The organism is Pedobacter sp. CFBP9032 (assembly GCF_034045265.1).
Taxonomy (GTDB): Bacteria; Bacteroidota; Bacteroidia; order Sphingobacteriales; family Sphingobacteriaceae; genus Pedobacter.
In genome coordinates, this window is sequence record NZ_JAXCWE010000002.1 from 1 (window position 1) to 461,373 (window position 461,373).

389 protein-coding genes, 2 tRNA genes, 1 other RNA gene and 1 pseudogene (1 of these 393 only partly in view) are annotated in these 461,373 nt (G+C 37.5%); 196 read left to right on the plus strand and 197 right to left on the minus strand.

Going from position 1 to position 461,373, the window contains the following annotated elements; all coding sequences use genetic code 11:
• From SOM16_RS03820 to SOM16_RS03845, 6 genes and pseudogenes are all read right to left on the minus strand, one after another.
• A pseudogene (locus tag SOM16_RS03820) lies at positions 1 to 224 on the minus strand (hypothetical protein); the annotation flags it as partial.
• Between the two features lie 98 nt (positions 225 to 322).
• Positions 323 to 544, minus strand: a complete 222-nt coding sequence (locus SOM16_RS03825) for a DUF2795 domain-containing protein (protein ID WP_010603503.1) — start codon at positions 542 to 544, stop codon at positions 323 to 325.
• Between the two features lie 85 nt (positions 545 to 629).
• Positions 630 to 1,178: a cob(I)yrinic acid a,c-diamide adenosyltransferase gene (locus SOM16_RS03830; RefSeq protein WP_320462673.1), complete on the minus strand. Its 549-nt coding sequence runs from the start codon at positions 1,176 to 1,178 to the stop codon at positions 630 to 632.
• A 76-nt stretch (positions 1,179 to 1,254) separates the two neighbouring features.
• Positions 1,255 to 2,013 (minus strand): ABC transporter ATP-binding protein, encoded by a 759-nt coding sequence (locus SOM16_RS03835; RefSeq protein WP_320462674.1) that lies wholly within the window; start codon positions 2,011 to 2,013, stop codon positions 1,255 to 1,257.
• A gap of 113 nt (positions 2,014 to 2,126) precedes the next feature.
• Positions 2,127 to 2,417 (minus strand): Asp-tRNA(Asn)/Glu-tRNA(Gln) amidotransferase subunit GatC, encoded by a 291-nt coding sequence (gene gatC / locus SOM16_RS03840; RefSeq protein ID WP_320462675.1) that lies wholly within the window; start codon positions 2,415 to 2,417, stop codon positions 2,127 to 2,129.
• A complete protein-coding gene (locus SOM16_RS03845) occupies positions 2,414 to 3,142 on the minus strand; it encodes a lysophospholipid acyltransferase family protein (RefSeq protein WP_320462676.1) in 729 nt (242 codons plus the stop codon). Before SOM16_RS03845 ends, gatC begins: the two co-directional genes overlap by 4 nt.
• Before the next feature lie 316 nt (positions 3,143 to 3,458).
• Between SOM16_RS03845 and trpS the strand changes: the two genes are divergently transcribed.
• The 11 genes from trpS to SOM16_RS03900 all read left to right on the plus strand — a co-directional run bounded on the left by trpS (position 3,459) and on the right by SOM16_RS03900 (position 16,035).
• On the plus strand, positions 3,459 to 4,457 hold the full coding sequence (trpS, locus tag SOM16_RS03850) for a tryptophan--tRNA ligase (protein WP_320462677.1): 999 nt from the start codon (positions 3,459 to 3,461) through the stop codon (positions 4,455 to 4,457).
• 74 nt (positions 4,458 to 4,531) lie between these two features.
• Positions 4,532 to 5,146, plus strand: a complete 615-nt coding sequence (locus tag SOM16_RS03855; protein ID WP_320462678.1) for a deoxynucleoside kinase — start codon at positions 4,532 to 4,534, stop codon at positions 5,144 to 5,146.
• A 42-nt stretch (positions 5,147 to 5,188) separates the two neighbouring features.
• The gene (locus tag SOM16_RS03860) at positions 5,189 to 5,386 is read left to right on the plus strand and encodes a DUF5808 domain-containing protein (RefSeq protein ID WP_320462679.1); all 198 of its coding nucleotides are present in this window, start codon (positions 5,189 to 5,191) and stop codon (positions 5,384 to 5,386) included.
• A gap of 3 nt (positions 5,387 to 5,389) precedes the next feature.
• Positions 5,390 to 6,178, plus strand: a complete 789-nt coding sequence (kdsB, locus tag SOM16_RS03865) for a 3-deoxy-manno-octulosonate cytidylyltransferase (protein ID WP_320462680.1) — start codon at positions 5,390 to 5,392, stop codon at positions 6,176 to 6,178.
• 67 nt (positions 6,179 to 6,245) lie between these two features.
• A complete protein-coding gene (locus SOM16_RS03870) occupies positions 6,246 to 6,788 on the plus strand; it encodes a hypothetical protein (protein WP_320462681.1) in 543 nt (180 codons plus the stop codon).
• Positions 6,789 to 6,925: 137 nt separating this feature from the next.
• Positions 6,926 to 7,309 (plus strand): hypothetical protein, encoded by a 384-nt coding sequence (locus tag SOM16_RS03875; RefSeq protein WP_320462682.1) that lies wholly within the window; start codon positions 6,926 to 6,928, stop codon positions 7,307 to 7,309.
• Between the two features lie 16 nt (positions 7,310 to 7,325).
• Complete coding sequence (locus SOM16_RS03880; RefSeq protein ID WP_320462683.1) at positions 7,326 to 7,799, plus strand: HAD domain-containing protein; 474 nt, start codon at positions 7,326 to 7,328, stop codon at positions 7,797 to 7,799.
• 243 nt (positions 7,800 to 8,042) lie between these two features.
• Complete coding sequence (locus SOM16_RS03885) at positions 8,043 to 9,659, plus strand: CTP synthase (protein ID WP_320462684.1); 1,617 nt, start codon at positions 8,043 to 8,045, stop codon at positions 9,657 to 9,659.
• A 19-nt stretch (positions 9,660 to 9,678) separates the two neighbouring features.
• Positions 9,679 to 11,475 carry a membrane protein insertase YidC gene (gene yidC, locus SOM16_RS03890; protein ID WP_320462685.1) on the plus strand — a complete coding sequence of 599 codons (1,797 nt, stop codon included), beginning with the start codon at positions 9,679 to 9,681 and terminating at the stop codon, positions 11,473 to 11,475.
• A 193-nt stretch (positions 11,476 to 11,668) separates the two neighbouring features.
• On the plus strand, positions 11,669 to 14,530 hold the full coding sequence (locus SOM16_RS03895) for a S9 family peptidase (protein WP_320462686.1): 2,862 nt from the start codon (positions 11,669 to 11,671) through the stop codon (positions 14,528 to 14,530).
• Positions 14,531 to 14,763: 233 nt separating this feature from the next.
• On the plus strand, positions 14,764 to 16,035 hold the full coding sequence (locus SOM16_RS03900) for a nucleoside recognition domain-containing protein (RefSeq protein ID WP_320462687.1): 1,272 nt from the start codon (positions 14,764 to 14,766) through the stop codon (positions 16,033 to 16,035).
• A 75-nt stretch (positions 16,036 to 16,110) separates the two neighbouring features.
• Here the strand turns inward: SOM16_RS03900 and SOM16_RS03905 are convergent, their stop codons facing one another.
• From SOM16_RS03905 to SOM16_RS03920, 4 genes are all read right to left on the minus strand, one after another.
• Positions 16,111 to 16,290 (minus strand): hypothetical protein, encoded by a 180-nt coding sequence (locus SOM16_RS03905; protein WP_320462688.1) that lies wholly within the window; start codon positions 16,288 to 16,290, stop codon positions 16,111 to 16,113.
• Positions 16,291 to 16,452: 162 nt separating this feature from the next.
• Positions 16,453 to 16,893: a PaaI family thioesterase gene (locus tag SOM16_RS03910; RefSeq protein WP_320462689.1), complete on the minus strand. Its 441-nt coding sequence runs from the start codon at positions 16,891 to 16,893 to the stop codon at positions 16,453 to 16,455.
• Positions 16,894 to 16,958: 65 nt separating this feature from the next.
• The gene (locus tag SOM16_RS03915) at positions 16,959 to 19,412 is read right to left on the minus strand and encodes a TonB-dependent receptor (RefSeq protein ID WP_320462690.1); all 2,454 of its coding nucleotides are present in this window, start codon (positions 19,410 to 19,412) and stop codon (positions 16,959 to 16,961) included.
• Positions 19,413 to 19,499: 87 nt separating this feature from the next.
• Positions 19,500 to 20,702 (minus strand): GTP-binding protein, encoded by a 1,203-nt coding sequence (locus tag SOM16_RS03920; protein WP_320462691.1) that lies wholly within the window; start codon positions 20,700 to 20,702, stop codon positions 19,500 to 19,502.
• 85 nt (positions 20,703 to 20,787) lie between these two features.
• Here SOM16_RS03920 and SOM16_RS03925 point away from each other — a divergent pair, with 85 nt between their 5' ends.
• The 7 genes from SOM16_RS03925 (at position 20,788) to SOM16_RS03955 (ending at position 24,745) form a co-directional block, all read left to right on the plus strand.
• Positions 20,788 to 21,168, plus strand: a complete 381-nt coding sequence (locus tag SOM16_RS03925; RefSeq protein WP_320462692.1) for a MerC domain-containing protein — start codon at positions 20,788 to 20,790, stop codon at positions 21,166 to 21,168.
• Positions 21,169 to 21,394: 226 nt separating this feature from the next.
• Entirely contained in the window at positions 21,395 to 22,021 is a 627-nt protein-coding gene (locus SOM16_RS03930) for an ABC transporter ATP-binding protein (protein ID WP_320462693.1), read from the plus strand.
• Entirely contained in the window at positions 22,021 to 23,232 is a 1,212-nt protein-coding gene (locus tag SOM16_RS03935; protein ID WP_320462694.1) for an ABC transporter permease, read from the plus strand. Before SOM16_RS03930 ends, SOM16_RS03935 begins: the two co-directional genes overlap by 1 nt.
• Positions 23,232 to 23,669, plus strand: a complete 438-nt coding sequence (locus tag SOM16_RS03940; protein WP_320462695.1) for a hypothetical protein — start codon at positions 23,232 to 23,234, stop codon at positions 23,667 to 23,669. The genes SOM16_RS03935 and SOM16_RS03940 overlap by 1 nt, the downstream gene beginning before the upstream one ends.
• The gene (locus tag SOM16_RS03945) at positions 23,666 to 24,115 is read left to right on the plus strand and encodes a hypothetical protein (protein ID WP_320462696.1); all 450 of its coding nucleotides are present in this window, start codon (positions 23,666 to 23,668) and stop codon (positions 24,113 to 24,115) included. The genes SOM16_RS03940 and SOM16_RS03945 overlap by 4 nt, the downstream gene beginning before the upstream one ends.
• A gap of 9 nt (positions 24,116 to 24,124) precedes the next feature.
• On the plus strand, positions 24,125 to 24,562 hold the full coding sequence (locus tag SOM16_RS03950) for a Fur family transcriptional regulator (protein ID WP_320462697.1): 438 nt from the start codon (positions 24,125 to 24,127) through the stop codon (positions 24,560 to 24,562).
• A 109-nt stretch (positions 24,563 to 24,671) separates the two neighbouring features.
• Positions 24,672 to 24,745 (plus strand) — tRNA-Arg (locus SOM16_RS03955).
• 135 nt (positions 24,746 to 24,880) lie between these two features.
• On the opposite strand, the gene SOM16_RS03960 is transcribed toward SOM16_RS03955, so the two are convergent.
• From SOM16_RS03960 to SOM16_RS04025, 14 genes are all read right to left on the minus strand, one after another.
• The gene (locus tag SOM16_RS03960) at positions 24,881 to 25,342 is read right to left on the minus strand and encodes a JAB domain-containing protein (RefSeq protein WP_320462698.1); all 462 of its coding nucleotides are present in this window, start codon (positions 25,340 to 25,342) and stop codon (positions 24,881 to 24,883) included.
• 177 nt (positions 25,343 to 25,519) lie between these two features.
• Positions 25,520 to 26,131 carry an AbiV family abortive infection protein gene (locus SOM16_RS03965; RefSeq protein WP_320463214.1) on the minus strand — a complete coding sequence of 204 codons (612 nt, stop codon included), beginning with the start codon at positions 26,129 to 26,131 and terminating at the stop codon, positions 25,520 to 25,522.
• A gap of 180 nt (positions 26,132 to 26,311) precedes the next feature.
• Positions 26,312 to 26,770 (minus strand): hypothetical protein, encoded by a 459-nt coding sequence (locus tag SOM16_RS03970; protein ID WP_320462699.1) that lies wholly within the window; start codon positions 26,768 to 26,770, stop codon positions 26,312 to 26,314.
• A gap of 36 nt (positions 26,771 to 26,806) precedes the next feature.
• Positions 26,807 to 27,082 (minus strand): hypothetical protein, encoded by a 276-nt coding sequence (locus tag SOM16_RS03975; protein ID WP_320462700.1) that lies wholly within the window; start codon positions 27,080 to 27,082, stop codon positions 26,807 to 26,809.
• Positions 27,083 to 27,101: 19 nt separating this feature from the next.
• Positions 27,102 to 27,836 (minus strand): abortive infection system antitoxin AbiGi family protein, encoded by a 735-nt coding sequence (locus tag SOM16_RS03980; protein WP_320462701.1) that lies wholly within the window; start codon positions 27,834 to 27,836, stop codon positions 27,102 to 27,104.
• A gap of 1 nt (position 27,837) precedes the next feature.
• The gene (locus tag SOM16_RS03985; RefSeq protein WP_320462702.1) at positions 27,838 to 28,689 is read right to left on the minus strand and encodes a nucleotide-binding protein; all 852 of its coding nucleotides are present in this window, start codon (positions 28,687 to 28,689) and stop codon (positions 27,838 to 27,840) included.
• Between the two features lie 596 nt (positions 28,690 to 29,285).
• Complete coding sequence (locus tag SOM16_RS03990; RefSeq protein WP_320462703.1) at positions 29,286 to 29,654, minus strand: ribonuclease E inhibitor RraB; 369 nt, start codon at positions 29,652 to 29,654, stop codon at positions 29,286 to 29,288.
• A gap of 351 nt (positions 29,655 to 30,005) precedes the next feature.
• Positions 30,006 to 30,188: a hypothetical protein gene (locus SOM16_RS03995; RefSeq protein ID WP_320462704.1), complete on the minus strand. Its 183-nt coding sequence runs from the start codon at positions 30,186 to 30,188 to the stop codon at positions 30,006 to 30,008.
• 180 nt (positions 30,189 to 30,368) lie between these two features.
• Entirely contained in the window at positions 30,369 to 30,824 is a 456-nt protein-coding gene (locus tag SOM16_RS04000; protein WP_320462705.1) for a hypothetical protein, read from the minus strand.
• Positions 30,825 to 31,008: 184 nt separating this feature from the next.
• Positions 31,009 to 31,242, minus strand: coding sequence for a hypothetical protein (locus SOM16_RS04005; RefSeq protein ID WP_320462706.1), 234 nt, complete (start codon positions 31,240 to 31,242; stop codon positions 31,009 to 31,011).
• A 181-nt stretch (positions 31,243 to 31,423) separates the two neighbouring features.
• Positions 31,424 to 32,593: a mannonate dehydratase gene (gene uxuA / locus SOM16_RS04010; RefSeq protein WP_320462707.1), complete on the minus strand. Its 1,170-nt coding sequence runs from the start codon at positions 32,591 to 32,593 to the stop codon at positions 31,424 to 31,426.
• 73 nt (positions 32,594 to 32,666) lie between these two features.
• Positions 32,667 to 33,491 carry an SDR family oxidoreductase gene (locus SOM16_RS04015; protein WP_320462708.1) on the minus strand — a complete coding sequence of 275 codons (825 nt, stop codon included), beginning with the start codon at positions 33,489 to 33,491 and terminating at the stop codon, positions 32,667 to 32,669.
• Positions 33,492 to 33,510: 19 nt separating this feature from the next.
• Positions 33,511 to 34,980, minus strand: a complete 1,470-nt coding sequence (locus SOM16_RS04020; RefSeq protein ID WP_320462709.1) for a glycoside hydrolase family 30 protein — start codon at positions 34,978 to 34,980, stop codon at positions 33,511 to 33,513.
• Between the two features lie 206 nt (positions 34,981 to 35,186).
• Positions 35,187 to 37,016 (minus strand): glycoside hydrolase family 2 protein, encoded by a 1,830-nt coding sequence (locus tag SOM16_RS04025; protein ID WP_320462710.1) that lies wholly within the window; start codon positions 37,014 to 37,016, stop codon positions 35,187 to 35,189.
• A 281-nt stretch (positions 37,017 to 37,297) separates the two neighbouring features.
• Between SOM16_RS04025 and SOM16_RS04030 the strand changes: the two genes are divergently transcribed.
• A complete protein-coding gene (locus SOM16_RS04030; RefSeq protein ID WP_320462711.1) occupies positions 37,298 to 38,314 on the plus strand; it encodes a LacI family DNA-binding transcriptional regulator in 1,017 nt (338 codons plus the stop codon).
• A gap of 718 nt (positions 38,315 to 39,032) precedes the next feature.
• Here SOM16_RS04030 and SOM16_RS04035 read toward each other — a convergent pair.
• Complete coding sequence (locus SOM16_RS04035; protein WP_320462712.1) at positions 39,033 to 40,262, minus strand: MFS transporter; 1,230 nt, start codon at positions 40,260 to 40,262, stop codon at positions 39,033 to 39,035.
• Between the two features lie 169 nt (positions 40,263 to 40,431).
• Here SOM16_RS04035 and SOM16_RS04040 point away from each other — a divergent pair, with 169 nt between their 5' ends.
• The 12 genes from SOM16_RS04040 to aqpZ all read left to right on the plus strand — a co-directional run bounded on the left by SOM16_RS04040 (position 40,432) and on the right by aqpZ (position 61,390).
• Positions 40,432 to 40,875, plus strand: a complete 444-nt coding sequence (locus SOM16_RS04040) for a MarR family winged helix-turn-helix transcriptional regulator (RefSeq protein ID WP_320462713.1) — start codon at positions 40,432 to 40,434, stop codon at positions 40,873 to 40,875.
• 45 nt (positions 40,876 to 40,920) lie between these two features.
• A complete protein-coding gene (locus SOM16_RS04045; RefSeq protein WP_320462714.1) occupies positions 40,921 to 41,757 on the plus strand; it encodes an MBL fold metallo-hydrolase in 837 nt (278 codons plus the stop codon).
• An 863-nt stretch (positions 41,758 to 42,620) separates the two neighbouring features.
• Positions 42,621 to 49,655 carry an SDR family NAD(P)-dependent oxidoreductase gene (locus tag SOM16_RS04050; protein ID WP_320462715.1) on the plus strand — a complete coding sequence of 2,345 codons (7,035 nt, stop codon included), beginning with the start codon at positions 42,621 to 42,623 and terminating at the stop codon, positions 49,653 to 49,655.
• Between the two features lie 16 nt (positions 49,656 to 49,671).
• Positions 49,672 to 53,907 carry a beta-ketoacyl synthase N-terminal-like domain-containing protein gene (locus tag SOM16_RS04055; protein WP_320462716.1) on the plus strand — a complete coding sequence of 1,412 codons (4,236 nt, stop codon included), beginning with the start codon at positions 49,672 to 49,674 and terminating at the stop codon, positions 53,905 to 53,907.
• On the plus strand, positions 53,895 to 54,194 hold the full coding sequence (locus SOM16_RS04060) for a phosphopantetheine-binding protein (RefSeq protein WP_320462717.1): 300 nt from the start codon (positions 53,895 to 53,897) through the stop codon (positions 54,192 to 54,194). The genes SOM16_RS04055 and SOM16_RS04060 overlap by 13 nt, the downstream gene beginning before the upstream one ends.
• Positions 54,182 to 54,946, plus strand: a complete 765-nt coding sequence (locus SOM16_RS04065; RefSeq protein WP_320462718.1) for an alpha/beta hydrolase — start codon at positions 54,182 to 54,184, stop codon at positions 54,944 to 54,946. The genes SOM16_RS04060 and SOM16_RS04065 overlap by 13 nt, the downstream gene beginning before the upstream one ends.
• Positions 54,947 to 54,962: 16 nt before the next feature.
• Positions 54,963 to 56,165: a glycosyltransferase gene (locus SOM16_RS04070; protein ID WP_320462719.1), complete on the plus strand. Its 1,203-nt coding sequence runs from the start codon at positions 54,963 to 54,965 to the stop codon at positions 56,163 to 56,165.
• 10 nt (positions 56,166 to 56,175) lie between these two features.
• Positions 56,176 to 57,378, plus strand: a complete 1,203-nt coding sequence (locus tag SOM16_RS04075; protein WP_320462720.1) for a glycosyltransferase — start codon at positions 56,176 to 56,178, stop codon at positions 57,376 to 57,378.
• A gap of 7 nt (positions 57,379 to 57,385) precedes the next feature.
• Entirely contained in the window at positions 57,386 to 58,648 is a 1,263-nt protein-coding gene (locus tag SOM16_RS04080; RefSeq protein ID WP_320462721.1) for a condensation domain-containing protein, read from the plus strand.
• A 14-nt stretch (positions 58,649 to 58,662) separates the two neighbouring features.
• Complete coding sequence (locus SOM16_RS04085; protein ID WP_320462722.1) at positions 58,663 to 59,925, plus strand: condensation domain-containing protein; 1,263 nt, start codon at positions 58,663 to 58,665, stop codon at positions 59,923 to 59,925.
• Complete coding sequence (locus SOM16_RS04090; RefSeq protein WP_320462723.1) at positions 59,918 to 60,424, plus strand: hypothetical protein; 507 nt, start codon at positions 59,918 to 59,920, stop codon at positions 60,422 to 60,424. The genes SOM16_RS04085 and SOM16_RS04090 overlap by 8 nt, the downstream gene beginning before the upstream one ends.
• A gap of 258 nt (positions 60,425 to 60,682) precedes the next feature.
• Positions 60,683 to 61,390: an aquaporin Z gene (gene aqpZ, locus SOM16_RS04095; RefSeq protein WP_320462724.1), complete on the plus strand. Its 708-nt coding sequence runs from the start codon at positions 60,683 to 60,685 to the stop codon at positions 61,388 to 61,390.
• Positions 61,391 to 61,565: 175 nt separating this feature from the next.
• On the opposite strand, the gene SOM16_RS04100 is transcribed toward aqpZ, so the two are convergent.
• Positions 61,566 to 62,081, minus strand: a complete 516-nt coding sequence (locus tag SOM16_RS04100; RefSeq protein WP_320462725.1) for a glutathione peroxidase — start codon at positions 62,079 to 62,081, stop codon at positions 61,566 to 61,568.
• A 455-nt stretch (positions 62,082 to 62,536) separates the two neighbouring features.
• Here SOM16_RS04100 and topA point away from each other — a divergent pair, with 455 nt between their 5' ends.
• Together topA and SOM16_RS04110 are read left to right on the plus strand one after the other, a co-directional pair.
• On the plus strand, positions 62,537 to 65,101 hold the full coding sequence (gene topA, locus SOM16_RS04105) for a type I DNA topoisomerase (RefSeq protein WP_320462726.1): 2,565 nt from the start codon (positions 62,537 to 62,539) through the stop codon (positions 65,099 to 65,101).
• Between the two features lie 137 nt (positions 65,102 to 65,238).
• Positions 65,239 to 65,643, plus strand: coding sequence for a hypothetical protein (locus SOM16_RS04110; RefSeq protein ID WP_320462727.1), 405 nt, complete (start codon positions 65,239 to 65,241; stop codon positions 65,641 to 65,643).
• Positions 65,644 to 66,101: 458 nt separating this feature from the next.
• Here the strand turns inward: SOM16_RS04110 and SOM16_RS04115 are convergent, their stop codons facing one another.
• Positions 66,102 to 66,530: a nuclear transport factor 2 family protein gene (locus SOM16_RS04115; protein WP_320462728.1), complete on the minus strand. Its 429-nt coding sequence runs from the start codon at positions 66,528 to 66,530 to the stop codon at positions 66,102 to 66,104.
• Positions 66,531 to 66,825: 295 nt separating this feature from the next.
• Between SOM16_RS04115 and SOM16_RS04120 the strand changes: the two genes are divergently transcribed.
• Both SOM16_RS04120 and pbpC read left to right on the plus strand, forming a co-directional pair.
• Positions 66,826 to 72,414 carry an alpha-2-macroglobulin family protein gene (locus SOM16_RS04120; protein WP_320462729.1) on the plus strand — a complete coding sequence of 1,863 codons (5,589 nt, stop codon included), beginning with the start codon at positions 66,826 to 66,828 and terminating at the stop codon, positions 72,412 to 72,414.
• A gap of 77 nt (positions 72,415 to 72,491) precedes the next feature.
• Complete coding sequence (gene pbpC / locus SOM16_RS04125; protein ID WP_320462730.1) at positions 72,492 to 74,873, plus strand: penicillin-binding protein 1C; 2,382 nt, start codon at positions 72,492 to 72,494, stop codon at positions 74,871 to 74,873.
• Positions 74,874 to 75,204: 331 nt separating this feature from the next.
• Here pbpC and SOM16_RS04130 read toward each other — a convergent pair whose 3' ends face one another.
• The 6 genes from SOM16_RS04130 to SOM16_RS04155 form a co-directional block, all read right to left on the minus strand.
• On the minus strand, positions 75,205 to 75,897 hold the full coding sequence (locus SOM16_RS04130) for a lysoplasmalogenase (protein ID WP_320462731.1): 693 nt from the start codon (positions 75,895 to 75,897) through the stop codon (positions 75,205 to 75,207).
• 65 nt (positions 75,898 to 75,962) lie between these two features.
• Entirely contained in the window at positions 75,963 to 76,160 is a 198-nt protein-coding gene (locus SOM16_RS04135) for a hypothetical protein (protein WP_320462732.1), read from the minus strand.
• Positions 76,144 to 77,340 (minus strand): GAF domain-containing sensor histidine kinase, encoded by a 1,197-nt coding sequence (locus SOM16_RS04140; protein WP_320462733.1) that lies wholly within the window; start codon positions 77,338 to 77,340, stop codon positions 76,144 to 76,146. Before SOM16_RS04140 ends, SOM16_RS04135 begins: the two co-directional genes overlap by 17 nt.
• 392 nt (positions 77,341 to 77,732) lie before the next feature.
• Entirely contained in the window at positions 77,733 to 79,157 is a 1,425-nt protein-coding gene (locus SOM16_RS04145; RefSeq protein ID WP_320462734.1) for a glycoside hydrolase family 125 protein, read from the minus strand.
• A 13-nt stretch (positions 79,158 to 79,170) separates the two neighbouring features.
• Complete coding sequence (locus SOM16_RS04150) at positions 79,171 to 80,247, minus strand: glycoside hydrolase family 76 protein (RefSeq protein WP_320462735.1); 1,077 nt, start codon at positions 80,245 to 80,247, stop codon at positions 79,171 to 79,173.
• A 526-nt stretch (positions 80,248 to 80,773) separates the two neighbouring features.
• Positions 80,774 to 83,059 (minus strand): GH92 family glycosyl hydrolase, encoded by a 2,286-nt coding sequence (locus SOM16_RS04155; protein WP_320462736.1) that lies wholly within the window; start codon positions 83,057 to 83,059, stop codon positions 80,774 to 80,776.
• Positions 83,060 to 83,298: 239 nt separating this feature from the next.
• Between SOM16_RS04155 and mnmA the strand changes: the two genes are divergently transcribed.
• Both mnmA and SOM16_RS04165 read left to right on the plus strand, forming a co-directional pair.
• Positions 83,299 to 84,390, plus strand: a complete 1,092-nt coding sequence (gene mnmA / locus SOM16_RS04160) for a tRNA 2-thiouridine(34) synthase MnmA (RefSeq protein ID WP_320462737.1) — start codon at positions 83,299 to 83,301, stop codon at positions 84,388 to 84,390.
• A gap of 141 nt (positions 84,391 to 84,531) precedes the next feature.
• Positions 84,532 to 86,349, plus strand: coding sequence for a glycoside hydrolase family 15 protein (locus tag SOM16_RS04165; RefSeq protein WP_320462738.1), 1,818 nt, complete (start codon positions 84,532 to 84,534; stop codon positions 86,347 to 86,349).
• An 11-nt stretch (positions 86,350 to 86,360) separates the two neighbouring features.
• Here SOM16_RS04165 and SOM16_RS04170 read toward each other — a convergent pair whose 3' ends face one another.
• The 7 genes from SOM16_RS04170 to SOM16_RS04200 all read right to left on the minus strand — a co-directional run bounded on the left by SOM16_RS04170 (position 86,361) and on the right by SOM16_RS04200 (position 91,468).
• Positions 86,361 to 87,131 carry a glucose 1-dehydrogenase gene (locus tag SOM16_RS04170; protein ID WP_320462739.1) on the minus strand — a complete coding sequence of 257 codons (771 nt, stop codon included), beginning with the start codon at positions 87,129 to 87,131 and terminating at the stop codon, positions 86,361 to 86,363.
• Positions 87,132 to 87,158: 27 nt separating this feature from the next.
• Positions 87,159 to 88,244, minus strand: coding sequence for an AI-2E family transporter (locus tag SOM16_RS04175; protein ID WP_320462740.1), 1,086 nt, complete (start codon positions 88,242 to 88,244; stop codon positions 87,159 to 87,161).
• 67 nt (positions 88,245 to 88,311) lie between these two features.
• Positions 88,312 to 88,527: a hypothetical protein gene (locus SOM16_RS04180; protein WP_320462741.1), complete on the minus strand. Its 216-nt coding sequence runs from the start codon at positions 88,525 to 88,527 to the stop codon at positions 88,312 to 88,314.
• 100 nt (positions 88,528 to 88,627) lie between these two features.
• Positions 88,628 to 89,137: a sigma-70 family RNA polymerase sigma factor gene (locus tag SOM16_RS04185; RefSeq protein ID WP_320462742.1), complete on the minus strand. Its 510-nt coding sequence runs from the start codon at positions 89,135 to 89,137 to the stop codon at positions 88,628 to 88,630.
• An 83-nt stretch (positions 89,138 to 89,220) separates the two neighbouring features.
• Positions 89,221 to 89,871, minus strand: coding sequence for a response regulator transcription factor (locus SOM16_RS04190; protein ID WP_320462743.1), 651 nt, complete (start codon positions 89,869 to 89,871; stop codon positions 89,221 to 89,223).
• A gap of 56 nt (positions 89,872 to 89,927) precedes the next feature.
• Entirely contained in the window at positions 89,928 to 90,998 is a 1,071-nt protein-coding gene (locus SOM16_RS04195) for a PAS domain-containing sensor histidine kinase (protein ID WP_320462744.1), read from the minus strand.
• A gap of 83 nt (positions 90,999 to 91,081) precedes the next feature.
• On the minus strand, positions 91,082 to 91,468 hold the full coding sequence (locus SOM16_RS04200) for a response regulator transcription factor (protein ID WP_320462745.1): 387 nt from the start codon (positions 91,466 to 91,468) through the stop codon (positions 91,082 to 91,084).
• 523 nt (positions 91,469 to 91,991) lie between these two features.
• Between SOM16_RS04200 and SOM16_RS04205 the strand changes: the two genes are divergently transcribed.
• The gene (locus SOM16_RS04205; protein WP_320462746.1) at positions 91,992 to 92,342 is read left to right on the plus strand and encodes a hypothetical protein; all 351 of its coding nucleotides are present in this window, start codon (positions 91,992 to 91,994) and stop codon (positions 92,340 to 92,342) included.
• Positions 92,343 to 93,078: 736 nt separating this feature from the next.
• Positions 93,079 to 93,249 (plus strand): hypothetical protein, encoded by a 171-nt coding sequence (locus SOM16_RS04210; protein ID WP_320462747.1) that lies wholly within the window; start codon positions 93,079 to 93,081, stop codon positions 93,247 to 93,249.
• A gap of 39 nt (positions 93,250 to 93,288) precedes the next feature.
• Here SOM16_RS04210 and SOM16_RS04215 read toward each other — a convergent pair whose 3' ends face one another.
• Complete coding sequence (locus tag SOM16_RS04215) at positions 93,289 to 93,804, minus strand: DinB family protein (protein ID WP_320462748.1); 516 nt, start codon at positions 93,802 to 93,804, stop codon at positions 93,289 to 93,291.
• A gap of 219 nt (positions 93,805 to 94,023) precedes the next feature.
• Between SOM16_RS04215 and SOM16_RS04220 the strand changes: the two genes are divergently transcribed.
• Positions 94,024 to 94,842, plus strand: a complete 819-nt coding sequence (locus SOM16_RS04220; RefSeq protein WP_320462749.1) for a hypothetical protein — start codon at positions 94,024 to 94,026, stop codon at positions 94,840 to 94,842.
• Between the two features lie 116 nt (positions 94,843 to 94,958).
• Here SOM16_RS04220 and SOM16_RS04225 read toward each other — a convergent pair whose 3' ends face one another.
• Positions 94,959 to 96,035: an ionic transporter y4hA gene (locus SOM16_RS04225; protein WP_320462750.1), complete on the minus strand. Its 1,077-nt coding sequence runs from the start codon at positions 96,033 to 96,035 to the stop codon at positions 94,959 to 94,961.
• Positions 96,036 to 96,407: 372 nt separating this feature from the next.
• A complete protein-coding gene (locus tag SOM16_RS04230; protein WP_320462751.1) occupies positions 96,408 to 96,881 on the minus strand; it encodes a hypothetical protein in 474 nt (157 codons plus the stop codon).
• Positions 96,882 to 97,228: 347 nt separating this feature from the next.
• On the opposite strand from SOM16_RS04230, the gene SOM16_RS04235 reads away from it, so the two are divergent.
• Positions 97,229 to 97,732 (plus strand): hypothetical protein, encoded by a 504-nt coding sequence (locus SOM16_RS04235; protein ID WP_320462752.1) that lies wholly within the window; start codon positions 97,229 to 97,231, stop codon positions 97,730 to 97,732.
• Between the two features lie 184 nt (positions 97,733 to 97,916).
• Here the strand turns inward: SOM16_RS04235 and SOM16_RS04240 are convergent, their stop codons facing one another.
• Together SOM16_RS04240 and SOM16_RS04245 are read right to left on the minus strand one after the other, a co-directional pair.
• Positions 97,917 to 98,309, minus strand: a complete 393-nt coding sequence (locus tag SOM16_RS04240) for a response regulator transcription factor (RefSeq protein ID WP_320462753.1) — start codon at positions 98,307 to 98,309, stop codon at positions 97,917 to 97,919.
• A 42-nt stretch (positions 98,310 to 98,351) separates the two neighbouring features.
• Positions 98,352 to 99,116, minus strand: coding sequence for a DeoR/GlpR family DNA-binding transcription regulator (locus SOM16_RS04245; protein ID WP_320462754.1), 765 nt, complete (start codon positions 99,114 to 99,116; stop codon positions 98,352 to 98,354).
• A gap of 159 nt (positions 99,117 to 99,275) precedes the next feature.
• Here SOM16_RS04245 and SOM16_RS04250 point away from each other — a divergent pair, with 159 nt between their 5' ends.
• The 5 genes from SOM16_RS04250 to SOM16_RS04270 all read left to right on the plus strand — a co-directional run bounded on the left by SOM16_RS04250 (position 99,276) and on the right by SOM16_RS04270 (position 105,400).
• On the plus strand, positions 99,276 to 100,856 hold the full coding sequence (locus SOM16_RS04250; protein ID WP_320462755.1) for a glycerol-3-phosphate dehydrogenase/oxidase: 1,581 nt from the start codon (positions 99,276 to 99,278) through the stop codon (positions 100,854 to 100,856).
• Positions 100,857 to 100,886: 30 nt separating this feature from the next.
• The gene (gene glpK / locus SOM16_RS04255; protein ID WP_320462756.1) at positions 100,887 to 102,377 is read left to right on the plus strand and encodes a glycerol kinase GlpK; all 1,491 of its coding nucleotides are present in this window, start codon (positions 100,887 to 100,889) and stop codon (positions 102,375 to 102,377) included.
• 47 nt (positions 102,378 to 102,424) lie between these two features.
• Positions 102,425 to 103,156: an MIP/aquaporin family protein gene (locus SOM16_RS04260; protein ID WP_320462757.1), complete on the plus strand. Its 732-nt coding sequence runs from the start codon at positions 102,425 to 102,427 to the stop codon at positions 103,154 to 103,156.
• Positions 103,157 to 103,280: 124 nt separating this feature from the next.
• The gene (locus tag SOM16_RS04265) at positions 103,281 to 103,964 is read left to right on the plus strand and encodes a 3'-5' exonuclease (protein WP_320462758.1); all 684 of its coding nucleotides are present in this window, start codon (positions 103,281 to 103,283) and stop codon (positions 103,962 to 103,964) included.
• Positions 103,949 to 105,400, plus strand: a complete 1,452-nt coding sequence (locus tag SOM16_RS04270) for a DUF294 nucleotidyltransferase-like domain-containing protein (protein WP_320462759.1) — start codon at positions 103,949 to 103,951, stop codon at positions 105,398 to 105,400. The genes SOM16_RS04265 and SOM16_RS04270 overlap by 16 nt, the downstream gene beginning before the upstream one ends.
• Before the next feature lie 993 nt (positions 105,401 to 106,393).
• Here the strand turns inward: SOM16_RS04270 and rplT are convergent.
• The 8 genes from rplT to SOM16_RS04310 form a co-directional block, all read right to left on the minus strand.
• The gene (gene rplT, locus SOM16_RS04275) at positions 106,394 to 106,738 is read right to left on the minus strand and encodes a 50S ribosomal protein L20 (RefSeq protein ID WP_029285460.1); all 345 of its coding nucleotides are present in this window, start codon (positions 106,736 to 106,738) and stop codon (positions 106,394 to 106,396) included.
• A 75-nt stretch (positions 106,739 to 106,813) separates the two neighbouring features.
• Positions 106,814 to 107,014 carry a 50S ribosomal protein L35 gene (rpmI, locus tag SOM16_RS04280; RefSeq protein ID WP_010600880.1) on the minus strand — a complete coding sequence of 67 codons (201 nt, stop codon included), beginning with the start codon at positions 107,012 to 107,014 and terminating at the stop codon, positions 106,814 to 106,816.
• 29 nt (positions 107,015 to 107,043) lie between these two features.
• On the minus strand, positions 107,044 to 107,613 hold the full coding sequence (gene infC / locus SOM16_RS04285; RefSeq protein WP_051666461.1) for a translation initiation factor IF-3: 570 nt from the start codon (positions 107,611 to 107,613) through the stop codon (positions 107,044 to 107,046).
• An 18-nt stretch (positions 107,614 to 107,631) separates the two neighbouring features.
• Positions 107,632 to 109,557 (minus strand): threonine--tRNA ligase, encoded by a 1,926-nt coding sequence (gene thrS, locus SOM16_RS04290; protein WP_320462760.1) that lies wholly within the window; start codon positions 109,555 to 109,557, stop codon positions 107,632 to 107,634.
• 316 nt (positions 109,558 to 109,873) lie between these two features.
• Positions 109,874 to 110,770, minus strand: a complete 897-nt coding sequence (locus SOM16_RS04295) for a hypothetical protein (RefSeq protein ID WP_320462761.1) — start codon at positions 110,768 to 110,770, stop codon at positions 109,874 to 109,876.
• Between the two features lie 100 nt (positions 110,771 to 110,870).
• On the minus strand, positions 110,871 to 111,608 hold the full coding sequence (locus SOM16_RS04300; RefSeq protein ID WP_320462762.1) for a (Fe-S)-binding protein: 738 nt from the start codon (positions 111,606 to 111,608) through the stop codon (positions 110,871 to 110,873).
• Between the two features lie 20 nt (positions 111,609 to 111,628).
• Positions 111,629 to 112,936 (minus strand): MFS transporter, encoded by a 1,308-nt coding sequence (locus SOM16_RS04305; RefSeq protein WP_320462763.1) that lies wholly within the window; start codon positions 112,934 to 112,936, stop codon positions 111,629 to 111,631.
• Between the two features lie 185 nt (positions 112,937 to 113,121).
• Complete coding sequence (locus SOM16_RS04310; RefSeq protein WP_320462764.1) at positions 113,122 to 115,014, minus strand: ATP-dependent DNA helicase RecQ; 1,893 nt, start codon at positions 115,012 to 115,014, stop codon at positions 113,122 to 113,124.
• A gap of 72 nt (positions 115,015 to 115,086) precedes the next feature.
• Here SOM16_RS04310 and SOM16_RS04315 point away from each other — a divergent pair, with 72 nt between their 5' ends.
• Positions 115,087 to 115,359, plus strand: a complete 273-nt coding sequence (locus SOM16_RS04315; RefSeq protein ID WP_320462765.1) for a DUF1016 N-terminal domain-containing protein — start codon at positions 115,087 to 115,089, stop codon at positions 115,357 to 115,359.
• Between the two features lie 116 nt (positions 115,360 to 115,475).
• Entirely contained in the window at positions 115,476 to 118,703 is a 3,228-nt protein-coding gene (locus SOM16_RS04320; RefSeq protein WP_320462766.1) for an amidohydrolase family protein, read from the plus strand.
• A 457-nt stretch (positions 118,704 to 119,160) separates the two neighbouring features.
• Here the strand turns inward: SOM16_RS04320 and SOM16_RS04325 are convergent, their stop codons facing one another.
• A complete protein-coding gene (locus tag SOM16_RS04325) occupies positions 119,161 to 121,356 on the minus strand; it encodes a B12-binding domain-containing radical SAM protein (RefSeq protein ID WP_320462767.1) in 2,196 nt (731 codons plus the stop codon).
• A gap of 1,020 nt (positions 121,357 to 122,376) precedes the next feature.
• Between SOM16_RS04325 and SOM16_RS04330 the strand changes: the two genes are divergently transcribed.
• Positions 122,377 to 123,093 carry a hypothetical protein gene (locus SOM16_RS04330; RefSeq protein WP_320462768.1) on the plus strand — a complete coding sequence of 239 codons (717 nt, stop codon included), beginning with the start codon at positions 122,377 to 122,379 and terminating at the stop codon, positions 123,091 to 123,093.
• Between the two features lie 38 nt (positions 123,094 to 123,131).
• On the opposite strand, the gene SOM16_RS04335 is transcribed toward SOM16_RS04330, so the two are convergent.
• Positions 123,132 to 124,322, minus strand: coding sequence for an NAD(P)/FAD-dependent oxidoreductase (locus SOM16_RS04335; RefSeq protein WP_320463215.1), 1,191 nt, complete (start codon positions 124,320 to 124,322; stop codon positions 123,132 to 123,134).
• A gap of 55 nt (positions 124,323 to 124,377) precedes the next feature.
• On the opposite strand from SOM16_RS04335, the gene SOM16_RS04340 reads away from it, so the two are divergent.
• Positions 124,378 to 125,517 carry a 5-(carboxyamino)imidazole ribonucleotide synthase gene (locus SOM16_RS04340; protein WP_320462769.1) on the plus strand — a complete coding sequence of 380 codons (1,140 nt, stop codon included), beginning with the start codon at positions 124,378 to 124,380 and terminating at the stop codon, positions 125,515 to 125,517.
• 156 nt (positions 125,518 to 125,673) lie between these two features.
• Entirely contained in the window at positions 125,674 to 126,156 is a 483-nt protein-coding gene (gene purE / locus SOM16_RS04345) for a 5-(carboxyamino)imidazole ribonucleotide mutase (protein WP_320462770.1), read from the plus strand.
• A 101-nt stretch (positions 126,157 to 126,257) separates the two neighbouring features.
• Here the strand turns inward: purE and SOM16_RS04350 are convergent, their stop codons facing one another.
• Positions 126,258 to 126,821: a YqgE/AlgH family protein gene (locus SOM16_RS04350; protein ID WP_320462771.1), complete on the minus strand. Its 564-nt coding sequence runs from the start codon at positions 126,819 to 126,821 to the stop codon at positions 126,258 to 126,260.
• Positions 126,822 to 126,867: 46 nt separating this feature from the next.
• Here SOM16_RS04350 and pdxH point away from each other — a divergent pair, with 46 nt between their 5' ends.
• From pdxH to SOM16_RS04370, 4 genes are all read left to right on the plus strand, one after another.
• Entirely contained in the window at positions 126,868 to 127,518 is a 651-nt protein-coding gene (gene pdxH, locus SOM16_RS04355; RefSeq protein ID WP_320462772.1) for a pyridoxamine 5'-phosphate oxidase, read from the plus strand.
• 337 nt (positions 127,519 to 127,855) lie between these two features.
• Positions 127,856 to 128,755 carry a 3-hydroxybutyryl-CoA dehydrogenase gene (locus tag SOM16_RS04360; RefSeq protein WP_349254631.1) on the plus strand — a complete coding sequence of 300 codons (900 nt, stop codon included), beginning with the start codon at positions 127,856 to 127,858 and terminating at the stop codon, positions 128,753 to 128,755.
• 31 nt (positions 128,756 to 128,786) lie between these two features.
• Positions 128,787 to 129,809 (plus strand): Holliday junction branch migration DNA helicase RuvB, encoded by a 1,023-nt coding sequence (gene ruvB, locus SOM16_RS04365; protein WP_320462774.1) that lies wholly within the window; start codon positions 128,787 to 128,789, stop codon positions 129,807 to 129,809.
• Positions 129,810 to 130,395: 586 nt separating this feature from the next.
• Positions 130,396 to 131,904: a bifunctional GNAT family N-acetyltransferase/carbon-nitrogen hydrolase family protein gene (locus SOM16_RS04370; protein ID WP_320462775.1), complete on the plus strand. Its 1,509-nt coding sequence runs from the start codon at positions 130,396 to 130,398 to the stop codon at positions 131,902 to 131,904.
• Between the two features lie 88 nt (positions 131,905 to 131,992).
• Here SOM16_RS04370 and SOM16_RS04375 read toward each other — a convergent pair whose 3' ends face one another.
• Positions 131,993 to 132,199: a hypothetical protein gene (locus SOM16_RS04375; RefSeq protein ID WP_320462776.1), complete on the minus strand. Its 207-nt coding sequence runs from the start codon at positions 132,197 to 132,199 to the stop codon at positions 131,993 to 131,995.
• Positions 132,200 to 132,337: 138 nt separating this feature from the next.
• Between SOM16_RS04375 and queG the strand changes: the two genes are divergently transcribed.
• Positions 132,338 to 133,273 carry a tRNA epoxyqueuosine(34) reductase QueG gene (queG, locus tag SOM16_RS04380; RefSeq protein ID WP_320462777.1) on the plus strand — a complete coding sequence of 312 codons (936 nt, stop codon included), beginning with the start codon at positions 132,338 to 132,340 and terminating at the stop codon, positions 133,271 to 133,273.
• A 154-nt stretch (positions 133,274 to 133,427) separates the two neighbouring features.
• Here the strand turns inward: queG and SOM16_RS04385 are convergent, their stop codons facing one another.
• Positions 133,428 to 135,287 (minus strand): M1 family metallopeptidase, encoded by a 1,860-nt coding sequence (locus SOM16_RS04385; RefSeq protein ID WP_320462778.1) that lies wholly within the window; start codon positions 135,285 to 135,287, stop codon positions 133,428 to 133,430.
• Between the two features lie 68 nt (positions 135,288 to 135,355).
• Positions 135,356 to 136,312 (minus strand): 3'-5' exonuclease, encoded by a 957-nt coding sequence (locus SOM16_RS04390; RefSeq protein WP_320462779.1) that lies wholly within the window; start codon positions 136,310 to 136,312, stop codon positions 135,356 to 135,358.
• A gap of 168 nt (positions 136,313 to 136,480) precedes the next feature.
• Between SOM16_RS04390 and SOM16_RS04395 the strand changes: the two genes are divergently transcribed.
• Both SOM16_RS04395 and SOM16_RS04400 read left to right on the plus strand, forming a co-directional pair.
• Positions 136,481 to 138,454: a DUF3857 domain-containing protein gene (locus SOM16_RS04395; protein WP_320462780.1), complete on the plus strand. Its 1,974-nt coding sequence runs from the start codon at positions 136,481 to 136,483 to the stop codon at positions 138,452 to 138,454.
• A complete protein-coding gene (locus SOM16_RS04400) occupies positions 138,455 to 140,356 on the plus strand; it encodes a DUF3857 domain-containing transglutaminase family protein (protein WP_320462781.1) in 1,902 nt (633 codons plus the stop codon). It abuts the gene before it with no gap.
• Here the strand turns inward: SOM16_RS04400 and SOM16_RS04405 are convergent.
• Together SOM16_RS04405 and SOM16_RS04410 are read right to left on the minus strand one after the other, a co-directional pair.
• Positions 140,343 to 140,465 carry a hypothetical protein gene (locus SOM16_RS04405; protein ID WP_280790409.1) on the minus strand — a complete coding sequence of 41 codons (123 nt, stop codon included), beginning with the start codon at positions 140,463 to 140,465 and terminating at the stop codon, positions 140,343 to 140,345. The genes SOM16_RS04400 and SOM16_RS04405 overlap by 14 nt on opposite strands.
• Positions 140,466 to 140,503: 38 nt before the next feature.
• A complete protein-coding gene (locus tag SOM16_RS04410) occupies positions 140,504 to 141,952 on the minus strand; it encodes an SDR family oxidoreductase (protein ID WP_320462782.1) in 1,449 nt (482 codons plus the stop codon).
• A 203-nt stretch (positions 141,953 to 142,155) separates the two neighbouring features.
• Between SOM16_RS04410 and SOM16_RS04415 the strand changes: the two genes are divergently transcribed.
• The 7 genes from SOM16_RS04415 to SOM16_RS04445 all read left to right on the plus strand — a co-directional run bounded on the left by SOM16_RS04415 (position 142,156) and on the right by SOM16_RS04445 (position 151,803).
• Entirely contained in the window at positions 142,156 to 142,941 is a 786-nt protein-coding gene (locus tag SOM16_RS04415; protein ID WP_320462783.1) for a murein L,D-transpeptidase catalytic domain family protein, read from the plus strand.
• Positions 142,942 to 143,053: 112 nt separating this feature from the next.
• The gene (locus SOM16_RS04420; protein WP_320462784.1) at positions 143,054 to 143,854 is read left to right on the plus strand and encodes a hypothetical protein; all 801 of its coding nucleotides are present in this window, start codon (positions 143,054 to 143,056) and stop codon (positions 143,852 to 143,854) included.
• Positions 143,844 to 145,874 carry a helix-hairpin-helix domain-containing protein gene (locus SOM16_RS04425; RefSeq protein ID WP_320462785.1) on the plus strand — a complete coding sequence of 677 codons (2,031 nt, stop codon included), beginning with the start codon at positions 143,844 to 143,846 and terminating at the stop codon, positions 145,872 to 145,874. Before SOM16_RS04420 ends, SOM16_RS04425 begins: the two co-directional genes overlap by 11 nt.
• Positions 145,875 to 147,968 (plus strand): ComEC/Rec2 family competence protein, encoded by a 2,094-nt coding sequence (locus SOM16_RS04430; protein WP_320462786.1) that lies wholly within the window; start codon positions 145,875 to 145,877, stop codon positions 147,966 to 147,968.
• A gap of 88 nt (positions 147,969 to 148,056) precedes the next feature.
• Positions 148,057 to 148,833 carry an enoyl-CoA hydratase/isomerase family protein gene (locus tag SOM16_RS04435; RefSeq protein ID WP_320462787.1) on the plus strand — a complete coding sequence of 259 codons (777 nt, stop codon included), beginning with the start codon at positions 148,057 to 148,059 and terminating at the stop codon, positions 148,831 to 148,833.
• A 22-nt stretch (positions 148,834 to 148,855) separates the two neighbouring features.
• The gene (locus tag SOM16_RS04440; protein ID WP_320462788.1) at positions 148,856 to 149,539 is read left to right on the plus strand and encodes a hypothetical protein; all 684 of its coding nucleotides are present in this window, start codon (positions 148,856 to 148,858) and stop codon (positions 149,537 to 149,539) included.
• A gap of 95 nt (positions 149,540 to 149,634) precedes the next feature.
• The gene (locus SOM16_RS04445) at positions 149,635 to 151,803 is read left to right on the plus strand and encodes a S9 family peptidase (RefSeq protein ID WP_320462789.1); all 2,169 of its coding nucleotides are present in this window, start codon (positions 149,635 to 149,637) and stop codon (positions 151,801 to 151,803) included.
• 188 nt (positions 151,804 to 151,991) lie between these two features.
• On the opposite strand, the gene SOM16_RS04450 is transcribed toward SOM16_RS04445, so the two are convergent.
• Together SOM16_RS04450 and SOM16_RS04455 are read right to left on the minus strand one after the other, a co-directional pair.
• The gene (locus SOM16_RS04450) at positions 151,992 to 152,702 is read right to left on the minus strand and encodes a DUF3307 domain-containing protein (protein WP_320462790.1); all 711 of its coding nucleotides are present in this window, start codon (positions 152,700 to 152,702) and stop codon (positions 151,992 to 151,994) included.
• Positions 152,702 to 153,313 (minus strand): SatD family protein, encoded by a 612-nt coding sequence (locus SOM16_RS04455; protein WP_320462791.1) that lies wholly within the window; start codon positions 153,311 to 153,313, stop codon positions 152,702 to 152,704. The genes SOM16_RS04450 and SOM16_RS04455 overlap by 1 nt, the downstream gene beginning before the upstream one ends.
• Positions 153,314 to 153,467: 154 nt before the next feature.
• Between SOM16_RS04455 and SOM16_RS04460 the strand changes: the two genes are divergently transcribed.
• The 4 genes from SOM16_RS04460 (at position 153,468) to pdeM (ending at position 159,522) form a co-directional block, all read left to right on the plus strand.
• Positions 153,468 to 154,496: a ligase-associated DNA damage response exonuclease gene (locus SOM16_RS04460; protein WP_320462792.1), complete on the plus strand. Its 1,029-nt coding sequence runs from the start codon at positions 153,468 to 153,470 to the stop codon at positions 154,494 to 154,496.
• 3 nt (positions 154,497 to 154,499) lie between these two features.
• Positions 154,500 to 156,089: an ATP-dependent DNA ligase gene (locus tag SOM16_RS04465; protein ID WP_320462793.1), complete on the plus strand. Its 1,590-nt coding sequence runs from the start codon at positions 154,500 to 154,502 to the stop codon at positions 156,087 to 156,089.
• A 111-nt stretch (positions 156,090 to 156,200) separates the two neighbouring features.
• Positions 156,201 to 158,675: a ligase-associated DNA damage response DEXH box helicase gene (locus SOM16_RS04470; protein ID WP_320462794.1), complete on the plus strand. Its 2,475-nt coding sequence runs from the start codon at positions 156,201 to 156,203 to the stop codon at positions 158,673 to 158,675.
• Between the two features lie 208 nt (positions 158,676 to 158,883).
• Entirely contained in the window at positions 158,884 to 159,522 is a 639-nt protein-coding gene (pdeM, locus tag SOM16_RS04475; RefSeq protein ID WP_320462795.1) for a ligase-associated DNA damage response endonuclease PdeM, read from the plus strand.
• Here pdeM and trxA read toward each other — a convergent pair.
• From trxA to SOM16_RS04495, 4 genes are all read right to left on the minus strand, one after another.
• Positions 159,519 to 159,815, minus strand: a complete 297-nt coding sequence (trxA, locus tag SOM16_RS04480) for a thioredoxin (protein ID WP_320462796.1) — start codon at positions 159,813 to 159,815, stop codon at positions 159,519 to 159,521. The genes pdeM and trxA overlap by 4 nt on opposite strands.
• A gap of 137 nt (positions 159,816 to 159,952) precedes the next feature.
• Positions 159,953 to 161,293, minus strand: coding sequence for a dihydrolipoamide acetyltransferase family protein (locus SOM16_RS04485; RefSeq protein ID WP_320462797.1), 1,341 nt, complete (start codon positions 161,291 to 161,293; stop codon positions 159,953 to 159,955).
• 47 nt (positions 161,294 to 161,340) lie between these two features.
• Positions 161,341 to 162,594: a competence/damage-inducible protein A gene (locus SOM16_RS04490; protein WP_320462798.1), complete on the minus strand. Its 1,254-nt coding sequence runs from the start codon at positions 162,592 to 162,594 to the stop codon at positions 161,341 to 161,343.
• 4 nt (positions 162,595 to 162,598) lie between these two features.
• Complete coding sequence (locus SOM16_RS04495) at positions 162,599 to 165,187, minus strand: putative LPS assembly protein LptD (RefSeq protein ID WP_320462799.1); 2,589 nt, start codon at positions 165,185 to 165,187, stop codon at positions 162,599 to 162,601.
• Positions 165,188 to 165,351: 164 nt separating this feature from the next.
• On the opposite strand from SOM16_RS04495, the gene SOM16_RS04500 reads away from it, so the two are divergent.
• From SOM16_RS04500 to SOM16_RS04510, 3 genes are all read left to right on the plus strand, one after another.
• Positions 165,352 to 166,215 (plus strand): N-acetylmuramoyl-L-alanine amidase, encoded by an 864-nt coding sequence (locus SOM16_RS04500; RefSeq protein ID WP_320463216.1) that lies wholly within the window; start codon positions 165,352 to 165,354, stop codon positions 166,213 to 166,215.
• 40 nt (positions 166,216 to 166,255) lie between these two features.
• A complete protein-coding gene (locus tag SOM16_RS04505; protein WP_320462800.1) occupies positions 166,256 to 167,035 on the plus strand; it encodes an N-acetylmuramoyl-L-alanine amidase in 780 nt (259 codons plus the stop codon).
• Between the two features lie 166 nt (positions 167,036 to 167,201).
• On the plus strand, positions 167,202 to 168,155 hold the full coding sequence (locus SOM16_RS04510; protein ID WP_320462801.1) for an MlaD family protein: 954 nt from the start codon (positions 167,202 to 167,204) through the stop codon (positions 168,153 to 168,155).
• A 101-nt stretch (positions 168,156 to 168,256) separates the two neighbouring features.
• On the opposite strand, the gene SOM16_RS04515 is transcribed toward SOM16_RS04510, so the two are convergent.
• The 4 genes from SOM16_RS04515 to SOM16_RS04530 form a co-directional block, all read right to left on the minus strand.
• A complete protein-coding gene (locus tag SOM16_RS04515) occupies positions 168,257 to 169,162 on the minus strand; it encodes a ribonuclease Z (protein ID WP_320462802.1) in 906 nt (301 codons plus the stop codon).
• Positions 169,163 to 169,229: 67 nt separating this feature from the next.
• Positions 169,230 to 169,607: an STAS domain-containing protein gene (locus SOM16_RS04520; protein WP_320462803.1), complete on the minus strand. Its 378-nt coding sequence runs from the start codon at positions 169,605 to 169,607 to the stop codon at positions 169,230 to 169,232.
• Between the two features lie 44 nt (positions 169,608 to 169,651).
• Positions 169,652 to 170,596 (minus strand): phosphoribosylaminoimidazolesuccinocarboxamide synthase, encoded by a 945-nt coding sequence (locus SOM16_RS04525; RefSeq protein WP_320462804.1) that lies wholly within the window; start codon positions 170,594 to 170,596, stop codon positions 169,652 to 169,654.
• Positions 170,597 to 170,686: 90 nt separating this feature from the next.
• Complete coding sequence (locus tag SOM16_RS04530) at positions 170,687 to 171,646, minus strand: PhoH family protein (protein ID WP_320462805.1); 960 nt, start codon at positions 171,644 to 171,646, stop codon at positions 170,687 to 170,689.
• Positions 171,647 to 171,749: 103 nt separating this feature from the next.
• Here SOM16_RS04530 and SOM16_RS04535 point away from each other — a divergent pair, with 103 nt between their 5' ends.
• Positions 171,750 to 172,529, plus strand: coding sequence for an SAM-dependent chlorinase/fluorinase (locus tag SOM16_RS04535; RefSeq protein ID WP_320462806.1), 780 nt, complete (start codon positions 171,750 to 171,752; stop codon positions 172,527 to 172,529).
• Between the two features lie 208 nt (positions 172,530 to 172,737).
• Entirely contained in the window at positions 172,738 to 173,253 is a 516-nt protein-coding gene (locus SOM16_RS04540; protein ID WP_320462807.1) for a hypothetical protein, read from the plus strand.
• 179 nt (positions 173,254 to 173,432) lie between these two features.
• Here SOM16_RS04540 and SOM16_RS04545 read toward each other — a convergent pair whose 3' ends face one another.
• The 8 genes from SOM16_RS04545 to SOM16_RS04580 all read right to left on the minus strand — a co-directional run bounded on the left by SOM16_RS04545 (position 173,433) and on the right by SOM16_RS04580 (position 182,805).
• Entirely contained in the window at positions 173,433 to 174,383 is a 951-nt protein-coding gene (locus tag SOM16_RS04545) for a D-2-hydroxyacid dehydrogenase (protein ID WP_320462808.1), read from the minus strand.
• Positions 174,384 to 174,454: 71 nt separating this feature from the next.
• Positions 174,455 to 175,528, minus strand: coding sequence for a 3-phosphoserine/phosphohydroxythreonine transaminase (gene serC / locus SOM16_RS04550; protein WP_320462809.1), 1,074 nt, complete (start codon positions 175,526 to 175,528; stop codon positions 174,455 to 174,457).
• 256 nt (positions 175,529 to 175,784) lie between these two features.
• Positions 175,785 to 178,211 carry a TonB-dependent receptor gene (locus SOM16_RS04555; RefSeq protein ID WP_320462810.1) on the minus strand — a complete coding sequence of 809 codons (2,427 nt, stop codon included), beginning with the start codon at positions 178,209 to 178,211 and terminating at the stop codon, positions 175,785 to 175,787.
• 163 nt (positions 178,212 to 178,374) lie between these two features.
• A complete protein-coding gene (gene rpe, locus SOM16_RS04560) occupies positions 178,375 to 179,046 on the minus strand; it encodes a ribulose-phosphate 3-epimerase (protein WP_320462811.1) in 672 nt (223 codons plus the stop codon).
• Between the two features lie 204 nt (positions 179,047 to 179,250).
• The gene (gene pnp / locus SOM16_RS04565) at positions 179,251 to 181,386 is read right to left on the minus strand and encodes a polyribonucleotide nucleotidyltransferase (protein ID WP_320462812.1); all 2,136 of its coding nucleotides are present in this window, start codon (positions 181,384 to 181,386) and stop codon (positions 179,251 to 179,253) included.
• 175 nt (positions 181,387 to 181,561) lie between these two features.
• Positions 181,562 to 181,846 carry a 30S ribosomal protein S15 gene (gene rpsO / locus SOM16_RS04570; RefSeq protein ID WP_131537188.1) on the minus strand — a complete coding sequence of 95 codons (285 nt, stop codon included), beginning with the start codon at positions 181,844 to 181,846 and terminating at the stop codon, positions 181,562 to 181,564.
• 269 nt (positions 181,847 to 182,115) lie between these two features.
• Entirely contained in the window at positions 182,116 to 182,592 is a 477-nt protein-coding gene (locus SOM16_RS04575; RefSeq protein ID WP_320462813.1) for a hypothetical protein, read from the minus strand.
• A gap of 9 nt (positions 182,593 to 182,601) precedes the next feature.
• A complete protein-coding gene (locus SOM16_RS04580) occupies positions 182,602 to 182,805 on the minus strand; it encodes a hypothetical protein (protein ID WP_320462814.1) in 204 nt (67 codons plus the stop codon).
• An 83-nt stretch (positions 182,806 to 182,888) separates the two neighbouring features.
• Between SOM16_RS04580 and SOM16_RS04585 the strand changes: the two genes are divergently transcribed.
• The 8 genes from SOM16_RS04585 (at position 182,889) to SOM16_RS04620 (ending at position 191,717) form a co-directional block, all read left to right on the plus strand.
• Positions 182,889 to 183,308, plus strand: coding sequence for an acyl-CoA thioesterase (locus tag SOM16_RS04585; RefSeq protein ID WP_320462815.1), 420 nt, complete (start codon positions 182,889 to 182,891; stop codon positions 183,306 to 183,308).
• Between the two features lie 360 nt (positions 183,309 to 183,668).
• Entirely contained in the window at positions 183,669 to 185,093 is a 1,425-nt protein-coding gene (locus SOM16_RS04590; RefSeq protein ID WP_320462816.1) for an MATE family efflux transporter, read from the plus strand.
• Between the two features lie 275 nt (positions 185,094 to 185,368).
• Positions 185,369 to 187,156, plus strand: coding sequence for a translation elongation factor 4 (gene lepA / locus SOM16_RS04595; protein ID WP_320462817.1), 1,788 nt, complete (start codon positions 185,369 to 185,371; stop codon positions 187,154 to 187,156).
• 74 nt (positions 187,157 to 187,230) lie between these two features.
• The gene (locus SOM16_RS04600; protein ID WP_320462818.1) at positions 187,231 to 188,112 is read left to right on the plus strand and encodes a bifunctional 5,10-methylenetetrahydrofolate dehydrogenase/5,10-methenyltetrahydrofolate cyclohydrolase; all 882 of its coding nucleotides are present in this window, start codon (positions 187,231 to 187,233) and stop codon (positions 188,110 to 188,112) included.
• Positions 188,113 to 188,241: 129 nt separating this feature from the next.
• Complete coding sequence (locus tag SOM16_RS04605) at positions 188,242 to 188,502, plus strand: DUF6364 family protein (RefSeq protein WP_320462819.1); 261 nt, start codon at positions 188,242 to 188,244, stop codon at positions 188,500 to 188,502.
• Positions 188,503 to 188,505: 3 nt separating this feature from the next.
• A complete protein-coding gene (locus SOM16_RS04610; RefSeq protein WP_320462820.1) occupies positions 188,506 to 188,928 on the plus strand; it encodes a PIN domain-containing protein in 423 nt (140 codons plus the stop codon).
• Positions 188,929 to 189,169: 241 nt separating this feature from the next.
• Positions 189,170 to 189,793 (plus strand): 7-carboxy-7-deazaguanine synthase QueE, encoded by a 624-nt coding sequence (locus tag SOM16_RS04615; RefSeq protein WP_320462821.1) that lies wholly within the window; start codon positions 189,170 to 189,172, stop codon positions 189,791 to 189,793.
• Positions 189,794 to 189,830: 37 nt separating this feature from the next.
• On the plus strand, positions 189,831 to 191,717 hold the full coding sequence (locus SOM16_RS04620) for an OmpA family protein (protein WP_320462822.1): 1,887 nt from the start codon (positions 189,831 to 189,833) through the stop codon (positions 191,715 to 191,717).
• Between the two features lie 81 nt (positions 191,718 to 191,798).
• On the opposite strand, the gene SOM16_RS04625 is transcribed toward SOM16_RS04620, so the two are convergent.
• From SOM16_RS04625 to recQ, 3 genes are all read right to left on the minus strand, one after another.
• Positions 191,799 to 192,515 carry a DUF2071 domain-containing protein gene (locus SOM16_RS04625; RefSeq protein ID WP_320462823.1) on the minus strand — a complete coding sequence of 239 codons (717 nt, stop codon included), beginning with the start codon at positions 192,513 to 192,515 and terminating at the stop codon, positions 191,799 to 191,801.
• 2 nt (positions 192,516 to 192,517) lie between these two features.
• A complete protein-coding gene (kdsA, locus tag SOM16_RS04630; protein WP_320462824.1) occupies positions 192,518 to 193,330 on the minus strand; it encodes a 3-deoxy-8-phosphooctulonate synthase in 813 nt (270 codons plus the stop codon).
• A gap of 70 nt (positions 193,331 to 193,400) precedes the next feature.
• Positions 193,401 to 195,593 (minus strand): DNA helicase RecQ, encoded by a 2,193-nt coding sequence (gene recQ, locus SOM16_RS04635; RefSeq protein WP_320463217.1) that lies wholly within the window; start codon positions 195,591 to 195,593, stop codon positions 193,401 to 193,403.
• 91 nt (positions 195,594 to 195,684) lie between these two features.
• Between recQ and SOM16_RS04640 the strand changes: the two genes are divergently transcribed.
• Complete coding sequence (locus tag SOM16_RS04640) at positions 195,685 to 196,653, plus strand: KpsF/GutQ family sugar-phosphate isomerase (RefSeq protein WP_320462825.1); 969 nt, start codon at positions 195,685 to 195,687, stop codon at positions 196,651 to 196,653.
• Positions 196,654 to 196,667: 14 nt separating this feature from the next.
• Positions 196,668 to 197,759, plus strand: coding sequence for a mannose-1-phosphate guanylyltransferase (locus tag SOM16_RS04645; protein WP_320462826.1), 1,092 nt, complete (start codon positions 196,668 to 196,670; stop codon positions 197,757 to 197,759).
• 65 nt (positions 197,760 to 197,824) lie between these two features.
• Here SOM16_RS04645 and rlmB read toward each other — a convergent pair whose 3' ends face one another.
• A complete protein-coding gene (rlmB, locus tag SOM16_RS04650) occupies positions 197,825 to 198,592 on the minus strand; it encodes a 23S rRNA (guanosine(2251)-2'-O)-methyltransferase RlmB (protein ID WP_320462827.1) in 768 nt (255 codons plus the stop codon).
• A gap of 296 nt (positions 198,593 to 198,888) precedes the next feature.
• Here rlmB and dnaB point away from each other — a divergent pair, with 296 nt between their 5' ends.
• A complete protein-coding gene (gene dnaB, locus SOM16_RS04655; protein WP_320462828.1) occupies positions 198,889 to 200,469 on the plus strand; it encodes a replicative DNA helicase in 1,581 nt (526 codons plus the stop codon).
• 321 nt (positions 200,470 to 200,790) lie between these two features.
• Here the strand turns inward: dnaB and chrA are convergent, their stop codons facing one another.
• Positions 200,791 to 202,008, minus strand: coding sequence for a chromate efflux transporter (chrA, locus tag SOM16_RS04660; protein ID WP_320462829.1), 1,218 nt, complete (start codon positions 202,006 to 202,008; stop codon positions 200,791 to 200,793).
• 139 nt (positions 202,009 to 202,147) lie between these two features.
• Positions 202,148 to 202,483 (minus strand): tetratricopeptide repeat protein, encoded by a 336-nt coding sequence (locus SOM16_RS04665; RefSeq protein ID WP_320462830.1) that lies wholly within the window; start codon positions 202,481 to 202,483, stop codon positions 202,148 to 202,150.
• Positions 202,484 to 202,545: 62 nt separating this feature from the next.
• On the opposite strand from SOM16_RS04665, the gene SOM16_RS04670 reads away from it, so the two are divergent.
• The 5 genes from SOM16_RS04670 to SOM16_RS04690 all read left to right on the plus strand — a co-directional run bounded on the left by SOM16_RS04670 (position 202,546) and on the right by SOM16_RS04690 (position 207,690).
• Complete coding sequence (locus SOM16_RS04670) at positions 202,546 to 203,283, plus strand: electron transfer flavoprotein subunit beta/FixA family protein (protein ID WP_320462831.1); 738 nt, start codon at positions 202,546 to 202,548, stop codon at positions 203,281 to 203,283.
• A 66-nt stretch (positions 203,284 to 203,349) separates the two neighbouring features.
• The gene (locus tag SOM16_RS04675) at positions 203,350 to 204,318 is read left to right on the plus strand and encodes an electron transfer flavoprotein subunit alpha/FixB family protein (protein WP_320462832.1); all 969 of its coding nucleotides are present in this window, start codon (positions 203,350 to 203,352) and stop codon (positions 204,316 to 204,318) included.
• A 51-nt stretch (positions 204,319 to 204,369) separates the two neighbouring features.
• A complete protein-coding gene (locus SOM16_RS04680) occupies positions 204,370 to 204,984 on the plus strand; it encodes a bifunctional nuclease family protein (RefSeq protein ID WP_320462833.1) in 615 nt (204 codons plus the stop codon).
• A gap of 172 nt (positions 204,985 to 205,156) precedes the next feature.
• Positions 205,157 to 206,542: a nucleoside permease gene (locus tag SOM16_RS04685; RefSeq protein WP_320463218.1), complete on the plus strand. Its 1,386-nt coding sequence runs from the start codon at positions 205,157 to 205,159 to the stop codon at positions 206,540 to 206,542.
• A 20-nt stretch (positions 206,543 to 206,562) separates the two neighbouring features.
• Positions 206,563 to 207,690: a DUF3667 domain-containing protein gene (locus SOM16_RS04690; RefSeq protein WP_320462834.1), complete on the plus strand. Its 1,128-nt coding sequence runs from the start codon at positions 206,563 to 206,565 to the stop codon at positions 207,688 to 207,690.
• Between the two features lie 72 nt (positions 207,691 to 207,762).
• On the opposite strand, the gene SOM16_RS04695 is transcribed toward SOM16_RS04690, so the two are convergent.
• The 10 genes from SOM16_RS04695 to SOM16_RS04740 form a co-directional block, all read right to left on the minus strand.
• Positions 207,763 to 209,052, minus strand: coding sequence for a citrate synthase (locus SOM16_RS04695; RefSeq protein ID WP_320462835.1), 1,290 nt, complete (start codon positions 209,050 to 209,052; stop codon positions 207,763 to 207,765).
• Positions 209,053 to 209,185: 133 nt separating this feature from the next.
• On the minus strand, positions 209,186 to 209,716 hold the full coding sequence (locus tag SOM16_RS04700; protein WP_320462836.1) for a DUF3347 domain-containing protein: 531 nt from the start codon (positions 209,714 to 209,716) through the stop codon (positions 209,186 to 209,188).
• A gap of 96 nt (positions 209,717 to 209,812) precedes the next feature.
• Positions 209,813 to 210,361, minus strand: a complete 549-nt coding sequence (locus SOM16_RS04705; RefSeq protein ID WP_320462837.1) for a hypothetical protein — start codon at positions 210,359 to 210,361, stop codon at positions 209,813 to 209,815.
• A 156-nt stretch (positions 210,362 to 210,517) separates the two neighbouring features.
• Complete coding sequence (locus tag SOM16_RS04710; protein ID WP_320462838.1) at positions 210,518 to 212,110, minus strand: hypothetical protein; 1,593 nt, start codon at positions 212,108 to 212,110, stop codon at positions 210,518 to 210,520.
• A 178-nt stretch (positions 212,111 to 212,288) separates the two neighbouring features.
• Positions 212,289 to 212,792: a hypothetical protein gene (locus SOM16_RS04715; protein WP_320462839.1), complete on the minus strand. Its 504-nt coding sequence runs from the start codon at positions 212,790 to 212,792 to the stop codon at positions 212,289 to 212,291.
• 125 nt (positions 212,793 to 212,917) lie between these two features.
• Entirely contained in the window at positions 212,918 to 213,835 is a 918-nt protein-coding gene (gene miaA, locus SOM16_RS04720; protein ID WP_320462840.1) for a tRNA (adenosine(37)-N6)-dimethylallyltransferase MiaA, read from the minus strand.
• Positions 213,836 to 214,630, minus strand: coding sequence for a hypothetical protein (locus SOM16_RS04725; RefSeq protein ID WP_320462841.1), 795 nt, complete (start codon positions 214,628 to 214,630; stop codon positions 213,836 to 213,838).
• A 51-nt stretch (positions 214,631 to 214,681) separates the two neighbouring features.
• Positions 214,682 to 215,044, minus strand: a complete 363-nt coding sequence (locus SOM16_RS04730) for a hypothetical protein (RefSeq protein ID WP_320462842.1) — start codon at positions 215,042 to 215,044, stop codon at positions 214,682 to 214,684.
• Between the two features lie 51 nt (positions 215,045 to 215,095).
• Complete coding sequence (locus tag SOM16_RS04735) at positions 215,096 to 216,190, minus strand: MBL fold metallo-hydrolase (RefSeq protein WP_320462843.1); 1,095 nt, start codon at positions 216,188 to 216,190, stop codon at positions 215,096 to 215,098.
• A 125-nt stretch (positions 216,191 to 216,315) separates the two neighbouring features.
• Positions 216,316 to 217,245, minus strand: a complete 930-nt coding sequence (locus SOM16_RS04740; protein ID WP_320462844.1) for an AraC family transcriptional regulator — start codon at positions 217,243 to 217,245, stop codon at positions 216,316 to 216,318.
• A gap of 177 nt (positions 217,246 to 217,422) precedes the next feature.
• Here SOM16_RS04740 and SOM16_RS04745 point away from each other — a divergent pair, with 177 nt between their 5' ends.
• The 3 genes from SOM16_RS04745 to SOM16_RS04755 are packed head-to-tail and all read left to right on the plus strand — an operon-like array spanning position 217,423 to position 222,180.
• Positions 217,423 to 219,492, plus strand: coding sequence for a TonB-dependent receptor (locus SOM16_RS04745; RefSeq protein WP_320462845.1), 2,070 nt, complete (start codon positions 217,423 to 217,425; stop codon positions 219,490 to 219,492).
• Positions 219,493 to 219,516: 24 nt separating this feature from the next.
• The gene (locus tag SOM16_RS04750) at positions 219,517 to 220,581 is read left to right on the plus strand and encodes an HmuY family protein (protein WP_320462846.1); all 1,065 of its coding nucleotides are present in this window, start codon (positions 219,517 to 219,519) and stop codon (positions 220,579 to 220,581) included.
• Between the two features lie 21 nt (positions 220,582 to 220,602).
• Positions 220,603 to 222,180 carry a hypothetical protein gene (locus SOM16_RS04755; protein WP_320462847.1) on the plus strand — a complete coding sequence of 526 codons (1,578 nt, stop codon included), beginning with the start codon at positions 220,603 to 220,605 and terminating at the stop codon, positions 222,178 to 222,180.
• Positions 222,181 to 222,523: 343 nt separating this feature from the next.
• Here SOM16_RS04755 and SOM16_RS04760 read toward each other — a convergent pair whose 3' ends face one another.
• From SOM16_RS04760 to SOM16_RS04775, 4 genes are all read right to left on the minus strand, one after another.
• The gene (locus tag SOM16_RS04760; RefSeq protein WP_154280022.1) at positions 222,524 to 222,703 is read right to left on the minus strand and encodes a histone H1; all 180 of its coding nucleotides are present in this window, start codon (positions 222,701 to 222,703) and stop codon (positions 222,524 to 222,526) included.
• A gap of 181 nt (positions 222,704 to 222,884) precedes the next feature.
• Positions 222,885 to 223,469 carry a biliverdin-producing heme oxygenase gene (locus SOM16_RS04765; RefSeq protein ID WP_320462848.1) on the minus strand — a complete coding sequence of 195 codons (585 nt, stop codon included), beginning with the start codon at positions 223,467 to 223,469 and terminating at the stop codon, positions 222,885 to 222,887.
• A 94-nt stretch (positions 223,470 to 223,563) separates the two neighbouring features.
• Positions 223,564 to 223,983 carry a response regulator gene (locus SOM16_RS04770; RefSeq protein WP_320462849.1) on the minus strand — a complete coding sequence of 140 codons (420 nt, stop codon included), beginning with the start codon at positions 223,981 to 223,983 and terminating at the stop codon, positions 223,564 to 223,566.
• A gap of 2 nt (positions 223,984 to 223,985) precedes the next feature.
• Positions 223,986 to 226,199 carry an ATP-binding protein gene (locus SOM16_RS04775; RefSeq protein ID WP_320462850.1) on the minus strand — a complete coding sequence of 738 codons (2,214 nt, stop codon included), beginning with the start codon at positions 226,197 to 226,199 and terminating at the stop codon, positions 223,986 to 223,988.
• A 147-nt stretch (positions 226,200 to 226,346) separates the two neighbouring features.
• Between SOM16_RS04775 and SOM16_RS04780 the strand changes: the two genes are divergently transcribed.
• Positions 226,347 to 226,715 (plus strand): response regulator transcription factor, encoded by a 369-nt coding sequence (locus SOM16_RS04780; RefSeq protein ID WP_320462851.1) that lies wholly within the window; start codon positions 226,347 to 226,349, stop codon positions 226,713 to 226,715.
• 262 nt (positions 226,716 to 226,977) lie between these two features.
• Here SOM16_RS04780 and SOM16_RS04785 read toward each other — a convergent pair whose 3' ends face one another.
• Together SOM16_RS04785 and SOM16_RS04790 are read right to left on the minus strand one after the other, a co-directional pair.
• On the minus strand, positions 226,978 to 227,127 hold the full coding sequence (locus tag SOM16_RS04785) for a hypothetical protein (RefSeq protein WP_320462852.1): 150 nt from the start codon (positions 227,125 to 227,127) through the stop codon (positions 226,978 to 226,980).
• A gap of 18 nt (positions 227,128 to 227,145) precedes the next feature.
• Positions 227,146 to 227,514 (minus strand): STAS/SEC14 domain-containing protein, encoded by a 369-nt coding sequence (locus SOM16_RS04790; RefSeq protein ID WP_320462853.1) that lies wholly within the window; start codon positions 227,512 to 227,514, stop codon positions 227,146 to 227,148.
• 143 nt (positions 227,515 to 227,657) lie between these two features.
• Here SOM16_RS04790 and SOM16_RS04795 point away from each other — a divergent pair, with 143 nt between their 5' ends.
• Positions 227,658 to 228,776 carry an alpha/beta hydrolase gene (locus SOM16_RS04795; RefSeq protein ID WP_320462854.1) on the plus strand — a complete coding sequence of 373 codons (1,119 nt, stop codon included), beginning with the start codon at positions 227,658 to 227,660 and terminating at the stop codon, positions 228,774 to 228,776.
• A 146-nt stretch (positions 228,777 to 228,922) separates the two neighbouring features.
• Here the strand turns inward: SOM16_RS04795 and SOM16_RS04800 are convergent, their stop codons facing one another.
• Entirely contained in the window at positions 228,923 to 229,693 is a 771-nt protein-coding gene (locus tag SOM16_RS04800) for a Ku protein (protein WP_320462855.1), read from the minus strand.
• Between the two features lie 139 nt (positions 229,694 to 229,832).
• Between SOM16_RS04800 and SOM16_RS04805 the strand changes: the two genes are divergently transcribed.
• Positions 229,833 to 232,103: a glycosyltransferase family 4 protein gene (locus SOM16_RS04805; protein WP_320462856.1), complete on the plus strand. Its 2,271-nt coding sequence runs from the start codon at positions 229,833 to 229,835 to the stop codon at positions 232,101 to 232,103.
• A gap of 74 nt (positions 232,104 to 232,177) precedes the next feature.
• Here the strand turns inward: SOM16_RS04805 and SOM16_RS04810 are convergent, their stop codons facing one another.
• Positions 232,178 to 233,653 carry a glycoside hydrolase family 130 protein gene (locus SOM16_RS04810; protein WP_320462857.1) on the minus strand — a complete coding sequence of 492 codons (1,476 nt, stop codon included), beginning with the start codon at positions 233,651 to 233,653 and terminating at the stop codon, positions 232,178 to 232,180.
• Between the two features lie 155 nt (positions 233,654 to 233,808).
• Here SOM16_RS04810 and SOM16_RS04815 point away from each other — a divergent pair, with 155 nt between their 5' ends.
• Positions 233,809 to 234,963, plus strand: coding sequence for a HAMP domain-containing sensor histidine kinase (locus SOM16_RS04815; RefSeq protein WP_320462858.1), 1,155 nt, complete (start codon positions 233,809 to 233,811; stop codon positions 234,961 to 234,963).
• Here the strand turns inward: SOM16_RS04815 and SOM16_RS04820 are convergent.
• Positions 234,956 to 236,047, minus strand: coding sequence for a metallophosphoesterase (locus SOM16_RS04820; protein WP_320462859.1), 1,092 nt, complete (start codon positions 236,045 to 236,047; stop codon positions 234,956 to 234,958). The genes SOM16_RS04815 and SOM16_RS04820 overlap by 8 nt on opposite strands.
• Before the next feature lie 88 nt (positions 236,048 to 236,135).
• On the opposite strand from SOM16_RS04820, the gene SOM16_RS04825 reads away from it, so the two are divergent.
• Both SOM16_RS04825 and SOM16_RS04830 read left to right on the plus strand, forming a co-directional pair.
• On the plus strand, positions 236,136 to 237,092 hold the full coding sequence (locus tag SOM16_RS04825; RefSeq protein ID WP_320462860.1) for an alpha/beta hydrolase: 957 nt from the start codon (positions 236,136 to 236,138) through the stop codon (positions 237,090 to 237,092).
• Between the two features lie 59 nt (positions 237,093 to 237,151).
• Positions 237,152 to 238,351 (plus strand): DUF763 domain-containing protein, encoded by a 1,200-nt coding sequence (locus tag SOM16_RS04830; protein ID WP_320462861.1) that lies wholly within the window; start codon positions 237,152 to 237,154, stop codon positions 238,349 to 238,351.
• Positions 238,352 to 242,532: 4,181 nt separating this feature from the next.
• On the opposite strand, the gene SOM16_RS04835 is transcribed toward SOM16_RS04830, so the two are convergent.
• Both SOM16_RS04835 and gltB read right to left on the minus strand, forming a co-directional pair.
• A complete protein-coding gene (locus SOM16_RS04835; protein WP_320462862.1) occupies positions 242,533 to 243,999 on the minus strand; it encodes a glutamate synthase subunit beta in 1,467 nt (488 codons plus the stop codon).
• Positions 244,000 to 244,002: 3 nt separating this feature from the next.
• A complete protein-coding gene (gltB, locus tag SOM16_RS04840; protein ID WP_320462863.1) occupies positions 244,003 to 248,502 on the minus strand; it encodes a glutamate synthase large subunit in 4,500 nt (1,499 codons plus the stop codon).
• 411 nt (positions 248,503 to 248,913) lie between these two features.
• Here gltB and ffs point away from each other — a divergent pair.
• Positions 248,914 to 249,013, plus strand: an RNA gene (gene ffs, locus SOM16_RS04845) — signal recognition particle sRNA small type.
• A 113-nt stretch (positions 249,014 to 249,126) separates the two neighbouring features.
• Positions 249,127 to 249,786 carry a fructose-6-phosphate aldolase gene (gene fsa / locus SOM16_RS04850; protein ID WP_320462864.1) on the plus strand — a complete coding sequence of 220 codons (660 nt, stop codon included), beginning with the start codon at positions 249,127 to 249,129 and terminating at the stop codon, positions 249,784 to 249,786.
• 454 nt (positions 249,787 to 250,240) lie between these two features.
• Here fsa and SOM16_RS04855 read toward each other — a convergent pair whose 3' ends face one another.
• The 3 genes from SOM16_RS04855 to SOM16_RS04865 form a co-directional block, all read right to left on the minus strand.
• Positions 250,241 to 250,747 (minus strand): HAD family hydrolase, encoded by a 507-nt coding sequence (locus SOM16_RS04855; RefSeq protein WP_320462865.1) that lies wholly within the window; start codon positions 250,745 to 250,747, stop codon positions 250,241 to 250,243.
• A 166-nt stretch (positions 250,748 to 250,913) separates the two neighbouring features.
• Positions 250,914 to 252,251 carry a sugar MFS transporter gene (locus SOM16_RS04860; RefSeq protein WP_320462866.1) on the minus strand — a complete coding sequence of 446 codons (1,338 nt, stop codon included), beginning with the start codon at positions 252,249 to 252,251 and terminating at the stop codon, positions 250,914 to 250,916.
• A gap of 133 nt (positions 252,252 to 252,384) precedes the next feature.
• Positions 252,385 to 253,497, minus strand: coding sequence for a formylglycine-generating enzyme family protein (locus tag SOM16_RS04865; protein ID WP_320462867.1), 1,113 nt, complete (start codon positions 253,495 to 253,497; stop codon positions 252,385 to 252,387).
• A gap of 176 nt (positions 253,498 to 253,673) precedes the next feature.
• Between SOM16_RS04865 and SOM16_RS04870 the strand changes: the two genes are divergently transcribed.
• The 3 genes from SOM16_RS04870 to SOM16_RS04880 all read left to right on the plus strand — a co-directional run bounded on the left by SOM16_RS04870 (position 253,674) and on the right by SOM16_RS04880 (position 258,227).
• Positions 253,674 to 253,746, plus strand: a tRNA-Lys gene (locus tag SOM16_RS04870).
• A 1,002-nt stretch (positions 253,747 to 254,748) separates the two neighbouring features.
• Positions 254,749 to 255,699 (plus strand): DUF1837 domain-containing protein, encoded by a 951-nt coding sequence (locus SOM16_RS04875; RefSeq protein WP_320462868.1) that lies wholly within the window; start codon positions 254,749 to 254,751, stop codon positions 255,697 to 255,699.
• Positions 255,699 to 258,227 (plus strand): DEAD/DEAH box helicase, encoded by a 2,529-nt coding sequence (locus SOM16_RS04880; protein ID WP_320462869.1) that lies wholly within the window; start codon positions 255,699 to 255,701, stop codon positions 258,225 to 258,227. Before SOM16_RS04875 ends, SOM16_RS04880 begins: the two co-directional genes overlap by 1 nt.
• 284 nt (positions 258,228 to 258,511) lie before the next feature.
• On the opposite strand, the gene SOM16_RS04885 is transcribed toward SOM16_RS04880, so the two are convergent.
• The 3 genes from SOM16_RS04885 to SOM16_RS04895 all read right to left on the minus strand — a co-directional run bounded on the left by SOM16_RS04885 (position 258,512) and on the right by SOM16_RS04895 (position 263,802).
• A complete protein-coding gene (locus SOM16_RS04885; RefSeq protein ID WP_320462870.1) occupies positions 258,512 to 261,394 on the minus strand; it encodes an NACHT domain-containing protein in 2,883 nt (960 codons plus the stop codon).
• Positions 261,395 to 261,415: 21 nt separating this feature from the next.
• Positions 261,416 to 261,817: a hypothetical protein gene (locus tag SOM16_RS04890; RefSeq protein ID WP_320462871.1), complete on the minus strand. Its 402-nt coding sequence runs from the start codon at positions 261,815 to 261,817 to the stop codon at positions 261,416 to 261,418.
• Between the two features lie 374 nt (positions 261,818 to 262,191).
• Positions 262,192 to 263,802 carry a reverse transcriptase domain-containing protein gene (locus SOM16_RS04895; RefSeq protein WP_320462872.1) on the minus strand — a complete coding sequence of 537 codons (1,611 nt, stop codon included), beginning with the start codon at positions 263,800 to 263,802 and terminating at the stop codon, positions 262,192 to 262,194.
• Between the two features lie 457 nt (positions 263,803 to 264,259).
• Between SOM16_RS04895 and SOM16_RS04900 the strand changes: the two genes are divergently transcribed.
• The gene (locus tag SOM16_RS04900) at positions 264,260 to 265,405 is read left to right on the plus strand and encodes a WYL domain-containing protein (RefSeq protein ID WP_320462873.1); all 1,146 of its coding nucleotides are present in this window, start codon (positions 264,260 to 264,262) and stop codon (positions 265,403 to 265,405) included.
• A gap of 953 nt (positions 265,406 to 266,358) precedes the next feature.
• Here SOM16_RS04900 and SOM16_RS04905 read toward each other — a convergent pair.
• Positions 266,359 to 267,033, minus strand: coding sequence for an alpha/beta hydrolase (locus SOM16_RS04905; protein ID WP_320462874.1), 675 nt, complete (start codon positions 267,031 to 267,033; stop codon positions 266,359 to 266,361).
• Between the two features lie 251 nt (positions 267,034 to 267,284).
• A complete protein-coding gene (locus SOM16_RS04910; RefSeq protein ID WP_320462875.1) occupies positions 267,285 to 268,343 on the minus strand; it encodes a DUF4932 domain-containing protein in 1,059 nt (352 codons plus the stop codon).
• 410 nt (positions 268,344 to 268,753) lie between these two features.
• On the opposite strand from SOM16_RS04910, the gene SOM16_RS04915 reads away from it, so the two are divergent.
• From SOM16_RS04915 to SOM16_RS04925, 3 genes are all read left to right on the plus strand, one after another.
• The gene (locus tag SOM16_RS04915) at positions 268,754 to 269,482 is read left to right on the plus strand and encodes a DUF429 domain-containing protein (protein WP_320462876.1); all 729 of its coding nucleotides are present in this window, start codon (positions 268,754 to 268,756) and stop codon (positions 269,480 to 269,482) included.
• 128 nt (positions 269,483 to 269,610) lie between these two features.
• Positions 269,611 to 270,615: an aldo/keto reductase gene (locus tag SOM16_RS04920; protein ID WP_320462877.1), complete on the plus strand. Its 1,005-nt coding sequence runs from the start codon at positions 269,611 to 269,613 to the stop codon at positions 270,613 to 270,615.
• A gap of 73 nt (positions 270,616 to 270,688) precedes the next feature.
• Positions 270,689 to 271,585: a helix-turn-helix transcriptional regulator gene (locus SOM16_RS04925; protein ID WP_320462878.1), complete on the plus strand. Its 897-nt coding sequence runs from the start codon at positions 270,689 to 270,691 to the stop codon at positions 271,583 to 271,585.
• Positions 271,586 to 271,634: 49 nt separating this feature from the next.
• Here the strand turns inward: SOM16_RS04925 and SOM16_RS04930 are convergent, their stop codons facing one another.
• Positions 271,635 to 271,880, minus strand: a complete 246-nt coding sequence (locus SOM16_RS04930; protein ID WP_320462879.1) for a hypothetical protein — start codon at positions 271,878 to 271,880, stop codon at positions 271,635 to 271,637.
• Positions 271,881 to 272,062: 182 nt separating this feature from the next.
• Between SOM16_RS04930 and SOM16_RS04935 the strand changes: the two genes are divergently transcribed.
• The 6 genes from SOM16_RS04935 (at position 272,063) to SOM16_RS04960 (ending at position 277,374) form a co-directional block, all read left to right on the plus strand.
• Complete coding sequence (locus SOM16_RS04935; RefSeq protein WP_320462880.1) at positions 272,063 to 272,242, plus strand: hypothetical protein; 180 nt, start codon at positions 272,063 to 272,065, stop codon at positions 272,240 to 272,242.
• 47 nt (positions 272,243 to 272,289) lie between these two features.
• Positions 272,290 to 272,973, plus strand: a complete 684-nt coding sequence (locus SOM16_RS04940) for a hypothetical protein (protein WP_320462881.1) — start codon at positions 272,290 to 272,292, stop codon at positions 272,971 to 272,973.
• A 101-nt stretch (positions 272,974 to 273,074) separates the two neighbouring features.
• On the plus strand, positions 273,075 to 273,776 hold the full coding sequence (locus SOM16_RS04945; protein ID WP_320462882.1) for a hypothetical protein: 702 nt from the start codon (positions 273,075 to 273,077) through the stop codon (positions 273,774 to 273,776).
• Between the two features lie 153 nt (positions 273,777 to 273,929).
• Positions 273,930 to 274,601 (plus strand): hypothetical protein, encoded by a 672-nt coding sequence (locus SOM16_RS04950; protein ID WP_320462883.1) that lies wholly within the window; start codon positions 273,930 to 273,932, stop codon positions 274,599 to 274,601.
• A 406-nt stretch (positions 274,602 to 275,007) separates the two neighbouring features.
• The gene (locus SOM16_RS04955; protein WP_320462884.1) at positions 275,008 to 275,979 is read left to right on the plus strand and encodes a Gfo/Idh/MocA family oxidoreductase; all 972 of its coding nucleotides are present in this window, start codon (positions 275,008 to 275,010) and stop codon (positions 275,977 to 275,979) included.
• A 309-nt stretch (positions 275,980 to 276,288) separates the two neighbouring features.
• Positions 276,289 to 277,374 carry an acyl-CoA desaturase gene (locus tag SOM16_RS04960; RefSeq protein WP_320462885.1) on the plus strand — a complete coding sequence of 362 codons (1,086 nt, stop codon included), beginning with the start codon at positions 276,289 to 276,291 and terminating at the stop codon, positions 277,372 to 277,374.
• A gap of 193 nt (positions 277,375 to 277,567) precedes the next feature.
• On the opposite strand, the gene hxlA is transcribed toward SOM16_RS04960, so the two are convergent.
• Positions 277,568 to 278,203 (minus strand): 3-hexulose-6-phosphate synthase, encoded by a 636-nt coding sequence (gene hxlA, locus SOM16_RS04965; RefSeq protein WP_320462886.1) that lies wholly within the window; start codon positions 278,201 to 278,203, stop codon positions 277,568 to 277,570.
• Positions 278,204 to 278,244: 41 nt separating this feature from the next.
• Complete coding sequence (gene hxlB, locus SOM16_RS04970; RefSeq protein ID WP_320462887.1) at positions 278,245 to 278,844, minus strand: 6-phospho-3-hexuloisomerase; 600 nt, start codon at positions 278,842 to 278,844, stop codon at positions 278,245 to 278,247.
• Between the two features lie 208 nt (positions 278,845 to 279,052).
• On the opposite strand from hxlB, the gene SOM16_RS04975 reads away from it, so the two are divergent.
• Complete coding sequence (locus SOM16_RS04975) at positions 279,053 to 279,913, plus strand: helix-turn-helix domain-containing protein (protein ID WP_320462888.1); 861 nt, start codon at positions 279,053 to 279,055, stop codon at positions 279,911 to 279,913.
• 688 nt (positions 279,914 to 280,601) lie between these two features.
• Here the strand turns inward: SOM16_RS04975 and SOM16_RS04980 are convergent.
• Positions 280,602 to 281,339 (minus strand): dienelactone hydrolase family protein, encoded by a 738-nt coding sequence (locus SOM16_RS04980; RefSeq protein WP_320462889.1) that lies wholly within the window; start codon positions 281,337 to 281,339, stop codon positions 280,602 to 280,604.
• A gap of 217 nt (positions 281,340 to 281,556) precedes the next feature.
• On the opposite strand from SOM16_RS04980, the gene SOM16_RS04985 reads away from it, so the two are divergent.
• The 6 genes from SOM16_RS04985 (at position 281,557) to SOM16_RS05010 (ending at position 286,731) form a co-directional block, all read left to right on the plus strand.
• Positions 281,557 to 281,907, plus strand: coding sequence for a hypothetical protein (locus tag SOM16_RS04985; protein WP_320462890.1), 351 nt, complete (start codon positions 281,557 to 281,559; stop codon positions 281,905 to 281,907).
• Between the two features lie 511 nt (positions 281,908 to 282,418).
• Positions 282,419 to 283,060: a phosphatase PAP2 family protein gene (locus tag SOM16_RS04990; RefSeq protein ID WP_320462891.1), complete on the plus strand. Its 642-nt coding sequence runs from the start codon at positions 282,419 to 282,421 to the stop codon at positions 283,058 to 283,060.
• Between the two features lie 101 nt (positions 283,061 to 283,161).
• Positions 283,162 to 283,824 carry an HAD family phosphatase gene (locus SOM16_RS04995; RefSeq protein WP_320463219.1) on the plus strand — a complete coding sequence of 221 codons (663 nt, stop codon included), beginning with the start codon at positions 283,162 to 283,164 and terminating at the stop codon, positions 283,822 to 283,824.
• Between the two features lie 101 nt (positions 283,825 to 283,925).
• On the plus strand, positions 283,926 to 284,915 hold the full coding sequence (mgrA, locus tag SOM16_RS05000) for an L-glyceraldehyde 3-phosphate reductase (protein WP_320462892.1): 990 nt from the start codon (positions 283,926 to 283,928) through the stop codon (positions 284,913 to 284,915).
• 443 nt (positions 284,916 to 285,358) lie between these two features.
• Positions 285,359 to 286,282 (plus strand): cation diffusion facilitator family transporter, encoded by a 924-nt coding sequence (locus SOM16_RS05005; RefSeq protein ID WP_320462893.1) that lies wholly within the window; start codon positions 285,359 to 285,361, stop codon positions 286,280 to 286,282.
• Positions 286,283 to 286,308: 26 nt separating this feature from the next.
• Positions 286,309 to 286,731, plus strand: a complete 423-nt coding sequence (locus SOM16_RS05010; RefSeq protein WP_320462894.1) for a hypothetical protein — start codon at positions 286,309 to 286,311, stop codon at positions 286,729 to 286,731.
• A gap of 399 nt (positions 286,732 to 287,130) precedes the next feature.
• Here SOM16_RS05010 and SOM16_RS05015 read toward each other — a convergent pair whose 3' ends face one another.
• The 7 genes from SOM16_RS05015 to ligD form a co-directional block, all read right to left on the minus strand.
• A complete protein-coding gene (locus tag SOM16_RS05015) occupies positions 287,131 to 288,060 on the minus strand; it encodes an NADP-dependent oxidoreductase (protein WP_320462895.1) in 930 nt (309 codons plus the stop codon).
• Positions 288,061 to 288,068: 8 nt separating this feature from the next.
• The gene (locus tag SOM16_RS05020) at positions 288,069 to 289,442 is read right to left on the minus strand and encodes an NAD-dependent succinate-semialdehyde dehydrogenase (protein ID WP_320462896.1); all 1,374 of its coding nucleotides are present in this window, start codon (positions 289,440 to 289,442) and stop codon (positions 288,069 to 288,071) included.
• A 79-nt stretch (positions 289,443 to 289,521) separates the two neighbouring features.
• Positions 289,522 to 290,682 carry a DUF3095 domain-containing protein gene (locus SOM16_RS05025; RefSeq protein ID WP_320462897.1) on the minus strand — a complete coding sequence of 387 codons (1,161 nt, stop codon included), beginning with the start codon at positions 290,680 to 290,682 and terminating at the stop codon, positions 289,522 to 289,524.
• Between the two features lie 115 nt (positions 290,683 to 290,797).
• Positions 290,798 to 290,995, minus strand: a complete 198-nt coding sequence (locus SOM16_RS05030) for a hypothetical protein (protein ID WP_320462898.1) — start codon at positions 290,993 to 290,995, stop codon at positions 290,798 to 290,800.
• A gap of 95 nt (positions 290,996 to 291,090) precedes the next feature.
• Positions 291,091 to 291,411: a hypothetical protein gene (locus tag SOM16_RS05035; RefSeq protein WP_320462899.1), complete on the minus strand. Its 321-nt coding sequence runs from the start codon at positions 291,409 to 291,411 to the stop codon at positions 291,091 to 291,093.
• A 167-nt stretch (positions 291,412 to 291,578) separates the two neighbouring features.
• Complete coding sequence (locus SOM16_RS05040) at positions 291,579 to 291,875, minus strand: Dabb family protein (protein ID WP_320462900.1); 297 nt, start codon at positions 291,873 to 291,875, stop codon at positions 291,579 to 291,581.
• A gap of 47 nt (positions 291,876 to 291,922) precedes the next feature.
• Complete coding sequence (gene ligD / locus SOM16_RS05045; RefSeq protein WP_320462901.1) at positions 291,923 to 294,622, minus strand: DNA ligase D; 2,700 nt, start codon at positions 294,620 to 294,622, stop codon at positions 291,923 to 291,925.
• A 422-nt stretch (positions 294,623 to 295,044) separates the two neighbouring features.
• Between ligD and SOM16_RS05050 the strand changes: the two genes are divergently transcribed.
• Positions 295,045 to 295,266 carry a DUF3606 domain-containing protein gene (locus SOM16_RS05050; RefSeq protein ID WP_320462902.1) on the plus strand — a complete coding sequence of 74 codons (222 nt, stop codon included), beginning with the start codon at positions 295,045 to 295,047 and terminating at the stop codon, positions 295,264 to 295,266.
• 18 nt (positions 295,267 to 295,284) lie between these two features.
• The gene (locus SOM16_RS05055) at positions 295,285 to 295,476 is read left to right on the plus strand and encodes a hypothetical protein (RefSeq protein ID WP_320462903.1); all 192 of its coding nucleotides are present in this window, start codon (positions 295,285 to 295,287) and stop codon (positions 295,474 to 295,476) included.
• Between the two features lie 50 nt (positions 295,477 to 295,526).
• On the opposite strand, the gene glgX is transcribed toward SOM16_RS05055, so the two are convergent.
• The 6 genes from glgX to SOM16_RS05085 all read right to left on the minus strand — a co-directional run bounded on the left by glgX (position 295,527) and on the right by SOM16_RS05085 (position 301,715).
• Positions 295,527 to 297,656 carry a glycogen debranching protein GlgX gene (gene glgX, locus SOM16_RS05060; RefSeq protein WP_320462904.1) on the minus strand — a complete coding sequence of 710 codons (2,130 nt, stop codon included), beginning with the start codon at positions 297,654 to 297,656 and terminating at the stop codon, positions 295,527 to 295,529.
• Between the two features lie 204 nt (positions 297,657 to 297,860).
• Entirely contained in the window at positions 297,861 to 299,009 is a 1,149-nt protein-coding gene (locus SOM16_RS05065) for a serine hydrolase domain-containing protein (RefSeq protein ID WP_320462905.1), read from the minus strand.
• Positions 299,010 to 299,065: 56 nt separating this feature from the next.
• Positions 299,066 to 299,518 (minus strand): VOC family protein, encoded by a 453-nt coding sequence (locus SOM16_RS05070; protein WP_320462906.1) that lies wholly within the window; start codon positions 299,516 to 299,518, stop codon positions 299,066 to 299,068.
• Positions 299,519 to 299,692: 174 nt separating this feature from the next.
• Positions 299,693 to 300,532 (minus strand): aldo/keto reductase, encoded by an 840-nt coding sequence (locus SOM16_RS05075; RefSeq protein WP_320462907.1) that lies wholly within the window; start codon positions 300,530 to 300,532, stop codon positions 299,693 to 299,695.
• A 113-nt stretch (positions 300,533 to 300,645) separates the two neighbouring features.
• Positions 300,646 to 301,389: a competence protein CoiA gene (locus tag SOM16_RS05080; RefSeq protein ID WP_320462908.1), complete on the minus strand. Its 744-nt coding sequence runs from the start codon at positions 301,387 to 301,389 to the stop codon at positions 300,646 to 300,648.
• An 11-nt stretch (positions 301,390 to 301,400) separates the two neighbouring features.
• On the minus strand, positions 301,401 to 301,715 hold the full coding sequence (locus tag SOM16_RS05085) for a hypothetical protein (protein ID WP_320462909.1): 315 nt from the start codon (positions 301,713 to 301,715) through the stop codon (positions 301,401 to 301,403).
• Positions 301,716 to 302,002: 287 nt separating this feature from the next.
• Here SOM16_RS05085 and SOM16_RS05090 point away from each other — a divergent pair, with 287 nt between their 5' ends.
• Together SOM16_RS05090 and SOM16_RS05095 are read left to right on the plus strand one after the other, a co-directional pair.
• The gene (locus tag SOM16_RS05090) at positions 302,003 to 302,398 is read left to right on the plus strand and encodes a helix-turn-helix transcriptional regulator (RefSeq protein WP_320462910.1); all 396 of its coding nucleotides are present in this window, start codon (positions 302,003 to 302,005) and stop codon (positions 302,396 to 302,398) included.
• A gap of 135 nt (positions 302,399 to 302,533) precedes the next feature.
• Positions 302,534 to 304,657 carry an HRDC domain-containing protein gene (locus tag SOM16_RS05095; protein ID WP_320462911.1) on the plus strand — a complete coding sequence of 708 codons (2,124 nt, stop codon included), beginning with the start codon at positions 302,534 to 302,536 and terminating at the stop codon, positions 304,655 to 304,657.
• Here SOM16_RS05095 and SOM16_RS05100 read toward each other — a convergent pair.
• On the minus strand, positions 304,654 to 305,160 hold the full coding sequence (locus SOM16_RS05100) for a hypothetical protein (protein ID WP_320462912.1): 507 nt from the start codon (positions 305,158 to 305,160) through the stop codon (positions 304,654 to 304,656). The two genes, SOM16_RS05095 and SOM16_RS05100, sit on opposite strands and share 4 nt — an antisense overlap.
• A gap of 192 nt (positions 305,161 to 305,352) precedes the next feature.
• On the opposite strand from SOM16_RS05100, the gene SOM16_RS05105 reads away from it, so the two are divergent.
• Positions 305,353 to 305,568: a hypothetical protein gene (locus SOM16_RS05105; protein WP_320462913.1), complete on the plus strand. Its 216-nt coding sequence runs from the start codon at positions 305,353 to 305,355 to the stop codon at positions 305,566 to 305,568.
• A 484-nt stretch (positions 305,569 to 306,052) separates the two neighbouring features.
• On the opposite strand, the gene SOM16_RS05110 is transcribed toward SOM16_RS05105, so the two are convergent.
• From SOM16_RS05110 to SOM16_RS05130, 5 genes are all read right to left on the minus strand, one after another.
• Positions 306,053 to 306,514, minus strand: a complete 462-nt coding sequence (locus SOM16_RS05110; protein WP_320462914.1) for a helix-turn-helix transcriptional regulator — start codon at positions 306,512 to 306,514, stop codon at positions 306,053 to 306,055.
• Between the two features lie 289 nt (positions 306,515 to 306,803).
• Complete coding sequence (locus SOM16_RS05115; RefSeq protein WP_320462915.1) at positions 306,804 to 307,346, minus strand: STM3941 family protein; 543 nt, start codon at positions 307,344 to 307,346, stop codon at positions 306,804 to 306,806.
• A 648-nt stretch (positions 307,347 to 307,994) separates the two neighbouring features.
• Complete coding sequence (locus SOM16_RS05120) at positions 307,995 to 309,548, minus strand: Fic family protein (RefSeq protein ID WP_320462916.1); 1,554 nt, start codon at positions 309,546 to 309,548, stop codon at positions 307,995 to 307,997.
• Positions 309,549 to 309,921: 373 nt separating this feature from the next.
• Complete coding sequence (locus SOM16_RS05125; protein WP_320462917.1) at positions 309,922 to 310,767, minus strand: helix-hairpin-helix domain-containing protein; 846 nt, start codon at positions 310,765 to 310,767, stop codon at positions 309,922 to 309,924.
• Positions 310,760 to 311,137: a VOC family protein gene (locus SOM16_RS05130; RefSeq protein WP_320462918.1), complete on the minus strand. Its 378-nt coding sequence runs from the start codon at positions 311,135 to 311,137 to the stop codon at positions 310,760 to 310,762. The genes SOM16_RS05125 and SOM16_RS05130 overlap by 8 nt, the downstream gene beginning before the upstream one ends.
• A 181-nt stretch (positions 311,138 to 311,318) precedes the next feature.
• Between SOM16_RS05130 and SOM16_RS05135 the strand changes: the two genes are divergently transcribed.
• From SOM16_RS05135 to SOM16_RS05160, 6 genes are all read left to right on the plus strand, one after another.
• Entirely contained in the window at positions 311,319 to 311,612 is a 294-nt protein-coding gene (locus SOM16_RS05135) for a DUF3861 domain-containing protein (RefSeq protein WP_320462919.1), read from the plus strand.
• Between the two features lie 340 nt (positions 311,613 to 311,952).
• On the plus strand, positions 311,953 to 312,708 hold the full coding sequence (locus SOM16_RS05140; RefSeq protein ID WP_320462920.1) for an Error-prone repair protein ImuA: 756 nt from the start codon (positions 311,953 to 311,955) through the stop codon (positions 312,706 to 312,708).
• Positions 312,705 to 314,201, plus strand: coding sequence for a DNA polymerase Y family protein (locus SOM16_RS05145; RefSeq protein ID WP_320462921.1), 1,497 nt, complete (start codon positions 312,705 to 312,707; stop codon positions 314,199 to 314,201). Before SOM16_RS05140 ends, SOM16_RS05145 begins: the two co-directional genes overlap by 4 nt.
• A 25-nt stretch (positions 314,202 to 314,226) precedes the next feature.
• On the plus strand, positions 314,227 to 317,460 hold the full coding sequence (locus tag SOM16_RS05150) for an error-prone DNA polymerase (protein WP_320462922.1): 3,234 nt from the start codon (positions 314,227 to 314,229) through the stop codon (positions 317,458 to 317,460).
• A gap of 1,732 nt (positions 317,461 to 319,192) precedes the next feature.
• Complete coding sequence (locus SOM16_RS05155) at positions 319,193 to 320,263, plus strand: ComEC/Rec2 family competence protein (RefSeq protein ID WP_320462923.1); 1,071 nt, start codon at positions 319,193 to 319,195, stop codon at positions 320,261 to 320,263.
• An 11-nt stretch (positions 320,264 to 320,274) separates the two neighbouring features.
• Positions 320,275 to 320,961 carry a hypothetical protein gene (locus SOM16_RS05160; RefSeq protein WP_320462924.1) on the plus strand — a complete coding sequence of 229 codons (687 nt, stop codon included), beginning with the start codon at positions 320,275 to 320,277 and terminating at the stop codon, positions 320,959 to 320,961.
• Between the two features lie 606 nt (positions 320,962 to 321,567).
• Here SOM16_RS05160 and mnmE read toward each other — a convergent pair.
• On the minus strand, positions 321,568 to 322,926 hold the full coding sequence (gene mnmE, locus SOM16_RS05165) for a tRNA uridine-5-carboxymethylaminomethyl(34) synthesis GTPase MnmE (RefSeq protein WP_320462925.1): 1,359 nt from the start codon (positions 322,924 to 322,926) through the stop codon (positions 321,568 to 321,570).
• A gap of 201 nt (positions 322,927 to 323,127) precedes the next feature.
• On the opposite strand from mnmE, the gene SOM16_RS05170 reads away from it, so the two are divergent.
• The gene (locus SOM16_RS05170) at positions 323,128 to 324,252 is read left to right on the plus strand and encodes an AI-2E family transporter (RefSeq protein ID WP_320462926.1); all 1,125 of its coding nucleotides are present in this window, start codon (positions 323,128 to 323,130) and stop codon (positions 324,250 to 324,252) included.
• A 7-nt stretch (positions 324,253 to 324,259) separates the two neighbouring features.
• A complete protein-coding gene (locus SOM16_RS05175) occupies positions 324,260 to 324,784 on the plus strand; it encodes a protease (protein WP_320462927.1) in 525 nt (174 codons plus the stop codon).
• Between the two features lie 78 nt (positions 324,785 to 324,862).
• On the opposite strand, the gene SOM16_RS05180 is transcribed toward SOM16_RS05175, so the two are convergent.
• The 3 genes from SOM16_RS05180 to argS form a co-directional block, all read right to left on the minus strand.
• Positions 324,863 to 325,492, minus strand: a complete 630-nt coding sequence (locus tag SOM16_RS05180) for a DNA-3-methyladenine glycosylase 2 family protein (RefSeq protein ID WP_320462928.1) — start codon at positions 325,490 to 325,492, stop codon at positions 324,863 to 324,865.
• A 6-nt stretch (positions 325,493 to 325,498) separates the two neighbouring features.
• A complete protein-coding gene (locus SOM16_RS05185) occupies positions 325,499 to 326,260 on the minus strand; it encodes a sulfite exporter TauE/SafE family protein (protein ID WP_320462929.1) in 762 nt (253 codons plus the stop codon).
• A 119-nt stretch (positions 326,261 to 326,379) separates the two neighbouring features.
• The gene (gene argS, locus SOM16_RS05190; RefSeq protein WP_320462930.1) at positions 326,380 to 328,152 is read right to left on the minus strand and encodes an arginine--tRNA ligase; all 1,773 of its coding nucleotides are present in this window, start codon (positions 328,150 to 328,152) and stop codon (positions 326,380 to 326,382) included.
• A 327-nt stretch (positions 328,153 to 328,479) separates the two neighbouring features.
• Between argS and SOM16_RS05195 the strand changes: the two genes are divergently transcribed.
• From SOM16_RS05195 to SOM16_RS05205, 3 genes are all read left to right on the plus strand, one after another.
• Positions 328,480 to 329,925: an arginine deiminase family protein gene (locus SOM16_RS05195; RefSeq protein ID WP_320462931.1), complete on the plus strand. Its 1,446-nt coding sequence runs from the start codon at positions 328,480 to 328,482 to the stop codon at positions 329,923 to 329,925.
• A 229-nt stretch (positions 329,926 to 330,154) separates the two neighbouring features.
• Positions 330,155 to 331,066 (plus strand): citrulline utilization hydrolase CtlX, encoded by a 912-nt coding sequence (gene ctlX, locus SOM16_RS05200; RefSeq protein ID WP_320462932.1) that lies wholly within the window; start codon positions 330,155 to 330,157, stop codon positions 331,064 to 331,066.
• A 208-nt stretch (positions 331,067 to 331,274) separates the two neighbouring features.
• Positions 331,275 to 331,853: a PhnA domain-containing protein gene (locus SOM16_RS05205; RefSeq protein ID WP_320462933.1), complete on the plus strand. Its 579-nt coding sequence runs from the start codon at positions 331,275 to 331,277 to the stop codon at positions 331,851 to 331,853.
• A gap of 82 nt (positions 331,854 to 331,935) precedes the next feature.
• Here the strand turns inward: SOM16_RS05205 and SOM16_RS05210 are convergent, their stop codons facing one another.
• Positions 331,936 to 332,169 (minus strand): hypothetical protein, encoded by a 234-nt coding sequence (locus SOM16_RS05210; protein WP_320462934.1) that lies wholly within the window; start codon positions 332,167 to 332,169, stop codon positions 331,936 to 331,938.
• 976 nt (positions 332,170 to 333,145) lie between these two features.
• On the opposite strand from SOM16_RS05210, the gene SOM16_RS05215 reads away from it, so the two are divergent.
• From SOM16_RS05215 to SOM16_RS05230, 4 genes are all read left to right on the plus strand, one after another.
• Entirely contained in the window at positions 333,146 to 334,534 is a 1,389-nt protein-coding gene (locus SOM16_RS05215) for an arginine decarboxylase (protein WP_154280499.1), read from the plus strand.
• 153 nt (positions 334,535 to 334,687) lie between these two features.
• Complete coding sequence (locus SOM16_RS05220) at positions 334,688 to 334,954, plus strand: type II toxin-antitoxin system prevent-host-death family antitoxin (protein WP_320462935.1); 267 nt, start codon at positions 334,688 to 334,690, stop codon at positions 334,952 to 334,954.
• A complete protein-coding gene (locus SOM16_RS05225; RefSeq protein WP_320462936.1) occupies positions 334,944 to 335,201 on the plus strand; it encodes a Txe/YoeB family addiction module toxin in 258 nt (85 codons plus the stop codon). The genes SOM16_RS05220 and SOM16_RS05225 overlap by 11 nt, the downstream gene beginning before the upstream one ends.
• 21 nt (positions 335,202 to 335,222) lie before the next feature.
• Positions 335,223 to 336,119, plus strand: coding sequence for a DUF72 domain-containing protein (locus tag SOM16_RS05230; protein WP_320462937.1), 897 nt, complete (start codon positions 335,223 to 335,225; stop codon positions 336,117 to 336,119).
• A gap of 37 nt (positions 336,120 to 336,156) precedes the next feature.
• On the opposite strand, the gene SOM16_RS05235 is transcribed toward SOM16_RS05230, so the two are convergent.
• Positions 336,157 to 336,654, minus strand: a complete 498-nt coding sequence (locus SOM16_RS05235; protein WP_320462938.1) for a DUF1579 domain-containing protein — start codon at positions 336,652 to 336,654, stop codon at positions 336,157 to 336,159.
• Between the two features lie 106 nt (positions 336,655 to 336,760).
• Between SOM16_RS05235 and SOM16_RS05240 the strand changes: the two genes are divergently transcribed.
• From SOM16_RS05240 to SOM16_RS05265, 6 genes are all read left to right on the plus strand, one after another.
• Positions 336,761 to 337,474, plus strand: a complete 714-nt coding sequence (locus tag SOM16_RS05240) for a 3'-5' exonuclease (protein WP_320462939.1) — start codon at positions 336,761 to 336,763, stop codon at positions 337,472 to 337,474.
• Complete coding sequence (locus tag SOM16_RS05245; RefSeq protein WP_320462940.1) at positions 337,474 to 339,177, plus strand: ABC transporter ATP-binding protein; 1,704 nt, start codon at positions 337,474 to 337,476, stop codon at positions 339,175 to 339,177. The genes SOM16_RS05240 and SOM16_RS05245 overlap by 1 nt, the downstream gene beginning before the upstream one ends.
• Before the next feature lie 9 nt (positions 339,178 to 339,186).
• Complete coding sequence (locus tag SOM16_RS05250; RefSeq protein ID WP_320462941.1) at positions 339,187 to 340,215, plus strand: sialidase family protein; 1,029 nt, start codon at positions 339,187 to 339,189, stop codon at positions 340,213 to 340,215.
• A 144-nt stretch (positions 340,216 to 340,359) separates the two neighbouring features.
• Positions 340,360 to 342,492, plus strand: coding sequence for a ribonuclease R (gene rnr / locus SOM16_RS05255; protein WP_320462942.1), 2,133 nt, complete (start codon positions 340,360 to 340,362; stop codon positions 342,490 to 342,492).
• 5 nt (positions 342,493 to 342,497) lie between these two features.
• Positions 342,498 to 343,643, plus strand: coding sequence for a carboxypeptidase-like regulatory domain-containing protein (locus tag SOM16_RS05260; RefSeq protein WP_320462943.1), 1,146 nt, complete (start codon positions 342,498 to 342,500; stop codon positions 343,641 to 343,643).
• A gap of 12 nt (positions 343,644 to 343,655) precedes the next feature.
• Positions 343,656 to 344,630 carry a polyprenyl synthetase family protein gene (locus tag SOM16_RS05265; protein WP_320462944.1) on the plus strand — a complete coding sequence of 325 codons (975 nt, stop codon included), beginning with the start codon at positions 343,656 to 343,658 and terminating at the stop codon, positions 344,628 to 344,630.
• A gap of 128 nt (positions 344,631 to 344,758) precedes the next feature.
• Here the strand turns inward: SOM16_RS05265 and rpmA are convergent, their stop codons facing one another.
• Positions 344,759 to 345,169 (minus strand): 50S ribosomal protein L27, encoded by a 411-nt coding sequence (gene rpmA / locus SOM16_RS05270; RefSeq protein WP_320462945.1) that lies wholly within the window; start codon positions 345,167 to 345,169, stop codon positions 344,759 to 344,761.
• Between the two features lie 51 nt (positions 345,170 to 345,220).
• Positions 345,221 to 345,532, minus strand: coding sequence for a 50S ribosomal protein L21 (rplU, locus tag SOM16_RS05275; RefSeq protein WP_025146774.1), 312 nt, complete (start codon positions 345,530 to 345,532; stop codon positions 345,221 to 345,223).
• A gap of 343 nt (positions 345,533 to 345,875) precedes the next feature.
• On the opposite strand from rplU, the gene SOM16_RS05280 reads away from it, so the two are divergent.
• A complete protein-coding gene (locus tag SOM16_RS05280) occupies positions 345,876 to 346,028 on the plus strand; it encodes a hypothetical protein (protein WP_320462946.1) in 153 nt (50 codons plus the stop codon).
• Positions 346,029 to 346,073: 45 nt separating this feature from the next.
• Here SOM16_RS05280 and SOM16_RS05285 read toward each other — a convergent pair whose 3' ends face one another.
• Together SOM16_RS05285 and SOM16_RS05290 are read right to left on the minus strand one after the other, a co-directional pair.
• Positions 346,074 to 346,574 (minus strand): hypothetical protein, encoded by a 501-nt coding sequence (locus SOM16_RS05285; protein ID WP_320462947.1) that lies wholly within the window; start codon positions 346,572 to 346,574, stop codon positions 346,074 to 346,076.
• Between the two features lie 177 nt (positions 346,575 to 346,751).
• Positions 346,752 to 348,128, minus strand: a complete 1,377-nt coding sequence (locus tag SOM16_RS05290; protein WP_320462948.1) for a dicarboxylate/amino acid:cation symporter — start codon at positions 348,126 to 348,128, stop codon at positions 346,752 to 346,754.
• 160 nt (positions 348,129 to 348,288) lie between these two features.
• On the opposite strand from SOM16_RS05290, the gene SOM16_RS05295 reads away from it, so the two are divergent.
• Genes SOM16_RS05295 through SOM16_RS05305 form a run of 3 tightly spaced genes read left to right on the plus strand, consistent with a single transcriptional unit; the run spans position 348,289 to position 349,975 of the window.
• The gene (locus SOM16_RS05295; protein WP_154280486.1) at positions 348,289 to 348,786 is read left to right on the plus strand and encodes an RNA polymerase sigma factor; all 498 of its coding nucleotides are present in this window, start codon (positions 348,289 to 348,291) and stop codon (positions 348,784 to 348,786) included.
• Entirely contained in the window at positions 348,773 to 349,378 is a 606-nt protein-coding gene (locus SOM16_RS05300; RefSeq protein WP_320462949.1) for a hypothetical protein, read from the plus strand. The genes SOM16_RS05295 and SOM16_RS05300 overlap by 14 nt, the downstream gene beginning before the upstream one ends.
• 27 nt (positions 349,379 to 349,405) lie before the next feature.
• Positions 349,406 to 349,975 (plus strand): DUF922 domain-containing protein, encoded by a 570-nt coding sequence (locus SOM16_RS05305; protein WP_320462950.1) that lies wholly within the window; start codon positions 349,406 to 349,408, stop codon positions 349,973 to 349,975.
• Here the strand turns inward: SOM16_RS05305 and SOM16_RS05310 are convergent.
• The 5 genes from SOM16_RS05310 to SOM16_RS05330 all read right to left on the minus strand — a co-directional run bounded on the left by SOM16_RS05310 (position 349,955) and on the right by SOM16_RS05330 (position 357,025).
• Positions 349,955 to 350,338 carry a diacylglycerol kinase family protein gene (locus SOM16_RS05310; RefSeq protein ID WP_320462951.1) on the minus strand — a complete coding sequence of 128 codons (384 nt, stop codon included), beginning with the start codon at positions 350,336 to 350,338 and terminating at the stop codon, positions 349,955 to 349,957. The genes SOM16_RS05305 and SOM16_RS05310 overlap by 21 nt on opposite strands.
• A 1,136-nt stretch (positions 350,339 to 351,474) precedes the next feature.
• A complete protein-coding gene (locus tag SOM16_RS05315) occupies positions 351,475 to 353,385 on the minus strand; it encodes a family 20 glycosylhydrolase (RefSeq protein ID WP_320462952.1) in 1,911 nt (636 codons plus the stop codon).
• Positions 353,386 to 353,525: 140 nt separating this feature from the next.
• Positions 353,526 to 354,482 (minus strand): thioredoxin-disulfide reductase, encoded by a 957-nt coding sequence (gene trxB, locus SOM16_RS05320; RefSeq protein WP_320462953.1) that lies wholly within the window; start codon positions 354,480 to 354,482, stop codon positions 353,526 to 353,528.
• 165 nt (positions 354,483 to 354,647) lie between these two features.
• Positions 354,648 to 355,283: a hypothetical protein gene (locus SOM16_RS05325; RefSeq protein ID WP_320462954.1), complete on the minus strand. Its 636-nt coding sequence runs from the start codon at positions 355,281 to 355,283 to the stop codon at positions 354,648 to 354,650.
• Positions 355,284 to 355,396: 113 nt separating this feature from the next.
• The gene (locus tag SOM16_RS05330) at positions 355,397 to 357,025 is read right to left on the minus strand and encodes an acyl-CoA carboxylase subunit beta (protein ID WP_320462955.1); all 1,629 of its coding nucleotides are present in this window, start codon (positions 357,023 to 357,025) and stop codon (positions 355,397 to 355,399) included.
• A 395-nt stretch (positions 357,026 to 357,420) separates the two neighbouring features.
• Between SOM16_RS05330 and SOM16_RS05335 the strand changes: the two genes are divergently transcribed.
• Positions 357,421 to 357,861, plus strand: coding sequence for a DUF2721 domain-containing protein (locus SOM16_RS05335; RefSeq protein ID WP_320462956.1), 441 nt, complete (start codon positions 357,421 to 357,423; stop codon positions 357,859 to 357,861).
• 64 nt (positions 357,862 to 357,925) lie between these two features.
• On the opposite strand, the gene SOM16_RS05340 is transcribed toward SOM16_RS05335, so the two are convergent.
• From SOM16_RS05340 to guaB, 4 genes are all read right to left on the minus strand, one after another.
• Positions 357,926 to 358,387 carry a MaoC family dehydratase gene (locus SOM16_RS05340; RefSeq protein WP_320462957.1) on the minus strand — a complete coding sequence of 154 codons (462 nt, stop codon included), beginning with the start codon at positions 358,385 to 358,387 and terminating at the stop codon, positions 357,926 to 357,928.
• A gap of 57 nt (positions 358,388 to 358,444) precedes the next feature.
• Positions 358,445 to 359,038, minus strand: a complete 594-nt coding sequence (locus tag SOM16_RS05345; protein WP_320462958.1) for a TIGR00730 family Rossman fold protein — start codon at positions 359,036 to 359,038, stop codon at positions 358,445 to 358,447.
• A gap of 297 nt (positions 359,039 to 359,335) precedes the next feature.
• Entirely contained in the window at positions 359,336 to 361,915 is a 2,580-nt protein-coding gene (locus tag SOM16_RS05350; RefSeq protein ID WP_320462959.1) for a TonB-dependent receptor, read from the minus strand.
• 1,008 nt (positions 361,916 to 362,923) lie between these two features.
• Complete coding sequence (gene guaB / locus SOM16_RS05355) at positions 362,924 to 364,393, minus strand: IMP dehydrogenase (RefSeq protein WP_132534638.1); 1,470 nt, start codon at positions 364,391 to 364,393, stop codon at positions 362,924 to 362,926.
• A gap of 836 nt (positions 364,394 to 365,229) precedes the next feature.
• Here guaB and SOM16_RS05360 point away from each other — a divergent pair.
• Genes SOM16_RS05360 through SOM16_RS05370 form a run of 3 tightly spaced genes read left to right on the plus strand, consistent with a single transcriptional unit; the run spans position 365,230 to position 369,432 of the window.
• Positions 365,230 to 367,236 (plus strand): DUF3858 domain-containing protein, encoded by a 2,007-nt coding sequence (locus SOM16_RS05360; protein WP_320462960.1) that lies wholly within the window; start codon positions 365,230 to 365,232, stop codon positions 367,234 to 367,236.
• A complete protein-coding gene (locus SOM16_RS05365) occupies positions 367,236 to 369,131 on the plus strand; it encodes a DUF3857 domain-containing protein (protein ID WP_320462961.1) in 1,896 nt (631 codons plus the stop codon). The genes SOM16_RS05360 and SOM16_RS05365 overlap by 1 nt, the downstream gene beginning before the upstream one ends.
• A 19-nt stretch (positions 369,132 to 369,150) precedes the next feature.
• Complete coding sequence (locus SOM16_RS05370; RefSeq protein WP_320462962.1) at positions 369,151 to 369,432, plus strand: pyrimidine/purine nucleoside phosphorylase; 282 nt, start codon at positions 369,151 to 369,153, stop codon at positions 369,430 to 369,432.
• A 54-nt stretch (positions 369,433 to 369,486) separates the two neighbouring features.
• Here SOM16_RS05370 and SOM16_RS05375 read toward each other — a convergent pair whose 3' ends face one another.
• Both SOM16_RS05375 and SOM16_RS05380 read right to left on the minus strand, forming a co-directional pair.
• Positions 369,487 to 370,758 (minus strand): pitrilysin family protein, encoded by a 1,272-nt coding sequence (locus SOM16_RS05375; RefSeq protein ID WP_320462963.1) that lies wholly within the window; start codon positions 370,756 to 370,758, stop codon positions 369,487 to 369,489.
• Positions 370,751 to 371,995, minus strand: coding sequence for a pitrilysin family protein (locus SOM16_RS05380; protein WP_320462964.1), 1,245 nt, complete (start codon positions 371,993 to 371,995; stop codon positions 370,751 to 370,753). Before SOM16_RS05380 ends, SOM16_RS05375 begins: the two co-directional genes overlap by 8 nt.
• 168 nt (positions 371,996 to 372,163) lie before the next feature.
• Here SOM16_RS05380 and SOM16_RS05385 point away from each other — a divergent pair, with 168 nt between their 5' ends.
• The 4 genes from SOM16_RS05385 to SOM16_RS05400 all read left to right on the plus strand — a co-directional run bounded on the left by SOM16_RS05385 (position 372,164) and on the right by SOM16_RS05400 (position 375,907).
• A complete protein-coding gene (locus SOM16_RS05385; protein ID WP_320462965.1) occupies positions 372,164 to 372,793 on the plus strand; it encodes a hypothetical protein in 630 nt (209 codons plus the stop codon).
• A 1-nt stretch (position 372,794) separates the two neighbouring features.
• A complete protein-coding gene (locus SOM16_RS05390; RefSeq protein ID WP_320462966.1) occupies positions 372,795 to 373,433 on the plus strand; it encodes a hypothetical protein in 639 nt (212 codons plus the stop codon).
• A gap of 73 nt (positions 373,434 to 373,506) precedes the next feature.
• On the plus strand, positions 373,507 to 374,631 hold the full coding sequence (locus SOM16_RS05395) for a CofH family radical SAM protein (RefSeq protein ID WP_320462967.1): 1,125 nt from the start codon (positions 373,507 to 373,509) through the stop codon (positions 374,629 to 374,631).
• 1,009 nt (positions 374,632 to 375,640) lie between these two features.
• The gene (locus tag SOM16_RS05400) at positions 375,641 to 375,907 is read left to right on the plus strand and encodes a hypothetical protein (RefSeq protein WP_320462968.1); all 267 of its coding nucleotides are present in this window, start codon (positions 375,641 to 375,643) and stop codon (positions 375,905 to 375,907) included.
• 580 nt (positions 375,908 to 376,487) lie between these two features.
• On the opposite strand, the gene SOM16_RS05405 is transcribed toward SOM16_RS05400, so the two are convergent.
• The gene (locus SOM16_RS05405; RefSeq protein WP_320462969.1) at positions 376,488 to 377,321 is read right to left on the minus strand and encodes a hypothetical protein; all 834 of its coding nucleotides are present in this window, start codon (positions 377,319 to 377,321) and stop codon (positions 376,488 to 376,490) included.
• Positions 377,322 to 377,641: 320 nt separating this feature from the next.
• Here SOM16_RS05405 and SOM16_RS05410 point away from each other — a divergent pair, with 320 nt between their 5' ends.
• Positions 377,642 to 377,893 carry a helix-turn-helix transcriptional regulator gene (locus SOM16_RS05410; RefSeq protein WP_320462970.1) on the plus strand — a complete coding sequence of 84 codons (252 nt, stop codon included), beginning with the start codon at positions 377,642 to 377,644 and terminating at the stop codon, positions 377,891 to 377,893.
• 493 nt (positions 377,894 to 378,386) lie between these two features.
• On the opposite strand, the gene SOM16_RS05415 is transcribed toward SOM16_RS05410, so the two are convergent.
• Complete coding sequence (locus tag SOM16_RS05415) at positions 378,387 to 379,247, minus strand: ferritin-like domain-containing protein (protein ID WP_320462971.1); 861 nt, start codon at positions 379,245 to 379,247, stop codon at positions 378,387 to 378,389.
• Positions 379,248 to 379,266: 19 nt separating this feature from the next.
• Positions 379,267 to 379,995, minus strand: a complete 729-nt coding sequence (locus SOM16_RS05420) for a ferritin-like domain-containing protein (RefSeq protein WP_320462972.1) — start codon at positions 379,993 to 379,995, stop codon at positions 379,267 to 379,269.
• Between the two features lie 124 nt (positions 379,996 to 380,119).
• Between SOM16_RS05420 and SOM16_RS05425 the strand changes: the two genes are divergently transcribed.
• The 5 genes from SOM16_RS05425 to SOM16_RS05445 all read left to right on the plus strand — a co-directional run bounded on the left by SOM16_RS05425 (position 380,120) and on the right by SOM16_RS05445 (position 386,187).
• Positions 380,120 to 380,905, plus strand: coding sequence for a LytTR family DNA-binding domain-containing protein (locus tag SOM16_RS05425; protein ID WP_320462973.1), 786 nt, complete (start codon positions 380,120 to 380,122; stop codon positions 380,903 to 380,905).
• Positions 380,817 to 383,900 carry a ligand-binding sensor domain-containing protein gene (locus SOM16_RS05430; RefSeq protein WP_320462974.1) on the plus strand — a complete coding sequence of 1,028 codons (3,084 nt, stop codon included), beginning with the start codon at positions 380,817 to 380,819 and terminating at the stop codon, positions 383,898 to 383,900. The genes SOM16_RS05425 and SOM16_RS05430 overlap by 89 nt, the downstream gene beginning before the upstream one ends.
• Before the next feature lie 252 nt (positions 383,901 to 384,152).
• On the plus strand, positions 384,153 to 384,719 hold the full coding sequence (gene scpB / locus SOM16_RS05435; protein ID WP_320462975.1) for an SMC-Scp complex subunit ScpB: 567 nt from the start codon (positions 384,153 to 384,155) through the stop codon (positions 384,717 to 384,719).
• Between the two features lie 88 nt (positions 384,720 to 384,807).
• Positions 384,808 to 384,996, plus strand: coding sequence for a hypothetical protein (locus SOM16_RS05440; protein WP_320462976.1), 189 nt, complete (start codon positions 384,808 to 384,810; stop codon positions 384,994 to 384,996).
• Positions 384,997 to 385,068: 72 nt separating this feature from the next.
• Positions 385,069 to 386,187 (plus strand): GNAT family N-acetyltransferase, encoded by a 1,119-nt coding sequence (locus SOM16_RS05445; protein WP_320462977.1) that lies wholly within the window; start codon positions 385,069 to 385,071, stop codon positions 386,185 to 386,187.
• Positions 386,188 to 386,593: 406 nt separating this feature from the next.
• Here the strand turns inward: SOM16_RS05445 and SOM16_RS05450 are convergent, their stop codons facing one another.
• The 6 genes from SOM16_RS05450 to SOM16_RS05475 form a co-directional block, all read right to left on the minus strand.
• Entirely contained in the window at positions 386,594 to 386,914 is a 321-nt protein-coding gene (locus SOM16_RS05450; protein ID WP_320462978.1) for a helix-turn-helix transcriptional regulator, read from the minus strand.
• A gap of 68 nt (positions 386,915 to 386,982) precedes the next feature.
• Entirely contained in the window at positions 386,983 to 388,335 is a 1,353-nt protein-coding gene (locus SOM16_RS05455; protein WP_320462979.1) for a UDP-N-acetylmuramate--L-alanine ligase, read from the minus strand.
• A gap of 257 nt (positions 388,336 to 388,592) precedes the next feature.
• Positions 388,593 to 389,432, minus strand: coding sequence for a 50S ribosomal protein L11 methyltransferase (gene prmA / locus SOM16_RS05460; RefSeq protein ID WP_320462980.1), 840 nt, complete (start codon positions 389,430 to 389,432; stop codon positions 388,593 to 388,595).
• Positions 389,433 to 390,194 (minus strand): triose-phosphate isomerase, encoded by a 762-nt coding sequence (gene tpiA, locus SOM16_RS05465; protein ID WP_320462981.1) that lies wholly within the window; start codon positions 390,192 to 390,194, stop codon positions 389,433 to 389,435.
• Between the two features lie 50 nt (positions 390,195 to 390,244).
• A complete protein-coding gene (locus tag SOM16_RS05470; protein ID WP_320462982.1) occupies positions 390,245 to 391,411 on the minus strand; it encodes a GlmU family protein in 1,167 nt (388 codons plus the stop codon).
• Positions 391,412 to 391,483: 72 nt separating this feature from the next.
• The gene (locus tag SOM16_RS05475) at positions 391,484 to 391,732 is read right to left on the minus strand and encodes a type B 50S ribosomal protein L31 (RefSeq protein WP_025142617.1); all 249 of its coding nucleotides are present in this window, start codon (positions 391,730 to 391,732) and stop codon (positions 391,484 to 391,486) included.
• A 318-nt stretch (positions 391,733 to 392,050) separates the two neighbouring features.
• Between SOM16_RS05475 and SOM16_RS05480 the strand changes: the two genes are divergently transcribed.
• Both SOM16_RS05480 and SOM16_RS05485 read left to right on the plus strand, forming a co-directional pair.
• Positions 392,051 to 392,218, plus strand: coding sequence for a hypothetical protein (locus SOM16_RS05480; RefSeq protein ID WP_154281684.1), 168 nt, complete (start codon positions 392,051 to 392,053; stop codon positions 392,216 to 392,218).
• A 7-nt stretch (positions 392,219 to 392,225) separates the two neighbouring features.
• A complete protein-coding gene (locus SOM16_RS05485; RefSeq protein ID WP_320462983.1) occupies positions 392,226 to 392,912 on the plus strand; it encodes a hypothetical protein in 687 nt (228 codons plus the stop codon).
• Positions 392,913 to 392,915: 3 nt separating this feature from the next.
• Here the strand turns inward: SOM16_RS05485 and SOM16_RS05490 are convergent, their stop codons facing one another.
• The gene (locus tag SOM16_RS05490) at positions 392,916 to 393,200 is read right to left on the minus strand and encodes a hypothetical protein (RefSeq protein WP_320462984.1); all 285 of its coding nucleotides are present in this window, start codon (positions 393,198 to 393,200) and stop codon (positions 392,916 to 392,918) included.
• A 147-nt stretch (positions 393,201 to 393,347) separates the two neighbouring features.
• Complete coding sequence (gene mce / locus SOM16_RS05495) at positions 393,348 to 393,755, minus strand: methylmalonyl-CoA epimerase (protein ID WP_320462985.1); 408 nt, start codon at positions 393,753 to 393,755, stop codon at positions 393,348 to 393,350.
• A 118-nt stretch (positions 393,756 to 393,873) separates the two neighbouring features.
• Between mce and SOM16_RS05500 the strand changes: the two genes are divergently transcribed.
• The 4 genes from SOM16_RS05500 (at position 393,874) to SOM16_RS05515 (ending at position 398,246) form a co-directional block, all read left to right on the plus strand.
• Positions 393,874 to 395,085, plus strand: a complete 1,212-nt coding sequence (locus SOM16_RS05500) for an IscS subfamily cysteine desulfurase (RefSeq protein WP_320462986.1) — start codon at positions 393,874 to 393,876, stop codon at positions 395,083 to 395,085.
• Between the two features lie 235 nt (positions 395,086 to 395,320).
• Positions 395,321 to 395,734, plus strand: a complete 414-nt coding sequence (gene iscU, locus SOM16_RS05505) for a Fe-S cluster assembly scaffold IscU (RefSeq protein ID WP_010602054.1) — start codon at positions 395,321 to 395,323, stop codon at positions 395,732 to 395,734.
• 85 nt (positions 395,735 to 395,819) lie between these two features.
• Complete coding sequence (locus SOM16_RS05510) at positions 395,820 to 396,146, plus strand: iron-sulfur cluster assembly accessory protein (RefSeq protein ID WP_320462987.1); 327 nt, start codon at positions 395,820 to 395,822, stop codon at positions 396,144 to 396,146.
• 183 nt (positions 396,147 to 396,329) lie between these two features.
• Positions 396,330 to 398,246 carry a long-chain fatty acid--CoA ligase gene (locus SOM16_RS05515; protein ID WP_320462988.1) on the plus strand — a complete coding sequence of 639 codons (1,917 nt, stop codon included), beginning with the start codon at positions 396,330 to 396,332 and terminating at the stop codon, positions 398,244 to 398,246.
• Between the two features lie 81 nt (positions 398,247 to 398,327).
• Here SOM16_RS05515 and SOM16_RS05520 read toward each other — a convergent pair whose 3' ends face one another.
• The 3 genes from SOM16_RS05520 to SOM16_RS05530 all read right to left on the minus strand — a co-directional run bounded on the left by SOM16_RS05520 (position 398,328) and on the right by SOM16_RS05530 (position 402,541).
• Positions 398,328 to 399,731: a glycoside hydrolase family 28 protein gene (locus SOM16_RS05520; RefSeq protein WP_320462989.1), complete on the minus strand. Its 1,404-nt coding sequence runs from the start codon at positions 399,729 to 399,731 to the stop codon at positions 398,328 to 398,330.
• Positions 399,732 to 399,778: 47 nt separating this feature from the next.
• A complete protein-coding gene (locus tag SOM16_RS05525) occupies positions 399,779 to 401,407 on the minus strand; it encodes a sodium/sugar symporter (protein WP_320462990.1) in 1,629 nt (542 codons plus the stop codon).
• A 126-nt stretch (positions 401,408 to 401,533) separates the two neighbouring features.
• Entirely contained in the window at positions 401,534 to 402,541 is a 1,008-nt protein-coding gene (locus SOM16_RS05530) for a LacI family DNA-binding transcriptional regulator (RefSeq protein ID WP_320462991.1), read from the minus strand.
• A 358-nt stretch (positions 402,542 to 402,899) separates the two neighbouring features.
• Between SOM16_RS05530 and SOM16_RS05535 the strand changes: the two genes are divergently transcribed.
• From SOM16_RS05535 to SOM16_RS05575, 9 genes are all read left to right on the plus strand, one after another.
• A complete protein-coding gene (locus tag SOM16_RS05535) occupies positions 402,900 to 403,787 on the plus strand; it encodes an inositol oxygenase family protein (protein WP_320462992.1) in 888 nt (295 codons plus the stop codon).
• Between the two features lie 53 nt (positions 403,788 to 403,840).
• Positions 403,841 to 406,882, plus strand: coding sequence for a TonB-dependent receptor (locus tag SOM16_RS05540; RefSeq protein ID WP_320462993.1), 3,042 nt, complete (start codon positions 403,841 to 403,843; stop codon positions 406,880 to 406,882).
• An 11-nt stretch (positions 406,883 to 406,893) separates the two neighbouring features.
• The gene (locus tag SOM16_RS05545) at positions 406,894 to 408,492 is read left to right on the plus strand and encodes a RagB/SusD family nutrient uptake outer membrane protein (protein WP_320462994.1); all 1,599 of its coding nucleotides are present in this window, start codon (positions 406,894 to 406,896) and stop codon (positions 408,490 to 408,492) included.
• Between the two features lie 99 nt (positions 408,493 to 408,591).
• On the plus strand, positions 408,592 to 409,572 hold the full coding sequence (locus SOM16_RS05550) for a tartrate-resistant acid phosphatase type 5 family protein (RefSeq protein ID WP_320462995.1): 981 nt from the start codon (positions 408,592 to 408,594) through the stop codon (positions 409,570 to 409,572).
• Positions 409,573 to 409,617: 45 nt separating this feature from the next.
• A complete protein-coding gene (locus SOM16_RS05555; RefSeq protein WP_320462996.1) occupies positions 409,618 to 410,844 on the plus strand; it encodes a DUF5009 domain-containing protein in 1,227 nt (408 codons plus the stop codon).
• A 1-nt stretch (position 410,845) separates the two neighbouring features.
• The gene (locus tag SOM16_RS05560) at positions 410,846 to 413,053 is read left to right on the plus strand and encodes an alpha-N-acetylglucosaminidase (RefSeq protein ID WP_320462997.1); all 2,208 of its coding nucleotides are present in this window, start codon (positions 410,846 to 410,848) and stop codon (positions 413,051 to 413,053) included.
• A gap of 184 nt (positions 413,054 to 413,237) precedes the next feature.
• Positions 413,238 to 415,481 (plus strand): GH92 family glycosyl hydrolase, encoded by a 2,244-nt coding sequence (locus tag SOM16_RS05565; protein WP_320462998.1) that lies wholly within the window; start codon positions 413,238 to 413,240, stop codon positions 415,479 to 415,481.
• 115 nt (positions 415,482 to 415,596) lie between these two features.
• On the plus strand, positions 415,597 to 417,306 hold the full coding sequence (lysS, locus tag SOM16_RS05570) for a lysine--tRNA ligase (protein ID WP_320462999.1): 1,710 nt from the start codon (positions 415,597 to 415,599) through the stop codon (positions 417,304 to 417,306).
• Positions 417,307 to 417,441: 135 nt separating this feature from the next.
• The gene (locus tag SOM16_RS05575; protein WP_320463000.1) at positions 417,442 to 417,654 is read left to right on the plus strand and encodes a hypothetical protein; all 213 of its coding nucleotides are present in this window, start codon (positions 417,442 to 417,444) and stop codon (positions 417,652 to 417,654) included.
• A 93-nt stretch (positions 417,655 to 417,747) separates the two neighbouring features.
• Here SOM16_RS05575 and SOM16_RS05580 read toward each other — a convergent pair whose 3' ends face one another.
• From SOM16_RS05580 to SOM16_RS05590, 3 genes are all read right to left on the minus strand, one after another.
• Positions 417,748 to 418,302, minus strand: coding sequence for a pyridoxamine 5'-phosphate oxidase family protein (locus tag SOM16_RS05580; RefSeq protein WP_320463001.1), 555 nt, complete (start codon positions 418,300 to 418,302; stop codon positions 417,748 to 417,750).
• Positions 418,303 to 418,483: 181 nt separating this feature from the next.
• Positions 418,484 to 419,731 (minus strand): sodium:proton antiporter, encoded by a 1,248-nt coding sequence (locus tag SOM16_RS05585; protein WP_320463002.1) that lies wholly within the window; start codon positions 419,729 to 419,731, stop codon positions 418,484 to 418,486.
• A 148-nt stretch (positions 419,732 to 419,879) separates the two neighbouring features.
• Entirely contained in the window at positions 419,880 to 420,419 is a 540-nt protein-coding gene (locus SOM16_RS05590) for a DUF2892 domain-containing protein (RefSeq protein WP_320463003.1), read from the minus strand.
• Positions 420,420 to 420,534: 115 nt separating this feature from the next.
• Here SOM16_RS05590 and SOM16_RS05595 point away from each other — a divergent pair, with 115 nt between their 5' ends.
• The 4 genes from SOM16_RS05595 (at position 420,535) to SOM16_RS05610 (ending at position 422,944) form a co-directional block, all read left to right on the plus strand.
• A complete protein-coding gene (locus SOM16_RS05595) occupies positions 420,535 to 421,053 on the plus strand; it encodes a thioredoxin family protein (RefSeq protein WP_320463004.1) in 519 nt (172 codons plus the stop codon).
• A 68-nt stretch (positions 421,054 to 421,121) separates the two neighbouring features.
• On the plus strand, positions 421,122 to 421,802 hold the full coding sequence (gene ung / locus SOM16_RS05600) for a uracil-DNA glycosylase (RefSeq protein ID WP_320463005.1): 681 nt from the start codon (positions 421,122 to 421,124) through the stop codon (positions 421,800 to 421,802).
• Positions 421,802 to 422,467, plus strand: coding sequence for an alpha/beta hydrolase (locus SOM16_RS05605; RefSeq protein WP_320463006.1), 666 nt, complete (start codon positions 421,802 to 421,804; stop codon positions 422,465 to 422,467). The genes ung and SOM16_RS05605 overlap by 1 nt, the downstream gene beginning before the upstream one ends.
• A gap of 63 nt (positions 422,468 to 422,530) precedes the next feature.
• Complete coding sequence (locus SOM16_RS05610; protein ID WP_320463007.1) at positions 422,531 to 422,944, plus strand: GxxExxY protein; 414 nt, start codon at positions 422,531 to 422,533, stop codon at positions 422,942 to 422,944.
• A gap of 291 nt (positions 422,945 to 423,235) precedes the next feature.
• On the opposite strand, the gene SOM16_RS05615 is transcribed toward SOM16_RS05610, so the two are convergent.
• Entirely contained in the window at positions 423,236 to 423,706 is a 471-nt protein-coding gene (locus SOM16_RS05615) for an Lrp/AsnC family transcriptional regulator (protein WP_056850310.1), read from the minus strand.
• A 126-nt stretch (positions 423,707 to 423,832) separates the two neighbouring features.
• On the opposite strand from SOM16_RS05615, the gene SOM16_RS05620 reads away from it, so the two are divergent.
• Together SOM16_RS05620 and SOM16_RS05625 are read left to right on the plus strand one after the other, a co-directional pair.
• The gene (locus SOM16_RS05620; protein ID WP_320463008.1) at positions 423,833 to 424,495 is read left to right on the plus strand and encodes a metal-dependent transcriptional regulator; all 663 of its coding nucleotides are present in this window, start codon (positions 423,833 to 423,835) and stop codon (positions 424,493 to 424,495) included.
• Complete coding sequence (locus tag SOM16_RS05625) at positions 424,482 to 426,344, plus strand: Nramp family divalent metal transporter (RefSeq protein ID WP_320463009.1); 1,863 nt, start codon at positions 424,482 to 424,484, stop codon at positions 426,342 to 426,344. Before SOM16_RS05620 ends, SOM16_RS05625 begins: the two co-directional genes overlap by 14 nt.
• A gap of 3 nt (positions 426,345 to 426,347) precedes the next feature.
• Here SOM16_RS05625 and SOM16_RS05630 read toward each other — a convergent pair whose 3' ends face one another.
• A complete protein-coding gene (locus SOM16_RS05630; RefSeq protein WP_320463010.1) occupies positions 426,348 to 426,827 on the minus strand; it encodes a TlpA family protein disulfide reductase in 480 nt (159 codons plus the stop codon).
• A 220-nt stretch (positions 426,828 to 427,047) separates the two neighbouring features.
• On the opposite strand from SOM16_RS05630, the gene smpB reads away from it, so the two are divergent.
• Positions 427,048 to 427,497 carry an SsrA-binding protein gene (gene smpB, locus SOM16_RS05635; RefSeq protein ID WP_029284382.1) on the plus strand — a complete coding sequence of 150 codons (450 nt, stop codon included), beginning with the start codon at positions 427,048 to 427,050 and terminating at the stop codon, positions 427,495 to 427,497.
• Positions 427,498 to 427,705: 208 nt separating this feature from the next.
• Here the strand turns inward: smpB and SOM16_RS05640 are convergent, their stop codons facing one another.
• Positions 427,706 to 428,362 (minus strand): protein-L-isoaspartate(D-aspartate) O-methyltransferase, encoded by a 657-nt coding sequence (locus tag SOM16_RS05640; protein ID WP_320463011.1) that lies wholly within the window; start codon positions 428,360 to 428,362, stop codon positions 427,706 to 427,708.
• Between the two features lie 185 nt (positions 428,363 to 428,547).
• On the opposite strand from SOM16_RS05640, the gene SOM16_RS05645 reads away from it, so the two are divergent.
• Complete coding sequence (locus SOM16_RS05645; RefSeq protein ID WP_320463012.1) at positions 428,548 to 429,225, plus strand: hypothetical protein; 678 nt, start codon at positions 428,548 to 428,550, stop codon at positions 429,223 to 429,225.
• Here the strand turns inward: SOM16_RS05645 and priA are convergent.
• Both priA and SOM16_RS05655 read right to left on the minus strand, forming a co-directional pair.
• The gene (priA, locus tag SOM16_RS05650) at positions 429,222 to 431,702 is read right to left on the minus strand and encodes a replication restart helicase PriA (protein ID WP_320463013.1); all 2,481 of its coding nucleotides are present in this window, start codon (positions 431,700 to 431,702) and stop codon (positions 429,222 to 429,224) included. The two genes, SOM16_RS05645 and priA, sit on opposite strands and share 4 nt — an antisense overlap.
• Complete coding sequence (locus SOM16_RS05655; RefSeq protein WP_320463014.1) at positions 431,702 to 432,088, minus strand: DUF423 domain-containing protein; 387 nt, start codon at positions 432,086 to 432,088, stop codon at positions 431,702 to 431,704. Before SOM16_RS05655 ends, priA begins: the two co-directional genes overlap by 1 nt.
• Before the next feature lie 93 nt (positions 432,089 to 432,181).
• On the opposite strand from SOM16_RS05655, the gene SOM16_RS05660 reads away from it, so the two are divergent.
• Positions 432,182 to 433,750 (plus strand): hypothetical protein, encoded by a 1,569-nt coding sequence (locus SOM16_RS05660; RefSeq protein ID WP_320463015.1) that lies wholly within the window; start codon positions 432,182 to 432,184, stop codon positions 433,748 to 433,750.
• 28 nt (positions 433,751 to 433,778) lie between these two features.
• The gene (locus tag SOM16_RS05665) at positions 433,779 to 435,185 is read left to right on the plus strand and encodes a DUF5723 family protein (protein WP_320463016.1); all 1,407 of its coding nucleotides are present in this window, start codon (positions 433,779 to 433,781) and stop codon (positions 435,183 to 435,185) included.
• Here SOM16_RS05665 and tsaB read toward each other — a convergent pair whose 3' ends face one another.
• From tsaB to SOM16_RS05705, 8 genes are all read right to left on the minus strand, one after another.
• Entirely contained in the window at positions 435,186 to 435,872 is a 687-nt protein-coding gene (gene tsaB / locus SOM16_RS05670; protein WP_320463017.1) for a tRNA (adenosine(37)-N6)-threonylcarbamoyltransferase complex dimerization subunit type 1 TsaB, read from the minus strand.
• 128 nt (positions 435,873 to 436,000) lie between these two features.
• Complete coding sequence (gene yidD, locus SOM16_RS05675; RefSeq protein ID WP_320463018.1) at positions 436,001 to 436,231, minus strand: membrane protein insertion efficiency factor YidD; 231 nt, start codon at positions 436,229 to 436,231, stop codon at positions 436,001 to 436,003.
• Complete coding sequence (locus tag SOM16_RS05680; protein ID WP_320463019.1) at positions 436,215 to 436,613, minus strand: ribonuclease P protein component; 399 nt, start codon at positions 436,611 to 436,613, stop codon at positions 436,215 to 436,217. Before SOM16_RS05680 ends, yidD begins: the two co-directional genes overlap by 17 nt.
• A gap of 64 nt (positions 436,614 to 436,677) precedes the next feature.
• Positions 436,678 to 436,836 carry a 50S ribosomal protein L34 gene (rpmH, locus tag SOM16_RS05685; protein WP_010601723.1) on the minus strand — a complete coding sequence of 53 codons (159 nt, stop codon included), beginning with the start codon at positions 436,834 to 436,836 and terminating at the stop codon, positions 436,678 to 436,680.
• A 323-nt stretch (positions 436,837 to 437,159) separates the two neighbouring features.
• Positions 437,160 to 437,681 (minus strand): hypothetical protein, encoded by a 522-nt coding sequence (locus SOM16_RS05690; protein WP_320463020.1) that lies wholly within the window; start codon positions 437,679 to 437,681, stop codon positions 437,160 to 437,162.
• 20 nt (positions 437,682 to 437,701) lie between these two features.
• Positions 437,702 to 438,436 (minus strand): LytR/AlgR family response regulator transcription factor, encoded by a 735-nt coding sequence (locus SOM16_RS05695; RefSeq protein WP_320463021.1) that lies wholly within the window; start codon positions 438,434 to 438,436, stop codon positions 437,702 to 437,704.
• Positions 438,414 to 439,475 carry a sensor histidine kinase gene (locus SOM16_RS05700; RefSeq protein ID WP_320463022.1) on the minus strand — a complete coding sequence of 354 codons (1,062 nt, stop codon included), beginning with the start codon at positions 439,473 to 439,475 and terminating at the stop codon, positions 438,414 to 438,416. Before SOM16_RS05700 ends, SOM16_RS05695 begins: the two co-directional genes overlap by 23 nt.
• 137 nt (positions 439,476 to 439,612) lie before the next feature.
• A complete protein-coding gene (locus SOM16_RS05705; protein WP_320463023.1) occupies positions 439,613 to 440,392 on the minus strand; it encodes a LiaF transmembrane domain-containing protein in 780 nt (259 codons plus the stop codon).
• A 132-nt stretch (positions 440,393 to 440,524) separates the two neighbouring features.
• On the opposite strand from SOM16_RS05705, the gene SOM16_RS05710 reads away from it, so the two are divergent.
• A complete protein-coding gene (locus tag SOM16_RS05710; RefSeq protein WP_320463024.1) occupies positions 440,525 to 441,397 on the plus strand; it encodes a ChaN family lipoprotein in 873 nt (290 codons plus the stop codon).
• A 437-nt stretch (positions 441,398 to 441,834) separates the two neighbouring features.
• Here the strand turns inward: SOM16_RS05710 and mscL are convergent, their stop codons facing one another.
• Positions 441,835 to 442,224, minus strand: a complete 390-nt coding sequence (gene mscL, locus SOM16_RS05715; protein ID WP_320463025.1) for a large-conductance mechanosensitive channel protein MscL — start codon at positions 442,222 to 442,224, stop codon at positions 441,835 to 441,837.
• Between the two features lie 158 nt (positions 442,225 to 442,382).
• Here mscL and rpoN point away from each other — a divergent pair, with 158 nt between their 5' ends.
• Positions 442,383 to 443,855, plus strand: a complete 1,473-nt coding sequence (gene rpoN / locus SOM16_RS05720) for an RNA polymerase factor sigma-54 (RefSeq protein ID WP_320463026.1) — start codon at positions 442,383 to 442,385, stop codon at positions 443,853 to 443,855.
• Positions 443,856 to 443,989: 134 nt separating this feature from the next.
• Here the strand turns inward: rpoN and SOM16_RS05725 are convergent, their stop codons facing one another.
• The 5 genes from SOM16_RS05725 to SOM16_RS05745 all read right to left on the minus strand — a co-directional run bounded on the left by SOM16_RS05725 (position 443,990) and on the right by SOM16_RS05745 (position 450,226).
• A complete protein-coding gene (locus SOM16_RS05725; RefSeq protein ID WP_320463027.1) occupies positions 443,990 to 445,000 on the minus strand; it encodes a type IX secretion system membrane protein PorP/SprF in 1,011 nt (336 codons plus the stop codon).
• Positions 445,001 to 445,005: 5 nt separating this feature from the next.
• On the minus strand, positions 445,006 to 448,533 hold the full coding sequence (locus SOM16_RS05730) for a PKD domain-containing protein (protein ID WP_320463028.1): 3,528 nt from the start codon (positions 448,531 to 448,533) through the stop codon (positions 445,006 to 445,008).
• 361 nt (positions 448,534 to 448,894) lie between these two features.
• Complete coding sequence (locus tag SOM16_RS05735) at positions 448,895 to 449,107, minus strand: hypothetical protein (RefSeq protein ID WP_320463029.1); 213 nt, start codon at positions 449,105 to 449,107, stop codon at positions 448,895 to 448,897.
• 57 nt (positions 449,108 to 449,164) lie between these two features.
• Positions 449,165 to 449,305 carry a twin-arginine translocase TatA/TatE family subunit gene (gene tatA / locus SOM16_RS05740; protein WP_320463030.1) on the minus strand — a complete coding sequence of 47 codons (141 nt, stop codon included), beginning with the start codon at positions 449,303 to 449,305 and terminating at the stop codon, positions 449,165 to 449,167.
• Positions 449,306 to 449,371: 66 nt separating this feature from the next.
• A complete protein-coding gene (locus tag SOM16_RS05745; RefSeq protein WP_320463031.1) occupies positions 449,372 to 450,226 on the minus strand; it encodes an HD domain-containing protein in 855 nt (284 codons plus the stop codon).
• Positions 450,227 to 450,443: 217 nt separating this feature from the next.
• On the opposite strand from SOM16_RS05745, the gene SOM16_RS05750 reads away from it, so the two are divergent.
• Both SOM16_RS05750 and SOM16_RS05755 read left to right on the plus strand, forming a co-directional pair.
• Positions 450,444 to 451,097, plus strand: a complete 654-nt coding sequence (locus SOM16_RS05750; protein WP_320463032.1) for a TetR family transcriptional regulator C-terminal domain-containing protein — start codon at positions 450,444 to 450,446, stop codon at positions 451,095 to 451,097.
• Between the two features lie 6 nt (positions 451,098 to 451,103).
• Positions 451,104 to 452,408, plus strand: a complete 1,305-nt coding sequence (locus tag SOM16_RS05755; protein ID WP_320463033.1) for an AarF/ABC1/UbiB kinase family protein — start codon at positions 451,104 to 451,106, stop codon at positions 452,406 to 452,408.
• Here SOM16_RS05755 and SOM16_RS05760 read toward each other — a convergent pair whose 3' ends face one another.
• On the minus strand, positions 452,409 to 452,765 hold the full coding sequence (locus SOM16_RS05760) for a response regulator (protein ID WP_320463034.1): 357 nt from the start codon (positions 452,763 to 452,765) through the stop codon (positions 452,409 to 452,411).
• Positions 452,766 to 453,036: 271 nt separating this feature from the next.
• On the opposite strand from SOM16_RS05760, the gene SOM16_RS05765 reads away from it, so the two are divergent.
• The gene (locus tag SOM16_RS05765) at positions 453,037 to 453,639 is read left to right on the plus strand and encodes a GIN domain-containing protein (protein ID WP_320463035.1); all 603 of its coding nucleotides are present in this window, start codon (positions 453,037 to 453,039) and stop codon (positions 453,637 to 453,639) included.
• A 120-nt stretch (positions 453,640 to 453,759) separates the two neighbouring features.
• Positions 453,760 to 455,703, plus strand: coding sequence for an LTA synthase family protein (locus SOM16_RS05770; RefSeq protein ID WP_320463036.1), 1,944 nt, complete (start codon positions 453,760 to 453,762; stop codon positions 455,701 to 455,703).
• A gap of 510 nt (positions 455,704 to 456,213) precedes the next feature.
• Here SOM16_RS05770 and SOM16_RS05775 read toward each other — a convergent pair.
• Both SOM16_RS05775 and SOM16_RS05780 read right to left on the minus strand, forming a co-directional pair.
• Positions 456,214 to 458,628 (minus strand): GAF domain-containing protein, encoded by a 2,415-nt coding sequence (locus SOM16_RS05775; protein WP_320463037.1) that lies wholly within the window; start codon positions 458,626 to 458,628, stop codon positions 456,214 to 456,216.
• 130 nt (positions 458,629 to 458,758) lie between these two features.
• Positions 458,759 to 461,373 carry the 3' portion of a metallophosphoesterase gene (locus SOM16_RS05780; protein WP_320463038.1) on the minus strand. The gene runs 994 nt beyond the window's last position, so the window shows 2,615 of its 3,609 coding nt (coding positions 995–3,609); its start codon lies off the right edge, out of view — the gene reads right to left on this strand; the stop codon is at positions 458,759 to 458,761.

Here is a 461,373-nt window from a genome sequence, read left to right on the forward strand (position 1 = left end):
GGTGTCTTAGGCATATGAGATGGGGTTTGATTCTCCCAATCAAATTTACCATATTTTCTCAACCAGCCCACTATGGTGGAACGAGACTGGATGCCATATTTCTTTAAAGCACCTGTTGTGGAGAGTTCACCCTGTTCAATCTCGAAAACAATCTGATGTTTAAGGGATAAGGAATAGTCCTTTTGGGTACGCTTTTGGTAACCAGAATTTATAATAATTGTCATAACGATTTATTTTTGTATCGCTATTTCAGGACTAGACATTTTTAGATATAAAAAAACCGCTCAGCTTTTAGGCTGGGCGGTTTATATCTTTTAACCCTTTAGTATTCATCCTCATTAAAGAAGAAATCTTCTTTAGTTGGATAATCAGGCCAGATTTCTTCAATGGTTTCATAAGGCTCGCCATCATCTTCTAATGCCTGTAAATTTTCGATAACCTCAACAGGAGCACCAGAGCGGATACCGTAATCAATTAATTCATCTTTAGTTGCAGGCCAAGGTGCGTCTTCCAAGTGCGATGCTAATTCTAATGTCCAATACATATCTTCAATTCAATTAAATGCTTGTTCTTAATAATGCGCAAAGTATATTAAAATTTTTGAGCAAAACAAACTTATTTTTCAACTTTTAAACACGGGGAATCCAAATGTTTTCTTCCGCCGCAAAATCCATGTTCAGTTTTCGTGCCAAAACGAAAAGATAGTCGCTTAAACGATTTAAGTATATGGTTACCCGCTCATCTACAAAGCTATTTTCTGCAAGCTCAACTATTAAACGCTCTGCTCTCCTGCAAACACATCTGGCAATATGACAGTAAGAAACGACAGTATTTCCTCCCGGAAGAATAAAATGCTTTAAAGCAGGAAGCAATTCATTCATGGCATCCATCTCATTTTCTAATAAGGCAATATCTGAATCATGCAAATCAGGAATTTTCATTGTTGATTTTTCCGGATCAGCGGCCAATGATGCACCAATGGTAAATAATCGGTCCTGGATTTCCTTTAACAACTGTTTATATTGTTCATCTATATCCTGACACATGATTAAACCAATGTACGAATTCAATTCATCTACTGTGCCATAGGTTTCAATTCGTAAATGGAATTTTGGCACACGGGTTCCACCAATTAATGATGTTTGGCCCTTATCGCCAGTTTTAGTGTAGATTTTCATTTTAAAGAAGTGATATGTTTTTAAGTTTTAAGTTCTAAGTTTGAACGTAAAACTTATAACTCACCACTTAAAACCTTTAATTAATCTTTTCCCAGTCGCTGCCACTATCTTTAAGCGCCTGCAAACGTGGTGAAACATTTTTAATTTCCGTATTTATATAATCGTTTTCAATCAATCCGTCGCGCATTCTTACAATTCTGTGCGCATGCTGTGCAATATCTTCTTCGTGCGTAACCAGGATAATAGTATTTCCTTTACTATGAATTTCTTCCAGTAAACCCATAATTTCAATGGATGTTTTGGTATCAAGGTTACCGGTTGGTTCATCAGCAAGAATAATTGATGGATTATTAATTAATGCTCTTGCCACCGCTACACGTTGGCGCTGACCACCTGATAATTCATTTGGTTTATGATCCATACGATTACCCAGATTAACATTTTCCAATGCTTTAGCGGCTCTCGCTTGTCGGTCTTTCTTACTACTACCGGCATAAATTAAGGGTAGCGCCACATTATCTAATGCAGTAGACCTTGGAAGTAAATTAAAAGTCTGAAAAACGAAACCGATTTCCTGGTTACGAACCTCGGCCAATGCATCATCAGTCATGTGACTTACATTCGTTCCATTTAAAATGTAGGTTCCACTGGAGGGAGTATCCAAACAGCCCAGAATATTCATTAATGTTGATTTTCCAGAGCCTGAAGGCCCCATTAATGCAACGAATTCTCCCTTGTTTATATCTAAAGAAACCGATTTCAGGGCATGAATAACTTCGGATCCAATGACATATTTACGCCCGATTTCTTTTATATTGATGAGTGGTTTCTCCATGATTTTTCTTTTTTAGACAAGCTTGGCAGGTAAGATGTTACACCTATTAGAAAAAAGATGCCTTTCCAAAAGTGATCAATCTACATGCAACGTATTCTCTAATCCTTTTGAGATTATTTTTCAATGATTTTAGGCACCATAAAAAATTGATCATTATGTTTCGCGGAATTTTTTAAGCCTTCCTTTGTAGAAATCTCTTGTTTTACAACATCTTCACGCCAGATATTAGTGGCTTCATTCATATAAACCAATGGTTTTACATTAGATGTATCCAACTCGTTTAACTTTTCCATGAAGGATAAAATTTTATTCATTTCCGGAATCAAGGTATCAACCTCTTTTTCATCTATATGAATTCTAGCTAAGTCTGCTATTTTATATATCGTTTTCGCGTCTAAATTCATTTTACTAACTTACTATCTATTAATTTAAAAACCTGCTCTTTTAAAGAGTCAGCATCATCAGCAATCAAATCTATTGTTTTAATAGGCTTGTGGACGTAAATATCGCAAATTCCCGGCTTACTTCCATATTGAGTTCCATCATCCCAGTTAATTTTCCAAATATTGGTAATACTCACCGGAACCAGCGGAATGTTTTTATCAATGGCTAACCGGAAAGGACCATTCTTGAATTCTCCTAATTTTGGTGGATAATGAACATCTATTTTCCCCTCCGGAAAGATAATGAGACTCATCCCCTTCTCTAAATTTTCACCAGCTTTCTTAAATGCCCTGAATGCAGATATCTTGCTGTCTCGATTCACAGAAATATCAATTGTTTTGAAAAATATACCCAGAACCGGATTATTTAATAATTCATCTTTTCCCATGAAATGATACTTTCCATGCCCCATAATGCAGAAAATCATGATATCAAGGTTAGAACTATGGTTGGCACAATAGATATAGGTTTGATGGTGATCCAGCTGTTCTTCATATTTGAACGAAAAAAATACACCTGAAAAACAACTGCATAAAAAACTGTTTAACTTTCTGCAGACATTTAATATACCGTAATATTTTTCATTCCGGGAAGTAATATAATAAAGCGGATAAAATAAGGCAAAAAAGAAAACGATCCAGAAAAGATACCATAACCGGTGAAACTGCCTTAAGAGTTTAATCATATTAGCTCAAAAATATAAAATAGCACGACAAATTCAATTTTGATGTCGATTATTTCTATCGTTATTGGGATTTAATAACTTCATTTTGTTTAGCCAATAAACCAGGTGCATACATTGTTGGATCAATTCTCTATACCAGACTGCTGAATTATTTGATTTCATAACCATTCATTTTTTGATTTACTGTATCTAATCTTCTACGGATTTAAAAGATTTTGCAGATTTATCCGGGGTTTAAAACAAAGTGAACACTATTGATATAAAATTAACACGATGTTATACATTGCTTGTTTTTTATTTTTAATTTCGTGCCATTATGAAAGAAACAGTGGTGAGTGGCATTCGGCCAACAGGAAAGCTACATTTAGGGAATTATTTTGGTGCAGTAACCAACTTTGTAAAGATGCAGTATGATTATAACTGCTATTTTTTTATCGCAGACCTTCATTCGTTAACCACACATCCAACACCTGGCGATTTACATGGCTACGTTCGCCATGTTCTGGTAGAGTACTTAGCTTGCGGTATTAATCCTGAAGAAACAACCATTTACGTACAAAGCGATGTACCTGAAGTTTCTGAACTCTACCTATACCTGAATATGAATGCTTATCTAGGTGAACTCGAACGCAGTGCTTCTTTCAAAGAAAAAATAAGATCTAATCCGGATAATGTAAACGCAGGTTTATTAACCTACCCTACTTTAATGGCTGCTGATATTCTTATTCACCGGGCCACCAAAGTTCCGGTTGGAAAAGATCAGGAGCAACACCTGGAAATGACACGTAATTTCGGGAACCGTTTTAATAGAATGTATAATGCTGATTTCTTTCCAGAATCTTTTGCTTTTAATTATTCCGAAAATCTGGTAAAAGTTCCAGGTTTAGAAGGAAAAGGCAAAATGAGCAAATCAGATGGAGATGGAAACTGCATTTATTTATCCGATAGTCCCGAAATCATCCGTAAAAAAGTTTCCAGAGCAGTTAGCGATAGTGGCCCGACGGAAGAAAATCAGGAAAAACCGGAAGCTATTCAAAATCTCTTTGATTTAATGAAAATTGTATCTAGTGTAGATACGGTTGCTCATTTCGACGGCTTGTATAATAAAATGCAAATCCGTTACGGAGACATGAAAAAACAGCTTGCAGAAGACATGATTGTTTTTAATTCACCGATTAGAGAACGCATCGAAGAACTTTCGAAGGATGATCTTTACTTAAGGCAAGTAGCAAAACACGGGGCATTAAAGGCACGCGAAAGCGCACAGCAAACCATTAGAGAGGTTCGCAAATTAATTGGGTTTAAAAGTTTTTAATTGATATCGATGGGCAGCAGGCGGTTAGCGGAGTAACGCTTATCGCAATACGCTCACCGCAAACATAATAAAAGATGCACATAGCAATTGTAGGAAATATAGGCGCAGGCAAGACAACTTTAACAGGTTTACTGGCAAAAAATTACGGGTGGGAAGCTTTGTATGAAACTGTGGATAACAACCCTTATCTGGAAGATTTTTATGGCGATATGAAACGCTGGAGTTTTAATCTTCAAATTTATTTCTTAAACAGTCGCTTTCAGCAGATTACTGATATTGAAGTAAATAAACGCAATGTTATTCAAGATAGAACCATTTATGAGGATGCGCATATTTTTGCTGAAAATCTACATGATATGGCGCTGATGACTACGCGTGACCATGATAATTATCGTGCAATTTTCGATAATATCACATCATTCATTAAGCCCCCTGATTTATTGGTTTACTTGCGTGCTTCTGTACCTACATTGGTTAATAATATCCAACGTCGTGGTCGCGAGTACGAAGCTGGCATCCGAATCGATTATTTATCCAAGCTAAATGAAAAATATGAAGCGTGGATTAAAGATTATGATTTGGGAAAATTGCTTATTTTAGATAAGGATAAACTAGATTTCACCAACAATCCTGAAGACCTGGGTGCAGTGATTCAATCTATCGAAGCCGAAATTAACGGGTTGTTTTAATATAAGTGTTGGGAATGTTGAAGTGTGCCAATTAAAATCTTTATGCAAACAAAAGTTGACGATCGTGATCCGCTACACTGGAAGCTAGGTTTATTTTATTTCAACGTTAAAGATAAACGAGTCTTCGTACCCAAAAGGGTAAGGTTTCTGGGCTGGACCTTAAATTTTGCACATACGGCTTCCTATTTCATTATAGCAATAATATTTGCTTTCATTTTTTATAAAGTCTACCAGGCCTAACACATGAAGGATGTTAATTTAGTATCTCCAACAATAGATTTAAAAATCATAGGAATTATTCCGGCGAGATACGCTTCTACCCGTTTTCCGGGTAAACCGCTGGTTGATATTGCCGGAAAAAGTATGATCCAGCGGGTTTACGAGCAGGCTTTAAAAGCAGAAAGTTTAGCTAAAGTTGTAATTGCTACTGATGATCAGCGAATTGCTGACGAGGTTATAAAATTTGGAGGTGAGTTTGTGTTTACTGCAGCACATCACCAGAGTGGTACAGATAGATGTGCAGAGGTGATAGAGCAATTGCCGGAATTTGATATCGTAGTGAATATTCAGGGCGACGAACCCTTCATCGAACCTGCACAAATAGACTTACTAACAAGTTGTTTTACTGAGGAGAAGGTGGAATTGGCTACCCTGATTAAACCTATCCAAAGTCAAGAAAGTATTTATAACCCCAATAGCCCGAAAGTGGTGATTGATCTCAATGGAAGGGCGATGTATTTTAGCCGCAGTCCAATCCCATTTATTAGAGGAGGTGAGCCAGGTGTATGGGCAGAAAAACATCAGTTTTATAAGCACATTGGGATCTATGGCTATCGCAAAGAATCGTTAAAGGCCATTACAAAATTACCACAATCCTCATTAGAAATTGCAGAGAGCCTGGAGCAACTACGCTGGATTGAAAATGGTTTTTATATTCAGACAAAAGTAACTGATTTAGAAACGGTTGCCATTGATACCCCGGAGGATTTATTAAAGTTAAATAAGCTTCTGGAGGCTTTAAAACTGGATTAAACTGATAACGTTCAACTGCGGAAAAGTAAGAACTTAAAGCTATTAAAAAAAATTCGTAAATTCAGGCATGAAAAAATTTTCGCTTTTTGCCGCCACATGTCTCGTTATATTTATTGGTTGTCGATCAAATGACAAGGAAAACAAAGCACTGGCAGAATTTAAAAACGTTAATCAATCAGTAGTCAGGTCATTTTCCGATTTAAACGCTCAGGACACCTTCAAGATTGAATTAACGGGTAGAAAGCCCGAAGACATCATGCTTATCTTTAACATCAAAAAAGCTGATGGTAAGGAAATTTATAAGATTAAACTCAAGGGTACTGATTTATTAAGGAGCACAGATCCAAATGTAGATTTATCAAAAGAAAAAGATCAAATTGCATTTCTTAAAACCATTGCCAACAATTTCTTTTTAGAAGATAATTTCCTGGAGCCAGCAGTAATACCTTCTGATAAGCCAGATAGCTATGTGCCGGATAAGGCATTTTACGAGGAACTTAAAAAATCAGGCCTGAATGGCTTTAAATATCGCTTAGGTAAAGAAAATAACCTATACATTGCCTGGAGTGATAAAGCGCAAAAAGTTAAGATCTATTATAATTGTTGTTAATGAAATACTGTTGATAGCGTAATCGATATCTGCTGATCAATTATCTTTTGATTTAGGCCAATATTTTATATCTTGGTCTACTATTCTTCCCTCCTATTGATCACATTCCACTGTAATTGTTATTCAAATTCATTACTATGGAGCAGATTACTCATGAAATTATTGTAAATATTATAAAGGATGGAAGCGCGAGCTTACTTTCATCTCATGCGAAACTGTCAATACCGATCATTAATAGGATTTATAAAAAAATGGTCAATGATATTAAATTCGATGACATTAAAATATGTGAATGTTTAATTATTGATGGCCACCATCGCTACATCAGTTCACTTTTAGCAGGTGTTAAGCTTGGTAGCGTACCATCTTATCGAACGTTGGCTACATTAGAATACGAATGGACCAGAGTGGAATTTGTTGAGGAAGAATGGGATACAAAAAGTAGAATCAAAGTACTTAATAGACTTGATGCGGATTTTAATAATATACCTATTAATAAAATTATTGAAATCACGAAATAAATTTATAAATTTGTTTATGCTTTTATTGTTATTAGATATAGACGGAGTAATGATTGCTGCTAATTCCTGGAGAAGGCCAGAGATTTTAGCGGATGGGTTTACCGAGTTCAATACTAACGCCGTAATGGCTTTAAATAAGGTGCTCACCAATATGGAAGTAGAGGTTGTGCTTACCACATCGCATAAGTTTAAATTTACGTTAAATGAGTGGCTCGATATTTTTAAAGCAAGAAATATCCATCTCACAAAAATCAGTCGCCTTCCTGATAACGTGAACCATTCGGATCGTAAGACAGAAATTTTAAACTGGTTTAAACAGCATACATCTGTAAATAATCTTATTATTTTAGATGATGATAAATCACTTAACTCGCTCCCTGAATTTTTAAAATCGAGGTTAATTCAAACAAGTGCTTCGGTTGGGTTTACTAACTATTTGGCGGATGAAATGCTGGCCTTAATCGAAGAAAAACAATACGAATACGCCTAGCGACTTTACACAATATTTATTATGATAAAGCTTAAACATATGCCTATGTTTAAGCTTTATACTTTTTGAAATGGCATAATTTTTTAAAGTTAAATCAAAATACCGCTTAATTTTCTGAATCACATTGCTTTATCATATTTAATTTATCTTCATTTTTAAATCTTTGAAACAAGTAATTTTCGTACCTTTGTATCCCGTACAAAAAGCAGCAATTTTTTATATCTGCTGTAAAAAATCACAAACATGACTAAGTATATTTTTGTTACGGGCGGTGTTACTTCATCCTTGGGTAAGGGCATCATTTCCGCATCTCTAGCTAAACTTTTACAGGCACGTGGCTACCGTGTAACCATTCAAAAATTCGATCCGTACATTAATATTGATCCCGGAACTTTAAATCCATACGAACATGGCGAATGCTTTGTAACAGAAGATGGTGCAGAAACCGATTTGGATCTTGGTCATTACGAACGCTTTTTAAACGTTCCTACTTCTCAGGCAAATAACATTACCACAGGTCGTATTTATCAAAATGTAATCAGTAAAGAACGTAAAGGCGAATACTTAGGCAAAACTGTACAGGTAGTGCCCCATATCACTGATGAAATTAAGCGTAACATGCGCATTTTAGGTGATAGCGGAGAATACGATATCGTGATTACTGAACTTGGTGGCACTGTTGGAGATATCGAATCGCTTCCCTTTATTGAGGCTGTTCGTCAGTTCAAGTGGGAAGAAGGAAGTACCAATGCCATCGTAATTCATTTAACCTTGGTGCCTTATTTGGCAGCTGCTGGTGAATTAAAAACCAAACCTACGCAGCACTCGGTTAAGGCGCTATTAGAATACGGAATACAACCAGATATATTGGTTTGCCGTACCGAGCACCACATTAGCCCTGAAATTAGAAAAAAAATAGCTTTATTTTGTAACGTTAATATCAATGCGGTAGTCGAATCGATGGATGCATCTACTATTTATGATGTGCCCTTGTTGATGTTAAAAGAACAATTGGATAAAACAGTTTTAGCTAAATTAAAATTACCAACCAAAAACGATCCGGATATGGAAAGCTGGAAGGATTTCCTTGGTCGTTTAAAAAATCCAACAGCTGAAGTGAAAATTGGTTTAGTTGGTAAATACGTAGAGTTACCTGATGCATACAAATCAATTATTGAATCTTTCGTCCACGCTGGTTCGAAAAATGAATGTAAAGTTCGGGTAGAATATATTCCTTCTGAAAGTATTTTTCCTGATAATGTGCAAGAAAAACTGGGTCACCTGCAAGGTGTACTTGTGGCACCGGGCTTTGGAAGTCGCGGCATTGAAGGTAAAATAGATACCATTAAATATGTTCGCGAAAATAATGTTCCCTTTTTTGGCATCTGCCTGGGTATGCAATGTGCTGTAATTGAGTATGGTCGCAATGTTCTTGGTCTGAAAAATGCGCATACTACCGAAATTGATACTGAAACTGCACATCCGGTAATTAATATGATGGAAGAGCAAAAAAGCATTGTAAACATGGGTGGTACCATGCGTTTGGGCTCGTATCCTTGCGACATTAAAAAAGGTTCCAAAGCCTTCGGTATCTATGGAAAAACACACATTAATGAACGCCACCGTCACCGTTATGAGTTTAACAACGAATATTTAAAGCAATACGAAGAGGCAGGTATGATTGCATCAGGAATTAATCCACAAACAAATTTAGTTGAAATTGTAGAGTTAAAAAGCCATCCTTTTTTCATTGGTGGACAATTTCACCCTGAATTAAAATCAACAGTTGCTAATCCTCACCCACTTTTTGTTAAATTTGTCGCCGCTGCGATGGAGTTTGCGAAAAAGAAAACCAATTAAAAGAAGTACTAATAGAATAATGGATAGAAATACCTTCACAGGATTATTCCTGATTATGATCATTTTGGCAGGATCATTCTACTTTTTACGGCCAACTGAGGCTGAAATAAAAAAAACCAAAGAAATTGAACGCTTAGATTCTTTGAAAAAAGCCGGTGTTGTGCCTGCTGTAAAAGACACGGCTACAAAGTCTGCAGCTATCGTTAACCCAGTGGTAGATTCTCTTGCGTTAAAAGGCCCGTTCGGTACTGCTTTAGCCGGAACAGAATCAAATACGGTTTTAGAAAATGAAAATCTGTTAATCACTTTAAGTAATAAAGGTGGCAGAATTTCATCAGTTCAGATCAAAGGTCAAAAAACTTATGCTGGAAAACCGCTTATTTTATTTGCTGGCAATCAGAATAAATTTGGTTTAAACCTGAATGCTGCCGGAAAAACAATAAATACTAATGATTTATTCTTTACTTCAACTAAAACAGCAAATACCGTTAGCATGCGTGCAAATTATGGCTCAAATGCTTATGTTGAGTATATTTATAATTTAAAAGGATTAAGCAATAAGGTAGATTTCAAAATTAACCTGATTGGCTTGCAGCAGGTAATTGCTGGTAATACGATTGGCTTGAACTGGCAAACGACTTTACTGCAACAAGAAAAATCGATTGAAAGTGAACACCGCTATTCTGCACCTTATTATAAGTATGTAGATGGTGATGTGGATCATTTAAGCGTATCGAAAGATGAGAAAGAGGAATTAGCTAAAGGTAAAATTCAATGGTTTTCTTTTAAACAACACTTTTTCTCTGCTTCATTAATTGCTAAACAACCTTTCGAAAAAGGAAGTTTAGAAGTAAAAATTCCAACGGAACCAGGTCTTGTTAAGTTCTACGATGCAAATATGCAATTACCATATGCACATACTGCAAACCAGGCTTACGAAATGGAGTTTTATTTTGGAACGAATAAATTCTCTGCTTTAAAAGCACAAGGTTATGATTTAGAAAAGCAAGTAGATTTGGGTTACTGGCCTTTAAAATACATCAACCGTTTTATTGTATTGCCTGTATTTAACTTCCTTAATAACTTCGGCTGGAACTTCGGTTTAATCATCCTGGTACTAACCATTTTATTAAAAGTTGCTTTATCACCACTTACTTACAAGTCATACTTATCGATGGCGAAAATGCGGGTTTTAAAGCCTGAGATGGATGAGATTAAAGCTAAAGTTGGTGAAGAGAATGCTACACTTGTTCAACAGGAATACCTGAAGCTCTATAAAAAAGCTGGCGTTAATCCACTTGGTGGGTGTTTGCCAATGGTTTTACAATTACCGTTGGTAATGGCGTTCTTCTTCTTTTTCCCTAATTTATTCGAATTGCGTGGCGAAAGTTTCCTTTGGATGAAAGATTTATCAACTTATGATGAATTTATCAAATTTAGTTTTAAAGTTCCCTTTATTGGTGATCACTTAAGTTTAATGTGTGTATTGATGACGATCTCTACTTTAATCATGACTTATTTTAATAACCAGACTTCAGGTGCTACCGGGCAAATGAAATATATCGGTTATGTAATGCCGGTCATCTTTCTAGGTGTTTTAAATAGCTATCCGGCAGGTTTGAATTACTACTATTTCTTAGCCAACTTAATGACTTTCGGTCAGCAGATCTTAATTCGTAAAATGGTTGATGATGATAAGATTCATGCGCTGATTCAACAAAATAAAGCGAGACCTGCAGATGAGAAAAAGAAAAAGTCTAAATTTCAACAACGTTTAGACGATTATATGCGTCAGCAACAACAAGCTAAAAAGTAATTTTAGCCAGATAATATTTTCATTGAAAGCCTTGATTGTAAAAACAATCAGGGCTTTCTTTTTGTATCTTACTCCTATTTGGCATTTCTTAACCGATTAATTGTAATATTTGGCATACATGTTTCCTAATCAGCTAAAAATTTCCAATTTTAGAATCTTAAATCACAAACAACTAATTAATTTATTTCAAGAAATGCAAAAAAGACTAACAATTATTCTGTTTTTCGTTGTCAGCTTTGCTTATGCGCAAAAGAAACCCTTAGATCATACTGTTTATGATACCTGGGAATCTGTTGGAGCAAAGCAATTATCAAATAATGGGAATTGGGCAATGTATGGTGTTCTTCAGCAGGAAGGCGATGCACAGCTCTACATCAGCAACCTGAAAACCAATTCCAAAAAAAATATTCCGAGAGGAATGAATGCACAGTTTAGCAACGATTCTAAGTTTGCGGCTTTTAGCATCCGTCCTTTTAATAAGGATCTTCGCCAGGCTAAAATAAAAAAGAAAAAGCCTGAGGAAATGCCTAAAGATTCGTTAGGTATTATGAACTTAACCACTAATACCGTAACCAGGATCGCCAGGGTAAAATCTTTTAAATTCCCTGAAGAAGGTGCTGGCGTAATGGCTTATCTTTCGGATAAACCGGATACAGCAAAAAAAGTAATCACTCCGGCAGAAAAAAAAGATACCGACGCCGCTTTTTTAGCAGACGAACCAGCAGGCAAAAGCAAAATTGAAGAAGGAACTGACTTGGTGGTTAAAAACCTGCTCACCGGAACTGATCGAACCTTTAAATTTGTAACAGACTACGCCTTTAGTAAAGATGGCAAGCAGCTGGCATTTAGCTGTAGCGGCTCGAAAAAAGATAAGATGGCTCCTCAAGGTGTATTTCTATTGAATACCGAAAAGGGTACCTTAAAGACCTTAATTAAAGGTAAGGGAAGTTTTAAAAATTTTACCTTCGATGAGGAAAGTGAACACCTCGCTTTCGTTGGTGAGCAAAGTCCGGAGAAACAGGAGATAAAAAATTACAACGTTTATTATAACTCACTCTCTTTGGATACGGCACAAATCATTGTAGATTTTGATATGCCTGGATTACCAGCAAAATGGTCAGTTAATGGCGATGGAAAGGTAACGTTTAGTAAAGATGGCAAGAAATTGTTTTTCGGCATCTCTCCTGTTAAAGCACCAAAAGATACAACCATTGTAGATTTTGAGGTTGCTAAAGTTGATGTCTGGAATTATAAAGACGATTACCTTCAACCTATGCAACTTAAAAATGCAGACCGCGATAGTAAAAAAAGCTACTTATCTGTGATTGATGTATACAGCAGTGATCCTAAAGTAATTCCTTTAACCGATTTAACTTTACCAGATGCGAATCTAATTGCAGAAGGAAATGCCAATACAGTGTTAGCAACAACTGATTATGGACATAGAATCGAATCACAGTGGAGCGGCTCTACTTCCAAAGACTATTACCTTGTTGATACTAAAACGGGGCAGCGTAAAAAGATTATTTCTGAATTGAATGGTTATGCTATGGCTTCGCCTGGTGGAAATTATATCTTGTATTTCGACCGTAAAAGCGGTAACTGGTATACTTACAATGTAGCTACTTCAAAAGCTACTGCACTTACCGAGCGTTTAAATGTGAAATTCGTGGAAGAAGATAACGATGTTCCGGATTTGCCTTCAGCTTATGGAATTGCAACCTGGACCGCAGATGATAAAGCTGTGATCTTAAACGATAGATACGACTTGTGGTCATTCTCACCAGATGGAAAATCTGAGCCAAAAAACATTACTGCTGGTTTTGGAAGAGCAAATAAAATTACTTTCCGTTACGAAAGAGTTGAGCAGGATAATAATAGCTCTAATAGATTTGTTGATAACAAATTTGTTAAATCAAATGAACTGGTTTGGTTAAATGGCTTTAATAACATCACTAAAGAAAATGGTTTTTACCGCACCAATATTGGAGCAGTTAAAGCACCTGAATTGGTGATAATGTCTAAAAACAAATATTCTAATCTGGCTAAAGCTAAAGATGCTGATGTTTATATTTACGACAAAGCAAGTTACGTTGAATCGCCAAACGTATATGTTACTACAGATTTTAAAACTGAAACCAAATTAACCAATACTAATCCTCAACAACAGAATTATAACTGGGGAACGGCTGAATTGGTGAAGTGGACTACACCAAAAGGTTATCAGGCAGAGGGTATTTTATATAAACCAGAAAATTTTGATCCGAATAAGAAATATCCAATGATTGCTTATTTTTATGAAAAATTATCAGACGGATTATACAATTACCAGGCACCAGCTCCTACCCCTTCACGTTTAAATATTTCCTTTTTTGTAAGCAATGGCTACCTTGTTTTTGCACCAGATATCAGTTACGAGAACGGACATCCAGGCCAGTCAGCAGTTGAATACATCAATTCTGGCGTTGAAAATTTGAAGAAAAACAGTTGGGTTGATGCGAAGAAAATCGGTATTCAAGGGCAAAGTTGGGGAGGTTATCAGGTTGCTTATCTAATTACTCAAAACGATATGTATGCAGCAGCCTGGGCTGGAGCACCTGTGGTTAACATGACTTCAGCTTACGGTGGTATCCGTTGGGAAAGCGGAATGAACCGCCAGTTTCAGTACGAAAAAACACAAAGTAGAATTGGTGCAACCCTTTGGGAGAAACCAGAGTTATACGTAGAAAATTCACCATTATTTATGTTTCCAAAGGTGAATACACCTGTTGTAGTAATGGCAAATGATGCTGACGGTGCCGTGCCTTGGTACCAGGGTATAGAGATGTTTACAGGCTTACGTCGTTTAGGTAAACCTGTTTGGATGTTAAATTACAATGGCGAAGCACATAACCTGGTTCAACGTCAAAACAGAAAGGATATTCAAATCCGCGAGCAACAGTTTTTCGACTACTACCTCAAAGGAGCAAAAGCACCTGCATGGATGACGAGCGGAATCCCTGCTACTGAAAAAGGTAAAACCTGGGGCTTTGAATTGACAGACGATAAACCTTAGGTAGTCTGAAGTTTAGAGTCTAAAGTCTGAAGTCCAAAGTCCATGGTGAATAGTAGGTAAACTAGCAGCCATGGACTTTTTATTTTTGATTGATGATTCATGTTAAATCATTCTTAGACATATATATGGGTAACCATTTTTTTAACCATTAGGCTACTCACCCAGACTAAAAACTATGATCTTTCGCTTAAAAAAGGTATTTTCATCCTTTAAAATAAAACTGAACGAACCTAATGGCATTAAGTAGAATCTGGTCTGCATTTATCATCGTTGCCATTGTAGTGGCTAGTATAAAATGTTTCTTCTTCGGACAAACTGATATCTTCAATTGGATGGTTATTGGTAAGGCTGATGATGCTGCTAATCCATTAAAATTAGATGGAATTATTCAAACCTGCTGGGTTTCTGTTGAACTTTGCCTTAAGCTAATTGGAATTTTAGCGCTCTTTATGGGTTTAATGAGCATTGCTGAGAAAGCCGGGGGAATCAGGTTATTATCCAGAATCGTGGGGCCATTCTTTTCAAAATTATTTCCGGATATTCCAAAAGGCCATCCTTCTATGGGCCATATGATTATGAATTTTTCGGCCAATTTACTGGGGCTTGATAATGCCGCAACACCTTTCGGCCTAAAAGCGATGGAGAGTCTGCAAGAACTTAATCCTCAAAAGGATACTGCCTCCAATGCCCAAATCATGTTTTTATGCTTGCATGCTGCTGGTCTAAGTTTAATTCCGGTAAGTGTAATTGCAATCAGGGCTTCGCAAAATGCTTCTAACCCTACTGATGTTTTTATTCCCTGTCTAATAGTTACGTTTGTCGGAACGATGGCCGCGATGCTGATCGTTTCCTTTAAACAGAAAATCAATCTTTTTCAACCTGTGGTTATCGGCTGGATCCTTGGTCTTTCTGCCATCATCGCCAGCCTGGTGCTTTATATCAGGTCTTTAGATGCCATTGGGATTCAATCCTTTTCGGGGCTGTTAAGTAATGGTTTGATTTTATTTATCTTTTTAATTATCATATTGGGCGCCTTGTATAAAAAAATAGATGTGTTTGATGCCTTTATTGATGGTGCAAAAGACGGATTTAAAACCGCAATAAATATCATTCCTTATCTGGTGGGCATGTTGGTTGCCATCAGCTTATTGCGCACGAGCGGAACTTTTGATGTGGTGATTAATGGAATCAAAAGCATATTTGTTTATTTAGGAACAGATACCAGATTCGTGGAAGGTTTGCCTACTGCATTGATCAGGCCTTTAAGTGGCGGCGCTGCCCGTGGAATGATGGTAAGTACCATGGAAACTTATGGTGCAGATTCTTTTCCAAGCAGACTATCTGGTATTTTTCAAGGTGCTTCAGATACCACTTTCTATGTAGTTGCTGTTTACTTTGGATCAGTTCAGATTAAAAACACCAGATATGCCATCGGTTCTATGCTTTTGGCAGATTTAGTAGGCGTATGTACAGCGATAGGAATTTGCTACTTATTCTTTGGATAAAACGCTTTAAACTAAAAAATCCCTGATCGGATGGAGCAAGGATTTCTTCTTAATGAGCATTACTTTGGATGGTTTCTACGAAACCTGTGGAGGCACAGAAATTCTATGAATAATTTCGTCAATAGCATCAGGATCAATAGCTGCATTTTTGGATGCACACCATTTTTCATTCTTATTGTCTAACCAGACACAAAATGAGTGGTAACCATCTAAAACTACCGCATAAGTTTCATGAAAATCGTCTTGAATGCGCATGCAAAATCCTTTAAAAATCTTGCCTCTCACAATAAATTGCAGGGATGAATAATTTTCTAACATGGCTCATATATTTTTGGTAAATATAGAACATGAAATAATACAGAATGTTTCGTCAGTTTTAAGGAATTAATAACTTATCGAAAAGCATTCGGGAATAACTTAACCTATCTTTAACATATTCGAATAACCTCGTGCAATTAAACGTCCTTTTGCTGGCAGCGTTATTTCACATTGCAGGTTTAAAATAGTTCTCCCTTTTTTAATGATTGATGTCTCAGCAATAATTTCATCGCCTTCGGCAGCCGGGGCAAAATAATCGATGTAATTATTTACAGTGGTAAACTGATTATTCAAACCCAGCAGGTATACCGTGGCACCAATTAAATCATCTATAATTCCTGCAGTTACCCCACCGTGTAACATTTTATAGGGATTAGTCATTTCTTTACGAACGGTATATTTACATACCAGCACACCGCTATCTACGCTGATAATAACCGGCGCCAACCAATTCATAAAACCTGAAGGCGATTCAATAACATCTTTGCCAATTTGTGCCTTAAAAAAATTCATCCTTTGTTCACTGAGCGATTCTTCCATTAAATAAAGATATAAAAAATGATCAATTTGAATTTATCTTGCGCTAAAATGCTTGTTTGTTTACCTTAAAACGGTATGATCATTTTAAAACTCATATTCCTTCCCATATTATAAATTCCTGATCTTCCGTTAGGAGATGCTTCATAATATTCAAAATACTTAAGTCGGTTGAGGTGCGATTGATACGCTATATTAAAAATATTATCAACCTGGATAAACAGATCCATGAATACCTGGCCTTTTTTAGATTTAATAGATGAGCCTAATCCAACATTAATTAAGGTATAACCTTTAGTAAAAGTCTCTGTATCATCTAATGCATAAAACTTATTTTGATTGGCGAAAATGGCTGCGTCTAATTTTATGTAAGGCTTATCTAGAAATCCAACAGCTTTTTGTGCTGTTGCTTTTAATTCAGAGCGAATTTGCAATGGCGGAATAAAAGGTAAATATTTGGCTGCTTTACCGTGGAGATCAATAAGTGCTTCGTTTCTATTTAAGCCCACTACATAAGCCAGACTATTATTAAAACTTAGCCATTTCATTTGAGATGGGTGCAAATTCACACTCAATTCTGCACCATAAAGCCTCGCTTTAGCTTGTTGGTATTGGTAAGTCAGGTTGCCAGGAACAATTACCACCGGATTACCACTTTCATCAGTTAAGCGCGACTGATAAATGTAGTTTTGAATATCATTATTAAACACTTCAAAACTTAGATCTGCATCTCTTAAATAGGCAATGATACCGAGATCCTGCTGAAGATTAAATTCTGGATTGAAAGTTCTGTTACCCAGGTAAACGATATGGGCACCCGGGTCTAGGCCGTTCGACCCTATTTCTGTGATATTTGGAGCACGGTAGCCTCTTGCAATATTGGCTTTAATTAATAGTTTCTCTGATAGATTATAGGTTAACCCTAAACTTCCGGATAAGCCATAATAATTTTTATTGAATGATGGGAACTGCAAATCTCCGCCAGGATCATTTGCCATAGCTTTTTTACCGAAACCGGTTTGTGCATCAGTACTTACATAGAAATTATTCCAGGCCATGTTCCTTCTATCCATACGCACACCACCAGAAATATCAATTTTACCGAATGATTTACGAGCGAAGTAAAACGCACCAATATCAAATAAATCATAATCCGGGATTGGAAAATCGGTAGCGTCCTTGCTCCTGTTTCCCTGCAACATCCCATTGATACCCAAAGTACTTTCGATTCCTCCAAAATCCGGCAGGTTGTATTTTACATCATAATTTAAGGTATTCAGCACTACATACAAGCCAGCCTGATCTGGAGCAGTAGGATGATTATATTCCCGCCTAATACTTTGCTGGCCACCAATTAATACATTTAAATCACTGTTACCAAACTTAAACTGACTCGTATTATAAAACCGGAAATGCTGAATGTGCTGATGTAAAGGATTAATTGAATACGTATTTAATTCTCCGGCAGGAACAACAGGTCGATTCCTGATGTCGTCGCCATCATCCAGAATTTGCCTGGTGAACTTTCTGCTGAGCGAATCTCTGCTCCCATCAGGAATCTCCATGAGGTTATCATAATAAGTAATGGCTGTTTTAGAGAAACCCCAATTTTTATCTACACGGGCACTTGCTGATAAATTATATTCGCGAAAAGCCGTGCCATATACCAAACCATCCACTTTGTTTTCATAATTATGAGCGGCTTTCCCAGTTGCCCTGAGGGTATATTTCCAATCATTTTTACCATAAGCTAAACCTAAAGAGGTAGCAATTAGTCCATTATTGGTTTGATAATTGGTTGTGAAATCTCCCTTTAGCTTTCCATTCTGAATTATCGGATTGAGCGGAATCATATTGATCACCCCAGCTAAAGCATCAGATCCGTAAGTTAAGCTCGCGGGTCCTTTCACTACTTCTGCTCTTGAAATTCCATATTCGTCTACCTCAATACCATGTTCGTCTCCCCACTGCTGCCCCTCCTGCCTTAAACCATCGTATAAGGTGAGCACCCGGTTATAGCCTAAGCCCCGGATAAACGGCTTGGAAACATTTGGCCCGGTAGTTACCGCAGTTACCCCGGGAATTCCTTTTACAATGGCATCAATTAAGTTGGTGCTCACATTCTGATCCATTGTTTTTTTAGAGAGTACCGCAATCGGCACCGGACTTTTTCTTAACGCTGTTGCCCGGTTTACACCAGTAATGACTACATCATTTAAGTCTGAAGCCTGTGACTTTAAATCAATATCGTATGTGGTGCTGTCTCCCGTAGTTGATACTTTAATTTTTTCTGTCTGGTAACCAATTCCAGAAAATTGAATTACCAAATTTTCTGTTCCTCCTACATTAAGCTTGTAATCTCCGGAGCGATTAGATATGGTAGATTGGTTATCCCCTATAATTTTTATGGTTACATTATCTACCGGTTTATGGTCGCTTGTAATTCTCCCACTAATGGTTTTGCGCTGCGCAAAAATGGTGAGGGAAAGGATAGAAAAGAAAATAGTCAGGATTAATTTCATAAATTAAGTATAGCTTAAAATTAAATTTAGACAAATCTAAATTTAATTTTAAGCTATACAAATTTTATTTTTAGAAAAGGTTTAATATTAATGCAATACGTGCTCAAATGGATTGGCAAACAGCATGTTATTTTTGTAAGCCATTATTTCATTATCAGTTAACAGGCATTTTTCAAGATCAGCCTTTAAGGTTTTTACGTCCATTTCTTGTCCGATAAAAACCAACTCATTTAAACGGTCACCGAAAGTTTCGTCCCAATCACTTAAGATGAGTGCCTTATTTTCTACAAATTCGGTCTGACTTAATCTTTCCATTTCACTCATACCTGCCCACCATGCACCAGCGTATTCTATTCTCAGTGATCCACCAGCCTGGGAGAAATTAATGACCACATTTCTCATGGCAGCAATCCAGAATATGCCCTTAGTTCTGATCACGTTAGTAGGAAACTCATGGTTTAAGTAAGTCCAAAACCGCTCTGGATGGAAGGGTTTTTTAGCCGTAAATACTGTAGAACTGATGCCATACTCTTCCGTTTCAGGAACATGAACTTCATCTAATTCTTTTTTCCAGGCCTCACCGGAAGAAGCTTTTTCAAAGTCAAATAGCCTCGTATTTAAAATAAATGCTGGATTAAGCTCACTGAAGACTGTTTTATGCAGTTTAGCTGTTGGATTCAGTTTTTTAATTAAAGCTTCGATGAGATGCGCATCATGAGGCGTTACCAGATCCAGTTTGTTTATAACAATTACATCAGCAAATTCGATCTGATCAGTTAGCAAGTTTACGATTGTTCGCTTATCAGCATCGTCATCTGCCCAACTCCTGTCTTGTAGTATGTCTGCGGTTCCAAAATCTTTATAAAAATTAAATGCATCTACAACAGTTACCATCGTATCCAGATAGCTGAAACGGCTTAAATCAATATTTGCAGCTTCATCTACAAAAGAGAAGGTTTGCGCTACAGGGATGGGTTCGGAAATACCACTACTTTCAATTAACAGGTAATCAAATCTATTTTCTTTGGCAAGTTTCTCTACTTCCACCATTAAATCTTCCCTTAGTGTACAACAAATACAACCATTACTCATCTCCACTAACTTCTCTTCAGTTTTAGATAAGCTTCCAGCATGATCAACCAGTTGTGCATCTACGTTGATTTCGCTCATGTCATTTACAATCACAGCAACTCTTAAGCCTTGCTTGTTTTTTAAAATGGAATTAAGTAAGGTGGTTTTACCACTTCCCAGAAAGCCACTTAATACGGTAACAGGTAATCTCTTTATCATAACAATGCAATTAAGTTGCAAATATATCGAAAGACCTTTCAAATGCAACACAATTGCGTTTATATTTGTGACAGTAAATTTTATAATGAAAATGATTAAAGCTTTAAATCTTGACAAAATTGGAATGACCGCATCTACCGCATGTGCCATCCATTGTGCCCTCCTTCCATTTGTACTAACCCTGCTGCCATTGTGGGGATTAGATTTTCTGGCAGACCCGGCTACAGAAATCTCGATGATCTTATTGTCGCTGATTTTAGGCGCCTGGTCTTTAGGGAAATCTTATAGGAAAGTTCATCACCGCGTCTTTCCGATCATTATTTTAGTACTTGGTTTTGCGTGTATAGTGATTGGACATTTTTCAGGGATAAGCATTTTAGAGCCTGTTTTAATTCCGGCGGGCGGCTTCGCCATCGCTTTTGCCCATTTCTTAAATTTGAAACTTGCCAGGAGTTGTACTCATTAATAAAACTTATAGAAGTAGATCAATATTATCATGTTAATGCATCATTATTGCATCAATAAAAGAATATATTTGTAACCATGAATAGAAAGATAAAAGTGTTATTTATCTCTGCCTTAGGCGCGATATGTATGTTAAATCCTGCCTGTAAACACGGCACGAATGATGGGAAGGAAATTTATCGCCGTTACGCCATCAAAAATATTAGCCTGATATCATCCCATAAGTTATGATCAAAATTCAATCTTTAGTTCACCAATACCACAACGTACCTGCGCTACAGTTTCCTGATTGGGAAATTAAAGACCGGGAACAATGGCTTTTGCTCGGATCATCTGGAAGTGGAAAAAGCACTTTGCTTAATATTATCGCAGGTTTACTTAAGCCGAAAAGTGGAAATGTCATGCTGGATGGCACCAGCCTGTATGGTCTTTCCACCAGGAAAATGGATCAGTTCAGGGGGCAAAAGATTGGAATTATCTTCCAGCGGCCACACTTTATTAAAAGCTTAAATATGTACGACAACATTGCTATAGCTTCTTCGTTTGCTGGCTTACCAGTTGATGGAAAACGAATTTTAATGCTTTTGGAAGATTTAGGGCTGGCTAACAAATCGAAAAGTTATGCTGATGAATTAAGTCAGGGGCAATTGCAACGGGCTTCCATCGCACGGGCACTGGTTAATCATCCATCGGTACTCATTGCTGATGAACCGACATCCAGTCTGGATGATGAGAATGCAGAGAAAGTAATTTCTTTATTAACTACTCAGGCAGCATCCAGTGGTGCATCTCTAATTGTGGCCACGCATGATAATCGGGTAAGAAACAGACTAAGCAAAGAATATTTACTGTAATGAATATATTAAAATTAAGTGCCAAAAATTTATCCAGAAATAAACTCACAACCTTTTTAAATATTATCCTGGTTGCGTTTGGTGTAGGTATTTTGTCTATCCTTTTCCTGGCTTCCACACAAATTGGCAATAAATTAGAAAGCAACTCAAAAGATATTGATCTTGTGGTTGGCGCTAAAGGGAGTCCACTGCAACTTATTTTGAGCAGTATTTATCATATCGATTTTCCAACCGGGAACATTCCTGCTAAAGATGCAGAGGAGCTGATGCAAAATCCGATGGTTAAAAGAGCCGTTCCTTTGGCACTGGGTGATAACTATCAAGGCTACAGGATTGTAGGAACCGATTCTTCATTTACCGGTTTATATGGATTGAAGCTGGCGCAGGGAAAATTCTGGAACAAAGATCTGGAGGCTACCATTGGAAGCGCCGTTGCGCAGGAATCAAAATTAAAAGTTGGTGATAAATTTTTCGGCGCGCATGGATTAAGTGATGCCAGTGATGAACATAAACAACATGCCTATTTGGTTACAGGAATTCTGGCCGCTCAGGGCAACGTAACGGATAACCTGATTTTAACGAACATCGGGAGTGTTTACAAAATGCATGAGCCCAATCATGAGGAGCGTAAAACGCATCATGCGGAAGAAGAAAAGGAAATTAATAATCGGGAAATTACGTCGTTGCTGATCCAATATCGATCGCCAATGTCTGTAGTGATATTTCCAAGAATGGTGAATCAAAGTACCAATATGCAGGCTGCATCTCCGGCAATGGAAAGCGCAAGGTTGTTTTCATTAATTGGTGTAGGTATTGAGACGTTAAAATGGTTCGCTATTTTAATTATGGCAATATCTGCTTTGAGTGTTTTTATTAGTTTATTTAATTCGATGAAAGAGAAAAAATATGATTTAGCAATTATGCGCTGTTTAGGTGCTTCAAAAGCTAAAATATTTTTACTGGTGATGTTAGAAGGTCTCCTGATTACCGTAACAGGTGCTATTATTGGTTTAGTAATTGGCCATGTAGCACTGAGCCTGATCGGATATTTTCAGGAATCATCACAAGCCAGACTTACCGGCGCTTATTTTGTGATGGATGAACTGTATTTAATTGGAGCAGGACTGGCGATTGGCGTTATCGCTGCGATTATTCCTGCAATTCAAACTTATCGGGTTGATATTGCCAATACACTTTCAAAAGATAAATAATGAAATACATATTATTGATAGCGCTATTTTTCAGCTTTTCGAACTTACGAGCCCAGGTAAAAGTTCATAAAGATATGCGTACTCCTACCTGGAACTTAGTTGGTCTGCGTTACGATAAACAGGTTAAGCCATTAAAGTGGGTCAGCATTTTTCCACCTGAACTTATGGCTTTAAATAATAAGGTGATTGAACTGCCCGGCTACATCTACCCTACTAAAGTTGGGGCGAAATTTTCAGAATTTTTATTGTCGATTGTGCCAATAGAATCTTGTCCGTTTTGTGGCACCGGAGATATCCCTTCAATGATTGAAGTGAAAATGGTATCTGCCATTCCATTTACCGATAAGCCTATCAAAATTAAAGGCAAATTTGTTATTAATGACTCTGGAGATGATCGTTCTGAATTCTTTTTATTAGGTGCAAAACAAGTCCCATGAAAAAGTTAACCGCAATCTTATTGTTTTTATTGACGAACATTGGCTTCGCACAGCAAAAGCCACATCGACCAGGCGATGAATTGAAGTCGTTAAACTGGGATGTGATCGGAACTGTTAAATTTGAGCTCACGGAGAAAAACGAGCTTTTACCAATTTACAGTTCAACAATTAATCGGTTTAAAGATGCCGAATTTGATTTAACCGGCTACCTGATCCCTATAAAAAGTGCAAAGAAACAGCAGAAATTTTTATTAGCAACTTTACCGATCAATCAATGTTACTTTTGCGGACAGAATGGTGTTCCAATAATGATCATGGTTGAACTAAATAGTCCCGTTGATTTTACAGACAAACCGATCCGTGTGAAAGGCATTTTAAAACTGGCGAATACAAACGCCAGCTATCAACCACCGGTTTCGATTACGAATGCCAAAGTAATTAGTTAATTTTACGTTATGGAGCATAATAAAACACAGCAATACGAAGATCTTTTGGTTAAAAATGGCCTGAAAAGAACCGGCGCTCGTCTACAGGTTTTAGATATATTATCACATCGGGATTCTGCCACCTCACAGCCCTACCTGGAAAATGTGGTGGGTAAGGAAATCGACAGGGTAACACTTTACCGGATTTTAAAAACTTTTGAAGAGAAAGGTATCATTCACCGCGTTTTAGATAACCACGGCACGGCTAATTATGCCATTTGCTCTAATTCCTGTACAGAACACAACCATCATGATGAACATGTACACTTTAATTGTAATAACTGTTTACGCGTTTATTGCCTTGATGAGGTGAAGATTCCGGCATTGAAAATTGAAAAAGGATTCAAAATTGATGATATGAACCTCGTTGTTTCGGGAATTTGCAAGGAATGTAACAATGCTAATTAATTAGTGCTTAAATGGTTATTCAACCATTTAAAAAATGATTGAAAATTCTTTAAAATATATTTTTGCTTTATGGATAGAACTTCTATATTTGCAACTCGTTAAAAAATGAGCCTCGGTAGCTCAGCTGGATAGAGCGTCGGTTTTCTAAACCGAGGGTCAGGGGTTCGAGTCCCTTCCGGGGTACAAAAAACCCTCTTTAATTAAGTTTAAAGAGGGTTTTTTATTTCAGTCTGACTTGTTCTATAGTGAATTTGAGTATTATCTAGCAGGATTGGCGCAGTTGCATAATCTTATTAATTGTCTAAATGTAGTTATTGTTTAAATCATTACCTCATCAGCCATACTAAAATAACCATTCTCATGTATAATCAAATGATCACAGACTTCAATATCCAATAACTTACCACCATCGATTAGCTTCTTTGTTAACCTTTTATCAGCATCACTAGGATTTAAATTACCACTCGGATGATTATGCACCAATATTAATTTACTGCTGTTTGTCTTTAAAGCAACCGAAAATATGATCTTCGGATCTGCTAACGTTCCCTGCACTCCACCAACTGAGATATCAACAATTCCTAACAATCGATTACTGGTATTGAGTAGAATTACTTTGAATTCTTCTAACAACTCAATTCTCCCTAACTGCCAATGTAGTATTAGGATTCTATAAGCATCCTGAGAACTGTTAATTTTTGGTCGTTCAGTGATGTTGTAATTTGATTTGTAGCTTACTTCTACTTCAGCTAGTTTAAATGGGGTTTGTTCTTGTACCATAATGATTTTATTTAATTATGATACTGAGCAAGATTTCAAACCAATTAAGTAAAGTAGGAACGGAATAAATGGACCGTGCGAATGCCACATGAGCGTTTATGCCGTAGTTCCTTAATCCGTATTGGGTGGACAAGCTTAAATTTGTGTGTTATTGTATAGATACTTTCTTATTCGTATTTATTCCTTCATATTACTGTAGTTCAACTTAATCTTTGCCAACCTATCTCGTGTGATGTAGTCGGAACTACACAACTCTTCATAGAAACTGATGATATCATTATACTTGATTTCCCCATCTTCATAGCAAGCGTACCTCTTAAAAACTTCTAGTGAGCCTGTATTCCATATGATTCTATCGTCCAAAACAACTTCGCGCGCAGTGCTAAGATACACTTCTGCTAGCTCCTTATTTGTTATTGCAGATGGCAACCACCATTGGCACTTTTTAACTTCACTTACCGCCTCTACGTAGAAGCAAATTTGTTTTAATTGATCTAGGAAGATAACGCTATCGCTACTACTTGCAGTAAAACCCTTCAGTATCTCCTTGTCATTTACTCCAAGCTTTTTAAGCATTGGAAATACCCAATGAAAGTTCTTTGATTTGTGACTTCTTAACTCTTTCCATAGAGATTGAACTTTCTGCGCAGACAGTAATAGGTTCTTAATCTTTCCTACTTCTTCAATGGCTAAAATAGCTAGAGCAATGGCCCTAGGATATCGTTCATTATCAAACAACAACTTAGCATCATCTAGAAGTTCTTTGGCATTAATGGTAGTAAGTCGAATTCCATCAGCAGCCTACTGAGTCGTTGGAATGCTATTGCATTAATCTTTCAGCAGTAAGGGTGTATCAAATATCATGACTTAGTTCTTCAAATTAGATCCACCACATGATGGACAAATTAAAGTATTTGATATAGAACCGAATCTAGTTGAGCAACAGTTATAGGAATATAGATTCTTGTATTAAGATAGTGCCCTGAGATATAGACCTTTTGATTGTTTAACTGGAGGAGTTAGCATGATTTCATCATCAGTATATTTAATCTCTAAAGGTGTGTTTTCTGCGCTCAAAATGAAATAACCACCAGCGTAATTAATGAACTCTTTAGAATCGACAAGTGAGTTGTTGATATCATGCCTGATAGAGTAGGTAGGAAAAATCGGCAACTCAAGCTCAATCCTTACTCCTCTCATCAACGGAGTATACATATTCCATAGGGCTAAGTCTTCTATCTCATTTGAGGACCAGCTAGAAAGAAAAAAATACTGCGCCATTGAATAGGAGTCACTTGCTGTGCCCTCTGTCGGATCATTTACTTTATCAAGTCGTCCAAATCTAATTGACATCGATTTTAAGATTAAGGCCAGATTATTAATACTGGTGTAATGATAAAGCTTTTGGCCGCTATCTGTCGTGTTCATTGCATTAATGAGATGATAATGAATTTCCAAAGTTTACTAATCCATGGTTCTCATGGCGCTATCGATTGCTTCTACGATATAAGGGATAGCATTTTTTAAGTTTTCTGGAAACCCAGTCCAATCATAATCTATTTCATTAGAGCCTGAGTTACTAATCTGAGTAAATTGTACTCTGATAGCTCCTACCAATCCCTCCCAATGTATTGGAGGCGCCCAAGTAAAGGGATTAAATGACTTATCTGCATCTAAATAGAATAAACTTCTGTTATTATGTTTTGTGTAATCTGGATATTCACCTGTAACTTGATGCATATTAGGGCTAATTAATTATTTAAAAATCTGTTATTATTTGTTCCGTTGTTGTAATTCTCGAGAAGAGCCGTTCTATATCCATTAAGGAACTGTTAGAGAAAGCGCTTCTTAAACAATCAATGATTTCGCCAATCTCACTATCATCATTGATTATAATATACTTGATATCTTTTGGTTCAAATGGCAATCTTAAACCACTTATATTATTATTAAGTTTCAGCTTTCTTTCAGGTGTAAGAACAGTTCCTCTGATAAGTATTTGTGGTGCTAATTTACGACCTGGAACATAACGCCACTCTTTTTCATCAGCAAATCTATAAGCTAAATTTTCAACACTTCCTCTTATCAATTTTCCCTCATAATTCTTCATATATCGAATCACATCAACGAAGTTATCATCTATCTCAGTTAACTCTGAAATCTTCTTATCTTTGAACATTGAGTAAAATGATGTATGAAATCCAGCACCCAATGTGGATTTACTATCGATATATAAAACAGGATTTAGCCCATTTAACTGCGCCCATTCTCGTTTCAAACCAATACCATATCCTCCGTATTTTAAGATATGAGCTTTCATCTCTGAAAGTGGTATGTCACAAAAGCTAACCATCGGAATTGAATAGTGAAGAGCTCCGTTAGGAGTTTCAACATTCTCCAAACAGTACTTAACTCGGAAACCCTCTTTTAGTATTCCTTTTAAACTATCTGCACTATTGGTAAAGTGCATTATTGAATTTGAACTTAATCCCATATTAAAGTTTATTCATATCAACCTTATAGCCTGAGTTGCGAAGCTCTTTCGCAATATTAAATTGCCAATCTGAATTATCCATATTAATATAAACAACGCCAGATATATCATTTGGGGTTTCAATATCTCCTTTTACAAGAGCGCAAACATTATCCCTCCCAATCTTACCAATTAAATATCCATGTTCAAATACTACGTTTTGACGAGCCCTTGATTTAAGGGAATCAATTTTTTTGCCACCTAAATCGCAAGGTGTGTAGAGTACGATGCCAAATCCGACATTTGAATAGTGCTCTATCTTTTCAATAATAGTCTTACCCGAGCTTGCTTGCTCATGCAATATGATTGGTTTAAATCCTAGTCGTTCGATAAAACGAGCTGTCTCTAACTTAGCTAAATCATCATGACCATGAACTATAAATACTTCAGAAGCATTTACTTTTATATCAGCCACATTTGTGACTTGAGGTGTTTGATATTGTGACTTAAGCAAATCTACTTTTGCAACTAACTTTCTTAAGTTGTCTATTTTATATTCAATGGTATCACGTTGTTCTGTTATTGCATCTTGGCCATTGCTTAATGAACCAAATGGGCCAAATCCAGCATAATCATAAGCCTTTCTATATTCGTTAGATGAATTATTAAATGCGTGTTTTAAAAACTCATTATTGTAATCAGTCCAACTAGAATACTCATTCTTCATTTTCTTGAAGTCATCACTATTATTTACTACCATGTTAAGAATTTCTTCTCCCTTAGTAATTCTCTCTTGTATTTCTTTCTTAAATACTGCTTTGTCTTTAAGAAGTTCTGTTGGAACTTGCTCGGATTGTGTAGATCTTTTCGCCATTTATTGAGTGTTTGCGTTAATTCCAAAAATATGATTAGCTTCTTACATTAACAAGTCTTATGTATGAAATGGTTTGCGAACCGACATGCGAATGTTTCGACGGTCGTTACAAAGAAGTTCGCAGAACGATGTAACGATATGTTTTATGTAATAAAACACGAGGCTTGGCGGTATTGTTGCTTACTTTGGCCTGAGCGAAGATTCGCAACAATGGTGACAAGCTTATGCCAAAGAAACCACTCAGGTTCGCCTAAGAGTGGAGCCTGACTAGATTTATCCAGGATAAAGCGAAGCAAATCCTAGATAAAGATAGAGAGAAGGCTCACGAAGCCATCCACTTTGCCAAACCTAAAACCATAACAGAACGCATGTGATGGCGTGTGTTTTGAGCGGCATTAGACATGGCGAAAGTACCTATCTTTCTACCTTAACCCACTATCTTTTGCTAAGAACTACTAAGAGAAAAGTAAAGCACTGCTCTTAATAAAATACAGTACAGAAACCATAGCACATAATGAATTACTAGACAGAACCTTTCCACTTATTAAGCAGCAAGAGAGTGAAAGGCTTAGTGTAGAAATGTGATTCCATATTTGTTAATTTCCAACTTGCCACCCATCTAGTTGACAATCATTTTGATAGCCGAAATCCCACATGATTTGATTCCAATTATTGATTTCATTCAATGACATTTCCAAGTTATCTGTAATGCCATGGATATCCCACAAATCATCAGCTTTTTCTACGGAAATTTTACTATAGGTAGGAAATTGTATCAAGAGATTGTTTTTGAATTGAATCGCTTTATCCTCATTGCCTGTGACGAACACAAATTCTATCGGTAATTTATCATAAGTTTTTACCCCATTAGCATATATGCTATCCAATATATCTTCATTTATTTCCAAATGAATTTCGGAATTATATATATCTGTTGTAAAGAAAGTATTTGAATTATTAGCCATCTTACGAAAGTAATAAAAACTATCAAATCTATTTGATCTCAACCTCGTATCTACAACATTCCATAAAAATTAAACCCTCCCTTTCCCGCTATAAACCATTAAATGAGAGAGAGGGAATTCAAATGCTATGACTTAAACCGATTAAATAAATAACAAGTCTCGCCACAAGCACTGATGATTTCTTGGGTATATTTACTGGTATTACGCTACTGGTTGGTGTTCTCACCAACCACTTTTTAAATATTCCCCTTCAAAGTACGCCTGGCTAAAACCTGAACTTTACCAAAACAAAAAACCGCATGGAATAATTTCCTTGCGGTTCTTCACTACTTAATTCATTTGTGTTTGAAATTACATTTTTGCTGCAGCAGCTTTTTTAGCTTTGTGGTGATGTTTTTTAGGTGCTTTTTTTACTGTTGCTTTTTCAGCTGTTTTTTCTGTTTTTGCTTTAACAGGTTCTTTAGTTTGTGCACTTACTGCGTTTACTGCAAAAGTTGCTACCAGGGCGATCATTAATACTTTAATTGCTTTCATGTTAATATTTATTTAATGGTTAATAAACCTTGTGATTTGTTTAATAAATCTCGAAATATCAAATGAAGAATTAATGAAGTTATTAATGTGATTTTAAAAAATATAATGGCATACTTTTAACGTTAATAAATAACGGATACTAAGGAGTTGTACGCGATATAAAACGAATCAACTAACGTGTTAATCTATAGGTATTAATTGATTAAACTTTGCTACGGTTGGTACCGGAGCGTCTGCAGGATAAGTCGTGTAATTTACAGTCAACACACGATTATCAATATTAAACTTTGCGTTTTCAAATAAAACATAATTTGTTGGCGTATTTCTAATGATTTTCCCGGTAGATGATTTCTCGAGACTACTGCTGATATTAACCATTAACTGATCTCCTGATATGGAATATTTCCCTATAACTTCACTAATCCAGTATTGATTACTTTGATCCCTCATTTGCATGGAGAACTTGCCCCCTAAACTGAATGATAATCTTCTACTGTATGCGCTTTGAGGAACTTCTTCCCATCCACCAGTTAGCACATCAGGTGATCCTAATGGTGTTTTTTCTTTTTTACAAGAAATTAAAACGATGGAAAGTAACATAAATAACCCGCTGATTAAAAGTATTTTATTTTTCATATCTATTGTAATTTAAATGAATAAACGAATCTGCTAATTGATACGCTACACAAGACAATAAACAATTCAAAATAAATTTAATACTGGCAAACTTGATGTATAACTGTGTTTTAGGTTTTAAATACTTGTATCAGGAAATAATCAGGGGGTATACATTTTAAAGCGCGATAAACTTATAAACTCATTAAGCATCCTCACCATTCCAAACGTCATCATCTGCATGTTTAATCTCATCATGACTTGAAACGGGAGATTTGAATTCCTCATGGTGATAATTGCGTTCGGGATTTTCGGGTAACAGGTCATCATGATTTGGGGCAGCTTTCCTTAAATGTTCCGGTTTTTTCACCTCAGGCAAATCATCATGGATTACTGAGGGAGTTAAAATCTTTTTTTCGGGATGTAGGTTCTTTTCCATAATGATTTCAAAAGTGGCAAATTTCAAGCCACAAGCAAAGATGAGTTTAATATCTTGTTAAATGCGTATAAACCACAATAATGTTATTGATCATTTTAGAAGGTTAGAAAACAAAAAAAAAAGCCTGTCGGATGGCTATTAACATATTGCTTCCAACAGGCCCGACTTAATACAAGAAATTTTAATAATTACCGGTTACCCCTACCTCGAGTCCCCTCAATTCTGCTAAGCCCCTTAATCTGCCGATAGCTGAGTAGCCCGGATTGCTTTGTTTGGCCAAATCATCCAACATCTGGTGCCCATGATCCGGGCGGAATGGAATTGGCTTATAACGCAAGGCATTTTCTGCTGAAATGGCTTTCATAATTTCATACATGTTTACATCGCCTCCCAGGTGATCGGCTTCATAAAAGCTTCCATCTTCATCTTTAGTTACGTTCCGTAAATGCGCGAAATAAACGCGTTCTTTTACAGCATCGAAAATCTCCAGTGCATCATTTTTCATTCCTGCACCTAATGATCCGGTACAGAAACAAACGCCATTAAAGGCTAGATCCACTTCTTTGATAATGTATTTGAAATCTTCCAGCGTGCTGGCAATTCTGGGTAAACCCAAAATCGGATAGGGTGGATCATCGGGATGGATGGTCATTTTGATTCCTTCTTCGGTACAAACATCCGCTATGGAATTAAGAAAGTGTTTCAGGTTTTCTTTCAAACCCAGTGTTCCAATTGCTGCATATTCGTTAATGCTTGTCCGCAAGGTTTCCAGTTCAATTTCCTTTTCATTCGGAATCCCCATTAAAACATTTATCCGAAGATCAGTCAACTCCTGCTCACTCAGATTTGCATGTTTTTCCTCAGCACGTTTTAAAATAGATGCTGAATAATCCTGATCGGCATCTACCCGCTTCAAAATGTAAAGATCAAATATGGCCAGATCAATCCAGTTGAAATACAGTGCTTTCGAACCATCTGTCATTTCGAGATCAAGCTGCGTACGCGTCCAATCTAAAACCGGCATAAAATTGTAACAGACAGTTTTGATGCCGCATTGTGATAGGTTGCGAAGTGATTGATTGTAATTTTCCAGGTATTGACCTGCATCTGCCCTACGGGTTTTAATCGCCTCATGAACAGGAACGCTTTCTACTACAGACCAGGTTAAACCTGCGGCTTCGATAATCGCTTTTCTTTCCTGAATGTCTTCCAGCGGCCAGATTTCTCCATGTGGAATGTGATGCAATGCGGTTACAATTCCGGTTGCACCGGCCTGTTTCACATCCTGCAAACTTACCGGATCATTCGGTCCATACCAGCGCCAGGTTTGTTCTAATTTTTTATATTTCATATTCTATTTGGTTCATCCTTTTGGCAGAAGCCAGCTCAGGTTTTTTAAATTTAATGGCGAATAGAAAACTTCACTAAACGCCCGAGAAGGCACAAAACCCACCATCAACCGTAATGTTTTCACCGTTTACAAACTTTGATGCATCGCTTAATAAATAAACCAATGCGCCGATTAGCTCTTCCGGCGCGCCGAAACGTTTGAAAGGTGTTTTCACGATAATAGCCTCACCCCTTGCCGTTAATGATCCATCGGGATTCGTTAATAAAGCCCTGTTCTGATTGGTAATAAAGAATCCCGGAACAATGCCGTTGATTCTTAATTTATCCTGATAACGATTGGCTAATTCAACAGACATCCATTTCGTATAACTATCTACTGCTGATTTTGCCATTGAGTAACCCAACACCCGGGTAATGGCTTGTGTGGCAGAAACCGATGAGATATTTACAATACTGCCGCCATTTTTAGCGATTTCTTTTCCGAAAATCTGAGTCGGGATGATTGTTCCAAATAAATTTAAATCGAAAACCTGTTTCAATGCCGAAACATTCAGGTCAAAAATATCGCTTCCAGGTTGGATCACTGCTTCTGCAACATTACCGCCCGCTGCGTTAACCAATGCATCTACCCGACCAAAAGTTTCCAGGGTTTTTCGTTTTGCTGTTTCCAGTGCTGCTTCATCCAATACATCAGCAATGATATAAATGGCTTTGCCACCTGCATCATTAACTTCCTGTGTACGGAGTTTCGCTACCGCTTCATTTCTGCCAATCACCACAATGGTTGCTTCCGCAGCAGTAAGCCCTTGAAGAAATGCTTCGCCTAATACGCCTGTAGCACCAGTAACTACGACAACTTTATCCTTTAAAGTAAACAGATTTTCGATTTTTTTTATCATTATTTAGATTTTTATTTGGTTATTCCACCACTAATGTGGTGATCGAATGTGGCAAACTGGTAGTGGTTGCAGCATGTTGTTTAATCCACAAACTATATTTTAATTTCTCGTCAGATTGATTCATTACAACCACCACTAATTTTCCATCGGTATTTAAAAAAGCAGTACTTTGCAGTTTATCTCTGCTTGATGCTGCGCCAATCCTTTTAGCACCCGGGCGAATAAATTTTGAGAAATGGCCCATGTAATAGTAAGCATTGGTGTAAATCAATTTATCTTTTTTGATATCTGCATGTACCGGTGCGAAACAGAAATTCCCAACATGGTTTGGTCCACCTTTTTCGTCTAGGAGAATATTCCAATCTGTCCAGGCGGCTGTTCCGGCATTAAAATCATTGATCATAGAATAACCATAACGTTCACCTAGAGTCCAGTCGTCTAATTTATTTACATTGTATTTTTCCTGACAACCTTCTGTAAAAATCAGTGCTTTATCAGGATAAGCCTCATGGGTTTGACGGAGATTTCCGAATTGCATGCCGCTGCCTGTCCAGGTTTCATACCAGTGAAAACCAATTCCCCACACGTATTTAGCAGCATCTTTATCATTTAGAATGGTGCTTGCCCTTTGAAAAATCTGATCGCGGTTATGATCCCAGGCGATTAACTTTTTAGATGCTAAGCCAGATTTTTGTAAAGTTGGACCTAAGAAATTTTTGATAAAATCGCGCTCTTCTTCTGCGGTGTAAATACAAGATTCCCAGATTTGTTTTGCCATTGGCTCATTCTGAACGGATAAACCCCAGATCGGAATACCCATTTGCTGGTATGTTTTAATGAACTTAACATAATGATTGGCCCAACTTTGGCGATATTCAGGTAATAAATGACCTCCCATGATTAAGCTATTGTTATCTTTCATCCATGCCGGTGGCGACCACGGACTCACAAATAAAGTCAATTTGCCACCTGCTGCTGCGGTTGCCTGCTTAATTAAAGGAATTTTAAACTGCTCATCATGTGCTACGCTAAAGGTTTTTAAATCTTTATCATTATCCTTTACGTAGCTATAACTACCACTCGAAAAATCACAACTGGCAATATTGGTGCGGGCTAAAGAGTAGCCAATTCCCTTGTCTTTGCTATAATAAGCTTCCAGCAATTCCTGCTGATTTTTTTTTGAAAGTTTAGCAAAAGTCTCTGCAGAGGCATCTGTTAAGGCGCCTCCAATACCTACCATCGTTTGATATTTAATGGTGGGGTCTACAAAAATACATGGCTCTGTTTCAAAGGGCTGCCTGTTCTCTACGAAATTTAAAGTTTCCGTTTTACTTATCCTTAAATCAGACTTTTCTGCAGTAGTATACACGGTAACTTTTTTAGTTTCTACCTGGTAGTTTTGGACTGCTGCTTTAGCTTGTTTCTTTTTTTGAGCCGATGCACTAAAAGCCGTTGCCAAAATCAATAAGATGCTCAAATTTTGTTTCATTGTTATTCTCATTTACGTTTAAACGCCATCATCTGGCGATTTCATTTTTATCAGGTGGCCAATTTCCGAATTAATCCAAGCATTCGCCCCATAATAAAATCATTCTTACGTATCTTTTTTATTGCCCTCAACGTGCATAAAGGCTAACTTTTTACTGCTCAACGAGATAAATCTTTGCGTAATTAAGTGTTGTTAGCCGGTCAGCACTACTTATATTTTGTTTGCATCTGATCATAAAAATCCTTCACTACAAAAAAGGCTTTCTTTTTCTTTCCTGTTTCACTGATCAATCCTTTGCGGTTCCAGAAATTCTGGTAAACCGGGTGCTGTCTTCTTGGTGACCTGAAATCCGCTAAAATCCATGGCGTAACTCCTCTTAAGGCGTTAATTTTACTTAACATGGTAAACTGATTTTTATATAACGCCTCCTGGTATTCTTCACTCCACCGGGTATTTTCATCGCCGTGGAAACCACCCAAGGCATCGCCTCCAAATTCGCTGATTACTACCGGTTTATTGTATTTAATATCAAAGGTGTATTTAGCAAGCTCTGCCGGAGTGCCACCCCAATACCAACCTGCATACTCATTAAAGCTTACCAAATCGATCACTTCGCCCAATGGGTCATTTAAAATCATGGTATTGCCTTCGCGGTGTACTTCCAGTGCCGCAGCTATTAGGCGGGAATCATCCAGCGTACGGGCAGTTTCAGCCAGATTTTTCATAAAACTTAAACGGGCATCGCTTAATGGCGTTTCGTTTCCGATCGACCAGATCACCACGCTTGCCCTGTTTTTGTCGCGTACAATTAAATCGGTTAACTGTTGTTTTGCATTGGCGTAAGTAGATGGATTGGTCCAGCTGATGGTCCAGTAAACCGGTACCTCTGCCCAAACCATAAGTCCCATTTCGTCGGCTAAACGAATCATCTCTTCATTGTGTGGGTAATGCGCAAGGCGAACATAGTTGCAATTCATATCTTTAGCCCACTGCAACATCATGCGCATATCGCCTTCCGAACGTAAACGGCCAGCCAAAAGAGGATTCTCATCATGAATAGAAACACCACGTAAAAAGGTATTCTTCCCGTTCAACAAGATGCTATCACCTTTTACCTGAATGGTTCTGAAACCAATTTTATCGTTAATATCTTCCTTATCACTTTTAATGTTTACACCATATAGTTTCGGGCTTTCCGGCGACCATAAGGACAAATTATTCCAGGTAAATTCATCGTTAATTTTCCCTTCTGCATCTGTCTTATATTTTTTTTCCAACTTAAGTTCAGGAATCGATAAGGTAATGTCTTGTCCGGCAGTTGCGTCGGCCAGTTTCATTGAAAAACTCAGTAAATTATTGTTTCCCTTTACTAACTGAAGTTTGTAGTCACTGATGAAATGATCTGGAAATTCAGCCAGGTAAACATCGCGGGTGATACCACCATAGTTCCACCAATCGGTATTTACGGTAGGAATTTCGTCTGGTTTCCGGGTATTGTCTACTTTTAAGATTAAAGTGTTCTCCCCCATTTTAAGTCTGCTGGTTACCTCGAATTGAAAAGGCGTAAATCCACCTTTATGAGTGCCTAATTTTTTACCGTTCAAATAAACATTGGCTTCATAATTAACGGCAGCAAAGTACACATAATACTTTTTGCCCTTTTCGGGTTTAGCATCAAACTTCCGGCGCAGCCATACATTTCCCTCATAAAGCGAAAGCTGTTCTGATTGCGAATTCCAATCTCCAGGAACATTCATTTGTGGTGAAAGATCAAAATTATATTCAATCAGTTCTGTTTTATCTTTTTGCACCCGATCATCAAAATATCCGCCAGTGCCGCTTTTAGATTGATCGAAAGGTTCATGGCGATAATCATAATAACCGTTTTCATAAGGGTCGACGATGTAATTCCACTTACCGTTTAAGCTTTGAATTTTTCTGCCCTGAATATTCTGGATAGCGTTAACCTGAGCATTTACAATGGAAGTGAAGAGTGAAAAGCAGATAAATAGTACGATGTAACTGGATCTAAGCATAACTGGTATTTTGATATGTTAATAATTGACTGTTTCAAAACTAACAATTAATTAACGGTCGGTGTTTCTGAAAGCCATCTAAATAAATATTTTTATCCCAGGCGTATCTAAATGCATGTTTTAGGCCGATTTGGTTAGCATATCGTGTCACGAATTTATAAAAGCGTTTCTCAAAAACTTCAATTAACAGTCAGGAAAAGCTATAAATGGAATGAGGGCGGCATTTCAAACGTTTGAAATAATTGTGAAATTTGCTTAACTATGCGTAGAGATTGAAAAAGATGATTCGCAACACCCCGGTAACGCTTAAATTCCTGGCTGAAAAATTAAAAATGTCGGTATCTACGGTGTCTAAAGCACTGAATGATTATCCTACCATCAATGAATACACCAAGAAACGTGTTCAGGAAATGGCGAAGGATTTACATTTTACCCCGAACAAATCGGCCATTAATTTAAAGGAAAGGAAATCTCGGATTATTGGAATCATTCTTCCAAACTTGCTGGATCACTTTTTTACCCGCAGTATTTACGGGGTAGAACAATTTGCTACTGCGAATGGCTATAATGTAATCATCAGGCAAACTCATGATGAATTAGAGAAAGAAATCCAGGCCGCGAATATGCTCTTGAAAAGTCGCGTTGACGGACTGATTATTGCAATTTCTAAAAACACACAGAATTTTGCTCACCTCGAGCAGTTCGAAAACATGGGCACTCCTGTAGTTTATTATGCCAGAAACCCAAGTTTTAACTTAAATTGTCATAAGGTTTTGGGCAATACCTTTCAGGGAAGTTATGAAGCCACGAAGTTTTTAATTGAAAGAAAACATCAAAAAATAGCCTATCTCGGCGGACCTAAGATGATTAACTTTACCCATGAGCGTTTCAATGGATATATCAATGCCCTGAAAGATTTCCAGTTGCCATTTGCCGCAGGTTTAGTGGCCTACACTGATTTCGATAAGGAAAGTACGATTACAGCTATCAAAAATCTATTTTCTGATCCTGGAAATATGCCAACAGCCCTGGTGGCTTTTAAAGAGCCAATTTTGTTTGATGCGATGAAATACCTGAGGTCTGTCAACCATCCGAATTTCAATAAGGTGGAATGTATAGGCTTTGGCAATAATGCTTTTATCACTTATCTTGATACTCCACCTATTGCCTCCATCGAGGAAAATCCAGAAGCCGTGGGCGAAAATGCAATTAAATTATTATTGCAGTTGATTGATGAGGAGGTTGAACTTTTGAACTATCAGAAAATAATGGTTGATTGTAAACTTGTTATTCATTAGGTTTTCATCACCTGATTTCGATAATTACTTAAGGTTTTTTAAACCCAATTCTGCGATCAGTTCGATGAAAGCTAGGGTATTGACACCATTACAATTATAAAGATCTTTTACCCGCTCTTTGCCGCGGGGGCATGGTAATTAGAACGCGCCAATTACCCAAAGCGCTATGTCAATCCAACTATGGGCCTTTTACACCACCGCACGCACATCAAAAAAACAACGGCACTCCGTTTTGTGTTCAATTCTTTTTAAGCTTCGAATCTGCATTTGTGAACACAAAACCACTGCGTTTAATGTTTGTTAGCGCTATTTATGCTATTGTGCAACTGTTTTTTTGATTTCCCTGGCCCTTGGGATTGACGGCGCTCTTCGGTAAGACCCATGCTTTATTAAAGTTGGTTAGCATGATGCATAAAATCCATGCCCAGAAGAACTATACAAACGGTAGATCATAGGAGTGTAACTGCGATCAATATAACTACTTAGAAAGGCCAAACAACTGTTTCTTCGTTCTGCTCTTAGAATGGCATGGTAAATTTTTCGGGATTTCACTTACCGAGCCTGCCTACTGACATTAATAAAAAAACGGTGTGTTAAAAGAAAAAAGTATGTCCGGCTAGGATGAGTTGAATGTTTTCGAATAAAAATAATGCAAACAAGGCTGCCTGGTAACTAAGCCGTTTTGCAGGCATTCCTTAAATGGATGAATAAACGCACCTTATCCCATAAACAATAATTTATCTTTCGCATGATTGCGGTTTTTTTCATGGTAAATAAATGCGCCTATAATAAGTAAACCTGCAACACCTTCAAACGCGACAACGATCTGTGTACCAAATTGATGTGCAAGATAACCCATTAATAAACTTCCCACTGGTAAAACACCTTGGTAAGCCATAATGTAATAACTCAGCGTTCTGCCTCGCATTAAATCATCGGCATGGGTTTGTAAATAGGTATTGATAGATGAAGTTTGTGCCATTAAACCTAATGCTGCTAAACCTGTACAAATCAATGCTGTGATCAAGGTTGGTGAAATCGCCAGCGCCATTACAGCAACTGCTAATAATGATCCGGAAACAATTACAATCTTTTGCATGCTCTGTCCTGCTTTTCTGCTGGCCATATAAATGGCGCCAAAGAAGGCACCGAAACCTGCAGCACTTTCAAACCAGCTAAAAGTTGTAGCGTCGCCATTAAAAATATCCTTAGCAAATACCGGAAGCAGCGTGGTAAATGGAATAACCAATAAGCTGGATGCAGCCATCATTATAATCATAGAAGATAAATCGGGCGAGGCCATCAGGTAATTGTAACCCTTTTTTAAATCAATCCAGATATTCTCTTTCGGTTTCTCCTGCACGGTAAACTTCAATTTCATCATCATCATGCAAACCAACACGCCAATGAAACTGATAAAGTTGATCAAAAAACAAATATCTTCACCCAATGTACTTAAAATTATACCCGCTAAAGCAGGTCCAATTAGCCTGGTGACATTAAACATAGATGAATTTAAGGCGATCGCATTTGGAAGATCTTCCTTATCGTCAATTAGGTTTACCATTAAAGATTGACGGGCAGTTACATCAAAGGCGTTAACTAATCCCTGCACCAGAGATAGTGCTGCAATCCAGAACATATCATAAACTTTAAACCAAATCATCGCCGCCAATGCACCAGCCTGCAGCATCAATAAAATTTGCGTAATCACCAGCACCTTGTATTTATTGTGCCTGTCTACATAGCTACCAGCAAAGGGTGCCAGGATTAAAGATGGAATTAAACTTAGAAAAGTCATCAATCCAAGTAAAAATGCTGATTCTGTTAACCGGTAAACTAACCAGCTTACCGCTACGCGTTGCATCCAGGTTCCAATCAGCGAAATTGCCTGCCCGGTAAAAAATAATCTATAATTGTAATGTTTTAATGAACGGAAAATACTCATATTTAAATTAGTAAAGTAACTTTACAAAAATAGAAAAACTACACGATAAACAGAAGTTGTTATCACTTATTTTTATCATCCCACAATCATAATACGGAACCTAAACCTTATTTGAATATTCATCCTTTTAAATAATTACCTTTATATTTGTAAAGTTCATTTACCAGTTATGGCAAAACAAACACAGGATATTGCAGCGAAACTAAGAAGCACCGTAACCCGCCTCACGAGACAGTTGCGCAAACAAAATGTGAGTTCAGAATTTAGCAATGCGGAATTATTAACAATGTCGCTATTAGAACAGCATGGAAAGCTACTGTCTACCGAGTTGGCTGAGATGGAAAGAGTTTCTAAACAAGCAATATCTCAGATCATTAATCGCCTGTTTGAAGCCAATTGCGTAGAAAGATTCCCTGACGAAGCCGACAAGCGTAAAACGTACATCAGCTTGACTAAGCTTGGCGAAAAACACATCATTGCAAGCCGGAAAATAAAAGAAGAGTGGCTGGTACAAACCATGGAGAAAATTTTTTCACAAGAAGAAATTAATTTGATTCAAGCATTTCTTCCCCTACTCACCAGACTGGTAGAATATAATGGAACAAGGGTATAGTTTTACTTTCTCATTATTTAAATAAGCCGTAACTTGCGGTTTCAAATGGCATTACACTTTACCTCTATCAATTCTGGCAGCAATGGAAATTGCTATTACATAGGCAACGAAACCGAGGCTGTGTTGGTTGATGTGGGCCTGACCTGCAAGGAAGTTGAAAAGCGGATGTCGAGATTGGGACTTTCAATTGAAAAAATAAAGGCCATCTTCATTTCACATGAGCATAGCGACCATATTAAAGGTCTTGCTGTATTTGCAAAAAAATACAAATTGCCGGTCTATATTAGTGTGGCCACACTTAAAAGCAGTAAGCTTTCGCTTGATGAACAAAATACTTTTGGATTAAGCCATACACAGAACATCAAAATCGGTAAACTTAACATTACCGCCTTTTCGAAATTTCATGATGCAGCCGATCCATATTCTTTCACGGTAGAATGCAATGACGTGCGCGTGGGCGTATTTACCGATATTGGCTCCGTGTGCGATCGACTTGTTACGCAATTTAAACGTTGCCACGCTGCATTCCTGGAAGCCAACTACTGCGCAAATATGCTGGCAAATGGCCGATATCCTTATTTCTTAAAACAACGAATCACCAGTGGACGTGGTCACTTAAGCAATGCACAAGCGCTGGACTTATTTTTGAATCACCGACCGGATTATATGACACATCTATTGTTAAGTCATTTATCAAAGGACAATAATGATCCATTACTCGTAGCGGAAATGTTCAGTAACGTTTCTGGAAATACTTTAATAAAAATTGCCTCCAGAGATCAGGAAAGTGAAGTATATTTCGTTTCCAATCCATCTAAACCAAAAAACACCTACCATTTTGACCCAAGTCTGCACCAACCTGAACAATTAAACCTTTTTTAAGCATTATCTCTTTTCGATTCTTAGCAGCGATGCAATTAATGTTTTTATCTCAAGGTATTTAATAAAAAAAAGCATTCATTCTGAAAGAAGCTTCTCGTTAAGCAACCATTTCCCTCAAAATAATCACTTATTTCATCAGCAATTCATTTTGTTCACGCCGAAATTCGGAAATATCACTGCATTTTCCCTATTCAATTCGTCCAAAATTTAATTATTGTATCTCTTCTTAAAATTTCGATTGTCTGGCACTTATGAAGTGAATCGAAAACAAAAAGAAACCAACAGTAAGCCTACCCTTTAAATACTACGGATAAACATACGTATTAATAATACAAAATATTATATTAAATAATACAATCGAAACCAAACGTTAAACTTTTTAAAAATGCTATATATGAGTATTAGTATCACTACAAATACTAAATAAACAACTTCTTTAAAATCCGATAAAACGATCATAAATATTTATAAATCCTTTTGTTCCATTTAACAAAAACCTTATTTAAGCGTATTTAATTAACTTTATGGTAATAAAAAGATAACGATAGGCTACAATAGTTTATAAATTTTTAAAATTATGTTTGTATTATAATTTAGCGATACAAGTAATTAATAATTTGTTATAAAAAAATTTATCAATAATTTAGGTCTTAATATTTTACAGTATTCATTTTATCCATTGCAGTAGTAAATGTATTTTTTACTGATTCTGATTTATATATTTGACTTATTAGTAATACACGTAAAACAGACAGCATAACTCCTGTCTGTAACCTTGCAATAAACTAGCAATTACCATTTAAAATCTTTCGATATGGAGCATATCCAATTTGACTGATGACCAGACTAAACATCTTCCCACCATGAACAAACACCTACTAATTGGGATCACACCCTTCGAAATTCCGGATGCAAGACTAGTTTTTAGTTTAGCTAAGGCCGCTTGCTTCCCCGTGCTTAGCCTGGGTCACGACCGCAAAAAAGCTGAACAGGCATTGAAAAGTTTGAGCGAACAATCAGCTAAAGATTATGGCGTTTGCTTTAACACAGCGGATTGGCAGGACATTACTCTGCCTGCAGAAGTCAGTTTAATTATCGCCCCTTTTGGTTTTCAGTTTAAGCATGAGCCTTCAGTAAAAGTAATTTATCAGGTTTTAGATCTGGAGTCTGCAAAAGCAGCCAGCGCAGCAGGTGCTGCCGGTATCATAGTTAAAGGAAATGAAGGTGCCGGAAAAGTGGCATATGAATCATCATTTGTGCTGTTTCAGCGCGTGATTAAAGAAGTTTCAGATCTTCCCATCTGGGTTCAGGGCGGTGTTGGTCTTCATACTGCCGCATCAATAATTGCTCAGGGTGCCGCAGGTGTGATTCTAGATAGCCAGTTTGCACTTTTTGCAGATTGCTCCGCTCCTGCCGAACTGAAATCAGTTTGCGAAAAGTTAAGCGGAACTGAAACTAAATTGATTGATCATCACCGGGTACTGGTTCGTCCGAATTCCCCAAAATTGGCGGAAGATGAGCAGACCTACCAAAATCTAAAAACCTATTTCGGTGGTTATGATTTAAATATAAATTACCTGCCAATGGGTCAGGATGTGAGTTTATCCATTGATTTATATGAAAAATATAAAAAGCTGGATAAACTGATTTTTGGTTTCAAAGCCGCTATCTATGGGCATTTAAAACAAGCAAAATCATTAAATGCCATCAGGGCAAATAATGCCCTTGCAACAGATCTGAATATAAAATATCCAATCGCTCAAGGTCCGATGACACGCGTAAGCGACGTAGCCCTTTTTGCCGATGCCGTTTCTGAAGCTGGAGCCTTATCTTTTGTAGCGCTTTCCCTTCTTAAAGGAAACCCAGCTAAAAACCTAATCGATCAAACCAAAGCACTAGCGGGAAACAAAACCTGGGGTGTCGGAATTCTGGGCTTTGCGCCGCAGGAACTTCGTGATGAACAACAAGAATATATTTTAGCTGCAAAGCCATCTGTTTTGTTAATTGCCGGTGGAAGACCTTCGCAGGCCAAACCTTTTGAAAAGGCTGGAATTAAAACATTCTTGCATGTACCATCGGCAGCCTTATTGGATATGTTTTTGAAAGAAGGTGCGAAACGATTTGTATTCGAAGGCCGGGAATGTGGCGGTCACGTTGGGCCACTATCCAGCATGGTACTTTGGGAAAAACAAATTGAACGTTTGCTAAAAGAAGACAAACCAGAAGAAATCAGTGTTTTCTTTGCTGGCGGCATTCATGATGCTTTTTCAACTGCATTTATTTCGATTATGACAGCTCCGCTGGCCGCAAAAGGAATGAAGATTGGGGTACTTATGGGCACCGCCTACTTATATACCCAAGAAGCCGTGAGTACAGGTGCAATACTGAATAAGTTTCAACAGGAAGCCATGCAGGCACAGGAGACCATCTTGCTCGAAACTGCCCCGGGACATGAAACCAGGTGCTTAAATTCTGCTTTTGCTAACTATTTTAATGAGGAGAAAGTTAAATTACAAGCGCAGGGAATTGATAAAAAAGTGATCTGGGAAAAACTGGAAAGCCTCAATGTTGGCCGGCTGCGAATTGCTGCCAAAGGCATTGAAAGGCAAGGCGATCAACTTATTGAAATAGATGAAACCGGGCAAACTGAACTCGGCATGTATATGATTGGCCAGATTGCACCAATGCATAAGGAGGTAATTTCTTTGCTTGATTTACATGAAGATGTGGCGACTAAAAACTTTGATTATATTGATCAGGCTGTTTTATCAGATCCGCCAAAAAGCGAAGCTAAATCTCTCGATGTTGCTATTGTTGGGATGGCCTGCATTTTCCCGGGTGCGAAAAACCTGGATGAGTACTGGAGAAATATTATTCTTGGAAAAGATTCAGTGACTGAAGTACCTGATGAAAGGTGGAATAAGGAACTTTATTATAATCCAGCGTCTACAGCCGGAGAAATGTCGCACTCGAAATGGGGTGGTTTCATTCCCCGAATAGATTTTGATCCACTGGAATTTGGGATTCCCCCACAATCGCTCGCCGCAATTGAACCTACTCAACTACTCACCCTTTTGGTTGCAAAGCAAGCCATGCAACATGCCGGGTATGCCGATCAGGGTGTAGATAAAGAAAATGTATCGGTAATTATTGGTGCCGAAGGTGGAAATGACCTGGCCAATAGTTATAGTTTCAGGTGTTTCTACAAACAAGTATTTGGAGAAATGCCGCCTGAAGTGGATGCTGCACTTCCTAAAATGACAGAGGATTCTTTCCCCGGGATTTTAGCGAATGTAATTTCGGGCCGCGTAACAAACAGGTTAAATTTAGGTGGACGAAACTTTACAGTAGATGCTGCCTGCGCCTCCTCTCTCGCTGCAATAGACCTTGCCTGCCAGGAGCTTTTCCTCGAAAAATCAGACATGGTATTGGCTGGCGGTTCTGATCTCCACAATGGGATAAATGATTATTTAATGTTCTCGAGTACGCATGCCCTATCGAAAAAAGGAAGATGTGCCACTTTTGATGCAGAAGCTGATGGAATTGCCCTTGGTGAAGGAATTGCAATGGTGGTTCTAAAAAGAAATGAAGATGCGCTGAGAGATGGAGATACCATTTACGCAGTGATCAAAGGTGTTGGTGGTTCGAGTGATGGCAAAAGCCTTGGCTTAACTGCGCCGCGCAAAAATGGCCAGATCAATGCTTTGGAACGGGCTTACAGTCAGGCGGGAATTATGCCTTCAGGCGTGGGTTTGATTGAGGCGCATGGAACAGGAACGGTTGTGGGCGATAAAACCGAAGTTAGCGCCTTAACCGATATGTTAAATGAAACCGGCGCAATAGCCGGGCAAACGCACTTAGGCTCCGTTAAAACTCAAATCGGACATACGAAATGTGCTGCTGGAATTGCGGGTTTAATTAAAACAGCACTGGCAGTATACCATGGCATTAAGCCGCCAACAATTAATTTAAAAACACCGAACAGTTTTTATAACGCTAAAACCAGTCCATTTGCCTTTCATACTGAAGCAGGTTTATGGCTGGAAGACAAACGTTATGCGGGCGTAAGCGCTTTTGGTTTCGGCGGAACAAACTTCCATGCCGTACTGGAAAGTGGGAAAAATATTGAAAACCAATACCCGATTCTAAAATCATGGCCTTCAGAGTTGTTTGTTTTTAGAGGAGATACATATGAGGAAGCAAAAACATTGCTTACTGACCTCAAAACCTTACTGGAAATAAATGATCAGCTTGCGCTTAGGGACATTGCTTTCAGTTTGGCAACGGCCTCTCATAAGGAGATCCAATTAAGTATTGTAGCCAATAATGCAGAAGACCTGATGATGAAAATTGATTTGGTTTTATCTGGCATTGATAGTAAAGACACTTATAAGACTAACATAAAAGCAGGTAAGGTTGCTTTTATGTTCCCAGGTCAGGGCAGTCAGCGGATTAATATGGCGAGAGATCTGTTCGTGGTTTTCCCGGAGATGAGAAAATTACTGAAGGACTATCCTGCTTATGAAAAAATCCTTTTCCCAAATACCGTATTTGATGCTGAATCAGCTAAAATTCAAAAGGAAAACATCAAGGATACGCGAATGGCGCAGCCACTACTGGGTATTGTAGATCTGGCGATTGCAAAACTGCTCCAGTCTTTAGGTATTCAACCCGATATGGTTGCAGGCCATAGCTACGGCGAATTACCTGCACTTTGTTTTGCTGGTGCTTTCGAAGATGAACAACTGGTTGAGTTAAGTGCGGAGAGAGCAAAATCGATCTTAAATGCCGTAACCGATGGTGATCCGGGAAGTATGCTAGCTGTAAGCGCCAAACGCGAAGACTTAAACAACTTGTTATCTGGAATAGACGATGTTTATCCCGTAAACTTCAATGCTCCAACCCAATGTGTAATTGCAGGTTCAACTTTAGGCATCAAAAATCTGTCGGCCAAACTTAAAGAAGCAAAGGTATCTTTCCGCCAGCTGGAAGTGGCATGTGCATTCCATAGCCCGGTGGTGGCGAAATCGAAAGAACTTTATCAGGAAGTTTTAGCTCAGGTTGCCTTCCACAATATCGAGTTGCCGGTTTGGTCGAATACCACAGCAAAAGAATACCCAAAAAATGCTGACGCCATAAAAGAGCGGTTAACCGAGCATTTGGTTCAGCCGGTTCTATTTGTAGATCAGCTCACCAATATGTACAATGCTGGTGCAAGGATCTTTATCGAAGTTGGGCCAGGCAAAGTACTAAGCGGACTTACAAAAGCTTGTATTGGCAAAGATGAAACCATCTTTCACACGGAAGATCAGGGGCAAAATAAATTAAGTAATCTGCTCGGAACGCTTGCCAATTATATTTCAACGGGAAGATCAATCAATCTTGAAAAATTATTTGAAGGAAGATCTACACAATTTATCCAGATCAACAACCCTACGCTTTACAAAAAAAGTCCGGCCATCTGGTATGTAAATGGCCAGCATGCCATACCATCAACTGGAAAACTTCCCGAAAACGGAGCCGCTCCAATCACCAAACCGATTATCCTTATGAAAGAAACGCAAAGCCAGCACCTTAACCAACAGGTTCCATCATCAGCAAAAGACATGATGATGCAAGAATACCTGCACAGCATGAAAGCTCTAATTCAGGCACAACGTGATGTGATGCTTTCCTTTTTCGGTCAAAATCCATCAGTACAAATGTCAGCTTATCCACAGCAGCCTCTGGCAAGTTTGCAACCACAACAGCCTGTTAAAATTGATAACCAACTGAACGGACAAATAGAAATTTCTCCGGTAATGGAGGTGAAATCTGCCGTGTTGGTACAAAAAGATACCAAACAAGTTTTATTGCAGATTGTGAGTGATAAAACAGGGTATCCGCAGGAAATGCTCGGCATGGAAATGGATTTAGAAGCCGATCTTAGCATCGATTCTATTAAGCGGGTGGAAATTATCGGCGCATTGCGTACTGAACTGGGTGGTTTTTCTGAGCTGGATCTTCCAGAGGATAAGATAATGGAACAATTGGCTGGCTTAAAAACCCTTAGTAGCTTAGTAAACTGGCTTACAGACCATACCCAACAGCAGGCACCGGAAATTCAGGTGGTGATTTCTACTAAAATTGTGGAACCTCAAAAGTTATCTGTAGACCAGTTAACGGTTGCTATTCTTGATATTGTAAGCGAAAAAACTGGCTATCCAAAAGATATGCTGGGTATGGACCTCGATCTGGAAGCTGATTTAAGTATCGATTCCATTAAGCGCATGGAGATTATTGCCTCACTCAAAGAAAAGGTAGGGTTTGGAACGCAGGGAGATCAAACCGATGATTTAATGGAAAAACTAGCCGCAATTAAAACACTCAAAAGCCTGGTGAACTGGATTGCTGATGTAGAAATTGAAAGCACTGAAATATTAATAGAAGCGAAAAAAATAATAGAAGAAAGCATTGATGATCAAACCGTTAAAGAGAAACTATCCCGCTTACGTTTCGAGCTCACTCCTGCCGCACTTACCATAACTGAAGCCGCAATTTTAAAAGGGCAGCGATTTGCACTCACCAATGATGGCGGCGGACAAGCGTTAAAAATTAAAGCCATGCTCGAAAAACATGGTGCCTTAGCGGATATTGTAAATTTTGATGATCCATTAGATAACTATCAGGGATTGATCATCCTGAATATGTTTGAAGCGCAGAAAAAGGTAGGTATTTTAGATCATTTCTCTACTATTAAGAAGCTGAACTTCGAGCAGGTTAAGTGGGTATACCTAATCGCAGATACCAAGAGGTATTTTAATGCAGAATCAGACATTTCCTTCCTTAGACATTACCAGGGTTACTCAGGTTTCTTCAAAAGCCTGGATAGAGAATACGAGCATACAAAATGTCGCTTTATCAGCTTAGAAACCAAGATGTCTGCGGATGAAATTGCCAACGTTACCCTGAACGAAATCCTTAATCCGGATAAGCCTTCTGAAATTATCTACAACGACCACAAACGACACATTATGGAACTGGTGCCGACACAGCTCAGTACAGATACCGGGGAAGATCATATTACATTAGATAAAGAGGCAGTTGTGATGGTTTTGGGTGGTGCTCAGGGAATTACAGCAGAACTGATGATTCACTTTGCAAAGGATTATCCTTGTAAATATATTCTGGTTGGGCGTTCTCCAAACCCACAGTTAACCGCGCACGAGGAAATTACGAAGATGGAAACTAAAGATGAAATCAGGCAGTATGTCATCAAGCAGGGGCAATTTAATAAGCCGGCCGAAATTGAACAGGAAACCAACCGCATCTATAAGAATAATCAGATCCTCCGCTGCATTTCCATGCTCGAAGATGGCGGTTCTACTGTGATTTACGAATCACTGGATTTGAGAGATGAAGGCGGCCTGACCAGATTAATCAATCAGGTTTACCAGGAATATGGACGAATAGATGGTGTAGTGCATGGCGCTGGCTTATTAGAAGATAAATTATTCAGCAGCAAAACTTCAGAATCTTTCGAAAGGGTTTTTGATACCAAAGTTACGCCATTGCGGGTACTTGCCGAGCAGCTCAGACCGGAAACACAGTTTGTAATTCTTTTCTCCAGTATCGCCTCCGTTTATGGGAATCGCGGACAAACGGATTACGCAGCGGCTAATAGTGTAATGGACAAATACGCATGGGCGTTGAAACAGAAAATTAAAGGGAAAGTGATGGCCATTAACTGGGGGCCATGGAAAGGTGCCGGAATGGTTTCGCCAACGCTTGAGAAAGAATATCAGCGTCGTGGAATTGCCCTTATTCCGCTGCAAGATGGAATGGAAACCTTTCTCAATGAACTAAAATATGGTAAAGAAAGTCAGGTGTTAATAATGGCTGGCAATACCTGGACCTAACAGAAACTCACTTAGCATGATGAAGAAAAGCGATGTTGCGATTATTGGAATGTCTTGTATATTTCCAGGGGCGAAAAATGTGCAAACATTTTGGGAAAATATTCTTAATGGCGTAGATTCTACCCAAAGTGTTCCTGCTGACCGGATAGATCCGGTGCATTTTGATCAATCTGTTACTGGCGTAGATCGTTTTTATTGTAACAGAGGAGGTTTTATTCCAGCATATAGCTTCGATCCGCAACGGTTTGGAATTTTGCCCCTGGCTGTGGAAGGTACTGAACCCGATCATTTAATTACGCTTGATTTGGTGCATAGTGCCCTGGAAGATGCCGGCGTTTTCGAAAGAAATTATAACCTCGATAAAACAGGAATCATCATTGGTAAAGGAAACTATACAGGTCCGGGCGCTACCAGAGCGATCGAAATTGTAAGAACCGGAGAACAGATTTCTAGTGTATTAAAAGACCTTCTACCCCAGTTATCTGATGAAGATATAGCTCAGGTAAAACACGAATTTCAGCAGCGGAAAGGTCGTTTTAGCGCCGATACAGCAATGGGACTAATTCCCAATCTAGTGGCTTCGCTGGTGGCTAACCGATTTAATTTGGGTGGTTTAGCCTTCACACTGGATGCCGCTTGTGCCAGCTCGCTCCTCGCAATTGATCATGCCGTACAAGAGCTGAATAGTGGCCGTTGCAATATGGTAATTGCCGGAGGCGTACACTTAGGGCAAAATGCAGCATTCTGGAGTATATTTTCTCAATTGGGTGCACTTTCGAAGCAGGAAAAGATTAAACCTTTCGACCAACATGCCGACGGCTTAATTATTGGCGAAGGTTGCGGATTTGTGGTATTAAAAAGATTAGAAGATGCCATTCTGGATAAAGATAAAATCTATGCCGTAGTTAAAGGAATTGGCATAAGCAGTGATGGAAGTGGCACCAGTGTGATGAGCCCATCGGTGAAAGGACAGCTAAAAGCTGTTGCCCAAGCCTGGGAAAACGCTACATTGGCCCCTCAAAATATTGGCTACCTGGAAGCGCACGGAACCGGAACGCCACTTGGAGATAAAACCGAGATTGAAACCTTAAAACAATTTTTTGGTCAAAATGAAAGTTTGCCAAAAGCAGGAATTGGCTCTGTAAAATCAAACATCGGACACGCGATGCCTGCTGCAGGAATTGCCGGATTAATCAAAACCACTTTGGCCTTATATCATGGCATAATCCCTCCTACCTTACACTGCGATGAACCATTGGCGCAGCTTAAGGAAACCCGGTTTTCTGCCGTTCAAAAGACAACGAATTGGGAACAGTCTGGCCTGCCAAAACTGGCTGCGGTAAATGCGTTTGGCTTTGGTGGTATTAATGCGCATGTGGTTCTCGAAGCCTTTAATCAATCCAAAAAAGATGAAGTTGTTGTACTTGCCCGCCATACGCATCAGGAATTAATTCTAGCGCTCGAAAATGAGGATTTTAGTGCTGGAGCAGGAAACTTTCGGATTGCGATATTTAATCCTACAACCGACAGAATTAAAAAAGCGGTGAAAATTGTCGCTAAGAATATTCCCTGGAAAAACAAACAAGACATTTGGTACAGCAATAATCCATTGCTTTTAGGAACTGGAAAAATAGCATTTGTTTTTCCTGGTTTAGATGGTTTATCTGGCGGAGAAATAAATAGTGTAGCTGATTATTTCAATATTAAGATCGATCAGCAGGAAACTAAAGATGGCTTGCTGAGTGACGCACTTCAAACATTAAATAAAAGCAGCGTTTTAGATCAGGCATTGAAAACCCTGGGGATTAAATCAGATATGAATGCTGGCCATAGTTTAGGTGAATGGCTTGCGGCAAGATCTTCTGAACTTGCCGAAGAAAGTTCTGTGATGAATTTATTGAAAATATTAACTCCAGAAACTTTTGAACTCAAAGATTCTCGTTTCATTGCCATTGGCTGTGGTTTAGAAGTACTTGATACCATTTTAGACAGTATTCCCGAATTATACCTTTCAAATGATAACTGCCCACAACAGGTCATTCTTTGTGGCAGCAAAAATGCATTGGAAAAACTGGTTCCGGTTTTAAAAGAAAAGCAGATCTTTCATCAAATTTTACCTTTTCAATCCGGATTCCATTCTCCTTTTGTAGCAGATAAATTAGAGTTGATTTTATCTGGCATGCAGGATATGCAATTCAGAAAAACAAGCACGCCACTTTGGTCGGCCACTACATTAAATACCTATCCGGAAGGTTTTGAAGCCATCCGCCGGTTAAGTGCGGAACATCTGATTAAACCGGTTCGCTTCCGCGAGCTGACTGAAAAACTGTATCAGGAAGGTGCCAGGGTATTTATTCAGGTAGGCTCTGGCGGTTTAACAGGCTTTATAGATGATACCCTGAAGGGTAAAGAAATCAGCACAATTAGTGCCAATGTTCCCATCCGCTCCGGTATCACCCAATTGCAAAGGGTGATTGCAGCTTTGTTTGTAGAAGGAAAGGAAGTTGGACTGGATTTTCTAAGCCAGGTAAAACCCAGTTCCGTAAAAGCAAATAAAGGAATTAAACTCGCGCTTGGTTCTCCGATTATCCACAATCTTCAAACACTGAAAGGCTTAAGCTTTAAGAATCAACCGAAAACAAAACCCGTGTTCGCAGATGTCCATCATCCTGTTTTAAATGCATTTAATGAAAATGTGCTGGAGATGATCAACATGCAGGAGGAAATGCTGGAACATTTCGGAAAGATCAATTTCGATCCGCAACATAATACGAATTTCCTACCACAGCAAGACTTAAGACCAGTACGGAAGCCCTTCACTGAAACACTTGACGTGAGTTTAGAAAATTGCCCTTATCTGATTGATCATTCGCTGCTGCGGCAGCCAAAAGGCTGGCCAACCGTAGAAGATATGGATCCTGTTATCCCAATGACCATGATCTTTGAAGTTTTTGCTGAAATTGCCAATGCGCAATCCCCTTTAGAGCGGGTTCAAAAAATCATGAATATGCGTGTTTTCCAGTGGATGAACGTAGTAAAACCGTTTCAGGAAACCGTTATCGGAGAATGGAAAGACGAGCAAACAGTTTATCTCAACCTGGATCGCTTTGCAAATGCCGAAGTAAAGCTAAGTCAAAATCTTAATGAGGCACCCAACCGTGATTTCCATATTGGCGAAAAGTTAAATATTGACCGGACAAGGGAAGAAATTTACGATGCACACATGTTTCATGGTCCGGGCTACCAAGGGATCAAAAAACTGGTGGCAGTAGGTAAAAAGGGGATCACCGGATTAATTGAATCTGCTGGAGGCAAAGGTTCTTTATTGGATAACGCCGGCCAATTATTTGGTTTATGGCTACAGCTTACACTCGAAAAAGACCGGATTGCTTTTCCTGTAAAAATTCAGGAAATCGAATTTTTCGGAGACATGGCTAATCAGCATGGAACCTTCGAATGTACCTGCGTACTAACAGATATAAATGATGAATTCGCTACCGCTGATATCGTCATGAAAAGGGATGGTAAAACCTGGTTAATCATTACTGGCTGGCAAAACCGACGTTTGGAGATCGATGAACCACTTTGGAATGTTTCCATGTCGCCATTGCATAACCGTTTATCCGCGGAGATTGCACCAGGTGTTTTCCTTTTTGGCAATGCATACGCTCGGGTGGTTTCGTGGGATTTTATTCTGAAAAGATATTTCAACCAGACCGAAAAGAAATACCATAACGAACTGCTTCCCAACAAGAGGAAAACCTGGATGATTAGCCGGGTAGCTGCAAAAGATGCAGTTAGAAACCTACTAAATATCCAAAAACAGGAAGCCTGCTATCCTATTACTTTCGAGATTTATTCAGATGAACTTCGCAAACCGTTTGTAAAGGGCGGTTTAACAGAAGGAATCCACATCTCGATTGCTCATAAAGGAACCGATGCAGTTGGGATTGCCAGATTCGACAGACCAGTGGGAATAGACATAGAAACCATAGAAGAAAGAAGTCCTGCGTTTTTTGACCTGGTTTTTAACGACCATGAACTTAAACTGCTGGCAGCACAAGATAAAATTGAATGGGCAACCCGTTTTTGGGTTGCCAAAGAGGCTTACGGCAAGTTTTTAGGCAAGGGTTTACAGGGAAACCCGAAGGCTTATACTATTGAAGGCATAAATGGTGAAGAATTGACCATTAACAACATTACAATCAAAACAATTAAACATAAAAACTATATCATCGGATGGACACTTTAACGACTACAAAATTAAGCAGCGAAGAGATTTTTGATCTCATGAAGAAATTTATTACGGAGGTAATTGGTGAAGAGTTTGTGGAGGAAATGGACATTACACCAGAAAGTTCGTTTACCAAAGATCTGGAAATGGATAGTATCGAAATCGTCTCCTTTTCAGAAAAGATTAAAGCCCATTTCGGTGATCAGATTGATTTTACCGGCTGGTTATCTTCAATGGATCTGGATCAACTGATTAATCTAAACCTGGGAATGATCATTTCTTACATCGAAGAATGCCAATCTTAGATATAAATAACAAATCGGTACATGTTCAGGAGCTGAATGAAACAGCTTCAGAAACAGTGGTGTTGGTACATGGCATGTTCAGCAATTTATCCGTGTATTATTTCAACATCGCTCCTATTTTGGCTACCCGTTTTCATGTGGTGTTGTATGATCTGAAAAGTCATGGCATGAGCGAAAAAACATTGACTGGCTATGATCTGGACAGCATGACTGATGATTTGTTTGCTTTGATAAATGCTTTGAAATTAACTCAAGTTTATCTCGGTGGATACAGCTTTGGGGGATTAATCGCGTTGAAAATGGCCATTCGTTTCCCAAGTTTAATCAAAAAACTAGCCATCATTGAAGCTCCTGATCCTAGTGATGAAAAAGCAAGAGGTATTATTGATGAATATAGCCGGGAGTTTCTGGAAAATTATGTCGAGAACTTTACGGATACCACCAAGGTTAAAATGGGCAAGCGACAAATGGAAAAGAACCACCGGATGTATGAATATCTTTTCCATCAAACCTCTATTAAAGATGATATGGTTTTGGAGAAAGATTTTTTTGAGGATGGTGCTATTAATCAACTTGATCAGGATGTACTGTTGCTTTACGGTTTGACATCCAATTGCCTTGATGCCGGGAAAAATTTAAATCAAAAAATTAAAAATTCATCAATGCAAATTATTGATGGCGACCATAATATTCCAATACAGGAACCACAAATTATTGGAGAAGCGCTATTGGATTTCCTTGAACGAAAATAAAAAAACATTAAGGCGTATGGCAAAATTTGTATTCATTGTACCTCCATTAACGGGCCACATTAACCCCACACTAAGTTTGGGTACTGTTTTATTGGAACGCGGTCATCGCGTCGGCTGGATAACCTTAGATAAATCACTGGCCGATAAATTACCGCTTGGTGGCGAACTTTTATTAATTGCTTACGATGAAAATGATCAGCAAAAAAAAGAGGCAGAAAAGTACCTGGACATCATCACCAAAAAAATAGTTTATGGAATTGATAGTGTTAAATTTTTGTACGAAGAAGTTTTAATTCCGCTTAACCGACACAGTTACGAAGGAATTGCTACGCTTTTGGATCAGTTTAGACCAGATTTGGTTATTACCGACCATCAAATGTTTGCTGGTGCAATGGCTGCATTTAATAAAAATTTACCCTACGCTACCTCCGTTACCGCTCCGGCAGCAATAAAAGTAATGGATGAATTGCCTAAAGTTCATGAGTGGGAAGTGCTCCAAATCACTACTTTGCAACAGGAATTTGGCATCCATGAATCAAATAACCTCGCCACTTCAGAACTGCTGACCCTCATTTTTACATCCAGAGAATTTTTTGGAGAAATGGAATTACCAGAACACTTTAAATTCGTTGGTCCTGTATTTAACCGCCGGAAAGTTGAAATCCCTTTTAACTGGGAAGCATTCCTGTCGATCAGGCAGCCAAAGATTCTGGTTAGCATCGGCACTACTTTCGATCATGAGCATAAGAAAAGTTTTTTTAGTAAAGTAATTGAAGCTTTTGCGCTAGAAGACATCCATGTTGTTGTAGTTTCCGATCCAGAGCTATTTGAAGAGTGGCCAGCTAACTTCACCGTTCAAAAGCAAATTCCTCAGGTAGAATTGTTACCTTATTTAGATGCTGTGGTATGCCATGCCGGCCACAATACGGTTTGCGAAAGTTTAATGAACGGCCTTCCGCTCGTTGTAATTCCAATTGCTTACGATCAAAGTCATGTAGCAGGCCGGGTATTTAGAGTAGGTGCCGGAGAACGCTTAAACTTCAATCGTTTTAAAGCTAAACACTTGCTGGAAGCGACAAATACCATTCTTAAAAACCCATCCTACCAGGAAGCAGCCACGAAAATTAAACAATCTTTTATTGATGCTGGTGGCAATGAAACTGCTGCCGATTTACTGGAAAACGCCAGTCGCGAAATTATTAAAACATTCATCAGTTAAACCAATCTATATGTCGAAATTTCTATTCGTTGTTCCTCCTTTTTTTGGTCACATTAGCCCTACGTTAAGCATTGGCGCAAGTTTACTTGCCCGCGGGCATGAGGTAAAATGGTTTGGAATCACTTCTTTGGCTCAGGTTCATCTTCCTGACGGAGGGGAATTTATCTACCCTAAAAATGATTTAACGCCTTATGCTGAAGAAATTGACCGGATATTAAAACGTCAGGATGACGGGCCAGCTTGTTCCGGACCTGAAGTAATGAAACTCGCGCTCGAAGAAACCTATGTTCCTTTCGCCAGGATGATGATGCCAGGACTGAATAAATATGTTGACCAATGGAAGCCAGATGTGATCATAAATGACTGCATAACCTTCGCGGGTGCACTCTGTGCGCATTTAAAAGGGATTCCTTCCGTTACCACCACACCTGTACCACCAGATGTAATGGGAGATACTGCGACGAGTGCGCCGAAAATTTTTGAATGGCAACAAAATCTCATTTTGGGTTTGCAAAAAGAAGTTGGTATTTACAGCGAAGAAATCCATATCCATTCCCATCAGTTGAATATGGTTTTCACCTCTCAAACTTTTGCCGGCTTTGATGAAAAGCCACCGCATATGCAATTTGTAGGCCCGGTTAAAGGCAGGCCAAACCTCGCGCCTTTTGACTGGGAAAAATTATCAAAAGCCACTACACCAAAGGTTTTCGTCTCTTTAGGTACTTTATTAGTTGATATCCGTGCGGCATTTTTTCAAAAATTAATCGATGCCTTTGCCAATGAACCAGTTACCATTATTGCTGCAACAAACCCGGATATCTTCGAAAAGTGGCCAGATAATTTCATTGTAAATGGTTTCGTTCCACAATCTGAGTTAATGCCCCATATGGATGCCGTAATTTGTCATGGCGGCTTTAACACCGTAAATGACACTTTTACAAATGGCCTGCCGATGTTGATTACACCAATTGCTTACGATCATTTTCATACTGCAAAATTGATTGAACAAGCAGGATGTGGAATCAGTATCAGATATAAAAGACTTCGGATTTCGGATTTAAGGAATACGGTTTTTGAATTGCTGGAAAATCCAAAATATCGACTGGCTGCACAAAAAATCAGGGAAACTTTCATTGCGGCCGGAGGAAATGACAAAGCCGTTGAGTTATTGGAAGACTTCGCCAAGAATAATAGTGTTTTAGAACCAGCCTGATCAACAGATGAAAAGAAAATTACTCTTTGGCGAAAGGATGCTCTATGGTGATGGAAAAAGTCCGTTTAATATGGTGATTCCATTCAAAATAAAAGGTCAAATTGCTGAAGACAGACTCAACCTGGCACTCTTAAACATTCAAAAGAAACATGCGTGGCTAACTGCATCTATAGAATTTAATGAAATTAAAAAACCTTGGTTTATAACCAATTCACCCGAATCATTTAAAGTTTCTGTTCGTATTATTGATCGTGTAAATGAAGCGGATTGGAGGCGGGAATCAGAACGGGAATGGAATATCCCCTTTGATGCTTCCAAGGCTCCGCTTTTTAGAGTTGCCTGGATTAAGGGCAAAGAATTTTCAGAGTTTTTACTGGTTTTTCACCATTGCCTTTGTGATGGCACAGCAGGCCTTTCTATCTTAAGAGAACTTCTTTCATTACTCGACAACCCTGAAGCTGAAATCGGCAAGGAAATCGCCATTCAAAGCATTAAAGATATTGTTCCTGAGCAGGTATTAAATAGTTATCGTAAACGAACGAAAAATAGCTTGATTGGCAAAATCGCCACATTAGCCTTATGGATTATTCCGATTAAAAAAATAGCCATAGATAGAAAACGTGACTTTTTAATTCATTGGAAACTGGATGAGCAGCTAACCCGTAACATTTTGTTTTTTTGCAAATCGCAGGGATTTACGGTGAATACCTTTGTAAGTGCGATTGTATTGAAGGCATTTAAAGAGGTGCTGGCAGATCAATCGTTTAATAAAATATCTCTTCCCGTTGATATCAGAAACCTGAATCCATTAATAAAAAAAGATCATGTTTTTGCTTTTGGGTTGATGATTGTGCTCTCTGCCGGAAAGCACCATGATTTTATTGAAGGAGTTAAAGATCTTCAGAAAGATGTTGATCGTAAACTGGCGAAACTTGATCCCTATGCTTTAATGATGATGATGGAAGCCTGCCACCCTTCCTTAAATAATTTTAGTAACCTTTTGAAATATGGCAAAACCAGTAACGACTGCATGTTTTCAAATTTAGGAAAGTTAGATTTTCCGGATAATTATAAAAACTTCGAACTGGAGACCATTTATAGTCCCTCGGTAATTGGCCCACTAGGAAATACCACTACCATCCTGACCTCTACGTTTAAAAATCAGATGGATTTTTCTTTTGTGGCCAGCGAAGGTTATGTTGCTTTTAATGATGCGCTGTTAATTAAAGAAAAAGTGATTTCGCTTCTTAAAAAGCATATTGAAATATAAAATAGCGATAGAATATGAAGAGAAAATTGATTTTAGGGGAAAGAATTATGTACGTTGACCCCGCAACTCCGCTAAACTGTGTTTTCACTGCAAAAATACTTGGTGAGTTTGAGGCTCAAGACTTAAGGCTTGCACTTGATCAGATTCAAAAGAAACATCCATTGTTGAGGATGAATATTGAAATGATTAATAAGACACCATATTTCGTACTCAATGAGGCTATTGATCAAATTCCAATACGGGAAGTTGATTTCCAGTCTGATCAGGATTGGTTAAGGGAATCGAAAACAGAATGGTATAAACTATTTAATCAAAGCAATAAACCCCTCGCGCGATTGGTATGGATAAAAGGCCATTTGGAATCTAATTTAATGTTGGTTTTACCCCACTGCATCTGCGATGGTACCTCAATAGTAAACCTCATGCAAGAAATGTTAACATTGATTGATAATCCAAACCACGAACTCTCTCCATATCGTTCATTTTCTTTGGTTAGCGAATTATTACCAGATAACTATTTACCCAGCCATTATATAAAACGTAAAACCTTTGCCGCTTTAGGTAGATTATTTTTTCTTTTTAAACCAACATCTGGAAAAAGATGGAGCCAAAGTAATTATGCCATTAACTGGAAATTAAGCAAAACCGAAACACATTCCTTTCTTACTAAATGCAAGGCTGAAAAAACAAGTGTTCATGCTGCTATTTGCGCCATCTTCATTGCTGTATTTAAAGTATTAAAAAATGATCAGGCCCATGGAAAAGTGATTTGCCCGGTAGACATCAGGCGATTTATCCCTGGCATTAAAGCAGATACTATGTTTGCCTTCGCGCCAATTGCCGAACTTAAAGTTTCAGAAAAAGAAGTTAATATCTGGCAAAATGCAAGAGCGATAAAAACTGATCTTGATCGAAAGATTAGTGAAATGAACGTACCACGGCTTTTACAAATGAGTGAAACGTTCCACCCACTGGCAGACAAAATGATCGGCTTTCTCAGATCTACAAATGGTTCTCACGACATTACTTTAAGCAATATGGGTTTGCTGAATGTTAAACAGCATTACAAAACCTTTAGTGTAGAAACCATTTACAGTCCTACAGTTGCCTTCCCCTGGAAAAATGCAAATACACTGGTTGTAAGTACATTTAATAATCAGTTAGATTTTTCCTTAATGTCTGATGAAAGTTTTTTACGGGAATTTGATGCCATGTTAATTAAAGCTAAGGTTATGGATTTGATGACTGCACACATAAACGCGCTTGCCAGTGCCTGATATTACTGAAAATAATAGAAACAAATGGCGGAAGTTTGTTAGAAGAAACCTGCTGTTATACTTAATTCCGAATGTAACGCTGAATACATTGATTCCTTATTTTGCACTTCAAACACAAACATCTGTGCATCTATTTACAGGGGATCAAAATTTAGCGCGATTTTTATTACCCATGTCCTTGCTTCTTCCCTTTTTGATCACAATTGATGTTTGTAAGAAAATTAAAGCACTGCAGAATAATGAAAATTTGCATTTTGAATGTAGTGATATAATAGAAGGAAAAGCAAAGATGTTTAGATTGGCTGGGCTACATAGCCTATATACTGTTGCTGTAATGGTGTTAGTGTTAGTGCTCCTTTACGTGAGCTTCCCTGTCAATTTTAATTTCGGAATCATTTTTTCGGCAGCGTTGGCTGGTAGCCTGGCGGGATTTTACTCTATTGCTTTTTTCTTTTTGTCGCTTAAAAAAATCCGTGAAATACCCGTGAAGGCAGATTGAGTAAGATTTTTTAAAAAAAATAAATTAAACTTTAAAAAAATTAAACCTTTATTAACGCTTAAGGTTCTACTTATACTTCATAAATAGTTTGTTTGGTTTATATGGGGCTCAAGGATTTGAGCCCCTTCCTTTTTTATTAACCCAGGCTTTTATTCTTATCTCAAATTATGAGTTCTGAACATTTAAAATCATAAAATTTAAACTACATTTGGTTTGAATCTCCCCCTATTCGTTTTTTCAACTTCTAATTTAAATTATATGGAAACGAGTAAATTCTCAAAATTTAGTGCTGAATTTTTAGGCACTATGGTATTGGTGTTAATGGGTTGCGGTAGCGCTGTAATTGCGGGGGCAGATGGCACAACAGGTGTAGGTTTATTGGGTATCTCTTTTGCTTTCGGCCTCTCGGTGGTTGCAATGGCTTATGCAATTGGCCACATATCGGGTTGTCACATTAATCCGGCCATTTCTATAGGGATGGTGGTTGCCGGACGAATGAAAGCAGGCGAAGCAGCATATTATATTGCGGCGCAGATTCTTGGAGGCATAGCCGGAGCAGCACTCCTTTATCTTATTGTAAGTAATCAGGCCAGCTTCGAAATGAAAGAATGGGCATTAGGCGCTAATGGATGGGGCAAAGGCTATCTGGCAGAATACAATATTATCGCAGCTTTTGTAGCAGAAGCTGTTTTTACCTTTATCTTCCTTCTGGTTATTTTTGGCGCAACCTCTACAAAAAATATTAATGGTGGTTTCGCAGGCTTGGCAATCGGCCTTTCGCTGGTATTGATTCACATCGTTGGCATCAAAATCACGGGTGTTTCCGTAAATCCTGCACGCAGTATTGGGCCTGCAATATTAGCAGGTGGCCAGGCCCTGAACCAAATTTGGTTATTTATTGCAGCTCCCATTGTAGGTGCAGTTTTAAGTGCAGCCGTTTGGAAAACTGTTTTAGAAAAAAGTTAAAATTGAAAATAGATCATCGCGTTTAGAAATCGTAAAAGAGGAAGTTCTATTGTCGATTTCTTAAACTCAAAAAGGGTAAAATGGAAACATGGATGAGTACCATTTGCCATTTTACCCTTTTTAAAATTTATTGAATGCAAGATAAAAATCATTCCATCCTGCATTTTTACAGTATCTATAGGTTTTTTACTATTGCCTCATCCGTTGGCTTTGTTTTGGAACGGAAACGATGTACCAATTCTCCCTTTTCATTAACCAGGAATTTTTCGAAATTCCATTTAATATCTCCTTGTTCTTCTGTATTGGTTTGTGAGGTTAAGTATTTAAATAAAGGACTGATATCATCACCTTTTACGCTGGTTTTTTCAGCCATCAGGAAGGATACATTATATTTTCCTGTACAAAATTCTTTAATTTCTGCATTGGTAGAAAATTCCTGTCCACCGAAATTACCCGCAGGGAAACCAATAAGTACTATTTTTTTGCCATATTGTTTCTGAAGTTTTTCCAAATCTTCATACTGTGGCGTAAAACCACATTTTGAAGCAGTGTTAACTATCATAATTTTCTTGCCTTTAAATTTTGATAGTTTTACTACTTTACCATCAATGGTTTTAAAGCTGAAATCGTAAACAGTTTTTGGTGGATTAGGCACCAAAAAGTTTAATAGGATTAAGATTGTGCTGATCATCGTTTTATTTTGTTTTATATACGAATATAGGCACAAAAAGTTTTCACAACCGCAATGTTGTTGTAAATAATGCAAAAAACATCTATCTACCTAACGTTACCTTTCATCGGTAAAGGATAGGATTAAAAAAAGCACTCTTCGCACCTAGCGATGAACGACCTGCCAACGGCCCAAAAGATGATGGAAAGAAATGTCGCGTAAAATTTAACCCCTCCCATTCAATTGCCTTTAGGCCAATAGCAGTAAAATAGTCGCTAAGCCGCCATAGTTTGAAATGGTTAATATTAGTTAGGTTGTTCGGTGAGTCACAACCAAAGGCTTGGTGTAATTCACCTGCTTATTCATACCTAATATGACCAACATTATTCTTTCCACTTCAAAAAAATCATATTAAATACCACACATGTTTTGATTTATGCTTTAATTATAGCTTTATTTGCACAAAATCGTATTTCATGGCCAAAAACTTACTCATCGTCGAATCACCCGCAAAAGCTAAAACTATAGAAGGTTACCTAGGCAAAGATTTTCTTGTAAAATCAAGCTATGGTCACATTCGGGATTTGGTGAAGGGCGATATGGCTATTGATATTAAAAATAATTTTGCCCAGACTTACGAGGTACCTGCAGATAAGAAAAGCATGGTAGCCGAACTTAAAAAACTTGCAAAGGAAGCCGAAATGGTATGGCTAGCATCCGATGAGGACCGGGAGGGAGAAGCCATTTCCTGGCACTTATTTGAAACTTTAGGCCTCAAAGCAGAGAAAACCAAAAGAATCGTATTCCACGAAATTACCAAACCTGCTATTTTAAAAGCCATAGATAGCCCCAGAAGTATTGATTATAATTTAGTGAATGCGCAACAGGCCCGCCGTGTTTTAGACAGATTGGTGGGTTTCGAACTTTCACCTGTTTTATGGAAAAAAGTTAAACCATCGTTATCTGCTGGTCGGGTGCAATCTGTTGCAGTGCGCTTAATTGTTGACAGAGAAAGAGAAGTATTAAACTTCAATGCTTCAGCTGCTTTCAAAATCACTGCTCAATTTGCAACAGGAAAAGGACGCGAAGTTGTTAAAGCAGAACTCCCACAACGCTTTGAAAGTGACTCTGATGCAGAAAAGTTTCTTCAGGATTGTGCAACAGCTAAATTTGACATCACCAGTTTAGAGACGAGACCAGCAAAGCGAAATCCTGCCGCCCCTTTTACCACTTCAACATTACAACAGGAAGCATCACGAAAATTAGGTTTTTCTGTTGCCAGAACCATGCAGGTGGCGCAACGATTGTATGAAGCTGGAAAGATTACCTACATGAGAACGGATTCGGTAAACTTATCGGATACGGCTTTAGAAGCTGCTGAAAAAGAAATTAAATCTGCCTACGGCAACCAATACCACCAGCCTAGAAAATATAAAACGAAATCTGCAGGTGCGCAAGAGGCTCACGAGGCCATTCGTCCAACTTATTTCGACAGACATACTGTTGATGGCGATATTTCCGAGAAGCGTTTATACGACCTGATCTGGAAGCGTTCCATTGCATCGCAAATGAGTGAAGCATTATTTGAAAAAACAACAGCACAGATTACCGCATCTACCAGAAAGGAACATTTAGTTGCCGAAGGTGAAGTATTAAAATTCGATGGTTTCCTAAAAGTTTATTTAGAATCTACTGACGAGGAAGAAGGCGAAGAAAAAGAAGGTGGCGCTATCCTGCCTCCTTTAGCTAAAGGACAAGAATTATTTTTGAATGAAATGCAGGCAACGGAACGTTATTCTCGTCCGCCAGCAAGATATACTGAAGCAAGTTTAGTAAAGAAATTAGAAGAATTGGGCATTGGCCGTCCGTCTACTTATGCACCAACCATTTCAACGGTTCAAAACCGTGGATACGTAGTAAAAGAAGACAGGGATGGCAAGCCGCGTAAATTCACAGCAATCGTTTTAAATAACGGAGCGGTGAAAAAAGAAATTAAATCTGAAATTACTGGTGCAGAAAAATCAAAGCTCTTCCCTACTGACATTGGCGAAGTGGTAAATGATTTTTTAGTGGAGCACTTCAAAGGCATCGTGGATTTTAACTTCACTGCCAATGTAGAAAAAGAATTCGACGAGATTGCGCAGGGTTTACAGGAGTGGACAAAAATGCTGCATTCTTTTTATAACCCTTTCCACCAAGAAGTAGAAATCACTTTAGAAACTGCAGAACGTGCAACTGGTGAGCGTTTACTTGGTTTGGATCCGGCTACCGGCAAAAACGTATATACGAAAGTTGGTAAATTTGGTCCTCTGGTTCAAATCGGGGAACAGGACGACGAAGAAAAACCTCGTTATGCCAGCTTAATGAGAACACAGTCTGTTGCCACTATTCAGCTGGAAGATGCATTGGAATTATTTAAGCTGCCTTTCTCTTTACCTGATTTTGAAGGTAAAGAAGTGATGATCGGTGTTGGCCGTTTCGGACCTTATGTAAAATGGGGAGAAAGTTTTATTTCACTGCCTAAAAACGAGGAGCCTTTATCGGTTACTTACGACCGTGCAGTAGAGATTATCCGCGAAAAGATGGATGCTGATGCACCAATTGCTCATTATCAGGGTCTTGGCGTTACAAAAGGTAAGGGTCGTTTTGGTCCGTTTATTAAATGGAATGATTTGTTTATCAATATCCCTGCAAAAGGCTACGATTTTGATAATTTATCTCAGGAAGATATTGAAACGCTAATTGGTAAAAAGGTTGAAAAGGAGGCTAATCGTTTCATCAAAACCTGGGAAGCGGAGAAGATATCCATCGAAAATGGCCGCTGGGGACCGTTCATCCGTTTCGGTAAATTGATGCTTAAATTGAGAAATAACGAGGCGACCAAACAAAAATATACACCAGAAGAATTGGTCGATATTGATTTGGAAGTGGTGAAAAAGATGATTGTGGAGCAAGTGCCAAACGCTTTCGAAACGAAGAAAAAAGCACCAGCCAAAAAGAAAGCTCCGGCTACTAAAAAGGCAGTAGCAAAGAAAAAGTAAGATCGGAACGAAGAGTAAGGAACAGAGAACAAGGAACAAAGAGCAAAGAGTAAGGAACAAAGAACAAGGAGCAAGGAATAAGGATAAAAGATAGTTTTCAATGTTTACATCCTTATCCTTTTATCTTTAATATAAAAATGAAATCAGATTTACCAGAAAATACAGTTGAAGATATCGCTATGGCCGTTGTGCTGATGGGTGAAACACCAGAGGTAAAAAACTGGACTGTTTATCTTGTTAACCTAAAAGATGAGCCAATTACGAATGTCTTGATTAGTTCAAAAGGTTATGGCATAAAAGACGGTAAGCAGGTTAAAACATCTGTGTTGAGACATTTCATCGGTGATATGAACGCGCAGGATTTTAAAGGCGTTGAGGCGATTGATCCTGAAGTCTTTGGTCTGACTAATGAGTATTGGCTGAGTTATTATATCGGCGCTACCATTTATGATAAAAAATTCATTTTCCTTCCAGAAAGTATCGTTGATGCGAATTTCATTAAAATTCCATTGGTAAACAGGCCGGGTGTGATGATTAGATAAGTACTAAGTTTTAAGTGATAAGTATTAAGTCTGGAGTCATTAATAGTTGGCGTACCTTTTATGGTTTAAGAGGTTAGAAGTTTAGTGGTTTAGAGGGTTAGTAGGTTAGGAAGAAACAATAATCATGATTTTAAACGTAGAACATCTATGCTTCCAAGACTTTGGACCACTGACTAAGACTCCAAACTAAAAACTCACCACTCCAAACTCCCCTTGCGCCCAAGACTTTGAACTACTGACTCCAGATCAGTGTTTAAAAGGTTAGAGGGGTTAGTAGGTTAGTAAGAAACAGCACTCCAGATTTTAAACGTAGAACATCTAAGCGCCCGAGACTTTGGAATAACTTTAGACTATTGACTAAAGACTTTGAACTACAGGCTACAGACTCCAAACTAAAAACTCACCACTCCAAACTCTCTTGCGCCCAAGACTATTGACTAAAGACTTTGGACTAAAGACTATTTTTCCGGTACTTTAACCGCCTGTCTGCCAAGTAATTTCCAGCCAGCTTTTTCCTTACTCCAAATGAGTAGAATAAATAATTTCACATTTCCCGGAACATTCTTATCATTTGTTTTAGCACTTAATGTATGCCTAACCAAAGCGGTTTTATTTTGAATGGTTACGGTTTGATCTGTTAAGTTGATCTCTACAAAATCAGATTCTGCAGAAAGTAAAGAATGCATAAATTCCTGTTTGGTTTGAACCTTACCACTCGAATGACCGTAGCTTAAATTATTCAGAATCAACTTATCCAGTGCAATACTATCAGGGTTAACCATTAGTTTCGATAGTCGGGTTACCGCCTCCTCTACTGTAGCTTTTTGCGCAAAAGCCAAATTTACACTTAAAATCAGGGCTGCAACAGCTAATAATTTCTTAATCATATCTGGTAGAGTTAGGTTGATGCGGTAAACTTATCTAAATCAATTTAAAGGAACAAATCGAAATGCCTAAAAGATCAATTTCTCTATACTTATAGCTTAGGAAACATAAATAAATATCCTGCTCAAAAAAAATAACTCCCAAATTATAATGTTATCATACAGAAATATAGTACAACATACCCAAACAAGATGACTGTTTAATATTACGGTTTAATTCTAAAAGTATCTTAATTTTCCACATCTTTCAATTAATTGAAAATTTTAGTCTATTTTCATTCGCATCTAATAAAATAAAATGGAACAACCATCTACTTACCAGTCCTCATCCAAAAAGAAATTCATTTTTATAGGCATATTAGCCGTTTCTATTGCGGCAATACTTTTCATTTATTTCCGGCACAAGAAGAAATCAAATGAAGATAACCAGGCTTATGCGAAATATATTGAAGCTTATACATCGGGTACCATTTCTAAAAAAAGTTTTATTCGGGTGCATTTGGCCAACGCTGCCACAGGAATGCAAGATTTAGGAAAAGCTGATTCCCGGGATTTATTTGATTTTTCACCATCGATTTCAGGAAAAACCTATTGGATCGACCCGCAAACAGTAGAATTCAGACCAGATGAAAATCTGAAACCCGGTAAAGAATACGAAGCAAGTTTCAAATTATCAGAAGTTTCTGCTACAGAAAAAGGTCTCGAAGATTTCGACTTTGAATTCAAGGTAATCACCCCGGGCATTATGCTAGCTCAAAATGGCCTGGTATCGCAAAATAACACTTCTTTAGATTACATGAAATTAACCGGTGAAGTGGCAACCGCCGATGTGGAGGAAAGTTCGAAAATTGAGAAAATAATTGAACTTGATTTCGATCAGAAGCTCAAAATAAAATGGCAGCACGACCTGGCGAAAAACATTTCAAAATTTACTATTGATAGCATTAAGAAAAAAGCAACAGATCAGATCTTGAAATTGGACTGGGATGGTGATGCAATTGATGCTAACGAAAAAGGTAAAGAAGAAATTCGTATTCCAGCGTTAAATAAATTTGAAGTTCTCGATATCAAAGCCGTTCAGGGTGAAGAAGATTATGCATTGGTTCAATTCTCAGAACCCATCGGTGTGGGCCAGGATTTAACAGGAATGATTTCCCTCGGGAATCTAAGTGATTTAAGATATACCATTGATGCCAGTCAGGTAAAGGTTTACGCTGCTGAAGAGCTTAAAGGGAATTTTGCCTTAAACGTAAACAATGGCATTGAAAACATTAATGGCAAAACACTCGCCGGGGGGAAAACTGCTAATTTGGTTTTTGAAGATAAATTACCGGCCGTTACCATTTCTGGTGCCGGAACGATCCTGCCCAATTCAGATAAACTTGTATTGCCATTTGAGGCAATTAACCTGAAAGCCGTTGATGTTACGGTTATTAAAATTTATGAAAATAATATCCCTCAATTTTTCCAGTCTAATAGCTACCGTGATGGTAATGAACTCCGACGTGTAGCGAAGCCAATTCTTCAAAAAACTGTTCGTTTAGATGAGGATAAAGCTTTGAATCTTCATAAAAAGAACCGTTTTACATTGGATCTGGATAAGATGATCCGTACGGAACCTGGCGCAATGTACAGGGTAACTATAGCTTTCAGAAGAGAATACAATGCTTACAACTGTAAGGCCAATGATGAAAAGGCTGAAGACGGTGATGATAGTTATTATGGTGAGAATGAGGGCTACGGAGAGAAAATAGATGAAGACGATGATTTCTGGCAACGGTATAATAATTACTATCCTACCAATTACCGTTGGAATGATCGCGATAATCCTTGTACGCCTTCTTTTTATTCTAACCAGCGCTGGGTTAGCCGTAACCTACTCGCTTCGAATATTGGCCTGGTTGCCAAACGCGGCAATGATAATAGTATGCTCATTGTAGCCACAGATTTGTTAACCGCAAAACCATTAAGCGGTATTGAACTGGAATTAATGGATTATCAAAAACAAATTATCTTCACTACCAAAACCGATGGAGATGGCTTTGCCAGATTTGATTTGAAACGCCAACCCTTCCTGTTAATAGCTAAAAAAGGATCCGAACGTGGATACTTGAAACTAGATGATGGCAGTTCGCTCCCATTAAGTAGATTTGATGTTGGTGGTGATGTTGTCCAAAGTGGAATAAAGGGCTTTATTTATGGCGAACGCGGGGTTTGGCGACCGGGTGATAGTCTATTCGTTTCTTTCGTGCTGGAAGATAAATTAAAGAAATTGCCAGCCAACTATCCGGTTACAATGGAATTGTCTAATCCAAAAGGGCAATTATATAAACGTTTAATTAATGGCAAGCCTGTAAATGGTTTTTACACTTTTAAAACGGTAACTGAAAATACTTCCCCTACAGGCAACTGGACAGCAAAGGTTAAGGCTGGTGGTGCAACATTCACCAAAACGTTGAAAATTGAAACGGTGATGCCAAATCGGTTAAAGATTGATTTTAATGTCGGCAACAGGTCGTACTTAAAGGCTGGAACATCTGCTGCTACCCTATCTGCCAAGTGGCTGTTTGGAGCCGCTGCTCAAAACCTGAAAGCGAAGGTTGACGTAAATTTAAATACTACAGAAACTAAATTTAAAGGTTTCGAAGGCTACAGTTTTGACAATCCAACGGTGAACTTTCAATCTCAGGTTAAAACCATTTTCGAAGGATCGTTAAATGCTGCTGGAACCGCTCAGATCAACACCAATTTAAATGAGAATAACACAGCACCAGGTATTTTGAGAGCGAATTTTACCACTAAAGTTTTTGAACCAGGTGGTAACTTCAGTATCGACAATTTCAGTATTCCTTACCATGTTTACAGTAGCTATTTAGGTATCCGGCCAGAAAAAGGCGATAAGCTAAGTGGCATGCTGGTAACAGGTAAAGACCATAAGATTGAGATTGTAAATGTAAATACAGATGGGAAATTACTGGCGGGAAGCAAAACCGTTCAGGTAGAATTATACAAAACACAATGGCGCTGGTGGTGGGAACAGGATGATCAATACACCTTTGCAAACTTTACTCAAAACGAATATAATAAACTGGTAGAAACCAAACAGGTAACTTTATCAAATGGTAAAGGAAGTTGGAATCTAAGGGTTGATGAACCAGAATGGGGTCGTTATTTAATTTTAATCCGTGATTTAAATGGTGGTCACGTTACAGGGAAATCCGTCTATGTAGATTGGCCAGGTTGGGCGCAGCGCGAACAGGGATCGAATCCAACTGAAGCATCTATGTTGTCTTTCACGGCCAATAAAGAAAAATTTACCGTTGGTGAAGATATTACTTTAACCATTCCAACTGCAGAAAACGGACGGGCACTGGTATCCATTGAAAATGGAAGTCGGGTTTTAAAAACCTTCTGGATTGATACAAAGGCTGGTCAAACACAATATAAATTTAAGGCAGAGAAGGAAATGGCTCCAAATGTTTTTGCAAATATTACGCTGTTGCAACCACATGCGCAAACGGTGAACGATTTGCCGATCAGAATGTATGGCGCCATTCCGATTTTGGTAGAAGACCCACAAACAATATTGAAGCCAACCATCAAAATGTTGGATAAAATCAAGCCAGAAACAGATAATACCATTACAGTTGGAGAGCAAAATGGCAAGGCAATGACTTATACCATTGCCCTGGTTGATGAAGGTCTGCTTGATTTAACGCGATTTAAAACACCGGATCCACATGGTGCATTCTATGCACGCGAAGGATTAGGCGTTAAAACATGGGATTTATTTGATTACGTTTTAGGTGCATGGGGCGGGAATCTGGAAAGAATCCTCAGTATTGGTGGTGATGGAAGCATCAATAAAAATTTAAATCCTGCAAAGGCAAATCGCTTTAAAGCAGTGGTGAAATTTATGGGACCGTTTACCATTGGCAAAGGAGAAAGCAAAACCCATAAATTTAAATTGCCTCAATATATAGGTGCAGTTCGGGCAATGGTTGTTGCTGGCCAAGATGCAGCATATGGTTTTGCTGAAAAATCTGTTCAGGTGAAAAAGCCATTAATGGTTCTGGCAACGTTACCTCGGGTAATCGGTCCGGGTGAAACGTTTACCCTACCCGTTACCGTTTTTGCCACAGAAAAAAATCTTAAAAATGTTTCTGTTCAGCTTCAAGCCAGTAACCTGATTGTTCAGGGATCAAACAAACAGCAACTTTACTATAAGCAAACTGGTGAGCAAATGGCTTATTTTGAGGTAAAGGCACCCAATACCGTGGGTATTGCTAAAGTTAAAGTGGTGGCTCAAAGTGGCGGTGAAAGAACAGATTACGATGTCGAGATGGATATTCGTAATCCTAATCCTTACATCACCAATGTCGTTTCTGCAACGTTGCAGCCTGGCCAAAAATGGGCCTTAAATTACTCGCCCATTGGGATGACAGGTACGAATTCAGGATCATTAGAAGTATCTTCAATTCCTGCAATAAATCTAAAACAGCGGTTAAATTATTTAATTCAGTATCCACACGGATGTATTGAACAAACCACTTCAAGCGTTTTCCCCCAATTGTATTTGGATAGATTAAGCCCTTTAAGTGAGCAGCAAAAAGCCATGACAGAGAAAAACATCAAGGCTGGAATTATCAAAATCAAAGGTTTTCAGACTACTGATGGCGGATTATCTTACTGGCCTGGAGATAGTAATGCCGATGAATGGGGAAGTAACTATGGCGGACACTTTTTAGTAGAAGCACAAAATGCAGGTTATACGCTACCTGTTGGCTTACTTGATGAACTCTTGCGTTACCAAAAAACAAAAGCAGCCAACTGGGCGCCTAATAGCAATAATTTCTACGGTGGTGATTTGGCTCAGGCTTATCGTTTATATATGCTTGCTTTAGCTAAAAAACCAGAAATGGCAGCGATGAACAGATTGAAGGCTTTCGAATATCTATCGGTTTCTGCGAAGTGGCGCTTGGCAGCAGCTTATAAACTTGCCGGTCAGAACGATGTTGCCCAAAATATGATTCGTGGTTTAGATACTTCTATCCAGCCATACAAACAATTGGGTGGAACTTATGGTTCTGATGTTCGTGACCAGGCGATGATTTTAGAGACATTAACTTTATTAGGGCAAAAAGCTAAAGCTGCCAGTCTCTTGCAACCCTTAGCTGCAAAACTGGGTGAAAATACCTGGTACAGTACGCAAACTACCGCATATAGTTTACTGGCAATTGCCAAATTCTGTGGCACGAATCAATCTTCGAATAAATTGCAATATCAATATGTTTTAGATGGGAAGTCAGTGCCGGTTAACTCAGGCCAGTACCTGAATAGTACTGCTATAAATTTCAAAGGAAATACAGCTTCTGTAACCAATAAGGGCAACAATGTGTTATTCGTTCGTTTGGTTTTGGAGGGACAACCTGTTGCCGGACAGAATAATTTCTTACCAAACCGTCCGGAGGTATTGGATATGAATGTGGTTTACAAACGTTTAAATGGAACAACTTTAGATCCAACAACTTTAAAACAGGGAATGGATTTTTATGCGGAGGTAACCGTAAAGAATCCTGGAAGAATGGGCTATTACGAGCAAATGGCACTGACCCAGATCTTCCCTTCTGGATGGGAAATCATCAATACCAGGGTGAATGACAATCAAAGTATTCTGGCTTCTTCTCCTTTCACCTACCAGGATATTCGCGACGACCGTGTATTTACTTATTTCAATATCCGGGAAAATGAAAGTTTAGTTTATAAGGTATTGCTGAATGCTTCGTATCTAGGAAAATACTATTTATCAGCTGTGCAGTGTGAGGCGATGTATAACAATGATATTTCGGCAACACAAGATGGTAAATGGGTGCAAGTAGTGAAATAGCCACTATTTAATTTATTCATATCTCCAAACCTCACATGTTTTAAAAACATGTGAGGTTTCTAATTTTCTAAAATTAAATGAACAAAACCCCTAAAGCATTTTTAATTTCTGATATCATTTGCCTTGCTTTACTGTTGGTTTTCTTCTTTTTATTACCAGCCAAACTCTTCAAATCTCCAACCTCATTTGTAATTGAGGCCAGTAATGGCAACTTATTGAGTGCTGCAATAGCCTCCGACGGACAGTGGCGTTTTCCAGTGGCGGATTCTGTGCCCGTGAAATTTAAGGATTGTATCATTGCTTTTGAAGACAAGCGATTCTACCAACATTTCGGTGTAGATATTTTAGCCATGAGCCGGGCAATGCGACAAAACCTGAAAGCCAAAAGTGTCGTGAGTGGTGGAAGTACCTTAACCATGCAGGTAATTCGTTTATCGAGAAAACAGGATCGAACAATCTGGCAAAAATTATACGAGATCATACTCGCCTTCCGTTTAGAATTCAGGTACTCCAAAGAAGAAATTATTGGTCTTTACGCAGCAAACGCGCCCTTCGGAAGTAATGTCGTCGGCCTGGAAGCAGCAAGTTGGAGATACTATGGTCGGAATGCAAAAATGCTTTCATGGGGAGAAATGGCAACTTTAGCTGTTTTACCCAACAGTCCTTCACTTGTTCATCCGGGGAAAAATTCTAACAGACTAATTAAAAAGCGGAACGATTTGCTGGATAAATTAGCTACCTTGAAATATATAGATCAAAGTACTGCCAACCTGGCCAAACTCGAACCCATTCCAGGGAAGCCACTTCCCTTACCACAAAATGCACCTCATCTTTTAAACCGTTTCAAAGCTGAAAGGGTGCTGCTGGAAATCAATTCAACCAGGATTACCTCGACTATAAATGAAGACGTTCAGTTAAAAGTGAACTCCATATTAAAACGTTACAATAACCGATATCGGGCCAATGATATTAATAACATATCAGCACTGATTCTAGATGCTAAAACAGGACATGTGGTAAGCTATGTCGGGAATATTTATCAGCCTGAAAATATTGAATTACTGAGTCACGTAGACATGATTAAGGCACCCCGGAGTCCGGGAAGTACGCTGAAGCCGCTGCTGTATGCCAGTATGCTCAATGATGGATTCATTCTCCCTCATACCTTAATTCCAGATGTACCAACACAAATAGCTGGCTATTCTCCACAGAATTACGATCTGGGTTACGATGGCGCTATTTCTGCCGATAAAGCATTAAGTCGCTCGCTGAATATTCCTGCGGTAAAAATGCTGCAGCAATATAAATATGAGCGGTTTTACGATAAACTTAAAAAATTAGGTATCGGAACATTGAATCAACCTGCTGATCATTATGGTTTATCGCTGATTCTGGGTGGCAGCGAGGTAACTATGTGGGATTTGGCCAACACTTACATGGGCATGGTGAGAACGTTAAATCATTTTAATGCTCACAAAGGCTTGTATAACCCAAATGATTATAAACAAGCCACTTATTATCAAACGGAAGAAAAAAATGACCAAGATTACCAAAGAAATTCTTTTCTAGACCATGGCGCAATCTGGTCAACTTTTAATGCAATGGAAGAAGTTATGCGACCTGGTGATGAAGGCTTATGGGAGCAGTTTTCCTCCTCACAAAGGGTAGCCTGGAAAACAGGAACAAGTTTTGGCTTCCGCGATGCTTGGGCTATTGGTTTAACACCAAATTATGTGGTTTGTGTTTGGGTAGGTAATGCAGACGGCGAAGGCAGACCTGGTTTAGTAGGAATAGAAGCGGCTGCCCCTGTGCTATTTGATCTTTTTAGACTACTCCCTAACGGAAAATGGTTTGAAACGCCAAAAACAAAATTAAAAAAGCTAAAAGTCTGTAAACAGAGTGGTTATAAGGCTGGAGAAAACTGTCCTGATTTAGTAGATGAATGGGTACCTACCGCTGGCGAAAAAACCGTTATCTGTCCGTTTCATAAACTTATCCATTTAGATAGAACTGCTACGTACCGGGTAACCGACCAGTGCGAAACCATTACCAATATGCAGCATAAAAGCTGGTTTGTTTTACCACCAGCAATGGAATATTACTACAAAATCAAGAATAGCGATTATAAGGCATTGCCCCCGTTTATGAGTGGCTGCGAAAATGGCGGCGGCAACAATGTGATGGAATTGATCTATCCTAAAAACAATGCAATCGTATATATTCCGCTGGAACTGGATGGAACAAGGGGGAAAATAATCTTGAATGCAGCACATCGAAATCAAAGTTCAAAAATTTACTGGCACCTTGATAATGAATATTTTGCGACTACAACAAACTATCACCAGATGGCAATTAGCCCGCCACCGGGCAAACACACGCTTACGCTTGTAGATGAAAATGGTGAAAGATTGGTGCAGGTATTTACGATATTAGATAAGGAAAATAAGCGTAGAAATTAAGGTATGGTGATTTAACCGCTAAGAATTTGAAGATCTGCCCAAAGAACGCTAATCTTTCTTAACCAAACAGAATACTTTGCATACTTTGCGCTTTCACTCCGCGCCCTTTGCGGTTAAATTCTCCCCCAATAATAATGCATCTTTTCTTAACCAAACATAATACCCTACATACTTTGCGCCCTTACTCCGCGCCCTTTGCGGTTAAATTCACCCAGATAATAATGCATCTTTCCTTAACCAAACAGAATCCTCTGCATACTTTGCGCCTTCACTCCGCGCCCTTTGCGGTTAAATATATCCCTCAAGAATTAAATTCAAACCTCCCTACAGCTTATATCTCCGTTTGCTTCACCACTAATTCCCGTACCACTGTTCCGTAAACGATGAAGTATTGGGCGATCATATAGGTCGCCATGATCAGTACACCAGCCTGAGGAATGGGTATGCTAAATTTATTGACAGCCAGAATACTGTCTGATAAGAGAAAAAACAAAGCACCAAACAAGATCAGTTGAAAACTAGATAAGTTAACTTTCCCATATCGGTTCAACGCCATAATGGCCATAAAAGTAATCACAATAGCATAGATCAAAATAGCAAACTGCATCGCGCCCAAAAAAGGTTGTAAATAGAAAAACAAGCCGATGCAAAAAATAATTAAGGCACCCGTTCCCCACAAAAAGAATGGGTTTCTTACATCGGGATTAGACTTATGATCCAGGGTAAATGCCCTGATATAAAAAATATGGCAAAGCAAAAATGCAATCAGGCTGTAGTTAAAAAAGCTAGTGTTGTTAGCTTGCAACATCAGGAAAACATCACCAATTAAACTAAAAATTAAGCCTGTGAATATCTGCTTATGAAAGCGCCCGCGCAGATCTGTTGCACGATAAAGCCAAACCAGTAATATGATGACAACAATTGGTTTTGAAAAATTACGAAGTGGAATATGACCAACTGCTTCTGCATATAACTGAATAATTCCAACCAATCCAAAAACGAGGGCAAAAAGTTTAGTTTTCATTGAAATTTGCTTTTTACTGATTTACCAGCAAAACTACAAATATTAACAGATACGCCGTACCTGGTCTAACAAACCTGACGCAGTTTTTTCGTGGTGATTTGACCACCTTCCTGCAGACCGAAAATTAACATCAAAAAATCATCGGTTTCTTGAATAGCGATATTAACCACAACTCCAGATAAGCCTTTATCATTTAAAATGGTATCGCCGACTTTAATATCTAAAAGCATTGACGTTGGTAGATTATCATTTACAAGGATCATTTGTTGGTATATTTAGCGTAAAACAAGTTTTATCGGTAGTAGAACTTACAGAAAGTTCTCCACCGTGTGCATGAGCAATTTCTGAGGCAATGTATAAGCCTAAACCTAATCCCTTTTGATTTGGTTCTACTTCTCCCCTGGAAAATGGTTGAAATAAACGTTCCATTGCTGCATCCGGAATTTTCTTTCCTTCATTTGCTACACAAAGATTAAATTCTTTCGCATTGCTCGATGCTGTAATTTCAATAGTAGAATCTGGCGTGCTGTAGTTCAATGCATTTCCCAGGAGATTCGAAAACAGTTGCGCTACCCGTTTACCATCGGCAGTTACTGGTGATTTAAAATCGAAGTTTAATTTGATCTTACGATCAGGCCAAACGGCCTGTATCTCATCAACCACCTGGAGGAGACTTTTTTCCAGATCTTCATCAGGATTTAAGGAAATGGATATTCCACCGCCCAATCGGCCACTGGCAAAATCGAGCATATTTTCAATCAGTCCATTCATGCGATAGGAAGAATCTCTGATGATATTTACCAGACGATGCGTTCGTTCTTCATGGTTTAAACGATCTAAGAGCTGTGCGCTACTGGAAATTGCATTTAATGGATTACGCAAATCGTGCCCAAGTATGGCAATAAACTGTTCCCGCAATTCAGCAGTTTTCAATTCCTGCTGAAGTTTTTCTTCAGATGCCGCTAACTGTTCTACAGCATCCAAATGGAACGCGATTAAATCCGCAAACATTCTGAAAGTACTGATAATTGATGGTGTATTTACTTTCGCCGGCGACGGATCAATCGCACACAGCGTACCAAAGAAATCACCACTTTTCAAAATAATAGGCATTGAAATATAGCTCTTAAAGCCATATATCTCTGGTGTTTGGTGATGCGAAAAAATCTCATCTGTATCTACGTTGTCAATCACTACCGGACTTTGATGCTGCCTGATTTCGTTACAGATAGTCGTTTCTAGTTTTAATTCACCTCCCTTTATTAATCCAAAATTAATGTTGTCTTTAACCGCACAAGCAATCCACTTATCACTTGTAACCCTGGCTATGGCCGAAAAACCCATGCCCGTAATATGACAAACAATTTCAAGAATGTGGGAAACAGTGGGGATTTTTCCGATCGCCTCAATGTCATTCAGGATGTTATTCTGAGCGTTTTGCAAATCTTAATCTTATTTTTAGCAAAGTACAAAATTTAAAACATTCAAAAAAACCAAACACAGGTTGTGTCATATGTTTTACATAAGTAGGTATGATATCCGCTGATTTAGCAAATTTGAAAGATAAGACTGAGCCTTTATTATTACCGTCGGTAGAACACACAACAGGTAACTTATTTATACGTGTTGATAAATCCACCCTTCATTATAGAAGATTCTATATTTCACAATGATATAAATGACTTTGATTTATTCTTTGAAATACAGATGGCTACCAACATTTGTAAATGGTAGCATGTCGAAAGACGTTTAAAAATATTTTTAACGGTGTTTCGACAAGCTTAGCATGACATATCTAAATGATTAATATTTCGATACTGCCTCCATATAAATTATTAAACTTTTAACAATGCTGGTTTCTCATGGTAAGTTTTCCATAATAATTCGCCAAATAAGGTATTAGACCATGCAAACCAGGCTCTCGAAAAGTTTGCCGGATCATCTTTATGAAATGATTCGTGCATAAAACCTTTGCCTGCATGCGTTTTTTGCAAGGTACTGATGCAATATTTGATTTCTGCATCATCTTTAGAAGTCAATGCGCGCATTGTTAAACTCATCGGCCAGATCATATCCTGTCCAACGTGAGGTCCGCCAATTCCTTCAGCAGCTGTACCTTTAAAAAAGTAAGGGTTATCAGTAGAAAGCACAAATTTACGCGTGTTCTGATAGATCGGATCTTCACTATCCATTGCCCCTAAATAAGGTAAACTTAACAAACTTGGTACGTTCGCATCATCCATCAGGTAATTGCTTCCAAAGCCATCCGTTTCGAAAGCATAAATTTTACCATATTTTGGATGGTTAACAATAGCATGTTTCTGTAGCGCAGCATTTACTTCTTCTGCCAGATTAAGTAAATTACTTTCTAAAGTTTGATCAGGCTGCAGGGCTTTAATCATTTCAGCAGCATGTTTTAAACTGGATACTGCAAAAAAGTTAGAAGGAATTAAAAAAGGAAAAATTGTTGCGTCATCACTTGGACGGAATGCTGAACAAATTAGTCCGACAGGATTTACCGGAAAACCATATCCTGCCATTGGCAAAGAATCTGTAGGTTTATTAGTTTGGCGTTGAAAATGATATGGACCATGACCAGTTTTACGCTGTTGCTCTTTAAAGGTTTTAAGGATGGCTTCAATTCCCTTCTTCCAATCGGCATCAAATGGTGCTTTATCACCAGTTTTTTTCCAATAATGGTAAGCTAAACGAATGGGGTAACACAGTGAATCGATTTCCCATTTACGCTCATGCACACCTGGCTGCATCGCGGTATCGTCGGTTTTCCATTCACCTACTTTATTGGCATCGCCATAAAAAGCATTGGCATATGGATCTTTCAACACACATTTTGTTTGATGATTGATTACTCCTGCAATTAATTTCTTTAATGGCTCATCCTCGTTTATAAATTGAAGATAAGGCCATACTTGCGCAGAGCTGTCCCGAAGCCACATTGCGTCGATATCTCCCGTAATAACATAGGTATCTGGTTTTCCGTTTTTCTCCGAATAATATACTGTTGTATCTAAAGTATTTGGAAAGCAATTTTCAAAAAGCCAGGTTAACTCGGGGTTTTTAACCTTCGACTGGAAAGTTTTAATCGCAGCATTTACTGCTTTACTCTGAAAATGTCTTTTCCCAGCTGCAACACGTACTACCGGAAATTCGGGTACTAAGCTGGCTGCAAATGAAAACTTTGATGCCACTACACCAGCACCAAGCAATCCGGTATTTTGAAGGAATGTTCTTCTTCTCATTTAAATATATATATTATGATTTGGTTAAATTTAAAGCCGCTAGCCTTGCATAAATTTCTAAAATTCCGGCTTGCGACAGCAACGTTTTATTTGATTCCCTGCCCAAAAGATTTCGATGATCACGCTCATTATTCCACACACGATTTGCGTCATCAATAAAAAACTTTAAACGCGAAGCATCTTTCTCTACCGCATATAAAGCTAAATAGCCACGCAATAATACAGCATTAAACCAATAGTGACCTGGTAATTTTCCATTTTTGTAAAATCTTTTCTCCGCCGCGGTAGCTATTAATTTAGCTTCATTAAGGTATTTAGTATCATTCGTGATTTGATAGAGAATAACATTTGATTCCAGCATCGTGCCTGTATTATAAGTGTAAACAGCCGAATCTATTTTTAAGGATGAAACATTAATGGCGTCGTAAAAAATTCCATCATTGCCCCTCAGGTTTTTATTTGTCCAGTTATAAACCAGTAAAGCAGTATCCAGGTACTTCTTTTCTTTTGTTGCACGATATAATTCTAAGGAGACTAAGATATTTGGTCCGTTAGAACAGGTATTTTTAGAGGTTTTTTCATCTTCTTTCCAATATAAACCACCACCTGTTTTCTCATCATAACCGGTTAACAGCCAAGAGTAAATTTCTTTGGCTTTGTTAAAATAAAATTTATCTTTTGTACGCTCGTAAGCATTTAGGTAAGCAATTGCAATCCATTGGTTATCATCATAAAATCGAGAACTTTTTTCTACATAAGATTGATAAGAAGGTGCTGGTGATGCTTTGGTATAATACTGATTGATAGCCTTAATTACAGGTTGCATACCTTTATTTTTCTTCAAGACTTCTGTCTCATTTTTAGCCTGAATCAGTGCACAAAGCGGCCATAAATAAGAATATGGTTTTTCATGTTTCCCGATATTTTCAAGGTATAATCTGTGATCTCCGGCTACAAAATACTTTTGTATATTTTGCTCAATAACCTCAATTCTCTTTAAATATTCCTGCTTAGTAGTTTGGGCGAAACAACTACCCAAAGGCGAAATAAAAATTAAGCTGAGCATTACGCTGGCTATGTGATACCGCATTGACATGATTAAATTTCTGATCTGATTGTATTTACTAAATAATGTTGTTCGATAAAATGATAGCAGCAATTCGTTTTTGATAGAAAAGACTTATTGATCATCATTTGGTTAGAACGTAAACAAATATTATCAAAATTTACTTAATATCAAAATTGGAAAGTGCAATTGTGGCATTCCTAAATCGATTTTCCTATTCCTATTCAATTTATTACAAAGGGCATTAAGGTTGAGGAAAAATTGAGTTGAAATTTTACTATTTAAGCATGAAGAAGCAGTGCAAAAATACATTTCTTTTATAGTGATACGAAGAACCCAGCAGGCTAACCCACGGCTTTCGCCTAATGCAGTAACATTTTAAAGCGTTAGCTGAGAATCGTGATTTTTTTAAATGCGCCTTTTCCATCCCGATAAATGGTGCCGGCAGGTGCAAAGGAACTCTTTTTAAAAACAAAAAAAACGCCCGATCAAAAATCGGGCGAATATGCGCTACCATAGGTCATGGCTGCAAAATCAGTAGTCCAGGCTATTATTTTTTTGGTTTGGCACTCATGTAAAAAGTAAGTTTACCACCCTTTGTAATGTCCTCATGTTTAATGTTGTGGTTAGAGATTTCCTTTCCATTCAGCATTACTTTTTGCACATAAACGTTTTTAGCACTTTGGTTTAGGGCCTCCACTGTAAATATTTTGCTATTCTCGAGATGAATAACCGCTTTGTTAACCAATGGGCTTCCTAAAGAATACACATCTGCACCTGGTGCTACCGGATAGAAGCCCATTGCGGAAAACATATACCATGCACTCATCTGACCACAATCATCGTTTCCACCCAGACCATCAGCCGTCGGCTTATATTGCATATTTAAAATATGGCGGATCTGTGCCTGACCTTTATAAACTTCATCGGTCCAGTTGTAGAGATAAGCAACATGATGGGCAGGTTCATTACCGTGAACATAACCACCAATAATGCCCTCGCGGGTGATGTCTTCCGTGTGCGCGAAAAACTCATCTGGCAAATGCATGCTAAACAAAGAATCTAAACGAGCAGCGAATTTCTTTTTACCCCCCATCACTTCAATTAAAGATGTTGGATCATGAGGAACGAAGAAACTATAATTCCAACTGTTTCCTTCTATAAAGCCCTGCCCTTCGGTATCTTTAGCATCGAATGCTTTTTTAAAAGTTCCATCGGCCAGTTTCGGGCGCATAAATCCAGAAGCAGGGTCATAATTGTTTCTCCAGTTTTGCGAACGCTTGATAAACTCCTCATATACATCTGTACGGTTCAATTTTTTCGCCAATTGGGCAATTGCCCAATCATCATAAGCATATTCCAGCGTATTGGAAACAGAGACACCACTCTTTTCTGCCGGAATATAACCCTTATCCATGTAATAGCCAATCCCTTCATAATCCCTATGTTTTGCCGTAACTACACAAGCGTCCAATGCTTTATTGGCATCTCCATTATAAGTACCTTTAATAATGGCATCTGCAATAACCGAAACGCTATGATAGCCACTCATACACCAGTTATCATTGGCATAATGCGACCAGATTGGCAACATATGCAAACTGCTTTGATCGTAATGGGCAAGCATAGATTTAACCATATCATTACTCCGAGCGGGCTGCGTAATATTAAAAAATGGATGCAGCGCCCGGTAAGTGTCCCATAAAGAAAAAGTAGTATAGTTAGTAAAGCCATCTGCTTTATGTACATTCTGATCTAAACCTTTATACTCGCCATTTACATCTGTGTAAGTTGTTGGATTGATGAATGCGTGATATAATGCCGTGTAGAAGTTTATTTTATTATTGTTTGATGTGGTTACCTGAATTTTATTTAATTCCTTATTCCAGGTAGACTGAGCTTGTGCCTTTACCTGATTAAAATCCCAACCAGAAATTTCAGTACGCATATTTTGTAGTGCATTTTCCTGACTAACCGGCGATAATGCAAACTTGATTTTTATCTTTTCTCCTTCATTGGTATCGAAATCAAAGAACATTTTAATCTTCTTTCCGGCAATTTCAGGGAAATTCTGATCCTGATTAAACTTTCCCCAGAAGCCTCGGTAAGCTTGCTTCGCATCATAGCTTTTTCTACCATAGCTTTTAAATGGCTTAGAAAAACTCATAGCAAAATAAACGGTTCTGGTTCGGGCCCAGCCATTGGTTTGGCGATATCCGGTAATCAAAGTATCATTCACCACACGAACATAAGTCCATACGGTTTTATCTTCATAATTATAGATTCCAGCCATCAGATCTAAAATAATATGCGATTGATCTGACTTTGGAAAAGTGTATTGATGCATCCCTACCCTGTTCGTTGATGTAAGTTCCGCAGTAATGTTATCATCGTCTAATTTTACCTTATAGTAACCGGCTTCTGCAGTTTCATTAGCATGATTGTAGGCCGAGCGGTATCCGCTTTTAGGCTGGTCAGCCGTGCCAGGATTTAGCTGCAGCTTGCCTTGTGTAGGCATAATTAAAAAATCGCCCAGATCTGAATGCCCGGTGCCGCTAAAATGCGTATGGCTAAAGCCAACAATTGTTTTATCTTCATATTTATAGCCGGCACAATACTTATAAACATCACCATTGTACTTCCCATTTACCTCGTAAGATAAGGTATCAGTTTCAGGACTTAACTGTACTGCCCCGAAAGGAACAGTTGCACCCGGATAGGTATGCCCCATTTTTGAAGTACCAATAATAGGTTTAACATATTGCACTAAATTCTCTTGCGCAGCAGCAAAAAATGCCGAAAACAAAAAACAAGGCAGGATAAGTTTTTTAATCATAGTTTGTTTGAAAATGTAAGGTTGTCAACAAAAATTCTAAGGTAGAAATTAATTTGTAAATCTGCATAAAATATAAACTAAAACGTTTAATCAAACTTAAAAATGGGTCATATATACATGATGAAAGATGAGGCACCTTCTTTGGATTGGAGTTTATCCGTTCGCTTTTGACAACGAACTGACTTGCTTCAAATAATTTCAAATAAATAAACCTTATTTTTGCAACCTATATTTTAAAAATGAGTAAACACGGTAGAATTCTGGTGGCCATGAGTGGCGGGGTTGATAGTTCGGTAGCGGCTGTTATGTTACATGAGCAGGGTTATGAAGTGATTGGTTTAACCATGAAGACCTGGGATTATGCAACTTCTGGTGGCAGCAGTAAGGAAACAGGTTGTTGCTCATTAGATAGTATTAATGATGCACGTACTCTTGCCGTAAATTACGGTTTCCCACACTATATATTGGATATTCGCGATGAATTTGGAGATTATGTGATCGATAATTTTGTTGATGAATACCTGGCGGGAAGAACGCCAAACCCTTGTGTACTTTGCAATACCCACATTAAATGGGAAGCTTTATTAAAGCGTGCCAATAAACTGGATTGTGAATTTATTGCAACCGGCCATTATGCGAATATTCGTCAGCAAGACAGCGGAAGGTATGTGATTTCTAAGGGTAAAGACGAAAATAAGGATCAATCTTACGTACTTTGGGGGGTTTCACAAGAGAATCTTTCCCGTACAAAGTTTCCGCTTGGAAGTTTTGCAAAATCAGATATCAGGCAAATGGCTTTAGATATGGGCCAGGAAGAACTGGCTAAAAAATCGGAGAGTTACGAAATTTGTTTTGTCCCTGATAATGACTATCGTGCTTTCTTAAAACACAAAGTTGAAGATTTAGAAGATCGTGTAGCGGGTGGAAATTTTATCCTGAGCAACGGAATGATTGTTGGCCAGCATAAAGGTTATCCATTCTACACCATTGGTCAGCGCAAGGGTTTAGGTATAGCTTTTGGCGAGCCAATGTTTGTTACCCAAATCTTACCCGAAAGTAATACGGTGGTTTTAGGTAAAGCAGATGAATTGGAGCGCAAAGAGGCAATGGTTCGTAACATCAACCTGATTAAATATGCCAGCATTGAAGAACCAATGAATGATGTAATTACCAAAATCCGTTATAAAGATGCAGGCATGTTAAGTACGATTGTGCAAGAGAAAGACAGGATGCGCGTAGTTTTTGATCATAATGTTTCTGCTATTGCGCCCGGGCAATCAGCTGTATTTTATGAAGGAAATGATTTATTAGGGGGTGGTTTTTTAGTTTAAATACCCCTTTCGGAAATACAAATCCTGGCTAGCGATGGCCGGGATTTTTTTGTTTACTCCTATTCACACTAACACCAAACAAAAAACCAAAAAGTTACTTTATTAACTATAACTTATTTAATATTTAATTTTTTGCGCAGTATGAATCATACCAAAAGACCATTTCAACCAATAGAAAACTATGGCATTATCGGAAACCTCAAAACCGTAGCATTGGTTTCATTAAATGGTTCAATCGATTTTATGTGTGCACCAAAATTCGATTCACCTTCCGTATTTGCCACGATGTTAGATTCGCAAAGAGGTGGGTTTTGTGCCATAGAACCAGATTTGGAGAATCTGACAACCAAACAACTCTATTTTCCGGGAACAGCTATTTTACTTACCAGATTTTTTTCGGATGATGGAATTGCAGAATTAACAGACTTTATGCCTGTTGCAACAGGAAATAAATCTTCTACGAGTGCCATCGTTAGGCACATTAAAACAGTAAGGGGAAGCATAAAATTTAAATTTAGTTGCATACCCCGGTTTGGTTATTCTGAAAGCGATTATGAAGTGATTAAAGATAATGATCAACTTATTTTTAGCTGTGAAAAAGAAAAACTGAACATTAAAATCGCTGCAAATGTACCTTTAGTAGTAAGAAAAAAGAATGGATATGCAGAATTTATACTCGAGGAGGCAGAAACCGCTACCATTGTGCTTGAATTTCTAAAACCGGAAGAGCAAGGTGAAGAACTTTCTTTTTATGAGAATGATGCCTACCATGAAACAAAAGAATTCTGGGTAAAATGGATCAACAAAACCAGCTATAATGGCAGGTATAGTGAATTAATCAGGCGTTCGGTCATCACGCTGAAATTACTCACCTCTGCAGAATTTGGTTCTGTAGTGGCGGCTCCAACCTTTGGTTTGCCTGAAGCTTTGGGCGGAGATAGAAACTGGGATTATCGCTTTACCTGGATCAGGGATGCTGCCTTCACCATGTATGCTTTCTTATCTCTCGGCTTCTATGATGAAGCAACAGCCTTTATCGACTGGATTTTTGGCCTTTGCCAAAAAATAGATCTTCAGCTTATCTACCAGATAGACGGTAACCCGGATATAGATGAGAAAGAACTGAAACATTTTGAAGGTTATCAGCAATCGAAACCCGTAAGGATTGGAAATGCTGCAGCAAACCAGGTTCAGATTGATATTTATGGCGAATTAATTGATACCATTTATATCTACAACAAATCTTATAAACCCATCACCTATCAATTCTGGACATTAATTGAAAAACAGATTGGTCAGGTGATCAAAAACTGGAAAAAGCCCGATCACGGAATCTGGGAAATTAGAAGTGAAGAGAAAGAATTTTTACATACCCGGCTGATGTGCTGGGTGGCTATGGATAGGGCCATCAAAATTGCAGAACATCGCTCCTTCCCTTATCCAGAAAAGGAGTGGCATGAAATAAGAAGCGAGATTTACAACGATATTTACAATAACTTCTGGAATGAAAAATTAAATGCATGGGTACAATACAAAGGCGCCAAACATGTTGATGCAAGTGTGATGCTTATGCCATTAACACATTTCATTTCGCCTATGGAACCACGCTGGTTATCAACCATGAAAGTGATAGAAAAAGAATTGTTATTGGATGTATTGGTTTACAGATATAGAAATGGCTTTAAGAAAATTGATGGTTTAGAAGGTGAGGAAGGAACCTTTAACATGTGTTCTTTCTGGTATATCGAATCGCTGGCGAAGAGCGGAGAATTAGACAAAGCGGTAGAATATTTCGAGAAGATGATTAGCTATTCTAATCATCTTCTGCTATTCAGTGAGGAACTAGGGAAGAAAGGTGAGCACTTAGGTAATTTCCCCCAGGCCTTTACGCATTTAGCATTAATCAGTGCTGCGGTAGAATTGAATAAACAAATCAGCAGACAAACCGGAAAAGGTTAATTACGAGGTAACTATTGTTCCTCGTAATGGTAAGTTAACCCGCCGTCTACGTAATAGGTTGATCCGGTAACGTAGGCGGCATCATCAGATGCAAGGAAAGCAACCACACCGGCTACATCTTCCACCGTCCCCATTCTCCTTAATGGGATATTACCGATTACCTTTTCTAACTGCTCCTTATTATCTAAAAGATCTTGATTAATTGGCGTGCTGATTGCACCCGGCGCCACATTATTCACCCTGATACCTAGTGGAGCAAGTTCAGAAGCCAGGTTACGCGTGAGCATTTTTAAACCACCTTTACTTGCACAATACGCAGCAAAATGCGGGAATACAATTTCTTCGTGAACCGAACTCATATTAATAATCGTTCCCGGTCGCTTTTCATTTCTACAGTAATTAACGAAGGTTTTCATCCCAAAGAACACGCCCTTTAAATTCGTATCCATTACCAGATCGTAATCTTCTTCGGTAACATCCCAAAAATCTGCTTTGGTTTCCAAACCGGCATTGTTTACCAGGATATCTAAAGATCCAAAAACCTTTATGGCATCATCAACCAATTTAATTACCTCTTTCGTTTTACTTACATCGGCCGCTAAAAACTCAGCCCTGCGCCCCATCGCTTTAATCTCATTGATAAGCTCTTCTCCCCGTTCATCAAATTTTCTTCCGTTCAGAATAATATCTGCACCTTCCTTAGCCAGGCGCAAGGCGCAAGCCTCACCAATACCCTGACTGCTTCCTGTAACTAATGCTATTTTATTTTTAAAACGTTCCATCTTATACTATTTATTAATTTATTTAAGCTATTTATTATAGATAATTTCTTCTATTCTATGGTCCATTTCCGGATCTTCAGGTAATCTTTTCAGGTAAAATTCTTCGTAATAGGCTTTAATAATTGCTGCCATTGGCGTAGCCAAAAGTGCGCCCGTTAACCCGAATGCCGCACCCATTGCCAAAAGCATTACCAGTGACGAAACCGGATGAATATTCATTGTTGATGAACGAAGTTTAGGCATTAAAAAGTCTGACACGAGTTCATTCAATAATAAAAAGAATAATATACACCATAAAGCTGTTAGCGGACTAATAGAAAGTGCCACAAGTGTTGGCGGAATGGCCATGATATAAAAACCTAACTTTGGAATTAACTCCGAAAAAAAAGCAAGTGCCGCCCAAACCAAAGCGCCAGGAACATTAACGATGCTTAAAAATGCATAGACAAGTACAGCCTGGATGGCTCCTCCAATAAGGTTAGATTTCATCCATCCCACTAACATAATTGTAGTATGCTGCATGGCATTTTTTGCACTTTCACGTTTTCTGGGCTGAAAGAGAGAAAGATATAATTCTACTATTGGTTGAGGATGACTTACATAAAACACAACAAGACAGAGGAATACAATAAATAAAAATATTCCACCAATTAAACCAAATGAAAAACTTCCTAAACCAATAATGGTCTTGCCTACAGATGGCATTGCAGATCCTATTGACACGCCACTATCCTGAATCTCCCGGTTAAACTCTGGATAATTTTTCAGAACAGAAGCTATATGGCTAGATGCCGAAGTATAGTAACCCGGCAAATTACTGATTAAAACATCCAGCTGATTGGTAATATGAGGCACAATTAACCAACCCAAACCTATACTCACTCCAAAAATAACCACAAATATGATTAAGCTTGCCAGCCAGCGCTTCATTCCTTTTTTTTCAAATTTACTTACTGGCGCGCTAATGATAATTCCTAATACCAGTGCAAAAATTACCAGTAGAACAATCGAAATAATTTTAAAAGTAAAAAATAGCAGTAAGGTTAATCCAGTAATGTATAGAATAGTAGATTTAATTGTTTCAAAGAGGCTGTTATGTTTTGGTAAGCTCATTTGGCTGTAGGATTTATAGATTTTACGGTCAAATTTTTTATATGAGTCGGAAGTTAGGATGCATTATTTAAACGAGAACTATCTTCTCAACGGCATCAGCATCCTCACAACGGATGAAGAGTACTTTTGGGCGGCTTAAATTTTTAAAGCGGGATTTTAGTTTGGCAATAAAGCTTTTTGAATTGGTTTCCTTTACCAAGGTAATGGCCAGCGCATCAGCATTACCCCTTACTTCGATAATTTCAGTTGGATAAACTTCTCTTAGCTCACGTGTAAATTCCATATTCAAGAAACCAACGGAACACCTTAAAGTTTGATTTCGATGATTAAATATGCGAAGAAGCAAAAAAAAATCCTAAAAGATTTTAGGATTTTTTCTGTAATTAAGACCGGTGCATGTGCAACATTTTCTTTAGCATTTCCCTGGCAACGAAGATCCTCGTTTTAACCGTACCAATTGGGATCTCAAGTTCTTGCGCTATTTCTTCATATTTATAGCCTTCGAAATGCTTTTTAAAGCAATAAGCAGATTGTTCAGGGATTAAGCTTAGCGCCTTATTAATGTCATCTAACAAGAATTTTGCTCTTCCTGTATTTTCAGCTCCATTCGGGGCTTCAGCATTAATAGCATCGAGATTATCCTCCAGTGAAATAGCACCTTTATTTTTTTCTCTATGGTAGTGATTAAGAAAGGTGTTTTTAAGGATGGTAAATAACCATCCACGCAAGTTACTTTCTGCTTTTAGCCGTCCCGCAAAACGAAAAGCTTTAATGAAAGTTTCCTGAACTAAATCATTTGCAACATCATCATCATGCGTATAGGCAAAGGCCCTCTCGGTGAGTACCTTTCTAAAGCAATAAATTTCGTCTTTAAAATCAACTTGTTTTTCCATGTGTAGATAGGTATGATACTATCAATAAACATTGGAGCTATTGAGTTGTTGATGCTAAAATTACGTGGATTTTTACTGAATCATTAACTAACATAACCATTAAGTACTGCATAGCGAATTAATGCAGCAGAATTTTTGGCACCGGTTCTATCAATTAAAGCCTGGCGAATGCCTTCAACCGTTCTTCTACTCAGAAAAACTTGTTCTGCAATCTCCTGATTTGTCATTCCATTTGCAATAAGTCCTAAAACCAGTTGTTCCCGTTCAGAAAGTGCCAGTCGCTTTGCACCCTTTTCTGGCATATTAGTAAGCTGGTGATTGAAACGCTCTAACACCCCGATACTTATTTCAGACGATAAATAACGCTTGCCATTCACTACATGCCGCAATGCAAAAAGAAGTTCTACTTCATCAACATCTTTAGATAAATAGGCTCTTGCACCTGATACAAAAGACTTTGCGGCATATTTCTCATCTTCTAAGATAGAGAGCATTACAACATTAATTTCTGGGTTAATTAACCGAATCTCTGAGATCATTTGAATCCCATCCATTTCAGGCATATTAACATCTGTAAGCACAATGTCTGCCTTCGTTCCACTTTTTAATAGTTCTAAAAGCTTATGTGCGCCATCTACCGCTGCCACAACTTCCAAATCAGCATGTTGCTTTAACAACACCTGTAAAGATCTCCGTACAATTTGATGGTCTTCTACTAGTATAATTTTGATCATATTTTTTTATTAAAACGGATTGGAAAATTTTAAAACCATTAAAATTTACCCATAGTTTATTTGGGCAGTGTAATGTAAAACACTGTTCCTTTATTTAATTCGGTTTCAAACCAAATATCGCCACCATGTAAATCAACAATTGCCTTAATAATCCCCATTCCAAGTCCATGAGATTCCTCTCCAATTAATCCCCGTTTCATTCCTTGTTCTGCCCTGTCGAAAAGTGAAGACCTCAATTCGACAGGAATCCCACTACCGTTATCGCTCACAGTAATAAGCACGGTTTCTTCCTGATCTGCTGCAGTAAGGGTTATTTCACCCTGTTCTTTCGTAAACTTAATGGCATTAGAAATTAAGTTGTTCAATACCTGCAGAAACTTCATACTATCCAGATTGATATAAATCCGTTCTGATTCGCATTTAAAAGAGAAATGTTTTACTTCCTTTAAACGGGATCTTCTGTAAAAACGAATCAGGTCACGAAATTCCCAAACCAGATCAACACGTTCCTTTTTTATCTCAACCTCCGAAGATTTCAAAAATTCCTTATTAATTAAACTCCTCACCATCTTCATGTTACGCTCGCACATTTCAATAATAAAGGCCAGTCCCTCCGAAAGGTATTCTTCACTTTTCCGTTGGATGCCATTCGCCATTGAAGATGCGGCAAGTTTCATCATCCCGAAAGGCTCCTTCAAATCATGAGAAAGTACCTCAAGTGCAATATTTTTTCTATTATTAATCTGTTCAATGTGAATCTTATTATGCCTTTCTATCGTAATGTCTTCTACTATCCCACACAGCGCATCATTCCCCAAACCTTCAACCGGACCAATACTCACCTTCAGATATCTTTCATCTTTGCCATTCAACAGCAATCTGAACTCATATTTTTTAAAAACTTTATCTGATGAGATTTCCTGGAAACAATAACCAACCAAAAGCTGATCATCCGGGTGCACCAAGTCAAATAAAATGGTAGCCGATTGCAAAATTTCATCAGGTGTTAAGCCCCAGATTTTAGCTAACGGATTATTCAAGTATAGAAACTTGCAATCAATTACGTCATATACAAAGTATCCATCAGTTGATTGTTCGCCTAGTTGATAAAAAATATCTTGTTGCATTACAGTATTATTTTGGTTTAAATAAGCCTAACTTTTCCTAAAAGTTGACTGATATAGACCAAACAAACGGTTTTAAAAAATGTTTAACTTGACGATTTTGGCAGGCCTATTTCACGCCCTACGATCAATTTATCTACCATGCTTTCAAGATAAGTAATATCAAAAGGCTTGGTGATCAACAAATCATGACCGCAATTAAGGTCATCTTCATTAATGGTAGCCGCAGACAATAAAATGATAGGCACCTGGTTAAGCACTGGTAAGACCTTAAGATTCCTACAGATTTCACGGCCATCTACTACTCCGAGCATAATATCAAGCATAATCAAATCAGGCTTAAATTCACTTATCAGGGTTTCGATAGCGCTGATATCTGCAGTAGTTTTGATGAGATAGTTTGACTTATCGAAAATAAACGGAATCATCTCACGGATGCTTTCATCATCATCAATAAGTAATAGATGTTTCAATAGACGCATAATTTAATTGCCCAAATCTATAGATAATTCACTATCAGCTTATGAGTATATCTACGCGTATTTCTCGCAACAAGTGTAAAAAATTGACTACAAGGCACTTTTTATTCTGCATAATCCAGCAATGCAAATATGCATTCAAGTTATTTTATTGATAATTACAGAACCAAAACTATCCTTACAAAGCCTTAATCCTAATACATCATCCTTGAAATGAACTAATTAAAACAGGCTATATTTTGTTATAGAGATTTTGGTCAGCGCTTTTTGTAAACGATGAGTATGAAATTAATGAGAATGTAAAAGGATAAATCTTAAATCAAGTGTAGAGAAACGGGAAAATTGAAGCTTATACTACAATTTTTCAATATCAAAAATTTAAAATGATTCCTAATAACAAAACAATTAAGTCTAATCTATTGATTGTCAAACAGTAGCTGAAATATACTTACACTTTATTAAAAATGTTAGAAAATAAAGTCTGATTATTTAAAATCAGGAAACTACTTTTGCCATAATGTTATCCCAATACCAAATTTTATTTTATTTTGAAGGCGAAGGATTAGTGATCGTGGAGCTCAAGCGAAATGACATGCCTGAAGGTGCAGACTTATCTGAAATCTTCCATTGGCTTTATCTGGAAAAACAATCCCAATCGCTAATTAAACTTTGGTTTCGATCGCTGGATTCATCCGCTGATATTGAAGAACGCTTTTTTGAACAAGGCTACCTGAAATTTAATATGAGAGAAGCTACTTTTATCGAAAAGTACAATTCTGCTCAACACAAACTCATTAAATATGAAGTGAATGCGGTAAGTGAAGAAATTCATGATATGATCAAAAATTACCTCAAACAACCTAAATAACTGCTTCTTCCATATTCGTCCCCTCGTTTTATTACATTGTATTATTTAATTAATGATGCTGCTAAACATAGAGGAGAAAGCGTAATTAAGCCTACTATTGGATTATCTTTATTTCTGTAGCGGATTTGTGGGATAAATTAAGCTGCTATTTCTACAAGAATACTCGTGATAAAGTAATAAATGAACGGCTTTTCAATCTTCAATCTGACAAATATTCTTTAGACTATCGTTCACTGTCTTTTTGATAGATTTTTCCTCAGCAAACACATCTCAATTACACTTATCAGGCTGTTTTCAGTTATTAGATTTTAAAATTTTCTAACCTGGTAAAAACATTTTTTTAATAGTATTGTTAGCTTGGCAAAACAAACATCAATGAACCAGGGTAGAAACACTAAAAGAGTTGATGATTCCAACAGATTGGTTGCATTTACCATCTTGTCAGGGATCCTCATGTTACTATTCATGGCGACGATGAGATAAATATATGATCTGAAGTACCATCCTAAAACTTTATTGATTTACATCCCATGATTACGAGCAAGAAGCTCCGCAAATTGCGGAGCTTCTTTTTTGTATTCCAATGGATTATGTATAAAGAATTCAAGAAAAACAGGATCTGATCAGATTATCTCAAATAATTCTTGAATAAGAATTGTTTTTTTTTAATGCAACTTGATATTTAGTTTTTTTTTTGCTATATTCACGATATTAATCACCAATTAATCAGAATGTTATGAAAAATATCTCCATTTTCGTTGTAGCCTGTCTGATTTCAACAGCATCTGCTTTTTTCTCTAAAACAATTGCATCACCAGAATTAGGAATCTCTACCGTTCTCTTTATATGGGGAATGGCAACCTGGTACTTCATCGATCGCCATAATCGCACCATTCAGGATAAATAAATACGGGCATTTTTTTTTTATAAATAGTCTATTAATATTTTAAACTCCGTTATTCTTTACCACTGCTATAGTAACCAGGAGCTGGCCAAGATGTCTCATTGTATGCTCTGCTGCATGAAAAAGTAAGCCGATAACTGTTGATGGTAAACCTGCCCTGCCAATGCCACGATATGAAGTTAAGGTAGATTCTTCGGTTGTTTTAAGCTGTGCCATTGCCAGATCTACCTGCGAGTTAAATCGCCTGACCAAATCATCAACAGAAAGTTTTTCAAAAGTATCTTTCCCCTCCTGCGCAAGCTGATCAAATTGAAGTTCAGAAAGCCCTTCAGCCCGTGCGTAAGTAAATACCCGATCAAGTACACCACTCAAATGCTGAAGATGAAAACCTGCCGAGGCCAGTCCAGCAGGACGAATCCAAAGTAATTCATCAGGAAATCCATGAAGATATTCATGAAGCTCTTCCCTCGCTTGTAGCAATGCGTGGGCTACAGGCTGAAGTAAAGGTGGGATTTCTAGTAAAGGTCCTCTTTGCCAGACTTCTGTTTTTTGTGTCATATTTTAGGGTTATAGATCAAAAATAAACTAAAATATGTTAATACCTAAACCTCATCATCTCAATTTTTAGGCATTTCCTAAATCAGTTGCTTGATCGTTCAAGCTTGATTAATATACTGATATAAAGATTAAATAGCATAATATGTTAAATTGCCATAAAGAATTAATGATGTCTTGATATAATTTTTTTAATTTTAAAGCCTAATACTATATTCCAGCATGTCTGTCAGTTCACTTTCGTCACAAGATTTTTCAAAGTACCAAGAAGCGATTTCAACATCAACCAATGCTAAAAAAAGCTTTTCATCTATCACTGAACTATATACACGTTTAGCCATTAATGAAGAAGAGCTGGAAGCGTTACAATTTGCAGCTGCGCTATCTAACATTCAAACACAACACGATTTAGAAAAAGACGGGTTTAGAAACGAGCACGCCAATTTAAAAAGTATTCGTAAGGCTATTGATGATAGAATTCTGACAGTCGAGCAAAAACTATACCTGGGTCTTCCAGATGATCTTGCTGAAATGGACCGTTTGATTGCGGAACAGGAAGCTATTGTTGCCGACCAGGAAGAACTAAATGAAAATGAACTGGCTCTTATGGAAAAAATGAGCCAGAGCGATATTAGTTATGGCAAAAAATTAGCTGCGTTAGATCAGTCAAAATCGAATCGGGACCTTCCACTGAAAGCAAAACTGGAAAGACAACTTTTGCAAGTGGCAGCCGCAGAAAAACAAAATGCATCAAGAACAGAGATGTTTTCCATTGTGGTAATGCTTGTTTTGCCAATCGTATTGGATTATATCGCATTCTTAATAGGTCTAAATGGAAAAGGCGACACCCGCCTGATTTTTTCTCATTACGTATTCCTGATTTCCCTAATTGTTATCCAAATCTTCTTTGCAGATCAGATCAAACAACAAATCTCTAACTTCTTGGCTAAGAAACAAGGCGAAGTCTTTATAAAAGAAATTTCTGAATCGCTAGAAGATATTGAAAAGAGTAAGCGAAAACTAAATAATGAACGTAGGTAAGAAATTATCTTTATTCATTGTGTTACGAAACTAAAATTCAGGAACCTTCTCTTGAAATTCCTGAATTGATATTTCACTAGTTGTTATTCCTCGTTCTCACTTATCTATTCTCGTTCCTAAGGTACCACCGTATAAAATAAATAGGAAGCAAAGATCACTAATAATACCACCCCCTGCTGAACGTTCGTTTTTCCGGTCGCCAAAGAAAACATAATAGTGATCATGGATAAGAGCAGTAAAACAGTCGAGCTCATATCAATTCCCAGTGTTATAGGCATTCCGAAGGCAATAGATACCGCTGCAACCGCCGGAATAGTTAATCCGATACTGGCTAATGCAGAACCTAAGGCCAAGTTAAGACTGGTTTGCAATCTGTCAGCTTTTACCGCATTATAAGCAGCCAAACCTTCTGGCAATAATACAATTGCGGCTATAATAACACCAACAACAGACTGAGGGGCGCCCATTGCAAGCACCATTACTTCAATATCATTGGAAAGATATTTCGCTAGTAGTACCACTGTAACCAGGCTGACAATCAATAGCGATAAGCTGCTTGAAGTAGTCGCCATATTAGGCGCTTCTACATGATCTTCTTCCGAATGGGAATCTTTTGGCAAGAAATAATCACGGTGTCTAACGGTTTGCATGAAAATAAACCCACCATATAAAACCAATGATACAATGGATACGAACACTAACTGGCTCACCGTGTATTCACCAATGGCACCGCTAATGGTATAATTAGGCAAAATCAAGGTAAGCACTAAGATTGCTGCTAATGTAATCAGGGCTGCATTTACCCCTTGGAGCTTGTAGAGTTGTTCCTTAAATTTAATTCCACCGCGTAAGAGGCATATACCAACTATAGCCGTTAAAATGATCATTACCGCTGCAAAAACAGTATCTCTCGCCAATGCCTTCGTAGCTTCGCCACCCGCGAGCATTAGCGAAACAATAAGACCAACTTCTATAGTAGTGATGGCTAAAGCAAGAATAATAGTTCCGAACGGTTCTCCCACCCGGTGAGCGATCACCTCTGCGTGATGTACTGAGGCGAGGATACTACCAATTAACAAACCAGCTAATAATATTCTAAACCATGCGCTTGCTTCTACCGAGTTTAAAAAGTAGGCCACAATTCCCAATATCGGGATTAGAATTGTCCATTTAGGTAGATCTATTTTCTTCATAATTATCATTCAGTCGTTTTACTAACAAAAAACTGTATGGAGGGTTTTAATAAATCTGAAAGGGTAAAAAAGCCTCCATGATAAAATGGATTTGCTGTTTAAAGAAAACTCCTTATATTTATAACCGAGAGTTGTAGTTTATTAAATTTTAAACAAAAACAAATTTACAAAGTATGCTGTTCTACGCCGTTCCATTGTACCTGATCCTATTTTTTGGCTGGTTGATTTATACTGGCTTGATTAAAAAAAATCTAAAGCAAAATTTACCAATGGTTTATTTCGGTGGCGTTTTTACCGTAATTTGGGTGGTGATATTTTTGGTTTCTATATAAAATCAAAAATATCGAAAAGAGTTTAGTATTATTTTCTCCATTAATCCCACCCAACTATATTCTTTTCTAACACTAATGGTTTCGCCAACAGGGTAAAATCTTGTGAAAAATCGTGATTAAAAACCCGAAAGCTAACTAGCCATTCATCTTTTAATAGTCCGGATACAAACCTGGAGAATATTCCTTCAAAACTATTGAATCCAATTCCTGCTTTACAGACTATTAAATATTCCTGATCCGATCTGGACACCACTTCCTGAATCTGCTTATTCCACCTCGCCATTAAAGCCGCAGGTAAATCGTTAAAATTCTGCGTATCCACAAAGTTTACAATTCCTAAGAAAAGCTGATTAGAAAAATCCTCCCCACTTAGCTGCCTCCATTGTCCTTCAAACTTATCAAAGCTACCCAATAGCTCGCCGTCAAGTACTACGCGCCAGGGATCAGCTGGAGAAAACTGAATCACCTGATAAACCACAACCTTATCATTTTCGTCCGGTAAAAAATACGCCAATTCAATCATATAATATAAAAATCTCTCTTCATGTAATCATCAAATATAAGGCATAATACTAATTTTAATAGCATAAATTGATAATTAGAATCCCATAAAACACCTATATCGCTATATATTAATAAATTAAACAATCTAATTTTAAAAAAAAATAAAACTAACTTTATTAGCTTAAATATAAAATAGTTAGTTAACAATGCTGATCACCATTTCATATACTAATTCTAAGAAAAATGGAATGTTTATATCTGCCCGGTAAGGCTTCAAATCCTACATCTTTGTTACAAACTAAATCTTGGCACAGCATTTGAATTTCAGTTGTTACACACAAATTAAACCTGATTATTATGAAAAAGTTATTAATCATCTCGGCGATCGTAGGTATCGTATCCTTAACCTCAAATCAATCTAAAGCTCAGGTTAGCCTAAATGTAAATATTGGTAGTCAGCCTGCCTGGGTTCCTGCAGGTTATCAAAATGTAAATTATTATTATTTACCAGAAGTTAACTCCTACTATTATGTTCCACAAAGGCAATTTGTTTATCTCAATGGTAACCGATGGACCAGATCAAGAAACTTACCCAACCGATACAGAAGTTACGATTTGACCAGAGGAAGAAAAGTGGTAGTTTATGGGAACAATCCATATCGCAGCTATAATACTCATCGGGTAAAATATGCCAACCATTCCAGAGTTTACCGATCATCTTACGGTGGTGGAAGCCGCATAAAATACAATGCACCTGGAAGAAATTATTACAAGGGATCTAAAGGAAATAACAAACACCACGACCGTAACTTTAACCACTCTCACGGAAGAGGCAACAGAGGTGGACACGGGAGACACTAGAAACCGTATACATTTAAATACTTAAAGTCGCTAGCATCATCTGGCGACTTTTTTTATTTACTATTGTTTTCAATTATGGGGTATGAAACAAAGAACGAAAACCTTAAAAACAACAAAAGCCGGAATCTCTTCCGACTTTCAATTATATTATACTCGCTTATTATAATTAACCTACTAAGTTAAATTAAGCTTTTGCAGGCGCTTTTTCTTTGCTAATTTTCAATTGAGCATTAATGCGATCCAGCACGTCATTGATATCAAAAGGTTTGCTGATGTAATCATTAGCAAAAGCAGCGATAGCTTTCTGTTCGCTGTTATTTTGTGCAGACATTACAATAATAGGAATGTGTTTAGTAAACATATCCGTTTTTAAGTCTTCACAAATCTCAGCACCATTACCGTCAGGCAGCATTACATCTAATAAAAATAAATCTGGCATTGCATCCTGGATATTTTTTTTCAACTCAGCGAAAGACGATGATAATTGCAATTCAAATCCCTCCTCTTTAAGAAGAATTTCAATTACATTTCTGATTTCCTGATCGTCCTCTAAAATGTGTATTCGTTTAGTTTCCATGTTCAAATTAATCGTTTTGGTTTCAAGTATAAAAAATAAATTCTATACGATAGTTACAGTAACACCTAAACCCTCCAAATGTTTTACAATTTGTTCAGAAATTCCTTTATCTGTGATAATGTGGTCGATTTCCTCTAATCCGCAGATTTTTCCAAAGCCTCTCTTGCCAAATTTAGTAGAATCTGCCAGTACAATAGTTTTTTGAGAAGCATTAATCATCTTCCTGTTTAAATGCGCTTCCATTGCGTTCGTAGTCGTTAAACCAAAGTCTAAATCAATCCCATCAACACCTAGAAAAAGTTTATTAAAATAAAAATCCTGCAGCACTTGTTCCGCATATGCGCCCATTACGGAAGACGAACTTTTTCTTAAAATTCCACCGAGTTGAATAACATCTATATTTGGTTCGCGCATCAATTCCAATGCAACATTCAGCGCGGAAGTAACAACCGTTAGATGTGTAGAAGGCGTAATATTCTTCGCGAAATAGTAAACAGTTGTTCCCGATGCAATCACAATAGAGTCGTTTTCATTTAATAAGGCAGCAGCAGCAATACCGATTTTATTCTTCTCTGTTGATTGAATTTTTTCTTTTTCATTTACAGGCCGATCTACAGTATAAGGATTATTTACAGTGGCGCCACCATGAGTTCTAAAAAGCAAGCTCTTATCTTCCAGGAGTTTTAAGTCCTTTCTTATCGTTACAGAAGACACTTTCAACTCCTTACATAAGTCAACAACGTTGATGTATTGATCTTTTTGTAAGCGACTCAAAATAAACTGGTGCCTCTCAGCCAAATTCATCATAAACTTTATTAGTTAAGTATTTTGCAAAATAGCAAATTAAAATCTCTATAGAATTGATTTTTGTAAATATTTAATGTTTTTTTAATACAGAGATTATATGATTTCGAATTCGATTACTTATACTTGCGTATTGTTTCGTTTTATTATTATTCATACAAATTGAAAGAAAATACTGATAACACCTTACCGATTAACTCTGAATGGGACATCATCATTATTGGAGGCGGTGCCACCGGCCTGGGCACGGCACTTGATGCAGTAACCCGCGGATTAAAAACCCTTTTGGTAGAACAATCAGATTTCGCAAAAGGAACATCAAGCCGAAGCACTAAACTTGTACATGGTGGTGTTAGATATTTAGCACAGGGTGATATCGGCCTGGTTAAACGTGCATTAAAGGAACGTGGATTATTACAGCTAAATGCCAACCATCTTGTTAATAAAGAATCGTTCATCATTCCATGCTATAACTGGTTTTCAGTTGCGAAATACCTTACCGGATTAACACTCTACGATTGGCTTGCAGGTAAATTCACTTTTGGCAAATCGAAGTTTTTCTCTAAAAAAGAAACTTTGAAATTGATGCCGGGAATAAAATCTAAAGGACTTAAAGGAAGTGTGAGATACTACGATGGGAAATTTGATGATGCTCGCTTAGCCATTAATATTGCGCAAACGGCTATAGAACAAGGTGCAAAACTCTGTAATTATACTAAAGTTACCAGTCTGATTAAAAATGATAAGGGAGATATTATCGGTATCGAAGTTATAGATACACTTTCGGGGAAACAAGCAAAAGCTAAAGCAAAGGTAGTAATTAACGCAACCGGTGTTTTTGTAGATGATATTTTGCAAATGAACAATCCTCAGTCTAAAAAACTGGTGAGGCCAAGTCAAGGTGTACATATTGTACTCGATAAAGCATTTCTGAAAACCGACTCAGCTTTAATGATTCCTAAAACGTCAGACGGAAGGGTATTATTTGCTGTTCCCTGGCATGAACATTTATTAGTTGGCACAACTGATACTCCTTTGGATGAACACGATTTGGAGCCCAGAGCCCTGAAAGAAGAAGTTGAATTTATCTTGAATACTGCAGGCGCATATTTTGAAAGGGCACCACTCGAAACAGACATCTTAAGCGTATTCTCCGGCTTGCGTCCGCTTGCTGCCCCTACAAATGGAGATAAAAACAGCACTAAAGAAATCAGCCGTGATCATAAACTTATCGTTTCTGCAAAGGGATTGATAACCATTACCGGCGGTAAATGGACCACCTATAGAAATATGGCTGAAGAAACAATTGATTTAGCCATCACTCATGCCCATTTAAAAGCAACAGCCTGCAAAACCCACCAATTAAAAATACATGGCTGCAGTAACTTTAAAGAAAATAACCATTTGGACATCTACGGGTCAGACCGTGAAGCGATTGAAAAGCTTGCCACTGAACTTCCGCAATTCAATCAAAAACTCCATCCAGACTTCCCTGATTTAGAAATCCAGGTACTTTGGGCGGCAAGGTACGAAATGGCCAAAACTGTAGAAGACGTACTGAGCAGAAGATTACGGATTTTATTTATTGATGCATTGGTGGCAAAGGAAATGGCTCCAAAAGTTGCCGCGATTCTTGCAGATGAACTGCAACAGGATCAAGATTGGGCGCACGAACAAGTTAGTGCCTTCAATAAGTTGGCTGATGGCTACCTTTACTTACCTCATATACCGAACAAAAAATAAAACTGACCGAATAACCAAAAACCGAAAATTATGAGCAAATACATTCTGTCGTTAGATCAGGGCACCACAAGTTCGAGGGCAATCGTTTTTAACCACAACGGCGAAATCGTAGCCATTGCGCAAAAAGAATTCACCCAAATATATCCTAAGGCAGGTTGGGTTGAACACAATCCACTAGAAATTTGGTCAACACAATTAACAGTAGCTACAGAAGCCATTATTAAAGCAGGCTTATCTGTTTCAGATATCGATTCTATCGGAATTACCAATCAAAGAGAAACAACCGTAGTTTGGGATAAGGAAACGGGCCAACCAGTTTACAATGCTATTGTTTGGCAAGACAGGCGTACATCTAATTACTGCGATGAAATTAAGGCCCAGGGTTTATCTGATAAGATTCAACAAAAAACGGGTCTAATTATAGATTCATATTTCTCAGCCACAAAAGCAAAATGGATTTTGGATAATGTAGCCGGAGCCAGGGAGAAAGCCAACGAAGGGAAACTTGCTTTTGGAACGATAGATACCTGGTTGATCTGGAAATTAACCGCCGGAAAAACCTTCGTTACCGATGTTACCAATGCCTCCAGAACCATGCTTTACAATATTCATACACTGGCTTGGGATGATGAACTCACAGACCTTTTTGGTATTCCTAAGAGTATGTTGCCTGCAGTAAAATCTTCAAGTGAGGTTTATGGCGAAACAGCCGGTAAAATTCTGGCCGCTAAAATTCCTATTGCAGGAATTGCGGGCGACCAGCAGTCTGCCCTTTTCGGACAAATGTGCACCGAAATTGGAATGGTTAAAAATACCTATGGAACGGGCTGCTTTATGCTAATGAACATTGGTGAAACACCAAAACTATCCTCCAATAATTTATTAACCACCATCGCCTGGCAAATAAACGGACAGGTAAATTATGCTTTGGAAGGCAGTATCTTCATTGGCGGTGCAGTTGTGCAATGGCTAAGAGATGAAATGGGATTGATTTCAAAGTCTGCTGATGTAGAAACATTGGCACAACGCGAGAAAGATACAAATGGAGTTTACATAGTGCCAGCATTTGCCGGTTTAGGTGCTCCGCATTGGGATCAACATGCACGTGGAACCATAACCGGCTTAACACGTGGAACAAACAAATCGCATATTGCCCGGGCTGCATTAGAAAGTATCGCTTATCAAACCATGGATGTGTTAAAAGCCATGGAGGCTGATGCAGGCGTGGAGATTACTGAATTACGTGTAGATGGTGGGGCAACTGCTAATAACCTGCTGATGCAATTTCAGGCAGATTTATTGAAGAGTAGTGTAGTTAGACCTGAAGTAACTGAAGTGACCGCGTTGGGTGCTGCTTATCTGGCTGGTCTCGCCACAGGTTATTGGGGAAGTATTGATCAGATCAGATCTCAGTGGAAAATAGATAAAACATTTAAGGCTGAAGAAGGGGTAGACAATACAGAAAGAATTAAAGGCTGGAACCGGGCAATCAAAGCTGCCAGGATCAGTGCCGCCGATTAAATTAACATTAACGATAGCTAATTCACCACACTAACCAAATACCAATCATGACAGAATTTGTTGCAGAATTAATTGGCACTGCCCTCCTTATCTTATTAGGAAATGGTGTGGTAGCAAACGTGGTACTTAAAGGTACGAAGGGCAATAATAGTGGCTGGATGGTGATTACAACTGCCTGGGGACTTGCCGTTTTTGTTGGTGTGGTAATTTCTGCACCATACAGTGGCGCGCATTTAAATCCTGCGGTGACTATTGCTTTGGCCATTGCTCAAAAATTCGACTGGATTAAAGTGCCTTATTATATCCTGGCTCAGCTATGCGGCGCAATGATTGGATCATTTCTGGTATGGGTGATCTACAAAGATCATTTTGATGCGACGGAAGACAAGAATCTAAAAGCTGCTCCGTTTGCTACTTCACCTGCTATCCGAAACCTCAAATCAAATCTCTTCTCCGAAATTATTGGAACTTTCGTACTAATTTTCGTCATATTTTATTTCACAAATGCAGAAATGGGAAGTGATAAAACACCTATTGGCCTGGGTTCGTTAGGCGCATTGCCCGTAGCTTTCCTGGTTTGGGTAATTGGCTTAGGTTTAGGCGGAACTACCGGTTATGCCATTAATCCTGTAAGGGACTTGGGGCCTAGAATTATTCATTCCATCATTCCGATGAAAGAAAAAGGAAGCAGTGATTGGTCATATGCCTGGGTGCCAATTGTTGGTCCGGCAATAGGTGCAGCGCTTGCCGCTTTACTTTATATGGCTTTACTGAAGTAAATGATCAGCCTAATTCAATAATATATGTTATTAATTATCAGATCAGCACAGTCATATTTTATTATCTTTGGGATCAGATGGCAATTTCTATTTAATTGCATCGACTAACCTAAATATCACACCCTTGCACGATTATTTTCTTTTTATAGATACCGAAACCTCCGGCTTGCCGAAAAACTGGCGTGCCCCCTATTCTAAAGAAAATAACTGGCCGCATATTTTACAAATTGCCTGGATTATTTTCGACAGGAACTATGTGGAAGTGAAAAGAGAAAACCACTATATCGAAAATAATGGTTTCACCATTGATAAAGCTGCACAGAAAATCCATCATATAACCGACGATTTTTTAAGGGTCCATGGTGAACCAATTGAGCCGATTATGCATTCATTTTGTAAAGATATGGATCAATTTAAGCCCCTTGTGATTGGTCACTTTATTGAATTGGATTTTCATATGGTAAATGTAGAGCTTAACCGATTAGGACTAGATAGCATTTTTGGATCTTCTACCTTTTATTGTACAATGAAAACCAGTGCAGATTATGTTACCAACTCCATCATCAGTCATTTAAAGCTTGATAAATTCTACACTATTCTATTTAACGAAGAGCCAGCAGAAAATCACAACGCATTAACTGATGCCTTGAATACTTCAAAAATTTTCTTTCATCTTTTAAAGGATAAAAAAATAAGTTTAACTTCCATTTATAATCAACAACATACTTTCATCAAAGTAGCAGATGGATTAGAGATTTCACCATTTAAACGTATCTTGCAGCGACTATTCCCATGGACAATAAGCTAGCAGATAAAATTTACACCTCCAGAATCGGCGACATTACGTTCAAAAAAATTGTGCGCTGTTCTATAGAAGCTCCTGTTTTTGAGGCCGCTGCAAAGATGGCTGAAAATAAAACCAGTTGTTTATTTATTGAGGATCACTTGGGTAATTTCGTTGGCTTTGTAACCGATATTATTCTTCGGGATGAAGTAATTGCAAAACGTCTTGATCCACAGATTGCAATTAGTGAGGTAATGGATCCTAATATTGTGACCATCACACCTGAAGCATTTGTTTACGAAGCGATACTGATGATGTTCAGTAAGAAATCGAGATACTTACTCGTAAATGACCATGGAAATTTTGTTGGTTTCTTGAGCCGCAACAGGCTTTTAAGTGAACAGGCTGAATCGCCACTGGTATTTATTCAGTCGGTTAAATCAGCTGTAAATACTTCTGATTTAAAATCTAAATGGCAAAAGGTGCCACACATTGTAGCGCAGCTTTTAGATAGAGGCGTACATGCGAAAATCGTTAACGAAGTGGTTACCACGATTGCAGATACGATCTCCCTCAAAATTATAGAAGAAGTAATAGATAAGTTGGGTCAACCGCCGGCGAAGTTTGTATTTATGGTACTGGGGAGTGAAGGAAGAAAAGAACTCAGTTTAAAAACTGATCAGGACAATGCTATTTTGTATGAAGATACCGATGAGGATCGCCGTCCTGCAGTTCGCTCCTACTTTCTGGATTTTGCCACACAAGTTTCAAATAAGTTAAATTACGTTGGTTTCGTGTATTGCGATGGCGATTACATGGCAACTAATCCAAATTGGACCCACTCATTAGAACATTGGAAATACAACTATAAAAACTGGATTGAAGAGGCATTGCCAGAAACGGCTGTAAAATTTGCTGCTTTCTTTGATTGCAGAGCCATTTACGGCGATTTATCTTTAATGACTGGCTTACGGACATTTGTAGATGAAGAACTTCAGAAACCGAGTGAAAAGTTCTATGTTTACCTTGCGAAAAACGCCTTGCTTTATGAACCGCCACTCACCTATTTCAGGAACATCCGCACGCAGAAAATCGCTAAGCGGGAGGTATTCGATATTAAAACAGCCATGACACCGATTGTAGATCTGGCCAGGGTTTACGCTTTGCAGAATCGAATTTTTCAGAAAGAAAATACCGGCGAACGAATGAAGGCGCTGAAAGAATTAGGGATTTTTACCGAGAAACAATACAATGAACTTTCTCATTCTTATTATTACCTAATGGGTTTAAGGCTGAAGCATCAAGCTAATCTAATCATAAATGATCAGGCAATTCCTAATAATTTTATCGACATCGATTCCCTCACTAAAATTGAAAAAGTAACTTTAATCGAGATTTTCAAAATTATCCAGGATTTCCAAAGCGGAATCAGAATGAAGTTTACGAATAGTCTGAACTAGGATTTCAATCAAAGGGATTTAGATCAGTTGCAAGCCTTTCCTGGGAAAACATTGGCGTATTTATAAATGAGTTTGGGAAACAATACCTATATTTTGGGCCTTAATGACTACTACTCAACCTGGCGCTAACAGTTGTCCCGCAGATCAAAATAATTGCGCAAATTTCTACTGCCAGATTCTGCGAAAATCTCCCAAATCTGCGGGAAAATATTTAAGCAACATCCATGATCCTAATTTATTCCAGGCTGTTATTCAATCTTGAATGTCAATGACTCAACATGACGCAAAATTTCGCCCCGCGGATCAAAATGAGTTACGCAGACTTTAGTTCCAGATTCTGCGAAAATCTCCCAAATCTGCGGGAAAATATTTAAGCAATATCAACATCTATGATCCTAATTTATTCCAGGCTGTTATACAATCTTAAATACCTATTAATCAACATGATGCAAATTTTTGCCCTCAGATCAAAATGAGTTACGCAGATATTAGTTCCCGGTTCTGCGAAAATCTCCGAAATCAGCGGGACAAATAATTTCATTAATAATTCAAGTTTATTTCGAGCATTATCCGACGGCTTAAGGCGATGCAAAGTTTTGCCCGCGTATCAAAATGAGTTACGCAGACTTTAGTTCCCGGTTCTGCGAAAATCTCCGAAATCAGCGGGACAAATAATTTCATTCATAATTCAAGTTTATTTCGAGCATTATCCGACGGCTTAAAGCGATGCAAAGTTTCGCCCGCAGATCAAAATGAGTTACGCAGATTTTAGTTTCCGGTTCTGAACAAATCCATTAGTAATTCTTTAACCGAAGTAATTAGTTATGATTTAGTGTATAAATCAGTAGAATTTTCGTGAGCCACCAAAGACCAATCCGCTCGAATTATGTAACTCTTTGATTTAGCGCATTAAGAAGATTTAATTAAAACAAAAAAAGTCCCGATTTACATCGGAACTTTTTTAAAATATGATTGTCGCTTAAGCGATAATTTCTATTTTACTGCATCAATTACAGCTTTGAAAGCTTCTGGGTGATTCATTGCTAAATCAGCCAATACTTTACGGTTTAAACCGATTTCTTTTGAAGCAAGTTTACCAATTAATTGAGAGTAAGAAATACCGTGCTGACGAGCACCTGCATTAATACGTTGGATCCATAATCCGCGGAATTCTCTTTTCTTAACTTTACGGTCACGGTATGCATATTGCAAACCTTTTTCTACTGTATTTTTAGCAACCGTAAAAACTTTACTTCTTGCGCCCCAATAGCCTTTGGCCATATTAAGGACTTTTTTCCGTCTTCTTCTCGAAGCTACTGCGTTTACCGAACGTGGCATGTTGTTGTTGTTTTTTGGTAAGCGGCGTTCCTTTTTCTCGGAAACTTAAGGCCTGATACCTGGTGAATTAATAAATTACTTTCCGATGCAAAGCATGCGTTTAACGTTACCTGAATCTGCATCTGTTACAATTCCTGCATTTCCAAGAGCACGTTTACGTTTAGTACTCATCTTTGTTAAGATGTGACTTTTGTATGCTTTGTTTCTTTTGATTTTACCTGTTCCAGTAAGCGAAAAACGCTTTTTAGCACTGGAATTGGTTTTCATTTTTGGCATAACCTGTTTTTTAATTTATAAACCTATTTTTATTTTTTTGCTACTTTAGGCGCAACTGTTAAGAACATCCGTTTACCTTCCAACTTAGGTAATAATTCTACTTTACCTACATCTTCCAAAGCCTGGGCAAATTTCAATAGTAAAATTTCTCCCTGTTCCTTGTAAACAATTGCTCTACCTTTAAAATGCACATAAGCACGAACCTTTTCACCGTTCTCTAAAAAGCTTACCGCATGTTTCAATTTAAACTGGAAATCGTGATCGTTCGTATTCGGACCGAAACGAATCTCCTTAATTACAGTTTGTTTAGCATTAGATTTAATTTCCTTTTGCTTTTTCTTTTGTTCGTAAACAAACTTGCTGTAATCGATAATTCTACAAACAGGTGGTACGGCATTTGGCGAAATTTCAACCAAATCCAATTCCAAATCATCAGCAAGTGCCAAAGCTTTTGCCAAAGGATAAATCCCCGGTTCAACATTATCGCCAGCCAAACGCACTTCAGGCGATTTAATGTACTGATTAATGTTATGCTCTGCTTCTTTTTTCTTAAAAGGTGGACGTGGTCCCCTGTTAAATCCTGGTCTTCCTAATGCCAAATGTGTAACTATTTTAATTTAAACTGTTATTTCTTTTTTTAATAAATCGTTGAACTCCTCCAACGTCATTTCACCTAAATCTCCTTCACCATGCTTACGCACTGAAACTTTCCCTTCCGCCATCTCTTTATCGCCAATAATCAGCATATAAGGGATCTTTTTAACTTCGGCATCACGGATTTTACGCCCGATTTTCTCGTCTCTAAAGTCAATCAGCCCGCGAATATCGGAATTATTTAGTTCATCTAAAACTTTTTTTGCATATTCTTCATATTTTTCTGAAATCGGAAGAATAGTAAATTGCTCCGGACTTAACCATAAAGGAAAATTCCCAGCACAATGCTCTATCAAAACAGCAATAAATCTTTCCAGTGAACCAAATGGTGCACGGTGAATCATTACTGGTCTGTGTTTCTGATTATCGCTCCCTGTATATTCCAGTTCGAAACGCTCAGGCAAATTATAATCCACCTGAATAGTTCCTAATTGCCATTTTCTTCCTAAAGCATCTTTCACCATAAAATCTAGCTTAGGACCATAAAAAGCCGCTTCGCCATATTCTACAACCGTATTTAAACCTTTTTCTGCAGCTGCCTCAATAATTGCATTTTCAGATAGCCTCCAATTTTCATCAGAACCAATGTATTTCGATTTATTTTCGGGGTCTCTTAAAGAAACCTGTGCAGTGTAATTATCAAATCCTAACGACTTAAATACATAAAGTACTAAATCAATTACTTTTTTAAATTCCTCTTTAACTTGCTCTGGCATGCAAAATAAGTGGGCATCATCTTGTGTAAAGCCACGAACACGGGTTAAACCATGCAATTCTCCACTTTGTTCGTACCGGTATACAGTACCAAATTCTGCAAAACGAACCGGAAGATCTTTATAAGAGCGTGGTTTTGTTTTGTAAATTTCACAGTGATGCGGACAGTTCATCGGTTTTAAGAAGAACTCCTCTCCTTCTTGAGGCGTTTTAATTGGCTGGAACGAATCCTTACCATATTTCTCCCAGTGACCAGAAGTTACATATAAATTCTTATGTCCGATATGAGGCGTAATCACTTGTTCGTAACCTGCTTTTGCTTGTGCTTTTGTTAAGAAATTCACCAAACGCTCACGTAAAGCCGCTCCCTTAGGTAACCATAGCGGTAAACCCATTCCTACTTTTTCAGAGAAAGCGAACAACTCCAGTTCTTTACCCAATTTACGGTGATCACGCTTTTTAGCTTCCTCAATCATCGCAAGATATTCGGTAAGCTCGCTTGCCTTGGGAAAAGTTACACCATAAATACGGGTTAATTGTTTTTTGGTTTCATCTCCTCGCCAATAAGCACCGGCAACATTCATCAGTTTTACTGCTTTAACAAAACCAGTATTTGGAATGTGCGGCCCGCGACATAAGTCGGTAAACTGACCTTGAGAATAGAACGTGATTTTTCCATCTTCTAAACCATCAATCAGATCTAATTTATATTCGTCGCCTTTTTCAGTAAAATATTTGATCGCATCAGCTTTGCTTACACTTTCACGGGTGAAAGTTTCCTTTTGCTTAGCCAGTTCAATCATTTTGGTTTCAATAGCCTTAAAGTCATCCGAAGAAAATTCTTTATCGCCAAAATCTACGTCATAATAAAAACCAGTTTCAATCGCCGGACCAATACCGAATTTAGTTCCCGGATATAATGCTTCCAAAGCTTCGGCCATTAAGTGGGCTGATGAATGCCAGAAAGTTGATTTACCAGAAGCATCATTCCAGGTGAGCAATTTTACAGTAGAGTCTGCTTCGATTGGACGTGTTGAATCCCAAACTTCGCCGTTTACTTCTGCGGCTAATACGTTACGGGCTAAACCCTCAGAAATTGATAATGCAATTTGATGGGCAGATGTGCCCTGTTCGTACTGACGAACGGAGCCGTCAGGTAAAGTAATGTTAATCATCTACAACTATGATTTGTTCCTGATGCTTTAATTAGCGTATGGGAACGGTTTAAAAAAAAATATGAATTTAAATCACATACAAAGTGATTTTTATTGTTGCGAAGATAAGAAAAATTATTTCAAGGTTATTTTCCAGCAGTAAATATTTTTAAGGTGTTTTGAATGGGTAATTACAGTGAACCAGATCCTGAATCGAGTTCAGGATGATGCTTGAGGGAGAATGTATTGAAGACAATCAAGAAAACTACCTCTTAAAGTCCTTAATAAAAAAAGCCCTTCGAGTAACTCGAAAGGCTATAAAATTATGTTGTCAAAATTAATTCCCAGGAACACCGATTCGCTGAACACCACCACCCGGTCTGTTTTGTCTGAATCGTTTCATCATGTTCTCCATTTTAATTTTGTATTCCTCATCTGTAATTAATCTGGCTTTTTTAGGCGGCGTTACGTCCTTACCGCTCACGCCTCTGTATTCAATGCTTTTAGCAATGGTTGAATTGCCTTTGCCTTCAATTGCCAATACTGTACCTTCGGTCCACATTTTGGGGTTTGGAGAAAAATTGAAACCTAAATCATTGGTATACCAAATATGGGTTTCTTCAGTTACCTCTTTATCCATATCTAAAATCTTAACAGACCTGGTAGATTTCACAATTACTTCCTTGCAATCAAAGCCGATAATTTTCTTTGTAGCGTCTGTTTTTACTACTTCAATTTTAGGAGCTGCAACAGGTTTCGCTTTCGTGGTATCACCAGCATTTCCACCGCCCATTCTAAATGATCCAACAGGACCAGAAGTAGATAAAGTTAACTTAGCAGGCATATAATAAGTGGTATCGTTTAAGTCGAAAACCTCTGTAAGTTTTTGATCAGCGAAGCTGTAATAATATTCGCGGTTACCACCGCCTCCACCAAAACGCATCATCATTCTCCCCATTCCGCCGCCACCGCCGCCTGCACCATTGCTATCTTCCATATCTTCAACGGGCATATAACTTGCATTTGTAGCCGTAAATAGTAGCTCGAAATTGCTTTTAGCTGCTGATGGCATTCTTGCCTTCATTTGATCTGGGATTTGAAAACCACTGGCAGCAGCCATTGCAGCTGGATCAACTGTAGTTTCAAACTGAATGGCACCCGATGTTTTCTTTTGCGCATCTGCAGCAGATACCACAGAAAAAATGCTCAAAAGGGCGAAAATTATTTTTTTCATGTTTAGTTCTTTTTAATTTTTAGAGGCAATTGTACTCAAAAGGTTTAATCAGAAAGAAGAGATTTACCAAAATTTAAAGACCTTAAAATCAGTAACTTGATTAATATTCTGTACTTTCCAGCCAACCATTACATAAAACATCTGCAATATGCATTGTTTTGATGGGTAGATTGTTTTTTTCAATATAGCCTTGCAGATGTAATAGACAGGATAGATCGGTTGAAATGATATAATCAGCATTCTGAGCCATGGCATGATTTACTTTTTGTTCAGCCATTGCTGAAGAAATCGCATCAAATTTTACGGCAAAAGTTCCGCCGAAGCCACAACACATATCAGTATCCTGCATTTCAAGCATTTCCAGTCCATGAACTTTTGAAAGTAACTGACGGGGTTCATCTTTAATTTTACATTCCCGAAGCGCGCTACAAGAATCGTGATAAACAGCTTTTCCTTCTAACTCCGCTCCAAAGTAATCCTTCTTGGCTACGTTGATTAAAAAGTCTGATAGTTCCCAGATATTTGATTGTAAGTTTCTACACTTATTGTGCACGATGGTGTTGGTAAACAAATCATTATAACCACCTTTAACCATGCCTACGCAAGAAGCTGAAGGCGCAACAACGTAAGTATTTTCTGAAAAATCGTTTAAGAATTTAGTCCCCACTTCTTTGGCTTCATCCCAATAACCAGCGTTATATGCTGGCTGACCGCAACAGGTTTGCTTGGAATTGTATTCTACCTTACAGCCAGATTTTTCTAATAACCGCATTGTGTTAAAAGCGGTTTCCGGGTATAACTGATCAACAAAACAAGGGATAAATAATTCTACTTTCATAATACGCTAAGGGCACAAACTTACAACTTTACTACCTCTTTGCTTTCGTTTTTCCTCAAGATTAGCAAAAAGATTAAGCCAACTATAAAAAATGATGCTAAAGCAATGATGGAATAACGGATGTTTCCTGTTAAATCTTCGATGTAAGCAAAACTAAATAGACCAATTACAATGGCCAGTTTTTCAGTAACATCATAAAAGCTAAAGAATGAGGTACTATCTGGTGTATTTACGGGTAAATATTTAGAATAGGTAGAACGCGAGAGCGATTGGATTCCACCCATAATTAAACCCACAATAGCGGCTAATGAATAGAATTGAATTTCATTAGTGATGTAATAACCATAAACACAGCAACCGATCCATACCAGCACCACCATGATTAAAATATTTACATTGCCTAATTTTTTAGCGAGATATGACATCAGTAAGGCACCTGGAATGGCAACCAATTGGATGATCAGAATTACAGCAATCAATTTTGCCGTTCCAAGTTTTAGCGTTTTCTCTGCAAAACCAGCCGCGGCCAGCATAATGGTTTGCACCCCCATGGAGTAGAAAAAGAAGGAAAGTAAAAATCCCTTCAGGCGCTTAATCTGTTTAAGTTGTTGCCAAACTTTTGATAACTCACTAAAGCCGTCTTTGATGATGTTAGTTTTCACCTTATCAACTTGTGGAGTTCCGTTAGGAAGAACGGAGAAAGGAATCTGGGAGAAGGCAATCCACCATACACCTACTAATAAAAATGATAATCTGGGTGGAAATGAAGCATCTGTAATACCAAACCATTCTGGCTTTAATACAAACAAAAAGCAAACAAGTTGCAGCAGAACAGAACCGATATAGCCATAGGAGAAACCTTGGGCACTTACTCTATCCTGATGTTCTTCTGTTGCGATTTCTGGAAGATAAGAGTTGCTGAATAATACACCACCTATATAGCCCATTGCAGCTATAGCGAAGAAGATAACACTTAGTTCAAGTGTATCGAGCTTGAAGAAGTAAAGCGCCATACAAGCTAAGCCGCCCATGTAGGTGAAAAATTTCATGAACGATTTTTTATTCCCTCTCCTATCTGCAATGCAGGAAAGTATTGGCAGGGCCAACGCCATAATTAAATAGGCAAAAGACAGTGCATAGTTGGAGAGTGAAGTATTAACGAAGGTTCTGCCAAAGAAAGTAACCTGATCACCATGTTCTTTTGTAGTGGTAATAATCGTATAGTATGCAGGAAAAATCGTTGAAGTAATTACCAGATTATAAGCTGAATTTGCCCAATCAAAGAAAGCCCAGGAACGAATGGTTTTCTTGTTATTTTTTTCTATCATTTGTATTTTTGCTTCGCGGAGGTTAAAAAGATTGTTGAGTTAAACAGATTGATATAGACAATACAAAACTAATATTTTATTAAACATTCCCTACTTCCTAACGCTATTTACAATTTACATTTTCTATTCACCGTATCCTAATACCCGTTTTCTATTTCCTACCTATCCATCCTATCTTCCTCAATTTAAAGATAATATTTCTTCCCATCTGTTTTGATCTTACCTGCATCTAATAACTCGCGAATGGCGTTGATACGCTCATTTTCAGTCCCCATTTTGATTCTGCCTACCAAATCATCAAGATTTAAGTGTTGCTGTTGAAGTAAGGCTCTGATCTCAAAGTCGATCCTGTCATCAATTTGTTGCTCATTTTCAAATTTCTTTTCAGCTAGACAAACATCGCAAACACCGCATTTTGAAGCATTGTGCTCATCAAAATAAGACAATAGCTGAATGCTGCGACAAATATTAGTAGATGCATATTTAATTACGGCGTTTACTTGTTTAAGCAGGATCTCTTTGCGTTGTTCCATATATTTCACGTCCAAATCGAAATGATCCATATCTATGCGAGGCCTGATATATTGCAGTTGCGGCTGGTCGGTTTGCTGAATATAAGTAAGCAATTCTATGGACTGCAATTTGTTCAGCAGTGCCACGATCTCTTTATAAGAAAGGCCGGTTCTTTTTGCTAGATCTGCTTCCTTGATATTTATAAAGCCATCAAAAGCACCCCCATGAGATCGCAATATGGTTTTGATGATGCTATCATAAGCTTTGTTTTCGATCTGAAAGCGATAAATATCTTCATGACTGGCAATAAACATCATTCTCGAAGGAAGAAAAATACTCTCTGACAACGTTAAATAACCATCATGTTCCAGAAACTTAAGGGCAGACAGTGATTTTAAAACACTAATATTAAACCGTTTACAAAAGTCGGCAATATCAAAGGTAAAAGTTAAACCTTCGCCTGCGCCAAAGGCGAGTTGAAAGTAGTTTCCAAGGTAATGGTATATTTTTCGAATTTCATCAGGCGATGGAAAGCTATCAATGTAACGAGACTCCAGGTTCATCATGTCAGATTGATTCGCCAGCAAAACAGCATAACTTCTTTTTTCATCTCTGCCTGCTCTTCCGGCTTCCTGATAATACGCTTCTAAACTTTCCGGTAAATCTAAATGTACAACTGTTCGAACATCGGCTTTATCAATGCCCATTCCGAAAGCATTTGTGGCGACCATGATTCGAATTTTATTCAGCTTCCAATCTTCCTGTTTTTGAAAGCGGACATCGCGTTCCAGACCAGCATGGTAAAAATCTGCTTTGATTTGATTTCGGTTTAAGAAATTTGAAACCTCTGCGGTCTCTCTTCGATTGCGTACATAAACCAATCCGGTACCGTTTACATTTCTACAAATTTCAATCAGTTTTTTATATTTATCTTCCTTATTAAAAACAACATAGCTTAGGTTATCTCTTGCGAAACTCTTAACAAAAACTTGTGGATCAGTCATCTCCAGCTTCTCTACAATATCCTTTCTTACAAAAGCAGTTGCGGTTGCCGTTAATGCCAATACAGGAACCTTGGGATGAATTTCCCTTAATTTAGCAATTTGCTGATAAGGCGGGCGAAAATCATATCCCCACTGGGAGATGCAATGCGCTTCATCTACAGCAATCAGGTTTACATTCATGTAAGAAATACGAACCCGAACCAATTCAGATAATAATCTTTCAGGAGATAGGTACAAAAATTTAATCTTCCCATAGATGCAGTTATCCAGCAGAATGTCGATTTCTCTTTTCCCCATTCCAGCATAAATGGCAATAGCTTCAATCCCCCTTGCTTTGAGATTTTCCACCTGATCTTTCATCAACGCAATAAGCGGAGAAACCACAATGCAAATTCCCTCTTTTACCAATGCAGGAACTTGAAAACAAACAGACTTTCCTCCGCCAGTAGGTAGAAGTGCTAAACTGTCTTTTCCTTCCAAAACGGAATTAATAATATCTTGCTGTAGCGGTCGGAAAGCAGCGTAACCCCAGTACCTTTGTAAAATCTCTATGGCTGTCATAAATCGGCGATACCAAAACTATAAAATTTATACGTAAAGCAATAGTATATTTACAATTGGCGCAAAACCATTTTGCAAAAGATTATTAACTTTGATGCTTACAAACCTTACATGTTAGAAACCCAATTTACAGAAATAGTAAGCTCGATTAAAAAATCAAGAACACATGCTATTAAAGCTGTAAATAAGGAGTTTATTGATTTATATTGGAGTATTGGTGAGTATATCGACAAACGCATTAGCAACTCCGATTGGGGCCAGTCTGTTGTTAAGCAATTGGCCGAATACCTTCAACTTAACGAGCCTCGAGATGTAAGACTTTGGCTGAAAAGAATTTTACCTTAGACTTTGCAAAAAAGAACGTCAGTTTATCACCTACTATGGTTTCAGAATATTAAATTCAACTTCCTGACAAAAAACTTCTTCAACGAAAAATACACGAACTATTCCGATAATATAAAATGAAAAAAATCTACTTTCTTTCTGCGCTCTCACTCCTATTTTTCTATTCAACTGCCCAGGAAAAAAAATGGGATGTAGAAAAATATCAGGGTACCACCAAAAATTTCACGCTGAATACAGATGAAGGCACCTGGATGAACCTCGATGTGAGTCCGGATGGACAGGAAATTGTTTTTGATCTACTGGGCGATATTTACGTCATGCCAATGAGTGGAGGCCAGGCAAAATTGATTAGTGGAGGTATTGCCTATGATGTTCAGCCAAGATTTAGTCCTAATGGAAAATATATTTCTTACACCAGTGATAAAAGTGGCGGTGATAATATCTGGATAATGAGCCGTGATGGTTCGAACAAAAAACAGGTGACTAAAGAAACATTCAGGCTATTGAATAATGCCACCTGGATGCCAAACAGCGAGTACCTTGTGGCACGTAAACACTTTACCGCAGGCCGCTCTTTGGGTGCAGGTGAAATGTGGATGTACAATATCAATGGTGGAGAAGGTGTTCAGCTTACCAAACGTAAAAATGATCAGCAAGATGCGGGCGAGCCTAATGTTTCGCCTGATGGAAGATATGTATATTTTAGTGAAGACGTAACGCCGGGCCCGAATTTCGAATACAGTAAAGATCCTAATGGAACTATTTATGCAATTCGTCAACTGGATTTAACCACAGGTAAATTAACTACTTTCATTAATGAACAAGGTGGTGCTTGCCGCCCGCAGGTTTCGCCTGATGGAAACTTAATTGCCTTTGTAAAAAGGGTGCGTTTGAAATCTACCCTATTTGTGCAGAATATCAAAACCGGCGAAGAGTGGCCGATAAATGAAGATTTATCTCACGATCAACAAGAGACCTGGGCTATTTTTGGCGTTTACCCAAACTTCGCCTGGACACCGGACAGCAAAAGTCTTGTATTTTATGCTAAAGGAAAAATCAGAAAAACAGAGATCGGAACATTAATCAATTCCACTATTCCATTTCAAGCGAACACTGTTCAAACGGTACAGCAGGCGTTACATTTCGAGCAGCAAGTGTTTGAAAATGAGTTTTCCTCAAAAATGCTGAGACAATTAACGACCTCGCCTGATGGCAAAACAATTGTTTTTAATGCTGCCGGATTTCTTTATAAGCAAGAATTACCTAGCGGAACACCTGAACGTCTAACCAATGGGCAGGATTTTGAATTCGAACCAGCGTTTAGTCCGGACGGAAAATTTGTGGTTTACACCACCTGGAGTGATGAGCTTCGCGGAGCCATAAAAAGAACTGATTTAAAATCTGGAAAAACAATCACTTTGAGTGATGAAAAAGGATTTTATTATTCGCCTCAATATTCTACAAAGGGAGATAAAATTGTTTTTAGAAAAGGAAGCGGCAATGATGTTTTAGGTTATAACTATGGCCGTGGGACAGGAATTTTTACCATGGGTGCAAATGGCGGAACTAAAACATTGGTTTCCGACAATGGCATCCGTCCTCAATTTAACAATACAGATACCCGCATTTACTTCCAAAGTTATGCAGATGGCAAAAAAGCGCTAAAAAGCATTGATTTAAACGGTGGAAATGAAAGAACGCACTTCACTTCGCAATACGCCAATCAGTTTGTGATTAGTCCTGATAATAAATGGGTCGCTTTTAATGAGCTATTCAACGTTTACATTACCCCTATGATTAACGTTGGCGCTGCTCAGGATGCATCTGCAGGAAACAAATCTATTCCTGTCGCGAAGGTGACTACAGATGGCGGAACATACATGCAATGGAGCGCCGATAGCAAAAATTTACACTGGACATTGGGTCCGAAATATTTCACGATTGATGTAAACAGCGCTTTCAATTTCGATGCTAGCATGCATAAGGCCGAGGCTACTTCAGTAGATATTAATTTAGTTTTGAAATCAGATAAGCCAAGTGGAATTGTGGCATTAAAAGGTGCAAGAATTATTTCGATGAAAGGTGACGAAGTAATTGAAAATGGGGTCATTTTAACCGATGGAAATAAAATCTCCGCGATTGGGAAAGCTGATGCTGTTACAATTCCTGCTAATGCAAAAGTGATTGATGTGAATGGGAAGACCATTATGCCCGGCATTATAGATGTTCATGCGCACTTACGCACCAGCCCGGACGGGATCTCGCCTCAAAGCGATTGGAGTTATCTGGCCAATCTCGCTTTTGGAGTTACCACATCACATGATCCATCTAGCAATACTGAAATGGTTTTTAGCCAAAGCGAAATGCTTAAAGCCGGCAGAATGATTGGTCCGAGGGTTTACTCTACAGGCTCCATTTTATACGGTGCTGATGGCGACTTTAAAGTAGTAATTAATAGTTTAGAGGATGCCTTGGCTAATTTAAAACGATTGAAAGCTGTAGGTGCATTTTCAGTAAAATCCTATAACCAGCCCCGGAGAGAACAGCGTCAGCAAATTTTGGAAGCTGCACGCCAGTTAAAGATGGAAGTGGTACCTGAAGGCGGTTCTACCTTTTTTCATAACATGAATATGATTGCAGACGGACATACCGGAATTGAGCACAGCATCCCTGTTTTGCCAGTTTATAAAGATGTAACTACATTCTGGAATAACACAGAAGTGGGTTATACTCCTACGCTGATTGTTGCTTATGGCGGCCAGTGGGGAGAAAACTATTGGTACGATAGAACCAACGTTTGGGAGAATGAAAAATTAATGGCCTACACGCCTCGCGCCATTATTGATGCCAGAGCAAGGCGAAGAACAACCTCCGAATATAGCGATTACAACCATATAGATATCGCTAAAGCGGCCAGGCAAATTGCAGATGGTGGCACAAAGGTTAACCTGGGTGCACATGGGCAAATTCAAGGTTTGGGCGCTCATTGGGAATTATGGATGTTTGTTCAAGGCGGATTTACGCCTCTGCAAGCCATTAGAAATGCCACGTTAAACGGTGCCGGTTATCTGGGTATGAGTAAAGAACTGGGTTCACTTGAAGTGGGTAAACTTGCAGATTTGGTGATTATGGATGCTAATCCTTTGGATGATATCCGCAATTCTGAAAAAATTAAATACGTAATGATAAACGGTCGTTTATACGACAGTGTAACGATGAACGAGGTGGGAACAAGAGAAAAACTTCGCGGAAAATTGTGGTTCGAAAATGCAAGAGGAAATGGTTATATTGTTCCAAATGGCGAATCGGAAACCTGGACTTTTACGGTTCCAAACTGTGATTAATCCACTATTTATTTAACAATATAATCTGATCTTCGGAAGTGCACTGATATTATCTTCCGAAGATCTAATTTTTATTCATGAAGAAAACCAACTTATACAACATAGCGCCAGTCGTTTTCCTCCTGCTGAGTTGCGCCGTCTTTTCCTATAGAGACTATTATTTACTCGGAATTCCTACGGTGAATTTATTCATGGTCTTGATTGTTATAACCGCTATCACGGCTTTTATCTCGTTGCGCAAAAATAACAAATCAGTCGTTGCCTGGATTGTGGCGATTTTAACATCAGTGATCATCATTTGCATGATCCTTTTCATCTCACTTTTTAAAATGAAGATGTAAATTACTCATTCTATAACGTTGATTTTGAAGTGTTAAATTGAAATTTTAGTCTTAAAACAACAATTTAAAATCGAACCATTATATAAGCATGACTTTAGATCATCAAATCTCTAGAGTTACAACACCAACAGACCGAAATCTCTTAAAGTATTGATGGGTTTTGAATACCAGAACAACTCGAAATTTTCCATTTCACTTTCAAAATCGGTCTTTACTTCCTGGAAAGAATAAATCTTCTCAGCAGAAACTTTAACCTTTTCTAAAATAGAAACCAGCCATTCGCCCTCGTTTTTATTGGTTTGGATGGTAAAACTTTCCTTTTTATCATGGAAGGTTATTGAAGCCATTTCCCAGGAATTACCTTTTTTAGTTTTGGTAAAAAATTCAGCATCAGCCTTGCTTCCTAACCACACCACTTTAGCAGTAGGTTTGGTATTAAAGTGATTGTCTTCATTTAAAGCCTTTTCAATAAAATCTTTAGGAATTTTAGTTCTTGGAATTTTAAAGTCGAACCAATCCTGCAATTCGTAATCAAAACAGATTCCGTGCATGAAATTGAAAAGTGATTTCTTTAAACCAAAGCTGAATTTGTTATGGTCAATACCGGTTTTATCAGTGTAATTAATGTCATTATTCGCAAATGTACCGATCGCTTCAGTTTCCTTAACCACACCAAACCGCTCTGGATATAATCCTACAGGACTATGCGCGGTCATGGCGAACTGGTGCCAAAAACCTGACTGTAAAATTCCGGCTTCGAATAATTGCCGAACCATTTCCAAACTATCAACCGTTTCCTGAATGGTTTGTGTAGGATAGCCGTACATCAAATAAGCATGAACCATGATGCCTGCTTCGGTGAAATTTCGGGTTACCCGGGCAACTTGTTCAACGGTTACGCCTTTTTCAATCAGTTTCAATAAACGATCTGATGCCACTTCTAACCCACCAGAAACCGCAATGCAACCAGATGCTTTTAGTAGTAAGCATAAATCAGCCGTAAAACTTTTCTCAAACCGAATATTTGTCCACCAAGTCACCGCTAATTTCCTTCGAAGGATTTCTAAAGCTACCTCCCGCATTAAAGCCGGAGGTGCGGCCTCATCTACAAAGTGAAATCCGTTTTGTCCGGTTTTCATTGATAATTCTTCAATACGGTCTACAATTTGTTTCGCTTGAACGGGCTCGTAAACTTTTATATAGTCTAACGAAATATCACAAAAAGTACATTTGCCCCAATAACAGCCATGTGCCATCGTTAATTTATTCCAGCGGCCATCGCTCCACATCCGGTGCATGGGATTAACAATCTCTATTACAGAAATATATTGATCTAAAAGTAAACCAGCGTAATCCGGAGTACCAACATCAGCCTGTTTATAATCTTTTCTGAACGAATCGTTTCGATACACCACCTCGCCATTCTGCAGCATAAACGTACGTTTGTACATCTGCATCTCTGCAGGAACCGCTCCCCTGATGTTTTGAATGAGCAGTTCTATTGGAAGTTCCCCGTCATCCAGAGTGATAAAATCGAAAAACTCGAAAACCCTTGGATCAGAAAGTGAACGCAGTTCTGTATTTGGAAATCCACCACCCATAGAAATCTTTATTTCAGGATGATGCTTTTTTACCCATTGGGCAGATCGGAAAGCACTATATAAATTACCAGGAAATGGAACAGAAATTAAAAATAACTTAGGTTGAACCGTTTCAATATATGGCTGTAAAACGGAGATCAGAATTTTATCAATATAACTTGGCTCCTGACCTAAGGCATGGTGCAGTTCATCAAAAGAGTTTGCACTTCTTCCTAAACGCTCTGCGTAGCGACTAAATCCAAAATTTTCATCTACGCATTCTACGATAAAGTCTGAGATATCTTCGAGATATAATGTAGCTAGATGTTTGGCTTTATCTTGCGTGCCCATCGCCCCAAAGGCCCAATCCAATTCCTCCAGTTGTGTAAATCGTGATGCTTGGGGTAGGAAATCATCTGAGCAAATCTGTAAGGCAAGTGTTGGATTTTTACCTTGAAGGAAATCAATTACAGAATCTATAGTTTTTAAATATTCATCCTTCAAAGCCAGAATCCGTTTTGAATTAGCACTTAATGGCTTATCACTCTTTGTGGCAAAAAGAGCTGTTAAACCTTGTCTCGAAAATATTTTCAGGATTACTTCAATGCCTAAATCAGCTTGAGTAGAAGTAATATCTTTAGTGTTTAAAAAGCCTTTTATATACGCTGATGCTGGATAAGGAGTATTCAGTTGGGTGAAAGGCGGCGTAACAATAAAAAGTTCTGTCTTCAAAAGAAATATTTAAAATGCAAAAGTAAGTGATTTTGGAGATTTTAAACCATTAGATGTATTTTCTTACATTTTTTCTATGGTTTAACAGGAGCGCATTATCTTTTCATCATTTAAGCCCATTAAAAATAAAGTGTTGTAAAACTTAAATTGACAAGCCTTTTAAGATAGCGCGTCACAGCTTATATTTTCTAAGATGTCTCAGGTGGTTATTTTTTTACCACCTAAGACATATAAGATCATTAAAGACCAAATGACCGAAATTTTACAAGCACTTTAAGAAAGCGTGTCACAGCTTATATTTTCTAAAATTTTTCAGGTGGTTTATATTTTAACCACCTAAGACACCTAAGTTCATTAAAGACCAAATGCAAGAAATATTACAAGTCTTTTAAGATAGCGCGTCACGGCCTATATTTCCTAAGATGTCTCAGGTGGTTTATTTTTTTACCACCTAAGACATATAAGATCATGAAAGACCATATGCACGAAATTTTACAAGCCCTTGAAGATAGCGCGTCACGACCTATATTTTCTAAGATGTCTCAGGTGGTTTAGTTTTTTACCACCTAAGACATATAAGTTCATTAAAGACCAAATGACCGAATTTTACATGCACTTTAAGATAGCGCCTCACGGCTTATATTTTCTAAGATGTCTCAGGTGGTTTGTTTTTTTTACCACCTAAGACATATAAGATCATTAAAGACCAAATGCCCGAAATATTACGAGCCTGTTAAGATAACGCGACACGGCTTATATTTTCTAAGATGCCTCAGGTGGTATATATTTTCACCACCTAAGACACCTAAGTTCATTAAAGACCAAATGAACGAAATTCCAAGTTACTTGCCGTTTAGGATAGCGCCGCACAGCTTATAGTTTCTAAAATTTTTCAGGTGGTTTATCTTTTCACCATCTAAGAATTCATCTTAATAGTACCAAATCAGATTTATTATGGTTTAGAATGCAATTAAACAACCCAATTATCGTTTTTATTTCTACATCCACTCCTATTACCGAATGAAATTTTTGCCTTTTATTATTGCAATTTTATCCCTTCACATCGCTTCAGCTCAGAAATCATTTGTTTTTCCAAAAGTAAAACAACAAGGATCAAGTATTTCACAACTTACTCCAGCTAACTGGACTGTTATTGAGACTTCACAAGGCGATTTAAATAATGATCAAATTGAAGATATCGCACTCATCTTTGAATCTAATAAAACCGTTGATGAAACTAGAACATACGGCGACAATAATTCGGAAATCATCAAAGAAACGCAGAAGCCGCGGATTTTAGCGATCTATTTCAGAGATAAATCAACTGGAAACTATCAATTGTCTGCACAGAATAACGATTTTATTTTACGTTCTGAAGAAGGTGGAAAACTTGGCGATCCTTTACAACAGATTGAGATAAAAGAACAGCAACTTTTTTTAAGATTTCGAGGGGGTAGCGAATGGCGATGGGAATTAGGATATACTTTTAAATTCCAGAATAAAGACTGGTTCCTTACTAACGCAATTAATCTTTATTTTAACCAGAATACTGGTGATTTGACGGAAAGAATCTATGATTTTAATACCCGTGAGCTATTTACCACGGTTGGGAATTTGCATAGACGGGATATTGCCAATCGTAGAACGAGCGAAGTCCTTTACTTTTCTCAATTAAGAACTTTTAAAACCTTTAAAAAACCATGGGCATGGGAAATTATGCCAAACGTTTATTTGTGATATCGCATTTACTTGCGTGAAACCTATCCTGGTTAAGCTTATAGTTGTTGTGCAATAACAAACCCACTCGCCCAGGCCCACTGGAAATTATATCCGCCCAACCACCCGGTAACGTCTAAACACTCGCCACCGAAGAAGAGGTTAGGTATTTTTTTACATTCGAGCGTTTTCGAAGATATTTCATTTGTATCTATTCCACCGCGCATTACTTCGGCCTTATCATAACCTTTATCGCCGGCAGGCTTAACTTTAAACTGATGAATGGTTTGATCCACCAATTGGATTTCAGCACTTGTTAATGAAGCAACTGGTTTATTTAATGGTAGAAATTTGCCTAAGGCATCCGTTAATTTTTTGGTATAAAAACGGTTTAATAAAGTAGAGACCAAAGTTTTTCCATTTGACCGTCGCTCTTCATCTATTAACAACACGATATTTTCAGTTGGAAGTAAATTTAAGTTAACCACCTCACCCCTCCTCCAATATGAAGAAATCTGTAAAATACCCGGACCACTCAAACCCCAATGTGTAAACAGAATATTTTCTTCAAAAGATATTTTATCATTACTTACTTCGCAAAAAACAGAGTTGCCAGAAAGTTGGGCAAACCATTCTTCATCCTTACCCGTAATGGTTAAAGGAACCAGTGCAGGAGCAGTTTCCACCATATTCAATTGATGTTTCCTGGCAAAACGCAAAGCAAAATCGGTAGCGCCCATTTTTGGAATGGGTAAGCCTCCGGTTGCAATCACTAATTTTTCAGCCGTTAACGAAATTACTTTCCCATTCTTCTCATAAGTAACTTGAAATCCATCTGCTAAGATATCAATGTCCTTTACGTCAGCTTTGGTTCTAATTTCCTGTCCAAAATCTGCGCATGCAGCAGTAAACATTTCCACTACATCTTTTGCATTCTTATCATCTGGAAATAATTGGCCTAACGTCTTTTCTTTCCCCAAAATGCCATACGTTTCAAAAAAACTGATGGTATCTTCAACCGTCCACTGGTTAAAAGCTGATTTTACAAAATGAGGATTAGCCGAAATAAATTGTTCAGCTGTAGCAAATTGATTAGTATAATTACAGCGTCCGCCACCTGAAATTAAAATCTTGGCTCCAGGTTTTTCGTTCTTTTCCAGCACGATAACCTTTTTACCGAGATAACCAGCCTGTACTGCACACATTAACCCACAAGCACCTGCACCAATAATAATCGCATCTGCATCCATCATTAAACCTAAATTTGTTACTTTTGTACAAAATTAGCATAATTTTCAACCCCTCATGGCAAAACAGATAAGCGAATTAAAATTAGGTATTTTAGGTGGTGGACAGCTGGGTAGAATGCTTATTCAGCAGGCAATCAACTACAACGTAACGTCTTTAGTTTTAGATCCTGACCCGGACGCCCCTTGCAAAAACATAGCAAACTATTTTGAAAATGGTTCTATCACCGATTTCGACACCGTTTATAATTTCGGAAAGAAAGCGGATGTAATTACAATTGAGATAGAAAAGGTAAATATCGAAGCATTAGAGCAATTGGAGAAAGAAGGAAAAAAAGTGTTTCCACAGTCGAGAGTTATTCGATTAATCCAAGATAAAGGAATTCAAAAACAGTTTTTTAAAGAGAATGATATTCCAACTTCCCCCTTTCAAATTGTAAATACCAGAGAAGATATCGAAAATAGCCTGATTCCTTTTCCCTATATTTTAAAATTGCGTAAAGATGGTTACGACGGCAAAGGCGTAATGAGAATAAACAGTGCCGAAGATTTAAAAGATGCTTTTGATGCGCCTTGCATTATCGAAAAGTTAGTTGATTTTGAAAAGGAAGTCGCAGTAATAGTTGCCAGAAATTCCAATGGTGACATGAAAACCTTTCCAATGGTAGAAATGGAGTTTAACGCAGAAGCAAATTTAGTAGAGTTTCTGATTTCTCCTTCTACTTACGCAGAAAACTTGCAACAAAAGGCTGAAAATATAGCCAAAAACATCGCATCGGCAATGAATATCACTGGTATTTTAGCCGTGGAAATGTTTGTTGACGGAGATGGTGAAATACTGGTAAACGAAGTTGCACCACGTCCGCACAATAGTGGTCATCAAACGATTGAAGGAAATTATGTTTCGCAATTTGAACAGCACTTAAGGTCTATTTACAATCTGCCATTAGGCGATACAACCAGTATCACCAACGCTATTATGATTAATCTATTAGGCGAAAAAGGTTCAGAAGGGGTAGCTAAATATGAAAACCTGGAGAAAATTTTAGCTATTGATGGTGTGTTTGTTCACCTTTATGGAAAAAAATACACTAAGCCATTCCGCAAAATGGGTCATGTAACGATCGTAGATATTGATAGGGAGAAAGCGATTGAGAAAGCAAGGTACGTTCAAAAAACGTTGAAGGTCATAGCATAAGCGGATTGAAGAGTAAAGAGCAAGGAACAAAGAGTAAAGATAAAAAGAGTAAAGAGCAAGGAACAAGGAGCAAGGAACAAAGAGTAAAGATAAAAAGAGTAACGAGCCAGGAACAAAGGGTATAGAACAAAGATAATAAGCAATAAAATAAATATAATGAGTGCGAAAGTTGGAATAATTATGGGCAGCAAATCTGATTTGCCTGTTATGCAAGATGCTGCTGATATTTTAAAAGAATTTGGAATTGAATATGAACTCACAGTTGTCTCTGCACACCGTACGCCAGAGCGTATGTTCACTTATGCCAAAGAAGCACATGAAAAAGGTTTAAAAGTAATTATTGCTGGTGCAGGCGGCGCAGCACATTTGCCAGGAATGGTGGCATCTATTACCACATTGCCTGTGATTGGAGTTCCTGTAAAATCCTCAAATTCAATAGATGGCTGGGACAGTATCTTATCCATTTTGCAAATGCCAAATGGCATCCCTGTAGCTACAGTGGCTTTAAATGCGGCAAAAAATGCAGGCTTGCTGGCTGCTCAGATCTTAGCAACCGCCGACGCCTCATTAACCGTAAAAATGCAGGATTATAAAGATGACCTGAGAAGAAAGGTTGAAGAGAGCGCTGATAGTCTTTAGATTCAAGTCAGAGGTCAGAAGTTTTTTGTTTTTATAGTTTAAAATTTAGCTTAAATAAACCTCCTAATCATCAGACTTCAGACCTTTGACTAATATCTAATTTAATTCAAACTCGGATCAATCGGGAAATTGCTTACATGCGCGTACTTTGGGCCTAAATTTACAATCACATCACGCCACAGTTTTTCATCATCATTACCAAAAATAAGATCAAGATCAGATACATCACTTACCATCCAGGCATTTTGCGCTAGCTCCTGGTCGAGTTGACCATTTTCCCAGCCAGAATAACCCATAAAAAATTTAACCTCACTTTCTTCCAGCGCATTCGTATTGATCAAAATTTTGAGCGTTTCAAAGTTTCCTCCCCAGTAAAGCCCATTTCCTATGTGTTCTCCGCTTTGCAATTTATCGTAAGCACGATGAATGAAATGGAGCGTATTAGCTGCTACAGGGCCACCGAAATAGATGTGGTTATCTGCTTCCCATAAATCCTGCATTACATCCTTTAAAATTACATTTGCCACTTGATTCAGGATATAACCTACAGATCCATCTTCGCTATGTTCTGATAGCAAAACAACAGATCGCTTAAAATTCGGATCAGACATAAAGGGTTCAGAGATCAATAAACGGCCAGTTTTCGGTTTAATATTATTTAGCATGACGATTATCATTTGTTGCACCGTAAAAGATGCCTATTTTTGTTAAATGCAAGTTACTAATGAATTTCTACAAAACCTGCGCCAAGATTATAAAAGCGCCACGTTAGATGAGTCTGACGTAGATAACAATCCAATTAATCAATTTAAAAAATGGTTTGAACACGCTGTGGAGGCACAAATTCACGAACCAAACGTGATGACGTTGGCAACTGCCGATAAATCTGGTCGTCCGGATGCGCGGATCGTCTTATTAAAAGGGGTTGATGATAAAGGGTTTAGGTTTTTTACCAATTATCTGAGTGCTAAAGGAAAAGAATTAAAAAGAAATCCTTACGCTGCTTTGGTTTTTTTCTGGCCGGAATTAGAACGGCAAGTGAGAATTGAAGGAACGGTAGAAAAACTCGATAAGGAAACTTCTGAGGAGTATTTCAATACCCGCCCTATCGCCAGTAAGATCGGTGCAATTGCCTCACCACAAAGTCAGGTGATTCCAAACAGATCTTTCCTAGAAGAAAAATTTGAGGATCTAAAAGCTAAAAGCGAGGACAAAGCTATTGTAAAACCAGCGCATTGGGGTGGTTATGTGGTTAAACCAACACGTATTGAGTTTTGGCAAGGCAGAAGAAGCAGATTGCACGATCGGGTAAATTTTGAATGGATCAAAAATGAATGGGTTAAATCCAGATTAGCACCTTAGTGATTATAAAAATGAAATAGAGGTCTGCTATCCAGCCGGACCTCTATTTCTAACTAATCATTAACTAACCTAAACTTTTATAGGAAGTATTGTATATAAACGTCGTATTTTAAAAAATATGACGGGGGAATTTAATTTTAGTAGCAATTGAAATTTAATTTTGTTTGCTTGATCTAGCAAAATTATTTAAAAAGCAGTAGTAAAATGCCAGCTATTGATAAAATCAGCACTTGAAACCCATTAAAGATTAATTTAGCTACAACCTAGTTTCTGTTAATAGATCTTGAGATGATCGGGATCGGCAGGATTATAAATTGTTACGCTAACCAAAAATAACATTATGATTAAAAACGTCGCAGTTATCGGTTCAGGAACCATGGGGAATGGCATTGCACATCTATTTGCACAGTTCAATTATAAAGTAAACCTGATCGACATCAATCAAACCGCTCTAGATCTGGCCTTAAAAACAATAGCGAAAAATCTGGATAGACAGGTATTAAAGGGTACACTTAATGAAGAACAAAAAAACGCCACACTCCAAAATATTACCTCCTATACATTACTAAGTGAAGGCGTAGCAACCGCCGATTTAATTGTAGAAGCAGCGACTGAAAATCTTGATTTAAAATTAAAAATCTTTAAGGATTTAGATGTTCATGCACCTGCGGGTGCTATCCTCGCATCAAATACTTCATCGATATCAATTACACAAATTGCATCGGTCACTTCACGTGGTAACCAGGTAATTGGTATGCATTTTATGAATCCGGTTCCCGTAATGAAATTGGTTGAGGTGATTCGCGGATATCAAACCAGCGATGAAACGACCCATACTATTATGGAACTTTCAAAAAAACTGGAAAAAACACCTGTTGAGGTGAATGATTATCCGGGTTTTGTCGCCAATCGAATCCTGATGCCAATGATTAATGAAGCTATTTACACTTTATATGAAGGCGTTGCTGGTGTCTATGAAATTGATACGGTAATGAAACTTGGAATGGCACATCCAATGGGGCCACTGCAATTGGCTGATTTTATTGGCCTGGACGTATGCATGGCAATTTTAAAAGTATTGCACGATGGATTTGGAAATCCAAAATATGCGCCTTGTCCATTATTAGTCAATATGGTTGCCGCGGGCAAAAAAGGCATAAAATCAGGCGAAGGTTTTTATCAGTATACTCCAGGATCTAAAGATTTGATTGTTTCTGATAAATTCAAAAAATCCTAATTTTTTTAGCATTTTATTTTATATTTGCGTTATGAACGAAAATCTTGATCCGGATGCAAACAACCTCACGCCTACCGATCGCGATATTGAAAGGGTATTAAGGCCACAAGCCTTTGAAGATTTCACAGGTCAGGAGAAAGTGATGGAGAACCTGAAGATTTTTGTTCAGGCTGCAAAACTTCGTGGCGAGGCTTTAGACCATGTACTTTTACACGGCCCTCCAGGTTTAGGTAAAACAACACTTTCTTACATTATTGCCAATGAAATGGGCGCCGGCATCAAGGTAACCTCTGGTCCTGTTCTAGATAAACCTGGCGATTTAGCCGGACTTTTAACTGGCCTGGATGAAGGTGATATTCTTTTTATTGATGAAATTCACCGCTTGTCGCCTTTGGTGGAAGAATATCTCTATTCTGCAATGGAAGATTTCAAAATTGATATCATGCTTGAAACCGGTCCTAATGCACGTTCAGTTCAGATCTCATTAAACCCTTTTACTTTGGTTGGTGCTACCACCCGCTCAGGCTTACTTACTGCACCATTAAGGGCAAGATTTGGAATAAATTGCCGCTTAGCCTATTATGACGCTAAATTATTAACTACTATCGTTCTAAGATCATCAGACATCTTAAAGACACCAATTAGTGATGAAGGCGCATTTGAAATCGCACGCCGGAGTCGGGGCACGCCCCGTATAGCGAACGCACTGCTGCGCCGAACCAGGGATTTCGCACAAATAAAAGGAACCGGAAGCATTGATCCGGACATTGCAAACTATGCCTTAAATGCACTTAATGTAGATGAGCATGGCTTAGATGAAATGGATAACAAAATCCTGACTACCATCATCGATAAATTCAAAGGCGGACCCGTAGGTTTAAAAACCATCGCTACAGCTGTTGGAGAAGATGAAGGAACTATTGAAGAGGTTTATGAACCGTTTTTAATTCAGGAAGGCTTCATAATGCGTACTTCCCGTGGCCGTGAAGTTACAGAAGCTGCGTACAAACATTTAAAGAAAAATTATCCAGCTCAAACTGGAAAATTGTTTTAACACTGCGCCAGCCTGGTAAATCGAAAAATTAATTCTTTTCAATCCACATTCCTTATCCATGAAAATGCGCGGGGAAACTTGCATAATAGATCCTGAATCAAGTTCAGGACGATCGCTTTAATATACTGATCATAAAAAGGCGAAAAATTTAGGCGTTTATATAAAGGCTATAGGCAAATCTGGTGAGCTGTCGCTGCGCTAGCAAGTGCATTAAATAGGTTATCTATCGGTCGTGAGTTTCACTGACCAAAATGACAATCAGACGTTTCGGTTGGTGAAGACACCAAACCGATAGCATTATTTCTTAAGATTGTCATGTTGGACTTGTCGAAACCCATTCAAAACATTTTTCAAAAGCCCTTCGACTGGCAAGCATTAATTTATAAATATCCGTTTATATCTCAATAATATAAATCAGTAGCATTAAAATTAAACACAAAGATTCTGAATCAAGTTCAGGACAATCGCTTTAAGACACAGATCATAAAAAGGCCAAAAAAAAATAAATAGTGATCAAAGATTCTCTAATTTCATCAAACATTTAACAACCAAAACCGTTGAGTAAGTGTAAAACCAACAAATTATTATGAATATCGAATTACGTAAGCTAACGCTCGAAGATTATGCCGATTTAAAAGAATCTATGCTTCAAGCCTATGATAGCATGGGTGGGTCAATCTGGCCAAAATCCAGCATTGCAAAACTTTTAAATCTTTTCCCGGAAGGTCAGGTTTGTATTGCTGTAGATGATAAAGTAGTGGCTTGCTCACTTTCTATAATTGTTGAATATGATGAGTATGGTGATAGACATACCTATAAATTAATCACAGGTGATTATTCTTTCTCTACTCATGATCCTAATGGCGATACTTTATATGGTATCGAAATTTTTGTACATCCTGATTTTCGCGGATTAAGATTAGGGAGAAGACTTTACGAAGCCAGGAAAGAACTTTGTGAAAGTCTAAATTTAAAAAGCATTATCGCTGGAGGCAGAATCCCAGGTTACCATACCTATTCGGAAACTTTAACACCGAGACAGTATATTGATAAAGTTAAAGCAAAAGAAATTTACGATCCGACGTTAACTTTTCAAATTTCGAATGACTTCCACGTTCGTAAAGTTTTGAAAAATTATTTGCCGGGTGATAAAGAATCGAAAGAGTTCGCCACATTAATTGAATGGAATAACATTTATTACCAAGGTGTAGATGCTTCTGCACGTTCGGCAATGACTATTAGACTGGGATTAGTTCAATGGGAAATGCGTTTATTTCCAGACATGGATGTTTTCTATGAACAAGTAGAGTTCTTTGTAGATGCATTGAGTGGTTACAAGTCAGATTTCATTATGTTTCCAGAGTTGTTTAATACGCCATTATTACAACCTTACAATCACCTTCCTGAAATTGAAGCGATGCGTAAACTCGCCGAAAAAACAAAGGAAATTGTAGATAGAATGCATGAGTATGCTTTGAGCTACAATGTAAATATCATTACTGGAAGTATGCCATTGTTAGAAAATGGAAAATTATATAACGCCACCTATTTGTGCCATAGAACAGGTAAGATAGATGAATATAGAAAAATCCATATCACTCCAAATGAGCAAAAATATTATGGAATGATCGGTGGGGATAAAGTTCAGGTTTTTGATACCGACTGTGGAAAAATTGGAATTTTAATCTGCTACGATGTTGAGTTCCCAGAACTAAGTAGAATTTATGCTGATCAGGGCATGCAAATTTTATTTGTTCCGTTTTTAACAGATACCCAGAATGGTTATACCAGGGTTAGACATTGTGCACAAGCCAGGGCAATTGAAAATGAATGTTATGTAGCTATTGCAGGTTGTGTGGGAAATTTACCAAAAGTGAATAATATGGATATTCAGTTTGCTCAGTCTGCAGTTTTTACCCCTTCAGATTTTGCTTTCCCAACCAATGCTGTTAAAGCAGAAGCTACGCCGAATACAGAAATGGTATTAGTAGTTGATGTTGATCTTCACCTTCTGGATGAATTACACCATTATGGAACGGTTAAAGTATTGAAAGATCGCCGTACGGATTTATATCAAACGAAATTGTTAAAATAAATTAGTTTTCTTTTTGAAAAACTTAAAAAGGAAACAAAAAAATGCCGGTTGCATCAACAGCCGGCATTTCAATCTAATCTAAAGCTACTTATTTTCTTAATGCAAACCACACGATTAACCCGATAATCACTGCAACTGGCAAAATCCATTTTAAAATTGATCCTGCCCCGTTTTCATCTTTTTCAGTTACAGCTGGCTTTGCTGGTCCTGGGTCTTCTTTGTGATTTTCGTAATCTTGTTCAATTGGTTTAGGAGCTTCTCCTGATTCCGTATGTTTTGGATCTATATTTTCCATATGTTATTAGTTGAGTGAAGTACTCACATTATCAATTTCTGATTCGGTAAGCTACACAGTTAATTAATTTAGTTTCTGTAAGGAGAACACGTTATTAATCAAAATGTTTTAAATCCTAAGCCTTATCTTTGCCTATCTGTGTACAATAATGCTGCAAAATATAGTCAATTAATAAAGGATGAGGCAAAACGCCTTGGCTTTCTGGACGTTGGTATTTCTAAAGCTGAATTTTTGGAAAATGAAGCACCAAGACTAGAAAAATGGTTGCATCAAAATCATCATGGTGAAATGAAGTATATGGAGAATTACTTCGATAAACGCCTTGATCCGAGACTGCTTGTTGATGGTGCTAAATCTGTTATCTCCTTATCTTTAAATTATTATACGGAGGAAAAGCAATTAGATCCTGATGCACCAAAGATATCAAAGTATGCTTATGGCCAGGATTATCACACAGTAATAAAAGATAAACTTAAAGCACTAACCTATTTTATTGAAGAAAATATTGGTGATGTTTCTGGTAGAGCATTTGTAGACTCTGCTCCTGTTTTAGATCGGGCATGGGCAAAAAAATCAGGTATTGGTTGGATTGGAAAAAATTCGAATCTCATCACCAAAACGGAAGGTTCTTTTTTCTTTCTTGCAGAATTAATTATCGATCTGGAATTAGATTATGATCATCCATTTCAAACCGATCATTGTGGTACCTGTACGCGATGTTTAGATGCCTGCCCGACTGATGCAATCATCGCCCCGCAGGTTGTAGATGGAACCAAATGTATTTCCTATTTAACCATCGAATTAAAGAATGAAATCCCTACTGAATTTAAGGATAAAATGAACAACTGGATGTTTGGTTGTGATATTTGTCAGGATGTTTGCCCTTGGAACAGGTTTTCTAAAGCTCACAGTGAGGAAGCGTTTAAGCCTGAGAATGGTTTACTGGATTTAACCGCGAAAGAACTTACTGAAATTACCGACGAGGTTTTCAAGAAGGTATTTAAAGGATCAGCGGTAAAGCGGACAAAGTATAACGGGCTGAAACGGAACATAGATTTTCTGAAGCCAGAATAAGTTAAATAAAAAGGCCTCTCCGTTATAGAAAGGCCTAAAAATTATCATTGATCAACTTACCCTTAAATTTTCGAGTTATTTTCTTGATGAAGCACCACCAAACTTGCACGTGGTGCTTTGTTAAGAAAATTAAACAGTTTCTAAAGATTCACAGCTAGTTAACTGTGAATGTATTGTCTCCCTTGGATTTATCCGGAACATGGCTACTTCCCATCACTACTTTTTTAAGCTTTTTAGTGGTCTTAATTTTGATCACAACCATCTTACTCCCTTTCTCCCAAATGCCAATGGTATTGTGATTTTTCTCTACAGAACCATCATCGTAGGTTAATGTTAAATCAATTGGAAGAGGTTTTATCCCTTTATTTTCTACAACAATAGTATATCCACCATTTGTTCTATCTACGGCTTTAATACCCAAATCCAGGATGCCACCCTCAAAAAACCAAGCTTTCCAAAACCAATTCAGGTTTTTACCGCTTCCCTCGTTCATGCTGTTAAAAAAATCATATGGCATTGGGTGTTTACCATTCCAGTTTTTAATGTAAGTGTGAAGGGCCTTCGTAAATAACTCCTCGCCTAAATAATCCTTAATAAATAAATAAGCTAAACCAGGTTTTGGGTAAGAGTTTGTAAATGATCCAGAACCTTTTAAATCAGGTGTTAAGGTCATTATTGGCGAATCGTCTTTGCTTCCTGATGATGAAGCCGTTGGTTGGATTCCATATTCGTCAACCATGTTCGAATCAATCATTGGTGAAATAAGCCACTCGCCTATTGTTGCCCAACCTTCATCCATCCAACCATATTTGGTTTCATTAATGCCCATATAAAATGGAAACATGGTGTGGAAAATTTCATGATCAGTTAAAGTAATTGCATCTTCACGATTACCTACCGGGTTATCATTCACCATCATTGGGTATTCCATTTGATCCAATCCATCGAAAATGGTTTCATGATTGTATGGAAAAGGCCATTTCGGAAAAACAAAACTCATTGATGACACCGTTTTGCGCGCAAAATCAATCACCTCATAATAATCCTTATGTTTGGGATTAAATACGGCATCCACCCTGGTTCTTCTTTTGGTCTTCAGATCAACGACTAAACTCGTCGACTTCCATAAATAATGATCACTTAAAGCAAAAACAAAATCTGTAACATTAAGGGCCTCAAATTTAAAAGTATTGAAAGCGTTGTTTCTGGTCACCTTTTTATCAGCCAGGTCCTGATCAGTAATCACATCAATTATCGCATCTTTTTTTTCAGCAGATTCAATTCTGGCTACGATCTGATCCTGAAAAACCTCGTTTGCGTTTTTTAGATCTCCGGTTGCCCAAACGCCATAACCACCAGGCACAGTTACTTCAGCATTGAACTGATCAAAATCATTATAAAATTCTTCTGCCCCGGTATAAGGATATTTATTCCAGCCATCTACGTCATCATAAACAGCAATTCTTGGAAAGAAATAGGCGATGAAATAAGCGCCATCATCCACCTGACCGGTACGCATATGTGATCCCTTATTTAGGGTGTAATGGTAATCTATATCGAATTTTATGGTATGACCTGGTAAAACTGGCGGAACCTTAACGGTCATGTTTGTTCCATCAATATGATAATCACTGATGGTATTTCCAGACACATTTAATTTTTCAATCGCTACGCCATCACCTAAATCAGACTCCGCAATCTTTGATTTTCTTGGTGTACCTTTTTTATAAAGATTCGGATATAACTTAAACCAAATTTCATTCAAAGTATCAGGACTGTTATTGGTATAAACTACTGCAACTTTACCTTTTAACAGTCTACTTGCTGGATTAAAATCAACCTTTAAATCATATTTAGATTTGTTTTGCCAATAATCTTTACCCGGTTTACCATTCACACTTCTAGTTGCTTTCTGGTAAGTATTCTGGAAAACGGGTTCTACAGGCAGTTGTGTTTGTGCCTGAATCGAACTTCCAATCAGGATAAACCATGCGATAAGTTTTATAATTTTCATGTTGTTATTAAACTAAAAAAGCACAAGGAATAATGATATTGCCTTGTGCTTTTTTAAATTGATTTTAATTATTTACCAAATTTCATTTTTAACTGTTCAAGCATATCGGTATTAATCGGCTGCGCAGGTTTATCAGATTGTGGCTTTGGTTGTGGTTTCTTATACTGAGGACGATCCTGCGGCGTATTGTTTTGCGGTTTCGGTGCCCGGTTTTCGTTTTTCTTAGCATTAAATTTTGCCCATTCTTCATCAAGCTTTTTCTTGGTATAAAGTGGAAAATCACCGTTTTTCATCCAGGCATAATAACTTGGCTCTGCTGCAAAAACCTGTTGAGCTGTTTTGCCCTTATGCTTTCCAAAATTAAAACATACTTCATCCTGATCATTATAAACCATACGGCCTGCAAAGTCGACTGGTTTATTAATGTTTGTAAATACATGTAGTGCATCTACATCATTAACAACAGGAACACTTTTTACGCCTTGCTTGCTTTCAAACTCAGTTTCCTTATACATGTCTAACTGACCTAACAGGACTTTATATGTCGCAATTACATCAGCTTCGGCAGCATGGGCGTTTACTAAGTCTTCCTGACAGTAAAATTTATAAGCCGCTTTTAAAGTGCGTTGTTCCATCTGGTGAAAGATATTTTGAACATCGACAAATTTTCTCTGGCTCATATCAAAGTCGATATTTGCTCTTAAAAACTCTTCCAATAGCATTGGAATATCAAACTTATTAGAGTTGTAACCGGCTAAATCACTATCACCGATAAACTCGGCAATCTCATTTGCTAAAACTTTAAATGTTGGCTCATTGGCAATATCTTCATCATAAATACCATGAATTAAAGAGGTCTGCAATGGAATAGGCATTTCAGGATTTACACGCCACGTTTTAACAATTTCGGTTCCATCGGGCATGGCTTTAAGAACAGCAATTTCTACTATTCTGTCTGCACCCACGTTTATACCAGTTGCCTCAAGATCGAAAAATGCTAAAGGGCGTTTTAAATTTAATTTCATCGGTTTTTAATATCAGATTTAGATGAAGTTGTCTATGCTACACCCATTAATATATATTTATTCAAAAGTGCTAAAAAGGATTGATTTGTTTGTACATCGTATTTATTTAATTCAAAATATTTCATACTTATGATTGCGAGCATTAAATTGCGGAAAATTACGCCTTCAATGAAAATAATACTATTACCGCTTGTTCTTTGCTTTCTGGCAGTGTCTTCCTTCGCTCAAAATTTTACTTATGGACAGCCACTTTATGATGATCTTGAATTTGATAGAAATAAAATAGATAGTAATGCCAATGCTGTTGTACTTAAAGAGTTTGGAACAACTTCTATTCAAATCGATGATATAACCGGCCACCTGGAGCTTATTTTTGAATACCATACCAAAATTAAAATCTACAATAAAAATGGTTTCGATGCTGCTAATATTGTTATACCAACTTACAAAGATGATGCCCGCGAAGAGACGATAAGGGATTTGAAAGCTTCTACATTTAACTACGTTAACGGAAATTTTGTAGAAACTGTTATGGATAATAAGGCTGTTTTTGTGGAGAATAAATCAAAATATACAAAGCTAACTAAGTTCACCCTTCCAAATTTAAAGGAAGGCTCCATCATCGAATATACCTACAAGTTAAAATCTCCAAGACTGTTCAACTTTAAAACGTGGGAGTTTCAATCCAATCTCCCTAAAGTATCGAGCGAATACTTGGTGTACATTCCCGGAATCTACAATTATAATGTATCATTAAGAGGTTATTTAAAACTTACCGATCAGAAATCTGAAATCTCAAAAGAGTGTTTACGGATTAATGGAGCAAATATAGATTGCTCCAAAATCAGTTATCTGATAAAAAATGTGCCTGCATTTGTAGAAGAAGATAACATGACAGCGCCAAGCAACTTCAAATCAGCTATTTACTTTGAATTATCAGACTTTACGAATCCCAACGGAGGGAAAACCTCTTATACCAAAAGTTGGAAAGACGTAGATTATGAACTGACCTCTGATAAATCTTTCGGTGCGCAAATGAAACGAAAGGATCTTTACAAAGACCTTATTGCAGGTATTATTAAGGATGCACCTGATGATTTGCAAAAAGCAAAATCAATCTTTGCTTACATTAAAAAGAAAATTAAATGGAATAACTATTACGGTATTTTCGCTGAAGAAAGTATAAAAAAATCGCTTGAGACCAGGTCTGGTAATATCGCAGATATTAATTTCAATCTTATTGCGGCGCTATCGGCAGCTAACCTGGATGTTGAAGCCGTAATCTTATCAACGAGAGAAAATGGAACTATTAATAAATTATATCCTATTATTTCTGATTTTAATTACGTGGTAGCAAAGGTAAATATTGGAGATAAAAGTTATCTCCTGGATGCTTCGGAGCCACTTCTTCCCTTCGGTTTGTTGCCTCTGAGGTGTATAAATGACCAGGGAAGAGTAATTAACTTAAAAAAGGCATCATACTGGATAGATTTGAAAGCGAGCCAAAAAGCGGTTACGAGCTACGTCTTATTTGGGAAGTTAAACCGTGATGGCAAGTTAACAGGAACACTTACCACCCATAGCCAGGGCTATTCTGCCTTTAACAGGCGAAGAGAGATTAAAAAATATGGATCGGCAGAAGAATACGTCGAAAAAATAGATGAACGCCTGCCGAGGATCAAAATTCTGCACCAGACAATCAGTAATATCGACAGTATCGAAAATGCCCTCACAGAAGTGTTTGAAGTTGAATTTACGGTAAATGACGGGTCCAATAATAATCAATTTTACATGAGTCCGTTTTTTATTAATGCCATAACCAAAAATCCATTCAACTTAAATGAAAGAACCTATCCTGTTGACCTTGGTTCAGCAACTGATGAGCGAATTTCTATAAACATCACTTTACCCGAGAAATATGAGTTATTGGAGAAACCTAAAAACTTAGCAATAGGCTTACCAAATTCGGGCGGGAAATACCTGCTTAATACAACCTTAGAGGATAATATATTATCATTTAACCAGGTTCTACAATTTAACAATGCCATTTATGAGCCTGAATTGTATCTGTATCTGAAAGAGTTTTACAGCAAAATTATTCAAAATCAGAAAAGTGAATATTTACTCAAAAAGGTAAACTAAATGAAAGTCATTGTTACAATTATCTCCATTTTATGGGCAACTTTTGCATTCGCACAGGTAAATTACGATACTGACTTGATCTCACCTCAGCTTCGAAGCAGGGCAAATTCCTGTATTAGAAACGAAGAAATTATAGTAGATATGAGGGCGCCAGATAATGTGATCCGTTTGCAAAAAAAAGTGATTACCATTTTTAACGAGAATGGAGATGATGATGCCCGAATGGTTATTGCTTATGATAAAAATACCACTATAAAAGCTATTAAAGGCGAAATTTACAATGCAGCTGGTATACTAACCAGTAAGTTTAACCAGAATAATTTTTCTGATGTAAGTGCTGCCGATGGATTTTCTTTATTTATAGATAGCAGGTTAAAACTTTTCAGTCCATCGGTGAACCAATATCCGTACACTGTTGCTTATGAGATCGAAACCAGAAACAAACAAAATTTAATTATCAGAGACTGGATACCCGCTATGGAAAATAACATTTCTGTAGAAAAAAGTACTTATACGTTCATTAGTAAGCCCACTGATGAAGTTCGGATTAAAACGCAGCATTATAATGGCGAACCAATTGAAACCATTGATAAAAAACAGAAAAAGCAGGTATGGTCAATCACTAATCTTGCCGCAACCAGGGCAGAACCTTACAGCCCTGATCCGGAACTTTACGTCACCAAAGTACAAATTGCACCTCAACAGTTCTATTACTACGGCCATAAGGGAACTTATAATAATTGGCAGGATTTAGGAAAGTGGGTTTATGATGATTTACTAAAGGAGCGCATGGCGTTACCACCAGCTACTATCCAAACTATTAAAGATTTGGTTAAAGATGATATTAATGAGAAAGATAAAGCGCGAAAAATTTACAAATATTTACAGGAAAAAACGAGATATATCAGTGTACAGATTGGCATTGGCGGTTTCCAACCTGTTGCCGCGAGTGAGGTAGACCGTTTAGGTTATGGTGATTGCAAAGCATTGGTAAACTACATGCATAGCCTGCTGAAAGCGGCAGATATAGAGTCATACTACTGCGTTGTGGAAGCTGGTTCACTTAAAAGAAATGTTGATCCGGCTTTTGCCAGCATGGCGCAAGGCAACCATATCATTCTGTGCATGCCGCTTAAAGGCGATACCACCTGGCTGGAATGTACCAATCAAAAAATCCCTTTTGGTTTTCTAAGTGATTTTACTGATGACAGAACAGTGTTTGCCTGTACGGCAGCTGGTGGAAGACTAATAAGAACACCGAAACTTGGTACTCAAAATAATCTTCAGATTCGTAAAGCAGCATTAAGTATTAATAAGGATGGTAACGTAACAGGAAAAATTAATACGCTGTTTTCTGGTGCGCAATATGACAATCGTGAACCATTAATTGACCAATCACTGGCTGAACAACACAAACTGCTTAAAAAAGCTTATAACATTGATAATATTGATTTCACAACTGTAGGTTTTTCTCAAAAGAAAGAAATCAATCCACAACTTACCGAAGACCTTAGACTAAGCATTAGAAATTATGCGCCGATAAACGGTGATAAACTGTATTTACAATTGAATGCCTTCAACATTCAGCCTACTATACTGGAATTAAATAACCGGGTTTTACCTGTATACATTAATCGCGGATTCATTGATGAAGACACAATTGAATTTGATTTACCGGAAAATATTAAAACGGAGTTGGTTATGATAGAAGATAAAAACTTCAGTAATACATTTGGGAAATATACAAGAAGGGTAAGCAAGGAAGGCACAAAGCTAACCTACTACAGGAAAATGATATTGAATGATGGTACATTCGCACCAGAAAAATATGCTGAATTTTCTAAATTTATCAACGACGTTAGCATGGCTGATCATTTAAAGTTAATCTTTAACTTAAAATAATAATCCCGATGCCAATTCCGATAATCATTATTAAATACATTAAAATTTCAGTTGATGCAAAGCGTTTATATTTTGTCCAGAAAGAATAATCGTGTTCTTGATTTGGCATACTACAAGTTTTAGAAAACCAAAAATAGCTAAATTTGACTAATTATCAGGTCGATATTTTGTAATCTGTTTTGCCATTCCCTTAAAGAGCACCAAATGGAATGGCCACATGGTATACCAATATATCCTACCCCATAAACCCCGAGGTCTAAATGTTGCAATCTGGGATAAATAAGCCTTTCCATGGAAATCAAATAATTTCAATTCCAGCCAGGCCTCTCCCGGCACTTTCATTTCAGCGTAAAGTAACAACCGCTTATTTTTTTTATCAGCCAGTAAAACGCGCCAGAAATCTAAAACATCTCCAGCCTGCAGGTCTGTGTTGCTGGTTCTTCCACGTCTTGTACCTACACCTCCGAACATTTTATCTAAAAAACCTCTTAATTGCCAAAGCCAGTCTAGATAGTACCACCCTCTGTTTCCACCAATACTCCAAATGTTTTCAAAAACTTCTTCCGCCTTGCGGTCAAATTGCATCTTTACCTTATATTCTAAGGTGCCGTTCTGCGGAACTTTAATCTGATCCATAAAATCCGTTTGCAGGTATCCCCTGTTCAGCGCATCCTTCCAACTGGAAACAATAGAATTCTGATCAATTTTCTCGAACGCCAGGTGTAAAGATTCGGCATAGGTTAAACACTTCCTGGGTACAACTTCCTGGATACGGTTATCTTTGCAAACCACTTCGTTTTTCATACTATCTACCAGGCTCCTCGCTAGAGAATAAGGAACCGGAGTAATCATATTGAGCCAGAGCGATGATAACCTGGGCGTTAATACCGGAACCGTAATAATCCATCGTTTGAGTTCCCTTTCTTTAGCGTAACCCAATAGCATGTTTCGGTAAGACAAAACATCAGGCCCACCAATATCAAAAGTTTCATTATAGGCTTTATCGTTATTTAATACGCCAATTAAATAGGCCAGAACATCTCTTATTCCAATAGGTTGACAAAGCGTTTTCACCCATTTTGGGGCCACCATTACAGGTATTTTCTCGGTAAGGTCTCGTATAATTTCAAATGAGGCGCTTCCAGAACCTATAATGATTGCAGCTCTCAAAATGGTACAGGAAATGTTCGAAGATTTTAATTCGTCTTCTACCGCTAACCTGGAGCCCAAATGTTTAGATAAATGCTCATCATTTGCAATTCCGGTTAGATAAATAATTTGTTTGCAATGTGTATTCCGGATTACAGCAGAAAAATTCTCAGAAGATTTTCGTTCCAAATCCGAAAATCCCTCGTCGCTGGATGACATGGAATGCACCAGATAGTAGGCTGCTTCTATATCCTCAGGAATCTCTGACAATGAATCCGGGTTTAATAAATCTCCAGAAATTATAGTAACTCTGGACGCAGAGTCTGCACTTGAGATAAATCTTCTTTTATCTCGCACCATACAAACCACCTCATGATTTTCTTCTAAAAGTAAGGGTAGTAATCTTGTACCGATGTATCCATTGGCTCCTGTTAATAAAATTTTCATTAGGAAGTTATTTAATGATCAACAGTTATTGGGCTGCTTTGTTACAAATTCTCCAATACATTTTTTTTGAACTATTATTTGTATTCGATAGGCTTAAGTCACGGAAAAGTAAAACACTTTGTAATTATACATATACAAATTGTGGTCACACAACAATTCTCTTTATCTTTCGTATTAGTTTTAAAATCACCAAATATTCCTTAATGAGAAGAAGAACCTTAGGCATTGCTACGATTTTTTTGATGGGTATGAGCATTGTCGGTACAAGTTGGAAAGCCGTGGAGCAACCAACATTCAAACAAGAAACAACTATTCAATCTACTAAAGACAGTACTTACAGTCGATACGTATCTGAAATTTATTGTGCCGCTAAACTGGATTCTGCTGGATTAAGTGAGACCGTTTTTGAAAAAGCGTTAACAGGTTTTTATAATTTGAGGTATTCAGGATTATCGCAGTCAAAATCTATCCTTACCGTCGCAGATTTTGATCAGGAGAGTTGTAAAAAACGCCTTTATATTATTGATTTGGAGAATAATAAGTTGTTGCTGAATACCTGGGTGGCTCACGGACACAACAGTGGTGGAGATAAACCTTCTTTTTTTTCTAATCAACCGAATTCAAATCAAAGCAGCCTGGGCTTCTATGTTACAGGTGAGATTTACTATGGCAAACATGGCAGATCATTAAAGTTAGATGGTATGGATTTAGGCTTTAATGATAAAGCAAGAGAACGGGCAATTGTGCTGCATGGTGCCAACTATGTTAGCCAGGTAACAATTAACCAATTAGGCAGGCTAGGCAGAAGTCAAGGTTGCCCTGCGGTTTCATCTAAACTTTCAGACGAGATTATCAAAACAATAGCTGGCGGTACCGTTTTATTCATCAACGGCTCCGACCAAAATTATAATTCACAATTTCTAAATGAAACGCTGGCTGCAAGTATGGTTTCTAACCAACAGCAAGTCTTTGCAAGCAAGACTAATTAACTTATATTAACTACAACGAAATAAATATTTAAACACATATGTTGTAAATAATTTACTACTTTAGTGATCAGCAAATCACTCTATTTTTATACATCCCGGTCTATACCTGATTATGAAAATATTGTATTATTTGCTGATATTCCTATCAGTTTCCCACGTTTATGCACAGAATAACCTTGGCCCAAGACTCTCGTCCATGGCTGACAATGGTGCAGCAGTTGTTGATTTATGGTCGTTGCAAGCAAATCCTGCAGGAATTGCTTTTCTTGATCACTCGGCAATCTCCTTAAATTATATCAGGCATCTGTTAAGTACCGAAATCAGTACCCAGGGTGTAGTTGGTGTGCTTGCTTTTGGTAGAGATTATCTCGGTGCAAGTTTTCAGCGTTATGGCTTCTCTGCCTATAATGAAAGTAAAGTTGCTTTTACTTATTCCAAAAGATTTGGAGAGGACTTTTCATTGGCGCTAAATGCCAACTATCACCAGTTACGAATTACCAGCTATGGTTCGGCGAAGGGTTTTTCAATCGATGTCGGCATTTTCTATCGTTTAAATAAAAGTTTCAGCATCGGTGCATTCACAAACAATCCATCCCGGCAGAAATTCAATACCGATTTTGTGGCGGCAAAAATTCCTACATCATTTAATATTGGTGGCAGCTATCATCCTACGGATAAAGTGTTGATAGCCACAACGGTTTCGAAGTTTCTGGATCAATCAATAGATTTTAAACTTGGCCTGGAATACAATGTTTTTGATTTGTTAAGTATCAGGGGTGGTTTAAGCGCAAAACCATTCAAACAGCATTTTGGCTTCGGACTGAATTATAAAAACTTCGTGATGGATATGGCAACAACTTACGATGTTAATCTAGGGTATGCACCTCAAGTTGCAATTGGATATGCGTTTTAAATTCCTCTCTGTATTTTTTGTGGTGATTGGATTCATTGCAAATGCGCAAACCCCGGAGCAAAAACTTGAACTTAAAGATATTTTGGAAAGTGTGGCTGAAAATTTACCTGACGACTATGATATTACGGAGTTGATTGACATCTTGAACCGATATAAAAAACATCCTATCAATCTCAATAAAACAATACCGGAAGAATTAAAAACCCTAATATTCCTCTCTCCCCTACAGATAAGTAATTTTTTCATCCGAATTAAAGAAAGTGGAAACCTCGCCGACGTTTTAGAACTGCAAACAATTGATGGGTTTGATACAAAAACCGTTCAAAGCCTTTTGCCATTTGTAACGCTTAATGGAAATACGGAATATGAAAAATTAACCTGGGGAAATCTGCTTAATCAAGGGGAAAATGACCTAATGATCCGTGTTGCTCGAATACTAGAAAAGCAAAAAGGCTTTCGGGATCTGCCTGGAAACCGCTATATGGGTTCACAGGAGCGTTTTCAAACCCGATATCGCTATAATTATGGCACCATAGTTTCGGCCGCAATTACATTGGATAAGGATGCCGGAGAGAAATTTATCGGTAAACCATTCGATTTTTATTCTGGAAATATCACATTTGCTAAGTTAGGCAAAATCAAAAAGTTGGTAGTGGGAGACTTCACCATGCAATTTGGTCAGGGTTTAACATTATGGTCTGGATTTTCTTTTGGTAAAGGTCCCGATGTAACTAGCGTAGCAAAGAAAGATTTGGGCCTGCGTCCTTATAATTCGACTAACGAATACTCCTTCTTCAGAGGTATATCTTCAACAATCAATTTATATAAAAATCTCGATTTCACTCCATTTGTATCATTTCGAAAATTAGATGCAAGCCAGGATTTAGATGTTAATGGAAATTTAGTTCAATCGACGATAAATCAAACGGGGTTACACAGAACCCCAGCTGAAATTAGTAATGACAGTAGCTTAAGTCAGCAGGTTTACGGAGGCGTTTTACAATATTCAAAAGATGAGTTTGTAGTTGGAGGAATTGCTTATCAGAACAGATACAAAAGTAGCTTTATCACACAAACTGCGCTATATGATCAGTTTAGCTTCACAGGTAAGTCGTTAACTAATTTCGGTCTCTATTATAATTATACTTATAAAAATATTTATTTCTACGGTGAGGGCAGCAAAAGCATGCCTGGTGGCTCTGCCTATCTTAATGGATTGTTAATCAGCTTATCCCCTACAGTTTCTGCAGCTATTACCTATAGAAATTATGCCAAAAACTACCATAATTTTTTCAATCAGGCCGTTTCTGAATCAAGTGAACCTGTTAACGAAAAAGCATGGTATGCCGGACTAAACATTAATCCAAATAAGCGGTGGGCATTTTCTTTTTATGGCGATTATTTCCAGTTCCCGTGGCTTAAATTTAGAGTTGATGCACCCTCAGCGGGTTATGAAATTTTAAGTCAGGTAGTTTATACACCTAATAAAATTTTCAAAATGCTAGTTCGCTTCAAAACAGAGAATAAGCAACAAAATACAGATTTAGACCATCCAATCAAATTTATAGATGATGTAAAAAAAGAGGGTTACAGAATTGAATCCAATTGGCATGCCAATCAAAAGTGGCAGTTTCAGCATCGGATAGAAATATCTCAATACCAAAAAGGCGAAGCAAAGGCGGAATTTGGTTATTTAATTTATCAGGATATAGACTATTCACCCTTATTCTCAAAAATTACTGGTAACCTACGGATTGCCTATTTTAACACCCCCAGTTATAACAGCCGGATATACGCTTATGAAGATGACGTATTATATAGTTTTGCCTTTGGAATGTATAGTGGCAAAGGATTTAGAACCTATCTAAATCTTAAATACAATCTTGCTAAAAAATTAAATATCTGGACCAGGTACGCTGTCTTTTATTATAAGGATGTAAAGACTGTTGGCACCTATCTGGATGAGATTGAAGGGAATAAAAAATCAGAGATAAAAATTCAATTACGGTATCAGTTTTAAATGATGTTCAAAGAAGAATATGTTTTCGTTAGGATTTTGATACCTTTCGCTGCCGGAATTGCAATTTTTTATTTCTTACCTGAAGATAATATCATATCCGTTATCAGTTCAATTGTTATTTTTTTATTTCTGGTAATCTTAACTGTTAATTTTTATTATAAAAAATTGAATGCTTATAGATTTAAAGGCCTTATTGGTATTTTAATCTATTTGCTATGTTTCTTTTTAGGCGGCATGGTCTGCCTTACAAACAATGAAAAGTTTAGCACCTATTATTTCACAAAAAATAAAGTTGAATACATAAAAATTTGGGTGAATGATGATCCGATAAAAACCAATGGTATCTTAAGATTTAAAGCTAAAGTTGTTGCTGGTTATAAGCGAGCCAAAAAAATAAAATTAAGTGGACAAATACTTATTGCCGCAAAAATAGATAGCATTAATCCTTTAAAACTGGAGTATGGAGATGAATTAGTTATTGTAGCTAAACATTTAGCCATAGAACCTCCTTATAATCCTGCAGAATTTAACTTTAAACATTGGTTAGCACTACAAAACATTTACGAACAGGCATTTATTGCTCAAAACCAGTTGTTTAAAACAAATCGAAATCTTGGAAATCCGCTTTTAAAATATGCACTAGAATTAAGAGCGAAACAAGTAACTCAATATCGGAAACTCATTCAGAATGACGAGGCTTTCGCTGTGGCTTCCACACTTATATTAGGCTACCGGGCTGATCTTTCGAAAGAAACTTTGGCTTCATATTCTAAAACAGGAACTATTCATGCCCTTTCTGTATCCGGAAGCCATGTAGCGATTATCTTTTTTATTCTCGATTTTCTATTAATGTCTTTAGATAGAAAAAGGTCATTTAAGGTACTGAAGTTTATCCTTATCTGCCTTTTAATCTGGTTTTACGCCTTAATTACCGGTTTATCACCCTCGGTAGTTCGCTCAGCTATCATGATTACCATTTTTATCACGGCTAAAACATTTGCTAAAAATAAAAATGGCTACAATACCCTGGCGTGTGCAGCTTTTTGTCAATTGGTTTATAATCCTTATTTGATCTGGGATGTTGGATTTCAACTTTCTTATCTTTCGGTTTTAGGACTTATTTTTCTTCAACCAAAAATCTATAAATGGCTGTATATTGAAAACAAATGGATAAATAAGGTATGGGAACTGATCGCACTTTCCATCGCAGCACAAATTGCTACCTTTCCACTCTGTATTTATTATTTTCATCAATTTCCTGTTTATTTTCTTTTAGGGAATTTATTTATTTCCCTCCCGTTAATCCTCATTCTCATTTTAGGGATCGGCGTTCTCATTCCACCTATAAATCAACTTTCACCAGTATTAGAGTGGATAATTGTTTTCACAAACCAAGTTTTGAAATGGATTGGTGATTTGCCTTATGCTACCTTTTCGTCCATCTGGATCAACCTACCAGAATTAATTCTACTGAGCATTTCTTTGGTATCTTTTGTATTTGCCATGACTAAATACAGTAAACGGTTGCTATTTCTATCGCTTTCCTGCTTTATTATCTATCAATTAATGATCGTCTACTATAGTTGGGAATTTGCCAATCAAAAGAAAATCATCTTTTTTACCCTTCGAAAAAACTATGCCGTGGCTTTTATTCAAGGTAACCAAACGATATTATTAACAGACCTAAATACGAGAGATCAAACCTTTCAATTTTTCATTAAACCGGCATTGGATCAGGCACAAGTGGATATCATTAAAATGATTAATCTTCAAAAAAACATGCTGGAAATGCCAAATTTCATTTTTAAAGAAAAGCAGATCATATTCGATCAATACAAAATCCTGATTATTGATGGTTCATATAATAATAAAAGATTGGCCGCCAAAGGAAAGTTTAATGCAATTTGGTTTACTGACAATACAAAATTTAAAATAGAAAAACTTCCGAAGGAGATTGAATATCAAAACATCATCATCGATGCCACAAATAAAGATTACAAGATTGACTGGTTTAAAAAATTCGCTCGAAATAATAAGGTTCCTGTTCAAATTTTAAAGAAAAATCCTGCATATTTGATTCGATTAACCGAATAATATGAAATCATCATAGGCAAACCGCTCAAAACGGCGATAAATATGCTGATGATAACGTCATTACTTTTTAAAAGAACAACTATAACCAATGGAAAACCTGGTTTTATACAGCGTGAAGGAAAGAATCGCTACGATAACCATAAACCGGCCCGAAAAGCGTAATGCATTAAATCCAGCATTGATTGAGGCACTTATAGAAGCTTTTTTTCAAGCTGAAGAGGATGAGCTAGTTAAGGTTATTGTACTAAATTCTAATGGAGGTACGTTTAGTGCAGGCGCAGATTTAGAATATTTACAGCAGCTTCAAAATAACAACTTTGAAGAGAACGTAGCAGATTCAAATCGCTTAAAAAAGCTTTTCACTACAATTTATTACTTGCCTAAAATTGTAATTGCCCAGGTAGAGGGACATGCCATTGCTGGTGGCTGTGGTCTGGCAACAATTTGCGACATCATTTTTGCAACGCCAGAGAGTAGCTTTGGTTATACAGAAGTTAAAATCGGATTTGTACCGGCGATTGTTTCCTGTTTTTTAATGCAAAAGGTTAACGAAACCATAGCCAGAGAAATTTTGTTAACAGGAAAAACTTTCCCGGCAGAACAGGCATTGAAATATAACCTGATAAATTTTGTAACAAAATCATCAGAAATAAATCAAAAGGTTGAAGAATTTGCTTTAAGTTTGTGTAAAGAGACTTCGGGGAACTCGTTAATGATTACAAAACAACTTATTAGTCAAACCACGAAGCCACTTTTAGAAAAAACTTTGGAAACTGCTGTTCAAATTAATGCACGCGTTCGCGAAAGCGACGACTTTAAAAAAGGCATTGCAGCATTTCTAAAAAAAGAAAAAATTAACTGGTAAATAACTAAACTGAAATAAAAACATGTTCAAATCAATTAAAACAAGTGTTGTAGCCTTTATATTAGTAGGTACAGCGGTAATTGCACACGCTCAAAAGAAAATAACGGAGGGTACCCTTACTTACGGACTGGAATATAAATTAACAGATGAGCAAAAATCTGCACTGGGCGGTCAGGAACCACCTGCAGAGTTAAAGGTTAAATTTAACAATGGCCTTACTAAAATTGAAATGGAACAAGGACCAGCAATGATTGGAATCGTTTCTGATAACAATGATAAAACGGGTTTACTTTTAATCGATGTGCCAATTGCACAAAAACAATTTGCTGTTAAACAATCTAAAGAAGACGTGGCAAAAGTAATGGGTGATTTACCTAAATACTCTGATTTCAAAGCTACTGGCGAGAAACAAACTGTTGGTGGTTTTGGTGCAGAAAAATATACTTTTAAAGATGATAAAGGTGGTGCTCATGAGCTTTGGGCAACTAAAGAAGTAGATTTACCAAATGTTGGTTCACAAAATTACTTTCCAGGTTTAGCTGCTTTCCCTGTAAAATATACTTTAGTGCAGAGAGGTATCGAAACCACTACTACACTTAAATCTATTGCAGAAGGTAAAGTTGGTGCAATTTCTAAAGATGTTCCAGCTGGTTACGAAGTAGTTACCATGGAAGATATTGCTAAAATGCAAGGTGGTGGTGAATAATTAACCACATTCTATTAATATAAGGCTTTTTAACAGCCGGCTTTTTATTTAAATTAGCCGAAAAGTTAAAAAGCTTTTTTTATGACCAAAATTTTATGATTAAAAACTTACTATTCAAATTATCTCTTCTTTCCATCATTGTTTTTAATGCATTTGCTTTAAAAGCACAAGGCATAAACTGGGCAAAAGATGGAAACTCTTATTATCAAATCTCTAATGGAGAAATTATTTCGGTTGCGCTTCCGAAAAATGATAAGAAAACAATAATTACAAGAGCCTTATTAACACCAGCAGGAAAAAGTAATGCAATTGCGGTACGCAGTTTTCAATTTTCTGCCGATGGTACTAAAGCTTTAATTTATACCAACAGTAAAAAAGTTTGGCGTTACGATACCCGTGGCGATTACTGGTTAGCAGATTTAACCAGCAATAAAATTATTCAAATCGGAAAAGACAAACCTGCTTCCTCTTTAATGTTTGCCAAAATTTCACCCGATGGAACAAAAGTAGCTTATGTAAGTAAACATAATTTATACTTCGAAAATGTTGATGGAACAGGTACCAAAGCATTAACAACAGATGGGACTGATCGAATGATTAATGGAACTTTTGACTGGGTTTACGAAGAAGAGTTTGATTGTCGTGATGGTTTTAGATGGAGCCCGGATAGCAAGACAATCGCTTACTGGCAAATAGATGCTACAAAAATTAAGAACTTCTTAATGATCAACAATACTGATTCTATCTATCCTTACACAATCCCTGTAGAATACCCTAAAGTTGGAGAAAATCCATCTGCCTGCAAAGTAGGCGTGGTAGATATTGCATCAGCTAAAACAAACTGGCTAAATGTTCCCGGCGATAATATTCAGCATTATATTCCCAGAATGCAATGGGTGCCGAACAGCAATGAAATTATTTTACAGCAGTTAAATCGTGAGCAGAATGAAAGTAAGGTCTTTATTTGCGACGCGAATTCTGGTGCGGCAAAAGCAGTTTATTCTGAAACGGCCAAAGCCTGGATTGATGCACAGCATGAATGGAAATGGTTAACAGATAATAAAGAGTTTACGCTTCTATCTGATAAAGATGGTTGGAACCACTTATATAGAATGAGTCGCGATGGTAAAAAACAAACCTTGATTACCAAAGGGAATTATGATGTGATTGATGTAAAATTAATAGATGAAAAAAATAATTATGTTTATTTTATCGCTTCGCCAACCAATGCAACACAAAAGTATCTATTCAAAACAAAATTGGATGGCAAAGGTAAATTGGAGCAGGTAACACCTTCAATTCTTCCGGGAACACATAATTATGATATCTCTCCCAATGCAGCATTTGCGCGTCATACTTATAATAGTTCAATAATAAAACCTATTTCAGAGTGGATGAATTTTACAACTGGCAATCCGTTTACAATGGATGGCAGCATTACCACACAGTTGTCTAAACAAGAAACGGTAAAAAATAAGGTAGAGTTTTTCAAAGTAACTACAGAAGATGGTGTGGAGTTAGATGGCTGGATGAAGAAACCTGATAACTTCAATCCTGATAAGAAATATCCGGTTGTATTTTATGTTTATGGAGAGCCAGGTTCACAAACCGCTGCTGATACTTACGGTGCAGGTAGCAATAGTTTATATGCCGGAGATATGGCCAAAGATGGTTACATCTATATTTCAATGGATAACCGTGGTACACCTGTTCCGAAAGGTGCAGTGTGGCGTAAAAGCATTTATAAAAATATTGGTGTGCTAAATGTTCGAGATCAGGCAATGGCAGCGAAAAAGCTATTGGCAACTAATGCTTTTATGGATAAAGACCGTGTTGCAGTTTGGGGCTGGAGCGGTGGCGGTTCATCGACCTTAAACCTGATGTTCCAATACCCTGAAATTTACAAAACCGGAATTGCTATCGCTGCAGTAGGGAACCAGTTAACTTATGATAACATTTATCAAGAACGTTATATGGGTACACCGTTTCCAAGTAAAGAGGCCTATATTAAAGGCTCCCCTATTACTTACGCCAAGAACTTAAAAGGAAACTTATTATACATTCACGGTACAGGTGATGATAATGTGCATTACCAGAATGCAGAAATGTTAATTAATGAATTAATTAAAAACAAAAAAGTTTTTCAATTGATGAGTTATCCAAATCGTACCCATAGCATCTCTGAAGGCGAAGGTACCAGCGAGCATTTATCACTTACCTACACCAAGTTTTTAAGGGAAAATTGTGCTCCTGGAGCAAGATAGGATACTTTAAATTTGTAAAGCACTTTTAGCGGGGAATCGGTTTCGATAGCCCCGCTTTTCATTTCAATCTTTTTCAACCTTGCAGGTTACTGAAAAAGTATTTCCATTTCAATCAGGTTTAAGAAGCAAAATTATTACGTCTATTTGAGTGTGTATAGCGAAATGCTTAGGTTAAATTCTATAGCTAATTATTTAATAATGCCTGCTATGAGTAATGAAACAACTATTGCAATCCCAAAACTAAGTAAGGTTCCTATAAGTACATATTCCGTTAATTTTAAGTCGTGTGCTTCTTTTAAATCTCCAAACCTAAAAATAGATTTCGCACCTAACAGAAAGCCTACAGCTTCAAAATGATTAGTTAAAATAAAGACAAAGATTAATGACCGCTCTAAAATTCCAATATATTTTCCGGCATTCTGCAATGATTTAGGGCTTTCATCATCACTTTCCGGTAACCACTTCGCAATAATAACCTTCATAATGATAGATGTAGGCATCGTCAGAAACAAAACTCCTGAAATTAAAATCCAGGTTTTAATTTCGCTTAAATAACTGCTATCTAAATATCCATCATAAAAGATATGCCAGATCAGTACAATAGAACAGAAGTGTAAAACCTGATCAGCAAAAAATAAAATCCTGGCATTCTTTTTAGTCTGAAATATAGATTTTAAGGCATCAATTACCAAATGAATTATACCAATACCTAATGCTACTTTCCACACACTAAAACTTAGAAAAACCAAAAATATTAACGCTACATGAACGAGCACATGTAAATAAAGTTTACCTGACTTAAGTTTCTTATTTTCTTTGTCTTTTACCCAGGAACCAGGCTGAAGAAAAAAATCTCCTATTAAATGAGCCAGTATAAGTTTGATTAAAATGATATCCATTATTTAGGGAATATTTGGTTCAATTTTTTACGAAATAATTTATCCATATCCATTAGTTCAGAATAATGAGCCCGCTTTAGTGCCTCACTTACAGAGGATTGAGTTCTTCCAGAAATAGCAGCTAGTTCACTCTGCAATAAATTTTCATGCTCCAAAGCAAGCTTAACCATTTCTGCCGCTACAATTCCCCAGCTATCCATCGTAATTAATGCAAGTCTGATCATTACATTAATCTCTTCATCAAATTCCGGAAAATCAGTTTTGATAGCCAAATTAACTTTCGCTTGTTTTAAACTATCAAAGGCCCCCCCAGAGTGTACAAAAGCATCTCCATCAGATTCAGAAAGCTTTTTCCGTTTGCTTTTAACTGCTCCAATACCTATTCCCATTCTCACATCAGCTGGTTTATTAACCCTGATACATGCCTTTAAATAAGCAGCAGTTTTAACGGCACTTTCTGGTTCAACCTCTACCTGAAAACTATCACCCCTATAAATCTCCCACTTACTATTCTGTGTTGAAACTACTTTTAACGCAGTTTTTAAATCAGCTAACCAACTATCTTTTACCTTTCTCGAGCCTACAATATCGCCTGTTATAATGCAAATCATATCACTAATATATTCTTAAATATTTGATTATACAAAATTATCGGGTAATTACCCGATAATCTTATATATCGGGTAATTACCCGATATATAAGATTATCGGCTAATTACCCGATATTAAGACAAAACTTAAAGCCTGATTTGTTGTTTAGTATTCATGGCATTAATCGAATTTACCAAAAGAGGCATTTATTGTAAACAAGGTGACTTTTATGTAGACCCTTGGTGGCCGGTAGATTATGCCGTAACTACACATGGCCATAGCGATCATGTTCGATTCGGCAATAAGTACTATTTATGCCATACACTCACCAAACCCATAATTAAGCGCCGCATAAGTGAAGATCTAAATGTAGAAACATTAAACTATGGCGAAAGTATTGTTCGAAATGGGGTAAATATCTCGTTTTATCCCGCTGGTCACATCATTGGTTCTGCACAGGTTCGTTTAGAATACCAAGGTGAAATATGTGTTATATCTGGTGATTATAAGATAGAAGATGATGGCATTAGCGATGTATTTGAACCCGTTAAATGTCACTCTTTTGTATCTGAAAGTACTTTTGGTTTACCTGTTTATAAATGGCAGAAACAAGATATTGTTTTTAACGGGATTAAAAATTGGATTAGTGATAATATCGAAGCACAAAAAACAAGTATATTAATTGCTTATAGCCTGGGGAAAGCGCAACGATTAATTAAGAACCTCGCTGGTGATGTCCCTATTTACGTTCACAATAGCATTGCAAACTTAAATGAAGTAATTATTGATGCAGGCGTTAATTTGCCGGAAACCATCCGCATTACACCAGAAACAACAAAAGACGAATTACAGAAAGGGATTGTAATTGTTCCTCCAGCCATGAGAGACAGCCGTTGGATTAAAAACTTATCACACCCGGTAACCGGAATTTGCTCAGGTTGGATGCAGGTTCGTGCACACCGCCGATGGCAAAGTGCGGATGCTGGTTTTGCCTTAAGCGATCATGCAGACTGGCCTGGATTAATGGATGCTATTACAGCAACGGGTGCAGAAAAGGTTTATGTAACACACGGTTTCACGGCCGCATTTAGTCGGTTTTTAAATGATAGTGGTATTGAATCAGAAGAAGTAATGACCAAATTTGGCCAGGAAGATGACGAAGAAAATAAAGTGGATTTAGCTGAGCAAAACGATAACAAATAAAGTATGAAACGTTTCGCTAGATTAATTCAAAAACTCGAACAGAGCAATAAAACCAACGACAAAATCGCTGCGTTAGTAGATTATTTTAACTATGCAGATGATAAAGATAAAATTTGGGTGATTGCACTTTTTACAGGTAAAAAGCCAAAACGCCCCATCAAATCTACCCTGTTAAAATACTGGGCAATTGATATTACGCAGACACCCGAATGGTTATTTTCTGAAAGCTACTCCAACGTAGGCGATTTAAGTGAAACTATTGCCTTGCTCCTGCCACCTGCCGAAAACACTTCAGATTTACAATTACATAAATGGATTGAAGAGTTACACGATTTGGAGGGAAAAGATGATGAAACAAAAAAAGAATTTATTTTAAATGCCTGGAATCAACTGGAAACACAGGAACGCTTCATCTTCAACAAACTCATTTCAGGGAATTTCAGAATCGGCGTTTCTAATAAAATGCTTGTTAATGCTTTGGCTAAGCAAAGTAGTTTAGAGAGTGCTCAAATCATGCATAGCATTATGGGTAAGTGGAATCCCTACGAAATTACTTTTCATGAGCTCATTAACGGTGTTCACGTTAATACAGATAATTCCTGGCCTTACCCCTTTTGCCTAGCCTATGCGTTGGAACAAGAACCAGAAAAGTTAGGCGATATTTCTGAATGGCAGGCCGAATGGAAATGGGACGGTATCCGTGGGCAGATTGTTAAAAGAAATGGTGAGCTTTTTATCTGGAGCCGTGGAGAAGAGCTGGTAACTGAACAATTCCCTGAGCTACATTTCTTAATTGATGTTTTACCTGATGGTGTTGTAATCGACGGAGAAATCCTGGCGGTACAAGATAAACAGGTACTATCTTTCAGTACGCTACAACAACGTTTAAACCGCAAAACAATCAATAAAAAACAATTAGAAGATGCACCAATTGGCTTCTTTGTTTATGACATTCTGGAGTTTGAAACCCAAGATTTCCGTGAACACCCTTTAAATGAAAGAAGAGCAATCTTAGATCAGCTGATAGGGGATTTAGAAGAAAGTGCTGTTATTCTTTCTCCTGTAATTAAGTGCAAGACCTGGGAAGAATTGGCCGAATTAAGAAAAACCTCCCGCTCAATTAACAGCGAGGGGATTATGCTTAAAAAATTAAGTTCTCATTATCACAGCGGCAGAAAACGAGGTGATTGGTGGAAATGGAAAATCAATCCTTATACCGTAGATGCAGTAATGATTTATGCACAGAAAGGTAGCGGCAGAAGGGCAAACTTCTTTACAGATTATACTTTTGCTGTTCGTGATGGAGAAAATTTAGTCACCATTGCAAAGGCCTATTCCGGATTAACAGATAAAGAAATTAAAGAAGTAAACTCATTTGTAACTAAAAATGCCATCGAAAAGTTTGGGCCGGTACGTACCGTAAAACCAGAATTGGTTTTCGAAATTGCATTTGAAGGAATTGCAGAAAGTAAAAGACACAAAGCCGGACTTGCCCTTCGGTTTCCACGTATTTTACGTTGGCGGAAAGATAAAAAGGCAGAAGAGATTAATACATTGGAAGATTTAAGGCAGCTGTTGGAATCTACGTTCTAGAGTTCATTCTAAACAAGCGTATAATATTAGTCATTTAGCGATCGCAACAAGATTACTTCCAGCTTAACGATAAATAATATTAAAATAACTAATCACTTCCCCATCTTAAACATGGATCAAACCAAAACCAAAGGATATAAAAAGATAAAAACCTGGCTAAAATCGAATAAGCGTAAGCCCTTTCAGTTTCAGGAGGATGCCTGGCAGTACTATCTGAATGGTTACAGTGGCTTGGTAAATGCGCCAACTGGATTTGGCAAAACGTTTTCTTTGTTTTTGGCAGTGGTTATTGAGGCATTAAATGCATCTGAAATAAATAGCAAAAAAGCAAAAGATCGCTTACAACTCATTTGGATTACACCGCTTCGATCATTAGCTAAAGATGTAGCCAGAGCCATGAGAGAAACTTTACTCGAACTGGATTTAGACTGGCATGTAGGGGTAAGAAATGGCGACACCTCTCAAGCGGAAAAAGTTCAGCAGAAAAAATCAATGCCTGAGATTCTGCTGATTACACCCGAAAGCTTGCATTTACTTTTAGCACAAAAAGGCGCTTCAATATTATTCAAAAACTTAAAATGTATTGTTGCAGATGAATGGCATGAGCTTTTAGGGAGTAAACGTGGGGTATTGGTTGAGCTTGCCATATCCCGAATTAAAGGCTTACAAAAACTAGAGAAAAACCAATTTTTAAGAGTTTGGGGAATCTCTGCAACTATTGGAAATATTGAAGAAGCACTAGATGTTTTAGAACCTAACCTGGAAGCAAAACGTATAATCGTTAAAGCAGATTTAGAAAAGAAAATCATTATCAAATCTATAATACCTGATGACATTGAAACCCTGCCTTGGGCTGGGCACCTGGGGTTGAAGCTGGCCTACAAATTACTACCCATTATTGAGAAAAGTAAAACAACCTTAATTTTCATAAATACCCGGGGTCAGTCTGAGATGTGGTATCAACACCTTCTAAACCTGGAACCAAAACTCGCAGGTAGAATTGCCATACACCATGGCTCTATTGATTTCGAACTCCGGAACTGGATTGAAGATGCATTGCATACGGGGCAACTAAAAGCGGTAATAGCCACTTCTTCCTTAGATTTAGGCGTAGATTTTAAACCTGTAGATACAGTGGTGCAGGTAGGATCTCCAAAAGGGGTTGCCCGATTCTTGCAACGTGCGGGTCGATCGGGTCACTCACCACATGAGGTATCCAAAATCTATTTTCTACCTACACATGCGCTAGAATTAGTGGAAGCAGCCGCAATTAAGGAAGCAGCTAAAAACAATAATATAGAAAGTCGCGAACCCTTTATCATGGTATTCGATACCTTGGTTCAATACCTGGTTACGTTGGCCATCGGAGATGGTTTTGATGATAAAATCATATATGAAGAAATCAAGAATACCCATGCCTTTAAACTAATTTTACCAGAAGAATGGTCATGGGTAATGCAGTTTATTACTTCAGGTGGTGACAGCTTAGGTGCTTATAATGAGTTTAAAAAAGTTACAAAAGATGAAGACGGGCTTTGGAAAGTTAAAAGCCGGCAGTTGGCCATGCGTCATCGCTTACACATCGGTACCATTGTAAGCGATGCCATGTTAAAAGTCAAATTTCTATCGGGCGGTTACATTGGAATGGTTGAAGAATACTTCGTAACCCGCTTAAAAGCTGGTGATAATTTTCGCCTGGCCGGACGAGTGTTGGAATTTGTACATGTAAAAGACATGACTGTTATCGTGAGAAATAGTAAGCAGAAAAATGCAATCTCCCCCAGTTGGAATGGAGGTAGACTACCGCTATCATCCAATCTCGGGTCTGTTTTACGAAAGAAATATAATGAAGCGTTAGATAAAACCCATCAGGATGAAGAATTAGATTCGGTTTATCCACTATTCTTATTACAGGAAAAGCGTTCGCATGTGCCACGAAACGATGAATTATTGATTGAATTAATTAATAACAAAGAAGGTTTTCATCTTTTCGCCTACCCTTTTGAGGGAAGATTGGTTCACGAAGTGTTAGCTGCATTGGTCGCTTACCGCTTAAGTAAATTATTACCCATTAGTTTTTCTATTGCCATGAACGATTACGGCTTTGAACTACTAAGCGAAACTGAAATCCCAATGGATGAATCTATTGCGTACGATGTTTTTTCGCCTAAAAATTTAACTGAAGATATTACTTTAAGTATCAATTCAACAGAGATGGCTCGAAGGAAGTTTCGTGATATTGCCTGTATCTCAGGTTTGGTTTTTCAGGGTTATCCGGGTAAATACGTAGCTAATAAACACCTCCAGTCATCTGCAGGTTTATTTTTTAATGTTTTTAGTGATTACGATAAACATAATTTACTTTTGCGCCAGGCCTACGATGAGGTGTTTTACCAGCAGCTGGAAGAACCAAGATTAGCAGCTGCTTTGGATCGAATCCAGAATGGAGCAATTATAATTACTAATCCGGAGCGCTTTACCCCACTATCTTTTCCAATTAAAGTAGATAGTTTAAGGGAGAACATGAGTTCGGAAGAATTGGAACAAAGAATTGCCAGAATGAAAGCGGAATCGGAGAAAATATAATAAGTATTTTGTCCTGGGCCAGACAGGCTTTTTTCTTTCCATAACAAAAGAAACAAAATTGCCAGCTGAAAAATTCTTGCATTAAAGTAAGTGAGTAAGCGTTGCATCTGCTCTCTCAAACATTTGTTAGGCCGGTTTAAAGTAGAACGAAGATTTTCTACTCAGGCTTAGCTGGGTGGAATGCAACACTAAAAAAACAAATAAATTAATGACCATAACAAGCCACGGGGAAGAACTGATTTTAGACAAAGAGAGGGCTTTATACTTACCGAAACATCAACTTTTAGCCATCAGCGATTTGCATTTAGGTAAATCTGCTCACTTTAGGCAAGCAGGTGTTCAGGTGCCATCCACCATTGCACAAAGTGATTTACATCGTTTGGGTTTACTCATTGAAAAATATAAACCAGAAACCTTATTGATCAATGGCGATATGTTTCATCATGGTTTAAATACCGATATTGATGATTTTTCCATATGGCAAAAACAATATCAAAGTCTGAATTTCCTGTTGGTTAAAGGAAATCATGATCGGCTGGCCTCTGCAGACTATGCGGCAATGCACATTGAAATCCATGAACCAAGCTTTTGTTTAGGTCCATTTTGTTTTATTCATGATGCGCCTCAAAATACCAAAGAAGAACTCTATCCCATTAGCGGCCATATCCATCCTGGGGTTACCATTGTTGGAAAAGCCAAGCAACGCCTAAAATTTCCTTGTTTCTATTTCGGTAATGAATATGCGGTTTTGCCCGCATTTAGCCTTTTTACAGGATTGTATAACATCTACCCAAAAACAAAAGAAAGAATTTTTGCAGTAACGCCCGGGAATGTTTTGGAAGTTTAGCGATTTGAATCTATAACCTGTTTTAGTTGCGATGCCTGCACCACGCCACTTTGTCTCCATAATTGTCTGCCGCTCTTAAATAGCATGAGTGTTGGCACACTTTGTACATGATAGGCTGATGCTGCAGCTGGATTTTTATCAATATCTACTTTTATAATCGCTACTCCATCGCCAACCTGACTTTTCAACTGCTCTAAAATCGGCTTCATCATTTTGCACGGGCCACACCACTCGGCAAAGAAATCAATTAGTACAGGTTTTTCACCGTTTATTAGTTCTGAAAACTTAGACATACATTTTATATTTATGATAGAACAATCAGTCTTCGCGATGGTTTGAAGTACCTGAGGCTAAATAAAAAATACGCCCATCCAAAATAAATGAATCAGCGCATAGATAACGAATTTATGAGCCTCAGCCCGTTTTTCTCCTAAATTTCTCGGTTATAATCCCAGGTCTCCAGATAATCAGCAACCCTACGAACAAACATGCCGCCTAAAGAACCATCTACAACTCTATGATCGTAAGACAGTGAAAGAAACATCATGTGGCGAATGGCAATCACGTCGCCATGTTCTGTTTCTAAAACAGCAGGCTTCTTTTTAATAGCACCCACAGCTAAAATAGCCACTTGGGGTTGGTTAATAATTGGCGTACCCATTACATTTCCAAAAGAACCTACATTTGTTAATGTAAAAGTTCCACCTTGTGTTTCATCTGGTTTTAATTTTGAGTTTCTGGCTCTTAAAGCCAAGTCATTTACGGCTTTGGTTAAACCAACCAGGTTTAGCTGATCTGCATTTCTAATTACCGGTACAATAAGATTACCGCTTGGTAGTGCAGCAGCCATTCCTATATTGATATCTCTTTTCTTAATGATTTGTGTTCCATTAACAGAAATATTAATCATTGGGAAATCCTTAATTGCTTTTGCTACAGCCTCTATAAAAATAGGTGTAAAAGTAATTTTTTCATTTTCACGCTTTTCGAAAGAATTCTTTACCTTATTACGCCAAAGTACCATATTGGTCACATCGGCCTCAACAAACGAGGTCACATGAGGAGAAGTCGTCTTACTCATCACCATGTGATCTGCAATGAGTTTTCGCATCCTATCCATTTCAATAATCTCATCACCCCCTGAAACTGAAGTCGTAGATGGTTTACTTGCACGAGGAGCATCCATTATAGGTGGCATGGGTTTCTCCGCTACCGGAGCAGAAACTGAAGCTGCTACAACTGATGGCGGGGCTTGAGTACCACCGCTTCTATTTGCAATATAATTTAATAAATCATCTTTATTTAAACGGCCATCAGCCCCTGATCCCTTAATGGCATCTAATTCTGAAATGGAGATATTTTCCTGGGAAGCAATACTCTTAACCAATGGAGAATAAAATCGCTCTGAAGTTGAAAAATCAGTAGGCGCAGCCACATTTTCTACAGGAAGCTGTGCAATACCTGGAATAGGTTCAGGCTTTTCTTCAGAAACAACAGGAGCAGTTTCTTCAACATTAGCATCTATTGATCCCTCAGTCTCTATAATGGCAATAATATCACCAACCTGTGCGACATCATTTTCTTGAAATAGTTGTTTAACCAATTTACCAGCAACAGGCGATGGCACTTCAGAGTCAACTTTATCAGTTGCAATCTCCAGAATAGTATCGTCTAAATCGATCGCATCACCAGGCTGTTTTACCCATTTAATTACCGTTGCTTCGGCAACGCTCTCACCCATTTTTGGTAATAATAATTCGTATTGAGCCATATTAAACTAAAGTATATTATATTGGTATTGTGACAAAAATACAGATTTTATTCTTTCAACTCGTCTTCTTTAAGTAGATTTAAAAGCATCGTTAAGGCTGATGCAGCAGAACGCTCAATATTTTGAATACGTTTGTTACTGAATGTAAACACTTTAGCTACCGTTTTATTTTTATTTGAAATGGCAATCCAAACAGTGCCCACTGGCTTATCATCTGTTCCACCATCTGGCCCAGCAATACCACTCACTGCAATCGCATAATCTGTTTTAAAATGTTTGATGGCACCTTCTGCCATTTCTTTTACCGTTTCCTCACTTACCGCGCCATATTGCGTAAGCGTATTTTCTTTAACACCTAAAATAGATTCTTTTAATGAGTAAGCATAAGCTACTGCACCGCCCCAAAAAACTGAAGAACAGCCTGGGTGCTGTGTAATTAAATGGGCAATATAGCCGCCAGTACAACTCTCTGCTGTAGATAGTGTTAATCCACGATCTTTCATCAGGTTCAAAATCGCTTTCTCAAACGGAATGTCTTCATCAACAACAACAAATTTTTCAATTTTTGATATGATTTGTTTTGCATAAACTTCAATCTCCTGGTTCAAAATTGCCTCATTATTCCCTTTAGCAGATAAGCGCAAACGCACCTGCCCTAATTTAGGTAAGTAAGCCAGTTTAATATGCTCCGGAAGGGTATCTTCAATTTCTTCAATCTCTTTGGCTAAAAAAGATTCTCCAATATTTGCAGTCAGAATGGTTTTATGAACGATTGAAGGTAAGGTAAACCTCGATTTAATTCTGGGCAAAATCTCGTCATCCATTAAATACATCATCTCAAATGGAACACCAGGCATAGAGACAAAAATTTTATTATTTTGCTCGAACCACATACATGGTGCTGTCCCGTTCTTGTTCACAATGACCTCGCAACCGTCAGGAACATCAGCCTGTTGAATATTAATGTCTATTAAAGGTCTGTTGTATTTTTTAAAGATGGAGGTGACCATTTCCAGCGCCCCTGCATCTCTGCGAAAACCCATATTAAAATACTTGGCCAGGGTCTTCTTCGTAATATCATCTTTTGTTGGGCCTAAACCTCCGGTAATCAGAATTAGATCGGCCCTTTCCTCTGCCTGCGCAAGTGAAGCCAGTATATGAGCTTCATCATCTGAAACCGATGTAATCTGCTTGACAGAAACACCGATTAGATTTAGCTGTTTAGCCATCCAGGCAGAATTGGTATCAACGATTTGGCCTATGAGTATTTCATCGCCAATAGTTATTATTTCAGCTAACATAAATTTATTGGTATGTATTGTAGAAACCTTGTCTTTTGCTCAATTTTAAATCCTGCAAAATTGATGCTTTTACCTTTAGCGTTAGTGAGTAACTTTTATAAGCGCCATATGGTACCCAGTTTACACTCATATCCCAGCAATGCAAGTCACGGTAAATTCCGATGTTCATTGGCGTTAAACCATTATTTTGAAAATCATATCCCGAATTAAAAGTCACTTTCCATTTGGTTGTCAGGTTTAGATCACCATTAAAGTTCAGTGTATTACTGGTTCTGCTTACACCTAAATCGTTACTATACTGGAAACTGTAGGAGAATGAGAAATTCCATGGAATATTAAAATCTACAAAGGCATTTGGATCCCGGGATATTGCGGCCAACTGTTCAGATTGTAAAGGAGAAAGTCCCTTTTGTTTGGCTGTTTCACCAAGCTTATCATTAGCCTCATTCTTTTTCTTTAAAGCCTCAGGGTTTAAACTATAATCAAAAGAGAATCCAATTGAGGTTAATCTGGCTAGCCTGCCTCTCTTTAATAAATAATTGTTACTTCTAATTAGCACCGGACTACCATCACTATTTACTACTGGTCTTCCCGATGCATCTATAGATTGTTCTAAATCATATGGATCAAATGTTCCGTTATAGTTGATGCCCAACTTATCTGTAAATTGTGAACGACCGCTAAAATTGAGTAATGAAAGTTTATTCCGTTCTGCTAAAAAGTTATAACTTCCATTAATACTCAAACCCTGGATTATAGGTATCTTTCGTTCACCTGTACCTGTGGTATCTTTGCTAGATTTCACTTTTAACTCAACCGTGTTATCTACACCAAATCCAATGGACGCAGACTTGCCTGAGAATGAGCCTTGATAAGCCATCCCCTGAAAAGTGGAATAAGTAAGGGGGATACCAGTACTAGCATCAATGATCGGACGTCCGTTTTGATCAATTACTGCTTCGAACGGTCCCTTTCCAGCTCTGGTGAAATCTGGAGAATAATTAAACGAGACATTCGGTGTCATTACATGTCTTAATGCCTTAATATTCCCTAGATTTTTAAAAACCTTCAGACCATAAATTTTTGTCGACATACTGGTAGATAAATTATAACTACCCGCTCTTTTGAACCCACTAATAGTATCTGTTCTTGCCGTGAAAGTATTATCGTCAAACCTGGTATAGCGATTGCGAATCGACTGGAAATTCCATACCTCATTATAAGTACCACCAAGTGAAAAGTTTAGATACTTCAACGCCGTAAATGACATATTTATAGGAATGTTATGGGAAAAACCAGAACGTAATCGCTTTAAACCATCATTTTGAAATAATAAGCTGTCTTTGGTATCAATTGCATTTGTTCCTAACAAGGCATATCCGACAGTAATTTTTTGATACCATTTCTGTTCCCCTACTCTTGTTTTTGAATCAAAAGGACTAAAAGTAGGCACGTTGAATGTCGCTTCGGGTAATCTGATGGAAACATCCCGGGTACTCAATGTTTGGTTACTCGTCATGGATAACGAGTAATTCATATTGTTGGAGAATGTTCTGGCATAACTGATACTACTATTTGTAGTATTATTTGCGATAGCCCTGATATCATAAGTTTGGTTGGCGGCAGTATTTGTGTAGTAGCTACTCGATGTAATGTTCACGCTGGCACTAAAAGTAGTTCCTGGATTTGCATTTGCATTTTGAGAATGCGACCATCTGATACTAAAATCTTTATTGGGATTCTCAAAGGCTTCCGTTCCTTCCAGACCATTTTTAACACTGGCATAATTTATTCCGATATTACCGGTATACTTATATCGCTTAATATATTGAGAATTAACACTGGTTTCGTAAGATCCATTGGTATAAATACTTCCCAGAAGCTTAGCATCCCAGTAATCATTCAATCCGAGATAATAACCACCATTTTGAAGGAAAAAGCCCCTTGTAGCATCTTCACCCGGCGAGGGCAAAATGATTCCTGAAGTTCGCTTATTGGGTTTGGGGAAGAATGCAAACGGCAAACCCAGTGGAGTAGGAATGTCTTCAATAATCATGTAGACTGGTCCGGTAATGATCTGTTTTTCTGTTACCACACCTTTAGATATCATTAAACCAAAGTGCGGGTGCGGCAAATTACACGTGCTATACATTACATTTTTGATGTGCAATTCATCATCAATCTGCTTTTTACTCTGTCCCCCAGAAAAGAATCCTCCTTCTTGTTCTGAGAAAACGCCAAAAACTTTTGCACGGGTAGTTTCAGAATTATAATAAATTGAATCGGCTATTGCAGATCCTTCAGCGCCAGACTTAAAAATTGGCTTACCAACATATTTATTCGTTTTAGGATCTGTTCTACCACTGGCAAAAATCACTTTTTTTTCAGAATCATATCTGATATAATCAGCATCTAATTCGAAATCACCATAAAGTACCCTGGCATTACCATATAAATAGATGATACTCTTGTTCTTACTGTATTTAACGGAATCGGCCTTGTACTCTACCTTTTGATCCAAACCACTGTTATTTTTGGATTCTTTTTTAGAAGTATCCCTTTTGGAAGTATCTTGCTGGATGATTTGCTGCAATGAAAAACGGGAAAACGCGTTAGCTTTACTAACACCATGTGTTAATAAAATGACAGAAATTAGTAAAATAGAGCTCTTAAGAAGTTTCAAATTCGTATTTGAATGTTATTTTTGCACAGATGTTTAATCAAAAACGTTCAAAATTAGTGAAAAATATACCATTGATGTATCTTAAAACCATTTTAACCTTTATTATTTGCTTTGCACTTAGCAATACAATTGATAATCAAGCGATTGCACAAGAATATAAAATTAAAACAATTGTTATAGATGCTGGGCACGGCGGAAAAGACGGCGCCACTCATGGCGTATATTCAAAAGAGAAAGACGTTGCTTTAAAAACAGCATTAAATCTAGGAAGAGCACTGCAAGACAGTATCAAAGATATTAAAGTTGTTTACACGAGAGAAACTGACATTTTTATTCCTTTATATGAAAGGATTAATATTGCCAACAATGCAAAGGCTGATCTTTTTATCTCTATTCACTTAAACGATATGCCGGTTCGGGTATCTAGAGTGGTAGATTATTATAAAAAAGTAAAAGGGAGAAGTATACCTGTTTACAGAACGATTGCGGCCAAAAGCACATCAACTAAAGGCACTGAAACTTTTGTATCCGGTACAGGCAGGCTTGGAGAACAAGATGAGGTAATTAAACGTGAAAATGCAGCGATGTTTTTAGAGGATAACTACCAGAAAAACTATGAAGGGTTTATTGCTAATACACCAGAAAATGATATTATGTTATCATTGATGAAACAAACCAACCGGGATAGAAGCCTAAAGTTTGCATCATTACTTCAGCAGGAGTATGTATCCGCCGGGAGGATTAACCGTGGCGTACAAGAGAAAAGCCTGGCCGTATTGGCAAGAGCTGCAATGCCAGCTGTTTTAACTGAAATCGGTTTTGTGAGTAATCCAGATGAAGAAGATTATATGAATTCACCCGAAGGCCAGAAAGAAATTGTTGATGGTATTATCAAAGCAATAAAAAATTATAAACGAATAGCAGAAACATCCTTTTAACTGCACATAATCGCAGCCACATCCCTCTAACATCCCATAAATGAAGATCAAACTTCTAATTAAATCAGTTCTTATTTTAACACTCTTTTCAAGTCAGGTTTTATTTGCTCAAGGTTACCTGGTTAAAACCATCGTAATAGATCCGGGCCATGGAGGTAGGAAACCTGGTGCTTCCGGAAGTTTTTCTAAGGAGAAAGACGTTGCACTCAAGGTTGCCTTAAAATTAGGTGCTCAAATTCAGGCGGAAATACCTGGCACGAAAGTAATTTACACCAGAACCAAAGATGTTGATGTAGATCTCTATCGCCGGGCAGAAATTGCAAATAATGCCAATGCAGATTTATTTATTTCCATCCATTGTAATTCTATGCCTCCGGGGAACAAGCACATTAAAGGTGCCGAAACATTGGTTGCGGGTTCTCACCGATTAAAAGAGCAGGATGCTGCCATCAGGGAGAATGCTGATATCAAACTGGAAAAAAACTATAAAAGTAAATACGACGGCTATGACCCAAACAAACCCGGCACGTTTATTTTAATGTCGTTGCTTAAAAACACCTTTCGTGATAAAAGTATTAAATTTGCTAAGCTTGTTCAAAACAGCTATATCAGCAGAGATAAAAGAGCAAGCAGAGGCGTTAAAGAACAGGGTGTTTTGGTATTACAACGTTGTGGCATGCCAGCCATTTTAACAGAGGTTGGGTTTATATCTAATCAGCAGGAAGAAAAATACATTAATTCAAGTAGTGGGCAAGGCGAAATTGCGGAGTCTATACTTGCAGCAATAAAAAAATACAAGAAAGACGTAGAAGTTAATTAATTTGGCATTATAAATGTTGTTTGGTTAACAACTGAAAATTATAACAAATACCAAACAAAATCGTTGGTGCAAACATTATGTATTTATAATACCTTTGCACTGAAGAAAAAGCGCTCTGGCAAATCTTGAATTACAAACAAAATTTGCGGCCAATAAATAAAAACACATGAAAATTAAGAACGAAACCAAAGTAGGTATACTAGCTGCATTTGCCATTGCTTTATTAATTATTGGATATAATTTTTTAAAAGGAAATTCCATTTTCTCTAGTGAAACTACACTCTTTGCAAGATACACTCGTGTTGACGGTTTAACCGTTTCTAAACCTGTTTTGATTAATGGTTATCAGATTGGTCGTGTGGCGAAGCTACAATTGGAACCTAGCGGTACCATTTTAGCCACGTTGAGCATCAACAGTAAATATGATATTCCAGAAAATAGTATTGCCAGATTAGAAGGTACAGACCTTTTAGGAAGTAAAGCGATTGTAATGTCGTTAGGTAACTCAAAGAAAATTGCAGAAGATGGTTATACCTTAAACGCAAATGTTGAAAAAGGTTTAATGGAGCAGGTTCAGCCAGTACAAAAGAAAGCTGAACTTATCATTGGTAAAATGGATTCTATTTTAAGCAGCGTTAATTCCATTTTGAATCCGAACTTCCAGAAAAATGTAGATAAAAGTTTTAACAGCATTGCTGGTACACTCGCCTCTTTAGAAACAACATCGAAAAAAGTTGATGGATTGGTAGGTTCTGAAAGTGCTCGTATTGAAGCTATTTTTAAAAATGTGGAAGGTATTACCGCTAACCTGAATAACAACAATAAAAAAATCAGCGATATCTTAACGAACATCAATACGGTAACAGACAAATTTGCAGCCGCAAATTTTAAAGAAACCTTAGATAAAGCAAATAGCGCCATTGGCGATTTACAAACTGTTATCTCCGGAATCAAAGAAGGTAAAGGGAGTTTAGGTCTTCTATTGAACGATGACAAGATGTACAATAACTTAAATAGTGCTTCTAAAAATCTTGATGAATTGATGATTGATTTGAAGGCAAATCCTAAACGCTACGTACATTTTTCCGTATTCGGTGGCGGAAACAAAAAAGATAAATAACAAACCTGTTATAAAAAAAATCCTTGAATTAATTCAAGGATTTTTTTTTGATCTATACATTCGGTTTAAGCAAATCCAGATGTTAAACTATTCGTTTTAAATTAAAGCTGGAAAGTCCTGCCTTCAACTGCCAAATCAGTATTTGAGAATATACTTTGTGCTTCTTCAAGAAGCAGTTGCAGCGTTTTATAACGCGAAGAAAAATGCCCGATCAATAACTTATTAATTCCATTGTCTCTGGCAATCTCACCCGCCTGTCTTGCAGTGGTATGATGTGTTTCATTTGCACGATCTAAGAGTTCATGCATAAACGTCGCTTCATGATATAAGGTATCACACCCTTTAATCGTTTGGAAATAACGCTCATCGTACATCGTGTCAGAGCAATAGGCATATGTTCTTGGTGCATCAGCAGACGTAGTGTAATCAACACTTTTCAAAATTGTTCCATCAGGCTGTTCTACATCTATTCCTTTTTTCAACGCAGCATAGTAAGCTATCGAAATTTCATCTGTTTTCTCCTTGATTAATTTGCGCTGTCTTGGTTTTTGCTCAAAAATAAATCCGGTAGTCGGAATTCGATGATTCAATATGATTGTTTTAACAACCAGATCCTGGTTTTCAAAAATCTGTCGTGGTTCGTCGGCTTCAATTGGCGTAAATTCAATTGGATACCTTAAATGCGTATCCGAATATTTAAACTGAATCTCCAGAATTTCCAGAAGTGGTGTCGGACCAAAAATTTGCATTGGTTTCACACGTCCGTTTAAGTGCAGGCTGGATAGCAAGCCAATTAAACCAAAATAATGGTCTCCATGTAAATGACTGATGAAAATATGATCTATGCGGGTAGCCTTGAGATTATATTTGGTAAGCTGTTGCTGCGTTCCTTCCCCACAATCGATGAGATAATACTTTTCGTTACAATTCAAAAGCTGAGCAGATGGATTCCTGTTATAAACAGGTGTTGCTGAACTACTTCCAAGAATCGTAACTTCAAATTTCATAATGGTATGATATAAAAAACCTCGTAGATTTCAGAAACTACGAGGCTAAGTGCTATTAAAATATTGATTATTTATCGCCTCTGAATTCCTTTTCCAACTCATCCATAAAGATGAAATCGGTAGCTTCTTCTAATGTATTAACAAACATTACAGATTGAAATATGTTTGATAATTCTATAATAGGTGCAATTTCATCATTAATCCCGGTTACGATGAACAAGCCCCCAGCAGATTTACAAAGTCTATCGCCAACCAACAGGCAACTTAAGTCCTGCGCATCATTACATTCTTTAATTTGGCTTAGATCTACAATGATATTTTTAAATCCTTCTGCATTAAGTAAATACAATTCGGATTTTACCCCGGGTGCAATTTCATTAGTAAACCTTGGTTCTTCTAATGTCAAGGTTACGTATTTATCGTGTTTATCTACTGAAAATTTCATTTTTTCCAATCTTTAGTTAATAAAGTATAAATTTCTTTCAAATGCTAAAGCCTTTCTAAGGCTTTTAAAACATTTGTTTCAATGCGATTTGATATTGAGTCTGCATCTGCTTTTATAAAAGACTCTCCTACAATTTGCTCATAAAGCTCAATGTAGCGTTCTGAAATTGAATTTACAATATCAGGTGTCATTTCAGGAGTTTCTTGCCCGTCTTTTCCCTGAAAACCATTTTCGATTAACCACTTTCTTACAAATTCTTTTGAGAGTTGTTTTTGAGGTTCATCGGCGTTCTGACGTTCCTGATAAGCTTCGGCATAAAAATATCGTGATGAATCTGGTGTATGAATTTCATCAATCAAATAAATAACCCCATCAGCTTTACCAAACTCGTATTTGGTATCGACCAAAATTAAACCGCTTTTTGCTGCGATTTCAGTTCCTCTCTCATATAAATCAAAGGTATATTGTTCTAATTTCTCATAGTCGGTTAGGGACACTATTCCTTTTGATAAGATATCTTCTCTAGAAATATCTTCATCATGCCCTACTGATGCTTTAGTAGTTGGCGTGATAATAGGCTGTGGTAATTTATCATTCTCTTTTAAACCATCGGGTAGCGAAACGCCACATACCGTGCGTTTGCCTGCGCTATATTCACGCCATGCATGACCGGCAAGGTAACCTCTAATCACCATTTCAACTTTAAATGGCTCACAGATGCGTCCGATAGTAACCATTGGATCTGGAATATCTAAAACCCAGTTTGGAACAATATCCTGTGTAGCTGATAAAAATTTTGCAGCAATCTGGTTTAAAACCTGACCTTTAAAAGGAATAGCTTCAGGCAGTACAACATCAAATGCAGAAATACGATCTGATACGACCATTACCATAAATTGATCGGCTATAGTATAAACATCGCGAACTTTACCCTTGTAAAAATTACTTTGATTTGGGAAATTGAAATGGGTTTCTTTTAGTGCTTTCATGAGGGGGGTAAAAATAGGGAAAAAGTCCGAAAGTCCGAAGTCTTCAGTCTTTAGTCTAAGTCGACTTAGGACTAAAGACTCGGAACTCCACTACTGAATATCTCCGTAAGCTTTCAAGATATCTTTCACCAATTTATGTCTCACCACATCCTCACCGCTTAAGTAGATAATATCGATTCCTTTAATATCTTCTAAAATCCTTAAGCCGTTAAATAAACCCGACATTTGTTTTTTAGGTAAATCGATCTGTGTAACATCACCTGTAACAATAAATTTTGCCGTTGGACCCATACGGGTTAAAAACATTTTTAATTGCATATCCGTGGCATTTTGGGCCTCATCTAAAATCACAAAGCAATTATCTAAAGTACGACCACGCATAAAAGCCAACGGTGCAATTTCGATGGTTCTGTTTTCGATATAGAATTTCAGCTTCTCTGCCGGAATCATATCATCCAGAGCATCATAAAGCGGACGCAAATAAGGATCAATTTTCTCTTTTAAGTCTCCTGGCAAAAAACCAAGGTTCTCCCCTGCCTCTACGGCCGGACGAGTTAAAATAATCCTTTTAATTTCCTTGTTTTTTAATGCACGAACTGCCAAAGCAACAGCAGTATAAGTTTTACCCGTTCCGGCAGGGCCGATAGCAAAAAGAATATCATTTTTAGCAATACTGCTTACCATTCTGCGCTGATTTGCTGTTCTGGCTTTAACTAAAAGACCATTTGTTCCGAAAACGATCACTTCTCCGCCTCCACCCGTAGGCTGCTCAACATCTTTTTTTGCTACACCATTTGCTTTCGCACCAAGTATAGATTCTACATCATTATTGGTAAGTGAACTGTATTTTTCCAGGTGCGCAACCAGCTGACTGAATTTATCTTCGAAGGCCTTAAGTTCCTGTTCATCACCGAGAACCTTAATCTCACTTCCCCTTGCAACCAGTTTCAACTTCGCAAAAGCACCTTTAATCATTTCGTAATTCTCATTATTTGCTCCCCAGAAGTGAGCAGGATTTACGGTATCCAGAGTTAATTTTAATTCGTTCAAACTGTAGTATTTTAAAAAGTTATCGGGGTATATTAATTAAAATTTGAATATTTGCAGACGCTTAGGCCTCTACACAAGATTAAGCAATAATATTGAATTTTTAATGGGTATAATTACTTTAACAACAGATTTAGGTTCGAAAGATTTTTACCAGAGCGCTCTTAAAGGTAGCCTGTTTAGTCTTATGCCTAATGTTAATTTAGTTGATATTACTCATGAAGTTCCATCATTCAATATCTCCTATGCGGCTTTCGTTTTAAAAAATGCTTATCCTTATTTCCCAAAAAACACTGTACACTTAATTGGGATTGATTCTGTATACAGCGAAAACACTAAATACATTGCGATTAAACACCGTGATCATTATTTTGTTGGCGCCGATAACGGCATCTTTTCCCTACTTTTTGATGATGTTCCAGAGGATGTAGTAGAATTGAACATCATGCAAGACCTGAAATATCTTCATTTTCCCTTAGTTGATATTTTTGTTAAAGCCGCTACCCATCTTGCGAAAGGTGGCCGGTTAAAAGACATCGGTTTACCTGTAGCTGAAATTGAGCAGAAGATGCTTTTGCACCCTGTTATCGAGCGAGATATCATCCGCGGAAGCGTAGTGTACATTGATACTTTCTGTAATGTAATTACCAATATTACTAAAGATCTTTTTACCAAAATACAGAAAAACAGAGATTTCACTTTATACTTTAGAAAAAGCGAAACCATTACACAATTAAGCTGGCATTACAACGAAGTTCAGGAAGGTGAGAAACTTTGTTTATTCGGAATTAGTAATCATCTGGAAATTGCTATTAATAAAGGCAAAGCCAGTGGTTTACTTGGCTTGCACCTCGGCGATATTGTTCGGGTTGAGTTTCATTCTTAGGGGAGCAAAAAGCAGAAAGAACTAAGCTGAAAGACTAAATTTTAAAGAGTGCCGAGTGGAGAGATAAAGGCCCAAAACGTCAAGCGAAAAACGCATAACATTCCCTTTAACTGCGAAAAGCTAATCTCTTTGCTAACCAATGAACTAATGGCAAATTAACCAATGAACCTCCTCTCAAACAACTCTACTCTTTTCACGTTTATTATACATGAAAAAATTCATCTATCTCCTCTTATTATTATTTCTTCAAATTCAAGCCAAAGCGCAGCAAGATACCTCAACTTATGCCGCTCAACGTGTAAAGGTGAATGCTTTGCTGGCAGCGCGAAGTGAAAAATTTGGCCAGTATGATGAAAGTCTGAATCAACGAACCGGAATATTTGGTTGGCAAACCAAAAAAGATATCAAGAATTCTAATGAAATTCTGCGTGAGGTGGTGTTAACAGATAACAACATCTTTAAAGAATTGAAAATATTAATGGAATATAAAGACCTGCAGAATCAACAGAAAGTTGCTGTTGCTGATCATTCTCAAGAACGGATTGAAGGCTATATGCAAACCATTAAGAAGCTACAAGATCAAAACGAAACACTTCAAAAAGAGGCTAAGCCTGACAGTTACGGTGTTTCAATGTATATCATCATCATTTTAATTGTGGTGATAATAGGCATGGTCTTTTTCTTTAACAAAAAACTTAAGCGTTATGAAAAAACAAGTGTTTAAATTTCTCGCTAAACTTAACAAAGTAATATTACCAAGTTTATATAAGAAAGATCCTAATAAGCTAACTACTTTCCAGAAAGCGATATTAGGTTATCGGTATTGGGTATTAACGAAAGCTTTGGATTGATGAAATAAAAGGGTTACTAACTCTTAAAAATTTAGTAACCCTAGAATATAATTTATTTCTTGAAATGCTCAATAATTAACGTGGCCAATTCCGTACCAATACGTTCTTGCGCTTCATTAGTTGATGCACCAATATGCGGAGTTAATGAAATTTTAGGATGTGTTAAAATTTCGGCTAGTGGGGTAGGTTCATTATCGAAAACATCCAAACCAGCAAAAGCAACCTTACCAGAATTTAAGGCTTCAATTAAAGCTGGCTCATCAATTGTTCCACCACGTGAACAATTTACAATACCAACATTATTTTTCATTTTCGCAAATTCTTCAGCACCTAAAATTGGCTTATCGGCGAATGGTGTGTGCAAGCTAAAGAAATCACTTCCAGCAATTACTTCATCTAAAGAAACGGTCTTAATTGGAATACTTACTGATTTCCCTCCTTGAAACTCTAATGTAATTTCAGATTCTGATGGATATAAATCATAAGCCAGAACGTTCATTCCTAAACCTAAAGCAACTTTAGCCGTTGCTCTGCCAATGCGTCCAAAACCTATAATACCAATCGTTTTACCACTTAATTCAGTTCCTTTTGCATACGCTTTCTTAAGATTATTGAATTGAGTTGAACCTTCAACCGGCATTTTACGGTTAGCATCTTGTAAAAATCTAATTCCCGTAAATAAATGAGAGAAAACTAATTCAGCTACTGATAAAGAAGATGCAGCAGGTGTATTTACAACAGCAACACCTTGACTGCGAGCATATTCAACATCGATATTATCCATACCTACTCCACCTCTACCAATCAATTTGATATTAGGAACGGCGTCAATTAATTCTTTTCTAACTTTTGTTGCACTTCGAACGGTTATGGCATCATAATTTTTTAAAGCCTCAGCCAATTGGTCCTGAGGAATGGTTTCTGTATCAACCTGAAAACCTGCTTTTTCTAATAATTCTTTTCCGATAGGGTCTATTCCATCGTTTGCTAATATCTTAATCATAAATATGATTTCAGTGATTAAATTGATTACACAAACGTATAGGTGTAATCAATGATCTGTTAAAATTTTAATTAGTTTGCTTTCGCTTGTTTCTCTTCAAAAGTCTGCATGGCATCAATTAAAGCATGAACACTTGTAATTGGCAAAGCATTATACATAGAAGCACGGAAACCGCCAACACTTCTGTGTCCTTTAATACCAATTATACCTTGTTCTTCGGCAAATTTCAGAAATGGCTTCTCTAATTCTGCATTTTCCATTACAAAACAGATATTCATTTTTGAACGGTCTTCTATTGCACAGGTGCCTTTAAATAAAGGGTTACGATCGATCTCTCTATAAAGTGCTTCAGCTTTTTGCTTATTTTCTTTTTCAATATCTGCAACACCACCTTTTGATTTTAACCAACGAAGGTTTAATAACGCAACATAAACTGAGAATACCGGAGGTGTATTGTACATCGATCCATTATCAATATGAGATTGATAATTTAACATTGACGGAATTTTACGGTCAATTTTACCTAAAATTTCATCTTTAATAATAACGATTGTTAAGCCTGCAGGTCCAACATTTTTCTGTGCACCAGCATAAATTAAATCGAATTTTGAAACGTCAATTACACGGCTCATGATATCAGATGACATATCGCAAACGATAGGAACACTTGTTTCAGGAACGTTGAAAAGTTCTGTTCCATAAATGGTATTGTTAGATGTATAGTGGAAATAAGCACTATCAGCAGGGATTTCAAAATCCTTTGGAATGAAGGTATAGTTAGCATCCTTCGAAGACGCCACCACATTCACATTACCTACAAACTTAGCTTCTTTTAAAGCTTTGGTTGCCCAAACTCCAGAATCTAAATAACTTGCAGTTTGCCCATCTCCCAGTAAATTCATTGGAACCATTGCAAATTGTAAACTTGCACCGCCTTGTAAAAATAAAACGGAATAACCCGATGGCACATTTAGTAACTCCTTTACCAATTTATCTGCTTCAGCAACAACTGCCTCAAACTCGGTTGTTCTGTGCGAAATTTCTAAAATTGATAATCCATCGTTAAAATCTAAAACTGCCTGTGCAGCTTGTTTAAACACTTCTTGAGGTAAAATACAAGGGCCTGCGCCAAAATTATGCTTCATCTTATTATATAATGTTTTATGGCAGTAAATGTAAAATTTTTAAAGCAGTTATGCCTATAAAATCGTATCATAAAAATTAAATTTTGTTAATAATTAGCAGGAAATTGATGGTTTTATTGCAGTTTTTGTAATTAAAACGATTAACGGAAAATGTTGAATTTCTTTAATTTTCGAACAAAGTGTAAACAGTATTCTGATCAATATAATAAAATCTGTAAGATTTGAAAATGAGTTTTAAAATCTTAATTTAATGAAATCAGGGCTTATTTTTCAACTTCACAATTAACTTCAGATTAAACTGTCTGCCGGTTAAATAATTAGGAATTGCATACTGTACGTTATCTACATCTTTTAACCAAAGATAAGAAACTGTATTATTAATGTTAAGCAAGTTAAAAACCTCAAAAAACAATATCACAGCGCTGAAGTTTTTATCTAAAAATTTAGGCCTGTGTAAAGCAACATCATCTAAAAAATCTTTAGAAAACCCAATATCCACCCGTTTATACGACGGTATAAAAAATTTATCTAAATATTTTGGGCCCTGTGGAGGTCCGATTGGTAAACGCGAGCCATAAAGTGCGTTTAAATGCACTTTATAGGTTGGATTGTTCAGTAACCTGTCTTGAAAGAAAACTGAGAAATTAACCCGTTGGTCAGTTGGACGCTTTAAATAACCAGGATAGATGGTTTTACCATTTTGGACGTAGCTATCACCAATAATATCTTCGTTTGCATTCATCACAGACATACGAAAATACGATACTAAATCTTTAACAAACTCTCCTCCTATACTAAAATCAGCACCGATTGCATAACCTTTAGACACTTCTTCAGCCAGGTACCTAATTCTTAAATTATCAATTTTATAAGGCACCAGCCTATCTGAATATTTAAAATAGGCTTCTGAAGTAAACTTTAACCGTGTACCAAAGGCATCAAAGGCATAATCATAACCAATAGAGGTATTATAAGAACTTTGGGCTTTTTGATTGATGTTTAAGTTTCCAGAAAAATTCCGAATGGTTCGGTATGATGGCGGTTGCTTATAAACACCAGCCGTAAAACGCAGAATTTTATTGTTTGAGTGAGGCCTGTAAGCAATCAGCATCCGCGGACTAATCATCAATTGTTCACTTAAAGAATTATAGGTTGCCCTTGCTCCTAACTGAAGCTCTGCATGATCTGAAAGCGAATAGCTATCCTGAATGTAAGCACTATAATAATCTATCATAATATGATTCTTCACATCAACTACATTTTGAAGCACAATATCTTTATCAGAAGTGGGTAGAATAAATCCGGCAGAATCGATATAATTATATTCATTTAACTGATCGGAATAACCAGACCGATCATATTTTAACCCCCAGGAAAACACATGATTATTAAAATTTTGGTCCACCTTAATTTCAGAAGAAAAAATCTGCGTATTCAGGCTATTTCGACCATAGTTATAATAGCTTCCTATTCCTCTGTTTTTACTAATTGTACCAAAGTCTTCTAAAGGCAGGCTTTTATCCTCCTCAGCAAAAATATAACTACCATTAATATCAAACCGCTCTCTTTCAATAGTATTGAAGTAGCTATTAATAAATTTTATGACGAGATTAGGTTTTGGTGACCAGGTTGTTGTAATTCCTGTTCCTATCGTTTGGTAGTCATCTATTTCCTGCCCGGTATAATCTACATCCAGGCGAAGTGTTGAACTTATTGTTCCGAATTGTGTTTCCCGGTTTGTTGGCATTAATTTAAATTGGCCTAGATTTATATTTCCTAAAAAGCTAATATTTAATTTAGGGGAAAAATTATATTGATAAACGATTTGTGCATCGCCGAAATTGGGATTATAATTCCCTTGCTCGTCTTGCTTAATCAACACACTCGTATTGTTTTTATAACGTAAACTAGCCAATAGAAAACCACTATTTAATACCTGCTTTGTTGTAAGTGATGTATTTAAAAGGCTGGTACTGAATATAGTTTGATTACTATCCGGTCTATCATATCTGATATCTAAAACGGATGACAATTTATCGCCATATTTCGCTTCAAATCCACCAGCTGAAAATTTTGCTTTACTTACTAGTTCTGAGTTAATAAAACTTAATCCTTCTTGTTGTCCATTTCGAATCAAGACAGGCCTATTAATTTCTATGTCATTAATATAAATCAGGTTTTCATCAAAGTTACCACCGCGAACACTATACTGTGCACTTAGTTCATTATTAGTTGAAACGCCTGGTAAGGTTTTGAGCATGGTTTCGAAATTGCCCGACACGAGCGGCATTGACGCAATATTTGAAATATTGATGGTGGTGGTATTGCTAAGCTGATTTTGTTTATTGGTGATATTGACTTGTTCAAGTTCATTGGTATTGGCTACCAGATTTACATGGTGCACTAATCTTGCCCCAGACTGTTCGTTAAACTTAATGCTTTGAGGTTGATAACCAAGTAAAGTGTATTTGATAGTGAAATTTTTAGAGGTCGAGTAAATGGTGTAAACTCCAAATTCATCCGTAACCGTACTTTTTGCCTGACCCAATACGATAACGGTAACCTGAGAAAGTGGTAGTTTCTCCTCATTATAAACTATTCCTGAAACCCTCACTAGTGGCTGAGCTACAGCTAAACTGCAACCAGCAATTAATAGAAAAAGGATTAACCGAAATTTGAGCATTGGTTAGCTTAGAGATTTATATTTTTTTTTACAGATGCATGTAATTTTTTTTACGAAATATAGCGTGATATAATTTTAAGCTTCCGTGTTTTCTGTGTTTCCGTGGCTAATAACTTGTTGCTAATATTTCATTTTGTTTATTTATCTCCCATAAGAGTCGAGATTAAATGCTAATACTGTTGGTTACTAAGTTTTTCATCTTCGCAATCGTTTCAGTTGGGTTATCTGTTGCAAAAATTGCATTTCCTGCAACGAAAGCAGTGGCACCCGCAGATATTAATTTAGCTATATTCTGCAACCCTACCCCTCCATCAACTTCAATAACCAGCTCTTCATTTTTCCCTTCGATCAGGCGTTTCAAATCCACAATTTTCTTATAGGTATTGTGGATAAAAGCTTGCCCACCAAATCCAGGATTAACTGACATAATTAAAACCAAATCCAAATCTTCAATTACATCTTGCAACAATGTAACTGGCGTATGCGGATTTAAAGCTACACCAACCTTGCACCCTGATAATTTGATTAGCTGAATGGTTCGGTGTAAATGTGTACAGGCTTCGTAATGTACTGTTATTCGATCTGCACCTGCATCTGCAAACTCCTGTACATATTTATCAGGTTCAACAATCATCAAATGAACATCGAGCGGTTTAGTTGCATGCTTTTTTACAGCAGCCATCACAGGGAACCCAAATGAAATATTTGGAACAAAAACCCCGTCCATCACATCAACATGAAACCAATCGGCCTCACTCTGATTAATCATTTCGATATCGCGCTGTAAATTTCCAAAATCGGCAGAAAGTATAGATGGGGCAATAATGTATTTCATTTTTTTATTGTTTTTCGCAATGATGATATTGTGATATAATTTTACGACCACGGCAAGTTACAAAACAGGACTGAAAGTTTTTAATCTGAAACACTGAAGTTCGTTTTATACCAAACGAAAAACCCTTCCAATAAAACTGAAAGGGTTGGTTTCGGTTGGTGGAAACACCAACCGATAGCACTTTATTAAGTCCCTTTGAAGGGGTTATGCCTGTGGAGCAGCTGGTTTTTCCGGTCTTGGTAGTAAAACTTTACGGGAAAGTTTCATTTTACCTTGTTTATCGATATCTAATAATTTAACCTCGATTTTATCACCTTCTTTCAATACACCATCCATGGTTTCTAAGCGCTCCCATGAAATTTCAGAGATGTGTAGCAAACCGTCTTTACCTGGCATTACTTCAACAAAAGCACCAAATGGCATAATAGATTTCACTTTACCCTGGTAAACTTCACCAATCTCTGGTTTAGCAATAATGTTACGTATACGCGTTACTGCTGAATCAATAGCCGCTTTATTATCTGCAAAGATTTCTACGATACCTTTACCATCAACTTCTTCGATAGAGATTGAAGCACCGGTTTCACGTTGCATTTCCTGAATAATTTTACCTCCAGGGCCGATAATTGCACCGATAAATTCTTTCTCAATAGTTAAAGATACAATACGTGGAGCATGTGGTTTGTAATCTTCGTTCGGCTGACCGATCGTTTTCTTCATCTCGTTTAAAATGTGTAAACGACCTTCCTTAGCCTGTAATAAAGCTTTGGTTAATACTTCATACGACAAACCGTTGATTTTTAAATCCATCTGGCAAGCAACAATACCATTTTCAGTACCAGTTACTTTAAAGTCCATATCTCCTAAATGATCTTCATCACCTAAAATATCAGAAAGAATTGCATATTTACCAGTTTTCTCATCAGAGATTAAACCCATTGCAATACCCGAAACCGGAGATTTGATTTTAATACCCGCATCCATCAATGCCAATGTACCAGCACAAACTGTTGCCATTGAAGAAGAACCGTTTGATTCTAAAATATCAGAAACGATACGGATAGTATATGGATTAGCATCACCTTGTGGCAATACCTTTTTTAATGAACGTTGCGCTAAAGCACCGTGACCAATTTCGCGGCGACCTGCACCTCTGTTTGGTCTAACCTCACCAGTAGAAAAACCAGGGAAATTATAGTGTAATAAGAATTTGTTATATCCATTTACGAAAGCACCGTCAATCATTTGCTCATCATCTTTACTACCTAAAGTAACTGATGTTAAAGATTGGGTTTCGCCACGTGTAAATACAGCCGAACCGTGAGCCGCTGGTAAATAACCTACTTCACTCCAAATAGGACGAATTTCGGTAGTCTTACGGCCATCTAAACGAATGCCTTCATCTAATAATAAATTTCTAATGGCATCGTACTGAACATCATGGTAATAATGTTTAGCCATTGCCTTAGTGAGATCTGCAGTATCTTCAGGCATTGCTGCAAAGAAATCATTAATGATTGCAGTAAATCCTACTTTACGCTCGTCTTTATTTGAACCTGATTTTGCTATTGCATAAACCTTATCATACGTATCTGCAAAAACTTTAGCTCTTAAATCAGCATCATGATCTTCGTGGTTATATTCGCGTTTTACAGTTTTGCCGGTAGCCTCTGTTAATTCAACCTGGATAGCGCATTGAACTTTAATTGCAGCATGTGCAAATTTCAAAGCTTCAACCATTTCGTCTTCCTGAATTTCATCGCACTCACCTTCAACCATGCCGATGTCATTTGCAGAACCTGCAACCATAAATTCTAAAGTTGCACGCTCTAAATCACTAGCCTTTGGATTGATAATTAATTTACCATCAATTTTAGCTACACGAACTTCAGAAATAGGACCATTGAAAGGAATATCAGACACTGATAATGCAGCAGATGCCGCTAAACCTGCCAAACAATCTGGCATAATATCTTTATCAGCAGAAATTAGTGAAATCATCACCTGGGTATCAGAGTGATAATCACTTGGGAACATTGGACGTAAAGCCCTATCAACTAAACGAGAGATTAAAACCTCGTAATCAGATAATCTTGCTTCGCGACGTAAAAATCCGCCTGGAATGCGACCAGTAGCCGCGTATTTTTCTTGATAATCAACCGATAATGGTAAGAAGTCAGTTCCTGGTTTAGCACCAACAGTAGATACAACAGTTGCTAACAACATGGTATCGCCCATTTTAACTACCACCGAACCATCAGCTTGTTTAGCCAATTTACCAGTTTCAATTTCAATTGTTCTGCCATCGCCCAAATCGAACGATTTTTTTATTACATTCATTTAATTAGAATTGTGGTGTGTTTTCCTCTTTGCCCACACCTTGTTTATATATGTTTTTGTTTTTGCAAACGAAGATAAGATTTAAAACCCTATCTGTAATAATTCCCTAAAAAAATTTAAAGGGAAAAGTAAAAAGCCATTCTCTAAAGAATGGCTTTTGTTGATAACATTACGCTTATTTTTGTTTAATGATATCACGAAGCGATAAAGCTTTGATGATAGCACGATAGCGCTCAATATCTTTTTTGTATAAGTAAGCCAAAATACCGCGGCGTTTACCTACCAATTTTTGAAGTGACAACTGAGTAGAGAAATCTTTACGATTTTTCTTTAAGTGTTCTGTTAAGTGCGCAATACGGTATGTAAACAACGCTACCTGACCTTCAGCAGAACCTGTGTTAGTTTCTACTTCGCCGTGTGTTTTAAAAATTTCGGCTTTCTTTTCTGTACTTAAATACATTCTTGAATAATATTAAAGTGTATAAATTAATTAATAATGCGGCAAAGATAAAGTTTTTTTAACGTATTAACAAAGTATGATTAATTGTTTAAGCACTTAATTTTTAAATTGACTCCAGATATTGTTTGAATAATAAAGTTTTGTTTTGCAGGCTTCTTTATCTCCCGTTCCCTACAATCTTTTAGGTAAGTTTACTAAGCAAAGCGCGTGTTATCATCAGTAAACTAAATAGTACACCACTAAGTTAAGTGAATATGCTATATACCAACTTAGTTTCTTTTATTAATTCGTTCTAACTCCAAAACATCTAATTGATCCTTAGGTCTATTGGTTGCTCTTTTGTTATCCAGAAGATGGCTATAGTGAAGAAACCTTGCTTTAATACCATTTATTTCATCAACAGTGGCCATTTCAAAATACTCATCAAATTTTTGTTTGTCTAACCCAGGAATATCAGTCATTAAATCTGCGTACATCCCATCGTCCATCATCACTTCGCAATACCCTGCAATAATCGGAACATCTAATAACATGTCGTATTTTCCATACCCCATTTTATCCAGCGAATAAATTAAATTTTGCCTGTTTTCCTTTGTATCTTTCAGATAAATATCCAGGTCTCCTGTGGTACGGTTATAACCATAACGGTTAACGGCAAATCCACCTACAATCAGATAACGTAGATCGAACTGTTGAAACGTTTCTAATAGCAAAAGCATTTCTGGATTTTCTTTATCAAAAGACATATTAAGAAACTATATAATTAGCTTACGAATTACAAGGCCTTTACCTTGAGGAGATTTTAAGGGCTTCCCGCCGTTCATAGCCATTGAAATATGATTTAAACGTAACACGCTAAAAAAACGTTGCTCCGGAGTACGGCTCAAATAGACACTTTCACGCTCTTGAGCGATTAATTCACGTGGAATTGAAGTATCATATAATTTAAGCTTTCCCATTTCATATCAAAAATACGAAATTTGTGACGTAAAGATGTAATGACGTAAATATATCTTATACTTTTGCACAAAACATTTACCCTTTGGAAAAGAATCAATTCAGCATTTTCGAAAGCGAACTCCGTGTACGCCCTGATGATATAGACATGTTTAACCATGTTCATAACAGCAAATATTTGGACTATGTATTGGCTGCACGCTATGAGCAAATGGAAAAATTCTATGGAATGCCATGGGAACATTTTACCAAACTAGGTTTAGGCTGGGTAGTAAGCCGCGTTGATATCAAGTTTAAACGTCCGCTTCTGATGAATGATTTAATGTTGATTAGAACTGGAATTTTAACAATGAACGAAAAGGGCTGTGCCGTTCAGTTTGAAATTATTAACAAAAAAACGGGTAAGGTTGCCTCCGATGGCATATTTGATTATGTGTTAATTGATTTAAATACCAGTAGGGGAACAAAGGTTACTGAAGAAATGATTAAGGCGTATAGTATTTAGTAAGCAAGTTTAAACCTTTTTTTAACCTAAATGGCGAAATCTCTGAAACCTGCACCTTTTTGTTTATCCCCCACCAACCGAACTTATCACGATAAAATAATAGCAATCGCAATAAAGTCTTAATTCCGTGATTTCGTGTTTCCGTGGCAAATAAATTAATCAACCCCTTGAAATCAGTTATCAAAACTTGACAATTCAAAATTTTAGCTATCTTTGCGCTATCAAAAAAACCATTGTCATGATAGTATCTGCAATCCATTTCAGGTTCTAACCAACCTAGGATTTCCTTCCCTCTTTTATTTATACGGATACGCTCGAACGTATCTTTTTAGTCTATTCATTTCTTTTATTTTTTACGATATGTCAGAGTCAACAAAGACACGAGGCAAACTATCATCATTTTTTGATCTTTTAGTACAATCGCTAAAGGGCAACGAAGTAGATTTGACCTCCATAACAATTAAACGGGCAATTATTCTCTTAGCTATTCCAATGATGCTGGAAATGGCCATGGAGTCTGTATTTGCATTGGTTGACTTATATTTTGTAGGTCACCTCGAAAACAGTAGCCATGCGATCCAGACTGTTGGATTAACTGAATCTGTTCTAACTATTATTTATTCGCTTGCTATCGGCTTAAGTATGGCGGCAACGGCAGTTGTGGCAAGAAGAATCGGTGAGAAAAATCCTGAAGCAGCCTCGAGGGCAGGTATGCAAACCATTATTATAGCAGTAGTGATTAATCTTTTGATCACTACTCTCGGGTTAATTTATGCAAGAGACATTTTGCTAGTTATGGGGGCTTCTACAGAAACTGCTGATCATGGTGCAACTTTTACCCGCATTATGATTGGTGGAAGCATCATTATTGTTTTACTTTTCTTGATCAATGGAATATTTCGTGGTGCAGGAAATGCTGCAATTGCGATGCGAAGTTTGTGGATTGCCAATATTGCCAACATCATCCTCTGCCCTATTTTTATTAATGGTTTTGGTCCGATACCTGCATTTGGTTTAACGGGAGCTGCCATTGCTACTACAATCGGCAGAGGTTTGGGCGTAAGCTATCAGCTCTATAATTTATTCAATGGTAAAAATGCATTAAAAATTAGGATTAGTCATTTTATACCGGATTTGAAACAGATTAAAGCAATTATCAAGATAGCAGCTCCCGCCATTTTTCAATTTGTTATCGCAAGTTGTAGTTGGGTATTCCTGGCAGAGTTAGTCGCAACCACTGGTGGCGATGAAGGATCTGCAGGTTATCAGACTGCCTTGAGATTGATGATGTTTTTCTTATTACCAGCCTGGGGATTAAGTAATGCAGCTGCAACTTTGGTTGGCCAAAACCTTGGCGCCGGACATGTTGATCGGGCTGAGAAATCTGTCTTTCAAACCATGAAGTACATTTTTGTTTTTATGGCAGTTGTCACGGTGCTTTTCTTAACCTGTGGTCATCTGTTCGCTACATTTTTCACTTCCGATGAAAAAGTAATTGAAATAGCCAGTCGTGCGCTAAAAATCCTGAGTATAGGTTTTATCATTTATGGGCTGGGCATGGTTTTAACAAGCGCTTTTAATGGAGCAGGCGATACCTGGACGCCTACAAAAATCAATATTTTTGCCTTTTGGCTGTTTCAGATTCCCTTAGCCTACTTCCTGGCGAAGTATTTAGACATGGGGCCGACCGGAGTCTTTATTGCTATTCCAACTGCAGAAGTTGGTATTGCCATTGCAGCTTTTATTTTATTTAAAAAAGGTAAATGGAAGAAAACAATGGTTTAAGCCGAAAAAAACATAAAAATAACCAGCCATGGAAACACGGATTTACAGGTGATTGAATTTGAATATTTTGTAAAAAAAGCTTTCTCGCAAATAAATCAACTTTCTTATAGGATAATTTCTGTGTTTCTGTGGCAAAAAACAAATGTGCATCCGAGCAACGAAAAGCAGTAATGGCACAACCGAATATCCACTGTTTTTGCTTTTCAAATCAAAGCGCTTCGGGTGGATATTTTCTAGATTAAAAATTACCTTAAAAACTATATCTTTGCGCAAAGATGAAGCATATACGTAATTTTTGCATTATTGCACATATTGACCACGGAAAGAGTACACTAGCCGATAGGTTATTAGAATATACTGAGACGATTTCGAAGCGTGAGGCGCAGGCGCAATTGCTTGATAACATGGATTTAGAGCGTGAGCGTGGCATCACGATTAAAAGTCACGCCATACAAATGAACTACAAAGTTGGTGATATTGAATACAATTTTAACTTAATTGATACACCCGGACACGTAGATTTTTCGTATGAAGTTTCTAGATCTATAGCCGCCTGCGAAGGTGCTTTATTAATCGTAGATGCTTCACAAGGAATTCAGGCTCAGACCATTTCAAATTTATACCTGGCGTTAGAACACGATCTTGAAATTATACCGATTTTAAATAAAATGGATTTGCCTGGGGCAATGCCTGAGGAAGTGAAAGATCAGATTATTGATTTAATTGGTTGTAAGCGCGAAGACATTATTCCAGCTTCAGGTAAAACAGGATTAGGTATTCCTGATATTATTCAAGCTATTGTGGATCGTGTTCCTGCTCCTGTTGGCGACCCTGAAGCACCGTTACAAGCCTTAATTTTTGATTCAGTTTTTAATTCGTTCCGAGGAATTATTGCTTATTATAAAGTGGTAAACGGCGAGATTAAAAAAGGTGATAAAGTAAAATTCATCAATACTGGAAAACAATACCTTGCAGATGAGGTTGGCATTCTTAAATTAGATATGTCTCCTAGAGGTGTGGTAAAAACTGGCGATGTAGGTTACATTATTTCAGGTATTAAAGAAGCACGCGAGGTAAAAGTTGGTGATACCATTACCACTGTAGATCGTCCTTCTTTGGATTCTATTCAAGGATTTGAAGAGGTTAAACCAATGGTGTTTGCGGGTATTTACCCTGTTGATACTGATGAATACGAAGAATTGCGTGAGGCGATGCACAAGCTGCAATTGAATGATGCGTCCATTGTTTTTGAACCCGAAAGTTCTGCAGCTCTGGGCTTTGGTTTCCGTTGCGGATTTTTGGGCATGTTGCACATGGAAATCGTTCAGGAGCGTTTAGAACGCGAATTCGATATGACAGTGATCACTACAGTTCCCAACGTATCCTATATTGCACACACCACGAAAGGCGATGAATTTATTGTAAATAATCCATCCGATTTACCAGATCCAAGTAAGTTGGATTCGGTTGAAGAGCCTTTTATTAAAGCAAATATTATTACCAAGGCTGAATTTGTTGGTCCTGTAATGTCTCTTTGTATTCAGAAAAGAGGAACAATTATTAATCAATCTTATTTAACTTCTGATCGGGTTGAGTTAATTTTTGAAATGCCAATGGCTGAAATTGTATTTGATTTTTATGATAAATTAAAAACGATTTCTAAAGGTTATGCATCCTTCGATTATCATCAAATTGGTTACCGTAAATCGGATTTGGTACGTTTGGATTTATTATTAAATGAAGAACCGGTTGATGCCTTATCATCCTTAATTCACCGAAGCAATGCCTACGATTTTGGAAAGAAAATCTGTGAAAAATTAAGAGAATTAATTCCTCGACAACAGTTTGAAATTAAAATACAGGCTTCTATCGGCGCTAAAGTTATTGCTCGCGAAACCCTTAGTGCCTTACGTAAAGACGTAACCGCTAAATGTTATGGTGGTGATATCTCTCGTAAACGTAAGTTATTAGAAAAGCAGAAAAAAGGTAAAAAGCGTATGCGCCAGGTCGGAAACGTAGAAATTCCACAAAGTGCATTTATGGCAGTTTTGAAGTTGGATTAAAATAAAATCAAGATATGAGTATCAAGTAGCAAGATAACTACTAATCTAGATACTTAATACTTAATACTTTGACAATGAAATTATTAGACGGAAAACACGTATCAGAAAAAATTAAAGTTCAGATTGCTGAAGAAGCTGCTGAATTTTTAAGCAATACGGGAAGAAAACCTCATCTTGTTGCTATTTTAGTTGGTAACGATGGTGGTAGCGAAACTTACGTAGCCAGCAAAATGAAAAACTGTGAGAAAGTGGGCTTTAAATCTTCACTTCACAGATATGATAACTCAGTAACTGAAGCAGAACTTCTTGCAAAAATTGAAGAGATTAATCAAGATGCTGATGTTGATGGATTAATTGTTCAACTGCCGTTGCCAAAACATATTGATCCTGAAAAAGTAACTGAAACAATTGATCACCGTAAAGATGTAGATGGTTTCCACCCTGTAAATTTGGGCAGGATGATGCGTAACCTACCTTGCTTTATTCCGGCAACGCCTTATGGTATTTTATTGATGTTGCAAGAGTACGGTATCGACACGACAGGAATGCACTGTGTTGTAGTAGGTAGAAGTAATATCGTTGGCAGCCCAATGAGTATTTTAATGGCACGCAATGCCAACCCTGGTAATTGTACTGTAACCCTTACTCACTCTCGCACTAAAGATTTAAAAGAGCAGGTACTACAGGCAGATATCATTATTGCCGCTATCGGTAAGAAGAACTTTGTAACCGCAGATATGGTTAAGCCAGGTGCAATTATCATCGACGTTGGTATTAACCGCGAGTCTTCAACAGAAACTAAATCGGGCTTCAAATTGTATGGAGATGTTGATTTTGAAAATGTAGCTCCGAAAGCATCCTACATTACGCCAGTTCCTGGAGGTGTTGGTTTAATGACCATTGTTGGACTCTTAAAAAACACACTTGCTTCGGCCAGGAAAGAGATTTATCCTTAAGGTAATTAATATCATAAATGTATTTAAAGCAATTCTGAATGGAATTGCTTTTTTTTTAGAATTTTTCATTACGTAATACTATTAAAATTTATACGTAAATTATTATATTTGTGTATAATTTCAAATGTGATGGATGCAAAACTTACTTTAAGCTTTAATCAGGATGTGGTTAACAAAGCGAAAAAATATGCTGCTGATAACAATATTAGTTTATCTCGCTTGATTGAGCATTTACTAACGCAGGTAACTGCTACTGAATACAAATCTTTAGAGGATTATCCCATTAGTGATTGGGTGAATATGGTCGCAGAAGGCGAAGTAGAATATAAAAGAACAGTAAAGCCGAGTCGTAAATCATCTAAAGATGAATTCTTCTCGTCTAAGAAATAAGCTATGCTCAGAATTTTTCTAGATGCAAATGTTTTAGTTTCAGTGCTTAATAAAGAATATCCGGTCTTCACCTATTCTTCAAGGATTTTAAGTTTAGCATCACATCCAAAATTTGAAGTTTACACCTCCCCCCTTTGTTTAGCAATTGCATTTTATTTCGCCGAAAAGAAACACGGTAGTGTGTTGGCTAAACAAAAGATTAATTTAATTTGTCAGCATGTAAAAATTGCAGAAAATTTATCAAGAGGAGTTTCAGATACTTTATTGAATAAAAGAATTCATGATTTTGAAGATGGCCTTGAATACCATGCCGCTCAAGAACATGGGTGCAAATGCATCATTACCGAAGATATTGAAGATTTCTATTTCTCAGATATCGAAGTCTTGAACTGTCAGGATTTTTTTAAAAGACATTTGTTAAATTAACACAGTTTGTTCAAACCAATTATAACAAATTAATAACTGTCAACATGAAAATTGATATTTGAATTACTCTTAAGCTTTAGCCCATATCATATCAAGAAAATATAAGCATAAAGCATATCACCTTCACACTAACCTGATGACCATTCAATAACTTATATATCAGGCTTATTTCATCTTTCGATTAAATTTTGAGCGAGGCACAACTCCATCATATTTTTTTAAGATATTTGCATCCTCAAAAATGAAACAATTTATACCAGAAGACGGCACATTACTTCCTTTAATGGAAGAGTTCTATACGATACAGGGCGAAGGATTTAACACTGGAAAAGCGGCATATTTTATTCGTTTAGGCGGTTGCGATGTGGGTTGCCACTGGTGTGATGTAAAAGAAAGCTGGGATGCAGAAATGCATCCGCTCACACAATCTGATGTAATCGTAGATAATGCAGATAAATTTCCCGGAAAAGCTGTCGTAATTACTGGTGGTGAACCACTGATTTACAACCTTGATTATTTGACGAATAAGCTAAAGGAAAGAGGAATTTTAACCTTTATTGAAACTTCTGGTGCTTATCCACTTTCAGGAAACTGGGATTGGATCTGTCTATCGCCCAAAAAGTTTAAGGCTCCTCGTCCAGATATTACGCTATTTGCTCATGAGTTGAAGGTAATTGTTTTTAATAAAAGCGATTTTAAATGGGCGGAGGAATACGCAGCAATGGTATCTCCTACCTGCAAATTATATTTACAGCCAGAATGGTCTAAATCAAAAGAAATCACACCAATGATTATTGAATACGTAATGGCGAATCCAAAATGGGAAATTTCTTTACAGACACATAAATTTTTAAATATTCCTTAAAAAACAATACATTAGCTTAATAACCAATGTTTTGTCTATGAGGTTTTACTTCTCCCTATTTTTAACTTTAATCAGTCTTAGCGTTTTCGCCCAGGCATCAAATAATAAAAAAGCTCAGAATTTTTTCGAACATGCGGGTTCGTTGGTAGCAAAATTGGATTACCCAGCTGCCGAACCGCTATTAAAAAGTGCAGTAGAAGCAGATCCTTTGTTTCAGCGTGCTTATATTCTCCTGGCTGATGTACAAAAGCTTCAGAAAAAATATACTGAGGCCAAAGCCAGCTATCAAAAGTCAATTTTAATTAACGCAAATATTTCGCCAGCAGTAATTTATAGCTTGGCAGAAACTGAGTTTGCAACACAGGAATTTGAAAAGGCAAAAAAGCATTTTACCGATTTCCTCATGCAGGATGATTCCTCAGCGCGAGCTCAAAGAGCGAAAAAATACCTGGTCGATTGTAACTTTGCATTCGCTGCCATTAACAAACCTGTAAAATATACACCAACTAACCTTGGCAAAGGCGTAAACACTGCAGATGCAGAATACTTTCCGGCACTAACAGCAGATGGAGAAACACTCATTTTTACCCGGCAAATTGGAGGCAATGAAGATTTCTGGACGTCGCAATATAAAAATGAAGTATGGGCAGAAGCAACTCCCCTTTCTTCTAAAATTAATACCCTAAAATATAACGAAGGTGCCCAAACCATATCTCCGGATGGAAAGTATTTATTTTTCACTGGTTGTAACCGCCCTGATGGGTTAGGTAGATGTGATATTTACGTTTCACATCGGGAAGGTAAGGATTGGGGTGAACCATACAATGTGGGTAAGCCTGTAAATTCAGAATACTGGGAATCACAACCTGCCATTAGTCCAGACGGAAGAACATTATATTTTATCAGTAATCGCCCGGGCGGATCTGGAGGCTATGATATTTGGAAGAGCACCATTACAGATGATGCTAAATGGGGACCTGCAATAAACTTAGGTATAGAGATAAATACCCCATTTGATGAAAATACACCATTTTTGCACGCAGATGGTAGAACCCTATACTTTTCATCTGATGGCTGGCCTGGATTTGGCCACAAGGATATTTTCTACAGTAGGCTGGATGAAAATGGAAAATTCAGCAAGCCAACAAATATGGGCTACCCAATTAATTCTTATGAAGATGAAAATGGCCTGATCGTAAGTGCGGATGGAAATTTCGGTATGTTTTCTTCTAATTTGAAAAATGGTTTTGGTGTCCAGGATATTTATCGTTTTGGCATCCCTGAAATCGCTAAACCACTTAAAATTAATTATGTTAAAGGCATTGTAAAAGATAAGGATACCAAAAAAACTATCGAAAGTAATGTTCAGGTAATTGATTTAAAAACCAACAAGCCAGTTTTTGATGACTATACTGATCCTGAAACCGGACAATTTCTAGCGGTGATGCCTGTTGGTAGCAATTATCTATTTAATGTGAATGCAGATGGGTATATGTTTTACTCAGAAAATTTTGAGTTGAAACAAGGTGACATCAATAAACCTTACCAGGTTGAAGTATTTATAGAAAAGATAAAACCGGGTGGTAATGTGACCTTACGAAATATATTTTTTGACACCAATAAATTCAACCTTTTACCAGCTTCAGTACGTGAGTTGGATCTCCTGATTGATTTCTTACAGCAAAATCCAAGTGTCCATATCGAAATTCAAGGCCATACTGATAATGTTGGCGATGATAAGCTAAATGAGAAATTATCCCTTAATCGGGCCAATGCGGTCTACAGTTATTTGATTAAAAATGAAATAGATCAGAAACGATTGTCTTTTAAAGGCTTTGGCGCCACAAAGCCAGTTGCAGATAATTCAACTGAAACTGGAAGAAAAAATAACCGAAGAACGGCATTTGTAATTACGAAAGTCTAAGCTCTTCACCTATCAATTTGGAGATGAATTAACAAGAGCTGCAGGATTATTTAGAGATAACAGGCAGCCAGTAGAAACATATTAAAATTTTCTTCCTGCCATTACGCTAATTTCTGATCCTTCTGCTAAGATTACTGAATCTGGCTCAACATGGTTAAGGTTTGCGAAATCCTCGCCGTAGTTTTCTCGAAAATCAGCTTTAATGGTATAGCTTTCCACTGGATAAACTTGCCAGCGTGGATGTTGTACACCATACTCCGATGTTCTGTTAAGGCCTAGTTTAGTATATCCCCAATAGTGTTCGGTTATAAATTCCTCTTCACTCCCAATTGGAATTTCCATTGCCTGTGAAGATGTTTTAACAGCAAAACTATTCCATTCTTTTGTTTTCCACAGATATTCTACCTGAAGCTGATCACCCTGAAATGTCCACAGATGTTTCATGGACAATGTCTTGTATTTTTCTTTGTAAATGGTATTGGCAACTAATGTGATCGCAGGCAAAGGCACAATTTCCTGTATGAAAACGGCACCACGTTTCCATTCAAGTCCGTCTTTATATTTCACATAGAATCGCAGATTCACTTCTTCAAAATTGGTATGAAAAGGAATGCGAAATCCACGAAGCTTTACATCCAGAAACATAAAACCAACGAGGCTAACATAATACTTTCCTTGCCAATCATCCAATACTGTATTTGGTGGAAGGTACTTTTCAAGAATGGATTTTTCTACCTCATATTGCGCTAAAGCAAGTTTTCGCCATTCGGCGGTGAGGAACACTTTTGATTTAGCCAAGATTATAAAATTGCTTGTCGCACTCTGATCAATTTAACTAGCGTTTCTTCCAACAGATCTAAATGCAACATGTTTGCACCATCAGATTTTGCGTTTGCCGGATCAGGGTGGGTTTCAATAAATAAACCATCCGCACCTACGGCAATCGCCGCTTTCGCAATGGTAGATATCAGTTCTGGTTTACCACCGGTTACGCCACTGCTTTGATTAGGTTGTTGTAAAGAATGCGTACAATCCATCACTACCGGCACACCAAAACTTTGCATTTCTGGTAAGCCCCGATAATCTACAATCAGATCCTGGTAACCAAAGGTATTGCCCCTATCCGTTAAAATCACCTTATCGTTACCTGCCTCTTTTATTTTTTCTACCGCAAATTTCATTGAACCTGCAGAAAGGAATTGCCCTTTTTTAACATTTACCACTTTACCGGTGTGTGCGGCAGCTATTAAGAGGTCTGTTTGGCGACAAAGAAATGCTGGAATCTGTAATACGTCTACGTAGGCAGCAGCCATGGCCGCTTCATCACTTTCGTGAATATCTGTAACGGTTGGAACGCCAAACTCACGACCAATTCTTTCTAGAATACGCAAGGCTTTTTCATCGCCAATGCCTGTAAAAGAACTTCCTTTACTGCGATTTGCTTTGCGGTATGAACCTTTAAAAATGTATGGAATTTTAAGCTTGTCAGTAATCGAAATAATCTTTTCGGCAATACGTAATGCAATATCTTCGCCTTCAATTGCGCATGGACCAGCCATTAAAAAGAAGTTTCCAGATTCGGTATGTTTTATTTTATCTAAATAGTTTAGCATAGTAGTGATGTGAGAGGTGAGATTCAGAAAGCTATCGCCTAAAAACCTTATCTATTCTCTCCATTTAATTTTAATTTCCTAGTTCCGACATAAATTTAATTCGCATCAATTGAATTTCCTCACGTGTGTAATCCGTTTCACCGAGCTCATTCAGCGCTTCATCAATAGAATCATTTTCAGCAGCTCTAAAATAATCGAAAACCTCATCTTGTCTGTCATCATCAATTACTTCATCAATAAAATAGTTGAGATTAAGTTTTGTTCCAGAGTTCACAATTGACTCTACCTCCTTTAAAATCTCCTCGTAGGTAATGCCTTTAGAATCGGCTATATCCTCTAAACCGATTTGTCTGTCGATATTCTGAATAATAGAAACCTTCATCTGCGATTTGTTCGCCTGCGTTTTGATAATCAAATCAATCGGACGTTCAATATCGTTATCCTCTACATATTTTTTTATCAATTCGATAAATGGCGTCCCGAATTTCATTGCTTTGCCCGAACCAACCCCTGAGATCTGCTTCAATTCTTCAGAAGTAATCGGATAATGCGTACACATTTCCTCAAGAGACGGATCCTGAAAAACAACAAACGGTGGTACACTTTTTTGCTTGGCAATTTTCTTGCGCAAGTCCTTAAGCAGTTGTAATAAATGGGTATCTAATGCGCCAGATCCTTGTTTAACGTCGTCATCATCATCCTCCGCACCAGTTTCAATAATGGGCTCGTTTAAAATAAACTTTAAGCTATATGGATTGATGATAAAATCTTTCCCTTGTTTGGTAAGTTTTAATAAGCCATAATTGTCGATATCCTTAAAGAGATAATTATTCAAAACAGCCTGGCGGATTACCGATTTCCAGAGAAGAATGCCCTCTTCCTTACCAATTCCGAACTCCGGTACCTTACTGTGTTCATAAGCAATGGTTTGAGCAGTTTCCAAGCCAAGAAAAACATTCAATAAGTGCGCATCGTCAAACTTTTCATCTGTTTTTTGAATAAACTTTAATAAAGTAGACAGCTGCTCTTCAGCATCAAATTGTTTTTTAGGTTTCTTGCAATTATCACACATGCAATTGCAACCTGTTTCGTTAAAGTTTTCTCCAAAATAATGAAGGATTTGCTTCCGGCGACAAACACCAGACTCTGCATAATCGATCACTTCTTTTAGTATCTGAGTACCAATCTCTCGTTCTGACACTGGCTTATCTTTCATAAATTTAGCCAGCTTATCTACATCTTTTTGGGCGTAAAAAGCAATACAAATTCCTTCTCCGCCATCTCGGCCAGCTCTACCTGTTTCCTGGTAATAGCCTTCCATGCTTTTTGGCACGTCGTGATGAATGACAAAACGAACATCAGGTTTATCGATTCCCATACCGAAAGCAATCGTTGCTACGATTACCTCCGCATCTTCCATCAAAAATTTATCCTGCGTTTCTGCCCTAACCTTTGGATCTAAACCTGCATGGTAAGGCAAGGCACTGATTCCATTCAGATTTAAAGCTTCAGCAACTTCCTCCACCTTTTTACGGCTCAGGCAATATATGATTCCGGATTTACCTGGATTGGATTTAATGTATTTGATAATTTCTTTATTAATATCACGCTTTGGGCGGATTTCATAAAAAAGATTTGGCCTGTTAAATGAAGATTTAAATAAGGTGGCTTCAGACATGCCCAGGTTCTTCATAATATCATGCTGAACCTTTGGAGTTGCCGTAGCCGTAAGTGCGATAATTGGAATATTATCCCCTAAGCCACCAATTACTTGCTTTATTTTCCGGTATTCAGGTCTAAAGTCATGGCCCCACTCAGAAATACAATGTGCCTCATCCACAGCTACAAAAGAGATTTTTATTAAATTTAAAAACTCAATATTATCTTGTTTGGCTAAAGATTCTGGCGCAACGTATAAAAGTTTGGTTTGCCCGCTGAGCAAATCGGATTTTACCTGCGTAATTTCTGATTTGTTTAAGGATGAGTTGAGAAAATGAGCAATACTATCATTTCCACCAAAGGCCCGTAACTGGTCCACCTGGTTTTTCATTAATGCGATGAGCGGCGAAATCACAATTGCCGTTCCTTCACTCATTAGCGCTGGTAATTGATAGCAAATAGACTTCCCTCCGCCCGTTGGCATGATCACAAAAGTGTTATTGCCCTCTAAAATATTTGTTATGATCGACTCCTGATCACCTTTGAAATTATCAAACCCGAAGAAATTTTGCAGGTTATCAAATAACGACTTTTTCACGTCCATTTTGTGTAATAAAATATGCGATGCTATTTTTCTATCCAAAATAACATAATTTTACAAGAATTTCAAGTATCAAAAAACAATTATTTTCTCTTTGAAAAGTAAAAAATATATTCTCCAGTCGGCTATAAGTACATTAGAACTCGAATCAGCAGCAATATTGAATGTTGCAAAGAATCTAAACGACGATTTTGAAAAGGTAGTATCTACAATTTTAACCTGCGAAGGCCGCGTAATTGTGACTGGGATAGGTAAAAGTGCAATCATTGCGCAGAAGATTGTAGCCACATTTAATTCTACCGGAACGCCCGCAATTTTTATGCATGCTGCAGACGCGATACATGGCGACCTGGGAATGATTCAACGGAAAGATGTAATTATTTGTCTATCCAAAAGTGGCAATACACCTGAAATTAAAGTATTGGTTCCTTTATTAAAATCTGCCGGAAATATTTTAATTGGAATGGTAGGCGAATTGGGTTCATTTTTGGCAGAACAAGCGCACTTAATTCTTAACACTGCGTTTGAGAAAGAAGCTTGTCCGCATAACCTGGCACCAACCACCAGTACCACTGCTCAACTAGCTTTGGGAGATGCGCTAGCCATTTGCCTGTTAGAATGCCGGGAATTTAATGAATCTGATTTTGCCAAGTATCATCCAGGTGGCTCATTAGGCAAAAAACTATATCTAAAAGCTGGCGATCTCGCTTCAACCAATGAAAAACCAGCCATCAGTCCATCCGCCCCGGTTAAAGATGTTTTAATAGAAATTAGTAAAAACCGTTTAGGTGCGGTAGCTGTTGTTGATACCGAGAATCATGTGGTTGGTGTAATTACCGATGGTGATATCCGTAGAATGCTCGAGAACAATGGATCGATTGTAGGATTAAAAGCAGAAGACATCATGGGCAGGCTGCCCAAAAGTATACAATATGACTCACTTGCGGTTGATGCACTACACATAATTAAGGAAAATAACATTACACAGTTGCTAGTGTTAGAACAAAATACTTACTTTGGAATAATCCATCTACATGATCTCCTGAATGAAGGGATTGTGTAACATTTAAATATAAAATGAATAAAGATTACTACGCACTTATTATGGCAGGCGGAGTCGGAAGTCGATTTTGGCCCGTTAGTAGAACAGAATACCCAAAACAGTTTATAGATTTTTTCGGCGTTGGCAAAACGTTGATTCAAAGTACATATGAAAGATTTCTAAAAATCTGTCCGCCTGAAAACATCTTTATCGTAACCAACGATATCTATTCGGCATTAATTAAAGAACAACTTCCAGATATAGGTGACAACCAGATCCTGGCAGAGCCTTTAATGAGAAATACCGGTCCTTGTATTGCTTACGGTAGTTTTAAAATTGCAGAACTTAATCCGAATGCAACTATCGTTGTGGCACCATCAGACCATACCATTGCTGACCTCGACGGATTTATTGATTCTATTGAACAGTCATTATCAGCAGCTTCTAAAAACGATTGCTTGATCACGCTAGGAATTAAACCTAACCGTCCTGATACTGGTTATGGCTACATTCAACATACAGATCATGTATTAAATACGGATACTGATTTACACAAAGTAAAAACCTTCACTGAAAAACCGAATTTAGAATTAGCTAAATCATTTATTCAAAGTGGAGATTTCTTGTGGAATGCAGGTATCTTTATCTGGTCGGCACGTGCGATATTAAGTGCTTTTGAAAGGCATTTACCAGATATGTACGAAATTTTCAATATTGGCCGATCTGAATTAAACAAAGACGGTGAAAAAGAATTTATCAATAATGCTTATTTCCAGTGCACAAATATTTCCATCGACTTTGGTATTATGGAAAAGGCGGATAATGTATATGTTTTGCCATCAGACTTCGGCTGGTCGGATCTTGGAACATGGGCATCGATTTATGAAATGGCTGATAAAGATTACGTAGGTAATGCGGTAATTCCTTCAGAACAAGTAATCATGTTCGATTCTTCGAACTGTATGGTCAATGTACCAAAGGATAAATTGGTAATTCTGAATGGATTACACGATTTTATTGTGGTAGAGAACAACAATATGTTGATGATTTGCCCAAGAAATGAAGAGCAAAGAGTTAAGGAATTTGTAGCTGAAGTGAAATCCCGTTTTGGAAATAAATTTATCTAAAAATAAAAAGCTGAATCGTTTAGAGATATTATACTAAACGATTCAGCTTTTTTATGCTTTTTATTTTAAATGCTTCGCTGCCTTACCGCTTCGTATAAAATTACTCCAGCTGAAACAGAAACATTCAGCGATTCTATTTTACCTGCCATCGGAATTTTTGCCAAATGATCTGCAACACGTAAAAGGTCATTTGATATTCCCTCATCTTCAGATCCCATTACAATAGCTGTTGGCATCGTGTAATCCGGCGAATAAATCAAGTCGCTAGTTTTCTCCGTACAAGCTACAATCTGTAAGCCACTATCTTGCAGATACAGACAAATTTTATGAAGATTGGCATGTCGGCAAATTGGAATATTAAATAATGCACCTGCCGAAGTTTTGATGGCATCTGCATTAATCTGAGCGGCATTTTTTAAAGGCACTACGATGGCATGTACCCCAACGCAGGCCGCAGTACGTGCAATAGCGCCCATATTACGTACATCAGTAACACTATCTAATATTAAGATTAAGGGTACTTCTCCTTTTTCAAACACAGCAGGAACGATATCCTCAATATTTTGATAAGTAATGGGCGAAATCACCGCAATAACTCCCTGATGATTTTTCTGCGACATGCGGTTTAATTTTTCCACAGGAACAGCATTTAACGGGATAAGTGTATCTTTTAATAAAGCTTTCAATTCTAAGAAAAGGTCTCCACCCAAACCGCGTTGCTGGTAAATCGTTTCAATATCTCTTCCAGCTTTCACTGCTTCAATAACGGCTCTGATGCCAAATACAAACTCATTATTTTCTTTTGCGCGTTGCGGTCTTCTAAAATTATCCATGTTTCGAAATTGTTTGCAAAAGTAATTGTTTTTAAATCAAAGCGGATGAAATTTATTTAATTGAGAAAATTCAATGTTTAAATGTATAACGGAATGGGAAATCGGGAAAGGATAAATGGGGATAAACTGCATTCCAGAAAATTGATAGGGGAATGAGCAGCGTTTCATAAAAGCGTAAAGAGGCAGCACATTCCTTTCCTCATTTCATGAAATTAAATTTATTCACTTCCAGTTTGTTAAGAAACTGCTAGTAACTTGTTCACTAAATCCGCTAAACTTTTCGTTACTTTTGTAGAATGAGTATCGATAACGGACAAGGTGGAAAAAACAGTTTAACAGCGAGAAAAGCACGACTAACCAGCACAGTAAGTACCATGGGGAAATTACCTCCACAGGCTTTGGATCTGGAAGAAGCTGTTTTAGGAGCCCTCATGCTTGAAAAAGACGCTTTATCTGCTGTTATTGATATTTTGAAACCAGAAGTTTTCTATCAGGAATCTCATCAAAAGATTTTCGAGGCCATTCATATGCTTTTCGAAAAATCTAAACCTGTAGATATTTTAACCGTAACGGCAGAGCTTCGCCAAATGGGCTCATTAGAAATGGTGGGCGGTGCCTACTACATTACCAATCTTACTAACCGGGTTGCATCAGCAGCTAATATAGAATTCCATGCAAGAATCATTTCCCAAAAATACATTCAAAGGGAACTAATTCGGATTTCTACTGATATTATTACCACCGCTTACGAAGATACTGCCGATATTTTCGATTTACTTGATCATGCAGAGAAGGGATTATTCGATATTGCCCAAAACAACTTGCGTAGAGATACCCAGAAAATGGATGATATCATCAAGCAGTCATTGGCAACACTAGAGGAGTTAAGAACTAAAACAGATGGTTTAACAGGTGTTCCTACTGGTTTTACCGGTTTAGATCGAATTACTGGTGGCTGGCAAAAGCAAGATTTAGTAATTATTGCTGCACGTCCGGCGATGGGAAAAACGGCTTTCGTACTTACCTGTGCCAGGAATGCTACGGTAGATTTTGCAAAACCAACTGTTGTTTTCTCACTGGAGATGTCTTCAGTTCAGTTAGTAAATCGTTTGATTTCCGGGGAAGCCGAAATTGAGCAGGAAAAAATCAGAAAAGGAAATTTACAGGAATGGGAATGGCAACAACTGCACAGTAAAATTGGCCGTTTAACAGAAGCACCTTTACTGATTGATGATACTCCTGCACTAAATATCTTTGAATTTAGAGCAAAATGCAGAAGATTAAAATCGCAATACGACATTCAATTGGTTATTGTAGATTATTTGCAGCTGATGCATGGCAAGGGAGAAGGAAAAGGTGGAGGTAACCGTGAGCAGGAAATTGGTAGTATTTCCAGGGCTTTAAAATCGGTAGCTAAGGAATTAGACGTACCGGTATTGGCACTTTCGCAGTTGAGTCGTGCGGTAGAGAGCAGGCCAGGTTTGCAAGGCAAGCGCCCAATGCTATCTGATTTGAGGGAATCTGGATCTATTGAGCAGGATGCGGATATGGTGCTATTCTTATACCGTCCGGAATATTATGGAATTACAGAAGATGAACAAGGACGGTCTCAAGCGGGTATTGGTGAAGTTATTATTGCAAAACACCGTAATGGTGAAACCGGAATTGTGCCACTTCGATTTATTGGTAAGTTTGTGAAGTTTACGGATTTAGAAGAAGATTTTAATTCACCAATGTTGGGATCTGGAGATTCCAGTGCCGGGATAACGCCGTCGCAGTCATTCGATAATTTTAATAATCCAAGACCTCAGGGGAACACGATCATCATGCCTTCCAGGGGAAATGATATGCACGATGATGATGATCCGCCGTTTTAAATTTTAATCATTAATCTACTTGTTGTTTTCTTACCAACCAACTTAAGTTTTATCTCATCGACATATCGCTATAATTTTCTGATGGTAAAACACTAACAGAAAAATGGAAATTAAATAATTCCCGCAGATTTAGGTGATTTCCGCAGTAGCAGTATATAAATCTCCATCGATCATTTTGATCTGTCGAATAGCACCTTTAACCTAATGGTTGGTGATACACCAACCAGCCTAAGTTTCATCAATCAATCGGTCATAAAATGAAATCACAAACGTGAATTTTCATTTTGTGATACACCAACCGATAAATGGAAAAATTACTACTTAAAAAACATATCCAATTAAAATCCCCGCCAAAACAATTACCGGCGGACTAATCTTCGTAAAATTAAGCAATAGAAAAGTTGATAGCATAATCCCTAAAAATAACCAGTTAAACCCCATAGGAATAAGCAACAGGATAAATGCCGCGATAATGAAGCCGACGCTTACTGCATTAATTCCTGAAAGGCTATGGCGGATCCTGGAAATTTTTTTCAAATCATCCCAAAAAGGAACGATAAATAAAACCAAAATTAAACCTGGTAAATTGATGCCAATAACCCCGATTAAACCACCAAGTACTTGTCCCCATACTCCATAGCCGAAATTTTTCATACTTAAAGCACCCAGATAACTGGTAAAGGAAAACGTTGGTCCGGGAAGTGCCTGTTGAAGCGCAAAGCCAGATAAGAAACCTGTTGATGGTAAATAATGCTTCATTTCTACAAATTCGGTGAACATTAAAGGAACAAGCACCTGCCCCCCACCAAAAACAAGAATACCATTACGATAGAAATTTTCTAATAAACGAATAGGTAAGCTAAATGGAGATGTTCGATTAATGATGGCACCTACCAATGCAAATACCAGTAAGGCTCCTAAAAAGTAGATTAGTTTGCGCGGATTAAGGTTTGAAAATAACTTCACTCTTAATTCTGTTTCTTCTCGTGGCGTTTCTATTGCTGAAGAGATGATCCCTCCTACTAAAATGGCCAGCGGAAAAACATACGCATTACGAAGAACAAATGTTGCCACTACTGAAGCTACGGCTAAAAATATTGAAACCTGGGATGAAAGTACTTTTTTTCCTAATTTCCACGCACCATAAGCTACAATACCTAAGGCAATGGGTTGAATGTATTCGAGAATGTCATTAAATTTTTGTTTCTGATCCAGCAATGCATAGCTGATTGCGGCCAGCGTCATCACCGTTGCCGTAGGAAGAATCCAAATGAGAAATGTAATAATTGCCAATTTCAGTCTACCAACTTTCCAGGCGATTCCTACCAAGGTTTGCGTAGAGGCTGGTCCGGGTAAAACCTGCGCCAATGCATTTAGTTCTAATAATTCTTCTTCTGAAATAAACTTGGTATGGTGTACAAAATACTTTAATAATAAAGCCAGGTGGGCTTGAGCACCACCAAAGGATGTAAAAGTAAAGAACACCACATTGCGAATAAATAACCAGCGTTTTGTAGTTGAAATTGGTTTGGAATGCATTTAAAGTAATTATTTAATTGCTGATGTTAAGTGACTGTAATTGTGTAATATAAATAACAAATATACAACAAACTGAAATTACCAGCTGTGAATTGTTAATTGCAAATGGGAAGCGGTCCACTATAAATTGCAAACTAAACTAATCATCCTCATAATCTAAACCTGCAGCTGTATTGTATGCACCTTGTAATTCAGCAAAGGCATGCATATCGCGCTTGTTTCTTGCGGTTATCATTCCTTTCTCATAAACTTCGATTGCTTTCTCTTTTTGTCCATCTTTCTCGTATAATTTACCCAAATGATAATAAGTTCCCACGTAATCAGGGTGTTTATCAGTTAATTGAAGGTAAAAAGAATAGGCTTTTTCCTTATCATTCTGAGTGTTATACTCTGTGGCTAAGGCATATAGAATAAACGGGTCGTTAGGTTCACTTTCTAAAAACTCCAATAACTTGGCTAAACGGGTTGATGACATTTTATTTCCTTGCTTTTTTAATTAAATTTGCAGAAAGACCTTATATATAAATCTCAATAAATATGAAAATATTAGTTTGTATCAGTAACGTGCCCGACACGACGACAAAAATAACTTTTACCAACGATAATACCGAATTCAATACTGCAGGAGTGCAATATATTGTAAATCCTTATGATGAGATCGCGTTATCAAGAGCAATAGAACTTACTGAGGGTGGTAAGGGAACGATAACGGTAATCAATGTAGGTGAGGCAGCAAACGATCCAACGGTTAGAAAGGCATTAGCAATTGGTGCTGATGAAGCTGTGCGTGTGAACGCAGCTCCACGTGATGCCTATTTCGTTGCCAAACAGATCGCAGAGTACGCAAAAGATAAGGATTACGACCTCATCCTGACCGGTCGTGAATCTATTGATTACAACGGTAACCAGGTTGCAGCCATGGTTGGAGAATTCTTAGATATTCCATCTATTTCAATTATTAAAAAACTAGACTTCGATGGCACATCGGCAACGATAGAAAGAGAAATTGAAGGTGGTAAAGAAGTAGTGACGGTATCAGGTAAATTTATTGCCAGCTGTGCGGAAGGTGTTGCAGAACCAAAAATCCCAACAATGCGTGGAATTATGAGTGCAAGAACCAAGCCTTTAACTGTTGTAGACGCTGTAGAGATTGAAGCAGTAACCAAGGTTGCCAAATATGAAACACCTGCCCCACGCGGAACTGTGAAATTGGTACCGGCAGATCAAACAGCATCTCTTATCGGATTACTTCACAGTGAAGCAAAAGTAATCTAATTTTGTTTTCATTACCCAATTAATCAAATCGTTACACCAATCCAATCAGGATTAAGAAATAAATATATGTCAGTATTAGTATATGTAGAACAAGCTGAAGGTAAGTTTAAGAAATCTGTTTTTGAAGCTATTTCTTATGCCAAAGCTATTGCAGATCAGCAATCAACCAACTTAACCGCAATCTCAATTGGCGACGTTGCCGAAAGTGAACTAAAAGAACTAGGAAAATACGGTGCAGCTAAAGTATTAAATGTAAATACAGATCAATTAAAGACTTTCGTTAACCAGGCTTATGCGAGCATCATTGCAGCCGCCGCTGAAAAGGAAAACGCTGATATCGTTGTTTTATCTAACTCTTTCTCAGGTAAAGGTTTAGCACCACGAATTGCAGTAAAACTTGGAGCTGGTTTAGCAGATGGTGCAGTAGAATTACCAAGTACTGATGGAAAGTTTTCGGTTAAGAAAACTGCATTTTCAGGAAAAGCTTTTGCCATTACCGAGCTAACCTCTGCTAAGAAGGTAATTGCTTTGAATCCAAATGCCTTTGGTGTTAAAGAAAATGCTACAGATGCAGCAATTGAGGACTTTGTTGCCGATATTAAACAATCAGACCTTGGAACTGTTATCAAGGATATTGTGAGGGCAACTGACAAAGTCTCTTTACCAGATGCAGAATTGGTAGTATCGGCTGGAAGAGGTTTAAAAGGGCCGGAAAATTGGGGGATGATTGAAGAGCTGGCTGGATTACTAGGTGCAGCAACAGCTTGTTCCAAACCAGTTTCTGATGCAGATTGGAGACCTCACTCGGAACACGTTGGTCAAACAGGAATCGCCATCAGTCCGAACTTATACATTGCGATAGGAATTTCAGGAGCAATTCAACATCTAGCGGGCGTAAGTTCTTCTAAAGTAATTGTAGTGATTAATAAAGATCCTGAAGCTCCTTTCTTTAAAGTTGCTGATTACGGGATAGTTGGTGATGCTTTTGAGGTAGTACCTCAATTAATTGAAGCTTTAAAAGCACATAAAGGATAAAAATCTTTAAACCTGGCAGGCTATAAAACCTACCAGGTTTGAAATATAGATATGAAAAAAGTTAAGTTAGACATTGTAGGATTATCTTACAGCCAGACCCAGTCTGGCGCCTATGCCCTTGTTTTAGGAGAAGTGAATGGACGGAGGCGGTTGCCTATTATTATTGGTGCTTTTGAAGCACAGGCTATTGCTATAGAAATTGAGAAAATGACCCCAAGCAGGCCACTAACTCATGATCTATTTAAATCAATGGCTGATACTTTCCATATCAATATTGAGGAAATCATTATTTATAATTTGGTTGATGGTGTATTTTATGCAAAATTAATTTGTAATGACGGGAAAAATAAACATGAAATTGATGCCCGTACATCTGATGCAATTGCACTAGCTGTACGTTTTGATGCCATGATTTATACTTACGAATTCATTTTATCTTCTGCGGGAATTGTAATTGAAGGAAATGACTTCTTATTTCTGGAGAATATGGATTCGATAGCAAAAGAACCAGATGCTGATAGTTTACCAAGCAGTGGAAAACAGCAAGGCTTTACAGATTTGTCTTTAGAAGAATTGCAACAAAAATTACAAGAAGCCATAGCAGAAGAAGCTTATGAAAAAGCCGCAAGGTTACGAGATGAGTTAAATAAACGTGGAACATCGTAAAGTATTTCTAACTAAAATTAATTTAGAGCAATTAAATTCGATATTTCTTTTATTAAAATCTAAAAATAGCAATAACCCAAATTATTTAACATAATTTGGGTTTATTTTTGAATTATGTTTCAAATTAGTTCTATATTCAGCCTTTACTTTCAAAAATCAAACAAACGATATGATGAATGTTAAGTTTCGCTTAACCTTAATGAGCTTTATGCAATTTTTTGTGTGGGGTGCCTGGCTTATCACAATTGCAAATTATTGGTTCGGAACAAAACAGTGGGATGGAACACAGTTTGGTGCAATTTTCGCCACCATGGGTTTTGCCTCTCTATTTATGCCTACTTTAACTGGCATCATTGCCGATAAATGGGTAAATGCTGAAATTCTATATGGAATACTCCACATTTTATATGCTGGCGTGCTATTTTATCTGCCACAGGTTGAAAGTCCGAATGCCTTTTTCTGGACCATGCTGGTAGCCATGTGTTTTTACATGCCAACAATATCCTTAAGTAACTCTATCTCTTACACGACCTTAAAATCCGGCAATCTGGATGTAGTAAAAGACTTTCCTCCTATTCGGGTATGGGGAACAGTTGGCTTTATCGCGGCCATGTGGATTACAAATCTAACCGACAACAAAGCAAGTGCAAATCAATTTTATATAGCAGGAACGGGTGCATTGATACTTGGTATCTATGCATTTTCTTTACCAAAATGTAAACCCAGTAAACTCATATCAGAAGAAGCTTCGCTTATGCATACATTGGGGCTCGAAGCCTTTAAGCTATTTGCGAACTACAAAATGGCCTTGTTCTTCATTTTTTCCATGTTTTTGGGCGGAGCTTTACAATTGACCAACGCTTATGGTGATGTTTTCCTCGATGAATTTAAACATTTCCCAAAGTACGCAGATTCTTTTGTGGTTAAATATTCGACCATTATTATGTCGATTTCGCAAGTATCTGAAACCTTATTTATTCTGGCCATACCATTTTTCTTAAAGCATTTTGGCATTAAGAAAGTAATGATTATCGCTATGCTGGCCTGGGTATTCCGGTTTGGATTCTTCGCCTATGGAAACCCTGCTGGCAACCTTTGGATGATTATTTTATCTTGTGTGGTTTATGGAATGGCCTTTGATTTCTTTAATATCTCCGGTTCATTATTTGTAGAAACTTCTACTACAGCAAAAACGAGGTCTTCTGCACAGGGCATGTTCATGATGATGACCAATGGCTTTGGTGCCGTATTTGGCAGTTTGGTATCTGGATGGATGATCGACAAATATTTCACCAAATCTTTTACCACTATTCAGGCTACATCTGAATTTGTGGGTGCTGAACCTACAAATAATCATTTGCTAGAATTTGTCAAAAGTCAGGGTATAAGCATCCTAAACAACGGTACATTCGACAAAGCCATTCAAATGAAAGACTGGCACCATATCTGGCTTTCGTTTACGATTTATGCCTTAATTATCACCGTATTATTTGCATTATTATTTAAACACAAACATACCAAAGCTGAAGAAAAAGCTATTGAAGCCATCAGTCATTAATTAACATCTCAAACCCCATTATGTCAGCCGGTAAGTATAGAAAGGAACACAATTGCTTAAATTGTGGTGCACATGTAGAAAAGCATTATTGCAGCAGTTGTGGCCAACCCAATTTAGAACTGAAGGAAAGCTTCTGGGGGTTCATCAGCCATAGTATCGCTCATTATTTTCACTTTGATAATAAGTTTTTCCAAACCCTCACCCCGCTTCTCACAAAACCAGGGCAAGTTACACTAGATTATCTTGCCGGAAAACGAGCCCGGTATATTAATCCGGTGAGCATGTACATTTTCGTATCCATCGTCTATTTTATTGTTGTGCCTAAAGCTTCTGTTGAGGGCGATAGATCAAAGCACCAAACCAAACTAGAAAGGAAGCAAATTGAAAGAGCCACATCTAAATTAATAGACACCAGCAGAAACGGAGAAAACAACGTAGTAAGCGGAATCGCTAAAACAGCCATAAACCGCATTAACAGCAACATTTCGCTTAGCGAGTTCAAAGATCTTACGTTTAAAGAACAAGAAAAAGCTATCGCTGATCTCAAAAGCAAATCAAAAACCTCTGATTTCAATGCTGACTTGCTGGAAGAATACAATAAATTTCACATCATAAAGCAAGACAGTACTTATACATCTTATTTAAACAGGCAAGCTAAACTTTCTGCCAATGAAAAGGATAACTGGCTTCAACGAACCCTCAAGAAAAGAGATATTACGGTCAATCAAAAAATGGTTTCCGGATGGACTTTGAAAGAAGAAATAGAACATTACCGTCCAAAACAGTATTTCCTGCTGATGCCAATCCTGGCCATGTTTATTATGATTATCTTCCGTAAGAATAAGAAATACTATCTGGACCACCTGATTTTTACTATCCATGGAATGACAGCCTATTTTATTGAAGAGATTATCACCAGTCCGATTAAAAAGCACGTGTTTGGACTTGATTCAGCAACGTCGAATTTTATCGGAGTGATCGTTTTTGTCGCCATTGTTTGGTATATGTACAAGGCATTAAAATTATTTTATAACCGCAGCAGAAGTGCTACGATATGGAAGATGTTCCAGGTTGTTATACTCTATGCCATAACGTTGGTTATTACAGAAAAAATAATCTCAGAAACCATCTATTACTTTATTGCTTAACTCAATTGGTTTGCACAGAAAAGCCTCAACATTCTTAATGCTGAGGCTTTGGTATTTTATTGGATCTGGATATTATTTTCTATCCTTCAACTCTACAAATTCTCTGTCAGTTTCTCCAACGTAAATCTGACGTGGACGACCTATTGGCTCTTTGTTTTCATGCATTTCTTTCCATTGAGCAATCCATCCAGGTAAGCGACCCAAGGCAAATAATACCGTGAACATTTCTGACGGGAAGCCCAGGGCTCTGTAAATAATCCCAGAATAGAAATCTACATTAGGATATAATTTCCTGTCAATAAAGTATTGATCTGTTAAGGCTGCTTCTTCTAATTTTTTAGCGATTTCTAAGATCGGATCGTCGATACCTAAATTTTCTAGGATATCATCACAAGCTTTCTTGATGATTTTTGCGCGTGGATCAAAGTTTTTATAAACCCGGTGTCCGAAGCCCATCATACGGAAAGGATCATTTTTATCTTTTGCCTTGTTAATCCACTTTTCAGTATCGCCACCATCAGCTTTGATCAACTCAAGCATGTCAATAACAGCCTGGTTAGCACCGCCATGTAATGGTCCCCATAGTGCGGCAATACCTGCAGCAATAGATGCATATAAATTGCAATCAGATGAACCAACAATCCGAACAGTAGATGCCGAACAGTTTTGCTCATGATCTGCATGTAGAATAAGCAATTTATTCATCGCATTCACGACGATTGGATTTACATCATAATCTTCCGTACGCTGACCGAATGTCATCCATAGAAAATTAGTTACATAATCGTATTTATTTTTAGGATAAATAAGCGGATTCCCTAAAGACTTCTTATAAACAAATGAAACGATAGTTGGAAATTTCGCCAACAGTTTAATAATCGTTAAATCTTGTTCTTCTGGCGTTTGATTAGGCTTTAAACATTCTGGATAAAAGGTAGACAATGAGAAAATTAACGAACCTAACTGACCCATAGGATGAGATTTCGAAGGATAGCCATCGAAGAATTTCTTCATATCCTCATGGATCAAAGTATGCTTGTTAATATCGGTTTGTAAATCTTCCAATTGTTTTTGTGTCGGAAGATCTCCATAAATGATTAAATAAATTACTTCTAAGAAACTTGATTTTGCAGCAAGTTCCTCAATTGAATATCCTCTATATTTTAAGATACCTTTTTCACCATCTAAAAAAGTGATTTTACTTTTGGTAGAACCCGTATTTTTAAATCCAGTATCTAAAGTTACAAAACCAGTAAGATCTCTCAATTTAGAAATATCAATGGCCTTTTCATCTTCTGTTCCTGTAATAACTGGCAATTCTATCGTTTTACCATCAACTTTAATTTCTGCAATATCTGACATATTATTGTATTGTGTTTATAGCTTTCTAAATTATATAAAATTAATATACATGCATAACAAATCTGTTAAATTAATATGAATTATGAGTCAAAAAGACGTAACAATCATACTGAATTTAACTTTGAAATGCGCGCTATTTTGCTTTTAATTCCTCTGTTACTCTACCGCATTCCAGCATTTCGTCACCGTAATATGGGTTTCTAATTTCTTTTTCTGTTGATAACCAATCTCCTCCGTCTCCTTTATTGGCCATTGGGCAATGTTGCACATAAATCGTTCCCTTTTCTATTTCAGCATTTTTCATCAATGCAATCAGATCAGCGCTCAAAATGGTAAAACTTTTTCTTTGGTCTACAAGGTTTCCAGTTGTAGCAATTTTACCGGCAACCTCAGCAGTAGGTTCGCAACCATCATAATCTGCCAGGCTTTTTTCCAGTTCAGCAGCATTTTTTTGTACCAGTTTTGCATCTGCTTTAACCAAAGCATCCTTCAAACCAACATATTCCGTAAAGATTTTCTTTTTCTTTTGATCTTTTATGGCAACTTCGTTATTAGTCTTAAGTGAATCTTTTTGAAGTGTATCGTTCTTTGCTGATGATTTCTTTTCTGATGGATGACAAGCCAATAAGGTAGCAAAAATGGCAATTCCGAATATTCGTTTCATGGTATTTGGTTTTCGGTTCAAAATAGGCAATTAAATATTAAATAAACAAAAAAAGCCCCGCAAACTGCGGGGCTTTCAAATTAAATGATGCTTTAATTATAATTTGAAATTATAAGCTAATCTAAGTGCATATTGACCAGTTTTTCTGAAATAAGTTGTTGATGCGCTATCATTCACATAACCTTCATATCTTACACCAGCATCGAAACCGCCAAACTCATATCCTATGCCACCAGAATAAATAAAGTTGGTTTTTGCACCATCCTGGATCGCAATACCTGCACCAGCTTCAGTAGCTATATACATTCTTTTAATCGGGAATACCTTTACACCACCTTTAGCTGGAATAAAATCTGCATCTACTGCATTATCTTTAGCTATTAATTTAGTGTAACCACCTGATGCTGTTACCGCAACATATGGCGATAGATCCCATTGTAATTTTAAATCAGCTCCATATGCATAATCCATAGGCGATTTGTCGCGAAAAACACCGCCATTTAATCCTACACCAACTTTAAAAGCCATACCTTTTGGAGCTGGATTTGGATCAGGTTCCATCATTGTTTGGGCACTTAGGCTTGTTGAAGCAAAAATTGCAACTGCGGCTGTTGCCGTTGCGAAGATTTTAGTAATCGTTTTCATATTAGATAAATTAAGTTAATTAATAAGGTTTTGAGGTATATACGAAAACCGATTTCATTCAGATTTATTTATTTTCATTTTTTTCAGAAATTATTATAAATAAAAAAAGCCTCAGCGAAAACTGAGGCCGTTATTTATTCGAGATAATGAAATATATTAATTAATAGCACTATTATTTCTCCTCGGTTCTACACTAATACTTAAAACATTACCATTTGTTATCTCGCGAGTAATATAATTATTGGAAGATGTACCAATAATAACTGGCTGATCAAAAGTTAAGATAGCTTCAGCAAGGTTATCTGAACCCAACATAGTTTTAATACTATAAGTTCTTTTTTCACTTGTGGTTGCTGATGCACCAAATTTAAAACCAACTTTAGTCTTGTCACCTCCACTGTTTATTTCAAAATTTGTTGCAAAAGTTGTAGTATTTTCATAACTTTTTGTTTCCTCTTGAGTGCCATCTACCTCATAAAATATAAATTTCCAAGCAGTTCCGTAATTTTCCAAATCCCAAGGCAATAATTCTATATTCGGATGGTATTCTTTCGGAATCGCGTTCCTAAACTCATATAGTTTAATCTTAAAAAACTTCTCATCCATAATCAATTCATACTGTAAGTCAAACAATTCTGTAGGCCGTACACTCATCTGCCTAACAAACTCATTACCTGATCCATTTTTTGCATTGATTAATACAGAAATTCTAAATTCAAAATTACCATCTGTCCACATAGTTGTTGGAGCTGAGGTGCCTGTCCCGTAATAATTATTCATTCTAGGATCACCGTCTTGATCTGAAATTATTCCTAATGCACTTGGCGTTAAAAATTTAAATGATGTAATATATTCACTATAATAATTTCTAAATTTTCCGTTAGGATTGCTGGATGTTATACCGTAATAAACATAATCTCGATGCCATTCATTACCTGAATTATAAGCATCAACATTAACCTGATCAATAGCATTTGGATTTAATAAATTTGGGCCTGGTGCTAATCTACTAATTTTACCATTCTGTTCTTTAGATAAACTAATAGAACTTTTAATACCTAATGATTTATCTACTAAACTTCCATCATAAGCTTCATCAATAAATTCATATGAATAATTATTTGAAGTTCCAGATAAAGATTTTGTTGTATTGTTCTTGACAGCTAATTTATTATTACTACGTTTAACAATAACTCTTTCATTTTCTTTAATAACTAAAACTGGAAATCCAGGAATTTGTTCTGGATTTAATTTAATTTCTTCTTCTTTTTCGTCATATATTGAAACAGAACCGATTTTATCCATGTTAGATACTGCTATCATTGGTATTTCAGTTTTTGTATTCCAATCCATAGGATTAAAATTTGGAAGAGTAGGAACAAATATAGTTAACAGCGGTAACTCACTCTCGACTTTGCTTAATTCTCCTTCAGTTGTATAATTTAATAATTTTGATCTGAATGATTTCCCATTACTCACTTCTACGTCTTTAATTTGATGATATAAAATATCATTATCTCGATCAAACTCTTTGAGGCTTTCCACTCTGATGAAATCTCTTAGGTCTTCCTCAGAACTTAATGCTTTAGCTAAAATTTTAGCAAATGATGTTTGTAATTCAACAGTTTTGCTTTTAGGTTGTAGAATCTCTAAATCCTTTTGTGAATTACTCAAATCTTTTTTACATGAAATTACAAGTGACAATACAATAGCTCCAAATAATTTTAGTTTAGTTTTGTTTTTTTTCATAAAATAATGTTTAAATAAAATAGACAACAAATATATAATAAAAAAGCAATACATAAAATCTAATTATACAAAGCCTATAACATAAAAAAAATAATAAAGTATTATTAAATATACATTTTTACTTAAACAAAAAAGCCTCAGCAAATTGCTGAGGCTTTTAGATCTGAGTTTAAGATTCTTACAAACTGAAACCGTAAGCTAAACGTAAGCCAACATATCCAGTGCTAGCACCATCTCTAGCCAAACCTTCATATTTAACACCTAGGTCTAAACCATTACTCCATGCATAACCCAATGCTGGAGAATATACGAATGAAGTTCCACTACCTTTGTTAGTACCAAAACCAGCACCAAGTTCAGCTAAACCATAAACACCTGCTCCTGAATCATTAAAGAAATATTTCGCACCAACTTTAACCGGGATGTAACCAAAACTTCCTCCTCCGAACTCGTCCTTAACTGAGAAGTTTGTGTAACCAGCAGTTACAGGAATTGATAACTGTTTATCAACATCAAACTGATAACGCAAATCTGCGCCAAGTGCCACGCTATATATATCGCTGGTCGGGATACCACCAATAATTCCGATTCCTAATTTTTGAGTTTGTGCGTTAGCGTTCGTTGCAAAGAATAATGCCACTACAGCTGCTGAAGTAGCAATAATTTTAGTAAAAGTTTTCATCAAATATTATTTTTAAGTTAAATAAATATATCCGCACTGTTACAAAACATGTGCCAAAAGTTAGAATTAAACAACTATTAGGAGTTTAAGCCATGAACAGACTTATTACTAGGAGTTTAAAGTTATTACTTGGTTTTCTCTAAAATATACGCTGTTAATAAGTCTGTTGATGACGCCGCATCGAGCCAAATGATATTTACACCGTCTTTTTCCATTTTTCTAAAAAAGGTGTTTTGCCGTTTAGCATATTGGCAAATCGCTATGCCGAGATTGAATTTTAATTGTTCATAGGTAAGTAAACCTTCGAGGTAACTGACTATAAATTTGTATTCTAGCCCATAAAAGACTAACATCTCCTTATCTACACCACTTGAGATTAATTCAGAGACCTCTTCAATCATTCCATTTTTGAGCCGGTGTTCAAGTCTGGCTAAAATATTAGATCTTGTTAGTTCAACCTGATTCTTTAAGCCAAAAATTACTGGCTTAATCTCAGGCCACTTTTTTTCTGCTAAATGGTGGTCTTGGAGGTATTCTGCAATCTCAATAGCCCTGATTAACCTTTTTTTTGATGAAACATCTGCATGTGCAATATGAGCAGGAGGATAAGTATGTAGCCTAATTGCCAATTGTTCTTGCTCATAAACTTCTAGCTCAGCTCGCAACACCGCATTATTGGGAACTGCCGTATACTGTTGATTTTGCAATAAACTGTGAATGTACATCCCTGTTCCACCGCACAAAATAGGCTGCTTGCCCCTACCATTAATTAATTCAAATGCATCGTAGAAGTCATTTTTAAAGGCGTCAACATGATAGCGTTCTCCCGGATCTAAAATATCAATCAGGTGATGCGGAATAATCTTGTTATTAATTTCGTATTCGTGAAGATCTTTGCCAGTACCTATATTCATCTTTCTAAAAATCTGACGACTATCGGCACTGATAATCTCGCCATTTAATTCATTAGCTACCTGAACCGCAAGTTTTGTTTTTCCAGATGCAGTTGCGCCAAGGATAATGATTAGATTTTGGTCGGCCATTTAGAACTTCAGGATAAATTTTAGACTTCCAGTATTAAAAACCACTTCATCAGCAGCTACTGAAGTGTCTTTGATTAGCGATCGGTTAAAATTTTGATCAAGCGAAAATTGTTTGGGCGCTATTGTAGCGGTTAGTAAAAAGCCGAGGTTACTGTAAGCTTCACCCGAAGACCAGTCTCTGTCTGCATAAGTCATTATATCAGTCGGTTTCTGAAGTACCAAAAAATGAGAAATCAGTTTGCTTAAACCTCCCGTAACACTATAACCGGCCTTAACTGCAAATCTGATTAATTCTGCAGATTTGTAATTTTCAGTATGATTCATATTTCTAAGCGCAGAAAATGTAGCCACAGCAACTAAATCTTCCCTTTCAAATAACCCAAATTTATAGCGGCTATTTACTGCTCCCTGCAAATGGTTTTGATTAATAAAATGATCAGCTATTGGCTTGGTAATTTTCTGTACTTTAGTTTTCCTGCCATGAATTCTAGTATTCAGCCCCAATAAAGATTCAATTCTAGCAACAACTTGTAAAGGTCTGCTAAGCCAAACATCTTCCCAGAGGTGAATGAGTTTGATTTCAGCACTTTTATACTTTGCTTGCAGATCAATAAGATTTTCAGGTGGCTTTATATTTGTAAGGCTAATGAGATTAACCATCAGTTTGCCATTGCCCAGTGTTAGTAAGTAAAAATCCTGATCCAAAGAAAAATGGCATTCAATTTTAAGATCCTCCAATCTGGATCTTAATTGATGATGCCATTCTATATGCTGATTAACTGCTGGTTGATTCAAGGGTGCTAATTTAGCTGCTTAATGCTGGCTACAAATTTAGCTATCCTATTGTTATATCCACTCTTTTTCTTTGAAGTTGGTGTGGATAATTTCAATGAAGGTTTGTATTTCACTTAATTTCTGATCATCTAGTGATGAAATTTGATATCCGGTCTTGTCATCACCAAACTCTTTTAAATCTTTTGTATTCGAAGTAAATTCTGCTGTATTTAGCTTAACTTCTACTACTTCTCCATTAATGTAAATCCCTATAAAAAAACGTTCTGTAATTCTTTCACCTGCTTCCTCGATGTTCTTTTCGCTATAAAGATCATATCCTGTTTCAGAATTCTCATGAACGGTGTAACCTCGTGTGGCATAAGGTTGCACTCCTGCTCTAATCGTTTGAAATATTTCTACAAGGTCTGTTTTCATAATCGTCTTTACTTTTAAAAATAAACACGATCAGGAGATTATTGTTTAAGTTTATTCTTCTTGCCACCATTTTGCATCTGGCAAATATTGATCAAGAATGATAGTCTCCCCTAGCCTTGGTGTAACTAACTGTAGCTTACTTTCTTTAGCAGCAGCCACCACCCTGTTTATAGATTCATCCCATGGATGCATGGCCAAACTGAATTTTGCCCAGTGTACAGGCAGTAATACCTTTGCTTTTAAATCGATCGCAGCTTCTACCGTTTGCTCTGGAAACATATGAATATAGGGCCAATAGGTATTGTACTGGCCACACTCTAAAACGGCAAGATCAAATGGTCCATGGTTTTTACCTATTTCGGCAAAATGGGTATCATATCCAGAATCGCCACCAAGAAAAAACTTTGATTTTTCTGTTTCTAAAACAAAGGCAGACCACAGGGTTTGGTTGCGTTTAAATTTTCTTCCGGTAAAATGTCGCGCAGGCACTGCAGTAAATTTTAAATGACTGGTAATCGATATGGATTCATTCCAGCAAAGTTCATTTATTTTATCTTCAGGTATCCCCCATCTTTCTAAATGCGATCCGACACCAATAGAGGTAACAATCGTTTTAACATTTGGTGCAATTGTTAATATCGTTTGATAATCTAAATGGTCATAATGATCATGTGTGATAAGCAGAATATCGATATTCTTAAATTGCTCTGCCTTTACAAAGTCAGTTCCCGGAAAAGCTTTACTTCCTATAAATGAAAATGGCGATGGTGTTTTACTAAAAATTGGATCGACCAGGATCCGTAAATTATCCACTTTGATTAGATATGAGGAATGTCCGAACCAGATTAATTCAGGCAAATTATTGATGGGTAAAGCATCTAAATCTGGTTCTACAATCTTCAGTTTCTTGTCAGGAACTTTATTGGGATGTTTCTCTAAAAAAAATGCCTTCAAGATCTTGAAGAAACTAACACCTTCTGGCTGCATCGGAGTTACCGATAGGTTCTGCAAAGCGCCACTTTTGTAATTTGCTAGCTGCTGTATTTTAGCTAATCTCAAACCACCAGGCAGCCACCCGAACACAGGCAAATTAATGATAATTAACACCACAAGTGTGATGACAATAACAATATAAAGGAAAATCATTTTTAAAAATTATGGCGCTAATGTAGCTATTGCCCAAACGATATTGGGCAGGCTCTTCTATGTTATAGTATTTGTTGCGCTATTCTTACAAAACATAGACGAAGAGCCTTAACATATAGAAATACTTAATTCTTATTGAGGCTTCCTGGTAAAATTTTGTAATGTTTTTTAAAGGCCGTAATAAAGTGTTGTGCGTTTTTATAGCCGACCAGAAAAGCGACCTCATTAACGGACTTTTTTTCCTGAAGGAGAAAATAATGCGCTCTTTCCATCCTAATTTTATATAGGTAGCCAAAAACGGTATGCCCAATTAATATTTTGAAACCTTTTTTAAGCTTATAATCATTAATACCAGCCTTCCGTGATAATTCCATTAGGGAACACGGGTGTTGTAAATTGCTTTCTACAAGTTGCTTTGCAAAAAATATTTTCTTAGCATCCTCTTCCTTAATGGGTATGGTAACTGGTCTTTCTTGTTGCAGATAAAAAACTATTAATTCGAATATTTTTGATTCCAGAAAAATACGCTTTATCCTACCCATGTATTTATGGTTATTTAACGCCTGAAGTAATAGGGCAATTTCAGGTGTTATGTCAGTGCAGATTAGATTGGTTTTTTCTGCAAAATCCTGACTGGCTATTTTCTTAAAATACGACTCCGTTAATTGAATATAGGTATAGCTGGCCTTCCCCGTTACGTTGAAGACCACACGATTAAGCTGACCTGCAGAAATATTTTGCTGATTCTGATGCAGACTGAGTAAATGTTTGGTTTTCGTATCGTTAAAATAGTCTATACTGCCATTTAAACAAAATAGAAATCCAATATGGTTTAATGAAGATTCATAGTAGAAGTCCTCTGTATGCTGAGTGACGATCTCTGCGGTACTGATGTGAATCCCATCAAACCATTTTTCGCTTAAATTGATCAGGTAATTTTCGGTGATAATTTCCTGCTCATTTTCACACAGGTCTTCCGCTATATTAAAGTTGCAGCCAGATGTATTCTCGTAAACTAGATTTTGAGCGTGATATTCTAGAAGTTTGATTTTCATTTTTCTTATAATTCCCCAATAATCATCTCACTAACATGCTGTTTCAAATTCAGCGCTTCCTCGAAATATTGCTTTAACATTTTAATCCGTATTACGGCATTAATTATCCGTATGGCGTTATCTCGTTTTGTTGATTATCTACAAATTTGCATAATTATTTATAATTAGTCTAAATAAATGAAAATATATTTATCAATTGCTTTTACACTTGTTGGATCTTTTGCGCTCGCACAAGACATTAAGATTGATACGGCAAAAGCAAATGATTTGAAGGATGTTGTGGTTACCGGACAATACGGACCGCAATCTTTAAAAAATTCGGTTTACAATTTCAGGATGATTAGTGCGGAGAAAATAAGGCTCCGGGCTGCCACAAATATTCAACAAGTATTAAATACTGAACTTGGATTTAGATTCTCTAACGATCTTACTCTTGGCACAACAGACGTTTCGTTGATGGGAATGTCTGGAAGAAATGTTAAAATTCTGCTTGATGGTGTGCCGATGGTTGATCGTTCTGATGCGCGGGAAAGTTTAGGCCAGATTGATATCAACACAGTTGAAAGAATTGAGATTGTAGAAGGCCCCATGTCTGTAGTATATGGAAGTGATGCTTTGGCTGGCGTAATTAATATTATTACTAAAACAGCTGTAAAGTCTTTATTAAGCATTAATGCCCGCATCCAGGAAGAAACGGCCGGAAAAGAATATGCTGGCCTTACAGGTGCTGGCTTGCATAATCAAAACATAGGCTTAAGTTGGCAAAATAAAGGTTGGAGTGCTTTGGCGGGTATTTCGCACCAGGAATTTGGTGGCTGGAATATGGCTCCGAAAGATGCCTTTCTTCAAGAATTTAATCAATGGAAAAACCAATGGAAACCTAAAGAACAATGGTTAGGTAACACCAAAATTAGTTATGCAAATGATAACTTCAACATTTGGTACCGCCTTGATGCCGTAAACGAAACCATCGATGCCAGGTTTGGAATAAATCCTAATACTTTCGAAGGAAAACTGGCTACCTATACCACTAAACGTTATACCAACCAGTTACAATCTGAATGGAAAATCAATCAAAGATTAAACATATCAGCTATTGCTGGCTACACCAATCTGGAAAGATCTACACGAACGGTTAATCATAATTTTATTAATAATACGGAAAAACTTACCAGTGGTGCTGGTGAGCAGGATACTGCAAAATTTAACACTACCATATTTAGGGCCACAGCGATATATAAGTTATCTGATATGGTATCTTTTCAGCCTGGATTTGAATATAACAGGGATGCAGCCAGCGGCCAGCGAATTAGCGGATCGCCGGTAATCAATGACCTTGCTTTTTTCCTATCGTCAGAAATTAAATTAAGTAATGTGATCAATATCCGGCCGGGATTAAGACTAATCGAAAATTCCGGTTATAATGCACCAGTAATACCATCATTAAATACTAAGTTTCAGCTTTCGAAAAACATTGATCTTAGATTAGGTTATGCGAAAGGATTCAGATCGCCTGCCCTGCGCGAATTATATTATGATTTTGTTGATGCGAGCCATAGTATTTACGGAAACACCAATCTAAAAGCGGAGGAATCTAACAGCTTCAACGGATCTGTTATTTGGTCAGGTGTAAAGAATAAAGAACTTAGTTTTCGGACAGCACTAGCTGGTTTCTTTAATAAATTTAAGAATAAGATTGATTTTGGTACGGATCCATCAGACAATTCAAGAACTACCTTATTGAACATCAGTAATTTCAAAACCGTTGGAACAACATTAGATAATACGCTAACAATAAAAAACTTACAGGCTAACATTGGTTTCTCATACATTGGCTCTTTTCATACTTATTCAGATGATGAATCTTTTACGGGCAAGCAAATATTATGGTCGCCGGAAGTTACGGCAAACCTCACCTATACCGTTACAAAGATCAAAGCTAACGTTAGCTTGTTTTACAAGTACACAGGAGAAAAGCTTGGCTTCCAAACTAATAGTAGTAATGCAACACTATCTTATATACCTACTAAAATTTCATCATTCAACTTTGCAGACTTAATGGTTAATAAAACCATCTATAAATCATTTTTGCTAACAGCTGGAGTTAAAAATGTTTTCAATGTAACGCAGTTAAACAATACATCAACTGCGTCTGGAGGCGCGCACAGTACCGGCGGAGAGCCCGTTCCATTGAGTTATGGTCGCTCTTATGTATTGGGCCTAAGCTTTAACTGGAATAAAATTTAATCGTTAACAATTTAAATAATAAACATGAATAAACTTAACTTAATGATTGCTATCGCTTTTTTGACGATAACATTTACAGCTTGCAAAAAAGACTCTGAAGAACCTATTTTTGTTGCACCACCTTCGGACGGAAGTACGTTAACACTAAACGGGTTGGTTGGTGCAGAGGATGGTACTGCGGCAGGAAACAGTGTATATGTTGATTTTAGTGCAGATAAACAAACTTCCGTATTAAGAGATAGCTGGGATTTAGGCTTTTATTCAGGAAATGATTTCAAAGTAATTTTAAATTCAACAAACGGTGCATCAGCTCTGCTCGTTAATAAAAATGACTTAAATGCAGTTACTGTTAATGATTTTGATTCCAACGGATTAAAGGTTGGGCAAGGCCTAGGGAATTTTTCAATAGTGGATGATGGACGGGAGCCTAACATCCTGAATAAACCAGCTATTGCGATTGTTTCAGCAGTTGATGCAGACAATAAAGTTTATATCATCAATAGAAAAGGAGGCTCGGCTACTGTTTTAGCTCCATCAGATTTATACAAAATTCGTGTATTAAGAAAAGGTAACGGTTACACTTTGCAATATGCCAAAGTTACAGAGACTACTTTTAAATCATTAGATATTAATAAAAATGTTGAAGCAAACTTTCAATTTGCATCACTTGTAAAAGGAGAAACTATTACAGTCGAACCAGCTAAAGGTAGCTGGGATATTGTTTGGGGATATAGTATGTATTTTACCGCTGGATCTCCGTATGCTTTTTCTGATTTAGTTTTCATAAATAACCTTGGCGGCGTAACGGCATCATCTGTTGTAACTAACCTAACTACAACTTATGCTTCGTTTAATGAAGCTAATGTTGGAGAACTCACATTTTCTTCTGCAAGAGATGTTATTGGTTCACAATGGAGAACCTCTCCTGACAGGAATGGCAATGGCGGAAGCGTTAATACTAAAATATTTTTTGTAATAAAAGACGCTTCTGAAAATATATATAAGCTTAAGTTTAACAGCTTTATTTCTAACGATGGTGGTAACCGTGGTAAACCAGTAATTGAATACAAATTAATTAAAAAAGGATAAGAAAAATTTAATGTAAAAAACATGAAAAAAATTAACGTATTTCTATTATTTATTACAATATTCTGCATCACTTCCTGTTCAAAAAGAGAAGGTATTCTTGAAGCTGAAAGTTTAAAAAAAATAAATTTTTCAGATGTGAACAAGGAGTTTGCAATAGCTTTATCAAAAGCTATTACTAATGATGAATTAAGAGAATTAATAAAAAAAGAATCTCTTTTAAAATTTGACAAAGACAATGATGTGCTTTTTCAAAAAATTAAAGATGTTAGGTTGTCAAATGGAACTAAGGTATTAGACTTTATAGCTGGCTTTTCACAACTTAGCAAGGATGAATTTATCGTGAATATAAATGAAGCAGTATTACTTACCATATTTGTACCCTCATTAAAAATATTTACGCCTGAAACTTGGGTTACAAAAAATCAAATCCCTATCGTAGCGGTGAGAAACGAAAACGATATCTTGGTAAATAAACCCTTATTAGCATTTGATTCAAATCAAAATAAATTAACGTTATCATATTCTAGTGAGCCTACTATTCCTGTACTCGTTATAAAAAATAATGAACGTGTAAATTTTGATGATAATTTGGGCTCAACAAATAGTAATCTTAGTACGATAAAAAAGGGATCTGTACTGATGTCAGTTAATAATAAGAAGCTTTATTTTTCAAGTTCAGACTTTCAAAACTTAGAAGTTCCATCTAAAGTAGCATCTGTTAACCCAAGAAACACTGCAATAACTTATCAAAATGGACAAGGGCCGGGTACATATATTGGCAAATTATGGCATGGCTACTATTCTGGATATAACTTTACTTATGATAGAGATTGCATCTATTATAGTTTAAAGAACGACGCGGATTCAGGCACTTTAGATAATACTTATGCAGAAGCAATTCAAGGATTTTATTTCAATAGCGCCTCATCTGAACAAACTTTAGATGCCTTAAATAACGATTGGACTGAAGGCATTTACGAAATTTATGTCACAACACTATTTGTTGAAGGTACTTCAGTTAAAGATGTTAAAAAGGGATTTAGCGTAAGCAAAAACGAACTATTCACTAATGTTGGTGGATCCAGGGTGACAAAATATTTCCCTATACCTCCGATAGAAATAGCTACATGGGATATGCAAAAATATGGCGACACCTGGAAGTTTTTAATTGAAGAGTTTAATTTCGGGGAGACTAAAAAATATACTACAAACGTCTCTTCAAATTTCTCGACGAATTTTAAAGTTGATGCGGGCTTTAATCTTTTTAAGGTGATCAAAATTGGTGCAAGTGCCGGAGGCAGTACAAGCTCAACAAAAACGAGCATATTTGAGGTATCTACTACTGTTTCGTCATTCAATTTAGGAGAAGCCATATTAAGTTTTGAAGATCCCGTTGAATTGAAAGGAAGAAATGCGATAGCACAGTATCCAGTAATTGAGCATGTCATTAATGCTCCACTGGAACACAATATGACATCCACCAGAGGATTAAATACTGGATTAGTTACACTTATCGTTGCGCCTTATAAAAGAATCAATCCTTTATCAGATTCTCAAAGCTATACAGATGATGCATTTTACTGGATGTCTCACTACTAGTATGATAATTGATAAATTATAAATTCATTTTTATTTCTAACGATGGCGGTACCCGCGGTAAACCTGTAATCGAATATAAATTAGTTAAAAAAGGATAACATCTAGCGAAGATTTTCGCTAAATAAAAATATGTTTTGTTAGTTGGATAGATGCTCCCCGCGATGGGGAGCTTTATCTTTTTATGAGGTTTTATCAATTAATTTACCTTATAACTCGCTTTAATAACTTTAGTTATAAAAGGTATTACTTCAGCAAAGCGAGATTGAATAATCATATCTAAAAGCCATCAAACGCAAAAAGGCCCCGAAAATTCGGGGCCTTTTTGTTTCATACTCACGAAATATTATTTTTCAGAGTTTTTCTTGTCAGTAACTTCCGCACGGATTTCTTGTGCTAAAACTTTAAGATCTTGCATTGCTTTACGCACGCGAGTACCAGCAGCTGCATTGCCAGCATTATAAAATTTTTCTACATCTGCTTCAATAGCAGCAACAGCAGCTTTAACTTTTGAGAATTTTTCCATCGCTAATTGATGTTTTAAGGTTTAAAAATTTAATTTTTTCAATAATACATATTTACCATGAATTAACAACAGAATGCATCTATTAATTTGCAATAAGTTTTGCACATATTCACAATCAAAAAATGCCCTTACGGTATTATAGATGTATTTTTTAGAACACAGGTGAGAAAATCTGTGTATGCTAACTTAACTGTTTCGAAAGCTTAATTAGATTTTCGAAGGTTTGATTTGCGCTATTTACGCAACGTTCATAATCTTTCTCTTTTACCCTGTTATTCAGAATAGTAACAAATTGTTTCCATTTACAAGCCAATTCTGGTCCGTAAACACCATAATAATTTAATCCATCTTCATGATTTTTAAAGTTTGGATTAGCCAAAATATGCTTCTTAATTACGTTACCACCCAATGTTGCGCCCTCTAGCACATAAAGTGCACCTAAAATCTCAGCTGTATTCACTTCAGGAACAAACAGATCAAAATTTAATGAGGGTAAGGTAAGGTTATCAATATTCCAATAAGCCAGATCCTTTTCCAACGCGTGAAGTTTCAAACGGCTATTCATTTCTAATTCTAGAGCCAGCTCATTATCAAGCATATTAGCCAGCTTATTTTCTAGTTTTTGATGAATGATATAATTGATTGTTAATAAGGTTTTATAATCTGCTGTGCTTAAAGAATTGTTCATCATCTCATTAACAAACATTAATGATTCTAACGCTTCATGTTTTTTTGCTGTCGCTGTTCTTAATATTACTGCAATCATTCAATTTATTTAATTAAAAAGCTCTAAAAAAAAAGAAAGATTCAAATGAATCATCTGAATCTTTCTTTTTGTTGATGTTATTCATGAATGATATTTAATTCATTCTAAGGTGTTGGTTAAACCAAAAATCATGTACTGAATGTACGCATTTAACCAGATTATCGTATCCATCTGGTTTGGTGAGGTAAGCATTCGCGCCAAATTCTATGGATTTTTTTACGTCATCCGGATGATCAGAAGTAGAAAACAAAATCACGGGTACGGATTTCAAATATGGAATATCTTTTATAAATTTCAGCAAATCCAAACCAGATAAACCTTTGAGATTTAAATCCAATAAAATTAATTTAGGCTTAGTTTTACTTTCTGCAAATTGCTTTAGTTTAAGCATGGCTTCGGTGCCATCTTCGACTATAGCCAAATTCAATGTATCTTTAACTTCTTGAACGGCACTTTGCATAAAGAATGCGTAATCTAAATCATCCTCAACATAAAATATATCAGGCGTTTCCATTATTATATATTTTTAAAGGCTACGTAAAAAGTAGAGCCTTCATTCAATTTACTCTCAAACCATACCCGGCCATTGTGTCGCTCAACTACTCTTTTTACTATAGCCAATCCTACACCGGTTCCTTCGATCTCTTTAACATTATCCATGCGCTTAAAAAGCTCAAAAACTCTGTCATAGTAACGGTTATCAATTCCCATACCATTGTCTTTCACCGCATACACAATTTCCCTTCCATCTATGTAGGAAGAAATTTTGATTTCTGGTTTTTCAACCATTGAGGAGTATTTTATAGCATTGGATATTAAATTTGTAAATACCTGGGCAATCATGGTTTTATCTCCCTTTATATCTGATACTTGCCCTAAAATCAATTCAGATTTATCTGCTTTAAACGCCGCCCAAACTTCTGTCGTGATTTCTTTAAGAAGAGACTGCATGTTTACGGTCTCAAAAGTGATATCCAAACGACCTACCCTGGCTAGATTCAAAATCTCTTTAATTAAAAAGTTCATTTTCTCTGCACCAGTCAAAATACGGCTAAGCATATTCTTTGCACTATCATCAAGACTTTTATTTCTGAGCATCAACTCTGCATAAGTCTTTACAGATGTTAATGGTGTTCTCAAATCATGAGAGATGGTGTAACTAAAAGTATCTAGTTCTTCATATGCAGATTGAAGCTTTTCATTCAATAGCCTGATTTCATTGGCTTTTTTATTTACATCAGTGATGATAATTTCCCGAACCCTTAAAACGGATGCAATCTCTTCAGACAGCCATTTCTCAGATGTATTATTGACTACTTCAGACCAGGCTTCGAAAGACTTCCGTGGCGATAAACTAAGTAAACCATTTTCTGCTAGTGTAGTTGGCTTATCTGGATTGCCAGCCCATTTTACTGTAGATATAAGTTCTGGCTTAAACCAGATAATCATTTCACCCAGTTCTTTACTAATTGTACAAGACAAAATACCAGAAGCAATGCTTTTGTACTTGCTGGCTGGTGAGTATATCTCTGATAACCGATGGGTAAAATAAATAGACTCATGGTTGGTCTGTTTCAACCATTCTGCCAGTACTAGGATATCATCATCCCCGGGTACATCACCAATCGTTTTCAGGTTGTTTTCAAACAAGATGGCTACTCCGCAAGCTTTGGTTACCTCTAATATTGTTTTCTTGTGGCTAGTAATAGCATCTATCAAGTATTTATCTTTGTTAAGGTGCTCACTAAGTATAGTTGCAATATCTTTAAATTGCTCTACAATTTGAGAATCTTCTTCATCCTGCCGGTATTCCAACGCAGATGATAAAATCTGGCCAATTAGTTTAGCACCTTCACGGGCTTTATAATCAATAAATTTTGGACTGTAGTTATGACAGGCAATTAATCCCCATAACTCACCATGAGAAATTAATGAAATACTAAAACTGGAGCTTACGCCCATGTTTTTTAAGTATTGAATATGAATTGGTGAAACCGCCCTTAAACCAGAGTTAGTTAAATCCAGCGGCTTATCTTCTAAAAATGTAAGGATAGGTGAATCTTCTTTATTTACATCAGCAATTAAGCGGGTAAGATTTAGTTTGTATAATTCCCGGGCTTGTTTAGGAATATCGGAAGCCGGGTAATGAAGTCCGAAGAAAGGTTCCAGGTCTTCATTTAATTCTTCAGCAACTACCTCGCCGTGCCCATCATCCAAAAACTTGTAGATCATGACCCGGTCAAAATTAATCAGTTTTTTAACCTCTGCAGCAGCACCTTTTAGCAGGGAATTTACACTTTTACCCTGTAACATTTCAGCTGCCGACCTTCCAATCATGCTTTGAATATCATACTGAAGCGTAGCAGGTTCAAACTCCAGCAGCCAATTGTTAACTGAATCTGCAATGGTAATGTAATACTGATTGTTATCAATAATAACTGGATGGGGACTTATGGCATCAAAACTTTTTCTGATGATTCCAAGACGCAGCAAGTCTTCTAAATTAAATCCGGGCGTAGGCTGGTCTAAAAAAGCATTAATTGCTGAAAGTGGTTTCCCAAGTAAGTTGCTTGCAACTGCTTTTATAAAAACTTCCGTATTTCCACTTAGGTAAGAAATCGACAAATCAATTTTATCAACAGCAATCAAGAAACCATGTGATTGAACTTTCCCCGGAATGTGGATGGGTTCTTTATCGCAATTGGTGAGATCTACAGAAAATTTTATCATATGAAATTTAGCGCTACAAAAATATTAGAATTTTCGAGTTAATAAAATAAGATAACCCTCTTTAGAACGACTACAATTTATATAATTCAATCAGTAGAATTGTTATTTATTTTATATTTGTTCAAAATTTAAATACACTTTCAAATATTGGCAAAGAAAAACATTTTAGTTGTGGAGGATAATCATGCGATTTTGGATGTTATCACCCTTATTTTAGAGAGCGAAGCCTTTAATGTATCTAGCTTAAATAATGGTAATGATTTCCTTAGTCATGTACAGGAATTCTGCCCTGATGTTGTTATAATGGACATTATGCTACCTGATAGAGATGGGCGACAGCTATTAAAGGAGTTAAGAGAAACTGACGAAACTAAGAACATTCCGGTATTAATGATCTCTGCCAGATACAACGCCAGTAACTATGCTTTAGATGGTATTACTGCAGATGATTTCATGGCGAAGCCATTTAACATCGATGAATTAATGGACAAAATTTATGCGCTTTTAAAAAAATAACGTCTCATTTATCGTTAGCAATCCATATAACTTACTCCTTTTGGGTTTGCGATTATTTTACAAAACACCCCATCAACAAAGTATTGAAAAAGATAATTACCCCTACGTTAAGTTAATCTGGCTCAGCAATTGTAAATTAGTTTTTCAACTATTCATTACTCAGGTCAAAAAAAACGTTATTCTTAAACATTTAGCGACGTTGATAATTTAATGAACCCTATGCAATTAATGAGTTTCGTTATAAGTACCTACTAAGCAGGTACTATTTTTTCTTTGTCGTTTTATCCTTTGTCACTTCTACTTTTTTAGCATCTTTTGCTGATGTTACTTTTTCTTCTGCGCCCTTAGCCTTTTCGTCTTTTGGTGCCGTTGCTTTAGTTTTTTCTGCTGGTGTAGTTTTCGAATCTTTCATGGTATTTTAATTTATATTTTATGCTTCAGTTGCGAGCCATTCTTTTGCTGCTTCCATTTCATTTAGCTTAAATCCTTTAGCGCTGCCTGGGGTTAAAAAGGTGAAGAAATTTGAAAACCACTCCACACTTTTTTCTTCGCTAACCACCGCTATCTTCTTCCATTTGCTATAATTTTCAAGTCCGGCTTTAGCATCCTGAATCCAGGCTCCGGTAGTGAAATTTTTAACTTCTGTATCCAGAACAAGTAAGTATCTGATCTCACCAAAACGATCTCCTGTTCTGGCCAGGCCGGGAAGCAACACATCTTTTAAGTCAGCAGTGGTTACTTCGCCCGTGGCTCTTACCCCAAAAATATGATCAGGCAAACCTGTTATTTCAGCTAACATATATTCTAGTTTTAAATAGAACACTGCAATTGCGCAAGATGTTTCGGAAGCTTACAAATTCTAAAAAGTTGTGAAACATTTAAAACTCTATCTCCCTGATAGCGTTATAGAAACAATATTTATTTTACTCAAAAAATAACAACATGAAAAGCAATCTATTAAGGCTATCTACAGCAGTGCTGGCCTTAGCTATTTCCGTATCTGCCTGTACTAGTGACACGAAAACCACCAATACCACAGATTCTACAGCGCCGGACTCAGCCGCAAACGCTTCATTAAAACCAGCAGGTCCGCCACCAGAATGGGGACAAAGCATTAAACCTGAAATGCAGACGGTAATTGAAAAGCTTGCCAGTTATGGAGATAAACCTATTGAAACTTTAAGCCCAACTGATGCCAGGAAAAATCATACCCCAACTGATGCCGTTATGGCACTAATTGAAGCCAATAAGATTCCTGTACCAGCCGCCCAGGTAGATACAGTGGGGAAAGATATAGATGTTACGGGAGGAAAGATCCACCTTCGAATTTATACCCCAAAAACAGGAAGTGGCCCTTACCCGGTAATCGTTTACTACCATGGTGGAGGTTTTGTAATCGCCAATCTTGATGTTTACAACGCATCGGCTCAAGGCCTGGCAGAACAGGCTAATGCGGTGGTGGTTTCCGTAGCTTACCGATTGGCGCCAGAAAATAAATTCCCAACCGCACATAACGATGCTTTTGCTGCTTACGAATGGGTGGTTAAGAATGCCGTTAGCCTAAAAGGTGATCCTGCCAAGATTGCCGTAGTTGGAGAAAGTGCCGGAGGAAATCTGGCTGCGAATGTTTCTATTGCTGCCAGAGATAAAAATATCATGGTTCCGGTACACCAGGTACTTGTTTATCCAATTGCACAGGCAAATATGAATACTGAGTCTTACAAAATGTATGCAAATGCAAAACCTTTAAATATGGCCATGATGACCTGGTTTACTAAAAACTACCTGACTACCATGATTGAAGGGCAAAATCCTAAAATCTCTTTAGTTAATGCAAAATTAAAGGGGCTGCCACCAACAACTATTATTACTGCCGAAATTGATCCCTTACATGATGATGGCACAATGCTGGCAAATAAACTTGCTGAAGCCGGAGTTAAGGTAAATAGCAGGAATTACGAGGGTGTAACACATGAATTCTTCGGGATGGCAGCTATTGTACCAGAGGCGAAGGCTGCTCAGGCCTATGCAGCAGATCAATTAAAACTTGCTTTTAAGTAGAAAATATTTCCAAAAGCGAAGTTTAACTTTAAGTTATACTAATGGTTTATTGGGGAGGGAAACCTCCTCTTTGCCTACTAATAAAACTTTATATGCGTTGTTTGCAGCACTTTTATTTTATACCTAAAAATTGAATATGAATCTTGTTAAGCGCCTTTTTTAGAGCCCAAACTTTGCATTAACTGATCATATAAATCATCGCTAGTCGCCTTTTGTGGTTTCATTTTCTTAACGGTAGCACGTTTTCCCTTTGCTTTCGCTTTTATAATCTTCAGTAACTCATTACTGTAATCATCTTTGAATGAACTTAAATCGAATTTTGAACTATACTGTTTTATTAATGCCAGACCAACATCCATTTCCTTTTTAGTGATGGTGATATCGTCAGCCTTGTTTATTTCATCTAAACTTCTGATTTCCTGTTCAAAGCGAATTTTTGTAATTACGATCACATTTTCCATAGGATGAATTACACAAAGGTTTTCAGTGTTCCGCAATACAAAACGGGCAACCCCAGCTTTACCAGATTTTTGAAGTGCCTTCAGTAATAATGCATAAGCTTTCTTCCCTTGTTTCTCCGGTTCGGTGTAATATGATGTTTCGTAATAGATAGGATTAATATCTTTTATGTCTACAAAATTTTCCAGCTCAATAATTTTAGTTTTTTCTGGAGATGCTTCTTCGAAATCGTGCTTTTCCAGAATAATATATCTATCCTTCAAAAAATAACCCTTAACTATTTTATCAAAGGGAACTTCTTTATGGGTTTTATCATTTACCCGTTGGTAGCGGATTTTTTCCTGGTCGCGTTCATCCAGCATATCTAAATCCAAATGTGTGGATTGCACACCAGAAAATAATTTTACCGGAATATTTACCAAGCCAAATCCAATAGAGCCCTTCCAAATCGATCTCATAATAGTTTTTTTATTAATTATTGAACTCAACAAGATGCGAATTGATATTGTTTTGATCAAAAAGGCGTTAATAAAGCAGAATTAAAACCATTTGATGTGTTTTGATGTTATATCATTACATTAATCTATAATATCTACTATGAAAATTGCTTATATTTCAACTTATCCTCCACGCGAATGCGGTCTAGCTACTTTCAATCAAAATTTAGTTAATGCGCTAAGTATAAATCCATCTTACCAATCAGATAAAAGTTTTGTTGTTGCAATGAATGAATCTGATGATCTAAATGAACATGCTTATCCATCAGAAGTTAAATTTGTAATTAGGCAACAGAACCAACAGGATTATATTGAAGCGGCAAATTTTATCAATGAGAGTGATGTAGATACCTGTATTATAGAGCATGAATTTGGAATTTATGGCGGAAATAGCGGCGTTTTCCTTTTATCATTAATTAATAAGCTACAAAAACCATTTATAACTATTTTACATACGGTTTTAAAGGAACCAAATTTTATGCAACAAACCATCATTAAGGAAATTGCATTAAAATCCTCCAAGATAGTAGTGATGAGTAAAAAGGCTGTGATGTTCCTGACCAGCATTTATCAAATTCCAAAAACATCGATCAGATTAATTGAACATGGTGTTCCAGATTTGGAACCTATCATTAATAATGAACTTTCACAAAGCGAATTATTCAAAAATAGAAAAGTACTTTTTACCTTTGGTTTAATCAGTCGGAATAAAGGACTCGAAACTGTTATCAAAGCACTTCCGGCTATTGTTGCGCAGCATCCTGATGTCTTATATGTTATTTTAGGAAATACTCACCCTGGCGTAGTGAAGCATAATGGCGAAGAATATCGCGATAGCCTGAAATCTTTAGCGAAAGAATTAGGGGTAGAAAATAACATTGCCTTTGTAAACAAATTTGTTTCGGAAGGCGAACTTCATCAATATCTTACTGCCTGCCACTTATATATTACGCCTTACTTAAATGAGGCGCAGATTACCAGCGGAACTTTATCTTACGCCATCGGTGCAGGTGCAGCAGTGGTTTCCACTCCTTACTGGCATGCAGAAGAATTGCTTGCAGATAACAGGGGAAGATTGTTCGACTTTAAAAATGATGTTGCATTAGCGAAAATTGTGAATGAATTACTTTCTGATGAAAGCAAACACCAGGCAATGAAAACCAATGCTTATCAATATGGATTGAAACTAAGGTGGCCGGCCATAGGTAATGTTTATTTAGAAACGCTTCAAAAAGCGATAGATGAAGGTGAAAGGCCAAAACGGGAAACTCCACCAATAATTGATGTGGAAAAAATGCCTGCTTTAAATTTGAGCCACATCTCATTGTTAACAGATGATACCGGCATTATTCAGCACGCCCGTTTCGGAATCCCTAATTTAAAAGAAGGTTATTGCATAGATGATAATGCCAGGGCACTGATTTTAGCATTAATGGCTTTTGAACAAAATAAAAATCAAACAGCTTTGAAATTAATGCCGGTGTATTTGAGCTTTATCCAGTACATGCAGACAGAAGATGGAAACTTTAGAAACTTTTTAAGTTTTAACCGCAACTATCTTGATGAAATTGGTTCAGAGGATTCATTCGGAAGAACAATATGGTCTTTAGGTTACCTCATTTGCGTAGCACCTAATAATTCATACCGGGAATTTGGACGCGAATTGTTTTCTCACTCTGTTCCGCACTTTAAAAATCTTACCCACTTACGTGGCATGGCTAACACGCTGATCGGAGTATCGTATTATTTATGTGCTCACCCTGGCGATGAAAAGATCGTAAATGAAGTTAACCTATTGGCTAATAACTTAAAAAATGCTTACAAAACTAATAAAGACGGTGACTGGCATTGGTTTGAGGATATTTTAACTTATGATAATGCCATTTTACCATTGGCACTCTTGCATCATTATGAAGCTACAGGTAATGCCGAGTCGTTTGAAATTGCCATGGAAAGTATTAACTTCTTAAATAGTTTCTCGTTTGAAAATGGCTATTTAAATCCTGTTGGAAACGATGGGTGGATGAAGAAACATGGTAAAAATCCAATTTACGATCAGCAGGCAATTGAAACCATGGCAATGGTTTTACTTTACTGTAAAACTTATGAAGTAACTAAAGACAGTAAGTATTTAAGTTTAATGCATATCAGTTATGAATGGTTTCTTGGTAAAAACAGTTTGCACATCCCTTTGTATGACTTTGAAACACATGGTTGTGCTGACGGATTGCAATTTAACAGTGTAAATAGAAATCAGGGAGCTGAAAGCACATTAGCTTACTTTGTATCTCATTTAGCAGTGCTACAGGCTGCAGAGGCTGAGTATCAAACTTTGGCAACTCCATTGGTTGAGCGTAATAAACTGGTTTAAAAAATTGACTAAATTAAAGGGCTGGGTCATAAAATATGAACCAGCCCTTTTTTATACTTATGAACAGACTATACTTATTGTGCTGCTCCGTTTTCCAATAATTTGTTTAATAATAAATCCAGGTTTACCGTTGCGAATGATGAACTGTAATCAGACAAACCATAAGGAATAATGAGTTCGCCATTACTGATAATTGATCCGCAGGAATAAACAACGTTAGGCACATAACCTTCACGTTCGTCATTATTAGGAATAATTAAAGGTTCTTTTAAATGGCCAATTTCTTTGCCTGGATCTTCTAAATCTAATAAAACTACACCTATGCAATACCTTCTCATCGGTCCAACGCCGTGAGTTATCACTAACCAACCTTTATCTGTTTCAATTGGCGATCCGCAATTACCAATTTGCACCAATTCCCAATCATAACGTGGCTGTTTTAACAAGATAGGGTTTTCCCAAACATTTACTTTATCAGAGAACATCAGGTAATTATTCCAACCATCTATCCTACTCATCATTACATACTTGCCATTAATTTTACGAGGAAAAAGTGCTAGATTTTTATTTTGAGCACCGTCTCCATAAAGCGGAATCACCTTAAATTCATAGAAATCTTCTGTCTGCACCAATTTCGGAATAATTAGTGAACCATCAAATGCGGTATAAGTAGCATAGTACACTACTTTGCCGTCGTCTTTTACAAATTTAACAAAGCGGGCATCTTCAATTCCTTTGCGCTCAAACTCTGAAATTGGGAAAATTACGCGATCTGAAATGTCGGTATCCTTAGAAAAAGATATCGTATGGTAGGTATCAGATAACCAAAGTACCTTATCATATTCGATTAATCGAACCGGATTATCATTATGCAGGCTTTTGGATTCCTTGATGATGTTACTGAGGATGGTATATTCAAACCGATCGTCTAGTTTACCTTCAATTTCTTCAAGTACGGTAGCGTCAATTTGCGCATAAGCAGCTTTTTTGAAGAAAAGTTTTTTAACATAGATGGCATTTTTAACAACTTCGGCTTCATCAACATAATTTCCCACAGGCAATACCTGGATATTGTTGTGTTTATCAATTAAAGCTCTCCTAAAAACAATGGATGATATATGTCCCTCTCCAACAGCACGGAAACTGATTATTACTCTTTTTTCTCCTTCAACAAGGTCGGTTTGATCTGGATCGTCAACAATACTGGGATTAAAAAATGCAGCCGATTCTATCGAATATTCATGGGTAAAATATGCACCAATCAGCAGTCTGGTATATTGATCGAGATCTTCGATATCTTTGCCGAGAACCGTAAACTGCTTTTTTAATTTTTTGCAATGACGATTCAAGATTTTAGTGATATTCCGATGCCTTTTTGAATATTCCTGTAAGATAGGTGAAATGATGGAAAAGACTTTTTCATCTGAAAATTCAAGTACTTTTCTGATTACTTCTATTGCTCGCTCTTCTCCGTTAAAAAAAAAACGGGCAATAACTCGTTTGGTATCAGGGTTTACCTTTACAGGTTTACGTTCTATGTATAATCTCATTATTAAGTATTGATTTGGTAACTGTTATTGTTGCATAATAAGCAATTTGCATTAGCTATTAGAACTAAAGTTAATACATAATTGTTTATAATATCTAAGGTTTTGATGATAATCTTTACCTTTAGCGAATTACGCTTTTAAATCATTTACTTAAAATGCAATCAGCCCAAATTTCAGATCAATCCATCTCCACTAAGGAAGAATTGCGTTTGCAAACGCTCTTTAGTTATGAAATATTAGATACGTCACCAGAAAAAAGCTTTGATCACTTTGTTCTTTTAGCAGCAGCTATATTTGAAGTTGACAATGCAGCTATTGGATTCTATGCCGAAAATGAAATGTTTTTTAAAGCATTGACAGGAAATGAATTGCAGGCACAGGCGGCGCAGTCTATTTTTTTACTCGGAAGATCTGAACATGATACGCTGACTACAAGCGGAGATCAAGTTAAAACACCTGCGTTCTTTGCTGGTGCTACCATTAAATCGACTGACGGACAAAAGCTGGGCGCCATTATGGTTTATGATGATGAAACACGAACAGCCACTAAACATCAACTGGCTATGCTATCCCGATTGGCTGAAATGGTTTCAGAAAAGCTGGAAACGAGGATGGCAATTCGAAAAACAATGCGGGCGGTGGATGATCGTTTACATGTGCTTATTCACGACCTGAAAAATCCGATGACTACGATTTCGCTCCAATCTGAACTAGTGAGCAGAATGCCTGATGCCAATCAGAAGATAGCAAACATTGCTGGTAAAATTAATCTTCAAGCCAAAAGAATGGTTGATAGCTTGAATGAGATCTTAAGCTCGGCGAGAAAAGAAAATGGTTCTTTCAAACCACAAAAAAATAAGATCGACTTGAGAACACTTTTGACTGATGTAAGCCAGAATTATGAATTAGCGTTACCCCAAAAAAACCAATCTATTTCAATTAAAATAAATGACCCTGTAGAAATTTTTGGAGATGAAATTAAACTTAAGGAGTTATTCTCTCAATTGATTCAAAATTCTATCAAATTTACGCCGTTGGGTGGTAAAATAGAAGTCTCTCATCAGGTGGTCGAAAACCTGGTAACAATAGCCATTAAGGATAATGGAGTGGGTTTAAGCGAAGATGATCTTGAGCGTTTATTCATTAAATTTTCCCGGTTAAGCGCTCAGCCTACCGATCGCGAAAACGGCAATGGTTTGGGTTTAATTGTATCTAAAATGTTTGCAGATATGCATAAGGGCAAAATCTGGGCAACGAGCGACGGAATAGATAAGGGAACGACCTTTTACGTGGAATTGCCCGTTAAGTAACATCTAAGAGTGCTAACAGCTTCATTTCTTCTAAAACTATCCGTTCAGGAGCTCCGGTTTTTTGGAAAGACCATTTAATGAGTCTGATGGCACCTTCTTCTATTTCTATACCTGTAATGTCGCCATCGCTGAAACAGCAACAACCGCTGTTGAAATAGCCAGGTTTATATGCCTTGAACTCCGGAATATCATCGCCCTTTTTCACTCTTTTTTTCAGTTCTTCATTTAATTCCTGAATTTCGCTCTGTTGCTTTGCAATAGTTGCATTTTTTAATTTTAAATAGATTCGTTCGAGGTGAGTAAGCGACGCAAACACGGGTTGGTGGGTATGTCCGGTAATTAATGCGGTATCTTTTTGTTCCGACTGCCAGCTGTACATCAGGCTATTATGCGCAGTTTTCAGTTGATTATCATAGGCGGGTGTATTCGGGTTAATTTGTAAATAAGATTGTATTGGTGCCCAGATCGTACTTACAAACCACTTACTAAACCAGTTCCCATCGCTCTGCAAATCACCCTGATGTCCATGGGTTAGAAAAATATTAAGGGTCCTGTTATCAAAATGCATTTTTAAAATTACACCTTCATAAATCGGAACCTTTTGACCATATATTCGATTCAGATTGAAACTTGCCAGTGGATCATTATCCCAATACAAATCATGATTACCAAAAATCTTCGTAAATGCCTTGCGATTGATAAATAGCTTCTCCTTCTCGAAAGTTTGTTTATTATGTTTAATTACAGATTCCAGCAAATTCTCCCACAGCTCCTCGCTATCTCCAAGATTGATATAATGAAATAAGGAATCATTATAATAATCGAGTGCTTTCAGGTAGTTTATTTCTGCGAGGGCAAAATCATCGGCATAATCACGCGCGCCCTTGTGCTGATCTGATAAAATAACGAATTTATCTGACTCAGAAATTTCAAACACAAGACCTCGCTTTCCCGGATCGGTATTTATTGTAGTAAAGAGTTTGCTTAATGCATCGTGGATCCGTTTACGATCTGGTCTGGAGCCAAATTTGTTCGACATTCTAATTACCCAGTTTCCGAATACACGTTGTAAAAATTTCCGCATTTAATTAATTAAAGTTTGGTTTCAAACTTAACAAATTATAACACCAAAGTGTTCGCTTAGGCTTTTACAATTCTATATCTTTAGACTGATGAAATTTCTAACTTTAATTTTTATTTTCTTTTTTACAGCTGGCTACGCGCAAAAGATACTGCCTGATACCTCCTTCAGTGTATATTATACTTATCTTAAAGAGAAAAAGAGGCGTCCGGACATCACTATAGCGCAGCCCTTAGCAAAAGGTGATTTTAAAACTAAGCGTAATATCGTTTATGCCCATACGCCTACCGGAAATTTATTATTAGATGTGATTTATCCTGGAAAGTCATCTAAATTATCACCTGCCATATTATTTGTTTTTGGGGGTGGCTGGCGTTCTGGAAATCGTTCTCAAAACATTCCGTTGGCACAAAAAATGGCTCAAAACGGTTATGTATCTATCACAGTTGATTACCGTTTATCTACTCATGCACAGTTTCCTGCAGCTGTTTATGATTTAAAAAATGCGATACGATGGATCAAAGCCAATGCAAATAAATTAAATATCGATACGAACAAAATTGCCATCACTGGTTTCTCTGCCGGCGGACAGTTAGCGGCCTTGGTTGCAAACACAAATAACGACCTTCAATTCGAAAAAGAAACTATTAATGGACATACTAGTACGGTTCAGGCCGTCATTGATGTTGATGGTGTGTTGGCTTTCGATCATCCGGAGTCGTCTGAAGTAAGTACAGATCCAAAACGAAAATCAGTTGCTGCTATCTGGTTAGGCGCAGATTTGAAAGATAATCCTGACTTGTGGCACAATGCTTCTGCGTTAAATCATGCTGATCAACATACCGTTCCGATGTTATTTATCAATAGTTCCACACCGCGCTTTCATGCCGGAAGAGATGACCTGATTGCAAAGATCAAACCATTTGGAATCTATACAGAAATACATACGCTTCCAGATACACCACATCCTTTCTGGTTATTTAATCCATGGTTTGAACAAGTTTCTTCTTTAATGGTGAACTTTTTAGATCGGCAATTCAAAAATTAACCCTCATTGTAATCCAAAAAGTTTCAGTTTAACAAAATATATTACTAATTTCGTTAGTATTGAAAAGATCAGGAAGCGCAGATTTACCATTACATTACGGGCATGTACCACCCTGGTTGGCTCAGCGAATGGCCACATTAGGTTTGGCTATTGTTGAATCGATCCTTGTAGAATATGGCAAAGCCGAAGTAATTCGCAGATTAAGTAGTCCTTTTTGGTTTCAAAGTCTGGGTGCGGTAATGGGTATGGATTGGCATTCTTCTGGAATAACCACTTCTGTAATGGGTGCCTTGAAAAAATCGATCAATCCGCTTTCTAAAGAGCTTGGCCTATACATTTGTGGGGGAAAAGGAAAATCAAGCCGAGAGACACCAAATGAACTTTTAAAAATAGCAGACAAAACTGGCCTCGACGGAACAGCACTCGTGAGGGCCAGTAAATTAAGTGCAAAGGTTGATAACACCGCCATTCAGGATGGCTTTCAATTATACCTGCACAGCTTTATTTTGAATAGTGATGGCGACTGGGCTGTTGTTCAGCAAGGCATGAGTGATGCCAGTTCTACGGCTAGAAGATACCACTGGCATTCTGAAAATTTAAAATCGTTTATTGAGGAACCCCATACTGGCATTTGTGGAATTAACCAAGGGCAGATTCTTAATCTTACGGCAAATGAGGCGCATGTTACACGTCAAACCATGATGGGTATTACAGAAGAATCACCTACAAGAATAATTGCAGAGATTCAGAAATTGGTGATGCCTAACCACCATGAAGTAAAGGCAAAAGATGTAGACTTGAAACGTTTAGGGAGTATCTTATGGTTGGCTCAAGAGAAACAACCTACTGATTTTGAAGAACTTTTACTATTGGAAGGCATGGGTCCAAGAACTTTGCAATCGCTGGCGTTAGTGAGTGAAGTAATCCATGGCACGCCATCGAGGTTTACAGATCCTGCCCGGTATTCGTTTGCCCATGGTGGTAAGGATGGACATCCTTTCCCAGTACCTGTGAATGTTTTTGATGAGACGATTAGTGTTTTGCAACACGCAGTAGAAAAAGCTAAAATGGGACAAAGTGATAAACAGCAGGCCATAAAATCGCTTCATCAGATCGCACGCGATTCGGAACGGGATTTTATCCCGAATATGAATTTTGAGAAGGTGGTGGAGAAAGAAAGAACAGAGAGCTGGAAGCATGGTGGCAGAACCATTTTTGGAAAAGAGAAACCTCCAGGTGGCCAATTAAAATTGTTTTGATTGTTTTTTGTTCTTAGCGTTATTTAAGTGCTTATTTACTAATTAGAAAATTTTCCGATTCTTTATTGGTGATGTTGGTGGCAATTTCCTATTTGATACAGCATTAGAAATAAAGAGGTTGCCACAGCCAATGAAGAATTGGCTCCGCAGGACGGCCGTTTTTGTATGGCGTGTTAGTATAGCGTGTTAGTGTAGGGTGTTGATATAGCGTATTAATTTGCTCTATGAACGTCCTTGCGAGAACAATCCTTTATAGGTGATGTTCGTGACGATCTCCTATTTGATACAGCATTAGCAGCAATGAGGTTGCCACAGCCAATGAAGAATTGGCTTCGCAATGACGGCCGTTTTTGTATGGCGTATTAGTTTAGCGTACTAATATAGCGTGTTAGTATTGCGTGTTGGTATAGCGTGTTAATTTCCTCTCTGAACGTCCTTGCGAGAACATTCTCCGATCCTTCATCGGTAATGTTCGTGGCGATCTCCTACTTGCTACACCATTGGCCATAAGGAGGTTGCCACAGCCAATGAAGGATTGGCTTCGCAATGACGGCCGTTTTTGTATGGTGTGTTAGTATAGCGTGTTAGTATAACGTGTTAAAATAGTGTGTTAATTTCATACATGGACGTCCTTGCGAGAACATTCTCCGATCCTTCATCGGTAATGTTCGTGGCAATCTCCTCCTTGCTGCACCATCCGCCATAAGGAGGTTGCCACAGCCAATGAAGAATTGGCTTCGCAATGACGGCAGTTTTGTATGGCATGTTAGCATGGCGTGTTAGTGCAGGGTTTTAGTATAATGTGTTAATTTCCTAAATGAACGTCCTTGCGAGAACATTCTCTGATCCTTCATCAGTAATGTTCGTGGTTATCTCCTGTTTGCTATAGCATAAGCGGCAATGAGGCTGCCATAGCCAATGAAGAATTGGCTTCGCAAGGACGGCCGTTTTTGTATGGTGTTTAATATGGCGTCTTAAAATAGTGTGTTAGTATAATGTGTTAATTTCCTAAATGAACGTCTTTGCGAGAACGTTCTATTATTTCTCATCGGTGATGTTCGTGGCGATCTTTGTTTGCTATAGCATAAGCGGCAATGAGGTTGCCACAGCCAATGAAGGATTGGCTTCGCAATGACGGCAGTTTTTGTATGGCGTTTTAGCATAGTGCGTTAATATAGCGTGTTAATTTCCTCTCTGAACGTCCTTGCGAGAACATTCTCCGATCCTTCATCGGTAATGTTCGTGGCAATCTCCTCCTTGCTGTACCATCGGCCATAAGGAGGTTGCCACAGCCAATGAAGGATTGGCTTCGCAATGACGGCCGTTTTTGTATGGTGTGTTAGTGTAGCGCGGTAGTATAGCTTGTTAATATAGCGTGTTAATTCATACATGAACGTCCTTGCGAGAACATTCTCTAATACTTCATTGGTGGGGTTCGTGGTGATCTTTTACTTGCTATAGCATAAGCGGCAACGAGCTTGCCACAGCCAATAAAGAATTGGTTTCGCAATGACAGCAGTTTTTGTATGGTGTGTTAGTTTGGCGTGTTAGTATAGTGAGTTAGTGAGCTTGTCGATATAGCGTGTTAATTTCCTCTCTGAACGTCCTTGCGAGAACATTCTATGACTCTTCATCGGTGGGGTTAGTGGTTATCTTCTATTTGCTATAGCATTAGCAGCAATGAGGTTGCCACAGCCAATGAAGAATTGGCTTCGCAATGACGGCCGTTTTTGTATGGCGTGTTAGTGTAGCGTGTTAGTATAGAGTGTTAAAATAGTGTGTTAATTTCCTCTATGAACGTCCTTGCGAGAACATTCCTTTATCGGTGATGTTCATGACAATCTTCTACTTGCTATAGCATTAGCAGCAAGGAGGTTGCCACAGCCAATGAAGGATTGGCTTCGCAATGACGGCCGTTTTTGTATGGCGTGTTAGTTAAGCGTGTTAGTATAGCGTGTTAGTGTAGGGTGTTAGTGTAGCGTATTAATTTCCTTCCTGAACGTCCTGCGAGAACATTCTCCGATCCTTTATCGGTAAGGTCGGTAGTTATCTTTTGCTATAGCATTAGCAGCAAGGACGTTGCCACAGCCAATGAAGGATTGGCTTCGCAGTGACGGCGGTTTTTGTATGGTGTGTTAATATAGCATGTTAGTATAGTGTGTTAATATAGCGTGTTAATTCATACATGAACGTCCTTGCGAGAACATTCTCTAATACTTCATCGGTAATGTTCGTGGCAATCTCCTATTTGCTATAGCATAAGTAGCAATGAGGTTGCCACAGCCAATGAAGGATTGGCTTCGCAATGACGGCCATTTTTGTATGGTGTGTTAGTGTAGCGCGGTAGTATAGCTTGTTAATATGGCGTGTTAAAATAGTGTGTTAATTTCATACATGAACGTCTTTGCGAGAACATTCTCCGATCCTCATCGGTGGGGTTAGTGGTTATCTTTTACTTGCTATAGCATTGGCAGCAATGAGGTTGCCACAGCCAATGAAGAATTGGCTTCGCAATGACGGCCGTTTTTGTATGGCGTGTTAGTTTAGTGTGTTAAAATAGTGTGTTAATTTCATACATGAACGTCCTTGTGAGAACATTCGCTGATCCTTTATCCGTAATGTTCGTGGCGATCTTCTATTTGCTATAGCAACGGCCGCAATGAGGTTGCCACAGCCAATGAAGGATTGGCTTCGCAATGACGGGAGTTTTTGTATGGTGTGTTAGTGTAGCGCGGTAGTATAGCTTGTTAATATAGCGTGTTAAAATAGCGTATTAAATTCCTCCCTGAACGTCCTTGCGAGAACATTCTCTGATTCTTCATCAGTAATGTTCGTGGCAATCTCCTCCTTGCTACACCATCGGCCATAAGGAGGTTGCCACAGCCAATGAAGGATTGGCTTCGCAATGACGGCGGTTTTTGTATGGTGTATTAGTTTAGCGTGTTAGTGTAGCGTGTCAATATAGCGCGTTAGTGTAACGTGTTGGTATAGCGTGTAAATTTCCTCTCTGAACGTCCTTGCGAGAACATTCTCCGATCCTTCACCGGTGGGGTTCGTGGTTATCTTCTATTTGCTATAGCATTAGCAGCAATGAGGTTGCCACAGCCAATGAAGGATTGGCTTCGCAATGACGGCCGTTTTTGTATGGTGTGTTAGTGTAGCGCGGTAGTATAGCTTGTTAATATAGCGTGTTAATTTCCTCTCTGAACGTCCTTGCGAGAACATTCCTTTATCGGTGATGTTCGTGGCGATCTCCTCCTTGCTACACCATTAGCCATAAGGTGGTTGCCACAGCCAATGAAGAATTGGCTTCGCAATTACGGCAGTTTTTGTATGGTGTGTTAGTATAGCTTGTTAATTCCCTCTGTGAACGTCCTTGCGAGAACGTTCTCTGATACTTCATCGGTAACGTTGGTGTTATCTTCTATTTGCTATAGCATTAGCAGCAATGAGGTTGCCACAGCCAATGAAGGATTGGCTTCGCAATGACGGCCGTTTTTGTATGGCGTGTTAATATAGCGTCTTATTGTAGCTTGTCGATATAGCGTGTTAATTTCCTCTCTGAACGTCCTTGCGAGAACATTCTCCGATCTTCATCGGTAACGTTGGTGTTATCTTCTATTTGCTATAGCATTAGCAGCAAGGAGGTTGCCACAGCCAATGAAAAATTGGCTTCGCAATAACGGCCGTTCTTGTGTGGTGTGTTAGTTTAGCGTATTAATATAGCTTGTTAGTATAGCGTGTTAGCACGGCGTGTTAGTATAGCTTGTCAATTTCCTCTACGAACGTCCTTGCGAGAACATTCTCCGATCCTTCATCGGTAATGTTCGCGGCAATCTCCTATTTGCTTTAGCATAAGTAGCAATGAGGTTGCCACAGCCAATAAAGGATTGGCTTCGCAATGACGGCGGTTTTTGTATGGTGTGTTAGTGTAGCGTGTTGATGTAGCGTATTAATATAGTGTGTTAGTATGCCGTGTTAATATAGCGAGTTAGTATAGCGTGTTAAAATAGTGTGTTAATTTCATACATGAACGTCTTTGCGTGAATGTTCTGTGATCCTTCATTGGTAATGCTTGTGGCAATCTCCTATTTGAAATAGGCATAAGCAGCAATGCTAGCAAAAAAAAAGGTCGTGGTTTGCACCACGACCTTAAAAAAATATAGAACTTAAAAAGCTAATTAAGCATAAGCAACAGCATCTTTTGATGCTAATTTGGTAACCCCCATTAAGTATTCGTCAACTTTACGGGCAGCTTCCCTGCCTTCAGAGATTGCCCAGACTACCAAGGACTGTCCACGGCGGGTATCGCCTGCAGCGAAAATTTTCCCAATATTAGTTTGGTAAGTATGTTCTGAAGCTTTTACATTTCCGCGGTTATCTAACTCTACGCCTAATTTTTCAATTAAGCCTTCCTTTTGCGGATGTAAGAAACCCATGGCTAAGAAAACCAGTTCACAAGGTAAATCTCTTTCTGTTCCGGCTACTTCTTTAAAAGAAATCGGTCTTCCTACAGCATCAATTTCCCATTCTACATCCACTACCTTTAATGCTTTCAGATTACCATTTTCATCCGCAATAAAATTCTTGGTATTTACCGACCAGGCTCTTTGCGCACCTTCTTCATGCGACGAAGTATTTTTCAATAACATCGGATAATTAGGCCAGGGCATATTTTCTGTGCGCATTTCCGGCGGCATTGGCATGATCTCAAATTGCGTAACCGATTTCGCACCATGGCGGTTTGAAGTACCAATACAATCAGAACCTGTATCGCCACCACCGATTACAATTACATTTTTACCGGTTGCTAAAATATCTTCAGAACTGATCGCCCGGTTAGCCACACGCTTGTTTTGTTGTTTTAAGAAATCCATTGCAAAATGTACGCCTTTAGCTGAACGCCCATCGATTGGCAAATCACGCGGAACAGTAGATCCGCCTGCCAAAACGATTGCATTATAATCTCTTAATAAGGTGCTTATTTCTACATTCTCGCCTACATTGGCGTTACATCTGAAAATGATTCCTTCTTCCTTCATCAAATCGATACGGCGGTCGACTACATTTTTTTGCAGTTTAAAATCAGGTATTCCGTATCTTAACAAACCACCTGGCGCATCATCACGTTCAAAAACGGTAACTTCATGCCCAACTTTATTTAACTGAGCAGCAGCAGCTAATCCTGCCGGACCTGAACCAATCACAGCAATTTTTTTACCTGTTCTGATTAATGGTGCCTTTGCTTTAATAAAGCCTTTTTCGAAGGCGATTTCTATAATGTGTTTTTCAATTTCTTCAATAGCAACCGGCGGACGGTTAATTCCCAGCACACAAGCGGATTCGCAAGGTGCTGGGCAGATTCTTCCCGTAAACTCGGGAAAGTTATTAGTGCTTAATAAGATATTTGCTGCAAGCTCCCATTTAGCCTGATAAACGGCATCGTTAAATTCCGGAATCACATTACCCAGTGGGCAACCTGACTGACAGAATGGAACGCCACAATCCATACAGCGGGCCGCTTGATTATTTAATTCTTTTGCGGGTAATTCATTTAAAAATTCCCCGTAATGTTTTACACGAGTTTTAGCCTCTTCTCTGGTGGGCGCAACTCTGTCGTATTCTAAAAATCCTGTTACTTTTCCCATGGCTTAGTGTGTTTTTACTTGTTGATTACGTTTTGCTAAAACTGCTTTGTATTCTTTAGGGAATACTTTAACGAAATGATTTGATTGTGTTTTCCAATCACTTAAGATAAAATCGGCTACCTTACTGTCTGTTAAACGAATATGGGTTTTCAGTAAAACCAGAATTCGCTGTTCATCTTCTGCCTGTAGCGGATCAAGATCGACCATTTCCTTATTGCATTTGCGTGCAAAGGTACCATTAGCATCATAAATCCAGGCAACACCTCCACTCATACCAGCGGCAAAATTACTTCCGGTATCACCAAGGATTAAGACTTCACCCCCCGTCATATATTCACAACCATGATCACCTACACCTTCTACCACTGCAGTGGCTCCAGAGTTACGTACGGCAAAGCGTTCACCAGCTTTTCCACGGGCAAATAATTCACCGGAGGTTGCGCCATAAAGTGCTACGTTACCAATGATGATGTTTTGTTCGGGAACGAAAGTACAGTTTGAGAAAGGATAAATAGCCAAACGGGCACCAGACAAACCTTTACCTACATAATCATTTGCTTCTCCTTCTAAAGATAAAGTTACCCCCCGCGTGTTAAAAGCACCGAAACTTTGTCCGGCAGAACCCACAAACTTAAAGTTGATGGTATCGGGCGGCAAACCTGCTCCTAAATGCACTTTTGAGATCTCATTAGACAACATGGTACCTAAAGAACGATCCGTATTTTTAATGTTGAAGCTGGCAAATACAGGTTCGTTATTGGTAATAGCCGGTTGAGCTGCAGCGATTAACTGGTGATCTAACACATTTGCCAAACCATGATCCTGCTGTTCTGTATTAAACAATGGCAAGCCGTTGTCTTCTGCTTTGTAAAGGATAGCAGATAAATCCAGATGTTTCAATTTCCAATCTTCAGCTGGCAATTCACGCACTTTTAAAATATCGGCCTGACCAACCATTTCGTGAATGGTTCTGAAACCAAGTTCAGCCATAATTTCACGTAATTCTTCCGCCAGGAAATGGAATAAATTAACGACGTGATCTGCATCTCCACTGAACAACTTCCTCAATTCCGGATCTTGTGTGGCCACGCCAACCGGACAAGTATTTAAATGACACTTACGCATCATGATACAGCCTGCAGTTACTAACGCCGCTGTTGCAACTCCCCATTCTTCTGCTCCTAGTAATGCAGCAATGGCGATATCTCGACCTGTTTTAAGTTGGCCATCTGTTTGCAAAACGATTCTGTTACGCAACCTGTTTTTCACCAGGGTTTGATGTGCTTCTGCCAAGCCAAGTTCCCAAGGCAGGCCTGCATGTTGAATGGAAGTCAATGGTGATGCACCTGTTCCGCCATCGAAACCTGAAACTAAAATCACATCCGCATGTGCTTTCGCCACACCAGCGGCGATGGTACCTACACCTGCTTTAGAAACCAGTTTCACATTGATTCTGGCTGCGCGATTCGCATTTTTCAGGTCATAAATCAATTGTGCCAAATCCTCAATAGAATAGATATCGTGGTGAGGTGGCGGAGAAATTAAACCTACTCCAGGAGTAGAGTGGCGCACTTTTGCAATCCAATCATCCACCTTGTGGCCAGGCAATTGCCCGCCTTCTCCAGGTTTTGCACCTTGAGCCATTTTAATCTGCAACTCATCTGCATTCGTTAAATAATAACTGGTTACACCAAAACGTGCCGATGCCACTTGTTTAATAGCAGAACGCATACTGTCGCCATTTTCCATTTTGGTATAGCGCATTTCGTCTTCACCCCCTTCGCCGGTATTGCTTTTTCCGCCAATGCGGTTCATTGCGATGGCCAAAGTTGAGTGTGCTTCGTGAGAAATCGAACCAAATGACATTGCTCCCGTCGCAAACCGCTTTAAAATGGCTTCCGTAGATTCTACCTCACTTAAAGGAACAGGCTGACGGCTATAGTTAAAATCAAATAAGCCACGAATGGTATAAGCCTGTTGTGTTTGCTCATTTACCAGTTTAGAGTATTGCTTGAAGATACCGTAGTCGTTTTTGCGAGTAGCGTTTTGTAATAAATGGATGGTTTGCGGGTTAAATAAATGGGCTTCACCCTTGCGACGGAATTTATAGGTCCCCCCTGCTGGCAATAAGTTTTCGGTTTGTGTAACCGGACCAAAACTGCGGTGATGTTTAATCAACGTTTCTTTAGCAATTTCATCAAGTCCTAATCCGCCAATTCTTGAAACTGCACCAGTGAAGTAAGTATTAACGACCTGTTTATTTAGTCCTAAGATTTCGAAAATCTGAGCTCCCTGATAAGATTGTAATGTGGAGATTCCCATTTTAGAGAAAATCTTCAACAAACCACTGTTTACTGCGTAAATATAATTTTTTGTTAGTTCTTCTGCTGATAAACCAGATTCTGCCTGGAAGCCATTGATCGTTTCTAAAGCCAGGTAAGGGTTAATTGCAGTTACTCCGAAGCCTAATAAGGTGGCAAAGTGATGTACTTCCCAAATGTCTCCAGCTTCGATTACGATACCCACTGCCCCACGATAACCTTTGCGAATTAAATGGTGATGAACGGCAGATACTGCTAACAATGAAGGCATTGCCGCATGTTCTGAATCAATTGCCCTATCAGTTAATACGATTACCTGGAAGCCATCTTCAACCGCATCAACGGCGTAACGACATAAACGGTCTAAGGCTTTCGCCATTGCGCCCGGTTTGCCGTCGGCCCTGAAATAGGTCTGTAAAGTTTTTGCCTGGAAAACGCCAGTATCAATACTTCTTAATTTTTCTAATTCCTGATTGGTTAATATAGGGTGCTTAATAGCCACACAATGAGACTGAAGCGGATTTTCTTCTAATAGATTGCCATTGCTTCCCATGAAACTGGCCAAACTCATTACTACTTTCTCCCGAATCGGATCGATTGGTGGATTGGTTACCTGTGCAAACAACTGTTTAAAGTAGCTCGACAAGTGTTGCGGACGTTTGGAAAGAATTGCAAGTGGTGTATCGGTTCCCATGGAACCAATTGGCTCTTTGGCTTCTATCGCCATTGGCTTTAACAACAAGTCGATATCTTCCCTGCTGTAACCAAAAACCTGCTGGTATTTATAAATAGATTCTTCAGAAAGGCCGGTGAACATCACACGTGGTTCAGGCAATTCTTCTAAACGGATTTGATATTGGTTGATCCAGTCTGCATACGGACTGCCGCCACAAACCTTGGTTTTGATTTCATCATCACTGATAATTCTGCCCTGCTCCATATCTACCACGAACATTTTACCAGGTGTTAAACGACCTTTTTCGATAATGGTACTTTGGTCGATGGCCAATGCACCAGCTTCTGAACCCATGATTACACGGTCATCTGAAGTGATGGCATAACGGGAAGGACGTAAACCATTGCGATCTAACGTAGCGCCAATAAGTTTACCATCTGTAAATGCGATGGCGGCAGGCCCATCCCAAGGTTCCATTAATGTAGCATGGAATTCGTAGAATGCTTTCTTAACGGGATCCATATCCTCGTTACCATCCCAGGCTTCTGGAACCAACATCATTAATACATGTGGTAACGTCCTGCCTGCATGAAGCAATAACTCAATTACATTATCTAAACAGCCTGAATCAGAGTTCGTTTCATCGATTACCGGCAATAACATATCCAGTTCTTCTTTGGTGAAATAGGCAGATGCAAAAGATTTTACACCAGCTCTAAACCAGTTCAGATTACCTTGCAGGGTATTGATTTCGCCATTATGGGCAATAAAACGGAAAGGTTGTGCTAAACGCCAAGAAGGAAAAGTATTGGTTGCAAAACGTGAGTGTACCAAACCTAAAGCAGAAACCAATCTTTTATCGCTCAGGTCTTTAAAATAAGTACGGACCTGTAAAGAGGTTAACTGACCTTTATATATAATGGTTTGCGCAGAAAGCGAAACGATATAAAAATCCTTGCCACCGTTTACCGTATTGGCAATCAATTTAATCAGGTAATTTTTAAAGATATAGAGTTTGCGTTCGAAATCTGCACCGGGATTAACCGCATAAGGGCGGCCAATGAACACCTGTTCAATTTCTGGCTCTACCGAAAGTGCCATATTGCCGATATCGGTAGTATCCACATCAACCTTTCTAAAGCCTAAGATTTCTAATCCTAGTTTTTCTGCTGCGCGATAAATCAGTTCTCTACATTCTTCTCTGGAACGAATATCTTTAGGCATGAAAAGCATACCTACGCCATAATTATTGGTTTCAGGTAAGCTGAAGCCTGCCTTTAAACATTCATCGTAAAAAAATTCATGGGGAATCTGAATCATGATACCGGCTCCATCACCTGTATTTGGTTCTGCTCCACATGCCCCTCTATGATCTAGATTTTCTAAAATAGTAAGTGCATCGGAGATGATTTGATGCGATTTTCGCCCTTTCACATGTGCAACGAACCCAATGCCGCAGGCATCATGTTCAAATTGCGCGTCGTACAATCCACTGTTTGGTTCCATTCTTTGCTCGTTAGTTGTTAGTGTATAGGAAACACTAAGATATGAAAAACGAAGATCAAATTACAGAGTTGCTACAATTTTTAGAATTATTTTAGTTTTTAAACAATTTTAATCCATTATATTAAAATATAACTAAATATTAACTACTATAATTACGAATATAACAATTCAATTTTTCTACTATAAATGTGTAGTTTGGATAGATTTTAGTGGTTAAAAAAGTGCTGTTTAATCATTATTGATATCGATACAGCTGATCAATGAGACAAATTTGGTTGTATTGGAAAATAATTTAAAAAAGATTTTGGCTTGTTTAATTTTATTTACGTATCAATCAGCAAGATATGCAAAGGAGTTAAAAAAATCAAAAAATGCATTTTGCAAAACAACTTCTTTTTCTACCTTTGTGGCGGGCAAGTCTTTTACGACCAGCTCCCTTTGAACTCCCCCAGGATGGGAACATAGCAAGGGTAGAAGGTTGTAGCGGTGCGATAGAAGTTGCTTGCCCATTTTTTTCTTTTCCCTTAATGCCTCCGATGGAAAATCGGAGTAAACTCTGAAGGGGGAATTAAATTCTTCAGGGTTCCAATCATTGAAAACTCAAATATTTAAGAATTTACAACCATGAAATTTTTTATCGACACAGCAAATCTTGATCAAATCAGAGAAGCTCATGACCTTGGCATTTTAGACGGCGTTACCACTAACCCTAGCTTAATGGCTAAAGAAGGTATTACTGGCCAAGAAAACGTAATCAATCATTATAAAGCAATTTGCGATATCGTTGAAGATAACGTAAGTGCAGAAGTTATTGCCACTACATTCGACGAAATTGTTAAGGAAGGTGAAGCTTTAGCAGCATTAAATCCTAAAATCGTTGTTAAAGTTCCGATGATTAAAGATGGCGTTAAAGCAATTAAACATTTCTCTTCAAAAGGAATTAAAACCAACTGTACTTTAATTTTCTCTGCCGGACAGGCTTTATTAGCGGCTAAAGCCGGAGCAACTTATGTTTCTCCTTTTTTAGGTCGTTTAGATGATATTTCGAGCGATGGTTTAGTTTTAATTGAAGATATCAGAACCATCTTTGATAACTACGGTTACGAAACTCAAATTTTAGCTGCATCTATCCGCGGTCCGTTGCATATTGTAAACTGTGCAAAATTAGGTGCTGATGTAATCACTGCTCCTTTGGCTGCAATTGCAGGATTATTAAAACACCCATTAACTGATTCTGGCTTAGCTACTTTCTTAGCAGATCACGCTAAGGCAGCAGGCAAGTAAGATCGGAGTCTTTAGTCAATAGTCTTTAGTCGACAGTCTTTAGTCAACAGTCTGAAGTCAATAGTCTGAAGTCTGGAGTTAAAGTACAACTATAGCAAAGAGCATAAAATAAAAATCCTAAGTTTGAAGTAGAGATTCTGCTAAAAACTTAGGATTTTTTGTTGCCTATAGTCTGTATGTAATAGGTACAGATTGTATTCGATACAGCCATTGATCATTAATAGTCTTTCTCAAAAATTAATCAGTTGATCATGTGATCGTTATTGCAGATATTTTCTGTCAGTGAAACACCGATCGATAAAGATAAGGAAAGCAAGAATCAATTCTCCACCCAAGACTCCCGACTCAAGACTAAAGACTCCAAACTAAAAAGGAAAGCAAGAATCAAGACTCCCGACTCAAGACTACCGACTCCAGACTGAAAAGGAAAGCAAGAATCAACTCACTTCCAACTTTAGACTAAAGACTCCCGACTTAAGACTTCCTTCACCTTCTCATAGCTAATCTGCTCATCAGGTGCGATTAATATCCCCTTCACTCCTGCTCCTTTTGCGGCTTCTACATCTCTTACTTTGTCGCCAATCATCACGGATTGAGCTGGATCGATATCATACATGTCTATGGCGTCGAGAATCATACCTGAAGCTGGCTTGCGACACTTACATTCACCTCCAACTGTTGGGTGATGTGGACAATAATAGAAACCAGCAATATCAGCACCCTTGGCTACAAATGCATTTCTTAACATTTGGTGCATGATGGCTAGTTCTTGCTCTGTATATCTTTTTAAAGCAATACCTCCCTGGTTTGTGATCACAATTAACAGATAACCTTCATCATATAATTTCTTCAATACTGGAATCTGATAATCCAGAATTTTGAAATCTTCCACACGGCAGATGTAATCATAAATTTCGTGATTAAGCACGCCATCACGATCTAGAAAAATAGCTTTGTTCATTTGGGAATTTAAATATTGGAAACTTAAACTTTACGGATTAAGTTTTACGTAAAACTGAAAATCAAAATAAGACAAAATTAATGGGATAAGAAAGATATACTCACCCACAAAGATCAGCATTATTTTTCAGCCCGTTTCTTTCTTTGGTCTTAGCAATTTAAAAAAGTTATTTTTTACCTAAACGATAACCACTTACCGCAAAATAAAGGATGAATGAGTAAGCCGGAATCATCATGAGGTAGGCTGTTTGTCCGTTGCCGATGGTTTCAGAGATGTAACCATAAACCGGTGGAAGAATAGCACCACCTACAATAGCCATAATCAGCAATGCTGATCCCATCTTGGTAAATTTACCTAGCCCATCTATCGCCATTGGGAAGATTGCAGGCCACATTACGGAGTTTGAAAACCCCAGAAGGGCAAAGATCCATACTGCCGGATGTGTAGGTAAATTGAAGTCATTACCGAATAGATGAAGGGTAGTAAGACCAGGATTCGCTTTTATAACTACGACTAGAATAACCAAAACTATGCTGAGCAAACACGAAACAATTAATGCGTTCCTTTGTGAAATAAATTTCGGGATTGAGATGATTCCGATAGTATAACCCAGCAACAAACCGTAGCCAGTATAGGTGGCAAAGCTTTTCGAAATATCAAGTTTATAGCCGAGATGTGTTCCGAGTCCGGCAAAAGTATCATAACTGATTACTTCCATCCCCACATAGAAAAACAAAGCAAAAACGCCGACAATTAGGTGCGGAAAGTTAAATACATTTTTATTGGCTGCAGCTACCTGCGCACTTCCAGGCAAGGCATTCGGATCCAGAATGTCCTGCTCCTCCTCTACTTCAGGAAGCTGCACGAAGAAAAGCAGAATTCCTACAAGGGCAAATGAAGCAGCGATAAAAACATAAGGCATGATTACTTTTTGTGCAAGGGCATCTAAAGCCGTATTTTTAGCTACTTCGTCCATGGTTTTCAAACTGGCTTCAAAGGCATCGCTATCTTTAAGAATAATGCTTCCTAATACATAAACGGCCAGGATGCCGGCAATCTTATTACAAATTCCGAGGATACTAATGCGTTTTGCAGCACTTTCCTTCGGACCTATCGCTGCTGCATATGGATTGGATGCCGTTTGAAGTAGCGCTAAACCACTGCCAATAACAAACAGGCCAATTAAAAATGTTGGAAAACTTCTGGCATAGGCTGCAGGAATAAATACCGCAGCGCCAACTGCCATCACAAATAAACCAACCGACATTCCCTTTTTAAATCCGGTGAATTTTAGCACAAAGGATGAAGGAATTGACATGACGAAATAAGCAGCAAAAAAAGCAGAGGCTACATAATAGGATTCGGTACTGGATAACTGACAAGCGATTTTTAAATATGGAATCAGTTGGCTGTTTGCCCAGGTAATAAATCCAAAAATAAAAAAGAGAACACCGATTACGAATAATGCAAACGTATAATTTTGCGCTTTAGTTGGATTTGACATTGGTTTGGTTTGTGGTTTGATTGGTTTCGCCAAAATAACCAATTATTTTCCTCATTTAGAAATCAAATCGCAGTAATATTCGCACAAATAGACTTAAATTCAATAATATTTAAACATATTCATCAATTATTAGTCAATTATTAGTCACACACCGAAAACCGGTGTGTTCTAAACCCGTATCAACCGAGGTTTTCATTCTTGAGGTTACCCGATATCCTTTGCAATAGGATGCATTGCACATAAATGATCCTCCACGAACTACTTTTTTGGGAACTGTAGGTTCCATCGGATCATAACTATTGCCAGGGCCTTTAGGGTTTGATGTGACGCCTGTTAAGCTTTCATAGAAATCAGGACGATACCAATCGCTGCACCATTCCCAAACATTGCCGGCCATATCGTACAATCCATAGCCATTTGGTTTAAAACTTTTAACTTTAGCTAGTCCGGCAAACTGATCCCATACTGTGTTTTTTACAGGAAAATTCCCTTGCCAGGTATTTGCCTTTGGTCTGTCTGTTTCAATATCCTCATTTCCCCAGGGATATTTCGCATTTTTCAGGCCGCCCCTTGCTGCAAATTCCCATTCAGCTTCTGTGGGCAAACGCTTTCCTGCCCATTTGCAATAGGCCATGGCATCATCCCAGGATACCTGCACCACCGGATTATTTTCTTTTCCCGTGATGTTACTGTTCAAGCCCTTTGGGTGTTTCCAACTTGCACCCTTAACCCAGCGCCACCATTGCGAAGCATCGTTCAATCCATTGATGGTTTTGGGTTGATAAAAAACCAGGGATGCGGCAACCATTACGCTATCTGGTGGCTTCGGTGTTCCCGGTGGAAGTTGCTTTGCCATTTCCGCCCATTCTGGCTTTCGCTCTGCAGTAGTTACATAACCAGTGGCCGCTACAAATTTAGCAAAACTTGCATTGGTCACTTCTGTTGCATCCATCCAAAAGGATTTCAATGTCACCTGGTGTTTAGGGTATTCATCTTTCCGCCCTTCGTTATCTGCTGCACCCATTTCGAAAGTTCCTCCCTGGATCAGCACCATTCCATCATGGGTGGCCTTATTTGCTGCAAAACTCGAAGTTTCTCTAATTACACCGAAGCGACCGGGCAGATTTTTCTCACAGGAAGCCAATGAATCTTGTGTTCGTTTGCTGGATTCTTCTCTTTTTTGGTTGTTACAGCATGCAATTAAAGCAACGAAAGGTAAATAGCAGACGATTTTTAGTGTATTCATATTGGCAAGACTGAGGGCTAAATTTATCAAAAATCTATAAAAAAAAGGTCTTCTATAATTAATCCCCTTATAAATCAATACAGTAGCACTTTTCATTTTTTTTTATTTGCATTAGATATCAATGAACCCTATATTTGCATCACTTTAAAGAAAACGGCAACGTTTTAAGCAAAGTAGATTCCGTAGCTCAGCTGGTAGAGCATTACACTTTTAATGTAGTGGTCCTGGGTTCGAATCCCAGCGGGATCACAGAAAGCTTCACAGAAATGTGAGGCTTTTGTTTTTTGATTCACTCCGGGATGGCTCTTCCAGCCGTTAATGACAGCCGTTTTAAAAATGACAAAAATGGAAACACCAGCTAGCAAGTAAAAAAGAAAATATCTAGCAAGCAGCCTTCTTTTTTTGATCATTTTTAAGTGATGATTGCTAATCCTATTGCCTTCCTAAAAATGCCTTAAAATGCAACTTATCATGGGCTAAGACTGGGATGGAACCCGGGTAGAACCCGAAGCATTGTTAGTTCATCTTCTGAAGTCTTGCGGTGAGCGTCTTATGTCGCCGGATAAGTTTTTTTTTGCTGAAAAGATTGTCATTTTGAGATAGCTTTTTAGCAGGCGAAGCAATCTTTTTTGTAGGAGAGATTGCTTCGTCATTTCGATCTCGAGGATGACCTTCCGTGTTCGGTGGCTAAATAATTTTTTATATATTTTCAACAAGAAATGGTTGTCATCGTGATTCTGCCACAATCCCATAAAGGTTCCTAAGTCAAATGGGTGGGGTGAAAATGAAAATGGTTTTCGCGGTTTGATGTAACTGAGGTTCATAAGCTATGATTCTTGAATAAACTAATTTAAGGTTTTTTCAAAGAATGCACATTTAACAAATTGCTATATGTATCACTTGCTTCTTAGACTAAAGGATTATGAGTCTTCTAGCCTAACCGCCCTATTATGAGGCAAAATATGCTTTTCTGACTCACAGAAGCAATTTACGAACTATTTTTGGAACCGCAAAATTTTGCTCCGTTACGTATTTGTTACGGTTTTGCAAAAAAGTAGAGTGGCTCCTAAGCAAATTGAAATACAATAAAGCAAAGGTCTACGAAAAGCTCGACTAACCAAGCACTTACCATTTCATTCGAAAAATTCGTTATGTTTGAGATACTAAATATGCTCGCATGAAGAACCTGACCTTAAAATATAACCTACTCCAAGTATCTGTCATTGTATCTGACCAGTTGAGCTACAAGGGATGAGCCAAAGAATTGAAGACGCAATCGACAGATTATTGATTAATTCTAAAGGAGAGATCAAATCAAGGCTCGCAGAAGTAGTTTCCCATATAAACCTAATTGACACTTCTACAATATGTCACTGCTACTGCTTAAAGGTGGATGCAAACAATAATTTAAGGCTGAATGATTTGATCGACTTTATCGATGAAAAAATCCTTGAATATGCTATTCCTAAGAAAGAAATAGATGAGGCTAGGGAATATTTAGCTCAAACAAATTCAACAGCAAAGATTGTTAGGCTAAGAAAAAAAGCTGAGGGATTGTTTACTGACCTAGAAAAAACGGGTGAAGGTGGCGAAATACTATTGTACATTCTAGTACAGGAATTTCTCAAAATTCCTCAACTTATAAGCAAAATGTCTCTTAAAACTTCCGGTCAATTACATTATCAGGGAGCAGATGGGATTCATGTAAGTTATGACAGTGCTAGTTCTACCTTAAATCTTTATTGGGGTGAGTCAAAGATGTATAGCAACATGAATGATGCGATGGGAAAATGTATGGAGAGTTTAAAAGGCTTTTTATTAGACCCACAATCATCGGGTTCTGTTCAGGAAAGAGATTTACAATTGATCACAGCCAATATATCTGCAAATGTAAACGATCCTGATTTAGAAGATGCACTCGTTCGCTATTTTGATAAAGACGATGATATGTCTAATAGCATTGTATATAAAGGTCTTTGCTTTATTGGTTTTGATATAGGAAACTATCCCGCAAATAAAATTCAAAAAACTACTGAGGTTGTAGTCGAAGAAATTAAAGAAGAAATCCAGGCGTGGCAAAATACATTGGTAAAAAAGATAAAAAACCATACCAACTTGGAACTTAAAGAAATTCATGTGTTTTTACTTCCTTTTCCCTCGGTAGCTGAATTTAGAAGGATTTATTTAGAGACTATTAAGTAATGCTGGCTGATAAACTATTTAAACTAAAAAGCTTTCAAAGACAATACGAAGCCTTGATAACTCTAAGTGTTAGCGGGAGCATTCCTGAATTAGTTTGGGAAAACCAAAAAGAAAACCTTGTTGCAGCGATAGATTGGAATAATATGCTTGGAATAGCGAGCGCATTAAGTTATTCCGATCAAAATGAGCATTTAGATGCCGCGCTGAGAATTGCTCAAACAGCAATCAGCGAAGACGATACTAGTATAACGCAAAAAGAAGGTGCGGCTGTAATTCTACAAAGTCTAACAAACAAACCAGCAATTAAACTGGCGATTGAGCGAGGAAGAATATCAAATGATTTTGAAGAACATCTTCCATTGCCGTTGAAACTTCAGAAGCTGCGTTCAGATTTCGAAAACTCTATAACACTAGGAGATCAAACGGTTTCGCTAAATAAGTTTCAAACGCGGGTACATAACAGCTACCTTGAAAATGATGCGATAAGCATATCCGCCCCAACCTCCTCTGGTAAATCATTTATCCTTTGCAGCATTATTATAGAAGAACTGTTAAAAGGAAATAGGAACATCGTCTACTTAGTGCCAACACGGGCACTGATTGCACAAGTAGAGGACGATTTGCGTAAGCTGCTGGATAAATACAGACTTTCCACCGTCAATTTAACTACTGTTCCGCAATACGATACTATACAATATGATTCAAACATATTTGTTTTTACGCAGGAACGTCTTCATTGGTTCTTAATTGAGCACATAGAATTTAGACTGGATATTATCATCGTAGATGAAGCACATAAGATCGAAGATCCCTATAGGGGCATTCTGCTACAGCAGAAATTGGAAGAGGTTATTTCAGCCAATCCAAGTGTAAAGGTATATTTTTCAAGCCCGTTTACATCAAATCCAGAATTGTTACTGGAAAGCATATCTATAGAAGGAAAAACCGAACCGATTAACACGCAATTTATAGCTGTCAACCAAAACCTAATCTATTGCACACAAGTTCCGCGTAAATCAAGCCTGTGGGAGTTGAATTTGTCACTCGTTGATAAAGTAATAAAACTGGGCACCTTGCAAATGACTGACAGACCGACAACCGAACTGAAAAAGATGGCCTTTATGTCGGTTGCTTTTTCAGGGAACAGCACAGGAAATATTATTTATTGTAATGGCGCTGCTCAGGCCGAAGATATTGCACTCGTTTTGTACGATAAGCTTTCAAGTGAGGAGGCTTCGCAAAGGGTAAAGCTTTTGATCGATTTAGTAAAAAAAACTGTGCATTCAGATTACCGGCTTGCCAGAGTATTAGAAAGGAAAGTTGCATTTCATTATGGCAACATGCCGCTTCTAATCAGACAGGAAATTGAGAATCTTTTTAAAGATGGGGAGATAAAATATCTGATCTGTACTTCGACCCTATTGGAAGGTGTTAATTTGCCAGCAAAATCAATATTTATTAGAAAGCCGAAAAGAGGTAGTAGGACACATCTCAATCAAAGTGACTTTTGGAATCTGGCCGGACGCGCGGGACGTTGGGGCAAAGAGTTTAGCGGTAACATCATATGTATAGAACCTGCCGACTGGCAAAATCCGCCTAATCCTGAAAAGAAAAAGCAAAAAATAATCAGGGCGCTTGATATTATTGAGGCAAAGCAAGGGGAACTTATTGAATATATTGAAACAGATACTCCCAGGGCAATAGCTGAAACAAGACAAGACCTTGAATTTGCATTTGGTTATTACTATGCAAAATTCATACAGGGCAACTTGACAGAACATACGAATCTTGAACCAAGGCTAATTGAGCTCTTCACAAGTATCAGGGAGCGTATTCAACTTCCTAACGAAATCATCACTCGAAACCCCGGAATTTCACCATTGGCGCAACAAGATCTGCTGGAATATTTCCGGTCTAAAATTGCTGACGCAGAAACATTGATACCAGTTTACCCCGAGGATGAAAATGCTCATGATGAGTACATTAAACTAGTCGGGCGTATCGGAAAAACCTTATCAGCATATCCCGCGCAGCTGAATACATCCAGATCAATACTTCTAATGAACTGGATGTCTGGCAAACCCCTCTCGTATATTATCAGAGCTGCTTATAATGCCTACCAACGCAACGAAAAATACGCAGCTACTAAAAACATCCATGTGGTAATTAGGGAGGTTATGGACAACGTCGAGACATTTGCCAGATTTAGATTTGCAAAAGATTCCAGTTGTTATGTGGATATTTTACGGTTTTTCCTGAACGAATGCGCCAGGCAAGATTTGCTTGAAAATATCCCTCAGTTAAATCTTTGGCTAGAATTTGGTGTATCCCAAAAAACTCACCTCTCGTTGTTGTCTTTAGGACTTACACGTAATACGGTTGTAGAGTTATCCAATTATATTACTAATACCAATATGACTAAGGAAGAGGCTTTAAAATGGATAACTGAGCAGGATATGGCACAATTTGAACTTTCTCCCATAATACTTGAGGATATTCGTTTAAAGACCACCAAGCATGTTAATTAAAAAAGCCCGTTATGGCTGATAAGCAATGTTTCCTTGAGCGAATCAGTAGATCGTTCTGAAATATTCTTTCCAAACCATTTGGTTTTTTTTCGATTTTCAGGATCATAAACAAAACAGATTACTCCTGCAATTAGTATGTAAACTATAATTTGAATTCTCGCCTCCTAAACCGGTTCGAAAAAGGTAGGGTTAAACTTAAGATTACTTGAGTATCTGGAAATTTACAATCTCTATGCTTGATGCAATTCGGAAAGAGATTGTAAATTAAAATTTTGCTTTTGTGCCTATTCAGTCGAATAACTCACTTCAATACCAGTGATCTTATCAATCCTTTTGAAAAGCTCAACGAAGTTGGTAAAAACAGCAGGTTCTTGAATTTTAAGAACTTCATTGGCAAACGAATTTTTGTTCCCAATAATCTCGTACACGTTTTCAATTGCGGTCTTTTTTAGTTTATTATGTTTGTTTAATAGTTCGTGTGAAAAGTAGTGCTCTATCTCCAGAAAATTGAAAACCTGTTTTTCCTGAATATAGTGCTCTCGATCCGCAATAGCAGGCAGGCACAAAGCATAAACCTCCTGATTTTGAAGTTTCCTTAAAGTATGATTTTCTAAATCATCAAAGTTCTTTAATCTTCGGAACTCTTCCAGGCCACCACTGTCTCTATCAAACAGCCCAATTAGTTTTTGATCTTTAGATAAAATAATGGAACCATTTTGGATTATTTTGGCTAATTCTTTCACCCCCGCATTTTCTTCTCCTGCAGCTTTTATTTCCCAGTAAGGGATGTTTCCGCTCGTTAAAACCATAAACGCATGCTCTAATATTCTTGCATCCGTCTTACCTTCTGTTATAACGATATACCGTCGTTCAGAACGAATTTTGTCGTAATTTGTGAACCTGAGTTTGCCAGCTGGAATGTCTGTTAATCTTTTTAATGGTTCGCTGAGTTTATGGTAATCCTTTTTAACAGCTTTCTTAAGTTCCTTGTAATTCTCTGTTTTGCTCATTTCCAACGCAAGATCTGCCAACATCACAAGGCTGGGATCGTGTGTTAAATTGCTTTCAAATATGAGTTTTTCAAGTTGCGAGCTTTCATTAATGCGTTTTGAATTAAGAGTTAAAGCTAATTTTAGGCTTTTATACCCTGAACTAGTGTCATTTAAATGCTGGTATTGATTATAGAAATCAGTAAAAGATAAGTTTAAGGGCTCTTTAAGAGTTATGGAATTAAAGTTCTCATAGAAATAGAACACATTCATCAATAACAAAATTGGCAACTTGTAATTCTTAAATAGAGCGTCCTCATCAGAAGAAATTTTCATTAAAGCTTCATGGGCTTGTATATTAATATTAACTGCCATGTCAACCCCTTGCTTTCTGATTTTATTGTCTGTCTGGTATAAAGACTGCATTAAATATCCTAAACCCATTACACCCATGAAAAATTCATTGACTTTTGATGAAGTTTGCACTTTTGTAATAATCCTCATCAAAAAATCAGACATATCTCTTGATTTACCGGCGTAAAAAAATGATGCGTTTTGCCAGTTTATATCAAAAAAATTCTCGACCAGGAGATTTTCTTTATTCCGTTGATGCTTGAATAATTCAATGGCTCCATAATATTCCATGAAAGAATCATGACTAAATTGAACGTATTTTCCATCCTTGACAAGTAATATCCCGGTGTTATTTATTAGATATTCAAGTACGTCTTCAATATTTCCCTTTCTTATTGGAATGGTTTTATCTTTATAATAGGCGACAAAATAATCGAAAAATTCGTTTTTATCCATCGGAGTATGTTCCTTGCGCTCCAATAGCGCTAACCCATACAGCGATAAAATTCTTTCTCTAAAGGAGCTATCGATGAACTCCAGTCTTGAAGAGACAATTGCTTTCCCCAGCAGAACAGCGTTGAAATTGTCGTAAATATCTGTTATGGTTGCCGGTATTTCTAAATTATTTTCTTCATAAAGAATTGATATCAACGATAATGTTAACGGCGTTATCGGTAGCTTTTCAAGAATACGGTTATCCTTCAATGCATCTAAAAGAGCATCTGCTCTTGATTGTTCATTTTGGAAAAAATTGGAAATGAAACGCTTAATCTGATCATTATTGAATTTTTCGATTGAAAAATTATCCGCCTCTTTTAGAATTGGGCTTGAATAGAGCTTTTCATGATTCCTCGACGCGATTATAAAGTTTATACCCTTATTCTTATAAAGCTTTTCTAGTTGTGATAGGATAGTATTTTGGTTAGCCTCCTCAAGCTCGTCAATGGTGTCGACTAATACTGTAATACTATAATTGCTGAAATAATCAAAACCTTCATCAAAGAAACTATCTAACTTTTTCTTGATTAGGGTTTTTAAATCGTAATTAGCCTCAAACAATTCAGTAATCGATAAGAAAATTGGAAGGTTTTTCCTCTTATCAGTACTTTTATTTAAAGAGATGAGATGTTCTCCAATTTTTTTTAAAGAGGTTGTCTTTCCTGTTCCTGCTGACCCGGATAAAATGAGTGGTTTAGAATTTGAGCAAAGTTGATCCATACCAACTTTTTTCCTGATAGGGGTGCCTGTATTTTTATCCTCAAAAAAGTGATAGTAATTTGGTTCAATAAAAATCTTTAAAAGCTTATCATATTTTTCGTTAAATATTTGAAGTTTTTTTAAGTCGCTATCTCCATGAATGGAATCGCAATAAGCACGTTCATATTCTAATAATTGAACGTCATCATGTTTCCAAAAGTCCGGTAGATGCTTATCGACAAGCGGGATTAGATCATCTCTTCCGAGAAAGTCAATTGTAAACTTTGGCAAAAGGGTTTTTATATCCACTTGAAAACCTTTTGTGATTACATTATTACTAAAAATAAAGAATGTTACTATTTTGTGGGTGTCGGAGAACTTTTCTATAGAAGACTGGTAAACTTTTGTATGCTCGGAAGCATTTAGCTTTTCATCTAAATAGATAAAAGCATGTTGATGTTGTGACAAAGGGCCGGAATAGGTTCCTGTCACGACATCTCCAATTTGTTTAATTGATGTGTAGCCGAGTTTTTCGACTACAGCTATAATAAGATGAAAAAGTTTTTCTTTATCAAGACCTTTAACACTATCAATTTTTTGTTTTTGCGGTGCTGCAATTACGTCCATACTTTAAGTTATTTTAGGGAATTATCCTGGGTGGATTTCATGCTTGGCTAATATATCATTAGTAATATCAATTATTTCATCTATTACTTTTTTGCTCAGATCAGTTGGGCGCTTTGCTAGTTTTGTTAGTTCGGAAAGCTCATCTTTTGTGAGTTTATATCCATATTCCTGAATGGCTTTTCCGATTGCTTTAGAGATATATAACCAAAGACTTACACATTCCCGTTCATATTCGTACTGCATCTCTTCTATCGATTGATTGCTAATTCTCATTGTCCGATTTTTGATGTTTTCCAAATCTAGGGAATATGCTCTCTCCGCATGCTCCATTTTTCGATATATGTCGGCATCCGCCCCCGGTACACCGCGTCTGCCACAATTATAGATTCTTCTTAGTAAAAACTCATATTCCATTGCCTCCATTAGTTCACATTTATAGTGCAAGATAGAGAATTTATTTAGGCAACTTGTCCAAGTGGGCATTTTTCGAACAGGAATTTTGTATTCTCAAATGAGTAAAATATGGAAATAATCTATTCCCAAAACATGACGTCACACAACTAAAGGCATTAGAATACTGGAAATAATGGCATGAAAAGTTACCCTTTAAGAGGAGAAATTAATTTTGGATTCCGTGTACAGAATTGGTAAATCAGCCACAGACGACGATCATAAAGCACTGGAAATCAATTTAATAATTCACCATAACAATGTAACACTACCTTATTATTGACATGTTGTCAACTTTTTCGATTAAGTCATTCCTGAAAATTTGCGATTTAGATTTAAGTATAATATTATAAAAGACCTTTCTTCAAGTGCCTTGTTATTGCTGAATTAAAAATTCGATTGTGGTTTCTGACTTGATTTTTTATAGCGGGCTCGTCCATTATGATACTTGCCTTTTTTGCATAAGAAAAATAGTTAGTGCCTGAACGTTTTTTTATCTCTTCAAATTCCATTGAATATTGCCCATAGCTATTTCTCACCAACTTTTTTCTCTTAGTGAATTGTTGTTCGGTTTCCAATTTCAGTATGCTATAAGTCCTTTTTAAGCCACCGCGATATATGGCTGGACCGGACGATGTATGCTTGCTAATATTAATGGCTCTATTTGCTTTCTTTTTGACCGTGGAAATCATTCGTCTATAGAATTTTGCAAGGTTGGCGGACTTGATCAGGGTTTTCTCGCCATAGAATTCAAAGCCTAAATAAGTCAACGGTTTACCAATGGCTGAACTGTTTTTTGATAAAAGAATTGATGTTAGTTTGTTTTTTCGTGGGCTAATTTGAAAATATTTGAACAGATATTTTTCTGTTTTTTCTGTGCTAATCTTTACATGACTTTTTATTATTTCATCAAGAATGAATTTTTCGGTATCATTGGCTTGTTCTGGTTTGCAAATAACCATTATATCATCAGAGTATCGACGATAAAAACCGCCATACCCGTCAACGACTGTTTTTAAAACTTCCTTGTCAAATTCCAGCAAATAAAGATTTGCCAGTACCGCACTTATTGGCAGCCCCTGTGGTATGCCCACGGGGATATTATTTTTCATAAAGGGATGCTTGTATACTGTAAGCTCCTTGTTTTTTATAGCGTTTCTAAAATCAGTCACTGATTCAAAAAAGGCTTCTATTCCATGTTTTTTTCTAATTGATGCTAATTTTCTTTCGTTGAAACCGCTTCTACGTCCTCTGGTACCTCGCTTAACACGCAAATCGTCTTTTAGGATATATCTAAATTCCGTAGCGGCTTTGAAAACATTAAAATGGTCTGCATTTAATCGAGAAACTTTGAGTAGACTGCACCAAGCTTCTTTGAGTTTATCGTGGTTTAATTCACTAAAAAAACTTTTAATGTCAAACATGAGTACCACACACCCATCAGATGCTCGTTTTTTTATTTCATCAAAAGCTTCGTGCGCAAAATGAATTGTACTTTTCCCAACCATTTCCTTCTGTTCTTCTCCATCTTCCGATGGTTCTTCGCTATCAAACTCATCAACGCCTATTTTTCTGTAGGCTGTTACACAATCAGGTAATCCGGCATATTTCTCCAGTTCTTCTTCATAAAGATTTAATAAAAGCTCGGCATAATACCCAAATATCATCGAATCAATATGTGTAGCATAATGAAGCGGCCTTAGTTTAGCGGTTTTTTTATGCTTGCCTTTTTCTTTATACGAATGTCCCCTTGGTTTACCTTTAGTTAACTTTTTAAATTTCCGTTCCTTAATAACAGAATGAATTAAGGGGAAAAAACCATGCCTGCCGACAAATACCTCGTTCTTTACTTTGGTAAATATTTCCTCGTATTTTTTTAAGATATCGATTTTAGGAGTAATGTGCAGATAGCCTCTCCCTTTTAACCAGGTCGGCCTTTCATTAAAGGGAGGGATCATAAAAAAACCTTGCAGCCCGGTGTAACGGGTTTTTATTTATAAACATACTTACTATTTGTAAGGCCAGTACCCAATAACTGAGTCACACATTTTTTTTCCAATGTAATATATAGACTAGTAAACAATTTAACAACAACTAAGATGCTATTGATAATTCATTTCATTATCCGTATATTAGTGATATGCTGTATAAGCACTCCTGAACACGTTGAGGTTCATTCATTACTACTGCTACTCCGCGGAGTTGTAGAGGTGATGAAGACCCTAACTGCTCAAATAGAGCTCATTCATGGCAATCTCTTACCTGTTATCCTATTTCATATAACAGTAAATTTCTCTCGTCATTTTAATGATTTCAGCAAGAAATTTTGTGGCCTAACTAAATGTCTATAACCCTCAAGCTGCAAGGCGTTTACAAATATACCAAAGTTGTTTCAATTATTTTTTAAGTTTACGAATGGAATCTAAAATATTTAGCATTGGGGATGTGGTGGCCTTAAAAATTCATCCGTATCAAAACAATCTAACTGATATAATAATTAGCGGGGATCATATTATGTTACCGCCCTTAATGGTAGTAACGGAGGTTTTTAAAACAAAGCAAACCATACTTGGCACACTGGGGCCAATAGATACCTTTAAATATAAATGTACCTGGTTTTCACCTAAGCAATATAAATTTATCGATATAGATGCTTTTGAAACAGATCTGAAACTTATAGCATTAAGCACAGTTGATATCAACAAGGTCACTTTAAAAAGAGGCGATAGAATAACATTGAAATCAGCTCCATACGAATTGGGTAAGAAAAAATCATCCCTTACTTATGAAGATAACGCGGTTAATTTAGGCAATGGGAATACAGTCATTAATTCATTTCTATCTTTTTTACCTCCTATAATGCAGGTACTGGATGCTAAAGAACATAAAAGCACTAATCCCATTGTAGACAAAAAGACCAGTAAAACTGTACGTGAAGTTCATGGTTGGGATATAAAATTTTCATTATTTGACCCAACAACAGACAGGATTGCTGAATACTCGTTACCATTGGAAGCCGTAGAACTGGTCGAAGACGTAGATGAAATTAAGCTAAGCCTATTGCAAGGAACTATTAATAAGTCGGGATATCTCGCTATAAGTAGCGTAAAAGGAATTTCCTTAGTTAAACCTCGGCACATAGCTAACAGAAGTGGTTATTACTATTTACGTGCTTACGATTATATAACAAATAAAGTTGAAGAAATTGAGATAACACAACGTACTGCTGTCAGGCCGATAAAAAATCCATTCAAAACTCAAGTCCCCGAATTTGATATCGCCCATAAACCAAAATCGGCGACACCGCAATTTATAATGAATGAAATTATTTTGGCTGTTAAAAAAGCAAAGAAGAGCAATACATTTATTAGGATTAAGTATAAAAACCGTAATGAACAGCTATCCCATAGGACATTAAAAGATTTTACAATCATTACTGTGAAAGAAGATAGAAGGGATGTTTCCTATTTGGTAGGTTACTGTTTATTACGGCAAGCGGAGCGGAATTTTAGAATTGATCGCGTGCAAAGTTTGCAAGAACTTAAAATGAAAGTAGTTTAAACATACACTTAAAGAATTAAGCCGCTGACAAAAAAATCACCTTATTGCCCCCTTAATAGCGAGCATGAAGGCAGTCGATATTCATCGAAATTTTTGATGGTTTACTTAAAAGTTTGGCGATGAAAAACTTTAAAACTTACGCTCTGTACCTATGGCGGATTCGAACCATCGACTAGAAGATTCTAAGTCTTTTAGTCCTTATAGTTTCACTAAAATCATGGTTAAATTCTTTCGAATGGTTATTTGTTTTTTTCAAAAAAACGTATATATTAAGCAATTGCAACTAAAAAATACAGACAAAAAGGTGAGTGATTCGGTGAGTCACTTTTTAAAAACCTTCCCAGATAATCTTTAAACGCTGAAAATTGAACGAAGTTCACATCCCAGCGGGTTCACACCAAAGAATACCAAAATGTATAAACCTTGCAATCGCACGATTAGCTGGGTTTTTGCTTTTAGGGAATTGCCAATATTCGCATTAAATCTATTTTTCTAGGGCTGGTCGAGATCATAACAGATTTTAAATTGGTTCTTAATCAATCAGAACTGCAGTCAATGTTGCTCGTTTTTAACTAATAAAAAATGTTCCAATTTGAAATCTAAACAGATACAGCAAAAAAACAATCACCATCGTGATTAAATAGGATTTGGCATACTTGAAGTTCTTTCGCCTAAAATTTACAACCAGGGAGATGGCGCAAATCAGCAATACCAAAATCACAGCTCCCCAATTCCCGATAAACATATTAATCGGTAAACTTTCAATCACTGAAGATCTTTGCCCTTCGCCAAATAAAACAGAAAATGCAATAGGAATACCCAACATATAAATAACTGAACATAACAGTATTGCAGAGATGCAAACCAATAAGAAGTGAATAATATTAAGTTTTGCTCGTAATATCTGGTTCATGAGGTAGTTTGTAAACTAATATTACCTACTAGTCATCTGCTTACATTAAACCTTTAATGTATTTATTAACTTGAGCCATATAAAGATCGCTATCAGTATCTTTCGTCATTTTATAAAAGGACTCTATATGATTACAATCCCATGTTACCAGTTGTGACTTTGCATTGAGCCGCATAAAAGCGGAGTAATCTGTTGTCTTGGTAACCATATCTTTCATACCAGAAAACAATAAAACTGGTATTAAAGTACGTTTTTTGTTGGATTGAACATATGCTGCCGCACCCTGAGGAAGCAAAATATGCTTATTTTTTATTTGTAAGATCCTGTTTACTAACAAATTAGGATCAATAACAAAAGAATCTAATATTGCACCTTTTATAGTTCTATCTGTATTCAAAACGATTTTTGAGACAATTGTTCCCATTGATAATCCATACAAAATTACCGTTTTTGCTCCGTACTCACTTTTAACATGGCTTAAAACCGCATGTAAATCTTCTGCAAATTCATCATAATACATCATATCCTTATTAATCTCAAAGTCTGAACTTTCTCCAAATCCCCGATAATCATATAACACAACATTGTACCCTGCCATAAAAAATGCACGTGCCTGACCTAAACAGTTGGACATATTTCCAGCGTCAGCATTAGAGACAATAATAAACGGTTTCGATAAATTATTTTGCAGAAAAAACCACGAGTTGAGATTCACGTAGCATTCACTTTTATTTTTTTCGTTTGATATTTCAAACCAAGCTGTTCTGGTTTTACTTGATATTCCCGGGAAGGATTAATGGCGAATAAATGGAAGGCCAGCGGAAATAAAATAAGGAGGCAGAAAAGTTTTTTCATTGGTATCGTTTATTCTTTAAGCAATTAGGTGATCCTGATAATTTATTGAAGTTAATATGTGAAGCATTAATACAGCCTTGATGTTCATTTTACTTGTGATATGACTAATAATCAAGAAGTATGCGTTTCAAAAAAGGAAATTAATTCAGGGTAAAAGTCTTCAATACTTTTATATTGGCTTCTGTTGCCTATATAATTATCCATAAAAAGATACAAGTCTTTTGCCCATTTAAAATGCTTTGATTGATTTTGTATTTCTATCTCACCACTTTCTTTTCCAAACTTTTGTGCTAATATTTGTGCCACAGAGGCCCTCACTAACAACTCATCAACTTCATTTTCCCACTCCTTTTCTGCGATTTTTTTTCCGTTAGCTAAAATTAAAAAATGGTCTCTGATTTTAAATAAACGATCATGATAGCGGACTATAAAATTTTTAAGATAAATGTGACTGCATTCATGAGCCACCACATTTAGTGCAGGTTCGAAAACCACAGCACTATCATCTGTTAGTTTTTTTGATTTATCTTCTATATATCCTACTTTGGCGATGATCTTTCCTTCAAATTTTTTATTGGTTATGGTGATGGCGTTACTTCCATGGTTACATAAAAAATCAGTGTAAATTATATACTCGCCTCTTTGTTTAGAATTATAAAATGAAGCTACGTTGTCAAGTATCCCACTTTTTTCGATATAAAGTTCTGCTCTTTGGTTAATCCTTCGATATTCTCCCTCGTGTTTATTTATAAATTTTCTCACCTGGCAATCTTTATAAAAAGAATTAAAACGTACCAGAAAGGTATCTATCGAAGAGTTTCTAACGTAATTGGCCGCTGGTTTGATTTGTAAGGTAAAGGGGTAGTTTGCCGACAAAAAAAGACCTAACGAAGCCATGTCCGGCCCATCCCAATTTTGTAATTTCCGGTACCAGTTTAAAGATGGATGCTCATGATATGGTTTGAAATATGCCTTAACCTCACGGTAATAAATTGATGGAGTAGGCTTGGTATCCAGTGTATCTGCAGTTGCCAATGTGAAGAAAATGCTTAAAGCTTCCACCCGGGGATCAGTTTTTACTGAAAATATCTTCTGGCCGTAAGATAGCGTTGAAAAGAAACTAAGTAATAAAACGGATAAGCGCTGAATGATTAATTTTCGGTTCATCATAAGAGATCGTAGCTGCTGAATGTCAATCATCAATTTTAATCAAATCTGAGTGGCCATCAAAATAAAAGTCTCTTTTAAACTGAACAAAATTATATCTCCATCTATTTAGGCCCAATCTTTCGCAGCTGGTTTAATGGCGTCCCCAATTTAAAGATAGGTTCCGCAGTGGCAAGTGTTTCCAGTCATGACCTCGTTAATACCCTCATTTGAGGGATTTTTATTTTTAAAAACAGAAACAATTAAATGGCACCATCGCTTAAAAATGGAAACCATGAATAGATAGCAGTGCACACAACTATATTTTTACAAACAGGAATTGGCACATATAGAATGGATAGACCTTAAGGCTTAATTTAAATCCTTTACCCATCAATTTATATTATATATTGTGTTCACTAATTTAAATTTAAATGAGCAAAAAAGCCGTAGGCATAGATGGGTGTAAGTTTGGTTGGATTGCTGCCTGTTATGAAGATAAAACAATCAACATCTTTAAAACGATTGCAGCGGTATGGGATCATTTTGGGAATGATTGCGATTTTCTCATTGATATGCCTATTGGTTTACCCAGTATAAATATTCCTCTGCGAACCTGTGAGCAAATGGCCAGAATGGTGCTACCCAAGGGAAAGAAATCGAGTCTTTTTCCTGTTCCCTGTCGGGAAGCTTTTGCTGCTGAAACCTACCCGCAAGCAAATGAGATGAATCGGCGCGTTTTAGGTAAAGGGATTACCAAACAGACCTGGTTTATTATGCCAAAAATTTATGAACTGGATCAATTGCTGATCAGAAATGATCAGGCAAAATTGAAGTTCAAAGAATCTCATCCCGAAATTGCCTTTCAGTTCTTAAATGCCGGAAAGCCCTTAGCAGCCAATAAAAAAACCGACGAAGGCATTCGGGAACGGCTACAGATCTTAAAAAAACATCAGCCACAAATAGAACAGCTTTACCGCAGGGCCTACCAGGAATTCAGAAGAGTTGATGTAGCAGCTGATGATATTATTGATGCCTTATGTTTATCCATTATGCAAGTTAAAATTCAGGATAACAGGGAATCCGGAATTCGATATACTTTCCCCGAAAAACCAGTTATGGATGAATCAGGAATCGAAATGGCCATTTATTATGCACCTTAATCACTGAATCATTTCATGCTTTAAAAATTCAAACATGACATCCTTCCATTGATTTGCAAACAAGTTTCAGGGCTTTGCATACAACTGCACTTTAAATCTTCCGGACATTTGATTTATAAAGAAACATCATGGAAATCAAAAAAATAAAATTAGGAAATCAAGGATTAATTGTTCCGGTAATGGGATTGGGTTGCATGGGCATGACGGGCTTTGAAGAGGCCAATATGTATGGCCAAGCCGATGAAAAAGAAGGTATTGCCACCATTCACAGATCTTTAGAATTGGGCGTAAACTTTCTCGATACAGCAGACCTTTACGGACCATTAAAAAACGAACAACTCATTGCCAAAGCCATAAAAGGTAGACGAAATGATTACATTATTGCCTCTAAATTCGGTTGGGAGATAGATGACAACAATAAAGTAACCTGGGCAATTAATGGTCAGAAGAAATACGTAAAAAAGGCATTGGAGCGATCTCTTAAAAACCTTCAAACCGATTATATCGATTTATATTATTTACACCGTTTAGATAAAAACACGCCTATCGAAGAAACTGTTGAAGCCATGAGTGAGCTTGTTAAGGAAGGAAAGATCGGTCACATCGGTTTATCGGAAGTTTCTTCTGATACAGTTAAAAGAGCGCATGCCATCCATCCCATAGCGGCCGTGCAAAGCGAGTATTCATTATTTGAGCGCACAGTAGAAGAAAGAGGCATTTTTCAAACCCTAAAAGAACTGGAAATTAGCTTTGTGGCCTATTCACCGCTTGGAAGAGGCTTCCTTACGGGCGAAATTCGCACCATAGCTGATTTACCAGCCGATGATTTCAGGAGATCAATTCCACGTTTTCAGGAAGCCTACTTTCATAAGAATATAGAATTGGTTGAAGCCATAGCTGCCATGGCAAAAGCTAAAAACGTTACCTCCTCTCAGCTGGGTTTGGCCTGGATAATGAACAAAGGCATTATTCCCATTCCGGGTACTAAACGCAGAAAGTATCTGGAAGAAAATATCGCAGCTGCAAGTATTCAACTCAGCGAAGCTGATATACAGCAACTGGAAAGCATTATTCCGTTGGGAACCGATACAGGCAGTGCATACGATGAGTTTAGCATGGGTCTTCTTGATTAAATTGATTGGCACGGTTACATCATCTACATGCAACTGTGCCATTTCACATCCTTTTTATATTTAAATTAGCATCATGAATACCATTCCCTCTATTTCAGCATTTCATCGCTTATTATCCCTTCCAGAACCACTCCATCCATTAGTGAGTGTGATCAATCTAAATGAATGTGTTTTCCTGGAAGATGAAGTGTGGAAAGGCTTTATTAACCGATTTTATTGCATTGCCTTAAAACGCGAAGCAACAGGAAAGATTAAGTATGGGCAGCAACACTATGACTATGATAAAGGCGTATTAAGTTTTACAGCACCAAATCAGGTTCAATCGCTCGATTTGCAAACCATGGAATGCGGTTCTGGTGATCTGCTCATCTTTCATCCCGATTTTTTACTGAAACATTCCCTCGCAAATACCATTAATCAATATGGTTTTTTCTCTTACGCCGTAAATGAAGCTTTGCACCTTTCTGCGGAAGAAGAACATAATTTAATCACCATCTTTAATAAAATAGATAAGGAATGTTTACATATCGACCGGCATACACAGGAAATCATCCTATCTCAAATCGAATTGCTGCTTAATTATGCAAATCGCTTTTACGAGAGACAATTTATCACCAGAAAAAACAACAATCACCAGTTACTTGTAAAGTTTGAAAAGGCAATTGATGATTATTTTAATGAAGACTATACGGCTAAATTTGGTTTGCTCACCGTGCAGTATATTGCAAACAAACTGAATTTATCGCCCAATTATTTAAGTGATTTATTGCGGATTCATACCGGACAGAATACGCAACAGCACATTCACGAAAAATTAATTGAAAAGGCAAAAGAAAGACTCTCTACCACAACACTATCCATTAACGAAATTGCTTACGCACTCGGCTTTGAACATGCACAATCATTCAGCACACTGTTTAAAAAGAAAACGAATTTATCACCTGTGGCCTTTCGGAATATGCTCAATTAAGAGCGATATATTTTTTGTTACATATAAAATTGCTAACATTTGCCCATAATTACTTTTTCAGCACATACTTTAAATTATCAAATAAACGTTGAATTAGTCGCCTATCATTTGTTATAATCTCAGCAGATCCTTTTGCTTCTGTTTTAAAAGCTAACTTAGTTCCGTAATTTGTTTTCAACTGGTTTGGAAAATCTACCAGTAACATATAAGTTTCCACCTCGGTTTTGTCCGTCTTAGTGATATTTGTAGTGAGCGAAATAGATTTAATGCGTCCAGTTACAGAACCATATTCCATATATGGATAATCATTACACTAAAGCTGATTCTCACACTTCCAGCGCTTTTGCTTTTCATATTTATCTATCAATAGGAAAAGTGCGTAAATCCATTAGCAATTAATTAGCTCGCCAAATTAGAATCTTTTCGTTTTAAAATGCAAGCCTGTATGATTTCTTCATAATTCCTTCATCATTCTTGATGACATTTAAATCAAATGGTGGTGTGGCATTTAAAGCAATTACAATTAGTGGCCTTGCTGCTTTGGCAGGTGCTTCTGAATTTACTGGTTTAGGTGAAGCATATGACGGAACGGTTGGAGTGGGAATAGCTGTAGGCACTTTATCGTATGATATTTATCAAGCAGCTCAAAGTCAATAAATAAGATGTTGAATAAACAGATATCATATACATCAAAAAGTTATAATATGGGAAAAGCATTTTTGTATGCTTTTCCCATATATATATCACTTACTCTCTTGGTAATTTATATTGGAAAATTATTAATGATGCCCAAATTTGGTGTAGTTGCATGGATAATATTAACTATTATTCCATTTTTATTTCAGAAAAAATTTAAGTGCTCATTTACACGAAAAACTATTTTGGATTTCAAGCCTGATGCCTTTAAAGTAGCTGAGTATGATTTACAAAATGAAGCACTCAAAAATGAATCAGTCTACGAGTGGGATAAAATTAAGGCTTACAATTGTTATTTCTCGGCATCAAGTGTCACTTTTATAACTTTATATCTCCGCGATGGTTCAAGTAAAAATTTATCATTTAACGATAAAGACCAAAAGACTGCCATCATGGAAGAAAGTGTATTCAGCCTTTTTTATTCCTTTATAACTGAATACAATCTTAATAAAGATACTGACAATAAAATAGTTTTTAGACCAGGTTTTTTCACCACCAACGCCGGGTTGACATTAATTGTTTCATTATTAATTGTAGCCATTATCTTAATTATTATCCATTTCATTTTTCACCCTAAATTAGCAATGATGTCTTTAGCGGGACTATTTATTATACTTGGTTTATTCGGAAAACGAAAAAAAGACATCATGTTCAAAGATAGGTTGGCAAACCTTGAACCTATAATATTTTGATACTTACATTTTTCTATACCATTTAATTTATCACACTACTCATCAAGCCAAAATTTAAAGTACATTCTTGATGACATTTAATTTAATCTCGAACCAAAAAATTGAAAAAACAAAATTTACTTTTTCTCATTCCATGTGCTTTCATCATTTATGTAGGATTGAAAATATTTTCAGCATTGAAGGACGCTAACCAAGAACAATTGAGGGAGGGCATATTTATGCCTGAGAAAACAGGTGATTATAAATTTTTATTTTCTAAAACAAAATCTGACGCTATTGAGCCAGATTTTGCACGTTTTAGCCGGGTTTCTTTTCCTATCTCAACATTCAATTACACAAAAGGATATGATAGCTATAAAATTATCATTTATAAGTTTGTCACTAAAGATGCTAATAAACTATTGTCAAGTATCAACTTAACTGACCAAAACACTTCTATTAATGGAAAAACATATAAACTTATCAAACTGACTGAAGATATTGATGCAAATAGCAGTTTTGACAGTAAGATTCAGCGTATTCACCATATCAGCATTGCATTAAATGGTAACTATATAAGGAATACAATTAAAACTGATTCATTATTAGGCTATAATGTCCAAATAAATAATATGGGTATTAAGTTTAACAATAATACAGATCCAAATATTTGTTTCTTCAGCAATCATTTATTCAAAAAAGTTCCTATTCAAATCTTATTTTATAGAAAAACTAACTTTCTATACCTCCTGCTCTTAACCTCAGCAAACGCTAAAGATATAGCCAATGCTAACTTGCTATTAAATTTAATCGATAAAAAATAAAAATGTCTTCTGATTACTATTGCTTCTAGTTTTGCCTGGAGGCTGTATAAAAGTTACTAAGCGTTCCGCAACAAAAACAGAAGATCCTGCCGATCAATAACAAGCTACAAATGTTGCAAAAACTGTTGGGATTACTTAATATTTACAGAGCTAATGAAAATTAAAAAAAGATATTTTTTAGGCTTAGTTGTTTTAACATTTTTAATTTATTGTGTATTCACATTAATAAAAATGCACAGCATTACAAATGTGTTAATTCTTCCAAAGAAAACAAGCACTTATGCCGATATTTTCTCAAAGTCAAAATCCGATTTAATTAAATCGGATTTGACCTATTTTAGCAAAAACAGATTACCTGTTGCAACATTCAATTACGATAAAAACTTTAAAATAATCGTTTGTAAGTTTAATATCTCAAATAAATCTAATATTGAAGATTTTATTAATCTAACCGAACAACCGTCACACCGTGCATATGGTATGGTCTACAATTCAATTTTATTTTTAAAGCATTTTAATTTTGAATTAAACACAGAAACTAAACCAAAAAAGTGTAACCACATAAACCTATCCCTATTTGGAAATTTGATAAATAAAACACGAATAAATGGTGATATCTTGGACTATTACTTAACCCTGGATCATTTATCAATTAAATTAAATGGAGAAAAAGATCCTGAAATATTTGTAAGTAAAAAACAACGAGCGATGCCAACAGAAATATTGTTTTCAAGAAAATATAACGATCTTTTTATAATATTAATGATCCCAAATACTAATGATGATGTAAAACCTAACTCGCTCCTTAATTTATTTACTCATTAAAATGAAAAATTTCATAAAATAAACTAATCTATTCACGTTTATTCTGATTTCAATTTTAATAAGTTGTACTATTAAAACGATTACAACGGATAATGTTGAAGACAAAAATAAAGCAGCGACCATATCCAACAAATTTTACGATGCTTTAAAAAAAGAGCAATATCTCAAAACTATTGGTTTGTTTAGCCCAAAATTCTTCCATGTATTAAGCAAAGTGTAACTCAAACTGTTTCATTTCTAGATTAAGGCTTCCCAGAAGCATTAGAGATTCCATCTTTCCAAGCCTATAAATAAAAACCTGCTGTTAAAAATTATTCCTGCTGTTCTTCTCCAAACAAAAATTTAGATTCTTACTTTCTATCTTTAGCGACTATGATTAACTTACCAAAGAAATAGAACATTACTTATGAGTGAAATTAAATGGGGAATAATTGGTTGTGGAGATGTAACTGAAGTAAAAAGCGGACCTGCTTTTAATAAGGCGCCCAACTCTTCGCTGGTGGCGGTAATGCGGAGAAACGCAGCAAAGGCTGAAGATTACGCGAAACGGCATCAGGTTGCAAAATGGTACAGCGATGCAGATCAATTAATTAATGATCCGGAGGTAAATGCGATTTATATTGCCACACCTCCCCTACAGCATGAAGAATATACGATTAAGGCATTGGCAGCCGGGAAGCCTGTTTATGTAGAAAAACCAATGGCATTAAATAGTGAGGCCGCCAAAAGAATGGTTGCCGCCTCACATCAATACGGGGTTAAACTTTCGGTAGCACACTATAGAAGGGAACAACCACTTTTCTTAAAGATTAAAACATTGCTGGAGGAACAGGTAATTGGTGAAGTTCGCTTTGTAGCGCTTAAAATGTTGCAGCCCCAAAAAAGTGATCTTATTGCCCATGCGGAAGAAAATTGGAGAGTTAACCCGGATATTGCAGGTGGTGGGCTTTTTCATGACCTCGCCCCTCACCAATTGGACTTAATGCTTTATTATTTTGGCGAAATTGCAAAGTTTAGTGGTATTGCTATAAACCAAACCGGGCAAGACCAGGTGGATGATTTGGTTACCGGAAATATATTATTTAAAAACGGTGTGGTATTTAATGGTACCTGGTGCTTTAGCGTGGCTGAAGCAGACCAACTGGATAGTTGCGAAATCTACGGAAGTAAAGGAAAAATCAGTTTTCCCATGTTTGGCCACCAAATTAAAGTAGTAGTGGATGGAACAGAAGAAAGATTAGACTTTCTTCCCCTCGCACATGTAGAACAACCGATGATAGAAAAAGTAGTGGCCTACTTTTTAAATGATGGCAAAAATCCATGTAGCGGTGAAGAAGCGCTGAAAACCATGGAATTGCTAGACGGATTTACCAGTTAACGGATAAAAGATAAAATATTTAACTTTTTTTCAAAAACTTAAAAACAATTCTTTTGATAGATTGTCTATTATTTAGTTTGTTTGGTTTATGCTTTAAATGATGGATGTCTTTAAAGCAAAAATAATTCAGCCTCATAGAAATATGGGGCTTTCTCTTTTTACGAGGTTTTGTAAATAATATTTAAATTGTTTGCCACAAACCAAAATAGGTCATATTACGTTCATACCTTAGCTGCCAACAAACTGGTAGCTACATAGCTTGATGAACTCGGAGTATCGCCCCTGTACATAGGGTGGATAGAAAGAGATATGAAAGTTAAAACGAAGTTCCCGGCACCGAAAGGTGTCCATTTTTATGCAGAATTAAGGCAGCGAGTTAATGCCGATTTTGTTTCCCGCGATTTAAGTGTAAATGCAAACGGCCTGATGTGGCTTAAAACATTTATATTTTTAAGCCTATTTGCAACCATTTACCTGATCATTATTCTATCTGATTTTAACGGGATCATCTTAACCTTTCTTACCCTACTGCTTGGCGTAGTCTGCGCTTTTATTGGTTTCAATATTTGTCATGATGCCATTCATGGTTCGTTCTCTGCTAATAAAAGAACCAATAAGGTGCTAAGCATGTTATTTCACCTGGTTGGGGCGAGCCCGTACGTTTGGAATATTACGCATAACATTGTACACCATACGTATACCAATATTCCCGGGCACGATGAAGACATTGAAATTGCACCTGGGTTAATCCGCATTTGCCCGGAAGATAAGCTACAGCCGCATCAACGCTTCCAGCATTGGTATGCATTTCCATTGTATGGATTAGCCTCATTATCCTGGGTATTGCGAAAAGATTTCAAAAAATTCTTTCAGAAGAATATTGGGGCAAGAGAAAATATTCATCCTAAAATTGAATATTTCAATTTATTTTTCTACAAATTTTTATACTACGGCCTGTTTATCGCATTGCCCATAATCGTGATGGATGTACATTGGTGGCAAGTGTTAATCGGGTTTGTGTTATTGCATTTGGCGCAAGGCATCACAATGGGATTGGTTTTCCAGTTGGCACACGTAGTGGAAGGAACAACTTTTCCTATTCCGAATGAAAATGGAAACATGGAGGAGGCCTGGGCAGAACATCAAATGCGGACTACTGCAAATTTCGCCACGCAAAGTCCGATGGCTGCTTTTTTTCTTGGTGGTTTAAACAGACAGATTGAACACCATCTGTTTCCAAAGATCTGTCATGTTCATTATGGCCGAATCGCTGTGATTGTGAAGCAAACTGCTTTGGAATTCGGAATCCCTTATCATGAAAATATTACTTTTTCTGCTGCGCTGGTTTCACATTACCGCATGCTGAAAAAAATGGGCAGGCCGATAGTTGTTTAACTCTTTAATACACTTAAATAAATATAGGGTGTTTCCCTTAACCTTACTGATTGGTATTTAACCAACCAGCTTAATTAAGAAGTTAATCCTTCAATAATGGCAGATTTGTAGTCCTATATTTTCGGTTGGTGAGACACCAACCGATAGAATTCCTCCAATGAAACACCCTATTTTATTGATCTAAAGCTGAATTTTAAACCGCAGCTTCCATTGCTTCGCGTAATGCTTTTGCTGCTGCCGCAGGATCTTCTGCGCCATAAATAGCTGCACCCGCTACTACCACCTCTACTCCTGATTTTACTACAGCCGCTACGTTATCAATATTAACGCCACCTGCAATAGAAACTGGTACGCCAACTCTTGCAGCTTCATCAATTAACACCTGGATAGAATAGCCATCTGTCCACTGCTCATCTAAACCTGCGTGTAATTCTACGAATTTAACACCCAACTCAGTAACTTCCTGTGCTCTTTTAACACGATCAGGATAACCAATTGTATCTACTACAACACCTTTACCATGTGCTTTTGCTGCTTTAACGGCACCTATTATCGTTGCATTTCCGGCAGCACCCATTACGGTTACTAAATCTGCACCTGCTTTAAAAGCGATATCAGCTTCTAATTCGCCAGCATCAGCAGTTTTTAAATCTGCAAAAACCAACTTATCTGGGTGGGCATTTTTCATTGCAGTGATTACTGATGAACCTACATTTTTGATTAAAGGTGTTCCTAGTTCAATAATATCTACATAAGGAGCTACCTTTGCTGCTAATGCCAATGCTTCTTCTGTTGTTAATAAGTCTATTGCTACTTGTAATTTTGCCATGATTGTATTTATATTTATTTATAATTAATTATTAAGTGTTATTATTCCAGGTTTGCATGCCTTTTATAGAGTTCATCCGCAGGCGTGCCATCCAGCTTCCAGAGGGACTGAAAAACTGCATCCATCAAAAGCAATAAAAACTGCTCAAATAAACTCCCTGCATATTGTTCTGATTTTCCGCTTCCATGTTCTTCCTTTCCTGCTGCAGGGATGTGAACCACATGATCCGCAAGTTTTGCCAATGCAGCATCTGGATCAGCTGTTAAAGCCACCAAATTCGCTCCTACTGACCTAGCCTTTTCTGCTGCCCTTACAATACCGCTGGTAGTACCCGATCCGGAAGCCGCAATTAACAAGTCATCTTTCCCAATGGCGGGCGTGGTGGTATCGCCAACTACATATACCTGCAAGCCTAAATGCATCAGTCGCATGGCGGCAGAACGCATGGCGAAGCCAGATCTTCCTGCAGAAATGATAAAGATGCGCTTAGATTGCTGAATATAATTGATAAACGGAATCAGGTTTTCCATATCTACTTTTTTAGCCAACTTTAAATTTTCATTTAAAATCAGTTCTAAATTCAATTGTAAACCCCAAACCAATTGCTGATTGTCTAATGATTCTTCTATTGTGTTTTGCATTTCCATATTGCTGTATTCGAATACATCAAAGGTAGCCGGGCATCAGGATTAAGGGGTTACACAATCGGCACATAATGTGGGACAATCAGCCAAAACCGTCTGAAGAAAGTCATACTTATGATATTGAAATCAGTTAATTTCCGAATAGTCCACCAAAATGTGATGATTATCCTAAACGATAAAATCCGTCTGACTATCTTTGCATGACATGACTACAGCTATGCCTACCAACCTCGAACAATCTCTGCTTTACATCCGAAACCTTCACAATTGTCCGCCTAGTTACCTTAACGATCCCGGCCGAAAGGATTTCTTTGAAGTGGTTTGGCTGAAGAACGAAGATCCATTGCATAATATCTCTGATCCTACTTTTAAAATCAAGGGAGATTGGATTTACCTGATTCCGCCTTATCGCGTACATCAATTAAATAAAGCAGGCAAAAATGGCGAACTGATCTCTTTTAAAAGATCTATGCTGGAAGAAGAAGATAAAGATTTTCTACTCGATTTGTTTAGAATTTTTAATGTGCAGGGAGAATTTTCCTGCCTGAGATTAGATGAAGAATCATCAAAAGAACTTGGTGCCATCTATCAGATTATGGAAAACGAGTATCATCGGGAGGGTAATCATTTTATGATGCTAAAAGCCTTACTAAAGGTGTTTCTGTTAAAACTGATTAGCGTTAAGGAACATGAATTTACCAGCCATGACGTTCACCAGAAAAGGGTTTATGAATTTTTAATGCTATTGGAAAGTAATTTCTTAACGGTAACCAATATTGATTTTTATGCGGGCAAATTAGGGATTAGTTCCAAACGCCTGAATCAGATTTTAAAGGAAAAGCTAGATAAAACCGGCACCCAAATTATCCACGACAGAATTATTTTAGAAGCGAAAAGGAGGATGATCCATAGTGAAGTGACGATTAAAGAAATTGCTTATGATTTGGGTTTTTCTGACCGGCCATACTTTAGTCGGTTTTTTAAAAAACAAACCGGCGAAACGCCTGATGAATTCCAAAAGAAAGCAAAAGCACATATTGAATCAAAATTCAATACATTGATTTGAGCATTAAGAAAAGTCAATCGACTCGTTGGTGTCTCACGCAGTACGATCAAGTTTAGCTAAAGCTTCGTTAAGGATTACTTGAATCAATAACACGAACCTACTAGTCTGGTGTCTCACCAAACAGCATAAGTTAGATTTTAGGCATGTAATTATATTGGCTGAGCACCAACATAATAAATAGAAAAAGTCTGGAAAGGCAAAGTATATTGTACATTGGCCGATGTTGGTAAGACTCGCTATTGTGAATCTTGAAGCGATCGCTATATAATCGTTCGTCGCGCAAATTAAAATGATTACCGCAGATTTTAACCTTAGTTTATGCGAAAACCTCCTAAATCAATGAAAAAATAAGTAGCCTAACCATCCACCAGGTTTTCTGGCTAACGAGATACAAAATGATAAGTTAGAAGAAATAACGAATCAGTTTCAACACATTCGTTTAAACTGTCTAAAAAAGCTGATTATGGTTAATAATCAGCTTTTTTATGTCTTTAGTACCGCTTATCGGCTTTTTTAGCTCTAAAAATCTGAACAAATACGCCTAATGAGCTGAGTATCAAAAATACGCCCATAATTAAATTGATTCTATCATCCATAGGTTCTTAGTGTTTAGGAACTCCAAGCTAAAACATATAGATGACATTTCAAAGACATAAACAGAAAAGGAGTATCTTTTTTATTCAATCGATTATTTTAGGAGCTCTGTCAAAAATAATAAGGTATGCTTCCACGCCCTTTTAGCCATTACTTCATTGTAATCTGGAGATTTAGGATCTGTAAAAGTGTGCTTACTATTGGCATAAGTAATCAGTTGCCAATCTGCTTTTCCCTCATTCATCTCTTTAATTAAGTTGCTCATGTCTTCAGGAGTTACGCTTTGGTCATCAGCTGGATTTTCAATTAGTAATTTGGTACTCAATGCTACGTTTGGTCTGTCGGCCGCTTTGCCTAAACTCCCGTGAATAGATACTACACCCAGAACAGGAAAACCTGCACGAGCGGTTTCCAATGCGCCTGCCCCACCGAAGCAGTAACCAATCACTGCTAATTTATCAGCTGATGCACCTGCTTTCTTCAATTCTGCTAAAGCCAGCGAGATCCGTTTCTGATAAGACTGATAATCTTTTTTGTAGTTACCGGCAATCTGAGCTGCCGCTGCATTATCTTTTGGAATGTTTCCTTCTCCATAAATATCAGCTATAAATGCAATATAGCCTTGTTTTTGAAGTTCTAATGCCGCCGTTTTTGCTTCGTCATCTATTCCTTTCCAGGCTGGCAAAATTAATACCCCAGGCATTTTTTTACCCGTGTTTGCGGTAACCATTCCATTAAGTTTCTGGGCCCCGTCAACATAACTAACCGGTTTCAATTGTGCATTTGCAATTCCTGCAGAGAATAAAAAAATACTCAAGAATAATTTGTTCATTTGGTTGTGGATTATTATATGGTGAATTAATTTATTAAGATACAAATGAATGGATAATTTGTTAGCGTTGAAGTAATTTAAGTAGATTATTTATCACCGTAATTGTGATGAATCCATCTGAGTAGTTACACAACAGCCATTGTTTTCTGATAAACTCCTATCTATATTTGCTAAATAAATCAATAATCACCCTTATTGGTCTTAAATCACATCCCATATGAAAAAGTACGCCCTCTTATTCACTTTGTTGCTTTCTTTCTACTTTGCAAAAAGCCAAACACTTGTTTTAGCAAAAGATGCAGGGCAATACCTTGGCAAAACAGTGACCATTTGTGATTCGGTTTTTTCAGCGAAATCATTAGATAAATTAACATTAATTAATCTTGGTGGCGCTTATCCTAAAGAATTAATTACTATTGTAATTAACAAGGCGGATGAAGCTAAATTCACCTCAGCACCTGAAAGCATGTTTTTAGGTAATCATATCTGCGTTACCGGAGTGGTAACAGAATTTAAAGGTAAAAAACAAATTGTGGTTACTGAACCTAAGCAGATTATTGTAAAATAGCAAAAAACAGCAGCAATAATCCTTTCCTTAACACCACTTCGATCTTTTATAAAAAACCTAATTGCCCCATGAGTAATTAGATTTTTTTATTCAATAAGTCATAAAAGCCCCCATCTGGAATAAATAAATTGTGCCTCCCATATTGATGGAAGGCCAATTCATTGGAGTGTTAAGGTTAAATATAAGTTAGTTAATGATTTTCGATGTGCTTCACCGTCAATAAATAACTATTCATTGACTGCGCAGTTTTAATAAATAGCAATCAAAGATTACTGATTGAGTTGATTTTTCCTAAAATATTATACAGACAGGTTCATTTTCTTGATAGAAAGGTGAATTATAGGGATTGAAGTTCAAATTAAAACACCTTAAAAAATCAAATAAGTTTTGCAGCGCTTAAGAAATGTAATTAAATAACACCCATTCTTAGCTTAAAAAATAATATTTAAACAAAATAGTGCAGACCTATCTTATAATTTAATAGTTTTGAAAAATTCATCAGTATACCCAAATGAGGTTAAAACCTAATATTCTACTATCTATACTCGTTCTCCTGATCCTGGCTTTTACCACGCTAAGTGTGTTTATAGCTAAACATCCTATCTTACCATTCGATGTTAAAATTTCTTTAATCGTACAAAGATACCAGACAGCGTGGTTAGATAAAGTTATGTTAGCCATTAGTTTTTTTGGTGAACTCCCTTTTTCATTGCTTTCCGTTTTATTGGTTGCCGCTATATTTTACTGGCAAAAGTTTAAACGCGAGGCCCTTTTTATCTCACTCATCTTATTATCTGGTTTAGTTATTCTGGGCATCAAAAGCGTTATTAACAGACCAAGGCCAACAGCATCTTATGTGCGTTTGGTAGAAATAAACAGGTTTCAAAGTTATCCAAGCGGCCATGTACTTTCGTATGTGCTGTTTTTTGGTTTCCTTATTATTTTAATGCGTACGTTAAAGCACATTCCAAAAACCACAAGATACATGGTTACTGCCCTTTCCGTATTCTTGGTAGTGATGATTGCACCTTCCAGAATTTACCTGGGTGCACACTGGTTCACTGATACGGTAGGCGGTGTATTGCTGGGCATCATTTGCTTATTCCCCTTAAGTTATTTCTATTTCCAGTACAAACACACAGATGAACGTTAGTTTGTTGCTTTTCAGCCTGCTTCACACCACTTCGATGTAATATAAAGTATGAGAAGAAACTGACCTATTGCTCAAAAAATTCTGATATTTTTGCTGCTATGATGGAAAAAAAACCAAAAGCATTTCTCTTTGATCTCAATGGCACGATGATCAATGATATGGAATTTCACAATCACGCATGGCATGATATTTTAACAAAAGATTTAGGTGCAAATATTAGCTTCGACGGCGTAAAAAAAGAAATGTATGGTAAAAACCAGGATCTTTTAGAACGTGTGTTCGGAGTCGGCCATTTTTCACAGGAACAAATAGACCAGATTTCGATCGAAAAAGAGCACCGCTACCAAGCTGCTTATAAAGCGCATTTAACTTTAATTGCGGGATTAGATAAATTTTTGGATCGCGCTAAAGAAGGAAATATTCTCATGGCCATTGGTTCTGCAGCTATTCCCTTTAATATCAATTTCGTATTGGATAATTTAGATTTACGATCGTACTTTGGAGCGGTAGTAAGTGCTGAAGATGTGGTTAAGAGTAAACCAGATCCAGAAACCTTTACCAAAGGTGCAAAGTTATTAGGCGTTGCTATTGAGGACTGCATTGTATTTGAAGATGCACCGAAAGGTGTGGAAGCTGCGCAACTTGCCGGAATGAGATGCGTAGCGCTAACCACCATGCATACTGCTGATGAGTTTTCTGCCTATGATAACATTATTGCTTTTATTGAGGATTATAACGATCCGGCTTTAGCCAGTTTGTTTTAATTAAAAGATATTATTTTGCAGACCGTTATCCATAAATTTGGTATTTAGCGGTTTGCATTTTATTAAAATGTGCCTTATTTTGCAGATCAAACCTAACCAAAATGAACAATCATATTTCCCCAGACCGATATCAAAAAATGACTTATAACCGCTGTGGAAACAGTGGCTTAAAATTACCGGCAATCTCGCTTGGCCTTTGGCATAATTTCGGGCATGTGAATGATTACGAGAACAGTAAAAACCTCATCTATACCGCTTTTAATGCCGGCATAACCCATTTCGATCTGGCGAATAATTATGGCCCGCCTCCAGGTTCTGCTGAGGAAGTTTTCGGCAGAATATTAAGAGAAGACTTTCAGGGATACCGGGATGAGCTGATCATTTCGACCAAAGCTGGCTACACCATGTGGGATGGTCCTTATGGCGATTGGGGATCTAAAAAATACCTGGTTTCCAGCCTTGATCAAAGTTTAAAACGACTGAAACTGGACTACGTGGATATTTTTTACCACCATCGCCCGGATCCGGAAACGCCATTACAAGAAACTATGGATACCCTGAGTTTGATGGTACAGCAAGGAAAAGCACTTTACGTTGGCATTTCTAATTATAAAGAAGAAGAAGCTGAAAAAGCCATTCAGATCTTAAAAGAAAACGGAACGCCATGTTTGATTCATCAACCAAAATATTCGATGTTTGAGCGTTGGGTAGAAGGTGGCTTGCTTGATGTGCTGGAAAACAATGGTGTAGGTTGCATTCCCTTCTCCCCGCTTGCCCAGGGTTTGTTAACAGACAAATATTTACATGGTATCCCGGCAGATTCACGCGTGGCAACCAGTGGCGTCTTTTTAAAAGAAAGTAGCATCACACCAGAAAAAATTGAGGTGATTACCCGGTTAAATGACGTTGCCAAACTCCGTGGACAAAAGTTATCACACATGGCTCTTTCCTGGATTTTGAAAGATCATCGCATCACTACCGTATTGATTGGTGCTAGCAAACCAGAGCAGATTACTGATGCCATATTGGCTTTAGATCATACTTCTTTCAGTGAAGAAGAGCTCAAAAATATTGATCTGATTTTAGCTTAAGTATTCATCATACCATGAGGCTGAATCCTGATTATTTATTTATATTAATCGGATTAGCTTGTTGAAACTTAAAGGGCGGTAGTGTAAGGGCCCGATTTGTTTTAATAAAGATTTTGTTTTAAGAGCCGTTCGCGCTACCTTGAGTTTGCAGTATTTGAAAGTGGTTGCAAAATTGCGACTGCTTCTCCTTCCCTCATCTCCTATGCCGGATAACAGGGGTTGAAATGGTTGATACCAATTGCAGGGTACGAAAAATGATTTTGTATTACACCCTTTCTCTTTGCCAGGAAAGGTGCCGATAGACGGATTAGGACTTGATCCTCTTCCATCATTTACAAACCTAGGTAAGCATTAAAGAGCTTCCTTTTTTTTCATACGGATAAAAACAGGCAAACTAAAGGTGTTGCATTTGGTTTAAGGTATATTAATATCCATTATTTCTTATGGCCAAAGCCAACAAATCTATCTATAGCGCACTTGCAGCTAATTTACTTATTGCCGTTACCAAATTTATTGCTGGAGCATTTACCAACAGCTCCTCTATGATTGCAGAGGGAATTCACTCCACAGTTGACACCAGCAACCAATTATTGCTTCTTTACGGCTTAAAGCGAAGTACCAAACCGGCTGATCAATATCGCCCGTTTGGTTATGGAAAAGAACTTTATTTCTGGTCTTTCATCGTTTCCATTATGATATTCGGTCTTGGCGGCGTACTTTCTGTTTCACAAGGTATTACGCACATGCGCCATCCCGAAGAACTGGTAGACCCTGGCTGGAACTATGCCGTTCTGGCTTTGTCGTTTGTGTTTGAAGGTGCTTCGTTATGGGTGGCCATTAAAGAATTTAATAAAACCAGGAACGGTTTAACCTGGTGGAAAGCTATTGTAAAAAGTAAAGATCCTTCTGGCTTTCTGGTGCTTTTTGAAGATGGTGCGGCCGTAATGGGATTAATTATTGTTTTTGTGCTGATGGTGTTAAGTCATAATTTAAACCTGCCGTTTTTAGATGGACTGGCTTCTGTACTGGTAGGAATTTTATTGATTTTTGTCTCCTTTATTTTAGCACGAGAAAGCAGAAGTTTATTAATGGGTGAAGGACTGAGTCCTGAAACGCAACAGAAGCTGAAAGTTTTGTCAGAAAATGATCCTGATGTAATTGAGGTAAAGAGCATTCTATCTACTTATCAATCGCCAAGAGAAGTATTATTGGTATTGATATTAACTTTTCAGCCTGAATTGGATACAGAAGACTTAACTGATGCAATAGATCGGTTAAGAAAAGAAATCAAGGCTGAATATCCGATCATTAAATTTGTGATCATTCAGCCTCAATCTGTTAATTTAAAAAACAATGTAATGGTTTAAATTTTTTACCTCATTTTTAAACCATTATGATCATAAAGAACATTATTCATAACGTAACTTACTACAATTTTGATGAAAAAGGTTTGCAAAATATAGGAGATAATAATTTAGGATATTTTAGTGGTACTTCCGGCGCAATCTCAAAGACTGGTCTAAGAACGGGCATTTATTATAAACATTGGCAGAAAAAGCTTAAAGATCCTAAATCTAGTCATTTGCTCGTCGAATATATAGGGAAAACAACCTTTGAATTTGAAACCGAGAACCTGGAAAAAGATTTTGAAGATTTGTGGATTTTTTTTGAAGGGATAAATAATAAAATCGTTCAGTTTGTAAAAGAAAACAGCTATCCACTAAATGTTGATGAAACTTTCTATTCTCCTGAGGTAAATTTACTTTATAAAAATTCAATCCTCAAGCTATTTATTCAGTACGATTGTTATAAGTAAATTTTAACCTGTATCTTATTTAATTCAATTTTGCCACAGTGCGGATCACGCTATGATCTAAACGATCTTGCTACCTTGTCCTATTCGCTTATTTAAATACATTTGAATTTGAGAAAGTGATGGATGAAGTCATTTTAGTGATCATTTCGATCAATCTGCCATCAGCCTGGTAGTAATTTACAATTTCGTTCCCTACTGGCTACAAATATTTTTATTTTCCTTTATTCTGGTTACAAAATAGCAAAAGCAGCCTTGAGGGCCGCTTTTGCTATTTTGTTTTATGCAATTGCCAATAATCCTTAATTTTTTAATGGCACATCTTCCCTATCCCAGAGCATAATAGGTTTTTTGATGCCACTTTAGATTCTCATTGACCTCCACAATCCTTTTAGGCGGGGATTAAATTACCTGAAGTACAATTTTACCCCGGGTATGCCCTCCTTCAATACTCATGTGGGCCTTTCTTGCATCTGTAAAAGGCAAAACCTGATCAATAATCGGCTTTACTTTGCCAGCATCGATCATCTTTGCTATCTCCGCCAACTGTGCCGGAATGGATTGCACTACATAAGCAATTAAATGAACATTTTTAGCTTTCGCTTCTGTCGTAAATTCTGCAGCCAGTGTAGTAATTAACCTTCCGCCTGGTTTCAATACCTCGATTGATTTCAGCTGTGTATCTCCACCAATCGTATCCAATACCAGATCAATATCGTTTAAGCGCATTTCGAAACTTTCCATATTGTAATCGATTACTTCATCTGCACCTAAACGTTTCAGGAACTCAATATTCTGATCAGATGCCGTTCCAATTACATAGGCACCTTTACTTTTAGCGAACTGAACGGCATAGCTTCCAACGCCACCAGCGGCAGCATGAATCAATACCTTTTGTCCTTCCTTTAACAAACCGTGATCAAATAGCCCCTGCCAGGCAGTTAAACCAGCCAATGGAACTGCGGCAGCCTCTGTATGGCCAATGCCCAGGGGTTTAACGCTAAGTAAACTGGCTTTTACAACAATGTATTCTGCATAAGCACCATTTTTGGTAGGATCCGGACGGCCATATACTTCATCTCCCTTTCTAAAATTACTTACTTTTTCCCCAACCTGCTCTACCACTCCAGAAACATCCCAGCCTATGGTTAATGGTAATTTAGATGGAAATTTTTCTTTACGCAGGCCTTCTCTTATCTTCCAGTCTACAGGGTTTACACTGGTGGCATGTACCCTAACCAGAACTTCATCTTTCCCTGGTTCCGGCACAGGTACTTCATCAATAAATAATACTTCAGGGCCACCATATTCGTGGATTCTTATCGCTTTCATAGGCAAGATTATTTTATATAAACGGTTTTAATATTTACAAATTCATGGATACCAAAACTGCCGAGTTCGCGGCCATATCCAGATTGATTAATGCCACCAAATGGCAATGCGGGATCAGATTTCACCCCTTCATTCACAAAACAAGAGCCTGCGTCTAATTGATTTCGTGCAAGATCTTCTGCCAGGGCTAAATCTTGTGTAAAAACGGCTGCGCCTAAGCCGAAATGGGTATCGTTGGCAATTCTCACCGCATCTGCTACATCAGTCGCTGTAATTATAGTGGCCACCGGACCGAAAATTTCTTCCTCATAAGCCAGCATTCCTTTCTTAACACCTGTTAAAATAGTGGGCTGATAATAAGCATGATTGCCATCGGTTGCTGGAATTTCTCCTCCTAAAATGCAATTCGCTCCCTGGGCAATTGTTTTCAACACTTGCTGATGCAATTCATCGCGAAGTTCTACCCGGGCCATCGGTCCAAGTTCAGTATCGTTTGCAAGCGGATCACCTGTTATTTTGGCCGCCATTGCTGCTTTTAAATAACTTGTGAATTTTTCTTCAACTTCTTTCACCACGATAAAACGCTTAGCCGCTATACAGCTTTGCCCGTTGTTAATTAAGCGTGCATCTGCACATATCTGCGCAGACTTCTCCAGATTGGCATCTGCCAGAATAAGATAGGGATCGCTGCCACCGAGTTCTAACACGGCTTTCTTGATTAAACGCCCGGCTTGTTCGGCAACTTTTTGCCCCGCTACTGTACTTCCGGTGAGTGTTACCGCTTTTATTAAAGGGTGTTCGATGACCTGATTAATAGCTTTGCTTCGAACGACCAGCGTTTTGAAAACACCTGAATGGAAACCTGAATCTTCGACAATTTTTTCAATTGCGAGTGCACATCCGGTTACACCCGATGAATGTTTTAACACACCGCAGTTACCAGCCATTAAAGCAGGAGCGAGAAATCTAAATACCTGCCAAAAGGGGAAGTTCCAGGGCATAATAGCGAGGACTACACCAATTGGTTGAAAACTTACATAACTCTTACTGGCCACCGTTTCTACTAACTGGTCTGCAAGGAAATCTGCACCATTAATAGCATAGTAATCACAAACCGATGCACATTTCTGCACTTCTGCAAGACCAGCCTTTATCGGTTTGCCCATTTCTAGTGCCATGATCCTGGCAAGCTCTTCTTTACGTTCGTTTAATAGTTCAGCTATCTTTTTAAGAAACGCTGCCCGGTATTCAAAATCTGTGGTTCTATAGATTAGCCAGGATTGGTGGACCTGATCAATCTTTTGTTTTACTATTTCTGTCGTGTCTTCTTTGTATTCTTTGATAATGGATCCGTTAACCGGATTGATAGATGAAATAATCATGTTTAAAGAACACATCAGCATAAAACTTTGTGTTCCAAAATTTTATTTCATGAATCTTAAATTACAAAAATAGAATAGCCTAAACTGGCATGGCTTTCAATTTTTGTTTCAAAACACCTGCTGCTTTAGTATAACCACCATCGGCACCATCAACAAAATGAATGTGTTCATCTTCAAAATCCCGAACATAGCAAGACATCACAGATTCACGACTTACATAAATTCCGTAAAAAATCTCTCCATTGGTTTCCAGGTGATTAAGCGCGGCTTGTAAAGCCAGACGTTGCTTTTCCGTTCCGGTGATAACAGTATTGATCCGACCATCCATTACCAGTGTATCAGACATTTCAACTAACTGCTGTAGGTATTTTTTTCCGCTCTCCGTTCGGAAGTAGATCAAGGCATAAAGATTTATTAACCAGTTTTTAATGAGTTCGAAGGTTTTTATTTTTCCTAAACGATGCCGCATCTCTTTGCCGAGATTGTTAAAACTGGTTCGGAAAATTAATTTAGGAATAGATATCGGCTTCCGTATCTCTGCTGATCCGTAAATCTGGTCGAGATGCTGAATGATTTTACTAAAAACTTCAGCCTGTTTTTTACTATCTCTCGCAATAGCGATAAGTGTAACCACTTCCTCACTATTTTCTGGCGGTTGAATTTTATCCCACCGGCATTGCATTCCGGTGAGGTCAATCTCCTCTTCAGTACTATCATGTCCGGAAAGCAAATAATCATCTCCTTTAATTAACTTTTCAGCGTAGTCTAATCCATCGCCCAGAACAATTGGAATGGAAAATGTTTCGCCGCTGTTAAATCTGCTGATTTTAAGTAAACAGCCATGATCATAAATTTCTTTAACGGATACAATTCCTGTGCGTAATTCCAGATTAAAATTAGTTAAGGAATTGGCCCGGTATTTCAACAGCGCTTTCATAGCGCCATCTACAATACTAGATGGAACGATGAAGGTAGCGCCATCACCGCCAAAGAAAAATGGAATCAAAATCCCGGCTTTAAATGCAATGTTAAGTACGGTTACAATACTGCCAGTAGCAACCAGGTTTACATCTTCATGCAAGCCAGAATCAACAGCGCTGGTAGAACTTTTTATATCCGTAATAATTACAAACCAATCATCCGGAACAGCAGAGAAGAGGTTTTGCTTAAGCAGTAACCTACTTAAATTAAGTTTGCTAATGGTTAAGTTGGAATAAAAATGATCCTGATTTAAAGGCATAGAAAATAATTCAGCTACAATATACGCATGACCGGTGTATAAGTAAGTGAATTAACACATTTTCTTACCACTTAGTCTTACTTAAATGACCATTTCGAGTAGAAATTGTTTGCCTTTAAATGATTATGAGTATTGTTCCTGATTTTCCGAGGTAAAAGTAATAATGTGATTCTTTGGTATAACGAATTTTTTCGATATCAGATACCCGTCCTGATTTTCCAAATTCATCCTCTACAAAATCTCCAACCTTAATTTTTTCCAGTAAAACAAGATTGGTAGATGACCTTTTAATTAGTGTAGTAAGTTTTTCCATGATTGCGCTTTAGGAAAAATATACGAAATGCAAAAGTGACTGGATTTTAGTAAACTGGAAATACTAATATATGAGTAGTAGAAAATGATGAAGATTTAAAAATGAACAAGTTCATATACCCGCTTCATGTATAGCGCCTCGTCTATTTTAACAAAAAATTCCTGCCATTCATCCCGCGTAAAAACCAGGCTCATATCAGGAAACGGCGTAGACAAGATTACTACCTCCTCTCCATTGGGATGGCGTTCCGCATAATCATCAAAGTGCAGTTTTTTAGTTGCCGCATGAAAAGCATCAAACTGCTCGAACGAAAAATTCATTAAAACCCCTGCGCGCCAAATGTTTAATACTTTGCAGTTTTTACATTGAGAAATAATAATCTTTTGACTTTGAGCGAGTATGTTAGTATTACACATGGCTGATCTATTTGACTTTTTATGAAAGCAAATAGCATATTATTTAGAATAATTCCAAATAATATTTAAAATATTTTCCGTGCCTTTACCAGATCTATCTATTAAAGGTGAATTCCGCGTAAAAAAAAATGCCGGAAGCTATCCGGCATTGTATCTATTATCTTTGTTTAGTTGGCATCATAAATAATTACCTTTTCAAAATAAATTTTAAATTCATCTAAGAAGGCTTTATGTAGTGGGTGAACCTGATAAACATCGTGGCCTTCCAAATCTTCGAAAAGTAAAAGCAGACTAAAGGTGTAGGTAATATCTACCACTGCACGCTCAATCGGTGCTGGTGTTCCAAGATGAAAAGTTTTTACAACTTCAATTTGCTCAAGGGTTTCTAAACTTTTACGGAAAGCTACTTTTTGCTCTTCAGTGGTATCGGCTTTAAGCCAGAATAAAACGTGGTGTGCGATCATGTCTATATATTTTTTTCAAATATAAGAAAGCACCAGGTGATTTCAGACTATCCAAAAATACTTTTCGCCTTATTCACCGCCATTTTTAAATCAATCCCCTTACCTAAAACGCCTTTAAACAAGTCGCCCTCTACTTTTAAACGATCCATTGCATTGAAAATATTGAAATCTTTCATCTTCAGTCCTTTTTTCACTTCATCCCAATGTAAAGGCATGGAAACTGTGGCGCCAATTTTTGGTCGGAGCGAATACGGACCAGCAATTGTTGCTCCTGGCCTGTTTTGTAAAAAATCCAGGTACATTTTCCCTTTCCTGGCCGAGATCATTCTCTCCAGCGAGGTATATTCCGGGATTTGTTTATGAACCAAACTCACTACCAGTTTGGCAAACATCTGGCTTTGATCGTAGCTATATTTTGCATTTAATGGAATGTAAATGTGCATGCCGGTAGAACCGGATGTTTTACAATATGATGGTACATCGATAGCATCAAGGATTTTTTTCGTTTCCAATGCCGCTTCCACTACCTGATCGAAAGTATTTTTGTCGGGATCAAGGTCAATCACACAGTAATCAGGATGATCTGGACTTTGAATCCTGCTGAACCAGGGATTCATTTCAATACATCCCAAACTCGCCATCCAGAGTAAAGAAGATTCATCTGTCCCCACCAGGTATTCCTTTTTTTCACCATCACCATTTTCATAAGGAAAAGTTTTCGCCCAATCTGGCGCTTTACCTTTTACATCTTTCTGGTAAAAACTTTTCCCATGGATGCCGCCTGGAAAACGGTTTAAAGATTGCGGCCGGTCTTTAAGATAGGGTAAAATGTAATCTGCTATCTGATAATAGAAGTTAAACATATCCCGCTTGGTTACTTTATCTTCCGGCCAGTAAATTTTACTGAGATTGGTAAACTTAAGCTCATGCCCTTTTACCTTACGTACCTGGGTTTGTTCTTTAGGATTGAGTAAGGTTTTCCGTTCACTATGTTTTGGTGCTTTAATAGCCGCACTATGTTTCTGGTTTTCAGGTTCTTTTTGCGCTACCACTTCTTCAATTGCAATTTCTTCTTCCCGAATCACATCTTTCGCTTTTTTATCTTCACGCATGCCTTTAAAAGAAGGATGCCTGAAAACCCCGTCTTCCGTAACCTCTGTAAATGCAACTTCGCAAACTAACTCTGGCTTTAACCATGTAGCCTTTGCCTTTGGCGGATTTGGCCTAAACCGTGAGGGCTTATTTACATCAGGAAGTTCATCAAAAGGACTTTTGCTGATAATTAAAGATTCAAATTGCTTGATCATCGTTTTTTGCAACTGATCAGAAAAACCTGTTCCAACCTTACCGACGTATTGCAATTTTCCTTTTTCATATACGCCAAGCAAAAGCGAACTAAACGCTTTTGAGGTATCTTCATTTTTAGTAAAACCCGCAATAACCACTTCCTGGCGCTTACTTATTTTAATCTTTAGCCAATCTTTTGATCTTCGATCAGGTACATAAGTACTATTTATTTTTTTTGCGATAATTCCTTCCAGTCCCATCTTTTCTGCCGCCGCGAAGAAATCGATTCCGCTGGTTTTAAAAACTTTTCCCAGCCGAACACGATCATCATCACTTGGCAAAATTTCATTCAAAATAGCCTGGCGTTGATAGAGCGGCAGTTCCATCATATTTTTCCCATCATACCACAACAAATCAAAAACATAGAAAACGAGTTCACCGTCAGCCTCACTTCTCCAATTCTGTAAAGCTCCAAACTGCGAAATACCTTTATCATTTAAAACAAGAATTTCGCCATCCAGTACTGCATTGATTTTCCATTCTGATAGTAAATCGTAAATAGGATAAAATTTGTCGTTAAAAGACTTATTGTTCCTGGAAAGTAGATCTACATTTCCCTTATTTATAAATGCTAATGCCCGGTAACCATCCCATTTTACTTCGTATTGCCAGGCATCATCATCAAATGGTTCGTCGACCAAAGTAGCCAACATGGGTTTAATGGCTGTGGGAATTGTAGATTTTGATGCTTTTTGCAGGATACTTTTTACATCTACGTCCTCCTGTTCCCCTATTACTGCTTCATTTGCAACAGGTTCTTTTGCTCCAATTTTTTTTGAATCTATAATCTTTTGTTCTTCTCCATCCTTCCATACTTTTTCGGCATTTTTTTCCATCGCACTGATGGTTTTACCGGAAAGCACGGATTTATCTTGTTTGGTAATGTCTTTAGCAGTGGCAAAATCGTCTTTATGCTTTATTAAAAGCCAACCATTTTCGCCCATACCTTTTGTTTTCACCAAAGCGAATTCGCCCTTAAGTTTTTCGCCATGGAGTTTAATTTTTATGGAGCCTTCTGCGAGTTGCTTCAGCAGGTGTTTTTCCTGTGCTTTTTTACCCTTAATTTCTTCTATCGGTTCATAAGTACCTTCATCCCAAACGATCACAGTGCCCCCCCCGTATTCGCCTTTAGGAATGATGCCTTCGAAATCTTTATAATCAAATGGGTGATCTTCAACCATCATAGCCAGACGTTTATTTTTCGGATCAGTTGAAGGTCCTTTCGGCACCGCCCAGCTCTTTAATACCCCATCCATTTCCAGCCTGAAATCATAATGTAAACGCGTTGCATCATGCTTTTGGATAACAAATTGTAATTTATTCTTTTCCTTACTCTTCCCAGCTTTTGGCTCAGCAGTTTTAGAAAAGTCTCGTTTCTCTTCGTATTTTTTTAGGCTCATGGTTTATTTTTCAGAAAGTTTTAAGGCTGCTACACAAATTTTTATTCCACTACAGGTTATGGATTTATCATTGGTTGTGCTGCAAAAGCATGAATAAAACATTTTAGGAATGCAAAAGGTTTTAACGAGCCTTACCTGGCTGTTATGCATGAAATAATCTCTTTCCTTAACACTAAAGTTTGGAACCTCAGTATTCTGCTGGTTTAAAATAGTAATATCTATATGTAATACAAATATTACTCACCAATAATTGACAAATTCAGCGGGAATTAGGGTAAAATAGTCATTTGAAATACATAAATAAAGCAAAAACCAATGTTCAGACAGTTTTTGATAAAAATTAAAATAAAATCAAACAACCTTCAAAACCAAAAGTAATAATCTGGTGTTTCCTATTTATCAATTAACCAAATTATAGACCTATGGAAATTCAAAACATTTCGACCACAGCTCGCAAAGAGTTAATCGATATTTCTGATGAGCAAGATCGCAATTACTGGGCTACGCGCCTTGGTGTAAGTTGCGAAAAATTAAAATCGACTGTTAAAGCCGTTCAAAGTATGGAGTTTTCGAAATTGAAGGACTACTTGAGAATGGAAAAAATTAAGACAGCCAGTACTTACCAACGCTTTTTAAATGCTTAAATAAATAAATCATAATCTGTGAAAGAGAATAACATGATCGGTGAAAATGAGACCATTAAAATTGCCAGTAAAGACCAGTTAATTGATTTGCCTGTTCAGGGTGGAACTTTTAATAACAAAACTACGGCCGATGCCATTACGCATCCAAAAGCGATAATTAGAACATTAACTTATTCGTATCCAAAAAACGGATTAGCAAATTTGCTTTAATTGCAAAAAAAAACAGGTTTTAGAAAAACCTGTTTTTTTTTGATCTGATTTTATTCTTCTGATTTCAGTACCAATATCGATCTTCCTTCAACAACCAGTGTTTCTGATGCCTCGTGCAGGGATAAATCATTTTTTGAAATTTCTCCACTTGCCGTATCCAGTACCTTTCTCCATTTTTTGGCATAATCTTCTTTGGGCAACTTATAATTCAAGCCCTCGTAATGTGCATTGAAAATAATGAAAAAGTGATTATCCAAAATATCCTCACCCATTGGGCCTTTACTTTGTATACCTTCCCCATGGAAATAAATACCTATGGAGCGGGCAAAATCGCTTTCCCAGTTATAGCCTTTCATCGGGTTACCATCAGGCGTAAACCAGGCAATATCTTTTACGCCATCATCACCAACTTCCTGTCCATTAAACCATTTTCGTCTTCTCAAACTTGGGTGATGTAAGCGAAGCTCGATCAACTGTTGCGTAAAATACAATAGCGAGTTATCTACAGCATTCCAGTCCAACCATGACAATTCGTTATCCTGGCAATAAGTATTGTTATTTCCATGTTGTGTTTTACCCATTTCATCACCAGAAACCAACATCGGAATACCTTGCGATAAAAATAGCGTAGCAAGAAAATTTCTTTTTTGCTGCTGGCGAAGACTAAGTACCCCCGGATCATCAGTCTCACCTTCTGCTCCACAATTCCACGATCTGTTATGGTCTTCACCATCCGTATTATCATCCAGATTTGCCTCATTGTGCTTTTCATTGTAGGAAACTAAATCATGAAGAGAAAAGCCATCATGGGCGGTAATGAAATTAATACTCGCCGTAGGTCTGCGGTAATCTTCCTGGTATAAATCCGGGCTCCCTAAAAAGCGTTGTGCAAATTCGCCGAGCATATTAGGGTTTCCACGCCAGTAATCGCGCATTACATCGCGGTACATTCCATTCCATTCTGCCCAGCCTGCCGGAAATTTGCCCACCTGATAGCCACCATCACCAACATCCCACGGTTCTGCAATCAGCTTTACCTGAGAAATTACCGGATCCTGGTGAATAATATCAAAGAAAGCACTTAATCGATTCACTTCATGCAGCTCACGGGCCAGTGTAGAGGCCAGGTCAAAGCGGAATCCATCTATATGCATTTCCTGAATCCAATACCGCAAACTATCCATCATAAAACGAAGTACATTTGGAAGCATTGAATTTAAGGTGTTCCCGGTACCAGTGTAATCGGTATAGTATCTTTTATTTTCTTCCAACCGATAGTAGGCACTATTATCAATTCCCTTAAAAGACAAAGTTGGGCCAAACTCATTTCCTTCGCCTGTATGGTTATAAACCACATCCAGAATTACTTCAATCCCTTCCGCATGCAATGCCTTAACCATATCCTTAAACTCATTTACTTGTCCGCCACGTAAATCGGAAGAAGCGTAACGAGAATCAGGCGCAAAAAAGCCTATGGTATTATACCCCCAATAATTGGTAAGTCCTTTTTCTTGCAGGTGATGATCAGAAATAAATTGATGCACTGGCATCAGCTCTACTGCGGTTACACCTAATTTCTTTAAATAATCTATGGCAACCGGATGTGCCAGCCCTGCGTAAGTACCGCGAATATTTTCAGGAATATCCGGATGGGTTTTGGTAAAACCTTTCACGTGCATTTCGTAGATCACGGTTTCATGATAATCAGTTTTAGGATGAATATCATCTGTCCAATCATAAGCCGGATTAATCACTACTGATTTTGGAATAAAGGCGGCATTATCACTTTCGCTAAAACTCAGATCCATGAGCGGATCACCAAGCTGGTATCCAAACAGCGCATTATCCCACCTGATATTGCCTGCAATTGCTTTTGCATAAGGATCGAGCAATACTTTATTCGCATTAAATCTACATCCGTTTTCCGGTTCATAGGGTCCATGAACGCGATAGCCATAAAGCTGTCCTGGTTTAATATCTGGAATATAGGCATGCCAGATTTCATGAGATCTTTCTAAAATCGTTATTTTGTGCGTTTCTGTCTCTGCATGTTCACTATCATAAAAACAGAGTTCAACTGCTGTGGCATTTGCTGCAAATAGTGCGAAATTAACTCCTTCACCATCCCACGTGGCACCTAATGGATAAGCTTCTCCTGGAAATTGTAAAAGTTCGGGCATTATATTAAATTTAGTTTGGTATGTATATTGTTTTTGCTGATCAATGGATCCTAAGATTTTAAAACACACATCCAAGATTAACTTATTTAAAAGTAAAGTAAGTGCCTAAAAGTTTTAATAAAAATGAATTCGCAACCTGGCGGTTGATTTTGATTGGTCTGTTTTGAATGATAAAAAGGTACTGAGACACTCCTGCACGGCGATCTACCTGATGAAATGCTGATACAAAGTATTTATTGCCGCCCTGGTAAAATCAGGAAAATCTCCTGTATAAGTGGCATTTATTCCATTGGTGATAATAATGAAACCAAATTTTTCTTTTGGATTAAAAAACATAGTACTATAAAGACCATAAGCAGAGCCGGTGTGTCCAACGAGCTTTACGCCCGGAACCAAAGTAGCAGATTGCCGAAGTGCTAAACCATATTCTTCTTCCTCTGTAATTTTAGTTTGCATGAGTTTAGCGTGCTTTTTAGAGATGATTTTGAGACCATTTCCTGTCCCATAGTTCATATGCATCATCATGTATTTGGCTAAATCTGTTGCAGAAATTTTCATCCCGCCGGTTGGCGAAAAAATTGGGGTGCTATAACCCATTACATAATTTTTGATTTCTTCGCGGCGTGGTGCGTAAGCGGCTGGTGATGGGGTAAACGTTTTCGTATCCGCATGGTATTCATAAAGTTTCACAAACCGGGTACTATCTAAAGCATCGACATGGTAGCCACCATATAGGCCAAGCGGCTTTAAGATATGTTGTTCTAAATATCGATCAAAACGCTCGCCAGATTTTTTCTCGATGATTGTTCCGATAAGGTTGAAATTCAAATTACAGTATTGATAGCCTTTACCAGGTGCATAATCATTGTAACACTTTGCATAATCGGGATTTTTAGCAGGATTAATCAAATCCAGATTGAGGTATCCCTGACTATCGTTCAGGCTGGAAGTATGTGAAAGCGCCATTTTTAAGGTGATTTTCTGATCGGGAAATTTCGGATTTCTGATTTTGAAACCTACTAAATCTCCAAAATCATCGTCTAAGGATAATTTGCCAGATTCAACCAGCTGCATGATAGACGTGGCCGAAAAAGATTTTGAAATAGACGCAATGCGAAAAATATCTGAGTCTGTTAAAGGCGTTTGATTTTCCAGATTCTTTAATCCGAAGGAATGAGTATAAACAATTTTCCCTTCCTTTACTACCGCAACCGAAACGCCAACGGCACTAAATTGGTTCATCACTTTGTTAAGATCGGCTTCGGCAGCTTCATATTGCGCTTTTACGATGCTAGAATTGAGGAGAACTAAAATAAGAAAGGTTAAACTTTTAAAGGAGTTGAGGTAATTCATATCAGGGTGGTGAGGACAACAAAAATGAGGATTTTTTTGGGTAACCATTCGAGAAACTATTTCATATCATTGGTTTCCAGCCAGTGTCCATCCGGATCCTGAAAATAAATTTGTTTTACGCCATCAACCCTTACCGTAACCGCCCCTGCTTTGCCAGCCCAATCTTCAAACGGAATATTTTTACTATTTAGGTTTGTAATAAATGTTTCAATGGATGGAACACTGAAACAAAGGTGATCGTTTTTATCAAATTTTTGAGCGCCTTTTGCACCTTGAATTAAGTGTAAGGCGCCTGCATTGCCTAAAGAAAACCAGGTATGCTTTCCATCTTTAAAGGGTTCAGGAATTTCTTTAAAACTGAAAACACCTCCATAAAATGTGGTCGATTTACTCAGATCGGTAACATAAACAGCAATATGATTTAAAACGGCTGGTGTTTGCTGTGCCATAGATTTTTGAAAGAAAAGGAATGAAAACAGAAAAAGTGAGGTGATGATTATTTTTCTCATAACTAAAGATCAGATTTTAAAGATCAATTTTATCGAAAAGTTTTCATTTTTTAGTTACCTGACTTACAAAGTTACATAATCGGCTACACCTTAACCAAACAAGTACTGATATCAAAAAGCCTGAAAAATGCAATGCATTTTTCAGGCTTTGGATAGCAAAATTTAGCTAAACTATTATTGCTGTGATAGCGTTTCAAACTCCTGATCTGATAATTCTACTGTTGCTGCTTTTAAGTTTTCTTCCAAGTGATTAACAGATTTTGTACCTGGGATGAGTAAAATGTTTGGAGATCTTTTAAGCAACCAGGCCAATGCAATTTGCGCAGTTGTTGCTTTGTGTGCTGCCGCAATAGATTTAATTTTTTCTTCCAGTTTGGCTGGTCCGGAAGCTAACGGAAACCATGGAATAAATGCTAGCCCTTGTTCGGCTGTAAAATCAAGCACATCTTCCCACTTGCGATCTACCAGGTTATACATATTCTGTACCGATGCAATTGGTAATATTTTTTGCACTTCTTTTATTTGTTCAACACTTACTTCAGATAAACCAACCTGTTTTATTTTGCCAGCTTTAACGGCCGCTATCACTGGTTCAAGTGTTTTTTCTACATCTACGTTCGGATCGATTCTATGCAATTGCCATAAATCAATCTGTTCTACTTTAAGCCTTTGTAAGCTACCTTCAATATCTGCGCGTATTTTTTCAGGACTACCGTTAGGCACCCATTTATTTGGGCCTGTTCTATCGAAACCGCCCTTTGTGGCAATGAATAATCCTTCGCGGTAAGGATGTAATGCTTCTGCAATCAGAGATTCGTTAAACTTTGGTCCATAGGCTTCTGCCGTGTCGATGAAGTTCACTCCGTTTTCTACAGCCGTTTGTAAAACTTTTTTAGCATTTTCCCTATCATCTACCTCGCCAAAAACGCCATGCCCTGTTAGTTGCATTGCACCATAGCTTAAACGGTTAATCTCGATATCGCCAATTTTGAATGTTAAATTTGTATTTGCCATTGCTTTCTTTTTTGAAATAAAATATTCTTTACCTCATAAACGATGACTGTTCATGATGGTTTGTTTAAGAAAAAATTATGATAATTAGGATACAAATACAACAGCAGATAATACTATATCGCATATTTTGCTAAAAATGACTTCTTTGAAATTAGCTGGAGGTAGCGATAATTTTCGGAAACCTGATAGCGCGTACGCAGGCGATACAGAAAATGGCCACCTAAATCTATAAAAACCGGACAAACTGCATTAAGCCATGCCAAGTGAGGGTTTCGCCAGCTAAAGGCGTAAAATTCTGAGGTAATGGGAATGGTGTTTAAATCACGATGGTAGAAGTTAAGCACTTCAGCATTTGGGTTTTGATGGAGCGCATCTGTCTTTCGAATCATCGAAAGATGTTCCGAATTTCGAAACTCATAATTTTCTAATGCCGGATGATTTGGTTGCGGAAGTGCTTTTAATAGTTTAAAGCCTTTAAATTTTAAGCCATTAACGATCCATATCAACTTAGGATAGAAGGCCTCACGCGCCTGAAGTTCTTTTAAGGTAATGGAAGAATTTTGAACCTCGATGGTAATGCCTGCTGCCGTGTGGATATCTGCACGGTGGTTTTCCTGAAGCTTTTGATCAAAAAAGTTAACCTCCCGAAAATTAGCAGGAAATTTCTCCTTCCATTCACGATGCCAGACGGTTTCGTTTTCCCACCAGGAATCACATTTGGCAGTAACATCGTGTGCCCAGTGATGAATTTTTATGGAACCACATTTTGCAATTACTTTTTTACCGCAGCCAATGCAGGTCCCCTGGGTTCCTTTTAATGCTTCTGTTTTAACTCCGTCTAATAATGCATACTGCATTCTAAAATTAGTTATGCGTTTCCTTTAAAAACGTTCATTACCGCAGTTTTCCATTGAATGTAACCTAAATCTCCACAAACGCGACCAACAAAATGTTCAATTTCTTCTGGTACATCGTTAACAATACGCCACCTGATTTTATATTTAGGATTGTAGCTAATGTAAACTACTAAATCATCACTTCGTTGACCGACAGTTTCCAGCGCTTGTAAATGAATGTCGCGTAAATCATCTGCTGCTACCCGAAGTCGCTCATTCATAATTTTGCCCAGTGAAAGATCTGGTCGAAAATCTGTTTCTAATATCGCTAAAACTGTAACCGTCATATTATTCCCTATTCTTCAAAAAACAGAAAACCTGCTTTCTTCACTAAATAATCAATATAATCTCCATCTGAGACAAACAAATTTATACTAAAATAATTAGCAAACAAAAATATTTGGTGTTATTTTTTTTAGTTAAATGTCATTTTGAAAAACCTTGCTGTGCATCAGCAAGATACCGAATTTGTTTTTCAATAGATGGCTATTTGCTGAGCAAGCAGAAGTTCGTTAAACCTTAATAAGCCGGACATTAGTATAGTACTATTCTCAGAATTTATTACATTTGATTTATGGAAACACCTACAAAACCTCATAAAATGCATATTGGAAGAAAAATTAGCCGTATTCGGGAGATCAAGGGAATAAAGCAAGATTACCTTGCAGCAGAACTTGGTGTAAGCCAGCAGTCAATCTCCAAAATTGAGCAAAGTGAGGAAGTAGAAGATTCAACATTAGAAAAAATCGCTGGTGTATTGGGAATCTCGGTTGAAGGCATAAAAAGTTTTAGCGAAGAAGGGATCGTGAATTATTTTAATACGTTCAATGATCATAGCGGGACAGGTGCCTTTTTTTCATCAACTAACTTGCATTGTACATTCAATCCAATTGATAAGCTGGTAGAGTTATATGAAAGATTGCTGGCGAGTGAAAGAGAAAAACTTGAGCTATTGAAAAACAAAGATTAGAAATAGATGTCTGAAGCAGCTATTTCTTCCATATTGTGAATAACATCTCCACTAAACAGCACGCGGTTCAGCCCAATTCTATGCATCTTTGTAAAAGCTAAGCGAAGGCTTTTTTAAGAAGATCAGTAAGTAAAGATGCATACCAGTAACCATTCCGAAAATTCGAATCAAGATAACCAACTCATCCTCGATTTTATAAAGTTCACCAATCAGCCCATCTTTTTAACAGGTAAGGCTGGCACAGGTAAAACTACGCTGCTGCGTAAAATCAAAGAAACTACTGCTAAAAACTTCGCTGTTGTGGCACCTACTGCTGTAGCTGCAATTAACGCTGGTGGGGTAACCATTCATTCTTTTTTCCAAATGCCCTTTGGGCCGATTATTCCAATTCAGCAGCTTGGAGAGCCAGCTAAAGATTTAAAATATTCTGAAGATAAAATTAAATTACTGAAATGCCTTGAGCTACTCGTTATTGATGAAATTAGTATGGTGCGGGCAGACATGCTTGATTTTATCGATCAGACACTTCGAAATGTAAAAGCATCTAATCTGCCTTTCGGCGGTGTTCAAGTATTGATGATTGGCGATCTTTACCAGCTTTCTCCAATTGCGCACGATGCCTGGCATATTTTAAAAGACTATTATCTAAGTCCCTATTTTTTCGATAGCCTGATTCTGAAACAAATCTCTCTTGTAACCTTCGAACTCGAAAAAGTTTACCGTCAATCTGATCCCTTATTTCTGGATATCCTGAACAGGATCAGAGAAAACACACTTACTCCTGCCCTTCTTGATCAATTAAATGCACATTATGATCCTACCCTTGCTGATGCCTGGAAGGAAGATTATATTACATTAACTACACATAACAATCTCGTTGGCCAGATTAATACCGAATGCCTTGAAAAACTAGCCGGAAAAACCCACGCTTTTCATGCAAAGATTACTGGTGATTTTCCAAAGGATGCTTACCCGGTAGATGAAGTGCTCCACTTAAAAGTTGGTGCACAGGTAATGTTTATTAAAAACGATTCATCAGGAAAAAAACTCTATTATAATGGAAAAGCGGCAAAAGTGGTTGGGCTTGAGAATGACAGTGTTCGGGTACAATTTTTAGATGATAGTGAGGCTTTTGAAGTAGAACGCGAAGAATGGCAAAACGTTAAATATGCGCTGGATCAGGAAGAAAATAAAATTAACGAAACCAATACAGGTACTTTTGCTCAGTATCCGTTCAAACTTGCCTGGGCAATTACCATTCATAAAAGTCAGGGGTTAACTTTTGAAAAAGCGATTGTAGATATTAGTTCTTCCTTTACACATGGCCAGGCTTACGTGGCCTTAAGCCGATGCAAAAGTTTGGAGGGTTTGCTGCTGAAATCTCCGGTTAAAATGGAAAACATCATGACGGATAAACGCATTATTGCCTTTACCGCAGATGCAGTGAGCAAAAAACCAGTTACGGATGACCTGGTCACTTTTCAAAAACAATATGCCTGGAATTTAGTCGACGATTTATTTAATTTCAATGCAATTGAGGCCTACTGGAAGATTTTAAAAGTATCAAAGTTTAGGGCAAATGATGAAAATGCAGCGCTGAACAACCTACAGACTGCAGTTGCCGAGCTTTTAGAAAAAGACACTATTAGAATTGCCAGGAAATTTAAAGATCAGGAACTTGCTAAAATTGATAAGAATACAAACCTGGATGGTGATGAGATCTTTCTGGAGCGATTAGCAAAGGCTTCTAAATATTTCATTCCAAAGTTAGAAAGTATCATTAATGAGATTGGAAAATTTGCAGGCCTGAATATTTACATTGATGAACAATCAGAAAAGATTCTGGCAACGTTAAGCAATTGTGCCAACGCCTTAAATGTTAAATTTTCACTTTTTAAATTTAGCTGGAGTCCTTTTTCTCTTGAAGAGTATACGAAAACTTACCTTGCCGCTACCAATAAATTTGATCAGCGACCTAAAAAAACAAGCGTAATAAAAACCGTGCTTCCGAAAGAAATAGTTAACCAAAAACTATATCAAAGCCTGGTGGCCTGGAGAAAGAAAGTAAGCGAAGCGCGTAATGTTCCGGCACATACCATTTTATCTGACGTTGCGCTGCTAAATATTGCTGCAAAGCCACCGAGATCAGCCGATCAATTAGCTGCTGTAAAGGGCGTTGGAATTGGAAATGCTGTAGATTTGGGAAAAGAAATTTTGAAGATCGTAAATGAGTTTCTTGGTGCAAGCACCCTTTTTTAAAAATTACCAAATAATTTAAAATAGGCGTAGGTAATTAAAATGCCCGCAAAAAAACATAACGTTCTGATTAACCAGATATTTAAAATATTCTTGCCTTGCTGTGTGATGCTTTCTTCCAAACTTTTAAGTAATTGATCTTGCTTTAGCGTTTTTTCTTTAAGATCGAGGTTTTCATTCTGGAGATCAAAAATACTTTTTCCGGTATCTTCTTCTAATTTCTTAAGTGCGTAACGGCGCTTAAAGCCACCTTCACTAATAAACATATCCACACCGGCCTGTTTCCCTACCATTGCAGGCAGGGGAATTCCGTCAACCTGACCAACCAGAATTACTAAATTCATCTGTACTAAAAAATCCAAATAATCGGAAGCCAGGCTGCCGTTACCTCTGAATATTTTAAGCACACGATCTGATTTGATGTAAACTTCTTCATCAAATTCATTCAGGATATTATCCAAAAGCTCACATTTAGCAGGAGTTAAACTGATGGAGGGATTCTTCATTTAGTGGAACGTTGATAATATCTGGCAATAAAGCAAAAATATATCTAATCAAAAAGTTTTATCTGTAAATAATAACGTAATGTATACCCAAACGGATTGCTAAGCTGTAAAAAGATTTTTTAATGACTTTCATTTTTAGGAAACCAAAAACTTATAGAAAGATTAAGATGTTCTTAAAATAAAACTAAAGTTATGATAGATCAAGAAGAAACACCTAAAGACGAGAAAACCGTTGAAGATTCAGATCAGTTCCAAATCCACAGAGCAGGCGGAAACGCTGGCGAAGGTCATCTTCCTAAAGAAGAGCAGGATGATTCAGAATATACCGAGGAGGAAATTCCTTTTGCTGATGGCGAAGGAACCAAACTGGATGAATGGATTGATGAGGAAGATAACGAGGACGAATAACGAAAAGTAATTTGATTTCTTAGTTATCAAGTAAAATTTTGTCATATTAAGTTTGTCGAAATATTGTTTAACTTTCTTTACAAGTATTTCGACAAACTTTAATGATTTGCCCAATCAGTTTTAATGCTTCATTTTATTGTTATTGTTTTAATTAAGAACTTTCTAAAAAGCTTTGCAAAACCTAACAAAAGTCCACTTCCTTAAGACTTCTTTCAGGATAAAATTTTCTATTCCATGTGCTAACCTCATCATCCACTAAACCTTTACCGGTTTTTAGTTATTCGTGAATAGACTACCAACTCAAGACTTTGGACTCAGGACTTCTTCCTGGATACCATTTTTTATTCCATAAGCTAACCCGCTAACCTCATCATCCAATAAACTTTATGCGTTTTGAGTTATCCATGAATAGACTAACAACTCAAGGCTTTGGACTCAGGACTTCTTCTCCAGGACACCATCTCCCTATTTCCAAACTTCTTATTTATTTAGAAAGATAAAAATAGAACATGGCCTTAACGATTTGACTCATCGACCGCTTTCCGGTAACCCAATCAGATATACTTTCCCGGTCAATCCCTGAATCGAAAGCAATCTGCTTGATCCTTACTCCTTTTTCCAGCATTTTCTTTTCTATCCAAGGTACGTTAACTAATTTAGCTGGTGATGGAAAATTCGTTTCAGCAGAAACGATTATTTTGAATTCTGGTGAAATTTTTCTGAAAAGATCTTCTGTTTTCTTTACTAATGTCGCCTCGTTAGCATACTTTCCTGAAGGCGTTTCTTTTTGAACGGTTAAAATTTCAATCGTATGGTTTTTAACATCGGTTACCGTAAAGGAAATGTTAGACTGTTCCTTATGCCGGGCTGCAGCAGCTTCCAGCTTAAGTATCTTTTCGCTTGTTATAATACCTTCAAGCATCATTGCGTTTTCAATTGTACTCATATCTTCAGTTTAAATTTGTGGCAATACCCCAGTTCCATTGTCAGTAGATAATGCCTTTGTTTATAATCTAAGCCGTAACCTCTTTACCGCTCTGGTTAAACCTTGGGGTTGCCAATGCCTACTTTTGGTTAACATTCAATACCTTCAAAAATCGCTATGCCTGTAATGGCTTTTTCAATAGATCCAATATCTTTATGCTAACTAAATTTCGCCACAATTGGTTTCGTATTCATTTGAAGAATCTAGCCTTACTTATAGGTAAACGAAACGTAAAGCGTCATCCTGAATACTAAACCATTGTTTGTTTCTGGCTATCTAACTCTTTTTTAAAGGAAGTAATTACGTTATGTAATTCCTGGGCATCCAGATGAAGTTCAGATGCTGTGAGATTAATGGGTAAATGGCCGTTTGCGTCCTCTATTCCATTTACTACCATAGCAGATAATTTTTTCTTGATGGCAGGGATATAATGCTCTGGCTTATCTACGGTAAGCGTAACAAGCGTATCACCCCCCACTTTTTCTAAGCTGATATCTATAATATCTTTCCAATAAATTAATCCTGCTGCTTTGCTTACCGCAGTAACTTTTGCAATAATCCCTTCATTGCTGAGGATAATTTGCGGCGAGGTATCTTTTAAAGAAATTAATTTATTGATGATTACAATAGCTAAGATGATACCAAACACTCCGGATATAGCTGCTAATTTGGTGCTTAAAATATTTGTAAATAAGCCAATACTGTATAAAAATAACACTACCAATATTAGCAATATACCTGTGCAAATCAGAATGAGATTTACTGTTTTTCTTTTGTTTCTATAAAATTCCATTTTTTTTATTGATTTTAATTCCGCTTGCGGTTAGTTTAGCCACTATCATGCTACCAGTAGTTTTTACAATTAAGTTGAATCCGTAATCAAAAATTGAACCTTTTAGACCTGTAGAAAATAAAATTTTTATATGATGTTCATTATCTGCCTGTTTTATTTTATCTATTATCCGGAGCAGTTTGCCAATTGAACACATTATCCAGGAAGGGATACACTGTGCCGAATAAAGCAATAAGATTTTCTGAGAAATTAATTATTTGAACCCATCTTTATAAACCCTAAATCGCTGAATGCCGCCGTAGTTTTCGAAGCGCTTTGATTTCTTATTATAGGTTCTCGATCCGATAAGGCTAAAAGAAGTACTCGGATACCCCTAAATTAGCATTGAAATTACTTTTAGGCAAGTGATGAGAATATTATAAAACTGCGCGTACTACATCTCAATAAAATTTCATTTTATGCCATGAAATTATCAAGGCCAGCTAATTATGAACCTGCTAGTTTGATCTTGACGGCAACGAGAACCAAAAACTGGATAACTCTCTACGCCGATCCTTCCATCATGCTTTTTAATGATTTCGGCAGAAATGTATAGACCTAGGCCTAAGCCCGAAACCTGGGCTCCACAGAAGGGTTAGCCCTGATAATTTATGATGGTAATACAGCTACAGGCTTTCCTTTTAGCCCTTCATTGACTAAATATGAAAGTAGGGCAGAGAATGCAGTAATATCCTGTTCGGCACTTGCTTTTTCTAATGCTGCCATGTATTCATCTCTTTTTTCTACAGGTATTACAGTCCATGGATACCCTCCCGAAGCTAGCATTACATTCATAAGAAACCTTCCCATCCTACCATTCCCATCCATATAGGGATGAATCAGTACAAATACAAAATGTCCCAATACCGCCCTTACAGAAGCTTCCGGTTCGTTTTCTAAAAGTTCAAATAGTAACGGCATTGCATCTCGCATCGCATCGACATTAAGTGGTACGTGTTTTGAACCTCCGATGTATACTTGATGACTTCTATATCCAGCAAGATCTGATGCTTTTAATATACCAGCAGTTACACTTGGATCAAAAAGCTGTCTATACCATTTTTGATGGTCTATGTCGCTCTGTTTCCCAGCATTAGCACCTTCCAGTATCTTAATAATTGTTTCTTTAACCGAACCAAATGCCTGATAGTACCCTCTGGCAGCCATGGCATCTTTGGCTTTAAGATCTTCTTCACTAGAATCGTTGTCCCACTCACCACTGCTTACTCTTTCGATTAATTCTGGTGTAACTTTATATCTTTCTATAGATAGTGAATGGTAAGCATCAGTTACATACACATCGTCTACATCTTTCAGGTATTTTTCATGATTCTTAGGAATACCTGGCATAGGAATAAAATCCCGTATAATCTTATCCCTCATTTGATGCCACATTAACTTTATACGATTTACAAATGGAGAACACTCTCTTGAAGACAATTGGAGATCTAATTTGTACTCAAATGGATCATCTTCCCTAATGTCATAGCCAGCTTGTTTCATCGTGTCTACAATTTGATCAGCAATTTTGCCCCTACCGATATTTCTGAAGGCCCCTGCAAGTCTTCCTCCAATTTTACTATGCCCCTTTTCTAGTAATATTGGTAGGACTTCCGAAGCATCTCTAATTAGGGATAGTGCAGTCCTGGCGTCAATACTATTACCTTGATAAACAGCTGGAGAAGCGTATATAATTGCACTCTGGAGGTTATACATTCGCATTCCCCTTTCAATTAAGGTTTCCTCTTCTTCAGGAAGATCACTTCTAAGGTTAAATAGGGATGTATGATGTGGCAATTGAGTTGGATTGTTGTTTGCTTTGGGTGACTTCACAAATAACTGTTTTGGAACAGACCAGTTTCCAGCATGCATAAAAAGTGACTGATCTGCGGAAAGAATCCAATCTTCCTTATATTTAAAAGAAATGAACTTAGCCATAAAGTCCCAATAAGAACTATACCAAGAGGTTGTTTCTCCCTTTTTTAGGCTAGGGTCCGACGGTACGTACCACCCTTTAAAGACTTCTTTAAGAAAACCATTCTTCAATAGTATTTCTCGATACATTCTGGTGAGTTCATCTGTATGTATCGCTACGACACCCTTATCTTGGAGTTCTTTCAATTTCTTAAGTGCCTCAACAAATTTCTCTCTTGGTGTTGCCATATGCTCTATTCTTACTATTGGCTTAATGTATGAAGTTTAATAAATACATAAATGTGTTAATTCTATTAAACCTTGCTGTGTTAATTCTATTAAACCTTGTTGTGCTAATTCTATTAAACCTTGCTGTGCTAATTCTATTAAACCTTGTAAAGATACATAATTGTTCTATTAGTAAAGCATCAATTATTTCAATGGATTAACTGTAATGGCATCTTTTAATTGAGATTCAATACACTACCAATGTTCCGAAAAAAAAATGAGCTTGTTATGTTTACAGCTACATCTTCTACCTTTAATATGCTCACATCACTGCTCAGCTGCGGTGAAAAGCATAAATAGCAGGGAGCAAAGTTACGCAGCGATGAATGCAATATTACTTCTTCCCAAACTCCTTCCGGTAGGCAATTGGTGTCATTCTAAATTCTTTTTTGAACAAGCGTATAAAGGCACTCTCGTTTTCAAAGCCACATTGAGGAATGATGTTACCTATGGTGGCACTTGATTTCTTTAATAGTAAAGATGCTTGCTTTAATCGTAGTCGCGTGAGGTATTGCAGTGGTGTCAGTTCATAGGCACTGCGGAAGCAGCGAATGAAATGATATTGGGAGAGGTGTGCCAAGTCTGCCAGTTGAGCAATGGTGATTTTTTCTTGGGGATGTTTGGTCATGTACGCCAATGCGAGCTTCAGTTTTTTATGCAGGTCCTTTTGGGTGGCCTCATGTGTTGCTGGTATTTTTTTGCCCGTTTGATATTGAGGTGACTCAAACCAGGGCTTCTTCGGCCGCGTAGAAGGATAGCCATTTTTTTCGCGGAAGGCCTTGCGCTCGGGAGTAAAGTTCCACCAGTTCAGTTTACTGTCTGGGTGGTTAGCAAAATGTACTACAAGCCGAAACTGATCCTCAACACATGGATCTGTCCACACCCCTTTTTGCAATTCGTACTGATCGGTGAGCCTTGCCCCGTCCTTTCTTTTCAGGTCGTTCAGGGAATAATAGCCCATTCCGATCAGATCATGCGCAAAGCGTATCCCGATGGAGGGAAGACTCTGAAACTGGGATAGCGCGAACAGCTCCATTGCCCTGATCTTTGAAGTATCAAGCAACTGCTGCAATACTGCTATTTTGTGCAGGTGCATTTCACTCTTCCTGATTTTCAGCGCCCGCAGCTTTTTCACTTCTGCGGGTGTTACCTCCAGTGGATTGAGTTCCTCTTTAGTCATGTTCTGCGAAAGTTAGCAGGTAATTATTATTATCGCAGAGCGAAAATTCGGTAGCACCATAAAAAGTTTTCTCAAGGCCGGTGAGCAGGGTTACATTTTCTTTGATTTCATTATAATACTCACGGATATTGTTCACACTGATGTACAACAAAAGCGATCCCCCATCGGTACGACTCACCATCGGGTGCTGGCCTTCAATACTGGAAAAGGTCTGAAACATGAAGGTGACACTTCCGTTACTCATCAGGGCAAATACTTTTTCGCCCTCGGCAGTAGTCACTTCATCGGCAACTATGAAACCGAGCTTGGTGTAAAAGGTGATGGTTGCTTTCAGGTCATTGACAAAGATGTTTGGCGAGATGGATTTCATAAAGTGAATTAATTTATAGTTTATTCAAAAATAGGAAAAAGGTGAATGTGAAAATGTGCTGAAATTGCTAAAGTGAATTAAACGCAATAGAACAAAGGAAGTGCAAGAAAAATAATATCAATCCAAAGTAAAATCAATCAAAAAACAACTAGCCAACTTCCCAAAGTCATAACTTAGCACCATGGAAAAAAGAAGCAACCGCTATACCCTCGACCTAGCGCTTTCTGCCTATGCAGATGGAAGTACCACACCAGAAAAAAAGCTACAGCTCAGCTTTACCAACCATGACGAACTGTTTTCCATCATCCAGCTCATTGCTGAAAAGAACATCTTTGAAGAGCCCCAGCAGTCTACCGAATTTGCCATTGGCCTAAAGCTGTTTACCGAGGTAATGCTGAAAAACCGCAACCATCCCATATTCGAGGAACTTGCCCCAGCCATTGCCACCTTCATGAAAAAACTCAAGAGCACCTAGCCTCCTCATATAAATCAACGCTTTAGCCTGTGCAATGGGAAGATGCCGGAATTGATTGACTTTAGCCATGGCAAACCTTGACGAACTCAAACCTCTATCCATTTCTGCCCAATCAATCAGGTTCAGGCCTATTTTAAATTTCCTGTACTTAGATATTCCAGACCTGGACAAGGTCATTTTCAGCCAGGTCAATTCGACATTAAAATGATCATCAGCTCTTCAAAATTTCAAGCAATACGATGTTAATAAATTAGCTAAAATTGTTAGTAAATACTAACAATTTTAGTAATAGCTTTGTTGTTATCAAAGTCTTACGTAAGCAAGGCGTATGAGATAGGTAATGATGACAGCGGAAAAACAGGAAATATTAACCAGGCTCAGACAGCAGGTCTCAGCAGCACAGGGATTTAAACCTGCCCCCATCGCCCTGGGCGATGGCTTTGGCCTAGGCCAGATCGAAGCCTGTTTTCCTGGTAATGTTTTCCCGACCGGTACCATCCACGAGTTTTTAGCAGAAAAACCTGAAGATGCTGCCGCCAGTGAAGGCTTTATTGCCGGGCTCCTCGCAAAACTCATGGAGAACGGAAGCTCCTGCCTATGGGTCAGCCGCAACCGCAAGCTGTTCCCGCCATCGCTGGAAACCTATGGCGTCGACCCCCAGCAAATCATATTCCTTGACCTCTATTACACCAAGGAAATCCTTTGGGTGATGGAAGAAGCACTAAAATGCGAGGGACTGGCCTGCGTGATCGCAGAACTCCCCGATATTGATTTTGCCCAAAGCAGGCGTCTTCAACTGGCCACAGAAAAAAGCCACGTTACCGGATTACTGCTTCGAAAAGAGCCTAAGCGCAGTTTATCTGCATCAGCGTGCACCGCACGCTGGCAGATCAGGCCCCAGCCAACAGAGATACTCAACGGAATCCCCGGCGTAGGCAACCCCAGATGGGAAGTCAACCTGCTGAAGGTGAAAAACGGAGAAGGCGGCAGATTCTACATCGAATGGGCAGAGGACAGGTTTGCTCCATTTGAAAGCCTGGAAACCAGACCACAGCCACAGACCATCCAACTACCAGAAAGGGGGCTGAGCGCATGAGCAGGTACCTGAGCATTTATTTCACCAACCTTTTGACAGATTACCTGGCGATCAAAAAACCAGCACTAAAAAACAAGGCCTATGTGTTCACCATGTCGCAAAAAAACCGAATCATGATCACCGCAACATCTATGGAAGCTGAAAAACAGGGTATATTTGCCGGTACGGCTCTGGCCGATGCCAAGGCACTGGTGCCTGATATCCTTGCCTTTGATGACGAGCTTAATTTCAATAAAAAACTACTTGTTCGCCTTGCCAAATGGCTGGTCCGGTATTCTCCGGTTGTAGCCATTGATCTTCCCGATGGCATTATTATTGATTCCAGCGGCTGCTCGCACCTACTTGGCGGGGAAGAAAACTATCTTCAAACCATTCTAGGTAAATTAACTGAATCGGGATATAACTGTAGTGGTTCGATTTCAGATACCATTGGCGCCTCATGGGCAATAGCAAGGCTGGGCAACAAATCACCGATCATTGCATCAGGCCAGCAATACAACGCACTTTTGAACCTGCCACCGATGGCCCTTCGCCTGGAACAGCAAATTATCCAGCGGCTGCATAAGCTCGGTTTTGATAAGATCGGAAAGTTCATTCAACTTCCTGCCGCTATGCTCCGCAGGAGATTTGGACAGGAAATGCTGCTCCGATTAGGCCAGGCCCTGGGCACTGAAGAAGAAACCCTTACCCCCGTTCTCGTCAAAGCACCCTTTGAAGAAAGGCTATTCTGTTTAGAACCCATCCGGACCAAGCCGGCGATTGAAATAGCGATTGAAAAACTGCTGGGAACCTTATGCGATCGACTGGCAAAAGAAGGTCTTGGCCTCAGATCGGCGGAACTCAAAGGCTACCGCTTAGATGGAAAGGTCACCGAAACCAAGATCGGCACCAACCAGCCAACCCATCAGGTGACACACCTTGCCAAACTTTTTGAACTCAAGATCGACCAGATCGAGCCAGACCTTGGGATCGAGCTTTTCATATTGACCGCTACCAAGACCGAGCCCATACACACCGCCCAGGAAAAGCTCTGGAGCGGAAAACCGGGCCTTGCCGATCAGGGCCTGGCCCAGCTGCTGGATAGGCTTGCCGGAAAAGTTGGAGCACAGGCGATCAGGAGATATATTCCTCAGGCGCACTACTGGCCGGAACGTTCACTCCGCCCGGCAGTATCGCTTGAAGAGAAAACAGAGGTTAAATGGCAAAAATCAAATCCTAGACCAATCGAAATGCTGCACAAACCCGCGGCTATCCAAGTTACGGCTCCTATTCCGGATTACCCGCCAATGAACTTTCGCTATAGGGACGAACTGCACTTGGTTGCCAAAGCAGATGGACCCGAGCGCATTGAGCAGGAATGGTGGATGCAGCAGGGTGAGCACCGGGACTATTATATACTGGAGGACGACAAAGGAAGGCGTTACTGGGTCTTTCGCTCTGGTCATTACAACGAGGAACATTCAGCTTGGTTCCTGCACGGATTTTTTGCATAACAAAATGAGATAGGAGAAAACGATAATGGGCTATTGCGAACTACAGGTCACTTCCAACTTCAGTTTTTTAAAGGGCGCATCACATCCCGAGGAGTTGATCGAACAGGCAGCCACCTTTGGCTACCCGAAGATTGCCATTACCGACGTGAACACAATGGCAGGGATCGTGCGCGCACATTCCGCAGCGAGAAAACACAACATCGAAATCATCCCGGCCTGCCGTCTGGATTTGCTGGATGGGCCATCCCTACTGGCTTACCCAACAAACCGGGAAGCCTATGGACGTTTATCTGCCATGCTCAGCGAAGGAAACTTCCGCGCCGAAAAAGGCAAATGCCACCTGTACAAAGCTGATGTCTATGCCAATCAAAAAGATATCCTTTTTATTACCATACCGCCAGACTCTTTAAGCAAAGGCTTTGATTTTGAGTCCAGCTTCCCATCTGCCTTAAAAGAATACAAACAAAATCTAGTCAGTTCACTTTACCTGGCCGCCAATAGAAACTACCAAGGCCAGGACCAGAAAAGATTATTCAGGCTGGCCCAGCTTTCCAAAAACCTGGGCATCCCGATGGTGGCGACCAATGACGTCTATTACCACCATCCTCATCGGCGCGAACTACAAGACATCCTTACCTGCGTGAGGGAAAAATGCACCATCCATACGGCTGGTTTTCGTCTGATGATGAACGCGGAAAGACATCTGAAACCTGTGGAAGAAATGCAGCGGCTTTTCCGACAGTATCCTGATGCAATTGAAAGAACCTTAGAAATTGCCGAAAAATGCCAGTTTACCCTGGACAGCCTGGAATATGAATACCCAGAGGAAATTCTCTCGGGTGACCGGGCACCGCAGGAAGAACTCGAATTTCTGACCTGGAAGGGCGCCGAAGAAATGTTCGGGCTGCCCATTCCAGAAAAAGTAGTAACCAACATTAACCACGAAATGAAATTCGTCAAGGAAATGAACTATGCCAGCTACTTCCTGACGGTCTACGATATCGTTCGTTTTGCCCGGGAACAAAAGATCCTTTGCCAGGGACGCGGCTCCGCGGCCAATTCCACTATCTGTTACTGCCTGGGCATCACCTCTGTCGACCCGACCAAGTTCGATCTGCTCTTTGAGCGCTTTATTTCCTCCGCCCGGAACGAACCGCCGGATATCGACGTGGATTTTGAGCATGAGCGAAGGGAAGAAGTCATCCAGTACATCTACAACAAATATGGCCGTGACCGTGCTGCTATCGTCGCCACTGTGACACAGCTCCACCAAAAAGGAGCACTTCGGGATGTGGGTAAGGCCATGGGACTTTCAACCGATACCATTGACCGCCTGTCTGCCTCGATCTGGGAATTTACCGATGAATGGTTCGAAACGGATAGGGTGAGCGAGCAAGGGCTGAATCCCAGAGATCCATTATTGATTAAGGTACTCGACCTTACCCGTCAGATGATTGGCTTTCCACGTCAGCTGGGCCAGCATACAGGAGGCTTTGTGATCACTCGTGGCAAGCTCACCGACCTCTGCCCGATTTTCCATGCGCGGATGGAAGACCGCACCAATATCGAGTGGAACAAGGACGACATCGATGCGCTGGGCTTTTTAAAGATTGATGTGCTCGCACTGGGCATGCTCACCTGCATCAGAAAGGGGTTTGACCTGGCGAAAAAACATTACGACCTTGACCTTACCCTAGCCTCCATCAACAAAGAGGATGATCCCAAGGTCTACGAAATGATCAGTGTAGCAGATACCATTGGTGTCTTCCAGATCGAAAGCCGTGCCCAGCAGCAGATGTTGCCACGACTTCGGCCGAACTGTTTTTATGACCTGGTGATTGAGGTGGCCATCGTACGCCCAGGGCCAATCCAGGGTGATATGGTGCATCCCTACTTGAGGCGAAGAAATGGCGAGGAGATGGTACAATATCCTTCGCAGGAACTGGCGGAAATACTAGGGAAAACGCTTGGCGTACCGCTCTTCCAGGAGCAGGCGATGAAGATCGCAATTGTTGCCGCGGGCTTTACCCCAGCCGAGGCAGATGAACTGCGAAGATCAATGGCCACCTTCAAGATGCATGGCATGGTGACCAAATTTGAAAAAAAACTAGTCGACGGCATGACTGCAAAGGGCTATAGCGAAGATTTTGCAAGACGGGTATTTAAGCAGCTGGAGGGATTTGGAAGCTACGGGTTTCCGGAAAGCCATGCGGCAAGCTTTGCGCTGCTCGTTTACGTTTCCTGCTGGCTGAAGTGCTATTACCCAGATGTGTTTGCCTGCGCGATCCTGAATTCCATGCCCATGGGCTTTTACCAGCCGGCACAACTGGTGATCGATGCCCGTAACCACAGCGTAGAAGTGAGGGAGATCGACGTGAACGTTTCTTTGTGGGATAATATCCTGCAGGAGAAATCAGGAAAATATTGTGCGCTTAGACTGGGATTTAGGCAGATTTCAGGAATCAGAGAAGATGATATGGAGGCCCTGGTTTCCAGCCGCGGCACGGGATATAAAAATCTACATTCGCTTTTGGATGCAGGGGTTTCGATGGGCGCAATGGAAAGACTCGCCGATGCTGATGCATTCCGTTCCATGGGCCTCGACCGAAGACAGGCGCTTTGGGAAGTATCCGCACTAAAAGATAGACCTGTTGCGCTGTTTGAAGGCCAGCCTTCAGAATCAGATAAGGAACAGCAGATCGCACTTCCGCTAATGAGCAAGAGCGAACATGTGGTACAAGACTATGCTTCTACTGCGCTATCGCTCAAAGCACATCCAGTTAGTCTCGTGCGCGAAAAACTAAAACTCTTTAATATCAAATCATCCGAGGACATCAAACAGATCTCAAACGGGAGCCTGATCAAGGTTGCTGGCCTGGTGATCGTCCGCCAGCGCCCAGGAACGGCCGGAGGAGTATGCTTCATGTCCATCGAAGATGAATTTGGATGGTTTAATCTGGTGATATTTGAAAAACTATTCGACAAATACAGAAAGGAAATCCTGCACTCACGCCTTTTTATGGTCGAGGGAAAAGTGCAGAAAGAAGGCGAAGTGACTAATGTCGTGGTCAGCAAATGCTTTGATTTTACCAAACTGCTAAAAGGGCTGACCGCAAAAGAAGATGACCAGTTGCCGATATTGACATTATCCCGCGCTGATGAAAAATCACCTCCCTACCCAGCTGCAGAAAACAAACGCTCACAGGTAAGGCAGCCCACGCCACAAGAAATATTCGATGGTGGCCGAAATTTTAGATAAGAATAATGGAACAATTAGCTCTTTTTCCCGAATCAGGACAGACAAAAGGCCTGCCAACTGAGGTACTTCTGTGCAGTTTTGAAAGTCTCTGAAGATCATGATTTACGGAAGATAGAATTTTATCTCCAAGTTCTGGTAAATTTCGTTGGAAAGGTTCACCATCCAACCATTAGGTAATTTTTTTTCTAGAATATCAGAAAATATACTTCCAGTATTGGATCCTATACGTGTAATGTTCTTGACTTCCATTAAGCCAAGAGCTAATACTTCTGGAGCACTGGCAGTTTGGTGGCTCGTAAGAAGAAAACAGGTTTACTATATGTTGTGTCAGCTGGTAAAATAGAAAAGGAATGCGGTTCAGTGTAGCCATCTAACAACTTTACTTTTTTTGAATATAATTTAGTCTCTTCAGTAATGAAATGCCTTAATATTCTAATGACACCAGATCATAGCCTCCCGAATTGAAACGCAGGTCTATAATTATCGCATTTGTTCCTTGCAATTTTCTAATGATTTCCCCCATTATATGACTGCATAGCATTTTGATTCTGATACAAAGAATGGAAGAATTTGCAATGCCCGAAAGCACCGATTTCCTCAGATGAAGATTTGGGTGCATGAACTATTGAGATTTAGAACCGTTTATACAAAGCGGCCTCATGGATGAAATTAGGTGTTTCTAGTGGCAATCGGTATAGGTAACCTTCCATTTCATCCGTATTGACTTCAATGGTCGGCGGCTGAAGCTGTACCTTTTGTATCAATTTAAAACGGATCTAACGATGATGAATCGGTATTTGGAGTGGCTATTTCATCAACCGAAACAGTTGGGGCATATCTTGGGGCCGGGATAATTACTATGGGAAAGGCTATAATACCATTCCTTACACATAAGAGGCTTTTGCCCTTTAAATAGGCTACTCCAACACTGCCGCTAAGGGACATTCTAACAGGCACTGCTCAACCTAAATCATCTCATTTCCTTAAGGGTTTTGGAATTGGGTAACAATTATTTGGTTCTTCTTCATTGTCTGTTCTATCCGCCCTTATCATCAAAATAAAATATCAACAACTACAAACTCCGATAAAATTATTACCGCGCATTCTGCGTTTTCTTTGCTATCGAAATGCACCTAATTTGCCAGCAGTTCAGTCTACACGATTTCCCTCCAAATAAAAAATTTTGCACAAATCCATAAACTAATATTGTTGGATTCAAATAACCACTAAAGAAACGATGTCCATGCTATTACAAAATTCACTAAGGACAGCTGACACTTATGCAGTCCAATGGCTAATAGTCTGCTATTTCGGCAGCAAAAACAAGACATTATGACGCGCAAACCCCTTGAAGGAATATTCAAATAATAGTTATATGTTTAATGGACTTAGATTGGGAAAATAATTCCTATTTGTTTATTCACGATCTCCACTTTGGCACAATCCATGATTCTACTATGTTAGGCTTGCAAATAAAAAGCCTGAACAGACCTCGGAAATCTGAACAGGCAAAGTTTTGTAAACCAAAGAGCGATTGATGCTCTATTGCATTTTACAGTTAACTAAACCTGGCAAAGATATAAAAGTTTACTATTTTTAAATTCTTCAGACTAGCCTCAAGGCTTGCTAATTCGCAATCAGAACACCACTACTCGATGGTTTAAATGCTCCCTAAAGTCTGGGAGTAAATTTGCATGAAATTTCTCATGCACCTAAACTATTTTAATAAACTATGGAAGTGAATGCTTTTGAAATTGATTTTTTGGCCGTTGGCGCCAATTCTAAGAGTGGAGACGCAATTGCGATGCGTTTTGGGAATTATGAAAACAACAAATGGAATTCCCAGCATGTGATTGTGATTGATGGAGGCGATAAACAGGCTGGAGCGAATCTAGTAAAACACGTTAAGGAAGTTTACAACACGAACAGAGTAGATCTTGCAATTTTAACTCATCCGGATGGCGATCATGCTTCTGGTTTAACGAAAGTTTTAGAGGATTTAGACATTAATGAAATGCTGATGCACTGCCCATGGAATCACTGGAAGGAACTACATCCATATTGTGAGGACGGGAGAATTACGACAACAAGCTTCGGTGAGCGTTTGCGAAGGGCTTATGGTTATGCTGACGAAATCGAAAATTTAGCGAAGGCTAATAAAATTCCGATCACCGCACCCCACCAGGGCAATAAGTATACTGTTGGAGGTGAAACAGTTCTAACCATATTGGGTCCGAGTAAAGAGTACTACATGAGTTTAATCCAGGAATCCGATAAAACGCCACGAATGCTGGCTGAATCATCTCCAAAAACTTTTTCTTCGCAAAAAGTTCGCAAATTGGAGACTATGGATATTGCAACAGAAAATCTGTCGGCTGAATCTGGTTCCACGTCCTGCGAAAATAACATGAGCCTGATTCTATATTTAACCATTGCTGGCAAGAAAATATTGCTGACTGGCGATGCCGGTTGTGATGCCCTTTACAAAGCGATTTATTACGCTAAACAAAATAATATTGATCTAAAGACACTTAATTATCTGCAAATCCCGCATCACGGAAGCAGGCACAACCTATCTCAAGGTATATTAAATGAGATCCACGCCCCCACTAGCATTATATCCTGCGCTGCCGGAGGTGCTCCTAAACACCCATCACCCGTAGTGATCAATGCGTTGAAGAGAAGAGACATCAAGCCTTTTTTGACTCAAGGAAACGGTTTTTACTGGCACCACAATGTGCTAATTAGAGCTGGATGGGGTCCTGCAACACCTGCTGCTTTTACTAACTACGTACTTGTTTAAAAATAATTATTATGAATAACTACTACTTAAAAGCAAGATTTTTACCTACAGTATTAACTTGTATTCCGCTTTATATCTCTGTTCACTCCGTCATTATCGCACAATTTGGACCGGTTTTAGAGCCAATCCGTTCCATACTGCCAATGTTGTCAACATTTGGAATATCGGCTGCACTGGTATTTATTATGACTCAGCTCAACCGGGTTTTGTCTAAGGAAATATTCCAACGCTTTTATTTCAAAGATGAGGAAAATATGCCCACTACCAACTTTTTGCTGCTGAGTGATAATTATTATGAAACGCATATTAAAGAAAAGCTCCGCTTAAAGATTCAGAGCGATTATGACATTCAGCTCCATGACTTGGCGGACGAAACGGCGGATGAATTATCGGCGCGTAAGCGCATACTTTTCGCAACCTCACAGATCCGTAATAGCCTACGAAACAACGATATGCTTTTCCGTCATAATTTGGAATATGGGTTTTTCAGGAATTTGCTTGGTGGCTGCGTGCTGGCCATACTGATTGCCTGTGGTCTCTGTGCCTATGGATTCATTAAACATGACAATACGCTTTTCACTACGGGTTATTTGCTTATCATAATCTATCTGATACCCATTTTGATGAGCAAGAAAATCATGACGATTTATGGCAATAACTATGCTAAAATATTACACGAACAGTTTTTGAGCCTATAACAACCAGAAATGGATCGTTCTTTAAAAAACACTAATACAGGTTTTTGAAGAAATTTAGCTGGTTTGGTGTAAAAAAATAACAGAATGAATAATTACTCTATTTTTGCTGTAAGTATACTCCAGGGAATTCCAGATATTCAGATAAAAAACGAAATACGGCATTAAGCTATATTTTCCGAAACTACACAGCCCGCTGGATTATGCTCCAAAACTCAGGGAATTGCTATCACTAGCAATTCCGGTGGTTGAATTTGCGTACTGTGAAAAATACGAATTGTACAGACTTACTGGAAATTATCTGGTTTCCAACCTAGGCTCACGCTCGTTTCCGAACGAGCGTGGAATTATCTCTTCGTATGTGACGATGGAAAAGCGATATAGCAATAGTATATGCAACGTTCTAAAGCCAGCTTTAGCCATGTTAATTCATTAGATTAGGATTACTTTCCTAATTATTGGTTGTTCCATTATCCCTTATTTTTCTTAGGAGGTCATTTTGTTCCTTTGCAAGCTTTATCAGCTGCTCTTGGTTGATATGATGGATTTAATTAATAATTAGCGATTTAACTGTCATAACTTATCACAGTTATGCCTGAATTGTCCTATCTATTTACCAATACAAAACTTCGTAAATATATTTTCCAGTAAATCATCTGTTGTAACGGTACCTGTGATTTCCCCAAGGTAATGAAGTGCCTGCTTAATATCCATTGCCAGGAAGTCAGAAGTTACCGGGTTTTCAACATTATTGAGCACCCGTTGCAAGGCATTTTCAGTTTGTTTTAAAGCTTCTACGTGGCGGATATTCGTCACCAGGGTTTCGCTGGTATTGATGTGATGGAGGTTAACCTGCGCTAATAAGGTGGTTTTCAATTCGTCGATGCCAACCTTTTCTCTGGCAGATAGGAAAAAGACGTCCAAAGCTTCGAAAGCTTTTCGTTGCTCAGCAGAAATCAGATCAGCCTTATTAAGTAAAATTAAATAAGGAATTTCGAGTTGTTTCAACCCCCTCACCTGTTCCTCAATTTCGGTGGTAGTTTGTGCAGCATCAGCCATGTAAATAATCAGCTTGGCCTGTTTCATTTTTTCCAGCGTACGTTCTACGCCGAGTGCTTCAATAATATCTGCCGTATCACGGATCCCAGCGGTATCAATGAAGCGAAAAACAACACCACCAATGGTGAGCTCATCCTCAATGGTATCTCTGGTGGTTCCGGCGATATCAGAAACGATTGCGCGTTCTTCATTTAATAAAGCATTTAATAGGGTTGATTTACCCACATTTGGCTTTCCGGCAATAACAATCGGAACTCCGTTTTTAATTACGTTCCCCATCTCGAAAGAAGAAATTAATCTTCTTAATACATGATTAATTTTATGCACCAGTTTGGTTAACTGCTCCCGATTTGCAAATTCAACATCTTCTTCCGCGAAATCCAGTTCCAGTTCAATCATCGAGGCAAAATGAATGAGTTGCTCCCTTAAAGCTTTTAGTTCTGTAGCAAAACCACCCCGCATTTGCTGCATCGCCACATCGTGAGAAGCCTTAGAGTTAGAAGCAATTAAATCGGCCACTGCTTCTGCCTGACTCAAATCAAAAGCACCATTGAGAAAAGCACGTAAAGTAAATTCGCCTGGCTTTGCTGCCCGCGCCCCTTTGCTGATTAAAAGATTAATAATCTGCTGAATAATGTAATTAGATCCGTGACAAGATATCTCGACCACATGCTCTTTTGTATATGATTTTGGCGCCACAAATAAACCAGCAACCACCTCATCTACAATCTGTTCTCCATCCTTAATCAGTCCAAAATGTAGTGTGTGCGAAGCCTGCTGTTCCAAATCTTTTCCTGCAAAAACCGAGTTGGCTAGAGAAATGGCATCCGGCCCTGATAAGCGAATAACGCCTATTGCGCCAGATCCTGAAGGGGTAGATAAAGCAATGATGGTATCTTGATCGTTCATGTTTAAATTCAAAATGTAAAATTAAAGCTTATAAATGGCTTTATCGTGGAAGAGAAGTAATTTTTAAAGCATAACTTAAATCTGATAACCTTACTAAATTGTTAAATCCATAACCTGCTAACCCTCTTCTACACCATTTAATCTCAATTTAAAAACATTTTCAGCAAGGAGGTGTTTAAAATTCAATCCAATAAACCACATATGATAAACAATTTTCCGCTAACTGTAAAGCGATCGATAGAACTGCTCGGCTTGATTGCGCTGGTAACTGTTATGGTCGTTGCAAAAGACATTATTATGCCAATGCTGATGGCCTTTTTCATTAGCATTATGCTCCTTCCCGTTTACCGTTTTCTAAAAAAGAAAAAAGTTCCGGAAACCCTTTCGATTGTATTGCCAATTTTATTGGTTGCACTTTTTGTTGCCCTGGTGGTTTGGTTTTTCTCCAATCAAATCGGGATGCTGGTAAAAGATTTCCCTCAAATTAAAGCCAATGTTACCCAACACATTAACTCCTTAAGCGATTGGGTAAGCAGAATTACGCACTATAATGATAAGCAGCAACGGGCCTTCATCCAAGACAAAAGTGATGATTTAATGAACATGGGAACTTCCATTGCTGGTGGCGCTGCTGTTACCTTAAGTGGCGTATTCGTATTTATCGGTTTGTTGCCAATTTATATCTATTTAATGCTGTTCTACAAAGATATCTTACTGCGATTTATCTTTATGTGGTTCCAAACGGATGACCATCCGAAAGTAAAAGATGCCATTTACGAAACAGAATCAATTATTAAAAGTTACCTGATCGGATTATTAATCCAGATTACTTATATGACGGTTTTACTGGGCGGAATTTTGATGCTGATCGGCATTAAACATGCCTTGTTAATCGGGGTAATCTTCGCCATTTTAAACTTAATTCCTTATGTTGGCGCATTGATTGGGAACCTGATTGGGGTACTATTAACCCTAACATCTTCTCAGGAATTATGGCCGGTAATCACTGTTTTAGGCGTTATCGCTTTTGTTCAGTTCCTGGATAACAATATTTTAATGCCAAGAATAGTAGGATCTAAAGTTAAAATTAATGCTTTATTTGCCATCCTCGGGGTATTTATTGGTGGAAGTATTGCGGGTGTTTCCGGAATGTTCCTTGCCCTCCCGATTGTTGCAGTATTGAAAATTATTTTCGACCGTACCAATTCGTTTAAACAATGGGGCGTGTTGCTTGGAGATGAGCGTCCGGCGAAGAGTCCGATGACTTTCCCAACCTTTAGAAAAAAGAAACCAGTTGAGACCAGATCCGGAACAGATAAAAATTAAACTAAGAATGATGAAAAAAATAATGATAGTAGCTAGCTTAGGACTGGCTTTATTTACAGCCTGCAGTTCTTCTAAAAAAGACGAAACTGGCGGAAATAATGATACCGTATTGGTATCAGAAACAGCAGTAGAAAAAAAAACTGATCCTATATTGGGAAAAATTTCAGTAATTGGTTCACCTAAACTTGGCGGACCGATAAATATGAGGTTCACGGTATATAATAATTCTGATACTGTTGAAAAATTCTGCATCTGGCATACGCCATTTGAAAAACTGATGAGTAAGTACCTTGATGTTGCGCTGGATGATTACACGCCTGTAGATTACAAAGGTGCAATGGCGAAACGGGTAATGCCACCACCTGCTGAAAGTTATAAGAAATTAAATGCCGGAGATAGCACCAGCGCAGATTTCAACCTTGCAGATGCTTATGCGATTACTAAAGCTGGAAATTATACCATTAAATATAATTCCTCAACAATTAGTGGAATCGTGGTAACGGATAGCTTAAAAATTCAGGTGACAAATTAACCTTGATTTTAAAAATAGAGAAAAGCATCGTTGGTTAATTCCAGCGGTGCTTTTTAATTAGATTCGATTTTTATTTTATTAACGAACTTTTCTTTCCTCGAGGTAAAAGTGCCAAAGTATCATCACTGCCACCGTTCGGTAAGGTTTCCAGGTTAAAGTTAAAGCCAACATTTCTTCTTTAGAGATTTCTTTAGGAAGTTTTTTCAAGCTTTTCGTGGCGTTTACAGCTGCAAGATCTCCCATCGGAAAAACATCCTTATGATGAAGAATAAACAGGAGGTAAATATCAACTGTCCAATTGCCGATACCCTTTACCCTTGTCAGCTTCGCCCGGATTTCATCATTATCCAGTAACGCCAAATTGGACAATGATAACTCGCCATTAACAATTTTCTGTGCCAGATCTCTAGCGTAGGCCATTTTTTGCCGACTGAAATAACAGGCTTTTAATTCCTCATCACTAAATTGGAGGAGAAGTTCTGGCTTAATCTCCCCTATCTTTTCCTTTAGCTTATTTACCGCAGCCAATGCTGAAGCCAATGAAACCTGTTGCTCTAGAATGATATGAATTAACGATTCAAAAGTATTCGGCCTTGACCATAGTGGCGGATAACCATATTGATTCAGGACGCCAGCCAGATCCGAATCTCTTTCTGCCAATAGATCGCAAATCTGATGGAAATTTTCTTTGTCGAGAATGTTATACACGATCAGTTATTTAAATAAAATATCATAAGCGAACCTCAATATGGTGCCGAAAACAACGATTAAGAAAAATATCCTTACAAATTTGTTTCCTTTAAGTAAAGCTAACCTCGTTCCAAAATAAGCCCCGCAAAGATTAAACGCAGCCATAGGTATAGCGTATTGAAAAAGAATGTGACCAGAATAACTAAAATAAATAATTGCCGCTAAATTGGTTGCGATATTCACAATCTTCGCATGTGCGCTGGCACCAATAAAATCAAAGCCCAACACCGCAATAAACACCAGAATTAAAAATGATCCGGTTCCAGGGCCGATCAGGCCATCGTAAAAGCCAATAACTAAACCAAATATTGCAGCCATTACCACCTGCTTTTTTACAGAGTGATTTTTCTCCTGATGGATGCCGAATTGCTTATTAAAATAAGTATAGAGTGCCACCAAAATCAACACTACTAAAATTATTGGTTTAATTACCGTATTATCAATCCGGCTCACCAGGTATGCGCCAGTAAGTGCGGCAAAGAAAGCCATGAAGGCACAGGCAGCTAATACTTTCAGGTTAAATTCAACCTTTTTAGAATATTTGAAAGCAGCTAAGGTGGTGCCTGCTATTGATGGAATTTTGGTCGTTCCCAGCAGTGTAGCTACCGGATAGTTTGGTAAAATTAATAAGGTGGCAGGGGTTTGTAATAAGCCTCCGCCACCTACAATGGCATCTATAAAGCCTGCTGCAAAGGCAACAAGGCACAGTAAAACTAACTCATACATTGATAGCACTGATTGTTAAAATCATGCACAAGATCTCATCGTTAAGTTGCATTTTCTATTCTTCTATTTCCTGCTTCCCTATTTTCAACTCCAAACTATCTATTCCCCATTTACTATCCTTACATCCTCTCCGGAGAAGTAATTCCTAAAATCGACATACCCGAGTTAATAATATCAGCAGTCTTTTTGGCTAGGTTTAAACGGAATTGTTTGGTTTCACCCTCTTCTGTTTTTACAATCGGTGGAACATCATGATAGAATTTATTAAAAAGTTTAGCCAGTTCATACAAGTAATTAGCCAAACTCGCCGGACTATAAGCCTTAGCCGCAATTTCAATTTCTGAAGGATATTTAGCCAATTGCAAAATCATTTCTAACTCTACATCAGATATTCCTGAAAACTGCGCGCTGCCAACTGCAAACTGATAATTGGACTTGCTTAACAAAGATTTTATCCTTGCATGGGTATACTGAATAAACGGACCAGTATTTCCCTGGAAATCAATACTTTCTGCAGGGTTAAATAACAAACGCTTTTTAGGCTCAACCTTTAACAGGAAATATTTTAAGGCTCCTAAACCAATGTTTTTATATAATTCTTCTTTATCAGCTTCCGCAAAATCATTAGTTTTCCCTAACTCTTCGGTTTTCTCACGGGCAGTAGTAACCATGCTTTCGATTAATTCATCGGCATCTACTACCGTTCCCTCCCTACTTTTCATTTTTCCGTTTGGCAAATCTACCATACCATAAGATAAGTGATATAAGCCCTTCGCCCAGCTTTTGCCGAGTTTTTCGAGAATTAAAAACAATACTTTAAAGTGATAATCTTGCTCATTACCAACAACATAAATCGATTCATCCATATTGAAATCATCGTGTTTCATTTCAGCAGTTCCCAAATCCTGGGTAATGTAAACTGAAGTTCCATCTGCACGTAAAACAAGTTTCTGATCAAGGCCATCAGCAGTTAAATCAATCCATACCGAGCCATCTTCTTTTTTGAAGAAAACGCCTTTAGCCAGCCCTTCATCAACCGTACCTTTACCTAATAAATAGGTATTGCTCTCATAATAAAATTTATCGAAATCTACGCCCAGGTTTTTATAAGTCACGTGGAAACCAGCATAAACCCATTCGTTCATGGTTTTCCAAAGTGCAACCACTGCTTCATCGCCCTGCTCCCATGCCAGCAACATTTGCTGTGCAGCTTTAATCAGCGGTGCATTCTTTTTGGCTTCATCCTCTGTCTGACCTTCAGCTTTCAAAGCTTCAATCTCTTTCTTGTATTCCTGATCGAAAATCACATAATATTTTCCAACCAAATGATCCCCCTTTAAACCAGAGCTTTCAGGCGTTTCGCCATTGCCCCATTTCTGCCAGGCCAGCATTGATTTACAAATATGAATTCCCCGATCGTTAACTAAGTTTACCTTTACTACATCATAACCATAAGCCTTTAGCAACTCTGAAACGGCATAGCCCAATAAGTTATTACGTACGTGGCCCAGGTGAAGTGGTTTATTCGTGTTTGGAGAAGAATATTCTACCATTACTTTTTTTCCATTCGAAGGAAACACACCAAAATCAGCAGCTAAAATCTCTTCGTTAAACTGATTTAAAAAATAACTTTCCGCAATACTTAAGTTTAAAAAACCTTTAACTACGTTGAATTTGGTCACATTTTCTACATGCGTAACCAAGTATTCGCCAATTTCGTTAGCGGTTTGCTCTGGCGATTTTTTAGAAATTTTGGTAATTGGGAAAACAACGAGTGTGACTTGCCCTTCAAATTCTTTACGGGTCTCTTGTATATTAATCACACTTTCAGCCACTTCTTCTTTATAAAGTTCGAGGATAGCCTGCTGTGTTTCGGAAATAATAAAATTCATGCGGTAAAAATAGTTATTAAAGCGGAAAGACCAAAAGGGAAAGACTAAAGCTTAGAGACTAAAGACCAAAGCGAAAAGACTAAAGAACAAAGCTTGAAGACTAAAGACCAAAGCTTAAAGACTAAAGACCAAAGCTTAAAGACTAAAGCGAAAAGACCAAAGCAGAAAGCTAAAAGACTACAGCGGTGAAATAATAAAGAGGAAGCCGGCCCAATCTTGATACCCGATACTTAATACTTGATACTTGATACTATTCTAAAACTTGATACTATTCTAAAACTTGATACTGTTCTAAAATTAAATAGATTTGCAATAACTAACTTTTTTATGAGCGAGCAGAATCCAAAATTTCAATTGAGTGTAAACACCGAGATCGGGCGTTTGCGTAAATTATTAATTCATAGTCCGGATAGTGGCTTGGGCAAAGTAGTACCCTCAAAAGCGCAAGACTGGCTTTTCGAAGATATTGTACACCTGGATACCATCCGCAAGGGCGAATACGATTACTATCTTAAGCTATTAATGTATTTTCTGGATCCTGAAAAAATCAAAGGAAAACTGGCTCAAATCGACGCTGAAGAAGCAAATAGAAATTTTTTCAAACCTAACCACCCTGATTTCCATAATTCAACTTCGGTAATAGAAATTCAAAATCTCTTGAGTGAAATACTGGAAAATGAATCCATCAGGAAGAAATTGGTGGCAGCGGTTTGCGCCATAGAAGGCTGTACCTATAAAGTGCAGATGGAGTTAACGAATACTGATCCTAAAGAACTGGCAGAAATTTTCATCTCCGGAACTTTGGCAAACGATACCATGATTTTTGCACCCATCCCAAACTTAATTTTCACCCGGGATGTAGGCATCACCATTAATAACCACATCTTATTAAACAAACCAGCAAAGAAAGCACGTGTGCGTGAAACACTGCTGATGCGCTACATCTTCTTTAACCACACATTATTTGCCGATTATAGAAACAATGTGTTGGAAATCCCTGATGTAACCATGCACTTTTTGCGCCCGGGAGATGAGCCTGCATTTAGCACTACGTTAGAAGGTGGAGATGTGATGATGGTAAGTCCAACTCATGTATTAATTGGCTGTAGCGAAAGAACTTCGGAACATGGTGCAAACGAGGCCATAAAGTTATTATTTGATCACGATGTGGTAGAGAAAGTAACTGTGGTAAAAATCCCGAGCAAAAGGGATTATATGCACCTCGACACCGTATTTACGCAAGTGAAACGCAATACCTGGGTAATTTTAAATTCTATTGCGCATTCGCCAAAATATAATCCTTATGAGCCAATTAACTTTTTAAAAGAACCCGAAAAGTCTGAATCTACAACAGCCATTCAATTTACAAAAGAGAATCCACAGGAACCAAAATACTTTGAACATGTAGAGGCATTGTTGAATGATATTAGCCAGAACGATTTAAAAAGCACCGAGCCAACAGAAATTATTTACAGTGGAAATAATCAGTTCCCTTACGATTCAAGAGAACAGTGGACTGATTCCTGCAACCTTTTAGCAATAAAAGAAGGTGTTGTTTTAGGTTATGACCGGAACGACAAAACTGTAGAGGCATTTAAAGCGGCTGGATTTGATGTAGTGAATGTGAAAGATTTAATTCAGGATTTGGAAAGTGGCAAAGCAAATGCAGATACAATTACCGATACGTTGATCTTAATGCCTTCCGCAGAGCTCTCACGTGCCCGTGGCGGTTTCCACTGTATGAGTTTACCAATTTTAAGAGACAGTTTATAAGGTTTAAAGCGTAAGGTATAAGGATTAAGGGAAAAAGCGATATAGGAAACAACATTAGCCAATACTTAGAAATAGCTACCCACAATCGCCCTACTACTTGATACTTAATACCTGCTACTTGATACTCGATACCTAATACTCGATACCTAATACTAAATACCTGATACTCAATACTAAATACCCTATACTAACTACCCTATACTAAACACTTTCCCCACTAAATACTAAAATGCAAATAACCAACCACCTTTTAATGATTCGTCCGGTTGATTTCAAATTTAATGAGCAAACGGCGGCAAACAACAAATTTCAGGTTGCTTCTACAGAAAGTGATACTCAAACACAGGCGTTAAAAGAATTTGATGGCTTTGTGGAAATATTAAGAAAGAACGGTATTGATGTTACTGTGGTAGATGATACGCTGCAGCCAGAAACACCAGATTCTATTTTTCCAAACAACTGGGTATCCTTTCACGATGATGGCTCGATTTACCTTTACCCGATGTTCTCTGAAAACCGACGGTTGGAACGCAGAAAAGATATTTTAGAAGGGTTGAGTGAAAAATTTGAAGTGAATCATGTTAGCGACTTAAGTTTCTATGAAATGCAATACGCATTTTTAGAAGGAACCGGAAGCATGGTACTAGATCGTGTAAATAAAATTGCATACGCTTGCTTAAGTGTACGCACGGACCAGGAAGTGCTGGATAACTTTTGCATGTTAACAGGTTACGAATCCGTTTCATTTCAAGCGGTAGACGATACAAACTTCCCAATTTACCACACCAATGTGATGATGTGTATTGGAGATCGATTTGCAGTGATTTGTCTGGATTCTATTCGGAATGAAGAAGAAAAATTAGCAGTGCTGTTAAGGCTTACTAATAGTGGAAAAGCAATTGTTGAAATTACGCTAGATCAAATGAACCACTTCGCAGGCAACATGTTACAGGTTTCCAATAGCGAAGGAGAAAGCATTTTGGCAATGTCAGAACAAGCATTTTTATCTCTAACAAAAGATCAAGTAGCTACGCTGGAGCATTTTAGCAGCATCATATATGCACCCATTTATACGATTGAAAAAAATGGCGGAGGTAGCGCGAGGTGCATGTTGGCCGAAATTCACTTGCCAGAGAAATAACGATGGTTTTTCGCTTTCTTTATTATTTCCCACTGATTTCGGAGATTTACGCTAACCTATAATGCTATATTATCTGCGTATATCACATTAATCTGCGGGCAGTTCTTTCTCTATCGGCAGGTGTAATCACCAGCAGAAACACAATATAATCCACCTCACAATTTATTCCGAATAGTTTTATTACTTTCGCGAAAATCAGAATGTCAATATGTCTTTAATACAACAACTCCAAACACGGTCCGGTAATAAATGTGAATTATGTACAGCGGATACAGATTTGAGCGTGTATGAGGTTCCGCCAATCGACAATGCCAATGCAGATAATAGCATTTTAGTTTGCAAAACTTGCTTGAATCAAATTGAAAAAACGGAACAATTGGATGCTAATCACTGGAAAACTTTAACCGAGACCATGTGGTCTGAATTTCCGCCCGTACAAGTGGTCGCCTGGAGAATGTTAAGCAGGTTGAGAAATGAAGGTTGGGCATCAGACAGTCTTGACATTCTATACCTTGATGAGGATACACTCGACTGGGCAAAAAAAACTGGCGACCATGAATCAGACGGAACGGTAGAATTTCATCAGGATAGCAATGGAACCCGCTTATATGAAGGTGATACCGTTGTTTTGGTTAAAACTTTAGATGTTAAAGGATCTACACTAAGTGCTAAACTGGGTACAGTAGTTAAAAACATTCGTTTAGTGCACGATAATACTGAACAGATTGAAGGTAAGGTAGAAGGCCAAACAATTGTAATCCTGACTAAGTATTTAAGAAAAGGTTAATGCATAGTTGCGTCATTGCGGGGCACGAAGTAATTTTACGCTAAGTGAGGTAGCTTCGTGCCTTGCAATGATAATTTTTTATTTACCAAACGGGTGGTGCATAAAAATTCTGTAAATTTTCACAGTTATAACCAAATTTAGTTAGCAGTGAAACGGCATCACTGATTTTATCCAAGCTGGAATCAATTCTCAGAATTTTGTCTGAATCAGAAAGATCTACACTCCATGTAGCCCCGGATAGTAAAGTATTTAAATGCTGCGAGATGTTACTTAACTCCACACCTGATTGAATATTCGTTTTAAAGATCGAGATCATAATTGGGATGATTACAAATAAGTTTTCCTTAATATTGATTGTTACCTAATAGAGTAGACGATCTAAACTTAAAATTACTTTAAAAAAATTAAAATAACTTCTAAAAAATTGATTTATAACACATTATATTTAAATCATCAACGTATCTGATCGAATTTGGATTAAACTGAACGCATCCATCGTGAAATAAATTCAGAATATGTTGATATCTAAATTAATCCTTATAAAAAGCAGGTATTTGTTATCTTTCGGTTATTATACTAATATTAATTTCGAATGCCTGCAAGAAAGATCAGTTAACCGTTAATCAGGAAAAGGAATTTGTAGAATTGGGGACCTTCGCGCATTGGGCTACCTTTACAACAATTCTGATACGGTTACCTTAATGACGGATACCAGGCTAATATTTTACCAGGTGGAAATATTGTTTCAAGGGACAAATTATTGGTAGAAACTTAACCGTTAAGGCAGATAGCCAACCCCTTAAATTCGATATGCTATCTGAAAATGAAATTAAGTTAAAGGATCTGAAATTACATTCAGATTCAGACTCCGCTAGCATAATATAACACTCGCTATTTAAACGTTAATAGTAGCAAGAACCTGATTGATTTAAACCTGATCGGAGTGAACACGAATCCCGATTCTTTTAATCGGGGTGAGTAAAATGGAGAGCAGGACTAACATTTGATTGAAATACAGGTTTTGCTTTCCAAACCACCAAAATACTTTCCTGCTGATTTAAATGATTTACGCAGATTAACACCTTAAGATCTTTCTAAAATCTGAAATAACTACCGCAAACACGCTGCTTAATCAAATTGCAAATTACCCTCCTACTGCTTATTTGTGTTTAAAAAAATGAGGTGAGTATATCCTGTGTAAAACTAATGCGTTTCTCTACAGTAAAAATATTTTTAATAAAGATTAATTCTCGATTTAAAATTACACTTTTGCAAAAATTATTTAAGATTAAATGCAGAGTTACTCAGAATTTCTCGATCTAAGCGTTGGCTTTCCACAAGAAGGCTTTGATGTAATAGATGATGAATTATATTTTCAGGATTTAAACCTGATGGAAATGATTGAAACCTACGGTACTCCCCTACGTTTCACCTACTTACCAATGGTGAGTAAGAAAATTCAGCAAGCGAAGATTCTTTTCCAGACTGCCATTTTAAAGAACAATTATCGTGGCGATTATAAATACTGCTACTGTACAAAAAGCTCGCACTTTCGCCATATTGTAGAAGAAGCGCTAAAAAATAACATCCACCTGGAAACTTCATCGGCATTTGATATGCCCATGGTTGATGCATTAGAGAAAAAAGGACATCTAACAAAGGATACCACTATTATCTGTAACGGCTTTAAAACTTACCAATACAAGCAATACATCATTGATATGTTGCACGATGGTTATAAAAACATCATTCCCGTTTTAGATAATAAAGAGGAATTTAACCTTTTTGATGATGAAGTTGATATCGATACGCCTTGTAATTTAGGGATTCGGATTGCCGCAGAAGAGCAACCAGATTCGCAATTCTACACGTCGCGTTTAGGTGTGCGAATGGAAGATATCATCGATTTTTACAACAACAAAATCGTGCATAACCCGAACTTCCGCGTAAAATTATTACACTTCTTCATTAATTCTGGTATTACTGATTCTCCTTATTATTGGAATGAATTAGAGAAATATGTAACGCTTTATTGCAAGTTCAAAAAAATCAATCCTGATTTAGATACCCTTGATATTGGTGGTGGTATGCCATTTAAAGATTCATTGGTTTTTGATTTCGATTACGAATACATGGTAAACGAAATTGTAAAAAGGATTAAGGAAATCTGTGCGATTCATGATGTTATGGAACCGGATATCATCACTGAATTTGGTAAATATACCGTGGCTGAGGCCTCTGGTATCCTTTACAAAGTACTTGGTCGTAAACAGCAAAACGATCGTGAGCGCTGGTTAATGTTAGATGGATCTTTCATCACGAACTTACCTGATGTTTGGGCTTTAAACCAGAAATACATCTTATTGCCAATTAATAATTGGGATGCAGAGTATGAACGGGTAAACTTAGGTGGAATTACTTGCGATGGGCAGGATTACTATAACCAGGAAGCCCATATGAATAGTGTGTTTATGCCTAAAACGCGTAAGGTACAGTATTTAGGTTTCTTCCATACCGGTGCATACCAGGAAGTTTTAAGTGGTTATGGCGGTATCCATCATTGCTTATTGCCAAGCCCGAAACATGTATTAATCCGTAGAAACCGGGATGAAAGCTTCAATTTTGAGGTTTTTGGAGAGGAACAGAATAGTAAGCAGGTGTTAAAGATTCTGGGTTACTAAGTTAACTGCAAAGAATATAAAGTTTTTTCGCAAAGAGCGCTAAGTCATACTTAGGGCTCTTTTTTGTTCAAAAGAAATCTTTATTTAAAACAATAAAGAACTAACCTTAATATATTTAGTATATTTGTACATAATTTGGTACAAAAATCGATTATGTTAATAACAAGTATTTCTGATTTTAGAAAAGACATTAAATCTTACCTTGATAAGGTCGTTAAAAACTTCGAAACCTTAATTATAAATAGAGGAAAAGACGAAGGTATCGTGGTAATGTCTTTAAATGAATATAATGCCTTAATGGCTACAAACCATGAGCTATCTTCACATAAAAATGAAAAGCGTTTAGATAATGCAATAAAAAATTTAAGGGAAGGAAAGTCTTTCGATAAAGCATTAATCGAAGAATACGATGAAATATAAATTCGTAGATGAATCGTGGGAAGATTATCTTTATTGGCAACTTACAGATAAAAAAAAGTTGAAGAAAATTAATGAACTACTTAAAGATATATCTCGAAATCCTTTTACTGGCATTGGGAAACCAGAGTCTTTAAAACACAAGTATTCAGGATTTTGGTCACGCAGAATAGATGATGAACACCGATTAATTTATAAGTTTGAAGATGATGAAATTTTAATCATCAAATGCAGATTTCATTACGATTAATTAGCTAAAACAATTTACAATATGCAATTCGGTAAAGTAGACGACCCATCCATTATAGATTATACCCTTCCCGCTGATGCCAAAGAAACAACAGCAATCTTGGCCGCAAATAAACCTAAACAAGATTTCAAAGCTTATATAGGCTGTGCAAAGTGGAATAAGGCAGACTTAAAAGGTTTTTATCCAAAAGGCACAAAGGATGAATTAACTTATTATTCTACCCAATTTAATTCAATAGAGCTTAATGCAACCTTTTACGGCATGCCATCAAGCGAACAAGTGATCACCTGGACAGAAAAAACACCTGCAGATTTTAAATTCTTCCCAAAACTCACCAATACGGTAAGTCATTTTAAAAGGCTCATTAATGTTAAAGAACCTGTGGAACAATTTTGCGATGCCATTAGTAATTTCGAAGATAAATTAGGGATGGCATTTCTTCAGTTGCATGATAACTTTAAGCCTAAAGATTTTGAACGACTAAAAATTGTTGCTACTGAATTTCCAAAAGTAATTCCTTTAGGTGTAGAAGTAAGAAATCAGGAATGGTTTTCAAATGCTGCCATAGCAAGCGAATTTGCTAAACTCTTTGAAGATAATAGCATTACAAACATCATTGTAGATACCGCTGGCCGCAGAGATATGCTGCACATGCGTTTAACTACGCCAACAGCATTTATCAGGTTTGTGGGTGCCAATGTAGATGAAATAGATAAAAAGCGTTTGGATGATTGGGTGGAAAGAATAGTAGATTGGAAAAAGCAAGGATTGGAAAACCTCTACTTCTTTGTTCACCAAAATGTAGAACTATCCTCGCCGTTATTCTCTGCCTACCTCACAGAAAAATTAAATAAGGCGCTTGGAACCGATTTAAAAATCCCGGTCATGGCTAATCAAAGCTCACCTTCACTATTTTAATTTATAACTCATGGTATTTCAAAAAAAATGCCATGAGTTATAACCGTTTGTAAACCGCTTCTATCGCTTTTGTTTCTTCTTCTCCTGGCATAATGTTGTAGGCTGAAAAAATGATTTTTTCATCGTTAATAATTTCGAGTTCGGTACGCCAGCCAAATAGCTGATCACCATATTCCGGATTACCATAAGCACCAAGAATTGAAAATCCCTTTTCTGTGACCTCTCCTTTAGCATGCATAATCTGCGTACCCATGTGAAAGCTATCTATCCAGCTAAAGGTAAATTTTTGATAAGGGATATCGAAACCAATAATCATTTTTCCTTCCAAAGGCTTTCCTTCCAAACTGCTTTCATAATCATAAACGATAAACCGGCCACCTAAAATTGATGAGATTTTTGCCGTTGATAGACACTCATCAACCAAAACATCCTTTTCAAACCATGTTTTTGTGATTCCTGACCAACTACCAACTAAACTCTGAAGTTTTTGATGAGCTCCACTCGCAAGGGATTGCTCGAATTTGTTTTGTGCCATTCTCAAACTTAAATAATATTACTGATTTATTGAATGATAATTGTAAATTGTAAGGGCCGAAGAACCGGCCTGCTGTCAAGATTCAATTATTCAACATTAAACGCCAATGCTAAAAACACTCGATTTAAGTCAGGTGATTGTACTTGATATTGAAACCGTTCCGCAATACCCATCTTATAACGATGTTCCGCCAAACCTGCAGGAACTTTGGGAAATTAAAACCAGTCATCAGCGAAGGCCAGATCAAAGCGCAGAAGAATTTTATGAACGTGCTGGAATATTAGCGGAGTTTGGAAAGATCATCTGTATTAGCCTGGGGATTTTCAGTTATCAGCACAAATCATATTCCTTAAGGTTAAAATCATTTGCAGGCGATGATGAAAGGCAAATTCTGCAGCAGTTCTCTTCCCTGATCGAAAAACAAGCCACATCTTTGATGTTCTGTGCACACAACGGCAAGGAGTTTGACTACCCTTACCTCTGCAGACGGCTATTGGTAAATGGATTAGAAATACCGCCACCATTGGATATTTCTGGCAAAAAACCATGGGAGGTGAATCATTTAGATACCATGGAAATGTGGAAGTTCGGAGATTACAAACATTTCACCTCCCTGAATTTACTTGCCGCTATCCTCAATATTCCAACCCCAAAAGATGATATAGACGGCAGCCAGGTGAGACAAGTATATTACGAGGAAAAAAATCTGGATCGGATTGTAACTTATTGTCAAAAAGATGTGATTACCACAGCACAAGTGCTGTTAAAATTTAAAGGAATAGAAATAATTCCGCCAGAAAACATTACCATTGTAAGCTGATGCTAAACGTTGAAAACTTAACTATCGATTTCTATAACCAGGATGAGAAAACCTGGTTCCAAGCTGTAAAAACAATTAGTTTTACCGTAAAAGAAGGTACTGTTTTAGGTATTGTAGGCGAATCCGGCTCTGGCAAATCGGTAACTTCTTTTTCTATTATGCGCTTGCATGATGAAAGATCGGCGAAAATTACCGGAGAAATCGACTTTGAAGACATCAGTTTACTGCGTTTAAGTGCCAATGAAATCCGCCAAATAAGAGGGAATCAGATTTCAATGATTTTCCAGGAGCCGATGACTTCCCTGAACCCTGTATTTACCTGCGGAGAGCAAGTGGCTGAGGCGATTATGTTGCACCAGAAAGTTGATAAGCAAACCGCTAAACAAAAAACAATTGACTTGTTTAACGAAGTGCAACTTCCACGACCTGAAAAAATATTCGATAGCTATCCACACCAAATCTCCGGCGGCCAAAAGCAAAGGGTGATGATTGCAATGGCACTAAGTTGCAACCCAAAACTCTTAATTGCAGACGAACCTACAACGGCCTTAGATGTTACCGTTCAAAAAACAATTCTTCAATTGCTTTTAAAGTTAAAAGAAGAGCGCAATATGGCAATGATTTTCATTTCCCATGATTTGGGTGTGGTGAATGAAATTGCCGATGAAGTTGCCGTAATGTATAAAGGCGAAATTGTGGAACAAGGTACAGCTAAATCCATATTCGAAAATCCACAACACCCTTATACAAAAGGTCTGCTGGCTTGCCGCCCCTCACCTTTGCTTCAATTAAAAAAGCTTCCGGTAGTTGCAGATTTTCTTACCGGAAAAGTTGATGATGCCAGCGCACACCTTCATGCATCCAACCAGTTAACGGACAAGGAAATCTCCGCCCGCAGGGAAATGCTGTACAAACAAAAACCAATCCTCCAGATCAAAAATCTTTGCACATGGTATCCAATTCATAACGGCATTTTTGGTAAAACTACAGATTATGTCAAAGCGGTTGATCAGATTACTTTTGATGTGTTCCCTGGTGAAACACTTGGTTTAGTTGGTGAATCAGGATGTGGCAAAACAACACTTGGGAGAACCATCTTAAGGTTGATTCAACCCACATCTGGCAGTATCATTTTCAATAACCAGGACATTACCAACATTAATAGCAGCACATTAAGGAAACTTAGAAAAGATATGCAAATTGTTTTTCAAGATCCTTATGCCTCGCTAAATCCTAAACTAAGCATTGGTCAATCCATTCTGGAACCTTTACAAGTTCATCGATTGCTAAAAAACGATTCGGAAAGAAAGCAAAAGGTATTAGAATTACTTTATAAAGTTGGCTTAAAGGAAGAGCATTTTAACCGCTATCCACATGAGTTTAGTGGTGGCCAACGCCAACGGGTGGTCATTGCAAGGGCATTGGCTTTAGAACCCAGGTTTATCATCTGCGATGAATCTGTTTCTGCTCTGGATGTTTCAGTACAAGCACAGGTGTTAAATCTAATCAGAGATCTTCAAAGCGAATTTGGTCTTACCTACATTTTTATCTCGCACGATCTTGCAGTGGTTAAACACATCTCCGATCGTATCATGGTAATGAATAAGGGAAAAATTGAAGAAGAAGGCTTTCCGGAACAGATCTTTTATGCGCCTAAAGCTGAATATACAAAGAAGTTAATCGAAGCCATCCCAGGCAATTAAATCAATAAAATGTTGCGTTATTTTTTTATCCTACTGTGTACCATTAGCTTATCAGCCAAAGCACAAAATATCGAAATCATAGCATCTGAATATATTTTTGAAAATGCGCCATTTGCCGCCTGCCATGCTTCTACCCTCGTAGATTTGGGTAAGGGAAAGATAATGGCAGCCTGGTTTGGCGGAAAACACGAAGGCGACAAGAGTGTAGCCATCTGGACAGCTATTAAGACGCATAAAAAATGGAGTGTACCAAAACTTGTAGCCAATGGAATTATAAACGACTCGACCAGGTTTGCCTGTTGGAATCCGGTGCTCTTCAAATCGTTGGATGGAACGCTGACCCTACATTACAAAATAGGTCCAAATCCGAGAGCATGGTGGGCGGTGTATAAAACATCGAAGGATAATGGGGAAACATGGTCTGAAGCCGTTAAGTTGCCCGCGGGTTTTCTCGGCCCAATCAAAAACAAGCCAGTTCAACTCAATAAAAACACCATCCTTTATCCATCAAATACAGAAAGTTTAGATGAAAAAACCTGGAGCATCCACTTAGAAAAATCAGATGGCGAAAATAGAAATTGGGAGAAGATAAACATTGATTGTGACACCTTTGGCGTTATTCAGCCATCAATTCTTACCTACCCGAACGGAAAACTGCAATTACTTTGCAGAAGCAGACAAAATGTAATCGTAGAAAGCTGGTCTGTTGATGATGGTAAACATTGGTCTAAACTAGCTGCAACCAGTTTACCAAACCCAAACTCCGGGAGTGATGCCGTTACCTTAAAAGATGGACGGCAGTTACTTATTTACAATCCTTTAGCCGCGGGCAAAAACTGGTGGGAAGGCCGGTCTGTACTTAAATTGGCAATATCTAAAAATGGCAAAACCTGGAAAGACATTTATACTTTAGAAAATCATGAAAAGGGTGAATATAGCTATCCGGCGATTATTCAGGATAAAAATGGACAGGTGCATTTAAGCTATACCTCCGAACGACAGAAAATAAAATATGTTGAACTTAAATTATTTAACTAGCGCAATCTATTTCGTATAACCCCTAATAACGCCCCCATTCCAGTCCTGTTTTCCATTTCCTATTCTCCCATAAACCATTTTCCATCGTCATCTTTCCATCCTTTGCATCTTTTCTGTATCTTCGATAAATTCAGTTTTTTAATTATGGCAAAGAAAAAATCAGCAAATATAAAATTGGTTCTGAATCAATTGGTTAGCGATGTTTTTGAAAAGAACAATAATCAGTTACTCAATTATAAACAAGTTTCCGCCAAGTTAAACCTTAACGATCAGGAATCTAAAGAGACCATTTTAGAAATATTAAAAGAAGGAAAAGGTGCTGGCATCTATCTGGAGCCTGAAAAAGGCAAATACAAGCTTAAAGATCTTCAAAACTTTATTATCGGCACGGTTGATATGACCGCTGATGGTTCTGCATATATTGTTCCCCAGGATGAATTTGAAAAAGACATTTTTGTAGCACCCAAAAAGCTGAAAAATGCTTTACATGGCGATACCGTGAAGGCTTATGTTTTCGCTAAAAAAAGTGGACGTAAAAATGATGGCGAGGTTGTAGAAATTATCAAACGTGCTAAATCAGATTTCACAGGCGTAATTAAAATCTCCGATCGTTTTGCTTTTGTTATTGCAGATGATAAAAAGATGATGCATGATATTTTCGTGCCCCTTTCAGATACATTAGAGGCCAAAAATGGCCAGCGGGTTTTAGTAACATTATCAGACTGGCCTGAAAGCGCTAAAAACCCAATCGGAATTGTAAAACATGTTCTAGGTAATCAAGGTGAGAACAATACAGAAATGAATGCCATTTTAGCACAGTATGGTTTTCCACTGGAATTTCCTGCACAGGTAGAGAAAGAAGCCAATGCCATTCCAGAAGAAATCCCACAAGCTGAAATTGATAAACGTAAAGATTTTAGAAACGTATTAACTTTCACTATAGATCCGGCCGATGCCAAAGATTTTGATGATGCCATTTCTTATCAGAAGTTACCGAATGGCAATTATGAAATTGGCGTCCACATTGCTGATGTTTCCCATTATGTAATTCAGGGAACAGACTTGGATAAAGAAGCTTATAGTCGTGCAACATCCGTATATCTTGTTGATCGGGTAATTCCTATGTTACCTGAGCGTTTAAGCAACGGCGTGTGTTCACTTCGTCCGCATGAAGATAAATTATGCTTTGCTGCCGTGTTCGAATTAGACGAACAAGCAAACATTCAAAATGAATGGTACGGCAGAACGGTAATCCATTCTGACAGACGCTTCAGCTACGAAGAAGCGCAGGAAGTTATTGAGAATAAAACAGGCGATCATGCCGAAGAAATTCTTAAACTTAACGAACTTGCGTACATCTTACGCGATCGAAAATTTAAAAATGGCGCCATTAGCTTTGAAAGTACAGAGGTTAAATTCAAATTGGATGAGTCTGGCAAACCAATCGGCGTTTATGTAAAAGAGCGTAAAGATGCGCATAAACTGATTGAAGATTGTATGCTTTTAGCCAATAGAAAAGTGGCTGAGTATGTAGCTAAGAAACAAAAGGGAGAAAAAAAACTGACATTCGTTTACCGTGTTCACGATTCTCCAAACATGGAAACTTTAAATACTTTTGCTACGTTTGCTTCACGTTTTGGATATAAAATCAACACTAAATCTGATAAGGAAATCGCAAAATCGCTTAATCATTTAATGGCAGACGTGGAAGGCAAAAAGGAACAAAACATTTTAACTTCTCTGGCCATCCGCTCTATGGCAAAAGCAATTTACTCAACTAAAAAAACAAGCCATTACGGTTTGGCATTTGAATATTACACTCATTTTACCTCTCCTATTCGTCGTTATCCTGATGTAATGGCACACCGCTTACTACAAACCTACCTGGATGGCGGAAAATCTGCAGATGCAGAGTTCTACGAAGTGGCTTGTGTACATTCTTCTGCTATGGAAAAACGCGCTGCTGATGCTGAGCGTGCTTCGATCAAATATAAACAAGCAGAATACCTGGAAAACAATATTGGTACTGAATACAAAGGCATCATTTCTGGTGTTACGGAATGGGGAATGTATGTAGAAATTGAAGAAAACAAATGCGAAGGCATGATTCGCCTGCGCGATATTTCTGATGACTTTTATGTTCTGGATGAGAAAAATTACTGCATAGTAGGACAGCGCAAAAAGAAAAAATATCAGCTAGGTGATGAAGTAATGATCCGCGTGAAGAAAGTGGATCTTGCCAAACGTCAGATTGATTTTACGCTTATTCCTGATTAGTCTAAATGAAGGTGAAGCTTACCCTTAGCGTTATACTCTTTCTTTTAATCTCTAGCACACTCCTGGCGCAAACCATAAAGGGTAGAATCTTAGATGAGGATAGTAATACCGCAATTGCTTATGTAACGATACAGGCTGATCAAAACCATAAAACCATCAGCAATGAAAACGGGGAGTTTGAACTTACGGTTAAGTCGCTCCCCTGCGAAATTTACCTTTCGCATATCAGCTACCAAGCCGTTAAAGCTAAAGTAACTGAGACATCTACAACATTTAAATTAAAACCAATTACGCAAAATCTGAGCGAAGTAGTGATTGGCAATAATGCACTTTCCATCATGAAAAGCGCTTACCAAAAGGCTTTAGAAACGTTAGAAGAACCTTTTTATGCAAAATCATTTTTACGCCAAATTGCCTATGAAGCAGATAAACCGACTTACTTAAACGAAATATTCTTTAATGCAGAATGGAAAGGTTACGGTTTATTAAGATGGGCACCTAAAGAAAGTAGATTTCTGAAAAATGACAGTCATGTATCCTACACCAATTTAAGTGTATCTACGTTTGAGCTTTCTGGCTATCTTTCAAATAGCAGTTTCATTAAACCTTTGTCACCAAAACTAGATTCGTTATATACTTTTAAAGTAAAAAGCACCTATCAACTAAATGGAGAGGAAGTTGTCGTAATTAACTGCCTGCTCAAAATAAAAACCAACAAACGTTATTTTGAAGGCGATTATTACGTAAATACAGAAACTCATCATGTGCTGAAGATAGATGGCAAGTTGAAAAATTTTAATTTCGACAGCAAAGGCTTACTCGGTGCTAAAACAAAAGAGGTTAACCTGATGTCTCAATACCGCTTAAATAGTGACTTAAAAAATATTTTAGACTTCTCGGTATTTACTGTAAAAAGTAAAATGACATTAATGGGACTGGGCACAAAAAATCTGGAATTATGCAATACACTATATATGATAGATTATGGAAAACAGTATAATCTTGATTTAAAAGCACTTCAAAGTAAAACCAATGACGTAAAAACAACACAAAATATGGTTTATAATGCCGATTTTTGGAAGTCGAATGTTATAATCAAACGAACAGTAAAAGAAGAAGAGGCAATAAAAATATTGGAAAGACCTCAATAACAAACTAGTGCAATGCATACAACTGACCAGCTACAACAAATTTTAAATACAGCAATACAAAACTTAAGGTTTCCAGATCAGCCTAAACAACTTTATGACCCCATTACTTACATCATCAATCTTGGGGGCAAACGTATCCGCCCGTTATTGGTTTTGATGGGAACAGAATTGTTTGGTAAGGATGCACATGATGCCATCCATGCCGCAATGGCCATTGAGGTCTTCCACAATTTTACACTGGTTCATGATGACATTATGGACAATGCGCCTTTACGTAGAGGGAAGCCAACAGTACATGAAAAATGGAGTACCAACACGGCCATACTCAGTGGAGATGTAATGATGGTTGAGGCCAACAAAAACCTTGCAAAGGTTAATCCAATTTTTCTGAAAGATGTGCTTGACACTTTTAATGCAACTGCTCAGGGTGTTTGTGAAGGTCAGCAGCTCGATATGGAATTTGAAAGCCGTGATGATGTGAGTATTGAAGAATACATCAATATGATCAGATTGAAAACGGCTGTGCTGCTTGGCGGTGCATTGAAGCTTGGTGCCATTATTGCCGGGGCATCAGAGAAAGATGCTGATCTGATCTACCAATTTGGAGAGAATATAGGTATCGCTTTTCAGCTTCAGGATGACATCTTGGACGTATATGCTGATCCAGAGAAATTCGGCAAACAAGTGGGGGGAGATATTATCGCAAATAAGAAGACATTTTTACTTTTGAAAGCATTCGAATTGGCTGATGGTAAGATTAAGGAGTCATTAGATACCTGGACGGGTTATAAAGATTTTGACGTTCTGGAAAAGGTAGCTACAGTGAAATCAGTTTACGATACATTAGATATTCAGAACATTGCCAAACAAAGTATGAACAACTACCTGGAGAAGGCATTGAGTTTGTTTGAACAAATTAATGTGAGTGATGAAAGAAAGTATAACCTGTTTACGCTCACCAACCAGTTAATGGCAAGGGAATATTAATACTGACGATTAAATATATAACAGCTGATATCTCCTGGATGATCAGCTTTTTTTTTTGCGAAGAAAAAATGATCATAAAAAAACCTTCAATTTTCATTGAAGGTTTTTTAAATATTGTTTGATACTGATTATTCTGCAACCGCAGCTTCTTCAGTAGCTTCATCTGCTTGAACCGCTTTTTTAGCTGGTGCTTTTTTCACTGGTGCTTCAGCAACAACTTCTTTAGCTTCAGCTTCTTTTTTCACAGCTGGTTTTTTCGCTAATGCTTCTTCAATTTCAGCATCAGAGATAGGAAGAACAGATACATAAGATTTGTTATCTTGTTTCTTTCTAAAAACTACTGTACCATCAATCAAAGCAAATAATGTATGGTCTTTTCCTAAACCAACATTTTTATCTGGATGGTGTTTTGTACCACGTTGACGTACTAAAATGTTTCCAGCGATAGCTAACTGACCACCGAAAATTTTAATACCTAAACGCTTACTATGCGATTCACGTCCGTTTTTCGAACTACCGGCTCCTTTTTTGTGTGCCATGATTTTATATTTTGTAACTCGCTAAAAGCGAATTATTGGGTTAACAATTAATTATAACGTGATGTCAGAGATCTGGATCTTAGTGAAGAACTGGCGGTGACCGTTTTTCTTTTTGTAACCTTTTCTACGTTTTTTGTGGAAAATGATCACTTTATCACCTTTTAAATGAGATACGATCTTAGCTGAAACTTTAGCACCTTTAACTGCAGGAGCCCCTACAGTGATAGCACCACCATTATCAACCAACAATACATTATCAAATTCAATACTAGCGCCTTCATCTCCTTGCAATCTGTGTACAAAAAGGTGCTGGTCTTTAGCAACTTTAAATTGCTGCCCTGCTATATTTACTATTGCGTACATTGTTTAAATATTAGTTTTTTAATTTTTATTTAACGAGGTGCAAATATAGAATAAATTCAATTAACACACAAACACATATCGAAAATATTTTTCACTATAAATCTTCTGCATCATGATTTGGAGGATTTAAGTATTGCAAGATTGATTTTTATTAGCATTTGAGGTTGATTTTGGAAAGCAATGTTAGGCAATACCTGGCTTCCCCCTGCCCTGCTGTTCATTACAAGTCCTTGCTGCACTCCGGGCTTTCCATTGCCATCAGGTTTATTTAACCCGGGCTGGCAATCCTAACCACGTCAGTTCCCCTAAAACTTAATAAAATTCCCGCACCTACCTCTCTGCTATGGAAAACAAGCTCCAGTCCTTAAACCCGATTGCAGTGGAAGCCTCCGCTTCTTCAGCGGTGCTTAGAACGGAAAGCGGGACTGATGCCCGCCAAAAGCACTGCCTTTCATTTCCAAATCCTGGAACAATTCAAAAACAAAAAAGCCTTTAACACAAGGCGATCATGTTAAAGGCTTTCCTAATAAATATCTTACTGTTATTTTCCGGAGCGTTTCTCTGCCTGCAAAAGCGTCTCCTGAATAATCTTTCTCATTTGAACAGCCGCATCCAATAATTTCGGATTGCCATCAAAATCGCCATAAACAGTGACATGTTTTGATTTTTCTTTATAATTAAAAGTAATATCATAACGTGGAACCAATCTTGATTTGTCGCTTTTCTTCCCAATGGTGTCTGGAAAATTCCACAGGCCTATTTCATTCGCCTTTCTATGCATATATAACACATCATCGCTCTTTAAAAAGAACTTTTTAGTCACCACAGAATCTTTATTATTTACGTAATGATAAACTCCGGTTTTTGAATCATAATTATTTTCTAATGTATCTTTAAGTCCATAGCTAAATTGCATAGACACAAAATCATCTTTACGGAAAGGTGCATTCTGAATAATTGGTTTATAATAAATGTAACAATAGATGATCATCGGCACGATGATGGTAATGGCTAAGAATATTTTTTTTCCTCTGGTTGACACAGTTTTTATTATTGAATGAATGAATTATTGAATGAATGAATTACTGAATTTTTGAATGAGTAGCTGGTTTTAAAACGCTGCAAAGCTTGCATTTTTCCTGAAAAATCTCCTCATTCGAAAATCATTTAATGACGATTAAGTTATGAAAAAATAGACTCCAGCTTAATGACTCTCGACTCAGGCCTCTTTTAACTCCCCTTCCCATTTGCTTACTACTGCCGTTGCAATAGAGTTACCCACTACGTTTGTTGCAGAGCGGCCCATATCCAATAGCGGATCTATACCAATCAGCAATGCCAAGCCAGCCTCCGGAATATTGAAACTCGCTATGGTACCCGCAATAACCACCAATGATGCACGTGGTACGCCAGCGATTCCTTTACTGGTTAACATTAAAATAAGCAACATGGAAATTTGTTGCTCGAAGCCTAAATGAATGCCATAAGCCTGTGCAATAAATAAAGACGCAAACGTCATGTACATCATGGAGCCATCCAAATTGAACGAATAACCTAGTGGCAACACAAAACTCACAATTTTATCTTTACAGCCAAAGCGCTCTAAAAGCATCATCGTTTTTGGATATGCCGCCTCACTACTAGCCGTACTAAAAGCCAGAATAGCCGGCTCTTTCATATCATTTACCAACTTGAATACTCTTTTCTTAAGGATTAAAAAGCCGATAAAAATCAGCATAGACCATAAAATGGCTAAGCCTAAGTAGAACTCGCCAATAAATATCGCATACGTATTTAAAACATTTAAACCTTGCTTGGCTACAATAGCCGTCATCGCACCAAAAACGGCTAAAGGAGCGAAATTCATTACGTAGCCAGTCATTTTAAGAATTACATGAGCAATGGCATCAAAGGCTTTAATGACCACCTGCCCCAAATCTCCAATCGCTGCAGTGGCTACACCAAAAAACAGGGAGAAGACAACAATCTGCAAAATTTCGTTGGTCGCCATAGATTCGGCAATGCTTTTTGGAAATACATGCGCGATGAAATCTTTTACACTCATAGAAGCCTTTTGAATTCCGGTATTTACCAATTGATCTGGCAAGGTTAATTGCATGTGTTTACCTGGTTCAAATAAATTGACCAGAATTAAACCCAGCACCAGCGACATAAGAGACATTGCCATGAACCAGCCTAATGTTTTACCACCGATCCGTCCTACCGCCTTAATATCGCCAACTTTTGCAACCCCAACCACCAATGTGGTAAATACAAGCGGTGCGACAATCATTTTAATCAGTCGGAGAAAAATATCACTTAACAGCGTGAAATATTCCAGTTTCTTTTCACGGATCTCTTCGTTTTCTTTCTTAACGCCTGCGTTAAGTTTCCGCTCTGCTTTTAATTGAGTAAAAACAGCGCTTGTGGTATCTGGTGTTTTCTTAATCTTAACTTCTATGCTTTTAACGTTCGCATCTGCGGTGAGAATTTTCTGATTGTAAACATCAATAGAATTGATATTTAAAATGTAGCCCAGTGCGATACCAGCAATCAGCGCTATGAAAATAAAAAGCGTGAGTTTGTTTTTCTTCATGAATAAAAAAGTTTGTGGCTCTATTAATTTGGTAAAACTACGATATTTACGTGGTGTAACAAATTTTGATTTCTTACAGTAGGAATGATCACTTAAATTTTTACTTTCGCTGTAACATTACCAGCTCATCAATATCTAAATAATAACCACACGCCCTTAAATGGAACAGAAAGACAAACTATTTAAAGAAATCTTTGATTCAAATTCCAAGAAAATATTCCATTTATGTTATGGTTATACAGGAGATACCGATGCTGCGAACGACCTTTTACAGGAAACGTTTTTAAAGGTTTGGCAAAATCTGGATAAATTCAGAAATAAATCGCTGATCTCTACCTGGATCTATAGAATTGCCGTAAATACTTGTTTAACTTATTTAAGGTCTGAAAAAAGACAGGCAAAAGATGAATTAACTGAAAATATTATTGAAAATAAAATCGAAGAATTCTCTGAGAAAAATGAGCAGGTAGCGCTATTATATCAATGTATATCCAAACTGGAAGAAAATGATCGTTTAATTATTACCATGGTATTGGATGAACTTCCCTACCATGAAATTGCCGACATTTCCGGGATTAGCGAAGGGAACTTAAGAGTAAAAATTCACCGCATTAAACAAAAATTAACAGAACTATACAACCAATATGCAAGCGTTTGATCAAATACAAGAGTTGTGGCAAAAGCACGAGGTAGAAGTTAAGTTTTCTGCTGATGAAATGCTGCAACAGGCGAAAAAAGAAGTAAATGGTTTGAAGTTCAAATCTGCGCTTAATATTATAGGGATGGCAGTTTCATTTATTGCCATCGCAGCCTTATGGTTATTTTTCCACTTCGATTCCTGGACTACCCATTTAGGAATCAGCATCACTATCATTACCATCGGAGTTTACACTTTAATTCTATATAGGGATTACAGATTGATTGCTAAGACTGATTTTACGGCTCATCCGCGAGCGTATTTAGATAATTTAAAAACGTATCAGTTAAACCGTTTCAAACTTTATAATTCTTTATATTGGTTTTATACGGTAGCACTTTCTACGGGTATTATATTTTACTTTATTGAAATTCTGAGTTACCTGAGTATGATTCCGAAATTAAGTGCTATTGGCTTTACATTTATCTGGATTTTATTTTGTTCTACTATTCTGCGTAAAGCTGTAATCAAAAGAGAAAAGGAAAGAATTTCGCTATTAATTGAGAAATTCGAAAGGATCAGCGACCAAATTTCTGTTCCTGAAAAATTTTAGGCACGGTTTTTTCAAGGAAAACCTGAAATGAAAAAACTGCTTATCCCCTTTCTCTTTTTCCTGGCTTTGCCCTTTACATTTGCATTTAAACAAAATACTTCTGAACCTGTTCAGCTGAGTTGGGAAACGCATTTTAAAGGCAAAGCCGATATGAATTCTCCTTTTTTTGCCCTGACCGCAATGACGTGGCAGTATAGTTATGAATCTGTAGTTTACAGAAACCGGGTAACGATTAAGTTAAAAAATGAAGTGATGATCGACAAAGATCGTTCATGGGTTAAATGGGATAGAATTAAAAACCCGCAGGTGAGTGCAGATTTGCTTCACCATGAGCAAGGCCATGTTAACATTCAATACATTCTACTTTCTGAAGCTGAAAGGGTTTTAAAAAACAGAACTTATTCGGTTACGAACTATAAAGCCCAAATTTCACAATTAGCAAATGAAGTGAGTACCTACTTCGACACCATGCAGCGTAATTATGATGAAGAAACCGAGCATGGAAGCAACCACAAAATGCAAGCCCGTTGGGATCAGATCATTCAAGATAAAGCAGAAGAATCTAAAGCGGCCACATTAGCTGATGCAGGCAAGTAACTTTGGAATAAATATGATTCCGCCGACAGCCAATGCTAGAAAAGCAGTCATTAATACCGCTCCTGCAGCTAAATCTTTCACTATTTTAATTTTAGGATGATAGTTTGGGGAAACGACATCTGCTAGTTTTTCTATAGCAGCATTGACCATCTCTGTTGCGATTACTGCCGTGATAACCACTAAAATTACCACCCATTCCATAGCAGAGATTTTAAGTAACCAAGAAAACATTATTGCGACTATTGAAGCAAATAGATGTAACCTACCGTTGTGATCATCCCGAAAAAACAGTTTCAAACCGTTAAAAGCATATTTGAAGCTTCTTATTCTATCGATAATAGAAAATTTCTTGTTTTCTTCCATTGGAAATTAAAGATAAGGTTTTAATACTTCAAATTCATTTTGTTAATGTTCGTTGGTCATTTAGCGTTTTACTTTATCGTTGGTTCTTGATTGAATTTCAGGGTAGATTATCAGGAGCACAGTTTAAAGTTAACTGGATCTAAAGGTTTCCTGCAGATCTTAAATGATAATTGGTGCAGATCTAAATGGAAGATTTGCAAGTATAAAAGAGAGATGAACCATATGAGACATTTAAGGTCATATAAGCTCTGGCGTTTATAGGTTGTATGCAAAGTGATTTTCTAATAGGATCATTTTTAATCTGCGGTGCGTGATAAATTGCAAGTTCCCATCCACTTAAATTTGCGGGAAAGGTTTAAGCACTTTCTTAATGTCTTAATGGTTCAGTAAGAATTTGTTGTAGCTGTAATCTTAGTTCAATGGGCTAATACCAAAGGCTACCTGCAGACCAAAATGGAAGAGTTGCAAGTATCAAAAAAACAACCATATGAAACATTTAAGGTCATATAAGCTCTGGCGTTCATAGATTATAGGTGAAGCGGTTTTCCAAAGGTCATTTTTGATCTGCGGTGCGCGATAAATTGCAAGTTCCCATCCACTTAAATTTGCGGGAAAGGTTTCAGCACTTTCTTAATGTCTTAATGGTTCAGTAAGAATTTGTTGTAGCTGTAATCTTAGTTCAGTGTGCGCTAGATACTAAAAGTTACCCGCAGATCTATATGGAAGAGTTGCAAGTATCAAAGAAAGATGAACCATATAAGATTTAAGGTTATATAAGCTCGGGCGTTCATAGCTTGTATGTGAAGTGATTTTCTAATAAAATCATTTTAATCTGCGGTGCTTGATAAACTGCAAGTTCCCATCCACTTAAATTTGCGGGAAAGGTTTAAGCACTTTCTTAATGTCTTAATGGTTCAGTAAGAATTTGTTGTAGCTTTAATCTTAGTTCAATGGGCCAGATACCAAAGATTACCTGCAGATCTAGATGATTAATACAGACTCTCCTGTCAGGTAAAACCAAAACAGCATCTCCAATATTCTATAAGAGATGCTGTTAACTTGTTTCATTGCCTTCATTTTTAGAGCGCATTACTGTTCTCTAAAATAATAATTTCGGCTTTTGAAGCGGGTATTTTCTATTTCTTCGCTCCTGCCTTTACTTCCGGTGCACCGTTATTTAAAAGCGTTTCAGTAGTTACACTTCTTTTGCCACTTGGCGCAATTACGATGGTTTTAAGCACTCTCTTTTCTCCCTTTGGAACGATAATTTTGATAGGTTCAGTATACAGAAATGCATTCTCAGATGGTCTAGAATTATCTAACGAATAGTAAATTTTCCCATCAATTACGGGTACTTTCAAATCAATGGTAAACTCACCACCATTTAATGGTTTATCACTTTGTCCGATTGGTGTAGGTACCCAGTAGTTAACACCCATTTTATCCAGACGGGCAAGGTGAGCAGGTAAACGATCTTCAGCGAAATTTTTCAGATCTTTACGATCAACCTGACTCCAGGCAATTTCAGATAATGCCATTAAACGTGGAAAAGCATGGTTCTCCACTTTGTTTGTTGTTTTAATGTATTCTGTCCACATATTGGCCTGAACACCCTTTATATACTTTCTTTGATCAGCCGTTAAAACTTTTGGAATCGGATCATAGGCATAAATCTTTTGATAAGGTGCTAAACCACCAATGGTTGTCGGTTCATCTGGCGATTCCGATTGTTGGTGATCGATGTATAAACCCATAGAACCCGGAGTCATAATCACATCATGATTTTGTTGCGCAGCGGCAATCCCACCATCCTCTCCTCGCCAACTCATTACCGTAGCATTTGGCGCCAAGCCACCTTCCAGAATTTCATCCCAACCAATAATAGAACGACCTTTTCCATTTACATGCTTTTCTATTCTTTGAATGAAGTAACTCTGTAGTTCATGTTCATCTTTTAAGCCCTTCTCTTTCATTAGCGCCTGACAAAACGGTGATTCTTTCCAATAATTTTTTGGTGCTTCATCACCACCGATGTGAATGTATTTAGAAGGGAAAATGGCAATCACCTCATCTAAAACATCATTCAATACCGTAAAGGTATTTTCAGAAGGAACGAAAATATCATCAAAAACGCCCCACGTTTGCTGCACTTGTTTCCCTTTTCTTGATCCTGCCCAAGCGGTTTTATCACTCACAAAAGTATCGCGATCTGGAAAAGTGCTCAAGGCCGGATAAGCTGCAATAGCTGCAGAAGCATGACCTGGCAATTCAATTTCAGGGATTACAGTGATATATCGTTCAGCTGCATATTTAACAATTTCTTTGGCCTCGGCTTGCGTGTAAAAACCTTTTACCTCTGTCAAATAATTTCCTGTACCAGGATAACGCCCAATAGTAGAGCCATTTCTAACAGATCCAACAGTTGTTAATTTGGGATATTTTTTAATCTCTAATCTCCACCCCTGATCATCAGTTAAATGCCAGTGAAAGGTGTTAATTTTATAGTAAGCAAGCTGATCAAGATATTTTTTGATAAACGAAATCGGAAAGAAATGGCGAGATACATCCAGCATTGTTCCACGGTAGCCGAAACGCGGATAATCATTAATCGTTACTGCAGGAATTGAGATTTTATCGGCCACTTTCTCTGGCATCATTTGCATTACAGATTGAACGGCATAAAATAATCCGGCTCCGGTTCCTGTAATGATTAGCTGGTTCGGCGTTACTTTGATAGTATATCCTTCAGCAGGCAATTTATCTGCACCACTTGAAGTTAACAGAATGCTCTTTTGGTTTGGTTGTGCAACTTTAGCTTCTCTCAGGGCAAAACCTGCTTTGGTTACGATAAAAGCGTTTAAAAGATCATTTATTTTAGCGCCGTCTATGCTTTGGTTGATTAAGATAGTCGTTTTATCTAAAACGAAACTTCCATTTGCCCGGGTGATGGATACCGGCGCAGGAATAATGCCGAGGTTTGGATCGGTTTGTGCAAATGCACCTGCACTCATCAATACACCAATAAAAATGGATAATGCACTCTTCATAATTTGGTTTTTAGGTTATTTCATTAAAATCCATCTAAGATATAAATTAAGGCAAGATTCTTAACTACACTTTTTTGTTACGAACAAAAAAAAGAGAAACCTGGTTGGGCTTCTCTCTTTAAATAGGGTTGATAATCTTTTTATGCTTCAATAGGGTGTTCCTTTGCTGCCAGATACCTTTCAGCATCTAATGCGGCCATACAACCAGAACCTGCAGCAGTTACCGCTTGTCTGTAATACATATCCTGTACATCACCACAAGCAAAAACGCCTTCAATATTAGTTAATGTAGAGCCAGGTTTTGTTGTTAAATAACCTGTTTCATCCATTTCCAACTGACCGTTAAAAATATCGGTATTTGGTTTGTGACCAATGGCTACGAAGAAACCTTCAACAGCAATTTCAGAAACTTCACCAGATTGATTATTAAGCACCTTAACTGCGGTTACATTCTTACCATTCCCAAGAATTTCTTGGGTTTCGGTATTATAATGTACCACGATATTTGGCGTAGCCAATACACGACTCACCATCGTTTTTGAAGCTCTGAATTCGTCTCTTCTTACTAACAAATGTACTGTTTTACATAGTTTTGCCAAGTAAGTTGCCTCTTCAGCCGCTGTATCTCCGGCACCAACAATGGCAACATCCTGTCCTTTAAAGAAGAAACCATCGCACACTGCACAGGCAGATACGCCAAAGCCATTATACTGTTGTTCGCTAGGTAAACCTAACCATTTTGCAGTTGCACCAGTTGCGATAATCACGGTATCGGCAGTAATGGTTTTAATTTCATCAACTACAACCTTATGCGGAGTTGATGAGAAATCTACTGAGCTGATATAACCAAAACGGATATCCGTACCAAAACGTTCAGCTTGCTTACGGAAATCTTCCATCATTTCCGGGCCCATTATTCCTTGTGGATAACCTGGGAAATTTTCTACATCTGTAGTTTGCGTTAACTGACCACCAGCTTGCATACCGGTATACATTATTGGTTTTAAATCTGCTCTCGCAGCATAAATTGCAGCAGTATAACCTGCAGGACCAGAACCAATGATTAAACACTGAACGTGTTCGTTTTCTTGTGACATTATAGCGTGTATTTGAAATTCTTAAACTGTAGTGCAAATTTAATGCTTTAAACGATTGTTAACAAGTTCTCATTGTCAACATAGTTTACTTATTAACAGCAGGGTGTAACGTGCTTGGCTTTTTATGCTGAAGCCGATAATATGATTTTGATACAGAATTTTAAATCAGGGATAAAAATTTTTATTTAAATAAAAAATAGTATCAATAAAATACAAAATCCCATTTTTCGAAAGCACATTTTCATCATGTAGATCTTCGAAAACAATTCCTAAGTCCTCATTAAGATAGTCATTGTTCCGAATATTAATAAAATCATTATAGGATAAAAACTGCTTTACTCGATTTAAGTCTGTAATTTCATCTGAAACAATGAACGCTTGTTTAATTACAGAAAAAAGCACATTATCGATCAATTTAAATCCTAAGAAATCATATGCTGTAGATCGAAAAAAGTAATTATGAATAAGCAGACTATTAAAATAGTCAAGCCAATACTCGTAAAATATGGAATCGTTAGTTTTAATTATTTGGGTATCATCGTATCGATAAACTCTTTGCTCCGCCCCAGCACTTATAAAATTATCTTCAGAAATTTCTTCTAAAAAGAGTAGTTTTTTCTCAATAGCAAAATTTATTAAACCGATTGTCTCTTCACTTTTGAGATACTTTTGTTTTTTAGATCTGACGCTTGCCTTCTCATTTCTTCTAAGGAAATTTTGGACTTCTTTAAGTTGGCTTGTTGACCCAAGCGATCCATCTCCAATAATGATATTTTGTAATTCATCTTTGATGTTTTTCATTAAATATACTCATTCAAATATAAGAAATTTATTTTTATACCTACTTATACCTGAAATGGATAAAGTCGTGTATTATGCTATGGTTTTTATAGCAATCAAAATAAATTGAAAAACTACGTCTGGATAATACCTACATTAAACTTTCGAGTAATCGGTGATTGATTCGCGGCCTCGATGCCCATAGAAATTACTTTTCTGGTCTCCAATGGATCAATAATACCATCTACCCAAAGTCTGGAGGCAGCGTAGTAAGGTGTAGTCTGGCTATCATATTTATCGGTGATTTCTTTTAACAATTCCGCTTCTTTTTCTGGCGTAATCACTTCACCTTTTGCCTTTAATGATGCTTCTTGAATCTGCAATAAGGTTTTAGCTGCCTGTGAGCCGCCCATTACCGCAATTTTAGCCGTTGGCCATGCATAAATTAACCTTGGATCATAAGCTTTTCCACACATGGCATAATTACCAGCACCATAAGAATTCCCAATCACAATTGTAAATTTAGGTACCACAGAATTGGCAACCGCATTCACCATCTTTGCCCCGTCTTTAATAATGCCACCATGTTCAGACCTGCTTCCAACCATAAAGCCAGTTACATCCTGTAAAAAGACCAGCGGGATTTTCTTCTGGTTGCAGTTCATAATGAAGCGGGCAGCTTTGTCTGCGCTATCGGAATAAATCACACCGCCAAATTGCATTTCCCCTTTTTTCGATTTCACCACCTTGCGTTGATTAGCCACAATGCCTACTGCCCAGCCATCAATACGCCCTAAACCGCAAACAATACTCTGGCCGTATCCTTTCTTATATTCTTCAAATTCGGAGTTGTCAACCAAACGGTTGATGAGGTCTAAAATTTCATATTGTTTATCTCTGTTTTCTGGAATGATTCCATACAACTCTTCTTCATTTTCCTTTGGTTTGGCCGGTTTAATGCGATCGAAACCTGCATTCTGCGGCGCGCCTAACATACTCATGATGTTCCTAATACTATCCAGACAAGCTTGATCATTTGGATGCTTGTAATCGGTAACACCTGATATTTCACAGTGAGCGGTTGCGCCTCCCAAAGTTTCGTTATCAACATCTTCTCCTATTGCAGATTTTACCAGGTAGGAACCTGCTAAAAACACCGAACCAGTTTTATCAACAATCATGGCCTCATCACTCATAATGGGTAGATAGGCGCCGCCAGCTACGCATGCCCCCATAATCGCCGAAATTTGTACAATTCCATCTGCCGACATCATTGCATTGTTGCGGAACATTCTTCCGAAATGTTCTTTATCTGGAAAAATTTCATCTTGCATCGGTAAATAAACACCAGCGCTATCAACCAGGTAAATCACCGGAAGTCGGTTTTCCATAGCAATTTCCTGCGCACGGAGATTTTTCTTGGCCGTCATTGGAAACCATGCGCCAGCTTTTACTGTTGCGTCATTGGCTACGATCATACATTGTCTGCCACTTACATATCCAATCCCACAAACTACACCAGCAGATGGACAACCACCCTGATCAACATACATTCCATCGGCGGTGAAAGCACCCACCTCTAAGAATTCACTGTTTTTATCAATGAGATAATCAATCCTTTCACGAGCCAACAACTTACCTTTTTCCTTTTGTTTGGCTGCGTTTTTTTCGCCACCACCAAGGTAAATCTTTTTAAGCTTGGTTCTTAACTCATAAACCAGTTGTTTATTTATGTCTTCGTTCTTATTGAATTCGATATTCATGGTGGCAATTTAAATCTTATTTTGGAATAAAGCATGACGACCAAATTGGTTTCTGGTCTACACTGGTTTTTAACCGCAAAGTGAGCAGAGAGGAAGGCGCAAAGAACGCCAAGCAGGTATTGACACAGTGTATTAGATTCTGGTTTCTATTCTATGTCCTCTATCAAAATCTCCTTGGCGAAACACTAACTTCCTATTTGAAATTAGTAATCAAACAAATAACCTTAGAGAAGCTATCTAATCAATTTTAAACGCTGTGCGCTATAAAAAGATGCTAGTTCACTCAGTAGTAAAACCCGAAAACCCAACTTTGCGCGCTTCGCAAAAAAATCTTCACTTTGCGGTTAACAACCACAAATCATTTTAAAACGATACTTTTGAGGAAATCTCATTAAATGGAGCTAACCATAAATATTCCTGCTTTACTATTCCCGGCAATTAGTTTGATTATGCTGGCTTACACCAATCGTTTTTTGGCTTTGGCAACACTGGTGAGGAGTTTAAAAACGAAATACGAAGAAAGCGAAAAGAATGTCGGTTTACAGCATCAGATCAGAAACCTTCGGTATCGATTAAGATTAATCAAAAACATGCAGGCTTTCGGTGTGCTCAGCTTTGCTTGTTGCTTATTTTGCATGTTTTTCATTTACCTGGAATGGAATATCGTAGCTGAAATCCTGTTTGCATCCAGCCTGATCTTCTTCTTGATCTCATTGATTATCTCTTTGATAGAAATTCAAATCAGCACGAAAGCGCTCGAATTAGAGTTGAGCAATCTGGAAGATTTTGATGATCAATCGTTAGGTGGATTTATTAAAAAGAAATTTAAGAAATAACAATATTGGGCATGTTGAGGTTGTAGGTGTAAAGTCACTACTCCTAGCAACCTAACATATTATTTTAGCTGATGAAGTGGTATAAGAAAACTACTTCGCCAGTAAACGCAGGTTTCTTTTGATCTTCGATTTCCATCTCAATCCCCATATGAACCTTTGTTACGCCACGTAAGTTAACAATAGAGGCTAATTTTGCTTTAAGCCTGATTTTGGCATTTACAAGTACCGGTTGCGCAAACCTTAAACTTTCGATCCCGTAATTGATCTCCATCTTAAGATTCTGAATATCAACAATTTCTTTCCAAAGATATGGAATAAGCGAGAGGGTTAAGTAGCCATGAGCAATTGTAGAGCCAAAAGGTCCTTCATTTTTGGCCTTTTCTTCATCAGTATGAATCCATTGAAAATCTAAGGTAGCATCAGCAAACTTGTTAATCTGTTCTTGTGTGATGGTATGCCACGAAGAAACACCAAGTTCTTTACCTAAATGTTGTTCAAATTCTGCGTGAGATGTAATAATTTGCATTTTTATGAATCTTTTATAGTGATAGCAATTCCGAGAACTGTTAATGTTAACGATTACTTAGATTAAATTTCTTTCCTTAAACCAAACTTCATCCGGCAAAGCCGAAAAATTATCCATTTTATCAATTAGTGTTTCGGCGTTAGTTTCATTGAAAACTAAATCGCGATTGGCAGGCTTTAAAAATTTGCTTTTAACCATCATTTCCATCTGCGCAAATAACGGATCGTAAAATCCATCTACATTTAAAACCCCGATCGGTTTATGATGGAGGCCTAATTGTAGCCAGGTAAGCACTTCGAAAAATTCTTCAAGCGTACCGAAACCGCCAGGTAAAATTACAAAACCATCACTCAAATCTGCCATTTTTTGTTTGCGTTGATGCATATTTTCTGTCAAAATCATTTCGGTAACACCTTTATGGCCTACCTCTTTATCCATCAGAAACTGCGGAATCACGCCGGTAACCAAACCGCCAGCTTCCAAAATGTCGTTCGCCAGAACGCCCATCACACCTACGCTTCCTCCGCCATAAACTAATCTGATCTCTTCCCTGACTAATATATCTGCCAACTGTTTAATGGCTTTACGCAATTGTGGATCTCCATTAAAGTTTGAGCCACAATAAACACAAACTGCCCTGAGCTTATTCATCTGATTTTAAAAATTTAGCGAAGTTAAGATTTTATCCGTTTGCTATAAATTTTTATTCTGCACAAAGCTGTTACTTTAAATTTATTATGATCTACAGTACTTTTTCAATAACGAATTTTATGTCTACTCAATGTTAATTCCAAATAATTGAAGATTTATAAAAAACATCCTCATCTATAGTAATATATCGCCTAAAAATAAAAAGCGCCGAATATTCGACGCTTCTAACCAATAATTGAGAGAAAATATTTAACACCTTCGTAGCTTTTAAAGCGATTAAGATTTAGTTCAAAAAGTTTAGAAACTGTAACGGAAAGTAGCGCCGTACGTTCTTGGATCTCCGAGTACACCTGCATATAAACCTGAATTACCTGCTGCTGCCTGTAATTGCTCATAATAGTTTTTATTGGTCAAGTTTCTACTCCATACAAAAACCGAGAATTTATCAGACTTAAATCCAAGTCTGGCATTTAATAGCGAATATCCCTGAACGTTTAAAACCCTCGATGGTGTAGGATTTGAAGAATAAGTAGAGCGGTAACTGGCATCGCCAGCAATAAAATAACGACCTGGTTTAGTGGCTAAGTTACCTGGCGTGCTAAACTCTGCACCACCGGAAACGTTCCATTTTGAGATACCCGGTAATCTGCCACCGGATGCATCTTTAAATGCGACCTGGGTTGCTACACCATTTACCAGTTCGGTATGGCCGGTTTCTTCTAATGGAAGTGGCGCATTGGTAAAGGTTACATATTTACCATCCAGATAGGCCAAAGCTGCGTTTAAAGTTAAGAAACGTTCCAGTTGATAAGTCCCGTCAATCTCCAACCCTTTAACCTGAACTTTTTCGGCATTGGCAAGATAACCCCTGTTTACACCAAGCTGAGGCGATTGTACATTTGTTTGATAATCTTTAATATCGGTATTAAAAGCTGTTACATTTAATATAGCTCCTTTAAAAGGTTTGGTTTTAACGCCAAGTTCATAGTGTTCTACATATTCGGGCTTCACTACGGCTAATGTTAAATCCGCCTGTCCGTTTGATGTAGTTGGTAAACCACCTACGTTAACCCCGACTGGTTTGTAGGCAGTAGAAAAGGTTGCATAAGCATTTATCTTCGGCGTTGGACGATAGGAAACAGTAATATTTCCTGATAAATTATTATTGTCAACTTTGGTAGCAAACTGTTGATTAGCATAAACTGCTGCTTTAAGTGCCAATAAGGAAGGATCGGTAGTCTGCAAACCGCCATAAGTATTTCTATCGTAATTTACATCTTTTTTATCGTACGTAAATCTTAAACCTGGCAGCACGTGTAAGTGCTCAATTACTTCCCAATCGATTTGTCCAAATACCGCAGCACTTAATGATTTAATAGTTGAATTGGTTCTAATTCCGAATCCATCCAACAAACCTGGCGTGGAGTATAACGCTTGTGCACCGGTACCTGCCGTTTGCACAAATCTCCATTGGTCTTTACCCACCTCTTCAGTTTGACCCAAGCCTTGCAGGTTCTGCCCCAATAAAAACACACCCACCACTCCACTTAACTTTTCAGTAATATTGCCCGCATACCTAACTTCCTGCGAATATTGATCGTGGCGGGAGTTACCTTGTGATTTAGTAAGTGCTGATAATTCGGAAAAATCTCTATCGTTTGTTGGATCCCAATTCCAGAACCTCCATGCCGTGGTGGATGTTAATGTTCCATTGCCAATTTTATAATCAACGTTTAGCGAAATACCACCAATAGATTGGTTATGTCTCCAGGGCGTATTGGTATTAATTTCTCTTGAAAATGGATCAATCTTGGGTTGCTGGTATCCTAAATCTGAAACAATTCTGGCATACTGACGATAGGCGCTTCTTTCGGTGGTGGTTACTCCGGCAATAACTAAAGGATAACCTGCGGGATGCTGAATACTTACATCTCCACTTAATAAGATTTTTAATTTATCAGATGGCGTAAAATATAACTGACCCTTGAAACCTAAATTGTTCTGACCGCTATATCTTCGCTCCTCTCTCGTATTGTAAATGGTCCCATCACGCTGTGTACCAGATATGGAGATTTTTGCTGCAAGATTTTTAGCAACACCTCCAGAAACTGAAGTCTTAGCCTGAATGAAGTTAAAATTACCAACGCTCATTTCAACTTTTGCTGTCGGCGTTTGTGTAGGCTTAGTGGTGGTGATGTTAAAAGCACCTGCCGTTGTATTTTTACCAAACAACGTTCCTTGTGGTCCGCGGATAACCTCGATTTGTTCAATATCAAGGAAATCGGTAGAGGTAGCGGCCGGGCGTGCATGGTAAACGCCATCTACGTAAAAACCTACACCAGGATCAATCCCATCATTCGTTAACCCAAAAGTAGATCCTAATCCCCTGATATTTAACGTGGTATTCCTGGCGTTTGAAGCATACAGTTGTACCGAAGGAACCAATTCTTTTAAACGGTTAACATTGAAGGCGCCAGCATTTTCTGCCGCCTGACCACCGATAACCGTAATTGGAATGGGCACATCCTGTAAAACTTCCGAACGTCTTCTTGAGGTGACTACAATTTCATCAAGTTGGGTATCTTCTACCAATACCAATTCAATTGGAGCCTCCTGAAGTCGTAAAATTTGAAAATCCTGGGGTTTATATCCAACATAACTTACCCGGATATAAAATGGAGGCTGTTGTTTGGCATCGATAGCAAAAGCACCATCTATATCGGTTATGGTAGCAATTTTTGTACCTCTTACCGTAATGGTTGCACCAGGAATCGTAGTACCATTAGTACCTTTAACTATTCCTTTTACTGTATTTTGAGCAAATACGGCAGTTGCAGATAGTATGATTGAAAATAAAATGAGTAAACTTCTTTTCATAATTAATGTGTTGGATTTAGATATTGATTATTTATCCTTTCGGAAACGTTTGGTTTGAGCATTTAGCATATAACAAACTCATTTTTAAATTTTGATCAATTTGCTTCATGATTAATTACATTAAATCTATAGATTTAGTCGACAAATATATTAAAAAAAAGCATTTGCCAAATTTTATTTCGTGAAAATTATTGTTTGAGGGTTTTAGGTTGGAAGTGCTTTCCTAAAATAACACGGAACAATTCGCACCAAAACTAATGATCACGAGAACAAGTGAAAGTTTAATTGCCACGGAAACACAGAATAACACGGAACAATTTGCATCAAAACGAATGAAGTATTGACTATTGAACTAATGAACAATAGAGTTGCCACGGAAACACAGAATAACACGAATCGATTAGGCGCCCAAACTAATGAACTATTGACTATTGAACTAATGAACAATATGGTTGCCACGGAAACACAGAACAACACGGAGCAATTTGTATCAAAACGAATGAACTATTGACTGTTGAACTAATGAACAATAGAGTTGCCACGGAAACACAGAATAACACGGAATAATTTGCATCAAAACGAATGAACTATTGATTATTGAACTAATGAACAATATAGTCGCCACGGAAACACAAAACAACACGGAGCAATTTGCACCAAACCTAATGAACTATTGACTAATGAACATTTTGTTGCCACGGAAACACAGAACGACACGGAGCAATTTGCATCAAAACGAATGAACTATTGACTATTGAACTAATGAACAATATAGTTACCACGGAAACAGAGAATAACACAGAGCAATTTGCACCAAAACTAATGAACTATTGAACTATTGAACTAATGAACAATAATTTTATACCTTATTAACGTAGGAAAAATAAGGGCAAAAAAATGGGGCTATCTTTAAGACGCCCCAATTGTATTATTGTTTTTTTGAAGTTTTGCCAATGCCATTGAACAACTGACAAGAAAGCTTTAGTCTTTCAGCTTAAGCTTTTCAGCTTATCTCGTATAGTTTGGTGCTTCTTTAGTAATGGTGATATCGTGTGGATGACTTTCACGCATACCAGCAGCCGTAATTTGAACAAACTGCGCTTCCTGTAAAGCCTCAATAGTAGCAGCACCGCAATACCCCATACTGGCACGAAGTCCACCGATGTATTGGTACATTACTTCGGCTAAAGTGCCTTTAAAAGGAACGCGGCCAACAATTCCTTCGGGAACTAATTTTTTAATATCATCTTCCACATCCTGGAAATAACGGTCTTTAGAGCCTTGTTCCATCGCTTCGATCGATCCCATACCACGGTAAGATTTAAATTTACGTCCTTCATAAATGATGGTTTCTCCTGGAGATTCTTCCACTCCCGCAAATAATGAACCTGCCATTACTGTATCTGCTCCTGATGCAATGGCTTTTGCAATATCACCAGTGTGTTTAATACCACCATCGGCAATTACCGGAACACCTGTACCTTTCAACGCTTTCGCGCATTCATAAACGGCATACAATTGTGGTACACCTACACCAGCGATAATCCTGGTGGTGCAAATAGAACCTGGACCAATACCAACTTTTACTGCATCGGCGCCTGCATCTGCTAAAAACTTAGCGGCTGCACCAGTGGCGATATTACCGACAATAACCTGTAAGTCAGGATATTTAGCCTTTACTTCTTTTAATTTATCAACTACACCTTTAGAATGACCGTGAGCGGTATCAATGGTTATCACATCAACACCGGCATGAACCAAAGCATCAACACGTTGCAAAGTATCAGCAGTTACGCCAACGGCTGCGCCAACACGTAAGCGTCCCCGTTCATCTTTACAAGCGGCAGGATAATTTTTGACTTTTGAAATATCTTTGAAAGTGATTAAACCACTTAAATAACCATCTTTAGAAACGACTGGTAATTTTTCAATTTTATAATTCTGAAGAATTTCTTCTGCCTGAACTAAATTTGTTCCCTCTGGTGCAGTAATCAGATTTTCTTTTGTCATGACTTCAGCAATTGGCCTGGCCATGTTTTTCTGGAAACGTAAATCGCGATTGGTAATAATCCCAACCAGCTTATTATCGCTGCTTACCACAGGAATGCCACCAATTTTGTGTTCTTTCATGATTTTGAAAGCATCGGCAACCACAGCAGTTTCTAATAATGTAACGGGATCCTGAATCATTCCGCTTTCTGAACGTTTAACTTTACGAACTTCTTCGGCTTGTCTTTCGATCGTCATGTTTTTATGCAACATCCCAATCCCCCCATTTTGCGCAATGGCAATGGCAAGTTCGGCTTCAGTTACGGTGTCCATCGCTGCAGAAATCAATGGAACGTTAAGTTTAATTTTTTTAGTTAAGAAAGTGGCTGTATTGACATCGCGGGGTAGAATTTCGGAATAAGCGGGTACTAGAAGTACGTCGTCATATGTTAAACCTGTTGCAATAAATTTTGTGGAGTCGAGTTGCATAGCAAATAAATTACGATTTATTATTTGCCAGGCAAAGATAAGAAAACTTACTTAATTTTTAAAGGATATTGTGATTTGGATGTAAAGAGATTTTTATATCTATCGCGAAGTGTAGCGCGTCAAGAATTAGCCCCAAAGAAAAAGCATAAATATAGATTGTAATATCATCTTGAGTGATTGCCTTGTTACCTATTGATTAATAATTCAAATTGGACTTACAAGTGGGATAAAATGCAACTATCATGCACTAGGACTCCAATAGAACTCCAATAGAACCCAAGGAAAACCTGACGTTATTTTGTATTTAAAATTACCGTAAAACCGACCTTATTCCTCTTCTGTCTGCTGGAAACGAAACTGATATCAGACCATTTATATATGCTTTGCTGATTTTATTAAAACCTGGATTTTTACCATATTTTTAATGGTGCCTTAAAATGCCATTGTCTTCCCTTAAGAATCCAATGTAACCCAAATAGTACCTCAAGAAATTAGCTTGTTTATTATCTGATTTTTTAATCGCTTGAGATAGTGTTAAATGAATAAGGATAAAAACCTTTACGAAAGAAGTTTTTGGTTTGGATATAAATAGTTTTTAAAAAAGAAGGCGAGTTGCCCCGCTACGTATTCCGCATGGCTTGCTCCGAGTTGTTGTAAATATCAGTAGTTCAAAGAATGAAAGCAAATAACAACGCCTATTAGGCTGAACAATTGGTCTTCATAAAAATATCATTCTTAATCAGAAAAAAACTTTTGGTTTCCATATAATAAATATTACAAAATCTACAAATATTGAATAGATAGTTTTATAATTGTAATACCAAACAAAAAACCAAATGCAGAAAATCGCCCTCAAATTTCTGACCCTCGTGCTATGCATTGGGGTTTCGACTATTTATGCGCAAACTCCACCAACAGTAAAAAAAGAATTTAAATTCGGTAAAATCACCCCTTCTGAATTCGAAACGAAAGCAACAGGAAGAGACTCCTCTGCTTCTGCCATAAAATTATTCGATGTTGGCGATTGTTATTTCGAATACAATCCAACAGGAAGTGGCTTTAATTACGTTTATGAAAGGCACATCCGCTATAAAATTTTAACTAAAAACGGCTATGACCTGGCAAATTTCAAAGTGCAGCTGTACAAACAAAGCAGTCAGGCAAAAGAAGATTTAAGTTTTATGGATGCCGCAACTTACAACATGGTTGATGGTAAAATGGTGATCAGTAAATTAAACAAAGACGCTAAGTTTACAGAAGAGTTTGATAAAAATTACCTTATCAAAAAATTTGCATTGCCAAATGTGAAAGAAGGATCAATCATCGAATTCAAATACAAAATAAAATCAGATTTTATTTTCACCCTCCGTGGTTGGAAATTCCAGAGTGATATCCCAACCTTATGGTCTGAATACAATGTTAAAATACCAGAATACTTTAACTATAAACACAACACCAGTGGGTATTATCAAATCAGTCATCCACTACACCAATCGATAAATGCGAATTATGTAGCTGGATTAACTTCTACAGCAACATATGATAAGTATGTTGTGGAAAACGCACCAGCATTAAAAGATGAGCCTTTCATCACTACGATTGATGACTATATCCCAAAAATAGCTTTCGAGTTAAGGGGAACAAACTTCCCACAAGATATTTACCGGGACTATAATGGCTCTTGGGAAAAAATTATTGCCAATCTAAATCAAGATGAGAATTTCGGATCTTTTATTAGTAAAAACAGCTATGCTAAATCAGTTCTACCGGGAATCCTGAAAACAGAGAAAGATACACTCACTATTGTCAATTCCATTTTTTCTTACGTAAAAAATAACATTAAATGGAATAATGAACATTCAGTTTATACCACTCAATTAAGTCCTAAAAGTATCTTTGAGAAAAAAACAGGTTCATCTGCAGATATTAATTTATGCTTATTAAGTTTACTTAAAGAGGCAAAAATCACTGCTTACCCAGTATTAATCAGCACACGAGACCATGGTGAACATCCTGGTTACCCCGTAATTTCCAGCTTCAATAATGTTGTGCTGGTTACCCAAATTGATAGTACGGTTTACTTCTTAGATGCCACGAATAAAGATTTGCCTGTTGGTATGTTAAGCGATGAAAATCTTAACCACCAGGGCTTCTATATAAATTTAAAAAAAATAACAGGTAATTGGATTTCGACTGAACCAACTTCTTTAAACGAAAAAGTATTTGCGTACAGCTTAAATTTAGACAAAGAAAATAAACTATCAGGTCAGATCAATCAATATTCTAAAGGTTATGTTGCACTAAGCCTTCGCGAAAAATATCGCAGAACCAATAACGATTCAGAATTTGTAAAAAACTTTAAAAGTAACAAAACAGGTTTAGAAGTTAAAAACTATAAAATCCAAAACCTCGATGATTTGGGCGGACTGCTAACCGAATCTATGGATGTTGACATAGAAGATAATGTGGAAGAAGCTGGCAATCTGGTCTACTTTACACCTCTCCTATTCGAACGTACCAAAGAAAATATGTTTAAGCACGAAGAACGAAAGTTTCCTGTAGATTTTGCTTTCCCTTTTAAGGAAACTTATCGCATCACATTAAATTTTCCTGAAGATTATGAGGTAGATAAATTGCCAAAAGGCGGCAACTACAAATTGCCGGATGACAAGGGAAGTTTCTTAATTAGCTACCTTAACGAAGGAAAAACGTTAATGGTTAGAAGTGTCATTACCGTAAATAAATCACTCTACACCTCTGATGAATACTTTGATCTAAAGGAATTATTCAAAACTATTGTAGAAAAACAGGCCGAGCAAATTGTATTTAAAAGGAAATCATAATGAAATACCTATTCACACTAATTTTATTTAGCGCTTGTTTTAGCAAAGTTTTTGCACAAGGCATATATGATGTTGCCAAAATACCAGACGATTTAAAAAAGGATGCTATTGCTGTGGTGCGTAACGAAGAGCAGTTTTTCGACATTAAAAGCCTCGGTAGCGGACAGTACGACTATAAAGTAGCCATCACTATTTTAAATAAAGCGGGTGATGAACTTGCTGAAATGAATGAAGTTTATGATAAGTTTATGATCATTTCCAATATCAAAGCTACTATTTATGATGCAACCGGAAAGAAAATTAAAGATTACAAATCATCCGAGATTAAAGACCAAAGTTTAACCTCAAATTCCTCTATTTATGAAGAGAATAGAATGAAATCGATAAACTTCGTTTCTCTCAGCTATCCCTATACCATAGAATACAGTTTCACTAAAGATTTTAAAGGTTTGTTATATTTTCCTTCATGGAGAGATTTAATGGGTTTTGGTATTGCAGTTGAAAAATCAAGTTACACCATTCAAAAAAACAAAGCCTACCAGCTTAGGTATCTCACAAGCGCAAATCTTAAAACAGATTCGATTGCTATCGGAGATAAGATTCAGTATAAATGGAAAAGCCAAAACGTTAATGCGTTGGTAAGCGAACCATTAAGCAGTGGGCTTGATAATGTAGCCAGCTGGGTAAAAGCATCGCCAAACGATTTTGAGTACGACGGTTCGAAAGGGAATTTCAACAATTGGAAAACTTTTGGAGCATGGATGTATGGATTAAATGAAGGTGGGAATAAGTTACCAGAAACAGCAAAGGCAATTGTTCAGCAACTGATTAAAGATGCTAAGACACCAAAAGATAAAATCAGGATTCTTTATGATCATTTACAGCAAAACACGCGCTATGTAAGTGTACAGTTAGGAATTGGTGGTTTTAGACCCATTTTAGCAGAGAAAGTTGCCCAGGTGAACTATGGCGATTGTAAAGCACTTTCCAATTACATGAAAGCGTTGCTGAATGAAGCCGGAATTTCATCTAATCTGATCGTAATTGGAAATGGAATGCCAGGGCTCAACACTAATTATTCAAGCATGGGACAGGCGAATCACATGATTTTATGCGTGCCGCTAGAAAAGGATACCACCTTTTTAGAATGTACCAGTCAATATGACCCTATGGGATTTATTGGATACAGCAATGCAGACCGAAACGTATTAATGGTTACTGATCAGGGTGGAAAAATAATTCGCACGCCTGTTTATAGTCCAAAAGACAATTATCAAATAAGAAAAACAAATATCAGTTTAGCCGAAGATGGAACTGCCCTATTGGCGATAAAATCCACCTATGCCAATGCTCAATTTGAAGAAAACCTGGGGATAACGCTTTTAGAACCAACAGAACAGCGTAAACAAATTATTCAAAGTAGTAAGGTTCCGGTTGCTGAGTTAATAAACTTTAAATATGTACAACCAGATAAAACGAAGCCGCTTTTATCCGAAGAAATGAATTTCAAGAGCAGCCAGATTTATACTAAATCTGGTGATAAGATTTTTCTAACCATTAATCAAATTAATCGTAAAGAGAGTGTTCCGCCAAAGGTAGAAAATAGAAAAACCTATTTTGCTGTTCCTTATGGTTACAGTGATGAGGATGAGATCAACTTTACACTTCCGAAAGGCTACACCGTAGAGTTTCTTCCGAAGGATATTCAAATCGTTTCAGAATTTGGCACTTACTCGGCCAGGTTTACCGCAAAAGATAACGCAATAACCTATGTACGCACACAAACCATGACTAACAAAAAATATCCACCAGAAAAATACAATGAATATGTAGATTTTTCTAAAAAAATATACCAGGCAGATAAACAGAAAGCAGTTTTAAACAAAGTTTTATAGTTTTACCAAAAAAAAGAATATGATCACAGAAAACCAATATTTTGATGGAAATGTTAAATCATTGGGCTACAATACCAATGAAGGTAAATCAACGATAGGAATCATCAACCCGGGAGAATATGAGTTTGGAACAGCTGATCAAGAAATTATGCACATTATAGAAGGAGAATTATCAGCATTACTCCCAGGCGAAACAGACTGGCAACTTTTTAAAAAAGGCAGTCATTTTGAAGTTCAGGCGAACGCTTCTTTCAAAGTAAAAACTGAAATACAAACGGCTTATCTTTGCCAATACCGTTAAAAACAAACGGGTAGAAAAAAATTTCTACCCGTTTTATGTTTTAATTGAAACTGACTATTTCTTCCCTACCACTACTTCGGTAAAGTCTTCTTTATTTAAATATTTGTTTGCCAATAATTTAATATCTTCAGCAGTTATGGCTTTTACTTTAGCAATGTAATTTTCGTAATAATCGTACCCTAAGCCAAAGAAATGAATGTTTTTGAATTTATCTGCATGAGAGAATACATTTTCCAGGCTTCCTAACATAGATCCCAGCATGTAATTTTTAACCAATGTTAATTCTTCTTCTCCAACCAGCTCATTTTTGAGTATTTCAATCTCTTTGTAAATCTCCGTTAATGCAGCAGCACAAACTTCAGCGCCAACTTCTGTTGCAATAAAAAGATATCCCGCATCTTGCAATGAAGATATTCCAGAGCCAATACCATAGGTATAACCCTTATCTTCACGAATATTATTCATTACGCGCGAACCAAAATATCCACCTAAAACTGTATTTAAGATTTGTAATCCAGCAAAATCTTCATGAGTTCGATTCACTGCTAACTTCCCTATTCTAATTGCAGATTGTATCGCATCTGCACGCTCTTTATAAATAACTGCTCTAGGTGTAGTACTGAAACTAAAACCATTTTTTGTAGCGTGGCCTGGCTCCCAATTTTGGCCAAACTCGCTATTTAACAATTCGAAGCTGGCCTCTTCAAACTTACCTGAAACAATAACCGTACAATTATCAGGCGCATAAGCTGCCTTAAAATAAGCCGTTAAATCTTCACGCTTTAGTTCATCATAATGCCTGGCCTGAATATCAACACCGTAGGCCGTGTTGCCAAAAAGCGCATGTGCAAATTCCTTACGGGCAAGAATATCATTTTTCTTTAGGTTAACCTGCAGTTTTTGTTTTTGATTCTGAATATAAAGATCAATTTCCTGCTGTGGAAACTGGCTATCTGTAAGTACATCTCTCACAATAGGTAAAACAGCTGCCAGGTGTTTATTTAGTGTATAAAGCGTAACTGATGAATGATCCTGCACATACTCAGTTTGGAAAAATGCACCGTAGAAATCTATTTTTTGAGCAATTTCTTTTGATGAAAGTGTACTGGTTCCATTATTTAGCAAAGCACTAACTGCAATCGCCTGCAATGGTTTCTCCACATCCCATTTTACATTATTAAATATAAATTCAATTCTTACCAAATCCTGTTCGCCAGAATAAATGGTGTAAACCGGAACATTGTTATTTAATTTTTTATGGGTAGGCTGAATGAAATTTATGGTCGATACCTGCTTAAAATCAGGTGCAATTTGTCTGTTAAGCATGTTCTTCAGTTAAATAATATAAGGTAGATGATTGTGCTCTGCCAAAAGTTTCATTTGATATTCTTTTAATATCATCGGCAGTTACTTTTAAAAATTCTTTAGCTTCCTGATTTAGCAAGTTGGCATCCCCCAATAGTTCATAATAAGCAAGATTCATGGCTTTATCCAATAAACTCATTTCAGAAAATACCAATACAGATTCTACCTTATTTTTAACCTTTGTTAATTCATCAGAAGAAACCACTTCAGCTTTTAATTTATCCAATTCGGCCCAAATAGCTTTTTCGGCAGTTTCAATTGATACACCTTCTACCAGTTTACCTTCAACAATGAATAATCCAGCATCCAGACTGCTAGAAATGTAGGCGTTGATATCACTAAATAATTTTTGTTCTTTTAACAGGCTGTTGTACAGGCGGGATGATTGTCCTCTCGATAAGATATCCGATAGCAAATCAAATGCATAATAATCGGCATTCAATCTTCCAGGCATTTTAAAAGAAACATAAATTGCATTTAATGGCACATTTGCTTTTACTGTTTCTGTTCTGGCTTCAGTTTGAGTATCTTCCTGTATCAGGTTTCTTTCATACTTATCTCCAGCAGGGATGGGTTCAAACCACTTTTCAGCAAGCTTTTTAACCTCTTCGGTTTTTACATTTCCGCCAACAACTAAAATGGCGTTTTGTGGTGTATAATGTTTTTTAAAAAAGGCTTTAACATCATCCATTGTTGCATTTTCGATGTGTGAAAGTTCTTTGCCAATGGTAGCCCAACGATAGGAATGCTTTTTATAAGCCAGCGGACGCAATTTCAACCAAACATCACCATAAGGTTGGTTCAGGTAACGTTGTTTAAATTCTTCGCTCACTACATTTCGCTGCGTGTCTAAACTTTTCTCAGAGAATGCTAAACTTAACATCCGATCACTTTCTAACCAAAAAGCCGTCTCTATATTCTCAGATGGTAAAGTGATGTAATAGTTGGTGATGTCGTTACTGGTAAAGGCATTATTTTCTCCACCTACTCTTTGCAAAGGCTCATCATAGTTTGGAATATTAACCGATCCGCCAAACATTAAATGCTCAAATAAGTGTGCAAAACCAGTTTTTTCAGGGTCCTCATCACGAGCTCCCACATCATATAAAATATTTAAAACCGCCATTGGAGTTGTTGGATCTTCATGAACCAAAACCTTTAATCCATTGGCTAGCGTAAAACGATTAAAATCTACCATAGGCAACAAAGATAGCCGAATTGTTGAATTGCTAAATTGTTTGATAACTTAAACAGCAAATTAATTATTACTTTTTTCTATGTTTTAGTTAGACGATGCAAATATCTTTTGTAATTTCTTTATTACATTTAATTATTTACTTTTATAAAAAAATTAAACCACAAAAACATGATCACTTATGTTATAATATCGCTCATCTTAATTATTATAAGCCTTTGTTTAATCAATTTTAGAAAAGAAAGTCCTTGGCGTCAAAATCATAACCAAACATTAAGCTTTATTATTTCGCTCATTTCTACTTTTACAGGATTATTTATTGCCTTATCCGTAAATACTTTTCTAGATAACATTAACAAAAAGGATAACTTAACTAAGCTGCTAAACACCACCAATCTAGCGATAGAAAATTGCCAGATGAAAACCAAGGGAATGTATTTAAATACTTCAAATTCTGGAGTGAATTTAACCGAAACCTTGAAGAAAACGCCGGTTACGTTGCCAAAATTATACCCGCAACTCGAAACCAATAACCTGGTTAATGATTATTTTACACCAAATGCTTTTCAGGCTTATATTGTTTGTATAGATAACATGGAAACCTTTGTTAAAAACCTTGGCAATACAGAACAAACTAACAATGGAACTAAAATAGAGATCCTTAACAGGTATCTAAAATATTTAGAATTCGCTAAAAGCCTTAATCAATTAGAGATTGAAAGACTTGAAGGAAACATAACAGAAAAACAAGAAACCAGTTCTTTAAAAATAATAGTTGACCAATTTACTACATCAAAATAACATGAAAAATATCATCATCATTTGCCTGTTGGCCTTTAGCTTATCATCATGCAATACAGCTCCAAAAAGCGAGGAAAAAATTGATTTTACTAAATCTTACGAATCTGCTGCACTAGCACTTACCGATGCTAAATTAAACTATGATGCCGCACTGGCCAGTAACGATACCGCAAGAATAGCCGCTGCCAAAATCAAATTAGAAACAGCTAAAACCACCTATTTAAAAAGTAAAATCTATTATACCGCAAATGGAGGTATAGTAAATGCAGAAGATGAACAAATGCTTGGTAAAACGAATATTGCTTTAGGTAAACCTGTTAACGATACCACCACTGCACCATTAAGTAACTTAGAACAAACGCCAGTCGCCGTTGCGGCTAAGAAGCTTATAGATAGCGGTAAAATTAATGCCGACAAAAAAATAAAACAGGTAGCGAGCGCAATAACCACTGGCGAAAACACGGTTAAACATGTTTCAGATGCAGTTAACACTGGCCAAAAAACAGTTAAAAGTAATGTGATCAAGGCCAATGAAAGTTTAACAAAAGCTAGCGACAGCACAAAAAAGCGTTTAGAAGAATTAAAAAAACAAGGAAACGATTTGCGAAACCTATTTAAACCTAAGGCAGATACAAACTAAAAATAATTAGGGCTGCCTTGTTTTTTTATAAAACTGTGATTATAGTGCTACTTATTTCGAGTATTTTTGTTTCATGAATACAGCCGATTTACTGCAACGGGCGCTACATTTTGATTTTCTAACGCAAGAAGAAGGTGTACACTTGTACCACCATGCCGACACACCATCATTGATGTTCGTGGCCAATGAATTAAGAAAAATTCAGGTTCCGAGTGGTAAGGTAACCTGGCAAATTGATAGAAATGTAAACACCACCAATGTTTGTATCGCCAACTGTAAATTCTGTAATTTCTTTAGAAGGCCTGGTCATGATGAAAGTTACATCACTGATATTGAAACCTATAAAGTAAAAATTGAAGAGACTTTCCGCTTAGGTGGCGATCAGCTTTTACTTCAGGGTGGTCACCATCCGGATTTAGGCCTTAATTTTTATGCTGATCTTTTTAGAAAACTCAAAGAATTATATCCTGATTTAAAACTGCATGCTTTAGGTCCGCCGGAAATTGCACACGTAGCAAAACTCGAAGGCATTAGCCATACTGAAGTTTTAAGCGCTTTAAAAGAGGCAGGCATGGATTCTCTGCCAGGTGCAGGAGCCGAAATTCTGAACGATCGTGTTCGCCGATTAATATCTAAAGGAAAGTGCGGTGGCCAGGAATGGCTGGATGTAATGCGGGCTTGCCATCAGTTAGACATTACTACCTCTGCAACCATGATGTTTGGACACGTAGAAACCATCGAAGAACGTTTCGAACATTTAGTATGGATTCGCCAGGTACAAAGCGAAAAACCAGCTGATGCAAATGGTTTCTTAGCCTTTATTCCGTGGCCTTTTCAGGATGATGGCACATTATTAAAGAGATTGCGTGGCATTAGTAATAATGTAACTGCCGATGAATACATCCGGATGATTGCTTTAAGCAGAATTATGTTGCCAAATGTAAAAAACATTCAGGCCAGTTGGTTAACCGTTGGAAAAACCACGGCACAACTTTGCTTACATGCTGGTGCGAATGATTTTGGTTCGATTATGATTGAAGAAAATGTAGTTTCGGCAGCAGGTGCACCACACCGTTTCACTGCAAATGGCATTCAGCAATCTATTAAAGCCGCAGGCTTTGAACCACAACTCCGCGGACAAAAATACAATTACCGCGATTTACCAGAACACCTGGAAGAACAGGTAATTACTTATTAAGACCTTTATAAATCAGTGAAAGTTTATTTCAAAGGGTAGTCAAAAATGCTGAAAGAAATAGCCTCAGGCAGCCTATCGGGATCTTTAAACTAAGAGAGAAAGTGCTTACAATAAGAATTCTTCGCGGTTAGGGATTTATTTTTTCGGTGCTGAACAAAGTTAGTTGGTAGAAATGCAAGGCCCCTTTACTGCGCTCTGCATGAATATCGCTATAGCCACCCTACTATCTAGCATAGGAGATGATGGAAGGAGAAGCCGTTGAAATTTTTGCACTAACGATTCACCCCCCAACCAGCTATCACCATTCTGCTCGCTTAAATAGTTTTCCCGCAGATTAAGAAGATTTACGCAGAATCATGATGGTAAATATCTGCGGTAATCATTTAGATTTGCGGGACCAAATTTGCATTATGCCGTAGGACGGTTAACACTCCAGCGACCGCCACCCTGCTATAACCACATGCTATTACCACCATGCTCTCCGGCCTAGGAGATGATGGAAGGAGAAGCCGTTGAAATTTTTGCACTAACGGTTCAAATACCCTCTACCCAAGGTAGCGCGAACGGCTCCTAAGATAAATCCTTTATTAAAAACAAATCGAGCCCTTGTGCTACCGCCATTTAAATTTTGACGTGCTAATCCAACATCAGATCCAAGCCTTGATTTTTTTGTTACTTTTTTGATCAAGCAAAAAAGTAAGAGCCCTTCGGCGGCAAGCCGAGGCAAGCCAAGCGCAGCGGAAAAAACAGCCAGTTTAAAAACAACCCTGCGGGCACCACTCCAATGGAGGGGAATTGCAAACGCACCCAGCTATCGCCACCCTACTTGCTTAAATAGTTTTCCCGCAGATTAAGAAGATTTACGCAGAATCATGATGGTCAAAATCTGAGGTAATCATTTAGATTTGCGGGACCAAATTTGCATTATGCCGTAGGACGGTTAACACTCCAGCGATTGATACCCTGCTATGACCACATGCTATTGCCATACTGCTATCCGGCCTAGGAGATGATGGAAGGAGAAGCCGTTGAAATTATTGCACTCCCGTTCAAATACCCTCTACCCAAGGTAGCGCGAACGGCTCCTCAAACAAATCTTTATTACAAAGCAAATCGAGCCCTTGCGCTACCGCGATCTAAATTTCGACGCGCTAATCCAACATCAGATCCAAGCCTTGATTTTTTTGTTACTTTTTTGATCAAGCAAAAAAGTAAAAGCCCTTCGGCGGCCAGCCGAGGAAAGCCAAGCGCAGCGGAAAAAGTTTACGGCAGGTGATGACACCAGCCGGTAGATGAATGCTACAAAAAAATGTCTTTTACGCTTCGGTTTAAAAGGATTTTATTTTGTCCTGGCCGGACGGGCCTTTTTTCTTTTGACAGCAAAAGAAACAAAACTGCCGGCTCGCAATTTTTTTATCCAAGTCAGTAGCTGGGCTAGGTCAGTGCCATCCCAAAAAATTGACCATGCCGGTCTAAGAGCAGAACGAAGAAACGGTGGTTTGGCCTTGCTGGGGTAGTGATAGCGATCGCCATTCTTGTTATAAGTCTAAGTCTGCATCCTAATTCTCATCGTGCTATTGGCACCTCGCTTTCCGGCCTAGGAGATGATGGAAGGAGAAGCCGTTGAAATTTTTGCACCTCCGTTCAAATACCTCTACCCAAGGTAGCGCGAACGGCTCCTAAGATAAATCTTTTATTAAAAACAAATCGAGCCCTTGCGCTACCGCCATTTAAATTTCGACGTGCTAATCCAACATCAAATCCAAGCCTTGATTGTTTGGTTCTTTATTATCAAGAATAAAGAACAAGCCCTTCGGCGGCCAGCCGAGGCAAGCCTGCGCAGCGGAAAAAACAAATTACCCTTCCCTAAAATACACCTCACACAACCCCTTCCCTAACTTCAAAAAACCCCCAACCAATTCCACAACATTAACAATTCTCCCATCAAAAGAAAAATCCTTCTCATCACACTGCCGACTAACACTTCCCATCATCATCTTTAATAGCATTTCATTTTCCTTATTCAAACAAAAATGATTCAAAGGCTTAGACGAAAAACAAGCACATAGATAAAGCAAGCGATCGAGGTTACGGAGGCGAGGCTGATAATCCATAAACACAAAAATAAGCCCCATGCAAATCTGTTCCACTGCCTGGTGCAATAAAAAAACACCCGCATGATCATGCCCATGAGTAATCGCCTGCTCTGCGGCCGCGAAAAAACCATTTGCCATCTGGCTTCGGTTGCGCCAATGCACGATGGCCCTGCCCAATCGCCTTTTAGGATTTGGCTGCTGCAATCCCGATATCTCTGCCACCCCAGGTACGGTATAGCACAATTTACCCTGATTCATTACGCTAGCAAAGTAACCATTCCGATGGTTTAGGTGTTTCAACAAAGTGGCCTGCCCATGCACTTGTACTATCACCTTTGCCACAGCAAAAGCACGATCAGCAAAATCTTGCACATCGCTTTCTATGGCCTCACTGCCATCGGTAAGCATTAAAAGGTAGTAAGTACGCTGCATTTGCCGCTTCGCCTTACAAAAAACACTGTTCACTTGCTCCTTCTTCGTTAACTTACCAAACTGATAAATTTGTAAGGGGGCATAGGCCTGCACCAATTGTGCAATTAAAGCTTTAAGTGGCTGTTGCTGTTCTGTTTCGGAGGCTTTAATTTTTTGCTTCATAACTCGTATTTATTTACGAGTCTAAGAGATAATCAGAACACTGTAACGGGCTCTATCTACCATTCTACCAGGCTTCTCACGGCCCCGCCAACGGGTTTACAATAGAGCCCATAGCGCTACAGTGCCAACAAAAATAGGCAAAATATCACTACAGGCATTCATCTATTGTCTCGTTGGCTGTGAATTGTGAGAATTTGGTAGCCGAGACTCTTTGTGATACCTTATTAATTAAATCAAATATAATAAAAAATACTCCTAATTAAGAGTAATATTAACTTATCTTTTTCTACAGTTTTATTTCAGATACAAATTCACCATTGATGCTGAAAAAAGACAAGAAAGTTATACCTACAGAAATAAAGAAAATTGGACTGCGTTTAAAAGGAATTCGTAAAAGTTTAGGATATGGAAATTCTGATGATTTTGCTAATCACTATGGTTTAAATAGATCTCAATATGGCAAATATGAAACAGGTTCAGAAGATTTAAGAATTAGCTCATTACTTAAGATTTTGGAGAAATTAAATATGGATCTCCCAACATTTTTCAATGCGGAATTTGAAAATCTTTAACGCGCTATTCATTTGAGGTTTAGGTATAAAAATGAATCGGCAGGAGAAAAAGAGCAAGAGATATTGAAGAATAAATAAAATCAACTTATAAAGTAAAAGGCCCATTCAGGAATTATTGCCTACTGCAAACCTTATGTTGCCTACTGCTAACCTTATGTTGCCTACTGCAAACCTTGTGTTGCTTACTGCAAACCTTATGTTGCTTACTGCAAACCTTATGTTGCTTACTGCAAACCTTATGTTGCCTACTGCAAACCTTATGTTGCCTACTGCAAACCTTATGTTGCCTACTGTAAACCTTATGTTGCCTACTGTAAACCTTATGTTGCTTACTGCAAACGTTATATTGCCTACTGCAAGCTAAAACAACTGATCTTGCTAATCCTGCAAATCCTGTCAAAAAATCCTTGACACAAAAAAAGGGAAACAGAACCAAGTTCTGCCTCCCTACCTTAAACTAAACATTACCTAATCAATAATGTAAATTTCGTTTTTATGCTAATTTTTTACCAGTTCTGATAAATAAGTTTGCTATTTTCTTCACATCAGAACCTGTTAAGAATTCATCAAAACATTCTGCTGCATGAGACTGCGTAACCGCAGTACCATTAATACCTGTAATTTGAACACCAGCCTGAGTGGTTGTTTGTTCACCTGCATAAACTGCATCTACAGCAGAAACACCGGTATCATTACCGTTCGCGGTATAAGCAATCCAAGGTTTTAAGCCAGATGCGCCCGTTACATTTGCAGCAACCATTTGGCGAATATGTGATGCGTGACGCGCTTCTACAGAGTGAATTTGTAGAGCAGTTGTTAATACTGGCATACCCTTTAAAATTGGTGCCTGGCCTTTGTAAGCCCTAACGCCTGTATCTTCAAATGCTAACGCTACTTTTAAAAATGTTTGATAGTTAGTATTCACATCAGCAAATCCACCACCTGCTGTAAAATCAAAATCAGCAAAAACGTATTGATCTGCACCCGTAATCCCTAAAGCACCTTTTAACAAATCAACGTGTGCACGTTCGTGGTTACGAATAGTGGTAATTGCTTGTCTTGCTGGTCCATCAGGGATATAAGTAGAATTGGCAAGCGTTAAAGCATTGTTATAATAGTTATATTCTAAATATTCTAATGCTAAAGCGAAACCTAAAACATCATTAACTGATGCAGGGTTGGTTTGACCGTATGCTTTTTGAAACAATGAACCCATTGCTAATGGTAATGCAGCCATAGAAATTTTCTTTCCAACATTGAAAAAATCTTTCATTGCACTGCGTCGCGGACTTAATCTTTCATAGATCTCTCCATCAACTTTTTCTATTTGGTCTAATATATTTAAGATATTCATGATTGCTGAGTTTTAAAGATTAAAGGTTAATTACGTTAATTTTGGTTTTGATATATTTACCTGCAGCGTTTGCAGCCAACACTTTATCTGGTGTTAAAGCAGCATCTAAACCACCGGCAACATTAGCACCTAATGCAGTTAATTCAGTTAAGTTTGCGAAATTTCCGTTACTAACAAGATCTCTGATGTAAGCAGCATGACGTGCCTCTACTGAAACAATTTTACCCGCCGCTACCAAATAGGCATCTGTCGTAATACGTACACCTGCACCATTATATGCAGCAACACCTAAATCTTCAAATGCTTGTGCTGCGCCCAAAACGCTAGTTGCATTAGTAAAATCAATAGAAGAGAAATCTACTTCTAAACTTCCAATTGCTGCTGTGCTCAATACATTTTTAAAAAACTCTCTGTGTGCAATTTCGTGGAATTGAATATCCTGGAAATAAGCTTTCTGTGCAGTTGTGAATGATGATGGTGGTGCAGATGCCACTTTAACATAAAATGCTGCCTCTAATTGCTCTAAAGCATAAGCATAATTTAGAACACCAATTTCATTTTTAAAATCCAAAGTTGCACCAGTCATTACATTTTCTACGCCACGATCTTTTTTACAACCTGCGGCTACTAAGGCAATACCTGCAGCGCTTGCACCAGCATACTGAAGGAAAGACCTTCTGCCTAGCGCTCCATTAAATAAACTTTCTTCTTGAAGCTTACCTTTTGTTTCTAGTTCATTGTTTTTCATATTAATCTAAGTTTTAGGTTTTTTGAATTCGTTTGATGATACATACGTGACAATTAAGCGACTGGTTTTTTCTTTTTCACTTTTTTTTATTAAGCGATTTTAATACATTCACAAACCTATAACTATGACTACACTAAAAGCCATTATTGTTGATGATGAGGAGTTTGCCCGATCATCATTATTTTTCTTATTGCAACAGAATTGTCCGCAGGTAGAAATAACCGGTATCGCAAAATCTGTAGCAGAAGCAAAGGAGATTTTAGCTCATCATACCATCAATTTAATCTTCCTGGATATCGCTATGCCAGGAGGTAATGGATTTGAATTAATACCTGATGCACAAAAATACCAGGCGGCTGTAATTTTTGCCACCGCTTACGATCAGTATGCGCTTAAAGCCATCAAGGCAAATGCATTAGATTACCTGTTAAAACCAATAGATATTGATGAATTGAAAATTGCGGTAGATAAAGTATCCCAACACATCAGGCTTTTCCAAAATCAAAATGAAAACGATGAAAGAATTGCAAATTTAGCTTCCAGTTTAAGTACCAAATCAGAAATCAAAAAATTAACCCTCCCTTATGGCCAGGGGTTTAAAATGATAGATGTAGATGATATCATTTATATCGAAGCCGATAGCAATTACTCTGTGGTACACCTCGCCAATCAGGATAAAGTTACAGTTTCGAAAGTTTTAAGGGAATTTGAAGAGCTTTTGCCGTCCGATCAATTTGTGCGCATTCATAAATCGAGCATCATCAACCTCAACCATTTAAAAGAATACAACTCCAAAAATGGCTTGCAGGTGTTCTTAAAGAATGGCGAAAGCATTAACATCTCCCGAAGGCGGGCAAGCGATTTTTTTGAGAAAATTAAACTATTTATCAAAGCAGGCAGTGATCATTAATTATAAAGAAAGCATAACAGCAGCGCTTCAAAAAGCTAAACATAAATGGATTATCTTCCCATTTATTATGGTTGTTATATTGATCATTTCTTCGTTTATCTTGCCCTCAACAGCATTTTCTCAAACTACGTACCTCCCCCATTACACCTCAAAAAACGGCCTAGCCAGTAACAATTGCTATTATATTTTACAGGATAAAAAAGGCTTTATCTGGATTGCAACAGATAATGGAGTAAGCCGGTTTGACGGCACAAATTTTCAGAATTTCACTATTGAAGATGGCCTACCAGACACCCAGATTCTTCAAATGAAGGAAGATAAAAGTGGCCGGCTCTGGTTCTTCGCACTTAATGGCCAACTGAGTTACCTGAAGGATGGCAAATTTTATAATAAGGATAATGATCAGTTACTTAAGAAACTAAATTTCAACACAGTAATTGTATCCTTCTTAATTGATAAATCTGGCAGAATCTGGCTGGGTACCAACGCTAACTTAATTGTTTGCTGGGATGGAAAAACAATCAAAAAGTACATCTCCCCAAATCAGGATGATAAATTCATCAATGCTTTCATACATGAAGATGAGCAGGGAAATATCCTGGCCTATAGCGACTTAAGTGTTCAACAATTTAATGGGAAAACATTTTCAATTGTTAAATCGCAGGTGCGGCCAATTTCTTATATGACGGCTACCAATCTGCCAGATAAATCGCTGCTCTACCTGGATGGCAAAGGTTTAAAAAAATTGAAATCCGGTAAAATCAATAACTTAATTTCTATTCCACAGAATCTGATCAAAAACATGTCTGGCTACTTCTATTATGATCAGACATTGAAAGAAGTTTGGCTGGCTAATGCCAATGGCACTTTTGCGCTAAATAAAAGTGGAAAAACCGTCCAATACCTTCAGGATATCTCCGTTAACCAGGTAACAAAAGATAATAACCAGAACATGTGGTTTGCCACCACTACCGGAATTTATATGTTACCAAACATTAATAATCGCCTTTCTATCATTGATGCTGAATCTGGCTTGAGCAGTAATGTAATCAAGAGCATTACAAAAGATAGTAAAAACCGCTTATGGCTGGGTACTGATGATGCGGTGATTGACATTTTAGACATCAATAATTTTCAGATTCAGGAAGTTGGCTTAGATGATTTTAAGAAATACAAAACAGTTAAACAACTTGCTTTTGATGCAAAAAATGAATCCATCTATTTCGCTTCTGACTATGGAATGGGGGTTTTTAAAAATATCTATAAAAACACCGACAATGTAAGTTACCTCAAAGAGGCAAACAATTCTATGTTTGTAATCAAACATTTTAGTCTAAGCGGAAATAACAATCACCTGGCGTTGTCTCTATCATCTGGGGTTGTTTTTCTTTCAGATAAATTAAATAAATTTGAATTTAACTCACTAAAATACAGAGAAAAAGAAGACTTTTTTAAAGACAGGTCTTATCATGTTTTCTACGATAAAGCAGGAAATCTTTGGTTTTCGAACATTAATGGTTTATCCGAGTTTTCGAACGGAAAGTTGATCAAACACTTCGAAAACCAGCCGTTACTCACCAAACGCATCAACGATATCCAGCAACTTGCAGATGGTACGCTTATTCTGGCAACAGATGGTTATGGTTTAATTTTTTATCGAGAAGGAAAAATTACGAGGCAAATTACACAAGAAGATGGCTTAACGAATAACATTTGCACGAAACTGTTTATCAAGAACAATGAAATCTGGGTATTAACCAATAAAGGCGTAAATAAGATTACCAACTACCCAAAAGCGCCAGCTGTAGCCAATTTCGATTATGGAAAAGATTTATTGAGTGATGATATTAACAGCTTATTTATTGATGATAGTACAGCTTATTTTGCCACAAACAAAGGCTTAATACTATTTAAATACAATAATAAAAACATCAGCAGGAATTTGCCTAAAGTTTATGTTACCTCCATTGTAAAAGATAACGAACGCTTGCCTATTGATAAAGAAAACTTCACCTTCGAAACCGGGAACAGTACCATCTTATTTACCTTTAGCGCTGTAGATTTTACCACCAGCGATATTACCTATCGTTATCGCCTAAGTGAAAATTCTGCCTGGCTGGAAACCCGGACCAGGAGGTTGGATTTCTCATCACTCCAACCAGGCGATTATGTTTTTGAAGTTTGTGCAAAAGCCCAGAATGGAAATTGGGGACCATCGGCCAAGATAGCTTTCACCATTGAGAAGCAATTCTGGCAGAGCCTCTGGTTTCTCTCTATTCTGATATTGTTTGTTGCATACATTTTTTATAAGGTTGCTGTTTACATTACCCGCAAGCAGAAAGACAAAGAACAAGCTCAATTACTACTTAAAAATAAAGTGCTGATGTTGGAGCAACAAGCGCTACAAGCAATGATGAATCCGCATTTTGTATTTAATGTGATGAATTCCATTCAACATTACATCAATACGCAAAACACTGCTTCGGCCAATAAAGTGCTCACCGGTTTCGCCCGCCTGATTAGGAAAAATCTGGAAATCTGTACTAAAAGCTATATCTCACTGGAAGAAGAGTTAGAATATCTAAATCTTTACCTGAAACTGGAAAAAAATCGTTTTGGTGATAAACTACAATATACTTTTTCTATTGATGCGGAAATAGATGAGGAAGACACCTTTATCCCTTCCATGCTATTGCAGCCTTATGTAGAGAATGCTATCTGGCATGGAATTATGCCGAAAGAAACCGATGGTCAAATTCAGATCAATATTAAATTACTAGACTCATCCTACCTCAACATTGAAATTATCGACGACGGCATGGGCATTGAAAACTCATTAAACAATAAAAGCGATACCCATATTAGCAAAGGTATGCAGCTTACAAAAGAAAGATTAAATCTTTTAAGCCAGATTGGAGCAAAACCTATACACTTAAACGTTAGTCAAAATGGTAAAAGTGGTACAACAGTATCGATATCTATCCCATTAAAATAGCAAATTTACCGTTTACTCAATTATTGATACCACTCACTAAATAGAACTTTAGAAGAGCAAGCTTTAGCCTTAAACTTGTCTTAGAAATAAACGATAGTGTTTATCAAAGACGTTCTTATAGAATTGATATAGATATTTAATAACCTAACCTAAAGCTATATCTTAATTCAGGTTTCATTTGTGTGTTGAAAGCGGTCTTGTTTTTTAAAAGCGAGACCGCTTTTTTTGTGTCCAAAAATTATATTTTTGCATATGCCTGAACAAAATATTGCTAAGCACATAGAAGCCCTTATTTTTTCTTCCGTACAAAGTATTAGCGTTCAGGAAATTTCGCTTGCCTTAAATGCTGTTTCCGCAGAAGAAATAACAGAAAGTAAGATTTTTGAAAGCTTAGCACTTATTGAAGCAAAATTTAGCAAAGATGATTTCGCCATAGAATTGGTAAATCTGAATAATGGTTACCAGTTTCTTACAAAGAGAGATTTCCATGAAACCGTGAACCAACTTCAGTTGCATCGTTCAAAGAAAAAGCTAAGTCAGGCCGCTATGGAAACCCTTGCCATCATTGCCTATAGTCAACCCATTACCAAGTTAGAGATAGAGCAAATAAGAGGGGTAAACTCCGATTATTCTGTACAGCGATTATTAGAAAAAGAACTGATTAGTATTGATGGTAAAGCCGAAACCCCAGGTAGGCCGATCCTGTATCGCACTAGTCCATTGTTTATGGATTATTTTGGTTTAAACCATTTAAACCAACTTCCTCAGCTAAAAGATATTGCCAGAGAGGAAAATTCTGTAGGTGAAAATACAGAGTAAAATAAATTAATTTCTTTGCTTACAGATTGTTATTAGAAAAGTTTTTTTTGTATTTTTAAACTATAAAAGCAATTTTTATTTTTGTGATATGAAAGCGCCAAAGAAACTCCCAACCAAGCCAACTACCAAGAAACAGTTAGACGAAGATGATGATCTTGAAGATGATGATATTCAGCTTAAAGCAAAATCCAAAGACGATGATGAAGATGATTTTGATGTTCCATTAGATGACCTGGATAATTTTGACAACTTTGATGACGATGACGACGATTATTAATATTTAAAAATTATATATTTGAAGAAGCATCCTACCGATTGGTTGGATGCTTTTTAATTTTAAAACCTTTTCATGCAAGTTATAGCAGTAAACAATTCATCGCTCAAAAAAGATTTCTTAAACGTCCCGAAGATTCTATATCAGAATGATCGGAATTTTATTTGTCCGCTAGATACTGAGGTGGAGAATGTTTTTGATCCGAAAAAGAATAATTTCTTTAACCATGGAAAATGTACCAGATGGGTTTTAAAAGATGAATCCGGTAAAATAATAGGTAGAGTTGCCGCATTTATTAACGAAAAAAAAGCCTTTCAATATGAACAGCCTACCGGCGGTATGGGCTTCTTTGAATCGATTGACGATGAAAAAGCAGCTTTCCTTTTATTGGATACGGCAAAAGCATGGTTAATTGAAAATGGTATGAAAGCCATGGATGGGCCAATTAATTTCGGAGAAAATGATTCCTTTTGGGGCTTATTGGTTGAAGGCTTTACCCCACCATCTTTCGGCATGAACTATAATTTCCCTTATTATCAAAAGTTTTTTGATGCTTATGGCTTTGTTACCGAATATGAACAATTAACCAATCATATCAATTTAACCATTCCCTTTCCAGAACGGTTCACCAAAATCGCCAACTGGGTGAGGAATAAGCCTGGCTATACTTTCGAATATTTTAGCAAGGCCAATGCAGAGAAGTACATTAATGATTTAATGGAAATCTACAACGATGGCTGGCAAGACTTCGAAAACTTCGTGCCTATTAAAAAGGAAACCCTTCAGGAGAGTTTCAAAAGTATGGAACCCATTATGGATGAGCATTTAATTCAATTTGCTTACTTTAATGGCGAACCCGCTTCTTTCGTAGTGCTTATTCCTGATGCGAACCAAATGATTAAGGGCTTTAATGGTAAGCTCGGCCTTATTGAAAAATTAAAATTTGCTTACCGCAGATGGGTTGGCGTAACCAGAATGCGGGCTATCGTTATGGGTACTAAACCTAAATTTCAAAAACATGGTTTGGAATCAGTTCTTTTTATCCGTTTAGGTGAATATGTACTTCCTAAAAACCAATACAAGGAACTCGAGCTAAGTTGGGTTGGTGATTTTAACGAACAAATGATTGCTATCCATAAAGCCACTGGCGCTACTTTTGGTAAAAAGCACTTAACCATGAGAAAAGTTTTTTAGGAAAACGAAGAGTGAGGATTGAGGAGAAAAGAGCAAGGAGCAAGGAATAAAGACTAAAGCGGAAAGACTAAAGGTAAAAGACTAAAGCGGAAAGACTAAGCAAAAGTTATCAAAGAAATTATAATCTGTGGAATCAATCGATCTGTGTAATCAACCCGAAGGCAAACAATTGACGAATAACGAAGATCATCAAAAAATCAAAATCTATGTAATCAATCGATCCGTGTAATCAACCCGAAGGCAAACAATTAACGAAGATCCACCAAAGAAAATAAAATCTGTGTAATCAATCAATCCGTGTAATCAACCCGAAGGCAAACAATTAACGAAGATCCACTAAAGAATATAAAATCTGTGTAATCAATCGATCCGTGTAATCAATCCGAAGGCAGAACGATCATGTCCATTAGATTCCCAATTTATCATAAAGATCAATCACCTTCTTGCGAAGTTTATTGATCTCTTCTTCTTTTTCTGCCAGCTGTTGGCGCAATTCATCCGAATCTACTGATGAAACCTGATCTGCTTCTTCTCCAGTTACTAAGGTTATTACAGGGACTTTAAACGTTTTGGCGATTTGCAGCAATCTGGAAATATTGAGATCAGTCTGGCCGGTTTCGATTTTACAAAAAGCCGGAGTTGAAATGTTTAGCTGTTTCGCAGCCTCTGCCTGGCTTAAACCAAGCGCCACCCTACTCTGCTTAATTCGATTTCCAATGCTTTTCATTTTTATAGATATGAGATGTGAAACATCAGATTTGAGATAAAATCACCATCAAATCTGATGTGTTACATTTACTTTGTTAATGCTGCAGACAATTCATACAAATCGAAACCTGCATAATTACCAGAACTCATCATTAAAAGATTAGCATCTCTATAATTCAGACTTAATAAATAGGCTTTGAGCTTTACAGCATCATTAAAGAATTTTAATTTCGGATTATCAAAAGCTTGTTGTACATCTTCTTCAGAAAAAGGTTCCATTCTTTTCTGTTCAAAGCTCTTCAAATCAATAAATACAATTGCTTCATCAGCCTGGTTCATTGCGCCCGCATATTCTTTAAGAAAATCTTTATTCAAACTGCTAAAAGTATGTAATTCGATACAGGCAACTAACTTACGATTAGTAAACTGTGCCTTAACAGCATCGATAGTGGCTTTCAGTTTTGATGGCGAATGTGCAAAATCTTTGTAAACATTAGTGGATTCATCAGCAGAAATCACTTCTAACCGCTTGGCTGCGCCACTAAAAGATGAAATTGCAGCATCAAATTCTACTGCACTAATATTTAAGGTTTTACAAACCTCTTTGGCTGCGTTGAGGTTCATTAAGTTATGATCTCCGAAGACTTTTAAAGCAGTTCTTTCTGGCAAAAGATAGGTGATGCCGTTTTTGATCTCATGCGCAGGAATAGCATATCCAATCTTGTTAACTTTTGCTTGAGATTTGGATACCATTTCATTGAGATCAGCATCAACTTCGCAATAAATTAGTGTACCATTTTCTTCGATGGTATCAATAAACTTTTCAAACTGCAAGGTATAATCTGCATAGGTTGGGAATACATTAATATGATCCCAGGCAATGCCACTAATTACGGCCACATTGGCTTTGTAAAGGTGGAATTTCGGACGCCTGTCTATCGGCGAAGAAAGATATTCGTCGCCTTCAATTATCATCACTGGTGCCTCTTCGGTAACCTTAACCATCGTTTCGAAACCGGCAAGCTGCGCACCAACCAGGTAATCGAAATCACGATTGTAATAATTCAGCACATGCAAAATCATGCTGGTGATGGTGGTTTTACCATGACTACCGCCAATAACCACACGCAACTTATCTTTGCTTTGCTCATAAATATATTCCGGGTAGGAATAAATTTTTACGCCAAGTTTCTGTGCCTTTAACAATTCGGGATTATCAATTCTGGCATGCATCCCCAAAATAACAGCATCTAAATCTGTAGAAATCCGGCTTTCCTCCCATCCCATTTCAACTGGCAATAAACCATATTTATCCAGACGTGATTGAGCAGGCTCAAAAATCACATCATCAGAACCTGATATCTGATAACCTTTTTTATGTAAAGCAATAGCCAGGTTGTGCATGGCGCTACCACCGATTGCTATAAAATGTATACGCATATTTATTTGTTATTAGGACGAAGGACAAATGAGCAAGGATAAAAGAGCAAGGAACAAGGAGCAAGGATAAAAGACCAGGCGACAATAAGGACAAATGAGCAAGGAATAAGGAGCAAGGATAAAAGACCAGGCGACAACAAAGCCAAATGCTCATGACCTGGAAATCAATTTTCTGCTTCTGATCTTTATTCTTTGATCATTGTTCTTTCATCCTTGTTCTTTGATCCTTGTTCTTTGTTCCTTGTTCTTTACTCCTTCTATTTCTTCTCAAACTGAGCCGCAACCCAGTCGCCGTTTTGTTTATGATCAAGATATTTAATACCATATTGAGCACATTCTGCGGTAATCATGCTTAAATCTGGTTCGAGGTAAAAGCCACTGAAAAAGATTTTCCCCTCTGGTTTTAATACTTCCGCATAGCGATGAATCTGATCCAGGAGAATGTTTCTATTGATGTTTGCAAAAATTACATCATACTGCTCATCAGGAATTACTTCCTTACTTCCGCAAAGCGCTTTAAGATTGATAATATTATTTAACGTAGCATTCTCGATAGTGCTCTCGTAGCAAATATCATCGTAATCGATAGCCATTAAACTTTTGGCACCGAGTTTACCAGCCAGGATAGCTAAAATCCCAGTCCCGCAACCCATATCCAGAATATTTTTATCCAGCAAATCTGCAGCTAAAATATACTGCATCATCATGGTTGTGGTTTGATGATGACCAGTACCGAAAGCCATTTTCGGATCAATAATTATTTCATAAGGATACGAAGGTTTAGGTTCGTGAAATGTTGCCCTTACGTAGCAAACATCATCTATAATTAGCGGACTAAAGTTCTTTTCCCATTCTGCATTCCAATTCTCATCTGCCACATCTTCTAATACGTACGTAGCAGTAAAATCATCGGCATACCCGCCGAGCAAATCTTTTAATTCCTGATCGTTGAAATTTTCTTTGATCACAAAAGCTGTAAAACCACCTTCGCTATCTTCAAAAGTATCAAAACCTAAATCAGCAAGATCACTAATCAGGAGATCTTGCTGAAATTCTTCAATACTATTAAATTTAAATATCGCTTTAATATATTGCATCTAGCTGTTTAATGCTTTTATAATGTCTGTAAAATCGCGTGATTTCAAGGATGCACCACCTATTAAACCACCATCAATATCCTTTTGTGAAAATAAGCTTGCTGCATTACCAGGATTGCAACTTCCGCCATAAAGAATAGTGGTATCATCAGCAATATTAAAACCATAATTGGCTTCAATTTCTGAACGAATAAAAGCATGGATATCCTGTGCTTGTTCTGGAGAAGCTGTTAAACCTGTTCCAATTGCCCAAACTGGCTCATAAGCGATAACAATTTTAGCAAAATCAGTATCGCTTAAACTAAAGATACCTTCTGTTAATTGCTTTTTTAATACTTCATAATAACTTCCGTTGTTACGTTCGTCTAAAGTTTCTCCAATGCAAAAAATCGGCGTTAAGCCATTGGCTAAAGCAACCTTTGTTTTTTCAGCTAATAATGCATCGCTCTCAGCAAAATATTGTCTACGCTCTGAGTGACCTAAAATAACATATTCTGCACCAACAGACTTCACCATCTTTGCTGAAGTTTCGCCGGTATAAGCACCACTTTCCTTATCGCTGATATTTTGAGCACCAATTTTAACATCGTTCCCACCCAATTTTGCCAGGCTGTTTAAATGAATAAATGGTGAACAGATAATGGCAATTTGATCGCCTTTACGCTCATCTTTAACCATATTTACAATTTCACTAAATAACGAAACACCTTCATTATAGTCTAAATTCATTTTCCAGTTACCGGCTACTATTTGTTTTCTCATTGTATTTAATTTATTGGTTTGAAGATCCCATTAAAAAGATCATGTTAATATTAATAGTTTCTATGAGCGGATGTTAATTCAAAAACTTTGGTTAAGATATCTTTTTCTATATGATCGAATGGCAAAGATTTTCTTGCAAATACTTTCTCGGCCGTTTCGAACATCTTTTCTAATTTATAAGGCTCGAAGCAACTGCCTCCACCCCAGCTAAAATCAGAAATATGATTTGGAGGAAGGCCAGCACCAAAAATATTGGCACTTACGCCAACTACGGTTCCGGTGTTAAACATGGTATTAATGCCGCTTTTAGAATGATCGGCCATAATTAAGCCGCAAAATTGCAGCTGTGTATTCCGCATAGACTGGCTTTCATAATCGTAAAGCTTCACCTCTGCATAATTATTTTTTAGATTAGAATTATTAGTATCGGCACCGATGTTGCACCATTCGCCTAAAACGGAATTGCCCAGGTAGCCTTCGTGACCTTTAGCGGAATTGCCCCAGATTACGGAATTATTAATTTCGCCGCCTGCACGACTATTGGGGCCGATTGTTGTACCAGAGTAGATTTTAGCACCCATTTTGATAGATGAATTTTCACAAAGTGCAAAAGACCCGCGGATAAGACTGCCTTCCCAGATTTCAGCATTCTTACCGACGTAAATTGGACCGTAAGTGGTATTCAGCACACTACATTCGACTTTTGCGCCTTCTTCAAAAAAGATATCATCGCCCAACAATTGATTCGTGCTACTGATCTTTGCAGAAGTACGTCCCTTGGTTAATAGCACAAAATCCTTTCTTATTTCAGCCGGATTATTAGCAAAAATATCTTCGGGATAAACAATCCTGACCAAATCCCTTTTGTACTGTATCTCGTTATTAAATGTTACCGCATCTAACTGAGCAGGATCATTGTGATGTGCAATAAGAATATCGCCTTTAACCAACACTTCACCATTTTTCAATTGGCTTATCGCATCAACTAAAGCCTCATCAGGACAAATAGAACCATTGATGGAAAGATTTGCATTAACTTTTTTGGAATATTTTATAGAAAGATATTCTTGAGTTTGGAAACCGAAGTCGGCATTTAAGTATTTCGCCCATTTTTCGGCAATGGTTAAAATACCAATTCGCAAATCGGCCACTGGCCGGGTAAAGGTAAGCGGACGTAAAGACATCCAGCTGGCATCATCAAATAAATTGATTGTCATAAGCAGCAAAAATAAAAAAAGTCCCGATGCTTTTGGCAAAGGGACTTCAAAAAATGCTTTTTGTTGCTAAAATTATTTCTTAGCGTAACGGTTTTTGAATTTATCAATACGTCCTGCTGTATCAACCAATTTCATTTTACCAGTATAGAAAGGGTGTGAAGTATGAGAAATCTCTAATTTGTAAAGAGGATACTCGTTACCATCTTCCCATTTAATTGTTTCTTTAGTATCTACACAAGATTTTGTTAAGAAAGCATATTCGTTAGACATATCTTTAAAAACAACTGGTCTGTAGCTTGTTGGGTGCAAATCTTTTTTCATTTGAATATTATTTTAAGTTATTTGTGTGAAAGCATCAAGAACATTTTTGCAATTTGCTGGCAACAACGCTTATGACAATTTCTATTAATCTTTCTACTTCTATTTTAGAGGATGCAAATATCTTAATTTTATTTTTGATTTACAAGCCTAAATTGAGAATTTTAATTTATTAGTTTTTTTCGCAACCATTGCCGGAAAATTATCTGCCTTTAGTTTATAACCAACTTTTCGATTATCTATTATGAGCAGTATGATTTAAACTTTTTCGAAATTAATATTGTTTATCAGATATTTAAAAAATATCACTAAATTTGAGTTATGAGAAAAGACGGCGCATTTGATGGTATTATCCATGCTAACAGCAACGGGAAGCTTTATATTAAAAGTCCAGATTTTTTTGCACAGCCTAGAATAAGAGAAATGGTGGGCGCATTAATGGAATCAAGCATCTTTAAAAAGATAGAAAAAGATAAAAACAAGAAGTAGTCTTTAGATGCCATTTAACCTGCTTTTATTTCCGCTTGTGGGTGGCTACTATATCTTGATCAGGTTCAGATATCTCCGATATGTTCAGTATCGGCTAGAAAACCAACGCGTATTATTAAACTCCGCCTTCGCTGGCATCATGCTCTTAGGTGTATGCTTTTTGTTAAGAGCATTATTCATTGCTATTTCTCCCGAAACTGTTGCTTACTTAAGCGAATTACTTCCTATTCGCACACCTTATTTCGGTACTACGAGCCTGTCATTATTTGTGGCGGTAGCTGCAACAGAGTTTGCCAATCTCTTTATTAACCGGCTAACAGCAATTAAGAAAGCGATATCAACTTCAGGAAATGAATTTGAACTTCTACTTAGCTCCTCTTTCTTTGACGCCCACCTATTACAATTTACCATGGATAGTGGTAAATTTTATATTGGCTGGGTGAAAGAATTACCGAAGCCCTTTACTACAAGTTACATCCGCATCACACCTGCATTTAGTGGTTATCGCAATGATAAAAAAGAATTAATTTTTACCACACAGTATTTAACAGTTTATGCCAGCTACATTGATGATGGCTCTGTTGAAAATGCAAATGAACTCAAAACAGATCTCGTATTGAAAGCTGATAAGATTAATGCCATTTCGTTTTTTAATATGGATATGTATAACAGATTTAATCCAGTTCAGGAATAAACCCTAATCTTTTTTCGCGCTATATTTCTTCCACGTTTCCACTTTTGCCATCTGGCGAGCAATATATGCATCCGCGATAACTTCAGCAGAACTCAAACCCTCTACTGTTTCCAGCAGTTTTTTTAATTCGTATTGATCTACATCGGCCTTATATAAAATCTGAATCAGCTTCGGAAAATCATTATCAATTAAATAAGCAAAAGCATCGACCATCGCCTCACGCAACTGATTCTCAGAAAGATTATCTGATATCTCGAAATCTTTGCTGATGATTTTAAGGATAGACATGTTATTTTTCGTTGTTATTTTCTTTGATCGCAGTTCGTTGATCGTCACTCTTTGCTCTTTGTTCCTTAATCCTTGCTCCTTACTCTTTGTTCTTTGCTCTTTGCTCCTTACTCTTTGCTCCTTATTCCGTGCTCATCTCCCTCACTGCTAAATCCATTTAATTTCCTGGCAGAGCTCAATCAGCACACCATTTGTATTTTTTGGATGCACAAAGCAAACCATCTTATTATCTGCCCCTTTTTTAGGTACATCATTCAGAAGTGTGAAACCATTGGCTTTTAACCTTTCCATTTCTTCTAAAAGATTATCTACGGCAAAGGCAACATGATGAATCCCCTCTCCTTTTTTCTCCAGAAACTTGGCGATTGCACTATCGTCATCCGTTGCTTCCAGAAGTTCTATTTTATTTTCACCAGTTTTAAGAAATGCCGTATTTACGTATTCTGAGGCAACTATTTCCGTTTTGTAGCAGGATGTATTTAGCAACAGTTCGTAAAGGGGAACAGACTTAGAAAGGTTATTTACGGCTATTCCGATATGTTCTATCTTATTCATAGTTTCAAAAGGTTGGTTGAATGTAAAAATGCAGGTTTTGTCTATAACCTCATAGCTATTATTTATAATTCTTAGGAAAGTTTTTTTGTATCTTTGTATTATAATTAACAGAATAGAGATGAAACAGCCGATATATTTAGATAATAACGCAACAACACCTTTAGATCCAAGAGTGTTGGAAGCGATGCTACCTTACTTTACTGAGAAATTTGGAAATGCCGCAAGCCGTAATCACGCTTTTGGCTGGGTGGCTGAAGAAGGAGTGGATTATGCTCGTGAGCAGGTAGCCAAATTAATCGGCTGTACTGAAAAAGAAGTAATTTTTACATCAGGCGCAACTGAAGCTGATAACCTGGCTATCAAAGGTGTGTTTGAAATGTATAAAGAAAAAGGTAACCACATCATTACTGCGGTTACTGAACATAAAGCCGTATTGGATACTTGTAAACACCTGGAAAAAAATGGTGCAAGAGTAACTTATTTAGGCGTTAAGGAAGATGGTTTGATCGACTTAGCTGAATTAGAAGCAGCAATGACGCCTGAAACTATTTTAGTTTCGATCATGTACGGAAATAATGAAATTGGGGTAATTCAACCCGTTAAAGAAATTTCTGCTATTGCACACAGATTTGGTGCTTTATTCATGACTGATGCAACTCAGGCGGTAGGTAAAATTCCAGTTGATGTAAACACAGATGGAATAGATTTAATGGCTTTTTCTGCACACAAAATGTATGGTCCGAAAGGAGTTGGTGCACTTTATGTTCGTAGAAAAAACCCAAGAGTTAAAGTAACATCACAAATGGACGGCGGTGGCCATGAGCGTGGAATGCGTTCAGGTACATTAAATGTTCCTGGCATTGTTGGTTTAGGTAAAGCCTGCGAACTTTGTCGCTTAGAAATGGAAAGTGAAACCATTCGTTTGTCTGCTCTGCGTGATAAGTTAGAGTCAACTTTAAACAAAATGGAAGAGAGTTATGTTAATGGTAATACACAACACCGTTTACCACACGTAGCTAATATTTCTTTCAAATATGTTGAGGGTGAAGGATTAATGATGGCCATGAGTGATTTAGCTGTATCTTCAGGTTCTGCTTGTACTTCGGCTTCTTTAGAACCATCTTACGTATTAAAAAGCTTAGGTTTATCTGATGATTTAGCACACTCTTCCATCCGTTACGGTTTAGGTCGTTTTACAACTGAAGAAGAGATAGATCAAGCCATTGCAGTAACTGAAAAAGCGGTTAACCACTTAAGAGACCTTTCTCCACTTTGGGAAATGTTTAAAGAAGGAATCGACTTGAGTAAAATTGAGTGGGCGGAACATTAATTTGCATAGCAAATTAATGTGTAGAAAGTTATAAGTTAAAAGTTGTAAGTCTGGAAGTATAAGCGTGATGCTTAGAATAGCAGATGGATGAGTTGAAGTTTAAAAGTTGAATAATATCAGTATAAGATTAAAACACTTGACCTGGAACCCACAACTTGCAACCCGTAATACACGACCTATAACGCATAAATATTAAACAAAATCATCCCGTAAGGGATTTAAAGAAATAGAAATTATGGCATATTCAGAAAAAGTAATTGACCATTACAATAACCCACGTAACGTAGGTACATTAAATAAAGACAGTAAATTTGTTGGAACAGGATTAGTTGGTGCACCAGAGTGTGGCGATGTAATGCGTTTACAAATTGAAGTAAGTGAAGATAACGTAATTACAGATGCTAAATTTAAAACATTTGGTTGCGGTTCTGCAATTGCTTCTTCTTCTTTAGCTACAGAATGGTTAAAAGGAAAAACAATTGATGAGGCTTTATCTATCGACAACATGGATATCGTTGAAGAGTTGGCTTTACCGCCAGTAAAAATTCACTGCTCAGTACTTGCAGAAGATGCAATTAAATCTGCCATTAACGATTACCGTGTTAAAAATGGTTTAGAGGCAATTGTTTTAGAAAAATCACACCACTAATTAAAGTAACAAGTATTTAGTATCAAGTATCGAGACGACAGTTCGATTTTTTTATCTTGATACTTAATACTCAAATCTCGATACTATGATTACCATAACCGATAAAGCAAAAAACAAAATTGACCACTTAATGCAGGATTCTGAAATGGGTTCTGATTATTTTTTACGTGTTTCTGTAAAAGGTGGTGGATGTTCTGGATTATCGTATAATTTAGATTTTGATAACGAAGAGCAAAAAGGCGATCAGTTTTTTGAAGATAGAGGAATCAAAATTGCATTGGATATGAAATCATTCCTTTATCTGGCCGGAACTGAATTAGATTTTACCGATGGCTTAAATGGAAAGGGTTTTAACTTCGTAAATCCAAATGCCAGCCGCACTTGTGGTTGTGGCGAAAGTTTCTCCGTTTAGTTAAATCAACTCATATTAAAAAGGTTCCATAAATTATGGAGCCTTTTTTGCGTTTGATTCATTTATTAAAATGTAATAATAGCCCAAGCGCACTCAAACACATTTAAAATCTTCTGCCAATTTGCTTTTTTAAACCAAAAAGCATTATTATTGTTAATTATAACGAACACCAAATAACGAGCAATGCCATTAATTAATGAATTTTCGACAGTCCCTACCCTGTTGAGAAATGTTGTAAAAAACATTCATAAACCTAAGGATACTTTTTTAATCCATAAACAGGGTACCGAATGGATTGAAATTTCATATGAGGATACCCTCAAAAGAGCAGATGCAGTATCTGCATACTTTTTAGAAAAGGGGATCAAAAAAGGTGATTGTTTAGGTTTAATGATTGAAAATTCGCCTGAGTATGTTTATTACGATCAAGGCATTCAGCAAATTGGTGTAATTAACGTATCTATCTATCCAACCCTTTCTGAACAGGAAGTAGCTTATATTATCAATGATTCTGGAATAAAAGGCATTCTGGTAGGGAATAATTTTTTATACAGAAAGGTGTTGAAAGTAGCAGCTAATTGTAAGAATTTAAAATATATCATACCTGCTTTTAATGATTATGAAAAAGTGACTATTCCTGCTGATGTAGAGGTGGAAGTAATTGCGTTTTCTGATATTCTGGCACTTAAACATCAGGTTACCGCAGCAGAAAAAGCGGAGATTGAGCAATGTAGAAATTTAATTGAACCAAACGACGTCTCTTCCTTAATTTACACCTCTGGCACCACAGGGACACCAAAAGGCGTAATGCTTACCCATTATAATTTTGTTAAGAATGTTGAAGTTTGTTTGCAACAGATTCCTGTAATCGACAAGACTGAAACTTTCCTTTCCTTCTTGCCCCTATCGCATGTATTTGAGCGTACGGCAACGTATCATGTTTGCTGTGCACAAGGCTGTAAAATTGCTTTTGCTCAAAGTTTGGAATTATTAGCAAAGAATATGGGCGAAGTTCGTCCGACAGTGATGAGCTGCGTACCGAGGTTGCTGGAAAGAATCCACGATAAAGCCATCAAATCCGGAACGGCTGCTGGTGGTACGAAAGCAAAGATATTTACCTGGGCATTGGAGACAGGAAAAAACTACAGAGAAATTAAAGAGGCTGGGAAAAGTCCGGGATTAATTTTATCTAGTAAAAAAGCCATTGCAGAAAAATTAGTATTCAGTAAAATAAAGGAAAAAACCGGCGGACGCTTAAAGTTTATGATCTCTGGTGGTGCTGCCCTGCCAAAAAATGTAGGTGAGTTTTTCGGAGATTTAGGCATCAAGATTTTGGAAGGATTTGGCTTAACCGAGACCTCTCCTGTAATGTCGGTTACTGAATACCACCGACAAGTTTATGGTACCGTAGGACGTGTAATTCCAGGTATCGAGGTTGGCATTCAGGATATAGACACAAAAAGGATCCTGAACATTCAAACTCACGATACGTTTGAGGAAGGTTTTGAATGTGAAGAAGGAGAAGTGATTGTTCGTGGCCATTGCGTAATGAAAGGTTATTTTAATAAACCTGCTGAAACCGCTGAAGCCATTGATAAAGAAATGTGGTTTCATACTGGCGATATTGGCCGTTTCTATAAAGGTAATCTTCAAATTACCGATCGTTTAAAAAACATGATCGTTAATGCTTACGGGAAGAATGTTTATCCTACACCCGTAGAAAATATCTATTTAAAAAGCCCGAAAATTGATCAGTTGTTTTTAATTGGTGACAAACGCGAATTCATTACAGCGATTATCATTCCCAATAGAGAAACTCTGGAAGAAACCTTCAATTTAAAACCTGCATTTTTTGATCAGCCGGAGGCTTTTATTAGCGAAAAAGAAATTATTGACTGGATGGAGGTCGATATAAAGAAAATCTCCAATGAATTAGCAAAATTCGAACGAATAAAGAATTTTAAAATTAAACGTAATCCGTTCAATATAGATGAAGGGGAAATTACACCAACAATGAAAGTTAAACGCCGAATTGTAGAAAAGAAATACACGGATGCGATAAACGAAATGTATGAAGAAGGTATTGAAACCGAAGGGTAACAAGAGTTGCTATAAGATAAGTTACTAACTCTAATGGCCTCATCGCCAGGAGTTAGTAACTTTTGAATTGTATTAAAAATACTAGCGCTCTTTAAAACTCACTAAATTAATCTTCTTTACGTTTTTCTGCTCCAATGCCTTTCCGGCGTAAGATGGCTTGTTTGGTCCCCAAATAACTTCACAATTATTTACGCTGATAGCCCCTGTATTTTCAAAGTAAAACCCAGCAATTTTACTCTTCACTAATCCCACCACATTGCTAGGTCTGCGGTCATAAATCCCACCAGGTTCTTTTGTTGTTTTGTTTAACTTAACACTCACCTGATCAAAGTTAATATTAGAGATTTTATCCTGACTTTCGCCACTAATATAAACCCCACTTTCACCAGTACAACGAATATTACTAAAATAAATGTTGCTTACTGCACCTACATTTCCCTTGGTTTGGCCTTTAGGTAAACGCCAGCCCGCATCTTTGTTGTTTGCCGTTGCTCTCGGGTAAGCGGTAATGTAAATGGGTTCCGATTTGCCCCACCATACATCAGAGAATAGCTTAGCTTCAATTAACAGGTTGGAGAAAATAACATCGCTCACTGTTCCTTCATCCCTGTTCTGGATGCCAATACCACGATTACTATTTACAATATTGCAGTTATTGATCAAGACTTTACTAATCCGATCCATATTCTCTGAACCGATTTTAATGGCACAAGAACTTGAAGTCATGGTGCAATTGCTGATTACGATATTTTCGCAGGCACCATATTCTTCAAACTCGCGACGGTTTTTGAGGCAGATACAATCATCGCCAGATTCGATATAACAGTTGGTGATTCTCACATTTTTACTGTGATCCAGATCAATACCGTCGCTATTTCTGATTTTAATACTATTTAACAAAGTAATATTGGAAATCGAAACATCATTACAGCCGATTAAGTGAACGGTCCAATAAGCAGAGTTTTGAAAAGTCACCCCATCGATATTTAGCTTTTTACAATCAATAAGCGTTAATAAATGCGGTCTTGGATCTATGATATTAAATGGCTTCAACACGTAAGAATCTTCCAGCTCCTCACCCATAAAAGAAATCCCATTTCCATCCAAAATACCGGTTCCGGTAATGCTAACCTGTTCTAATTTTTCACCACCTATCCAAATGGTACCCTCGCCCTTATTTTCTCTAAAGGCACTTTTAGTGTATAGTTTTTCATTAGGGCTGGCCAGAATTTTAGCACCACCTTCTATTCTTAAATCAACAAAAGATTTAAGATCAAACGGACCACTCAGATAAACATGACCTGCAGGCACCAGAACCTGGCCTCCCCCAGCCGAGGAACAAGCATCAATTGCTTTTTGAATAGCAGCAGCATCGTTGGTTTTACCATCGCCAATGGCACCATAATTTTTAATATTAAACTTTTGTTGGGCAATTGCATGGAAAGAAATTAGCAGCGAAAAGACAATCAGGATCTTAAATTTCATTTTATTAAAGTTGTTTCATTTTTTAAAGATTGATAATTTGATAGCACTTACCAGAATACCGTGTAGAGTGCTGCTAAAATACCGCAAATAATTACCGCAGCAACGGTAAATGCCGGTGTTACTTTAAACATAGACCGATCAATCTCAAGGCCCTGTGGATTATTTTTACTTTTTGGATCAGTTAATGTTACCAAAACCATCAGAATAATAATGATTACGAACACCCACGACATTCGGTTAAGGAATGGGATGGCTGGGATCCATCCATCAGATAGTACCGGTAAAAATTTGAACAGCATGGAAAGTGGAATGGTGAGCAATGCTGCTGAAAGTGCCGCCCTGGATGTCGTTTTTTTCCAGAAAAAGCCGAGTAGGAAAATGGCAAATACACCAGGAGAAATAAAACCTACATACTCCTGAATAAACTGATAAACCTGATCAAAACTTCGTAAAGCTGGCGCCACCACGATCGCAATTAAGGAAGCAATCACTACAGACCATCTCCCGACAGCGACTAATCTTTTTTCGGAAGCATTTGGTTTGATGAACTTTTTATAAATATCGAGCGTAAAAATAGTAGCTATACTGTTTGATTTTCCGGCAAGCGAAGCCACAATTGCAGCAGTTAAAGCAGCAAAGGCCATTCCTTTAATTCCAACAGGTAATAAATTCATCAGTACCGGGTAAGCATGATCTGGCTTTACTACACCGCTGGCATCAAGCATTTCTTGCTGAAAATAACCCCGTTGGTACAATACAAAAGCTGCGATGCCAGGAATCACTACGATAACAGGAATCAATAATTTTAAAAAGGCTGCAAAAATTAACCCACTCCGCCCGGTTTTTAAATCAGCACCGAGTGCCCGCTGCACAATATACTGGTTACAGCCCCAATAGTTTAAGTTATTAATCCAAAGTCCGCCTACTAACACGGCAATACCTGGCAATTCGTTGTAGAACTTATCCCCTTTAGAAAAAATCATATGAAAGTGATCTGAAGCTTCTGATCGCAACAACGGAAGGGCGCTCAGTACCGTTTGTGTATCTAATTTTTCGGAAACCAGTTTCAGTGCCATATAACAAGTGATTAATCCACCTGCAACCAGCACAATTACCTGAATCACATCTGTATAGCCGATTACTTTCATTCCGCCTAAAGTGATGATTGCCGAAAAGATGGCTAAAAATATGATACAGGTGCTAAACGGAATTCCGGTAATGGTTTCGATGGCGATGGCACCAAGAAAAAAGATAGAGGTTAGGTTTACAAATACATAAACTAAAAGCCAAAACACAGCCATCAAAGTACTCACGGTATTGTTATATCGCTGAGAAAGAAACTGGGGCATGGTGTAAATTTTATTCTTCAGGTAGATAGGAAGAAAAAATATAGCCACAATAATTAACGTTGCTGCAGCCATCCATTCATAACTGGCGATGGCAAGCCCCATGGCGAAGCCTGAACCAGACATCCCAATGAAATGTTCTGCGGAAATGTTGGAAGCAATAATTGAGGCGCCGATTGCCCACCAAGTTAAAGAGCCTTCAGCCAAAAAATAATCTTTTGTATCAGTTTGCTTCTTCTTCTTGCTTCGATAAACCCAATAGCCATAAGCAGATACAATTATAAAATAGATAAAGAAAACGGCACAATCTAGTGCAGAAAGATGATTCATATCGGGGTGGTGTATATCTGGTTTGTCTAAAAATCAGAAAAAAAATGAACCTTCACTGCTTTCTACTTTTATTTAATTACGTAAACGTTTTCGGTAGCATGTTCGTTAAATTTGCTCAAAATGTATTTAGCAGCCTGTAGATCCTCTTTTGATCAGCGTTGATTTTAAGACAATATCGTGGTCATCACCCTGGCCCTTTTTGTTCAACATTTTAAATAAACAAGTGGCGGCTTCACGGCCAATCTCAAAAGCGGGTTGAGTAATCGTGGTTAATGATGGGTTAAGCAGGTGGGCTGTAGCCTGATTAGAAAAGCTAATGATTTTTATATCATCTGGAATCTGAAATTGAAGCGCTCTGCAGGCAGTATAGGCAGGAATAACAAACTCTTCTATTGATGAAAAAAGTGCATCTGGCTGATGCTGAATAAGTAATTGTCTGATTTGTTCCAGGTTTTTTTCTTCATCCTCACAATATTTTATCACCAACTTTTCATTCATTTTTAATCCGTTCGCTTCCATGGCATCTTTATAGCCACAAAACCTTTCCTTACCTGCAGGAAGATTTTCTAAACCATAGAGGTAAGCAATTTTTTTACAGCCACAAGCTATTAAATGAACGGTGGCTTCAAATGAAATGTTGTAATCATCTGTGGCTACATTATAGGCATCAAGGTCTTTGTAAACGCGATCAAAAAAAACCAAAGGTATTTTCTTTACCAGATTTTTATAATAATCACCATTGTATTCACTGCTTGATACTGAAGTTAGAATTCCATCTACCCTGCCGTTTAGAAGACTATTGGTGAAGGACATTTCCATTTCAATATCTTCATGAGTTTGATAAATTAGCACATGGTGACCATATTTACGGGCAATTTCTTCTATTCCTTTAATGGCTAATGAAAAGAAATTATTGGCTATGAATGGAATAATGACAGCAATAGTTTTGGTTTTATTGCTACGTAAATTGCTTGCCGCAGGGTTTGGTGTATAATTGAGTGCTTTTGCCAGATCCCAGACCCTATTTTTTGTTTTCAGACTGATTTCATAGCTATCGTTTAGCGCCTTAGAAACTGTTGCAATAGAAATATTGAGTTCTTGCGCCAATCGCTTAATATTAACTTCTCCGGCCATCCCTATAGTTACTTGTGTTTTGTTTGTTTATAATACGAAACCAGATCGCTTCATTTATTTGGTTATCATAAGGCGTTTTAAAATTTATGGTTCTAAAATCCTCGTTACGAAAATATAAAATAATAGTGATATAATCTGAGCCAGAAAAGACAGGCCGACACACTAATAAAAGACTGTTAGTTAGATTTTTAACATTACAATCATTTCTTTCATCAAAACATTACCTCTTCCTAAAGTAGATTAAAATCGAATTTTACTTAATCGTTTAAGTAAATAAATTCATCAAAAAATAAAAGTTTAGCCTTTCAAAAACTCAACTTTATAGAACCAAAATTCATTTAACCAAATTTCTAATCTTATGAGAAACGAAAACATAGTTTCACAGGATGATCAAAATCCTTTGAAAAATCTTGATCAATGGGAAGAGGATTTATTAGTCCGTTACCCTGATCCAACCAGCATAAATGCCGATAAAAAGGAAGACCAGTTCAGAAACTATGAAGCGACTGAAAAAGATGGTGTAAAAGAATTTTATCGCCTGAACCATACCTACCAGACTTACGATTTTGTTCAGCAGAAAAAAGCAGCGTATTTAAAATTTGATAAGGAAGAAATGCCTATTTGGAGTGCATTTGATTTCCTGAACAAACTTGTTGATGATTCTGATCCAGATACTGATTTAGACCAAATGCAACACTTGCTTCAAACTTCAGAAGCTATTCGCAATGATGGTCACCCAGATTGGATGGTATTAGTTGGACTGATCCACGACATGGGGAAAGTGCTTTGCTTATACGGCGAGCCACAATGGGCAGTTGTAGGCGATACATTTCCTGTTGGATGTGCCTATTCTGATAAAATAGTCTATCCTGAATTTTTCAGTTCAAATCCAGACTTTAATAATCCACTTTACCAAACAAAGCTTGGCGTATATACGCAAAACTGTGGTTTGGATGCTGTAGATATGTCATGGGGCCATGATGAATATGTATATCACCTGATGAAACCTTACCTACCGGAATCTGGATTATACATGTTGCGCTATCACTCGTTTTATTCGCAACATAGAGAAAATGCCTACGACCATCTGATGAGCGAAAAAGATCATGAAATGTTTAAATGGGTAAGATTATTCAATCCATATGATTTATACTCAAAAAATCCCAATCAAAAAAGCTGGGAAGAATTGCAACCTTATTACCAGGCCTTAGTAGCCAAATACCTGCCACCAACCATCAAATTTTAATTTAATAACTACATAACCAAACAAATCATTTATGAACTTAACTCAACAGACTTATGGGATTTAACTTTACTTTTTTTAAGTCTAGCTTCTTTGTATTACTACTTCTGATTTTCGGACAGTCTTTTAACACAGCCTATGCCCAAACTGATCGTAAAATATCTGGTAACTTACTGGATAACACTAACCAACCAATTATTGGCGCATCCGTTGCTGTAAAAGGCACCACTAAGGTAACCTCTACAGGAGCCGGCGGATCTTTTACCATCTCTGCAAAAACAGGTGACAAAATTGTTTTCAGCTTTTTAGGCTATCAAACCAAGGAGCTTGCTGTTGGTGCGCCATCAACTTATCAGGTCATCATCAGCGAGGCGAGCTCATCACTTACAGATGTAGTGGTAGTAGGTTATGGCAAGAGCACCAGAAAGGCTTTAACGAGTTCAATTTCAACAGTTAAGGGAGATGACTTAAACAAAGGCGCGATCAGTGATGTTGGCCAGATGTTGCAAGGTAAAGTACCCGGATTAAACGTAAGTCGCAGTGGCGATCCAAATCGAAATGCAGCAATTATTATGCGTGGCGCTTCTACCCTTCGCGAAGGAGCACAATCGCCGTTATTTGTAATTGATGGTGTTGTTGGTGCTGATATTTCTATTCTTGCACCTGATGATATTGCTTCGATTGATGTATTGAAAGATGCTGCCGCAGCTGCCATTTATGGTAATCGTGCTGCCAACGGTGTGATTATGGTAACCACTAAAAAAGGTATTGCCGGACAGACTCAAATTGCTTATAACGGGTATTTTGGTGTGGAAAATGTATCCAATAGATATGATATGATGGATGCAGATCAGTTGCGTGCGTTTCTCGCCAAAAATAATTCTGCATTAACACCAGCTAATGATAAAGGTGCGAATACAAACTGGCAAAATGAGGTACAACGAAGTAATGCAATGTCTCAAAATCACAATATTTCTTTAAGCGGAGGCACAGAAAAAACTACCTATAATGCCAGCGTTAACTATTTTAAGCAGCAAGGAATTATAAAGACGAGCGGTCTTGACCGTTTTATTGGCCGTATTGGTGTAGAGCAGAAAGCACTTAACGACAAATTGAAAATTTCGTTTAATTTAAGCAACTCTGTAAGCAACGCAGATCTTGTTCCATATAGAAATACGATTCTTTCGCAAATGCTTACCTATTTACCAACGGCTCCAATCAAAAATCCCGACGGGAGTTATTTCGATAATTTAGTTCAAACCAGCTATTACAATCCAGTATCAATGTTGGAAAATGCGAAAGAAAACCTTAAAAACAAAAACATTTTAGGGAACTTAAGTGCTAATTTGAAACTACCTTTTGGATTTAGTTATGATGTTAATATTTCTTATCAGAACACTCAAAATGTATATGGCGCTTTCTATAACAGCATCTATACTTCGAGATATAATAACGTTAGAAATACACCAGATCCACCTGCAAACCCAACATTTGTTTCACTTGTGGGCCAGAATGGTGTTGCCATCAGAAATGCTTATCAAAACACGAACAAAATTTTAGAAACCTATTTAACCTGGAATAAAAAGTTCGGCGATCACGACATTAACGCGGTGGTAGGTTACTCCTACCAACAATCTCTAAACAATGATGGTTTTCAATCTACTTCAACAAACTTTCCGGTTAATGATGTAGGCTACAATAACCTCAGTTTAGGAAACCCATATGCAGTGAGCGATTTTAGAGTTGATTTTAATCCAGGAGTTACGTATCAGGAAATTTTGATGATTTCTGATTTCGCAAGGGTAAATTACAATTATAAAAATAAATTCTTAATTCAAGGATCGATCAGAAGAGATGGTTCAAATGTGTTTGGCAGAAACGAACAATGGGGTTATTTCCCATCTGTTGGTGCAGGCTGGAATATTGACCAGGAAAACTTCTTGAAAAATCAAAATGTAATCAGAACCTTAAAATTACGTGGAAGTTATGGTATTGCCGGGAACTCATTGGGTTTTGCACCATTAACCACGAAATTAATTTACGGTCAGGTTGGCCAGTTTTATTACAATGGTTCACCGAGAGAAGGTGCTTTTGGAGCCGTACAGAATGAAAATCCAGATTTACGTTGGGAAAAAACTGCAACCACAAACGTTGGGGTTGATTTTGGATTATTCAATGGTAGATTAAGTGGATCAGTTGATTGGTATGATAAAAGAACTACCGACTTAATTCTAAGTTTTGATGTCGATCAGGCACTTTATCCTTCAGGTTCGCTTACTGCCAATGTTGGAAAACTAAGCAATAGAGGTCTGGAATTTGTTTTAAATGGCAGCCCGGTAATTTCTGATGATTTTAGCTGGACAACAGGCATCAATCTTGCTCATAATGTGAACAAAGTTATTACACTTTCAGACAGTCGTTTTAATATCGACAACAGGTTGACGGTAACACCAGATGGTGCCGGACAAAGTGGTGCCTCCTTACAAGTTTTGGCACCCGGCCAAGCGATCGGAACATTTTTCACATTGAAGTACGCAGGTAAAGATGCAAATGGTGTATCTCAGTATTTTGATGCTGCCGGTAACATTAAAACGCAAGGTTTACTCAATAGAACGGACTATTACATTCTTGGAAACGCACAACCGAAGGCATTAATTGGCTGGTCAAATAATATCAGATACAAAAACTTCGACTTAAGTGTTTTTATGAGAGCAGTTCTGGGAAACAAAATTATGAATGTAACCCGTGCTGATCTATTCCGTCCGAATACAGCACAGTTTACTAATATTCCCGTAGAGGTTGAAAATGAATCTCCTGCTGATTTTAACTCTTACCGTTATTCGAGCAGGTTTCTTGAAAACGGCAGTTACCTTCGTTTGGATAATGCTACGCTGGGTTATACTTTCAAGAAAGGCCTGATTAAAGGTGTAAACTCATTACGTCTATATACAACTGCCAACAATTTATTTGTGATTACCGGTTATAAAGGGATTGATCCGGAGATTAACCAGGGAGGCGTTGCGCCAGGTGTAGATACCAATAACTTCTACCCTAAAACCAGAACATTTTTATTCGGTTTAAACGTATCATTTAATTAAAATTAATGAAGATGAAAAATCTTACTAAATATATTGCAGGAGCAGTACTAACACTGGGTGTATTAACATCTTGCCATAAGCTGGACTTAAAAGTAGAAACACAATTAACTCCGGAAACTTTTCCGCAAACTGCACAACATTTCATTCAGTTAACCGGCCAGGTTTATGTGCAACTGCGCCAGGGATGGAGCACCGATTACTTTTTTATGCAAAGTTTAAGTACCGATGAGGCCATTATGCCTGCCCGGGGTGGTAACTGGTATGATGGCGGTACTTACGAAATGCACCATAAGCATACCTGGAATAAAGATAATGGCCATGTAAATAGTGGATGGTCGTGGCTTTCCGGTGTAATTAGTAAAGCAAACCAGAGTTTATTTTTACTAAAAAATGCACCTGATTCTCCGGCAAAAACTACAGCTATAGCAGAACTGCGGGCAACCAGAGCCCTGGCTTTTTATATGATGATGGATCTTTGGGGAAACATTCCTGTTGTAACTACGTTCGGCGAAACCACCTCACCAGAAACAAAATCAAGAACAGAGGTATTTAATTTTATTGAAACTGAACTTAAAGAGATATTGCCAGACCTGAGCATTACCACCGGAACCGCTATCTATGGCAGACCAAATAAATACACTGCTTACGCCATACTGGCAAAAATGTACCTCAATTCGGAAGTTTACACGGGTACTGCTCGATACAATGAAGCCGTTGCCATGTGCGATGCCATTACTACTGCAACTGGAACTCCTTATAGCCTGGAATCTGATTTCAAAAAAATGTTTTTTATTGATAATGGACCTCAGATAAAGGAGTTTATTTTTGCCATTCCTTATGATCCGGGATATAGCAACGGGTTTATGATCTATTCGAGATATTCTTTACCTCGATCTTTACAAGCCAAATACAGCCTGAAACATACGCCAAGTGCACCAATGAGCACTTTGCCGGAGTTTTATGCTAATTTTAATGATCCTAACGATAAACGAAATGCCCAATGGATTAAAGGACCACAGACTTTGAATGATGGCAGACCCGTAACCGTTGCAACTACTAAAAGGGGTTACGATCAGTTTTATACAGGTGCTGATGCTTCCTCTCCAATCACTTACCAGGTAGACATTACCCCTGCTGTTACATTGAGAGATGCATCAAGACCGTTTGATGCCGGAAATGATGAAATTGCCTGGAACATGGGGTATCGCAACAATAAATTTTATTGTGATAGCACTTCATCAAACAGAAACCAGAATAATGATGTGCCAATTTTCAGATTGTCGGATATCTTATTGATGAAAGCTGAAGCGATACTAAGGGGCGCGACGCCAACGCAAGGTCAAACTGCTTTGTCATTGGTAAATCAATTGAGATCTGTTCGTACCACCTCACCAGCATGGACATCAGTTACACTGGAAGATTTATACAAAGAACGTTGCAGAGAACTTTCGTGGGAATGCTGGCACCGCAATGATATGATTCGTTTTGGTAAATATGAGGGAAGATGGGGCTTTAAGACTGATGCACAAACGTTCCACCGCTTAATGCCGATTCCGGCATCAGCGATGATTTTGAATCCTAAGTTGAAACAAAATCCTGGTTATAATTAAATATTGAATGATGATTAGAAGAACTTTCTCTGCAAACTATTTGGAGAAAGTTCTTTTTGATTAAGACTTATCTCGAAAAAATTACTCAAATTCATCTCTATGAATAAACGATTACTATTTTTATTACCACTACTCACTTCTGCCTCATTATATGCACAGGTATTAACGAGAACCCCATCTGAAAACTTAAGTGTAACCAAAACACTTACCAAAGAGCCAACTGCATTGAATTTCATTGCTATGGGCGATTGGGGCCGAAATGGCGCTGATCATCAGAAACAAGTAGCTAAGCAGATGGGCCTTACCGCTGCTGAAGTGAAGGCACAGTTTATTATTTCTACTGGCGATAATTTCTATCCAAGTGGCGTAATCAGTCCACAGGATCCCTCATTTAAATATTCATTTGAAGATATATATACTGATTTTTCGCTTCAGTGGGATTGGTATGTTGTTTTGGGCAATCATGATTACAAATCCAATCCCGATGCACAGGTAGCATACTCCAAAATCAGCAGAAGGTGGAAAATGCCAGCGCGTTATTTCACAAAAAAATTCCCAATCAATGGCGACCTCAATAATCAAGTACTGATTGCTTTTATTGATACAAATCCCTTGATACCTGAATTTTATAAAAATGCAGAATATGGTCCTAATGTTAAAGGGCAGGATACAACCGCACAAAAGCGTTGGTTGGTTAAAACACTGGATGATAAAGATCCGTCTGTCAAATGGAAAATAGTGGTTGGTCATCATCCTATGTATACCGGCGGAAGTAGAACAGATGGCTATGATACCAAAGCTATCAGAAGCTCATTGAAACCTATATTAGATCGTTATGGCGTAGATGTTTACCTAACCGGCCATGAGCATAGTATGCAATACCTTAAACCAGAGGGTAAAACCCATCATTTTATTTCTGGAGCAGCTTCAGAAAAAACACCTGTAAAGCTTATTCCAGAGGCACAAATGGTGGCTTCAGAATACGGTTTTATGTTATTTTCAGTAACTAATAATCAATTGCGGGTACAAGTTCTTAATGATGAAGGATATATTATTTACAGCACATTGATAAAGAAATAATGGTGCAGAAACACATCAACTGCTTAGTTTTTCACAAGCGCTAAGATGAATAGAAACGAAGATCAAAAACCTGCCATTCCTACTGCTAAAAGCCGACGACTTGTTTCACTTGATGCGTTAAGGGGTTTTGATATGTTCTGGATTGTAAGCGGAGAAGGGATTTTTCATGGATTGGCCAATGGCATTAAAGAAAAGCATAGCCTGATCCAAAATCCTATTGACTGGAGAATTGCTACAAATGAAAATCTTTCCTTGCTGGAGAGAATACTGGTGGGCATCAGCAATCAACTGCACCATTCTCCCTGGAACGGATTTACCTTTTACGATTTAATCTTTCCGCTATTCATCTTCATCTCTGGCGTGTCGATGCCTTTTTCTTATCAAAAATACTTCGATAATAAAACGAATGGCATTGATACTTCAAGAGCCATTTACTTTGCTTTAATCAAACGGACGTTGATTCTGGTTTTACTGGGTGTTATCGTGAACGGCCTCTTCAAATGGAATGGTTACGAACACACTCGTTTTGCAAGCGTATTGGCCAGAATCGGACTCTCTACATTCTTTGCAGCAGTAATTTACCTTAACTTTTCTCTGCCAAAACAAATTATCTGGTTCTTTGCTATCCTAATCGGCTATTATTTATTGATGATTACTGTACCTGTTCCGACATTTGGCGCAGGGAGTTTAATGCCAGAAGGCAATCTTTCTGCTTATATAGACAGGTTATTTTTACCAGGCAAACTACACCGAATAGTATATGATCCTGAAGGATTGTTCAGTACTATTCCTGCGATCTGCTCTGCCATGCTGGGTATTTTTGCTGGTACTTTTATCAAATCAGCTTCTCCCCTTTTCACACCACATAAAAAAGTATTATACCTCTTGGTTGCCGGGGTAACTAGTCTGCTTCTCGGTTTAGCATGGGGGTTGATTTTTCCAATTAATAAAACTTTATGGAGCAGTTCTTTTGTGTTTTTTGCAGGAGGCTGGAGCATTCTGATTTTCGCAGTTTTCTATTACATTATTGATGTAAGCGGAATCAGAAAATGGAGCATTCCATTCATTTGGATGGGTACCAACTCCATTTTGATTTATGTCTGCGCACATGGACTCTTCAATTTTGAATCTACAGCTCAGTTTTTATTCGGCGGTATGATCAATTTCATTCCGCTAATCTGGCAGCAAGCCGCCCTATGGACTGGCGTATTGTTTGTACAATTATTTCTACTCAAGTTTCTCTACGATAAAAAGTGGTTCTTAAAAATTTAATATGAAATTTAAACTGATATTATCTACTGCATTTCTCCTCCTTATATCTGGCAGCGTTTTTTCACAGGCATATCTATCATCATCCGATGAGCTGATTGAAAGAATCTTACCAAAACAGCACGATGCGTTTGTTACCGAAGCAATTGCCGCAAAGAATGGCATGGATGTTTTCGAAATCGAAAGTAAAAACAATAAAATTATTTTAAGAGGAAGTAGTGGTGTAGCACTCGCTTCTGCTTTTTATCATTACCTCACCGAATATGCGCACTGCCAGATTACCTGGAATGGCACCAATTTAAATATGCCAAAAACGCTTCCTACACTTGCACAAAAAGTAAGAAAGGAAACGCCCTATGAGTATCGCTATTACCTGAATTATTGTACTTTTAACTACAGCATGAGCTGGTGGGACTGGGAAAGATGGGAAAACGAAATTGACTGGATGGCGCTGCATGGCATCAATATGCCGTTGGCGATTACCGGAGAGGAATATACCTGGTATCTTTTATACAAAGAAATGGGCTTTTCTGATGAAGAATTAAAGGGATTCTTTACCGGGCCTGCTTATTTCTCCTGGTTCTGGATGGGCAACATCGATGGTTGGGGCGGCCCGCTACCAGTAACCTGGATGAAAAGTCATTTCGAACTGCAAAAGAAAATTTTAACCAGGCAACGTGAGCTCGGAATGAAGCCGGTTTTGCCTGCTTTTACCGGGCATGTACCGGCAGCTTTCAAAAGTAAATTTCCCAATGCCAAATTAAAGGCCACCAACTGGACTAATGGCTTTGCCGATACTTATATTCTAGATGCTGAAGACCCTATGTTTGCCACGATCGGAAAAAAATTCCTTCAAAAACAAACAGAACTTTTAGGCACAGATCACCTTTACTCCGCAGATACCTTCAACGAAAATGAACCACCATCTGCAGAACCCGAATTTTTAAGTAAGCTAAGTGCACGAATTTACGATGGCATGTCTGCCGCAGATCCAAAGGCAATTTGGGTAATGCAGGGCTGGCTTTTTTACAGTGACCGGAAATTCTGGAAAGAGCCGCAAACGGAAGCCTTGCTAAAAGCAGTACCAAATGATAAAATGATTCTATTGGATTTAGCTACGGAGATTGAACCAGTTTGGAAACGCACCGAAGGGTTTTATGGGAAACCATGGATCTGGAACATGCTCCATAACTTTGGCGGCAATACTAATTTGTTTGGTCGGATGGATGTAGTTGCAACTGCACCTGCTGCAGCTTTAAAAGATCCTAAAAGCGGAAAAATGAGTGGTATTGGCCTTACCATGGAAGGTATAGAGCAAAATCCTGTTTTATATGAGCTGATGATGGAAAATACCTGGCAATCCTCTCCTATTGACTTAAATACCTGGCTACCAAAATTTGTTTTTAACAGATATGGAAGCAAAGATGTAAATGCATTAAAAGCGTGGGAAATTTTAAGAAAAACTGTTTACAACGTTCCTGCGAACAAATATATCAGAGATGGTGCTGAATCGATTATTCAAGCCAGGCCAACTTTAGATTCCCTCACCCGCTGGGCAAATACTAAACTTAACTATGAGGCAAAAGACTTGCTACCCGCCTGGGATGCCTTAATAAAAGCTATACCCAACTGCAAACAAAGTGATGGATTTCAATACGATATAGTTGACCTTACCAGGCAAGTAATGGCAAATCATGCTTTAGCTATTCAACAGAAAGTAGTTACCGCTTATCAAAAAAAGGATCTGAAAAATTTTAAAGTAGAAAGCCAAAAATTTATTGGGCTAATTGGCGATATGGATAAACTACTGGCTACAAGAAAAGATTTTTTACTTGGCCCCTGGGTAAGTGATGCCAGAAAATGGGGAACAAACGCAGAAGAAAAAGCTTTGTATGAGTTTAATGCAAAAGACTTGATTACACTCTGGGGCGATAAGAAAAGTCCGCTGAATGAATATGCATGTAGACAATGGAGTGGTTTGTTAACTGATTTCTATAAACCCAGATGGGAATTATTTTTTAATCGTGCTGCGTCTGCAATCAATCAAAAAACAACACTGGATATTAATAAATTTAACGATGAGGTAAGCGAATGGGAATGGAAGTGGGTAAATCAAAGAAAAGATTATCCGGTTAATCCGATAGGAAACCCAGTTCAAATCTCAGTTGAAATGCATACTAAATATCGTATACTGATGGATAAAGCGCATTAGCCAAAAAATACCATTCAAATAGCTAGAAACCAACACCTTAAAGCCCAGAGTTTGAATTAGATTTTGAACAAAAAAGAATTATTAAAATACTTTCGTAGTTTACAAAAAAATTGAACCAAATATGCCCATTTCAGCACAAAGCAATAAGAGATGCTATACATATAAAAACAAAATTAAGTGGGCAATGATTTCCGCCTTCCTGTTTTTACAACTGATTACGCTACAAAATCTAGCGTTCGGTCAACAGGCTTCTCTCGTGAAATATGTTCAACCTTTCTCTGGTACTTCGGCCAGCACTACCATGGCCAGTCAACACATTGAAGATAAAACAGAGCGATTGGCAAATACCATTCCTGCTGTGGCGCCTCCATTTGCCATGACCCAGTGGACACCACAAACCCAGCTTAGCGAGACAAAATGTCTGGCCCCTTACTACTATAGCAATAAAAAAATCTATGGATTCAGGGCTACCCATTGGATTAGCGGCTCTTGTACCCAAGACTATGGCAGCTTCACCATCATGCCAATTTCAGGCAAACTAAAAACCAATTGGGCAGAAGTTGCTGATGATTATCGTCATGATGAAGAAGTTTCAAGTCCTGATTATTACAAAATAATTTTACCAAAATTCCAGCTCCAAACAGAAATAACGGCAACACTACGTAGCGGAATCATGAGGGTTACCGCTTTAAGAGCAGATAGCGTTTATATTTTAATCAGTCCGAACAGCGATCAAAATAAAGGCTTTATTAAAGTTGACCAGGAAAAAGGAGAGATTTCTGGCTACAACCCTGTTCACCGCATTTATCAGGGTTGGGGTCAAGCAGCGGGCTTCAGCGGTTATTTTTTTATCAGGATTCAAAAATCATTTAACAAAAGTGGTTCTTTTACCGAAGGAACAATTACAAACCAACCCTCCATTACAAATAAAAAAGATATTGGCGTATTTGCAGGATTTAAACTTGAAAAAGGCGAACAACTGATTATTACCTCAGGCACTTCTTTTACCAGTATCGAAGCCGCAAAACTTAACCTGGAAAAAGAAATCCATACGGCCAATTTCGATACCATTCGTGCGAAAACAAAAGCTATTTGGGAAAAATCCCTATCACAGGTAAATATTATAGACCGTGATGAAAAGAAGAAAAAAATATTCTATACCGCTATGTACCATGCGCAGCAGCATCCAAGGCTTTTTAATGATATAGATGGCAGTTATCCTCAATTCGCAGGAAATTATCAGATCAAAAAGATAGTCAAAGGAAACTACTACGATGATTTTTCGATGTGGGATATTTATCGTGCCCAGCTCCCCTTAGTTGAATTATTACAGCCAAACCTGGCGAACGCATTTGTCAATTCATTAATTCTTAAAGGCACACAAGGTGGATGGCTACCGATTTTTCCATGCTGGAACAGTTATACAGCAGCCATGATCGGAGACCACAGTACAGCTTTCATCGCCTCTGCATATAATAAGGGTATTCGGGATTATGATACTGAGGAAGCTTACCGGCTGATGAGGCAGAATGCTTTTGAAATGCCCGATTCTACCGATTACTTAAATGGTAAAGGGCGGCGCGGGATTAACAGCTATTTAAAATATGGCTATATCCCAATGGAAGACAGCATTCCAAATGCCTTTCATAAAAAAGAACAAGTAAGCCGAACGTTAGAATATGCTTATGATGATTATGCACTTTCGACAATGGCTAAAGACTTAGGTAAAAACAATGATTATAATACACTGGCTAAAAGGGCATTAAATTACAGAAATGTTTTTGATTCGGCGGTTGGCATGGTGAGGGGAAAATACATAAATGGCGATTGGTATAGCCCCTATCTTCCCGATCACCGCGAACCTTACATTACCGAAGGAACCCCCAGACAATACACTTTTTATGTACCACATGATATGCAAGGCCTGATTTCTTTGATGGGTGGAAAAAAGCATTTGGAAAATGAACTTGATTCGATCTTTAATAAAAAAGAATACTGGCATGGAAATGAACCCGGGCATCAGATTCCGTTTTTATACAACTATACTTCCGCTCCCTGGAAAACACAAAAACAGGTTGCAAAGATCTTGGCTGACGAATATGACGAAGGTGCAGGTGGCTTAAGTGGTAATGATGATGCGGGGCAAATGTCGGCATGGTATGTTTTTGCGTCACTCGGATTTTATCCGGTAGACCCGGTTTCCGGGATTTATCAAATTACGAGTCCATCATTTAACCAAACTATAATTTCCCTTACAAAAGGCCTTAATCTGAATATTAAGACGATTAGACCAACCAAAAATTCCATTTATATTTCAAAAATTATTTTAAATGGAAAAGCATTGCGTCAAAATCAAATTACACATGATCAACTGTCGAATGGAGGAAATCTGACTTTCTATCTTCAGGAGAAACCAGCTTTGAAATAAAAATACCTTTTGCAGATTACTTAAGCCTGTTCTGTATTTTTTTAAGCGATGACAAATATGGTGAAGTGCTGCGATTATATTTTCAAAATCATTACTTTTGCAAAAAATACCCGAAATGAGTATAGGATTATCAGAACAAGAAATATTACGACGCGAGTCGTTAAAACAACTACGTCAATTAGGCATAGAGCCTTATCCTGCAGAAGCTTACGATGTTAATGTGACTGCAGCTGATATTTTAGCCAACTACGAAAACGATAAAACAGCATATAAGACTGTATCATTAGCAGGCCGTATTATGGGCCGTAACATCATGGGCGCAGCATCTTTTGCTGAAGTGCAGGATTCTACAGGCAGAATTCAGGTTTACCTGAAGCGGGATGAACTTTGCCCTGGCGATGATAAAACTTTATACAATACGGTATTTAAAAAATTATTAGATATCGGCGATTTCATTGGTGTTAAAGGTTATGTATTTACTACCCAAACCGGAGAAATTTCCATCCATGTTACAGAATTCAAGGTTTTAGCTAAATCTATAAAGCCGCTTCCAATAGTGAAACGTGATGACGAAGGGAACGTTTATGATGGCTTTACTAATCCGGAGTTGCGTTATCGCATGCGTTATGTAGATTTAACGGTTAATCCAGATTACAAGCAAATTTTTATTAAGCGCAGTAAGGTAATCAACACCATGCGCAATTACTTTGATGAGCAAGGGTGGATGGAAGTAGAAACCCCTATTTTACAGCCTATTCATGGTGGTGCCGCTGCACGTCCGTTCGCAACACACCACAATACTTTAGATATGCCACTTTATTTGCGGATTGCAAATGAATTGTATTTAAAAAGATTAATTGTTGCTGGTTTTGATGGTGTTTATGAGTTCGGTAAAATGTTCAGGAATGAGGGAATGGACCGTACCCACAACCCGGAATACACCTCAATGGAAATATATGTAGCCTATAAGGATTATATCTGGATGATGGCTATGGTTGAAGAATGTTTGGAGAAAGTTGCAATAGCGACCAATGGTTCTGCAGTGGTTAAAGTAGGAGAAAACGACATTAACTTCGAAGGTCCTTACGAAAAATTGACCATGTATGAATCTATCCAGAAGTATACAGGAATTGATGTTTCTGCAATGTCTGAGGAACAATTACTTCAAACCTGTAAGGAATTAGGAATAGAGACCGATTCTACTATGGGGCGTGGAAAGTTGGTAGATGAAATTTTTAGCGATAAAGTAGAGGCAAATTTAATTCAACCCACATTCATTACAGACTACCCGATAGAAATGACGCCGCTTGCTAAAAAGCATCGTTCGGCTGAAGGCCTGGTAGAGCGCTTCGAAATCTTTGTTAATGGGAAGGAAATTGGTAATGCATATTCAGAATTAAACGATCCGATAGATCAAAAAGAGCGTTTCGAAGATCAGTTAAAGCTAGCCGATCGTGGTGACGCAGAAGCAATGGCTATGGATGACGATTTCGTTCGTGCTTTAGAATATGGAATGCCTCCAACATCGGGTTTAGGTTTTGGTATTGACAGGATTGTGATGTTGATGACCAATCAGAGCACCATTCAAGAAGTTTTGTTCTTCCCGCAGATGCGCCCGGAAAAAAAGAAGATTGAAATGACGGCTGAAGAAACTGAACTTTACACTTTGGTTAAAGAAGGCGAACAATCACTTCTTACCGATGTAAAAGCAAAGTTAACAGACTGGAGTAATAAGAAGTGGGACACTACGCTGAAAGCTTTAACCGCTAAAAATATTTTAAAAGTAACGAAGACAGATGAAGGTCTGTTTTTATCGCATAAATAACGCACAAGCTGGCTGATGATGCAATAAAGCATGTGCTGTTAACATAAACATAACATAAATTTAAAAGGCTTGCTAACAACTGTTTAGCAAGCCTTTTCTATATTTACAGCAATTGATAATTAAAATCATTGCCTTATGAATATTTCAAGTTTAGAAATCAACGAAAGTGAATACTGCATCAAACTAAGTAAAGATGCTTTTGATTTAACGCTGGTACGCCAATTAATAAAAAGAATTCAGGCTGAAGCGTTATTCTTTTCCAGAACTCAACCTGATGAAGATGATATATTAAGTAAAAGATCTCAGAGAGAAGAACTGGAAGGTTACGACAGTCTGGATGATAAATAGGTTAAAGGTTTCGGGTTACAAGTTTAGGACATACATGGCGAGACATGCGTTGATCCAAAATATGTAACTTTTGACCTTTAACCTTTAGTAATTTTAGTCGATATCCAGTGATCCTTCTACAGAATCATCCATTGTTTTTCCGGTCACCACAGAAGCAGCCATTTTTAGGAAAGCAACTGCAGTTCCGTTTTTAGTATCCCAGTAATAGCCTTCTGACGGGATTACCTTAATCAAAGTGATGTTGGGATCATCTTTACCACCCTGGAACCATGTTTTGAGTAGAGGAGTCCACAGTTCGTCTATTTTTGCCTGATCTCTGCTGATTTCCGAAATTCCATAAATATTTACAAATCCAGAGTGTGCTCCAGCCTGGAACAAAAGGTGTGTAAATGGATCTGAAGAAATCTCATCATTTTTATGACTGTCTTTTAAGCTCATGAACCAAAGATTTCCTTCGTCGTCTACCTGTTGAATAGCCATTGGCCTAACAGATAAAGGTACGCCTGTTTTAATGCTCGTACAGAAAAAACAACTTTCTGCCTTTTCAGCAAGGTCTCTAAGTTTCTCAACGGCTTCTTTTCCGCCTAAATCCTGAATATTATCTTCTTCCTGAGTATTGTTAGTACTTCCTTCTTGTGATGTTGCCATAGATATGTATTTTCTATAGACTACAAAATATTTTTAGATTTGGTTTTAACTATTTCTGAAATAAAGAATAAGCGATCTGATAAAAAGAACGCTTTAATACGCAATTAAAACATCTATAATAATAAACAAAATTCAACCTGCGACCAAGAAAGATGAGTAACGATGAACCAAAAAAATCAGCCTAAACCTCTTCTACAGATAGCACTCGTTTAGCCAGCTTACCAACTGTTAAACCCTGTACAATTATTGAAAATACCACCACAAAATAGGTAATTCCAACCAGCAAAGGTTTATAAGGGCCTTCATCCATGGATAACACCAGTGCAATGGAAACCCCTCCACGCAGGCCTCCCCACACCAAAACCTTAATGGTGCCACTGCTAAATTTATTTTTAAAGGGAATCAATACCACAGGGATATAAATAGATAAGAACCTGGAGAAAAGTACAATGATAATGCAGCAAATACCAATTAACCAATAATCTGTAATGTTATGAATGATTAATAATTCAAATCCGATGAAGAGAAATAAAATTGCGTTTAAAATCTCATCAATAAGTTCCCAGAATTTATTCAGGTAATCTTTGGTAATGGTAGACATGGCTGTACGTTTACCATAATTACCTATTACAATTCCGGCAGCAACCATAGTTAATGGTCCGGAGATGTGAATGGAATGTGCAATCAAATACCCACCCATTACAACCGATAAAGTGATGAGTACGGATACTTTATAGTCATCTATCTTTCTCATTGCATTTGAAGCACCTAAGCCTAAAATTGTACCCAATGCAAATCCACCTAAAGCTTCTTTAATTAACAACCATGAGATGTTGGTAAAGCTTATATCAATATCACTTCCCTGAGCCAACTGAAGAATTACAGCAAATATTACCACAGCAACCCCATCATTAAAAAGCGATTCACCAGCAACTTTAGTTTCCAGGGATTTTCTTACATTGGCATCTTTCAAAACCCCCATTACCGCGATCGGATCTGTTGGTGAAATGAGCGATCCAAACAATAACGCATAGATGAAAGGAATTTGAAAACCTAAAAGTGGTGCAATGTAAAATACCAATGCACCTACCGCAAAAGTAGAGATGACTACACTTACGGTAGAGAAAATAATCACAGGAGCCCGCTGCTCCCTAAGATCGATTAAGTTGATATGTATGGCTCCGGCAAATAACAGAAAGTTTAACATAGCGCCCATCAGCACCTCAGTAAAGTCAACATCCTGAAGCAAAGTAGAAAAATGATCAAATGTTTTTGGAAACAAACTCCCTGTTAATACCAGTACGATTGAGCTTAACATCGCGATAATCATGATTCCTATGGTGGAGGGAAGTTTGAGGTATCGTAAATTTAGATAGGAGAAAAAAGATGCTAAGACAATGAGTACAGAGAAGGAGTAATATAATTCCATAAATATTTAAAGGATCGGTAAAACCACAAAATATTAAAAAATTTCGACTAGCCTAAAATATTTTTTAGATTATGACTTTAATTAGTTATGAAATGAGCAAAAAAAAAGCCAGATAAATCTGGCTCTTAAATCTTAATATGATAATTGATTAGCGATAACGAACTTGCTGTTGCTTGTCCATCATACCCATCTGATCTTTCATTTGCTTAATTTGATCGGCCAGCAATTTGCCCTTATCAGCTTTTTTAGCTTCAGCCAAATACATCGTGGCTTCACGTTTATTCCTTTTCGCCATTGCTATTCCGGCTAGACTTAATTTGGCCAATGCAATATTATGATCCATTTGCATGCCTAAACTTAAAGCAGTTTTAAAATATTTTTCTGATTTCATTGGTGCAGTTCTACTTTCAATCAAACCAATCAATAAATTATAGTAACCATGTTGTACTTTTATTAACTGACTTTCATAATTAGTAATGCGGTCTAAAAACATTTTTGCTTTTGGCATATTGTCCTTTCTTAAAAACCATTGGGCTAAAAGCATGTTCTCATTAAAGAAGTAGGTAACCAATACAATCAGGCCTAATAAGATGGCGATAATGCCCCATGGCCAGAAGCCGAAAATAAATAAAGCTACTGCGCCACCCAGTAAAGCAAACCCCGCAATTAATCTGATAAAATTTGGCATAAAATTTATTCTAATTATTTTTTTTTGCAAATATCGTTTTTAAATGGCAGAAATTAGATTTTAAAATAATAATTTCATTAAAAATTTCACTGGTACAACAATCCACCTGGTTAACATGAAAATAATCCTATCTATTACCTTAATTATCATAGCAATGAACGTTTCTGCACAGGAAATCAACAAAAAAATACACGATCAGGTTCATAATAAAGATATCTTAATCAATGCCTGCACACGTGAGGGATTAACCTTACTTCCTGAATTTAAGGAAATGTATGATCCACTCTACACGGCCTATACGCCTGACGCTGCGACCATGATTGAACTTAAAAAGCTGGTAAAAAAAGAAAAAATTAAAATTGTTTTTGGCACCTGGTGTGGTGATAGTAAAGTCAACGTCCCTAACTTCTTCAAAATTCTGGACGCACTTCATTTCAAAGAGAAAAATGTTGAGCTTATTGCTGTAGATGGAAATAAGAAAGCAGAAAATGGCATTATTGACGGACTGGAAATAAAAATGGTACCCACCTTTATTGTCTATGATCAAACAGGAAAAGAGTTAGGCAGAATCATTGAAGGACCTAAAACAACACTTGAAGGCGACTTGTTAGCTATTTATCAGAAAAAGCCGTAAACTATTGGCAATTGAATTCGTTTCAATATTAATCGCAATTAATACCATTTAGAAATACCATTATAATTATGTCTGCAGCATTAGAGCCGGGTTGGTTAGCCGTTTTAGATCAAGAATTTGAAAAAGATTATATGAAAAATCTTAAATCTTTTTTAAAAGAAGAAAAGGAACGCGGCGCAACAGTTTATCCGAAAGGACAGGACATTTTTAACGCTTTAAATACTACACCCTTCGATCAGGTTAAAGTGGTAATATTGGGCCAAGATCCCTATCATGGTACAGGTCAGGCACATGGCCTGTCGTTTTCCGTACAGCGTGGAATGACAGTGCCACCATCACTGAAGAACATTTATAAAGAATTAGAGACTGATATTGACGGTTTTAAATCTCCACCTCATGGAAATTTAACGCATTGGGCAGAACAAGGTGTACTGCTGTTAAATGCAACCTTAACCGTTCGGGCAGCAGAGGCTGGTTCACATCAAAATCGCGGCTGGGAGATTTTTACAGATGAGATTATCAAATCACTTTCAGAAAAAAGCGAGCACATTGTGTTTTTACTTTGGGGAAAATATGCTCAACAGAAAGCAGCGTTAATTGACCAGAAAAAACATTACGTACTTACTGCCGCTCACCCCTCTCCTTTCTCTGCTTATAATGGTTTCTTCGGATCGAGGCATTTCTCGAAAGCCAACCAATTGCTGCTTCAAAATAATTTAAAACCAATTGACTGGAATTTGCCGGTATAATGAATGCTTATTTTATAAGTGGCTTAGGTGCCGATAGAAGAATATTCTCAAAAATCAAACTTGATGAACGCATTGATATAATTCATGTTGACTGGATTACCCCTCTTAAAAATGAATCATTGGTCAGTTATGCCAAAAGATTGAGTGAAATTATAGATACTGATAAACCTTATGTTTTAGTCGGAGTTTCTTTTGGAGGAATGATTGCTGTTGAGATTTCAAAAATTTTAAATCCTTTGCTAACGATAGCGATATCAAGTACGATATTAAGCTATGAATTACCAGTTCTTTATCGCTTAGCGGGTAAGCTGAGTTTGATAAAACTAATTCCATCTAGTCTTATTAAATCATCTAACAGATTTAGTCAAAACTTTTTTTTTGGAACTAAATCTATTGAGGAAAAGACGTTACTCAGCAGAATCATTTCGGATACCGATCCTAAGTTCTTAAAGTGGGCGATCGTTAGTATTTTAGAATGGAGAAATACCATCAGACCTGATCGTCTATATCATATTCATGGCACTAAAGATAAAATTCTGTATTCAAAAGCGAAGCCAGATTTTTCAATTCAAAATGGGACACATTTCATGGTTTATCAGAATGCTAAAGAAATCTCGGGAATTATTGATAAATTAGTATTGAATTTACCACCTAAGACATCTTAGAAGACCCTATTGAAATTCAAAAATCATCCCGGAATAGAAATTAACTTTTTAGATGATTTTTTTATGAGTATCAACAAATCTTTTCTCGATAATTTAGAATACAACGTTACAGGGGCATGTATTGAAGTGCACAAAATTTTAGGCCCTGGATTACTCGAAAGTGTCTATGTAAGATGTTTGATAAGAGAATTACAGCTGCGAGACATAAATTATACAGCTGAACAATCGATCCTATTAAGCTATAAAGATGTAGTGCTAGATACAGCATTAAGGGCAGATCTATATATTGAAAATTGCCTTATTATAGAGTTAAAATCGGTTGAAAGGATATTACCTGTACATGAAGCACAAATATTAACCTATATGAAGCTACTTAAAGCTCCGAAGGGTTTGCTCATCAACTTCAATTGCACAAATATTATTCAATATGGTAAAAAAGCTTTTGTTAGTGAATACATGCATAATTTCAACACCTAACTTTGATACACTAAGATGTCTTAGGTGGTAAAAACTCATAAAATAATTTTTTTTTAAAAGGACACAACCTACCGTGTGCATGAAGCTACTTAAAGCCTTAATAGGCTTGCTCATAAACTTTAACTTCACTTATATTATCTACATGGTAAAAAAGCTTTTGTTAGTAAGTTTATGCATTATTTCGACACCTAACTTTGATGTACTTAGATGTTTTAGGTGGTAAAAAAGCTTTTATTATGCGTAATTTCAATACCTAAACTTAGATTTCTTAAGTATTAACTAATAAGTTCCTTAATACTCCAACGGCACAATCGGCTCTTTCTTAGTAGTTGACATAATCATCATCGTCTGAAAAGTTTTAACTACAGAAATCTTACTGATTTTCTCCATGATTAAACGCTCATATGATTTGATATCTTTAACGTAAACCTTCAGAAGAAAATCTGCCTGACCTGTTACATGGTGACATTCTGTAATTTCTTTAATTTGATTTACTTCATCTAAAAAGATTTGAATTGTATTATTTTTATGAAAATCCAGTTGAATCTGTATAAAGGTTTTAATACCCAAACCTAATTTTTCTTCATCAACCAGGGCATGATAGCTTTTAATAAACCCGGCCATTTCCAGTTTACGAACGCGTTCTAAAGTAGGCGCCGGAGATAGTCCGATTTCCTGTGACAAAAGTAAGTTCGTAATACGACCGTTTTCCTGTAAAATTCTTAAGATTTTAAAATCAATTTTATCTAATTCTGATGCCATATAAATTCAAAGGTATTGAGAACACAAACATAACCAAATTATATTCTACATTTTAACATAATTTATCTAATAAATTTTAGGAAATAATTTTTAGATTTACCTAAAAATAAAATTAGATAAACGTAAATGCAAAGTTTCACTGAAGAGAATTATCTCAAGATTATTTATCACTTAGCAGAAAATACCGATAACGTTCAAACCAATGCCATCGCAGCGCAAATGCAAACCAAACCCGCATCGGTAACAGATATGATTAAGAAATTGGCCGAAAAAGGTTTTGTAGATTATATTAAATACCAGGGCGTTACCTTAACAGATAAAGGCCGGAATGCGGCGATAGATATTGTGCGTAAACACCGTTTATGGGAAGTCTTCCTGGTTGATAAACTCAATTTTAAATGGGATGAGGTGCATGATGTAGCTGAAGAACTCGAACATATTAAGTCTACCGCATTAATTGAACGACTAGATGAGTTTCTGGGTTTCCCCAAATCAGACCCACATGGTGATCCTATTCCAGACAAAAACGGAAGGTTTGCAAAAACGCAGTTCACTAAACTCATCGATTTAAAAATTGGAGATAATGGTACCATTACAGGCGTTAGTCAGCATAGTTCTGCTTTTCTAAAGCATTTAGAGAAACTTGGTTTAACACTTGGCAAACAAATCGAAGTTAATGATGTTACCGATTTTGATGGTTCAGTAGAAATTCTGGTTGCCGCGAAACAAATTAATATCAGTAGAGAAGTTGCAAAACATATTTTAATAAGCAGTAATGGCAAAAACTGAATCGCTTAGCGAGGTACACCAAAGCGTAAATACCAGTAAAAGAAAAGGCTGGAGAAGAATTTTATCATTTATTGGCCCCGCCTATCTAATCAGTGTTGGTTATATGGACCCGGGTAACTGGGCAACAGACCTTGCCGGAGGAAGTAAATTTGGATATCAATTAATCTGGGTATTGTTAATGTCTAATCTGATTGCCCTATTATTGCAATCACTAAGTGCCAGGTTAGGCATTGTACGCGGATTAGATTTAGCGCAAGCTTCCAAACATGCCTATCCACGCTGGGCTAATATCCCACTGTTTGGCTTGGCACAAACCGCTATTATTGCCTGCGATTTAGCAGAAATTATTGGGATGGCCATTGGCTTACAATTGCTCTTCGGTTTGCCACTTATCTGGGGAATTTCCATTACGATCTTCGATACTATCCTGCTTCTTTTTCTTTTAAACAGAGGCATGAGGGCTATGGAAGGTTTTATTGTATCGATGGTATTTATTGTTGGGATCTCTTTTTTAGTAGAAATGTTTATTGTAGAACCATCACTTAAAGAAATTGCTAAAGGATTCGAGCCTTCTATATTGAATGGTGATGCGCTATATATTGCCATTGGAATTATTGGTGCTACAGTGATGCCACATAATCTCTACCTACACTCCTCCCTGGTTCAAACCCGGAAGATAGAACGCACCAACAAAGGAATAAAGGAAGCTTTAAAGTTTAACTTGATTGATACTACCGTTGCGCTTAATCTGGCTTTCTTCGTTAATGCTGCAATCTTAATCTTAGCTGCCGCTGCTTTTTATAAAAATGGCTTACATGAAGTAGCAGAAATACAGGATGCCCACAAATTACTTTCGAATATTTTTGGAAATGTAGCACCTGCTCTTTTTGCAATCGCATTAATTGCCGCCGGACAAAGTTCTACCGTTACCGGGACTTTAGCTGGTCAGATTATTATGGAAGGACATATCAATCTTCGCATTCAACCCTGGTTAAGAAGGCTGATTACCCGTTTACTAGCCATTATACCTGCGTTTTTCACAATCCTTCACTATGGAGATGATGCGCTAGGTGGACTATTAGTTTTAAGTCAGGTGGTATTGAGCTTACAATTGGGTTTTGCGGTGATTCCTTTAATACATTTTAATTCAGACAAAAAACTGATGAAAGACTTTGCCATTAAAAATTGGGTAAAAGTCTTGGCATGGGCGAGCGCCTTCGCTATTATCGCATTAAACGTAAAATTAGTAATAGAAGAAATAAGTGGCTGGGCATCAGCAGCAAATAACTGGTGGATATATGTAATCGTGGCTCCTGCTCTAGTATTTATAGTGTTTCTGCTTTTGTACGTTTTCTTCCATCCACTCATTGAGAAAAAAAATCGCGAAAGGCAAATGGTGCCTCACGGAAATGCTTTAGATATCGGGAAAATAGAAAGAATCAGTTATAGTAGAATTGGTATTGCGGTAGATTTTTCTGAGAACGATCGCAATACGATCAGGCACGCCCTTATTCAGGGTGGAAAAGAGGCGCATTATTATTTAATTCATGTGGTGGAAACGGCAGCTGCAAGATACCATGGTCAGGAAGTAATGGACCATGAAACAGAAAGTGATGCAAAAAACCTGGAGAAATATAAAATAAACCTCGAAGACCTTGGATATGATTCCACACCTTATATCGGCTTCGGCAATACCGCTAAAGCCATAGCAAATATTAGCAACAATAATGAATTGGAACTTTTAGTGATGGGCGCGCATGGACACAAAGGCCTGAAGGATTTGATTTTCGGAACAACAGTTAATTCAGTTAGGCATAAAGTAAATATCCCGGTACTGATTATTCGGTAGCGATTATTTATTGATAACCTTCATCACCTTTTTAATCCCCCCATCACCAGAATTATAGACTAACAATTTATTAGCCGTTGAATATAAATACATTGCAGGGTACATAGAGGGCAAAAATGCAGGAATAAACATGTGATTTTTATCTTGTAGAACTGTAACGTTAGCTTTGGTATTTAACCCTTTCGCATAGGTGTTAAAAAACTGCGGAATGATGTAAGCCTCATCCAAAGTAATCAGGTAAATATTAGCTTTTTGAAATTGCGCATAATTTGCATTCAAGCTCTTCATTTCACGTTGGCAATGTTCGCAGGTACAATCAAAAAGGATGAATAAGTTCTTCTTTCCTTGTTTTAGATCCTTGTTGGAGAATGCCTTTCCATCTAATTTGAAAAAGGTAAATTGTGGCAGTAAAGCAGGCTGTTGCGCTTTAACCTGATAAGTAACGGCTAACAGAAAAACTAAAAAAAGGCTTTTAAATTTCATTTTCGATGTTTAAATTCCAAACTTAATTGATTTTATTGAGAAGATAATCATATTCTTTTTAGCTTCTACAAACAGATGAACTTTTTGTTTGTTAAGTTAGCCACGATGAAATTGAATAAAATCGGAATATCACATCAATTTTTAAGATATTTGCAGCCCGGTGATTTTAACCGATAAGTTGTAGCAAGTTTTGCTACAACGATTAATAACAATACAAGCTTTGAAAAACGATATTAACATAAAAAATAAACGGGCCTACTTTGATTACAATTTACTGGATAAATACGTAGCCGGAATTGCCCTTCTAGGAACAGAAATAAAAGCCATCAGACAAGGAAAAGCAAATATGACTGATGCTTTTTGCATGTTTATTGGTGGAAATCTTTACGTAAGAAATCTCCACGTTTCTGAATATAGCCACAGCTCTTTTTATCATCACGATATTAAAAGAGACCGTGCTTTGCTTTTGCAAAAGAAGGAGATCAGAAAACTCAAATTAAAAGGAGAAGAAAAAGGCTATACTATTGTTCCGCTTCGCATCTTCGTAAACGAACGTGGATTTGCCAAAATTGAAATCGCTCTTGCCCAGGGTAAAAAGGAGTTTGATAAACGCGATAGCATTAAAGACAGAGATACTAAACGTGAACTGGATCGGGCAATGAAAAGGTAGTCGTGAGTCAAGAGTCTCTAGTCAGAAGCCCAAAGTTTGGAGTCATCATTCAGGAGTATTTACAAATTCCAAAGCATGATTTTTAACTTTTAAATAAACTAGTGATTTATTACATTAGAGTTGATACCAGCCTATAGCTACTTAAGACTCAATTCTTTAAATGATTAATAGACTTTCGACTAATGACTTTAGACTAAAGACTTATTAATTACCAAGCCTGATCCCCTACTAATGGCACAAACCTGAAAGTATCTAGTACTATTTTCTCATAATCTGTATCGCTTACCCTAATTACAGTAACCATTTTTTGTGTTTTTTCATCGCCAACCGGAATAACGAGGATGCCTCCGATTTTAAGTTGTTTTAACAAGATCTCAGGAACCAGGGGCGCACCTGCAGTTACGATAATTTTATCATAGGGCGCATGTTCTGCAACGCCTTTTGATCCATCTCCACAACAAAAAACAGGCTTGTAACCCATTCCTGGTAAAACCTGGATAGTTCTGTTATAAATATTCTGCTGCCGCTCAATCGTTACCACTTTAGCGCCTAGTTCCATCAGAACACAGGTCTGATAGCCTGAGCCAGTTCCGATTTCTAAAACTTTATCGCCATTTTTAATGTGTAATAATTCACTTTGATAGGCTACGGTATAGGGTTGTGAAATGGTTTGACCATCGCCAATTGGAAAGGCAATATCTTTATAAGCTTGATTCCAGAAAGTTTCATCAAAAAAGAAATGACGCGGAACTTTACCAATTGCTTTTAATACTTGCTCATCTTCTATTCCGCGAGATCTTAACAGTTCTACCAGTTTCTTTCTCGCACCACGCTCCCGGTAATTATCAACAAATTTATAGGCCATAAAGTCTCAAAATTAGCTTTTTTAAGTGGTGATGCAAGATAAAGAAATCCACATTGACTTAAGTTGCAGAATATCAAAAGCAAAATATGCTATTAATAAAGTTTGAGTTAATCATAATACTGAAGTGAGGAATTATTTCTACTTTTGGGATCAATAAATTTTAAAGAAAATCAGTACCACTACATATGAAGAAAATCTTACTAAGTCTATTCACACTGTGTATATCTTTAGCTTCGTTTGCCCAAACCGGGGCAGATTATAATTACACTATAGGTTTTCGTGCTTTTAGTTTAATGCAGTTGCCAAAAATATTAAACCAAACCAATACTCAGGATTATACCAAAGCCTTCGCAAATGGCGCCATGCTTAAATTTAATGATAATCAGATCAGCTACCGTATTAGTGGTGCTTATTACAGAGATGATATCCAGTTTGATAATACTTGTGCTACCTGTGAGATTGCGAATGGAAAAGTAACTGATTACTCTTTTAAAATTGGTTTCGAAAAAAACTTTAACTATTCAAAAATCCAACCCTATTTTGGCTTTGATTTAGGCTATCGTTCAAACCGCTTCACGGGAACAATTGCACAACGCAACCCAGCGGCCAGCAATGTGATGCAAACTGCCGATGCCAGTAAAAATGGCTTGGTATTAACACCGTTAATAGGTTTAAAGGTAAACCTCATCCCACAGTTAAATTTCTACGCAGAAAGTAACCTGGATTTTTATTACTCTTATGAAAAGCAAGACATTACCGAAGCAGGCGGTGTAGGCAGAACAGTGAACACTTACAAAAAGTGGGAATTTTTGCTTAATCCCATATCAGTAGGATTACAATTCAGCCTGAACGGAAAAAATTAGTACGGATCTACATCGATCTGCATAAATACCCCTTTGAACTCCTTGGTGGCATTAAACTGCGTAAGTGTTTCCCGTAGCGCATCTTTAACCTTTTGGATAGCAGTGTGTTTATCGGCTTTAATGATGATTTGTTTGATATAAAGATTTCGAACCCGACTTACTAAAGGTTGCTCTGGGCCAAGCACGCGTTTCCCAAATTTTGCTTTCAGGATATTGGCCAAGGTTAAGGCGGCATGATCCAGTACGTGCGAATCTTTATGTTTAATGTAGAGGAATATCATCCTTGAAAATGGTGGATACAGAAACTTCTCCCGCTCTGCAATTTCGTCGTTATACATCCCTTCATAATCATTCTCCACTACTTGCTTGATAATTCTGTTCCCCGCATCATATGTTTGGATACAGACACTACCCTGATCTGCTCTTCTTCCTGCCCTACCTGCAACCTGAGCCAATAATTGATAGCTTCTTTCATATGCCCTGAAATCAGGATAACCCAAAAGCGTATCGGCATTGATTACGCCAATCAGGTTTAAATTATCAAAATCTAATCCTTTCGCAACCATTTGCGTACCAATTAAAATGTCAGTTTTCTTTTCCTGGAAATCGTTTAAGATTTGCTGCAGGCCATTTTTTGTTCGGGTACTATCCATATCCAGGCGGGCGATGGAAACATCCGGATAAAGTAATTTCAATTCCTCTTCAATCCTTTCCGTACCAAAGCCTTTTTGTTCTACATGCACAGAACCGCATGCCGGACAAATGTTTACGCTGCTTTGCTGATAACCACAGTAGTGACAATGCAATTTCCCACTGCTTTTGTGATAGGTTAAGCTCACATCGCAATTCACACATTTTGGCGTATATCCACAAGTTGCACAAATCAAAATTGTGGCATAACCACGTCTGTTTTGAAAAAGAACAATTTGCTCCTTTTTGGAAAGTGCGAGATCAATACCTTTAATCAGTACACTGGAGAAATAAGAAACCATTGTTTTTCTCTTGGTTTCTTCAGAAATGCTCACAACCTTTTGATCGGGCAGCTGAACACCACCAAATCTTTCCTTCATTTCTACAAGGCCATATTTACCCTGCAAGGCATTATAATAACTTTCTAAAGATGGTGTGGCAGAACCCAGAATCACTTTAGCCTGATGAAGATGAGCCAGATAAATAGAGGCATCTCTGGCCTGATACCGGGGTGCGGGATCGTACTGCTTGTAAGAAGGCTCATGCTCTTCATCCACCACAATTAGCTTGAGGTTTTGAAAGGGAAGGAAAACCGCCGACCGGGCACCTAAAATTACTTTAAAAGTACCAGTACGAACTTTATTCCAGATTTCAACCCTTTCGCTATTGTTAAATTTGGAATGATAAACACCAATTGCGTTTCCAAAATAACGTTTAATCCGCTCAACTATCTGTGTGGTCAAGGCAATTTCAGGCAATAGAAATAACACCTGACCATCTGTATGCTGAATAATTTCTTCAATCAGTTTAATGTACACCTGGGTTTTCCCCGAAGCGGTAACCCCATGCAGCAAAACAACATCCTTCTCCTTAAAATGATCATTGATTTTTAAAAGTGCCTTTTCCTGATGTTCGTTAAGTTTGAAATTGATACTAAACGCTTCATCATTTACTGCTAAACGGCTTACCGGACGTTTCATTATCACAAAAATTTCTTTGTCGATAAGTGCCTTTAAAACTGCTGGTCCACAATTACTTTCTTCAAGCAACTGTTCTTTCGCAATGGGAAGGTTTGATTTTTCAAGTTTAAGATAGGCCAACAAGACATCCAGCTGTTTTGGTGCACGTTCTAAAACATTAAAAAGTTGCTTTAAATTCTCCTGATCTTTATAAAAATCATTGAGCAGAACAAAGGATTTTAATAGCGGTTTATATTTTTGTACCACTTCTTCAGCTACTAAAATCAGGTCTTTTTCTAATAGATTATTAATGATAGGATAAATTGTTTTTTGTCCCAAAAGTTTAGAAACATCATTAACCGTTAGCTTTTGCTGCTTTTTAAGCGTTGAGATAATAATCTCTTCTTTTTCTGTAAGTACAATTTCGTCGCTAAAATCATCACTAAGCATGAGGATGGTTTCGCTAGCCAGTTTTAAACTTGCTGGCAGTGCAGCAGTCATTACGTCACCTTCATTACACATGTAATAGTTAGTCATCCAGGTCCAGAATTTTAGTTGCATGGGGGTTACAACAGGTTCGGAATCGATGATGTCAATGATATATTTCGCTTCGTAAGCAGTAGGTGATTTTTTTGAAATGCCACTAATTAAGGCAGCATAAATTTTATGTTTTCCAAACTGAACCACTACCCTTTTGCCGATAGCAACCTGATCATTTAAATCGAAGGGTATTCTATAGGTATAGTTCTTTGCCAAAGATAAAGGCAAGATCACTTCTACAAAAAGTGTTTCTCTTTCTGCAAAAAAATCATTTTCAAAAGTTTCCATTATTTATCTTTAAATGCAGCGAAAAACAGCATGATCCAACCCAAAACAAATAATAATCCGCCAATCGGCGTTAAGGGACCTATTAAATTTACGAAATCCAGATGTAAAATACTTCGGGTGGCCAATAAATAAAGTGAACCCGAAAAAAGGGTAATGCCAAAGGTAAAGCAGATATAAGCAATATTAATTAGCTTGTTTCTATAGCGGGCAAACGTTGATAAATATAAAAGAGCAAAGGTATGATAAAACTGGTAATCAACCCCTTTCTGCCAGATTTCGAGTGAAGGTGCATCTACCAATTCTTTTAAGGCATGTGCGCCGAATGCGCCTAATAAAACAGCAACAAATCCGAAAAAGGACGCAGTAAGTATTATTCGTTTATTCATATGTACATTTTGCCAGAAGCAATCGCTAAATTAATAAATTGACAAAGAACTTCGCTCTAATCAATGTAATAAATTAAATTTGTTGCACAGCAGATGAGAAAAATCATAATTTTAGTAAGCGTTTTATTATTGGGCGTGGTGTTAATGTCCTATTTATACTTTTCTAAATTGGGGGTTGAAAACGATGCAAAGGATCTTGCTCTTCAGTCAGCAACCAATAATGCCGCCCTTCTTTTTGCCTTTCAGAACGATAAAGGCTTTTACGAAATTATTGAAGGACAAAGCCTCTTACAGCAAGCTATTGGACAGGAAAAAACCGACTTACTTAAACAGCTAAAGGAAAGTTTCGTTAATAATAAGACCATTAATAGCCTGATTCTGGATCAGGAAATCTACATTAGTTTACTGCCCGATAGTAATAAAACACTTAACTTTCTCCTTACTGTTCAGGTTAAACCCAATCAGACTGCACTGAATTTTCAAAACCAACTTAAACCATTTCTTACGCCAATAGCTCAGGAAAAAAATATCTACAGCGCTAAAGTGAATGATAGCCTGAATATCTTTGTTGGTGTTCAACAACAGGTTTTAACCCTATCAACTTCGGTAAAATTGATTAAAGATGCAGGAATAAGGCTTAATGAAAATCCTTTCACCGCTTACATCAAAGAATCAAGATTGCAGAATAAAAATGTTTTGGCTCAATTGTACATTAACTACAACCAGGCACCGCTTTTACTTAAGAACATTATTTCAGGGAATATTAACGGGGAACTTGCTGTATTTAATGCGCAGAACAGTTTTGCTACCCTTAATTATAATTTTAGCAAGGAGAAGATTTTATTTAATGGCAACACCGAAATTAAGGCGGCTGATAATTATTTAAAACTTTTTGAAAATATACCGGTTCAAAAGATAGAAATCCAAAATGTTTTGCCCGATCAGACTGCCAACTATACTATTTACGCTTTTGATAATTATCAATCGTGGCAGAAAAAATTAATAAACTGGCAAGCGCAAAAGAAATTAACAGATCAGACAAGTTTATTGGTTAAGCAGGTTAAAAGTACTTACCGGACAGATCTGAATGCAATCTTCCCTGTATACTTAAAAAATCAATTCGTAACGTTTCAATTAAACACAGGGGAGAAATTAACGGCAGTATCTTTAAGCAACGGTGAAAAGGTTAAACAATTATTGTTTGATGTGAGTGAAGATTTCAGTGATGAAATTAAACACTTTAAATCTTCCAACATTCTGTTTTCTTATCTTGGTGAGCCGCTTAAGAATTTTGTTAGACCATATTATATCATTATTGATAATTACCTGATTGCAGCCAATAACGCAAGTACCATACAGTCTTTTTTGAGCAGGTACCGTAACAATAAACTGCTGATTCAGGAACCAGAATACCTGGATGCCATGAACCAGCTTTCCAGCACTTCAAATATTGGGTATTATATTAATTTAAAGCGTTCTGGCCAGATCTTCAGGAGCCAGATGCGATCACAATATTACAAACATCTACAGGCTGACAGCGGCTTAAAAGCTTTCGATACTTTTTACTATCAAATGAGCACTGATCAAAGTAAATTTCTTACTAACTTGCTTCTAAACAAATATTTAAAACCACAGGTACCAGACTCATCAAGTAATCGTTAAATAAAAACAGGGCAGAAAATTAAATTAAATGAAGAAACTCTTACTCATCTTATTTTTATTGAGTGGTTGCTATTTTGCTAAGGCGCAACAATATGCACTATTTGGAACCAGAACAATGTTTGATGCGTTTGAAAACGTTTCTCAAAAATCTTTTACCCTGGATTCTTCACGTAAATTTTCCTCCAATTTCTTTTTACCGAACTTTGGTGCAAATGCAGCAAATGTTGGAGCGTCTGAATATGCCATAAGAAAATTAACTCAGGAAGGTGTAAACGATACTCGAAGACTTACACTAGGAGCAGGTGAAGTTAACCATTTTTTTTTAAACAGTAATGTATATGTGGCTACAGTGCGCATGTTCAAGTCCTATAAATATCAAAAAGAAATGGGGCTGTCCTGGCAGGTCAGGGTAGATTCTCATATCGACTACACAAATGAAACACTGGCGATTTTTGACAATTTAGACCGATTATCCCAGGTACAACAGACCAATGGAATATTAAACAATAAAGGATATCAGCAGTCTTATCACCAGTTTAGTTTTACCTACAGAGAAAACTATAATAAGCGGCTTGCCTTCGGCTTCAAGGCAAGTTTACTTAGTGGAATTCTATATAATAAGCTAAATATTGTAAAGTCTAACCTTTATATTGAACCAGACGGTAGCCAAATGCTGCTTGGTGTGAATGGTACATATCAGGCTAATTTCACAGATACGGAAGAAATTAGTAAAAGATCTTTTCTCCCAACCTTTAAAAATCCTGGCTTGTCGTTAAGTTTTGGTACCAACTATACTACAAAGAATGGTATATTTATGATGGCAAATGTGAAGGATCTTGGATTTATCTGGTGGCGAAGCGGAACGCAGGAGAATATTATTAGGGACCCTGCGAAAGTCATTATCTTAAATGATCAATCCGTCAACATTAATCAAAGTATCAGAGATATTTTCCTGACTGGCCAAAATGGCAAATTCATTGCAGCCACAAACGCAAAAATCGATATTTATGCTTCCAAGCAATACGGCTTTTATAAACCAGGTTTTGTAGCTTCCAAAAATCTGTTTTACAAAGGCGGCGACATTGCCTTTATAAATACTTTTATCTATAGAAACCTGGCTGCCAGCATAACGCCGCTTTATAATTTTAATAACATTTTCATGGTTGGTTTACAAGGGAAATATCAAACGCCAAACTTCGAGTTATTTGGTGGGGTAGATAACCTTATCTCTAGTGTAAGTTATGCAAGGGGACTTTACAGTACAACGGCAGATCGGGGTAGCGGCCCCAATGGCGCATCATTTTATATGGGGATAGGGATTAAATTTGGCAATATTGTTAACCATCCTCAGTTTAGTGATACCATGCCGGGCATTAATGATCAGCAAGAAGGAAGCTTCTTTAAAAATCTGTTTTCTGTCTTCAGAAGAAAGTAATCAGACTTTCTTTTTAGATTGGGTAACTACAAAATCTTTTAAGTAAAAAGGCTCGAAGTAAGCCACATCTTCAAAATGGTCTTGATTGAAGGCTTGGTTGGCTAAAGCAGACATGTAACGAGCAGCATTGAAATTCTGATCACTAAAACCAGCATTAGGATGATGGAGTATTGCTGCGCATTTAGCGGCGCCATCCCCTAAAAAAGTTATTTTGTTTTGCGAAAGTAAATCAGCGAAACTGGTTTCATCAATAATTTTAGCTGATGTAGGCTCGATAACTTCCAGCGATGAATTGTACACAGCTGTATAAACTTCCATCCTTCGCGCATCAATCATCGGGCAAATTAAACCAGTATATTCCGGGTTTTCAATTAGAAATCCAGCCGCCATCATTTTTAGTGTTTCTATGGCAATTAATGGCTTTTCTAATGCATAACATAAACCTTTAGCGGTAGAAACGCCTATTCTTAAGCCAGTATAAGAACCAGGCCCTTTACTCACCGCAACCGCATCTATGTCCTGATAAATTAATCCAGCAGCTTTCACCACCTCATCAATAAAAAGCGTAATATTACTGGCGTGAAGGTTTTGACCGCTCTCCTCTTTTATAGCAACAATTTTCTCATCAATTGATAAAGCAACAGAACAAACCTGTGTAGCAGTTTCTATTTGAAGTATTTTAGCCATGAGGCAAAGGTATTAAATGTAAAAGAGAAAAGGGGATTATAGTTGGGAGATTAAAGTCAGAAGTCTGGAGTCGGAAGTCAAGAGTCCGTAAATCCATCAATACTAAACAACTAAACCAATAAAACTGCTTAAGGCACCGGATCATGTCCGTGTTTCCCCCAGGGATGGCAACGACCGATCCGCTTTAAAGCCATCCAACCACCTTTAAACGGGCCATGTTTACGAATGGCTTCTATTCCATATTGCGAACAAGTTGGTGTAAACCTGCAATTGGCCCCAAGCATTGGAGAAATGGCATATTGATAAATCCTGATCAAACCTAAAAAAAACCAACCGAAAAACTTATTGATGAATTTCATTGGGCTGAATTAGGGTTTGAAAACGCTTAAAAGTAGCGACTAACTTTTTCTGGATAAAAATGAATTCGTATTTCTTTTTCCCTACAAACTGGATGGAGAAAAGCAGCAAACCTTTATTAGTTGAAAGCTGATTATAAAATTCTTCCTGTTTGTTTAATCGATAAGCTTCGCGAATGCGGCGCTTAAGTAAATTACGATCTACGGCCCGCTTATATCGTTTCTTTGGAACATTGATAACTACCTGAGCTGGAACACTGGCAGGTACATCAACAAATAGATAAGAGATGCGAAATGGGTATAATAAAAAAGAAGAACCGTTTTTAAACAGCAGATCTAAATGTTTTCTGCTGCATAACCGTTCTTCTTTTCTGAATGTGTACATATATTTTTGATTGATAATTGCAGATTTGCTCTGCCGATTCCGGTTCCGGAAAAGCAATCAAAAATTATGCTTTATGCTTGCGTTCGTCAGAAACTGTTAATCTTTTTCTTCCTTTAGCACGACGTGATGCTAATACTCGTCTGCCGTTAGCTGTTGCCATTCTTTCGCGGAAGCCGTGTTTGTTTCTTCTCTTTCTTTGCGAAGGTTGGTATGTTCTTTTCATGACTGTATATTATCTTATTAATTTCAAAATTAAGAGGTGCAAATATAAAGTGATTTCTCTACAAATGCAAGCGTGTTTAGTTTTTATTTTTTATTCAATTGCAAATGTAAAAAAACTTTTGAAAAATCAGACCTAATGATCTGATTATATGGATTACTTTCCCCTATATACTTTCACATTAAAATAAAACACATTAGTGTTGCTTTGCTATTTTCAGAGATTTGGATTAGGCAAAAGTTTAAAGCAATAAGGTATAATTTTTAGATTTCATATAATTCAGATGTCAAATCTAAAATGAATATGCCACATAATTAATCTTCAACTTATAACGCAACAATACTAAGTGCTGTGTTATACAAATCGATATTACCTTTATTCATTAGACTTAGAATATATTTTTTTTCAGCTAAGTAAGCTACTGCGAAACTAGGATCCCGCTCAACAATAGAGATTGTATTATTTATTAAATCACAATATTTAACGCTTTGGTAAGTTGGTAATATACCAGCTAGCCTTTCAGCTTCTAAAACCTTCCTTTTTCCTCTATTTAAACTGGGGAAATTGGCAGGAATATATACATCTGTTAATGCCAAAACACCATTTATAATAAAATCTACCTCATAACTGGAGTAATTTGAAGATAACAATAATCTAAGATCCGATTCTGAGCATCGTGTATCCTCTAATAAATCATGAAATAGGCCTATTTCATACCCAAATGAAATATGGTTAGCCTCTGCTAATTCAGCAACTTCAATACAATGATTTATGTAAGGCTCAAAGGTATATTTTCGCTTTTGCCCCTCGTGCCATTTTGCTGCAAATCTTATCAGTTCTTCTTTCAATATCTTAATATTTTTAAATTTTATAGCCCCAATGCAGCCTTAAGTTTTATATAACCGGTTTTACTTACTGGTAACCAAATATCTGATTTTAACAAAACCACATAGCTGTCTTTCTCTTTCAATTCAATTTTAGTTACTTGTGCAAGGTTGATGATATAAGAACGATGAATACGGATAAACTGTGTTGCATCTAAAGTCTGCTCAAAATAAACCATCGTTTTATTCTTATAGAAAACGCCATCTACAGTATTCAACTTTACGTAGTCATCATCAGCCTCCAGGTAATTGATATCGCTCGTTGGAATGATCTTAATTACCCCATCTTTCTTCACCACTACCCTATTGTTCTGCGCCGGACTTAAGGCCGCGGCATCTAATACTGCTTCCGTATTGCCTTGCTGGTTTAGTCTTCCAGGAAGTTTTTTAATTGCGGCATCAAATCTTGCTTTATCAATTGGTTTTAAAAGATAATCTACTGCATTTACCTCAAAAGCTTTAATGGCATATTCATCAAACGCAGTTGTAAAAATCACAGCAGGTTTATCATCCACCAGTTCAAGCATTTCAAAGCCACTTATTTTAGGCATTTGAATGTCTAGAAAAATAAGGTCGGGTTTGTGTAGCGTAATGGCTTTCAACCCCTCAAAACCATCACAACATTCGGCAACAACTTCTATTTCGGGATGATCGTTCAGGTAAAATTTAACAATATCTCTGGCTAAAGGTTCGTCATCAATGAGAATCGTTCTGATCATTTTTTTGTGGGATTTTTAAGGTCGTAATATATAAATTATTTGCCTCAATTTCTGTCTGCAACAAATGTGGGTTAGCAAATAACAGGTAAAGTCTGCGCTTTATTGCGCCCAATCCGAAACCCGTTCCACCGGCAGCTTTCATTTCCGGATCGAAAGGATTTTCTACCCTTAATAGAAGAAGATTATGTTCAAATGTTACATCAACTTTTATGGTAATCCCTGCAGATGTATTATAAAGACCAAATTTAATGGCATTTTCTACTATCGGCTGTAGCAAAGTACCCGGCAAACAAAGTTTCAGGGTATCTTCAGCAACATTTACCTCAATATTTAACCGATGGCTAAATCTTACTTTCTCAATATCCAGATAAAGCTGAATATATTCCATTTCTTCTTCCACCGTTACCCATAACTCATCATCTCTTTTCAATGTACCACGTAAAAATGAAGCCAGTTTGGTAATCATTACGCCAGCTTCCTTTGGATTAATCATGGTGAGTGCAAACACGGAGTTTAAACTGTTAAAAAGAAAATGTGGCTGTAACTGATGTCTTAATTTATTTAATTCTGCCTCTTTAGCTAAGCCTTTTGCGGCAGAAAGGCGCTCATGCGTTTCAGTTTGTTCTTCTAATCTATACCATAATATATTGGCCAGCGCACACCATCCCAGGCACATAAAGGAAATTAACCCTCTAAAGGCAAAAGAAAAATTATAAAAATCCTGGTATTCCTTAAAGTCGGCAAAGACATAAAGCATAACATATTTTGCGATGTAAATAATAACTAGTGTTAAGGCGAGGGTAACAATTAACACATATAAAATCCTTTCATTTTTCGGCTGATAGTAACCCAGCATATTGCTGATTCCTATACATGCAGCAGCGAGCAAAACATTGTTTACAATGCTATCGGTAAACGAAATTATCCAGGAAAAATTAATTACGAAATGCAATCCAATGCCGCACAGTAATACCCAGGCTACAGCAAAGCTGAGCGAAATCCGTTGTATCTGCGGGATAGAGAGTGGTCTGGTTGTCAAAGTAGTTTAGTTTAGGTATAGTTTGTTTTGGTTCAATTGGCTACCAGCTAATGAATTTTATTAAAATCTTTTTAACAGGTAAGTTTGTAATTTCTATTTATTGGGGCTTCAACAAATAGAAATTCATAATAAATGGGTTAGAAGCTTTTAATTTCAATTCCACCAAACATTGCCGTTCCATTTAAAATCAGAGTTTTTTCCATATCTACGGGAGTTAAATGCGAGCGCTTATCTTCTACGCTGCCAAACATTGCGGTTACGTTAGATTTTATGGCCCAGTTATGCGGAACAATTAACTTAACCCCACCAAATACTGCTGTAACATCCAGACTGGCTGTTTCTGTAAAATCTGCCTGCGTCATAATAATATCAGCACCGCCAAATACGGCAGAGATGTCGCCACCTTTGAAGTTTTTAGAATAAACCGTTTGCGTGTTCCCTCCAAAAATTGCCGTTACTTCAATGATATCATTATCAAAAGAACCCTTGTCAGCAGCTTTAAATTCAACGCCCTCTTCCGTATTCAATTGATGGTCTTTAAACCGATCCTTCATCTTTTTCTTAACTTTGATCCCGGTTCCGCTATTTGACCTGAAAATTAAAAAGCCACCGAGAATGACTAATCCTATACCGAGTGCGTACTTAGACAAATCGAAATCAAGATTCATTCTATTAATAGTATTATAACTTCCAATCAACACCAAAATCAGCCATCCAACGCCTTTGAAATTACGGTGAATGCCAACAAAAATCCCAATTACGATGAGCAAGCTCCAGAAGCTAAAGATCCAGTTAGGAATATCAAGATTCAAGTTATCTAATAAAAAAGCGAGTCCGATGAGTATAATAACCAAACCACCCAAAACCCTGCTCGAGTTTTTGATTTGATTATTTCCATTATGATTTATATTATCCATGTGTTGCAGTATTTTAATAAGTAAAGATGTTTACAAATTATACGCTTATATAGGTCTCTTCTATAAAAACTGGCAAAACAGCGGTGAACAGCTAAATTTTATCGGTGAAAAATATTTCCTAATTTAAGCCCCATGAAATATTTTCTTCTTGCGATAGTGATGAGTGTTGCCATTGGCCTAAAAGCCCAGAACACCATCAATCAATATAAAATTTATGATTTTAAAAAACAGAAAGAGATCTCTATTGATAACATCGTTGCAGACATGAAAAATGCAGATGTATTGTTTTTCGGCGAAGAACATAACGATTCCATCGGTCATGCGCTCGAAGCGGAAATTCTTAAAAAAATTAACCAGGCCTACCCTCAACAGGTGGCGCTCAGCATGGAGATGTTTTATACCGATATTCAGCCTGTGTTGAACGAATATTTAGCTGATGTAATTTCTGAGAAAAACTTAATAAAAGAAGGAAGAGCCTGGGAGAATTATAATGATTACAAACCTTTGGTTGAATATGCCAAAACCAATAAACTGCAGGTTATTGCGGCTAATGCAGCGGCAAGATACAGCAATGCCGTAACTAAAAATGGTTTAGCAATGTTGAAGAACTTTCCAAAAACATCATTAAGTTTTTTACCACCATTGCCAATAGACACGGCCACGGGCAGGTATTATGAAAAATTTACTGGCTTACTTGGCGGCCATGGTATGGGAACAATGAAAGTCTATCAAACGCAAAATTTTTGGGATGCAACCATGGCCTGGTCCATTTCAAAGTTTAGTAAGATCAACAAGGGCATAAAGATTCTTCACTTAAATGGCAGGTTTCATAGCGACGAAAAACTGGGCACAATTGCCAAGCTTCAACAATATTCACCTCAACTAAAAATCCTGAATATTTCGGCTTTCGCTGATGAGGGTTTTGAAAAACCAGATTGGATTAAGTATTCCAATTTAGGCGATTATATTATTATCACAGACCCAACGATCAAAAAAAGCTATTAACCGGAGTTCAATTATTATTTACCTTTTTTAAACCCCAGTCTGCAATCACCGCTCTGAAAGAGGAGAATTACGATCGCCCGTACCCTGCTTTGACTACTTTGCAGACCTCGATTTTCTGTACAAGTTTTTTATGCGTCTTGCTAAATGACTTTTATAAAGTAGAGGTTTACGGAAGAGCACCATCAAACCCCAAGGACTGGGAAAATCAAAGCAGTTGCAAGATAGAACCCACCGCCTTAAAAAACCTAAAACGCAGTGCTTTTGTGTACACAAAAGCAGGTTCAAAGCTGTAAAGCGTATTGAACACAACAGAAAGTGTCACCGTTTATTTTTGATGTGTATAGGATGGGAAAAGGCCCCTTGCCGGATTGAGAAAACTTTGGGTACTTTGGCGCTCCAAAGTACCTTGCCTCTGCGGCAAAGAGCGGGCAAAAAAATTATGCTTTCGCTTTTAGCAGATCCCTGATTTCTGTTAACAAAATTTCTTCTTTAGTTGGCACTGGTGGTGCAGATGGTGCTACGGCCTCTTTTTTCTTTAAATTATTTGCTCCCTTGATAATCAGGAACAACACCAATGCAACGATGATAAATGTGATTACTTGCGACAAAAAATTGCCATATTTAATTGCCGTACCAGCGATAGTCAACTTACTTAAATCTTCAAGACCAGCTGCTTTCAATGCCGGGCCTAACACAGCTGGCGTAATAATATCTTCAACCAAGGAGCTTACAATCTTCCCGAACGCAGCACCAATAATTACACCGACAGCTAAATCGAGAACATTCCCCTTAACTGCAAAATCTTTGAATTCTTTTACCAAGCCCATAAAGTTTGTTTTAGTTATTTAATCACTAAAGTAACAAACATAAAACTCAATACAAACGTTTAGCGATAATTAAATAAGCAATCGAAGGCATTTGGAAGTAATTCCATAAAAAATCTGAAAGGATTTGTTTATTTTTGTCGCCCATTCTATTATATAATATGCTAAAGCAACACCTACAACAAAAGTTATTACAGAAGTTATCACCCCAACAAATTCAATTCATTAAATTGTTGCAAGTGCCAACTGTTGCTTTAGATACCCGAATTAAAGAAGAACTCGAAGAAAACCCTGCCTTGGAAGATCCAAGTTTAATGACTCAGGAAGAGCCTAAGGGCGAATATGATGATCTGAACGACGGCCCTGAAGAATTTGAAGGTCCAAAGGAAGACAATACCATGGACGAGTTTAATGTGGATGACTACCTCCAGGATGATAGCACCAACGACTACAGCACCAATTATAATAATGGTGATGACGATGAAGAAAAGAAAGAAACGCCTATCGCGATAGAAAGTACTTTTTTCGAAAGTTTGCAGGAGCAATTGGATTTAGTTCCGCTATCTGATCAGGATTTTATTATAGGCAAGCAAATTATCGGAAGTTTAGATGATGATGGTTATTTACGTCGTCCGCTCGGCTCTATGATTGATGATCTGGCTTTCTCGCAAAATGTGATGGTTGAAGAAGAAGACGTTTTGGAAATGCTTAAACTGATTCAAAGTTTTGACCCTCCTGGTATAGGCGCCAGAGATTTAAAAGAATGCTTGCTCATTCAACTTAAAAGGAAAGACGCTAATAATCCCATTATTGTAAAAGCGATGAATGTTGTAGAGAATTATCTTGATGAATTTACACGCAAACATTACGATAAACTCGAAAAAAGCCTTGGTTTAGATAGTGAAGAATTAAAGGAAGTAGTAAACGAGATTCTTCGTTTAAATCCTAAACCAGGTGACGCCAATCAGGTAACAACCAAACAAATGCAAATTATTCCTGATTTTCACATCAGTAATAATGATGGTATTTTGATTTTAACCTTAAATTCTAAAAATGCACCCGAACTTAAGGTAAGTCGCTCCTACCAGGAAATGTTTGAGCATTATGATAAAGCATCCTCCAGAGATAAAAAACTTAAAGAAGCAGTGCAGTTTGTAAAGCAGAAATTAGATTCTGCAAAATGGTTTATCGACGCTATTAAGCAACGGCAACAAACTTTGCTTAAAACAATGAATGCCATTATGCACTATCAGTACGAATATTTTTTGACGGCTGATGAGCGCAAAATGCGTCCGATGATTCTTAAGGATATTGCCGATAAAATTGATATGGATATTTCTACGGTATCCAGGGTGGCTAATTCAAAATACGTGCAAACAGAGTTTGGTACCTATTTACTAAAATCATTCTTCTCCGAAGCCATTCAAACTGAAAATGGTGAGGAAGTATCCAATAAAGAAGTTAAAAAGATTCTTGAAGATTGTATCGGAAATGAAGATAAACGCAAACCTTTAGCGGATGAAAAGCTGACTGAAATTCTAAAAGAACGGGGTTACAATATCGCCAGAAGAACAGTGGCTAAATACCGCGAGCAAATGAATATTCCGGTGGCAAGGTTGAGAAAAGAATTGTAGTTGGGTTTTTAGTTTTTTGGTTTTCTAGTTTTTTAGTTGTTTGGTCTGGAGGATATAGCCAATAGCCATGTTCATTCACTAAACAACCAATCACAAACTAACCAACTAACCAACCAATTCACCAACCAACCACACTACCACATTTTAATATAGGAAGGTACTTTGTAGATATTGTTTAGTAATATCCCAAGAACAATTTCATGGCTTCCATTACTCACCTGATTAAGTTCGGATGTTGTAAAATCATATGAATACGTGAGGTTAACCATTTTGCCTACATTAAATCCGGCTAAAGCAGAAAAAGAATCATTTTTCCTGTAACTGCCACCAAGCCAGAGCTTATCTTTAAATGCCATTTTAACGTTTAAATCAATAGCAGTAGGCGATGGCTTTACGTACTTTACCATCACCGATGGAATCACCGCCACCTCATCATCAACAAAAAATTTATAACCCGCTGTGGCAAAAAAATGGGGAACTTCCTTCCCTTGGTTGTATTGATTATCTCCAGAAAAACTTAATTTCTGAGGTAAGATCTGTTGCGCTGATAAACCTGCGAAAACCCTTGCACCATAAAGCCAAACGCCAAGACTCAAGTCTGGTTTTACTTGATTAACCAAGGCTCTCGAAAGTGCAGGATCATATGGCGTATCAAATGTTAAAGCATTAACATCCAGAGAAATACTTGAAATACCTGCAGCAATACCTGCAGATAAATTAAAATTATTACTGAGTTGTATATGGTAAGCATAAGTTAGATTGGCATCCAGCCGCTTTAACGGACCAGTTTTATCTAAAACTGCTGTAACACCCATACCATGATGCGATGGAGAAGACATATAGGTTTGCATATAATTCCGATCCATTGGATTCCCCGTTTGCTCCGGAAAAGAAGTTAGCGCATTACTCCATAACTGGCGATCACCTAATGCCCAGTTTGCAGAAACGAAAGAGGTTTGTGGCGCATCTGCTATCCCCGACCATTGCTTCCGGTAACCACCTTTAAAATCAACATAATTTTCCATCCCGGAAAGGGCGGGGTTTAATAAATACTGGTTAAAAATATATTGCGTGTATTGCGGCTTTTGCTGCGCAAATATCTGACCTGACAAAAGTAAAACGAACACAACTAGGTACTTTTTCAATTGGTTTATCTGATTATAGTGAGCGGTCCGGTAATCGTTTTTCTTCCATTCCCAGGATTTATGATATAGTAGTAAACACCAACAGGTAGCGGCTCATTCTGGAAATTTCCATCAAACGGATGCTGATAGCCATTGCTGGAGAAAACTTTATTTCCATTTCTATTAAATACTGTTATTGTTGCCTTTGGATAACTTTCTATGTATTTAATGTTCCAAACATCATTTACATTATCTCCATTCGGGGTAAAGGAATTTGGTGGTATCAGCACCTGTAATACTTTAACCAATACTTTTGTTATTGCTTCGCAACCACTTGGATTTTCGGTAACGGTTAAGGTGTATTCCGTATCTTCTCCAGGGCTTGCCACCGGATTTAAAATTTTATCATCATTTAAAGCCAACGCCGGACTCCAATGATAGGTTAAATTTTCACCGTTCGCAACAGCAGGCAGCATTACCTCTCCTCCTGCTAACATAAAAACGGTCGATTCCACATTAGCATCAGGTGATTTATTAACGATAATACTTTTTGTAATAGATGATGAACAGCCATTATTTGCTACATAGGTATAAGTGATATTATGCAAACCCGCTCCTGCTAATTTAGGATTAAAAGTTCCGTTAGCACTAAGCCAGTTTCCATTACCCGAATAAACACCGCCATCACCGGCAATTCCTGAAGTCTCACGAAACTGATTAATATTTACATTTCCATCGTTCTCACAAACTGGTGCAATTTCATCAGCTGTTAATATTGGCGTGGCTTTTAAAGTGATTGTTTTTGAGACTTCTTTAAAACACACTATACCCGAATAGGCAATGAGTTTGATGGTAACTTCATTATCAACTGAATTATTTAGACCACTGTAATTTAAAATGATGTCTTCAGCTGTTGGGTTCTCGATCGTGATTTTATTAGCGGGCTCGTTAACAACATTTTTATAAATCTCTATTTTTGTGATCCGACCACTAAATGCAGTAGATAAATTATTAATGATCACATCTGAACCGTTACAAAGCATCCCTTGATTTTGAATAGTGAAATCTGCCGTTTGTACCTGTCCGTTCAAAGTAAAAGACTTCGTTGTAGCAACTTCACAACCATCCTGGTTTTTTATTTTCAAGATTACAAAGTAAACCCCGGGAATTGAATAGGAATGATCTCCATTTAGTGAAACAGTGCGATTAGTGGCTGATGTAAGATCACCAAAATTCCATTCATAAGTTAAGCCATTTGCTGTATTATCCAGGTTTCTGGATTGGTTGATAAATGTTGCCACCCGATCATCAAAGCACACCGCAGGCAAAAGAAAGTCTGCTACTGGTAAGGTATTAATGGTAATGGTTTGAATAGCTGATGTTGTTGCGCATCCAGCATCAGAAGTTGTGGTGAGCTTAACCGAAAATGTTCCTACCTGTAAGAACTGATGTATAAAGGAGGCATTTGATAAACGCACTTCGGGAGCTGAACCATCACCGAAATCCCATTCCCATTTTACAATTTGTGATGAGGTTGTTAATGCACGGCTGATAGTTGATTGATCAGTAAATAAAATATCGGTATTAACACAACTGATATTACGCGATATCGTAAATACTGCCACGGGTAGAGGATTTACATGAACCGTTTGTACCGCAGCTACATCAGACCAACAGCCATCAGTCGATTTGACAAGTAACTTAACGGTATAATCTCCCTCTGCAGCATATTGATGTATTGGATTTTTCTCATCTACTATCGCAGATCCGTCACCAAAATCCCATGCCCAATTGGAAATTATTATTCCTGTTGGATCCGCACGACTTGTAAAATTAAGGTTGTGATTAATACAAGCAGATGAAGCATCTATTTGGAAATTAGCAATTGGTAAATCCAAAACACTAAAAACATAAGTAAGACTGGGATCAATAATGGCGCAGGTAGCGTTAACAGATGGATCAGCCTGCAAATCAATTCTATGCGTTCCACTGGTTGGATAAGCCAATTCAAATGGAGAATTATAAATATACAGAACAGTTCCATCTGCCATTTGCTTTTGTTCCAGGAGTTCCAGGTGCGCTATTGGCGTTGACCCATCTAAGCTCCATACTATAGTAGCAGGCTGATAAGGTAATGTAATTTTAAATTTAGATAATACACCAACACAACCATTAGCACTTTCATTATTATTACCACTATTTACCACAGTTAAATAATTATTAGCTGCCAGATTAGTACCTGCAGAGTAAGCATAAGATTCGGTAGTTCCATAGCCATAGGCAATGGCATTAAATCCTTCATCTGCACTTAGCGATAGGCTAAGATCCACAATTGGAATCTGTGCATAAGAATAAAGTGGATTTCCACTTAAGGGAGCCCATGTAGCTGCGGGAACTGCTCCATTAATTTTAAAGGAGGACGTTTTATTGGTTTTGATTAAAATATTTAGAAATCGCTGATTAATCCGTCGTTTATCAGATGAAAAAATAGTGATATTATTCACAATAAATTCAATCGGATTTAGCAATACCATATCCGGATCGCCAAACGGTGCTGCTCCACCAGCACTTGATGCACAACCTACAGAAAACATGTATTGGCTTAACATGATATTTTTATCCGAAGTAATAAACGTTGCATTGTTCAATCTTACAGATGAGTAGAAATCGCCAGCATTCAGCAACGTTGCTACTAAAACTCCATCCTCATAGATTTTCGTATTTGCCTCTACTGCTATCGCCCGATATAGATAAGATTGCCCAGAAAAGGGAACTATGCCATATGATTTACCTAAACTTGAAATAGGATAAAGTTGCTGATAGAGTGGATCGGAACTTATTGGTCGTGTGGAACAATCTGCTATACTCATATTAGACGAACCCGAAAACGCGGCGAAACGGTTACATGATGAAGCTGATGAAGGATCCACATAAACTGAGACGCCGGTTAAATCACCTCCACCATCTGTGTATTCATAAACATCGCCTGCATTGAGTTCGGGAAGGTCTATTTCGGTACCATCTTTCTTTTTAAGCTTCAATTGTGTATTATCAGAAACGGCAACTATAGCCAAATAATTTTGGCCTGGATTATTGGAATTGTCTATGCTCTGTGTAAAATTCACTGAAAAATACTTTTGCCCTAACGCCACGAAAGGTAAAATTAAGGAGGCAGCAGAGCGATTCCCAGCGTAAATATGAGCATAAGCAGAAACTTTTGGTTTCCCAGGAGTAACTAAGATGTGTATCCCCCGATTAATTAATTTGGTATCAGTAACATCTACATAAGAGGCGGCACGATCTATTGGAATTTCTACAGAAGTATTGGCTGGAATGGCAGCAATAATAGGCGTCATGTTGCCACAGGTAACAGTAACTTCCGTATCATATTTAGATGTTATGAAAACATTTAAATTCGCAACCTCATTTCCACTTGGCACATGGGTTGGAAAAACAGTCCAAAAATCAATTCCTTCATTAGAAACGTTTTGAGATTTAGCAAAAAAGGAAAAAGACAGCAAAAGCAGAACGGTCAGTGTAAAAACCTTATTCATGCCCGTTAACTAATGGAGAATCGTTATGCATTTACTAAAGAATTGAAATGCAATATACTATTTATCAGGCACAACGAAAGTAAGTTCAATAAATTTAACACATTCTGAGAAAATTGAATGTTTCTGCTTCCTCTCCTACTGGTTAGGGTCTTACCAACAGCCTAAGTTTTCGATTGGTGAGATACCAAGCAATATAAAAAATGATAAGAAGTTAATAAATTAGCTGAATGTTTCTGCTTCCTATCCTACTTGTTAGTGTTTCACCAACCAACCAACTAACCAACTAACCAACTAACCAATCTATGTTTTTAGCTTGGTGAGATACCAACCGATAGAAAGAATGAAATCAAAAAAAGAATATTTAGTCGCTGGCCTGATCAGACTGATCGCCACTACCTACCTGATCTGAAAAATCTTTTGCACGTTCATCAGCATCAGTATCGCCATGTTTTTTAGGCTCTAAATTTTCATCTAAACGCTCGTTCCAATCATTTAATCCTTTAGCCGGATTGTCCTGAACTTCTTCAATAAATGCTGATTTAGATTTTTCCTGATCCTGTTTGTGATTTTCCATTTTGTTGCATTTTAGAAAGAAACATAGAAGAACATTGGAAAGTTTTAAGGGTACCACCTATTTTTTAATTGGCTCGTCTTTAGCTTCTTTAAACTCCTTAACACTTCTTCCAATTCCACGCATCAATTCTGGCAGTTTCTTGCCTCCAAAAATCAATAAAATTACTACTCCGATTAAAATGATCTCTATAGCCGACATAAGTTACTTTTTAACAATATACGTTAAATAAAAGATAATGTTTTCTTCAAGGCAATTTAGTTCAACTTAAACGGAAAGCACGTTTAACGTCCTTTTTTTTATTTGGGGTACTTTGCCGTGGCGGATATATTCATTAAATCCACGCAATTGTTTAATCGATTTGATCGCATCATAACCTTCAGAGGTTGTCCTTATTTTATTTAGTAACAGCGTATCTGTTTTAAACATATCGCTTTCAATCAGCAATCCTTTACTTAATAACCGTTTAATTAATTCAGCCATTTTCCCATTTGCATATAAATGAACCGGGCGTTTAAACACCTCAGTAATTAATTTTTCGAATGCCTCATTAATCCAGGTAGCTTCAAGATCTTGATTAACTGCAATTTTTCCGTTGCTCAACACTACCGAATTTAAGAACTGTTTTGCGCGTTGTCTGGATATTATCCCGCCATGAATGCCATCGCGTAGGGTATAATCCAAACGATCGGCACAGAGTAATGGCATAGGTTGCTCTAAAATGTTAAAAGTACCATGAATAATCTCGCTTACGTTAAAACCGTATTGTAATAAAACATCAGGAATCTGCGAGCTATAAATAACTTCTGCAAAAACCTTTTCATGATAATCTTCCTCTACATAATCAAATACATAATCACCCACATGAGAAAAAGCGGTATGAGAAACATCATGTAGTAAACCTGCAATTTGCTCTAAAACTGAACCTCCCAGTTTTTTGATTAGCATGGCCACTCCAATAGCATGTTCTAAGCGCGAATGGCAGATATCCGGATTAACCAGAAAAATTGCTCCGCTTTGATGAATTCCACCTAAACGTTTTAAGGCGTCGGTTTCCAGAAGCGCGGCAAATACAGCCGGAAATTCCATTTTACCATATAAAAAATCATCTAGCTGAATCATATAATTACAAATTAAAAGAAGTTTACAATTATACTAATATTTTTAGTTAAAACATCAAATTAGATTTCAACATCAACTTGTATTTAACTAAATAAGTTAGCAAAAAACCAACTTTCAAATATTTTGAAAGCATTTATTACAAATTTATGATTTACAATTAGGCCTCCTTAAAAACAAGCGAATCATTAAAACGTTATCATTGTAAATAAACTCGAATATGGCAACTGCTCAGCAAATTAGAAAAGCATATATTGATTATGTTTTAACCAATAATGAAAAACCGAAAACGGTGTATAGTTTTACGAAAAAACTAAAAATTACCGAGGCAGATTTTTATCAGTTTCATTCTTCTTTTGAAAGCATTGAAAAGGCGATCTGGTTTGAGCTTACTTTTGAAACCATTAATAAAATAAAGGAACAGGAAGTATGGATGCAATATACTTCACGAGAAAAAATGCTTTCCTTCTTTTACAGCTATTTAGAAAACCTAAAGAGTGAGCGCAGCTTCGTGATCTACAGTCTAAAAAATTACCGTGGTAAATTTTCTACACCCGATGTTCTTTCTGGGGTTAAGCCTATTTTTGAGAATTTTGCTCAAGAAATTATTGATGATGGCCTGGAGAGCGGGGAACTGGCAGAACGTAAGTTTTTAACAAAAAGATACAAAGATGCGCTTTGGATTCAGTTTGCGTTTATTGTTAACTTTTGGATCAACGATGATAGCGATGGATTTGAAAAAAGCGATGAAGCCATAGAAAAAGGAATTAATGTAACCTTCGATCTCTTTCAGCATTCGCCTATTGATAACCTGATAGATTATGGGAAGTTTTTATCAAGAAACGGGAAGTTTAAAGAAAATATGGGGCTTTAATTATTAATGAAGACACAACAGAGTATTCCAACCACTAAAGTAGAGCGCTCCGCAAAATTTGTTAAAACAGGTTTTCAGATCGGGGGCAATTACATCAAGCATTATTCTAAAAAACTCTTTAATCCAGGCATGGATAGAGATCAGTTAAACGAAGATAATGCTACTGACATTTATAAATCATTAAGTGAGCTTAAAGGTAGTGCCTTAAAAATTGCACAGATGCTCAGCATGGATAAAAACATCCTGCCAAAATCTTATGTAGATAAGTTTACGCAATCACAATACAATGCGCCTCCCCTTTCCGGACCACTAATTGTGCGTACGTTTACCAAAAATTTTGGTAAGACACCAGAACAGATTTACGATACGTTTAATCTTTCATCCAGCAATGCAGCCTCAATCGGGCAAGTGCATCAGGCTACGCTTAATGGTAAAAAACTCGCCGTTAAAATTCAATATCCTGGTGTAGGCGATAGCATCTCTTCTGATTTAAAACTGGTTAAACCATTTGCATTCCGCTTACTCGGGATGTCTGAAAGAGAACTCAATATCTATATTAAAGAAGTTGAAGAACGATTATTGGAGGAGACAGACTATGAATTGGAAGTGAAAAGATCAATACAATTTTCTGAAGATTGTAAAAATCTTGACCATGTCGTTTTTCCTAAATACTATCCGGAATTATCTGGAAAAAGGATCATAACAATGGATTGGCTGGACGGATTGCATTTAAAAGAATTTTTAAAAACTAATCCTTCACAGGAATTAAGAAACAAAATTGGACAGGCACTCTGGGACTTTTATAATTTTCAGCAGCATGAATTAAGGGCTGTTCACGCAGATCCCCATCCCGGAAACTTTATGATTACGCCAAACGAAGATTTGGGCGTAATTGATTTCGGTTGTATCAAAGAGTTACCGAACGATTTTTATTATCCGTTCTTTTCCCTGATTTCTACAGATGTAATTAACGATAAGAGTAAAACTATTGATGCTTTCAGAAAGCTTGATATGATTCACCGTGATGATAATGATGATCAGGTTGAATTTTATTATAAAGCTTATAAGGAAATGATCAGCCTTTTTGCAAAACCCTATATCAGCAAGGTTTTCGATTTTAGTAAAACTGAATTCTTTGAACAGCTATATATTTATGGTGAGAAGATCTCGAAAATGCCCGAATTTAAGCAAGCCAGAGGGGTTAAACATTTTATTTATGTAAACCGTACGAATTTTGGTTTGTATCAAATTTTACATGAACTGCAAGCGGTTGTAAATACGGATACGTATGAACCCACTTTAAATCGATAATTAGCTGTTTTTTTTCACCACACTAATCATGTGGTCAATATCAAATGGTTTTTCAATATAGTCGTCAGCCTTGCATTCTTCAGCTTGCTGAGGCAATTTATTAGATGTAGATGTTAATACGGCAGATACATCTTCTGTTTCAGGATCAGATTTTAATTGTTTAATTACTTCTGATCCTCTCTTATCCCCCTTAATATAATCATCTACAATAACCACGTCTGGCTCAATCTCATCAATCCTATCCACCGGATCAGTTGTTAACGATGCCGTAACATCAAAACCTTCTTCTTCCAATACCTGGTCCATTATTTCCAGGATTTCTTTATTGTCCTGAACAAGCACAACCTTTTTTTTCATATCAGTATTTAGAATATTATGGTTTAAAGATAAGAAAAAGAATAATTCAATAGCCGAATTGAAAAGTTTTTACATTGGGTTCAAAAAAGGTTTCATGATTTCGTCTTCAATTAACGCCCGTTGGTCGAGAATTTTAAGTGAGTTGTATAAAAGGATGAAACTGCCTGCAACTTTTTTAAAGTAGTTGCGTCTTATCTACAAAACAACATAAAAAAAACCTTAAACAATTAAATAACAATTAATTAACATTTAATTATTAAATAAAGAAATTATGAAAACTTCAATCAAAACCCTAATCGCAGCTTCATTAACAGCAATCGTTTTATCTACAACTGTATGCTCAACAAGTGTTTTAGCAGCCCCGGTTACGCCATTAGCAATCTCAGCAGTTAAAAGCTTTAAAAAAGTATCCATCAGCGGAAACGTTGAAGTGACTTTGATTCAAAAATCTGCAACTGGCATTGCTTATACAGATGACAATGTTGGAACTGCAAAAATTATGCAAGAAGGGGATGTACTCAGGATCACATCTACCAACGGAACAACGGCCAAAGTAATTGTTTATGTAGACAATATTTACAGAATTCAGGCATCTGAAAATTCAATTGTTAAAACCGAAGGAAAATTAACTTCTCAATATCTTCAAATCTTTTTAAAAGGAAATGCACATGCAGAAATCAATACCACAACTGAAGGTTTATACACGGTAATTGAAGATCAGGCTGACTTAAAGTTAAGCGGTTCTACTGATAGCCACACACTGGTAATGGGAAAAGATCAAAAACTAACAATGGATAAATTTGCCGCTTTAAAAACCAACATGAGTACGGTTGAAATTACAGCAGTAGAAAAAGAAATTGCATCAAATAACTAATATTAACGCACACAAATGTTTAAGGCTTTCTGATGATCAGAAAGCCTTTTGTTTTTTACACACTTTATCTTCAGAATTTCTTCAGAATCAACGTCTATCTTGCATAAATTAATCATAAAAATGACCAATATACGCAAGAGCAGGTATTCTATCCTGTTTGGATTTATCGCTTATTTCATATCTTTTTCTTTTATCGTCCGTACTATTCTTTTTATTTCTTTCACCAAACATGCAGACTTTAGCCTGTTTGAAATCATTAAATGTTATTCCGTAGGCCTCTTTTTTGATCTTGGAACAGCCTTAATCATCACTTCGTTTTACGCTTTATATTTACTGATCATTCCCAATCGGTTATACCAGAAAAAATGGAACCGGATATTCACTTTTTTAGTCTTCATTCTATTTTTGCTGATTACGCTTTTTTCATTCTTCGCAGAGATTACGTTTTGGCAGGAATTTGAAAGCCGATTTAACTTCATTGCTGTAGATTACCTGATATACACTTATGAAGTTATTCATAATATCAATGAATCTTATCCGCTTCCCTACCTTATTTCTGGCATATTGCTAATCGCAATTGCAGTGACATACAGTTTTTTACGACTAAAAATATTTAAATTAAACTTTGAGAGTGAAACATTTCCTAAAAATCGCCTGATCACTTCCCCTTCCTTAATTATAGCAGCATTTTTATTTTTGGTTTTCGTTAGAAACAGCAGTGCCGAACAAGGCAATAACCGATATGCTAATGAGTTAAGTAAAGCTGGGATTTATTCTTTCTTTGCAGCGTTCAAAAATAACGAATTAAACTACCATGAATTCTATAAGCTAATTAATGGAAATAAAGCATTTGCGATCGTCAGGGATCAGCTGTGGCAGAAAGACGTCACCTTTAAAAAGGGCTTCACTATTTTACGAGACATTAAGGGGACGAATTCCAGTTACAAACCTAACGTAATTCTGATTACGGTAGAGAGTTTGAGTGCTGATTTTTTGGCACATTACGGAAATAAAGACCAACTCACACCTCGGTTGGATACCATTGCCAACCACAGTATTTTCTTTAGTAACATGTATGCAACCGGCACCAGAACCGTTCGCGGGATGGAGGCACTCAGCTTATCTATTCCACCAACACCTGGAAGTAGCATTGTGAGGCGTAGCAACAATGAAAATCTTTTTACAACTGGTCATGTTTTTAAGGCTAAAGGCTATGTAAACACCTTTTTTTATGGCGGAGATGGTTATTTTGATAACATGAATCACTTCTTCGGCAATAACGGTTACAACATTGTAGACCGGGGCCGCAAACTACTTAACGAAACCTATAATGGAAGCAGAACTTTAATTACAGATCAGCAGGTAACATTTGAAAATGCCTGGGGTATCTGCGATGAAGATATTTTTAATGTCTCATTAAAGGATGCAGATGAGAAATTTAAACACCATCAACTGTTTAACGATTTTATCATGACCACATCCAATCACAGGCCCTATACTTTCCCCGCAAATAAAATTAATATTCCATCGGGAACAAGAGAAGGTGCGGTAAGATATACTGATTATGCCATTGGAAAGTTCCTGGATGAGCTTAAAACTAAGCCTTATTATGCAAATACCGTGGTGATTATTGTGGCAGATCATTGTGCCAGCAGTGCCGGTAAAAATGAAGTTGACATCTCAAAGTATCAAATCCCCTGCATGATTTTAAATTTAAAAAATCAGTCCGGGATGAATATCTCGACAATGACTTCACAAATCGATTTATTCCCAACCCTTTGGTCTCTATTAGGTTGGGATTATAGTAGTGAATTTTACGGGCAAAATGTGTTAAGTAAAACTTATCAGCCACGGGTGTTTCTTGGCACCTATCAAAAGCTTGCCTACCTTAAAGGCGATAGCTTGTTACTATTGAGTCCACATAAAAAAGTAGACACTTATTTATATGACAAGGTTAAAAATGAGCAGAAACCTTTCAACCTACCGAAAAAACTGATAGATGAAGGCATAGCAAACTATCAAACGGCGTTTGATTTATTTAAGGAGGGAAAGTTGAAGTTGTAATGAAATTAAAAGAAGCTGTATCGTAAATCCAGAATATCATCCTCAGGGATAATTTATCTTAAATTTTTATACTTTAGGTTTGGTGTCTTCACCAACCCAAACGTTCAGGTTTTATTTCGGTTGTTGTAACAGACGACAGATAGATATTTTTAAACACCCTGCATACAGGCGCAATTAATGTAAAAGCCTGACAAAGACAAACCAATATTTCCTAATCAGGCTCTTACATCGGCAGGGTAAATTTTACGGATTGGAGCTGTATAAGCCCACCTATTCACTTAAACAGAAAGGTTACGAGTTAGCACTATATTAATTTTGTGATCAAGCTAGCTCCGCCGGTCTTTGGTGTTAAAAGAAAATAAGTCCGAATGGCATGGACAAGACAAAAATTTAATTTCGGCAACCCTAAAGGGCATGTCATTCGATAATTTATAGTTTAAAATTATCCCTCAACATACCAATCTTAATATAAATTAATAGATGGGATACTTGCCCATTAACAATAAACTATTAATTCTGCATCATAGAAGCAATCTCTTTCTCAATTGATTCCAACTCTTTTGGTTTTAATCTTTTGCCCGTTTCTTTTTTGCCCTCGTTATATTTAACACCAACACGCAACGCTTTCAATCCGGAAACGCCTTGTAATTCATCCAGATCAAGTTGTTCCAAATCATCATTAAAATAGCCTTGTACCTGCATGTATTTTACATATTCAATGTATTCTTTGGCCTCGTCCGGATTAAAATAAACCATCGCTATTTTATGGGGCTGCGTTAAACGCTCGTTTTTGCCTTTAATTAAAACCTTATCAATTCGTTTCTTTACCACCTCATAACGGATATTATAAGCGCCTTCCACATCAAATCTTCTTTCATCATTTCTAAAGCTGATATCAATCGAATTTGAATGGATAAAAATTAACTGTGTAGTTTCCAAAGGACGAGGCATTTCGCCGATTAATCCTTTAGATAATCTTGCAATTTCAACCATAGAGGTTAACTGCCATAAACGTATATTTTTTAGGTACAATAAATCAAACGGTTTCTCTGGGGCAATGTCCTGACCAATATAAATATCATACTCTACTCCATCAGTTCTGAATTTAGCGAAATAACAAGGATAAGAAGCTTGCAGGTTTCCCTGAGATTTCTCCAGAAACTGACTTACTTCAGTATTGATCATTTGCATAGAAACCTCCAAATGTCTGCGATTGGCAAAAGCTGCACCAGTTTCAGGAATAATGGTCTTAAAATATTCTTCAACAATTTCTGCTGTCTGTGGGTAGTTGGCTTTAATGATCGAGAGGAATGGATATACTTCCACTGATAAAAATTCAGTCAGCTGATTTTCTTCGTTAGATGAAGCAAGGTTCGATATTTTTTTTATCCAGTCTTTACAGTTGAACAGAATTTTATCTGTAATCTCGAGCGAAACTGTTTTCTTAATCGCTTTAAGTGCCTGCATCAAGCCATTTAAAAGTACCGTTAAGTCATCTTTCAATGCCTTATTCCGCTCAATAGTGGAGTTACGAATATCAATGGCTCCAAATAAGGGGTACATATGTTTAAACGTAACGGTTTCTATTTCAGTGATCTTGGTTTTACCGCTATTTTTCTGCAGAAACCGCCAGATGGCTTCATTGAATTTCCATTGAACAGAAGGCTGTAAGGCTGTAAATTTATCCATCAGCACTTCATCCATCTTTGCGTCGAAATCTTCAATATTATATTGAAAAAGTTGACCAATCAAAGGCATCGCCGGACGTAACCTCGATAATAGTTTATCATCAATTATAATTTCATGATCAGAATAAACCTCTAAAACCCCTGCTAACTGCGTATTGTAGTAAATAGGCAATACGGAGTAAGAACAAACTCCAGCCTCCTTAAGCACCCTCAGGAACGGATCTTTTGAAATCTGATCATCATTGATAGCAGATACAAAAATTGCTCGTGGATTCTCTTTGTATTTATCAACCAACGCATAAAATACCTCTTCTTCTAAATAAGAAGCTTTAGCGGAATTGATCAATTTGCTCTGAGAGAATTCCTTATTATCAAAAACGAGTTTATTATTAACCGTTAAAAAGGGCATTAAACCAAACTCAAGGTTTCCATTCCCACTTAAACTTTTCAAAGCCTGAATTACATGACTGTAGGCTTCGGTCTGGTAATTATGATTCACTAATGCATCACGGATTCCATCGATGGAGTGTTGCAAGGTGACGTCAGTAATCGAAATAATACTAAAACCTTCAAATACAAAATCTGTAAGTGGTAAACGGTCAAACAAATACTCCAATTCTTTATCTTCCTGGAAAGCCTGTCCCAATTCCTCAAAATTAAGTTCTGGAAGCGTGTTTTTATACTTAATATCGACGAATTTAGTATCCGTTTGAATGTTGTAGTATTGCGTTAACTTGGTTTCCTCATTAATGTGCCCATAAATGATTTCATTTTTAAGCACAGATGTGAAATTGTAAAAGCGATCCAGAATAATATTATAAACAAACTTAAGTTGCTTCTTTTCTACAGGCTCTGTATCCTTTGAAACTTTATTTTTGGGATCGTGATCTTTAAAAAATTTATAAAATGCATTTGTACTAAAGAAAATTTCATCTGGTATTGGTGTACTCAATGCCCAGAAAAAGTCATCCTCATTATCCATTAAAGGCGTAAGAATGGTAAAGATTAATTCTAAAGTGTCTTTATATTTTACTAATTCGCTCGCACTTATACTGCTTAATAGTACTTCATCTTTCTGAATTTTTTCTAGCAAAAATCTATAAAACTCTGACTTTACAGATTTCTCTGTTTTAAGTCTTCGCTTTAAATATTCCACCAAAGGACGAAATGACAGATAAGATTCTACCTGCGCATTTACACATTCGTTTTTATGTATTTGGATTACATTGGTATTCATGTTGGATTTCCTTTCTGGAGTATAAATAAACTGCTATCTTCTTCACTACAAAGATATTAACAGTTTTAGTGTAAGTAAGTCTTTAAAACGTAATACTTGGATAACCGTATTGTCTTAAAGTTACGCAAAATTAATACCTAAAATTTAAAGATATGTAAGGATACCAGCCATCTGTGGAGTGACCGACCACGAATCGCACAACTGTGAGTGATGCTGGCGCAAAATAAACCCCTCCTCCTACGCCGTGATGCCATGTGTTGGATACTTCGTTGCGTTTCCAAACTCTTCCAACATCATAAAAGCCCAACAAGCCAATTTGTCCGGGTAATACGTAGCTGACCAAGTCGCCTAACTTTGCCCTTAGCTCTAAGTTATTATAAAGCGCATGCTCACCGGCAAACCTGAACTGGCGATAGCCGAGCAAATTTCCCTGACCGCCCAAAAACATAGACTGGTAGAAAGCAGGTTTTCCTACGGTTACCCCACCACCGAAACGATCTGCGAGGATAAAGTTTTTTCTACCATCGAGATTTTTATACAAGGCGATGCTGGCCAGAAACTGGCCATACGAATTCGAATATTTGTTAACACCTTTGTAACCTAATAATTTAAAATCTACAAAACTACCCAGTGTAGGGAGCAAGTCATTATCTCGCGTGTTATTTGTGAAATTGACAATTGCACCGGCAAACATTTTTTCGTTACGAACGGTTAAGCTATCAGCAGATCGAAGCTGACCCGAATTCAGGATAAACCGCCCTTCATTATCTTCCTGATTAAATTTATAGTACTGATAAGACGGACCAATCGAAAACGTTGATTTTGGCCTGCGCCACCTGATGGCCGCATCTATATTATACAAATTAAACCTGGCCCTGTAATACCTGATTTCATCTCCATGCTCATCAAACCGGGTATCATTCCCCAATCCAAAAAAGTTTTGGGTATTGTTAGGCGCATTGGCATCTGCTTTTAAAATAAAATCACCTTTTCCTAAGGCCTTTAACCATTCGCCTTTATAATTAAAACGAAATGCCCTGGTAGAAAATGAGTGCAAAAATGAAACTGTTTGCGAGTTACCCCAGGGTTGTTTTCTAAAACCCGGGTTGGTTTGCTTGTAAATTAATCCCAGTAAAATGCCATCATCATTATTAAAACCTGCATTTAAATTATACGACCTCCGAACATACATATCTTTGGGGATATGCGTGAAGTTTGAGGTATCGTTTGAAATAATTTTTGTTACTTTATCCTGATCTGCTCCAGTATAGGTGGCCTTATCGGTTCTGCCATATAACCTTACCTTCGCATTACTATTCTCAAAATTATAATATTTACTGCCTTTACCTCCGATAATTCTAATCTTAATGGCTGCGTTTTTATTGTCCAGAATTAAGCTGTCATTTCCGTTATGCAGGTAAAAACGAAGCTCTTTAGTCACTTTAGGATCGAACTCACGGTTAAACAATTCATCTTTAATATTTCCTTCTTTGGAGATCTTATTGATTTTTACCCTTAAACCATTGTTTTTAGAATCACTTATGCTAATGAATTCGTTTTTGTTAGTGACTTCAATATCAACAATCCTGTTGAAGAAGTGATAGTAATCATTCATCAGTTTCGGTAAGTTGGCAATGCGCTCACGCAAGGTTTTCAAAAACTCATCATGGTGTAATGAATAACTGGGCTCAGGAAGTTTACGGAGCGCCCTTTCAAAAACCTCATCGTTGTAGTTTGCACAAAAGTCTTTTACAATCTGATTAAATTCTTCTTCTTCAATATTGGCGGTCCAGCGGCTGCTGATTTCCCTCCCCTCCCACAAGAACCAGTTGATATCCTTTAACGGCCGTTCGTAGCCCTGCATCATTGGAAGTAGTGAAGAAGCTTGCGTAAACCGCTGTAAAAAACCATCTGACCTGAAAAACACCTGATCTCGATCTCTGGGAACTGGTGTATATTTCGACCCGTCTTCGGTTTTAGTTTCTTTCCAGCGCCACTGGTCTTCATGTCTGTCCCAATCGCCTAACAACACATCGAGTGATCTCGCTCTTACCCAGCCCGGTCCGTCTAATTTATTATCGTTATCATCATTTAGCTTTTTATCCATTTTTGGAGAACTGTCTGACTCGCCAACAGGCTCTCTTTCTTCGAATAAACACAATGTATTGGCGAAAGCAGATTCAAATTCTCCCAATCCATCATCTGGAGAAACCCATCCTATAATCGGGCTGGTATGTGGAATTTTAGCTGCTTTAGCAAGCTCTGGAACAACCAGAGCGGAAAATGGATGTTGCGCAGACATGTTATCTTTAATGATGTCTTTTGCAAAGGTATTCCGTAATGCCTCTGGCAATAAAACTTCTGGAAACTTTTCAATACTGCGCAAAACATACTCTTTACCATCTTTGTCCTCTAATCTTAAGGAACGTGACTGGTTCCCGCCACCACGCTGGGTTGCTTTTAAACCACCCATCATCTTAGATACATGCAACACTGGAACCTTAGTTCTTTCTGCATATTCCTTCCTGTAATTTTCGCCAAAAACATAACGATGGAAGCGACCAACACTATCGTATTCTGGCTTAATGCGAACAAAAATACTATCAGCAGTGAGCGGTTTATCCCTGTTTTTAACAATGGATGGAATTTGCTCAAACTTTTTAAGGTAGCTATAAACCTTCTTAACACTGGTATCAGAATAGATATAGTATTCGTAACGCATATCATTGTTCATCAGCTGATCCG

Excerpts from the sequence above, each read along its gene's own strand:
- SOM16_RS05030 (WP_320462898.1), bottom strand. The coding sequence starts at position 290,995 with ATGGAAAAACTTACTACACTAATTAAAAGGTCATCTACCAATCTTGTT.
- hxlA (WP_320462886.1), bottom strand. The coding sequence starts at position 278,203 with ATGGCAAAATTACAAGTAGCAATAGACTTATTAACAACAGAAGAAGCA.
- SOM16_RS05295 (WP_154280486.1), top strand. The coding sequence starts at position 348,289 with ATGGAACAGAAAGACAAACTATTTAAAGAAATCTTTGATTCAAATTCC.
- SOM16_RS05450 (WP_320462978.1), bottom strand. The coding sequence starts at position 386,914 with ATGAAAAGCATTGGAAATCGAATTAAGCAGAGTAGGGTGGCGCTTGGT.
- fsa (WP_320462864.1), top strand. The coding sequence starts at position 249,127 with ATGAAATTTTTTATCGACACAGCAAATCTTGATCAAATCAGAGAAGCT.
- SOM16_RS04395 (WP_320462780.1), top strand. The coding sequence starts at position 136,481 with ATGAAAATAATACTATTACCGCTTGTTCTTTGCTTTCTGGCAGTGTCT.
- SOM16_RS04815 (WP_320462858.1), top strand. The coding sequence starts at position 233,809 with ATGCAATCAGCCCAAATTTCAGATCAATCCATCTCCACTAAGGAAGAA.
- SOM16_RS05440 (WP_320462976.1), top strand. The coding sequence starts at position 384,808 with ATGAAAGCGCCAAAGAAACTCCCAACCAAGCCAACTACCAAGAAACAG.
- ung (WP_320463005.1), top strand. The coding sequence starts at position 421,122 with ATGTCTGCAGCATTAGAGCCGGGTTGGTTAGCCGTTTTAGATCAAGAA.
- SOM16_RS03855 (WP_320462678.1), top strand. The coding sequence starts at position 4,532 with ATGCACATAGCAATTGTAGGAAATATAGGCGCAGGCAAGACAACTTTA.
- SOM16_RS04910 (WP_320462875.1), bottom strand. The coding sequence starts at position 268,343 with ATGATGAACCGAAAATTAATCATTCAGCGCTTATCCGTTTTATTACTT.
- SOM16_RS05385 (WP_320462965.1), top strand. The coding sequence starts at position 372,164 with ATGATCACTTATGTTATAATATCGCTCATCTTAATTATTATAAGCCTT.
- SOM16_RS05765 (WP_320463035.1), top strand. The coding sequence starts at position 453,037 with ATGAAAACTTCAATCAAAACCCTAATCGCAGCTTCATTAACAGCAATC.
- SOM16_RS04420 (WP_320462784.1), top strand. The coding sequence starts at position 143,054 with ATGAAAATATTGTATTATTTGCTGATATTCCTATCAGTTTCCCACGTT.
- SOM16_RS04485 (WP_320462797.1), bottom strand. The coding sequence starts at position 161,293 with ATGGCTCAATACGAATTATTATTACCAAAAATGGGTGAGAGCGTTGCC.
- SOM16_RS04340 (WP_320462769.1), top strand. The coding sequence starts at position 124,378 with ATGGCAAAACAGATAAGCGAATTAAAATTAGGTATTTTAGGTGGTGGA.
- SOM16_RS04045 (WP_320462714.1), top strand. The coding sequence starts at position 40,921 with ATGGCATTACACTTTACCTCTATCAATTCTGGCAGCAATGGAAATTGC.
- SOM16_RS04400 (WP_320462781.1), top strand. The coding sequence starts at position 138,455 with ATGAAAGTCATTGTTACAATTATCTCCATTTTATGGGCAACTTTTGCA.
- SOM16_RS05105 (WP_320462913.1), top strand. The coding sequence starts at position 305,353 with ATGATAGATCAAGAAGAAACACCTAAAGACGAGAAAACCGTTGAAGAT.
- pdeM (WP_320462795.1), top strand. The coding sequence starts at position 158,884 with ATGACCATAACAAGCCACGGGGAAGAACTGATTTTAGACAAAGAGAGG.
- SOM16_RS03915 (WP_320462690.1), bottom strand. The coding sequence starts at position 19,412 with ATGAAATTAATCCTGACTATTTTCTTTTCTATCCTTTCCCTCACCATT.
- kdsA (WP_320462824.1), bottom strand. The coding sequence starts at position 193,330 with ATGCTAAACTATTTAGATAAAATAAAACATACCGAATCTGGAAACTTC.
- SOM16_RS05040 (WP_320462900.1), bottom strand. The coding sequence starts at position 291,875 with ATGATCGCACACCACGTTTTATTCTGGCTTAAAGCCGATACCACTGAA.
- SOM16_RS04820 (WP_320462859.1), bottom strand. The coding sequence starts at position 236,047 with ATGCGGAAATTTTTACAACGTGTATTCGGAAACTGGGTAATTAGAATG.
- SOM16_RS04810 (WP_320462857.1), bottom strand. The coding sequence starts at position 233,653 with ATGAGATTATACATAGAACGTAAACCTGTAAAGGTAAACCCTGATACC.
- SOM16_RS05640 (WP_320463011.1), bottom strand. The coding sequence starts at position 428,362 with ATGGCCTATAAATTTGTTGATAATTACCGGGAGCGTGGTGCGAGAAAG.
- SOM16_RS04135 (WP_320462732.1), bottom strand. The coding sequence starts at position 76,160 with ATGATCCTTGTAAATGATAATCTACCAACGTCAATGCTTTTAGATATT.
- SOM16_RS04235 (WP_320462752.1), top strand. The coding sequence starts at position 97,229 with ATGAAAAAGTTATTAATCATCTCGGCGATCGTAGGTATCGTATCCTTA.
- SOM16_RS04215 (WP_320462748.1), bottom strand. The coding sequence starts at position 93,804 with ATGACACAAAAAACAGAAGTCTGGCAAAGAGGACCTTTACTAGAAATC.
- SOM16_RS05770 (WP_320463036.1), top strand. The coding sequence starts at position 453,760 with ATGACCAATATACGCAAGAGCAGGTATTCTATCCTGTTTGGATTTATC.
- SOM16_RS04210 (WP_320462747.1), top strand. The coding sequence starts at position 93,079 with ATGAAAAATATCTCCATTTTCGTTGTAGCCTGTCTGATTTCAACAGCA.
- SOM16_RS04075 (WP_320462720.1), top strand. The coding sequence starts at position 56,176 with ATGTCGAAATTTCTATTCGTTGTTCCTCCTTTTTTTGGTCACATTAGC.
- SOM16_RS05420 (WP_320462972.1), bottom strand. The coding sequence starts at position 379,995 with ATGAAAAACAATGAACTAGAAACAAAAGGTAAGCTTCAAGAAGAAAGT.
- rlmB (WP_320462827.1), bottom strand. The coding sequence starts at position 198,592 with ATGGATAATTTTAGAAGACCGCAACGCGCAAAAGAAAATAATGAGTTT.
- SOM16_RS05155 (WP_320462923.1), top strand. The coding sequence starts at position 319,193 with ATGGAAGTGAATGCTTTTGAAATTGATTTTTTGGCCGTTGGCGCCAAT.
- SOM16_RS05310 (WP_320462951.1), bottom strand. The coding sequence starts at position 350,338 with ATGGAAGAAAACAAGAAATTTTCTATTATCGATAGAATAAGAAGCTTC.
- SOM16_RS04070 (WP_320462719.1), top strand. The coding sequence starts at position 54,963 with ATGGCAAAATTTGTATTCATTGTACCTCCATTAACGGGCCACATTAAC.
- kdsB (WP_320462680.1), top strand. The coding sequence starts at position 5,390 with ATGAAGGATGTTAATTTAGTATCTCCAACAATAGATTTAAAAATCATA.
- SOM16_RS04750 (WP_320462846.1), top strand. The coding sequence starts at position 219,517 with ATGAATAAACTTAACTTAATGATTGCTATCGCTTTTTTGACGATAACA.
- SOM16_RS05185 (WP_320462929.1), bottom strand. The coding sequence starts at position 326,260 with ATGTATGAGTTAGTTTTACTGTGCCTTGTTGCCTTTGCAGCAGGCTTT.
- SOM16_RS04740 (WP_320462844.1), bottom strand. The coding sequence starts at position 217,245 with ATGAAAATCAAACTTCTAGAATATCACGCTCAAAATCTAGTTTACGAG.
- SOM16_RS04515 (WP_320462802.1), bottom strand. The coding sequence starts at position 169,162 with ATGAAATTTGAAGTTACGATTCTTGGAAGTAGTTCAGCAACACCTGTT.
- SOM16_RS05170 (WP_320462926.1), top strand. The coding sequence starts at position 323,128 with ATGATAAACAATTTTCCGCTAACTGTAAAGCGATCGATAGAACTGCTC.
- SOM16_RS04245 (WP_320462754.1), bottom strand. The coding sequence starts at position 99,116 with ATGATGAATTTGGCTGAGAGGCACCAGTTTATTTTGAGTCGCTTACAA.
- SOM16_RS04175 (WP_320462740.1), bottom strand. The coding sequence starts at position 88,244 with ATGAGCTTACCAAAACATAACAGCCTCTTTGAAACAATTAAATCTACT.
- SOM16_RS05475 (WP_025142617.1), bottom strand. The coding sequence starts at position 391,732 with ATGAAAAAAGATTTGCACCCAACAAGCTACAGACCAGTTGTTTTTAAA.
- SOM16_RS05560 (WP_320462997.1), top strand. The coding sequence starts at position 410,846 with ATGAAATTTAAACTGATATTATCTACTGCATTTCTCCTCCTTATATCT.
- SOM16_RS04445 (WP_320462789.1), top strand. The coding sequence starts at position 149,635 with ATGATTAAAAACTTACTATTCAAATTATCTCTTCTTTCCATCATTGTT.
- SOM16_RS05660 (WP_320463015.1), top strand. The coding sequence starts at position 432,182 with ATGAGAAAAATCATAATTTTAGTAAGCGTTTTATTATTGGGCGTGGTG.
- tatA (WP_320463030.1), bottom strand. The coding sequence starts at position 449,305 with ATGTCGGCTATAGAGATCATTTTAATCGGAGTAGTAATTTTATTGATT.
- SOM16_RS05065 (WP_320462905.1), bottom strand. The coding sequence starts at position 299,009 with ATGAATTACCTCAACTCCTTTAAAAGTTTAACCTTTCTTATTTTAGTT.
- SOM16_RS04770 (WP_320462849.1), bottom strand. The coding sequence starts at position 223,983 with ATGGAAACGCCTGATATATTTTATGTTGAGGATGATTTAGATTACGCA.
- ctlX (WP_320462932.1), top strand. The coding sequence starts at position 330,155 with ATGCAAATAACCAACCACCTTTTAATGATTCGTCCGGTTGATTTCAAA.
- SOM16_RS05410 (WP_320462970.1), top strand. The coding sequence starts at position 377,642 with ATGCTGAAAAAAGACAAGAAAGTTATACCTACAGAAATAAAGAAAATT.
- SOM16_RS04795 (WP_320462854.1), top strand. The coding sequence starts at position 227,658 with ATGAAAAGCAATCTATTAAGGCTATCTACAGCAGTGCTGGCCTTAGCT.
- SOM16_RS05415 (WP_320462971.1), bottom strand. The coding sequence starts at position 379,247 with ATGAATATCTTAAATATATTAGACCAAATAGAAAAAGTTGATGGAGAG.
- SOM16_RS03830 (WP_320462673.1), bottom strand. The coding sequence starts at position 1,178 with ATGAAAATCTACACTAAAACTGGCGATAAGGGCCAAACATCATTAATT.
- mnmE (WP_320462925.1), bottom strand. The coding sequence starts at position 322,926 with ATGAACGATCAAGATACCATCATTGCTTTATCTACCCCTTCAGGATCT.
- SOM16_RS04900 (WP_320462873.1), top strand. The coding sequence starts at position 264,260 with ATGGAATCTAAAATATTTAGCATTGGGGATGTGGTGGCCTTAAAAATT.
- SOM16_RS04520 (WP_320462803.1), bottom strand. The coding sequence starts at position 169,607 with ATGAAATTTTCAGTAGATAAACACGATAAATACGTAACCTTGACATTA.
- SOM16_RS05215 (WP_154280499.1), top strand. The coding sequence starts at position 333,146 with ATGCAGAGTTACTCAGAATTTCTCGATCTAAGCGTTGGCTTTCCACAA.
- SOM16_RS04600 (WP_320462818.1), top strand. The coding sequence starts at position 187,231 with ATGAAATTATTAGACGGAAAACACGTATCAGAAAAAATTAAAGTTCAG.
- SOM16_RS05010 (WP_320462894.1), top strand. The coding sequence starts at position 286,309 with ATGATCATAAAGAACATTATTCATAACGTAACTTACTACAATTTTGAT.
- trxA (WP_320462796.1), bottom strand. The coding sequence starts at position 159,815 with ATGTCTAAGTTTTCAGAACTAATAAACGGTGAAAAACCTGTACTAATT.
- tsaB (WP_320463017.1), bottom strand. The coding sequence starts at position 435,872 with ATGGCTAAAATACTTCAAATAGAAACTGCTACACAGGTTTGTTCTGTT.
- SOM16_RS03870 (WP_320462681.1), top strand. The coding sequence starts at position 6,246 with ATGAAAAAATTTTCGCTTTTTGCCGCCACATGTCTCGTTATATTTATT.
- mnmA (WP_320462737.1), top strand. The coding sequence starts at position 83,299 with ATGAGTAAACACGGTAGAATTCTGGTGGCCATGAGTGGCGGGGTTGAT.
- SOM16_RS04760 (WP_154280022.1), bottom strand. The coding sequence starts at position 222,703 with ATGGAAAAATTCTCAAAAGTTAAAGCTGCTGTTGCTGCTATTGAAGCA.
- SOM16_RS04190 (WP_320462743.1), bottom strand. The coding sequence starts at position 89,871 with ATGATCAAAATTATACTAGTAGAAGACCATCAAATTGTACGGAGATCT.
- SOM16_RS05500 (WP_320462986.1), top strand. The coding sequence starts at position 393,874 with ATGAAACAGCCGATATATTTAGATAATAACGCAACAACACCTTTAGAT.
- SOM16_RS05090 (WP_320462910.1), top strand. The coding sequence starts at position 302,003 with ATGGAAACACCTACAAAACCTCATAAAATGCATATTGGAAGAAAAATT.
- SOM16_RS05520 (WP_320462989.1), bottom strand. The coding sequence starts at position 399,731 with ATGAAATTTAAGATCCTGATTGTCTTTTCGCTGCTAATTTCTTTCCAT.
- miaA (WP_320462840.1), bottom strand. The coding sequence starts at position 213,835 with ATGGCCGACCAAAATCTAATCATTATCCTTGGCGCAACTGCATCTGGA.
- SOM16_RS03930 (WP_320462693.1), top strand. The coding sequence starts at position 21,395 with ATGATCAAAATTCAATCTTTAGTTCACCAATACCACAACGTACCTGCG.
- SOM16_RS04055 (WP_320462716.1), top strand. The coding sequence starts at position 49,672 with ATGATGAAGAAAAGCGATGTTGCGATTATTGGAATGTCTTGTATATTT.
- SOM16_RS04110 (WP_320462727.1), top strand. The coding sequence starts at position 65,239 with ATGAAATCAGATTTACCAGAAAATACAGTTGAAGATATCGCTATGGCC.
- SOM16_RS04620 (WP_320462822.1), top strand. The coding sequence starts at position 189,831 with ATGAGGTTTTACTTCTCCCTATTTTTAACTTTAATCAGTCTTAGCGTT.
- SOM16_RS05430 (WP_320462974.1), top strand. The coding sequence starts at position 380,817 with ATGGCGAAAGCATTAACATCTCCCGAAGGCGGGCAAGCGATTTTTTTG.
- SOM16_RS04765 (WP_320462848.1), bottom strand. The coding sequence starts at position 223,469 with ATGATTGCAGTAATATTAAGAACAGCGACAGCAAAAAAACATGAAGCG.
- SOM16_RS04455 (WP_320462791.1), bottom strand. The coding sequence starts at position 153,313 with ATGATTTGCATTATAACAGGCGATATTGTAGGCTCGAGAAAGGTAAAA.
- aqpZ (WP_320462724.1), top strand. The coding sequence starts at position 60,683 with ATGGAAACGAGTAAATTCTCAAAATTTAGTGCTGAATTTTTAGGCACT.
- SOM16_RS03880 (WP_320462683.1), top strand. The coding sequence starts at position 7,326 with ATGCTTTTATTGTTATTAGATATAGACGGAGTAATGATTGCTGCTAAT.
- SOM16_RS04460 (WP_320462792.1), top strand. The coding sequence starts at position 153,468 with ATGGCATTAATCGAATTTACCAAAAGAGGCATTTATTGTAAACAAGGT.
- SOM16_RS04260 (WP_320462757.1), top strand. The coding sequence starts at position 102,425 with ATGACAGAATTTGTTGCAGAATTAATTGGCACTGCCCTCCTTATCTTA.
- SOM16_RS04575 (WP_320462813.1), bottom strand. The coding sequence starts at position 182,592 with ATGTCTTTTGATAAAGAAAATCCAGAAATGCTTTTGCTATTAGAAACG.
- SOM16_RS04020 (WP_320462709.1), bottom strand. The coding sequence starts at position 34,980 with ATGAAACAAAATTTGAGCATCTTATTGATTTTGGCAACGGCTTTTAGT.
- SOM16_RS03875 (WP_320462682.1), top strand. The coding sequence starts at position 6,926 with ATGGAGCAGATTACTCATGAAATTATTGTAAATATTATAAAGGATGGA.
- SOM16_RS03885 (WP_320462684.1), top strand. The coding sequence starts at position 8,043 with ATGACTAAGTATATTTTTGTTACGGGCGGTGTTACTTCATCCTTGGGT.
- SOM16_RS05695 (WP_320463021.1), bottom strand. The coding sequence starts at position 438,436 with ATGATCAGAACGATTCTCATTGATGACGAACCTTTAGCCAGAGATATT.
- SOM16_RS05020 (WP_320462896.1), bottom strand. The coding sequence starts at position 289,442 with ATGATTATTTCATCTATCAATCCGGTTAACGGATCCATTATCAAAGAA.
- SOM16_RS04430 (WP_320462786.1), top strand. The coding sequence starts at position 145,875 with ATGATGTTCAAAGAAGAATATGTTTTCGTTAGGATTTTGATACCTTTC.
- SOM16_RS04390 (WP_320462779.1), bottom strand. The coding sequence starts at position 136,312 with ATGAAATTAAATTTAAAACGCCCTTTAGCATTTTTCGATCTTGAGGCA.
- SOM16_RS04890 (WP_320462871.1), bottom strand. The coding sequence starts at position 261,817 with ATGGAGGCAATGGAATATGAGTTTTTACTAAGAAGAATCTATAATTGT.
- SOM16_RS04120 (WP_320462729.1), top strand. The coding sequence starts at position 66,826 with ATGGAACAACCATCTACTTACCAGTCCTCATCCAAAAAGAAATTCATT.
- SOM16_RS04980 (WP_320462889.1), bottom strand. The coding sequence starts at position 281,339 with ATGAACAAATTATTCTTGAGTATTTTTTTATTCTCTGCAGGAATTGCA.
- glgX (WP_320462904.1), bottom strand. The coding sequence starts at position 297,656 with ATGCCCGAACTTTTACAATTTCCAGGAGAAGCTTATCCATTAGGTGCC.
- SOM16_RS03860 (WP_320462679.1), top strand. The coding sequence starts at position 5,189 with ATGCAAACAAAAGTTGACGATCGTGATCCGCTACACTGGAAGCTAGGT.
- SOM16_RS04470 (WP_320462794.1), top strand. The coding sequence starts at position 156,201 with ATGGATCAAACCAAAACCAAAGGATATAAAAAGATAAAAACCTGGCTA.
- SOM16_RS05615 (WP_056850310.1), bottom strand. The coding sequence starts at position 423,706 with ATGGCATCAGAATTAGATAAAATTGATTTTAAAATCTTAAGAATTTTA.
- SOM16_RS04730 (WP_320462842.1), bottom strand. The coding sequence starts at position 215,044 with ATGAAAACAGACCTTGTAGAAATATTTCAAACGATTAGAGCAGGAGTG.
- SOM16_RS04435 (WP_320462787.1), top strand. The coding sequence starts at position 148,057 with ATGGAAAACCTGGTTTTATACAGCGTGAAGGAAAGAATCGCTACGATA.
- SOM16_RS04270 (WP_320462759.1), top strand. The coding sequence starts at position 103,949 with ATGGACAATAAGCTAGCAGATAAAATTTACACCTCCAGAATCGGCGAC.
- SOM16_RS05145 (WP_320462921.1), top strand. The coding sequence starts at position 312,705 with ATGAGCAGGTACCTGAGCATTTATTTCACCAACCTTTTGACAGATTAC.
- SOM16_RS04375 (WP_320462776.1), bottom strand. The coding sequence starts at position 132,199 with ATGGAAAATATAGATCCAAAACATACGGAATCAGGAGAAGCTCCTAAA.
- glpK (WP_320462756.1), top strand. The coding sequence starts at position 100,887 with ATGAGCAAATACATTCTGTCGTTAGATCAGGGCACCACAAGTTCGAGG.
- rpmH (WP_010601723.1), bottom strand. The coding sequence starts at position 436,836 with ATGAAAAGAACATACCAACCTTCGCAAAGAAAGAGAAGAAACAAACAC.
- SOM16_RS03945 (WP_320462696.1), top strand. The coding sequence starts at position 23,666 with ATGAAAAAGTTAACCGCAATCTTATTGTTTTTATTGACGAACATTGGC.
- SOM16_RS04155 (WP_320462736.1), bottom strand. The coding sequence starts at position 83,059 with ATGATTAAAAAACTTATCCTGCCTTGTTTTTTGTTTTCGGCATTTTTT.
- SOM16_RS04790 (WP_320462853.1), bottom strand. The coding sequence starts at position 227,514 with ATGTTAGCTGAAATAACAGGTTTGCCTGATCATATTTTTGGGGTAAGA.
- SOM16_RS05445 (WP_320462977.1), top strand. The coding sequence starts at position 385,069 with ATGCAAGTTATAGCAGTAAACAATTCATCGCTCAAAAAAGATTTCTTA.
- SOM16_RS04960 (WP_320462885.1), top strand. The coding sequence starts at position 276,289 with ATGAAAGTTAAAACGAAGTTCCCGGCACCGAAAGGTGTCCATTTTTAT.
- SOM16_RS05115 (WP_320462915.1), bottom strand. The coding sequence starts at position 307,346 with ATGGAATTTTATAGAAACAAAAGAAAAACAGTAAATCTCATTCTGATT.
- SOM16_RS05095 (WP_320462911.1), top strand. The coding sequence starts at position 302,534 with ATGCATACCAGTAACCATTCCGAAAATTCGAATCAAGATAACCAACTC.
- SOM16_RS05175 (WP_320462927.1), top strand. The coding sequence starts at position 324,260 with ATGATGAAAAAAATAATGATAGTAGCTAGCTTAGGACTGGCTTTATTT.
- SOM16_RS05620 (WP_320463008.1), top strand. The coding sequence starts at position 423,833 with ATGCAAAGTTTCACTGAAGAGAATTATCTCAAGATTATTTATCACTTA.
- SOM16_RS05245 (WP_320462940.1), top strand. The coding sequence starts at position 337,474 with ATGCTAAACGTTGAAAACTTAACTATCGATTTCTATAACCAGGATGAG.
- SOM16_RS05375 (WP_320462963.1), bottom strand. The coding sequence starts at position 370,758 with ATGCTTAACAGACAAATTGCACCTGATTTTAAGCAGGTATCGACCATA.
- SOM16_RS04405 (WP_280790409.1), bottom strand. The coding sequence starts at position 140,465 with ATGCCAAATCAAGAACACGATTATTCTTTCTGGACAAAATATAAACGC.
- serC (WP_320462809.1), bottom strand. The coding sequence starts at position 175,528 with ATGAAGCATAATTTTGGCGCAGGCCCTTGTATTTTACCTCAAGAAGTG.
- SOM16_RS05425 (WP_320462973.1), top strand. The coding sequence starts at position 380,120 with ATGACTACACTAAAAGCCATTATTGTTGATGATGAGGAGTTTGCCCGA.
- SOM16_RS03925 (WP_320462692.1), top strand. The coding sequence starts at position 20,788 with ATGAAAATGATTAAAGCTTTAAATCTTGACAAAATTGGAATGACCGCA.
- rpmI (WP_010600880.1), bottom strand. The coding sequence starts at position 107,014 with ATGCCAAAAATGAAAACCAATTCCAGTGCTAAAAAGCGTTTTTCGCTT.
- SOM16_RS05100 (WP_320462912.1), bottom strand. The coding sequence starts at position 305,160 with ATGAAGAATCCCTCCATCAGTTTAACTCCTGCTAAATGTGAGCTTTTG.
- SOM16_RS05075 (WP_320462907.1), bottom strand. The coding sequence starts at position 300,532 with ATGGCAAATACAAATTTAACATTCAAAATTGGCGATATCGAGATTAAC.
- SOM16_RS03995 (WP_320462704.1), bottom strand. The coding sequence starts at position 30,188 with ATGAAAGCAATTAAAGTATTAATGATCGCCCTGGTAGCAACTTTTGCA.
- SOM16_RS05540 (WP_320462993.1), top strand. The coding sequence starts at position 403,841 with ATGGGATTTAACTTTACTTTTTTTAAGTCTAGCTTCTTTGTATTACTA.
- SOM16_RS05315 (WP_320462952.1), bottom strand. The coding sequence starts at position 353,385 with ATGAAGAGTGCATTATCCATTTTTATTGGTGTATTGATGAGTGCAGGT.
- SOM16_RS04990 (WP_320462891.1), top strand. The coding sequence starts at position 282,419 with ATGAGGTTAAAACCTAATATTCTACTATCTATACTCGTTCTCCTGATC.
- SOM16_RS05195 (WP_320462931.1), top strand. The coding sequence starts at position 328,480 with ATGAGCGAGCAGAATCCAAAATTTCAATTGAGTGTAAACACCGAGATC.
- SOM16_RS04545 (WP_320462808.1), bottom strand. The coding sequence starts at position 174,383 with ATGATTAAGATATTAGCAAACGATGGAATAGACCCTATCGGAAAAGAA.
- SOM16_RS04425 (WP_320462785.1), top strand. The coding sequence starts at position 143,844 with ATGCGTTTTAAATTCCTCTCTGTATTTTTTGTGGTGATTGGATTCATT.
- SOM16_RS04895 (WP_320462872.1), bottom strand. The coding sequence starts at position 263,802 with ATGATCCCTCCCTTTAATGAAAGGCCGACCTGGTTAAAAGGGAGAGGC.
- SOM16_RS03950 (WP_320462697.1), top strand. The coding sequence starts at position 24,125 with ATGGAGCATAATAAAACACAGCAATACGAAGATCTTTTGGTTAAAAAT.
- chrA (WP_320462829.1), bottom strand. The coding sequence starts at position 202,008 with ATGCATTCCAAACCAATTTCAACTACAAAACGCTGGTTATTTATTCGC.
- SOM16_RS03900 (WP_320462687.1), top strand. The coding sequence starts at position 14,764 with ATGGCATTAAGTAGAATCTGGTCTGCATTTATCATCGTTGCCATTGTA.
- SOM16_RS05340 (WP_320462957.1), bottom strand. The coding sequence starts at position 358,387 with ATGCAAATTATTACATCTCACGCAGAATTTGAACAACATTTAGGTAAA.
- SOM16_RS05360 (WP_320462960.1), top strand. The coding sequence starts at position 365,230 with ATGCAGAAAATCGCCCTCAAATTTCTGACCCTCGTGCTATGCATTGGG.
- SOM16_RS04130 (WP_320462731.1), bottom strand. The coding sequence starts at position 75,897 with ATGAAAACTAAACTTTTTGCCCTCGTTTTTGGATTGGTTGGAATTATT.
- SOM16_RS04510 (WP_320462801.1), top strand. The coding sequence starts at position 167,202 with ATGAAAATTAAGAACGAAACCAAAGTAGGTATACTAGCTGCATTTGCC.
- pbpC (WP_320462730.1), top strand. The coding sequence starts at position 72,492 with ATGAACAAAACCCCTAAAGCATTTTTAATTTCTGATATCATTTGCCTT.
- thrS (WP_320462760.1), bottom strand. The coding sequence starts at position 109,557 with ATGATTAACATTACTTTACCTGACGGCTCCGTTCGTCAGTACGAACAG.
- SOM16_RS03825 (WP_010603503.1), bottom strand. The coding sequence starts at position 544 with ATGTATTGGACATTAGAATTAGCATCGCACTTGGAAGACGCACCTTGG.
- SOM16_RS04800 (WP_320462855.1), bottom strand. The coding sequence starts at position 229,693 with ATGAGATCGATTTGGAAGGGCTCTATTGGATTTGGCTTGGTAAATATT.
- SOM16_RS04320 (WP_320462766.1), top strand. The coding sequence starts at position 115,476 with ATGAAAAAAATCTACTTTCTTTCTGCGCTCTCACTCCTATTTTTCTAT.
- SOM16_RS04030 (WP_320462711.1), top strand. The coding sequence starts at position 37,298 with ATGATTCGCAACACCCCGGTAACGCTTAAATTCCTGGCTGAAAAATTA.
- SOM16_RS05350 (WP_320462959.1), bottom strand. The coding sequence starts at position 361,915 with ATGAAAAGAAGTTTACTCATTTTATTTTCAATCATACTATCTGCAACT.
- SOM16_RS04605 (WP_320462819.1), top strand. The coding sequence starts at position 188,242 with ATGGATGCAAAACTTACTTTAAGCTTTAATCAGGATGTGGTTAACAAA.
- SOM16_RS05140 (WP_320462920.1), top strand. The coding sequence starts at position 311,953 with ATGATGACAGCGGAAAAACAGGAAATATTAACCAGGCTCAGACAGCAG.
- SOM16_RS04955 (WP_320462884.1), top strand. The coding sequence starts at position 275,008 with ATGAGTGAAATTAAATGGGGAATAATTGGTTGTGGAGATGTAACTGAA.
- SOM16_RS03985 (WP_320462702.1), bottom strand. The coding sequence starts at position 28,689 with ATGGCGAAAAGATCTACACAATCCGAGCAAGTTCCAACAGAACTTCTT.
- SOM16_RS04165 (WP_320462738.1), top strand. The coding sequence starts at position 84,532 with ATGAATCATACCAAAAGACCATTTCAACCAATAGAAAACTATGGCATT.
- rplT (WP_029285460.1), bottom strand. The coding sequence starts at position 106,738 with ATGCCACGTTCGGTAAACGCAGTAGCTTCGAGAAGAAGACGGAAAAAA.
- SOM16_RS05085 (WP_320462909.1), bottom strand. The coding sequence starts at position 301,715 with ATGACGGTTACAGTTTTAGCGATATTAGAAACAGATTTTCGACCAGAT.
- SOM16_RS05705 (WP_320463023.1), bottom strand. The coding sequence starts at position 440,392 with ATGGATAATATAAATCATAATGGAAATAATCAAATCAAAAACTCGAGC.
- SOM16_RS04735 (WP_320462843.1), bottom strand. The coding sequence starts at position 216,190 with ATGATTTTCCTTTATATTGTTATTGTCATCACACTTGTGGTGTTAATT.
- SOM16_RS04715 (WP_320462839.1), bottom strand. The coding sequence starts at position 212,792 with ATGAAAACTTTTACTAAAATTATTGCTACTTCAGCAGCTGTAGTGGCA.
- ligD (WP_320462901.1), bottom strand. The coding sequence starts at position 294,622 with ATGAGCCTAAAAAAATACGAAGAGAAACGAGACTTTTCTAAAACTGCT.
- rplU (WP_025146774.1), bottom strand. The coding sequence starts at position 345,532 with ATGTACGCAATAGTAAATATAGCAGGGCAGCAATTTAAAGTTGCTAAA.
- SOM16_RS04415 (WP_320462783.1), top strand. The coding sequence starts at position 142,156 with ATGAGAAGAAGAACCTTAGGCATTGCTACGATTTTTTTGATGGGTATG.
- SOM16_RS04835 (WP_320462862.1), bottom strand. The coding sequence starts at position 243,999 with ATGGGAAAAGTAACAGGATTTTTAGAATACGACAGAGTTGCGCCCACC.
- SOM16_RS05485 (WP_320462983.1), top strand. The coding sequence starts at position 392,226 with ATGCCATTTAACCTGCTTTTATTTCCGCTTGTGGGTGGCTACTATATC.
- SOM16_RS05280 (WP_320462946.1), top strand. The coding sequence starts at position 345,876 with ATGGAAAACAAGCTCCAGTCCTTAAACCCGATTGCAGTGGAAGCCTCC.
- trxB (WP_320462953.1), bottom strand. The coding sequence starts at position 354,482 with ATGTCACAAGAAAACGAACACGTTCAGTGTTTAATCATTGGTTCTGGT.
- SOM16_RS05250 (WP_320462941.1), top strand. The coding sequence starts at position 339,187 with ATGTTGCGTTATTTTTTTATCCTACTGTGTACCATTAGCTTATCAGCC.
- SOM16_RS04015 (WP_320462708.1), bottom strand. The coding sequence starts at position 33,491 with ATGATAAAAAAAATCGAAAATCTGTTTACTTTAAAGGATAAAGTTGTC.
- topA (WP_320462726.1), top strand. The coding sequence starts at position 62,537 with ATGGCCAAAAACTTACTCATCGTCGAATCACCCGCAAAAGCTAAAACT.
- SOM16_RS04580 (WP_320462814.1), bottom strand. The coding sequence starts at position 182,805 with ATGGGAAAGCTTAAATTATATGATACTTCAATTCCACGTGAATTAATC.
- gatC (WP_320462675.1), bottom strand. The coding sequence starts at position 2,417 with ATGAATTTAGACGCGAAAACGATATATAAAATAGCAGACTTAGCTAGA.
- ruvB (WP_320462774.1), top strand. The coding sequence starts at position 128,787 with ATGAACGAAAATCTTGATCCGGATGCAAACAACCTCACGCCTACCGAT.
- SOM16_RS05035 (WP_320462899.1), bottom strand. The coding sequence starts at position 291,411 with ATGTGTAATACTAACATACTCGCTCAAAGTCAAAAGATTATTATTTCT.
- SOM16_RS04350 (WP_320462771.1), bottom strand. The coding sequence starts at position 126,821 with ATGCTAAATAATATTAAACCGAAAACTGGCCGTTTATTGATCTCTGAA.
- SOM16_RS05400 (WP_320462968.1), top strand. The coding sequence starts at position 375,641 with ATGATGGAAGGAGAAGCCGTTGAAATTATTGCACTCCCGTTCAAATAC.
- SOM16_RS05480 (WP_154281684.1), top strand. The coding sequence starts at position 392,051 with ATGAGAAAAGACGGCGCATTTGATGGTATTATCCATGCTAACAGCAAC.
- SOM16_RS04855 (WP_320462865.1), bottom strand. The coding sequence starts at position 250,747 with ATGAACAAAGCTATTTTTCTAGATCGTGATGGCGTGCTTAATCACGAA.
- SOM16_RS05750 (WP_320463032.1), top strand. The coding sequence starts at position 450,444 with ATGGCAACTGCTCAGCAAATTAGAAAAGCATATATTGATTATGTTTTA.
- SOM16_RS04225 (WP_320462750.1), bottom strand. The coding sequence starts at position 96,035 with ATGAAGAAAATAGATCTACCTAAATGGACAATTCTAATCCCGATATTG.
- SOM16_RS05210 (WP_320462934.1), bottom strand. The coding sequence starts at position 332,169 with ATGATCTCGATCTTTAAAACGAATATTCAATCAGGTGTGGAGTTAAGT.
- SOM16_RS05405 (WP_320462969.1), bottom strand. The coding sequence starts at position 377,321 with ATGAAGCAAAAAATTAAAGCCTCCGAAACAGAACAGCAACAGCCACTT.
- SOM16_RS05265 (WP_320462944.1), top strand. The coding sequence starts at position 343,656 with ATGCATACAACTGACCAGCTACAACAAATTTTAAATACAGCAATACAA.
- SOM16_RS05290 (WP_320462948.1), bottom strand. The coding sequence starts at position 348,128 with ATGAAGAAAAACAAACTCACGCTTTTTATTTTCATAGCGCTGATTGCT.
- SOM16_RS03975 (WP_320462700.1), bottom strand. The coding sequence starts at position 27,082 with ATGCATCAAGTTACAGGTGAATATCCAGATTACACAAAACATAATAAC.
- SOM16_RS05645 (WP_320463012.1), top strand. The coding sequence starts at position 428,548 with ATGAAGAAAATCTTACTAAGTCTATTCACACTGTGTATATCTTTAGCT.
- mscL (WP_320463025.1), bottom strand. The coding sequence starts at position 442,224 with ATGGGCTTGGTAAAAGAATTCAAAGATTTTGCAGTTAAGGGGAATGTT.
- SOM16_RS04440 (WP_320462788.1), top strand. The coding sequence starts at position 148,856 with ATGTTCAAATCAATTAAAACAAGTGTTGTAGCCTTTATATTAGTAGGT.
- SOM16_RS03990 (WP_320462703.1), bottom strand. The coding sequence starts at position 29,654 with ATGGCTAATAATTCAAATACTTTCTTTACAACAGATATATATAATTCC.
- SOM16_RS04860 (WP_320462866.1), bottom strand. The coding sequence starts at position 252,251 with ATGTCAAATCCAACTAAAGCGCAAAATTATACGTTTGCATTATTCGTA.
- SOM16_RS05305 (WP_320462950.1), top strand. The coding sequence starts at position 349,406 with ATGAAAAAACTGCTTATCCCCTTTCTCTTTTTCCTGGCTTTGCCCTTT.
- SOM16_RS05260 (WP_320462943.1), top strand. The coding sequence starts at position 342,498 with ATGAAGGTGAAGCTTACCCTTAGCGTTATACTCTTTCTTTTAATCTCT.
- SOM16_RS04670 (WP_320462831.1), top strand. The coding sequence starts at position 202,546 with ATGAAAATATTAGTTTGTATCAGTAACGTGCCCGACACGACGACAAAA.
- SOM16_RS05490 (WP_320462984.1), bottom strand. The coding sequence starts at position 393,200 with ATGTCTATCCTTAAAATCATCAGCAAAGATTTCGAGATATCAGATAAT.
- SOM16_RS05365 (WP_320462961.1), top strand. The coding sequence starts at position 367,236 with ATGAAATACCTATTCACACTAATTTTATTTAGCGCTTGTTTTAGCAAA.
- SOM16_RS05380 (WP_320462964.1), bottom strand. The coding sequence starts at position 371,995 with ATGGTAGATTTTAATCGTTTTACGCTAGCCAATGGATTAAAGGTTTTG.
- SOM16_RS04710 (WP_320462838.1), bottom strand. The coding sequence starts at position 212,110 with ATGAAAAAAAACAAAACTAAACTAAAATTATTTGGAGCTATTGTATTG.
- priA (WP_320463013.1), bottom strand. The coding sequence starts at position 431,702 with ATGGAAACTTTTGAAAATGATTTTTTTGCAGAAAGAGAAACACTTTTT.
- SOM16_RS03910 (WP_320462689.1), bottom strand. The coding sequence starts at position 16,893 with ATGGAAGAATCGCTCAGTGAACAAAGGATGAATTTTTTTAAGGCACAA.
- SOM16_RS05510 (WP_320462987.1), top strand. The coding sequence starts at position 395,820 with ATGATTACCATAACCGATAAAGCAAAAAACAAAATTGACCACTTAATG.
- SOM16_RS04490 (WP_320462798.1), bottom strand. The coding sequence starts at position 162,594 with ATGTTAGCTGAAATAATAACTATTGGCGATGAAATACTCATAGGCCAA.
- SOM16_RS05550 (WP_320462995.1), top strand. The coding sequence starts at position 408,592 with ATGAATAAACGATTACTATTTTTATTACCACTACTCACTTCTGCCTCA.
- mgrA (WP_320462892.1), top strand. The coding sequence starts at position 283,926 with ATGAACAATCATATTTCCCCAGACCGATATCAAAAAATGACTTATAAC.
- SOM16_RS05135 (WP_320462919.1), top strand. The coding sequence starts at position 311,319 with ATGGAAAAAAGAAGCAACCGCTATACCCTCGACCTAGCGCTTTCTGCC.
- pnp (WP_320462812.1), bottom strand. The coding sequence starts at position 181,386 with ATGAATGTAATAAAAAAATCGTTCGATTTGGGCGATGGCAGAACAATT.
- SOM16_RS04825 (WP_320462860.1), top strand. The coding sequence starts at position 236,136 with ATGAAATTTCTAACTTTAATTTTTATTTTCTTTTTTACAGCTGGCTAC.
- SOM16_RS04410 (WP_320462782.1), bottom strand. The coding sequence starts at position 141,952 with ATGAAAATTTTATTAACAGGAGCCAATGGATACATCGGTACAAGATTA.
- gltB (WP_320462863.1), bottom strand. The coding sequence starts at position 248,502 with ATGGAACCAAACAGTGGATTGTACGACGCGCAATTTGAACATGATGCC.
- SOM16_RS03935 (WP_320462694.1), top strand. The coding sequence starts at position 22,021 with ATGAATATATTAAAATTAAGTGCCAAAAATTTATCCAGAAATAAACTC.
- SOM16_RS04040 (WP_320462713.1), top strand. The coding sequence starts at position 40,432 with ATGGCAAAACAAACACAGGATATTGCAGCGAAACTAAGAAGCACCGTA.
- SOM16_RS03835 (WP_320462674.1), bottom strand. The coding sequence starts at position 2,013 with ATGGAGAAACCACTCATCAATATAAAAGAAATCGGGCGTAAATATGTC.
- SOM16_RS04180 (WP_320462741.1), bottom strand. The coding sequence starts at position 88,527 with ATGGAATTTACACGTGAGCTAAGAGAAGTTTATCCAACTGAAATTATC.
- dnaB (WP_320462828.1), top strand. The coding sequence starts at position 198,889 with ATGAGTATCGATAACGGACAAGGTGGAAAAAACAGTTTAACAGCGAGA.
- SOM16_RS04465 (WP_320462793.1), top strand. The coding sequence starts at position 154,500 with ATGAAACGTTTCGCTAGATTAATTCAAAAACTCGAACAGAGCAATAAA.
- SOM16_RS05325 (WP_320462954.1), bottom strand. The coding sequence starts at position 355,283 with ATGAAAAACATCAAAGATGAATTACAAAATATCATTATTGGAGATGGA.
- SOM16_RS04805 (WP_320462856.1), top strand. The coding sequence starts at position 229,833 with ATGAAAATTGCTTATATTTCAACTTATCCTCCACGCGAATGCGGTCTA.
- SOM16_RS04005 (WP_320462706.1), bottom strand. The coding sequence starts at position 31,242 with ATGGAAAAGAACCTACATCCCGAAAAAAAGATTTTAACTCCCTCAGTA.
- SOM16_RS04300 (WP_320462762.1), bottom strand. The coding sequence starts at position 111,608 with ATGAAAGTAGAATTATTTATCCCTTGTTTTGTTGATCAGTTATACCCG.
- SOM16_RS05470 (WP_320462982.1), bottom strand. The coding sequence starts at position 391,411 with ATGACAATCAATTTATTTGATGATGCCAGCTGGATGTCTTTACGTCCG.
- SOM16_RS05565 (WP_320462998.1), top strand. The coding sequence starts at position 413,238 with ATGATTTCCGCCTTCCTGTTTTTACAACTGATTACGCTACAAAATCTA.
- pdxH (WP_320462772.1), top strand. The coding sequence starts at position 126,868 with ATGCAAGTTACTAATGAATTTCTACAAAACCTGCGCCAAGATTATAAA.
- SOM16_RS05515 (WP_320462988.1), top strand. The coding sequence starts at position 396,330 with ATGCCATTAATTAATGAATTTTCGACAGTCCCTACCCTGTTGAGAAAT.
- SOM16_RS04370 (WP_320462775.1), top strand. The coding sequence starts at position 130,396 with ATGAATATCGAATTACGTAAGCTAACGCTCGAAGATTATGCCGATTTA.
- SOM16_RS04755 (WP_320462847.1), top strand. The coding sequence starts at position 220,603 with ATGAAAAAAATTAACGTATTTCTATTATTTATTACAATATTCTGCATC.
- SOM16_RS04675 (WP_320462832.1), top strand. The coding sequence starts at position 203,350 with ATGTCAGTATTAGTATATGTAGAACAAGCTGAAGGTAAGTTTAAGAAA.
- SOM16_RS04930 (WP_320462879.1), bottom strand. The coding sequence starts at position 271,880 with ATGGAATATGGTTCTGTAACTGGACGCATTAAATCTATTTCGCTCACT.
- SOM16_RS05335 (WP_320462956.1), top strand. The coding sequence starts at position 357,421 with ATGGAGCTAACCATAAATATTCCTGCTTTACTATTCCCGGCAATTAGT.
- lepA (WP_320462817.1), top strand. The coding sequence starts at position 185,369 with ATGAAGCATATACGTAATTTTTGCATTATTGCACATATTGACCACGGA.
- mce (WP_320462985.1), bottom strand. The coding sequence starts at position 393,755 with ATGAATAAGATAGAACATATCGGAATAGCCGTAAATAACCTTTCTAAG.
- SOM16_RS05775 (WP_320463037.1), bottom strand. The coding sequence starts at position 458,628 with ATGAATACCAATGTAATCCAAATACATAAAAACGAATGTGTAAATGCG.
- SOM16_RS05545 (WP_320462994.1), top strand. The coding sequence starts at position 406,894 with ATGAAAAATCTTACTAAATATATTGCAGGAGCAGTACTAACACTGGGT.
- SOM16_RS05595 (WP_320463004.1), top strand. The coding sequence starts at position 420,535 with ATGAAAATAATCCTATCTATTACCTTAATTATCATAGCAATGAACGTT.
- SOM16_RS04685 (WP_320463218.1), top strand. The coding sequence starts at position 205,157 with ATGAATGTTAAGTTTCGCTTAACCTTAATGAGCTTTATGCAATTTTTT.
- iscU (WP_010602054.1), top strand. The coding sequence starts at position 395,321 with ATGGCATATTCAGAAAAAGTAATTGACCATTACAATAACCCACGTAAC.
- SOM16_RS04985 (WP_320462890.1), top strand. The coding sequence starts at position 281,557 with ATGAAAAAGTACGCCCTCTTATTCACTTTGTTGCTTTCTTTCTACTTT.
- SOM16_RS04775 (WP_320462850.1), bottom strand. The coding sequence starts at position 226,199 with ATGATAAAATTTTCTGTAGATCTCACCAATTGCGATAAAGAACCCATC.
- SOM16_RS05605 (WP_320463006.1), top strand. The coding sequence starts at position 421,802 with ATGAATGCTTATTTTATAAGTGGCTTAGGTGCCGATAGAAGAATATTC.
- SOM16_RS05015 (WP_320462895.1), bottom strand. The coding sequence starts at position 288,060 with ATGAAAGCGATAAGAATCCACGAATATGGTGGCCCTGAAGTATTATTT.
- SOM16_RS04975 (WP_320462888.1), top strand. The coding sequence starts at position 279,053 with ATGACTACAGCTATGCCTACCAACCTCGAACAATCTCTGCTTTACATC.
- SOM16_RS04335 (WP_320463215.1), bottom strand. The coding sequence starts at position 124,322 with ATGGATGCAGATGCGATTATTATTGGTGCAGGTGCTTGTGGGTTAATG.
- SOM16_RS05730 (WP_320463028.1), bottom strand. The coding sequence starts at position 448,533 with ATGAATAAGGTTTTTACACTGACCGTTCTGCTTTTGCTGTCTTTTTCC.
- SOM16_RS05130 (WP_320462918.1), bottom strand. The coding sequence starts at position 311,137 with ATGAAATCCATCTCGCCAAACATCTTTGTCAATGACCTGAAAGCAACC.
- rpe (WP_320462811.1), bottom strand. The coding sequence starts at position 179,046 with ATGAAATACATTATTGCCCCATCTATACTTTCTGCCGATTTTGGAAAT.
- SOM16_RS04080 (WP_320462721.1), top strand. The coding sequence starts at position 57,386 with ATGAAAAGAAAATTACTCTTTGGCGAAAGGATGCTCTATGGTGATGGA.
- SOM16_RS04920 (WP_320462877.1), top strand. The coding sequence starts at position 269,611 with ATGGAAATCAAAAAAATAAAATTAGGAAATCAAGGATTAATTGTTCCG.
- SOM16_RS04025 (WP_320462710.1), bottom strand. The coding sequence starts at position 37,016 with ATGCTTAGATCCAGTTACATCGTACTATTTATCTGCTTTTCACTCTTC.
- SOM16_RS05330 (WP_320462955.1), bottom strand. The coding sequence starts at position 357,025 with ATGAATATCGAATTCAATAAGAACGAAGACATAAATAAACAACTGGTT.
- SOM16_RS04050 (WP_320462715.1), top strand. The coding sequence starts at position 42,621 with ATGAACAAACACCTACTAATTGGGATCACACCCTTCGAAATTCCGGAT.
- SOM16_RS05120 (WP_320462916.1), bottom strand. The coding sequence starts at position 309,548 with ATGGCAACACCAAGAGAGAAATTTGTTGAGGCACTTAAGAAATTGAAA.
- rpoN (WP_320463026.1), top strand. The coding sequence starts at position 442,383 with ATGCTAAAGCAACACCTACAACAAAAGTTATTACAGAAGTTATCACCC.
- argS (WP_320462930.1), bottom strand. The coding sequence starts at position 328,152 with ATGAATTTTATTATTTCCGAAACACAGCAGGCTATCCTCGAACTTTAT.
- SOM16_RS05025 (WP_320462897.1), bottom strand. The coding sequence starts at position 290,682 with ATGCCTTTAAATCAGGATCATTTTTATTCCAACTTAACCATTAGCAAA.
- SOM16_RS04925 (WP_320462878.1), top strand. The coding sequence starts at position 270,689 with ATGAATACCATTCCCTCTATTTCAGCATTTCATCGCTTATTATCCCTT.
- SOM16_RS04310 (WP_320462764.1), bottom strand. The coding sequence starts at position 115,014 with ATGACAGCCATAGAGATTTTACAAAGGTACTGGGGTTACGCTGCTTTC.
- rnr (WP_320462942.1), top strand. The coding sequence starts at position 340,360 with ATGGCAAAGAAAAAATCAGCAAATATAAAATTGGTTCTGAATCAATTG.
- SOM16_RS05655 (WP_320463014.1), bottom strand. The coding sequence starts at position 432,088 with ATGAATAAACGAATAATACTTACTGCGTCCTTTTTCGGATTTGTTGCT.
- SOM16_RS04705 (WP_320462837.1), bottom strand. The coding sequence starts at position 210,361 with ATGAAAACGATTACTAAAATCTTCGCAACGGCAACAGCCGCAGTTGCA.
- SOM16_RS03960 (WP_320462698.1), bottom strand. The coding sequence starts at position 25,342 with ATGGTACAAGAACAAACCCCATTTAAACTAGCTGAAGTAGAAGTAAGC.
- SOM16_RS04555 (WP_320462810.1), bottom strand. The coding sequence starts at position 178,211 with ATGCTCAAATTTCGGTTAATCCTTTTTCTATTAATTGCTGGTTGCAGT.
- SOM16_RS04220 (WP_320462749.1), top strand. The coding sequence starts at position 94,024 with ATGTCTGTCAGTTCACTTTCGTCACAAGATTTTTCAAAGTACCAAGAA.
- trpS (WP_320462677.1), top strand. The coding sequence starts at position 3,459 with ATGAAAGAAACAGTGGTGAGTGGCATTCGGCCAACAGGAAAGCTACAT.
- SOM16_RS04065 (WP_320462718.1), top strand. The coding sequence starts at position 54,182 with ATGCCAATCTTAGATATAAATAACAAATCGGTACATGTTCAGGAGCTG.
- SOM16_RS05390 (WP_320462966.1), top strand. The coding sequence starts at position 372,795 with ATGAAAAATATCATCATCATTTGCCTGTTGGCCTTTAGCTTATCATCA.
- hxlB (WP_320462887.1), bottom strand. The coding sequence starts at position 278,844 with ATGCAAAACACAATAGAAGAATCATTAGACAATCAGCAATTGGTTTGG.
- SOM16_RS04615 (WP_320462821.1), top strand. The coding sequence starts at position 189,170 with ATGAAACAATTTATACCAGAAGACGGCACATTACTTCCTTTAATGGAA.
- SOM16_RS04540 (WP_320462807.1), top strand. The coding sequence starts at position 172,738 with ATGAAAAAATTCATCTATCTCCTCTTATTATTATTTCTTCAAATTCAA.
- SOM16_RS05535 (WP_320462992.1), top strand. The coding sequence starts at position 402,900 with ATGAGAAACGAAAACATAGTTTCACAGGATGATCAAAATCCTTTGAAA.
- SOM16_RS04880 (WP_320462869.1), top strand. The coding sequence starts at position 255,699 with ATGCTGGCTGATAAACTATTTAAACTAAAAAGCTTTCAAAGACAATAC.
- SOM16_RS04115 (WP_320462728.1), bottom strand. The coding sequence starts at position 66,530 with ATGATTAAGAAATTATTAGCTGTTGCAGCCCTGATTTTAAGTGTAAAT.
- SOM16_RS05555 (WP_320462996.1), top strand. The coding sequence starts at position 409,618 with ATGAATAGAAACGAAGATCAAAAACCTGCCATTCCTACTGCTAAAAGC.
- SOM16_RS05150 (WP_320462922.1), top strand. The coding sequence starts at position 314,227 with ATGGGCTATTGCGAACTACAGGTCACTTCCAACTTCAGTTTTTTAAAG.
- SOM16_RS04450 (WP_320462790.1), bottom strand. The coding sequence starts at position 152,702 with ATGGATATCATTTTAATCAAACTTATACTGGCTCATTTAATAGGAGAT.
- tpiA (WP_320462981.1), bottom strand. The coding sequence starts at position 390,194 with ATGAGAAAACAAATAGTAGCCGGTAACTGGAAAATGAATTTAGACTAT.
- SOM16_RS04500 (WP_320463216.1), top strand. The coding sequence starts at position 165,352 with ATGTATCTTAAAACCATTTTAACCTTTATTATTTGCTTTGCACTTAGC.
- SOM16_RS04915 (WP_320462876.1), top strand. The coding sequence starts at position 268,754 with ATGAGCAAAAAAGCCGTAGGCATAGATGGGTGTAAGTTTGGTTGGATT.
- SOM16_RS05225 (WP_320462936.1), top strand. The coding sequence starts at position 334,944 with ATGAAATATAAATTCGTAGATGAATCGTGGGAAGATTATCTTTATTGG.
- SOM16_RS04195 (WP_320462744.1), bottom strand. The coding sequence starts at position 90,998 with ATGCAACAAGATATTTTTTATCAACTAGGCGAACAATCAACTGATGGA.
- SOM16_RS04100 (WP_320462725.1), bottom strand. The coding sequence starts at position 62,081 with ATGATCAGCACAATCTTAATCCTATTAAACTTTTTGGTGCCTAATCCA.
- SOM16_RS05525 (WP_320462990.1), bottom strand. The coding sequence starts at position 401,407 with ATGAATCATCTTTCTGCACTAGATTGTGCCGTTTTCTTTATCTATTTT.
- SOM16_RS04745 (WP_320462845.1), top strand. The coding sequence starts at position 217,423 with ATGAAAATATATTTATCAATTGCTTTTACACTTGTTGGATCTTTTGCG.
- SOM16_RS04305 (WP_320462763.1), bottom strand. The coding sequence starts at position 112,936 with ATGATAGAAAAAAATAACAAGAAAACCATTCGTTCCTGGGCTTTCTTT.
- SOM16_RS04170 (WP_320462739.1), bottom strand. The coding sequence starts at position 87,131 with ATGGAACGTTTTAAAAATAAAATAGCATTAGTTACAGGAAGCAGTCAG.
- SOM16_RS05630 (WP_320463010.1), bottom strand. The coding sequence starts at position 426,827 with ATGAAATTTAAAAGCCTTTTTTTAGTTTTTCTGTTAGCCGTTACTTAT.
- SOM16_RS05755 (WP_320463033.1), top strand. The coding sequence starts at position 451,104 with ATGAAGACACAACAGAGTATTCCAACCACTAAAGTAGAGCGCTCCGCA.
- SOM16_RS05005 (WP_320462893.1), top strand. The coding sequence starts at position 285,359 with ATGGCCAAAGCCAACAAATCTATCTATAGCGCACTTGCAGCTAATTTA.
- SOM16_RS04885 (WP_320462870.1), bottom strand. The coding sequence starts at position 261,394 with ATGGACGTAATTGCAGCACCGCAAAAACAAAAAATTGATAGTGTTAAA.
- SOM16_RS04690 (WP_320462834.1), top strand. The coding sequence starts at position 206,563 with ATGTCAGCCGGTAAGTATAGAAAGGAACACAATTGCTTAAATTGTGGT.
- SOM16_RS04330 (WP_320462768.1), top strand. The coding sequence starts at position 122,377 with ATGAAATTTTTGCCTTTTATTATTGCAATTTTATCCCTTCACATCGCT.
- SOM16_RS05070 (WP_320462906.1), bottom strand. The coding sequence starts at position 299,518 with ATGAGAAAAATAATCATCACCTCACTTTTTCTGTTTTCATTCCTTTTC.
- SOM16_RS05205 (WP_320462933.1), top strand. The coding sequence starts at position 331,275 with ATGTCTTTAATACAACAACTCCAAACACGGTCCGGTAATAAATGTGAA.
- SOM16_RS04535 (WP_320462806.1), top strand. The coding sequence starts at position 171,750 with ATGGGTATAATTACTTTAACAACAGATTTAGGTTCGAAAGATTTTTAC.
- SOM16_RS03845 (WP_320462676.1), bottom strand. The coding sequence starts at position 3,142 with ATGATTAAACTCTTAAGGCAGTTTCACCGGTTATGGTATCTTTTCTGG.
- SOM16_RS04950 (WP_320462883.1), top strand. The coding sequence starts at position 273,930 with ATGAAAATTAAAAAAAGATATTTTTTAGGCTTAGTTGTTTTAACATTT.
- SOM16_RS04205 (WP_320462746.1), top strand. The coding sequence starts at position 91,992 with ATGTTATCCCAATACCAAATTTTATTTTATTTTGAAGGCGAAGGATTA.
- SOM16_RS05680 (WP_320463019.1), bottom strand. The coding sequence starts at position 436,613 with ATGTACACATTCAGAAAAGAAGAACGGTTATGCAGCAGAAAACATTTA.
- SOM16_RS05370 (WP_320462962.1), top strand. The coding sequence starts at position 369,151 with ATGATCACAGAAAACCAATATTTTGATGGAAATGTTAAATCATTGGGC.
- SOM16_RS04000 (WP_320462705.1), bottom strand. The coding sequence starts at position 30,824 with ATGAAAAATAAAATACTTTTAATCAGCGGGTTATTTATGTTACTTTCC.
- SOM16_RS05395 (WP_320462967.1), top strand. The coding sequence starts at position 373,507 with ATGAATACAGCCGATTTACTGCAACGGGCGCTACATTTTGATTTTCTA.
- SOM16_RS05530 (WP_320462991.1), bottom strand. The coding sequence starts at position 402,541 with ATGGCCGGAGAAGTTAATATTAAGCGATTGGCGCAAGAACTCAATATT.
- yidD (WP_320463018.1), bottom strand. The coding sequence starts at position 436,231 with ATGAAATTCATCAATAAGTTTTTCGGTTGGTTTTTTTTAGGTTTGATC.
- yidC (WP_320462685.1), top strand. The coding sequence starts at position 9,679 with ATGGATAGAAATACCTTCACAGGATTATTCCTGATTATGATCATTTTG.
- prmA (WP_320462980.1), bottom strand. The coding sequence starts at position 389,432 with ATGCAATATATTAAAGCGATATTTAAATTTAATAGTATTGAAGAATTT.
- SOM16_RS04645 (WP_320462826.1), top strand. The coding sequence starts at position 196,668 with ATGAATAAAGATTACTACGCACTTATTATGGCAGGCGGAGTCGGAAGT.
- SOM16_RS04935 (WP_320462880.1), top strand. The coding sequence starts at position 272,063 with ATGACATTTAAATCAAATGGTGGTGTGGCATTTAAAGCAATTACAATT.
- SOM16_RS05240 (WP_320462939.1), top strand. The coding sequence starts at position 336,761 with ATGCTAAAAACACTCGATTTAAGTCAGGTGATTGTACTTGATATTGAA.
- scpB (WP_320462975.1), top strand. The coding sequence starts at position 384,153 with ATGCCTGAACAAAATATTGCTAAGCACATAGAAGCCCTTATTTTTTCT.
- SOM16_RS05455 (WP_320462979.1), bottom strand. The coding sequence starts at position 388,335 with ATGCGTATACATTTTATAGCAATCGGTGGTAGCGCCATGCACAACCTG.
- SOM16_RS04185 (WP_320462742.1), bottom strand. The coding sequence starts at position 89,137 with ATGGAAAAACAAGTTGATTTTAAAGACGAAATTTATTGCTTTAGAAAG.
- SOM16_RS05230 (WP_320462937.1), top strand. The coding sequence starts at position 335,223 with ATGCAATTCGGTAAAGTAGACGACCCATCCATTATAGATTATACCCTT.
- SOM16_RS05580 (WP_320463001.1), bottom strand. The coding sequence starts at position 418,302 with ATGGCAACATCACAAGAAGGAAGTACTAACAATACTCAGGAAGAAGAT.
- SOM16_RS04610 (WP_320462820.1), top strand. The coding sequence starts at position 188,506 with ATGCTCAGAATTTTTCTAGATGCAAATGTTTTAGTTTCAGTGCTTAAT.
- SOM16_RS03980 (WP_320462701.1), bottom strand. The coding sequence starts at position 27,836 with ATGGGATTAAGTTCAAATTCAATAATGCACTTTACCAATAGTGCAGAT.
- SOM16_RS05160 (WP_320462924.1), top strand. The coding sequence starts at position 320,275 with ATGAATAACTACTACTTAAAAGCAAGATTTTTACCTACAGTATTAACT.
- SOM16_RS04695 (WP_320462835.1), bottom strand. The coding sequence starts at position 209,052 with ATGTCAGATATTGCAGAAATTAAAGTTGATGGTAAAACGATAGAATTG.
- SOM16_RS03905 (WP_320462688.1), bottom strand. The coding sequence starts at position 16,290 with ATGCGCATTCAAGACGATTTTCATGAAACTTATGCGGTAGTTTTAGAT.
- SOM16_RS03895 (WP_320462686.1), top strand. The coding sequence starts at position 11,669 with ATGCAAAAAAGACTAACAATTATTCTGTTTTTCGTTGTCAGCTTTGCT.
- SOM16_RS05050 (WP_320462902.1), top strand. The coding sequence starts at position 295,045 with ATGGAAATTCAAAACATTTCGACCACAGCTCGCAAAGAGTTAATCGAT.
- SOM16_RS04150 (WP_320462735.1), bottom strand. The coding sequence starts at position 80,247 with ATGCGGTATCACATAGCCAGCGTAATGCTCAGCTTAATTTTTATTTCG.
- SOM16_RS05110 (WP_320462914.1), bottom strand. The coding sequence starts at position 306,514 with ATGAGTACAATTGAAAACGCAATGATGCTTGAAGGTATTATAACAAGC.
- SOM16_RS04680 (WP_320462833.1), top strand. The coding sequence starts at position 204,370 with ATGAAAAAAGTTAAGTTAGACATTGTAGGATTATCTTACAGCCAGACC.
- SOM16_RS04995 (WP_320463219.1), top strand. The coding sequence starts at position 283,162 with ATGGAAAAAAAACCAAAAGCATTTCTCTTTGATCTCAATGGCACGATG.
- SOM16_RS04875 (WP_320462868.1), top strand. The coding sequence starts at position 254,749 with ATGAGCCAAAGAATTGAAGACGCAATCGACAGATTATTGATTAATTCT.
- purE (WP_320462770.1), top strand. The coding sequence starts at position 125,674 with ATGAGTGCGAAAGTTGGAATAATTATGGGCAGCAAATCTGATTTGCCT.
- SOM16_RS05590 (WP_320463003.1), bottom strand. The coding sequence starts at position 420,419 with ATGCCAAATTTTATCAGATTAATTGCGGGGTTTGCTTTACTGGGTGGC.
- SOM16_RS04665 (WP_320462830.1), bottom strand. The coding sequence starts at position 202,483 with ATGTCATCAACCCGTTTAGCCAAGTTATTGGAGTTTTTAGAAAGTGAA.
- SOM16_RS05080 (WP_320462908.1), bottom strand. The coding sequence starts at position 301,389 with ATGCAGTATGCATTATTAGACGGAGTTAAAACAGAAGCATTAAAAGGA.
- SOM16_RS05625 (WP_320463009.1), top strand. The coding sequence starts at position 424,482 with ATGGCAAAAACTGAATCGCTTAGCGAGGTACACCAAAGCGTAAATACC.
- SOM16_RS04505 (WP_320462800.1), top strand. The coding sequence starts at position 166,256 with ATGAAGATCAAACTTCTAATTAAATCAGTTCTTATTTTAACACTCTTT.
- SOM16_RS05585 (WP_320463002.1), bottom strand. The coding sequence starts at position 419,731 with ATGGAATTATATTACTCCTTCTCTGTACTCATTGTCTTAGCATCTTTT.
- rpmA (WP_320462945.1), bottom strand. The coding sequence starts at position 345,169 with ATGGCACACAAAAAAGGAGCCGGTAGTTCGAAAAACGGACGTGAATCG.
- SOM16_RS04085 (WP_320462722.1), top strand. The coding sequence starts at position 58,663 with ATGAAGAGAAAATTGATTTTAGGGGAAAGAATTATGTACGTTGACCCC.
- SOM16_RS04865 (WP_320462867.1), bottom strand. The coding sequence starts at position 253,497 with ATGAATACACTAAAAATCGTCTGCTATTTACCTTTCGTTGCTTTAATT.
- SOM16_RS04700 (WP_320462836.1), bottom strand. The coding sequence starts at position 209,716 with ATGAAACGAATATTCGGAATTGCCATTTTTGCTACCTTATTGGCTTGT.
- SOM16_RS05345 (WP_320462958.1), bottom strand. The coding sequence starts at position 359,038 with ATGAATAAGCTCAGGGCAGTTTGTGTTTATTGTGGCTCAAACTTTAAT.
- SOM16_RS04940 (WP_320462881.1), top strand. The coding sequence starts at position 272,290 with ATGGGAAAAGCATTTTTGTATGCTTTTCCCATATATATATCACTTACT.
- SOM16_RS04590 (WP_320462816.1), top strand. The coding sequence starts at position 183,669 with ATGTCAGAGTCAACAAAGACACGAGGCAAACTATCATCATTTTTTGAT.
- SOM16_RS03920 (WP_320462691.1), bottom strand. The coding sequence starts at position 20,702 with ATGATAAAGAGATTACCTGTTACCGTATTAAGTGGCTTTCTGGGAAGT.
- SOM16_RS05665 (WP_320463016.1), top strand. The coding sequence starts at position 433,779 with ATGAAGAAACTCTTACTCATCTTATTTTTATTGAGTGGTTGCTATTTT.
- SOM16_RS04295 (WP_320462761.1), bottom strand. The coding sequence starts at position 110,770 with ATGAAAAAAATAATTTTCGCCCTTTTGAGCATTTTTTCTGTGGTATCT.
- rpsO (WP_131537188.1), bottom strand. The coding sequence starts at position 181,846 with ATGTATTTAAGTACAGAAAAGAAAGCCGAAATTTTTAAAACACACGGC.
- SOM16_RS04240 (WP_320462753.1), bottom strand. The coding sequence starts at position 98,309 with ATGGAAACTAAACGAATACACATTTTAGAGGACGATCAGGAAATCAGA.
- guaB (WP_132534638.1), bottom strand. The coding sequence starts at position 364,393 with ATGCAACTCGACTCCACAAAATTTATTGCAACAGGTTTAACATATGAC.
- SOM16_RS05710 (WP_320463024.1), top strand. The coding sequence starts at position 440,525 with ATGAAATATTTTCTTCTTGCGATAGTGATGAGTGTTGCCATTGGCCTA.
- SOM16_RS05745 (WP_320463031.1), bottom strand. The coding sequence starts at position 450,226 with ATGATTCAGCTAGATGATTTTTTATATGGTAAAATGGAATTTCCGGCT.
- SOM16_RS05735 (WP_320463029.1), bottom strand. The coding sequence starts at position 449,107 with ATGGAAAATCACAAACAGGATCAGGAAAAATCTAAATCAGCATTTATT.
- SOM16_RS04035 (WP_320462712.1), bottom strand. The coding sequence starts at position 40,262 with ATGAGTATTTTCCGTTCATTAAAACATTACAATTATAGATTATTTTTT.
- SOM16_RS03940 (WP_320462695.1), top strand. The coding sequence starts at position 23,232 with ATGAAATACATATTATTGATAGCGCTATTTTTCAGCTTTTCGAACTTA.
- SOM16_RS05235 (WP_320462938.1), bottom strand. The coding sequence starts at position 336,654 with ATGGCACAAAACAAATTCGAGCAATCCCTTGCGAGTGGAGCTCATCAA.
- SOM16_RS04785 (WP_320462852.1), bottom strand. The coding sequence starts at position 227,127 with ATGAAAGATTCGAAAACTACACCAGCAGAAAAAACTAAAGCAACGGCA.
- SOM16_RS04145 (WP_320462734.1), bottom strand. The coding sequence starts at position 79,157 with ATGAGAAGAAGAACATTCCTTCAAAATACCGGATTGCTTGGTGCTGGT.
- SOM16_RS05300 (WP_320462949.1), top strand. The coding sequence starts at position 348,773 with ATGCAAGCGTTTGATCAAATACAAGAGTTGTGGCAAAAGCACGAGGTA.
- lysS (WP_320462999.1), top strand. The coding sequence starts at position 415,597 with ATGAGTATAGGATTATCAGAACAAGAAATATTACGACGCGAGTCGTTA.
- SOM16_RS04060 (WP_320462717.1), top strand. The coding sequence starts at position 53,895 with ATGGACACTTTAACGACTACAAAATTAAGCAGCGAAGAGATTTTTGAT.
- SOM16_RS05575 (WP_320463000.1), top strand. The coding sequence starts at position 417,442 with ATGAATATTTCAAGTTTAGAAATCAACGAAAGTGAATACTGCATCAAA.
- SOM16_RS05610 (WP_320463007.1), top strand. The coding sequence starts at position 422,531 with ATGAGTATCAACAAATCTTTTCTCGATAATTTAGAATACAACGTTACA.
- SOM16_RS04385 (WP_320462778.1), bottom strand. The coding sequence starts at position 135,287 with ATGAAAATTATAAAACTTATCGCATGGTTTATCCTGATTGGAAGTTCG.
- SOM16_RS05760 (WP_320463034.1), bottom strand. The coding sequence starts at position 452,765 with ATGAAAAAAAAGGTTGTGCTTGTTCAGGACAATAAAGAAATCCTGGAA.
- SOM16_RS03970 (WP_320462699.1), bottom strand. The coding sequence starts at position 26,770 with ATGAACACGACAGATAGCGGCCAAAAGCTTTATCATTACACCAGTATT.
- recQ (WP_320463217.1), bottom strand. The coding sequence starts at position 195,593 with ATGGACGTGAAAAAGTCGTTATTTGATAACCTGCAAAATTTCTTCGGG.
- SOM16_RS05125 (WP_320462917.1), bottom strand. The coding sequence starts at position 310,767 with ATGACTAAAGAGGAACTCAATCCACTGGAGGTAACACCCGCAGAAGTG.
- uxuA (WP_320462707.1), bottom strand. The coding sequence starts at position 32,593 with ATGAAATATAAAAAATTAGAACAAACCTGGCGCTGGTATGGACCGAAT.
- SOM16_RS05220 (WP_320462935.1), top strand. The coding sequence starts at position 334,688 with ATGTTAATAACAAGTATTTCTGATTTTAGAAAAGACATTAAATCTTAC.
- SOM16_RS04525 (WP_320462804.1), bottom strand. The coding sequence starts at position 170,596 with ATGAAAGCACTAAAAGAAACCCATTTCAATTTCCCAAATCAAAGTAAT.